The sequence below is a fragment of the Lysobacter sp. FW306-1B-D06B genome, from assembly GCF_038446665.1.
Classification (GTDB): domain Bacteria; phylum Pseudomonadota; class Gammaproteobacteria; order Xanthomonadales; family Xanthomonadaceae; genus Lysobacter_J.
This window is the reverse complement of the sequence record NZ_CP151802.1, coordinates 2,951,376-3,399,499: the sequence shown is the minus strand read 5'-3', so window position 1 is coordinate 3,399,499 and position 448,124 is coordinate 2,951,376. Positions and strand designations below refer to the sequence as shown.

The 448,124-nt window shown below is 67.6% G+C and carries 437 protein-coding genes, 5 tRNA genes, 1 other RNA gene and 4 pseudogenes (2 of these 447 cut by a window edge); 236 read left to right on the top strand and 211 right to left on the bottom strand.

What is annotated here, in order from left to right; genetic code table 11:
- The 7 genes from hisB to AAFF32_RS15740 form a co-directional block, all read left to right on the top strand.
- Positions 1–185 carry the 3' end of a bifunctional histidinol-phosphatase/imidazoleglycerol-phosphate dehydratase HisB gene (hisB, locus tag AAFF32_RS15770; RefSeq protein ID WP_342315707.1) on the top strand. It extends 895 nt beyond the left edge of the window, so 185 of the gene's 1,080 nt are visible here — the last part of the coding sequence; the start codon falls outside the window, past its left edge; the stop codon is at positions 183–185.
- Between the two features lie 46 nt (positions 186–231).
- Positions 232–834, top strand: a complete 603-nt coding sequence (hisH, locus tag AAFF32_RS15765; protein ID WP_216962114.1) for an imidazole glycerol phosphate synthase subunit HisH — start codon at positions 232–234, stop codon at positions 832–834.
- A 26-nt stretch (positions 835–860) separates the two neighbouring features.
- Complete coding sequence (hisA, locus tag AAFF32_RS15760; protein WP_216964160.1) at positions 861–1,613, top strand: 1-(5-phosphoribosyl)-5-[(5-phosphoribosylamino)methylideneamino]imidazole-4-carboxamide isomerase; 753 nt, start codon at positions 861–863, stop codon at positions 1,611–1,613.
- Positions 1,607–2,383 (top strand): imidazole glycerol phosphate synthase subunit HisF, encoded by a 777-nt coding sequence (gene hisF / locus AAFF32_RS15755; protein WP_342315706.1) that lies wholly within the window; start codon positions 1,607–1,609, stop codon positions 2,381–2,383. The genes hisA and hisF overlap by 7 nt, the downstream gene beginning before the upstream one ends.
- A complete protein-coding gene (gene hisIE / locus AAFF32_RS15750; protein ID WP_342315705.1) occupies positions 2,373–2,999 on the top strand; it encodes a bifunctional phosphoribosyl-AMP cyclohydrolase/phosphoribosyl-ATP diphosphatase HisIE in 627 nt (208 codons plus the stop codon). Before hisF ends, hisIE begins: the two co-directional genes overlap by 11 nt.
- A 71-nt stretch (positions 3,000–3,070) precedes the next feature.
- On the top strand, positions 3,071–4,660 hold the full coding sequence (locus AAFF32_RS15745) for a calcineurin-like phosphoesterase family protein (protein WP_342315704.1): 1,590 nt from the start codon (positions 3,071–3,073) through the stop codon (positions 4,658–4,660).
- A 5-nt stretch (positions 4,661–4,665) separates the two neighbouring features.
- The gene (locus AAFF32_RS15740; protein ID WP_342315703.1) at positions 4,666–5,250 is read left to right on the top strand and encodes a YdeI/OmpD-associated family protein; all 585 of its coding nucleotides are present in this window, start codon (positions 4,666–4,668) and stop codon (positions 5,248–5,250) included.
- A gap of 385 nt (positions 5,251–5,635) precedes the next feature.
- Here AAFF32_RS15740 and mtnC read toward each other — a convergent pair whose 3' ends face one another.
- The 3 genes from mtnC to AAFF32_RS15725 form a co-directional block, all read right to left on the bottom strand.
- Positions 5,636–6,334, bottom strand: a complete 699-nt coding sequence (gene mtnC / locus AAFF32_RS15735; RefSeq protein WP_216962082.1) for an acireductone synthase — start codon at positions 6,332–6,334, stop codon at positions 5,636–5,638.
- A gap of 105 nt (positions 6,335–6,439) precedes the next feature.
- Positions 6,440–6,997: an acireductone dioxygenase gene (locus tag AAFF32_RS15730; RefSeq protein ID WP_216962079.1), complete on the bottom strand. Its 558-nt coding sequence runs from the start codon at positions 6,995–6,997 to the stop codon at positions 6,440–6,442.
- Positions 6,994–7,632, bottom strand: coding sequence for a methylthioribulose 1-phosphate dehydratase (locus AAFF32_RS15725; protein ID WP_216962076.1), 639 nt, complete (start codon positions 7,630–7,632; stop codon positions 6,994–6,996). The genes AAFF32_RS15730 and AAFF32_RS15725 overlap by 4 nt, the downstream gene beginning before the upstream one ends.
- Positions 7,633–7,748: 116 nt before the next feature.
- Between AAFF32_RS15725 and AAFF32_RS15720 the strand changes: the two genes are divergently transcribed.
- Positions 7,749–8,099, top strand: a complete 351-nt coding sequence (locus tag AAFF32_RS15720; protein ID WP_342315702.1) for a high-potential iron-sulfur protein — start codon at positions 7,749–7,751, stop codon at positions 8,097–8,099.
- Between the two features lie 85 nt (positions 8,100–8,184).
- Here AAFF32_RS15720 and AAFF32_RS15715 read toward each other — a convergent pair whose 3' ends face one another.
- Positions 8,185–9,609: an amino acid permease gene (locus AAFF32_RS15715; protein WP_216962070.1), complete on the bottom strand. Its 1,425-nt coding sequence runs from the start codon at positions 9,607–9,609 to the stop codon at positions 8,185–8,187.
- A gap of 99 nt (positions 9,610–9,708) precedes the next feature.
- On the bottom strand, positions 9,709–11,181 hold the full coding sequence (locus AAFF32_RS15710; protein WP_216962067.1) for an amino acid permease: 1,473 nt from the start codon (positions 11,179–11,181) through the stop codon (positions 9,709–9,711).
- Between the two features lie 308 nt (positions 11,182–11,489).
- Here AAFF32_RS15710 and AAFF32_RS15705 point away from each other — a divergent pair, with 308 nt between their 5' ends.
- The gene (locus AAFF32_RS15705) at positions 11,490–12,077 is read left to right on the top strand and encodes an NUDIX hydrolase (protein WP_342315701.1); all 588 of its coding nucleotides are present in this window, start codon (positions 11,490–11,492) and stop codon (positions 12,075–12,077) included.
- A 763-nt stretch (positions 12,078–12,840) separates the two neighbouring features.
- Here the strand turns inward: AAFF32_RS15705 and AAFF32_RS15700 are convergent.
- From AAFF32_RS15700 to serA, 4 genes are all read right to left on the bottom strand, one after another.
- Positions 12,841–13,308, bottom strand: coding sequence for a pentapeptide repeat-containing protein (locus AAFF32_RS15700; protein WP_342315700.1), 468 nt, complete (start codon positions 13,306–13,308; stop codon positions 12,841–12,843).
- Positions 13,287–15,215 (bottom strand): RHS repeat-associated core domain-containing protein, encoded by a 1,929-nt coding sequence (locus tag AAFF32_RS15695; RefSeq protein ID WP_342315699.1) that lies wholly within the window; start codon positions 15,213–15,215, stop codon positions 13,287–13,289. Before AAFF32_RS15695 ends, AAFF32_RS15700 begins: the two co-directional genes overlap by 22 nt.
- A 54-nt stretch (positions 15,216–15,269) precedes the next feature.
- Positions 15,270–15,812 (bottom strand): RHS repeat domain-containing protein, encoded by a 543-nt coding sequence (locus AAFF32_RS15690; RefSeq protein ID WP_342315698.1) that lies wholly within the window; start codon positions 15,810–15,812, stop codon positions 15,270–15,272.
- 497 nt (positions 15,813–16,309) lie between these two features.
- Positions 16,310–17,548, bottom strand: a complete 1,239-nt coding sequence (serA, locus tag AAFF32_RS15685; protein ID WP_342315697.1) for a phosphoglycerate dehydrogenase — start codon at positions 17,546–17,548, stop codon at positions 16,310–16,312.
- Between the two features lie 134 nt (positions 17,549–17,682).
- On the opposite strand from serA, the gene AAFF32_RS15680 reads away from it, so the two are divergent.
- From AAFF32_RS15680 to AAFF32_RS15670, 3 genes are all read left to right on the top strand, one after another.
- Positions 17,683–19,086 (top strand): FAD-binding oxidoreductase, encoded by a 1,404-nt coding sequence (locus AAFF32_RS15680; protein ID WP_216962058.1) that lies wholly within the window; start codon positions 17,683–17,685, stop codon positions 19,084–19,086.
- Between the two features lie 291 nt (positions 19,087–19,377).
- Positions 19,378–19,698, top strand: coding sequence for a DUF2388 domain-containing protein (locus tag AAFF32_RS15675; RefSeq protein WP_216962056.1), 321 nt, complete (start codon positions 19,378–19,380; stop codon positions 19,696–19,698).
- A 44-nt stretch (positions 19,699–19,742) separates the two neighbouring features.
- Positions 19,743–21,530 carry a DUF4105 domain-containing protein gene (locus tag AAFF32_RS15670; RefSeq protein WP_342315696.1) on the top strand — a complete coding sequence of 596 codons (1,788 nt, stop codon included), beginning with the start codon at positions 19,743–19,745 and terminating at the stop codon, positions 21,528–21,530.
- Positions 21,531–21,708: 178 nt separating this feature from the next.
- On the opposite strand, the gene AAFF32_RS15665 is transcribed toward AAFF32_RS15670, so the two are convergent.
- The 8 genes from AAFF32_RS15665 to AAFF32_RS15630 all read right to left on the bottom strand — a co-directional run bounded on the left by AAFF32_RS15665 (position 21,709) and on the right by AAFF32_RS15630 (position 30,483).
- Positions 21,709–22,170, bottom strand: coding sequence for a GNAT family N-acetyltransferase (locus tag AAFF32_RS15665; RefSeq protein ID WP_342315695.1), 462 nt, complete (start codon positions 22,168–22,170; stop codon positions 21,709–21,711).
- Positions 22,171–22,222: 52 nt separating this feature from the next.
- A complete protein-coding gene (yeiP, locus tag AAFF32_RS15660; RefSeq protein ID WP_216962048.1) occupies positions 22,223–22,789 on the bottom strand; it encodes an elongation factor P-like protein YeiP in 567 nt (188 codons plus the stop codon).
- A 118-nt stretch (positions 22,790–22,907) separates the two neighbouring features.
- Entirely contained in the window at positions 22,908–23,678 is a 771-nt protein-coding gene (locus AAFF32_RS15655) for an SDR family NAD(P)-dependent oxidoreductase (RefSeq protein WP_342315694.1), read from the bottom strand.
- Positions 23,679–23,757: 79 nt separating this feature from the next.
- Positions 23,758–26,346, bottom strand: coding sequence for an EAL domain-containing protein (locus AAFF32_RS15650; protein WP_216962042.1), 2,589 nt, complete (start codon positions 26,344–26,346; stop codon positions 23,758–23,760).
- A gap of 15 nt (positions 26,347–26,361) precedes the next feature.
- Positions 26,362–27,255 carry a hydroxymethylglutaryl-CoA lyase gene (locus tag AAFF32_RS15645; protein WP_342317287.1) on the bottom strand — a complete coding sequence of 298 codons (894 nt, stop codon included), beginning with the start codon at positions 27,253–27,255 and terminating at the stop codon, positions 26,362–26,364.
- Between the two features lie 11 nt (positions 27,256–27,266).
- Positions 27,267–29,288 (bottom strand): acetyl/propionyl/methylcrotonyl-CoA carboxylase subunit alpha, encoded by a 2,022-nt coding sequence (locus tag AAFF32_RS15640; protein ID WP_342315693.1) that lies wholly within the window; start codon positions 29,286–29,288, stop codon positions 27,267–27,269.
- A 4-nt stretch (positions 29,289–29,292) separates the two neighbouring features.
- Positions 29,293–29,679 (bottom strand): VOC family protein, encoded by a 387-nt coding sequence (locus AAFF32_RS15635; protein ID WP_216962038.1) that lies wholly within the window; start codon positions 29,677–29,679, stop codon positions 29,293–29,295.
- Between the two features lie 21 nt (positions 29,680–29,700).
- Complete coding sequence (locus AAFF32_RS15630; protein WP_342315692.1) at positions 29,701–30,483, bottom strand: enoyl-CoA hydratase-related protein; 783 nt, start codon at positions 30,481–30,483, stop codon at positions 29,701–29,703.
- Between the two features lie 162 nt (positions 30,484–30,645).
- On the opposite strand from AAFF32_RS15630, the gene AAFF32_RS15625 reads away from it, so the two are divergent.
- From AAFF32_RS15625 to AAFF32_RS15615, 3 genes are read left to right on the top strand one after another with little or no spacing between them, the layout of a single operon-like run.
- Positions 30,646–30,906 (top strand): FeoA family protein, encoded by a 261-nt coding sequence (locus AAFF32_RS15625; protein ID WP_216962033.1) that lies wholly within the window; start codon positions 30,646–30,648, stop codon positions 30,904–30,906.
- Entirely contained in the window at positions 30,903–32,774 is a 1,872-nt protein-coding gene (gene feoB / locus AAFF32_RS15620; RefSeq protein ID WP_342315691.1) for a ferrous iron transport protein B, read from the top strand. The genes AAFF32_RS15625 and feoB overlap by 4 nt, the downstream gene beginning before the upstream one ends.
- 2 nt (positions 32,775–32,776) lie before the next feature.
- Positions 32,777–33,031, top strand: coding sequence for a DUF6587 family protein (locus AAFF32_RS15615; protein ID WP_342317286.1), 255 nt, complete (start codon positions 32,777–32,779; stop codon positions 33,029–33,031).
- A 255-nt stretch (positions 33,032–33,286) separates the two neighbouring features.
- Here the strand turns inward: AAFF32_RS15615 and AAFF32_RS15610 are convergent, their stop codons facing one another.
- The 7 genes from AAFF32_RS15610 to AAFF32_RS15580 form a co-directional block, all read right to left on the bottom strand.
- Positions 33,287–33,652: a hypothetical protein gene (locus tag AAFF32_RS15610; protein WP_216962028.1), complete on the bottom strand. Its 366-nt coding sequence runs from the start codon at positions 33,650–33,652 to the stop codon at positions 33,287–33,289.
- On the bottom strand, positions 33,649–34,248 hold the full coding sequence (locus AAFF32_RS15605; protein WP_216962025.1) for a polymer-forming cytoskeletal protein: 600 nt from the start codon (positions 34,246–34,248) through the stop codon (positions 33,649–33,651). Before AAFF32_RS15605 ends, AAFF32_RS15610 begins: the two co-directional genes overlap by 4 nt.
- A 383-nt stretch (positions 34,249–34,631) precedes the next feature.
- Positions 34,632–36,242, bottom strand: a complete 1,611-nt coding sequence (locus tag AAFF32_RS15600; protein ID WP_216962022.1) for a carboxyl transferase domain-containing protein — start codon at positions 36,240–36,242, stop codon at positions 34,632–34,634.
- Positions 36,243–36,404: 162 nt separating this feature from the next.
- Positions 36,405–36,782: a hypothetical protein gene (locus AAFF32_RS15595; RefSeq protein ID WP_216962018.1), complete on the bottom strand. Its 378-nt coding sequence runs from the start codon at positions 36,780–36,782 to the stop codon at positions 36,405–36,407.
- A 310-nt stretch (positions 36,783–37,092) separates the two neighbouring features.
- Positions 37,093–37,461, bottom strand: a complete 369-nt coding sequence (locus AAFF32_RS15590; protein ID WP_216962015.1) for a hypothetical protein — start codon at positions 37,459–37,461, stop codon at positions 37,093–37,095.
- A gap of 122 nt (positions 37,462–37,583) precedes the next feature.
- The gene (locus tag AAFF32_RS15585; protein WP_342315690.1) at positions 37,584–38,759 is read right to left on the bottom strand and encodes an acetyl-CoA C-acyltransferase; all 1,176 of its coding nucleotides are present in this window, start codon (positions 38,757–38,759) and stop codon (positions 37,584–37,586) included.
- A 96-nt stretch (positions 38,760–38,855) separates the two neighbouring features.
- Complete coding sequence (locus tag AAFF32_RS15580; protein ID WP_342315689.1) at positions 38,856–39,431, bottom strand: GNAT family N-acetyltransferase; 576 nt, start codon at positions 39,429–39,431, stop codon at positions 38,856–38,858.
- Positions 39,432–39,555: 124 nt separating this feature from the next.
- Between AAFF32_RS15580 and AAFF32_RS15575 the strand changes: the two genes are divergently transcribed.
- Positions 39,556–42,474 carry a S8 family serine peptidase gene (locus AAFF32_RS15575; protein ID WP_342315688.1) on the top strand — a complete coding sequence of 973 codons (2,919 nt, stop codon included), beginning with the start codon at positions 39,556–39,558 and terminating at the stop codon, positions 42,472–42,474.
- Between the two features lie 146 nt (positions 42,475–42,620).
- Here AAFF32_RS15575 and AAFF32_RS15570 read toward each other — a convergent pair whose 3' ends face one another.
- From AAFF32_RS15570 to AAFF32_RS15555, 4 genes are all read right to left on the bottom strand, one after another.
- Positions 42,621–43,778 carry an isovaleryl-CoA dehydrogenase gene (locus AAFF32_RS15570; protein WP_216962003.1) on the bottom strand — a complete coding sequence of 386 codons (1,158 nt, stop codon included), beginning with the start codon at positions 43,776–43,778 and terminating at the stop codon, positions 42,621–42,623.
- 167 nt (positions 43,779–43,945) lie between these two features.
- Positions 43,946–44,653 carry a carbonic anhydrase family protein gene (locus AAFF32_RS15565; RefSeq protein WP_342315687.1) on the bottom strand — a complete coding sequence of 236 codons (708 nt, stop codon included), beginning with the start codon at positions 44,651–44,653 and terminating at the stop codon, positions 43,946–43,948.
- A 477-nt stretch (positions 44,654–45,130) separates the two neighbouring features.
- The gene (locus AAFF32_RS15560) at positions 45,131–46,234 is read right to left on the bottom strand and encodes a Glu/Leu/Phe/Val dehydrogenase dimerization domain-containing protein (protein ID WP_216961997.1); all 1,104 of its coding nucleotides are present in this window, start codon (positions 46,232–46,234) and stop codon (positions 45,131–45,133) included.
- Positions 46,235–46,422: 188 nt separating this feature from the next.
- Positions 46,423–47,688 carry a 2OG-Fe(II) oxygenase gene (locus tag AAFF32_RS15555; protein ID WP_342315686.1) on the bottom strand — a complete coding sequence of 422 codons (1,266 nt, stop codon included), beginning with the start codon at positions 47,686–47,688 and terminating at the stop codon, positions 46,423–46,425.
- A 707-nt stretch (positions 47,689–48,395) separates the two neighbouring features.
- On the opposite strand from AAFF32_RS15555, the gene AAFF32_RS15550 reads away from it, so the two are divergent.
- The 5 genes from AAFF32_RS15550 (at position 48,396) to AAFF32_RS15530 (ending at position 55,876) form a co-directional block, all read left to right on the top strand.
- Positions 48,396–51,887, top strand: a complete 3,492-nt coding sequence (locus AAFF32_RS15550; protein WP_342315685.1) for a methylmalonyl-CoA mutase family protein — start codon at positions 48,396–48,398, stop codon at positions 51,885–51,887.
- A gap of 155 nt (positions 51,888–52,042) precedes the next feature.
- Positions 52,043–52,921 (top strand): hypothetical protein, encoded by an 879-nt coding sequence (locus AAFF32_RS15545; protein WP_342315684.1) that lies wholly within the window; start codon positions 52,043–52,045, stop codon positions 52,919–52,921.
- A 137-nt stretch (positions 52,922–53,058) separates the two neighbouring features.
- On the top strand, positions 53,059–53,313 hold the full coding sequence (locus tag AAFF32_RS15540) for a hypothetical protein (protein WP_342315683.1): 255 nt from the start codon (positions 53,059–53,061) through the stop codon (positions 53,311–53,313).
- A 659-nt stretch (positions 53,314–53,972) separates the two neighbouring features.
- Entirely contained in the window at positions 53,973–55,118 is a 1,146-nt protein-coding gene (locus AAFF32_RS15535) for an SDR family oxidoreductase (RefSeq protein WP_342315682.1), read from the top strand.
- A 287-nt stretch (positions 55,119–55,405) separates the two neighbouring features.
- Positions 55,406–55,876 carry a DUF1456 family protein gene (locus tag AAFF32_RS15530; protein ID WP_216961973.1) on the top strand — a complete coding sequence of 157 codons (471 nt, stop codon included), beginning with the start codon at positions 55,406–55,408 and terminating at the stop codon, positions 55,874–55,876.
- Between the two features lie 12 nt (positions 55,877–55,888).
- Here AAFF32_RS15530 and AAFF32_RS15525 read toward each other — a convergent pair.
- A pseudogene (locus tag AAFF32_RS15525) lies at positions 55,889–56,573 on the bottom strand (RNA pseudouridine synthase).
- Between the two features lie 227 nt (positions 56,574–56,800).
- Between AAFF32_RS15525 and AAFF32_RS15520 the strand changes: the two are divergent.
- From AAFF32_RS15520 to AAFF32_RS15495, 6 genes are all read left to right on the top strand, one after another.
- Complete coding sequence (locus AAFF32_RS15520) at positions 56,801–58,162, top strand: BamA/TamA family outer membrane protein (protein ID WP_342315681.1); 1,362 nt, start codon at positions 56,801–56,803, stop codon at positions 58,160–58,162.
- 127 nt (positions 58,163–58,289) lie between these two features.
- Positions 58,290–59,186 (top strand): restriction endonuclease, encoded by an 897-nt coding sequence (locus tag AAFF32_RS15515; protein WP_342315680.1) that lies wholly within the window; start codon positions 58,290–58,292, stop codon positions 59,184–59,186.
- A 75-nt stretch (positions 59,187–59,261) separates the two neighbouring features.
- Positions 59,262–59,984, top strand: coding sequence for a hypothetical protein (locus tag AAFF32_RS15510; protein ID WP_342315679.1), 723 nt, complete (start codon positions 59,262–59,264; stop codon positions 59,982–59,984).
- 53 nt (positions 59,985–60,037) lie between these two features.
- Positions 60,038–60,595: a DUF3228 family protein gene (locus tag AAFF32_RS15505; RefSeq protein WP_216961962.1), complete on the top strand. Its 558-nt coding sequence runs from the start codon at positions 60,038–60,040 to the stop codon at positions 60,593–60,595.
- Between the two features lie 104 nt (positions 60,596–60,699).
- Entirely contained in the window at positions 60,700–61,368 is a 669-nt protein-coding gene (locus AAFF32_RS15500) for a hypothetical protein (protein WP_342315678.1), read from the top strand.
- Positions 61,369–61,546: 178 nt separating this feature from the next.
- Positions 61,547–61,915 (top strand): DUF4019 domain-containing protein, encoded by a 369-nt coding sequence (locus tag AAFF32_RS15495; RefSeq protein WP_216961960.1) that lies wholly within the window; start codon positions 61,547–61,549, stop codon positions 61,913–61,915.
- A 42-nt stretch (positions 61,916–61,957) separates the two neighbouring features.
- Here the strand turns inward: AAFF32_RS15495 and AAFF32_RS15490 are convergent, their stop codons facing one another.
- Positions 61,958–62,275, bottom strand: a complete 318-nt coding sequence (locus AAFF32_RS15490) for a PAAR domain-containing protein (protein WP_342315677.1) — start codon at positions 62,273–62,275, stop codon at positions 61,958–61,960.
- Between the two features lie 213 nt (positions 62,276–62,488).
- On the opposite strand from AAFF32_RS15490, the gene AAFF32_RS15485 reads away from it, so the two are divergent.
- Both AAFF32_RS15485 and AAFF32_RS15480 read left to right on the top strand, forming a co-directional pair.
- On the top strand, positions 62,489–63,412 hold the full coding sequence (locus AAFF32_RS15485; RefSeq protein WP_342315676.1) for a M14 family metallocarboxypeptidase: 924 nt from the start codon (positions 62,489–62,491) through the stop codon (positions 63,410–63,412).
- Positions 63,413–63,488: 76 nt separating this feature from the next.
- A complete protein-coding gene (locus tag AAFF32_RS15480; protein WP_342315675.1) occupies positions 63,489–64,589 on the top strand; it encodes a Gfo/Idh/MocA family oxidoreductase in 1,101 nt (366 codons plus the stop codon).
- Between the two features lie 342 nt (positions 64,590–64,931).
- Here AAFF32_RS15480 and AAFF32_RS15475 read toward each other — a convergent pair whose 3' ends face one another.
- Positions 64,932–65,900 (bottom strand): hypothetical protein, encoded by a 969-nt coding sequence (locus AAFF32_RS15475; protein ID WP_342315674.1) that lies wholly within the window; start codon positions 65,898–65,900, stop codon positions 64,932–64,934.
- A gap of 88 nt (positions 65,901–65,988) precedes the next feature.
- On the opposite strand from AAFF32_RS15475, the gene AAFF32_RS15470 reads away from it, so the two are divergent.
- Complete coding sequence (locus AAFF32_RS15470) at positions 65,989–67,149, top strand: glycoside hydrolase family 18 protein (RefSeq protein WP_342315673.1); 1,161 nt, start codon at positions 65,989–65,991, stop codon at positions 67,147–67,149.
- A gap of 87 nt (positions 67,150–67,236) precedes the next feature.
- A complete protein-coding gene (locus AAFF32_RS15465) occupies positions 67,237–67,530 on the top strand; it encodes a hypothetical protein (protein WP_342315672.1) in 294 nt (97 codons plus the stop codon).
- 21 nt (positions 67,531–67,551) lie between these two features.
- Here AAFF32_RS15465 and AAFF32_RS15460 read toward each other — a convergent pair whose 3' ends face one another.
- On the bottom strand, positions 67,552–68,184 hold the full coding sequence (locus AAFF32_RS15460; protein WP_342315671.1) for a DUF4136 domain-containing protein: 633 nt from the start codon (positions 68,182–68,184) through the stop codon (positions 67,552–67,554).
- 230 nt (positions 68,185–68,414) lie between these two features.
- Here AAFF32_RS15460 and AAFF32_RS15455 point away from each other — a divergent pair, with 230 nt between their 5' ends.
- From AAFF32_RS15455 to AAFF32_RS15445, 3 genes are all read left to right on the top strand, one after another.
- A complete protein-coding gene (locus tag AAFF32_RS15455; protein ID WP_342315670.1) occupies positions 68,415–69,140 on the top strand; it encodes a hypothetical protein in 726 nt (241 codons plus the stop codon).
- Positions 69,141–69,519: 379 nt separating this feature from the next.
- Positions 69,520–69,888, top strand: coding sequence for a contractile injection system protein, VgrG/Pvc8 family (locus AAFF32_RS15450; RefSeq protein WP_342315669.1), 369 nt, complete (start codon positions 69,520–69,522; stop codon positions 69,886–69,888).
- Positions 69,825–70,805, top strand: coding sequence for a DUF6708 domain-containing protein (locus AAFF32_RS15445; protein ID WP_342315668.1), 981 nt, complete (start codon positions 69,825–69,827; stop codon positions 70,803–70,805). Before AAFF32_RS15450 ends, AAFF32_RS15445 begins: the two co-directional genes overlap by 64 nt.
- Here AAFF32_RS15445 and AAFF32_RS15440 read toward each other — a convergent pair.
- Entirely contained in the window at positions 70,802–72,844 is a 2,043-nt protein-coding gene (locus AAFF32_RS15440) for an alpha/beta fold hydrolase (protein WP_342315667.1), read from the bottom strand. The two genes, AAFF32_RS15445 and AAFF32_RS15440, sit on opposite strands and share 4 nt — an antisense overlap.
- A gap of 139 nt (positions 72,845–72,983) precedes the next feature.
- On the opposite strand from AAFF32_RS15440, the gene AAFF32_RS15435 reads away from it, so the two are divergent.
- Positions 72,984–73,406 (top strand): hypothetical protein, encoded by a 423-nt coding sequence (locus AAFF32_RS15435; RefSeq protein ID WP_342315666.1) that lies wholly within the window; start codon positions 72,984–72,986, stop codon positions 73,404–73,406.
- A 73-nt stretch (positions 73,407–73,479) separates the two neighbouring features.
- Here the strand turns inward: AAFF32_RS15435 and AAFF32_RS15430 are convergent, their stop codons facing one another.
- Positions 73,480–74,031 (bottom strand): peroxiredoxin, encoded by a 552-nt coding sequence (locus AAFF32_RS15430; protein WP_216966736.1) that lies wholly within the window; start codon positions 74,029–74,031, stop codon positions 73,480–73,482.
- 74 nt (positions 74,032–74,105) lie between these two features.
- Entirely contained in the window at positions 74,106–75,143 is a 1,038-nt protein-coding gene (locus AAFF32_RS15425; RefSeq protein ID WP_342315665.1) for a sensor domain-containing diguanylate cyclase, read from the bottom strand.
- An 84-nt stretch (positions 75,144–75,227) separates the two neighbouring features.
- Here AAFF32_RS15425 and AAFF32_RS15420 point away from each other — a divergent pair, with 84 nt between their 5' ends.
- The 6 genes from AAFF32_RS15420 to AAFF32_RS15395 all read left to right on the top strand — a co-directional run bounded on the left by AAFF32_RS15420 (position 75,228) and on the right by AAFF32_RS15395 (position 79,052).
- Positions 75,228–76,709, top strand: coding sequence for a DUF4034 domain-containing protein (locus AAFF32_RS15420; RefSeq protein WP_342315664.1), 1,482 nt, complete (start codon positions 75,228–75,230; stop codon positions 76,707–76,709).
- Positions 76,710–76,827: 118 nt separating this feature from the next.
- Positions 76,828–77,559 (top strand): extensin family protein, encoded by a 732-nt coding sequence (locus tag AAFF32_RS15415; RefSeq protein ID WP_342315663.1) that lies wholly within the window; start codon positions 76,828–76,830, stop codon positions 77,557–77,559.
- A gap of 152 nt (positions 77,560–77,711) precedes the next feature.
- On the top strand, positions 77,712–78,137 hold the full coding sequence (locus AAFF32_RS15410) for a type II 3-dehydroquinate dehydratase (protein WP_342315662.1): 426 nt from the start codon (positions 77,712–77,714) through the stop codon (positions 78,135–78,137).
- A 6-nt stretch (positions 78,138–78,143) separates the two neighbouring features.
- Entirely contained in the window at positions 78,144–78,350 is a 207-nt protein-coding gene (locus tag AAFF32_RS15405; RefSeq protein ID WP_216966746.1) for a hypothetical protein, read from the top strand.
- 16 nt (positions 78,351–78,366) lie between these two features.
- Positions 78,367–78,825 (top strand): hypothetical protein, encoded by a 459-nt coding sequence (locus tag AAFF32_RS15400; protein ID WP_342315661.1) that lies wholly within the window; start codon positions 78,367–78,369, stop codon positions 78,823–78,825.
- A 53-nt stretch (positions 78,826–78,878) separates the two neighbouring features.
- Positions 78,879–79,052: a DUF1328 family protein gene (locus AAFF32_RS15395; protein WP_216966750.1), complete on the top strand. Its 174-nt coding sequence runs from the start codon at positions 78,879–78,881 to the stop codon at positions 79,050–79,052.
- Between the two features lie 72 nt (positions 79,053–79,124).
- Here the strand turns inward: AAFF32_RS15395 and AAFF32_RS15390 are convergent, their stop codons facing one another.
- Positions 79,125–79,727: a hypothetical protein gene (locus tag AAFF32_RS15390; RefSeq protein WP_342315660.1), complete on the bottom strand. Its 603-nt coding sequence runs from the start codon at positions 79,725–79,727 to the stop codon at positions 79,125–79,127.
- A 194-nt stretch (positions 79,728–79,921) separates the two neighbouring features.
- On the opposite strand from AAFF32_RS15390, the gene AAFF32_RS15385 reads away from it, so the two are divergent.
- On the top strand, positions 79,922–80,830 hold the full coding sequence (locus AAFF32_RS15385) for a dienelactone hydrolase family protein (RefSeq protein WP_216966755.1): 909 nt from the start codon (positions 79,922–79,924) through the stop codon (positions 80,828–80,830).
- Positions 80,831–80,891: 61 nt separating this feature from the next.
- Positions 80,892–81,365 carry a YciI family protein gene (locus AAFF32_RS15380; protein ID WP_342315659.1) on the top strand — a complete coding sequence of 158 codons (474 nt, stop codon included), beginning with the start codon at positions 80,892–80,894 and terminating at the stop codon, positions 81,363–81,365.
- A 38-nt stretch (positions 81,366–81,403) separates the two neighbouring features.
- On the opposite strand, the gene AAFF32_RS15375 is transcribed toward AAFF32_RS15380, so the two are convergent.
- The gene (locus tag AAFF32_RS15375; protein WP_342315658.1) at positions 81,404–82,207 is read right to left on the bottom strand and encodes a hypothetical protein; all 804 of its coding nucleotides are present in this window, start codon (positions 82,205–82,207) and stop codon (positions 81,404–81,406) included.
- A 181-nt stretch (positions 82,208–82,388) separates the two neighbouring features.
- Between AAFF32_RS15375 and AAFF32_RS15370 the strand changes: the two genes are divergently transcribed.
- Positions 82,389–82,883, top strand: coding sequence for a BON domain-containing protein (locus AAFF32_RS15370; RefSeq protein ID WP_216966761.1), 495 nt, complete (start codon positions 82,389–82,391; stop codon positions 82,881–82,883).
- 67 nt (positions 82,884–82,950) lie between these two features.
- Positions 82,951–83,382 (top strand): VOC family protein, encoded by a 432-nt coding sequence (locus AAFF32_RS15365; RefSeq protein WP_342315657.1) that lies wholly within the window; start codon positions 82,951–82,953, stop codon positions 83,380–83,382.
- Between the two features lie 372 nt (positions 83,383–83,754).
- On the opposite strand, the gene AAFF32_RS15360 is transcribed toward AAFF32_RS15365, so the two are convergent.
- The gene (locus tag AAFF32_RS15360; protein WP_342315656.1) at positions 83,755–84,927 is read right to left on the bottom strand and encodes a serine hydrolase; all 1,173 of its coding nucleotides are present in this window, start codon (positions 84,925–84,927) and stop codon (positions 83,755–83,757) included.
- Between the two features lie 178 nt (positions 84,928–85,105).
- On the opposite strand from AAFF32_RS15360, the gene AAFF32_RS15355 reads away from it, so the two are divergent.
- Positions 85,106–85,465, top strand: coding sequence for a YciI family protein (locus tag AAFF32_RS15355; protein WP_216966767.1), 360 nt, complete (start codon positions 85,106–85,108; stop codon positions 85,463–85,465).
- Between the two features lie 70 nt (positions 85,466–85,535).
- Here the strand turns inward: AAFF32_RS15355 and AAFF32_RS15350 are convergent, their stop codons facing one another.
- Together AAFF32_RS15350 and AAFF32_RS15345 are read right to left on the bottom strand one after the other, a co-directional pair.
- Positions 85,536–86,900 carry a cation:proton antiporter gene (locus AAFF32_RS15350; protein ID WP_216966769.1) on the bottom strand — a complete coding sequence of 455 codons (1,365 nt, stop codon included), beginning with the start codon at positions 86,898–86,900 and terminating at the stop codon, positions 85,536–85,538.
- Between the two features lie 577 nt (positions 86,901–87,477).
- Positions 87,478–87,885: a hypothetical protein gene (locus AAFF32_RS15345; protein WP_342315655.1), complete on the bottom strand. Its 408-nt coding sequence runs from the start codon at positions 87,883–87,885 to the stop codon at positions 87,478–87,480.
- Positions 87,886–88,012: 127 nt separating this feature from the next.
- On the opposite strand from AAFF32_RS15345, the gene AAFF32_RS15340 reads away from it, so the two are divergent.
- Positions 88,013–89,425, top strand: a complete 1,413-nt coding sequence (locus AAFF32_RS15340; RefSeq protein WP_342315654.1) for an aminotransferase class V-fold PLP-dependent enzyme — start codon at positions 88,013–88,015, stop codon at positions 89,423–89,425.
- An 18-nt stretch (positions 89,426–89,443) separates the two neighbouring features.
- On the opposite strand, the gene AAFF32_RS15335 is transcribed toward AAFF32_RS15340, so the two are convergent.
- From AAFF32_RS15335 to AAFF32_RS15315, 5 genes are all read right to left on the bottom strand, one after another.
- Positions 89,444–89,980: a redoxin domain-containing protein gene (locus AAFF32_RS15335; RefSeq protein ID WP_342315653.1), complete on the bottom strand. Its 537-nt coding sequence runs from the start codon at positions 89,978–89,980 to the stop codon at positions 89,444–89,446.
- 170 nt (positions 89,981–90,150) lie between these two features.
- The gene (locus AAFF32_RS15330) at positions 90,151–90,900 is read right to left on the bottom strand and encodes a hypothetical protein (RefSeq protein WP_216966776.1); all 750 of its coding nucleotides are present in this window, start codon (positions 90,898–90,900) and stop codon (positions 90,151–90,153) included.
- Positions 90,901–90,910: 10 nt separating this feature from the next.
- Positions 90,911–91,147 (bottom strand): thioredoxin family protein, encoded by a 237-nt coding sequence (locus AAFF32_RS15325; protein ID WP_342315652.1) that lies wholly within the window; start codon positions 91,145–91,147, stop codon positions 90,911–90,913.
- An 89-nt stretch (positions 91,148–91,236) separates the two neighbouring features.
- Positions 91,237–91,881 carry a MarR family transcriptional regulator gene (locus tag AAFF32_RS15320; RefSeq protein WP_216966780.1) on the bottom strand — a complete coding sequence of 215 codons (645 nt, stop codon included), beginning with the start codon at positions 91,879–91,881 and terminating at the stop codon, positions 91,237–91,239.
- A gap of 93 nt (positions 91,882–91,974) precedes the next feature.
- Entirely contained in the window at positions 91,975–92,352 is a 378-nt protein-coding gene (locus tag AAFF32_RS15315; RefSeq protein WP_216966782.1) for a response regulator, read from the bottom strand.
- A gap of 110 nt (positions 92,353–92,462) precedes the next feature.
- Here AAFF32_RS15315 and AAFF32_RS15310 point away from each other — a divergent pair, with 110 nt between their 5' ends.
- From AAFF32_RS15310 to AAFF32_RS15300, 3 genes are all read left to right on the top strand, one after another.
- Positions 92,463–95,159 carry a PAS domain-containing protein gene (locus AAFF32_RS15310; RefSeq protein ID WP_342315651.1) on the top strand — a complete coding sequence of 899 codons (2,697 nt, stop codon included), beginning with the start codon at positions 92,463–92,465 and terminating at the stop codon, positions 95,157–95,159.
- Between the two features lie 514 nt (positions 95,160–95,673).
- Complete coding sequence (locus AAFF32_RS15305) at positions 95,674–96,441, top strand: TerC family protein (protein WP_342315650.1); 768 nt, start codon at positions 95,674–95,676, stop codon at positions 96,439–96,441.
- Positions 96,442–96,776: 335 nt separating this feature from the next.
- Complete coding sequence (locus tag AAFF32_RS15300) at positions 96,777–97,085, top strand: hypothetical protein (RefSeq protein ID WP_216966786.1); 309 nt, start codon at positions 96,777–96,779, stop codon at positions 97,083–97,085.
- Between the two features lie 12 nt (positions 97,086–97,097).
- Here AAFF32_RS15300 and AAFF32_RS15295 read toward each other — a convergent pair whose 3' ends face one another.
- From AAFF32_RS15295 to AAFF32_RS15185, 23 genes are all read right to left on the bottom strand, one after another.
- On the bottom strand, positions 97,098–97,895 hold the full coding sequence (locus AAFF32_RS15295) for a hypothetical protein (protein WP_342315649.1): 798 nt from the start codon (positions 97,893–97,895) through the stop codon (positions 97,098–97,100).
- A gap of 165 nt (positions 97,896–98,060) precedes the next feature.
- Positions 98,061–98,717, bottom strand: coding sequence for a glutathione S-transferase family protein (locus AAFF32_RS15290; protein WP_216967139.1), 657 nt, complete (start codon positions 98,715–98,717; stop codon positions 98,061–98,063).
- A gap of 144 nt (positions 98,718–98,861) precedes the next feature.
- Positions 98,862–100,064: a polysaccharide biosynthesis/export family protein gene (locus tag AAFF32_RS15285; RefSeq protein ID WP_342315648.1), complete on the bottom strand. Its 1,203-nt coding sequence runs from the start codon at positions 100,062–100,064 to the stop codon at positions 98,862–98,864.
- Between the two features lie 122 nt (positions 100,065–100,186).
- Positions 100,187–100,945, bottom strand: a complete 759-nt coding sequence (locus AAFF32_RS15280; RefSeq protein ID WP_342315647.1) for a YdcF family protein — start codon at positions 100,943–100,945, stop codon at positions 100,187–100,189.
- 15 nt (positions 100,946–100,960) lie between these two features.
- Positions 100,961–102,016 (bottom strand): EpsG family protein, encoded by a 1,056-nt coding sequence (locus AAFF32_RS15275; protein ID WP_342315646.1) that lies wholly within the window; start codon positions 102,014–102,016, stop codon positions 100,961–100,963.
- A complete protein-coding gene (locus AAFF32_RS15270) occupies positions 102,013–102,840 on the bottom strand; it encodes a glycosyltransferase family 2 protein (protein ID WP_342315645.1) in 828 nt (275 codons plus the stop codon). The genes AAFF32_RS15275 and AAFF32_RS15270 overlap by 4 nt, the downstream gene beginning before the upstream one ends.
- Entirely contained in the window at positions 102,840–104,024 is a 1,185-nt protein-coding gene (locus AAFF32_RS15265) for a polysaccharide pyruvyl transferase family protein (RefSeq protein ID WP_342315644.1), read from the bottom strand. The genes AAFF32_RS15270 and AAFF32_RS15265 overlap by 1 nt, the downstream gene beginning before the upstream one ends.
- Entirely contained in the window at positions 104,021–105,316 is a 1,296-nt protein-coding gene (locus AAFF32_RS15260) for a polysaccharide biosynthesis C-terminal domain-containing protein (protein WP_342315643.1), read from the bottom strand. Before AAFF32_RS15260 ends, AAFF32_RS15265 begins: the two co-directional genes overlap by 4 nt.
- 10 nt (positions 105,317–105,326) lie before the next feature.
- Positions 105,327–106,499, bottom strand: a complete 1,173-nt coding sequence (locus tag AAFF32_RS15255) for a glycosyltransferase family 4 protein (RefSeq protein ID WP_216966799.1) — start codon at positions 106,497–106,499, stop codon at positions 105,327–105,329.
- A 306-nt stretch (positions 106,500–106,805) separates the two neighbouring features.
- Positions 106,806–108,008 carry a right-handed parallel beta-helix repeat-containing protein gene (locus tag AAFF32_RS15250; protein WP_216966801.1) on the bottom strand — a complete coding sequence of 401 codons (1,203 nt, stop codon included), beginning with the start codon at positions 108,006–108,008 and terminating at the stop codon, positions 106,806–106,808.
- A gap of 646 nt (positions 108,009–108,654) precedes the next feature.
- Positions 108,655–109,743 (bottom strand): right-handed parallel beta-helix repeat-containing protein, encoded by a 1,089-nt coding sequence (locus AAFF32_RS15245; protein ID WP_342315642.1) that lies wholly within the window; start codon positions 109,741–109,743, stop codon positions 108,655–108,657.
- Positions 109,736–111,172 carry an asparagine synthase-related protein gene (locus AAFF32_RS15240; RefSeq protein ID WP_342315641.1) on the bottom strand — a complete coding sequence of 479 codons (1,437 nt, stop codon included), beginning with the start codon at positions 111,170–111,172 and terminating at the stop codon, positions 109,736–109,738. Before AAFF32_RS15240 ends, AAFF32_RS15245 begins: the two co-directional genes overlap by 8 nt.
- 3 nt (positions 111,173–111,175) lie before the next feature.
- The gene (locus tag AAFF32_RS15235; RefSeq protein ID WP_216966807.1) at positions 111,176–113,446 is read right to left on the bottom strand and encodes a polysaccharide biosynthesis tyrosine autokinase; all 2,271 of its coding nucleotides are present in this window, start codon (positions 113,444–113,446) and stop codon (positions 111,176–111,178) included.
- A 59-nt stretch (positions 113,447–113,505) separates the two neighbouring features.
- Positions 113,506–115,923 (bottom strand): UDP-N-acetylglucosamine 2-epimerase, encoded by a 2,418-nt coding sequence (locus AAFF32_RS15230; RefSeq protein ID WP_342315640.1) that lies wholly within the window; start codon positions 115,921–115,923, stop codon positions 113,506–113,508.
- 296 nt (positions 115,924–116,219) lie between these two features.
- On the bottom strand, positions 116,220–116,654 hold the full coding sequence (locus AAFF32_RS15225) for a low molecular weight protein-tyrosine-phosphatase (RefSeq protein ID WP_342315639.1): 435 nt from the start codon (positions 116,652–116,654) through the stop codon (positions 116,220–116,222).
- A gap of 74 nt (positions 116,655–116,728) precedes the next feature.
- A complete protein-coding gene (gene ligD, locus AAFF32_RS15220; RefSeq protein ID WP_342315638.1) occupies positions 116,729–117,595 on the bottom strand; it encodes a non-homologous end-joining DNA ligase in 867 nt (288 codons plus the stop codon).
- Positions 117,596–117,623: 28 nt separating this feature from the next.
- Positions 117,624–118,535, bottom strand: coding sequence for a Ku protein (locus AAFF32_RS15215; protein WP_342315637.1), 912 nt, complete (start codon positions 118,533–118,535; stop codon positions 117,624–117,626).
- A gap of 104 nt (positions 118,536–118,639) precedes the next feature.
- Entirely contained in the window at positions 118,640–119,164 is a 525-nt protein-coding gene (locus AAFF32_RS15210; protein ID WP_216966816.1) for a hypothetical protein, read from the bottom strand.
- An 83-nt stretch (positions 119,165–119,247) separates the two neighbouring features.
- On the bottom strand, positions 119,248–121,110 hold the full coding sequence (locus AAFF32_RS15205; protein WP_342315636.1) for an amidohydrolase: 1,863 nt from the start codon (positions 121,108–121,110) through the stop codon (positions 119,248–119,250).
- A gap of 103 nt (positions 121,111–121,213) precedes the next feature.
- Positions 121,214–121,870, bottom strand: coding sequence for a hydrolase (locus AAFF32_RS15200; RefSeq protein ID WP_216966818.1), 657 nt, complete (start codon positions 121,868–121,870; stop codon positions 121,214–121,216).
- A gap of 24 nt (positions 121,871–121,894) precedes the next feature.
- Positions 121,895–122,533, bottom strand: coding sequence for an isochorismatase family cysteine hydrolase (locus tag AAFF32_RS15195; protein ID WP_216966820.1), 639 nt, complete (start codon positions 122,531–122,533; stop codon positions 121,895–121,897).
- A gap of 61 nt (positions 122,534–122,594) precedes the next feature.
- On the bottom strand, positions 122,595–123,194 hold the full coding sequence (wrbA, locus tag AAFF32_RS15190; protein ID WP_216966823.1) for an NAD(P)H:quinone oxidoreductase: 600 nt from the start codon (positions 123,192–123,194) through the stop codon (positions 122,595–122,597).
- A 285-nt stretch (positions 123,195–123,479) separates the two neighbouring features.
- Positions 123,480–124,181, bottom strand: coding sequence for a pirin family protein (locus AAFF32_RS15185; protein ID WP_216966826.1), 702 nt, complete (start codon positions 124,179–124,181; stop codon positions 123,480–123,482).
- Positions 124,182–124,304: 123 nt separating this feature from the next.
- Here AAFF32_RS15185 and AAFF32_RS15180 point away from each other — a divergent pair, with 123 nt between their 5' ends.
- Positions 124,305–125,222, top strand: coding sequence for a LysR family transcriptional regulator (locus AAFF32_RS15180; protein WP_342315635.1), 918 nt, complete (start codon positions 124,305–124,307; stop codon positions 125,220–125,222).
- Positions 125,223–125,270: 48 nt separating this feature from the next.
- Here AAFF32_RS15180 and AAFF32_RS15175 read toward each other — a convergent pair whose 3' ends face one another.
- Positions 125,271–126,647 (bottom strand): S8 family serine peptidase, encoded by a 1,377-nt coding sequence (locus AAFF32_RS15175; protein ID WP_342315634.1) that lies wholly within the window; start codon positions 126,645–126,647, stop codon positions 125,271–125,273.
- 320 nt (positions 126,648–126,967) lie between these two features.
- Between AAFF32_RS15175 and AAFF32_RS15170 the strand changes: the two genes are divergently transcribed.
- Positions 126,968–128,620 carry an MFS transporter gene (locus AAFF32_RS15170; protein WP_342315633.1) on the top strand — a complete coding sequence of 551 codons (1,653 nt, stop codon included), beginning with the start codon at positions 126,968–126,970 and terminating at the stop codon, positions 128,618–128,620.
- A gap of 91 nt (positions 128,621–128,711) precedes the next feature.
- On the top strand, positions 128,712–128,984 hold the full coding sequence (locus AAFF32_RS15165) for a DUF1427 family protein (RefSeq protein WP_216966838.1): 273 nt from the start codon (positions 128,712–128,714) through the stop codon (positions 128,982–128,984).
- A gap of 704 nt (positions 128,985–129,688) precedes the next feature.
- Here the strand turns inward: AAFF32_RS15165 and ligD (AAFF32_RS15160) are convergent.
- Entirely contained in the window at positions 129,689–132,220 is a 2,532-nt protein-coding gene (gene ligD / locus AAFF32_RS15160; RefSeq protein ID WP_342315632.1) for a DNA ligase D, read from the bottom strand.
- Positions 132,221–132,381: 161 nt separating this feature from the next.
- Between ligD (AAFF32_RS15160) and AAFF32_RS15155 the strand changes: the two genes are divergently transcribed.
- The 4 genes from AAFF32_RS15155 (at position 132,382) to AAFF32_RS15140 (ending at position 136,451) form a co-directional block, all read left to right on the top strand.
- On the top strand, positions 132,382–133,011 hold the full coding sequence (locus AAFF32_RS15155; protein ID WP_342315631.1) for a glutathione S-transferase family protein: 630 nt from the start codon (positions 132,382–132,384) through the stop codon (positions 133,009–133,011).
- A complete protein-coding gene (locus tag AAFF32_RS15150; protein WP_342315630.1) occupies positions 133,002–133,832 on the top strand; it encodes a hypothetical protein in 831 nt (276 codons plus the stop codon). The genes AAFF32_RS15155 and AAFF32_RS15150 overlap by 10 nt, the downstream gene beginning before the upstream one ends.
- Positions 133,833–134,189: 357 nt before the next feature.
- Positions 134,190–135,815 carry an oligopeptide:H+ symporter gene (locus AAFF32_RS15145; RefSeq protein ID WP_216966850.1) on the top strand — a complete coding sequence of 542 codons (1,626 nt, stop codon included), beginning with the start codon at positions 134,190–134,192 and terminating at the stop codon, positions 135,813–135,815.
- A gap of 27 nt (positions 135,816–135,842) precedes the next feature.
- A complete protein-coding gene (locus AAFF32_RS15140; RefSeq protein ID WP_216966852.1) occupies positions 135,843–136,451 on the top strand; it encodes a rhomboid family intramembrane serine protease in 609 nt (202 codons plus the stop codon).
- Between the two features lie 48 nt (positions 136,452–136,499).
- On the opposite strand, the gene AAFF32_RS15135 is transcribed toward AAFF32_RS15140, so the two are convergent.
- Entirely contained in the window at positions 136,500–136,682 is a 183-nt protein-coding gene (locus tag AAFF32_RS15135) for a hypothetical protein (RefSeq protein ID WP_216966857.1), read from the bottom strand.
- A gap of 220 nt (positions 136,683–136,902) precedes the next feature.
- Here AAFF32_RS15135 and AAFF32_RS15130 point away from each other — a divergent pair, with 220 nt between their 5' ends.
- Complete coding sequence (locus AAFF32_RS15130; protein WP_216966860.1) at positions 136,903–137,658, top strand: hypothetical protein; 756 nt, start codon at positions 136,903–136,905, stop codon at positions 137,656–137,658.
- Between the two features lie 45 nt (positions 137,659–137,703).
- A complete protein-coding gene (locus AAFF32_RS15125) occupies positions 137,704–137,982 on the top strand; it encodes a GNAT family N-acetyltransferase (protein WP_216966862.1) in 279 nt (92 codons plus the stop codon).
- Between the two features lie 596 nt (positions 137,983–138,578).
- On the opposite strand, the gene AAFF32_RS15120 is transcribed toward AAFF32_RS15125, so the two are convergent.
- The 3 genes from AAFF32_RS15120 to AAFF32_RS15110 are packed head-to-tail and all read right to left on the bottom strand — an operon-like array spanning position 138,579 to position 142,464.
- The gene (locus AAFF32_RS15120) at positions 138,579–139,574 is read right to left on the bottom strand and encodes a HupE/UreJ family protein (RefSeq protein WP_342315629.1); all 996 of its coding nucleotides are present in this window, start codon (positions 139,572–139,574) and stop codon (positions 138,579–138,581) included.
- A gap of 17 nt (positions 139,575–139,591) precedes the next feature.
- The gene (locus tag AAFF32_RS15115; protein WP_342315628.1) at positions 139,592–140,473 is read right to left on the bottom strand and encodes a peptidylprolyl isomerase; all 882 of its coding nucleotides are present in this window, start codon (positions 140,471–140,473) and stop codon (positions 139,592–139,594) included.
- A 59-nt stretch (positions 140,474–140,532) separates the two neighbouring features.
- Complete coding sequence (locus AAFF32_RS15110) at positions 140,533–142,464, bottom strand: DUF3604 domain-containing protein (RefSeq protein WP_216966871.1); 1,932 nt, start codon at positions 142,462–142,464, stop codon at positions 140,533–140,535.
- Positions 142,465–142,803: 339 nt separating this feature from the next.
- Between AAFF32_RS15110 and AAFF32_RS15105 the strand changes: the two genes are divergently transcribed.
- Both AAFF32_RS15105 and AAFF32_RS15100 read left to right on the top strand, forming a co-directional pair.
- Positions 142,804–143,022: a hypothetical protein gene (locus tag AAFF32_RS15105; RefSeq protein ID WP_216966873.1), complete on the top strand. Its 219-nt coding sequence runs from the start codon at positions 142,804–142,806 to the stop codon at positions 143,020–143,022.
- Between the two features lie 70 nt (positions 143,023–143,092).
- Positions 143,093–143,596, top strand: a complete 504-nt coding sequence (locus AAFF32_RS15100) for a nuclear transport factor 2 family protein (RefSeq protein WP_342315627.1) — start codon at positions 143,093–143,095, stop codon at positions 143,594–143,596.
- Positions 143,597–143,631: 35 nt separating this feature from the next.
- Here AAFF32_RS15100 and AAFF32_RS15095 read toward each other — a convergent pair whose 3' ends face one another.
- From AAFF32_RS15095 to vgrG, 3 genes are all read right to left on the bottom strand, one after another.
- Positions 143,632–143,901 (bottom strand): PAAR domain-containing protein, encoded by a 270-nt coding sequence (locus tag AAFF32_RS15095; RefSeq protein WP_342315626.1) that lies wholly within the window; start codon positions 143,899–143,901, stop codon positions 143,632–143,634.
- 83 nt (positions 143,902–143,984) lie between these two features.
- A complete protein-coding gene (locus AAFF32_RS15090) occupies positions 143,985–145,817 on the bottom strand; it encodes a DUF2875 family protein (protein ID WP_342315625.1) in 1,833 nt (610 codons plus the stop codon).
- 20 nt (positions 145,818–145,837) lie between these two features.
- Positions 145,838–146,485, bottom strand: a complete 648-nt coding sequence (gene vgrG / locus AAFF32_RS15085; RefSeq protein ID WP_342315624.1) for a type VI secretion system tip protein VgrG — start codon at positions 146,483–146,485, stop codon at positions 145,838–145,840.
- A 668-nt stretch (positions 146,486–147,153) separates the two neighbouring features.
- Between vgrG and AAFF32_RS15080 the strand changes: the two genes are divergently transcribed.
- The 3 genes from AAFF32_RS15080 (at position 147,154) to cfa (ending at position 150,071) form a co-directional block, all read left to right on the top strand.
- On the top strand, positions 147,154–147,906 hold the full coding sequence (locus tag AAFF32_RS15080) for a pseudouridine synthase (RefSeq protein WP_216966880.1): 753 nt from the start codon (positions 147,154–147,156) through the stop codon (positions 147,904–147,906).
- A gap of 82 nt (positions 147,907–147,988) precedes the next feature.
- Positions 147,989–148,867, top strand: a complete 879-nt coding sequence (locus AAFF32_RS15075) for a DUF3298 and DUF4163 domain-containing protein (protein ID WP_216966883.1) — start codon at positions 147,989–147,991, stop codon at positions 148,865–148,867.
- Between the two features lie 76 nt (positions 148,868–148,943).
- Positions 148,944–150,071 (top strand): cyclopropane fatty acyl phospholipid synthase, encoded by a 1,128-nt coding sequence (gene cfa, locus AAFF32_RS15070; RefSeq protein ID WP_342315623.1) that lies wholly within the window; start codon positions 148,944–148,946, stop codon positions 150,069–150,071.
- 108 nt (positions 150,072–150,179) lie between these two features.
- On the opposite strand, the gene AAFF32_RS15065 is transcribed toward cfa, so the two are convergent.
- The 24 genes from AAFF32_RS15065 to asnS all read right to left on the bottom strand — a co-directional run bounded on the left by AAFF32_RS15065 (position 150,180) and on the right by asnS (position 176,322).
- Positions 150,180–150,866, bottom strand: a complete 687-nt coding sequence (locus AAFF32_RS15065; RefSeq protein ID WP_216966890.1) for a DUF2461 domain-containing protein — start codon at positions 150,864–150,866, stop codon at positions 150,180–150,182.
- A gap of 152 nt (positions 150,867–151,018) precedes the next feature.
- Complete coding sequence (gene sbcB, locus AAFF32_RS15060) at positions 151,019–152,461, bottom strand: exodeoxyribonuclease I (protein ID WP_342315622.1); 1,443 nt, start codon at positions 152,459–152,461, stop codon at positions 151,019–151,021.
- Between the two features lies 1 nt (position 152,462).
- Positions 152,463–153,836: an FAD-dependent monooxygenase gene (locus AAFF32_RS15055; protein WP_342317285.1), complete on the bottom strand. Its 1,374-nt coding sequence runs from the start codon at positions 153,834–153,836 to the stop codon at positions 152,463–152,465.
- A gap of 9 nt (positions 153,837–153,845) precedes the next feature.
- Positions 153,846–155,135: a kynureninase gene (kynU, locus tag AAFF32_RS15050; RefSeq protein WP_216966896.1), complete on the bottom strand. Its 1,290-nt coding sequence runs from the start codon at positions 155,133–155,135 to the stop codon at positions 153,846–153,848.
- A 3-nt stretch (positions 155,136–155,138) separates the two neighbouring features.
- A complete protein-coding gene (locus AAFF32_RS15045; RefSeq protein ID WP_216966899.1) occupies positions 155,139–155,507 on the bottom strand; it encodes a 5-carboxymethyl-2-hydroxymuconate Delta-isomerase in 369 nt (122 codons plus the stop codon).
- 3 nt (positions 155,508–155,510) lie between these two features.
- Positions 155,511–156,521, bottom strand: a complete 1,011-nt coding sequence (locus AAFF32_RS15040; RefSeq protein WP_342315621.1) for an amidohydrolase family protein — start codon at positions 156,519–156,521, stop codon at positions 155,511–155,513.
- A gap of 161 nt (positions 156,522–156,682) precedes the next feature.
- Entirely contained in the window at positions 156,683–157,378 is a 696-nt protein-coding gene (locus tag AAFF32_RS15035; protein WP_216966904.1) for a phospholipase D-like domain-containing protein, read from the bottom strand.
- Between the two features lie 6 nt (positions 157,379–157,384).
- Positions 157,385–158,491, bottom strand: coding sequence for a toxic anion resistance protein (locus AAFF32_RS15030; RefSeq protein WP_342315620.1), 1,107 nt, complete (start codon positions 158,489–158,491; stop codon positions 157,385–157,387).
- Positions 158,488–159,261, bottom strand: coding sequence for a hypothetical protein (locus AAFF32_RS15025; RefSeq protein WP_342315619.1), 774 nt, complete (start codon positions 159,259–159,261; stop codon positions 158,488–158,490). Before AAFF32_RS15025 ends, AAFF32_RS15030 begins: the two co-directional genes overlap by 4 nt.
- On the bottom strand, positions 159,258–164,588 hold the full coding sequence (locus AAFF32_RS15020) for a DNA repair ATPase (RefSeq protein ID WP_342315618.1): 5,331 nt from the start codon (positions 164,586–164,588) through the stop codon (positions 159,258–159,260). Before AAFF32_RS15020 ends, AAFF32_RS15025 begins: the two co-directional genes overlap by 4 nt.
- Before the next feature lie 111 nt (positions 164,589–164,699).
- On the bottom strand, positions 164,700–164,966 hold the full coding sequence (locus AAFF32_RS15015; protein WP_342315617.1) for a hypothetical protein: 267 nt from the start codon (positions 164,964–164,966) through the stop codon (positions 164,700–164,702).
- A 102-nt stretch (positions 164,967–165,068) separates the two neighbouring features.
- Positions 165,069–167,093, bottom strand: a complete 2,025-nt coding sequence (locus tag AAFF32_RS15010) for a hypothetical protein (RefSeq protein ID WP_254201196.1) — start codon at positions 167,091–167,093, stop codon at positions 165,069–165,071.
- Between the two features lie 63 nt (positions 167,094–167,156).
- Positions 167,157–167,798 (bottom strand): OB-fold-containig protein, encoded by a 642-nt coding sequence (locus AAFF32_RS15005; RefSeq protein ID WP_216966918.1) that lies wholly within the window; start codon positions 167,796–167,798, stop codon positions 167,157–167,159.
- Complete coding sequence (locus AAFF32_RS15000; RefSeq protein ID WP_216966921.1) at positions 167,795–168,544, bottom strand: PspA/IM30 family protein; 750 nt, start codon at positions 168,542–168,544, stop codon at positions 167,795–167,797. The genes AAFF32_RS15005 and AAFF32_RS15000 overlap by 4 nt, the downstream gene beginning before the upstream one ends.
- Positions 168,541–169,188 carry a YjfI family protein gene (locus AAFF32_RS14995; RefSeq protein ID WP_342315616.1) on the bottom strand — a complete coding sequence of 216 codons (648 nt, stop codon included), beginning with the start codon at positions 169,186–169,188 and terminating at the stop codon, positions 168,541–168,543. The genes AAFF32_RS15000 and AAFF32_RS14995 overlap by 4 nt, the downstream gene beginning before the upstream one ends.
- A gap of 172 nt (positions 169,189–169,360) precedes the next feature.
- Positions 169,361–169,891, bottom strand: coding sequence for a 3-hydroxyanthranilate 3,4-dioxygenase (locus AAFF32_RS14990; RefSeq protein ID WP_342315615.1), 531 nt, complete (start codon positions 169,889–169,891; stop codon positions 169,361–169,363).
- Between the two features lie 82 nt (positions 169,892–169,973).
- Positions 169,974–170,423, bottom strand: coding sequence for a RidA family protein (locus AAFF32_RS14985; protein WP_342315614.1), 450 nt, complete (start codon positions 170,421–170,423; stop codon positions 169,974–169,976).
- Positions 170,420–171,091: a carbonate dehydratase gene (gene can / locus AAFF32_RS14980; protein WP_216966933.1), complete on the bottom strand. Its 672-nt coding sequence runs from the start codon at positions 171,089–171,091 to the stop codon at positions 170,420–170,422. Before can ends, AAFF32_RS14985 begins: the two co-directional genes overlap by 4 nt.
- Positions 171,092–171,095: 4 nt before the next feature.
- On the bottom strand, positions 171,096–172,520 hold the full coding sequence (locus tag AAFF32_RS14975; RefSeq protein ID WP_342315613.1) for an aldehyde dehydrogenase: 1,425 nt from the start codon (positions 172,518–172,520) through the stop codon (positions 171,096–171,098).
- A 232-nt stretch (positions 172,521–172,752) separates the two neighbouring features.
- On the bottom strand, positions 172,753–173,541 hold the full coding sequence (locus AAFF32_RS14970) for an SDR family oxidoreductase (RefSeq protein ID WP_342315612.1): 789 nt from the start codon (positions 173,539–173,541) through the stop codon (positions 172,753–172,755).
- Position 173,542: 1 nt separating this feature from the next.
- On the bottom strand, positions 173,543–174,175 hold the full coding sequence (locus AAFF32_RS14965; RefSeq protein ID WP_216966941.1) for an FMN-binding negative transcriptional regulator: 633 nt from the start codon (positions 174,173–174,175) through the stop codon (positions 173,543–173,545).
- 8 nt (positions 174,176–174,183) lie between these two features.
- On the bottom strand, positions 174,184–174,492 hold the full coding sequence (locus AAFF32_RS14960) for a hypothetical protein (protein WP_216966944.1): 309 nt from the start codon (positions 174,490–174,492) through the stop codon (positions 174,184–174,186).
- Complete coding sequence (locus AAFF32_RS14955; RefSeq protein ID WP_216966948.1) at positions 174,489–174,794, bottom strand: hypothetical protein; 306 nt, start codon at positions 174,792–174,794, stop codon at positions 174,489–174,491. The genes AAFF32_RS14960 and AAFF32_RS14955 overlap by 4 nt, the downstream gene beginning before the upstream one ends.
- A 127-nt stretch (positions 174,795–174,921) precedes the next feature.
- Positions 174,922–176,322, bottom strand: coding sequence for an asparagine--tRNA ligase (gene asnS, locus AAFF32_RS14950; protein WP_342315611.1), 1,401 nt, complete (start codon positions 176,320–176,322; stop codon positions 174,922–174,924).
- A 132-nt stretch (positions 176,323–176,454) separates the two neighbouring features.
- Between asnS and AAFF32_RS14945 the strand changes: the two genes are divergently transcribed.
- Positions 176,455–176,793: an iron-sulfur cluster assembly accessory protein gene (locus AAFF32_RS14945; RefSeq protein ID WP_216966953.1), complete on the top strand. Its 339-nt coding sequence runs from the start codon at positions 176,455–176,457 to the stop codon at positions 176,791–176,793.
- Positions 176,794–176,935: 142 nt separating this feature from the next.
- Positions 176,936–178,450 (top strand): fumarate hydratase, encoded by a 1,515-nt coding sequence (locus AAFF32_RS14940; protein WP_216967150.1) that lies wholly within the window; start codon positions 176,936–176,938, stop codon positions 178,448–178,450.
- A 59-nt stretch (positions 178,451–178,509) separates the two neighbouring features.
- On the opposite strand, the gene AAFF32_RS14935 is transcribed toward AAFF32_RS14940, so the two are convergent.
- The 4 genes from AAFF32_RS14935 to AAFF32_RS14920 all read right to left on the bottom strand — a co-directional run bounded on the left by AAFF32_RS14935 (position 178,510) and on the right by AAFF32_RS14920 (position 182,544).
- Entirely contained in the window at positions 178,510–179,631 is a 1,122-nt protein-coding gene (locus AAFF32_RS14935) for a sterol desaturase family protein (protein WP_216966956.1), read from the bottom strand.
- Positions 179,632–179,740: 109 nt separating this feature from the next.
- A complete protein-coding gene (locus AAFF32_RS14930; protein ID WP_342315610.1) occupies positions 179,741–180,697 on the bottom strand; it encodes a patatin-like phospholipase family protein in 957 nt (318 codons plus the stop codon).
- A gap of 114 nt (positions 180,698–180,811) precedes the next feature.
- Positions 180,812–181,981: a phospholipase A gene (locus AAFF32_RS14925; protein WP_342315609.1), complete on the bottom strand. Its 1,170-nt coding sequence runs from the start codon at positions 181,979–181,981 to the stop codon at positions 180,812–180,814.
- A 77-nt stretch (positions 181,982–182,058) separates the two neighbouring features.
- On the bottom strand, positions 182,059–182,544 hold the full coding sequence (locus AAFF32_RS14920; protein WP_342315608.1) for a DUF456 domain-containing protein: 486 nt from the start codon (positions 182,542–182,544) through the stop codon (positions 182,059–182,061).
- Between the two features lie 216 nt (positions 182,545–182,760).
- Here AAFF32_RS14920 and AAFF32_RS14915 point away from each other — a divergent pair, with 216 nt between their 5' ends.
- Positions 182,761–182,970, top strand: a complete 210-nt coding sequence (locus tag AAFF32_RS14915) for a cold-shock protein (RefSeq protein WP_206860859.1) — start codon at positions 182,761–182,763, stop codon at positions 182,968–182,970.
- A gap of 223 nt (positions 182,971–183,193) precedes the next feature.
- Here AAFF32_RS14915 and AAFF32_RS14910 read toward each other — a convergent pair whose 3' ends face one another.
- Both AAFF32_RS14910 and AAFF32_RS14905 read right to left on the bottom strand, forming a co-directional pair.
- On the bottom strand, positions 183,194–183,682 hold the full coding sequence (locus AAFF32_RS14910; RefSeq protein ID WP_216966968.1) for a glycine zipper 2TM domain-containing protein: 489 nt from the start codon (positions 183,680–183,682) through the stop codon (positions 183,194–183,196).
- Between the two features lie 126 nt (positions 183,683–183,808).
- Positions 183,809–184,243, bottom strand: coding sequence for a cytochrome c (locus tag AAFF32_RS14905; RefSeq protein WP_216966971.1), 435 nt, complete (start codon positions 184,241–184,243; stop codon positions 183,809–183,811).
- Positions 184,244–184,326: 83 nt separating this feature from the next.
- Between AAFF32_RS14905 and AAFF32_RS14900 the strand changes: the two genes are divergently transcribed.
- Complete coding sequence (locus AAFF32_RS14900; RefSeq protein WP_342315607.1) at positions 184,327–185,175, top strand: tRNA threonylcarbamoyladenosine dehydratase; 849 nt, start codon at positions 184,327–184,329, stop codon at positions 185,173–185,175.
- Here the strand turns inward: AAFF32_RS14900 and AAFF32_RS14895 are convergent.
- Both AAFF32_RS14895 and AAFF32_RS14890 read right to left on the bottom strand, forming a co-directional pair.
- The gene (locus AAFF32_RS14895) at positions 185,172–185,945 is read right to left on the bottom strand and encodes a TatD family hydrolase (RefSeq protein ID WP_342315606.1); all 774 of its coding nucleotides are present in this window, start codon (positions 185,943–185,945) and stop codon (positions 185,172–185,174) included. The two genes, AAFF32_RS14900 and AAFF32_RS14895, sit on opposite strands and share 4 nt — an antisense overlap.
- A gap of 8 nt (positions 185,946–185,953) precedes the next feature.
- Positions 185,954–186,172 carry a DUF6116 family protein gene (locus AAFF32_RS14890; protein ID WP_216966982.1) on the bottom strand — a complete coding sequence of 73 codons (219 nt, stop codon included), beginning with the start codon at positions 186,170–186,172 and terminating at the stop codon, positions 185,954–185,956.
- 175 nt (positions 186,173–186,347) lie between these two features.
- On the opposite strand from AAFF32_RS14890, the gene AAFF32_RS14885 reads away from it, so the two are divergent.
- The 6 genes from AAFF32_RS14885 (at position 186,348) to asnB (ending at position 193,940) form a co-directional block, all read left to right on the top strand.
- On the top strand, positions 186,348–187,142 hold the full coding sequence (locus AAFF32_RS14885) for a glycine zipper 2TM domain-containing protein (RefSeq protein ID WP_216966985.1): 795 nt from the start codon (positions 186,348–186,350) through the stop codon (positions 187,140–187,142).
- Between the two features lie 159 nt (positions 187,143–187,301).
- Complete coding sequence (locus tag AAFF32_RS14880; RefSeq protein WP_216966988.1) at positions 187,302–188,465, top strand: acyl-CoA dehydrogenase family protein; 1,164 nt, start codon at positions 187,302–187,304, stop codon at positions 188,463–188,465.
- 12 nt (positions 188,466–188,477) lie between these two features.
- Complete coding sequence (locus tag AAFF32_RS14875) at positions 188,478–189,032, top strand: GNAT family N-acetyltransferase (protein ID WP_342315605.1); 555 nt, start codon at positions 188,478–188,480, stop codon at positions 189,030–189,032.
- Positions 189,032–189,670 carry a glutathione S-transferase family protein gene (locus AAFF32_RS14870; RefSeq protein ID WP_342317284.1) on the top strand — a complete coding sequence of 213 codons (639 nt, stop codon included), beginning with the start codon at positions 189,032–189,034 and terminating at the stop codon, positions 189,668–189,670. Before AAFF32_RS14875 ends, AAFF32_RS14870 begins: the two co-directional genes overlap by 1 nt.
- 54 nt (positions 189,671–189,724) lie before the next feature.
- On the top strand, positions 189,725–191,992 hold the full coding sequence (locus tag AAFF32_RS14865) for a thiamine pyrophosphate-dependent enzyme (RefSeq protein WP_342315604.1): 2,268 nt from the start codon (positions 189,725–189,727) through the stop codon (positions 191,990–191,992).
- A gap of 4 nt (positions 191,993–191,996) precedes the next feature.
- Entirely contained in the window at positions 191,997–193,940 is a 1,944-nt protein-coding gene (asnB, locus tag AAFF32_RS14860; RefSeq protein WP_342315603.1) for an asparagine synthase (glutamine-hydrolyzing), read from the top strand.
- 9 nt (positions 193,941–193,949) lie between these two features.
- On the opposite strand, the gene AAFF32_RS14855 is transcribed toward asnB, so the two are convergent.
- Positions 193,950–194,798: a folate-binding protein gene (locus AAFF32_RS14855; protein WP_342315602.1), complete on the bottom strand. Its 849-nt coding sequence runs from the start codon at positions 194,796–194,798 to the stop codon at positions 193,950–193,952.
- A gap of 50 nt (positions 194,799–194,848) precedes the next feature.
- On the opposite strand from AAFF32_RS14855, the gene AAFF32_RS14850 reads away from it, so the two are divergent.
- The 29 genes and pseudogenes from AAFF32_RS14850 (at position 194,849) to AAFF32_RS14710 (ending at position 220,730) form a co-directional block, all read left to right on the top strand.
- Positions 194,849–195,013: a DUF1674 domain-containing protein gene (locus tag AAFF32_RS14850; RefSeq protein WP_216967006.1), complete on the top strand. Its 165-nt coding sequence runs from the start codon at positions 194,849–194,851 to the stop codon at positions 195,011–195,013.
- Positions 195,014–195,080: 67 nt separating this feature from the next.
- The gene (gene sdhC / locus AAFF32_RS14845; RefSeq protein WP_216967010.1) at positions 195,081–195,476 is read left to right on the top strand and encodes a succinate dehydrogenase, cytochrome b556 subunit; all 396 of its coding nucleotides are present in this window, start codon (positions 195,081–195,083) and stop codon (positions 195,474–195,476) included.
- Positions 195,473–195,868 (top strand): succinate dehydrogenase, hydrophobic membrane anchor protein, encoded by a 396-nt coding sequence (sdhD, locus tag AAFF32_RS14840; protein WP_216967012.1) that lies wholly within the window; start codon positions 195,473–195,475, stop codon positions 195,866–195,868. The genes sdhC and sdhD overlap by 4 nt, the downstream gene beginning before the upstream one ends.
- 4 nt (positions 195,869–195,872) lie before the next feature.
- The gene (gene sdhA, locus AAFF32_RS14835; protein WP_216967015.1) at positions 195,873–197,663 is read left to right on the top strand and encodes a succinate dehydrogenase flavoprotein subunit; all 1,791 of its coding nucleotides are present in this window, start codon (positions 195,873–195,875) and stop codon (positions 197,661–197,663) included.
- Positions 197,664–197,678: 15 nt separating this feature from the next.
- Positions 197,679–198,461, top strand: a complete 783-nt coding sequence (locus AAFF32_RS14830) for a succinate dehydrogenase iron-sulfur subunit (protein ID WP_216967019.1) — start codon at positions 197,679–197,681, stop codon at positions 198,459–198,461.
- Positions 198,462–198,543: 82 nt separating this feature from the next.
- On the top strand, positions 198,544–198,966 hold the full coding sequence (locus tag AAFF32_RS14825; RefSeq protein ID WP_342315601.1) for an MAPEG family protein: 423 nt from the start codon (positions 198,544–198,546) through the stop codon (positions 198,964–198,966).
- Complete coding sequence (locus AAFF32_RS14820) at positions 198,963–199,217, top strand: succinate dehydrogenase assembly factor 2 (protein WP_342315600.1); 255 nt, start codon at positions 198,963–198,965, stop codon at positions 199,215–199,217. The genes AAFF32_RS14825 and AAFF32_RS14820 overlap by 4 nt, the downstream gene beginning before the upstream one ends.
- Positions 199,168–199,617, top strand: a complete 450-nt coding sequence (locus AAFF32_RS14815; protein WP_342315599.1) for a hypothetical protein — start codon at positions 199,168–199,170, stop codon at positions 199,615–199,617. Before AAFF32_RS14820 ends, AAFF32_RS14815 begins: the two co-directional genes overlap by 50 nt.
- A gap of 6 nt (positions 199,618–199,623) precedes the next feature.
- A complete protein-coding gene (locus tag AAFF32_RS14810; RefSeq protein WP_342315598.1) occupies positions 199,624–200,868 on the top strand; it encodes a lipoprotein-releasing ABC transporter permease subunit in 1,245 nt (414 codons plus the stop codon).
- A complete protein-coding gene (gene lolD / locus AAFF32_RS14805) occupies positions 200,861–201,583 on the top strand; it encodes a lipoprotein-releasing ABC transporter ATP-binding protein LolD (protein WP_342315597.1) in 723 nt (240 codons plus the stop codon). Before AAFF32_RS14810 ends, lolD begins: the two co-directional genes overlap by 8 nt.
- A 3-nt stretch (positions 201,584–201,586) precedes the next feature.
- Positions 201,587–204,014, top strand: a pseudogene (locus AAFF32_RS14800) (DNA internalization-related competence protein ComEC/Rec2); the annotation flags it as partial.
- Complete coding sequence (locus AAFF32_RS14795; RefSeq protein WP_216967037.1) at positions 203,980–204,615, top strand: MotA/TolQ/ExbB proton channel family protein; 636 nt, start codon at positions 203,980–203,982, stop codon at positions 204,613–204,615. The pseudogene AAFF32_RS14800 and the gene AAFF32_RS14795, both read left to right, overlap by 35 nt.
- Before the next feature lie 13 nt (positions 204,616–204,628).
- Positions 204,629–205,072, top strand: a complete 444-nt coding sequence (locus AAFF32_RS14790; protein ID WP_216967039.1) for a biopolymer transporter ExbD — start codon at positions 204,629–204,631, stop codon at positions 205,070–205,072.
- Positions 205,069–206,817, top strand: a complete 1,749-nt coding sequence (gene msbA / locus AAFF32_RS14785) for a lipid A export permease/ATP-binding protein MsbA (RefSeq protein WP_342315596.1) — start codon at positions 205,069–205,071, stop codon at positions 206,815–206,817. The genes AAFF32_RS14790 and msbA overlap by 4 nt, the downstream gene beginning before the upstream one ends.
- Positions 206,818–206,842: 25 nt before the next feature.
- Positions 206,843–207,871, top strand: coding sequence for a tetraacyldisaccharide 4'-kinase (gene lpxK / locus AAFF32_RS14780; protein WP_342317283.1), 1,029 nt, complete (start codon positions 206,843–206,845; stop codon positions 207,869–207,871).
- Positions 207,868–208,653: a 3-deoxy-manno-octulosonate cytidylyltransferase gene (kdsB, locus tag AAFF32_RS14775; RefSeq protein WP_342315595.1), complete on the top strand. Its 786-nt coding sequence runs from the start codon at positions 207,868–207,870 to the stop codon at positions 208,651–208,653. Before lpxK ends, kdsB begins: the two co-directional genes overlap by 4 nt.
- On the top strand, positions 208,646–209,140 hold the full coding sequence (locus AAFF32_RS14770) for a low molecular weight protein-tyrosine-phosphatase (RefSeq protein ID WP_216967047.1): 495 nt from the start codon (positions 208,646–208,648) through the stop codon (positions 209,138–209,140). The genes kdsB and AAFF32_RS14770 overlap by 8 nt, the downstream gene beginning before the upstream one ends.
- Before the next feature lie 175 nt (positions 209,141–209,315).
- A complete protein-coding gene (uvrC, locus tag AAFF32_RS14765; RefSeq protein WP_216967050.1) occupies positions 209,316–211,217 on the top strand; it encodes an excinuclease ABC subunit UvrC in 1,902 nt (633 codons plus the stop codon).
- Complete coding sequence (gene pgsA, locus AAFF32_RS14760) at positions 211,214–211,780, top strand: CDP-diacylglycerol--glycerol-3-phosphate 3-phosphatidyltransferase (protein WP_216967053.1); 567 nt, start codon at positions 211,214–211,216, stop codon at positions 211,778–211,780. The genes uvrC and pgsA overlap by 4 nt, the downstream gene beginning before the upstream one ends.
- A gap of 153 nt (positions 211,781–211,933) precedes the next feature.
- A tRNA-Gly gene (locus AAFF32_RS14755) sits at positions 211,934–212,009 on the top strand.
- Between the two features lie 101 nt (positions 212,010–212,110).
- Positions 212,111–212,184 (top strand) — tRNA-Cys (locus AAFF32_RS14750).
- Between the two features lie 104 nt (positions 212,185–212,288).
- Positions 212,289–212,375: transfer RNA gene (locus tag AAFF32_RS14745), tRNA-Leu, on the top strand.
- Between the two features lie 180 nt (positions 212,376–212,555).
- On the top strand, positions 212,556–213,200 hold the full coding sequence (locus AAFF32_RS14740) for a hypothetical protein (protein ID WP_342315594.1): 645 nt from the start codon (positions 212,556–212,558) through the stop codon (positions 213,198–213,200).
- 81 nt (positions 213,201–213,281) lie between these two features.
- The gene (locus AAFF32_RS14735; protein ID WP_342315593.1) at positions 213,282–214,109 is read left to right on the top strand and encodes a CpsB/CapC family capsule biosynthesis tyrosine phosphatase; all 828 of its coding nucleotides are present in this window, start codon (positions 213,282–213,284) and stop codon (positions 214,107–214,109) included.
- A gap of 78 nt (positions 214,110–214,187) precedes the next feature.
- The gene (locus AAFF32_RS14730; protein ID WP_342315592.1) at positions 214,188–214,874 is read left to right on the top strand and encodes a polysaccharide biosynthesis/export family protein; all 687 of its coding nucleotides are present in this window, start codon (positions 214,188–214,190) and stop codon (positions 214,872–214,874) included.
- On the top strand, positions 214,871–217,015 hold the full coding sequence (locus tag AAFF32_RS14725; RefSeq protein WP_342315591.1) for a polysaccharide biosynthesis tyrosine autokinase: 2,145 nt from the start codon (positions 214,871–214,873) through the stop codon (positions 217,013–217,015). Before AAFF32_RS14730 ends, AAFF32_RS14725 begins: the two co-directional genes overlap by 4 nt.
- Positions 217,016–217,099: 84 nt before the next feature.
- The gene (locus AAFF32_RS14720) at positions 217,100–218,242 is read left to right on the top strand and encodes a tetratricopeptide repeat protein (protein ID WP_342315590.1); all 1,143 of its coding nucleotides are present in this window, start codon (positions 217,100–217,102) and stop codon (positions 218,240–218,242) included.
- A 20-nt stretch (positions 218,243–218,262) separates the two neighbouring features.
- Positions 218,263–219,234, top strand: a pseudogene (locus AAFF32_RS14715) (UDP-glucose/GDP-mannose dehydrogenase family protein); the annotation flags it as partial.
- A gap of 224 nt (positions 219,235–219,458) precedes the next feature.
- The gene (locus AAFF32_RS14710) at positions 219,459–220,730 is read left to right on the top strand and encodes a nucleotide sugar dehydrogenase (RefSeq protein ID WP_342315589.1); all 1,272 of its coding nucleotides are present in this window, start codon (positions 219,459–219,461) and stop codon (positions 220,728–220,730) included.
- Positions 220,731–220,736: 6 nt separating this feature from the next.
- Here the strand turns inward: AAFF32_RS14710 and arsC are convergent, their stop codons facing one another.
- Together arsC and AAFF32_RS14700 are read right to left on the bottom strand one after the other, a co-directional pair.
- Positions 220,737–221,090, bottom strand: coding sequence for an arsenate reductase (glutaredoxin) (gene arsC, locus AAFF32_RS14705; protein ID WP_342315588.1), 354 nt, complete (start codon positions 221,088–221,090; stop codon positions 220,737–220,739).
- A gap of 59 nt (positions 221,091–221,149) precedes the next feature.
- Positions 221,150–221,224, bottom strand: a tRNA-Val gene (locus AAFF32_RS14700).
- A 178-nt stretch (positions 221,225–221,402) separates the two neighbouring features.
- On the opposite strand from AAFF32_RS14700, the gene AAFF32_RS14695 reads away from it, so the two are divergent.
- Positions 221,403–222,014: a response regulator transcription factor gene (locus tag AAFF32_RS14695; protein ID WP_342315587.1), complete on the top strand. Its 612-nt coding sequence runs from the start codon at positions 221,403–221,405 to the stop codon at positions 222,012–222,014.
- Between the two features lie 19 nt (positions 222,015–222,033).
- Here AAFF32_RS14695 and AAFF32_RS14690 read toward each other — a convergent pair whose 3' ends face one another.
- The 3 genes from AAFF32_RS14690 to AAFF32_RS14680 all read right to left on the bottom strand — a co-directional run bounded on the left by AAFF32_RS14690 (position 222,034) and on the right by AAFF32_RS14680 (position 224,383).
- Positions 222,034–222,888: a hypothetical protein gene (locus AAFF32_RS14690; RefSeq protein WP_216967194.1), complete on the bottom strand. Its 855-nt coding sequence runs from the start codon at positions 222,886–222,888 to the stop codon at positions 222,034–222,036.
- A gap of 569 nt (positions 222,889–223,457) precedes the next feature.
- Positions 223,458–224,084 (bottom strand): TetR/AcrR family transcriptional regulator, encoded by a 627-nt coding sequence (locus tag AAFF32_RS14685; RefSeq protein ID WP_216967200.1) that lies wholly within the window; start codon positions 224,082–224,084, stop codon positions 223,458–223,460.
- A gap of 41 nt (positions 224,085–224,125) precedes the next feature.
- A complete protein-coding gene (locus AAFF32_RS14680; RefSeq protein WP_216967203.1) occupies positions 224,126–224,383 on the bottom strand; it encodes an acyl-CoA-binding protein in 258 nt (85 codons plus the stop codon).
- 149 nt (positions 224,384–224,532) lie between these two features.
- Between AAFF32_RS14680 and AAFF32_RS14675 the strand changes: the two genes are divergently transcribed.
- Positions 224,533–226,527, top strand: coding sequence for an SDR family oxidoreductase (locus AAFF32_RS14675; protein WP_342315586.1), 1,995 nt, complete (start codon positions 224,533–224,535; stop codon positions 226,525–226,527).
- A 192-nt stretch (positions 226,528–226,719) separates the two neighbouring features.
- Here the strand turns inward: AAFF32_RS14675 and AAFF32_RS14670 are convergent, their stop codons facing one another.
- The 6 genes from AAFF32_RS14670 to AAFF32_RS14645 form a co-directional block, all read right to left on the bottom strand.
- The gene (locus AAFF32_RS14670; protein ID WP_342315585.1) at positions 226,720–227,685 is read right to left on the bottom strand and encodes a restriction endonuclease; all 966 of its coding nucleotides are present in this window, start codon (positions 227,683–227,685) and stop codon (positions 226,720–226,722) included.
- Positions 227,686–227,883: 198 nt separating this feature from the next.
- A complete protein-coding gene (locus AAFF32_RS14665) occupies positions 227,884–228,450 on the bottom strand; it encodes a phasin family protein (RefSeq protein ID WP_342315584.1) in 567 nt (188 codons plus the stop codon).
- Between the two features lie 84 nt (positions 228,451–228,534).
- A complete protein-coding gene (locus tag AAFF32_RS14660) occupies positions 228,535–229,302 on the bottom strand; it encodes a gamma-glutamyl-gamma-aminobutyrate hydrolase family protein (RefSeq protein ID WP_342315583.1) in 768 nt (255 codons plus the stop codon).
- A gap of 51 nt (positions 229,303–229,353) precedes the next feature.
- Entirely contained in the window at positions 229,354–230,226 is an 873-nt protein-coding gene (locus AAFF32_RS14655; RefSeq protein WP_216967218.1) for an EamA family transporter, read from the bottom strand.
- Positions 230,227–230,616: 390 nt separating this feature from the next.
- Positions 230,617–232,692, bottom strand: coding sequence for a DEAD/DEAH box helicase (locus AAFF32_RS14650; protein ID WP_342315582.1), 2,076 nt, complete (start codon positions 232,690–232,692; stop codon positions 230,617–230,619).
- A 466-nt stretch (positions 232,693–233,158) separates the two neighbouring features.
- Positions 233,159–234,586, bottom strand: a complete 1,428-nt coding sequence (locus AAFF32_RS14645) for an amidohydrolase family protein (protein ID WP_342315581.1) — start codon at positions 234,584–234,586, stop codon at positions 233,159–233,161.
- A 170-nt stretch (positions 234,587–234,756) separates the two neighbouring features.
- On the opposite strand from AAFF32_RS14645, the gene AAFF32_RS14640 reads away from it, so the two are divergent.
- Both AAFF32_RS14640 and AAFF32_RS14635 read left to right on the top strand, forming a co-directional pair.
- Positions 234,757–236,322, top strand: coding sequence for a YdiU family protein (locus AAFF32_RS14640; RefSeq protein ID WP_216967225.1), 1,566 nt, complete (start codon positions 234,757–234,759; stop codon positions 236,320–236,322).
- 121 nt (positions 236,323–236,443) lie between these two features.
- A complete protein-coding gene (locus AAFF32_RS14635) occupies positions 236,444–237,022 on the top strand; it encodes a hypothetical protein (RefSeq protein ID WP_342315580.1) in 579 nt (192 codons plus the stop codon).
- A gap of 6 nt (positions 237,023–237,028) precedes the next feature.
- Here AAFF32_RS14635 and AAFF32_RS14630 read toward each other — a convergent pair whose 3' ends face one another.
- A complete protein-coding gene (locus AAFF32_RS14630; RefSeq protein ID WP_216967228.1) occupies positions 237,029–237,937 on the bottom strand; it encodes an oxygenase MpaB family protein in 909 nt (302 codons plus the stop codon).
- A gap of 83 nt (positions 237,938–238,020) precedes the next feature.
- Between AAFF32_RS14630 and AAFF32_RS14625 the strand changes: the two genes are divergently transcribed.
- Positions 238,021–239,886 (top strand): ATP-binding cassette domain-containing protein, encoded by a 1,866-nt coding sequence (locus tag AAFF32_RS14625; RefSeq protein ID WP_342315579.1) that lies wholly within the window; start codon positions 238,021–238,023, stop codon positions 239,884–239,886.
- Positions 239,887–240,218: 332 nt separating this feature from the next.
- Complete coding sequence (locus AAFF32_RS14620) at positions 240,219–240,746, top strand: alpha-ketoglutarate-dependent dioxygenase AlkB (protein ID WP_342317282.1); 528 nt, start codon at positions 240,219–240,221, stop codon at positions 240,744–240,746.
- A 4-nt stretch (positions 240,747–240,750) separates the two neighbouring features.
- On the opposite strand, the gene AAFF32_RS14615 is transcribed toward AAFF32_RS14620, so the two are convergent.
- Complete coding sequence (locus AAFF32_RS14615) at positions 240,751–242,853, bottom strand: gluconolaconase (RefSeq protein ID WP_342315578.1); 2,103 nt, start codon at positions 242,851–242,853, stop codon at positions 240,751–240,753.
- A 128-nt stretch (positions 242,854–242,981) separates the two neighbouring features.
- Between AAFF32_RS14615 and thpR the strand changes: the two genes are divergently transcribed.
- Positions 242,982–243,557, top strand: a complete 576-nt coding sequence (gene thpR, locus AAFF32_RS14610; RefSeq protein WP_342315577.1) for an RNA 2',3'-cyclic phosphodiesterase — start codon at positions 242,982–242,984, stop codon at positions 243,555–243,557.
- Positions 243,558–243,560: 3 nt separating this feature from the next.
- On the opposite strand, the gene AAFF32_RS14605 is transcribed toward thpR, so the two are convergent.
- On the bottom strand, positions 243,561–243,746 hold the full coding sequence (locus tag AAFF32_RS14605) for a hypothetical protein (RefSeq protein WP_254201247.1): 186 nt from the start codon (positions 243,744–243,746) through the stop codon (positions 243,561–243,563).
- 141 nt (positions 243,747–243,887) lie between these two features.
- Between AAFF32_RS14605 and AAFF32_RS14600 the strand changes: the two genes are divergently transcribed.
- Positions 243,888–244,487: a YdeI/OmpD-associated family protein gene (locus AAFF32_RS14600; protein ID WP_342315576.1), complete on the top strand. Its 600-nt coding sequence runs from the start codon at positions 243,888–243,890 to the stop codon at positions 244,485–244,487.
- A 252-nt stretch (positions 244,488–244,739) separates the two neighbouring features.
- On the opposite strand, the gene AAFF32_RS14595 is transcribed toward AAFF32_RS14600, so the two are convergent.
- The 10 genes from AAFF32_RS14595 to AAFF32_RS14550 form a co-directional block, all read right to left on the bottom strand.
- On the bottom strand, positions 244,740–245,120 hold the full coding sequence (locus AAFF32_RS14595) for an STAS/SEC14 domain-containing protein (protein WP_342315575.1): 381 nt from the start codon (positions 245,118–245,120) through the stop codon (positions 244,740–244,742).
- Positions 245,121–245,196: 76 nt separating this feature from the next.
- On the bottom strand, positions 245,197–246,273 hold the full coding sequence (locus AAFF32_RS14590; RefSeq protein ID WP_342315574.1) for a YbaY family lipoprotein: 1,077 nt from the start codon (positions 246,271–246,273) through the stop codon (positions 245,197–245,199).
- A 54-nt stretch (positions 246,274–246,327) separates the two neighbouring features.
- On the bottom strand, positions 246,328–248,106 hold the full coding sequence (locus AAFF32_RS14585; RefSeq protein ID WP_342315573.1) for a M14 family metallopeptidase: 1,779 nt from the start codon (positions 248,104–248,106) through the stop codon (positions 246,328–246,330).
- A 244-nt stretch (positions 248,107–248,350) separates the two neighbouring features.
- The gene (locus tag AAFF32_RS14580) at positions 248,351–248,734 is read right to left on the bottom strand and encodes a ribonuclease domain-containing protein (RefSeq protein WP_216967243.1); all 384 of its coding nucleotides are present in this window, start codon (positions 248,732–248,734) and stop codon (positions 248,351–248,353) included.
- A gap of 53 nt (positions 248,735–248,787) precedes the next feature.
- Positions 248,788–249,873, bottom strand: coding sequence for a hypothetical protein (locus AAFF32_RS14575; RefSeq protein WP_216967245.1), 1,086 nt, complete (start codon positions 249,871–249,873; stop codon positions 248,788–248,790).
- Between the two features lie 265 nt (positions 249,874–250,138).
- Complete coding sequence (locus tag AAFF32_RS14570) at positions 250,139–250,327, bottom strand: LuxR C-terminal-related transcriptional regulator (RefSeq protein WP_342315572.1); 189 nt, start codon at positions 250,325–250,327, stop codon at positions 250,139–250,141.
- A complete protein-coding gene (locus tag AAFF32_RS14565; protein ID WP_216967249.1) occupies positions 250,305–250,550 on the bottom strand; it encodes a helix-turn-helix transcriptional regulator in 246 nt (81 codons plus the stop codon). The genes AAFF32_RS14570 and AAFF32_RS14565 overlap by 23 nt, the downstream gene beginning before the upstream one ends.
- Positions 250,551–250,778: 228 nt before the next feature.
- Entirely contained in the window at positions 250,779–251,603 is an 825-nt protein-coding gene (locus tag AAFF32_RS14560) for an alpha/beta hydrolase (RefSeq protein WP_342317281.1), read from the bottom strand.
- A gap of 438 nt (positions 251,604–252,041) precedes the next feature.
- Positions 252,042–252,530, bottom strand: a complete 489-nt coding sequence (locus AAFF32_RS14555) for an AraC family transcriptional regulator (RefSeq protein WP_216967251.1) — start codon at positions 252,528–252,530, stop codon at positions 252,042–252,044.
- Positions 252,531–252,718: 188 nt separating this feature from the next.
- Positions 252,719–253,075: a hypothetical protein gene (locus tag AAFF32_RS14550; protein WP_254201249.1), complete on the bottom strand. Its 357-nt coding sequence runs from the start codon at positions 253,073–253,075 to the stop codon at positions 252,719–252,721.
- Between the two features lie 455 nt (positions 253,076–253,530).
- Between AAFF32_RS14550 and AAFF32_RS14545 the strand changes: the two genes are divergently transcribed.
- Positions 253,531–254,160 (top strand): response regulator transcription factor, encoded by a 630-nt coding sequence (locus tag AAFF32_RS14545; protein WP_254201251.1) that lies wholly within the window; start codon positions 253,531–253,533, stop codon positions 254,158–254,160.
- Between the two features lie 137 nt (positions 254,161–254,297).
- Here AAFF32_RS14545 and AAFF32_RS14540 read toward each other — a convergent pair whose 3' ends face one another.
- Positions 254,298–255,188 carry an NAD(P)/FAD-dependent oxidoreductase gene (locus AAFF32_RS14540; RefSeq protein WP_342315571.1) on the bottom strand — a complete coding sequence of 297 codons (891 nt, stop codon included), beginning with the start codon at positions 255,186–255,188 and terminating at the stop codon, positions 254,298–254,300.
- A gap of 64 nt (positions 255,189–255,252) precedes the next feature.
- On the bottom strand, positions 255,253–256,554 hold the full coding sequence (locus AAFF32_RS14535; RefSeq protein WP_342315570.1) for a patatin-like phospholipase family protein: 1,302 nt from the start codon (positions 256,552–256,554) through the stop codon (positions 255,253–255,255).
- A 163-nt stretch (positions 256,555–256,717) separates the two neighbouring features.
- Between AAFF32_RS14535 and AAFF32_RS14530 the strand changes: the two genes are divergently transcribed.
- Positions 256,718–257,413 carry a hypothetical protein gene (locus AAFF32_RS14530; RefSeq protein WP_342315569.1) on the top strand — a complete coding sequence of 232 codons (696 nt, stop codon included), beginning with the start codon at positions 256,718–256,720 and terminating at the stop codon, positions 257,411–257,413.
- Positions 257,414–257,416: 3 nt separating this feature from the next.
- On the opposite strand, the gene AAFF32_RS14525 is transcribed toward AAFF32_RS14530, so the two are convergent.
- Positions 257,417–257,692 (bottom strand): polyhydroxyalkanoic acid system family protein, encoded by a 276-nt coding sequence (locus tag AAFF32_RS14525; protein WP_216967263.1) that lies wholly within the window; start codon positions 257,690–257,692, stop codon positions 257,417–257,419.
- Between the two features lie 83 nt (positions 257,693–257,775).
- On the opposite strand from AAFF32_RS14525, the gene AAFF32_RS14520 reads away from it, so the two are divergent.
- Positions 257,776–258,576 carry an FHA domain-containing protein gene (locus tag AAFF32_RS14520; protein ID WP_216967265.1) on the top strand — a complete coding sequence of 267 codons (801 nt, stop codon included), beginning with the start codon at positions 257,776–257,778 and terminating at the stop codon, positions 258,574–258,576.
- Here the strand turns inward: AAFF32_RS14520 and msrQ are convergent.
- A complete protein-coding gene (msrQ, locus tag AAFF32_RS14515) occupies positions 258,561–259,190 on the bottom strand; it encodes a protein-methionine-sulfoxide reductase heme-binding subunit MsrQ (RefSeq protein WP_342315568.1) in 630 nt (209 codons plus the stop codon). The two genes, AAFF32_RS14520 and msrQ, sit on opposite strands and share 16 nt — an antisense overlap.
- A gap of 165 nt (positions 259,191–259,355) precedes the next feature.
- Positions 259,356–260,324: a protein-methionine-sulfoxide reductase catalytic subunit MsrP gene (gene msrP / locus AAFF32_RS14510; protein ID WP_342315567.1), complete on the bottom strand. Its 969-nt coding sequence runs from the start codon at positions 260,322–260,324 to the stop codon at positions 259,356–259,358.
- A 184-nt stretch (positions 260,325–260,508) separates the two neighbouring features.
- Between msrP and serC the strand changes: the two genes are divergently transcribed.
- The 5 genes from serC to AAFF32_RS14485 all read left to right on the top strand — a co-directional run bounded on the left by serC (position 260,509) and on the right by AAFF32_RS14485 (position 266,981).
- Positions 260,509–261,594, top strand: coding sequence for a 3-phosphoserine/phosphohydroxythreonine transaminase (gene serC, locus AAFF32_RS14505; protein ID WP_342315566.1), 1,086 nt, complete (start codon positions 260,509–260,511; stop codon positions 261,592–261,594).
- A 114-nt stretch (positions 261,595–261,708) separates the two neighbouring features.
- Positions 261,709–262,890 (top strand): prephenate dehydratase, encoded by a 1,182-nt coding sequence (gene pheA / locus AAFF32_RS14500; RefSeq protein WP_342315565.1) that lies wholly within the window; start codon positions 261,709–261,711, stop codon positions 262,888–262,890.
- Entirely contained in the window at positions 262,887–264,104 is a 1,218-nt protein-coding gene (hisC, locus tag AAFF32_RS14495) for a histidinol-phosphate transaminase (RefSeq protein WP_342315564.1), read from the top strand. The genes pheA and hisC overlap by 4 nt, the downstream gene beginning before the upstream one ends.
- Positions 264,101–265,417 (top strand): 3-phosphoshikimate 1-carboxyvinyltransferase, encoded by a 1,317-nt coding sequence (gene aroA, locus AAFF32_RS14490; RefSeq protein ID WP_342315563.1) that lies wholly within the window; start codon positions 264,101–264,103, stop codon positions 265,415–265,417. Before hisC ends, aroA begins: the two co-directional genes overlap by 4 nt.
- Before the next feature lie 43 nt (positions 265,418–265,460).
- Complete coding sequence (locus tag AAFF32_RS14485; protein ID WP_216967279.1) at positions 265,461–266,981, top strand: O-antigen ligase family protein; 1,521 nt, start codon at positions 265,461–265,463, stop codon at positions 266,979–266,981.
- A gap of 23 nt (positions 266,982–267,004) precedes the next feature.
- Here the strand turns inward: AAFF32_RS14485 and AAFF32_RS14480 are convergent, their stop codons facing one another.
- The gene (locus tag AAFF32_RS14480; protein ID WP_216967281.1) at positions 267,005–267,661 is read right to left on the bottom strand and encodes an energy transducer TonB; all 657 of its coding nucleotides are present in this window, start codon (positions 267,659–267,661) and stop codon (positions 267,005–267,007) included.
- A gap of 139 nt (positions 267,662–267,800) precedes the next feature.
- On the opposite strand from AAFF32_RS14480, the gene serS reads away from it, so the two are divergent.
- Positions 267,801–269,093, top strand: a complete 1,293-nt coding sequence (gene serS / locus AAFF32_RS14475; protein ID WP_216967283.1) for a serine--tRNA ligase — start codon at positions 267,801–267,803, stop codon at positions 269,091–269,093.
- 265 nt (positions 269,094–269,358) lie between these two features.
- Here serS and AAFF32_RS14470 read toward each other — a convergent pair whose 3' ends face one another.
- Complete coding sequence (locus AAFF32_RS14470; protein ID WP_342315562.1) at positions 269,359–269,943, bottom strand: NAD(P)H-dependent oxidoreductase; 585 nt, start codon at positions 269,941–269,943, stop codon at positions 269,359–269,361.
- Positions 269,944–270,047: 104 nt separating this feature from the next.
- Here AAFF32_RS14470 and AAFF32_RS14465 point away from each other — a divergent pair.
- From AAFF32_RS14465 to AAFF32_RS14430, 8 genes and pseudogenes are all read left to right on the top strand, one after another.
- Positions 270,048–270,980: pseudogene (locus AAFF32_RS14465) on the top strand (LysR family transcriptional regulator); the annotation flags it as partial.
- 223 nt (positions 270,981–271,203) lie between these two features.
- Positions 271,204–271,293, top strand: a tRNA-Ser gene (locus AAFF32_RS14460).
- A gap of 486 nt (positions 271,294–271,779) precedes the next feature.
- Positions 271,780–272,808, top strand: a complete 1,029-nt coding sequence (gene adhP / locus AAFF32_RS14455) for an alcohol dehydrogenase AdhP (protein ID WP_342315561.1) — start codon at positions 271,780–271,782, stop codon at positions 272,806–272,808.
- A gap of 51 nt (positions 272,809–272,859) precedes the next feature.
- Entirely contained in the window at positions 272,860–273,222 is a 363-nt protein-coding gene (locus AAFF32_RS14450) for a hypothetical protein (RefSeq protein WP_342315560.1), read from the top strand.
- 311 nt (positions 273,223–273,533) lie between these two features.
- A complete protein-coding gene (locus tag AAFF32_RS14445) occupies positions 273,534–274,253 on the top strand; it encodes a DUF4145 domain-containing protein (protein WP_342315559.1) in 720 nt (239 codons plus the stop codon).
- A 64-nt stretch (positions 274,254–274,317) separates the two neighbouring features.
- Positions 274,318–274,530 carry a DUF2321 domain-containing protein gene (locus AAFF32_RS14440; RefSeq protein WP_342315558.1) on the top strand — a complete coding sequence of 71 codons (213 nt, stop codon included), beginning with the start codon at positions 274,318–274,320 and terminating at the stop codon, positions 274,528–274,530.
- Between the two features lie 11 nt (positions 274,531–274,541).
- A complete protein-coding gene (locus AAFF32_RS14435) occupies positions 274,542–275,246 on the top strand; it encodes a TIR domain-containing protein (protein WP_342315557.1) in 705 nt (234 codons plus the stop codon).
- Between the two features lie 252 nt (positions 275,247–275,498).
- Positions 275,499–276,107 (top strand): hypothetical protein, encoded by a 609-nt coding sequence (locus AAFF32_RS14430; RefSeq protein WP_342315556.1) that lies wholly within the window; start codon positions 275,499–275,501, stop codon positions 276,105–276,107.
- A 75-nt stretch (positions 276,108–276,182) separates the two neighbouring features.
- Here AAFF32_RS14430 and AAFF32_RS14425 read toward each other — a convergent pair whose 3' ends face one another.
- From AAFF32_RS14425 to AAFF32_RS14405, 5 genes are all read right to left on the bottom strand, one after another.
- Entirely contained in the window at positions 276,183–276,521 is a 339-nt protein-coding gene (locus AAFF32_RS14425; RefSeq protein ID WP_342315555.1) for a hypothetical protein, read from the bottom strand.
- Positions 276,522–276,983: 462 nt separating this feature from the next.
- Positions 276,984–277,859 carry a hypothetical protein gene (locus AAFF32_RS14420; RefSeq protein ID WP_342315554.1) on the bottom strand — a complete coding sequence of 292 codons (876 nt, stop codon included), beginning with the start codon at positions 277,857–277,859 and terminating at the stop codon, positions 276,984–276,986.
- Positions 277,860–278,117: 258 nt separating this feature from the next.
- A complete protein-coding gene (locus tag AAFF32_RS14415) occupies positions 278,118–278,339 on the bottom strand; it encodes a hypothetical protein (protein WP_216967300.1) in 222 nt (73 codons plus the stop codon).
- 135 nt (positions 278,340–278,474) lie between these two features.
- Positions 278,475–278,915, bottom strand: a complete 441-nt coding sequence (locus tag AAFF32_RS14410; RefSeq protein ID WP_216967302.1) for a fasciclin domain-containing protein — start codon at positions 278,913–278,915, stop codon at positions 278,475–278,477.
- A 270-nt stretch (positions 278,916–279,185) separates the two neighbouring features.
- Positions 279,186–279,374: a hypothetical protein gene (locus AAFF32_RS14405; RefSeq protein WP_216967304.1), complete on the bottom strand. Its 189-nt coding sequence runs from the start codon at positions 279,372–279,374 to the stop codon at positions 279,186–279,188.
- A 27-nt stretch (positions 279,375–279,401) separates the two neighbouring features.
- Here AAFF32_RS14405 and AAFF32_RS14400 point away from each other — a divergent pair, with 27 nt between their 5' ends.
- From AAFF32_RS14400 to AAFF32_RS14300, 21 genes are all read left to right on the top strand, one after another.
- The gene (locus AAFF32_RS14400) at positions 279,402–279,578 is read left to right on the top strand and encodes a hypothetical protein (protein WP_216967306.1); all 177 of its coding nucleotides are present in this window, start codon (positions 279,402–279,404) and stop codon (positions 279,576–279,578) included.
- Between the two features lie 283 nt (positions 279,579–279,861).
- Positions 279,862–280,710, top strand: coding sequence for an energy transducer TonB (locus tag AAFF32_RS14395; protein WP_342315553.1), 849 nt, complete (start codon positions 279,862–279,864; stop codon positions 280,708–280,710).
- A 108-nt stretch (positions 280,711–280,818) separates the two neighbouring features.
- Positions 280,819–281,214, top strand: a complete 396-nt coding sequence (locus AAFF32_RS14390; RefSeq protein WP_342315552.1) for a hypothetical protein — start codon at positions 280,819–280,821, stop codon at positions 281,212–281,214.
- A gap of 149 nt (positions 281,215–281,363) precedes the next feature.
- Positions 281,364–281,693 (top strand): hypothetical protein, encoded by a 330-nt coding sequence (locus AAFF32_RS14385; protein WP_216967310.1) that lies wholly within the window; start codon positions 281,364–281,366, stop codon positions 281,691–281,693.
- A gap of 162 nt (positions 281,694–281,855) precedes the next feature.
- Entirely contained in the window at positions 281,856–282,488 is a 633-nt protein-coding gene (locus AAFF32_RS14380) for a hypothetical protein (RefSeq protein ID WP_342315551.1), read from the top strand.
- Between the two features lie 455 nt (positions 282,489–282,943).
- Complete coding sequence (locus AAFF32_RS14375) at positions 282,944–283,288, top strand: hypothetical protein (RefSeq protein WP_216967315.1); 345 nt, start codon at positions 282,944–282,946, stop codon at positions 283,286–283,288.
- A gap of 146 nt (positions 283,289–283,434) precedes the next feature.
- Positions 283,435–283,848, top strand: a complete 414-nt coding sequence (locus AAFF32_RS14370) for a DUF695 domain-containing protein (protein WP_342315550.1) — start codon at positions 283,435–283,437, stop codon at positions 283,846–283,848.
- Positions 283,849–284,108: 260 nt separating this feature from the next.
- Positions 284,109–284,375, top strand: coding sequence for a hypothetical protein (locus tag AAFF32_RS14365; RefSeq protein ID WP_216967317.1), 267 nt, complete (start codon positions 284,109–284,111; stop codon positions 284,373–284,375).
- 165 nt (positions 284,376–284,540) lie between these two features.
- Positions 284,541–285,212, top strand: coding sequence for a hypothetical protein (locus tag AAFF32_RS14360; RefSeq protein WP_342317280.1), 672 nt, complete (start codon positions 284,541–284,543; stop codon positions 285,210–285,212).
- 257 nt (positions 285,213–285,469) lie between these two features.
- Positions 285,470–285,775, top strand: coding sequence for a hypothetical protein (locus tag AAFF32_RS14355; RefSeq protein WP_342315549.1), 306 nt, complete (start codon positions 285,470–285,472; stop codon positions 285,773–285,775).
- A 448-nt stretch (positions 285,776–286,223) separates the two neighbouring features.
- Positions 286,224–286,541, top strand: coding sequence for a hypothetical protein (locus AAFF32_RS14350; RefSeq protein ID WP_342315548.1), 318 nt, complete (start codon positions 286,224–286,226; stop codon positions 286,539–286,541).
- 152 nt (positions 286,542–286,693) lie between these two features.
- The gene (locus AAFF32_RS14345) at positions 286,694–287,176 is read left to right on the top strand and encodes an energy transducer TonB (RefSeq protein WP_342315547.1); all 483 of its coding nucleotides are present in this window, start codon (positions 286,694–286,696) and stop codon (positions 287,174–287,176) included.
- Positions 287,177–287,331: 155 nt separating this feature from the next.
- Positions 287,332–287,808: a hypothetical protein gene (locus tag AAFF32_RS14340; protein ID WP_342315546.1), complete on the top strand. Its 477-nt coding sequence runs from the start codon at positions 287,332–287,334 to the stop codon at positions 287,806–287,808.
- Between the two features lie 69 nt (positions 287,809–287,877).
- Positions 287,878–288,111 (top strand): hypothetical protein, encoded by a 234-nt coding sequence (locus tag AAFF32_RS14335; protein ID WP_342315545.1) that lies wholly within the window; start codon positions 287,878–287,880, stop codon positions 288,109–288,111.
- Between the two features lie 951 nt (positions 288,112–289,062).
- On the top strand, positions 289,063–289,260 hold the full coding sequence (locus AAFF32_RS14330) for a hypothetical protein (RefSeq protein WP_216966676.1): 198 nt from the start codon (positions 289,063–289,065) through the stop codon (positions 289,258–289,260).
- Positions 289,261–289,446: 186 nt separating this feature from the next.
- Positions 289,447–289,665, top strand: coding sequence for a hypothetical protein (locus tag AAFF32_RS14325; RefSeq protein WP_216966674.1), 219 nt, complete (start codon positions 289,447–289,449; stop codon positions 289,663–289,665).
- Positions 289,666–289,780: 115 nt separating this feature from the next.
- Positions 289,781–290,029 (top strand): DUF1272 domain-containing protein, encoded by a 249-nt coding sequence (locus tag AAFF32_RS14320; protein ID WP_216966672.1) that lies wholly within the window; start codon positions 289,781–289,783, stop codon positions 290,027–290,029.
- Positions 290,030–290,250: 221 nt separating this feature from the next.
- Positions 290,251–290,772, top strand: coding sequence for an RNA polymerase sigma factor (locus AAFF32_RS14315; RefSeq protein WP_216966670.1), 522 nt, complete (start codon positions 290,251–290,253; stop codon positions 290,770–290,772).
- Between the two features lie 2 nt (positions 290,773–290,774).
- Positions 290,775–291,827, top strand: a complete 1,053-nt coding sequence (locus tag AAFF32_RS14310; RefSeq protein ID WP_342315544.1) for a FecR domain-containing protein — start codon at positions 290,775–290,777, stop codon at positions 291,825–291,827.
- Positions 291,828–291,987: 160 nt separating this feature from the next.
- A complete protein-coding gene (locus tag AAFF32_RS14305; protein ID WP_342315543.1) occupies positions 291,988–295,020 on the top strand; it encodes a TonB-dependent receptor in 3,033 nt (1,010 codons plus the stop codon).
- Between the two features lie 211 nt (positions 295,021–295,231).
- Positions 295,232–296,506 carry a hypothetical protein gene (locus AAFF32_RS14300; protein WP_342315542.1) on the top strand — a complete coding sequence of 425 codons (1,275 nt, stop codon included), beginning with the start codon at positions 295,232–295,234 and terminating at the stop codon, positions 296,504–296,506.
- Positions 296,507–296,584: 78 nt separating this feature from the next.
- Here AAFF32_RS14300 and AAFF32_RS14295 read toward each other — a convergent pair whose 3' ends face one another.
- Positions 296,585–298,075 (bottom strand): catalase, encoded by a 1,491-nt coding sequence (locus AAFF32_RS14295; RefSeq protein ID WP_216966661.1) that lies wholly within the window; start codon positions 298,073–298,075, stop codon positions 296,585–296,587.
- Positions 298,076–298,379: 304 nt separating this feature from the next.
- Here AAFF32_RS14295 and AAFF32_RS14290 point away from each other — a divergent pair, with 304 nt between their 5' ends.
- From AAFF32_RS14290 to AAFF32_RS14265, 6 genes are all read left to right on the top strand, one after another.
- Positions 298,380–298,847, top strand: a complete 468-nt coding sequence (locus AAFF32_RS14290) for a hypothetical protein (RefSeq protein ID WP_216966659.1) — start codon at positions 298,380–298,382, stop codon at positions 298,845–298,847.
- 74 nt (positions 298,848–298,921) lie between these two features.
- A complete protein-coding gene (locus tag AAFF32_RS14285) occupies positions 298,922–299,200 on the top strand; it encodes a hypothetical protein (RefSeq protein WP_342315541.1) in 279 nt (92 codons plus the stop codon).
- A 66-nt stretch (positions 299,201–299,266) separates the two neighbouring features.
- Positions 299,267–299,674, top strand: a complete 408-nt coding sequence (locus AAFF32_RS14280; protein WP_342315540.1) for a DUF2750 domain-containing protein — start codon at positions 299,267–299,269, stop codon at positions 299,672–299,674.
- A 67-nt stretch (positions 299,675–299,741) separates the two neighbouring features.
- Positions 299,742–300,569, top strand: coding sequence for a hypothetical protein (locus tag AAFF32_RS14275; protein ID WP_216966653.1), 828 nt, complete (start codon positions 299,742–299,744; stop codon positions 300,567–300,569).
- A gap of 434 nt (positions 300,570–301,003) precedes the next feature.
- Positions 301,004–301,339 carry a hypothetical protein gene (locus AAFF32_RS14270; protein ID WP_342315539.1) on the top strand — a complete coding sequence of 112 codons (336 nt, stop codon included), beginning with the start codon at positions 301,004–301,006 and terminating at the stop codon, positions 301,337–301,339.
- A 127-nt stretch (positions 301,340–301,466) separates the two neighbouring features.
- Positions 301,467–301,736 carry a hypothetical protein gene (locus AAFF32_RS14265; RefSeq protein WP_216966647.1) on the top strand — a complete coding sequence of 90 codons (270 nt, stop codon included), beginning with the start codon at positions 301,467–301,469 and terminating at the stop codon, positions 301,734–301,736.
- A 71-nt stretch (positions 301,737–301,807) separates the two neighbouring features.
- On the opposite strand, the gene AAFF32_RS14260 is transcribed toward AAFF32_RS14265, so the two are convergent.
- On the bottom strand, positions 301,808–302,161 hold the full coding sequence (locus tag AAFF32_RS14260) for a hypothetical protein (protein WP_342315538.1): 354 nt from the start codon (positions 302,159–302,161) through the stop codon (positions 301,808–301,810).
- 494 nt (positions 302,162–302,655) lie between these two features.
- On the bottom strand, positions 302,656–306,078 hold the full coding sequence (locus AAFF32_RS14255) for an autotransporter outer membrane beta-barrel domain-containing protein (RefSeq protein ID WP_342315537.1): 3,423 nt from the start codon (positions 306,076–306,078) through the stop codon (positions 302,656–302,658).
- Between the two features lie 207 nt (positions 306,079–306,285).
- On the opposite strand from AAFF32_RS14255, the gene AAFF32_RS14250 reads away from it, so the two are divergent.
- The gene (locus AAFF32_RS14250) at positions 306,286–306,501 is read left to right on the top strand and encodes a hypothetical protein (protein ID WP_342315536.1); all 216 of its coding nucleotides are present in this window, start codon (positions 306,286–306,288) and stop codon (positions 306,499–306,501) included.
- On the opposite strand, the gene AAFF32_RS14245 is transcribed toward AAFF32_RS14250, so the two are convergent.
- The 9 genes from AAFF32_RS14245 to AAFF32_RS14205 all read right to left on the bottom strand — a co-directional run bounded on the left by AAFF32_RS14245 (position 306,498) and on the right by AAFF32_RS14205 (position 316,482).
- Entirely contained in the window at positions 306,498–307,283 is a 786-nt protein-coding gene (locus AAFF32_RS14245) for a TSUP family transporter (RefSeq protein ID WP_216966637.1), read from the bottom strand. The genes AAFF32_RS14250 and AAFF32_RS14245 overlap by 4 nt on opposite strands.
- A 259-nt stretch (positions 307,284–307,542) precedes the next feature.
- Positions 307,543–307,956 (bottom strand): hypothetical protein, encoded by a 414-nt coding sequence (locus tag AAFF32_RS14240; protein ID WP_216966634.1) that lies wholly within the window; start codon positions 307,954–307,956, stop codon positions 307,543–307,545.
- A 59-nt stretch (positions 307,957–308,015) separates the two neighbouring features.
- The gene (locus AAFF32_RS14235) at positions 308,016–308,363 is read right to left on the bottom strand and encodes a gamma-glutamylcyclotransferase family protein (RefSeq protein ID WP_216966632.1); all 348 of its coding nucleotides are present in this window, start codon (positions 308,361–308,363) and stop codon (positions 308,016–308,018) included.
- Between the two features lie 35 nt (positions 308,364–308,398).
- Positions 308,399–311,692, bottom strand: coding sequence for an error-prone DNA polymerase (locus AAFF32_RS14230; RefSeq protein ID WP_342315535.1), 3,294 nt, complete (start codon positions 311,690–311,692; stop codon positions 308,399–308,401).
- 10 nt (positions 311,693–311,702) lie between these two features.
- Positions 311,703–313,127 (bottom strand): DNA polymerase Y family protein, encoded by a 1,425-nt coding sequence (locus tag AAFF32_RS14225; RefSeq protein ID WP_342315534.1) that lies wholly within the window; start codon positions 313,125–313,127, stop codon positions 311,703–311,705.
- Between the two features lie 9 nt (positions 313,128–313,136).
- Complete coding sequence (gene imuA, locus AAFF32_RS14220) at positions 313,137–313,778, bottom strand: translesion DNA synthesis-associated protein ImuA (RefSeq protein WP_216966626.1); 642 nt, start codon at positions 313,776–313,778, stop codon at positions 313,137–313,139.
- On the bottom strand, positions 313,778–314,392 hold the full coding sequence (gene lexA / locus AAFF32_RS14215) for a transcriptional repressor LexA (RefSeq protein ID WP_216966624.1): 615 nt from the start codon (positions 314,390–314,392) through the stop codon (positions 313,778–313,780). The genes imuA and lexA overlap by 1 nt, the downstream gene beginning before the upstream one ends.
- Before the next feature lie 274 nt (positions 314,393–314,666).
- Positions 314,667–315,479 (bottom strand): isocitrate lyase/phosphoenolpyruvate mutase family protein, encoded by an 813-nt coding sequence (locus tag AAFF32_RS14210; RefSeq protein WP_216966622.1) that lies wholly within the window; start codon positions 315,477–315,479, stop codon positions 314,667–314,669.
- A gap of 52 nt (positions 315,480–315,531) precedes the next feature.
- Positions 315,532–316,482, bottom strand: a complete 951-nt coding sequence (locus AAFF32_RS14205) for a M28 family peptidase (protein WP_342315533.1) — start codon at positions 316,480–316,482, stop codon at positions 315,532–315,534.
- Positions 316,483–316,600: 118 nt separating this feature from the next.
- Between AAFF32_RS14205 and AAFF32_RS14200 the strand changes: the two genes are divergently transcribed.
- On the top strand, positions 316,601–317,248 hold the full coding sequence (locus AAFF32_RS14200) for a response regulator (RefSeq protein WP_216966617.1): 648 nt from the start codon (positions 316,601–316,603) through the stop codon (positions 317,246–317,248).
- 144 nt (positions 317,249–317,392) lie between these two features.
- On the opposite strand, the gene AAFF32_RS14195 is transcribed toward AAFF32_RS14200, so the two are convergent.
- Positions 317,393–320,527, bottom strand: a complete 3,135-nt coding sequence (locus AAFF32_RS14195) for an Rne/Rng family ribonuclease (protein WP_342315532.1) — start codon at positions 320,525–320,527, stop codon at positions 317,393–317,395.
- Between the two features lie 475 nt (positions 320,528–321,002).
- On the opposite strand from AAFF32_RS14195, the gene AAFF32_RS14190 reads away from it, so the two are divergent.
- The gene (locus tag AAFF32_RS14190) at positions 321,003–321,968 is read left to right on the top strand and encodes an RluA family pseudouridine synthase (protein ID WP_216966722.1); all 966 of its coding nucleotides are present in this window, start codon (positions 321,003–321,005) and stop codon (positions 321,966–321,968) included.
- 9 nt (positions 321,969–321,977) lie between these two features.
- On the opposite strand, the gene AAFF32_RS14185 is transcribed toward AAFF32_RS14190, so the two are convergent.
- Together AAFF32_RS14185 and AAFF32_RS14180 are read right to left on the bottom strand one after the other, a co-directional pair.
- Positions 321,978–322,400: an energy transducer TonB gene (locus tag AAFF32_RS14185; RefSeq protein ID WP_216966615.1), complete on the bottom strand. Its 423-nt coding sequence runs from the start codon at positions 322,398–322,400 to the stop codon at positions 321,978–321,980.
- 30 nt (positions 322,401–322,430) lie between these two features.
- Complete coding sequence (locus AAFF32_RS14180; RefSeq protein ID WP_216966613.1) at positions 322,431–322,772, bottom strand: 4a-hydroxytetrahydrobiopterin dehydratase; 342 nt, start codon at positions 322,770–322,772, stop codon at positions 322,431–322,433.
- A gap of 106 nt (positions 322,773–322,878) precedes the next feature.
- Between AAFF32_RS14180 and AAFF32_RS14175 the strand changes: the two genes are divergently transcribed.
- The 3 genes from AAFF32_RS14175 (at position 322,879) to AAFF32_RS14165 (ending at position 326,823) form a co-directional block, all read left to right on the top strand.
- Positions 322,879–323,475 (top strand): NfuA family Fe-S biogenesis protein, encoded by a 597-nt coding sequence (locus AAFF32_RS14175; protein WP_216966611.1) that lies wholly within the window; start codon positions 322,879–322,881, stop codon positions 323,473–323,475.
- Positions 323,476–323,494: 19 nt separating this feature from the next.
- Positions 323,495–325,282, top strand: coding sequence for a hypothetical protein (locus AAFF32_RS14170; protein WP_342315531.1), 1,788 nt, complete (start codon positions 323,495–323,497; stop codon positions 325,280–325,282).
- A gap of 401 nt (positions 325,283–325,683) precedes the next feature.
- The gene (locus AAFF32_RS14165; RefSeq protein WP_216966607.1) at positions 325,684–326,823 is read left to right on the top strand and encodes a BON domain-containing protein; all 1,140 of its coding nucleotides are present in this window, start codon (positions 325,684–325,686) and stop codon (positions 326,821–326,823) included.
- Between the two features lie 50 nt (positions 326,824–326,873).
- On the opposite strand, the gene AAFF32_RS14160 is transcribed toward AAFF32_RS14165, so the two are convergent.
- Positions 326,874–327,092: a hypothetical protein gene (locus AAFF32_RS14160; protein ID WP_216966605.1), complete on the bottom strand. Its 219-nt coding sequence runs from the start codon at positions 327,090–327,092 to the stop codon at positions 326,874–326,876.
- Positions 327,089–328,408 (bottom strand): sigma-54 dependent transcriptional regulator, encoded by a 1,320-nt coding sequence (locus AAFF32_RS14155; RefSeq protein WP_342315530.1) that lies wholly within the window; start codon positions 328,406–328,408, stop codon positions 327,089–327,091. Before AAFF32_RS14155 ends, AAFF32_RS14160 begins: the two co-directional genes overlap by 4 nt.
- Positions 328,409–328,710: 302 nt before the next feature.
- On the opposite strand from AAFF32_RS14155, the gene AAFF32_RS14150 reads away from it, so the two are divergent.
- Positions 328,711–329,067 (top strand): hypothetical protein, encoded by a 357-nt coding sequence (locus tag AAFF32_RS14150; protein WP_216966601.1) that lies wholly within the window; start codon positions 328,711–328,713, stop codon positions 329,065–329,067.
- Between the two features lie 90 nt (positions 329,068–329,157).
- On the opposite strand, the gene AAFF32_RS14145 is transcribed toward AAFF32_RS14150, so the two are convergent.
- Both AAFF32_RS14145 and AAFF32_RS14140 read right to left on the bottom strand, forming a co-directional pair.
- Positions 329,158–330,465, bottom strand: a complete 1,308-nt coding sequence (locus AAFF32_RS14145; RefSeq protein ID WP_342315529.1) for an SDR family oxidoreductase — start codon at positions 330,463–330,465, stop codon at positions 329,158–329,160.
- Positions 330,466–330,545: 80 nt separating this feature from the next.
- Entirely contained in the window at positions 330,546–330,959 is a 414-nt protein-coding gene (locus AAFF32_RS14140) for a CBS domain-containing protein (RefSeq protein ID WP_216966597.1), read from the bottom strand.
- A 147-nt stretch (positions 330,960–331,106) separates the two neighbouring features.
- On the opposite strand from AAFF32_RS14140, the gene AAFF32_RS14135 reads away from it, so the two are divergent.
- Together AAFF32_RS14135 and AAFF32_RS14130 are read left to right on the top strand one after the other, a co-directional pair.
- Positions 331,107–331,556 (top strand): helix-turn-helix transcriptional regulator, encoded by a 450-nt coding sequence (locus AAFF32_RS14135; RefSeq protein ID WP_342315528.1) that lies wholly within the window; start codon positions 331,107–331,109, stop codon positions 331,554–331,556.
- Positions 331,557–331,590: 34 nt separating this feature from the next.
- A complete protein-coding gene (locus tag AAFF32_RS14130) occupies positions 331,591–332,001 on the top strand; it encodes a VOC family protein (RefSeq protein WP_342315527.1) in 411 nt (136 codons plus the stop codon).
- 24 nt (positions 332,002–332,025) lie between these two features.
- Here AAFF32_RS14130 and AAFF32_RS14125 read toward each other — a convergent pair whose 3' ends face one another.
- The 3 genes from AAFF32_RS14125 to AAFF32_RS14115 all read right to left on the bottom strand — a co-directional run bounded on the left by AAFF32_RS14125 (position 332,026) and on the right by AAFF32_RS14115 (position 334,500).
- Positions 332,026–333,765 carry an AarF/UbiB family protein gene (locus tag AAFF32_RS14125; RefSeq protein WP_342315526.1) on the bottom strand — a complete coding sequence of 580 codons (1,740 nt, stop codon included), beginning with the start codon at positions 333,763–333,765 and terminating at the stop codon, positions 332,026–332,028.
- Entirely contained in the window at positions 333,766–333,921 is a 156-nt protein-coding gene (locus tag AAFF32_RS14120) for a hypothetical protein (protein ID WP_342317317.1), read from the bottom strand.
- A gap of 102 nt (positions 333,922–334,023) precedes the next feature.
- The gene (locus AAFF32_RS14115; RefSeq protein ID WP_254201121.1) at positions 334,024–334,500 is read right to left on the bottom strand and encodes an MgtC/SapB family protein; all 477 of its coding nucleotides are present in this window, start codon (positions 334,498–334,500) and stop codon (positions 334,024–334,026) included.
- A 132-nt stretch (positions 334,501–334,632) separates the two neighbouring features.
- On the opposite strand from AAFF32_RS14115, the gene AAFF32_RS14110 reads away from it, so the two are divergent.
- Together AAFF32_RS14110 and AAFF32_RS14105 are read left to right on the top strand one after the other, a co-directional pair.
- On the top strand, positions 334,633–334,905 hold the full coding sequence (locus AAFF32_RS14110) for a GlsB/YeaQ/YmgE family stress response membrane protein (RefSeq protein ID WP_216966589.1): 273 nt from the start codon (positions 334,633–334,635) through the stop codon (positions 334,903–334,905).
- 8 nt (positions 334,906–334,913) lie between these two features.
- Positions 334,914–335,255 carry a cupin domain-containing protein gene (locus AAFF32_RS14105; protein WP_342315525.1) on the top strand — a complete coding sequence of 114 codons (342 nt, stop codon included), beginning with the start codon at positions 334,914–334,916 and terminating at the stop codon, positions 335,253–335,255.
- Positions 335,256–335,290: 35 nt separating this feature from the next.
- Here the strand turns inward: AAFF32_RS14105 and AAFF32_RS14100 are convergent, their stop codons facing one another.
- On the bottom strand, positions 335,291–335,914 hold the full coding sequence (locus AAFF32_RS14100; protein ID WP_216966585.1) for a GIY-YIG nuclease family protein: 624 nt from the start codon (positions 335,912–335,914) through the stop codon (positions 335,291–335,293).
- A 95-nt stretch (positions 335,915–336,009) separates the two neighbouring features.
- Between AAFF32_RS14100 and AAFF32_RS14095 the strand changes: the two genes are divergently transcribed.
- Positions 336,010–337,086: a DNA topoisomerase IB gene (locus AAFF32_RS14095; RefSeq protein ID WP_216966583.1), complete on the top strand. Its 1,077-nt coding sequence runs from the start codon at positions 336,010–336,012 to the stop codon at positions 337,084–337,086.
- A 14-nt stretch (positions 337,087–337,100) separates the two neighbouring features.
- Here AAFF32_RS14095 and AAFF32_RS14090 read toward each other — a convergent pair whose 3' ends face one another.
- The 4 genes from AAFF32_RS14090 to AAFF32_RS14075 form a co-directional block, all read right to left on the bottom strand.
- Positions 337,101–337,382 (bottom strand): hypothetical protein, encoded by a 282-nt coding sequence (locus AAFF32_RS14090; RefSeq protein WP_216966582.1) that lies wholly within the window; start codon positions 337,380–337,382, stop codon positions 337,101–337,103.
- A 171-nt stretch (positions 337,383–337,553) separates the two neighbouring features.
- Positions 337,554–337,907: a transfer-messenger RNA gene (gene ssrA / locus AAFF32_RS14085) on the bottom strand.
- A gap of 102 nt (positions 337,908–338,009) precedes the next feature.
- The gene (locus AAFF32_RS14080; protein WP_216966580.1) at positions 338,010–338,384 is read right to left on the bottom strand and encodes a hypothetical protein; all 375 of its coding nucleotides are present in this window, start codon (positions 338,382–338,384) and stop codon (positions 338,010–338,012) included.
- Between the two features lie 154 nt (positions 338,385–338,538).
- Positions 338,539–338,907 (bottom strand): DNA-binding protein, encoded by a 369-nt coding sequence (locus AAFF32_RS14075; protein ID WP_216966578.1) that lies wholly within the window; start codon positions 338,905–338,907, stop codon positions 338,539–338,541.
- Positions 338,908–339,044: 137 nt separating this feature from the next.
- On the opposite strand from AAFF32_RS14075, the gene AAFF32_RS14070 reads away from it, so the two are divergent.
- Positions 339,045–339,311 carry a hypothetical protein gene (locus AAFF32_RS14070; RefSeq protein WP_216966577.1) on the top strand — a complete coding sequence of 89 codons (267 nt, stop codon included), beginning with the start codon at positions 339,045–339,047 and terminating at the stop codon, positions 339,309–339,311.
- 64 nt (positions 339,312–339,375) lie between these two features.
- Positions 339,376–341,580 (top strand): CHASE domain-containing protein, encoded by a 2,205-nt coding sequence (locus AAFF32_RS14065; protein WP_342315524.1) that lies wholly within the window; start codon positions 339,376–339,378, stop codon positions 341,578–341,580.
- Positions 341,581–341,731: 151 nt separating this feature from the next.
- Here AAFF32_RS14065 and smpB read toward each other — a convergent pair whose 3' ends face one another.
- On the bottom strand, positions 341,732–342,244 hold the full coding sequence (gene smpB / locus AAFF32_RS14060; protein WP_216966572.1) for an SsrA-binding protein SmpB: 513 nt from the start codon (positions 342,242–342,244) through the stop codon (positions 341,732–341,734).
- Positions 342,245–342,305: 61 nt separating this feature from the next.
- Here smpB and AAFF32_RS14055 point away from each other — a divergent pair, with 61 nt between their 5' ends.
- Together AAFF32_RS14055 and AAFF32_RS14050 are read left to right on the top strand one after the other, a co-directional pair.
- Positions 342,306–342,740 (top strand): type II toxin-antitoxin system RatA family toxin, encoded by a 435-nt coding sequence (locus tag AAFF32_RS14055; RefSeq protein WP_216966570.1) that lies wholly within the window; start codon positions 342,306–342,308, stop codon positions 342,738–342,740.
- Positions 342,737–343,006 (top strand): RnfH family protein, encoded by a 270-nt coding sequence (locus AAFF32_RS14050; RefSeq protein ID WP_216966568.1) that lies wholly within the window; start codon positions 342,737–342,739, stop codon positions 343,004–343,006. Before AAFF32_RS14055 ends, AAFF32_RS14050 begins: the two co-directional genes overlap by 4 nt.
- 33 nt (positions 343,007–343,039) lie before the next feature.
- Here the strand turns inward: AAFF32_RS14050 and bamE are convergent, their stop codons facing one another.
- Positions 343,040–343,450 (bottom strand): outer membrane protein assembly factor BamE, encoded by a 411-nt coding sequence (bamE, locus tag AAFF32_RS14045; protein WP_216966566.1) that lies wholly within the window; start codon positions 343,448–343,450, stop codon positions 343,040–343,042.
- A 137-nt stretch (positions 343,451–343,587) separates the two neighbouring features.
- Between bamE and fur the strand changes: the two genes are divergently transcribed.
- Positions 343,588–343,989, top strand: coding sequence for a ferric iron uptake transcriptional regulator (gene fur, locus AAFF32_RS14040; RefSeq protein WP_216966564.1), 402 nt, complete (start codon positions 343,588–343,590; stop codon positions 343,987–343,989).
- Positions 343,990–344,236: 247 nt separating this feature from the next.
- Here the strand turns inward: fur and recN are convergent, their stop codons facing one another.
- Entirely contained in the window at positions 344,237–345,904 is a 1,668-nt protein-coding gene (gene recN / locus AAFF32_RS14035) for a DNA repair protein RecN (protein ID WP_216966562.1), read from the bottom strand.
- Positions 345,905–346,303: 399 nt separating this feature from the next.
- Here recN and hrcA point away from each other — a divergent pair, with 399 nt between their 5' ends.
- The 4 genes from hrcA (at position 346,304) to dnaJ (ending at position 351,339) form a co-directional block, all read left to right on the top strand.
- Positions 346,304–347,356, top strand: a complete 1,053-nt coding sequence (hrcA, locus tag AAFF32_RS14030) for a heat-inducible transcriptional repressor HrcA (protein ID WP_342315523.1) — start codon at positions 346,304–346,306, stop codon at positions 347,354–347,356.
- 167 nt (positions 347,357–347,523) lie between these two features.
- Positions 347,524–348,051, top strand: a complete 528-nt coding sequence (grpE, locus tag AAFF32_RS14025; RefSeq protein WP_216966558.1) for a nucleotide exchange factor GrpE — start codon at positions 347,524–347,526, stop codon at positions 348,049–348,051.
- A 121-nt stretch (positions 348,052–348,172) separates the two neighbouring features.
- Positions 348,173–350,092: a molecular chaperone DnaK gene (dnaK, locus tag AAFF32_RS14020; RefSeq protein ID WP_342315522.1), complete on the top strand. Its 1,920-nt coding sequence runs from the start codon at positions 348,173–348,175 to the stop codon at positions 350,090–350,092.
- A gap of 122 nt (positions 350,093–350,214) precedes the next feature.
- Positions 350,215–351,339 carry a molecular chaperone DnaJ gene (dnaJ, locus tag AAFF32_RS14015; protein WP_216966554.1) on the top strand — a complete coding sequence of 375 codons (1,125 nt, stop codon included), beginning with the start codon at positions 350,215–350,217 and terminating at the stop codon, positions 351,337–351,339.
- 13 nt (positions 351,340–351,352) lie between these two features.
- Here the strand turns inward: dnaJ and AAFF32_RS14010 are convergent, their stop codons facing one another.
- Positions 351,353–352,117: a glutathione S-transferase N-terminal domain-containing protein gene (locus AAFF32_RS14010; RefSeq protein ID WP_216966552.1), complete on the bottom strand. Its 765-nt coding sequence runs from the start codon at positions 352,115–352,117 to the stop codon at positions 351,353–351,355.
- Between the two features lie 117 nt (positions 352,118–352,234).
- On the opposite strand from AAFF32_RS14010, the gene dapB reads away from it, so the two are divergent.
- From dapB to AAFF32_RS13970, 8 genes are all read left to right on the top strand, one after another.
- Positions 352,235–352,957, top strand: a complete 723-nt coding sequence (dapB, locus tag AAFF32_RS14005; RefSeq protein ID WP_216966548.1) for a 4-hydroxy-tetrahydrodipicolinate reductase — start codon at positions 352,235–352,237, stop codon at positions 352,955–352,957.
- 205 nt (positions 352,958–353,162) lie between these two features.
- Positions 353,163–354,302: a glutamine-hydrolyzing carbamoyl-phosphate synthase small subunit gene (carA, locus tag AAFF32_RS14000; RefSeq protein ID WP_342315521.1), complete on the top strand. Its 1,140-nt coding sequence runs from the start codon at positions 353,163–353,165 to the stop codon at positions 354,300–354,302.
- Positions 354,303–354,322: 20 nt separating this feature from the next.
- Positions 354,323–354,745 (top strand): hypothetical protein, encoded by a 423-nt coding sequence (locus AAFF32_RS13995; RefSeq protein ID WP_216966716.1) that lies wholly within the window; start codon positions 354,323–354,325, stop codon positions 354,743–354,745.
- Positions 354,746–354,753: 8 nt separating this feature from the next.
- Positions 354,754–358,005 (top strand): carbamoyl-phosphate synthase large subunit, encoded by a 3,252-nt coding sequence (gene carB, locus AAFF32_RS13990; protein ID WP_216966543.1) that lies wholly within the window; start codon positions 354,754–354,756, stop codon positions 358,003–358,005.
- A 296-nt stretch (positions 358,006–358,301) separates the two neighbouring features.
- Entirely contained in the window at positions 358,302–358,781 is a 480-nt protein-coding gene (greA, locus tag AAFF32_RS13985) for a transcription elongation factor GreA (protein WP_216966542.1), read from the top strand.
- Between the two features lie 10 nt (positions 358,782–358,791).
- The gene (locus tag AAFF32_RS13980) at positions 358,792–359,730 is read left to right on the top strand and encodes a phosphoglycerate mutase (protein ID WP_216966541.1); all 939 of its coding nucleotides are present in this window, start codon (positions 358,792–358,794) and stop codon (positions 359,728–359,730) included.
- Positions 359,727–361,454 carry a single-stranded-DNA-specific exonuclease RecJ gene (gene recJ, locus AAFF32_RS13975; RefSeq protein WP_342315520.1) on the top strand — a complete coding sequence of 576 codons (1,728 nt, stop codon included), beginning with the start codon at positions 359,727–359,729 and terminating at the stop codon, positions 361,452–361,454. Before AAFF32_RS13980 ends, recJ begins: the two co-directional genes overlap by 4 nt.
- Before the next feature lie 295 nt (positions 361,455–361,749).
- Complete coding sequence (locus AAFF32_RS13970) at positions 361,750–362,256, top strand: enoyl-CoA hydratase/isomerase family protein (protein ID WP_342315519.1); 507 nt, start codon at positions 361,750–361,752, stop codon at positions 362,254–362,256.
- Positions 362,257–362,366: 110 nt separating this feature from the next.
- Here AAFF32_RS13970 and AAFF32_RS13965 read toward each other — a convergent pair whose 3' ends face one another.
- Entirely contained in the window at positions 362,367–363,551 is a 1,185-nt protein-coding gene (locus AAFF32_RS13965; RefSeq protein WP_216966529.1) for an acyltransferase family protein, read from the bottom strand.
- Between the two features lie 136 nt (positions 363,552–363,687).
- Here AAFF32_RS13965 and AAFF32_RS13960 point away from each other — a divergent pair, with 136 nt between their 5' ends.
- From AAFF32_RS13960 to AAFF32_RS13935, 6 genes are all read left to right on the top strand, one after another.
- Positions 363,688–364,572 carry a LytTR family DNA-binding domain-containing protein gene (locus AAFF32_RS13960; RefSeq protein WP_216966527.1) on the top strand — a complete coding sequence of 295 codons (885 nt, stop codon included), beginning with the start codon at positions 363,688–363,690 and terminating at the stop codon, positions 364,570–364,572.
- A gap of 77 nt (positions 364,573–364,649) precedes the next feature.
- Positions 364,650–365,288 carry a YkvA family protein gene (locus AAFF32_RS13955; protein WP_216966525.1) on the top strand — a complete coding sequence of 213 codons (639 nt, stop codon included), beginning with the start codon at positions 364,650–364,652 and terminating at the stop codon, positions 365,286–365,288.
- 137 nt (positions 365,289–365,425) lie between these two features.
- A protein-coding gene (gene prfB / locus AAFF32_RS13950; protein ID WP_342315518.1) for a peptide chain release factor 2 occupies positions 365,426–366,554 on the top strand; the annotation gives its coding sequence in 2 pieces (ribosomal slippage) (positions 365,426–365,500 and positions 365,502–366,554; 1,128 coding nt in all).
- 126 nt (positions 366,555–366,680) lie between these two features.
- On the top strand, positions 366,681–368,201 hold the full coding sequence (gene lysS / locus AAFF32_RS13945) for a lysine--tRNA ligase (protein WP_216966521.1): 1,521 nt from the start codon (positions 366,681–366,683) through the stop codon (positions 368,199–368,201).
- Positions 368,202–368,465: 264 nt separating this feature from the next.
- The gene (locus AAFF32_RS13940; RefSeq protein WP_206860708.1) at positions 368,466–369,524 is read left to right on the top strand and encodes a two-component system response regulator; all 1,059 of its coding nucleotides are present in this window, start codon (positions 368,466–368,468) and stop codon (positions 369,522–369,524) included.
- 6 nt (positions 369,525–369,530) lie between these two features.
- Positions 369,531–371,705 (top strand): response regulator, encoded by a 2,175-nt coding sequence (locus AAFF32_RS13935; RefSeq protein ID WP_342315517.1) that lies wholly within the window; start codon positions 369,531–369,533, stop codon positions 371,703–371,705.
- Between the two features lie 83 nt (positions 371,706–371,788).
- Here the strand turns inward: AAFF32_RS13935 and AAFF32_RS13930 are convergent, their stop codons facing one another.
- Both AAFF32_RS13930 and AAFF32_RS13925 read right to left on the bottom strand, forming a co-directional pair.
- Positions 371,789–372,664 (bottom strand): crotonase/enoyl-CoA hydratase family protein, encoded by an 876-nt coding sequence (locus tag AAFF32_RS13930; RefSeq protein ID WP_342315516.1) that lies wholly within the window; start codon positions 372,662–372,664, stop codon positions 371,789–371,791.
- Between the two features lie 163 nt (positions 372,665–372,827).
- On the bottom strand, positions 372,828–374,507 hold the full coding sequence (locus AAFF32_RS13925) for a long-chain fatty acid--CoA ligase (RefSeq protein ID WP_216966714.1): 1,680 nt from the start codon (positions 374,505–374,507) through the stop codon (positions 372,828–372,830).
- A 184-nt stretch (positions 374,508–374,691) separates the two neighbouring features.
- Here AAFF32_RS13925 and AAFF32_RS13920 point away from each other — a divergent pair, with 184 nt between their 5' ends.
- Entirely contained in the window at positions 374,692–375,147 is a 456-nt protein-coding gene (locus tag AAFF32_RS13920) for a nuclear transport factor 2 family protein (RefSeq protein ID WP_216966515.1), read from the top strand.
- A 292-nt stretch (positions 375,148–375,439) separates the two neighbouring features.
- Here AAFF32_RS13920 and acnA read toward each other — a convergent pair whose 3' ends face one another.
- Complete coding sequence (gene acnA, locus AAFF32_RS13915) at positions 375,440–378,205, bottom strand: aconitate hydratase AcnA (protein ID WP_342315515.1); 2,766 nt, start codon at positions 378,203–378,205, stop codon at positions 375,440–375,442.
- Between the two features lie 215 nt (positions 378,206–378,420).
- On the opposite strand from acnA, the gene AAFF32_RS13910 reads away from it, so the two are divergent.
- From AAFF32_RS13910 to acnB, 3 genes are read left to right on the top strand one after another with little or no spacing between them, the layout of a single operon-like run.
- Positions 378,421–378,666, top strand: coding sequence for an AbrB/MazE/SpoVT family DNA-binding domain-containing protein (locus AAFF32_RS13910; RefSeq protein WP_216966511.1), 246 nt, complete (start codon positions 378,421–378,423; stop codon positions 378,664–378,666).
- A 4-nt stretch (positions 378,667–378,670) separates the two neighbouring features.
- Entirely contained in the window at positions 378,671–379,123 is a 453-nt protein-coding gene (locus tag AAFF32_RS13905) for a type II toxin-antitoxin system VapC family toxin (RefSeq protein WP_216966509.1), read from the top strand.
- A 42-nt stretch (positions 379,124–379,165) separates the two neighbouring features.
- Positions 379,166–381,751: a bifunctional aconitate hydratase 2/2-methylisocitrate dehydratase gene (gene acnB, locus AAFF32_RS13900; protein WP_342315514.1), complete on the top strand. Its 2,586-nt coding sequence runs from the start codon at positions 379,166–379,168 to the stop codon at positions 381,749–381,751.
- Positions 381,752–382,074: 323 nt separating this feature from the next.
- On the opposite strand, the gene hflD is transcribed toward acnB, so the two are convergent.
- From hflD to AAFF32_RS13880, 4 genes are read right to left on the bottom strand one after another with little or no spacing between them, the layout of a single operon-like run.
- Positions 382,075–382,677: a high frequency lysogenization protein HflD gene (gene hflD / locus AAFF32_RS13895; RefSeq protein ID WP_216966505.1), complete on the bottom strand. Its 603-nt coding sequence runs from the start codon at positions 382,675–382,677 to the stop codon at positions 382,075–382,077.
- Positions 382,678–382,691: 14 nt separating this feature from the next.
- Entirely contained in the window at positions 382,692–383,813 is a 1,122-nt protein-coding gene (gene mnmA / locus AAFF32_RS13890) for a tRNA 2-thiouridine(34) synthase MnmA (RefSeq protein WP_342315513.1), read from the bottom strand.
- Positions 383,810–384,289, bottom strand: a complete 480-nt coding sequence (locus AAFF32_RS13885; protein WP_216966501.1) for an NUDIX hydrolase — start codon at positions 384,287–384,289, stop codon at positions 383,810–383,812. The genes mnmA and AAFF32_RS13885 overlap by 4 nt, the downstream gene beginning before the upstream one ends.
- Positions 384,289–384,789, bottom strand: a complete 501-nt coding sequence (locus tag AAFF32_RS13880) for a YbjN domain-containing protein (protein WP_254201115.1) — start codon at positions 384,787–384,789, stop codon at positions 384,289–384,291. The genes AAFF32_RS13885 and AAFF32_RS13880 overlap by 1 nt, the downstream gene beginning before the upstream one ends.
- Positions 384,790–384,888: 99 nt before the next feature.
- On the opposite strand from AAFF32_RS13880, the gene clpS reads away from it, so the two are divergent.
- Positions 384,889–385,209 (top strand): ATP-dependent Clp protease adapter ClpS, encoded by a 321-nt coding sequence (gene clpS, locus AAFF32_RS13875; protein ID WP_115841517.1) that lies wholly within the window; start codon positions 384,889–384,891, stop codon positions 385,207–385,209.
- 125 nt (positions 385,210–385,334) lie between these two features.
- Positions 385,335–387,617: an ATP-dependent Clp protease ATP-binding subunit ClpA gene (gene clpA, locus AAFF32_RS13870; protein ID WP_342315512.1), complete on the top strand. Its 2,283-nt coding sequence runs from the start codon at positions 385,335–385,337 to the stop codon at positions 387,615–387,617.
- Between the two features lie 69 nt (positions 387,618–387,686).
- Here the strand turns inward: clpA and AAFF32_RS13865 are convergent, their stop codons facing one another.
- From AAFF32_RS13865 to trxB, 6 genes are all read right to left on the bottom strand, one after another.
- On the bottom strand, positions 387,687–389,018 hold the full coding sequence (locus AAFF32_RS13865) for an aminotransferase class V-fold PLP-dependent enzyme (RefSeq protein ID WP_216966497.1): 1,332 nt from the start codon (positions 389,016–389,018) through the stop codon (positions 387,687–387,689).
- Between the two features lie 148 nt (positions 389,019–389,166).
- The gene (infA, locus tag AAFF32_RS13860) at positions 389,167–389,385 is read right to left on the bottom strand and encodes a translation initiation factor IF-1 (RefSeq protein ID WP_031372296.1); all 219 of its coding nucleotides are present in this window, start codon (positions 389,383–389,385) and stop codon (positions 389,167–389,169) included.
- A 101-nt stretch (positions 389,386–389,486) separates the two neighbouring features.
- Positions 389,487–390,257: a leucyl/phenylalanyl-tRNA--protein transferase gene (gene aat / locus AAFF32_RS13855; RefSeq protein ID WP_342315511.1), complete on the bottom strand. Its 771-nt coding sequence runs from the start codon at positions 390,255–390,257 to the stop codon at positions 389,487–389,489.
- Positions 390,254–391,417 carry a GNAT family N-acetyltransferase gene (locus tag AAFF32_RS13850; protein ID WP_342315510.1) on the bottom strand — a complete coding sequence of 388 codons (1,164 nt, stop codon included), beginning with the start codon at positions 391,415–391,417 and terminating at the stop codon, positions 390,254–390,256. Before AAFF32_RS13850 ends, aat begins: the two co-directional genes overlap by 4 nt.
- 3 nt (positions 391,418–391,420) lie before the next feature.
- Positions 391,421–391,885 carry a GNAT family N-acetyltransferase gene (locus AAFF32_RS13845; RefSeq protein WP_216966491.1) on the bottom strand — a complete coding sequence of 155 codons (465 nt, stop codon included), beginning with the start codon at positions 391,883–391,885 and terminating at the stop codon, positions 391,421–391,423.
- A complete protein-coding gene (gene trxB, locus AAFF32_RS13840; RefSeq protein WP_342315509.1) occupies positions 391,885–392,838 on the bottom strand; it encodes a thioredoxin-disulfide reductase in 954 nt (317 codons plus the stop codon). The genes AAFF32_RS13845 and trxB overlap by 1 nt, the downstream gene beginning before the upstream one ends.
- 311 nt (positions 392,839–393,149) lie before the next feature.
- Between trxB and AAFF32_RS13835 the strand changes: the two genes are divergently transcribed.
- From AAFF32_RS13835 to AAFF32_RS13785, 11 genes are all read left to right on the top strand, one after another.
- On the top strand, positions 393,150–394,220 hold the full coding sequence (locus AAFF32_RS13835) for an alanine dehydrogenase (RefSeq protein WP_216966487.1): 1,071 nt from the start codon (positions 393,150–393,152) through the stop codon (positions 394,218–394,220).
- Positions 394,221–394,473: 253 nt separating this feature from the next.
- Complete coding sequence (locus tag AAFF32_RS13830) at positions 394,474–396,831, top strand: DNA translocase FtsK 4TM domain-containing protein (RefSeq protein ID WP_342315508.1); 2,358 nt, start codon at positions 394,474–394,476, stop codon at positions 396,829–396,831.
- A gap of 90 nt (positions 396,832–396,921) precedes the next feature.
- Positions 396,922–397,548: an outer membrane lipoprotein chaperone LolA gene (gene lolA / locus AAFF32_RS13825; RefSeq protein ID WP_216966485.1), complete on the top strand. Its 627-nt coding sequence runs from the start codon at positions 396,922–396,924 to the stop codon at positions 397,546–397,548.
- Positions 397,549–397,645: 97 nt separating this feature from the next.
- Positions 397,646–398,329: a hypothetical protein gene (locus tag AAFF32_RS13820; RefSeq protein ID WP_216966482.1), complete on the top strand. Its 684-nt coding sequence runs from the start codon at positions 397,646–397,648 to the stop codon at positions 398,327–398,329.
- A 259-nt stretch (positions 398,330–398,588) separates the two neighbouring features.
- The gene (locus AAFF32_RS13815; protein WP_342317279.1) at positions 398,589–399,899 is read left to right on the top strand and encodes a replication-associated recombination protein A; all 1,311 of its coding nucleotides are present in this window, start codon (positions 398,589–398,591) and stop codon (positions 399,897–399,899) included.
- A gap of 509 nt (positions 399,900–400,408) precedes the next feature.
- Entirely contained in the window at positions 400,409–401,662 is a 1,254-nt protein-coding gene (locus AAFF32_RS13810; RefSeq protein WP_216966480.1) for a hypothetical protein, read from the top strand.
- A gap of 129 nt (positions 401,663–401,791) precedes the next feature.
- On the top strand, positions 401,792–402,202 hold the full coding sequence (locus AAFF32_RS13805; RefSeq protein WP_254201109.1) for a hypothetical protein: 411 nt from the start codon (positions 401,792–401,794) through the stop codon (positions 402,200–402,202).
- A complete protein-coding gene (locus tag AAFF32_RS13800; RefSeq protein ID WP_216966477.1) occupies positions 402,199–402,900 on the top strand; it encodes a C39 family peptidase in 702 nt (233 codons plus the stop codon). Before AAFF32_RS13805 ends, AAFF32_RS13800 begins: the two co-directional genes overlap by 4 nt.
- A gap of 13 nt (positions 402,901–402,913) precedes the next feature.
- Positions 402,914–403,414 (top strand): hypothetical protein, encoded by a 501-nt coding sequence (locus AAFF32_RS13795; RefSeq protein ID WP_342315507.1) that lies wholly within the window; start codon positions 402,914–402,916, stop codon positions 403,412–403,414.
- Positions 403,415–403,477: 63 nt separating this feature from the next.
- Entirely contained in the window at positions 403,478–404,959 is a 1,482-nt protein-coding gene (locus AAFF32_RS13790; protein WP_342315506.1) for a transporter, read from the top strand.
- Positions 404,960–405,258: 299 nt separating this feature from the next.
- Positions 405,259–405,810, top strand: a complete 552-nt coding sequence (locus AAFF32_RS13785) for a DUF4136 domain-containing protein (protein ID WP_216966474.1) — start codon at positions 405,259–405,261, stop codon at positions 405,808–405,810.
- A 59-nt stretch (positions 405,811–405,869) separates the two neighbouring features.
- Here AAFF32_RS13785 and AAFF32_RS13780 read toward each other — a convergent pair whose 3' ends face one another.
- A complete protein-coding gene (locus AAFF32_RS13780) occupies positions 405,870–407,327 on the bottom strand; it encodes an alpha/beta hydrolase (RefSeq protein ID WP_342315505.1) in 1,458 nt (485 codons plus the stop codon).
- An 85-nt stretch (positions 407,328–407,412) separates the two neighbouring features.
- On the opposite strand from AAFF32_RS13780, the gene AAFF32_RS13775 reads away from it, so the two are divergent.
- Positions 407,413–407,538: a hypothetical protein gene (locus AAFF32_RS13775; protein WP_342315504.1), complete on the top strand. Its 126-nt coding sequence runs from the start codon at positions 407,413–407,415 to the stop codon at positions 407,536–407,538.
- A gap of 94 nt (positions 407,539–407,632) precedes the next feature.
- Here the strand turns inward: AAFF32_RS13775 and AAFF32_RS13770 are convergent, their stop codons facing one another.
- Positions 407,633–408,535, bottom strand: a complete 903-nt coding sequence (locus tag AAFF32_RS13770; RefSeq protein ID WP_342315503.1) for a LysR substrate-binding domain-containing protein — start codon at positions 408,533–408,535, stop codon at positions 407,633–407,635.
- 94 nt (positions 408,536–408,629) lie between these two features.
- On the opposite strand from AAFF32_RS13770, the gene AAFF32_RS13765 reads away from it, so the two are divergent.
- Positions 408,630–409,331 carry an NAD(P)H-dependent oxidoreductase gene (locus AAFF32_RS13765; RefSeq protein WP_216966469.1) on the top strand — a complete coding sequence of 234 codons (702 nt, stop codon included), beginning with the start codon at positions 408,630–408,632 and terminating at the stop codon, positions 409,329–409,331.
- On the opposite strand, the gene AAFF32_RS13760 is transcribed toward AAFF32_RS13765, so the two are convergent.
- Both AAFF32_RS13760 and AAFF32_RS13755 read right to left on the bottom strand, forming a co-directional pair.
- Complete coding sequence (locus AAFF32_RS13760; protein WP_342315502.1) at positions 409,318–410,130, bottom strand: TIGR04325 family methyltransferase; 813 nt, start codon at positions 410,128–410,130, stop codon at positions 409,318–409,320. The two genes, AAFF32_RS13765 and AAFF32_RS13760, sit on opposite strands and share 14 nt — an antisense overlap.
- 85 nt (positions 410,131–410,215) lie before the next feature.
- Positions 410,216–411,271 carry a tetratricopeptide repeat protein gene (locus tag AAFF32_RS13755; RefSeq protein WP_342315501.1) on the bottom strand — a complete coding sequence of 352 codons (1,056 nt, stop codon included), beginning with the start codon at positions 411,269–411,271 and terminating at the stop codon, positions 410,216–410,218.
- Between the two features lie 165 nt (positions 411,272–411,436).
- Between AAFF32_RS13755 and AAFF32_RS13750 the strand changes: the two genes are divergently transcribed.
- The gene (locus AAFF32_RS13750) at positions 411,437–411,703 is read left to right on the top strand and encodes a DksA/TraR family C4-type zinc finger protein (protein WP_216966463.1); all 267 of its coding nucleotides are present in this window, start codon (positions 411,437–411,439) and stop codon (positions 411,701–411,703) included.
- Positions 411,704–411,745: 42 nt separating this feature from the next.
- Here AAFF32_RS13750 and AAFF32_RS13745 read toward each other — a convergent pair whose 3' ends face one another.
- The 4 genes from AAFF32_RS13745 to AAFF32_RS13730 form a co-directional block, all read right to left on the bottom strand.
- Positions 411,746–412,126 carry a VOC family protein gene (locus tag AAFF32_RS13745; RefSeq protein ID WP_342315500.1) on the bottom strand — a complete coding sequence of 127 codons (381 nt, stop codon included), beginning with the start codon at positions 412,124–412,126 and terminating at the stop codon, positions 411,746–411,748.
- 3 nt (positions 412,127–412,129) lie between these two features.
- Positions 412,130–413,800: an FAD-dependent oxidoreductase gene (locus AAFF32_RS13740; RefSeq protein ID WP_254201100.1), complete on the bottom strand. Its 1,671-nt coding sequence runs from the start codon at positions 413,798–413,800 to the stop codon at positions 412,130–412,132.
- Positions 413,801–414,363: 563 nt separating this feature from the next.
- Positions 414,364–416,277 (bottom strand): M56 family metallopeptidase, encoded by a 1,914-nt coding sequence (locus AAFF32_RS13735; protein WP_342315499.1) that lies wholly within the window; start codon positions 416,275–416,277, stop codon positions 414,364–414,366.
- Positions 416,270–416,707: a BlaI/MecI/CopY family transcriptional regulator gene (locus AAFF32_RS13730; RefSeq protein ID WP_342315498.1), complete on the bottom strand. Its 438-nt coding sequence runs from the start codon at positions 416,705–416,707 to the stop codon at positions 416,270–416,272. Before AAFF32_RS13730 ends, AAFF32_RS13735 begins: the two co-directional genes overlap by 8 nt.
- Positions 416,708–416,817: 110 nt before the next feature.
- Between AAFF32_RS13730 and AAFF32_RS13725 the strand changes: the two genes are divergently transcribed.
- Complete coding sequence (locus AAFF32_RS13725) at positions 416,818–417,306, top strand: DUF1440 domain-containing protein (protein ID WP_216966452.1); 489 nt, start codon at positions 416,818–416,820, stop codon at positions 417,304–417,306.
- Between the two features lie 21 nt (positions 417,307–417,327).
- On the opposite strand, the gene AAFF32_RS13720 is transcribed toward AAFF32_RS13725, so the two are convergent.
- Complete coding sequence (locus tag AAFF32_RS13720) at positions 417,328–417,822, bottom strand: VOC family protein (protein WP_342315497.1); 495 nt, start codon at positions 417,820–417,822, stop codon at positions 417,328–417,330.
- Positions 417,823–418,026: 204 nt separating this feature from the next.
- On the opposite strand from AAFF32_RS13720, the gene AAFF32_RS13715 reads away from it, so the two are divergent.
- The 12 genes from AAFF32_RS13715 to AAFF32_RS13660 all read left to right on the top strand — a co-directional run bounded on the left by AAFF32_RS13715 (position 418,027) and on the right by AAFF32_RS13660 (position 426,963).
- The gene (locus AAFF32_RS13715) at positions 418,027–418,395 is read left to right on the top strand and encodes a VOC family protein (protein ID WP_216966448.1); all 369 of its coding nucleotides are present in this window, start codon (positions 418,027–418,029) and stop codon (positions 418,393–418,395) included.
- An 8-nt stretch (positions 418,396–418,403) separates the two neighbouring features.
- Entirely contained in the window at positions 418,404–419,189 is a 786-nt protein-coding gene (locus tag AAFF32_RS13710; RefSeq protein ID WP_342315496.1) for a DNA alkylation repair protein, read from the top strand.
- A 104-nt stretch (positions 419,190–419,293) separates the two neighbouring features.
- Positions 419,294–419,746, top strand: coding sequence for an azurin (gene azu / locus AAFF32_RS13705; protein ID WP_216966444.1), 453 nt, complete (start codon positions 419,294–419,296; stop codon positions 419,744–419,746).
- A gap of 273 nt (positions 419,747–420,019) precedes the next feature.
- Positions 420,020–420,418, top strand: a complete 399-nt coding sequence (locus tag AAFF32_RS13700) for a hypothetical protein (RefSeq protein WP_342315495.1) — start codon at positions 420,020–420,022, stop codon at positions 420,416–420,418.
- Positions 420,419–420,426: 8 nt separating this feature from the next.
- Positions 420,427–421,065, top strand: a complete 639-nt coding sequence (locus AAFF32_RS13695; protein ID WP_254201097.1) for a DUF202 domain-containing protein — start codon at positions 420,427–420,429, stop codon at positions 421,063–421,065.
- 35 nt (positions 421,066–421,100) lie between these two features.
- Complete coding sequence (locus AAFF32_RS13690; RefSeq protein ID WP_216966440.1) at positions 421,101–422,747, top strand: arylsulfatase; 1,647 nt, start codon at positions 421,101–421,103, stop codon at positions 422,745–422,747.
- A gap of 18 nt (positions 422,748–422,765) precedes the next feature.
- Complete coding sequence (locus tag AAFF32_RS13685; RefSeq protein WP_216966438.1) at positions 422,766–423,680, top strand: HAD family hydrolase; 915 nt, start codon at positions 422,766–422,768, stop codon at positions 423,678–423,680.
- A 29-nt stretch (positions 423,681–423,709) separates the two neighbouring features.
- The gene (locus AAFF32_RS13680) at positions 423,710–424,636 is read left to right on the top strand and encodes a formylglycine-generating enzyme family protein (protein ID WP_216966436.1); all 927 of its coding nucleotides are present in this window, start codon (positions 423,710–423,712) and stop codon (positions 424,634–424,636) included.
- Positions 424,637–424,681: 45 nt separating this feature from the next.
- Positions 424,682–425,038, top strand: coding sequence for a DUF1622 domain-containing protein (locus tag AAFF32_RS13675; RefSeq protein WP_216966434.1), 357 nt, complete (start codon positions 424,682–424,684; stop codon positions 425,036–425,038).
- Positions 425,039–425,104: 66 nt separating this feature from the next.
- Positions 425,105–425,449, top strand: a complete 345-nt coding sequence (locus AAFF32_RS13670) for a zinc ribbon domain-containing protein YjdM (protein WP_216966432.1) — start codon at positions 425,105–425,107, stop codon at positions 425,447–425,449.
- A gap of 291 nt (positions 425,450–425,740) precedes the next feature.
- Positions 425,741–426,352: a hypothetical protein gene (locus AAFF32_RS13665; RefSeq protein WP_342315494.1), complete on the top strand. Its 612-nt coding sequence runs from the start codon at positions 425,741–425,743 to the stop codon at positions 426,350–426,352.
- Positions 426,353–426,486: 134 nt separating this feature from the next.
- Positions 426,487–426,963 (top strand): YbhB/YbcL family Raf kinase inhibitor-like protein, encoded by a 477-nt coding sequence (locus AAFF32_RS13660; protein WP_342315493.1) that lies wholly within the window; start codon positions 426,487–426,489, stop codon positions 426,961–426,963.
- A 4-nt stretch (positions 426,964–426,967) separates the two neighbouring features.
- On the opposite strand, the gene AAFF32_RS13655 is transcribed toward AAFF32_RS13660, so the two are convergent.
- The 3 genes from AAFF32_RS13655 to AAFF32_RS13645 all read right to left on the bottom strand — a co-directional run bounded on the left by AAFF32_RS13655 (position 426,968) and on the right by AAFF32_RS13645 (position 429,860).
- Positions 426,968–427,831: an AraC family transcriptional regulator gene (locus tag AAFF32_RS13655; protein ID WP_342315492.1), complete on the bottom strand. Its 864-nt coding sequence runs from the start codon at positions 427,829–427,831 to the stop codon at positions 426,968–426,970.
- Positions 427,832–427,998: 167 nt separating this feature from the next.
- Positions 427,999–428,763, bottom strand: a complete 765-nt coding sequence (locus AAFF32_RS13650) for an SDR family oxidoreductase (protein WP_342315491.1) — start codon at positions 428,761–428,763, stop codon at positions 427,999–428,001.
- A gap of 98 nt (positions 428,764–428,861) precedes the next feature.
- Positions 428,862–429,860, bottom strand: coding sequence for an aldo/keto reductase (locus tag AAFF32_RS13645; protein ID WP_342315490.1), 999 nt, complete (start codon positions 429,858–429,860; stop codon positions 428,862–428,864).
- 171 nt (positions 429,861–430,031) lie between these two features.
- On the opposite strand from AAFF32_RS13645, the gene AAFF32_RS13640 reads away from it, so the two are divergent.
- Positions 430,032–430,964: an AraC family transcriptional regulator gene (locus AAFF32_RS13640; RefSeq protein ID WP_216966421.1), complete on the top strand. Its 933-nt coding sequence runs from the start codon at positions 430,032–430,034 to the stop codon at positions 430,962–430,964.
- Here AAFF32_RS13640 and AAFF32_RS13635 read toward each other — a convergent pair.
- A complete protein-coding gene (locus AAFF32_RS13635; protein ID WP_342315489.1) occupies positions 430,961–432,412 on the bottom strand; it encodes an MFS transporter in 1,452 nt (483 codons plus the stop codon). The two genes, AAFF32_RS13640 and AAFF32_RS13635, sit on opposite strands and share 4 nt — an antisense overlap.
- Positions 432,412–433,398 (bottom strand): NADP-dependent oxidoreductase, encoded by a 987-nt coding sequence (locus AAFF32_RS13630; protein WP_342315488.1) that lies wholly within the window; start codon positions 433,396–433,398, stop codon positions 432,412–432,414. Before AAFF32_RS13630 ends, AAFF32_RS13635 begins: the two co-directional genes overlap by 1 nt.
- Before the next feature lie 62 nt (positions 433,399–433,460).
- Here AAFF32_RS13630 and soxR point away from each other — a divergent pair, with 62 nt between their 5' ends.
- The 6 genes from soxR (at position 433,461) to AAFF32_RS13600 (ending at position 438,112) form a co-directional block, all read left to right on the top strand.
- Positions 433,461–433,901: a redox-sensitive transcriptional activator SoxR gene (gene soxR / locus AAFF32_RS13625; RefSeq protein WP_216966415.1), complete on the top strand. Its 441-nt coding sequence runs from the start codon at positions 433,461–433,463 to the stop codon at positions 433,899–433,901.
- A gap of 268 nt (positions 433,902–434,169) precedes the next feature.
- Positions 434,170–435,363 carry a glycosyltransferase gene (locus AAFF32_RS13620; RefSeq protein WP_342315487.1) on the top strand — a complete coding sequence of 398 codons (1,194 nt, stop codon included), beginning with the start codon at positions 434,170–434,172 and terminating at the stop codon, positions 435,361–435,363.
- A gap of 68 nt (positions 435,364–435,431) precedes the next feature.
- The gene (locus AAFF32_RS13615; RefSeq protein ID WP_216966411.1) at positions 435,432–435,941 is read left to right on the top strand and encodes a DUF1993 domain-containing protein; all 510 of its coding nucleotides are present in this window, start codon (positions 435,432–435,434) and stop codon (positions 435,939–435,941) included.
- The gene (locus AAFF32_RS13610; protein ID WP_342315486.1) at positions 435,941–436,594 is read left to right on the top strand and encodes a DUF998 domain-containing protein; all 654 of its coding nucleotides are present in this window, start codon (positions 435,941–435,943) and stop codon (positions 436,592–436,594) included. Before AAFF32_RS13615 ends, AAFF32_RS13610 begins: the two co-directional genes overlap by 1 nt.
- A gap of 53 nt (positions 436,595–436,647) precedes the next feature.
- Positions 436,648–437,385 (top strand): sulfurtransferase, encoded by a 738-nt coding sequence (locus tag AAFF32_RS13605; protein WP_342315485.1) that lies wholly within the window; start codon positions 436,648–436,650, stop codon positions 437,383–437,385.
- A 52-nt stretch (positions 437,386–437,437) separates the two neighbouring features.
- Positions 437,438–438,112 carry a hypothetical protein gene (locus tag AAFF32_RS13600; protein ID WP_216966406.1) on the top strand — a complete coding sequence of 225 codons (675 nt, stop codon included), beginning with the start codon at positions 437,438–437,440 and terminating at the stop codon, positions 438,110–438,112.
- 82 nt (positions 438,113–438,194) lie between these two features.
- On the opposite strand, the gene AAFF32_RS13595 is transcribed toward AAFF32_RS13600, so the two are convergent.
- On the bottom strand, positions 438,195–439,445 hold the full coding sequence (locus AAFF32_RS13595) for a TIGR03862 family flavoprotein (RefSeq protein ID WP_342315484.1): 1,251 nt from the start codon (positions 439,443–439,445) through the stop codon (positions 438,195–438,197).
- A gap of 162 nt (positions 439,446–439,607) precedes the next feature.
- On the opposite strand from AAFF32_RS13595, the gene AAFF32_RS13590 reads away from it, so the two are divergent.
- From AAFF32_RS13590 to AAFF32_RS13580, 3 genes are all read left to right on the top strand, one after another.
- Positions 439,608–441,191, top strand: coding sequence for a serine hydrolase (locus tag AAFF32_RS13590; protein WP_342317278.1), 1,584 nt, complete (start codon positions 439,608–439,610; stop codon positions 441,189–441,191).
- Between the two features lie 34 nt (positions 441,192–441,225).
- Positions 441,226–441,672, top strand: coding sequence for a hypothetical protein (locus AAFF32_RS13585; protein WP_342315483.1), 447 nt, complete (start codon positions 441,226–441,228; stop codon positions 441,670–441,672).
- A gap of 119 nt (positions 441,673–441,791) precedes the next feature.
- A complete protein-coding gene (locus AAFF32_RS13580; protein ID WP_216966399.1) occupies positions 441,792–442,781 on the top strand; it encodes an LLM class flavin-dependent oxidoreductase in 990 nt (329 codons plus the stop codon).
- A gap of 9 nt (positions 442,782–442,790) precedes the next feature.
- Here the strand turns inward: AAFF32_RS13580 and AAFF32_RS13575 are convergent, their stop codons facing one another.
- From AAFF32_RS13575 to AAFF32_RS13565, 3 genes are all read right to left on the bottom strand, one after another.
- Positions 442,791–443,243 carry an FKBP-type peptidyl-prolyl cis-trans isomerase gene (locus AAFF32_RS13575; protein ID WP_342315482.1) on the bottom strand — a complete coding sequence of 151 codons (453 nt, stop codon included), beginning with the start codon at positions 443,241–443,243 and terminating at the stop codon, positions 442,791–442,793.
- A 103-nt stretch (positions 443,244–443,346) separates the two neighbouring features.
- Positions 443,347–443,886, bottom strand: coding sequence for an SRPBCC family protein (locus tag AAFF32_RS13570; RefSeq protein WP_342315481.1), 540 nt, complete (start codon positions 443,884–443,886; stop codon positions 443,347–443,349).
- 97 nt (positions 443,887–443,983) lie between these two features.
- Positions 443,984–444,382 (bottom strand): metalloregulator ArsR/SmtB family transcription factor, encoded by a 399-nt coding sequence (locus AAFF32_RS13565; protein ID WP_216966393.1) that lies wholly within the window; start codon positions 444,380–444,382, stop codon positions 443,984–443,986.
- Between the two features lie 137 nt (positions 444,383–444,519).
- Here AAFF32_RS13565 and AAFF32_RS13560 point away from each other — a divergent pair, with 137 nt between their 5' ends.
- From AAFF32_RS13560 to AAFF32_RS13550, 3 genes are all read left to right on the top strand, one after another.
- A complete protein-coding gene (locus tag AAFF32_RS13560) occupies positions 444,520–445,047 on the top strand; it encodes a phage baseplate assembly protein V (protein WP_342315480.1) in 528 nt (175 codons plus the stop codon).
- A gap of 1 nt (position 445,048) precedes the next feature.
- Entirely contained in the window at positions 445,049–445,369 is a 321-nt protein-coding gene (locus tag AAFF32_RS13555; protein ID WP_216966389.1) for a hypothetical protein, read from the top strand.
- Between the two features lie 152 nt (positions 445,370–445,521).
- Entirely contained in the window at positions 445,522–445,944 is a 423-nt protein-coding gene (locus tag AAFF32_RS13550) for a DUF4124 domain-containing protein (RefSeq protein ID WP_342315479.1), read from the top strand.
- Between the two features lie 41 nt (positions 445,945–445,985).
- Here the strand turns inward: AAFF32_RS13550 and AAFF32_RS13545 are convergent, their stop codons facing one another.
- Both AAFF32_RS13545 and paoC read right to left on the bottom strand, forming a co-directional pair.
- On the bottom strand, positions 445,986–447,596 hold the full coding sequence (locus AAFF32_RS13545) for a PAS domain-containing protein (protein WP_342315478.1): 1,611 nt from the start codon (positions 447,594–447,596) through the stop codon (positions 445,986–445,988).
- A gap of 177 nt (positions 447,597–447,773) precedes the next feature.
- Positions 447,774–448,124 carry the final stretch of an aldehyde oxidoreductase molybdenum-binding subunit PaoC gene (paoC, locus tag AAFF32_RS13540; RefSeq protein ID WP_342315477.1) on the bottom strand. Its footprint extends 1,857 nt past the window's final position, so 351 of the gene's 2,208 nt are visible here — the last part of the coding sequence; its start codon lies beyond the right edge, outside the window; its stop codon occupies positions 447,774–447,776.

The window sequence follows — 448,124 nt, the reverse complement described above, 5'->3', positions numbered from 1 at the left end:
CGGAACTGGTGCCGCACTTCTTCCGCTCGCTGTGCGACGGCGCCGGCCTGAACCTCAATCTTCGCGTGCAAGGCGAGAACGACCACCACAAGGTCGAAGCCTGCTTCAAGGCCGTCGCGCGCGCACTGCGCCAGGCGGTGCGACGCGAAGGCCACGAGCTGCCGAGCACGAAGGGCACGCTCTGATTCCCATGCATGACGGCGGTATTCGAATGAACCCGAGAGCAGTGCCATGACCGACGTCGTCCTCATCGACTGGGGCGGCGGCAACATCGGTTCGGTGCGCTACGCACTGGAGCGCATCGGCGCACGCGCCGTGCTGAGTGCAAACGCTGACACCATCGCCAACGCGCCGCGCGTGATCCTGCCCGGCGTGGGCGCGGCGACACCGGCGATGCAGCGATTGCACGAACTCGATCTCGTCGACACGATCCGCGCGCTGGAGGCACCGCTGCTCGGCATCTGCCTGGGCATGCAGTTGCTTTACGAGTCCTCGGAAGAAGGCGGAGTCGGAGGGCTGGGGCTGTTGCCCGGCCGTATCGAGCGCATTCCCGCCCATGCCGGGGTGCGTGTTCCGCACATGGGCTGGAACCGGCTTCGATTGCAGAAGGCATCGCCGCTGCTGGAAGGCATCGACGAAGGCGAATGGGCCTACTTCGTGCACAGCTTCGCCGCCCCGTTGACCGCCGACACCCTGGCGCGCAGCGACTACGGCATCGGCTTCACCGCGATCGCCGGGCGCGGGCGCTGCTTCGGCGCGCAGTTCCACCCCGAGCGATCGGCCGCGGCCGGCCAGCGCCTGCTCTCGAATTTCATCGCAATGGAGGCCGCGTGAACGCGACGACTGCTGCAACGTCCGCGATGGCAACGGACTTCCAACTCTATCCCGCCATCGACGTGCGCGAAGGACGCGTGGTGCGGCTGAACCAGGGCGACTACGAGCGCGAGACGCGCTATGCGCCGCCCCCCCTGGACCTGGCCACGAAGTACGCGAAGCAGGGTGCGCGTTGGCTGCACCTGGTCGACCTCGACGCCGCGCGCGAAGGTGGCTACACCTTGCGGACGCTGGTGCGCGACATCGTGGCCGCAACCGGGCTGCGCGTGCAGACCGGCGGCGGCGTGCGCGGCGAGGACGATGTGGCGTTGATCCTCGAAGCCGGCGCCGAGCGCGTCGTCGTGGGCTCGCTGGCCGTGCGCGAACCCGAGCGCGTACTCGGCTGGATCGCGCGCTTCGGCGCGCAACGCATCACCGTGGCGCTCGATGCGCGGCAGGACGCGAGCGGCGCATGGCGTCTGCCGACCGCCGGCTGGACGCAGGACAGCGGTGCGTCGTTGGAGCCGCTGGTGCGCCGCTTCGCCGACGGCGGCCTGCGCCACCTGCTGTGCACCGACATCGCACGCGACGGCATGCTGTCCGGCCCGAACCTCGCGCTGTACCGCCACCTGGCGGAGCTGGCACCGGAGGTGCACGTGCAGGCATCCGGTGGTGTGCGCGACATCGACGACATCGAATCCACGCGTCGCGCCGGTTGTGCCGGTGCGGTGCTGGGCAAGGCGCTGATCGAGGGCCACTTCGCGCTCGACGAAGCGCTGCGCGAGGTGCGCGAATGCTGAGTCGCCGCATCGTGCCCTGCCTGGACGTGTGCGACGGACGCGTCGTGAAGGGCGTGCGCTTCCGCGATCACGTCGACATGGGCGACATCGTGGAACTGGCGCTGCGCTATCGCGACGAAGGCGCGGACGAACTGGTGTTCTACGACATCACCGCGAGCCCGCAGGGGCGCAGCGTGGACCGGCAATGGGTCGAGCGCGTGGCGCGCGTGATCGACGTGCCGTTCTGCGTGGCCGGCGGTATCCGCTCCGTCGAGGACGCACGCGCGGTGCTCCACGCCGGCGCCGACAAGGTGTCGATCAACACGCCAGCGCTGGAACGCCCGGCGCTGATCGGCGAAATCGCCGATGCCTTCGGCGTGCAATGCGTCGTCGTGGGCGTGGACAGCCTGCGCGACGAAGACGGGCAGTGGCGCGTGCGCCAGTACACCGGCGATCCCTCGCGCACGCGTGCGTTGCCGCAACGCACGCTCGACTGGGTCGTCGAGGCCCAGGAACGCGGAGCCGGGGAGATTGTCCTCAACTGCATGGGCAGCGACGGCGTGCGCAAGGGATACGACATCGAGCAACTGCGCGCGGTTCGCGAGCGGTGCGACGTGCCGCTGGTCGCCTCCGGCGGCGCGGGCGCGATCGACGACTTCGCCGAGGTGTTTCGCGAGGCCGACGTGGACGCGGCGCTGGCGGCGAGCGTGTTCCATTCCGGAGCGGTGGCCATTCCCGAACTCAAGCGGCACCTGCGGACGCAGGGCATCGAGGTGCGTGATGTCGGTTGATGCGACGGTGAGCGCGGTCGATTCGCTCGCCTGGGAAAAGCAGGGCGGCCTGATCCCGGCCGTCGTGCAGGACGCCGACACGCTGCGCGTGCTGATGCTCGGCTACATGGACGTCGCGGCGCTGCGTGCGACGATCGAAAGCGGTCACGTCACCTTCTTCAGCCGCAGTCGGCAGACGCAGTGGGTGAAGGGCGAAACGTCGGGGCACTACCTGGACTTGGTCGCGCTGGACGTGGACTGCGACGGCGACACGCTGCTGGTGACGGCCAGGCCGCACGGGCCCACGTGCCATCTCGGTCGCGAGAGCTGCTTCCCCAGCGCACCGGGCGCGACCGGCTCGTTCCTGCGTGAACTCGATGCGCTGGTGGCGCGACGCGTTCGCGAACGACCGGCCGACAGCTACACCACACGCCTGTTCGACGGTGGCGTGCGCCGCATCGCGCAGAAGGTGGGCGAGGAGGGCGTGGAGACCGCGCTGGCCGCGGTGGCGCAGTCGGAGGAGGACCTGCTTGGCGAAGCCGGCGACCTGCTCTACCACCTGCTCGTGCTGCTGCGCGCACGCGGGCTGGGGCTGGCCGACGTCGAGGCCCTGCTGAAGGCGCGTCACGCCGGCTGAAGCACAACGCGCGACTTCCGGCGGACACCGGACCGGCCGATAATCGCGCGGTCCCGCGCCCGAGTCCCGCCATGCCGCACGCGTCCTCCGTCCTGCTGTCCGCCCTGCTGGCCCTGGTCGCCACCGACGTCGCCGCACAGGCCAGCGTCGTCGGCATCGTCTTCGATGATGCGAACGGCAACGGCCAACGCGAGGCGCGCGAGCGCGGCATCGCCGGCGTGAAGGTGTCGAACGGCCGCGAGCTGGCGATCACCGATGCACAGGGCCGCTACACCTTGCCGATGCGCGAGGGCAGCACGTTGTTCGTCGTCAAGCCTCCGCAGTACGCGACGGCGACCGGCGCGAACGGCCTGCCGCTGTTCTGGCATCACCTGTTCCCACAGGGATCGCCCGCGTTGCGCTTCGGCGGCATCGCGGCGACGACGCCCGCATCGTCGTACGACTTCGCGCTGCGCGCGCGTCCGGCGACGAAGGGCGATCTGGAGATGCTGGTCTTCGGCGATCCGCAGCCGAAGAACCGCACGGACGTGGGTTATTACGAGCGCGACATCGTGCAGCCGCTGGTGGGCCGTCATGCCGCGCGCCTGGGAATCAGCCTGGGCGACATCGTGAACGACGATCTGAGCCTGTATCCCGACGTCAACCGCGTCACCGCGCAGCTCGGCGTGCCGTGGCTGCACGTGCCGGGCAATCACGACCTGGACTTCGACGCGACGCGCGACGAGGACGCGCTGCTCGGCTTCCGCAACGTCTTCGGCCCCGACAGTTATGCGTGGGAGGAACCGCAGGCGAGCTTCATCGTGCTCGATGACGTGGTCTACCAGCCGGGGAAGAAGCCGTCGTACGTCGGTGGCCTGCGCGAAGACCAGTTCGCCTTTCTCCAAGCCTACCTGGCGACGGTGCCGAAGACGCGGCGCGTGGTGATCTCGGTGCACATTCCGTTCTTCGAACCGGTGCCCGGCGTGGAAAGCTTCCGTCGCGCCGATCGCGAGCGTCTGTTCGCGCTGCTGCAGGATCGTCCGAACGTGTTGCTGCTCAGCGCACACACGCACAACCAGCGCCACTACCACCACGATGCGTCGACCGGCTGGCACGGTACGCAACCGCTGCACGAGTACAACGTCGGCGCGACCTGCGGTGCGTTCTGGTCGGGCGTGAAGGATGCGAAGGGCATCCCGGACACGATGATGAGCGACGGCACGCCGAACGGCTACGCGTGGGCGACGTTCCGCGCGGACGGTTCGTATTCGTTGCGATACCAGGTGGCGCGCGGCGCGAAGGACGACGCGATTGGCCTGCACGCACCGAAAGTGTTGCGCCGCGGTGCGTGGCCGGCCTTCGGTGTGTTCGCGAACGTCTACATGGGCGACGCCGACAGCCGCGTCGAGTACCGCATCGACGGCGGCGACTGGAAGCCGATGATGCGCGTGGACCAGCCCGATCCGGTGCTGCTGGCGGAGAACGTCGCCGACGATGCCGCCGACGCGCTGCGCGGCTTCGACCGGGCGCCGGAGGCCGATCCGTCGACGCATCTGTGGCGCGGCACGCTGCCGACGGACCTTGCTGTGGGCGAGCACCGTGTCGAAGTGCGCGCGTTTGATCGCTGGCAGGGTGAGCAGCGTGCGCAGACGCGCTATCGTCTGGACGACGCCACGGAGTAGCCGCCATGCCTGCCGAGCTGCCGACCGACTTGCCGATCAAACTGTTCAAGACGGAAGCCGCCTGGGAGAAGTGGCTTGCAGCGCATCGCGATGCGCCGGGTGCGTGGCTGAAAATCGCCAAGAAGGACCAGGGCGTGACGTCGGTGACGTACGCGCAGGCGCTGGACGTGGCGCTGTGCCACGGCTGGATCGACGGCCTCAAGCGCGCCTGCGACGAGCAGTATTTCCTGCAGCGCTTCACGCCGCGCAGGTCGAAGAGCCTGTGGTCGAAGATCAACGTCGGCAAGGTGGCGAAGCTGGTCGCGGACGGCCGCATGCAACCGGCCGGACTGCGCGAAGTGGATGCGGCGAAGGCGGACGGTCGCTGGGCCGCTGCGTACCATGCCGCCAGCGGCATGGAATGCCCGCCGGAACTCGCCGCGGCACTGAAGAAGAATGCGAAGGCGCGCAGGTTCTTTGAATCGCTCGACGGCGCAAATCGCTATGCGTTCTGCTGGCGCGTGCATACGGCGAAGAAGCCGGAGACGAAGGCGGCGCGGGTGGAGAAGTTCGTCGGGATGATGGAGCGGGGGGAGAAGATCCACGCTTGAGGCCGCGGTCGCCGTCGTCGCTGTTGCCGTAGTCGTTGCCGCTGTTATCGAGGACTGCCCGTCATCCAGGCGATCCAATGAATAGCCGTCATCCCGGCGAAGGCCGGGATCCAGGCTGTCACACTCTCCGAAGCATCACGTCATTCCAGCGAAAGCTGGGTCTGGGGCCGCCGCACGGCGGCACTATCCATTTTGCCGTTGCTACTCGCAGCCAACAGGGAAAGCATGAAAAGTCCCTGGAGGGTGCCGCCGTGCGGCGGCCCATAAGCCCCCGCCTTCGCGGGAATGACGGTGGGGCGGTTCACCCGAGAGGGAGTGCCCGTGCACCACGAGCCTGGGTCCCGGCCTTCGCCGGGATGACGGATCAGAGGGCAAGCCGGCCGGCTCAGCCGATCGCGATGCCCGCAAACGAATCCACGCGAGTGTGCCCATGCGTCGCCTCGCCAACACGCGGCGTCGGATAGTCCTCAAGGCGATCGATCAACACCGTCTGCAAGCCGGCTTCGCGCGCGGCATCGAGTTCTTCCACCACATCCGACAGGAACAGGATCTCCCCCGCCGGAATGCCGATCGATTCGACGATGTTGCGGTAGCTCTGCGCCTCGCGCTTGCCGCCGATCTCGGTGTCGTACCAGCCGGAGAACAGCGAGGTGAGATCGCCCGCGTCGCTATGACCGAAGAACAGGCGCTGCGCCGGGACGCTGCCGGAGGAGTACACGTACAGCGGCAGGCCGGCGGCGTGCCACTTGCGCAGGGCCGGGGCCGCGTCAGGGTAGATGTGCGCGGTGAAGTCCGCGCTCTTGTAGCCGTCGGCCCAGATCATGCCCTGCAGCGCCTTGAGCGCGGTGTGCTTGCGGTCCTCGTCGATCCAGCCCTGCAGGACCTCGACGATCATCGCGTCCTCGCACATGCCGCCGTTCTCGGCGGCGACGGTGTCCAGCCACTTGCGCACGCCCGGCTCCTTGCCGCGCGCGGCGACGAAGCGGGGCAGGGCGCGGCGCGCGTAAGGGAACAGCACGTCCTTGACGAACGAGATGCTGCTGGTGGTGCCTTCGATGTCGGTGAGGATGGCGCGGACGGTCATGGGCTCGGTGTTCGGGGGGCGGGCGTTCGCACGCGCGTTCGGCGCGGCGGAAGGCGCTGATCCCCGCGTGCGCGGGGATGGCGGCGTGACGGACGTCGGCGGGCCTCAGCCCGCTTGGCCCTTCTCGTAGCGCGGGAAACGCTGGGCGATGTCGGTGCCGGTGAAATGGCCGACCCAGCCGTCCGGTTCGGTGAAGAAGCGGATGGCGATGAAGCTCGGCTCCGGGCCCATGTCGAACCAGTGCGTGGTGCTGTCGGGCACGGCGATCAGGTCGCCCTGCTCGCACTTCACCTCGTACACCTCGCCGTTGACGTGCAGGCTGAACAAGCCGGAGCCGGCGACGAAGAAGCGCACTTCGTCTTCCTTGTGGAAGTGCTCGTCGAGGAACTTGGTGCGCATCGTCTCGCGCTGCGGGTTGTCCGGCGCGATGCTCACCACGTCGACGGTCTTGAAGCCGTGCTGCGCGACGAGGCGGTCGATGTCGGCACGGTAGGCGTCCATGATCTTCTCGGGCGCATCGCCCGGCGCGACCGGCGCGTTGGCCTGCCACTGTTCGAAGGCAACCCCGATCTTGCCCAGCTCCGACGCCATCTCGGCGTGGTCGGCGGTGGACAGGCGCGGGTTGGACGGGTCGTTCTCGGAAAAAATGCGCAGGCGGCTCATCGCTGCAGTCTCCTCAGTTCAAGCTCGCAGCCGAGCAGGAATTCGAATGCTTCCAGGTGGCGGCGGGCTTCGGGCATGTCGCGGCCCCAGGCATAGAGGCCGTGGCCGTCGATCAGGTAACCCCACATCTGCTGGCGATCCAGCAGGCAATCCACCTGCGCGGCCAGCGTGTGCATGTCCTGGCTGTTGGGCAGGACGGGAAGTTCGACGCTCGTTTCGTGGGTGGTGTTGCCCGCGAAGGCTTTCAAGAGCTCGTAGCCCTCCAGGTGCACATGGCCGGGCCCGGCGTACAGGCGCGAGGCGACGGTCTGGACCATCGAGTGCGTGTGCAGGACGCAGCCGATCTCCGGAAAGCGCTTGTAGAGCTGGGTGTGCAGGAGCGTCTCGGCGGAGGACTTCTGGCTGGTCGCGACCGGCTGGCCGTCCAGGTCCACGACCATGATGTCGGCCTCGGTCAGCTTGCCCTTGTCGCGGCCGGAGACGGTGATGGCGATGTTGGCCGCGTCCATCCGGCGCGAGAAGTTGCTGCTGGTCGCCGGCGTCCAGCCCAGCGCCGACAGCTCGCGCACGTTCACGATGATCTCCCCGGCGCAATGCGCCAGGCGCTGGGGGTCGTAGGGGAGGGTGTGGTTCATGGGGAAAGTGTAGCGGACCCTCGGGAAAGGCCGGGTTACCGGATCGGGGCGGAGGGCGTTCACCCTCACGCCGGCCTACCTTCGCGCTCGGATACTCCCGCCCGTGGAGGTGGCCCATGAACGCTCATGACCCTTCGAGGCGACGCTTTCTCGGCAAGGCGGCGCTGATCGCGATGGCGGCCTTGGGAACGGAAGCTGTGGCCCGCCAGGCGGCCTCGCCGGCCGCGAAGCCCGCGACCGCCGCGACGCTGCCCCGGCTCACGCCCGACAACGCCCTCGCCAAGGCCCTGGCCTATACCGACAACGCGGCGACGGTGAAGCACGCCCTCTTCAAGCCCGGCACCAGCTGCGCGAACTGCAACTTCTACAAGGGTGCCAAGGGCGAGCCGTCCGGGCCGTGCCCGATGTTTCCGCAGAACACGGTGTCGGCGAAGGGGTGGTGCACGGCCTGGGCGAAGAAGGCCTGAAGCGGCGATCGGGAAGGCGATGCCGACCCACAAAAAAAAGGGCGCCGCGAGGGCGCCCTTTTTCGTTGTCCCCGCAGCAGAACCGTCAGCCGTGCATGCGGCTGTGGCGGTAGCCGTACAGGAAGTAGATCAGGAAGCCGCCGATCGTCCACACCGCCATCAGGAACCAGTTGTGCGCGGTCATCGTCGACAGCAGCGCCAGGCAGCTGAGGATGCCCGCGCCGCAGATGAGCCACGCCGCCGGAATGCGGAACGGACGCGGCAGGTCCGGCTGGGTGCGGCGCAGGATCAGCACGCCGCCGCAGACCGCGGCGAAGGCGATCAGCGTGCCCATCGAGGTCAGCTCGCCCAGCACGTCCAGCGGGAACAGCGCCGCCAGCAGGGCGATGCCGATGCCGGTGATGACCGTGTTGATGTGCGGCGTGCGGTACTCGGGGTGGATCTTGGTGAACACCGGCGGCAACAGGCCGTCGCGCGCCATGATCATGAAGATGCGCGGCTGGCCGATGATCATCACCAGCACCACCGACGACAGGCCGATCAGCGCGCCGATTTCGACCACCACGCGCAACCAGCCCAGCTCCGGGTGCGCGGCGACGGCGGTCACCACCGGCTCGTCCGTGCCCAGCTGGTAGAACGGCACCAGGCCGGTCATCACCGCGGCCATCGCGATGTAGAGCACCGTGCAGATGGCGAGCGAGGCGAGCATGCCGATGGGCAGGTCGCGCTGCGGCTTGTGCGATTCCTGCGCGGCGACCGACACCGCCTCGAAACCGATGTAGGCGAAGAACACCATCGAAGCGCCGCGCAGCACGCCTTCCCAGCCGAACTTGCCCGGGCCCTCGTTGGCGGGGATGAAGGGTTCCCAGTTGGCCGGATTCACATACTTCCAGCCGACGAAGATCACCAGCAGGATCAGGCCGGTCTTGAGCACCACCATCGCCATGTTCATGGCCGACGACTTGCGGATGCCCACGTAGCACAGCCACGTCAGCAGCAGCACGATGGCGGCCGCGGGCAGGTTGGCGATGGCGCCGGTGGGGCGCAGCTGCCCGTCCAGTGGCGCGCTCACCCAGGCCTTGGGCAAGGTGATGTCGAAGTGTTGCAGCAGGCTGAGGAAGTAGCCGGTCCAGCTCACCGCGACCGCCGAGGCGGACACGCCGTATTCCAGTACCAGCATCCAGCCGATGAACCACGCCGACATTTCGCCCAGCGTGGCGTAGGTGTAGGTGTAGGCGCTGCCGGAGACCGGCACCATCGAGGCGAACTCGGCGTAGGCCAACGCGCAGAACGTGCAGCAAATGGCCGCCAGCACGAAGGACAGCATGATGGCCGGGCCGGCGTGATTCGCCGCCGCCTGGCCGGTGATGACGAAGATGCCGCCGCCGATCACTGCGCCGATGCCCAGCGCCGTCAGGCCCCAGGGGCCGAGCGTGCGGTGCAGTTCGAGGCCTTGTGCGTCGGCGTGGCTGGCGTGGGGATGCTTGGTCGCCCAGAGTTGTCGGAACATCGCGTTGTCCCCGGTGCCGGCGCGCGGCCGGCATTGAATGGCATGGCTGTAACGAACAAGGCCGGCGGGGAAACCGCCGGCCTTGGGGTGAATCAGCGATCAGCGCAAGTTCTTGCGGACCTTGCTGTTGCGATAGCCGTAGGTGAAGTAGATCAGCAGGCCGATCGCGGTCCAGCCGGTCATCAGCGGCCAATGCTCGGAGAACGGCTTCCAGAACAGGTACAGACACGCGGCCGCACCGAGCGGGCAGATGATCGCGGCAGCCGGCACGCGGAACGGACGCGGCAGGTCCGGGCGGCTCTTGCGCAGCACCAGCACGCCGATCGACACCGTGGCGAAGGCCAGCAGCGTGCCCATCGAGACCAGTTCGCCGAGCAGGCCGATCGGCAGGAAGCCGGCCAGCAGCGCGGCGAAGATGCCGACGATGATCGTGCCGATGTACGGCGTCTGGAACTTCGGGTGGACCTTGGCGAAGACCTTCGGCAGCAGGCCGTCCTTCGACATCGAGTAGAAGATGCGCGGCTGGCCCATCAGCATCACCAGGATCACCGAGCTCAGGCCGGCGATGGCGCCGATTTCGACGATGTGCTTGAGCCACGCCAGGGCCGGGTACGCTTCCAGCGCCGTGGCGACCGGCTTGGGCGTGCTCAGCTGCGGATACGGCAGCAGGCCCGTCAGCACCAGCGCGACGATGATGTAGATGATGGTGCAGATGACCAGTGAGCCGAGGATGCCGATGGGCATGTCGCGCTGCGGGTTCTTGGCTTCACCGGCCGCGGTGGAGACCGCGTCGAAGCCGATGTAGGCGAAGAACACCACCGAGGCGCCGCGGATGATGCCGTCGATGCCGTAGCGGCCCGGACCCTGGTTCTCCGGAATGAACGGCACCCAGTTGTCCGGGTTGATGTACTTGGCGGCGAAGGCGACGAACAACACGATCACGAACACCTTGATGGCGACGATGATCGAGTTGACGAAGGCCGACTGGGTGATGCCCACGTAGCACAGGCCGCTGATGGCGGCGATGATCGCCACGGCCGGCAGATTGATGAGGCCACCGGTGTAGACGATGCTGCCGTCGACCACGTTCAGCGGTGCCGCCGCGAGCGACGCGGGCAGCGCCATGCCGAAGGTGCTCAGCAGACTGTTGAGGTAACCCGACCAGCCCACCGCGACGGTGGAGGCGGCGAACATGTATTCCAGCACCAGGTTCCAGCCGATGAACCAGGCGACGAACTCGCCGAGCGTGGCATAGGAATAGGAGTAGGCGCTGCCCGAGACCGGCAGCATCGAAGCGAACTCGGCGTAGCACAGGCCCGCCAGCGCACAGGCGAAGCCGGCGATGACGAAGCTCAGCACGATCGCCGGGCCCGCGTGTTCGGCGGCGGCGTGTCCGGAGAGGACGAAGATGCCCGCGCCGATGACGGCACCGATGCCCAGCATCACCAACTGCGTGGCCGTGAGAGACCGCTTGAGGGTGGCCTCGCCCTGGAGGCTGCCTTCAACGGGCTCGCCCGCATCGACGTGACCGGCGGGCTCGACCGGCTTGGTGAGGAACAGGTTTTTGAACATCGGATTCCCCTGGGAATGTGTGATCTTCCGCCCGTTCAGGCCGGGCGATGGAGCGATAGGGCCGTGGGGGGCGGGCCACCTTAACCCACGCGGGAAAGCAGCGGCAAGCGCGTTGGGTCACAGGGCTGGACAACTTCTTGTAGCCCCCGCGCCACGGTGTCATGCGGGTTCAAGCGCAGCGGAACACCGGTGCCGCGCGGAGCTGTGGCGAGGTGGCGTCGCCACGGCCGTGCAGCGACCGGAACTGCCCGGCAGGTCGCAGTCCGGCCCCGTCGGCGACGTAAACTGTCGCGCCGCAGATGCAGGTCATGCCGTTGAACATCACGTCTTCCGGACCGGAACTTTCCGCACAGGTCGCGACGTTGCGCGACGCACTCGGGCGTTACGCGAAGACGTGGCCCGGCGAGGCCGAGGTCGCGCGCTCGTTCGCGCAGTTCCTGGATTCGGCGCAGACCGTGTTCGAACGCATTCATCTGTCCGGCCACTTCACCGCGTCGAGCTGGCTGGTCGATCGCAGCGGCACGCGCGCGCTGCTCACCCATCACCGCAAGCTGGAGCGCTGGCTGCAGTTGGGTGGCCACGCCGACGGCGACCGCGACCTGTCGCGCGTCGCGCTGCGCGAGGCGGAAGAGGAGTCCGGCCTGACGGGCCTGCGCGTGGAACCGGAGATGTTCGACCTGGACCGCCACTGGATTCCCGAGCGCGGCGACGTCCCGGGCCACTGGCACTGGGACGTACGCTACGTCGTGCACGCCGAAGGCGGCGAGGACTACGTCGTCAGCGAGGAATCGCACGACCTGGCCTGGCGGCCGATCGCGGAGATCCTGGCCGATCCGGCCAGCGATGAGTCGATGTTGCGCATGGCGCGCAAGTGGATGGAGCGCGGGGCACGCTGAGGTTCCGATCCTCGGTTCCGATCACCAAGCCCGTCATTCCCGCGAAGGCGGGAATCCAGGGACGTTAGTCCAGCGCCCGAACCTGCGAGCCCGGTACACGGCCCAGTGCGCTCGGCACACGATGTCCGAAGCCCGACCCGTCGATCCCAGAGCTCGGAACGCCAGTTCCTCATGCCCGAAAGGCCGCGCGCCTTGCCCGGCGCATCGAAAGGCGAACCCGGAACGCGGAGCTCCGAGCTTCGCGTGCCGAGCCTTCTGCTCGGCGCACCGAGCTCAAGGCTCGGTAGGCCGAGCTGTCGTGCCTGGCGCACGAAGCATCTTTCCCGACGCGCGCAGCGCCCGGCTCGGACTCCCGAGCGCATTCGATTGGAACGCCGAGAACACCTGCTCGGACTTCCGCCCTCGGAGCCCCGCTGGCGACGCTTCGAACCGGACGGGCGGAGCGCGTTTCCTCTCGCGACCCACCTCGCTCGCGTAGCCCGAGTAAGGCCGAAGGCCGCACCCGGGGAATCGCTCGGCTTTATGCTCTGACGTTATCGCTGAGAGACACTTAGGCCTGTTTACTGTGCGGGCCTAAACTGCGGCTTCTATCCCTGCTGAGTGGCTTCGCCATTCCGTTGGCACACCGTAGCGCCACCCGCCAACCCATGGTAGCCGCGGCAACTAGACCACCGTCTCCACCCGCTACGCCGCACCGCAGTTGTCGTCGACGAACTAGGCTCCTACGCCCGGGCCATGATGAGTGCGCTCGGCGGGCCCGCCTCTACTTTTCGGCAACCAGGGTCATGCCATATCTGGCGGGCGTAAACCCGAGTGGAAATTGGGTTTTCGTTGAATATTCGGCACCACTAAAGTCGCATCCTTCAATCAATGCATCTCGAAGGTCGGCGCCAGAAAGATTGGTAGCGCCACCCAAGTTGTCTCGCGACAGATTCGCGTTCTTCAGATTGGCCCATCTAAGGCATGCACGCTTCAGGTCGGCCCCGCAAAGAAGCGCATTTTCCAGATTTGCGCGCGTCAGGTTTGCCGAATAGAGGATGGCCCAATACAGGTCGGCCCCATCCAAATTTGCGGACTCAAGATTAGCGAAAGAAAGGTCCATGCCTTCAAGGTCTGCCTGCGCCAAATCCGCATTGGGCAGATTCAGATTCTCTAGCTTGCAATCCTCTGGAATTTCCAGAAGGGTCACACCAGCCAAATTTCTTATGATCATGGCGACACCGTGCTCCATAGAAGAAGCAATGCAAGAGAGACCACTGTTCCGACAGCGGCCGCCTTCGAACCTGGAGTCATTTCCACGTCGCTTGGCGACAAGCGCGTCTCGGGACTCGTTTCGGGAACGGGACATTCTTTCTTTTGGCCCCCTCCACATTCCGATGCATATTTGGCCTCAAGCTCAATTAGGCGACTCTCGAGATCCTCGATCAAACCCATGTGCCCTTCTCTGGATTCGCGCGGCTTGGAGCCTGGCCAAGCTTTCTCAGGCAGTCCCAGGGGATTTTCCCCGTGTTCGTAACGTCGCTTGTCAATGTCCTTTCGAATGTTCTCAATCTTCTGCTTGAGCGCCATGCACTCTTGGCCATTCGGGTCTTTCTGGCGTGCCAACCCCGCGGGATCAACTTGAGAGAGCGGGTTGCCAAAGACATAGGCATACGTGCTGATTCCGCCTCTCAGTCCAATCGGATCACTCTGGATATAGCGACCAGATTCAGGCTCGTAGTCACGAAGGTAGTTGTAGTTGACTCCGCTCGCTGCGTCGTAACGTTGCCCTGGAAAGCGCAGATCCAGGGTGAAGGAGATGCCGTCAGCGTCGGGATCCTGTGACGGGTAGCTGTGGCCGAAGGCCTCGCTGCTGAGGTCCCAAGTCCATACCGCCCGATCGCGTTCCGGGTCGATCACTGCTCGCGGTGTGCGTAGATGGTCAGCTTCAATATAGTAAGTCCGGCCGCCAGTCATCACGCCGATCGGCAAGCCGTCGAGCCAAATGTACTGTTGCACGGGGCTACCGGTGCTGCCATATTCACCGAGCAGTTGGCCGTTTCGGTCATATACGAAGTAAGTGCTTTTGCCCTCAACGTGCCTGCGCACCTGCTCGCCCAGGCCGTTGTAGGCGTACTGCATTGCGACGGCATTATCACGTTTCACTGTCTGCATGCGCCCGGCGGCATCATAGGTATATTCCCGCGACTCGCCACCGATAGACGTGATGTTGCCCGCCGGATCGTAAGCGCGCGCGGCCGCACCTATGGCGCCGAGACGATGGCTGTCCGATGGGTACGCGTAAGGTTGCGCCCCTCCTGCATTGGTGAAGCTTGTGCGATTGCCGGCGGCATCGTAGCTGTATGACTCGATGACTGTGCCGGTTGGGCCATCTTTGAAGGTGGTCAGCCTGTGCAATGCGTCGTAGCCAAACGAAACTCTCGGTGGTAGCGCAAAGCTACTGGCTTGAAGAGTGACCAGGTTGCCCACCGCATCCCAGCCGAATCCTAGGTCCAGTCCTCCTGCCCCAGAGCCTTCACTTCGTATCGTTCTCTGGCGATAATCCAGATCTAAAGTGCGACTCATAGTGCGGCCATTGGTAAACGTCCAGCCGGCAATAGGACCGAACGGGTGATGCCTCGCTCCGGTGAGTAGTACTTGACGCGCGCTCCCTATCGGAGTGATGCCAATCTCGATCGCGCGCCCCAGTCCATCACGGACGTAGTCCACTACCAGGCCATCCGGATACTCCGCTGTTGATAGCCGACCTGCCTTTGTGTATGAAAAAAGCAGTGTAAATGTCTGCCCATTACTGACCTGCACTTTACGGACCGGATTTCCAAATCGGTCATAGCAATATCGGGTCTCGCCGCTGCTATCCGTAATTCGGCTGAGTCGACCTACCGAGAACGACTCCGAGGCCGCACAGTCTGGCTGTACCGTGTCGTACGCGTAAGTAACGTTGAGGATAGGATCGGAGTATGAAACGCTGATCGGGCGATTGAGACCATCGTACGCAACGGTACTCAACTGCCCTCTGGCGTCGAGTATGCCTGTACGATTTCCCGCCGCATCGTATGCAAAGGCTGACACTCCTGTATCAGGGCTTTCGAGCCTCACCAGTTCGCCAAATGCGTTGTGCTGGTACTTGGTGCTCAACCCCTTCGGGTCCGCGCCCCGTCACATGTCCTTGTCATTACTTGAACTCCAGACTCAATTCGCTGCGCGAGTAGTACGGCCCGTCAGCCGCCCACGGGGATCGTAGGCAAAATCGGTGATCACTCCATTGCTGTCCTTTGTTGATAGCGCCCGCCCCGCGCCGTCATATCGCAATGTCTCGACCACTTGCCCCGCTGCATTCGTGATCTTCCACAAGTCGCCTTGGCGCCATGCGCAGGTCGTCGGCGATGTGGAGCATTCCGGGTGATTGGATGCGTAGTACTGGTACGTGGTCAGGTCGTTTACCTTCACGTCTTTCTGGTCCCAGAACCAACCACCCCACGAGTAGCCGTACAGCTGGTTCCCTTCCGACTGTTCTGTCCATCCGCAATGGATCGGTGGATACCCATGCGCCGCTTCAATGGCAGCGCATCCCGCATTTGCCGCATCCCTGCTTGGGCATTCCGCCTGGTAGAGATAGCTGAGCGGGGAGCCGAAGGCGATCACGTCCACCGAGCACGCCCAGGCATCGGCCGGTATCGACGTTGCGGCCGTGCCTGCAAGTAGGATCAGGGCGGCCTTCTGCGTTGCGTTCATAGCTAGGAGGGGTCTCTGGCTGGTTGGGCCAAGCAAATGGCGGAGGCGAAACCAGCCCTCCGGAAGGATTCGCTCGGCAGTCAAGGTGTGTCTCAGCGTTTATCGCAGGCACGGAAAACAGTGCGGCTTTGCTTGTAAGCAGTTCGGTTAGCGACTGTCGACGGCGACGACCCGCCACGCGCTCGCGTAGGTACGGCATCCCTGCCACGTTGGCCTCCCGGGCTCTTGTTGTTCCCCGATGCGCCGGATTGGACACGAAGTTTTCGCTCTTGCATAGGTCCAGCCGAGCAGAGCACAACGTAGAGTGGCGGCGGCCCCTCAGCGGAGTTGGAGGTCAAGCGAACGCGGAGGAAAATCGCTTGAACGCCAGCAAGAGGGCATGGCGATGACGGCCCGAATCCCCGCCGGGCGGCAGGCTTAGCATGGACATTCGCCGGGGTGACGTCTCAGTACAGGCCTTGCGAGTCAGTGCGTCGCCGCCCAATACGACCAGTGCCTCAGTACAACACCCGCGTGCGCAGCGTCCCCGGAATCCGCGCCAGCTCCTCGCGCACCTGCGCGACCTGTTCGGTCGTGGCGGTCACGTCGATGACGACGTAGCCCACTTTCGGGTGCGTGCGCAGGAACTGGCCGTCGATGTTCACGCCCAGTCGCGAGAACACGTCGTTCACCTGCGACAGGATGCCCGGCACGTTGCGGTGGATGTGCAGCAGGCGAAGGCTGCCGGTGTGCTCGGGCAGGGTGACTTCGGGGAAGTTCACCGCCGACAGCGTGGAGCCGTTGTCGCTGTAACGAATCAGCTTGGCCGCCACTTCCAGGCCGATGTTGTCCTGCGCCTCCAGCGTGCTGCCGCCGATGTGCGGCGTCAGGATCACGTTGTCCAGGCCCACCAGCGGCGAGACGAACGGATCGGCGTTGCCCTTGGGCTCGGCCGGGAACACGTCCACGGCCGCGCCGCCGACATGGCCGGACTTCAGCGCCTGCGCCAGCGCGTCGATGTCGACCACCGTGCCGCGCGAGGCGTTGATGAGGTGCGCGCCGGGCTTCATCTTCGCGATCTGCGCCGCGCCGAACATGCCCTGCGTGGCCGGTGTTTCCGGCACGTGCAACGTCACCACGTCGCTGCGTTGGAGCAGGTCGTCCAGGCCCATCGCCATGCGCGCGTTGCCGAGCGACAGCTTGGTTTCGATGTCGTGGAAGATCACCTGCATGCCCAGCGCTTCAGCGATCACGCCGACCTGCGTGCCGATGTGGCCGTAGCCGACGATGCCCAGCGTCTTGCCGCGCACTTCGTGGCTGCCGGCGGCGGATTTCGACCAGCCGCCGCGGTGGCACTGCGCATTCTTCTGAGGGATGCCGCGCATCAGCATGACCGCCTCGGCCAGCACCAGCTCGGCGACGCTGCGCGTGTTGGAGTAGGGCGCGTTGAAGACCGGGATGCCGGCCAGCTCGGCGGTGTCCAGGTCGACCTGGTTGGTGCCGATGCAGAACGCGCCGATCGCCATCAGCCGGCGCCCGTGCGACAGAACGTCCGCATCCAGGTGCGTGCGCGAACGGATGCCGACGATGTGCGCCTGCGCGATCTCCTGCCGCAGCAGGTCCGGCGGCAGCGATTTGTCGTAGACCTGGATGTTCGAGTAGCCGGCGTTGCGGAAACTTTCCACCGCGGTCGGCGCAAGGCCTTCCAGCAGCAGCACGCGGATGTCGGACTTCGGGAACGAGGTCGGAAGGCTCACGACGGTGTCTGGATGTGGGCGGGCTTCGACTATGTCAGAAATCGGGCCCGGTTGCTGCGGTGCATCACTGGACGCCATGACACCGCCGGTGGCAGGCTGGACCTCCCGTTGCGGCCGCCTGCGAACCGCCTGCCATGACCGATCCGCGCACCCCCGATCCTCGCCTCGAACGCCTGCGCGAACGCGTGCCGGGCCTGCGCCTGAGCACGGATCCGGCCGACGCCGAGCACTACGGCCGCGACTGGACCCGGCGCTGGACGCCGGCGCCGCTGGCGATCGCGTTGCCTGCGTCGACGGAGGAGGTCGTCGCCGTCGTGCGCTGGGCGAACGAGGAAGGCGTGGCCGTGGTGCCCTCCGGCGGGCGCACCGGTTTGTCGGGCGGCGCGGTCGCGGCCAACGGTGAACTCGTGCTCAGTCTGGAGCGCATGAACCGCGTGCTCGACTTCGACGCGGTCGATCGCACGATCACCGTGCAGGCCGGCATCGCACTGGAGGCCGTGCACAACGCGGCGCGCGAGCACGGCCTGGTGTATCCGGTGGATTTCGCCGCACGCGGCTCGTGTTCCATCGGCGGCAACATCGCCACCAACGCCGGCGGCATCCGTGTGATCCGCTACGGCAACACGCGCGAGTGGGTCGCCGGGCTCAAGGTGGTCACCGGTGCGGGCGACGTGCTCGAGCTCAACCGCGCGCTGATCAAGAACTCCAGCGGCTACGACCTGCGCCAGCTGATGGTCGCCTCGGAAGGCACGCTGGGCATCGTGATCGAAGCGACGCTGCGCCTGACCGATCCGCCGCCGCCGACCAACGTGATGCTGCTGGCGCTGCCGTCCTTCGAGACGCTGATGCAGGTGTTCGCGGCCTTCCGCGAACGCCTGACGCTGGAAGCCTTTGAATTCTTCACCGACCGCGCGCTGCACCACGTCCTGGCGCACGGCGCGCAGAAGCCGTTCGACGAAGTGCATCCGTTCTATGTGGTCACCGAGTTCGCGGTGGGCTCGCAAGTACAAGAGGCAGCTGCGATGGCGGCTTTCGAGCATTGCCTGGAGAACGGCCTGGTCAGCGATGGCGTGATCAGCCAGAGCGATGCGCAGGCCGCGCAGCTGTGGCGGCTGCGCGAAGGCATCACCGAGAGCCTGGCGAAGTACAAGCCGTACAAGAACGACGTGTCGGTGCGCATCTCGGCGATGCCGGCGTTCCTGGCGGAAACCCAGCAGCTGCTGGCGCGCGAGTATCCGCAGTTCGACGTGGTGTGGTTCGGACATATCGGCGACGGCAACCTGCACATCAACGTGCTCAAGCCCGAAGGCGCCGCCGACGCGGAGTTCATCGTCCAGTGCGAGCACGTCACCAAGTTGCTGGCGCAGGCGCTGGCGCAGCACGGCGGCAGCATCTCGGCCGAGCACGGCATCGGCCTGGTCAAGAAGCCTTATCTGCTGGGCACGCGCAGTGCGGAAGAAATCGCGCTGATGCGGGGGATCAAGCGCGTGCTCGATCCCAAGGGGTTGATGAATCCGGGGAAGCTGTTCGACGTTTGATGCCTGTCTCTTCTCCCGCTAGCGGGAGAAGGTGCGGGCGGATGAGGGAAACGCAGCGTCACGGCCTGCACGCGCAGTGCAGGGAAGCGCCGGTGTTTCGAGGCGGCCGCTTCGTTCTCCCTCACCTCAACCCCTCTCCCGCAAGCAGAAGAGGGGCGCGTCGAACAACCCGCCACAATCGTGAACGGCGCGCACGATTCACCCACCGCCACACTTCCCTTGTCGTCACGACCGGTTAGTCTGCGCGGGCCGGCCGCGAGGCCGCCCCCTCCAACGACCAGGGACCCCCAGATGAAGCGCACCACCGTGCTGTTGACCCTTGCCCTCATGGCGGCCGCGCCTGCGGCATTCGCCTCCAGCTTCGCCGGCACGTCGGCGGGCTCGTCCGCCGGCGGCAGTTCGGCCTCGAGCAATGCCAGTTCCGATTCCTCGTCGGGCAACGACGACAAGGTGGTGCTCGCGGCGCGCGACGACGCGGCCAGCTTCGTCGCCAGCGACGGCGCGATCCGCGGCGCCCAGCTCGAAGCCGCGCTGCGCCACCTGCGCGCAAACGTTCCGCAGGCCGCGCAGGCCAGCGACCTGGAACTGGCGCAGGCCATCCTCGCGCAGTGAGTGTGTTTGACGGCCGCCGCCCGATGCGCGGCGGCCTTGTCGCAATGGCGATGACCGCCGCGTTGTGGAGCGGCGGTGCCGGCGCCACGCTGAGGCTCGATGCGACCGGCCTCGCGCCGGACGAAGTCCTCGCCACGCAGCGGCTGCTGGACGACGCGTTCTCGCGTCTGCCCGAGGGCCTGCGCGTGCAGTCCGAGCCCGCGCCCGTCGTGCGCTGGAGCGACGCGCTCGATCCGCAGGTGCACGGTCACGCCGGCCGCTCCGAGCTGCTGCTCAATCGCGCGCTGCTGGCGCCGTTGCTCGATGCCGCCGACGTGCAGGCGCAGGCCCGGGCACGCACGGCGGTGCTGCATGAACTGGCCCATTTCCACGATCGCCGCGACGGCATTTCGCGCGATCCGCGCTTCCTCGATCTCGCCGGTTGGCAGGTGCGGGCCACGCGCCTGACCACGCGCGTGGCGGGCCGCACGCGCGAGAACCGCTTCGTCGACCGCAGCCCCGATCGCTACGAACTGACGAAGCCGTCGGAGTACTTCGCGGTCAACCTCGAACACTACCTGCAGGATCCGCAGTACGCCTGCCGCCGCCCCGCGCTGGCGCGTTACCTGCGCGAACGCGTGGGCGCGGCGCCCGTCGTCGCGTCGCAGTGCATTGACGATCTGGTCTATGTCGACGCGGGCGAGGGCGAGGGCGGCGCGCTCGCCTCGATCGATCCCGCGCGCGTCTACGCCATCGACTACCTGCTGGCCGAAGGCAACGCACAGCCGATGAGCCGCTGGGGCCACAGCATGCTGCGCGTGGTGGTGTGCGCGCCGGGCCGCGCGTTGGGTCCGGAGTGCCGGCTGGATCTGGCGCACCATCGCGTGCTTTCGTTCCGTGCGTTCGTCGACGACGTGCAGGTGTCGAGCTGGCGCGGGCTGACGGGACGCTATCCGTCGCGCCTGTTCGTGCTGCCGATGGAACAGGTCATCGACGAGTACACGAAGGTCGAACTGCGCGGCCTGCGCTCGGTGCCGCTGCGGCTGGAGCGCGACGAGATCGCCGCCGTGCTGGAACGCACCGCGCAGCTGCACTGGAGTTACGACGGCCGCTACTACTTCCTCGGCAACAACTGCGCGGCGGAAACCTGGAAGCTGCTGCACGACAGCGTGCCGCGACTGGCCGGGCAGGGCATCGGAAGCATCACGCCGACCGGGTTGTTGCGTCGTCTGGAAGACGCCGGTGTCGCCGATGCTTCGGTGCTCGACGATCACGCTGAGGCGTTGAAGCTGGGATATCGCTTCGAATCGCAGGGCGCGTATTTCGCGCAGGTGTACGAAACGGCGCGGTCGTCGCTGGGATTGCCGTACCGCTCCGCCGAAGAGTGGATGGACTTGCCGCCGCCGCAACGCAGGCCGTGGCTGGAACGCGCCGACCTGCGCGGCAGCGCGGCGCTGCTGCTGCTGGAACAGGCGGCGCAGCGGCGCGCGCTGGCGCAGGTGCGCGAGGCGCTCAAGCGGCGCTACCTCGCATCGGGGCGAGAAGAGACGGAGGCGACCGATGCGGTGCGCCGATTGATGCAGGAAAGCGCCTACCTCGGTCGTCCTTCGCGATTGCTGGAAGGCGGCGGCTACGGGCTGCCGCAGGCCGACGAGCGACTCGCCCTGCAGGCACGCAGCGCGGCGCTGCGCGACGATCTGCGGCAGGTGCGCGCGGACCTGGAGCGCGGTGCGCGCGACTGGATGGGCGTGGCGCAACGCGAACGACTCGATGCGATCGCGGTGAACACGGATCTGCTAAGCACGCGTCTGCGTGCGTTGCATGCGGAGCAGGGTGGGTTGCGGTTGCCTTGATTCTGCGCCGCAGCGTCCGATCACTCTCTCTGCGGCAAGCTCCCTCACCGTCATTCCCGCCTTCGCGGGAATGACGATGGAGTGGTTCGCCGGTGAGGGAGTGCCCGGATGCGGCGGGCCTGGGTCCCGGCCTTCGCCGGGATGACGGAGAATCAGCGGTACAGGCGAGCAGGCAAGCTCAACCCTCAGAGGCACCACTCAGCCACTTCGTCATCAACCGCCGCGGATGTTCGGCATAGCCGCTGCGACGGTAGATCTCGCGCGCGAGTGGATTGTCGTCGCTGACTTCCAGCCGCACGCAGCGCAGCCCCTCGGCCCGGCAGACCGCTTCGACTTCCGCCAATGCGCGCTTGCCGACGCCACCGCCGCGTTGCGCGGGCAGCACGTACAGTTCGTCGAGCAGGCCGAAGCGCCCGCCGAATTCCAGGCTGAAACAGAAGCCGACGGCGAAGTACCCCGCCAGCGCGCCGTCGCGTTCGATCAGTACCAGCCGGCCGTTGTACGGTTCGCCGATCAACGCTTCCAGCGCCGGGCGGACACGCGACTCGTCCCACGCGATGTGCTCATCCGCATGGAACTGGCGGATCACCGGCAGCAGCGCCGCGAGGTCGGCGGCGGTGGCGGGGCGGAAGGTCGGCATCTGCGTGCAGCGAAACAGGCGGCGCGACCGGTCGGCGCGCCGCCGTGCGGAATCAGTCCGCGCGACCGGCGAACTCGCCCGTCGTGGTGTTCACCAGCACGCGCTCGCCGTTGCCGATGTACTCCGGAACCATGATCTCGATACCGGTCGACAGCTTGGCGGGCTTCGGACGCTTGGTCGCGGTGCCGCCCTTGAGTTCCGGCGGGGTTTCGATCACTTCGATCGCCACGCTCTGCGGCAGCTGCAGCGCGACCGGGGCGTCGTCGATGATCTGCACGTAGCAGCCGGTGAGGTCGGCGACGATGTAACCGGCCAGGTCGCCGACGACGTCGGCATCGAGCGTGTACGGCGTGTAGTCCTCGTCGTCGAGGAAGACGAACGCGTCGCCGTCCTTGTACGAGAACGTCGCCTGGCGGCGGCTGAGCTCGACTTCCTTGAGCTCGTCTTCCGCGCCCATGCTCACGTCGAGCTTGGTACCGCCGGGCACGCTGTACATGGTGAAGCGGAACTTGACGTTGCCGCCGCGGCCCTGCGGCGAGCTGCGTTCGATGTCGCGGATCTGGTAGACCGCGTTGTTGTGTTCGACAACGTTACCTTTTTTTACGTCGTAGGCTTTCATGGCTGTGTTCGGGATTGGAGATTCGGGATTCGGGATTCGCAAGAGCGGCGATGCAGGGTTCGGGGGCGAGGTGGGCTCTTTCGAATCCCGAATCTCGAATCCCGAATCCCGGCTTCACTCACTTCGGCGCCAGCCGCGTCGCGCCGTCCAGGCGGATCGTCTCGCCGTTGAGGTAGGTGTTGCCCAGGATGTACGCGACCAGGTCGGCGAACTCCTTCGGCTGGCCCAGGCGCGAGGGGAACGGGATCGAGGCGGCCAGCGACTGCTGCACCGAGTCGGGCATGCCGTCGACCATCGGCGTCCAGAACACGCCGGGCGCAATCGTCATCACGCGGATGCCGAAGCGGGCCAGTTCGCGCGCCATCGGCAACGTCATGCCGACCACGCCGCCCTTCGATGCGGAGTAGGCGGCCTGGCCGATCTGGCCTTCGTACGCGGCCACCGAGGCGGTGTTGACGATCACGCCGCGCTCGCCGTCCACGCCGGCTTCGTTGTGCTGCATCAGTTCGGCGGCAGCCTTGGCGACGTTGAAACTGCCGACCAGGTTGACCATCACCGTGGACTGGAACTGCGACAGCGGCATCGAGCCTTCCTTGCCCAGCACGCGGCCGGCGCCGAGGATGCCGGCGCAGTTGATCAGCACGTTCAGCCCGCCGAGGAACTCGCGCGCGGCCTTCACGTTCTCGACCACGCCCGCCTCGTTGGTCACGTCGGTCTTGAAGTAGCGGGCATTCGCGGCGCCCAGTTCGGCGACGGCGGCCGCGCCCTTTTCGTCGTTGACGTCGAACAGGGCGACCTTGCCGCCGTGGGCGACCAGGTGCTGGGCGACGGCGAGGCCGAGGCCGGAGACGCCGCCGGTGACGATGGCGCGGGCAGATTCAAGATGCATGGGTCGGGTCCAGGACGCGGAAAGGCGGGATTTTACCGGACGCGGGGCCCGCTCCGGCCGCGAACCGGCCGCCGCGCGCCTAGCGGCGGCTGTTCATTCCCGGCGTGCGGTAGGTCTCGCGGATTTCTTCCGGTGTCAGGCCGGGCGCGAACAGGAAGCCCTGGCCCACATGCACGCCCAGGTCGAGCAGGAAACCGCGGTGCTCTTCCGTCTCCACGCCCTCGGCGACCAGCGCCAGCCCCAGGCTGCGGGCGATGCCGGTGACGGCCTGGCAGACGGCCACGTCGGACTGGTTGTCCGGGACGCCCTGCACGAACAGCTGGCTCAGCTTGAGCCCGTGGATGGGCAGCCGGCGCAGGTAGTTCAACGCGCTGTAGGCCTCGCCGAAATCGTCGATGGTCAGGATCACGCCCAGCTGTCGCAGCGCGGCGAAGGTGCGCAGCGTGTCGGGCGCGTCCTCGATCAGCACGCGCTCGGTGAACTCCAGTTCCAGCGCATGGCCGGGCAGGCCGTATTCGGACAGGACGGCGCTCACGGTGCTCGCCAGGTCTTCGCCGAGGAACTGGCGGTAGGAAACATTCACCGCCACGCGCGGCACCTTCAGCCCGGCGTCCTGCCAGTCGCGCATTTGGCGGCAGGCCTCGTTGAGCACCCAGTCGCCGATGCCGACGATGTCGCCGGTGGTCTCGGCGTGGTCGATGAACTTGTCCGGGCGGATCTCGCCCAGGGAATGGTTGCGCCAGCGGATCAGCGCTTCGACCGCGGTGACTTCGCCGTTGCGCATGTCCACCTGCGGTTGGTAGACGAGATGGAATTCGTCGTTGTTGACCGCGCGGCGCAGGTGCGTTTCCAGCTGCAGGCGATGCAGTTGCTGTTCGGCCAGTTCCGGCGTGAAGGTCTGCCAGCCGTTGCGGCCGCGGCGCTTGCTGTCGTACATCGCCACGTCGGCGCTCTGGATCAGCTGCTGCGAACGCACGCCGTCTAGCGGTGCCTGCGCGATGCCGATGGAGGCGGTGATGCTGAACTCTTCGCCGTCCAGGCGGAAACTGTCGCCGAAGATCTCCAGGATCGCGTCGGCCAGGCGCTCCGGACGCGAGGGATCGCTGCCGGCGTCGCACAGGATCAGGAACTCGTCGCCGCCGAAGCGCGCGATCAACCCTTCGCTGCCGATCGCGCGCTGGATGCGCCGCGCCGCCGAGGCGAGCAGACGGTCGCCCGCGGCATGGCCGAGCACATCGTTGACCACCTTGAAGCGATCCAGGTCGACGTACAGCACGGCCAGTTGCGAACGCAGCGGGTCGTCGAGGCGGCTCTCCAATTCGGCCAGCACGGCGTCGCGATTGAGCAGGCCGGTGAGCGGATCGCTGCGCGCCTGCACGCGCAGGCTTTCTTCGTCGTGCTTGCGCTCGGTGATGTCCTGCAGCGTGCCGGTCAGGCGCGAGTTGAGCGGATCGCCGGCCTCGGCCTCGCCGATCACGCGCACCCAGAACGCGCGACCGTCGGCGCGATGGCCCTGGACTTCCAGGTCGAAGTTGCGGCCGAAGGAAATCGCCTGGCCGAGCGCGGCGCGCAGGCGGTCGCGGTCGTCGTGGCGCAGGCACGAAAGCATGCCTTCGATCGTCTCCGGCGGCGGACGGTGGCCGAGGATGCGTTGTCCTTCGTGCGTGAGGTACAGCCGATCCGGCGCGACGTCCCATTCCCAGCCGCCGATGTGCGCCATGCTCTGCGCGCGATCGAACAGGGTGCTGTCGCGCTTGAGCGTGGTCACGTCGGAGAACAGCGAGAGCACCTGCTGCGGCTTGTCGCCGCCGGGCGGAAACTGCGGCACCGAAGTCACCGACATCCACATCAGCTGCTGGCGTGCGCGGTGGTACAGGCCGAGCACGGTGCTCTCGATGATGCGGCCGGTCTGCAACGCGCGCTGCGACGGGTAGCGCTCCGGCGGCATCTGGCGGCCGCGTTCGTCGACGACGAGCCAGTTGTCGGGATGCAGCGCATCGTTGACCGATTCGCCGTCGGCGATGCTGAGGATCTTCATCGCGGCGACGTTGGCGTACACCACCTGCATGTCGGCGTCCTGCACGACGATGCCGCGGTCGATGGCTTCCATCAGCTCGCGGTAACGCAGTTCGGCGGTGTGGCGGCTGCTGAGGTCGCGCGCGACGGCGACCATCGCCTTGCGTCCATCGAAGGTGAGCCCGGCGGTGTGCACTTCCACCGGGAAGCGCGTGCCGTCGCCGCGCATGTTGGTCACCTCGACCACGTAGGTGCCGCCGCGGTTGAGCGTCTCCCACACCGGCGCCATGTGGTCCTGCGGCAGGTCGGGGTTCAGCGTCTCGATCGGCTGGCCGATGATCTCCTCGCGCGGGCGGCGGTAGGCATCCATGCCGGCGCGGTTGAGGTCGAGCACGGTGCCGTCCCAGGCGATGATGCTGACCGGATCGGGTACGGCGTCGAAGAGGCTGCGGTAGCGCTGGCGTTCGGCTTCGCAGTCGGCCAGCGTCCGGGTCAGGGCGTCGTGTGCCTGTTGCAGCAACGTGCGTGTCGCGGGTGTGATCGCGTTGTCGCGCAACGCCTGTTCCAGCGCCGCCAGCGTGGCTTTCGCGTCCGCCGGCTCGGGATAGGCCGGTGTGCCGGGAAGCTCCTGCGCTGGCGTGCGGTGTGTCATCGGGGTCTCGTCAGGTCACGCCGCCGCCAGGGCCTTGGCGACCTTGCTGCCGGTATCGCGCCCGAGCAGCGTCGCGAGCCAGCGGCCGGTGTCGGCCAGTTTCGCCAGGTCGATTCCAGTCTCGATCCCCAGGCCATGCAGCATGTACACCACGTCCTCGGTTGCGACGTTCCCGCTGGCGCCCTTCGCGTACGGGCAGCCACCCGTGCCCGAGACCGCCGAGTCGACCACCGCCACGCCTTCTTCCAGGCAGGCGAGCACGTTCGCCAGCGCCTGCCCGTAGGTGTCGTGGAAGTGCACGGCCAACGCGTTGATCGGCACTTCCGCCGCCACCGCCAGCAGCATCGCGCGCGCCTTGCCCGGCGTGCCGACGCCGATGGTGTCGCCGAGCGAGATCTCGTAGCAGCCCATTTCGTGCAGAGCACGCGCCACGCGCACGACGTCGCTCAGCGGCACGTCGCCCTGGTAGGGGCAGCCGAGCACGGTGGAGACGTAACCGCGCACGGCGACGCCGTCGGCGCGCGCGCGCTCCATCACCGGCCTGAAACGCTCCAGCGATTCGTCGATGCCGGCGTTGATGTTCTTGCGATTGAACGCTTCCGACGCCGCGGTGAACACCGCGATCTCCTCCACGCCGACGGCGCGTGCGCGCTCGTAGCCCTGTTCGTTCGGCACCAGCACGGGGTAGTGCACGCCCGGCTTGCGGTGGATGCCGGTGAAGACCTCGGCCGCGTCGGCCAGCTGCGGCACCCACTTGGGGCTGACGAAACTCGTCGCTTCGATGCTGCGCAGGCCGGTGTCGGACAGGCGGTCGATCAGCGCGATCTTGTCGGCGGTGGCGATGGTCGCCTTCTCGTTCTGCAACCCGTCGCGCGGGCCGACTTCGACGATGCGGACGGCGGGCTTCATGGCGGCCTCGCTCATGCGGTCTGGTCGAGGGAGACGAGCACGGCGTCGGCCTCGACGAAGTCGCCGCTGGCCGCGCGCACCTGCGCGACCTTGCCGGCGCGGGGCGCCTTCAGGCTCAGCTCCATCTTCATCGCCTCGATCACCATCAGCTCCTGTCCGGCCTCCACGGTGTCGCCCTCGGCCGTCCTGACCAGCACCACGCGCCCGGGCATCGGTGCGAGCACCTGGTGACCGGCATTGCCGGCACTGCTGCGCTCATGACGATACATCGGGACCCCCAGCAGGCGCAGGCGACGTTCGCCGTCGTGCACCACCAGCCGCTGGCGTCCTTCGGCCAGCGTATCCAGTTCAAACGTAAAGCGGCGTCCATGTCCGCCAATGCGCAGGCTGAGCGCGCCGTCGTGCCCGATGCGGGCCCCTTCGACCGCATGGGAGCGGCCCTGCAGCTCGATCCGGTAAGCCCCGTCCGCGCCCTGCGCGTGCAGCTCGTGGCGGGTCTCGCCCTGCAGGAAGGCCAGGCTGCGGTGGCCGCCGTGCCCCAGGCGCCAACCGTCGGCGATGGCCCAGGGCGAGCTCGGATCGGTCGAGGCGGCCGCCAGCCTGCGCGTGTCGCCTTCCTGCGCGAGCAGTTGCGCGGTGGCCGCGGCCAGCAAGAGGTCGGCGTCGTCCTCGCCGGGGGACGGCATGAACTCGTCCAGATGGCGGTCGAGGTAACCCGTGTCGATGCGGCCTTCGACCACGGCGGGGTGACGCGTCAGCCGTTCGAGGAACTCGATGTTCGACTTCGGCCCGGCGATGTCGCACGCCGCCAGCGCCGCGCGCAGCTTCGCCAGTGCGGCGGGGCGGTCTTCGGCGTGAACGATGAGCTTGGCGATCATCGGGTCGTAGAAGATCGTGACGGTGTCGCCTTCGACGACGCCCGAATCGATGCGCACGCCTTCGCCCGGTGCGGGCAGGCGCAGGCGTTCCAGGCGGCCCGAACCCGGGAGGAAGCCGGCTTCCGGATCCTCCGCGTACAGGCGCACTTCGATCGCGTGGCCGTCCTGCGCGATGGCGTCCTGCGCCAGCGGCAGGGGTTCGCCCGCGGCGACGCGCAGCTGCCATTCGACCAGGTCGAGTCCGGTCACCATTTCGGTGACGGGATGCTCCACCTGCAGGCGCGTGTTGATCTCCATGAAGTAGAAGCCGCCGTCCTGGCCGACGATGAACTCCACCGTGCCCGCGTTGACGTAGTCGATCGCGCGCGCGGCCAGCACGGCCGCATCGCCCATCGCGTGGCGCAGCTGCGGCGTGAGGAAGGGCGAGGGCGATTCCTCCAGCACCTTCTGGTAGCGGCGCTGGGCGGAGCATTCGCGTTCGTTGAGGTGGATCGCATGGCCGTGCGCGTCGGCGAAGACCTGGATCTCGATGTGGCGCGGCTGTTCGACGTAGCGTTCCAGCAGGACGCGGTCGCGGCCGAAGGCGTTGGCCGCTTCGCGCTGGCAGCTTTGCAGGTTCGCCGTGAACTCACCGCTGTCGCGAACGATGCGCATGCCTTTGCCGCCGCCGCCGTGCGCGGCCTTGATCATCAGCGGATAACCGATGGCGTCGGCCTCGCGTTGCAGGCGATCGGGCGCCTGGTCTTCGCCGGTGTAGCCGGGCACGACCGGCACGCCCGCCGCCTGCATCAGTTCCTTCGCGCCGGCCTTGCTGCCCATCTTGCGCATCGATGCAGCCTTCGGGCCGATGAACACCAGGCCGGCGGCTTCCACCGCGTCGGCGAAGTCGGCGTTCTCGCTGAGGAAGCCGTAGCCGGGATGGATCGCCTTCGCGCCGGACTTGAGCGCGACCTCGATGATCGCCTCGCCGCGCAGGTAGCTTTCCTGCGGGCGCGGGCCGCCGATGTGGAATGCCTCGTCGGCCTGGCGCACGTGCTGCGCGTCGGCATCGGCATCCGAGTACACGGCGACGGTGCGGATGCCCAGGCGGCGGCAGGTGCGGATGACGCGGCAGGCGATCTCGCCGCGGTTGGCGATCAGGATCTTGTCGAACATGCACTCACTCTGGGCTGTGGCAGACGGCTTCGAGGTTGTTGCCGTCGAAGTCGATGACGTAGGCGCCGTAATAGTTCGGGTGGTAATGCGGGCGCAGGCCCGGCGCGCCGTTGTCGCGCGCGCCGTGCTGCAGGGCGATGGCATGGAACTCGTCTACGGCCTTGCGCGTGGCGGCGACGAAGGCGACGTGCACGCCGGTGGTGGCGGTGGCGCCGGTGCCGATCCAGAACGCCGGCTTGCCGGTCGGGCCGAAGCCGCAACCTTCGTAGCCGCCGGTCTGCTCCTTCGTCACGTCCATGACGATTTCGTAGTCCAGCACGCCCAGCACGCGCTCGTAGAAGGCGCGTGCGTGTGCGTAGTCGGAAACGGTGACGCCCATGTGGTCGATCATGTTCGTGTCCTCGTCATGCCTTTATTGGGTCCAGCGCGGCTTGCGCTTGTCCAGGAACGCACCGAGGCCTTCCTGGCCTTCGTCGGACACGCGCAGGCGGGCGATCAGGTCGGCGTTGTCGGCATCCAGGCGATTGCGGTCGCGTTCGAACGCCACGCGCCGCACCAGCGACTTGGCCTGCGCGCTGGCGTACGGGCCGGCCTTGAGCAGCAGGTCGACCTGGCGCTGCACTGCCGCGTCCAGGCCGTCGGCCGGCACCACCTGATGCAGCAGGCCGATGCTCAGTGCGGTGGCTGCATCGAAGATTTCGGCCGTGGCGAACCAACGCCGCGCCTGGCGCGGACCGATCGCATCGATGACGTAGGGCGAGATCACCGCCGGCAGCAGGCCGAGCTTGCTTTCGGTCAGGCCGAACTTCGCCTCCGTGGAGGCGATGGCGATGTCGCAGCAGGCCACCAGCCCGACGCCGCCGCCGAAGGCCGCGCCCTGCACACGGGCGACGGTGGGGCGGGGGAGTTCGTCGAGCAGGCGCATCAGACGGGCGAGGGCGAGCGCGTCGGTGCGGTTCTCCGCCTCGCTGGCGGCGGCCATGCCGCGCATCCAGTTGAGGTCGGCGCCGGCCGAGAACGAAAGCCCTTCCCCTTCCAGCACCACCACCCGGACACTGTCGTCCTCGGCCACCGCTTCCAGCGCGCCGGTGAGCGCGGCGATCAGCATGGCGTCGAAGGCGTTGTGCAGCTCGGGACGGTTCAGGCGCAGCCGGGCGACGGGGCCTTCGCGCAGGTTCAACAGCGGGTTGGTCATCGGGCCCGGACGCTTGTTGGAGTCTGGCGAATGATAGCCGCTGCCCTCCGGGCGCCGTGCGACGAAGGTTGCGGCGAGGCCCGGAGTGCTACAATCGAGAACGATTCCCATTTGGTGCCGAGGCCCGGACGTACGCCGCCGGGGCTGGCCTGCAGGTGAACCTTGAAGCTGTCCGAACTGCCACGCCGCACTGCCGCCACCGTCGACACCGTCGAAGACCAGGCGCCGAACGACGCGATCGCCCGCCGCCTGCGTGAGCTGGGCTTCGTGCGCGGCGAGCGCGTGGAAGTCATGGCGGCCGGTCCGGTCGCGAAGGAGCCGCTGCTGGTGCAGGTCGGCTTTACCCGCTTCGCCCTGCGTCGCAGTGAAGCGGCGCGCGTGCGCGTTTCCCTGGACGGCGCTGCGGCCGGAGCCACCGCATGAGCGCCGCCGAGACCGCCGTGCGCGTCGCGCTGATCGGCAACCCCAATTGCGGCAAGACGGCGCTGTTCAACCAGCTCACCGGCAGCCGGCAGAAGGTGGCGAACTACGCCGGCGTCACCGTGGAGCGCAAGGAAGGCCGCTTCCACGCGCCGTCCGGCCGCAGCTACGCGGTGCTGGACCTGCCCGGTGCGTACAGCCTGCACGCGGCGAGCCTGGACGAGGCCGTCGCTCGCGACGTCTGCCGCGGCTTCTATCCCGGCGAACCCACTCCGGACGTGCTGGTGTGCGTGGTCGACGCGACCAACCTGCGCCTGCACCTTCGCTTCGCGCTGGAAGTGCGCGAACTCGGCCGGCCGATGGTGCTGGCGGTCAACATGATGGACGCCGCCAAGCGCCGCGGCATCGAAGTCGACCTGGCCGCGCTGGAGCGCGAGCTCGGCGTGCCGGTCGTGCCGACGATCGCCGTGCGCAACGGCGGCGCGCGCGAGCTGGTGGCGATGCTGGACCGCGTGTCCGAGAAGCTCCACGAACCCGACACCCATCTGCCCGAAGCGTTGGCCCACGACCCCGATGCGCTGCATGCCGAAACGCGCCGCCTGCTGTCGCTGGCGGTGACGATGCCGCGCCGCACCGCCGAGGTGGACGACGCACTCGACCGCTGGCTGCTGCATCCGGTGCTCGGTCTGATTCTGCTGATCGTGGTGATGTTCCTGATCTTCCAGGCGGTGTTCGCCTGGGCGACCCCGATCATGGACCTGATCGACGACGGAACCGCCGCATTCGACGCGGCCGTGCGCACCGCGCTGCCGGAAGGGCCGCTGACGAGCCTGTTGACCGACGGCATCATCGCGGGCCTGGGCGGCGTCATCGTCTTCCTGCCGCAGATCCTGATCCTGTTCGCCTTCATCCTGGCGCTGGAAGAGTCCGGCTACCTTCCGCGCGCGGCCTTTCTGCTCGACAAGCTGATGGCCGGCGCCGGTTTGTCGGGCCGCTCGTTCATTCCGCTGCTGTCGAGCTTCGCCTGCGCGGTGCCCGGCATCATGGCCACGCGTTCCATCCAGGACCCGCGCGACCGTCTGGCCACGATCATGGTCGCGCCGCTGATGACCTGCTCGGCACGTCTGCCGGTGTACACGTTGCTGATCGCGGCCTTCATCCCGTCGCAGAAAGTCGGCTGGTTCAACCTGCAGGGACTGGTGCTGTTCGGCCTGTACGTGGCCGGCATCGTGAGCGCGCTGGCGGTGTCGTGGATCATGAAGAAGTGGCGCCGCGACAAAAGCGAGCACCCGTTGATGCTGGAGCTGCCGTCGTACCGCATCCCGCATCCGCGCGACCTGCTGATCGGCTTGTGGGAACGCGCGTGGATTTTCCTGCGTCGCGTCGGCGGCATCATCCTGGCGCTGACGATTCTCTTGTGGTTCCTGCTGTCGTTCCCGGCCGCGCCGGTGGGCGCGACCGGCCCGGCCATCGATTACAGCTTCGCAGGCCGCATCGGCCATGCCATGACCGCCGTGTTCGCGCCGCTGGGCTTCAACTGGCAGATCTGCATCGCGCTGATCCCGGGCCTGGCTGCGCGCGAGGTTGCGGTGTCGTCGCTGGCGACCGTGTATGCGCTTTCCGCCGTCGACGACGATGCCGCCGCAAAGGCGCTGGAACCGATCATCAGCACCGGCTGGTCGCTGGCCACGGCACTGTCGCTGCTGGTGTGGTTTATCTATGCGCCGCAGTGCATCTCGACGTTGGCGACCATCAAACGCGAAACCAACTCGTGGAAGCAGGTCGCGATTTCCGCGGGCTACCTGTTTGGGCTGGCCTACCTGGCTTCGCTGGTGACCTACCAGGTCGCCGTGGCGCTGGGAGCAGGATGAGCATGGACGCCGGCCTGCTCGCGCAGTACGCGATCATCGCCGTGGCGGTGCTGCTGAGCGCGTGGTTCGTCGCCAAGCGGCAGTTCCCGAACGCAGTGCGCCGGCTGCGCATTGCTCTCGCCATTCCGCTGGTGCGCGAAGGTCGCGCCGGATGGGTGCAGAAGGTGGGTCGCTGGATCGCGCCGCCCGCCGCGTTGAACGACGGCAGCTGCGGTGGGTGCAACAGCTGTGGGCCGACGATTCCGAAGCGGCATTGACCCCTGGAAGAGCCCCTTGGTCGATTGACCCACGTGCGCTAACCGCAGCGGCCGTAAACCCTTCGACAGAAGGTGCTCGCAACGCCATCGAGAGGGGCGCAAGCGGCGACCCCAGAGGCGAGAATTTCGGACGTCCCTGGCCCTCTCTCCAGCCCGTGACGCCGAGCCCCTCTCCCACTTGCGGAAGAGGGGCTGGGATGACGGCCGTTGTTTTAGCGCTCGACCATGCGCGCATGTGTGCGACACCTCGCGCTCTCAGTGCCGACCGCGCTTCGCCCGATACCCGCGCACTTCGACCGCCTCGACCTCGAGCGTGAACGAGCGCTCCTCGCCGTGGAAGAGTGCGCCCACGCCCATGACCTGGCGTTCCACTTCCTCACCGTCCGCATTGCGGATGGTGAGCACGACCGAGTACTCCAGCGCGTTGTCGCCAGGCGGCGGTTTGATGGTGCCCTCCACGCGCAGCGGCACCGACCGCCGCTGCGCGGACTGCGCGGCATCCGGATCGAAACGCAGGTGGTGCCGGCACGATGGACAGACGTTGGCGCTTTCCAGGATCGTCGTCTTGCAGTGCGGGCAGGTCCGCGTCGCGCCGGGTGTACCGGGGCGCGCGAGGCTCATGACGCGGTGGACGCCTCGGACTTGGCTTCGTTCTTCTCCGTCTTGTCCGCCTTCTCGGCCTTGCCGGACGGCTTGGCATCGCGATCGTCGAAGCCGAAGTCCACCTGGCCGCGCATGCGCGAACCCGGGGCAATGCTGACCACGCCGGCCTTGACGTCGCCTACCACCACGCCGCCCTCGAGCAGTTCGACGCGCTGGGCAGATTCGACGTTGCCTTCCAACTCGCCGGCGATCACGACCTTGCGCGCGCGCACGCCGCCGTTGACCTTGGCGCCCACTTCCACGGTGAGATCACCGTCCACCTGCACGTCGCCCTTGAAGCGACCGGCGATTCGGATGTGGCCGGCGCCATTGATCTTGCCTTCGATCGACAAGTCGGCGGCGATCACGGATTCCTTGCCTTCGCGCTCGGCCGCTCGGGGCGTCTGCGCAGGAGTGGGAGAGGGCGCGGTAACAGCAGCGGGCTTGGGTGCGCCGAACGAGAACTCGTCGCGAGTCGGCTCCTTGGGCAGAGCGGACTCGGGCTGGCCGGGTGCCGGAGCGGGCGCGCCTTCGCGCTTCGGGGCGGGGGACTGTGGGGAATTGAAGATCGCCATGACGCACTTCCTCGATTGGCAGGAGCGGGGCAATGCACGGGGGTGCAAAGAACGGGTCAACCCACCCGAGGCTACGCACGCAAAGCTTCGCACTGTGTGACAAGGCGCAATGAATCGAACGCTGCATTCGCGTCGTTCATGGAGTGATCACCTGTCTGAATCGGGGCGAGCAGTGGCTCGGCATGCGCCCATGCGATGCGCAGATGCAGAATCTCGTGTCCCTCAGGGCGTCGCGGCTTGACAGGTTTGCTGGCACTCGCCACGACGCGTCCTGCGCCTCATTCGGCCCGCGCCCTCCTGTCAGCTCACACTGCGATCTGACCCGATACGCGCTGCGGTTGCAGCGGCGACGCCACACGCGTGCGCTATCGGGCCTCTCCGCATCACATGCGGAACACGCCGAAGCGCGTGCGGTCCTCGATCGGCGCATTGAAGCTGGCTGACAGCGCGAGACCGAGCACACGTCGCGTATCGGCTGGATCGATGATGCCGTCATCCCACAACCGCGCGGTGGCGTAGTACGGATTGCCCTGCGATTCGTACTGGTCGCGGATCGGCGCCTTGAAAGCATCCTCTTCCTCGGCCGACCACGATTTGCCCGCCGCCTCGATGCCATCCCGCTTGACCGTCGCCAGCACGCTGGCCGCCTGTTCGCCGCCCATTACCGAGATGCGCGCGTTCGGCCACATCCACAGGAAACGCGCACCGTAGGCACGGCCACACATCGCATAGTTGCCGGCGCCGAAGCTGCCGCCGATGACGACGGTGAACTTGGGCACGTGCGAGCAGGCCACGGCCGTCACCATCTTCGCGCCGTCCTTCGCGATGCCGGCGTTCTCGTACTTGCGACCGACCATGAAGCCGGTGATGTTCTGCAGGAACACCAGCGGGATACCGCGCTGGTTGCACAGTTCGATGAAATGCGCGCCCTTGAGCGCGCTCTCGGCAAACAGGATGCCGTTGTTGGCGACGATGCCGACCGGATAGCCGTGCACGTGCGCGAAACCCGTTACGAGGGTCTTGCCGTAGCGCGCCTTGAACTCCTGGAACGCGCTGCCGTCCACCACGCGCGCGATCACTTCGCGAATATCGAACGGACGGCGCGTGTCCTTGGGCACGATGCCGTACAGCTCGCCCGGCGCGTACAGAGGCTCGCGCGATTCCTGCACCGCGACCGGCAGCGTCTTGCGACGATTGAACGTGCCGACGATGTCGCGCGCGATCTGCAATGCATGACGATCGTCCTCGGCGAAATGATCCGCCACGCCCGACACGCTGGTATGCACGTCGGCGCCGCCGAGTGCTTCGGCATCGACGACTTCACCCGTGGCGGCTTTCACCAGCGGCGGGCCGCCGAGGAAGATCGTGCCCTGTTCCTTGACGATGACCGATTCGTCGCACATCGCCGGGACATAGGCGCCGCCGGCGGTGCACGAGCCCATCACAACGGCGACCTGCGGGATGTTCTCCGCGCTCATGCGCGCCTGGTTGTAGAAGATGCGGCCGAAGTGCTCCTTGTCGGGGAACACCTCGTCCTGCAGCGGCAGGAATGCGCCGCCCGAGTCCACCAGGTAGACGCAGGGCAGGCGGTTCTCGCGCGCGACTTCCTGCGCGCGCAGGTGCTTCTTGACCGTCATGGGGAAGTACGTGCCGCCCTTGACCGTCGCGTCGTTGGCGACGACCACGACTTCCTGGCCCATCACCCGGCCGATGCCGCAGACCAGGCCGGCCGCCGGTGCTGCGTCGTCGTACATGCCTTCGGCGGCCAGCGGCGCGATTTCAAGGAAGGGCGAGCCCGCGTCGAGCAGTGCGGCGATGCGATCGCGCGCGAGCAGCTTGCCGCGCTCGGTGTGCTTGGCGCGCGCCTTCTCGCCGCCGCCTTGGGCTGCACGGGCGAGGCGGGCGTCCAGCTCGTCGACGAGCGCGCGGTGGTACGCGACGTTGTCCTGGAATTCCTGCGAGCGGGGATCGATGTGGGAAGTCAGTGCGGGCATCGATGCTGCGGCGTGCGGAAGATGCGGCATCAGACCATAAAGCGCCGCTCGCGGCCAATCGCGGACGGGCGCAAACGGCTGCCCGTGCACGGCGCTTTCCGGTGTCAGAAAAAACGAAGGCCCGCGGTGAGCGGGCCTTCGGGACCTCTGCTGCAGAGTGCCTTACTTGCGTTCGGCCGCTTCCTGCTGCGCCTTCTCGGCGGCGGCATCGGCCTTCTCCGCAACCTTGCCGGCCGCGTCGGCGGTGGCCTGCGCTGCATCGGCCGTGGCGGCGGCGGCGCCCGCGGCGGCATCGTCCGCGACTTCCTTCGTGCGGTCGGCCGCGTTCTCCATCGCCGTGCCCGCGCGTTCGGCGGCGGCATCGGTGGCGGCAGCCGCAGCCTCGGCGGTTTCGCGCGCGGCGTTGGCGGTTGCGTCAGCGGCCTGGTCCGCGGCAGCGGCGGCCTCGGCAGCTTCGCTCTGCGTGTCGGCGCGATTGCAGGCCGACAGTGCGAGTGCGGTGACGGTCATGGCAATGGCAGCGTAGAGCTTGGTGTTCATGGGTTCTCTCCGGATGACGTTGGTTGGGGGTCCCAGCCGGGGCGGACGATGCCAGCGTTGGTGCGAAGGAAAAGTCATCGGCGGCGCCATCGTGCTCCCCGGTGATGAACCCTGACGAAACCCGGGGCGGGGATAGGAGGGCGAGCCCTCGCTGGGATCGGGGGCAAATTCCGCGGGCCCGAAGAAAGGCGAAACCCCGGTGATGTCGGCGCCGTGCGCGTTTGGATCGCGCAAAAAAAGAAAAAGCCGCCGGGAATCCGGCGGCTTCTTCGAAGAGGTAAGAACCTGGGCAGTTGCCTGCCCGAGGTTATTACTTCTTGCCTTCTTCCTTGGCAGCGTCGGCAGCCTGCGTGGCAGCGTCAGCAGCCTGGGTGGCGGCGTCAGCGGCCTGCGAAGCGGCGTCGGCAGCGGCGTCGGCAGCGGCCGGAGCAGCAGCGGCGGCGGTGGCGTCGGCCGAAGCGGCGGCAGCGTCAGCAGCCTGGGCAGCGGTGTCGGCAGCGGCCTGGGCAGCGTCGGCAGCAGCGGCGTCGCCAGCAGCAGCGGCGTCGGTGGCAGCAGCAGCGGCTTCGGTCGAAGCAGCGGCGGCGTCAGCAGCAGCTTCGTCAGCCTGCTTCTGGTTCGAGCAGGCGGCCAGAGCGGCAACCATAGCCAGGGCGATCAGCGCCTTGTTGAAGGTCATGATTTTTATCCTCGTCGTTTAGTTAGGCAACGCGCAATTGCGCGTCAATAACATGATGACAAGCCGGTGACGCGTGTCAAGCGGCTTGGCCGGTTTTTTTTGAGTAATGCGTTCTTAACGTCTTATAGCAGCTCGATGGCGACAGCGGTAGCCTCGCCACCCCCGATGCACAGCGAAGCCACGCCCCTCTTGACGCCCCGTGCACGCAACGCGTGCAGCAACGTCACGACCAGACGGGCGCCGCTGGCGCCGATGGGATGCCCCAGGGCAACAGCGCCGCCGTTGACGTTGAGCTTCTCGTGAGGGATGCCCAAGTCCTTCATCGGCGCCATGGCCACACAGGCAAACGCTTCATTGACCTCGAACAGGTCAACGTCCTCGACCTTCCAGCCGGCCTTGGCCAGAACGTTTGAAATCGCTTTCACCGGCGCGGTGGTGAACCACTCCGGCGCCTGAGCATGGCCGGCGTGCGCGACGACGCGCGCGATCGGCGTCAGGCCGCGCTTGCCGGCTTCTTCGGCGCTCATGAGCACCGTGGCGGCGGCGCCATCGGAAATCTTGGAAGAGGAGGCGGCGGTCAGCACGCCTTCCTTGCCGAACGCCGCGCGCAGCGTCGGGATCTTGGCCAGGTCGATCTTGCCCGGCTCTTCGTCGGTGTCGACGACGACTTCGCCCTTGCGACCCTTGACGGTCACCGGCACGACTTCGTCCTTGAACGCACCGCTGGCAAGCGCGGCTTGCGCGCGACGCGCGCTTTCGGTCGAGTAGGCATCGAGCGACTCGCGATCGAAGCCGTACTTGTCGCACGCCATGTCGCCGAACACGCCCATCGCCTTGCCGTCGTACGGATTGGTCAGGCCGTCCCATGCCATGTGGTCGAGCATTTCCGCGCTGCCGTAGCGAATGCCCGTGCGCGAGTTGTTGAGCAGGTGCGGTGCGTTGGTCATCGACTCCATGCCACCGGCGACGACGACGCTGGCAGAGCCGGCCTTGATGAGGTCGTGCGCGAGCATGATCGACTTCATGCCCGAACCGCAGACCTTGTTGATCGTGGTGCAACCGGCCGAAGTGGGCAGGCCCGCATTGAGTGCGGCCTGGCGAGCCGGCGCCTGACCGAGCCCGGCCGGCAGCACGCAGCCCATGATCACTTCGTCGACCTGATCGGCGGCGACGCCGGCGTGCTCGAGCGCGCCCTTGATGGCGGCCGTGCCCAGCGCCGGGGTCGGCACGCCGGTGAACTGGCCAAGGAAGGAACCGATGGCGGTGCGCTTGGCACCGACGATGACGACGTCGCTCATGGGGACTCCAGCAGAAAACTACGGCGGATTTGGACCGGCGCGCGGCCGGAACCCGTCGATTATGCGGGGCCGTGCTGCGGCGCCGCAAACCCGGCCTCAGCGCAGCTTCAGCAGGTAAAGCTGGCGGCCCCGCCCGGGCGGTCCCTGGCGCTTGAAGCCGTGCGGCTCGTACAGGTCCGGCACGCCGGTCCAGACGAAGGCGGCGGCCTGGCGCTCGCCGGGCGCCACGGCCTGCGGGTAGGCCTCTATCTCCTTCGCGCCCGCTTCCCGGGCCAGGCCCACGGCCCCCGCGACCAGCGCTCGCCCCACGCCTTGGCCGCGCCAGGAGGCCGGCACGTACAGACAGTTGAGCGACCAGGTGCCGGCCGACCAGTCGCGCACGAGCGCCTTGCTGCGATCCAGGCGCGGGAAATCCGCCCTGGGCCCGATCGCGCACCAGCCCACGGGCGCTTCGCCCGCGAACGCCAGCACGCCCGACGCTGCGCCGCCTTCCACCAGCCGGCGGAACGCCGCGCGGTTCGGCTCGCCCTTGGCGGCGTCCCAGGTGCGCCCGCCCATCGGCACGCGCCACCACATGCACCAACACCCGCCGCAGGCGCCGCGTGGACCGAACAGGGCTTCGATGACGGGCCAGTCGCCGGCCCGCAGCGGACGGGTGTGCACGGCGGTCACGGTTCACCAATGTGCATGGGGTGTGGATCCGTTGCGTCGAACGCGATGTCGATTGTGGGCCGACCCGGATTGGATCGATACTCCATCCACGCCCGCTGGGGAGCGGCGCGATCACGAGGACGACATGCATCATCTGGAAAAAGGACTTGTCACTGCGATGCGCGGTGTGTTGCTGTGCACGGGCTTCGTGGGCCTGGCGGCCTGCGGCGGCGGAGGCGGCGGTGGAAACGTCCGCTCCGACGGCCCGCTCTACGCACCCACCACGCCGCAGACACCCACGACGCCGACGCCGCCACCGTCGTCCACCCCCGTCGTCAGCACGCCGAACCCGGCCTACAGCGAGCACATCGCGCTGACCAACACCGCCCCCGCGCGCCAGGCCGGTTTGACCGGCGCGGGCCAGCGCATCGGCGTGGTCGACAGCGGCGTGATGCGCACGCACCCGGCGTTGTCGCCGCGCGTGCTTGCAAACCTCAACTTCGTCGGCAGCAGCAACAACCTGCTGGTGGACGACGTGCTCGGTCACGGCACGACCGTGGCGCAGATCGCAGCGGGCGCGCCCTTCGGCGCTTGGCCGGGCGGCATCGCGCCGGGCGCGCAACTGGTGTCCGCGCGCATCCTCGCCGACAAGCCGCCGACCGACGACGGCAGCGGCCAGGGCAATGAAGTCAGCGGCGAGCTCGGCCTGGCGCAGGTGCACCAGCAGCTGATCAGCAGCGGCGTGCGCATCATGAACAACTCGTGGGGCGGTCTGTACTGGACCAACACCGCGGCGACCAATCCGATCGCCGAGGAGTACCGCCCCTTCATCCACGGCAACAACGGCCTGGTGGTCTTCGCCACCGGCAATGACGGCCGCCCGAACCCCGACAGCATGGGCGCGCTGCCCAGCCAGCCCGGCCCGGGCGGCACGCTGCCGGCCGCCGACCTGGAGCGCGGCTGGCTCGCCGTGACCGCGGTCAATCCGTCCAACGTGCAGCAGTTGGACGTGGACTCCAAGGGCGTCGTCTACGCGAACGCCTGCGGCGTGGCGATGCGCTATTGCCTGGCCGCGCCGGGCACGGTCGTGTTCACCGGCGATGACGACAAGCCCAACGCCCCGACGTACTGGAAGGGTGCGGGCACCTCCTTCGCGGCGCCGCAGGTGTCGGGCGCGGCCGCGGTGGTGTGGCAGGCATTCCCGTACTTCAGCAACGACCTGGTGCGACAAACGCTGCTGGGCACCGCCACCGACCTCGGCGCGCCGGGTGTCGATGCCGTGTTCGGTTACGGCCTGCTCAACGTGGGCAAGGCGATCAACGGACCGGGCCGTTTCGACTGGGGCCAGACGACGGTCGACGTCACCGGCACCGACAACCGTCCCTGGTCGAACCCCATCGCCGGCACGGGTGGGTTGATCAAGCGCGGCACGGGCACGCTCAGGCTCACGGGCGACAACACCTATACCGGCAACACCGTGGTCGAGCAGGGCCGCCTGCAGGTGACGCGCGCGCTGCCCGGCGGTGCATCGATCATGCAGAACGCGCGCCTTCAGCTCATCGGCGGCATTCCCGTCAACGGCACTGTCCGTCCGCTCGAAGTCGGCCGGATCACCAACATCGGTTTCATCAACTTCACCGGCGGCGAAACGGCCTACGGCGCCGACTATCGCCTGACCGCGCTGGACGTCGCCACGCCGACGTCCACGATGGAAGTGGAGATCGGCGCGCACATCACCGTCGACACCACGGCCCGCCTGGGCGGAACGCTCGCGCTGCTCGGCCGCGCGCCGAACTACGTGATGCCGACGCCGAGCGTGACAAGCCCGCACCAGGAGGTGTTCCTCAACGCGCAGGGCGGTGTGATCGGACAGTTCTCCACCGTGTCCCTGTCGCCGTTCGTGGCAGGCACGGTCGGTTACGACACCAACCGCGCGTGGGTTTCGCTGACCCGCGCCGACGTGGCGACCACCGCCTCGTCGCTGGGCCTGACCCCCACTGCGCAGTCCAGCGCGGTGCGCATGGAAGGCGCGATGGATCAGATCGACGACAGCCTCGCCAACGGCGCGGGCACCGACGCCGACCTGCTCGCCGGTGCGACCGCGTTCCAGGGCACGCCCACGGCCAGCGCGGCGGAGCAGTCGCTGTCCAGCCTCTCGGGCGAGTTGCACGGCGCCGACACCGCCTTCGCGATGATGGCGATCGAAGGCAACCGCCGCGCGCTGGAATCGCGCATCGATGCATTGCAGGACGCCCCGATGGGCGGCGCGTGGTTCGACAACCTCGACTCGCAGCGTGCACTGTCGCGTTTCGACATGCAGTCCGACGGCTGGATGGCCGGCCAGGATCGCCGCTTCGGCGACCTGACCGTCGGTGCCGCGCTCGCGCAGACCGAAGGCTATGCGCACCACGACCAGCGTTTCGACCGTGAGCACAACCGCCAGCTCGAGGCGCAGTTCTATGCCAGCTACGACCTGGGCCAGGGCTACCTGCTGGGCAGCCTCGCCGTCGGCCGCATGCAACGCTGGACGCGTCGCGACGTGCTGCTGGGCGCCGACGCGTTCCGCATCGGCACCGACTACGCGCAGCGCTACGCCAGCGTTGGCGTGCAGGCAGGCCTGCCGGTGCGCGTGGGGCAGGGACGCATCACGCCTTATGTCGGTGTGCAGAACCTGCAGCTGGAACGCGATGGCTTCAGCGAGCAGGGCGCGTACGGTTTCGGCCTGAGCACCAACGACTCGACGCTGCGCGTGACCCAGGCGCTGCTCGGCGCGCGTTACGCGACCGGCTGGAACGTCGGCTCGTCCGAGTGGGACCTGCAGGCACGCATGGAATGGCAGCGCGGACTGTCGCAGTCCGGCAACGACCTGCACGCGCGCTTCACCGCGGTGGACCTGTGGTCGCCGATTCCCGGCAGCGCGCTCGATCGCAACGTCGGCGTGCTCGGCCTGGGCATCGGCACCTGGTTGCGCGGCGGCAGCCGCCTGAGCCTGGACCTCGATGCACGTCGCGACCAGGGCGAGACCTGGTCGCAGGCGATGCTCAACTGGACGACGGCGTTCTGATCGCATGAAACGAAAAGGCCGCTGCGCGATGCAGCGGCCTTGTTCTTTGCACACTCCCCTGCCAGCAGGGGAGTGTTGGGGACGGGGGGCGACTGGCGAGCTCACCGCGGAACGCGCTCGATCCGAACGCGATCCCGCTACATCGCTCAATGCCGCTCTTCGAACAGCTCCCGCCCGATCAGCATGCGCCGGATCTCGTTCGTGCCCGCGCCGATCGCGTAGAGCTTCGCGTCGCGCAGGATGCGCCCGGTCGGGAACTCGTTGATGTAGCCGTTTCCGCCCAGCGCCTGGATGCCTTCCAGCGCCACTTGCACGGCCGCTTCGGACGCATGCAGCAGGCACGCCGCCGCGTCGACGCGGCTGCTGTGGCCACCGTCGAAATCGCGCGCCACCTGGTAGGCGAACGCGCGGCTGGACTGCAGCGCGGTGTACATGTCGGCGATCTTGCCCTGCATCAGTCCGAACGTGCCGATGGCCGCGTTGAACTGCTTGCGCTCGCGCACGTAGGGCAGGGCGATGTCCAGCGCCGCCTGCATCAGACCGATCGGCCCGCCGGTCAGCACCAGTCGCTCGGTGTTGAGGCCGCGCATGAGCACGCGCACGCCCTTGTTGACCTCGCCCAGCACGTTTTCCGCCGGAATCTCGCAGTCCTCGAACACCAGCTCGCAGGTGTTGGAGCCGCGCATGCCGAACTTGTCCAGCTTCTGCGCGGTGGAGAACCCCTTCATGCCCTTCTCGACGATGAAGGCGGTCATGCACTGGCTGCCCGCGTCCTTGCCGGCGGTGCGCATGTAGACGATCAGCACGTCGGCTTCGGGGCCGTTGGTGATCCACATCTTGTTGCCGTTGGCGATCCACTTGCCATCGCGCAGTTCGGCGCGGCAGCTCATCGAACCCACCACGTCGGAACCCGCGCCCGGCTCGCTCATCGCCAGCGCGCCCTTCCATTCGCCGCTGCACAGCTTCGGCATGTACTTGTTGCGCTGGTCCTCGTTGCCGTTGGCGTAGAGGTTGCTCACGCACAGGTTGGAGTGCGCGCCGTAGCTCAGGCCCACCGAACCGGAGGCGCGTGAGATCTCTTCCATCGCGACCAGATGCGCGAGATACCCCATGTCGCTGCCGCCGTACTCGCCGGGCACGGTCATGCCCAGCAGGCCCATTTCGCCCAGCTTCGGCCACAGGTCCTGCGGGAACCAGTTCTCCTCGTCGATCTGCGCCGCGCGCGGTGCGATCTCCACCTCGGCGAAGCGGCGAATGGCGTCGCGCAGGGCATCGATGTCATCGCCGAGGGGGAAAGGGCGCATGGGAATCCTTGGGTCTGGAGGGCGGGCGCGTGTCGGACGACGTCGCGCGATGCGCCAATTCTAGGGGCCCGGCATGAAACCTTCGTCGTGCGGTGCAATAAAACGCGGGAAACCAGGCGCCCCGGGCCCGCTGCAATGGCGAATCCGGGGCGCCCGATGCGTCCCGCTCAGCCGCCGTAGCGAACCAGCGGACGGCCGTTCAGCGGCTGCACGTTGCGGTTGTTGTGGCGGTAATGCGCCACGAAAGCGTCGACCTGCTGCTTCGACATCGTCACCGGCGCGGGCAGGACATACCACTCCACGTTCTCCGTCAACGGCGGCGTGGTCAGCGAGCCCAGGTAGTGGTAGTAGCCGCGCTTGGCCGGCAGCAGGCCGTCGATGTCCACCTCATGCGGCGCGTTGCGCTTGTGCGCCAGGCTGTCGAGCACCGCCTGCGCCTGTGCGTTGGGCTTGCCGATCTCGTACATCACGCCGACCACGGCGAGCCGGCCGTCCTGCGCCTTGAAGACGTAGTGGCCTTCCAGCGGGAAGTGCTTGCCGTCGAGCGTGTGCTCGCTCTGCGCGTGGAAGTGGAACTGCGCCAGGGTGAAGTGGCGGCCGCGGATCGTCGCCTGCGTGGCATGGGTTTCCACTTCGACGGCATGGCCGTTGTCGATGGCCTCCATCGGCGCGTGCGTGTGGTCGAACGACAGCGCCAACGGCTCGTCGTCGCGCGCAGGCACGGCGTCGTGCGTGACGATGTCGATGGGCGACTGCGCGGTGTCGTGCGCGGCCTGCCACTGGTCCTGGTGGTCGTAGTCGATCTTGCCGTCGCCGGCATTGGCGGCGAACGCGGCGGCAAGGCACAGGGCGGCGAGGGGAAGGGCGGCTCGCATGAGGGCAACTCCGAAGTGGGGTGTTCCACTTTGGACGATGGGCGCGCAGGCGTCTTTCGGAATAGCCTGAAAAACGCGGGCGTTAGGCGTCATGACGGTGGAAGGCCAGGACGCGGCCGTTACGCCCACCGCTCCCGTCATCCCGGCGAAGGCCGGGATCCAGGCAGTCACGCTTTCCGACTCGTCTCGTCATTCCAGCGAAAGCTGGAATCCATGTTGACGTTCGCTATTGCCGTTCGCGATTCCATCGGTCAGCAAAGCAAATGGATCCCAGCTTTCGCTGGGATGACGAAAGTAGGGACTGAAGACGTGACAGCCTGGATCCCGGCCCTTCGACAAGCTCAGGACAGGCCTTCGCCGGGATGACGGTTCCCCAAGGTTTGCGAAAACGGTGAAGGTCGTGCACTCCCAAAAGAAAACGCCCGGACAAGCCGGGCGTCATCTCGTTGCATCGTGCTGATGCCGTCGCAGACGGAATCAATGCCCGCCGCGAATACGGCCCTGGAAACGCGGAGCCGAACGGCCCAGCGGCAGCTTCAACTTGCCGATGGCGTTGATGCGCTCTTCGGCCAGACGATCGGCCGCGCGGTAGGTCGGGATCGCATCACGCTCGGCGATCTCGAAGATGCGCGCGAGGTTGTGATAGATCGTGCGCATCATGCGCATGGCGCGCTCGCGGTTGTAGCCGTCCAGCTCCAGCGCCACGTTCATCACGCCGCCCGCGTTCACCGCGTAATCCGGTGCGTACAGGATGCCGCGCTTGGCCACTTCGTCGCCGATGGCGTTGTTGGCCAGCTGGTTGTTGGCCGCGCCGCAGATGACCTTCGACTTCAGGCGGGGCAGGGTGTTCTCGTTGACGGTGCCGCCCAGCGCGCACGGCGAGTACACCTCGGCCGGGACGTCGTAGATCTCGTCCAGGCCCACGGCCTCGACGCCGTACTCGGACACGGCCTTGTCGACCAGCGCCTTGTTGATGTCGGTGGCGAAGATCTTCGCGCCGCGCTCCTTGAGCAGCTTCACGAACTCCATGCCCACATGGCCCAGGCCCTGCACGGCGTAGGAGTACTTGCCCACTTCCTCATCGCCGAAACGCTTGTTGAGCGTGGCCATCAGGCCCTGCAGCGTGCCGTAGGCGGTGAACGGCGACGGGTCGCCCGAACCACCGTGGACCTGGTGCACGCCGGTGACGTACTCGGTCTCGCGGTACACGTATTCCATGTCGTTGACGTCGATGCCAACGTCTTCGGCCGTGATGTAACGACCGCCCAGCGATTCGACGAACTGGCCGAACGCGCGGAACAACGCCTCGGACTTGTCGGCCGCCGGATCACCGATGATCACCGCCTTGCCGCCGCCGATGTTCAGGCCCGCGACCGCGTTCTTGTAGGTCATGCCGCGCGAGAGGCGGAGCACGTCGTTCAGCGCGTCCTGCTCGGTCTTGTACGGCCACATGCGCGTACCGCCGAGGGCCGGACCGAGCACGGTGTTGTGGATCGCGATGATGGCCTTCAGGCCCGCGTCCTTGTTGTGGCAAAACACGACCTGCTCGTGGCCGAAGGTGTCCAGGGTTTCGAAAATCATCGGGTGCTCCGCGTTGGCGCGAGGTGTTGCGCGTCGCGCTATACGCCAACTGTGATGGGTAAGTCGTTGAATCGAAATGGATTCGCCTCTGCGGCACAGGGGTGTGACCCCACCGCAGGCGCGACAGTCTAATGCAATCGGCGGATACGGACAGGTACGCCGACGGACGGCTTTGGGGCTTCGCCCGTTCAGAAATCGCGGTACCGCGCCTGGCGCAGCCAGAGGGTGGCCAGCCACTTAACGCCGTGCTCCACCGGCAGGCCCGCGTGGAGCGAATCCACATCCGGCGACCCGTCCGGATGGAGGTTGTCGAAGATCACCGCCCGGCCCGGGCGCGGCTGGACCTGCAATCCGGCGACCGGGAATTCCGTCTGCCCGCCGGCCTCGACGTCGTTGAGGTACACGCAGATGGTGCGCAGGCGGTTGCCGGCCTGCGGGCGGTCGGCTTCGATCGAACTGGGCGGGCGGTAGTCGCGGTGCGGGCGGTATTCCTGACCCGGCTCGTAACGCAGCACCACCAGATGCTCCGCGTGGTCCAGCGGCACCCCGGCGGCGGCCGCCATGCGCAGCTGCACCGCGCGAAGCGACAGGTCTTCCAGGATCGGATCGAGCGCGGCGTCGCTGCTGGTGCGGATTTCCTGCGCCACCGGCAGGCCCGTTTCCGGATCCAGCGTGCGCGAGCGTTGCAGGTGCGATTCGGCGTTGGCGATCAGCAGACGGCATTCCTCCGCGCTGAGCAGGCCATCGACCGTCATCACGTGCGGGCGCGTGGATTGCAGGCGCAGATCCGGCGCGCGTAACGCTTCTTCCATTTCGAGCATGCCCGGCGCGGTTTGCGACGGCGCGAACTCGGGCACGGTGATGTCCGGCAGCGGGCCGATGCCGCGCGCGCGCAGTTGCACGCGCAACTCGTGCGCGGCCCCGGGCTCGGGCTTGGCGCCTTCGCCGTGCATGAGGCGTTCGACGAACAACCGCGCCGCGACCACGTCGCCCAATCCCGTCGCGCGTTCCAGCAATTGAAGGCTGCGCAGCTGGTCGCCGGGGGCCGCCTTGCGGCCGAAATGCAGCGCCGCCGCGCGCAAGGCCGGCGGGTAGTCGGCGCGCACGGCGCGCAGCACGCGTTCGTTGATGCGGCCGTCGCGCGGCAACGTGCGTCCGCCCAGCGACATCAGCGCCAGGAAATAACTTGCGATCGGGCTGCCTGCGGCTTCCGCGCGCAGCAACCATTCGGCGGCGCGCGTCGGTTCGGCGCGACAGCCCACGCCGTACATCAGCATGCGCGCGTATTCGATCTGCGCATTCGCCAGCCCGGCTTCCGCCGCGCGGCGGTGCAGGGAGAACGCCTCTTCCATTTCGTGCCGCACCACCAGCGCCGAGGCCAACTGGTACAACGCCTGCGGCGACCCGTCGTGGGCGCGGCGGCGCAGTTCGAGGAGGGCGGCGTCTTCGTTCATGGCGTCACGCGGTGCGGGCCCGGGAGTGTAGCCAGAAAGCGACCCGTCTTTACCGAAGATGGCGGCATGGAGCAGGACGGCCTGCACGAGTGGCGGCGAAGGCCGCGTGCGCATTGTCGGGGTCGGGTCCTTCATGCCGTCGCTCCGTCCGGGAGACACCCCGGCGCGCCGGCTCCGCGGGGCAGCGGCGGCGAGTGGGGGTAAGGATTCAGACGTATCGAGCGGGGCAGGGCGGCCGGGGTCTTCAGCCGCTCTCCCGTCGGGAGAGGGTTGGGGTGAGGGGCGGGGTAAGCGGTGTGTCCCCGTCATCCCGGCGAAGGCCGGGACCCAGGCCCGTACGCCTTGCGCTCCATCGTCATCCCGTCGAAGGCCGGGGGCGTGGCAGTTCACTGTCATCCCGGCGAAGGCCGGGATCCAGGCCCTCACGCCTTAAGCCCCCGGCCCGTCATTCCAGCGAAAGCTGGAACCCATTTTGATCTTCCGCCGGGCTGCCCACGACGGCGAAAAGCAACATGGATTCCAGCTTTCGCTGGAATGACGAGACAGCGCGAAAGGGGCGCGGGCCTGGGTCCCGCCTTCGCCGGGATGACGGCAATCCGGACGGACGAACGACCTATCGGACGGGGCCGCTCCCGCGCCGCACAACAAGCCCCTAATCCCCCTCGGGCTACAATACGGATTCGACCGTTTCCGTATTTCGAGCGTCCATGAGCACCCCCGCGACCAACCTCCCTGAAGCCCAGACCGAGACCAGCCCGCTGCGGTTCGTCACCGCCGCCAGCCTGTTCGACGGGCACGACGCCGCCATCAACATCATGCGGCGCCTGATCCAGGGACAGGGCGCGGAAGTGATCCACCTCGGCCACAACCGTTCGGTGGAAGACGTCGTCCGCGCCGCGTTGCAGGAAGACGCCGACGGCATCGCCCTGTCGTCCTACCAGGGCGGCCACGTCGAGTACTTCAAGTACATGGTCGACATGCTGAAAGAACGCGGCGCCGGCCACATCCGCGTCTTCGGCGGCGGCGGCGGCACCATCACGCCGGAAGAGATCCGCGAACTCCAGTCCTACGGCGTCGAACGCATCTACCACCCCAACGACGGCATGCACATGGGCCTCGTGGCGATGATCGAGGATGTCATCCGTCGCGCCGGCGAGGGCCGCAAGTCCGCCGAGCATCCCGACAAGACCGCTGCCATCGATGACGAAATCAGCATCGGCCGCACCCTCAGCGCCATCGAAGAAGGCGTGTTCGACGAAGCCCAGCTCGCGCACCTGCGCAAGCAGTGGCAGCTGGCCGGCGGCAAGACGCCCGTCGTCGGCATCACCGGCACCGGCGGCGCCGGCAAGTCGTCGGTCACCGACGAACTGCTCAACCGGTTCCTCGCCAGCTTCCCGGAGATGCGCATCGCCGTGATCTCCGTCGACCCCACGCGTCGCCGCACCGGTGGCGCGCTGCTGGGCGACCGCATCCGCATGAACTCGCTGCGTTCCAAGCGCGTCTACATGCGTTCGATGGCCACGCGCCGTCAGCACGCCGCCACCAACACGGTGTTGAAGGACTGCATCGGGTTCCTCAAGGGCCTGGGCTACGACCTGGTCATCGTCGAAACCGCCGGCATCGGCCAGAGCGATTCGGAAATCGTCGACCTCGTCGATTTCCCCATGTACGTCATGACCAGCGACTTCGGCGCGCCGAGCCAGCTGGAGAAGATCGACATGCTCGACTTCGCCGAACTCGTCGTGCTGAACAAGTTCGACAAGCGCGGCGCCGAAGACGCCCTGCGCGACGTGCGCAAGCAGTGGAAGCGCAACCGCGTAGCCTTCACGACCAAGGACGAAGACGTCCCGGTCTACCCGACCATTGCCTCCCAGTTCAACGACCCCGGCATCAGCTGGATGTTCGCCAACCTGTGCCGCCTGCTGCGCGAGAAGCTGCAACTGCCGGCCGACAAGTGGACGCCGGAACTCGACACCTCGCTGAAGGAACCGCGCGCCACCGTGCTGATTCCCGGCGCGCGCGTGCGTTACCTCGCCGAGATCGCCGAGCAGGGCCGCGGCATCAACGCGAAGATCGAAACGCAGGCCGAGACCGCCGACCGCGCGCAGAGCTACTGGCAATCGCTGCACGACCTGGGTGACGCCGCGCTGCCGAAGGCGCTGGATCTGTACGACTCCGCGCACCTTCTCAACGACACCGTTCGCCCTGAGCGTAGCCCGCAGGGCGAAGTCGAAGGGCAGCCCGTCGACCGCACCCTCCTCACCCTCCGCCAGCGCTACAACGACGCCGTGCAGTCGCTCACGTCCGAAGCGCTGAAGCTCCTGCGCGACTGGCCCGCGCGCTTGAAGTCCATCACGGACGAAGTCAACGAATACCAGGTCCGCGACAAGACCATCCGCGTCGAGAACTACCGCGAATCGCTGTCGCACCAGAAGATCCCGAAGATCGCCGCGCCCACCTACAAGAGCTGGGGCGAACTGCTGACCTTCCTGCAGAAGGAAAACCTGCCGGGCTACTACCCGTACACCGGCGGCGTGTACCCGTACCGCCGCACCGGCGAAGACCCCATCCGCATGTTCGCCGGCGAAGGCACGCCGGAGCGCACCAACCGCCGCTTCCATTACCTGTCCGTCGGCCAGCCGGCCGCGCGCCTGTCCACCGCGTTCGACAGCGTCACGCTCTACGGCGAAGACCCCGCCGTGCGCCCGGACATCTTCGGCAAGATCGGCAACTCCGGCGTCAACATCGCCACGCTGGACGACATGAAGAAGCTGTACTCCGGCTTCGACCTGTGCGCGCCCAGCACCTCGGTGTCGATGACCATCAACGGCCCGGCGCCGATCATCCTGGCGATGTTCATGAACACCGCCATCGACCAGCAGGTCGAGAAGTACCTGCGCGCCGACCAGCACCGCTGGGACGAAGCGCACGACAAGATCGAAAAAATGTTCGAAGGCCGCAAGCGCCCCGAATACAGCGGCATGCTGCCCGAAACCAACGACGGCCTCGGCCTGGGCCTGCTGGGTGTCACCGGCGACCAGATCGTCGACGCCGAGACCTACGCAAACATCAAGGCGCAGACGCTCGCCACCGTGCGCGGCACCGTGCAGGCCGACATCCTGAAGGAAGACCAGGCGCAGAACACCTGCATCTTCAGCACCGAGTTCGCCCTGCGCATGATGGGCGACATCCAGCAGTACTTCGTGGACAAGAACGTCCGCAACTTCTACTCGGTGTCCATCAGCGGTTACCACATCGCCGAAGCCGGCGCGAACCCGATCAGCCAGCTGGCCTTCACGCTCAGCAACGGCTTCACCATCGTGGAGTACTACCTCGCGCGCGGCATGAAGATCGACGACTTCGCGCCCAACCTGTCGTTCTTCTTCAGCAACGGCATGGACCCGGAATACACCGTCATCGGCCGCGTCGCCCGCCGCATCTGGGCCCGCGCCATGCGCGAGCGCTACGGCGCCTCCGCACGCAGCCAGATGATGAAGTACCACATCCAGACCAGCGGCCGGTCCCTGCACGCGCAGGAAATCCAGTTCAACGACATCCGCACCACGCTGCAAGCCCTGTACGCGCTGTTCGACAACTGCAACAGCCTGCACACCAACGCTTACGACGAAGCCATCACCACGCCCACGGAAGAAAGCGTGCGCCGCGCCGTCGCCATCCAGATGATCATCAACAAGGAGCTGGGGCTCAACTTCAACGAGAACCCCTGGCAGGGCAGCTTCATCGTCGACAAGCTCACCGACATCGTCGAAGAAGCCGTCTACAAGGAATTCGAAGCCATCAGCGAACGCGGCGGCGTGCTGGGCGCCATGGACACCATGTACCAGCGCGGCAAGATCCAGGAAGAAAGCCTGTACTACGAGCACAAGAAGCACGACGGCAGCCTCCCGCTGATCGGCGTCAACACCTTCCTGCCCAAGGACCACGGCGGCGACATCGTCACCGAGATCGAACTGATCCGCTCCACCGAAAGCGAGAAGGGCCAGCAGATTGATAACGTGGCCGGGTATCAGGGCAACCGCAATGGGTTTGCGGCCGAGGGGCTGAAGTCGCTACAGGCTACGGCCCGCGAGCGGCGGAATGTGTTTACCAGCCTGATGGAGGCAGTTAAGACGCATTCTTTGGGACAGATCAGCCATGCGCTGTATGACGTCGGTGGGGAGTACCGCAGGAATATGTAATTGGTCCTGTCCACCGCACACTGGGAGGCCCGCTTCGGCGGGCCTTCATTTTTTGTGCACTCGGTCGCTAAACTCGGGTGGACGAGGGGGCGGTAGAGGTTGCGCCGGCAGGCGTGGCCATTCGCGCGCTTCAATGAGGCTGAAGGGGACAGTTGATGATCAATGGATTTCGTGTCAAGAGCCTGAAGGCAATCGCCGATTCGGGTGCGCTGCCTTTGGTGAGAATTAACGTGCTCGTCGGCAAGAACAGCGCCGGAAAGAGCAGCCTTCTGCGCTTCTTCCCACTTCTCCGCCAAAGCGTGGAGCAAAGGACAAAAGGTCCGATCCTGTGGTACGGGAGGTTTGTCGATTTCGGCAGTTTTCAGAACGTCATCAACGCAAAGGAGCCTTCTAGGACGATTGAGTTTCAGTTCCAGATGACTCTTACGGGTCGAACTGACCGAGGCTGGTACGACGACCGCTATGTTCCGAGAAGTGATAGCCAAGCGAACATTCACGGGGCGCTCGAGAATGTGCGAGTTTCATTGGTGCTGGGCCAGGGCGCTTCGGATGAGGTTGGCCAGGTCAAAGAAGTTGGTATCGACCTCGGATCGGACTCAATCAAGATTCGATTTCTCACGAGCTCTTGGGTAGAAAGCGTCTCGATAAATGGCGTTGAGGTAAAACTCCCTCCAGAAAAGCGATGGCATTCGAGGCAGGGAAAGCTCCTGCCCATAGTCTCAGTATTGATTGGGCAGAGCGTCGAGGAAGGTAAAGAGACTCGTCAAGTCTACTTCATGGAGGATGAGCCCTTCCTGCAAGACCTGATCGCTGCGTTGTTGAACATTCCCCATGGAAACACGTCTACCGAACGCATGACTCGCGATCTATTGCGGGAGTCGTCCGCTACGACTAAGGCTTATTGCCCGCCCACAACTGCCCCAACAAACTCGCTCGCAAGGAGAGTCGAAGCTCCGGCAAGTAGCGGTAACCCGCCATCGAAACATAGGCGGGTTTCTTATGCCCGAATCTCGGGCATGTGTCCGGCGCAGTGAAGTTCCGCGTCGGGAGGGCGGCTAATACAACACCTCGCAAGAGGAAATACGCCCGCCGACTACTTGCGGCTTCGAACCTCCCGACACCTTGCGCCGAATCCCCGGCGCAAGCCCGGCTGGTTTGCTGGAGACACCGCATGAGCAAGGACACACTCGCCATCCCCGCCGCGTTCCGCGGCTACCTGCTGCCCCGTTCCGCCCACGACTCGTTGATCGCCACGCGCGAAGAGCTGTACATGCTTTCGCACTTCACCGAACCCCGCTGCGACCCCGCCGGCTACTTCGTCGTCCGACCTGAAGGCCTGTGCGCGCTGTTCGGACGCCTGGGACGGTACCTCGACGACGTGCTCTCCACCGTCGTCCTGCACGGGCCGGACTTCGACGACGAGTAACGCGCCCACGGCCCACGCCATCGTGAGCCGACCACGCGTAGCCCGGGTAAGCGAAGCGCACCCGGGTTCTCCGTCGACGCAGCACAAACTCCAACGCAACCCCGGGTGCGGCCTTTGGCCTTACCCGGGCTACCGCGGCGGCGGAGCGCTTTCGGAATCTTCTTGTATGTCGAGCCTCCAGGAATCGCTAGTTTCGTGCTTGGCTTGTGATCACTGCGCTGGATTTCACGACAAGACTGACTCGCCGGGCCTGCCTTCGTTGGAGAACGTGATGACGAGATCCGTCGTTGCTGTGCTTTGCTTCTTCGCGGTGCTGCTGGCCTCCATTCCGCTTCAACAGTGGGTGCCGTCAGAGTGGTACGTGCTGTCCCTGGCGGTTGTTGCCGGATCTGTTTGGCTCGTTGTTCCGTTGGTCGAAGGGTTCAAGCGCAGACGCCGAAAGTAGGTAAGCCACAGGGGCGGCCAGCGTGTTCCCGGCGTAAGGGCGCGTAAGAGCGCCCCCGGTGCGACGTCGGCCTCACCCGGCCTACCAACCGTGCACATCGACACATTGACGCCCCCACGCCGGGGCGAATTAGAGTTACTGCGTTTGCACCCGCAGAAGGCCAGCCGAAGGGCAGGGCGCCTGCCGGTCCGCCCGCCCAACCCGGAGCCACGCAATGACCACCCGCCGTGACCTGCTGAAGTTCAGCGCACTTGCCGCCGCCGCGGCCGCGCTGCCGTCGTTCGCATTCGCGCAGGGCAACAAGCCCGTGGGGAAGGCGGCCAAGCCGCTGAACATCCTCATCCTCGGCGGCACCGGGTTCACCGGGCCGTTCCAGGTGAACTACGCGCTGGCGCGCGGGCACAAGGTGACGCTGTTCAATCGCGGCAAGAAGCCGACTCCGGAGTGGCCGGGAGAGGTAGAGCAGCTGTTCGGCGATCGCAACACGGGCGACCTCAAGTCGCTGCAAGGGCGCAAGTGGGACGTGTGCATCGACAACCCCACCAGCCTGCCGTTTTGGGCGCGCGACGCCGGCAAGGTGCTGGCCGGAAACGTGGGGCACTACCTCTTCATCTCCACCATCTCGGTGTATGCCGACGGCAGCAAGCCCGGCATCGACGAGGACGATGCGCTCGCCGTCTACAAGGGCAAAGACGCGATGGCCGAAACGCAGGAGTCGCTGCGCGCCGACATCGAAAACCTGTACGGCCCGCTCAAGGCACTGAGCGAGGCCGAAGCGCACAAGCAATTCGGCAAGCGCGTGACGATCGTGCGGCCGGGTTACATCGTTGGTCCGCGTGATGAGACCGATCGCTTCACCTACTGGCCGCACCGCGTAGCGCAGGGCGGCGAAATGCTGGTGCCGGGCGATGGCCTCGACCCCGTGCAGGTCATCGACGGCCGCGATCTGGGCGAATGGATGATCCGTCTGGCGGAGGCGGGCACGCTGGGCGCCTTCAATGCCGTCGGCCCGGAAAAACCGTTGACCATGGACGCGATGTTGCGCACCTGCCAGAAGGTCACGGGCGGAAAGCCGAAATACACGCATGTCACGCCGGAGTTCCTGGAAGAGAAGAAGGTTCCGGAATTGCCCATCTGGGTGTCGCGAAAGAGCGGTCCGTATGCGGGCTACGGCGCGGTCAGCAATGCGCGTGCGATCCAGGCCGGGCTCACCTACCGCCCACTCGAAACCACGGTCACCGACCTGATGGCCTGGTTCCGCAGCCAACCGGCCGAACGCCAGGCGACGCTGCGCGCTGGCCTTACTCGCGAGCAGGAAGCGGACTTGCTCAAGGCGTGGCATGCGGGGAAGAGCGCATAGGCGGTAGCGTCATGTAGCCCGGGTAAGCGAAGCGCACCCGGGATCGAGCCACGTCACGCGCCCCGGGTGCGGCCTTCGGCCTTACCCGGGCTACTCGCTGCTCGACACGCATCCGGCAAGCGTGATGTACCTGAGGGTTGGATCCCCGCCTTCGCGGAGATGACGGCGGTCAGGTAGTCCACGACGGGCTACGGGCTTGCATGCGCTGCGTCGCGGCACGCCCCACGCCCCGTCACGGCGCAGTGCCCTAAACTAGTCGCCCCACGCAGCAAACCGTTCCAAGCCCCATGATCACCAACGACGTTCTGCGCAGCATCCGCTACATGCTGGACCTCAGCGATCAGCGGGTCGTGGAGATCACCCAGCTGGCCGATCCGGCATTCACGCTCGACAAGGCCGACGTGCAGGCGTTCCTGCGCCGCGAAGACGATCCCGACTACGCCGATTGCAGCGATGCCGTGCTCGCGCGCTTCCTCGACGGGCTGGTGGTGTACTGCCGTGGCCGCGATGAAAGCCTGCCGGTGCGCCCGCCGGAGAAGCGCGTCACCAACAACGTGGTGCTGAAGAAGCTGCGGGTCGCGTTCGAGTTGAAGGATGTCGACATGCACGCGGTGTTCGAATCCGCGGGCTGGCCGGTGTCCAAGCCGGAACTGACGGCGCTGTTCCGCCAGCCGGGCCATCCCAATTACCGCCCGTGCGGCGACCAGCTGCTGCGCAACTTCCTGAAGGGCCTGACGATGCGCGTGCGCGGCGACTGACGCGGCTTCGCGCTAGAACCGCACGCCCACCGGCAGGTAACGCCACTGGCCGGGCGGCATCTTCGCCAGCGACACCTTGCCGATGCGCAGGCGCCGCATCGCCACCACTTGCAGGCCCACCTGTGCGCACATGTCCGGGATCTGCCCGGGCTGCACGTCTGACCTTGCACGGCGCCAGCTCGCGCCCCTGGTAACGCAGGCCGTGGTTGAGGCGGCGCAGGCCGTACGGCGCGATCTCGCCGGAGACCTCGACGACGTACTCCTGCTCGATCTGCGCGGCGTCTTCGGTGAGCCGGCGCCACACGCGGCCGTCCTGGGTCAGCACCATCAGCCCGCTGGCCTGCGTCTCCAGCGGCACCAGTGGCGTCAGACGAACCAGATGGCGTCGCAGCGGGCGCACTTCGCTCGGATCGTCGGTCCAGCGCGTGTCCGGCGTGACCAGCGCGGCCGCCGGCTGATGGCCGGCGATCGCATCGAAACCAACCGGCTTGTGAAGCAGCACGGTGGCGGGCTCGGGTGCCTCCAGCACGGCGTCCGGATCGAGTTCGACGCGTTCGTCCGTCACCGGGTGCTGCGGCGCCTCGACGACGTGGCCGTCCACCCGCACCCAGCCGTTCTCGATGTAGTGCTCGGCATCGGCGCGCGAACACCCGACCAGTTCGGCCACGCGCTTGGAGAGTCGGACGGGATCGCTCATGGGGGTGCCTCGGTGGGGGCGCGTACTTTGGCACACGTAGCGGGCGCGTACCGGAATGCGGCGGGCTGGATCGGCGCGGAGGCGGCGCCCGCGCGGAAGGGTGGGTGATACGCGCCACTTCGCACCTGCGTGGCCGTCGAGCATCGCGGCATCGCCATAACCCCTCGCGGCGTACACTCCGCGCGACGGGCCAGGTCGACGGCCCCGTGGCCTCCCGGAGGCCGTGAATGCTCAGCGTCGGGCACCAGGATGGCCGCAAGCACGGCACGCCCACCGTGATGCGCCGCAGCGTGAAGTCAGCCGCGTCGGCGTTGCTCGCATTCACGTTTGCAAACGGTGTGCTTCCACCGACGGCATGGGCACAGGAAGCGGACGCGTCACAGCCCCGCATCGTCGAAATCCGCCTCGTCGGCAACGACAAGACGCGCGACAAGGTGATCCTGCGCGAACTCGCGCTGGCACCGGGCGATGTCGCCGACCCTGTCGCGATCGAAGACGGCCGCCAGGCGGTGCAGGATCTGGGGCTGTTCCGCCAGGTCGAAGCGACCACGCATCCCGTACCGGGCGGTGTGGCGCTGGAACTGAAGATGCGCGAGAAGTATTTCCTGCTGCCGATTCCGCGCCTGGACGCCAGTTCCGACCGCGACGTCAGTTACGGCGCGCAGTTGCGCTGGGACAACGTGTGGGGCCTCAACCATCGGCTCGACATCACGGCGGAGAAGGGCGACTTCCCCGAGGAGCGCGACCGGCGCAAGGAAACCAGCGTGCAGCTGAGCTACCGCGCGCCGTACATTTTCGACAGTCCGTACGAACTGCGCACGCGGCTGGAGTGGATCGACCGCGAGACGCCGGTGATCGACCCGCTCACCAACGAGGTCACCGACGACACGTTCGACGAAACCTTCGAGCAGGTCGAAGTGATCGCCACGCGCGACCTGCGCACGGGGCGCCCGCGCGATGGCTGGATCGTCGGCGGCGGACTGTTCTGGAAACGGCAGGACGTGTCCGGCGAGTTCGCGCCGCCGCCCGACGGCCAGGCCATCGCCTTGGTCGGCACGGCGACGTTCGACGACCTGCGCTACCACATCTACAGCGACACGGGGCGGCGATTCTCCGCGCGCATCGAAGCGGCGGGCGAAGGCCTGGGTTCGGACTACGACTACACGCGCACCACCGTGAACTACTTCCAGTCGAACGCGCTCGGCGACACACCGCACCAGACGCTGCACGTGCTGGGCAGCGCCGGCGTGCTGACCGGCGGGCCCGGCAGCCGCAACGAGTTCTCGCTGGGCGGCTCGGGGCGCATGCGCGGCTACGACTCGGATTTCCTCGAAGGCGATCGCTACTACTACGGCTCGGTTGAGTATCTGCGTCCGATCAAGTGGAACTGGCTGCGCTTGCTGGCGTTCGTCGAAGTCGGCGGTTCCGGCGACGATCGCGAAGGTCTGCGTGACGATTCGCCCTACGCCGATGTGGGCCTGGGCGTGCGCATCCGCTTGACCTGGTTCGTCAACATCGAAATCGAGCTCGGATGGGCCTATCCGCTGCGCGGCGGCGAAGGCGCGAACTTCTTCGCTGGCGGCAACTGACGGCGATGCGCCTGCGCGCAGTGGCGGGCCGGGCGACTCAAAGTTGCGAAGCGGGCTGCATCGGCTGGGTGCGGGCGCGACCCGGGCGCTAAGATCATCGCCACCAAGGACTTCCGCAGGGGGCGGAATGAACGGACTCAAGCCTGTGAGCCACCGCCGCAGCGATGCGCTGACGCGGGTCGGCTGGGACCAGCTGGAAGTGCTGCTCGCCGCGTACTACCGCAGCGAGGGTTATGAGGTCGAGCATGTCGGCACCGGCGCCACGGACGCGAAGACCGACGGCGGCATCGACCTGAAGCTGCGTCGCGACGAGCAGTTCATCGTCGTGCAATGCAAGCACTGGAACGCGATGAAGGTGCCGCACAACGCGGTGCACGAGCTGCTGGGCCTGATGGTCAACCACGGCGCGACGGGCGCGATCCTGGCCAACAGCGGCGAGTTCACCAAGGCCGCGATCGAGGCCGCCACGAAGCTCGGTCACGTCCAGCTGATCGACGGTAACGAGCTGCGCATGATGCTGGGCCCGATCCGCGAGCCCGCGCCGGCGTTCGACGTCCGCATGGGCGGCGTCGATGGGGTGGGTTCCGCGATGGCGCGACGCGTCGGCGAGCGCCTGTTGTCCGCCGCCGAAGACCGCATTCGCTACGGCAGCGGTGGAAGAGGGCGGCGCACCGCCACGCGCAGCATTGCGGCGGTGATCGCGGTCAAGCTGCTGGGGGCGGCGTTGTTCCTCGCCTTGATGCTGGTGCTTTATCTGTTCGTATGGCGCACGCTGCAGAGCGCACTGACGCCAGCGCGGCCACCAGTGGTCGCAGCGCCCGCAGCGCCCCCCGTTGCGAAGACGGCCGCGACATCGACGGCCCCGAACCCTTGCCACGAAGTGATCGATGCGCCGTCCGGCACCTACATCGACCACTGTGCGACGACGGTGGCATCGCGCCCCTCCGCCGCGCAGGTGCGCGAGCAGCAACGGCGGGCGGAGGAAGCGATGAAGGTCATCGCGGAGTCGACGCCGGAACTGTAACGAGCGGTATCGAGTTGCCCCGCGCGGCCCTGCTTCTTTGGCATGATCCGTCCACGATCAGGCGCAGGAGGCGATATGGACGAGGCAGGGCAGGGCGTGTCCGAGGGCGGTCAGGCAAGGAAGTGCAGCGCGAACGCGAGGCGCCGTCTGGGTCGGTGCGCGCTGCTGATCGCGCTTGCGTGGTCGGCCGCGGCAGGGGCGGTGTCGGCCGTTGCTCCGGAATCGGGCGGAGCGGGGCCCGTCATTGCGACGGCGGAGGAAACACGCGCCATTGTCCAGGCCGTGCTGGAAGCGGTCGATTTCGCGGGCGAGCCTGCTCCTCCGACGGATGCACAGGAGGCACCGGCGCCTGCGTCGGCGCGCCTGCTGTTGCTGGTCGATGAATCGCTGTGCCTCGGCGACGCACCCGGAATCCGGTGCGATGACCACCTCGTGGATGCGCCGCCCAAGGCACTGGCCGGGTTCGTGTCGCGCGCGCTCTTCGACGATCTGGCGCGGGCCAACGTAGCGCGCGTTCCGCTCGATCTGTCGGGCATTCCGGGCACCGCGCCGGTGCGCCGGAGCGATCTGGAAAACCTGGGCGCCTGGGACGGATGGCCACGGTTCCATCGCGACTTCCCCGACACCAAGGGGTTCATGAAGATCACGCGCCCGGTACTGAGCGAGGACCGGAGCGTTGCGCTGATCTATGTGACCCACTACTGCGGGCCGCTGTGCGCGGTCGGAATGATGCTTCGCCTCGAGCGCTCGGCGCAGGGCTGGCGGGTCGTCGCGGAAAAGGGCGTGTGGGTGAGCTGAGGCCGCCCGCGCCCGTGACCGATAATGCGTCATCGCCGCCTAACCTCCCGCCCATGTCCATCATCCTCACCGACTTCGCCCGCACCCGCCTGTTCCCGCGCGAGCCGCGGCGCAACACGATCCAGGACTGCACGCCGGAGGAGTTCGAGCGGCATCTCAACGACGTGACGCCGCTGAAGGTGCTCGACGGCTACGCGCCGTTCTGCAAGCTGCACGTGCACCGCAACTGGACCTCCACGCGCTGCCTTGCGGTACCGATCACCGACGCCAACCGCCACCTGCTGCGTTCGGACTACGAGGCCCGCACACGCGAGGAACTGCCGGTGCTGGTGCGCTGGTTCGAAGGCCTGGAACCGCCCGTGGCGGACTACCTCGTCGTGATCCTCTACAGCCGCGAGCAGTTGGCGAAGGAGGGCACGCACACCACCGCCGACTGGGGTGTCGTGGGCTGCATGTACACGGCCGAACCCGTCGAGACCCCGATGGCGCCGATCACGATGCTGCGCAACGCGCTGGGCGTGGAAGAGGGCGGCTCCGGCGTGCCGATCGATCGTGAGGCGTATCTGCGCAGCGTGGAGTTCTGGCGGGGGCATGCGAACTGGCGGGGGTGAGCGACGCATGCATCGCCTGAAGGTGCACGGGCCCGCAGGGACATGCCGGGTGCCTGTGTGATGGCCTGGCGCTACCATTCCCTCAGGACTCGACGGGGGCGCGCATGGAAGATCTGGGAGTGGATGCACCGATACGTTCGCTGCGCGAATCCAATGAGGGCCTGACATTCGGATGGCTGTATCGCCGCGTACAGGATCTGGCGGCGATCAGTCATCATCCGCCGGCGTCCAGATTGGAGCGCTGGTCTCTGTGGGCCGGGTTGCTTCTGGCGGGATTGGGGTTGTTGGTGGCCGCACAGTCATGGCTGCCGCCTGTGGTGGTGCTCTGGATCGCGACAGGCTGCTTCATCGGCGAGATCGGTGGGCTGGGGCTTTCCGTCTTTCTTCAAATAAGAAGAGAACTGCCGAGCTTCGTTCGCCCACGTGAAACACACGCCGCAGAGATGGACGTGGACTTCGCCCGATGGCAGGACGTCGTGCATGAACTTCGACGCTTCCCCCGTGCCGAGCGCGAGTCGCGCTTGCGCTTCATCACCACATTGCGTCTGCACATGGGCGAACGCATGGGCATGCTGTTCGGTGGAATACAGCGGCTGGGCGTCTTTCCCGTGCTGGTCGCGCTGTACTTCCAGTTTCGGGACTGGAAATGGGGCGACTGGGCCGGTGCGTTCGACGTAAATCTGCTTGCCGGCCTTCTTGTATGGGCGATGCTGCTGCTGTACGCCGGCGGATGGCTGCTGGTGGGACTTCGGTCGAGGCTCGATTCGATGTGAGCCTGCTGGAAGAGTCGCTCCAAGGGTGATGCAGGCCGTCGCCTGATCTGGCGCTCCAGCCCACGACTCCGGACATTTCTCATGGAGTCGCCTGTCGCGCATGGGCATGCTGCACGGCCGTGCTGCGGATCTCGCTCGCACGGGCATTGCCATCCCACCTGCGTGCACACGGGCGCCCATGAACGACATCGACTGCGGCAGCATCGTCAACGCCGCCACCCGCCTCGTCGAGATGATCGACGGCGGTAACGCCACCCAGGTCTGGCAGCGGGCTTCGTCCGTGGGGCGGCAGGTGCTGGACGCGGGCGCGTTCCATGAAGCGATCATCGACTCGGGGCGGCCGATGATCGCGCCCGTCTCGCGCCAGTGGTCCGAGGTCGTCCGCTACCACGTCGGGGCGGGCGATGCGCAGGGCAATCCGCCGGGACTCTACGTGGCGGTGATGTTCAGCACCACCTTCGCCGGCCAAAGGACCTGCGACGAGCGGGTCACCCTGAGGCTGGACGAAGACGATGCGTGGCGCCTGGTGGGGTATGCGATGCGGTGATGGCGGGACGTGTGCGCTCGGCCCGCGATCAGGGCCGTTCCCTCACGACGGCCCGGTCGTGTCCGACGCCGTGTTTTCCTCGGCCACTTCCACCGACACCAGCCGCTGCTTGCGCGACACCAGGCGATGGCCGCAGGCGAGCGCCGCGCCGTCATAAGCGACCCGGAGGTTGCCGAAGTAGATGGCGCCCTCCGACACCGTGGTGCGGCCGCACTGGCCGCAGGTGACGGCGTGTCCGGGGCAGGTCACCGCCCGCAGGCCGCCGTCCGTGCACGCGACCCGGACATCGGGCAGTCCTTCGATCGTCTGCCCGCCCGCGGTGGTGGTGTCACCGACGACGATGATGTAACGCTTCGGCATTGCGCTTTCCCCGAGTGAACTGGCGCTAGTTGCCGGTGATGCAAAGAGAGTGGCAATGTGACTTTGTCTGACGTGAAGGGGCGACGCGGCCGGCCGGAATTGTCGATGGCCGGACGGTTTCGGTCGCAACCTTTGGTCCGATGCCAACCGCCGGTTTGCATCGGCGCGCCTGCTAAAGTGCGGCCTCGCCCTGCTACCGAGTGTTTCCGCGCCATGACCATGACTGTCATCCCGTATCTCATCGGCACACCCGGAACGCCCTGGGGCGCCGCGGAGAAGGCGGCGTGGCTGGCGCGGCAGGTGCGCCAGCGCAGCTATGCCGACGAGGTGGTCCGGGCCATCGACGGCCTGCGCGCGGACTTCGACGTGGTCGAGTACGGCCGGCTGGACTACGGCGACGAGCACTTCCCGCTGCTGGCAATCAGGAACCGCGACTGGGACGACGCCCTTCCCGTCGCCCTGGTCACCGGCGGCGTGCACGGCTACGAGACCAGCGGCGTGCACGGCGCGCTGCGGTTCGTGGCGCTGCACGCCAGGGAGTTCGCCGGCCGGGCGAACCTGCTGGTGGCGCCGTGCATCAGTCCGTGGGCTTATGAGCGCATCCATCGCTGGAATCCCGATGCGATCGACCCCAACCGCTCCTTCCGCGATGGGAGCCCGGCGCAGGAATCGGCGGCCCTGATGCGCCTGGTCGCGCTGGTGCGCGATCGCGTGCTGCTGCACATCGACCTGCACGAGACCACCGACACCGACGAGACCGAGTTCCGCCCCGCGCTGGCCGCGCGCGACGGCAAGCCCTTCCAGCCCGACGGCGTGCCCGACGGCTTCTACCTGGTGGACGACAGCGAGCACCCGCAGCCGGCGTTCCAGCAGGCGGTGATCGAGGCGGTGGCGAAGGTCACGCACATCGCACCGGCCGACGCGCAGGGGCGCATCATCGGATCGGACGTGGTCGCACCGGGCGTCATCGAATACCCGCTGCGCAAGCTCGGCCTGTGCGCCGGCGTCACCGACGCGCGCTACAAGACCACCACCGAGGTCTATCCCGACAGCCCGCGCGCCACGCAGGAGCAGTGCAACGCCGCGCAGGCGGCGGCGGTGTGCGCGGCGCTGGAGTACGCGCTGGCGCACCGGTAGCGGTTCGCGTTACACGCGCGGCGCATGGCGTCGCGCGCAGGCAGTGCATCGATCCTTTCTTCGAGCGAGTCACGCCATGCCCGATCCTTCCCGCCGCAGGTTCCTCACCGAAACCGCCGTCGCCCTGGCCGCCGCGCCCTTCATCAGCACGAGCGTCACGCGCGCCCGCGCGCAGGAAGCCCGCAAGCTCGGCGTGGCCGTGTGCGGCCTGGGCCGGCTGAGCGAACACCAGATCGCGCCCGCGCTGGCGAAGACGAAGCATTGCCGGCTGGCGGGCATCGTCACCGGCACGCCGGCCAAGGCCGAAGCGTGGAAGGCGAAGTACGGCTTGCCCGCCACCAGCGTGTACGACTACGACACGATGCACCGGATGGCCGACAACCCGCACATCGACATCGTCTACGTCGTCACGCCCAACGCGCTGCACGCGCAGCACACCATCGCGGCGGCGAAGGCCGGCAAGCATGTGTTCTGCGAGAAGCCGCTGGAGATTTCCGTCGAGCGCTGCCAGCAGATGATCGACGCCTGCAAGCAGGCCGGCCGCCTGCTCGGCACCGCGTATCGCTGCCAGTTCGACCCGCATCACCTGGAGTGCATCCGCCTGGTGCGCGAGGAGGTGTTCGGCAAGCCGACGATCCTGCAGGCGGGGTTCGCCATCAACGTGGGCGAGCCGGGGCAGTGGCGCCTGCAACGGGCGCTGGCCGGCGGCGGTGCGTTGATGGACGTGGGCATCTACGCCTTGCAGGCCACGCGCTACCTCACGGGCGAGGAACCGGTGATGGTGTCGGCGCAGGAGACCAAGACCGATCTTCGCCGCTTCGCCGAAGTCGACGAAAGCATGGTGTGGACGACGAAGTTCCCCAGCGGCGTCATGGCGTATTGCAGCACCAGCTACAAGGCGGGCGGCATCCAGAATTTGCGTGTGAATGCCGAGCGCGGCTGGTTCGAACTCGACCCGGCGTTCTTCTACGACGGCAACCACGGGCGTCGCAGCGACGGCAAGGAGATCCGGTTTCCGGAGATCGACCTGTTCGCCGCGGAGATGGACGACTTCGCGCGTTGCGTGCTGGAACAGCGGCCGAGCAAGGTGTCCGGCGAGGAGGGGATGCGCGACGTTCGGATCATGCAGGCGATCTACGAGTCGGCGCGGACGGGCAGGGCGGTGACGCTGGGGTGATCGGCGTGGGCGTAGCCTTGATTCCCGCCGGCCTGGGCCGCGGGAAGACCCGTGATGCAGGAATGACAGCTCAGGAATGACAGCTGAAGGCGCTTTCAAGAGGCGCTGTCATTCCCGCGAAGGCAGGCTCCGCTCCACTTCGGCGGAGCCGAACATCCAACTGTCTGAACTTCATGCTCTCCGTAGAGCAGAACTGGTGTGCTGCAAGTTGGATCCCCGCCTTCGCGGGGATGACAGCTCAGAAGGTCGCGATCTTCGGGCAGATCTCTCTACTGCCCCCACGCCAACCCTTCTCAGCGCACTTCCTTCGGCCACCGGTGGAAGTGGGGCTCTCGAAGCGCATTAGGTCTCTTCCTCTTCCTCTTCCTCGTCGTTCCCACGCCACCACGCGTGGCTCTCCACTCGCTCCGGCGGCGCGTGATCCGGCGTTTCGATGCCGTCGATGCGACGTCCCGGCCCGCGTGAGACCCACTCTTCCAGCAGACGCACCACGGCCGCCTTGCCCTGCGCGCCGATGCCGAGGTTGCGTTCGGCGTTCCATCCGTCCGCTTTCGACTCGCCCGTTTCGTCGTGATCGTGCGGCGTGCCGTAGCTGCAACGCAGGCAGTAGTGCACCAGCGAGCTCGTCCAGTCTTCCACATAGCCGATGCCGGGCAGCGTGGCCTCGGTCAGGTCATTGAGATCCTCAGGCGTTGCGCAGTGCACGAAGGCCACGAACGTGCGGAACTCCGACGACGCCAGCGTGTCGAGCGCGTTGAACACCGGCGCCGTGCGGTCGCCGTTGCCGGTGCGTCGGCGGCCGGTGGGGGCGCCGTCGTGCAGGACGATGTCGAACAGACGGTGGCCGCTCTCCGGCAGCGGCACGTTGAGCAATCGCGCGCGCACGATGTCGATGCGCCGGGCCCACACGGTTTCGCCACGGCCCCAGGCATTCAGGCGGATGCTGATCAGGCCAAAGTCGCTTTCGATGGGACCGTCGCCTTCGGGTATGCCGATGCCGCATTGCGTCCACTGGTTGCGCGCCTGCGCCCAGTCGCCCAGCGCGGTGGCGGCGATGCCGGCGTTCCAGGCCATGCTTTCGTCGAAGCCGCCCTTCAAGGCCTGCGCGCGCAGGTTGTGGTGCAGGCTGTCGGACCACTCGCGCAGGTACTTGTGCGCCAGTCCCTTCATGTAATGCAGGTGCACGGCGTCGGGCTGATGTTCGAGCAGTTCGCCGAACTGTTGCGCGGCCAGCGTCAGTTCGCCGCGGCCGAAGGCCTCGTAGGCCTGCTTTTCGAGGGTTGTCGTCTCGGACGGATCAAAGGCGGTCATGCGCATCCCCATGCATTGGCCGAAAGCATAGCGTGCACCGGCCCGCAGGGCGGGTATCGTGGCGCTCTCCCGCACACGAGACGACCGCATGCTCCGCCCGACCCTGGCCGCCATCGCGCTTCTCCTTGCCGGCGTGACCGGCGCCGGCCATGCGGCCGAGCCGATCATCGGCGCCTATTACCCCGGCGGTTCCGCCGCGCGCTATCCGGTATCGAAGATTCCCGCCGACACCGTCACGCATGTGTTCTACGCCTTCGCGCGCATCGAGGACGGGCGCTGCGTGGTCGCGCCGGACGCGGCCGCGCATTTCAAGGCGTTGGCGGAGTTGAAGCGCCGGCATCCGAAGTTGCGCACGCTGATCTCCATCGGCGGCTGGGAAGCCGGTGGCTTCTCCGATGCGGCGCTCACGGCGGAAAGCCGCGAGCGCTTCGTGTCCTCGTGCATGGCGATGTTCTTCGACACCCACCGCGGCAGCTTCGACGGCGTCGACATCGACTGGGAATTCCCGGTGTACGGCGGGCCGAAGGAGATCACCGCGCGACCGGAGGATCGTCGCAACATGACGCTGCTGGCGCAGGAGTTCCGCGTCCAGCTCGACAAGAGGGGCGCGCAGGACGGAAAGACATTCCTGCTCACGGCCGCATTGCCGGCCGGGCGCATGCAGTCCGACGGCCCCTACGATCCGGCGCGCAGTTTCGACCTCGCCGCGCTGGGCCGCACGCTGGATTTCATCAACCTGATGACCTACGACATGGGCACGGCATTCTCGACCGTGTCCACGTTCAACGCACCGCTGCGCGAAGTGCCGCAGGATCCGTTGCCGGCGGAACTGCGCCGTTACAACAACGTCGAAGGCGCGGTGGAGTTCTACCGCGCGCACGGCGTGAGCGCCGACAAGCTGGTGCTGGGCGTGCCGTTCTACGGCCGCGGTTTCCGTGTGAAGGACGCGGATAACGACGGCCTCTACCGGCCCTACACCGAGCCCTATGCCGCCGGCGACTGGCGCGAGATCCGCGCCAAGCTGCTCGACAACCCGAAGTGGAAGCGCCACTGGCATCCCGTCGCGCAGACGCCGTACCTGTTCAACGCGGACGAGCGCGTGTTCGTCAGTTACGAAAATCCCGAATCGATCGACCTGCGTTCGCAACTGGCGAAAGAGCACGGCCTGCGTGGCGTCTTCATGTGGGAGCTCACGGGCGACGACGAGCAGCACAGTCTGCTGAAGGCGATGGCGCAGCCGTTCAAGTGAGGCGGGCGCGCTCGCAGTGAAACGCGCGTGAAGTCGGGGTCGCGGCACGGGGCGCACAATGGCGCCCCCGCGAACGAGGCGGCCTTCATGTCCGAGCACCCCGATGACACCGCGACCCTGCAGGCGTTGCTCGATCGCCTGGTGAAGTTCCGCCTGCCGCGCGCGATGGCGCTGAAAAAGCGCGTCGATGCCGGCGAACGAATCACCGACGCCGACCTGGACTTCATGAAGCGGGCGCTGGAGGACGCGCAGGACGGGCAGCATTTCGTCGCGCGCAACCCGGAGTTCCATGCGCTCGGCGCGCAGCTCGTGCAGCTCTACGAGCACATCGTGGAGAAGGCCACGGAAAACGAGAAGAACGCCCAATCCAAAGACGGTTGAGCGTCCGCGAACATCGCGCGCTTACTTCGACGCCTTGGGCAACGAGGCCAGCGTCTGCGTCGCCACGGTGTCCAGGTTCACCGCGCCGGCGCCCTTGGCCTTCACCGAGCCGCGATAAAGCGCGCGCCACAGCACGCGGATGTCGGAGGGCTGGATCGCCTCGATCTGCAGGCCGCCCTCGACCGTGTCGACGGTCTTCACCTTGAACGTCGGTACGCCACCGGCGCCGTGTTCGACCAGTTGCGAACAGCCGCCGTGCCCGCATTCCAGCGCGCTCTCGCGGATGCTGCCGCCCTGCGACCTGGTTTCCTTCACGCTCGTCTGCTGCACATCGCGAACACCGACGCGGTAAGCGAAGGCGAGGTCGGCCTTGCGCACGTCGTCGATGCGGCGATAGCCCTTCGCTTGCAGGGCCTTGTTCAACGCTGCTTCCAGCCGCGCGCGCAGTGCCGGGTCCTGCACGCGCTGGTCGAACTCCGCGCTCAGCTGCGCGGGCATCGGCACCCAGGCGTAGGTCGGGCCGGGAAGCGAAGCGGCGGGCTTGGAGACCTCGACGGACGACGTGGGTTGCTTGCGCGATTGCGCGTCGGCGGGCGAAGCAAGCGAGGCGATCAGCGTGCTGCAGGCGAGCGCGATGGCGAGCGTTCTCATCATGACGGCCTTCCCCGGGCGGTGGCGATGGCCGTCATCGTGGTGGCGGGGGCATTAGGGCGGCGTGAGGTGTGGGGCTGTGCATGCGGACACACCCCTCTCCCTGGCCGCCTTCGGCGGCCTGTCCCTCTCCCGCAAGGGGAGAGGGAGGTCTCATGCGCGCGCCGTCGCCCCATCCACGACACGCCCGCGCACGATGCGTTAGCGTGTCCGAAGCAGGCACGGGAGGCCCCATGCGCAACCTGGATTTCAGTTCCTGGCAGGCGGTGCTGTCCACGCTGATCGGGCTGGCGGTGATCACGCTGATCGGCGTGGGCATCCGCCTGATCGTGATGCAGATCGTGCAGGCACGACGTGAGCGCGAGAACCGCCAGATCAACGAGCGCCTGCGCACGCTCATCGCGGCCTACAAGACGCTGGGCGGTTCCTTCACCGGCAACCTAGCGGTCGATCCCACCCACCTGCGCGACCTGCAACGGCGTGGCACGGACGCCACGCCTGGCGTGGAGCCCGGCAGCGCGGAACTGACGTGGCCGAGCTCGGACCGCTCGCGCCGTATCCGCGATGCGGTCGAAGGCGCACTGTCGGACATCCTGCTGCTGGGCACCGACGAACAGGTGCGCCTGGCCGCGCGCGCGGCGGGGGACCTCGTCGCCGGAAGGCAGGTGCACACGGCCGAACTCGTCGTCTCGCTGCGCGACTTCATCCGCGGTGTGCTCGACCTGGATCCCGTGCCGGCGAACCTCGACATCCCGCGACAGGGCCCCGCGCGCCCGTCGTCCAGCACCAAGGGAAAAGGCGAGGGCGCGAAGGAAGACCGACAGGGCGGTCGCGGCGGTGGCGGAGGAATGGGCGGCGGCATGGGCGGCGGCATGGGCGGCGGGCTGGCCGCCGGCGGCCTCGGCATGGGGCTGGGCGCGGGCCTCGCCGACGAAACGCAGGACGACGGCAGCCGTTAGCCCGGCAGCGCCTCCACGGCGGCGATCACCACGTTGCGTCCTTGAGCCTTCGCTCGCTAAAGCGCGGTCGGCCGCTGCGTTCAGGTTCACAAAGTTGCATCGTTCGGCGGCCACGGCGCCCCGACCTTGGCGAGCACCTGGAGTCAGCCCCCGCGTCTGCTCCCTACTTCACCCCGAGACGGGCCGCGACCAGCCTGCATCGCGAACGTTCGTCGAGGCGATGAGCATTGCGATCGAGTAAGGCCGGACATGCTGCGTACGTGTGTGCGCTCAGAAGATGGGGAACGAACTCGAGCGGCACGCACCGAAGACTCTTTCGTGTTGAGCAGCGTGCTGATCACCACGCACATTCTGGCCTTTGCCTCCATGGATGATCGCAATGCCGATGCAGTCGGACCTTCGCTTTCGACTCGCCGTCCCCGACGGCCCCGACCTGGATGTCGTCCGGTTTGAACTGGAGGAAAGTGTCTCTCAGCCTTTCCGACTGGAACTGGACCTGTCCAGCTTCAACGACGCCATCGACACCAACACATTGTTGGACCACGAGGCGACCTTCACCATAGAGCGTGACGGCATCGCCGAACGCACCGTCGTCGGTATCGTCACCGCGTTCGAGACGGACGAAACGGGTTTCCAACGCACCCGTTATCGCGCCGTCGTCGAATCTACGTCTTCAACGACACGGTGCTGGAACTGCGCTGCGGCATGTTCGAGCCGTGGCGGGGGTTGGTTACGTTGTTGTCGGTGACCATAGTTGGAGTGGCTGGATCCTTTTTGCTCATGACAAGCAAAGTGGTGGCCACATTGATCAGTGAATGGGGGACGGTGCCAATATCTGTTTTCTTGGTGACCGTGCTTGCCTTTGTCATATTTGGAGGAGGGGGCGGAGGTATTACTTGGCTCTACTTCAAATACGGCTTCCGCATCAGCCGCCTGGAAATGCTGACCAGCCGGCACCTGCTGATCCGCTTCAACCGCAAGACCCGACAGGTGTACCTGCACCGGCCGAAATACTGCGGCGGTATCGTCACGTTGCCGTGGGACGGCACTATTGGCGAAAACCCATCAGCCAGCGCTACCGAGGCCAGCGGCATAGGTAGGCCACTGATACTGCACTGGGCACCAAAGAACACCGGGTTGCCGCAAATGGAGATGGCCTTCATCGGCCCTCAAGCCCAAGGTAGCTCGGAACTGCGCAACGAATGGGAATTCATCCGCCGCTTCATGGAGGATGGCCCGGACGGTTTGCCCAAGCCGCACATCACCTCGCACTTCCCGTGGCCGTGGCAGGCATTCACCGCGCAGTTCGAAGGTGTCTCTCGCTTCTTCGCCAACGCCAGCCCCGCGATGCAATGGGGCCTGATCCTGATATCACCCGCCTTCCTTGCACTGGGCACGGCGCATTGGCTCAGCCTTCTGCTGTGCTGGAAACCGCGCTGGCCGAAGGTCATCCGCGAAGCGGGGCTGCCCGGTAAACCGACACCACCGTTGACCACCCTGGCCGACTACCCACCCGACATTCAACAGCGCTTGCTCGCCAACGCTGACCAGTGGGAGCTCAAGCCCGGCAGTCGGCCGGAACAGAAACCACGCGTATCGCGCCGGAACAACCGCAACGAAGCAGCCCCCAGCGCCGCAGCGGAAATGCAAGACGAACGCCGTTAGGCCGGCAGCGCCTCCACGGCGGCGATCACCACGTTGCGACCCTGCGCCTTCGCGCGATAGAGCGCGCGGTCGGCCGCTTCGGTCCAGTCTCGCAAGGTGGCATTGTCCGGCGGCGGTGTCGCTACGCCGACGCTGACGGTGCACCGCAGCTCCGGCCACTCGGCGAACCCCAGCGTGGCCACGCCCGCGCGGATCTCCTCGGCGACGACATGCGCCTCATGTACGGGCACGGACAGGGCGATGGCGAACTCGTCGCCGCCCAGCCGGCCGGCGTGGCTGCCGACGGGCGCCGCATGGCGGATCACGTCGGCGATGCCGCGCAGCACGTCGTCGCCCGTGGCGTGGCCGCAGCGGTCGTTGATCGCCTTGAAGTGGTCGATGTCGACCAGCAGCAGCGTCGCGCTGTCCGCGCCGGCGCGGTGGCGTTGCAGCAGCGCCGACGCCTGTTCCTGCCAGTGGCGGCGGCTTTCCAGGCCGGTGAGTGCGTCGAAGCGGCTGAGTTCGTCCAGCCGCGTGTTCTGCTTCTGCACATGGCGGATCAGGCGGTAGGTGCTCAGGCTCACCGCCAGCGTGTGCACCACCAGGATCGGCAGGCAGGCCAACAGCACCGGCATGCTCGTGTGCGCACGAACCGCGAAGTCCGTGACCAGGCCCATCGCCAGCAGCGACATCCCCATGCCCACCAGCGAGCGCAACCACAGCCCGCGCACGCCGGAGTTCACCTTGTCCGCCGTCGCCACCGTGAGCAGCACCACCGATGGCAGCACGGTGAAATGCATCAGCGGCACGAGGCTGCCGGCGATCATCGAGTCGAAGGTGAGGTTGCGCAGCTCGGCGCGATTGGGATCACGCGCGGTGCGCGCGTGCAGCCAGGCCAGGTGCGGCCACGCATAGCCGGAGAACACCGTCCACGCCCATGCGAGCGGATGCGCCTGCAGTTCGTACAGCACCAGCATCACCGGCACCACGCCCAGGCCCATGCCCAGGATGCGGAACGGGTACACGCGCCCCGCCAGCGTTTGCAGGCGAAGCGGCGCGTGGTCGGTGCGGCCGCGCTCGGACACGTTGGATCCCCGTGATGGCCTTCGCATTAGGCCGCAGGGAAAAGCCGGCGACAACTTGCGCGCACGGGCAAAAACTGACGCTGCGGGTTCGGCGGCCCGGGCGGCGAGGAGGTCCTGCAGGCAGGCGTCGGCGGCGTTGCAGACGATCGAGAGGTGGCCTTCGTCCGGAAGGAAACGGTAAGTGGCCCCCGGCACGTGCGCGGCGATGTACTCGCCCATCGCCGGCGGCACGTTGCGATCGTGTCCGCCCTGGTAGACGTGCACCGGCACGCGGATGTCGCGCAGTTCGAAGCCGCGCGGACGGGCGATCAGCGCCGCTTCGATCAGCGCGCCTTCGATGCCCTGTTCGTAAGCCAGCGCAAGGCTGCGCGCGAACACCGCGACCTCGTCCGGATGCGAGGCGACGAACGCGCGATCCGGTGGCGTCATCATCGCGGCCAGGCGCTGCACGGCGCGCAGCGGATCGCGCCGGAACATGCGTTCGTCCATGCGCAGCATCGGCGCGACCAGGCGCGGGTGCAGGCGCGAGAGGCCGAACAGCAGCTTCAGCGCGGGATGCTGGCCCGCCCGGATCGCCGGCACGTCCATCGGCCCCATGCCGGCGATGAGGCCGACGTAGTCCAGCCGTTCGCCGATCTCGCGCGCGCACGCCAGCGCATAGGCGCCGCCGCAGGAAATGCCGAGCACGCCGAAGCGGTCCAGTCGCAGATGGTCGGCGAGGGCCTGCACGTCGCGCGTCCACGACAGCACGGTGCGATCCGGCGCGGGCGTGGAGGCGCCGAAGCCCGGGCGGTCGGGCGCGATCAGCCGCACGCCCGCGCGCCGCGCATGGGCGTCGATCAACCCCGCCTGCGCATGGCTGCCGGGGAAGCCGTGGAAGACCATGAGCGGGACGCCCTCGACGGCGCCGTGTTCCTGCCAGGCCAGCGTGCGGCCGTCGGCGAGGGCGATGGAGTGGGGCGGTCGGGTCTGCATGGCGCCATGATCGGCGCGAAGGCGGTCGCGCGACAGCGGAATAATTAATTGAACACGCCCGCGTCCGACCCGTGGGGCTTCCCCGCCGCCATGCCGTGCTTTAGCGTGCGAATGCGCGACACGCCACGGGAGGCGCACGATGCAGGGAAGGATCCGCGGGGCCACGATGCTCATGCTGGCGGCGTTCGCGATGCATGCCACGCCGGCGAGATCGGCTGCGCTGAGTGCGGCGGCCCAGTCGCATGTGACGCAGGTGAGCGAGGCGCTGCGTGCGCTGCAATCGGACCGCAGCCACGCCGCCCAGAGTCGCGCCAATCGCGCCATCGAAGTTCTGCTCAAGGACCGCTCGCCGGCCGCGGACGAGGCGATGGCGGCGCTGGCCGGCCACTACCTGGGCGAAGCGGCCGAGGTGGAATGCGAGATCGCCGCGCGCGGCGAGCGGATGGTCCCGCTGCTGGAGCGCTTCGACCGCGCGCCTCCGCCGTTGCCGTTGGCCGCGAGCACCGTGCACAGCCGGGCGGAACTCATCCAGTGGATCCACGCCGGCGTGCGTTGCGACTAGCCACGAAGGGGCCGCAAAAAGAAAGCCCGCCAATCGGCGGGCTTTCTCCTTCGCATGCAGTAGGCGCAGCGACTTACTTCTTCTTCTCCAGCGCTGTCACCGCATCCAGCGATTCCTTGACGTGCTTCTGCGGCGCGAGATCGGAATACACGTGCGCGATGGTGCCGTTGGGCGCGATCACGTAGGACGTGCGATTCGACCACTCCGGCTTCTGCGCCAGCACCGCGTCGTACTGCTTGGCGATCTTCGCGCCGGTGTCGGCGGCGACGGGGAACTTGCCGCCGCAGTGTTCGGTGGACTTGGAGAACGCGGCGAGCTGGTCGGTGTTGCCGGCGGTGATGCCGATCACCGTGGCCTTCTCGGCCTTGAACTTGTCGATGGCCTCGGAGAACAGGTGCGCTTCCAGGTTGCAGCCCGGCGTGAACGCGGCCGGGAAGAAGTACACCACCACCGGGCCCTTCTTGAGCGCGTCGGACAGCTTGAAGGTGAAGGGCTCACCGGCGAGGTAGGCGGGGGCGCTGAACTCGGGCGCCTTGGCGCCGGCTTTCAGGGCGGCCAGGGCCGGCGTCGCCAGCGCGACGGTGGCGAACAGGCCGGCGACGGCCAGCTTCAAACGGGTGTTCATGTGACGCTCCACTCGGAGGGGTGCGCATACGATAAGGAAATTCGCGGCCCGCGCATGGGCCGCAGTGCACGCCTTCACGCCGGCGTGAGCGCTTGCGCCTTGCGGGCGCGCTTGACCGCGTACATCGCCGCGTCCGCGCGGGCGAGGAGGGCGTCCGGACCGGGCCGGTCGTCGCCGGCCACCACCACACCGACGCTGGCGCCGCCGTACTCCACCGTGACCGTGCCCAGGTCGAAGCGGCGGCGGGTGCACTGGCTCAGCCGCTCGCCGAAGGCGGCGATGCTGTCCGGGCCTTCGGCATGGGCGACCGTGCCGACCACGACGAACTCGTCCCCGCCCAGCCGCGCGGCGAAGTCGTCCGCGCGCAGCGCGCCGGCCAGCGTGCGGCCCATCGCGGCGAGGAAACGGTCGCCGGCGTCGTGGCCGTGGCGGTCGTTGATGGCCTTGAAGCCGTCCAGGTCGATGAAGGCCACCACCAGCGCCTCGTGCTGGCGCTGGCAGTGCGCGATGCGCCGCGTCAGTTCCTGCATCAGCGCACGGCGGTTGGGCAGGCCGGTGACCGCATCGACCAGCGCCGACGCCGCGAGCGCGGCATTGGCTTCCTGCAGGCGGTCGAGCAGGCGCTCGCGTTCCAGCTGCTGGCCGATCAGGCGCGAGAACATGCGCAGCGCCCGCTGCGCGTCGTCGGCCAGCGGCAGGCAACGCGCGCTGGCCGCGCACAGCGTGCCGTAGACCGTGCCGTCCTCCAGCCGCACCGGCGTGCTGACGTAGGTATGGATGCCCAGGGCGCGGGCCGCGTCGGAATCGCCCCAGCGCGCCGGCACGTCGTCGGTGTATTCGCAGCCTTCGTCGAGCGCGCGCTGGCACAGCGTGTCCGCCCACGGCACTTCCAGCGCTTCGGGAATCCGCAACTGCCGCGTATTGCGCGAATACAGCACGCGCTGCACGCCGGCGTCGGCGTCGATCGAGGTGAGGTAAGTCGATTCCATGCCGGTGAGCGTTTCCAGCACTTCCAGCAGCGGCCGCACCAACTCTTCCAGCGTGCGCGCCCCGGTCACGGATTCAGCGATGAGGGCGAAGGGCAGCGGGACGGAAGGAGCGGCGGTGTTCATCACACTATTGTAGGCCGCCCCGATCTCCCCCTGTGCGGCGCGGCGCCGATGCGTTAGCGTCCCGTCCCAACAGGGGAGATCGACATGACAGGGATCCGCATCGTTGCGGCCGGCCTCGCGCTGGCTGCCTCGCTCGTCCATCCGCCGGCCCATGCGCAGGGCGATGCGGGCAACGGCTCATCGCCCGAGCAGTGGGCGCAGTACGTCGCCCAGATGCGCGCGGCCGACGCCATCGAGAACCCCGAGGCGCGCTGCAGGGCCTACCCCGACCTGCCGGGCAACCACTGGCGCCCCGGCACCGCGGCCGGGCTGTGTGCGCTGCTGCGCGCGCCGGCCTGGTCGTTGGACGAGATCGACCGGCTGCTCGGCGACAAAGACGGCGCGGCCGAGCTGGAGCGCCGATTCGCGGGCCTGCTGAAAGCGCACTACAGCGACAAGGCGCAGCGCGAGCAGATCTTCGTCGAGTTCAACCTGTTCGATGCGAGCGATCGCGCGGCGCAGGTTGCCCAGCGCTGGTTGAAGGTCGCGCCGGACAGTCCGTTCGCCCAGACCGCGATGGCCGCGCACTACGAACGGTTGGGGTGGCGTATCCGCGGCAACGACTCTGCGGCCAGCACCTCGCGCAACGCCATGGATCGCATGTCGGCGCTGTTCGACAAGGCCGTGCCGCTGTACGAGCGCGCATTGGAGACGCAGCCGCGCCTGAGCGTGGCCTGCCGCAACCTGCACCGCATCGGTCGCCAGAGTTCGCACGTGCTGGAGGCCCGCGCAGACGCAGCCTGCCGCAAGGTCGATCCGGATTCGTACTACCTGTCGTCGGAATGGATCCGCGCCGCGGAGCCGCGTTGGGGAGGCTCTGAAGAGCAGATGCGGCAGGCCGTGGCCTATGCCGCCGCCCGCACCGATCGCAATCCCACGCTCGGCGCCCTGCTGGGCGAAGCCGCCGGATACGGACCGCTGACCGAAGGAGGCGATGACCCCGAAGCGCTGGCGTCCGCGGTGCGCATGGGGCCGAGCCTGATGCTCGGCTATGAGGCCGGTCGCCGGTATGAGAGGCGCGACCAGTGGCAGCAGGCGCTGTCGTTCCTGTCGCAGAACTCGCGTTTCGCGCCCAAGCATGAAGAGACGCGCTATGCCCGCGCGCGCGTCCTGTTCTACGACATGAAGGATGTGGAGTGGGCGCGTCGCGACATCCTTCCCTTGCTGGAAAGCAATCCCGACGACAGTCGCTACGCGTTCCTGTTCGCGCAGATCACCCGGCGCAGGCAGGGCGAACGCGCCGCGCGGCCCTATTACCTGCGCGCCATGGGCGGAGACGGCGAGATGCGCGAGCCGGCGATGGAGAAGTACTGCGCCAGCTTCGCCGATTCGCCCGACGAAGCGGCCGAGGCGGACACGTGCACGCGCATGCTCGTGGCGGAATTCCCCACCAGCTCCGAAGCCTGGGCGCAGCGCCACAACGTGCTTCACCAGGCCAAGAGCCCGGAAGCGCCGTACGCGATGGAGCAGTTCAAGAAGTACATGGGCATCGAGGATGCGCGGTCCGCGACCCCCTCGGGCAAGTAGCCAACGAACGCACCGGGCATGCGGAGTTTCGATGCGTCCGGCATGCGGCCGTCGTGTCGTCGTGAACATTCCCGCGACGCGCGTTTGACGCGCACTCGCTGACAGTCGCGCGATGGCCGTGAACCTGCTTCGAGTCCGATCGCTCCTGTGGCTGCTGCCGTTGCTGGCAGCGGCAGGCCTGGCATGGGCCTTGTGGTCCGGTCGGCTGCGCGTTCCCGACGACTGGAATCCCTGGGCGCCGTTGCGCATCGATGCGACGCCGAACCTGCTCACGCGCTTCAAGCTGGAGCGCGCATCGAGCGATCCTGTCGCCTGCCGCAACGCACTGTCGCAGGCGGAGCTGCGGCTCTCGCCGGTCGAAGATCGCGTCACCGGCGACCACTGCGGTTTCACCCATGCCGTGCGCATCGAGCGCAGCAGCGTCGCGGTGGGGGAGCCATTCACGCTGAGCTGCCGCGCGGCGCTGTCGCTGGCGATGTGGGAACGCCACGTCCTGCAACAGGCCGCGCAGGCGCACCTGGGTACGCGCGTGCAACGCATCGAACACCTGGGCTCTTACGCCTGTCGCAATCTCTACGGCGAACAAGGCCGGCGGCGCAGCCAGCACGCCACGGCCGACGCGCTGGACATCGCCGGTTTCGTGCTGGACGACGGCCGTCGCGTGCGCGTGCTCGCGGACTGGCCCGCGCCGGTCGACGCCGCAACACCGCCTTCGGCCGAAAGCCGCTTCCTGCGCGCGCTGCACGATGGCGCCTGCGACCACTTCGACGTCGTGCTGGGGCCCGACTACAACCGCGCGCACGCCGACCATTTTCATTTCGACCGCGGTTCGGTGCGGGCCTGCCGCTGACGGCGGCAACGACGCACGCGGCATCGATCGTGACGATGCACGAAGGCCTCGCCTGAAGGCTTTACGCGCCGGTTACGCATCGGCGCGCACCGCGAATGGAGGCATTACGCGGGGCCGCGGGACACTGGCGTCCACATCACGTGGAGGACCCCATGTCCATCGCCATCCTCACCGCACAGCACGGACGCTCCGGTATCAACGGTCTGCCGAGGGAAGTCGTTTCGCAACTTGCCGGCCGCGCCTCGCAGGCGGGACGCACCATCGCCGTGCGCGGCTGCCGCGACGTCGCCGAGATGGTCGAATGCCTGCGCCGCGTGGACGGCAAGGGGACCGAGTTCCTGCTGCTGGATCCGGGCGCACGCGCGGACGACGCGCTGGGCGCGGCGCTGGAAGAGGTCCGCATTCCGTACATCGAAGTACACGCCGACGACGTGCGTGCGCACGCGCCCTCGATCGGCCGCCACCGGCTGGACGTGGTCGACGGTTACGGCGCACAGGGTTATCTGCTGGCGCTGTCGATCGCACTGGAGCACCTGGGGTGCGCCGAGTGCGAGAACGATGTCCACGTCGGAACCTGAGCGGCCATGCGCTACTGCTTCTTCGCCGACTACGAGATCCACCTCGCCGAACGGCTGTGCATCCGCGGGCAGACCACGCTGGTGCACGCGACGGCCGACGGCATCGACCTGGACCCGGCCGACGTGCTCGAACGCGTGCGCGCGCAGGCCGCGGGTTCGCACGGTGTCACGCCCTCGGAAGTGCGCGTGCGTGCCTTGAACCGGCTCGACTGAGCGCGCGCAAACCGTCATGGACATCTCCGCTGCAGACATCGTGATAGTGCAGGGCCCGCATCCGGCGCGGCGCGGCCTCAGCGGCGAAGCGCTCGCCGGATTGCGCGGCATCGCCCGCGCGGCCGGCAGCATCCTGCGTGTGCGCAGCTGCGCTTCGTTGCGCGAGTTGATCGCTTCGCTGCGCAGCGTGCGGGCAAGGGGCGATTTCGTGCTGCTCGACCCGGGCGAACTGGCCGATCCGATGCGGTCGGACGCCACCCTGCGCGAAGCACTGGAATCGATGCGCACGCCTTATGTCGAAGTGCACGAGCGCTGCGCCGACGTGCTGGAACTTCCATTGCGCGCGCAGGCGATGCCGCTGGCGACCATCGTCATCCACGGCGATCTGGGCGCCAGCTACCGCATCGGCCTGGGCATCGCGCTGCGCCGACTCGGGCGTCACGCCGCGCACACACTACCGCTCACGCGGGAATGACAGCGCCGCGACTAAGGTCCGATGCCTCGCAAGGGTTCGTGGAGTCAGACGACATGTTCAAGTGGGCCATCATCTTCGCCGTCATCGGCCTGCTCGCCGGTGCGCTGGGTTTCAGCGGCGCCGCGGGCGCGGCGATGGGCATTGCCAAGCTGCTGTTCTGGGTGGGCCTGGGCATCGCCATCGTGCTTTTGATTCTGGGCGTGACCATCGCCAAGAAGGTGACGTAAGTCGCCACCGCCGTCGGTGCGTGGGGCATCGGCGGCGGTCTTTTTTCCGCGCGCCCCTGCCGCGCGCGGCGATCAGCCCGGGCCGGGCTGGATGGTCACCACGCGCACGTCGAAGCGCGAACAGTCGGCGCTGTCCGCATGGCAGATGCCGTTGATCCACACCTCGCCATTGCCGAACATCACGCCGCGATAGCTGACGAACAGCTCGGCGTATTTCTGGTTGCGCACCGCCTGCACGATCGCGGGCGAGAAGACGTCCTCGTAGTCGGCCACGAAGGCCGAGGCATCCGGGATGGTCTTCTTCTTTCCTTCCACCGTCGCCGTGAACGGGTAGTCGACCATGCCCGCGACGGCGGCTTTGTCGCCGCGCACGACCGCCGACTGGAACTCGCGGATGAAGGGTTCGTACTGCGCGTGATCGCCCAGTGCCTTGTCGATGGCGGCGTTGGTCTGCTCATCGCCCGGCGCTTGCGCGCGCGGCGGAGGCACGGCGGCGATCGCCGCATCGGCCAATGCCCGTGCCGGAGGCGCGGTGCCCGTGGCGGGTGCGGGCGTGGTCGCTGCGGGTTGCGTGGGCGGTGGCGTGGAGGCCGCATCGGCGGGCGCCGGCGTGGACGTCTGCTGGCAGGCGGCCAGGAGCAGGGCGGCGGTCAGCCAGGTCGGCGCGTTCTTCATCGCGGTCTCCGTCGGGGAAGGGCCGGCGCTGCATCGTGGGCATCGCCGGTTCGATACGGTGACGCATCGCGCGTCCACGCCGGTTGAACGCCGTCCGTCGCGCCGGGACGTCGGCCAGGCGCACGCCGCACCCTGCGTCACGGATTCGCCGGTATCCTCGCCGGCACGCCCGATCACCGCCGCGGAGGTTTCCCATGGCCGATACGCCCCGTCGCAAGGCCAGCGATTTCGATCCGGAAGTGCTGAAGCTGTTCGACCAGTACGTGCACGGCCTCATCGACCGGCGCGGGTTCCTGCGCGGTGCCGGACGCTTCGCCGTCGGTGCCGCCGGCGCGGCCGGACTGCTCGCGGCGCTGAGCCCGCAGTTCGCCGCCGCGCAGCAGGTCAAGCCGGACGACAAGCGCCTGGTCGCGAAGTACCTGGAGTTTCCGTCCCCGCAGGGGTATGGCACCGCGCGCGGTTACCTCGTGCGTCCGGCGAAGAAGAGCGGTCCGTTGCCGGTGGTGCTGGTGGTCCACGAGAACCGCGGACTGAACCCGCACATCGAGGACATCACCCGCCGCCTCGCACTGGAGGGTTACATCGCCTTCGCGCCCGACGCGTTGTTCCCGCTGGGTGGTTACCCCGGCGACGAGGACAAGGCGCGCGCCGAGTTCGCCAAGCTCGATCAGGCCAAGACGAAGCAGGACTTCCTCGCCGCCGCGAAGATGCTGCGCACGATCGAAGGCGGCAACGGCCGGCTTGGCGTGGTCGGCTTCTGCTACGGCGGCGGCATGTCGAACTTCCTCGCCACGCAACTGCCGGATCTCGACGCCGCGGCGCCGTTCTACGGTCCCGCGCCCGCGCTGGAAGACGTGCCGAAGATCAAGGCGAACCTGCTCGTGGTGCTGGCCGCTAACGACGAGCGCGTCAATGCCGGCTGGCCTGCGTACGAGGCCGCGCTGAAACAGGCCGGCGTTCGCTACGAGCTGTTCCAGCCGCCCGGCACGCAGCACGGCTTCAACAACGACACCACGCCGCGCTTCGACGAAGCCGCCGCGCGCGAGGCGTGGAAGAAGACGCTGGCGCTGTTCGAGTCGGCACTGCGCAAGCCCGCGGCATGACGACTGTGCCGGCCGCGCCGTGCGCGAGCGCGGCGCGACGGCGCCTCTGGAGGAAGCCGAGATGAAACGCTGGACCCATTTCCTCGCCGTCGCGCTACTGTGCGGCTCCGCTCCGCTGGCGGCACAGGAAGCGCCCGCCGCCCCGTCATTCGACGCCGCATTGGCCAAGCGCCTGGGCGCGGACGAGCACGGCATGCGCCGCTACGTGCTGGTGGTGCTGAAGACCGGGCCGAAGCGCGTGCCGGACGGCGAGCAGCGCAAAGCGATGTTCGCCGGCCACTTCGCCAACATGGAGCGGTTGTCGAAGGAAGGAAAGCTGGCGGTGGCCGGTCCGTTCGTCGAGGACCCGGCAGGCTGGCGCGGCCTGTTCGTCTTCGCGGTGGCCGACGTGGAAGAGGCGAAGCGTCTGGTCGCCACGGACCCCGTGATCATCCAGGGCGAGATGGTGGCCGAGTACCACCCGTGGTACTCCTCGGCGGCGCTGATGCAGATTCCGCAGCTGCACGAACGGCTGGTGGCACCGGCGAAGCCGTGAGGCGCGCCCGCTCCGCGTCTGCGATGCGGAGCGTCGACTCAGAGGCTGGCGGTGGCGGTCGCGGCGACCGCGGGCGCCGGCGGCGTGTCGTCGAACCAGTCCGCGTAGGTCGGCGCGACCAGCGGCTTGAGCAGCGCGCCGGGCACTTCCACTTCGTCGCCGTCGGCGACGCGGAAGCGCAGGCCCGCGATGCGGCCAGCGGAGTTGAAGCGCGGATTGAAGACGTGCTGCATGGCGCGGGTGGGTGCAGGAGCGGGAGCCTGAGCCTGAGCCACACCGCCGAGCATCGCGGACTCTTCGCGTTCGCGATCGATGATGTATTCGTGCAGGCGCGCCCAGGCGGCGGGGTTGGGGATCATCTCGTCCGGCGGCATCAGGCGCTGTTCGGCCGGCAGCCACAGGAAGGTGGCATGAGCCGGCTGGCTGGTCATGCCGCCGTCGTACATCTCCTCGTCCACGACGACGGCGAACATCCGCGGCGCGTCGGCCACCGTGGAGAAGCGCAGCGTGAGTTCGTACGGCACGGCCGGTTGCGGGTTGCGCTTGAGGGCGTTGTCGAGCACCGCGCGGCGCGCATCGGCGTGCGTGACCAAGAGGCGCGCCAGGCCGGGATAGCGCTCCAGCCCCGGTGGATAGCTGATCCCGACGATCGACACGGCGGAGCGCTCGAACACGTCCTGCGGTGCGACGAAGGCTGGCTGCGCCTGCGATGCCGTCGCGTTTGCCTGCTTGTCTTCCGCGCCATCCTTTACGCACGACGCCAGCATCGCCGTGAGGATGCACGCCAGCAGGGGGAAGGAGAAATGCAGCGGCGCCCGGCGGGGCGAAGTCTTGATCAACACGATCGTGCAGTCGGGATGCGGGGGCGGAAAGTTAGCAATCCGTGGCGCCAAACTCTCTCGGATTTCTCCGAAAATTGATGCCGTTCAGCGCACGGGCCCTGTTAAGGCGGGCCTTCGCGCGACGTTTTCGCCGTCGATGGCAGCATCACCCGACACGCGAACCGATCCGAGGTGACGAACCATGCATGAGCGTTCCGCGTCCAGCGCGCTGGGCACCCTGTTCAACGTCGCGCTGGGCTTCGCCGCCGGCGCGCTGGTGATGTACTTCCTCGATCCCAACACAGGCCGGCGACGCCGCTCGCTGGTGCGAGACCGCAGCGTTTCCATGGGCCACGGGGCCGACCGCTACGTGCGCGGCAAGTCCAAGCAGGCCGCCGATCGCCTGAAAGGCATCGCGGCGCGCACCCGCGCGAACCTGTCCTCGGCGCCCATCGACGACGACCTGCTGCACGATCGCATCCGTGCGCGCCTGGGTCGGCTGGTCGATCACCCGCATGACGTGGAAGTGCACGTGCGCGAGGGCCGCGTGCAGCTCAAGGGCACCGTGGCGGAGGAGCAGTTCCAGGACCTGTTGCATGCGGTATCGGCCATGCGCGGCGTGCAGAACCTGGAAAGCCTGCTGCGCACGAAACCGACGCAGGGCGGTTCGCCGTCGCTGCATCCCGGAACGCATTGAGCGATGTGAAGGCCGGCATGCAGCGTGTGCGCTGTAATGCCGGCTCCTTCCGCCAGCAGGACGCATGATGGAAACGATGGAACTGCACCGCGGCCGCCTGATCGACCATGTGCAACTGGTCGTGCGCGACGTCCCCGCGAGCCGCCGCTTCTACGACGCCGTGTTCAAGTCCCTGAAAGTGCCCCTGGGCGGCACGCTCGACGACGGCGCTTTCTGGTACGACGAGCTGTTCGTCTCCAATGCCAAGAGCGAGGCCGCGCAGGGCGAACTGACCGGGCGCAACCACCTCGCATTCCAGGCCGCAGACCGCGCGATGGTGGACGCGTTCCACCAAGCCGCGCTCGCCACCGGTGGCAGCGACAACGGCGCGCCCGGCGAGCGGCCGTACCATCCCGGCTACTACGCCGCCTTCGTGCTCGATCCGGACGGCAACAACATCGAAGCCGTGTATCACGGCGAGGCGAAGCGGAGTGCGCCGTCGGTGAAGGTGACGTTTTGATTGGTGATTCGGGAATAGGGAATAGGGAATAGGGAATAGGGAATAGGGAATCGACTGAAGCGTGCCCGAAGCCGTCATCCGGCGAAGGCCGGGACCCAGGCCGTCACGCCATCCGACGCCCCACGTCATTCCAGCGAAAGCTGGAATCCATGTTCGCTGTTGCTCGTCACAAACAAGTGGGAATGCGTGAAAAACCCCTGGAGAGTGCCGCCATATGGCGGCCCAAAAGCCCCCGCCTTCGCGGGAATGACGGTGAGGTGGGTTGCCCGTGAGGGAGTGCCCATGGGTCATCAGCCTGGATCCCGGCCTTCGCCGGGATGACGGTTCTGAAATGATTCACCGAATCCCGAATCCCGAATCCCGAATTCCCACCTACCGCACCCGCGCCGCCAGCACCTTCCCGATGAACGTGTCGAGCGCGTCGCCGCGGTCGATCCAGCGCACCACGATCAGCAGATCGTTGTCGCGATCGATGTAGACGATGTTCTGACCGTTGCCGCGGAAGGTCACGCTGCTCTCCGGCGCCGAGGGCAATGCCTTGCGGCCGGTGTTGAGGAACCAGTTGCAGTAGCCGTACTCGGCGTTGTCGCTGCCCGGCGTGCGGGCCTTGGCGATCCATTCGCGCGAGACGAGCTGCTTGCCGTCCCAGCGGCCGTCGCGCAGGAACAGGTAGCCGAAACGCGCCATGTCCCAGGCATCGATGAACATGCCGCCGCCCCAATGGCCGCCACCGGAAACGGACTGGATCTTCTGACCGTCTAGTTCGATCCACGAATTGCGGTAGCCGTGCCAGCGCCAGCGCGTGCTCGCGCCGATGGGGTCCATCACGTTCTCGCGCAGCACTTCCGGCAGCGGACGGCGCCACACTTGCAGCGCGGCCAGGGCGAGCACGTTCACGCGCACGTCGTTGTACATGTAGTGCGTGCCGGGCGCGTGGCGTTCGCGGTTGGGCCATTGTTCGGGCGCGCCGGAGGGACGGTCTGCCCAGTCGGGCTTGCCCCACAGCGTGCCCTGCCAGTCGCTGGTCTGGCGCAGCAGATGCTCCCAGGTGATCGGCGCGTTGTGCTCGGAGGCGAACAGGTCCACGTCGCGCGGCATGTAACCGACGACGCGGTCGTTGGTGTCGCGGATCAGCCCACGCTGCCAGGCCACGCCGACGACGGTGCTGAGGAAGGTCTTGGTCACGCTGTGGCTCATGTCCACGGCGTGCGTGTCGCCGAATTCCGCCACCACCTTGCCGCGATGCACGATCAGCCCGTTGAGGCCGGCGCGCACCGCGGTCGGGCCGATCTGGCCGTCGAAGAACGGCTCCTTCGCGCCGAAGCTCTGTGCCAGCGCGATCGACTGGTCGCGCGGTTCCTTCGCTTCGTGGGCAAGGGCGTAGTCCACAGCTTCCTGCAGACGCTGCGGATCGAAGCCCGCCTGCGCCGGCGTCGCCCGCGCCCAGTCGCCGCGCGGCGGGAAATAGCCCTGAGCCCAGGCCGTGGACGCCGTCAGCAGCCACAACAGAACGAAGACACGGGCGTAAGGACGAAGTCGGATCATCGGCGGGCGAGCGGTCTGAGGGTCGCCGCAGCATAGCGGAGCCCCGCCGCGCGAACCCGGCAACGTCTGTCGATTCGGCGCTTTGTCGATTTCGTCCCCGCCCGAACGTCGTTCCCATGAAGGGCGCGCTTCCACGCCGGCATCGACGGCGGCCGCGTCCAAGCAACAAGGAGATCCCATGCGCTTCATGTCCATGATCCGGCTCGACGAGAACACCGGCCAGGTGCCCAGCCAACGCCTCATCGACGATATGACCCGACTGATCGACGAACTGCGCGCGTCCGGCAAGCTGCTCGACACCGGCGGGCTGCAACCGACCGCGCAGGGTCGCCGCGTGCGCCTGCACAATGGCAAGCTGTCCAACATCGACGGTCCGTTCACCGAAGCCAAGGAAGTGATCGGCGGCTATGCAGTGTTGCAGGCCGATTCGCTGGACGAAGCGACGCAGCTGACGCGCCGGTTCCTGGAAGTCCACGGCACCGAATGGAACCTGGAGTGCGAGGTGCGCCAGATCGAGGAACCCGGAGACTGCGGCTGATCATTGGCGTCGATGCGCGGGCGCTGGACGCGCGACCGCGCTGCGTTATCCGCGCGACCGCGCCCGGCGGTTAGCGGCGCGCGCGGCGTTCGATCAGGTCCAGCAACGGGCCGGTCATGGCGGTGGTCACCAGCGCCATGACCACCAGCACCGCGAACAGGCGATCGCCGATCAGGCCCAGCTCGTAGCCCAGGTTGAGCACGATCAGCTCCATCAGGCCGCGCGTGTTCATCAGCGCGCCCAGGCGCATGGCATCGACGTTCGGCATGCCGGCGCTGCGCGCGGACATCCACGTGCCGATGCCTTTACCGAGCGTCGCCACCACGATCACCCCCAGCCCCAGCAGCACGTCCGACGCCTGCCAACCGTCCATGCGCAGGCGCAGGCCGGTCATCGCGAAGAACAGCGGCAGCAACAGGGAAATCGCGAACGGCTCCACGCGCTCGACCAACAGATGACGCAGGCGGGCGTTGCCCGACACGGCCACGCCCGCCAGGAACGCACCGAACAGCGCGTGGATGCCCAGCACCTCCGTCACCAGCGCGCAGGCCAGCGCGAGCAGCAGCAGGGCGATGAGCGCGCGGCCTTCCAGTTCGACCGGCACCGCGCGGCGCGTGATCCACGGCCGCGCCAAGGCCAGCACTGCCACCGCGAACAGCAGCGTCCCCAGCAGGCTCACCGACGCCATGCCCCAGCCGGTGGCCTGCACGGTGGCGACGATCACCGCCAGCAGGCACCACGCGCTGGCATCGCCGAGCGCGGCGCAGGCGATGGCGATGCGGCCGATTTCGGTGTGGGTGAGGCCGCGGTCGGACAGGATGCGCAGCAGCACCGGGAACGCGGTGATGCTCAGCGACACGCCCATGAACAGCGCGAAGCTGGCGAAGCCCACGCCGGCCGGCGCGTGCTGCGCGAACAGGGCGAACGCCAGCAGCACGCCGCACAGGAAGGGCAGGGCGATGCCGGCGTGGCTCACCAGCAACGCGAAGCCGCGACGTCCGTGCAGGCTGGTGAGGTCGAGCTCCGCGCCGGCGACGAACAGGAACATCAGCACGCCCAGCTGGCTCACCAACCCCAGCGCGCCCAGGCTCTGCGGCGCGAACAGCCAGCCCTGCACGTCGGGCGCGACGGCGCCGAACAGCAGCGGCCCGAGCAGCAGGCCGGCGGCCATCTCGCCGATCACCGCCGGCTGGCCGAAGCGGCGCAGCAGCCAGCCGGCGCTCTTGGCCACGCCCAACACCACCAGCAACTGCAGCAGGAAGCGCGAGAGCGGGGAGGTCAGCGGCCCGTGCGCAGTGGCGGCCTGCGTGGCGTGCGCCACGTCGGCGGGCGAGGGTGCGACGGGCAGCGCGAACGGGTAGTGCGTCATCACCGCGGCCACCGCGAGCGGCACGATCACCAGCAACAGGTACCACCAGGTCAGCTTCGGTCGCATGCGGGATGCCGGCGTCTGTTCCACTCATCGTTCCCCATTCGGATGCGGGGACTATAGCCGGGAGGTTCGATGGCCGGGACGTTTCAGGGCCGGCATCCCTTTCATGGGCGCGCCCCGCTCACAGCAGTCAGCCGCGTAGTCGTCCCCGCCACTTGCCGTCATCCCGGCGAAGGCCGGGACCCAGGCCGATGGCGCAAGGGCACTCCCTCACCGTTGAACCACGTCACCGTCATCCCGGCGAAGGCCGGGATCCAGGTCCGCAGCGCAAGGGCACTCCCGCTTCGGCCAACTACCGTAACGTCATTCCCGCGAAGGCGGGGGCTTTTGGGCCGCCATATGGCGTCACTCTCCAGGGACTTTTCACGCATTCCCTGCTGCGTTTGAACCGCACCAGCAAGATCAAAATGGATTCCGGCTTTCGCTGGAATACGTGAGGTGTCGGACGACGTGACGGCCTGGATCCCGGCCTTCGCCGGGATGACGGTATTTGGACGGCGGACTCTGCGTCACGCATGACGTCTCTCCCAAAACGGTGCCTGGGACGACGGTGTCTCGGATGGCAGCGTCTCAAGCCCCCTCACCCCCGATTCGCCTCCACCCAAGCCGCCAGTTTCTTCGGGGCCAGCGTGCAATAGCTGGCCACGACATGCCGCTCCACATCGTCCCACTCGGTGCGAGCATCCAGCACCATGCCGACGATGTCCGGCCACCAGCGCGGCAGGAAATACGGTGGCCGGGCGAAGCGCGCGACCTCCGCGGCCGGTCGCGGTGTGCGGAAGGTCAGCACGCACAGCGGGCCGTCGGAACCGGCGGCCTTCGCGTACGCCGGCGGCCAGCCCTCGTCGATCATCACCGCGTGCGCGAAGTTCTTGCGCGAGATGCACCAGCGCGTGCCGGTCCAGGCCGCTTCCTCCACGGCGTCGGGCAGGTCCAGGCAGACCAGTCGCAGCCGGTCGACGATGGCCTGCGGGGGAGGCGGATGCATGGCCCTTGGGCCTCCGTGCCGTGCGCGTCGAAGGGAGGTTAGCGCCCCTGCGCGAACGAACGGGGATTTAACGGCGCTCTCGCGGCGCGGCCCTATCCTGCGGGCCTCGCCCCGAGGACGATGCCCCATGGCCACCGATCGCTTCCAGTCCGCCGTGTTCGACGCGTACCTGGACAACGCGCGTGCACACGCCGCCCGTTACCTGCGACGACTGCCCGACCGTCACGTCGGCGCGCGCGCCGGTCGCGACGAGCTGCTTGCCGCGCTGCACAGCTCGCTGCCGGACAAGGGCGACGAAGGCGGCGACGTCATCGACCTGCTCGCCACGCAGGCCGAGCGCGGCGCGGTGGCGTGCAATTCTCCGCGCTATTTCGGCTTCGTGATCGGCGGCGCGTACCCGGTCGCGCTGGCCGCGGACTGGCTGGTGTCCACGTGGGATCAGAACGCCGGCATCTATGCGATCTCGCCGCTGGTGTCGGTGCTGGAAGAAGTGGCCGGGCAGTGGCTACTGGACCTGTTCGACCTGCCGCGCGAGAGCGGGGTGGGCTTCGTCACCGGCTGCCAGATGGCGAACTTCACCTGCCTGGCCGCCGCGCGCCATCACGTGCTGCGCCGCGTCGGCTGGGACGTGGAAGCCGACGGATTGCAGGGCGCGCCGCGCCTGCACGTCGTCGCGTCGGCCGAATCGCACATCACCATTGACGTCGCGCTGCGCTACCTGGGTCTGGGCACGCGCAACGTGCATCGCGTCGACAGCGACGCACAGGGCCGCATGCGCGCCGATCATCTGCGCGAGGTGCTGGCCGGGCTCGACGGGCCGACCATCGTCTGCGCGCAGGCCGGCAACGTGAACACCGGTGCGTTCGATCCGCTGCGCGAGATCGCCCAGGTCACGCGTGAACGCGGCGCCTGGTTGCATGTGGATGGCGCGTTCGGATTGTGGGCGCGCGCGAGCGCATCGCTGCGCGCGTTCGCCGACGGCATCGAACTCGCCGATTCCTGGGCCACCGACGCGCACAAGTGGCTCAACGTGCCTTACGACTGCGGCGTGGCGATGGTCCGCCACGCCGAAGATCATCGTGTCGCGATGACCTCCGCGGCGGCGTACCTGATCCAGACCAAGGGGCCGGAGCGCGATGCGGTGGACTGGGTGCCGGAGTTCTCCCGCCGTGCGCGCGGCGTGCCGGTGTACGCGACGCTGCGCGCGCTTGGCCGCGACGGCGTGCAGGACCTTGTCGAGCGCAGCTGCGCTCGCGCGCGCCAGATGGCCGACGTACTGCGCGCGGCCGAAGGCGTGCGCATCCTCAACGACGTCGTGCTCAACCAGGTGCTGGTGCGCTTCGGCGACGACGACGAGCTGACGCGCGCCGTCATCGAAGGCGTGCAGCGCGACGGCACCTGCTGGCTCGGTGGCACGACATGGCAGGGCCTGGGCGCGATGCGCATCTCGGTGTCGAACTGGGCCACCAGCGAGGACGATGCCGCCCGCAGCGCGGCGGCGATCCTGCGCGTGTTCCACTCGCTGCGCGCCGCCGCCTGAGCGGCGCGGCGAAGTCGGCTAGACCGTGCAGCCGTTCGCGTCGCAGGCGGCGGCAGGCGCGGTTTCCGGCGTCCTCGTCGCAGCTGCTTCGCCGATCAGCGAGGCGATCTGCGCGCCCAGCACCAGATCGCTCACCTGACCGAAATGCTGGTGACGGATGCGGCCCTGCGCATCGATCAGCGTCATCGTCGGCGTGCCGCGCATCGCGTAGGCGCGCATGGTGCGCGGGATCGGGCCGTCGGTGCCGGGCAGGTCCACGCCGACCGGGAAGGCGATGCGGTATTCGTGCAGGAACGCCTGCAGCGAGACCGGCGTCATCGCCTCGTGGTGTTCGAAGACGGTGTGCAGGCCGATCACGGCGACCTGGTCGGGCGAGAACGTCTGCGCGACGCGCTGCGCCTGCGGCAGGCCGTGGCTGACACAGCCGGGGCAGAGCATCTGGAAGGCTTCCAGTACGACGACCTTGCCGCGCAGCGATTCGAGCGTGATGGTCGCATCGGTGTTGAACCAGCGCTCGACCTGCAAGGCGGGCGCGAGGGAGAGTGGGGCGTTCATGGATTCGGGGTTCCTTGTGTGGGCTCGTCACTCCCGTGACGGCGGAAGTCCAACGTCGAGACGTTGCCGGCTCGATGCAGGCGTGACACGTCGGGCAGTTGGATCCCCGCCTTCGCGGGGATGACAGCAGGGCGGGCAGACGCGCCGGCCGGCACGGCCGGCGGTCCGCATCAGCGGTTCGGCTTGCCGGGCAGGCTCAGATCGCCCGAGGCGACCTTGAACACGTCCACCACGCACAGCAGCGGCGCATGCACGGAAGCATTGACGCGCAGGCCGGCGGTGACGCCGTCGAACGAACCGGCGGTGACCACGCCGATGTCGTCGAACGGCACCTTCACCTCGACCGTCTCGCCGGTGAGGGTCGGGCTCCAGCCCGGGCTGTCGAGCAGCAGCGGCAGGCCCGGCCAGGTGCGCGGCAGGCGCGGCTTGGCGCCTTCGGGAATGTCGACCACGCCCAGCGCGCCGGGACCGCAGGCCTCGTTGGGCTTCAGCACGACCCAATGGCTGTGCCACAGGTTGCCGTCGTTGTCGCGCTTGCCGTCGCCGTTTTCGTCGTAGAGCGGCGTGTCGTCGAAATCCGGATGCGCGGTGACGGCCATCGCGAGGATGCCCGCGCCGCGTTCGAAGCCGACTTCGTACGGGTCGATCGTGGTCGGCCACACATACGAGAACACGTCGCTGCCGGCGAGCTTGCCGGTGGCGGCGGGCGTGCTCTTGCCGGCCTTGCCGGACACGGCCATGTGGAACGTGGCGATGTTGCCCTGCGTGGTGATCTTGGTGTGGACGATGTCGAAGTCGGCGACGAGCGCGCTGTCGGCCTTGGTCTGTACGCCGCCGGTGTGCTTGGCGGCGTCGTGCGCGTGCGCCGCGCCGAAACCGAGCATGGCGGCGAGCGCCAGCGTGAGGGAGAGGGTTTTCATGGCATCGCCCTCAGCGCAGGTCGGCGATGGAGGCGCCGAAGTTGATGTGCAGCGGCAGCCTGCCCAGCACCAGCGCGGGTACGGATTGCACACCGGCGGCTTCGGCTTCAGCTACGCGCGACTTGTCGTCGCCCAGGTGCACGACTTCGACATCGAAACGCGCCGGATCCAGCGAAACGGCGAGCTGACGCTCGGCATCGACGCACACGGGGCAACCGGCATGATAGAAAACGGCCTTCTGGCGCATACTTCAATCTCCTCTTGCTTGCTCTACAGGGTGGGTAAGGGAAACCGGGCGGCGTCCGATGGCAGTCGGGCGCCGCCCAACTTTTCCGCCTAGGGCGGAACGGGGCGGCGAAAGCGCAAGGCGTTCGCTTCGATCTGTGTTTCATCGGCCGGCGACTGGTCGTCGCAATCGGCGCGAAGTTCGGGGTCTCCGAAGGGCTGCTGCACGAAGCCGCAGAAGTGCGGACGGCGTGCATCGCCGGTCGAATCGGGCTGGAAATAGCGACATCCCAGACACGTGCGCGCGCCGGTCGCCAGTCCCTGGCGTTGCGCCTGGCGCACCATCAGCTGGGTCACGCGCAGCAACGCGCCGATGTCACCTTCGTCCAGGCCTTGCAACAGGCTTCCCATGCCACGCGATGGATGGCGCAACTGGCGCACCGTGGCGCGCCCGCTGCGGGTGAGGCGTACGGTCGCGGCGCGGCGATCGTCGGGATCGGGTTCGCGTTCGATCCAAGCCTTGCTTTCCAGTGCCTTCAGCGAGTCGCTCAGGCTGGCCGCGGTGACGCCCAGGCGCTGGGCGATCTCGCGCGCGCGCAGCGGCGTGGCCGTTCCGGCGAGCATGCGCAACACGGCGGCCTGCGTCGGCGGCAGCGACGGCGTGCCGTCGGGTCGCCACGATTGCGCGCGCACCAGCGAGGCCAGCTGTTCCAGCCCGGCGGCGGCCTGTTCGCGATGGGAGTCGTCCGTCGTCATGGCGGATAAGTTAGGAGTCCTAACTAAAAAACTCAATGACCGTTCGTCGGGACGGCCACGGGCGACCGCGACGTTCGGATGACGATGAGGGATTCAGCCGGCGCGGACGACGAGGCTGCTCAGTTCGCGCACCAGGTCGAACAGACCGACCGGCTTGCGGCAGCGTGGAATGGCGCTGTACGCGGCGGGCAGGGCGCTGTCGTCGTAGCCGGTGAGGAAGAGCATGGGCACGCCGCGTCCGCGCAGGGCTTCGACGACGGCGAAGGAGGTCTCGTCGCCCAGGTTCACGTCCAGCAGCGCGCCGTCGAGCACGGGCGCCTGTGCGATGGCGCGCAACGCACCCAGCACGTCGGGGCAGGGACCGACGACGGTGGCGCCCTCCAGTTCCAATGCCTCCTGCAGGCCCGAGGCCAGGAGGTAGTCGTCCTCCACCACCAGCAGATGGAGGCCATTGAGGCCATCGCTCGACATGCGGTCGCTCCCGCGTGGCTGGCTTCATTGTTGGTTGGGGAAAGTTAACGGGGCGAGACGGTGCACGGCGGATTCACGTCGCACCGACCCCGCCGGAGTGGAATGGAGCGATGCGATCCGCTACTGCCCACACCGTCCACTCCCCGCGGGCCATCGCCAGCGGGACCGAAGGCGCGCAGGGACCCGGCTTCCTCGGCCTGGCGCTCGCCGAGCGCGTGGACCGGCGTCGCGCCGCGTGGGTGGTCGGAGTGCTGCTGCTGGCCTTCATCGCGACCGGCCCGTTCGCGGATCGGACGCTGCCGGCGGTGCCGGCCTTCGTGCCCGCCTACGACGCGGCGGTGCTGGTGCTGGCCGCGATCACCGCGATCATCCTCCACGCCCAGTACCGCGACCTGCACGAACGCGGGTTCCTGTGGCTGGCCTGCGGCTACCTGTTCAGTGCGCTGTTCGCGCTGCTGCACGGACTGACGTTTCCCGATGCGTTCGTCAGTGGCAGCCTGTTCGGCGGTGTGCAGACGACCGCGTGGTCGTGGATCCTCTGGCACGGCATTGCACCGCTATTCGTCACCGCCTACGCGCTGGATGCCCGGCGGCCACCGGCCACGGGCGCATCGCTCCTGGAGCGCGCGGCCTATCCGGCGACGGTGGCGCTGGTCGCGGTGCTGGCGCTGGCGCTGGTGCGTCTGGATCCGGTGCTGCCGGAACTGCTGACCAGCGCCTACTACCGGCCGCCCTCGACGCGCTGGATCGGCGGCCTGGTCTGGGCGGTGCACCTGGCCGCGCTGCTCGTGCTGGTCTGGCGTACGCGGCTGCGCCGCTTGCTCGACGTGTGGCTGTGCGTGGCGCTGGTGGCGGCGGTGATCGAACTGGCCCTGAGCGGCATGATGATCACCGCGCGCTACCAACTCGGGTTCTACATCGGCCGTGTTTACGGGCTGGCCGGCGCGCTGTTCGTGGTGGCGCTGCTGCTGCGCCATGCATTGTTGCTGCAGGCGCGGCTGGTGCGCGCGGCCTCGGCGCTGCACGACAGCGAACGCCGCTTCCGCGACCTGTTCGACAGCATGGGCGAAGCGTTCTACATCGGCGAAGCGGTGACCGATGCCGACGGTCGCGTGGTCGACCTGATGTTCCTGCAGGAGAACCCGATGGCGCGCCGCTATGTCGGCCGCGACATCGCCGGCAAACGGCTGTGCGAGGTCGCGCCGGACTTCGGCCGCGAGTGGCTGCACATCGTCGACGAAGTGGTGCGCAACGGCGGCGAGCGCACGCTGGAAGGGCCCTCGCCCCGCACGCGCCGTCATTTCCACTACCGCGTGTTCCGGCTCAAGAGCCGGAAGAAGCAGGTGGGCATCCTCTTCCAGGACATCCAGCCGCGCCGCGACGCCGAAAAGGCCCTGCGCGACAGCGAGGAGCGCTTCAGCCAGTTCGGCCAGGCCTCCTCGAGCGTGCTGTGGATCCGCGACGCCACCTCGCTGGAGATGGAGTACCTGAGCCCGTCGTTCGAGACCACCTGTGGCCGCGGCTGCGTGGACCTGGTCGGCGCGGGCTTCGAATCGTGGATCGCCCTGGTGCATCCGGACGACCACGAGGCCGTGCGCCGCGCCATGGCCCGCGTGCAGCAGGGCGAGCGCGTGGAACACGAGTTCCGCATGGTGCATGGCGAGACCGGCGAGCTGCTCTGGATCCACAGCACCGAGTTCCCCATGCGCGATATCGCGTGCCGGATCAACCGCACCGGCGGCATCGCCCAGGATGCGACGTTGCTGAAGCGGGCCCAGGCGCGGTTGCGCGAGAGCGAGGAACGCCTGCGCAGTGCGATCGAAGTCGGGCGCCTGGCGACCTGGGACTGGAACCTGACCACGGGCGAGGTCGCCTGGTCGGACGAGCACTACCGCATCGAGGGCTATGCACCGGGCGAAGTGGTGCCCAGTTACGAGGCGTGGATCGCCCGCGTCCACCCCGACGACCGCGAGGCCGCCGAGTCGGCCGTGGTGCACGCGATGCAGACCGGTGGCGAGTACGCGCGGGAGGTGCGTTTCCTGCACCCGGACGGTTCCGTTCACTGGGCCAACGCGCGCGGGCGCTTCTTCTACGACGCCTCGGGCGCGCCGGTGCGCATGATCGGCTCCATGCTCGACACGACCCTGCGTCGCGAGTTCGAGGAAGCCCAGCGCGTGCTGGTGGCTGAACTGCAGCACCGCACGCGCAACCTGATCGCGGTGGTGCGCGCCATTTCCGACCGCACCCTGCGCGAAAGTCCCAACATGCGCCACTTCGCCGCCGCATTCAGCGAGCGCCTGGACTCGCTGGCGCGCGTGCAGGGCCTGCTTTCGCGGTTGAAGGAAGGCCAGCGCGTGAGCTTCGACGAGTTGCTGCGCATGGAACTGGCCGCGCACCTGGACGAGGGCGGGGTGCGCTTCGACCTGGAGGGGCCGGCCGACGTTTCCTTGCGTTCCTCCACCGTGCAGCCGTTGGCCCTGGCGATCCACGAGCTGATCACCAACGCCGTGAAGTACGGCGCGCTGCGCGATCCGCGCGGGCGGCTGCGCATCCGCTGGCGCGTGGAACCCGAGGACGGTCGACCCTGGCTGCACGTGGACTGGCGCGAGACCGGCGTGGCGATCGGCAGCGGCGAGCCCGCGCCGGGCGGCGGTGCCGGCCGCGAACTGATCGAGCGCGCGCTGCCGTACCAGTTCGGCGCGCGCACCACCTACACCCTCACCGACGAAGGCGTGCACTGCACGATCGCCATGCCGATCTCGCGCCGCGAACCGTTGTCATCCATCAGTCATGACATCCGGTTATGACGGCATCAGGTCCGGTGAGGTCGGGTGAGGGCGTGGCGAATGATTGCTTCGCTGCGGCTTAACTCCTTGCCGGTGATGCTGATCGCCCGAACGACAGGTTCCTCCCCCATGGCCACCCGCAAGCCGCCCATCCACGGAGCGACGACGTCGCCCCGACCCCGCGTTCCACGGGTGGTCCGCCTGCCGTGGCGCGAGGACACACGCAAGCCGACGCGGGCCGACCGCGCCGAACATCAGCTGCGATTGCGCCGGCTCAGCGCCGGCCACGCCTGAACACGCCGTTGCCGGAACCGCTCCGGCGGCGTGCTAGGATCGCAGCAGAAGGGGAGTAGCTCCACGTGCTGTCGCCGTCATTACGAGGGTTCCCGCCAGGGAATTCATCCGGTGCAGCAGCAGGCCGCGCGGCCTGTGAGCAAGACCTTCGCCGTGCCACGGCGAAGGTGCGTCCAGGGTTTTCTACGGATGCGAGCGCGCGTGGGCCACGGAATCCCGCCCACCGCCTAGAACCCATCCGATGGACATATTCCTCAATCCCGAAATCTGGATCGCACTGGCCACGTTGACGGCGCTCGAGCTCGTGCTCGGCATCGACAACATCATCTTCATCTCCATCCTTGCCGGAAAACTCCCGGCGCATCAGCGCGACAAGGCGCGCCGCATCGGCATCACATTGGCCGCGGTGACCCGCCTGGGCCTGTTGCTCACCATCGCCTGGATCGTGGGTCTGACGGCGCCGTTGTTCACGGTGCTGGGCAACGAATTCTCCTGGCGCGACCTGATCCTCATCGGCGGCGGTCTGTTCCTGATCGGCAAAGCCACGCACGAGATCCACCAGAAACTCGAAGGCGCCAGCGAAACGGTCACCGCCGGCAAGGTGGTGGGCGTCAGCTTCACCAGTGTGATCGCGCAGATCATGGTGCTGGACATCGTGTTCTCGCTGGATTCGATCATCACCGCCGTGGGCATGGTCGACGATCGCTGGGTGATGGTCGCCGCGATCCTGATCTCGATCGTGTTCATGCTGATGTTCGCCAAACCGATCGGCGATTTCGTCGAGCGCCACCCGACGGTCAAGATCCTCGCACTGAGCTTCCTGATCATGATCGGCCTGGTGCTGATCGCCGACGGCTTCGGCCAGCACATCAACAAGGGTTACGTCTACGTGGCGATGGCCTTCTCGGTCTTCGTCGAGATGATCAACCTGTGGATCCGCAAGCGCGAAGCGCACAAGTCGGAGCCGGTGAAGCTGCGCGAGCGGTTCGAGGAAAGCCCGGCCGAGTAGGCCTTTGGCAGTCGCTACACGCTTGAAGCCCCTCTCCCGCACGCGGGAGAGGGGTGAGGGCAGGGCACACCGCTTCCGCCGTGTGTCCCGTCATCCCGGCGAAGGCCGGGCCCCAGGCCCTCACGCATTCCGCGCCCCACACCGTCATCCCAGCGACGGCGAGCGCGCCGCCCGTGACGTTCGTGGCGTCAACATCGGCGCCAGGCGTGAGCCGCGTCACGTCTGCGCGCATCGCGCGCTTGCCCAGGCCGGGGTGCTCCCGTCTAATGGGGCGCGCCGGCGGTGGGGACTGCCGGCCCGTCCAAGCGTCCGGTCCGTCCATCAAGGGAGTGGTCATGCGCCGTATCGCCCTCGCATCGTGTCTGTTGCTGGCTGGCGCGGTTTCCGCCGGCGAACTCGCCCATCGCGCCACCTACGACGCGGCCTCGCTCGGCGAGCGCGGCATCGATTCGGTGAGCTCGCTCATTCTCGATTACGCCAAGACCCAGAACCTGGCGCTCAATGCCTCGCACCCGCCGGTGTTCCTCGTCGAGGGCAAGCACCAGGTGCTCACCGCGCAGGAACGCGAGGCGGCGCTTGCCGGTGCCGCGACGGTGGAGTTGATGAGCGACGGCGATGCCGTCGTCGTCAACGTGCGCAAGTAAGGCGGCCCGCGTTCAATAGAACGCCACGCCCGGTCGCAGCAGCAACTGGAACACCAGCAGCAACACGACCGCCGCCAGCAACGGCAGCACGAACGAACCCAGGCGCACGCCCGCGCCGTGGACGTCGCGCACGCGCCACGCACCGGCCAGCATCCACAGCGCGCCAGGAAGCCCCACCAGCACCGGTAGCAGCACCACTTCGATCATCTCGCGCGGCACGCGGAACGGGATCACCAGCGCCGTACCGATCAGCATCGGCAGCGCGATGGTCTGCGCGATGAAACGCGTGCGCGCACGCGCCGTGGCCACGCCATCGGCGTGGGCCAATTCCAGCGCCGGTCGCAACAGGGCCAGCGCGACGGCGGCGATGGCGACCAGCGCCAGCAGCGCGGCGATGCGCTTCGTCGCGGAGGACAACCCCAGCCACGTCATCGCCATGCCCACGTCGCTGGCCGGGCTCATCGCGCCGATGACCACCTGCGGCAACGCCATCAGCAGGCCGCAGTAGGCCATCCAGATCACGAACAGCCGCCACGCGCCCGGACGCGGGGAGCCTGCACGCAGCACGACCAGGCAAACCAGCCCGACCAGCGCCGTCGCCAATGCGCCCGTGCCCTGGAACAGGCTGGCGAGGTCGTTCTCGCCGAGCCAGCGGTGGTTGTTGTGGAAGAGCGTCGGCCGCAGGCCGGGCGTGAGGGCCTTGGGCACGACCAGGAACAGCTCCTGGATGAAGAACGTGAGGTTGAACGCGAGTGCGTAGAGCAGCGAGGAGATCGCCACCGCGTTCCAGTCCCAAGGAGACGAGCGCATCGCGACGGCATCCCTCCGAGCGCCCGCGCACCATCCCGCCACGGCCAGCAGTGCCGGTGGAATCAGCAGTGTGAGCAGGACGGCGAGGAGGATCATGCGGCACCCGCGTCGGAGTCGGCAGGCATCATCGCAGCACGCCGCCCCGGCCCGGAAGTGACCATGGGCCTAGTCGCGGTCCGGTGCGCCCAACGGGAAGAAGCTGCGGTACGGACGGGCTTCGTCCACCGCGCGCGCGAAGGCCGGTCGTTCCAGCAGCCGCGCGCGGTACGCATGCACGTTGGCGAAGCGCGCGTCGATGCGGTGCGTCCAGTCCGCGTAGAACAGGAACGGCCCGGCACCGCAATCGGCCAGACTGAAGCGATCGCCCGCCGCCCATTCGCGCCCGCGCATCACCTCGTCCAGCCACGCGTAGGCCTGTTCCAGCATGGTGCGCGCTTCGGCCACGCCGTAAGGGTCGCGATCCTGCGGCACGCGGATCGCATCGAACACGATCTTCTGCTGCGGCGTGGAAATGTAATTGTCGAAGAAGCGGTCCATGGTGCGAACGTCCAGCGCTTCGTCCGGATCGTCCGGAATCAGCGGCACCGGCCCGCGATGGCGCAGATGCAGGTACTCGATGATGCAGCTCGCCTCCGGGATCACACGGCCCTCATCGACGAGCACCGGAAAGCGTTGCACCGGCCACATCGCCGTGAGTTCACGCCACGCCTCGCAGTCGGGCGATTCCAGCATCTTCCATTGGAAGGCGATGCCGTTCTCGTAGAGCGCCGTGAGCGCCTTCTGCGAATACGACGAGAACGGGTGGGCATACAGCGTCAGCATGGGATTCACCGGAGACGAGGCCAGGTGCCTCATCATCCACGACGATCGGCCGCATCGCGAATCGACATGCCCGGTGCGGACAAGTCGACGCCGGCGACCCTGCGGTCGCCGGCGCCGGTGCGCGCGGTCCCTCCCGACCCCGCGTCAACGCGTCATGTCGTACTGCGCGGCCGCGGCGTTGCTCACGATGGCCGACAGCGGCAGCAGCTGTGACAGGAAGCGGTTCCAGCGCGTGACGCCGGCCGGGCCGACCCAGACGACATCGCCAGGCTTGAGCTGGAACTTGTCGCCCAATGCGAAGGCCGCCGGCGACTTGGCATCGAGCTGGTACACCGTGGCCGGTATCTGCTGCATCTCTTCGATGCCGCGGATCACGTACACCGCCTCGCCCTTGGAGGTCACCGGGTTGAGTCCGCCCGAACGACCCAGCGCCTGCGTCAGCGTCATGTAAGTGGTCTTGAAGGTGAGCGCCTGCGGACGCAGCACTTCGCCGACCACATAGACTTCCTTGCGATCGTTGAAGGGCAGGAACAGGCGATCACCGGGCTTGAGGAAGATGTCGGCGGCGACCTTGCCATCGCGGTTGAGCGCGTCGAGGTCGAGCGGATAGTTGCGCCCATCACGCGTGAGCACGAAACCGGCCAGATCCGCCTGCTCCACATCGATGCGGCCACGGCCGATCGCCTGCGACAGCGTGAGCGGAACGGTGGTCACTTCCTGCGGCGTGGTGTCTTCGAACGCGCCCTGCAGCGCGACGCGACTTCCGAAGCCCACCACGTTGACGTCGAGCTGCGGATTCTGGATGTACTTCGCCAAGCGCGTGCTCAGCGTGCTGCGCAGGTCCTCGATGCTCATGCCGGTGACGTTGATCTTGCCGGCATACGGGAAATAGAACGTGCCATCGGGCTGCACCAGGCGGCCGTTGGTCACCGCCTGCTGCTGGTTGCCCGCCGGCGTGGTGAGTTCAGGGTGATCCCATACCGTGACGATCAGCGTGTCGCCGGGCTGGATGCGGTAACCCTCGCCCTTGTAGTTCGTCAGCTCCTGCGGAAGCACCGCGGCCACGGGCCGCTGCGCCACGGTTTCCTGCGTGATCGTCACCATGCGGACGTCACTGCCGCCTTCTCCACCGCCGCCACTTCGCGTCATCTGCTGGCCGGGAACGCAGGCCGTCGTGGCGAGCGTGGCCGCGGCGACCGTACAGACAAGAATGAACGTCTTCAATGCATGATCCTCGTGGTCGTTGGCGGGGCATCGGCCGATGCCCGGCGTCACGCGTCCCTGGTCGACGTGCCGGATTGACGATGCGCGCAGCGAGCCTCGTGCAACGCTGCGATGTTGCTGCATGTGAGTCTTCGTATTCGCTTTGCAGCGTAAAACGCGAATCGCACATGCGGCGTGAGGAACGCGTCCTGCGGTCGGGCAGGATTCAGTGATGCGAACGCGAACGTGAAGAATGCGGGCGACATTCAGCTGTGTAGACGCGCCATGACGATGGCCGCGCACTCTTTGATTGCGCGTCCGCTGCGCCACAACGCGCGTCGCGACGGGACCCAGCGCTGCGTCCACGTATCGCGTTTGGCGCGTTCGGGTACGGCGACCGGCACGATGTCCAGGCCGGCCTTGCGGAACTCGATCACCGCGCGCGGCATGTGCAGCGATGAGGTGACCAGCAGTACGCGATGGAAACCGTGCCGTTGCGCAAGCGCGGCCGTGTAGCGTGCGTTGTCGCGGGTGTTGCGGCTCTCGCGCTCCAGCATGAGCGCATCGGCGGGCACGCCCAGTCGCTGGATCGCACCGGCCATCAACCGCGCCTCGCTGTTGTTGCCGCCGTTGTCGCCGCCGCCCGACAGCACGATTACCGGTGCCTTGCGCGCCAGCCACGCGCGCGCACCGGCGGCCAGGCGGCTGTTCTCCAGTTCGTACGGCGTGACGTGCTCGCGTTCGAGCCAATAGAAGTGCATCGCACCGCCGAGCACCACGATGGCGTCGGCCGACGGAAGCGTCGCTTCTTCCACCGGCGGATAGTGCCGTTCGATGCGCTCGCGCACCCAGTCCGACACGGTCGGCACGGCGAGCAGGCCCGACCATGCGACGGCGAGCGCCGCCGTGGCGATCCCCGATCGCGTGCGCCGCAACAGCAGCAACACGACCGCGATGCACAGCATCAGCAGGGTCAGCGCGGGCGGATAGGTGAGTGCGACGGCAAGCTTCAGTGGCGAGGTCATGCGTGGTGCGCGTCCTCAGATGACGATTTCATGGGTGACGTAGTAGTAGAACGCGGCGCAGGAGATCAGCAGCCCGAAGCGCACCAGCAGGGGGTGGCGCAGCAACGGAATCCGGCTGTGCACCAGCATCGCCGCCAGGATCAGCGACACCGACAGCCACGCCGGCAACAGGTAGCGGTTGGAGAAGAAGCCCCAGCCGATGCCGAAGAAGGGCAGCATCATCACCAGGTACACCGCCGTGCTGTCCTTGATGCGCTCGCGGTACTCGGCCCGCACCAGCGGCGAGAGCATGTGCGGAAGCAGGTACCAGAAGATGGAGAACACCGCGAAGTCGATGCGCACGCCCGAGCGGTAGTACGAGTTGGCGGTGTAGCTCATCACCACTTCGTAGAGCGTGGGCAGCAATGCCCGCACCAGCATCATGGACAAACCGCTCACGTACAGCGCGAAGGCGGTCACCGCGACCACCCGCTGCATTCGCGTGCCGAACAACAGCACGGGCGCGAACACCAGGTACAGCAGCGAGGACAGATGCAAACTGCTGGCGATGGCGCCGAACAGGACGAAGCTGCCCCATCGTCGTTGCTGGAACGACAGCAGCGAGGTGAACACCAGCAGCGCCGCCAGGCCCTGTCGCACCGCGTTGATGGACGCATTGACGAACATCGGCGAAACGTACAGCAGCATCACCGCCGCGCTGAGGAACGTCAGGTAGCCTCGCGTATCGCCCAGGTAATCGAAGTAGCGTCGCGTGGACACCACGATGGTTCCCAGCAGCAGCAGGAACAGCGCGGTCTGGTAGCCCGCCACGCCCACGCCCATCTTCCACAGTACGTAGGTCAGGTAGACGAATCCGGGCTCCAGCCGGGTTTCCACGCCCTGTTCGTTCTGGTTCTCGAAGAAGCCGGCATAGGTGTTCGTGTCGGTGCCGATGTCCGGCGAGCGCATGCCCACCAGCCAGATGCCGAACACCGCCACCGCCAGCAGCAGGAGCAGGCTGAGCGTGGTGGCCGCCGACACGTCGCTGGCGCGACGCGGTGGCAGGGCGTAGGCGTCGCTGCGCACGTTCACGGCAATCCTCCCGGCTGCGCACGGCGCAGCCCGAGCAGCAGGCGCTGGCGTGCCTTGCGCAACATGCCGATGCTGCGTGCGAACAGGTGCTCCGGCAGGCTCACCAGGCCCTGCCGCAGCAGTTCACGTCGCACCTCGCGACCCGCGCGATGCATCGCCACCAGGTCCTGGCTGAGTCCGCCCGCGCCGTAGTTCGCCTTGTGCCAGTACGCGAGGACCTCGTCCACCTTGGCGCAACGGTGGCCGGAGAACGCGATCTGCCCCCACAGCAGGAAATCCTCGACGCGCCGGTAGTCCTCGTTGAAGCGGAACGGCAGGTCGCGTCGCAGCACCACCGAGGCGGTGGGGAAAGGATTGTTGAGCAGCAGCCTGCGGCGGGGCACGATCTTCGTGCGTGCCCGCGTGGGGGATTCGGGCCGGTCGCCGCGTTCGCGTACCTGCATGCGGTGTGCGATCAGCGCGATCTGCGGATCTTCGCGCAGGGCCTGCATCTGGATCGCGAGCTTGGTAGGCGCCCAGGTGTCATCCGAATCCAGGAACGCGATGTACGGCTGCGTCGCGCGCGCCCATCCGGCGTTGCGCGCGGCGGACGGGCCGCCGTTGCGTGCCAGTGCGATCACCTCGATCCAGCCCGGCGGGTATTGCGCGGCGAGTGCGTGCAGCGCCCGCACGGTACCGTCGCCGCTGGCATCGTCCACCAGCACGACCTGCCGCGGCGGCAACGTTTGCGATGCGATCGAGGCGACGGCGTCGGCAATCGTCTCGCCGCAGCGATAGCACGGCACGACGACGCTGACCGGTGCGGTGGCATCGGTGTCGATCATCAGGCGGCCGTGCTCGAGGCGTGGGTGTGGGCGGGAGAAGTCGACCATGGAGCGCATTGGAATATGTCCTGCGCCTGCTGCGCGTATAGAGAGGGTGAAAGACGCGCGCGCGCGCCCTCGTCGTTCAGCAGCGCGTCCAGAACCTGCATGAACGCGGGCGTCTCGTGCGCGCCCGACGTGATGCGCAGGTGGAGGGGCAGGCCGATGTCATCGGCGAAATCCCGGCACTTGGGGTGGTAATCGACGATCGCGAACGGCACCGCGCACAGGTACGCCACGATGGCGCCGTGCAGGCGCGCGCTGACGAACGCGTCGCAGCGCTGGATGGCATCGACCGTCGCCAGCGGCTCGGAGCCCGCGTAGGCATGCAGGCCCGCGGCGACACCGCGTTCTCGAAGCCGTGCCTGCAATTGCGCCGCCATCGCCTCGTCGCCATGGACCGGATGCGCGTTGAGGCTGAACACCTCCACCTGCAGCGGCGTGTGCGCAGCCGTTCGGGTGATCGCGTGGACGATGCCGTCGTGCCATTGCGCAGGCGTAGGCGCGGAGTGGTCGTCGCGAACGGTGTAGCGGCATGGCGCGATGCCGATGCGCGGCACGCTGCGGTCGTCGGATGCCACCGTGCGCGACGACAGCGGCAGCACCGTGCGCAACAAGCCGGCCAGATCGCGTCCGTGGTGGGTGATGTGGTCCAGGCCCATGCGCCGACACAGTTCGTAGGAGCGCCGGTCGCGCACGGACAAGTACGAAAACTCGCGCACGAATGCCGCGGCCGCCTCCTGCGAGGCCGCATCCGGAAACGGCCCCACCGACACGCCCACCGCCGCCAACTGCACGCGCCCGCGGCGCCGGGCCGACAGCATCATCGGCTTGCGGAACGACTCGCGCGCGGTGATGACCGAGCCACCGCCCATCACCAGTACGTCGCTGGCGCGCAGGCCGCGCACGAAACCGACCACGCGAGCGGCCTTGCCGAGCGCGCCGGCGGATCCATAAAGCGTGGAAGGAAACGTCGATGGCCACGTCGCGCGCGCCTGCGCACCTTCCAGCGTAGGCCCCACCAGCAGCGGATCGGCATTCCAGTAGCGACGCGCGGCGGCCGCGCACAGCACGCCGAACAGGTCGTCGCCGAAGTTGCGCATGCCGTAGTAGCCGGTGAATCCCACGCAGGGACGTTGCGTCATGGCGTAGCCTCCGGGCGGGACAACCGATGCGTGCCGAGCCACATCGCCACCAGCAACACCGCCTCGGCCACCACCGTGGCCCAGGCCGCGCCGGTCGCGCCCCAGCGCGGGATGACCGCCCAGTTGAGCAGCACGGCCACCAATGTGGCCACCGACATGGCGATGACGCGATAACGCATGTGGTGCTCGGTGAGCAGCGCCGAGCCTACGGCCGTGGACAGGAACCGGATCGGCACGCACAGCGCCAGAATCGCCAGAATCTCCGTCACGTCGGCGAACGCCGGCCCGAACGCGAGCGGCACCAGCCACGGCGACAGCAGCGCGAGCAGTGCGCCGACCAGCACGCCCATCGCGAGCATCGCCACGTTGCCGGCGCGGTACACGCGCCAGAACTTCGTTCTGTCGTGCACGGCCCAGCGGTGCAGGCGCGAGAGCAGGAACTTCTGGTAGACCGTGGCGGGAAACAGGTAGATCGCCGCCATCACCGCCAGCGCGACACCGTAGTGCCCGGCCTGTTCATTGCTGCCCAGGTACTTCAACAGCACCGTGCTGACCTGGAAGAACACCGGATAGAGCACCGCGGCCACGCCGTAGGCCCAAGCGCTGGACCACAGCTGCATCGCGCCTGGCACGGCTTCGCTGGATGCGAGCGCAGGACGCGACCCGTGGCCCTTCAGGTCCATGCGTCCGCGCTGCATGGCCACCAGTTGCGGCAGGGCGAGTGCGGCGATCAGCAACGCGACCAGGCCGTAGCCCAGCGCCGCACCCTGCGCGCTCGCGAAGGGCAGTGCGAGCAGCGTGGCCGCCACCGCCAACCGGCCGGCGGGCATGAGCAACTGCCATCCGGCCAGCGCACCGTGCCGCTCTTCCAATCGAAGTTTGCTGCCGACGATGTCCACCGCGAACACGCCGGCGATCACCGGAACGAGCAGCAACAGCGTCAACCGCGTCGCATCGTCCACCGCCTCGCCGAAGAGCGCCCAGCCGATCACCACCGCGCACGCCAGCACGCCGGTGAATGCGCAGAATCGCAACGACGAACGCAACCAGCGATCCGCGGCCCAGCCTTCCGCGCCGTAGGCTTTCAGGCGGAACTGCGACAGGCCGAAGCCCGCCATCGGCGCGAGCACCGTCACCGTCGCCAGCGACGAAGCGAACAGCCCGTAGTCCGCAGGCCCCAGCCGCCGCGCCAGGAGCATCTGCGCGAGGAAGACCATGCCCGCGCCGGCGGCCGTCGCCAGCCAGAGCAGGCCGATCGCCGTCGCTGCGGGTCGCCAGGCGCTCGCGCTCATGCGCAGGGACTCATGCACGGGCGCGTGCGGCAATGGCCGAACGCACGGGCAACGGATCGGCCAACAGTTCCGCGTACACCTCCACGGTCCGGTCGATGACGAGCCGCTCGTCGAAATGGTGTTCGGCGCGTTCGCGCGCCTTCAAGCCCAGGCGCTTCACCAGCTCGCGGTCCTCGTCCAGTTGCATGAGCAGCGCCGCCAGCGAAGGCGCGTCGCGCGGCGGCACCTGCAAACCGTCGACGCCGTGTTCGGTGACCACTTCGCGGCAGCCGGGCAGGTTGGTCGTGATCAGGCACAGGCCGCTGGCCGCGCCTTCGATGAGGCAGCGCGGCACGCCCTCGCGGTAATAGCTCGGAAGCGCCATGACATGGACGCTGCGCATCAGCGCGGGCATGTCGTCGACGTGACCGAGCCACTCGATCGTGCCGTCGCGATGCCACTGCTCGACTTCACGCAGGTCGAACGACGACGGGTTGCCCGCATCCGGCGTCCCGGCCAGCAGGAACTGCACCTCGCGTCCGCGTTGGCGCAGCATGCGCGCGGCCTCGACGAACTCGCCCACGCCCTTCTCGCGCAGCAGGCGCGCGGCCAGCAGCACGCGCAGCGGGCCGCTGCCGTCGTGCGCGACGGGACGGAATCGCTCCACGTTGACGCCGGAGCTGCGGATGATGCGGATGCGATCGGGCGCAACCAGGCGGGATTGCGTGAGTGCGGCCGCGTCGTCGGGGTTCTGCAGGATCACGCGCGAGTGCCCGTGGCCGAGCGTGGAGCGCATCAGCGTGCTGACCACCGGCCGCAGCATGCGCGCCTTCAGACCGTTGCTGGCGTACACGTAGCCCATGCCGGCCACGGCGTTGACCACGGCGGGCACGCCCGCGAAGCGCGCGGCGAGCGCCCCGTACACCGCGCATTTCACGGTGAAGTTGTGGATCAGCTGCGGACGCTCGCGGCGCAGCAGCCGAGTGAGGTGGTGGATCGTCACCGCCTCGCGCACCGGGTTGAGGCTGGCGCGATCCATCGGCAGCACTTCCCAGCGAATGCCGTGTTCGGCGAAGCGCGCGCCGAACTCACCCGGCGGCGACACCATCACCACCTCGGCGCCGTGCGCCTGCAGGTGCCGGGCAGTGGAAAGTCTGAAGTTGTAGAGATACCAGTCGGTGTTCGCGAAGAAGACGATACGCATCGGCGTGAGGGGCCGTGCATCGCCGGATGCCTGGGCGATGCGAGCGGCGGTGCGTCCGGATCGGAAGGTGATCCGATGGTAGCGAACGCGTTTTCGCCAACGTCGACGGCGCTGTCACCTTTCCATCGCCAGATGAACGCAGGCGCTTGCATGTATCCAAAGCGAAACACTTGTGCGCGACGTCACGGACGCGTGTGCGGCTTATCGCGCCCGGATCGCGCGCGCAGCGGATAAAAAGACGGCCGGCGAATGCCGGCCGTTTGCCCATGACGAGTGTCGAAGCGTGTGCCGCGACGCAGCGCCCGTTTACTTCGCGTACTGGTTCGTGGTGACGCGGATGTCGGTGCTGTCGCTGGTCTTCTGGATGTGCGCGCCGTTGCCGCTGTTGCCGCCGACCAGTCCGGTCATCGACACATAGGGCGTGGCCGCGGTGTTCACGCCGTGCATGCGCGTGTGGTTGTTCTTGAACACGTTGCCGCTGGCCTGGTAGCCCACGGTGGCGGCGCTGAACATCACGCCGTACAGGTAGTTGTGTTGGAAGCGGTTCTGCGAGATGTAGCCGCCGTTGGGCGTCACGCACAGCAGGCCGTAGCCGCCGTTGTGCTCGATCGTGCAGTTCTTCACCGTCACGCCTTTCACACGCTTGTACGACAGGATGCCGTTGCCCTTGTTGTAGCGGATCAGGCAGTTCTGGATGTGCACGGTTTCGGTGGTGCGCGCATCGCCGGAGTCCGGCTCGATGTCGATGCCGCACTGCGGCGCGATGCCGTTGGAGTAGCTGAACTCGCTGTCGTAGACCTTCACGTTGGTCGAGCAGCCGATGGTCAGGCCCTGGCGGCGGTTGTTGGTGCACACCACGTTGGCGATGACGACGTCGTTGCATGGCACGGTCGGCGCGCCGGTGACCATGGCGCCGCCGATGGAGATGCCGTCGCCCCAGCACTTGGACAGGTGCATGTCGCGGATGGTCACGCGGTTGGCGCCGCGCACCATGATGCCGTGCCCCCACTCGCCGGTGGTGCCCAGGTGGTTGTCGCGGTCGCCGATGATCTGGCCGCCGGAGATCTCCACGTCGCTGACCTTGTAGACCATCAGCACGTAGGCGCGCTCGGCGCTGTTGCGCTTGGCGAGCAGGCGCGCGCCGTCTTCCAGCTTCAGGTGCATCTTGCTGCGCAGGCGCACGTTGACGGTGGGGTCGAGCACGTAGTCGCCGGCCGGCACGACCACGGTGCCGCCGGCAGTGGGCAGCGCGTCGATCGCGGACTGGAACGCGGCGGTGTCGTCGTAGCTGCCGTTGCCGCGCGCGCCGTAGTTGCGCACGTTCACCGAGGTGGAGCCGCGGGTGCGCGCAGGCGGGTCGTAGGTGGCGGCGGTGGTCGCGCCGACGGCGGCGAACACCTTGCCGATGCCGGCGAAACCCAGCACGGGCGGAATGGCGAGCAACAGGCTCTTGCGGATGAAGTCGCGACGTTCGGCGGTCGCAGGCGCCATGGCACGCAGGTCGGTCATGTGGCTGTCCGGGAAAGTGGGCGCCCCGGGGGTCGTTCCTTCGGTGGGGCTCGTGACGCGGTCCCCCCGGCCCGCGTCGTCACGCCACGATCATGTTCGTGACTGCCGTGCACCATATCGGAACGATCGTGAACTGCGACCCGGAATTTCACTATTTGTGGACACGCGCAAAGAAACGCGCGCAGCTTGTTCAGGCTGGTGCGCGTTCAAGTTCATGACTGTGAATTTGGCGGGGCGCGTGAGAGGCGATCGCGCAAACTGAATGCGTTTTTGTTGCGAGGGGATGCAGCGTCAACGACGCACTGAGGCCGCTTCGTTGTTCGAGCGGAGTTCGCATCAAGCCGCTATCCGCTCTTCAAGCCGTCCACCGTTCTTCAAGCCGTTATTCCCGCGAAGGCGGGAATCCAGCCTCCCGGCCCTTCACGCTCTGCGGAAGGCAGGATGGGAGCGGAGAGTTGGAGCCCCGCCTTCGCGGGGATGACGCGAGGCGCTCGGATCGCCTGAGGGCCTGGGTCCCGGCCTTCGCCGGGATGACGGTTTCATTGGGACGACAGTGGATCTGGAAGGCGACAAGCCGTGAAGACGGTCGATCGTGAAGACGGGGGGTCGAGACAACGTTGCCTGCACGGTCAATCCAGCCACCGCCTCAATCCAGAAAGCGATTGTCCGCATTTACCTTGATCGCTACCGCGCTCTCCGCGATCGACACATGCCGCTTGCCCGGGCGCGCCCTTCCGTCCTTCGTGCGCCCTGGCGAGGGCCCGTTGTCGGCGAATTCGTTGCGCGCCAATGTCACTTCGCGCGAGCCCGGCCGCACGCCGACGCCGCCCAGGCCGTTGCGGCGGATGCGGTTGCCTTCGATCACGCATGCGCTGGCGCCCAGCGCGAGCACGCCATGCCCGCGGTTCTGCTCGATCAGGCAATCGCGAACCGTGGCATCCGCGACGCGCTTGTACAGCTGGATGCCCGCGCCGCGATTTCCGCGAACGGTGCAGCGCTCGATCAGGATGTCTTCGGCGACGTCGCCCGCATCGGGCTCCACGTCGATGCCGCAGGCGGGCAGGGTGCCCGCGGTGTCGAGGAACGAGGAGTCGTACACGCGCACGCGGCGCGAACGTCCGATCGTCAGGCCCTGGCGCCGGTTGCCGACGCATTGCACGCGCTCGATCACGACATCGCGGCTCGGCACGATCGCGCCACCGGCGACCTTGGCGCCGCCGATCGAGATGCCATCGCCCCAGCAATGCGAGACATGCAGGTCGCGCACCGTGATGCGTTCGGCGCCGCGGATCATCACGCCGTGGCCCCATTCGCCCGTCGTGCCCTTGTGCGCGTCGCGCTCGCCGATGATGCGGCCGCCGGAGATCTCCACGTCATGCACGCGATGTGCGTTGAGCACATACGCGCGTTCGGCCGCGTTGGGCTTGGCGAGCAGGCGCGCGCCCGGTGCCATCGACAACAGCATGCGGCTGCGCAGCTGCACGCCGACGATCGGGTCGATCAGGTAGTCGCCCGCGGGAACGTTGACGGTGCCGCCGTCTGTCGGCAAGGCGTCGATGGCGGCCTGGAAGGCCCGGGTGTCGTCATGCGTTCCATCGCCCCGCGCCCCGTGGCGGCGCACGTCCTGTGCGCCGCCGCCGCGCTCGCGCCCGGCCGTCCAGGCCGGCGCGAAAGAGCATGACGAGATCGCCAGCACCACGGCCTGCGTGAAGCGGCGGCGAGTGCGGTCAGGCATGGGCGACCCAGGGTTCCGGGTCCTCCACCGCCGCGCGCGGCTGCCGCGCCGCTTCCAGCCAGGGCAGCACGATTGCCAGCAGGTAGAACTTGGACGCATGGAACTTGTTGTCGAGGCGATGGCGGTTGCGGTCGAGCCATGCCGTCGCGCCGGGCAGATCCGGCGAGCGTTCGGCGAAGGCGCGCACGCAGTCGAAGCGCTCGCGCGCCAACCCGCGCAGGTCGAAGCGGAAGCTGCCCTTGCCGCGCACATAGGGCAACTCGTCGAAGCGCGTGGCGATGTGTTCGCGGATCAGCAGCTTGTTGAGCTTGGTCACCGGATCAACCTTCTGGTAACGCGGCACCTCGCGGTGGATCCACTCGCGCAGGGTCAGATCGCAGAAGGGGTACGCCGCCTGCAGGCCCAGCGCCGCAGAGGCATAGAGCCCCTTCGCGAAGGCGCCCGCCGAACCGGCGATTGAAGTGGACATGTCGCGCCATTCCCACAAACTCGTCGCCGAGCCGATCTCGTCCATGAACAGTCCGAGCCGGCTGCGCGAACGCTGCGAGATGCGTTCGCCGAACAACTCGTCGACTTCGTCATCGCTGAAGCGCGAGCCCGGGAAGACGCGCTCGATCGGGTTCATGCGCAGCGTGCTGAGCAGGTAGCAGGCCTCGAAGCTGTGCCCCACCACCGGCATCTCGGACAACCGTCCCGGCACGGGCACGTTGCACGCCAGCCGTTTGAGCCATTGCTGACGCCGGCTCATCGGCGTGCCGAAGTAGCTGTCCGCGCCGAGTCCGTCGATCACGCCGTCGCCCTCGCGACCCACGATCTGCGTGCCCAGGTCGATGTAGGACAACAGCGCGAAATCGGCCGTGAGCAGCGGCATGCGATCGACCACGGCGAGGTAGCGGTCGTAAGCCCGGCCGGGATCGCACACCAGCGACTCGTGGCGCAGGCCGAGGGTGCGCGCCACGTGCGTGGCCGAGTCGACTTCGTCTTCCTCCTGGCCGCCGAGATACGTGATGCAGGTGGTGTCCGGACGAGCATCGGCCATGGCGATGGCGAGCGTGGTGGAATCCTTGCCGCCGCTTTGCAACAACCAGGGCGCGCGAATCGTCGCGCAGCTGCGCTGCACCGCCTCGCACAGCAGGCGGTGGTAGACGCTCACCCAGTCCTGGTGGGTGGCCGGGAACTCGGGCACTTCGCCGGCGTTGCGGAACTTGAACTTGAAGTGCGGCTGCGTATGCATGTCGTCGTGCGGGCAGAAGCCGAACGTCACCAGCCGCACGCCCTCGTAGATGGAGTAGGGCGGATAGACGAACGCATTGCGCAGCAGGTCGGCGATGGACACCGGGTCCACCGTCGGGCGCGGCACGTCCTCGCGCATCAGGCGCGAGAAGTCCGGCGTGCCGTAATACGGTGACATCGTGATCTGGGTTCGCATGCGTTACCTCGCCGGCGCCGGGTCGCGCATGGGCTGGTAGTCGTAGTAGGTGTACGCGTACTGGCCCGAGCCGCGCTTCTGCACCGCGTTGAAGATCGCGCCGCGCACTTCCACACCGTTCTGCTCCAGGCGCTGCTTGGCCAGCGCGATCTCGCGCTGCTGGTTCAAGCCCCAGCGCACCACCATCAGGCAGGTGCCCACGTGATGACCGATCACCGCCGCATCCGTCACCGCCAGCACCGGCGGTGTATCGATCACCACGATGTCGTACTGCCCGGAGAGCTTGTCCAGCAGCGCCGTGAAGCGCGGATGCATGAGCAGCTCCGACGGATTGGGCGGAATCGAACCGCGCGAGATGAACGACAGGTTGTCCGTGCCGCCCACCTTGCGCACCGCCTGCACGTCGTCGATCTGCCCGGAGATCAGCTCCGACAGACCGCCGTCGGCGCGCGTGCCCAGCGCCAGGTGCAGCGTGCCGCGGCGCATGTCGGCATCGATCAGCAACACGCGCTGGCCGGCCTGCGCCATGGTCACGGCGAGGTTGGCGCAGACGAAGGTCTTGCCCACGCCCGGGCTGGGCGCGGCGATCATCAGCTGGTTGTTCTTCATCTCCAGGCGGGCGAAATGCAGGCTGGTGCGCAGCGTGCGCAGCGCTTCCATCGCCAGGTCCGACGGTGAGCGGAACGCGAGCAGCCGCTGCTTGCCGTCGCGGCGCTTCGCGCCCGGCGCCGTGGCGATCTGCTGGCCCTTGGCGCTGAAGGGAATCGACGCGTACACCGGAAGGCCCAGCAGCTCGATGTCCACCGGGTCCTCCACGCCGCGACGGAACATCTGCCGCGTCAGCACGAAGGCGATCATGAACATCGCGCCCAGCAGCGTGCCCGCGCCGATGACGATCAACGGCTTCGGCCACGACGGGCTGTCCATGTTCACGTCGGCCGGATCGATCACGCGCGCGTTGCCGACCGCGCTGGCGGCGGCGATGTTGAGCTGCTGCGCCTGGTCGAGCAGGTTGGCGTAGGTCTGGTTGATCACCTCCACGTCGCGGTTGAGTCGGAACAGGCCCTGCTGCGTATCGGGCAGGTTGCCGATCTGGCCCATGATCTGGTTCTTCTTCGACTCGAACTGGCCGATCTGGCGCATCAGCGACTGGTAGACCGGATGCTCGGGCGTGTAGCGGCTGGCGATGTCGGCGCGCTGCACCTGCAACTGCTGGATGCTCTGGTCCAGCGCCACGCTCTGGTCGAGCAGCGCCTTGTTCTGCATGCCCACGTCCATCGTGCGTGTGCGCGACTGGAAGTCGTTGAGGCGCGCTTGCGCGTCGGCGAGCTCGCGGCGCACCTTGGGCAGTTGTTCGGTGACGAACTGCAGGCGCTTGGCGGCCTCGGCGGAATTGCGCGCCACGTTCTGGCGCACGTAGGCCTGCGTGATCTGATCCAGCACCTGCTTGGCGCGCAGCGGGTCGGGGTGCGCATAGGTCAGCGCGATGATGCCGGAGTTGCGGCCCTGCTCGGTCACGGTGATGTCGTTTTTCAGCGCCGCCATCACCGCCATCGAGTTCAGGCGCTTGAGTTCGAAGCGCGTGCCCGGGTTGGCCGCCATGCGCTGGACTTCCAGCGCCACGCCACGGCCGTTGCTGGCGGCCTGGCCGACGCGGCCTTCCAGCAGCAGCTTGCCTTCCGGATCGAGCAGGCGATAACGGGCGCGATCGCCCGCGACGAACTGCAACGGGATGCCGACCAACTGCTCGGGCAGCTCGAAGCGGCCGATGTCCAGCTGCTCGCCGCCCCACGCATAGCCTTCGAGGCCGAACCACGCGCCGGCCACCTCGCCGGGATTGAAGCGCTGCTGCATGCGCGCGACGGTGTCGCCGATCAGCGGCATGCGCACGGGTTGCACCACCGTGTCGAGGTCCAGGCGTTCGATCGCCTCGCCGAGCACGCGGCGCGAAGTAAGCAGCTGCGTTTCCGTCGCCGCCGGCGCGTCCACGATCGGCGGCGTCGGTGCGGTGTTGGGGCTGTTGAGACCGGGCACCGTCGGCGGGCGCGATTCCACCTGCACGACCGCGTTGGCTTCGTACTTGGGGGTGGCCAGCAGCACGTACGCCACGGCAATCACGAAGAACGCCAGCGTGCCGAACAGGATCGGCCACTTGTTGTCGTTGAGCGTGGAGACGAGGGTGGGGATGTCGATGTCGTCGTCACGCGTCGCGTTCGCGGCGTTGGGCGGCACGGCATAGGGGGCATCGGCTCGGGAGATCACATGAGTGGCCATGTTTCGTCACCTGGTGAAGAACTGGGAAAAGCGGAAAGCATCCGACGGCGCGCGCGTGGTCATGGCGTGCTCCATGCGCGGCGGATCGGCGTCTGGTTTGGCGAACCGGCGTCCCGAGCGGCGGTCGTAACCGCGTGGGCCGCAGGACGCAGGCCCGCCAAGGCATCGGCGACGCGCGCATCCGCGTCGCCTGGTAGGACAGCGCCGTCGTCGTCCGACCCGTCCAGGGCGGCGCGCGGCGGCGGAACATGGGCTTCGTCCAGCAAACGCAGGACGTGATCGGTGATCGCCTCGGCGTCAGGCGACATCAGATGCACGCGGCCGTGCGCTTCGACCGCAGGCGGCTCCAGCGCGAGGAGCGGAACGTCCAGCGCCAGCGCCTCGGCGTGCAGCGACGGGCCGACGAAAGCCAGACGCGCGCGGCCGAGCAGGAACAGAGAGGTGAGGTAGTCGGTCGTGTCGATGCGATGCAGGTTCGGCGGCGTGTCCGCGAAGAACAGCGGGCCGACCGCGCACACCACGTCGATGTCCGGACGCTCGCGCGCGAGGCGATGGAGCGCATCGCACATCAGCAGCGTGTGCGCCTCGCCGACCTCGTCGCCGAGCAGCAGCACCAGCGGACGGCCCTCGCGCAACCCGTCGAAGCGTTCGCTCAGTTCGCGTCCGAGACCGATGTCCGGCTGCAGGCGCTCCAGTGCGGAGCGCAGTGCATCGGGCGCGGCATCGCCGGTGACCAGCACCCGGTGCGCGGGCACGCCCTCGGCGACCAGCCGGCGTCCGGCCGATTGCCCCGAAGCGACGTGCAATGCAGCCAGCGCACGCGCGATGCGCCGGCCCGGATCGTCCGCCGAGCGCGGCGCGGCGCTGTGGGCGAGGCCGCCGTCGATGCACACCACCGGCACTTGGTGGTAGTGCGCGGCAAGCGTCGCCGCCAGCGTCGCCGGCGCATCGCCCGTCACCACCACCAGGTCGGGTCGCACCTGCGTCATCACGCGCTTGATCCCGCCCAGCGCGCTGGAGGTGATGTCCGCCGGATCGCCGCTCGCAGGCGGCACGCCGAACTGCGCATCGGCCGCGAGATCGAACAGCTCCAGCACCTGCGAGGATTCCCGGCCCGACTCCGTCGCCACGCACACGGTGGTTTCGAAACGCTCGTCGAGCGCAAGCTGTCGCGCGATCGGCGCCATGCGCGCGGCATCGGGCGAATCGCTCAGCACGCACAGTGCACGCATCGGCGGCAGCGGTACGGCGTGCAGTTCGGACGAGGGCTCGGCGCGGTGGAGCATGTCCGGAAGGGAGATTCCCGCCCGTGCCGGCGGAACGTCGGGGCGTGCCTCCTCGTGGTCGTCGAAGCGCGCCAGCGCGGCCAGGAACGAGATGCCGTGGTTGGTCGGCGCATGCAGCGGCGCGGCCGGCGCGGGTCGCGGTGTGCTACGCGGCCAGCGTCCACGCAGCTGCGTCAGGACCTTGGGCACCCACCAGACATGCAGCGTCAGCACCAGCATGAACGCGGCGAAGCCGAGCGATTGCGGCAAGTTGCGCAGGCCGTAGCCCATCAGCACCAGCAGTCCCGCGATGGCGACCATGCTCAACAGCACCAGTCGCGGCGGCATGCCGGTGTCGCACAACAGATGGTGCAGATGCTGCCGGTCGGCGCGGAAGGGCGAGCCGCCCGCGCGCAGACGGCGGTACATCACCGCCAGCGTGTCCATCACCGGCAACGCCACGCACCACAGCACGTCCGGCGGATTGAGGCGTCCCACCTTCCCGTGGCTCATGTAGATCAGCGACCAGGCGAGGATGAAGCCGATCAACGTGCTGCCGGCATCGCCCATGAACACCTTGCGCCCGTCGGGCCAACCCATGTTGACGAAGAAGTAGGGAATCAGCGCCGCAAACAACACCTGCAACATCAGCAGCACGCCCGGCATGGACCACGGCGATTCGTCGAACAGCAGGATCGCGCCGATGCACACCATCGCCATCGACGCGGCCAGGCCGTCGATGCCGTCCATCATGTTGAAGGCGTTGATCAGACCGATGACGGCGATGATCGTGAACGGAATGCCGAACAGGCCGATGTCGATGTGGCGCGTGCCGACGATCTCGCCCAGGTCGTGCACGTAGAAGCCGGACATGAAGATGACCAAGCCGGCGGCGCCGGCTTCGACCAGAAGGCGCGTGGTCACGCTGAGGTTGCTGGCGTCGTCCAGCGCGCCGGCGGCGACGATCATCACGCCGCCGGCCAGCAGGCTGGTGACGAAGCCGTCGATGTAACCCAGGTAGCTCAGGCCCACCAGCGTGCCCAGGAAGAAGCACAGTCCGCCGATCAGCGGAATGCTTCCCCTGTGTTGCTTGCGCGAATCCGGCCGATCAACGAGCCCGATCTTCCGCGCCCAGGGGCGCATGGCGAAGATCGCGAATAACGTCACGGCCAGCGCGATCGCGCTGGCGGCCACCAGCTTGGGGTCCCTCATGCACGCACCTCGGATCGGAACACGAATTCGTTAGGCAAGGCGTGTTGGAGTCCGTGTGCAATTGCACCCACCACCACCGACTTCTCCGGCATGAAGGCATCCGGCCCACGTGCGTCCTGTCGCTTCCATCAGGGTCGCCGCCTCCATGCGCGAACGAATCTATGGAGCGCGTGTTGATGAAAGGATGAAATAAACACGTTCACGGCAATGAACCTGTTAACCGCGATAACTCAGGTTCAGATGGATGAACCTCTTCACTGCTTCGGCACATCGATGAAGCAATTGGACTGAACGTGTCACAGTTTCGTTCGCCATTGCCGTATACAAGACTCGATGCGATCGAACGCGAAATCGAACGCATCACGCTCGCGTCCGTAGGGGTCGTCGATGTCGGCGCCGTCGTCCCAGTGCGTGAGCATCAGCACGCGCCCGCGCAGCGTCGGACATAGCGCGAGCACGGCGGCCACTTGGCGTTGTTCCATCGCCAGAATCAGCTGCGATTGCAGCATCAGGCCCTTGCTGGCCTGCTTTGCCACGTGCGCGGCGCCGTCATACCCGTGCGAGGCGAGCACGTCCTGGGCGAGCGGGTCGATGGGGAATCCGCGCATGGCGGCCAGCCCGGCGGAGTGGAATTGCAGCCCGTCGCGCGCCACGCGCGTGCGCGCGATGGTTTCGGCCATGGGGCTGCGGCAGATGTTGCCCTTGCAGACGATGAGGACGCGTGTGGTCATCGCCAGACGCTAACAAACACGCCGCCGCGATCCCTTCATGCGCGTCGCCAACGTTCAGGAAGGTGGTGTGCGCGTCAAATGCGTTCAGGCAGTGTCTGTCGCACGCGGTACATCGCATGCCAGGGGTCGCGCTTGAGGTTGCGCGAGCGCCGCAGCGCCTTGCGCAGGTCGAATGCGCCGGCCTGTCGCACGCGGCCCAGCTCTTCCCAGGTCAACGGCATCGCCACCGTCGCGCCGGGCTTGGCACGCAGGGACCAGCTCGCCACGCTGGTCGCGCCGCGCGTGTTGCGCAGCCAGTCGATGAAGATGAGGCCTTCGCGTTTGGCCTTCGATGCGGTAGCGATGTATCGCTCCGGCGCGCGCGCCACCATCGAATCGGCGAAGGCCTCGCAGAACGCCTTTACCTGCGTCCAGTCCGGCCCGGGACGGATGGGAACCACGACATGCACGCCCTTGCCGCCGGACATGCGCACCCAGCTGCGCAGGCGAAGGTCCCCGAGGCGGTCGCGCACATCGCGCGCGGCGGCCTTCAGCGCGTTCCACTCGATGCCTTCGTCGGGGTCCAGGTCGAACACCAGCCGATCGGGCTTTTCGACATCGTCCGTGCGCGCGCCCCAGACGTGGAACTCCAGTGCGTTCATCTGCACCAGTTCGAGCACGCCGTCGAGGTCTTCCACGAAGAGGTAGTCGTCGGCGCCGCTGACTTCGCGCAGGTGGATCTTGCGCACGTGCTCGCCTAGCGAATCGGCGTGGTGCTTCTGGAAGAAGCACGTGCCTTCCACGCCGTCCGGGCAACGCACCAGCGAGAGCGGGCGCCGGATCAGTTCCGGCAGCAGCCAGCGCGACACCGCGCGGTAGTACTCAGCGACATCGCCCTTGGTGACCCCGGCCTGCGGGAACACCACGCGTTCTGGACTCGTGAGCCGCGGCGTCGTCGCCATGCGTCAGCGTCGCATCGCAGGCGCGCGTTCAGGCCGACTTGCGCCCGGTGCGTTTGCGCGCGGTGGTGGTGGCGGCCTTCTTCGTGGGCGCCTTCTTCGCGGCGGCCTTCTTCGCCGGCGCGGGCTTGGTGCTGCCGCCCTTCTTCTCCAGGCTGCGCTTGAGCAGATCGGCGAAGTCGATGACGTTGGTCGCGGCGTTCTCCGGCAGCTTGTCCTCGTCGGCGGCCGTCTTGTTGCGCACCACGTTCTTGGACTTCACGCGGTCTTCGATGACCTTGGTCAGGCGCTCGCGGAAGTCGTCCTTGTAGTCCTCCGGCTCCCACTTTGAACTCATCGACTCGATGAGCTGCTTGGCCATGTCGATCTCGCGCGCGGTGATCTTCCACTTCTCCAGGCCGCCTTCGGGCAGCTTGTAATCGGCCGGATCGACCAGCTCCTGGGCGAAGCGCAGAATCAGCAGCATCAGCGCCTCGTCCTTGGGCACGACGGCGGCGAGGTATTCGCGCGTTCGGATCACCACGCGTCCCACGCCCGCCTGGCCGGTGCGCTTGAGCACCTCGCGCAACAGCACGTAGCCCTTCTCGGCCTTCTTGCCCGGCTCGAGGACGTAGGGTTTCTCGAAGAACTCCGGGCCGATGGATTCGATGTCGACGAAGGTGTCGATGTCCACCGACTCCTTGTGGTCCGGGGATGCGGCGGCGATGTCGGCTTCCTCCAGCACGACGTAGCTGCCCTTGTCGTACTCGAAGGCCTTGACGATCTCCTTCCACGGCACTTCCTCGCCGGTCTCGGCGTTGACGCGCTCGTAACGGATCGGCGCGTTGTTGCGGCTGTCGAGCATGCGGAAGTGCAGGTCGACGCGGCGCTCGCCGGTCATCAGTTTCACGGGGATGTTGAGCAGACCGAACGACAGCGTGCCGGTCCAGATGGGGCGGGCCATGGGATACCTCTCCCGGGCGAATCGCGGGGCGGGCTATCGACTTTCCGACGGGAGGTGTTGGCGGGCGGTGAAAGGGGGGCGGTGAAAGGCGGGCGATACGTCGCTCAGGCCAAACCGGCCCCCGGCGTGGCCGCTCTCCGCGTCGCACCACGCACGCGCAGCACCTGCCACACCGCCGCGATCAGATACGCCACGAACGCCGTCCCGATCGGCCCGAACAACGCCGGATCTTCCGGCCCGGCCGCGTAGGGCGCGCCCAGCGGCAGGCGCGTGAGGCTTTCCACGGAGGCCGGAATGAAGTGGAAGAACAGCGCAGTCAGGTTCAGCAGCACCGCCGCATAGGTCGACGCACGCCCGAACCCGTGCCGCCGTTCGGCGAACCACGCCAGCGCCAGCACGGCCAGTGTGATCAGGCTCAGCACATGCGGCACGCCGAAGCCGCCGCGACGGAAGATGAAGAGCCCGGTGAAGGCGGCGCCCACGGTGAACCACCAGAAGACGGCGCCGGAACGCGAGGACAACAGGATCTGACGGTGCGCGATCAGCGCGATGAAGCCGGCGATCACGCCGACGATGGCGATGACCGTGTGCAGCGCGCCGAAGGCGGTGACGTTGAGCAGGTCCAGCATGGCGACACCTCGAAGGTTTGGCGGGGCGGACTTTTCACAGTTGTCCCGGGTGCGCTTCGCTTACCCGGGCTACGGATTACTTGCTAGAACGCGAAACACGAACACCCCAGCGCGCCCCAGAAGCCGCGCAGGTCGCCTGGCGAATCGAAATGGGCCGCGTGCGCGTGGCGATGCACGCCACAGCTGCCGCCATCGCCGTGCGAATGCGCATGCGTCAGCGTTGCCGCCGCCGCGCCCAGCGTGCCGGGCTGGTAACCGCCCCAGCGGCGCACGGGCGACCAGTCGGGCATCGGCGCGGGCAGGGCGGGGGCGAGGCGTTCGAATTCCTCATCGCCGTGCACGATGCGCCCGCCCACCACGGTCAGCACGCTGGTGATGCCCTGGATGCGTTCCTCGGGCACGCTCAGGAAGTCCGCCGACAGCAGCGCGAAATCCGCCAGCTGGCCCGGCGCGAGCACGCCCTTGCCGCCTTCCTCGCCGGAGAACCATGCGCTGCCCTGCGTCCACAGGCGCAGCGCCTGTTCGCGTTCGAGCTTGTTGTCGTCGCCGTACATCGGCATGCCGCCGACGCTGCGACCCGTGCTCAGCCAATACAGCGCGACCCACGGGTTGTAGCTGGCCACGCGCGTGGCGTCGGTGCCGGCGCCGACCGGCACACCGGCGTCGAGCATGCGCCGCACCGGCGGCGTGCGCTTCAACGCGTCCACGCCGTAGCGCTTGGCGAAGAACTCGCCCTGGTAGGCCATGCGGTGCTGAATCGCGATGCCGCCGCCGAGCGCGCGTACGCGGTCGATGTTGCGATCGCTGATCGTCTCGGCGTGGTCGATGAACCAGCGCGTGCCGTCGAAGGGAACCTCGCGGTTCACCTTCTCGTACACGTCGAGGATGCGGCCGATGCTCTCGTCGTAAGTCGCGTGGATGCGGAAGGGCCAGCGCTTTGCGGCGAGCAGGCGCACCACGCCTTCCAGGTCGCCTTCCATCGACGGGGGAAGGTCCGGGCGCGGTTCGCGGAAGTTCTCGAAGTCGGCCGCGGAGAACACCAGCATCTCGCCCGCGCCGTTGTGGCGCAGCATGTCGTCGCCTTCGCGCGGTTGCAGCATCGCACTCCAGCGTTCGAAGTCGGCCAGCTCGCCGCCCTTGTTCTGCGTGAACAGGTTGTAGGCGATGCGCACGGTGAGTTCGTCGTCCGCGTGCAGCTGGCGGATGATCTCGTAGTCGTCGGGGTAGTTCTGGAAACCGCCGCCGGCGTCGATCACCGAAGTGATGCCCAGGCGGTTGAGTTCGCGCATGAAGTGGCGCGTGGAATTGCGCTGGTACTCCGGCGGAAGTTTCGGGCCCTTGGCGAGCGTGGCGTAGAGGATCAGCGCGTTGGGTCGAGCCAGCAGCAGACCGGTGGGATTGCCCGACTTGTCGCGCTCGATGCGACCGCCCGGCGGGTCCTGGCTCTCCTTCGTGTAACCCACCGCGCGCAACGCGGCGCGGTTGAGCAGGGCGCGGTCGTACAGGTGCAGGATGAACACCGGCGTGTCGGGCGCGACCGCGTTGAGTTCGTCCAGCGTCGGCAGCCGCTTCTCGACGAACTGTTCCTCGCTGAAACCGCCGACCACGCGCACCCACTGCGGCGCGGGCGTGCGCGCGACCTGCTCGCGCAGCATCGCCATCGCATCGGCCAGGCTGCCCACGCCGTCCCAGCGCAGTTCCAGGTTGTAGTTGAGGCCGCCTCGGATGAGGTGCGTGTGGCTGTCGTTGAGTCCGGGAATCAGGCGCCGTCCGCGCGCGTCGATAAGCCGCGTGGCGTCGTGCGAATGCGCAAGCACCTGGGCATCGCTGCCTGTGGCGATGACACGTCCGCCGGCCACGGCAAGCGCGGTGGCCGACGGTGTGCGCGCATCGAGCGTGGCGATGCGCGCGTTGAAGACGATCAGATCTGCGTTGGTTTCGGCCACGTGTCCTCCCTGCGATGGCGTGCGCCGCGTGGCCGGCGCGCAACCCAGCAATGTTCCCGCCAGGGCCGCTTCCAGAACGCGGCGGCGCGCGGTATCCACGGGCTCAGTGACCGCCTTCGGAACCGCCGAACATGGTCTTGGCGTACTGGATGCCCAGCCCGTAGCCGCCGGCCATTTCGTGCGCGATGCCGGTGGTGAGGTCGTAGGTCGCCGCGCGCGCCCAGTCGCGCTGCAGTTCCAGCATGTACTGCAGGGCGGTCATCGGTCGTGCGCCGGCCTGGATCATGCGCTGCATCGCGCGCTCGTGCGCTTCGTCGGTGACGTCGCCGCAGGCGTCGGCGATGACGTAGGCCTCGAAGCCCTGATCGAGCGCGGACACCACCGGCCCCACGATGCACACGCTGGTCCACAGTCCGGCGAACACGATCCGGCCCTTGCCGATGCGGTTCACCTCGGTGGTGACCTGATCGTCTTCCCAGCAGTTCATGGTGGTGCGATCGAGCACCTTGGCTTTCGGGAAGGCCGCCGTGACTTCGGGAAACAACGGACCGGAGAACGACTTCTCCGCCACCGTGGTGACGATGGCGCTCACGCCGAAGCCGGCGGCCGCCTTCGCCACCAGCGCGACGTTGGTGCGCAGCGTGGCGACGTCTATCGAGCGCGTGGCGAAGGCCATCTGCGACTGGTGGTCGATCAGCACGAGCGTGTGGTCCTGCGGCGTGAGCAGTTGCTGGCCGGCGGCGGTCTTGGCGGTGGGCATCGGGTGATCCTCGGGTGGGGAAGGTCAGGCGTGCGCCAGCGCCGACAGCAACGACTGCGTCGTCAGCACGGCATGGGCGAACGCGGGGGCGTTGATTTCGTGTGCGGCGTGCATGGCCTCGGGGCTGAACGCCGCCGTCGCATCGCGCACCAGCGTGACGTGGTAGCCCAGCTCGCTGGCGAAGCGCGCGGTGCTTTCGATGCAGGTATTGGCGATCATGCCGATGAGGATGACGTGGCTGATGCGGTGCTGCTTGAGCAGCATGTCCAGGTCGGTGTTGGCAAAACCGCTGCCGCCCCAGTGTTCCTTGACGACGATGTCGCCCGGCTGCGGGGCGAAGTCCGGATGCCATTGGCCGCCATGCGTGCCCGCGGCGAACACCTGCGCGCGCGCCGCGCCCAGCTGGTACGGCGTGGCGTGATCCCAGGTGGCGAAATCGCCGGGTTCGGAACGGTGGTGCGGGACGATGAACACGCGCAGGCCGGCCGCGCGTGCAGCGGCGGTGATCTGGCGCAGATGCTCGTGCAGGTTGACCGAGCGCGCGACGTCGGCGACGCGCGGCCAGAGCTTGCCGTCCTCGGCGAGGAAATCGTTGTAGGGATCGACGAACAGCAACGCGGTGTGGTTGAGCGGGTAGCGCGGAAGCGGCGAGGGTGTGGCCATCGTGCTCTCCTGGCGTTGCTGCCGGCCGGCGTCGTCGCGACGCCGGCCGGAAGGTTGGGCGTCAGCCGTGCAGGCGGATCGCGGTCTCCGCGACGACGCGGCCCTGGTAGCGCGCGCCGTCGAGTTCGTTCTGCGTGGGCTGGCGCGAGCCGTCGCCGCCGGCGATGGTGCTGGAGCCGTAAGGCGAGCCGCCGGTGACTTCGTCCAGGCGCATCTGCCCGGCGTGGCCGTAGTCCAGGCCCACCACCACCATGCCGAAATGGAGCAGGTTGGTGATGATCGAGAACAGCGTGGTTTCCTGGCCGCCGTGCTGCGTCGCGGTGGACGTGAAGGCCGAACCGACCTTGCCGTGCAGCGCGCCGCGCGCCCACAGGCCGCCCGCCTGGTCGAGGAAGTTGGCCATCTGCGAGGACATGCGGCCAAAGCGCGTGCCGGTGCCGATGATGATGGCGTCGTAATCGGCCAGTTCGTCGACCTTCGCGATCGGTGCGGCCTGGTCGAGCTTGAAGTGCGAACGCTCGGCGACGTCCTGCGGCACCAGTTCGGGCACGCGCTTGATGTCGACGTTCGCGCCGGCGCCGCGTGCGCCTTCGGCGATCGCCTGCGCCATCGTTTCGACGTGACCGTACGCGGAGTAGTAGAGGACCAGGATCTTGGCCATGGGATTTCCTTGGTGAGGGTGGGGTGAACGAACGTGCCCCAGGGCGCCACGATGCGGGGCGGGGCGGGGGAGAGGATTGGACGCGGTTGCGGTTGTTCCGCGCGTTGCTGCAGTTGCCCCTCCCCCTGCGTGCAGGGGGAGGTTGGGAGGGGGAGAGGCGCGACAGCGCCGACGCTTTGCGCGTCGTCGCCGTGATGCTTGCCGCTACGCGGCTTCGCTACCCCTCCCCAACCCTCCCCTGCAGGCAGGGGAGGGAGCTCGGGCGGTGGGGAGGATTCGTGCGCCTTACGGCGCCGAATCCACCAGCACCACTTCCGCGTCCTCCAGCGCGGTCACGGTGATCGCGCCTTCATTGCGGATCGCCGCGCCGTCGCGTGCTTCGATGCGCACGCCGTTCACTTCGACCGCGCCCGTGGCCGGCACGAGGTAACCGAAGCGGTTGTCGCCGAAGTCGTACTGCGCCGATTCGCCGGCCTTGAGGTTCAGGCCCAGCACGCGCGCCTGCGCACGGATCGGCAGCGCGTCCTCGTCGCCGGCGATGCCGCTGGCCAGCGTCACGAAGCGGCCGGAGCGGTCGCCCTTCGGGAAGGGCTTGCTGCCCCAGGTCGGCGCGCCGCCGCGGGCGTCGGGGATGATCCAGATCTGGAAGATCCGCGTGGTGCCCGGCTCCAGGTTGTACTCGGCGTGCGTGATGCCGGTGCCGGCGCTCATCACCTGCACGTCGCCTGCTTCGGTGCGGCCCTTGTTGCCCAGGTTGTCCTGGTGGGTGATCGCGCCGTCGCGGACGTAGGTGATGATCTCCATGTCCGAATGCGGGTGCGGCGGGAAGCCGGTGTTGGCGGCGATGGTGTCGTCGTTCCAGACCCGCAGCGCGCCCCAGCCCATGCGGGCGGGGTCGTGGTAGTTGGCGAACGAGAAGTGATGCTTGGCATCGAGCCAACCGTGGTTGGCTCCACCCAGGCGGTTGAACGGGCGATGCTCGATCATGGTCTTGCTCCGGGTTTGGACAGTGGCGCCACGATAGGCGTCCGCCGGTCGTCTGAGAATGGAACGGATCGAATATGATCCATTCCATTCCTTGCATGATGGGTTCGCGCCCGGAGGCCCTCCGTGAAACTGCCCGATCTGGAAGCCTGGGCGATCTTCGCCAAGGTCGCCGAAACCGGCTCCTTCGCCCGCGCGGCGAACGAACTCACCCTCTCGCAGGCCACCGTGTCCAAGGCGATCACGCGACTGGAGTCGCGTCTGAAGACGGTGCTGTTCCACCGCACGTCGCGGCGCATGTCGCTGACCGAGAGCGGCCGCGGCGCGCTGGAACGCGCCAGCCGCATCCTCGCCGAGGGCGAGGCGGTGGAGGCCGAAATCACTGCACAGGCCACCAGCCCGCGCGGCACGGTGCGCATGGCGGTGCCGATGTCGTTCGGCATCGAACACCTGGCGCCGGTGCTGCCGGAGTTCATGGCGCGCCATCCGGAGGTGTCGCTGGAAGTGGATTTCGACGACGGCCTGGTCGATCTGGTCGGCGGCGGTTTCGACCTGGCGCTGCGCATCTCGGCGTTGGCCGATTCGAGCCTGCTGGCGCGGCGGTTGTGCGGCGTGCGCATCGTGCTGGTCGCATCGCCTGCGTACCTCGACGCGCACGGGCGGCCGCGCCATCCGCGCGAGCTGGCGCAGCACAACGCGCTGTTCTACACGCTCTCGCGCTTCGGCAACGCATGGCGGTTCCACCATCGCAAGCACGGCGATTTCTCGATCAGCGTGCCCGCGCCATTGCGCGTGAACAACGCCGAGGCGCTCAATCCGGCGTTGCTCGCCGGGCTGGGGCTGGCGTTGCAGCCGGAATTCCTGGTGTGGCGCGAACTCAAGGCCGGCAAGCTGGAGATCGTGATGCCCGACTGGTCGCCGCCGCCGATCGCGCTGCACGTGGTCACGCCGCCGGGGCGCGTGCGCCCGGCGCGCGTGCAGGTGCTCATCGAGCACCTGGTGAAGAAGTTCGAGAAGGCGCCGTGGGCGCACACGGCCGCGTGATTGCGCGGCCACCCCCCTCCCGCGAACGGGAGAGGGGACAGGCGCGCGTTACGGCGTCAGCGACAGCGCATTGGCGGCAGTGATCAACCCCGAGCCCGTGGCGTCGGCACCCCAGCACGTCTGTTCGGCCGGGCCCGAGGGCTGCGACAGCAGCGCGCAACCGGCGGCCATCGGCAATGCGGCGCTTTCCAGGATGTCCTCGACATCGGCCTGCACCAGGCCCGGATTCTTCTGCAGCATCAGTGCGGCGATGCCGGCCACGTGTGGCGAGGCCATCGACGTCCCGCTGAGGTAGAAGTACGAACGCTTGCCGCTCTGCGTTTGGTACGGGCCCACCACCCACGAACCGGGCGCTGCCACGTCGAGGTCCTGTCCGGCCAGTTCGCGGCTGGAGAAATCGGCGATGTGGAAATCCGTCGTCGTGGTCGGATCGGCCACATCGTCGGCGTTCCACCAGTTGGCCGGATTGCCGTCGGCACCGGGCTTCCACTGGTTGTTCCAGCCCGAGGCCGCCACCGACACCACCGGCGCATACGCGCCGGGATAGCCCATGCCGGCCTCTCCCTCGTTGCCGGCCGAAGCGACGATGACCACGCCCTGCGCGATCGCATAGTCGATGGCCGCCTTCTCGACGGCATCCAGCTCCGATCCGCCCAGGCTCATGTTGATCACGACGGGCGAAGTGCCCAAGGCGCCGCCGGCCTTGAGATTGGCGACGTAGACGATGCCGGCGGCGACCACCGACGACCAGCCCGAACCGTTCTGGTTGAGCACCTTGACCGGAATGACATTGGCGCGCGGTGCGGTGCCGTTGATCGGCGTGCCGTTGAGGCTGTAACCCAGGATGGAACTGGTCACGTGCGTGCCGTGCGAGTTCTGGTCGTGCTCCCACTTGTTCGGTGGTTCGGACACGTTGCCGTTTTCGCCGCCACCGCCATTGAAGGCCTTCGCGAACTGCGTGGCGATGCGCTCCTGCGGGAAGTACTGGCGCCAGGAATCGAGCAGGCCGGTGTCGAGTACCGCCACGTACACACCGCCGCCGTCGTAGGCGATGGTGCGTCCCAGCCCGAGGCTGGTCACGTCCACCGCGTCCTGGTCCCAGGTGCTCAGGCCATTGGCGAAACTGGTGGCGCTGACGGTGTCGATCGGGCCGCCCTTGCGTTCGGCATCGGGATTGGCGGCCACCACGAAGGGCAGGGCGCGCACCGAGGCGAGCTGCGCTTCGGTTGTCTTGAGGGTGACGGCATCGATCTGCGTGAGCACTTCGCGCACCGTGCCGTGCGCGCCCAGCTGCGCGAGGATCGCGGGTGTCGCATCGGTGTTGAGCAGCACGTTCACGCCGATCGTGCGCGAACCGGGTGCGGCGTGCGCGGCGGCGGGCAGCGCGCATGCCAGCGCAAGGACGCTCAGGGCCTGTTTGATCACGGTGGACCTCCTCGGGTGGGCCCGTTCGCACGGGCGGGACAGCTTGCCCGGAGCAAACGGTATCGGGACGGCCAACAGGCCGACCGCATCCCTGTGAAGTCCCCATTGCGAATGCTCGCGCTCCGGACGGCGGAGGATGCTCGCCGGATTGTTCGGCGTGCGTGAGGAAACCGTGGGCATCAACGTTCCCACGGCAGATGAACCGGCGACACGGCGCGCAGGCCGGTCGTCCCCCGTTTGGGGGTGGGCGGCGGCCACGTGAACCCCTAGCGTCGGAACCGGCCGGGCGAACCGGCAACGACCAGCGTGCGGAGGTGCGGATGTCCAGCAGCAACGTGGCCGAAAGCGGCGGCGCGACGACGGGCCCCTGGTCGCCGCTGCGCGTGCCTACGTTCCGCGCGCTATGGCTGGCGATCCTGGCCGGCAACATCGGCACGTGGATCCACGATGTCGCCGCCGCGTGGGTGATGGCCGAGACCACCGGTTCGCCCTTCATGGTGGCGGCCGTGCAGTCGGCGACGACGCTGCCGGTGGTGCTGCTGGCGATCGTCGCGGGCACGTTGTCGGACATCGTCGACCGCCGTCGCTATCTGATCCTCGCGCAGCTGTGGATGTTCATCGTCGCCACGGTGCTGGCGGTGCTGGCGCAGGCGGGCCTGATGACGCCGTGGACGCTGGTCGCGCTGACCTTCGCGCTCGGCATCGGCGCGGCGATGGCGATGCCCGCGCAGCAGGCGACCACGCCCGAACTCGTGCCGCGCGCGATGCTCGGTTCCGCCGTGGCGTTGGGCTCGCTGAGCATGAACATCGCGCGTGCGATCGGCCCCGCGCTGGGCGGGCTGATCGTCGCGCAGGCCGGCGTGGCGTGGGCGTTCGCGATCAACGCGGTGTCCTTCCTCGCGGTGATGGTGGTGCTGTGGCGCTGGAAGCGCGCGCCGTCGCCGACGACGCTGCCGCCGGAAACCTTCGGCGTCGCGCTGCGCGCCGGCTGGCGTTACGCACGCCAGGCGACGGTGTTGCAGTCGGTGCTGGTGAAGGCCGGGAGCTTCTTCGTCTTCGCCAGTGCGCTGACCGCGCTGCTGCCCATCGTGGTCAACCAGGAACTGCGTGCGAGCGCGGGTGCGTACGGCCTGCTGCTGGGTTGCGTCGGAGTGGGCGCCATCAGCGGCGCCTTGCTGTTGCCGCGACTGCGCCGCCGGATGGACACCGACCGCATGGTGCTATGGGCGACGCTGGCCTATGCGGGCTGCATCGCCGCGCTGGCGCTGCTGCGCGACGTGCGCCTGTTGTATCCGGTGTCGCTGGTCAACGGATTCGCCTGGATCACCGTGCTCTCGTCGTTGCAGATCGCGGCACAGACGTCGGTGCCGGCGTGGGTGCGCGCGCGTGCGCTGTCGCTGTACATCGTAGTGTTCTCGGCGGGGCTGGCGTTGGGCAGCCTGGGTTGGGGCACGCTGGCGCAGGCGATCGGCACGCCGCGAACGTTGCTGATCGCTGCGGCGGGTACGGTCGTCGCGGCGCTGTTCGGCCTGCGTTTTCGTCTGGGCGCGGCGGCACAGGTGGATGTCACGCCGTCCGGGCATTGGCCGCAGCCCATCGTCGGTCATGACGTCTCGGGCGATCGTGGGCCGGTGCTGGTGGCGATCGAATACCGCGTGCGGCTGGATCGTCGCGACGAGTTCCTCGCGCTGATCAGGACGCTCGGCCACGGGCGCCGTCGCAACGGCGCGGTGAGTTGGGGCGTGGCCGAGGACACCGCCGCGCCGGGCGTGTACATGGAGCACTTCGTCGATTGCTCATGGCTGGAGCATCTGCGCCAGCACGAGCGCGTGACGCAGGACGAGCATCACGTGCAGGACGCGATCGTCGCGCTGCTCGAACCGGGCAGCGCGCCGGTGGTGCGTCATTTCGTCGGCGGTGCGCCGGGACTGCCGTTGCCTGCGGCCACGGCAGGCGGCAACACGATGGTGTGAACGGGCACTGCGCACGGGCGTGCAAGATCGGGTCGCGCCGCCGCTGTTGTGATCGCGGTGATGCGCGCGGGCGCGGTGCTGGAGGCGTGCGATGAAGCTGTATCTGTTGTCGCTGGCCGTGGGCCTGCTGGTCGGCGTGATCTATGGCCTGCTCAACGTGCGTTCGCCTGCGCCGCCGGTGGTGGCGCTGGTGGGGTTGCTCGGCATCCTGCTGGGCGAGCAGTTGGTGCCGTTGGTGAAGCGTGTGGTGGCGCGCGAGCCGGTGAGTGCGGCGTGGGTGCGGGCGCAGTGTGGCTCGCATGTGATGGGGGAGTTGCCGAAGGGGAATGTGGTGGATTCGGAGGCGTCGCGGAAGGAGGGGTAAGGGGGCGGCTGTTCCGTCATGCCGGCGAAGGCTGGGGCCCCGGCCCGTAGCGTGCGGGCACTTCGATAGCGGTGAACCCCGTCACCGTCATCCCGGCGAAGGCCGGGATCCAGGCCCGTCGCGCACGGGCACTCCCTCTGCGGCAACCCACGTCACCGTCATTCCAGCGAAAGCTGGAATCCATTTTGATTTGGCTTTCTCAGGCTTCTCAAAGAAGGAGCAATAGCAAAGCTTCCGATCGGCTACGCCGCTCGGGTCACTTTTCTTTGCTTGCCCAAAGAAAAGTAACCAAAAGAAAGGGCAGTGGGCCCAGATCAATCCCACGACCGGACGAAGTAAGGGCGCGTTCGCGATTCGCCATCCATGGCTCAGCGCTCACCGCCGCACATCCATGTGCGGCGCCCTTCGGGGCTAGGGACCTGAAAGGCTGTTCGACAGCAACAGAAACAGCAACAGCAACAGCAACCGCAACCGCAACCGCAACCGCAACCGCAACCGCAAATCGACCGTCATCCCGGCGAAGGCCGGGATCCAGGCCCGTAGAGAATGGGAACTCCGGTAAGCGCGCGGGCACTCCCTTACCGACAACCTATGTCACCGTCATTCCCGCCTTCGCGGGAATGACGGTGACATGGTTCACCCGAGAGGGAGTTCCCGTTGTCTTCAACGAACCACCCAAGTGTCGAAGGCGCTCCAGCAATCCCTTACTCGTCGACAATCCGCCTCAGGTCCTGCTCGAGCTTCCCCATCCCAGCCCACGGATCCTTCCTTCGCCGCTTCAACCGCGCCGGCACGTCCGCGATCGTGAACGCGTCGCCGCGCGTGAGCTTCGCCAGTTCGCTCCATGCCAGAGGCATCGCCACGGGTGCGCGCGGTCGGGCGCGCAGGGAGTACGAAGCCACCGCCGTCGCGCCTCGGCCGTTGCGCAGGTAGTCGATGAAGATGCGTTTGTTGCGCAGCCGCTTGCTGGCGACGGAAAGAAAGCGCTCGGGCTCGGATTGCCCCATCACCTCGGCGAAGCTCTGCGCGAAGCGCTTCACCAGCGACCAGTCGTTGCCGGGATTCAACGGCACCACCACGTGCAATCCCTTGCCGCCGGTGGTGCGCAGGAAGGATTCCAGCTCCAGTTCCACCAGCCGTTTGCGCACGTCCACCGCGGCGCGCTTCACCTCGGCGAAGGGCAGCTCCGGCGCGGGGTCGAGGTCGAACACGATGCGGTCGGCGCGATCGGGATCGTCCGCGTGCGAGCCCCACGGGTGGAACTCCAGCGAGTTGAACTGCACCAGCTCCATCAGCGCCGCCGCATCGTCCACCACGAGGTAGTTCGCGTTGTTGCCGGCTTCTTCTTTCAGTCGGGCGAAGCGGACCAGCTCCATCCCCGGCGTGTGGTGCTTTTGGAAGAAGCACGCCTGGCCCGTGCCGCCGGGGCAGCGGATCACCGACAGCGGACGGCCGGCGATCTCGGGCAGCAGGTGGTCCATCACCGCCGCGTAGTAGTTCGCGACGTCGAGCTTGGTGTAGCCGTCGTCGGGGTAGATCACCTTGGTCGGGCTGGTGAGTTTTGGGGCAGTGCGTGAAGTGCTGCCCGCGCTCTTCTTCGCCGTCTTCTTCGCGCGCGCGGAGGTCGGTTTCGTCTGCGCGCGATCGCTGTCGCCCAGATCGTCGACCGACTTGTCGTCGCGGATCGCCTTCAGCGACGGCTGGCGCAGCAGGCCTTGCCCGCCGACGCCGCGGTAGTTCACTTCCACCACGAAGCGCGGTTCGAACCACTTCGCCGAACGCAGGTCGGTGTCGTTCTCGGGCACGAAGACGGTGGGCTCCTTCGTGCCATCGCGACCGAGCCGCTTGCTGATGTCCTTGATCATCGCGTCGGAAAAGCCGCTGCCCACGCGGCCGACGTAGGCCCAGCCGTGGCGTTCATCGGGCGTGGCGAGCAGCAGCGAGCCGAAACCGCTGCGACTGCCCTTCGGCGCCGTCCAGCCGACCACGGCGTATTCGTCGCTGTGCAGTGACTTGGTCTTGCGCCAGTCGTCGCCGCGACCCGGGTGATAGGGGCGATCGACGCGTTTGGACACGATGCCTTCGAAGTGCTGCTCGCCCGCCAGTTCGAATGCCTGCACGCCATCGCCCATCGCGTGCGAGCTGTACGACAGGTGGCGCGTGCCCTTGCCGAGCAGTTGCTCCAGCAAGGCCTTGCGTTCGATCAGCGGCGCATCGGCGATGTCCACGCCGTCGATGTGCAGCAGGTCGAACATCGCATACGACAGCGTTCCCTGGCGTTCGCCGGAGAGCGTTCCCTGCAGCAGGTTGAAATCCTCGCGTGTGCCGCGACCGGCGATCAGCTCGCCGTCCAGTGCAGCGGATTTCAGCCCCAGCGCTTCGATCGCGCCGGTGATCTCGGGCACCTTGCCGGTCCAGTCCAGCGCGTTGCGCGACCACAGGCGCGCCTTGCCTTTGGCGATCGTGGTGACGATGCGATAACCGTCCCACTTGATTTCGTGCAGCCACTGGTCGCCGGGCGGTGGCGCCTCGCCGTGTCGCGCCAGTTGCGGTGCGAAGAACTCCGTCGGCGCGGCGGCCTTTCGCGCGCCGGTGAGTTTCATCGCCAGCTTCGCCCAGTCGCGACGTTTCGTCGCCGACTGCACGGGCACGTCGCTGCGGCGTTGGCGCGCGGCCTTGCCGCGGCCGGCGCGTTTGGCGTCGTCTTCGGGAGGTGGCGTGACGTCGGCGAGCAGGTCGTCGGCTTCCAGCGTGCCGGCGTACTCGTCCTTTTCCTTGATGAGCAACCACTGCGGTTGCCGCGCGGGCTTGCTCGAACGCACCAGGTGCCAGCCGCCCTTGAGCTTGTCGCCGAACAGTTCGAAGCGCAGATGGCCCTTGGCGAGCTGGGCTTCGGGGTCGTACTTCGTCGCCCACACGCCGTGGTCGAACTGCGCGACGTGGCCGCCGCCGTAGTGGCCTTTCGGAATGTCGCCTTCGAACGTTGCGTAGTCGACGGGATGGTCCTCCACCTCCACCGCCATGCGCTTCACGTCCGGATCGTAGCTGGGGCCCTTGGGCACGGCCCAGCTCTTGAGCGAATCGCCTATCTGCAGACGGAAGTCGTAATGGCGTCGGCTGGCGTGGTGCAGTTGCACGACGAAGATCGCGCGCTTGCCCTGCGGCACGCGCTTGCCGGGTTCGGGCTCGCGGGTCCGGGTGAATTGCCGCTTGCGTCGGTATTCCGTCAGGGTCATCGCAGTGCGTGTATGGGCGGAGCGTCAACCTTCCGACGCGGGCGGTGGACGCGGCGCGAAATTCGCGCATTGGCGACGGCGGTAACACTCTGCGCATGCGCGGGGGCTTGGCGGCGCGCGCACGCGTGCGATCATGGCGCCTCGTTCCGGGGGAATGACGTATGTACAGCCTTTACTACTCGCCGGGGGCGGCGAGTCTGGTCGTCCATTGGTTGTTGATCGAGTTGGACGTGCCGCACGAGTTGCGCCTGGTGGACACCCAGGCCGGCCAGCAGAAGAGCGCGGAGTACCTCGCGCTCAATCCCAACGGCGTGGTGCCCACGCTGGTGGTCGATGGCCAGCCGCTGTACGAGGCCGCCGCGCTGGTGCTGCACCTTGCCGATCGCCATCCGCAGGCGCAGCTGGCGCCGACACTGGACGACCCGCAGCGCGGCGCGTACCTGCAGTGGGTGCTCAACGTGGCCAACACGCTGCAATCGCCGCTGCGGTTGTGGTGGTACCCGCAGGACATCGACGGCGAACGTGCCGACATGGTGCGCGACGGCGCGCGGCGTCGCATCGAGGCGACGTGGGACCGGCTGGACGCGCACCTCGCAGCGAACGGGCCGTACCTGCTCGGCGAGCGCCTGAGCGCGGCCGACTTCTACCTGACCATGCTGATGCGCTGGACGCGCAGCATGCCGCGGCCGGCCCACGAGTGGCCGCATCTGGCCGCGCTGGCGCAGCGCATGAAGGCGCGGCCGTCGTTCCGCACACTTTACGAACGCGAGGGGTTGACCGAATGGGCCTGAATCTTCGTTCCGTGATGGCTGCGGCGTGCGTCGTCGCGGCACTGTCGGCCAGCGGCTGCAAGGAAGTGCAGGACATCCGCGAGGAGCTGGGCTGGGCCAAGCAGCCCGATGCCCCGCCGCCCGCGCCCGTGGTGAGCCTGGACGACCGCTGGGTACCGGCCGAAACCGGCGTGGCCGATCTGAATCAGACGCAGTGGGTGCAGCGCTGGTGGCAGTGGGCCGGTCTTTTCGACCACTCCGCGCCGTACCTGGACAGGGACGGCAGCCGCTGCGCACTGCACCAGGACGGACCGGTGTGGTTCCTCGCCGGCACCGACGGCCGCTTCGACGCGGTGCGCAGTTGTTCGATTCCGGCCGACAAGCACGTGTTCTTCCCGCTGATCAACTGGATCGTCGCCTCCGACGACAGCGAGGTGAACGACACGGAAGCGCCGCCGACCTCGTGCACGCAGAAGCAGGCCAGCGCGGCGCGCCTGGCCGATCACGTCTTCACCGGACTGGTGCTACTGGACGGCCGGCCCATCGGCGAGCTCAAACGCATGCGCGTGGCGGGCACGACGTGCTTCGCGGTCTCGGCCGATACGCCGGCCGCCGCAACCGACGGCTACTGGCTGATGCTCAAGCCGCTGCCGCCCGGACAGCACACGCTCGCCGTGGCGGCGGGCTATCGCGAAGGGCCGCGGCAGTCGATGCAGAACTTCCAGTACACGCTGGAGGTGCAGGGCGCGGCGGACGCGGACGGCGCGGCCGTCGATGAGACGGCGGTGGCGGAGGGCGAGGGCGGGGGTTCGCTGGACGACGCGGCGGATATTGCGGAGTAAGGCGTTTCAGGCCGTCGTCCTTCGACGGTGACACTCCGCCGGCCCTCACCCCAAGCCCCCTCCCGCCAGCGGGAGAGGGGCTATGGATGGCTGAGGCTCCGGAGTAGCCCTTCTCCCGCGCGCGGGAGAAGGTTCCGGCAGGCGGATGAGGGCAGGCGGCCGAGCACCGCGAAGGTGCGGTCCCCGCCGGTCCCGGCCCCGAATGCAAGTCTTCGCTTGCCGGCGCCCCCTTGGTACTCTCCGGGCACGGCGGAGCCTGACTCCGCCTGTTTTTTGTCCGCCGCCCGTGAATCGCGCGGGGCGGGCTCCCCGCCGTGCGAAGGGACTCGCGGCGACCACGAGCACAGGCACAACCGGATGACGATTCCCGCGACCGCAGCCCCGGCCGAAAGCAGCGCCAAGCTTCCGCGCCAGATTCCCTACATCATCGGCAACGAAGGCTGCGAGCGCTTCAGCTTCTACGGGATGCGCAACATCCTGGTGCAGTTCCTGGCCTCCAGCGTGCTGCTGGCCTACCTGCCCGAAGCCGAGCGCGGCGGCATGGCGAAGGAGGTCTTCCACACCTTCGTCATCGGCGTGTACTTCTTCCCGCTGCTGGGCGGCTGGCTGGCCGACCGCTTCTTCGGCAAATACCGCACGGTGCTGTGGTTCTCGCTGATCTACTGCGCCGGCCACGCGTGCCTGGCGCTGTTCGAGAACCACCGCAACGGCTTCTACACCGGCCTGTTCCTGATCGCGCTCGGCTCGGGCGGCATCAAACCGCTGGTGGTGTCCTTCGTCGGCGACCAGTTCGACCAGACCAACAAGCACCTCGCGCGCAAGGTGTTCGACGGCTTCTACTGGATCATCAACTTCGGCAGCTTCTTCGCCTCGCTGCTGATGCCGATCTTCCTGCGCGAATACGGGCCGGCCGTGGCGTTCGGCATCCCGGGCGCGCTGATGTTCATCGCGACCTTCATCTTCTGGCTCGGCCGAAAGCAGTACATCAACGTGCCGCCGGCCTCGTCGGATCCGGACTCCTTCCTGCACGTCGCGCGCACCGCGCTGCTCGCGCCGGGGCAGGGACGGGCGGGCTTCATCGTCGCGATGGCCGGCTTCGCCCTGGCCGTCGGCCTGCTGCTGGGCTGGGCGCTGCATGCGACGGTGGGACTGTCTTGGTGGCCGGAGTCGTTCGGTTTCGTCATTTCCGCGTGCCTTGCGCTGGGCGCGGTCATCGCCTTCGGCGGCATCGGCACCTCGATGCAGCTCGATCGCGCCCGCGGCACGCATCCGGATGCCGCCGTGGACGGCGTGCGCGCCGTGCTGCGCATCCTGATCGTGTTCGCGCTGACCACGCCGTTCTGGTCGTTGTTCGACCAGAAGGCGTCGACGTGGGTGCTGCAGGGCAACCAGATGGCGATGCCGCACGATGCGTGGTGGTGGCCGAGCTGGCTGGTGCGCGACGCCGCGCAGATGCAGGCGCTGAACCCGGCGCTGGTGATGCTGCTGATCCCGTTCAACAACCTGGTGCTGTATCCGGCCCTCAAGCGCATGGGTTTCGAGCCCACCGCGCTGCGCCGCATGGGCGCGGGCATCGCGTTCTCCGGCGTGGCGTGGGTGATCGCCGGCGCGTTGCAGCTCTACATCGACGGGGGCGATCCGGTCTCGCTGGCGTGGCAGATCCTGCCGTACGCGCTGCTGACCTTCGGCGAAGTGCTGGTGTCGGCGACTGCGCTGGAATTCGCCTACAGCCAGGCGCCGCAGGCGATGAAGGGCGTGATCATGGCCTTCTGGTACCTGTCCAGCACCTTCGGCAGCCTGTGGGTGCTGCTCACCAACGCCGGCGTGCGCAACGAAGCGGTGATGTCGCACATCGGCAGCACCGGCCTGAGCGAGAACGCCTTCCTGATGTTCTTCTTCGCCCTATTCGCCTTCCTCGCGGCGGCGGCGTTCGCGCTCTACGCGCGGCGCTATCCGATGCAGGACAACTACCGCGCCGCCTGATCCGCCGACACTCCGGAACCGTAGCCGATGCTGACCTTCATCCTGATCGCCGTGACCGTGCTGGTGTCCTGGCTCGCATTCGAACGGCCCGCGTTGCTGGATCGCCTGATCCTGTGGCCGCCGGCGATCCAGCGGAAGAAGCAGTTCGACCGCCTGCTGACCCACGGCTTCATCCACGCCGACTGGTCGCACCTGCTGTTCAACATGATCACGCTGTACTTTTTCGGCCGCGTGATCGAAGCGGTGATGAGCCAGCTGATCGGGCCGATCGGCTTCGTGCTGTTCTACCTGTCGGCGATCGTGATCGCGATCCTGCCCACATACCTGCGTCACCGGCACGATCCGACCTACCGCAGCCTGGGCGCGTCGGGTGCGGTGTCGGCGGTGCTGTTCGCCTATATCCTGCTGCAGCCGTGGGCGCGGATCATCGTGTTCGTCCTGCCGATGCCGGCCATCCTGTACGCGGTGATGTACGTGGGCTACTCGTTCTGGATGGACAAGCGCGGCGGCGACAACATCAATCACAGCGCGCACCTGTCGGGCGCGATCTACGGCGTGCTGTTCATGCTGCTGATGGAGCCGCGCGTGGGCGCGATCTTCATCGAGCGGCTGATGAATCCGTCGTTCGGCAACTGAGCCGGGCGCGGTGCGCGAAGTCTTGGCCGGGCGTGACGCCCGGCGAGGTCACGCGGCGACGCGGGCGGTATCGGGTGCGGCTTCGCCGTAGGTCTGCATCAGGCGGGCGTAGACCTCCGCGTCGATCTGCGCGGTCTCCACGGTCTGGCGGCCGGCGCGGGCCAGCTCGTACAGGCGGGTCATCAGGGCGTCGTCACTGACGTGGTCGAGCGTGAGGTGGTGCACGTTCATGGCGGTCCTCCGGAGCGCGATTTCCGGTAATTGGTCACGCAGATTCCGTGCCACACGTCTATGAGTGGATTTTCGTGCCGGGACGTGACGCGCTCCGTCAGATCCCGTCGCGACGGGTTCGAACGGACTGACGCGTCGGGTCGGAATGGCCCCAGCGCTCACCCGGCATGAATGCCGCCCGTGGTATGCCCGAATTCCCGACAGTGCCAGGAGCCCAGGCATGGCGATGAGGAAGGCCGGCAAGAAGACGAGCGCCCGCAAGGCGGCCAGCAAGACCACGAAGAAGACCGCCCGGAAGGTCGCCAAGAAGGCCACCCGGAAGAGCGCGGCCAAGAAGGTCGCGAAGAAGACCACCCGCAAGACTGCCGCGAAGAAGGTCGCGAAGAAGGCCGTTCGCAAGGCCGCCGCGAAGAAGGTCGCCAAGAAGGCCGTTCGCAAGGCCGCCGCGAAGAAGGTCGCCAAGAAGGCCGTTCGCAAGGCCGAGGCCAAGAAGGTCGCGAAGAAGGCCGTCCGCAAGGCCGCAGCCAAGAAGGTCGCGAAGAAGGCTGTCCGCAAGGCCGCAGCCAAGAAGGTTGGCAAGAAGGTCGTCCGCAAGACCGCAACGACGAAGGCACCCGCGAAGAAAGTCCCGCGCAGGACCGCGACGCCGCGCCCGGTCGCGGGCAAGGCCGCGACGGCTGCCAAGCCGCCCGTCGTCCGCAAGGCGAGGGCGCCGCGTCGGCCGAAGATCACGCCCGAGCAGGCGCTGGCCAACACCCAGGAGCTGCTGGCCCTCAAGCACGAGCGCGACCACCAGCCGCAGCCGTGGCAGCAGCTCGATCCTGGCCATGCGCACGTGCCCAAGCCGGGCTTCCAGTCCGAGAGCGCGGCCGCCAAGGCCAACGAACTGCATGCCGCCGAATCCCGTCTGCAGGCGATCCAGGGCCAGATGGGCTCGCTGGATCGCAAGAACCAGGGCAAACGCGATGCGCGTTGAGCCGCTTGCGCGGATGATCCCGTTTCCTTCCCTCACGACGATGCCATGACCACGCACGAGATCGAGCACGACCCCGCCTCCGGCGTCTTCTCCGTCACGGTGGACGGCGAAATGGCGGTGCTGGAGTACCGCCGCGAGGGCGACCAGATGATCATCGCCCACACCGGCGTGCCCGATGCCATCGGCGGGCGCGGCATCGCCGGCGAGCTGGTGCGTGCGGCGTTCGAGTACGCCAAGGCGCAGGGCTGGCACGTCCATCCCCGCTGCGCCTATGCGGCGGCGTGGGTGGAGCGGCATCCGGAGTACAACCAGCTGCTTGTGTGACGGCCCGGAGTGGCGGTTTCCTGTGGCGGCGGGCGCCGGTACGACACCCGCCCAGGACGCCGCTTCCTCCGGCCCGTTTACCGCCTTCCCATCGACGCGGGTGCGTGGACAACGAGCGTAGCCCGGGTAAGCGAAGCGCACCCGGGGCTTAGAGCGTTGTAAGCGCCGCCGAGCAAAAAGCCCGGCACGCCGAGTTCGGAGCTCGGACCGCCGAGCAAAAAGCCCCGCGCGCCGAGCTCGGAGCTCGGACCGCCGAGCAAAAAGCCCCGCGCGCCGAGCTCGGAGCTCGGACCGCCGAGCAAAAAGCCCCGCGCGCCGAGCTCGGAGCTCGGACCGCCGAGCAGAAAGCTCCGCACGCCGAGCTCTGAGCTCGGATCGCCGAGCAAAAAGCCCCGCACGCCGAGCTCAAACCTCGGGCCGCCGAGCGAAAGCCGGAACGCCCCGCAGAAGAAATGGCGCTCGCCACGCTGGAAGCCCGATGCGAAGGAGCGTCAACGCCGCGTAGGCGTAACCCGGCGCAGGCGGTAGGTCGCTCCTGCAACACAACTCTGTCCAGCGTCTCGAAAGGGCTGGGCCCCGCGCCTGGCATCGATTGTTCACGCCGTGAACGATCCGACGCGGTCGATCACCCAGTACATGGCGATCGTTCCGATGGCGTAAGGAATCGCATACTCGGCCCAGCGCGGCATCGACAGCGAAAGGCGCCGCGCCAGCGCGATGATCATCAGCACTGCGCCGACGAACATCAGCTGGCCGATTTCCACGCCGACGTTGAACATCAGCAGCGCCACCGGGATCGCCTTCTGCGGCAAGCCCACTTCGGCCAGCGCACCGGCGAAACCGAAACCGTGCAGCAGGCCGAAAGTGAAGGCCACCACCCACGGTGCCCGCGCGGTCAAACCGGGGTTGCCCCGCAGACCGTGCACCACTTCAGCCGCCACGAACACGATGCTGAGCGCGATGATCGCCTCCACCGGCGGGCCGGGCACGTGCAACCAACCCAGCGTCGCGGCGACAAGCGTGATGCTGTGCGCGACCGTGAACGCTGTGATCGTCACGACGATGCGTTTGCCGCCACGCACGATCAGCAGCAGCGCCAGCACGAACAACAGATGGTCGATGCCCCCGAGGATGTGCTCGATGCCCAGCAACAAGTACGACCAGGCGATCTCGCCCGTTCCCGCGGGCGCTTCGACGGTGAAGACCGGATGCTCCGCGGCGAGGCGCTCGACCTGGCTGGTGCCGTCCTTGCGCTCGATTCGCACGATCACATCGGTGACGCCCACCGCCTTGCCTTCCAGGCGGATGGTCTGTCCCACCAGTCCGCCGGTGCGGTGGATCGTCCAGCGCTCGACGACGGCGTTCCCGGTGAAGGCGCTGCGGCGTGCGTTCACTTCTTGCGTGCCTTCTGGGAATTCAACCTGCAGCGACAGGCGCATGACATCGCTTTGTGCGGGCACTTTCCACAGGACTTCATAGCGGTCGTGCCCGGCTTCGCGCAGTTCCAGGTAGGCGGGGCGGAATACATCCGCATGGACCAGGCCGGAAAGCGCGCACAGCAGCAGGAGCCACCACCCTGAAACCGCTGGCATGCGGCACGAATGCGCCGTCATCGCGCGCCCGCCGATGGGACCGTGGGCGCCGGCGTCGCCTTGACGGCTCCTGCGCGGTCCAGATCCGCTTCCATCTTCACGGTGTAGCGTTTGCGCAGCGAGTCGTAGTACGCCTCGGCGGCCTGCCGCGAACGCGCGTGCAGCAGGTCGCGTTCGACGGCCTCTCGAACTTCGGCCAGGGCCGGAACGCGGCCCGGTGTACGCGCCTGGATACGTACCAGGTGCAGGCCAAACCCGGAGGGCACCGGGCCCGCCCAGCGACCCTCGGGCAAGGGCGCCAGTGCGTTCGCGAAGTCAGTGCCGAACGTTCGCGCCACTTCGCCGGTATCGGCCTGGCGCATGACCGCGGGCAGCAGGGTGGGATCTCCGACCGGCGCGTTCGGATCGCGCCGCAGCGCCGCCGCCGCCGATTCGATCACGGACGCCAAGGCGTCGCCGTGTCGCGCAGGGTCGAAATAGATCTGTTGAAAGGTGTAGGACGCAGCCACGCGGTAGTCGTCCCGATGATCGCGCAGCCATGCCTGCAAGTCGGTCTGGCTGGGAACGTCGGCCGCCATGCCGTCGGTCAGCGAGGTCACCTTCTGCACCACGCGCCGGCGCACGATCTCGTCGTTGCGGTCGAGGCCTTGCGCGAGGCCCTCGCGGTAGAGGATCTCGTTGCGCACCCAGTCGTCGACGAGTCCCTGCAATTCCTCCCGCGTCGGCGGCCGCTGCCATGTGCGCTCGAACTGGGTCACCAGCAGTTGCACGCGTGACTGGTCGACCCGGACTTCATCGCGCGTCAGTGACAGACCGCGATTGAGCCAGCCGTAGATCGCGAACAGCAAGGCGCCCAGGATGAGGAAGTGGAGCAGGGGTTCGCGCAGAAGGCGTCGCATGCGATGTCCGTCGAGGCCGTCAACGAAAAAGGAGCGGCGGACCGCTCCTTTTCCTGATGTCATCTGCTGGCTACCTGCGTGGCCGGTGTGTACCAGATAGGCGATGTGTAGGCGCGCTCCTGAGTGATCATCTTCACCTCTTTGGGCATCGTCACGTTGAAGCGGACGGCGTCGTACGCCGTCCAGCGCGGCGTCGGAATCTCGATCACGCGCACGTAGTACACCGCGCGCAGTTGCGGATCGAACTGCGGGTCCTTCCACGCCGCGGAAAGTTGCGGCGCACCGATGCTGTTGCTGTAGGTGGCGGTCTTGAGATCGACGGTGTTGCCCACCGCAGGCAGCTTGCCGTCCGCGCCCGGCTTGCGGTCACCGGACCACGCCACGTCGTAGACCTTCTCTTGGCGAGCGCCTGTCGCATCGATCCAGCCCTTCACGATCTGGACGCGGTCGAGGTTGCCGCCCTCGGGGTCCTTCATCGCAGCCACCAGGAACGTGGGCGATTGCCCGGCCTGCATGGCCTTCAGATCGCCGCCCATGGGCACGCCGCGTTCGTAGCCTGCCTTGACCAGATCGGCCTTGACGTCGGTGTCGGCGAAATCCCAGCCGCCGAAGAAGCGCACGGTCATGCGTGGCCCGGTGGTGGCGTAGGTTTCCTTGCGCTTCATCGCGTCCCAAAGCGCGGTGCGGGTGTTCTCCGTCGCCCAGACCGCGGCGTAGCCGGAGGCGGTCTGCTCCCAACCCGGAATCGTCGCGACCGCGGTCTTCATGAAGGGATGCTCGAACCGTTTCGGCGCCGGTTCGCTGGGCGTGGTCTTGCCCCAGAAGTTGTTGTCATCGGCGGTGCTGAGCGAGGTGTGCGAGTCGGTCGATCCGATCAGCCCGAACTTGTACGGGTTCACTCCCAGCTTCTGTTCCAGTTGCAAGCCGGTCTGCAGCGCCGTGCGTACATACTCGCCCTGCAGCATCGCGGGCTTTTTCGCCTCGCTCAGGTTGAGGTTGCCCTTGTCCCAGATCTCGAAGCCCGACATCTCGTCGTTGGTCGACAGCGCGGGGTGCGATTCACCGTCGCCTTTCATCTGCGTGGCTTCGTACAGCGGCTCCCAACGGATGCGGGTCTGTGCGTACTCTTTGGTCAATGGCTGCTTGCTCGCCGGGTTGACGTCCCACGGGAACATCATGCCGTTGGACAGGTTGCCGTTATGGGCGATCGCCAACACCTGCCCACCGGTCTTGTCCTGATAGGCCTGCAGCACCTTCCACAGGTCTTCCGGCGTGGTGCTGCCGGCAGGCGGATACGTCGTGAAGGGTTCCACCTGTCCTGCCTTGTCGCCGTTGTCGCGGAAGATGACGACACGGTGCAGGTTGTTGCCCGGCGGCACCTGCGAGGTCCATTCGTAGCCGATGAAGGCGGTGAACTTTCCCGGCTCGTTGTATTTCTCGGCGCCGTCGATCGTGGCCTTCCACGCGGCGCCATAAGCGGGCGTGCCGGGGGAATACATCAGCGCCTCGGGAAACGTCCCGCGCGAGAACTGGTCGATGATGTCCAATGCCGCCGCGTTGCCCTGGCCTCCCTTGATCATGTCGTACCACTTCTTGCCGGTCGGGTCGGCCAGCAGTTCCGGCTTTCCGGCGTACAGATCGGGGAAGAAGCCCATGCCGTCGGAATGATCGGCCACCACGAGGAAATCGAGCGGCCGCGACAGCTTGGCCTTGTGTCCGCTGGAGGCCATCACCTCTTCGCCGCGGGCGAAGCGGTACGCATCCTCGATGCCCAGACGATTGCCGAATGCCCCGGCATCCATCGACATCGCGGTATGCAGATGCGTGTCCCCGAAGTACACACGGGTCGGGTAGCCCTGGGCAGGCGCTTGTTCCGCGACCGCAGGGGGCGACGCCGCAGTGGTGGCCGTTTCGCGTTCGCCCTCGCCTTGGCTGCAGGCCGCAAGCGTCAGTGCCAGCGCCGAAACGCGCAGACCGTTCAAGCAGGCCATGAGTTGGCTCCCAAGCGACGCTGTGGAGAGGTCGTACCCGGAGCGATTCGGCGCCCGCAATGGTTAAAAGCAAATGAAGACCGATCGCGACCCATGACCGCCATTGGCCGATGGCGGACAGGGCGAGGGTAGGGGCCGGTCGGTGGCAACGCTCATGTCGGGCACAGCCGACATGCGGTTCGGTCCAGGCCCAGCACCGTGATTGAGTTCGCCGGCCATCGCCACATTCCCGGTTCCGTCGGCCCATTCCCCGATTCGTCGCATGACGGTTGCCAGCCGGTACCGGACGCTCGCAGCCTGACCTGCGCCGGATGTCCGGCATCGCCCTGCGAGTCGAACGTGAAGACCTTCATCGCCCTGCTGGCCTGGTGCCTGTTGCTGGTGCTGTGCTGGCCCCTCGCGCTGCTGGCCTTGGTGCTGTGGCCGCTGGTGTGGCTGGTTTGCCTGCCTTTTCGGCTGCTCGGCATCACGTTCTCCGCGATGTTCGCCTTGTTGCATGCGCTGCTGACGCTGCCGGCCCGTGTTCTGGGCTGGCGCCCGCGGCCGGTCCCCGCGTAAGCCCGGGCCCACTGCGCGCATTCCAGGGTTGGACACCACCAAGATCGATCGAATACAGGGATACGTAAGCATGAAGACGTTCATGTCAGTGATCGCCGCCGCACTGGTGGCCGTGGCCATGACGAGTGCGGCCGCGGCGGGAAGCAGTGACGATCAAGCTGCCACGCAACCGGGCGGTTCCTTGGAAGACACCGTGGCCGCACTCGACGCCGCGGTCTTCGACGCGTTCAACACCTGCAGCAACCCCGCGCAGCTGGACCGGCATGCCGGCTACTTCGCGTCGGACGCCGAGTTCTATCACGACACCGGCGGCGTCACCCGGTCGCGGACGGAAATGCTCCAGAACACCGCAAAGCATGTGTGCGGGAAGTTCCGCCGCGAACTCGTGCCGGGAACCTTGAAGGTGTTCCCGATCAAGGATTACGGCGCCATCGAACAGGGGTCACATCGCTTCTGCCACTTCGATAGCGGCAAGTGCGAAGGGATGGCCGACTTCGTCATCGTCTGGGAACAACGCAATGGGCTGTGGAAAATCACTCGCGTGCTCAGCTACGGGCATCGGCCGAACGAGTAGGTAAAGGCGCCTAATTCATCCATCTAGCCCGGCCTTCAACCGGATTCACTGGAATGGCGCTGCCGGATGGAAACCAGTTGATGACCACAGGCAAGCGCATCAGCGTCCAAAGCGGCGTGACGGCCACGGTCGTCTACGAAGCCAGAGCTACCGGTGGCGACCTGAGTAGTGCCGCATTGGCCGCAGCGAACCAGATCACCGACAAACACCTGGGCCAGGCCTTGAATCAGGATCTCGGTATGGCCTTGCAGGACTTCACCACCGACCGTGGTCGTGTCTCCCACGACGATGTAGTAGCGGGCCATGTGTCAAACCCTCCCATTCCATGCCCAATGGCCAGCGCTAATACGAACTGCGCCAACTGCACACGTCGCATGAGCAAAGCCCATCAGGCGTCCTCCCCCGGTGCAGGCGGCAGGCTGGCGATGATGCGGTCGATGGGTGAGGGTTCTCCGGGAACCCGGCGTTCGTTCTCGAAGACACTCGGAGGTGCATACGATCGCGGCGGCTCGGGAGCGACGAAGGTGGTAGGGACATCGGGGCCTTGCGCCTGCTGCGGCCGTAACTTGGGGGTGAAGTCCGGTGCAGTGGTGGAATCCGACGGTGTCAGCAGGAAGAACGAGGCTTCATCTTTGCGGCGCAGCGGGACGACTGCGCTGGGTTGACGGGTTTCGGCGGTGGCCATGGCGGCCAGCGTCAGCATCACAAACGGCGAAGCGGCGCCTGTGTCGCCCAGGCGCGACGCCAGGTCGATGCCTTCCTTCGGGTCGACCAGATCCAGGTCGGACTGCGCCGCCGCAAGGGCGGGCGCAAGCCGAGCCATACCGATCCCCGGTCGGCCGCCATCGAAGAAGACGCGTGAGGGAGCCACGGTCCCCATCGCTTGTTGCCACCCCGTCTGCATTGCAGCGTCCTGCGCCTTTCGCTTGAGCGGCGCATCGTCCTGATCTGTCAGTTTGACGGTGACCCCGCGATGCAGCTTCGCCAGCGTGTGCATGGCGTCCCACTGGGCGAACAGTTTCGGCGACCACGGTTCCGGCAGGAACGCGGTGGGCTTGAACGGCTGCGGCGGAAGCTTCTTCCAGCCACCCCAGCCCGGATATATGTCCTTCTTGTCGTCCGAATCCCAAGCGTAGCGCGTGAACGGGCGCAGCCATTCGACGCGCTCGGGGCGGGCCACGATCATTGCGGCGAACGTCTCCATCGGGCCATCCGGCTTGCGGTTGGCGTTGCTTTGGCGTGCCAGACTTCTCGTGAAAACCAGCAGGGCCGGCATGTCCGGGTAACGCTCGAAGGTACGGAAGATGCGCTCGACCACGTCCTCGGGCGTATCGCTGTAGACGGTGCCGAGCTGGTTGATCGCGCTCCAGGCCATTCCCGCCGGCTGGCATAGGCGGCTGAGATACACCCTGTCATAGAACTTCTTCTGTTCCGGCGTGTCGGCGAATTGGATGGCGTCCTCATCAATGACCAGTACGGCTGGAATTGGCCAGACCTCGATCATGTCCCGCAGTACCAGTTCCAACGCGTCGGCTTCCCGTTTATCCGTCGTGTAGAAGTCATCCGCGAACTTCCAAAGCGGTGAGTCGTTTGGGGGAAGCGCGCTGCTGTGGAAATCGGGTGCGGATTTGACCGCGTCCCAGACCTTGCCCTGGCGCAGCACCTCCACCGACAGACCCACGCTGATGATGTCCAGCGTCTGCAAGGATTCGGTTGACTTGGTTTCGTTCATGTCCGTGTCGTTGCTCGGGTCCTGAAGGTGGAAGTACTCGGGTGGCAGATAGGGCGGGGCTCCGTGCAGCATGTAGCGGCGAGTGAGAGGGTCAAACCTCCTGGCAGCGCCGGGCCAATAGCGATCCCCGCTATCGTGGTCATAGGGCACTGCGTTGTCGTAACCGATAACGCCCTCCTCCTGTGCTATCTGCAACAGGTCCGGTCGCTGGATATCCTCGGCCCATTCCTTCAGCTGGCAAGGGAAGCGCGGCACGACGTGCGCAGGCTGTGCGCGTTTGACGCGCTGGATGAAGAAGCGCAACGCCCGACCATCACCGGCTTCCATGGACAGGCATGCCAGCGTGTCGTCCGTTTTCCAGCCGATACGAGTATCGGCTTTGTCAGCGGCGCGGTTCGCCGCGGCGGTGTCGCCGGCGGCGAGCGCGGCGCTGACCTCGACGCGGCGCTCTCCCAGCCAGGCAAGCTTGTCATCACCGTCATCAATCATCCCGGAGGTGTTGCACGAGGTTAGGCGAAGCGCGACAGGTGCGGGCCAGGGGCGTCGCCTGCCGGGGCAGGCTGATAGAGAACGGGCGAATGCCCGGGTAGGGTCGGTGCACTGCCTATCTTGTCGCTGAGCACCAGCGTGTTGTGACCGTCGCTGACTTCGTGCCAGTAGACGATGCCTTCCTCGGTTGCCAGCCGGAGGAAGAAGGTCGCGTCTGCCTCGCGGTATTGAACGCAGTATTCGCGGGGCTCGTGCGTGGCGAAGTAAGCCGTTCGGGTGCCGACGACCGCGCCTTCCTTGAGCAGCGTCTCCAGTACTTCCGTGGCATTGACTTGCTGGAAGATGCGGCTGTTGTGTCGAAGGGTTAGCCGCGCGAGTGGCGATTCGACGACGGCGCGGTAGCGGGTGCGGTGGAAGCCAGCTTCACACTGTTCGAAGGCCGTAACGATGCCAACCACAGTGCGTTCGACGACGCCGTCACGCTCGATGGTGAAGGTCGCCTCGCGGTCCAGTAATGCGTTGGCATCGATGGTGTCATTGAAGCTGGACAGGTCCAGTTCCAATCGGAAGGGCTGTGAAATGCCTTCTTCGAGATCGAAGCGGACGACGTCGAGAGACAGCTCACTCGAGACAACCAGGGTGAAATGCAGGTCGGAAAGATGTGCCACGTAATGCCTTCCTGTGCTTGGACGCGGTGCGCTGAACGGCACCCGTAAACCGGTGCAAACTGCCGGGCACCACACGAAGAATCGCGACCGTGCCCAGCCTTCCTGTGTGCAAACGTACGCAAGTCGCGCCCCCGAAGGCATGCGCAAATTTCACCGCAATCGTCGATCGCGATCAGGTCCTCGGATTTCATCGCAATCACGTGTAGGGGATTTCTGACACGAAGCATTGCTCGATGATGCGAACTTCGTGCATCGGACACGAAGCAAGCGTCACACCGAACGGAAATGCACCCCAGATCAACTCATTGTTGCGGCAACTCTGCGTTGCGCCGCCGCGATCACGTCGTCATGCGATCGCACGTCGCCATGCCGGGAAAGCCTTCGACACGGAACGGACTTTCCTTCGCGCTGAGAAAATGCTCCCCACCGAAGTGGGGCCAAACCGCCATCCAAACAGGCGCCGAAGTCGTCGCCGAGTTTTCCGCCAAGCTGGGGAGATAGGTGTCCGCCGCTGGCCGATAAACGCTGGGTCGTGGCCGGGCCGAAGCCAGGCGGCACCCGCGACTTGGGGGCGCCCCCGGCCTGACAGGCGCCGACGGACGTACAATGCCGACCCCTGTCCCCCCGCACGCACGGCCGGGCCGCATGAGGCGGCGAAGGCGCGTGCCATGTATCTGATTCCAATGGAAACCCCTTCCTCCGGCAGCCGCAGGCTGAACAAGCACATCAGCGACACCGGCTTCTGCTCGCGTCGCGAGGCCGACGGCCTGATCGCCGAAGGCCGGGTCACGGTCAACGGCCTGCGGGCCCGCGTCGGCGCGGAAGTGGGCGAGGGCGACGAGGTGCTGGTCGACGGCCAGCCGCTCAAGGTCCGCACCGTCGCCAAGGGCAAGCGCCAGCACGTCTACATCGCGCTCAACAAACCGGTCGGCATCACCTGCACGACCGAGTCCACGGTGAAGGGCAACATCGTCGACTTCGTCGGCCACGACCGCCGCATCTTCCCGATCGGGCGGCTGGACAAGGATTCGGAAGGACTGATCCTGCTCACCAGCAACGGCGACATCGTCAACGAGATCCTGCGCGCCGAGAACAAGCTGGAAAAGGAATACCTGGTGGCGGTGAACCATGCCGTCACCGATGAATTCCTGCGCGGCATGGCGCGCGGCGTGCCGGTGCACGGCCAGACCACGCTGCCGTGCAAGACCGGACGGCTCAACAAGTTCGGCTTCCGCATCGTTTTGGTGCAGGGCTTGAATCGGCAGATCCGCCTGATGGCGGCGCACTTCGGCATGCGCGTGAAGCAGCTGATGCGCGTGCGCATCGGCAACGTCAAGCTGGGCCACCTCAAGCCCGGCCAGTGGCGCAACCTCACCGACGCCGAACTCAAGGGCCTGATGCCGCACCGCGACGCCTGGTGACGGGCACGGCGATCGTTAGCGCAACGTGATTCGGGCATCACGCCATCGCCGCTAACCTGCCGCTCATGCCAAGGGACTGACCATGAAGCGATTGCTCCTGCTGTTTGCACTGGCCGCGGCGCTGTCCGCGTGCAAGCGAGACCCCGAACCCGCCGCCCCCATCGCCACCGCGCCCGGTACCGCGCCCGCGGTTCCCGGCGAGCCGGCCGGCGCCGCGCCCGGCGTGACGCTGCAGGACGTTTCCGAAACCACGTCGGACTACATCATCGGCATCAGCTACCAGGTGCCGGCCGAGCAGTACCCGGGCCTGGCGGTGGAACTGAAGAAGTACGCCGATGCCGCGCGCGAGGATCTGATCGAAGCGGCCAAGGCGCGCGCCCAGCCCGGCGGGGCGACCAGCGCGCCCTATGACCTGTCGCTGAGCTTCACCGAGCTGATGCACACGCCCGAGGTGGTCGCCATCGCCGCCGACGGCAGCAGCTACACCGGCGGTGCGCACGGCGCGCCGCTGATCGCGCGCTTCGTCTGGCTGCCCAAGCAGAACCGCATGCTGGGCGCGCAGCAGCTGATCCCCACGCCCGCCGGCTGGAGCGCCATCTCCGACTACGTCCGCGAGCAGCTGCACGCCGCGCTCTCCCAGCGCGTGGACGCCGACGACCTGCCGCCGGAGGAGCGGGCGGAGGTGGTGAAGAACGCCTCGCGGATGATCGACGACGGCACCCAGCCGGACCCGGCGGACTTCGCCCTGTTCGAGCCGATGGCCTCGCCGGACGGGCGCCTGGGCGGGCTGCGTTTCGTCTTCGCTCCGTACCAGGTGGGGCCGTATTCGGACGGCACGCAGACCGTCGAAGTGCCGGTGGAGATCCTCCTGCCGCACATCGCCCCGGAGTACCGGGCCCTGTTCGCCGCCCCGGTGCCGGCGCCCGCCGACCCCGCTGGCGCCCCGGCCACTCCGCGCTAGGATTCTGTCTGTCCGCCCCGCGCGGACCCCGGCCCAGCCGGCCGGGACCATTGACGTCCATGCCGCCGGAGCCGCCATGTACGCATTGCGCAGTCGAGTAGAGCGGTTGCTGTCGTTGGCCGATATCCGCCTGGGCGGCGATCGGCCCTGGGACCTGCAGGTCGAGGACGAGCGGCTGTACGCGCGGCTGCTCGCCAAGGGCTCGCTCGGGCTGGGCGAGTCCTACATGGACGGCTGGTGGCGCGCGCTATCGCTGGACGGCTTGCTGTACCGACTGCTGGCCGCCGACCTGGACCAGAAGGTGCGCGGCCTGGGCGTCGTCGTCGACGCCGTGCGCGCGCGCCTGACCAACCTGCAGAGCCGGCGGCGCAGCTTCGAGGTCGGCGAGCGCCATTACGACCTGGGCAACGATCTCTACCGCGCCATGCTCGGCCAGCGCATGGTCTACAGCTGTGCCTACTGGCGCGGCCGCGACGGCGCGCCGCTGCACGACCTGGATGCCGCGCAGGAGGCCAAGCTCGACCTGGTCTGCCGCAAGCTCGGCCTGCAGCCGGGCATGCGCGTGCTCGACATCGGCTGCGGCTGGGGCGAAGCGCTGAAGTTCGCGGCCGAGCGCTACGGCGTCAGCGGCGTCGGCGTGACGGTGTCGCGCGAGCAGGCGGCGTTCGCGCGCGAGTTGTGCGCGGGCTTGCCGATCGAGATCCGCCTGCAGGATTACCGTGAACTGGACGAGCGTTTCGACCGCGCGTTCTCGCTGGGCATGTTCGAACACGTCGGCGTGAAGAACTACCGTCGGTACTTCGAGATGGCCCAACGCTGCCTGGGCGACGAAGACCTGTTCCTGCTGCACACCATTGGCAACAATCGCTCGGTGACGCACACCGATCCGTGGATCGGCAAGTACATTTTCCCCAACTCGATGCTGCCTTCGGCGGCGCAGATCGCGCAGGCCTGCGAAGGGTGGTTCGTGCTGGAGGACTGGCACAACTTCGGCGCCGACTACGACAAGACGCTGCAGGCGTGGCGCGCCAACGTGGAGCGCGCGTGGCCGCAGCTGGACGCGCGCTACGACGAGCGCTTCCGCCGCATGTGGCGGTTCTATCTGTCGGCGTCGATGGCGACGTTCCGCAGCCGGCATTCGCAGCTGTGGCAGCTGGTGCTGTCGCCGAAGGGTGTGCGGGGCGGGTATGTGGCGCCGCGGTGATATCTCCTCCCCCTGCTTGCAGGGGGAGGTTGGGAGGGGGTAGTGAGGCGCGTCAGCGCCGAGCTCGCCGCGATGCGGCTTCGCGCCCCCTGCACGCAGGGGAGCCGTTCAAAACTCCAGATCCAACGCCGCACACAGGTAATCGACGAACCGCGCCATTCCGCCCAGATCCGTCTCCAGTGTCTTGAGCAAGCGCGGGCCCGTCATCGTCGCATCCTCGATCACCCGATAGGCCACGAAGTTCTTGCGCTTGAGATCGTCGGCGAACTGGAAATCGTCCGGGAACCCGCGCGGCATGCGCGTGAGCACTTCGCTGTCGTCCAGATCGAAACGGCGGCGGAACTTCGCATCGTGCGCGGCGGCCTTCCAACTGCCGGGGTTGTCGAGGATGAACTGGCGCACGCGGCGCAGCGTCGCGGGCTCCGGATGCCACAGCCCCGCACCGACGAAGCAGTTGCCCGGCTGGATCTGCACGTAGAACGAAGGTGCTTCCACCTGACGCCCGCGCTCGTGGAACAGACGCGCGCCCTGCCAGGTCTTGTACGGCGTCTTGTCGTTGGCGAAGCGCGTGTCGCGCTGGATGCGGAACAACGAACCGCCCACGCCCTTGGGCTCGGAGCGGTAATGCGGGGCCACGCCGGCCAGCACGGGCTGCAGGTCGGTCAGCAGCCGCTGGAACGGTTCGCGCAGGTGCGCGTCGTAGTCGGCCTTGTGCGCCTGGAACCAGGTGCGGTCGTTGTGGCGGGCGATGCCGCGCAGGAACTTGAAACTTGCGTCGGTGAAGTAGGTGGCCATGTTTGTCTCAATTCTCCTGTTTCTGCTCCTCCCCCTGCTTGCAGGGGGAGGTTGGGAGGGGGTGTGAGGCGCGCCAGCGCCGAGCTCGCCGCGCCGCGGCTTCGCAACCCCTCCCCAACCCTCCTCTGCCAAGCAGGGGAGGGGTATCACCGTCACTCCAGACTTGCCGCGATCTCACCGCCCCACGCCTCAAGCCGGTCGAGCAATACCTGCTTGCCCGTATCCTCCGCGTGCACGACGCGCAGCGCGGCGATCTCCTGCGCATAGCGCGCGAAGCTGTACTCCGAGGCGCCCGATTCCTCGCACAGCCGCCAGCGGCGGTAGTCGTTCCAGCGCGTCCATTCCTCGGACGTCAGCGTTTCGGGCCAGTTGCGCGCGCGATACCGGAACAGCAATTCGGGCAGGCGCGCATCGCGGAACGGAAACTCCGCCAGCCCCAACGCTTCCGGCGGCGTCGTGCGCACCTGCGGAAACAGGCGCTTGTCGCCGTCGCCGATGAAACCGTCGTAAAGCGAGGCGTCGACATCGGACACCGTGCGCTCGCGTTCGACCGCGAACACCTGCCGCACCTTCTCCACCAGCGCAGGGCCCGCCTCGCGGATCTGCGCGGCGCGCGCCTCGATCACCGCCGGGTCGATGCACAGGCGCTCGAACTCGGGCGCGCGCAGGTGATCCCACGACACCAGCGCGGGACAGCGGTTGGTGTGCACTTCCTTCAGGGCGACGCGCGATTCGCCCTCGGGCAGATCGACGGCCCGCACGTACAGGCGCTCTGCGATCCCTTCGGCACCCAGTTCCAGCAGCGCCGATGGATCCTGCTCCAGATCGAACACGATCACGCGACTGTCGATGCGCGGATGCCGCGCGATCGGCAGCACCGGCGCCGCGCACAGCCGGTTCGCCGGGAAACGCTGCGACACATGCAGCACCGGCTTCATCGCGACCACGTCCAGCAGGCTCGCGGCATAGCGCTTGTCGCGCAGGCGCAGTGCGTAGTCCCACAGTTTCGGTTGCGCGGTCTTGAGCTTGCGCGCCAGGCCGATCAGGGCGCGCACGTCGGAGAGCGCTTCGTGTGCGTCACCGATGCGCACCTCGTTGGCTTCGGCCAGGTGCTCCAGCTTGAACGACGTCGCACCGTCCTCGCGCTTGGGCCACCAGATGCCGTCGGGACGGATCGCGTGCGCCAGTCGCAGCACGTCGAGCAGGTCCCAGCGCGAGTTTCCGCCGCGCCACTCGCGCTCGTAGGCGTCGAAGAAGTTGCGGAACAGACCGTGACGTACGAACTCGTCGTCGAACCGCAGCGAGTTGTAGCCCAGCGAGCAGGTTTCCGGCCGCGCCATCTCCTCGAAGATCAGCGCGAACGCCGCCGCCTCGCTCATGCCCTCGTGCCGCGCATGCTGCGGCGAGATGCCGGTGACCATCGTCGCGCCGGGCGAGGGCAACAGATCGTCGGCGGGGCGCACGAAAACGCTGATGGGCTCTTCGATCTGGTTCAACTCCGCGTCCGTCCGGATCGCGGCGAACTGCGCGACCCGTGTCGTGCGCGGATCGGAGCCGAAGGTTTCCAGGTCGTAGAAGAGGAAGCTCGCCGCCACGTCAGGCGTCCGCAGGCAACGGCGACAGGCGCGCGCGCACGGTCTCGTCGACGGCGGCCCAGTCGAGCGTGTCGAGCGAGTGGTGACCGCGTGTCAGCTCGACCAGCAACTCGCGCTGCTGGCGGCCGCGTTCGAACGCCGTCGCGTACGGCAGGCGCTGGAACGTCACCATCGAATAGCGCGGCACGAAGCGATCGGGATGACGTTCGGCCAGCTTGCGTTCGAGCGCGCGCTGAAGGAGATAGTCATCGTCGTCCACGCGGTCGCGCATCTCCAGGTAGTTCTCCAGCGCCATCTGCTGGATCGCACGCGCGTTGGGCAGGCGTTCGGCCTGGAACGCAGCGAACGCGGCGGCGCGGTCCGGCTGCGCATCGAGGTGTTCGGCCAGGGCGACGCAGTCCTCGAATGCGCAATTCATGCCTTGTCCGTGGAACGGCACCATCGCGTGCGCGGCGTCGCCGACGAGCACGGCGCGATCGTCCAGGTGCCAGTGGTCGAGGTAAAGCGTGGCGAGCAGGCCGGCGGGATTGCGTTCGAAATCCTGCTCCAGCCGCGGAATCAGCGGCAGCGCGTCGGCGAAATCGCGTTCGAACAGGGCACGCGCGTCGTTGCCGTCGCGCACGGTGGCGAAGCTCGGATCGCCCTCGTTCGGAAGGAACAGGGTGACGGTGAACGTGCGCTCGTCGTTGGGCAGTGCGATGCACATGTAGCGCCCGCGCGGCCAGATGTGCAGCGCGTTGGGCTCGATGCTGAAGCTGCCGTCGGGCGCGGGCGGGATCTCCAGTTCCTTGTAGGAATGGCCGAGGAACTCCGTGCGTTCGCCCAGTTCCATCCCGTCCTTCATCGCCGCACGCAGCGACGAGCCCGCACCGTCGGCACCGACCAGCGATTCGAAGGCGACCTGGTGCGCGCTGCCGTCGCGCGGGTCTGTGAAGGTGGCGATGCGCGCGTCGAAATCGACGCCGCTCAGGCCGCGGTCGAAGTGCAGGCGCGCACCGGCGCGTTCGGCGATGTCGAGCAGCACGACGTTGAGTTCGCCGCGATGCACCGACCAGATCACCTCGCTGTCGTCGCGGCCGTAACGTTGCAGATCGGTGCGCCCGTCGAGGAAGTGCACCATGCGCCCACGCATCATCACCGCGTGCTTCATGACCGCCTCGTCGGCGCCGGCCAGGCGCAGCGCATGACGTCCGCGCTCGGCGAGCGCCAGGTTGATCGAGCGCCCGCCGCCATAGCCCTGCACGCGCGGATCGCCGCGCTTCTCGTACACGTCCACGCGCCAGCCCCGCTGCGCCAGCAGCGTCGCGAGCACCGCGCCGGCCAGGCCGGCGCCGATGAGGGTGATGTGGCGGTCCTGTTGGGTCATCGGTTCGATCCTGTGGAATCAGATGGCATCGCGCCAGGCTTCGACCGCACGCACGAAGCGCAGCACATCGGCATGCGTGTTGTAGAGCGGCGCCGGCGAGATACGGATCACGTCCGGTTCGCGCCAGTCGCCCAGCACGCCGCGTGTGGCCAGGTCGTCGAAGAGTGCGCGCCCCGCGTCGCGGCCGGTAAGACCGCGGCCGCCGATCACGCGCAGCGACAGCTGGCAGCCACGCTGGGCCGGGTCGGGCGGCGTGACGATCTGCAACGCGCCGTCCAGGCGCTGGCGGATCAGCGCTTCGAGGTAGCCGGTGAGCTTGAGCGACTTCGCGCGCAGCGCCGGCATGCCGGCGGCGTCGAACAGCTCCAGCGAGGCGCGCAGCGGTGCCATGCCGAGGATCGGCGGATTGCTCAGCTGCCAGCCGTCCGCGCCGGGCGTGGGTACGAAATGCGGGCCCATGCGGAAACGCGTGCCCTGTTCATGCCCCCACCAACCGGCGAAGCGCGGGCGGTCGCTGTGCGCATGGCGTTCGTGCACGAAGCAACCCGCGACCGCGCCCGGGCCGCTGTTGAGGTATTTGTAGTGGCACCACACGGCGAAGTCGACGCCGCTGTCGTGCAACGCGAGTTGGAGATTGCCCACGCCGTGCGCGAGATCGAAGCCGCAGATCGCGCCCTGGTCGTGCGCCAGCTTTGCGATGCGCGCCAGGTCGAAGGCCTGCCCGGTGCGGTACTGCACGCCCGGCCACAACACGAGCGCCAGGCGAGATCCGTGCTGCGCGATCGCGCGTTCCAGCGCCGCCATCGACGTCGTGCCCTCCGCGCCGTCGGGCTGCACTTCGATCAGGTCGGTCGCCGGATCGAAACCGTGGAACGCGATCTGCGATTCCACCGCATAGCGGTCCGACGGGAACGCGCCGGCTTCGATGAGGATGGCGGGGCGTTCGCGCGTCGGGCGGTAGAAGCTGACCATCATCAGGTGCAGGTTCACCGTGAGCGTGTTCATCGCCACGACTTCCAGCGGCTTGGCGCCGACGAGGCGCGCCAGCGATTCGCGAACGAGCTGGTGGTAGTCCAGCCACTGCGCCTGCCCGGTGAAATGGCCTTCCACCGCTTCGGCGGCCCACTTGTCCAGCACCTCGTGCACATGCGCGCGCGCGCCGCGCGGCTGCAGACCCAGCGAGTTGCCGACGAAGTACGCCTGGTCGGCGCCGTCGTGCTGCGGAATCAGGAACTGCGAGCGCAGGTCGCGCAACGGGTCGGCGGCGTCCTGGGCGAGTGCGTAATCGTCGGAATACAGGTCGGTCATGGTTCAGTCGGATTGCGCGTCGAACACGCGTTTGGAATAGCTGCGCGCGTCCATCTCGTCGACTTCGACGCAGAGTTGGGTGTGGGGATGGCGGTATGGGAGCGTCGCCTGCAGCGCATCGAGGACGAGCGCAGACAGCGCCGCGCGCGTGTCCGCATCGCGACCGGGCAGGATCCGCAGCTGCGCATGCACGAAGCCGCGTGCGTCCTCGGCGATGCCGACGCGGTAATGGTCCAGGCGCAACGCGCGGCTCTTGATCGCGGCTTCGTCGAAATGCCCGCTGTCCGCGAGGCGGTGGTTGATCTCGCGCAGCGCCGCATCGGGATCGAAGCCATCGACGTTCGCGGTGTAGTGCAGGGTCAGGTGCGGCATGGCTCAGGCGAAGCGCGACATCGACAGGCCCAGCCATTCCAGCGCGGTGCCGTGGTACAGGCGCGCCTGCTCGGCTTCGCTCAACTGCAACGCCGCGATGCCGGCGCCCGGTTCCTGTTCGCCCAGCGGGAACGGATAGTCGGTGCCGAGCATGACGCGGTCCACGCCGCAGGTGTCGAGCAGATAACGCAACGCGCGCGGGTCGGCGACCCACGAGTCGAAGAACAACTGGTTGAGGTACTCGCGCGGATTGCGCGGGTTGTCGGTGGCGACCAGGTCCGGCCGCATGTTGAAGCCGTGTTCGATGCGGCCGATGGTGTACGGGAAGCTGCCGCCGCCGTGCGCCATGCAGACCTTCAGGTTGGGCACGCGCTCCAGCACGCCGCCGAAGATGAGGCAGCACGCCGCGCGCGATTGTTCGGCCGGCATGCCCACGAGCCACGGCAGCCAGTACTTGGGCATCGTCGCCGCGCCCATCATGTCCCACGGATGCACGAGGATCGCCGCGCCCAGTTCGCCGGCGGCCTGGAAGAAATCGAACAGCTCCGGCGCGTCGAGGTTCCAGTCGTTGATGTGGCTGCCGATCTGCACGCCCTGCAGACCGAGCTGGTCCATGCAGCGTTCCAGCTCCTGGATCGCAAGGCGCGGCGACTGCATCGGCACCGTGCCGATGCCGGCGTAATGGCGCGGGTACTCGCGGCAGGCCTCGGCCATGTGTTCGTTGAGCGCCTGGTGCAGTTCCAGCGCGTGGTGCGGCTTGGCCCAGTAGCTGAACATCACCGGCACGGTGCTGATCACCTGCACCTGCACGCCGAAGCGCGCGTAATCGTCGATGCGTTCCTGCGGGTCCCAGGTCTTGGACCAGATCTCGCGGAAGAACTTGCCGTCCTTGTAGATGCGATGGCGCCCGTCGTCGGTGTGGTGGATCACCGGGAAGCGGTCGTCGCCGTACTTGCGCGCCAGGTTGGGCCAGTCGCGCGGCATGTAGTGGGCGTGGGTGTCGATCTTCAGCATGAACGTCCGAGGGCGTGTCGGGCCCGGCGCCGGCCGGGCGGTACGGCCATACGATACCCGACTCGCCGTGGGCGTATGGTGCTGCGAATTCCCTCTCCGCCGGGAGAGGGGGCTCGCGCGTGCCGGCCCTGGGGCGGAAACGACGAGCCCGGACCTCGGGATTACGGCGCCAGGGCCGGAAACCGCTCCCACATCTGCTCGAACTGCCCGTCGAAGCAGCGCACCAGGTACGGATCGCGGCTGACCACGAGGTTCTCGTGGTTGGAGCTGCTGGCGCTGCGCGTCCAATTGAAGCTGCCGTTGGCGATCAGCGCGCCATCGAACACCGCGAACTTGTGGTGCATGTGGAACGGCGTGTCGTCGAGCCGCACCCCGATGCCGTCCGCGGCGAGCCGGGCGATGTCGCTGCCGTCGTCGTGGCGCTTGTCGTTGTCGCTGACGATCCGCACGCGCACGCCACGCGCGTGCGCCGCGGCGAGCTCGTCGGACAGGCGATCGTCGGCGATGGTGAACACGCACACGTCGATCGACGTGCGGCTGTTCCGGCACAGCTCGCGCAGCTTGTGCAGGCAGCTGTCGCCCGGCGTGAAGAAGGCGGTGGTGTCGGCCGCGGCCGGGAGCGCCGAGAGATCCAGCGTCTTGACCACCTGTTCGAGCCAGCGCAGCACCGCGAGTGCATCCACGGTGCCGGCGGCCAGCAGCTCGCGCGCCATGTCGAAGGCACGGTTGCGCAGGTAGCGGATGCGGTCGGCGTCGATGCGTGCGCCGAGCTCGCGCAGTTCGAAACGCTCGCGATTGTCGAGGTTGAGGTCGGTGGCGCCGTCGCGCAGCGCCTGGTCGAGGCTTGTGAAATCCATGCCGCTTCAGCCTGCCGTTTCGATGGTCGGCGCCGACAGGCGCTTCTGCACGTCCTCGCGCATCTTCGCCAGTTCGGTCTCGGCCTGGCGGCGCTTCTCGATGCCTTCGCGATGGATGGCGCGCACGTCCTCGACGGTCTGGATGAGCTGGTCGTGCACGTACTGCAACGTTTCCATGTCGATCACGCCGCGCTGGTTGGCCTTGGCCGTGGCCACCGAGTTCTCGTGCAGAAGGCGCGCGTTGTTGCGCATCATCTCGTTGGTCGCATCGTCGATGGCGGTGGCGAGTTCGACGGCGTTCTTCTGCTCTTCCAGCGAGAGCTGGACGGCGAAGCTGCGCTTCCACGCCGGGATGGTGATGTCGCGCACCGCGCCGAATTTCTCGATCAGCAGGATCGCGTTGGCCTGGATGATTCGGATGGTCGGCAGCGACTGGTCGGCCGCGTGCTGCAGCAGGGCGAGGTCGCCGACGCGCTTGTCCAGCAGGCGCATCGCGTTGTCCAGCTCGGAACGGCGCGTGCGCGACTGCGGATCTTCCAGTCCGTCGAGCGTGCGGCGCTCGCGATCGAGCTCGCCCATGCGCAGGCGACCCGCGGCGACGTGGATGCCGAGTTCGCGACGCTCCTCCAGCACGATCTCGTGCATGCGGTCGAAATCCTTGACGCGCTTGCGCAGGTCGTCCTGCTGGCGTGAGACGTCGCGCATCAGGTGCTCGATCTGCGAATTGGTACTGCTGAACTTCTGCACCAGTTCGCCCTTGGACGCGCGCATGCGGTCGATCAGCGGGCCGACCACGGGCAGGCGCGAGCGTGCGCCGAGCTTCTGCAGGTTCAGCGTGCGGGCGATGCGCACGACTTCGCCGAGCGTCGCGCCGGTGGCGTCGAGGTCGCGGTTGCGCACCTGGTCGAGCAACTGGCTGGAGAATTCGGTGGTCTTGTTGGCCGCGTCCTTGCCGAAGCCCATCAGCTGCGCGGGCGCGATGTCCTGCGCGGCGCGGGCGACTTCGTGGATGCGCGCCGTGTCCGCCGTCGACAGGCCGAGCGCGGTGAGCGCGGCCTCGTCCAGCACGGTCTCCACGGGCAGGGCGGCGGCGTTCTGCGTGATCTGGTTCATGGCGAAGGCTCCTGGGTGGCGCGTCCGGCGTCGGTGCCGGCGGTCGTGGTGTCGGGTGGAACGGATGCGGGGGGCGTGCCGGCGAGCGACAGGCGCATCGCGGCGAGCTGGGCATGCAGCGCGTGTTGCAGACGTGTCGTGGCCTCGTCGTCGCGACGCTGCGCGGACGCCGTGAGTGAGGCCTGCTGGCGCCATGCGGGAACGAGCAGGTCGCGCACCTGTGCATGCCGTTCGAGCAGGTGACGCGCATGCGAATGCGCCTGCTCGGCGTGGGCGGCGGCGTTCTCCCACGTCGTGGCGATGGCTTCCAGGTGAAGACGGCGGCGCACGCGCGCATCCTCGTCGCCGGCCTGCGGTGATGCGGGCGCACTGGATTCGCGCAGGCGCTGCGCCAGTTCGCGCACGCGCATGGCGAGTGCGGTGAGTTCGGCCGACTGTGCGCTCAAGGCGTCGGCGAGGTTTCCCGCCGATACCAGGTGAAGGCGCACGCGGGTTTCGGCCGGATCGGGCTGGGCCTGCGCGACCAGATCGCGGCCGATCAGGCGACCGAGGAATCCGGCGCGACGACGGCGTCGCGCAGGGTCGCTCGTTTCGATGGCGGCCACGATGCCTTGCAGTTCGGCCAACAGCGCCGTGGTGGGCAATGCGTGAAGCCGCGCGTCGAGCGCTTCCAGCTCGGCAAGCGCCGACACGCCAGCGTCCGTCGACACGCCATCGCGCGCGAGGCGCGAGGCGGATTCGTCGGCGACCGGACGCTGCGGCTGGCTCATGCGTCGGTCGGCTTGCTGCTGATCTCGGCGAGCGTGCTGCCGCCGAACTGTTGCAGCGCCACGTCGAGCGGCCGTTCTGTCACCGTCGGCTGGTGCTGGCGGCGGCCCAGCTTGCCCGGCTTGGCGGGAGCGGTGGCCACGCCATCGCGCATCGCGTTCGCCAGTTGCAGCAGTGCGTCGCGCGTGCGCTCTTGTTCCTCGTGCTGCCCGCGCAGCGCATCCAGCAGCGGCGCGACGGTGGCATGCAGCGATTCGGGCAGCGCCTTCATCCACGTCGAATCCGCGACGGGCGCCGGCGCATTGCGCTGCTCGGCGAAGCGTTCGAGCAGGGCCAGCATCGCATCCCACGGCGGGGACGGCGGCGCAGGCGGTGGCTCGACCGGCGTCTGCGTGGCCGTGCCGATGGCCTGCAATCCGCCGGCGATGTCCGCCAGCTGCGCGACCACACGTCCGCCGACATCGTCCTCGTCGGCGCCCATCGCCTTGTTGCGCAGGAAGTCGCGCTTGATCTGCGCCCAGCGCGCCGTCTCCTCGTCCGCCATCGCACCGCGCAGCTCGGCCAGCTTGAGCAGGTTTTCCTCGGCGCCGGTGGTGAGCAGCTGCGCTTCTCCCATGTAGTGGTCGCCGATGAGCCGTTGCAGCTCCGCTTCGTTGAGCACCGGCGAGATCTTCTCCGCCAGCTTGTTCATGTTGCGATAGCTGCCCTGCAGCTTGAACGGCGGCTCGGTGCGGTACTTGTCGGCCTGTGCGGCGCTGGCGATGTACTGCTGGTTGACGCGGTAGACCACGTCGCGCACCTGCATCAACCGTTGCAGCGTGCCGAGGATCTCGGTGCTCTCGGCCGCGCTGTAGGCATGGCTCAGGCCGTTGAGCGAGACCTCCTTGCCGCGCGCCTTGTCCGCCAGCAGGTAAAGATCGGCCAGCTCGCGCGTGGCCAGCGGGGCCAGCACCGGGTTGGACGTCAGGCAGTTCTCGATGTAGCTCAGCGTGAAGGCGTCTTCCTTGCCATCCAGCACGTCGCCGAGGTTGTAGATGTCGGCACGGTTGGCGAGCATGTCCGGAATCTTGAACACCTCGCCGGATTCCGTGTACGGGTTGCCGGCCATGACCACGCAGAACTTCTTGCCGCGCAGGTCGTAGGTTTTCGTGCGCCCCTTCCACACGCCTTCGATGCGGCGCGTGCCGTCGCACAGCGAGATGAACTTCTGCAGGAACTCCGGGTGCGTATGCTGGATGTCGTCGACATACAGCATCACGTTGTTGCCCATCTCCAGCGCGAGGTTGAGCTTCTCCAGTTCCTGGCGAGAGGTGGCGTCCGGCGCCTGCGCGGGATCGATCGAACGCACTTCATGGCCCAGCGCCGGGCCGTTGATCTTCATGAAGATCAGGCCGAGCCGGTTGGCGACGTATTCCATCAGCGTCGTCTTGCCGTAGCCGGGCGGGGAGATCAGCATCAGCAGGCCCATCAGGTCGCTGCGCTTGTTCTCGCCGACGGTGCCCATCTGCTTGGCGAGGTTGTCGCCGATGATGGGCAGGTAGACGTCGTTGATCAGGCGGTTGCGCACGAACGAGGTGAGCGGGCGTGCCTGGAACTCCGACAGCCGCAGCGACTCCCGCTGGCGTGCCATGGTGTCCTGTCGCACCGACTGGTATTGCCGGTAGCCCGGCAGGAAGCGCTCGCGGTGATGGCGCAGGCGCGCCAGCAGTTCATCCGCGGCCAGCGGCATGCGGCCGGCGGCGATGCGCGGATGCTCGCCGAGCAGGCCTTCGACGATCGTCTGCAGCGTGGTGTCGTTGTTGCGTCGACGCAGCTTATCGCCGATGAGCAGCACAGCCGCGGCTTCCGGCGCATACGATGAGGAGGCCGCGAACGAGGGCTGCGTGCACAGGCCTTCGAGCCAGTGCAGGGCGTGCGTCCAGCGTGCGGGCAGGGGCAGGGTCGCCAGGGTGCGCGCGAAGGTCTCGCGCATGCCCGCCGCTTCCAGGCGCTGGCGCAGCCCGTCGGCGAGTTCGCGCGCGTAACGCGAGAGCACCAGCGAGACCTCGGCTTCGGCCAGCTCTTCCAGCAGATAGTCGGCGGCGGCCGCCGTCAACGCGGCGTCGAACGGGAGCGGGTTCGCGTCGAGCCACGCGGCGATGGCGGCGTCGACTTCCGCGCGCAGCGCGTCGAGCCCCGCGCGCGTGCCGAACAGCTGCTGCATGGTGCGCGCGCCGGCCAGTCGTTGCGCCCAGGCGCGCGCCTCGTCGTCGTGCTGATGGTCGGCCCAGTACAGCGCCGCCAGCGCACGCGCCTGCGGTGCATGCAGCAGCGCGCCGGCAATGGCGCGCTGGGCCAGCAGCGCACGCAGGATCAGCGTCGCGTCGTAGTCGTGGATGCCGCGCTCGTAGCCGTCGCGATAACGCAGCGCGGCATAGTCGCGGACAATGCGCGCCAGTTCGTTCGCATCGTTCGCGCTTCGCTGCAACAGATCCAGGCTCAGGCCGTCACGGCCGGTGTCCGCCGCTTCCAGGACCTGGCCGGCGAGGTATTCGCCGCGATAGAGCGTGGGCGATTCGGACTCCAGCGATGCCGGCCAGAACTCGCGCAGCGCCGTCAGTTGCTCGTCGTGGATCGGCTCCATGAAGTCGGTGCCGGTGAGGTGCAGGGCGAGTTCGTCGCCGCGTGGCAGCAGCGTCAGGTCCAACGGCTGCGTGTTGACGCTGAAACGGTGGCGGCCCAGCTTGATGACGTTGCCGCCGTCCTCGAACAGATCGCTGCGATCGCGCAACACGCGCACCGCCTGGTCGCGCGCGCCCTTCAGGCGCGCTTCGACGTCGTCGGCCTTGACGCTGTCCTTGAGCTCGCGCAGGCGTCCGGCCAGTTCGCGGATCTTGAGGATCAGAGGGTCGCCGGCGAAGAAAGCGTTGAGCTCGTCGATGCCGGCCAGCTTCACCGTGCGTCGGGAGAGTCCTTCCAGGATGCGATTGGCCGCGTCCAGCACGGTCTGCGCCTTGCGCTGGCGGTCGTCGAGCAGCGCCTGCTTGTGCGCATCGAACGCCTCCAGCAGCTCTTCGCGCTTGGTGACGATGTCGCCGAGGAACTGTTCGTGTTCGCCGAACTGGCTTTCCAGTTCTTCCAGCTGGACCATCAACCGCGACAGTTGTTCGTCGGCGCGTTCCGGATCGGTCGCCAGCCCCAGTGCATTGGTGATGGCCTGGCCGAACAGGGCGAACTGCGCGCCGAACTGGGCCACGGCCTCGCTGGAACCCAGCGTCTTGCGGCGTTGTTCCGCACGCGCCTTGGCCTGGTTGAGGCGGGCGTAGATGACCGAGATCGCCTCCACCACGCGCGTGCGCTGCGTGGCGTCGTCGACCTTCAGCGAGGCGACCAGTTCCGAGAGCATGTCCAGGTCGGCCGAGCGTGCCTGCAATGCGGCGACATGTTCGGCCAGCTGGCGCGCGGTCTTGGCCTGCTGCGCGGCGGCGTCGAGTTCATCCACCTGGCGGGCGAACGGCGCCAACGCCTTGTCCTGCCCGAGGAAGGCGCCGGTGGCCTGGCCGATGCGTTCGTGGGCCGATTGCAGTTCGGCGCCCATCGCGTCGATCGCGACGGTGTCGATGTAGCGGTAGTCGCGGATCGTCAGCAGCTGCCCGCGCAGCTGGCCGATCGCGCCCAGCGCTTGTACGAATTCGTCCACCTGGTTCCAGTTGTCCGGCAGCAGGCGGCCCATCAGCGCCTTGTGTTCGGCGCGCGCCTTCGTCATGGCCGCGTCGGACTGGCGGCGGATGTCCTGGACCTTCTCGAATTCGTCCAGCACCGATTCGCCGGTCGCGCAGATCTCGCGCAGCAGCGTGGCCGCGCCTTCGCAGTTGCCGTCGTCGATCCAGTGGTGCGCGTCGAACAGGCGTCGCGCGTTCTGGGTCAGCAGCTGGTAGCGCTGCACCGTGACCTCGGGGTCGTCGATCTCGCGCGCCAGCCCGTAGAGGTTGGAGATGCCGCGCACCAGTTCGGCATTGCCGATGCGGCCCATGAAGCTGGTGCCCGGCGGGCGGCTGGCGGCGAACTCGTCACTGGTGAACGGCGTCTGCCACACCTGCATCGGATGCACGCGCGTGGCGCCGTCGCCTTCGGCGTGGAACAGCACCATGCGACCGTCCGGCAGTTCCGCATGACCGTGCCCGAACAGCGGGTTTTGCAGGCGGCGCTGGATCATGTTGTAGACGAACAGCGCGCTGCGGCCCTGGTCGGGCTCGTAGAACGCGTACATCACGTCCTCGCCGTTGGGCGAGCGCGTGGCGCGCTGGAACTGCATGCCGGCCATGCTGGCGTCGAAGGCCTTGTGCTCGCCGTTCTGCAGGTAATAGCCGCCGGGGAAGAGGATGCCGTGGTCTTCCGGCAGCTGCACGCAGGCCTGGGTGATGGCGTCGTTGCGCGTGACCTTGCCGGTGATCGTGTTGTAGACCAGGCCGCGCCACACCGTCTCGCGGTACGGCAGCACCTTCAGCAGGATGAGCGAGCCCACGCGCGCGAAGTCGATGTGCGCGTCGTCCAGCGACTGGGTCTTGTCCTCGACCGCCTCGCTGTAGATGCCCTGGCCGAGCTCGGTGTTGTTCTCGACCTTGATGGTCAGGTCGCCGTGGGTGGTTTCGACGAAGACCGTGTCGAGGATGTTCAGGTGCGGGAAGCGGCCGTTGACCATCAGCTCGCGCGTGGCCCGCGTCCATTCGAAGTCGAACGGCGGTGGCAGCACGAGGTCGCGCTCGCCGCGCGTATCGATGTAGGTGAGCGCGCCCTGGTTGGAGATCGCCCAGCGGAACACGCGCACGTCGGTGGTTCGCTCGCCGATCTGGAACGCCGCCAGCAGCTTGCCGGCGGCCACGTCCAGCTGCAGCAGGCGCGCGTTCTTGTAGTAGGCGTACAGCTCGTTGAAGTCGCGCACGAACGCCGCGTCGCCCAGGAAACTGGTCGCCAGCTCGACCGGCGCGACATCGAAACCTTCGGCGCTTTCGGTGAGGCGGTACAGGCCGAAGACGTCCTCCACGCGCGTGGTGGTCTTCAGCCCGAGGAATACGTTGTAGCCGAACAGCAGCAGATCGCCGACCGGCACGATATCGCGGCCGATGCAGTTGTTCTCGGTGCGGATGCGCAACCGGCCGATGACCTCCAGGCGGCTGTCGCCGAACTCCTGCAGGCGCCGCTGGTTGAGCGCGCCGGCGAGGTTCTGCAGGCGCTCGCCCTGTTCGTCGAGGCGGCGACGCAGCACTTCGTAGGCGCCGCCCTGGACGACGGCCCGGTCGATCTGTTCGGTGGCCGCGACTTGCTCGGCGGCGCTGGCGGTTTGCGACATCGTGGTACCTCGCCCATCCGGGGCGGTTGGAAAGCGACAGCGGGAACGTCAGCCGGTTGCCAGCGAACTGCGGCCGGCGTCGTGCGGAGGCAGACGCCGGCCGGCCTGGCGTCAGGCCGAGGTCGTCTCGGTCGCCTGGATGCCGTACTTCTTCGCGATGCCGTCCAGCTGCGCCTTCATCGCCGCGTCGATCTCGTCCGGGCGGATGCGGGCGATGATGTTGCCCAGCACGCGACGTTCGTTGTCGTCGGTGACGCCGTCGCGTTCGGCGATGGCGATGATCTTCGCCAGTTCGGTCGCATCCAGTCGGCCGTCGTTGCCGAAGCACTGCACGGAGTGGAAGGCCATTTCCAGGAAGTCGCGGTTCTCTTTGCTCATGTCAGTTCCCTTGTCAGTCAAAGCATTGCGTGATGTGTACGGTGCGCCGTCCGCGCGGATGGGGTGTCATCCGCGCGACGGGCATGCGTCGGGGCAGGGCGCTCAGGCGCCGACGGGTTCCTGACGGCTCTTGTCGGCCGCGTTGATCGGCACGACCGAGGCGGTGGCGTCGATTACCGGTTCGCGTCCCGTGGGCTTGACGCCCAGGTAGCGTTCCAGCAGGTCGGCCACGATCGGGCTCTTGCCGGCGAAGCCTTCGATCGACTTGCCCAGCGAGAGCGCCTTGGAGAAGCTCTCGAACAGGCCGCCGTCGCCGCCGACCAGGTCGATGTTGGCGTTGCGCAGCGCCGAGGCGATGACTTCGGCGTTCTCCTTCGACACTTCGCGACCGGCGTCGATGGCGGCCATGGCCTGCTCGAGGTGGGTTTCCAGCGTCATGCGGAACTCCTCGTGGCTGCGCGCGGAGTCGCTGAGCGAGTCGATCGCCTCGAACTTCGCGGTCAGGCCCTCGGCCTCGGCGGTGAGCTTCTTGACGGTGACGTTGGCTTCGGCGATGCCCACCGATTCCACGGCGGTGGCCTTGGCGCGGCCCATCTTCTCTTCGCCTTCGGCCTGTGCGGCGAGGTTTTCCGCCAGCACGCGCGCGTCGTTGCTGCCCTGCTTGTAGGTGGCGTCGGCCTTGGCCTCGATCACGCGCGCTTCGGCGATGCCGACCTTTTCGATCGCATTGGCTTCGGCTTCGCGCACCTGCGCTTCGGCCAGACCGGGTGCGGCGGTTTCGGCGCGCATGGCTTCGGCCAGCAGCTTCTTGGCGTCGGCGGACTTGGCGGCGGAATCCAGTTCGGCCTGGGCCAGCGTGGTGATCTCCACCGAGCGGAACTTGGCCGCGGCTTCGGCGGCCTCGGCTTCCTTCACGGTGCGCACCAGCGCTTCCTGCGCGTCGGCCTCGGCGGCGATGACCTTGGCCTGGCGCTCCCGCTCGGCCTCGGACACCACGCGCACTTCCTTGATGCGCTCTTCTTCCTGCGCCACGGTCTTGTCGATGGCGATGCGCTCGCGGGTGATGTTGGCCACGTCCATCTTGCCGGTCTCGACCACCTTGTCGCGCTCCACGCCTTGCAGCTGCACTTCGCGGTCGGTGGTGACCTTCTCCAGCTGGCGCGCGCGCTCGACGCGCTCGGCCTCGATGGCGACGGCGCGCTGGCGGTTCTGCTCGGCCACTTCGACTTCGCGCTGGCGGTTCTGGTCGCGGATCTGGATCTGCTCCTCGGCGGCGAGACGGGCCTGTTCGGCCAGCAGGCGCTGCTCTTCCTTCACGCGCGCGGTCTCGGCTTCCTCGCGGGCCTGGATGCTCTCGACCTCGCGCTTCTGGCGTGCTTCGGCCTCGGCCTGCTGGCGTTCCAGCGCCAGCGTCGCCTCGCGCGCTTCGACGTTCTTCTTGGTGATCGCCAGGCGCTCGTTCTGCTCCAGTTCGTTGGTGATGACGTTCTGGGTGGCGGTGAGCTCGGTGATCTTGCGGATGCCCTCGGCGTCCAGGATGTTGTTGTTGTCGAGCAGGTTCTTCGGCGTCTGCTCCAGGTAGTCGATGGCGACGTCTTCCAGCACGTAGCCGTTGAGGTCGTTGCCGATGATCTTGATGATCTCGTCGCGGAACTCCTGGCGCTTTTCGAACAGCTCGGTGAAGTCGAACTTCTTGCCGACGGTCTTCAGCGCCTCGGAGAACTTGGCGTTGAACAGCTCGTCGACGGCGTTCTTGTCGGAGGCGCGGTCGGCGCCGATGGCCTTGGCCACGCGCAGTACGTCGGCCTGCGTTTCGTTGACGCGCAGGTAGAAGGCGACGGTGATGTCGGCGCGCATGTTGTCGCGGCAGATCAGGCCTTCCTTGCCGCGGCGGTCCACCTGCAGCGTGATCAGGCTGATGCGCATGTGCTCGGCGCGGTAGAGCACCGGGATGATGAGGCCGCCGGTGAAGCGCACCTTCGGCATCGAACTCATGTCGTTGACGATCAGCGCGGTGCCCTGGTCGACCTTGACGTAGAAGGCCTTGAACAGGCCGAACAGGCCCAGCATGACGACGAGCAGGACGCCCGCCCCGATCAGGAACGGGAGGATCAGGGACACGCTCATTGCAACTTCTCCTTGTTGGAACGGTACTGCGGTCTTGGAAGGTATGTGTTCGGTGGTGCGGTGCTACAGGTTCTTGAACTGTTCCTCGGACACCACGCGGTAGGCGTGCTGCCCGTTGAGGTATTCGATCAACACGACGCGATCGCCGCGCTTGAAGCGGTCCGCCTGTTCGTGACGGATCTGCAGGACCAGGCCGGCGCCGCCGTCGTCGAACGTGGCCTGGCCGTAACCGGCATCCACCGACGGCGTGCTGACCACGCCGACGCGGCCGAGGATGGACGGATCCGCCGGTGGGCGCAGGCGCAGCAGCACGCGGCTCAGCGGGCGCAGCAGCAGCGAGGTGGCCAGCACGCCGGGCACCAGCATGGCGACCGCCGCGACGGCGCCGAGCAGCACGCGCAGCGTCGCCGGCAGGTGCTGCAACACCAGCAGCTGCACGAAGTAGGTGCCGACCCAGCCGACGAACGCCAGCACCGTCAGCACGATCATCACCGGCACGCCGCTGATGCCGAGCTTGGACAGCATCGCCGCCAGGCCGCTGGCGTCGCCGTCGTGGGCGTCGCCATCGCCGCCCAACAGCCCGTCCGGCGCGTCGGCGTCAACCATGCCGGTCGCCGCCAGCAGCCAGTACACGACGCAGACCGCCAGCACGATGCTGTAGAGCAGGGTGGGGAAGGTCAGGGCGGTGGTCAGGAATTCGGTCATCGCGGTTTCTTCCCTGGTGTGCGTGTCCGGGTGGCGCGCCCGCCCGTGGGCGGAGCCGACGCCGCGGCCGCATCGGCCAGACGTTGGGCCAGGCGCGCCAGCACGAGCTGCGCACGCGTGTTGCGTTCGTCGATGCCTTCGGCAAGCAGACGCGCGTCCAGATCGGAATCGCCCATCGGCTCGCCGGCGTCGTCCGCCTCGGCGCGCGGCGCATTACGCCTGCGCGAGCGCAGCAGCGACTCGATCGCGTTCTGCGGCAACGGCGTGCCGGGCTGTCGGTGGGCAACGGTTTCCTGCGCTCGCTGCACCGTCTCGGCAGCGCGCAGCGCATCGAGCTGCAACTGCAGCCGGCGCAGGCCGTTCTCGCCTTCCTCGATGAGGTAGCGCATCTGCGTCACGCGCAGGTCGAGCTGCGCCAGCAGGGCGTGCTCGTCGTCGCGCGCCTGTTCCAGCTGGGCGATCGCCGCGGCGACTTCCTCGGCCAGGGCCAGCTTGCCGGCCTGGAGGCTGGCGAGCGCCTGCGCTTCGCGTTGTTCGATGGCCGCCGCGGTGGTGTCGGTGCGCTCCTGCGCCGTCATGCGCCGGGCCAGCAGTTCGGCGAGGCTGGCGCGCCATTCGCGCACGCGGGCGTCGCTGGCGCGGATCTCCTCGTCGAGGTCGCGCTGCGCCGCGTTCGGCACGATGGAATCGCCGAGTTCGGCGAGCTGCTCGCGCACGCGGCCGAAGATGCGGGACAGCGCGCTCATGCCGCGCCCTCCACGAGGATGCCGTCGCCCAGGACGTCGTCGCGGAGAAACGGCGCATAGGCCTCGGCGGCGTTGAGCACGTTCTCGGCCAGCGTCTCGATCTCGAACACGATGTTGGCCAGGCTGGAGCGCGTGTCCAGCGAGCCGAACATGATGTAGCAGGCCACGCCGCCGATGACCTCGATGGCCATGTTCGACAGCGGCAGCACCTTGTGCGTGCGCAGCACGTGCGCGTTGAACGCCGCCGCGTCGCGTACGTCCGACAGCGGCCACATCAGCGACTCGACGACGATCTGCTCGCCGCTGACCGCGATGAACACCGGCAGGTCGCCGTGTTCGCGCATGGCCAGGTGCAGGCTGGGCTCGACGCCTTCCAGCAGCTCCAGCGCGATGTGGCCGGAGAGGACTGGACGTGTCTCGGACAACGCGGCGTGCAGCGAACGGACGGTCCAGGCGACGGCGCGTCCGTCGTCGGCGCGCGCCTGTGCGCCGCCGGGCTGGCGCAACTGGCGCTCGATCGCCGCCAGCTCCTGCGCGTGCTCGGGCAGGATCCACACGTCCTTCTTGACGAAGCCCTCGCGCCGCATCCGTTCGCGGAACTCGCGAACGTACTCGGTCGACGACTTGGGTCGAGGTCCTTTCATGAAAGTTACAGTAGGCATTACCTGAAATGCCTGTCAATGAGAAAACGACGGACGGCAAGGGGGCTGGGCCGGGACTTTGGACGGGTAGCGGTCGGCACAAAAAAACAGCCCGGCGAGGCCGGGCTGTTTTTCGAAACAAGGACTTGGCGGGGTCGGTCGAAGCCCGGGCGCCTCAGGTGTCGGGCATCACGTACTTGGCGGGCGCGGGGTTGAGATGGCCGCACTGCTTGCACGTGCGGTGGTCGCGCGAAGCGTAGAAACGCTCGAACACCGGCGGGAAGTCGGTCTCGATGTTCTTCAGCTTGAAGAACTCCTCATAGAGCTTGTGGTTGCAGCGCTCGCAGAACCAGAGCAGGCCGTCGAGTTCGTCGGGCAGGCGGCGGCGTTCGATCACCAGGCCGATCGAGTCGGGCATGCGCTGCGGCGAGTGCGGGACGCGCGGCGGCAGCAGGAAGATCTCGCCGGCCTTGATGGGGATGTCGCGCACTTTCCCGTCTTCCTGGATGCGCAGCACCATCTCGCCTTCGAGTTGGTAGAACCACTCCGCGCCTTCGTCCCAGTGGTAATCGGTGCGCTGGTTCGGGCCACCGACCACCATCACGATGAAGTCGCCGACGTAGATCACCTTGTTGCCGACCGGCGGCTTGAGCAGGTGGCGGTGCTCTTCGATCCAGGCTTGCAGGTTGAGCGGGCTGGGCAGCATTGCGGATTCTCTTTCTCTCCCGCTTGCGGGAGAGCGATGGGGTGAGGGCAGGTTGGCGGCGTGCGGCTAGTCCGCCCTCAACCTAACCCTCTCCCGCGCGCGGGAGAGGGGACTTTATCGTGGCGATGCATTTGAGTTCGATCGCGATCGGCGTCGGCAACGCGGTGATGCCGAGCGTGGTGCGGCACGGCGCGGTGTCGATGTCGGGGAAGTACTCGGCCCACACGGCGTTGTACGCCTTGAAATCGTGCGCCATGTCGGTGAGGTAGACGGTGACGTCGACCAGGTCTTCCCAGCGCGCGCCGCTGGCTTCCAGCACCGTGCGCACGTTGGCGAAGACGGCGCGCGTCTGTGCGTCGATGTCGTAGCTGATGAGGCGGCCGGCCGCGTCATGCACGTTGCCGACGATGGCGTTGCTGGCCGGATCGCGCGGGCCGATGCCCGACAGGAACAGCAATTCGCCCACGCGGCGCGCATGCGGGTACTGGCCGACGGGCTTCGGCGCGGCGCTGGCGCGGATGGCGTCGCTCATCGCGGCGAATCCCCACGGAAGGCGTTCACGCGCGCGACCGCCGCCTTGTAGAGCCCATCGAGCTGGTCCTGCGAGCTGACGTCGATGCCCATGTCCTGCACCAGGCCGTTGCGCAGGCTGTAGACCCAGCCGTGCACGGTCAGCTCCTGCCCGCGCGTCCAGGCGTCGCGGACGATGGTGGTGAGGCAGACGTTCTGCACCTGTTCGATCACGTTGAGTTCGCACAGGCGATCGTGGCGTTCGTCGGTGTGCGCGTGCTGCATGCACAGCTCGTGCTTTTCGGCCACGTCGGATACATGGCGCAGCCAGTTGTCGGCCAGGCCCACGCGCGTGCCGTGCAGCGCCGCGTGCACGCCGCCGCAGCCGTAGTGGCCGACGACGAGGATGTGCTTGACCTTCAGCACGTCCACGGCGAACTGGATCACCGACAGGCAGTTGAGGTCGGTGTGCACGACGACATTGGCGATGTTGCGGTGGACGAAGACTTCGCCCGGCGCCATGTCGATGACCTGGTTGGCCGGCACGCGCGAATCCGAGCAGCCGATCCACAGGTATTCGGGCGCCTGCTGCTTGGACAGGCGCTGGAAGAACTCCGGGTCTTCGCGGCTGATGCGTTCGGACCAGTCGCGGTTGTTCTTGAGCAGGTCGGTGAGGGGACCGGTGGTCATTGCTTCATCCCAAATGCAGACCGACGTTCTTGGCGTCGGTGAAAAAACGCATCGCCTCGAAACCGCCTTCGCGGCCGAGACCGGACGCGCCCATGCCGCCGAACGGCGTGCGCAGGTCGCGTTGCAGCCAGGTGTTGATCCACACCATGCCGGCGCGCAGTTGCGCGGCGAAACGGTGTGCGCGGCGCAGGTCGCGCGTCCAGACGGAGGCGGCCAGGCCGTATTCGCCGGCGTTGGCCAGCGCGAGCGCCTGTTCGTCGGTGTCGAAAGGTTGCAGCGTGACGACCGGGCCGAAGATCTCGTCGCGGTTGCTCGCGCAGTCCGGCCCGAGCCCTTCGATCACCGTCGGCGTCACGAACCAGCCGGGCCGGTCGAGCGCCGTGCCGCCGCACAGGACCTTGCCGCCTTCGTCGCGAGCGCGCTGCAGGGCGCTCATCACCTTGTCGAAGTGGGGGCGCGACACGAGTGGGCCAAGCTGGTTGTCCTCGTCGATCGGATCGCCCACGCGCAGCTGCTGTGCGCGTTGCACCAGCGCGTCGCGGAACTCGGTGTAGATGCCGCGTTCCACCAGCACGCGCGAGCCGCACAGGCAGATCTGGCCGGAGTTCTGGAAAGCCGAACGCACCAGCGTGTCGAAGTGGTCGCGCCAGTCGCTGTCGGCGAAGACGAGCGTGGGGTTCTTGCCGCCCAGTTCCAGCGAGACCTTCTTCAGCAGCGGCCCGGCGATGCCGGCGATGCGGCGGCCGACCGCGGTGCTGCCGGTGAACGACACCGCCTTCACGCGCGGATCGGCGACCAGCGGTTCGCCGACGTCCGGGCCCAGACCATGGACGATATTGAGCACGCCGTCGGGAAAGCCGATCTTCGCGGCGAGTTCGCCCAGCATGGTCGCCGTCACGGGCGTGACTTCCGATGGCTTGGCGACGACGGTGTTGCCGGCCGCCAATGCAGGGGCGATCTTCCAGGTGAACAGGTACAGCGGCAGGTTCCACGGCGAGATCGTGCCGACCACGCCCAGCGGCTGGCGCAGCGTGTAGTTCAGGCCGGCCTGGCCGTGGTGCGATTCGCTGGCGAACTGCGTGGCCGCGTGCGCGAAGAAACGCAGGTTGCTGATCGCGCGCGGGATCTCCACTTCGCGGGCCAGCTTGATCGGCTTGCCGCCGTCGCGCGACTCGGCATGGGCGAAGTCGTCGAGCTTTGCTTCCAGCGCATCGGCGAGCTTTTCCAGCCAGCGCGCGCGCTCGCTGTGGGGCAGGGCGGACCAGGCGGGGAAGGCGGCTTCGGCGGCGGCGATGGCGGCGTCGACATCGGCCGCGTCGCCGAGGGCGACTTCGGCGAAGGGCTTGCCGTTGGCCGGATCGAAGACGTCTGCCCAGCGACCGGAGGCCGGATCGCGTGGTTCACCGGCGATGAGGTGGCGAAGGCGCATCGGGTTAGCTTAGCAGTGAGGGTGCGACGTTCCGATGCGTACGGTGGGCCTGCGCGCTGGGCTGCCAGGGCCGTGACGCGCCACGAACGCGGTCATCCCCGCGAAGGCGGGGATCCAGCGGTCCGGAGTGTCACGCCCTCCGGAGTGCTTGCAGCGTCTGACGATTGGATTCCCGCCTTCGCGGGAATGACATCCTCTCCCGAATCCCGATTCCCGATTCCCGATTCCCGATCTAGAGCGACCGCGTGCGCCCGCCATCCACCGGCAGGTTCACGCCGGTGATGTACGACGCCGCAGGCGAGCACAGGAACGCGATCGCGGCCGCCGTTTCCTCGGGCCGTGCGAAGCGGCGCATCGGGATTTCCGAGACCATCTTCTGGAACACCTCATCGCGGCTCTTGCCCGTCTTCGTCGAGGTGTTGTCGATGATCTGCTCGATGCGCGGCGTCTCGGTCGATCCCGGCAGCACGTTGTTGACGGTGATGCCCTTGGGGGCCAGTTCCGTCGCCAGCGTCTTGGCCCAGCTCGCCACCGCCCAGCGCGTGGTGTTCGATACGCCCAACCCCTGCAGCGGTTCCTTCACCGAGGTGGAGATGACGTTGACGATGCGGCCGTAGCCGTCGCGTTCCATGCCCGGGATGACCGTCTCGGCGAGGACGTGGTTGGCGATGAGGTGCTGGCGGTATGCGGCTTCGAACGCGGCGATCTCCGCGCCGTGCACGGGGCCCGGCGGCGGACCGCCGCTGTTGTTCACCAGGATGTGCACGGGGCGCGTGCTGACCAGCGCCTGCACCTTCGCGCGCAGCGTATCGGTGTCGGTGCCGTCGACGGCGATCCAGCCGTGCGCCTGGCCTTCGCGCGGGGTCGGCATTGAGGCGGCCAGTTCGCGCAGGCGTTCCTCGCGGCGGGCGAGCAGGGTGACGTCGGCGCCGAGATCCGCCAGCGCGCGCGCCGTCGCCAGGCCAATGCCCTGGCTGGCGCCGCAGACGAGCGCATGCTTGCCGGTGAGGTCGAGGTCCACGTCAGTCTCCTTGTCGTTCGTTCATGCGTTCGCGCATCAGCGCGGCGGTGTCGCGGCTGGCGTCGCGCGATTGCGATTCGAGCCGGGTGGCCACGGCTTCGCAGTTGGCCATCGGATGGTTCTGGCTGAGCTTGAACTTCAGCGTGATCGAGTCGGCGACGAACCGGAATCCAACGATGCCGCGCAACTGGCGGCGCAGGTCGTCGCGTTCGAATTCGAAACGCCAGTCGCCGCCCACCGTGGCTTCGTGATCCACGCTCAATCCGTCGACGACCGCCGCCAGCGAGGCTTCGTCCTCGAACGTCGACATCGTGCCGCGCAGGTGGGCGACCGCGTAGTTCCAGGTCGGCACGCGCGCGGCTTCTTCCTTGTCGGGATACCAGCCGGGCGAGACGTACGCGTGCGGGCCGTGGAAGATCGCCAGCGCGGGGCCGGCGTGTTTCGCCTGCGGATTGGGTCGGGCCCAGTGGCCGATCAGTTCGACGTGTTCGCCGTTGCGGCGATAGAGCACGGGCAGGTGGCTGACGGTCGGTTCGCCGTCACGCACGGTGACCAGCGTGATGAAGCGGTCGCGTTGCGCCAACCGGTCCAGCGCTTCGAGATCGTGTTCGGCGAAGGCGCGGGGCAGGTACATGGCGATGGTCAGTGCCGCGAGGGAAGCTGCTGGACCATCTGCGGGCGCAGCACGTCGAGGCCTTCGCCGCTGGGCGGGACGAGTTCGTCCAGCGTGAAGCCGCGATTGCGCGCGTCGTCGTCGTCGAGGCCGTCGAGTGCGACGAACTCCGCGTCCATCAGCGCAGCGCGTGCGCTGTCCTCGCTGTCGTACGGCTGGAGGACGCCGTCGCTGTCGAGCACTTCGGCGGTGCCGGCGTCGAGCATGCGCAGGCGTGCCCAGATCAGCGTGCGGCCGATCGTGGCGAGCCACCACTGGTCGTTGACGTTGTCGTTCATCCGATCACCACGGCAAGAAGCCAGAGCAGGGCGGCGCATACGAGGCCGCCGATGATGGTCAACAGCGAGATCCTGGCGGGGCTCGCAAGACCGTTGAGGTTGCCGTCGTGCACCGACAGGTAGCCACGACGCAGCAGCCAGCCCCACGCCGACGGCCGCGCGAACGCGCCTTCGCCCAACTGCGCCTGCAACTGCGGATGGCGGTCGCGGATGTGCACCAGCGACAACGGCCAGAAGATCACGAACGCGCAGAAGCCGGCGATGGCGATGGCGACGAAGAGCAGGGAGAAGAACAGGATCACAGGCGTGGGATTCGGGATTGGGGATTGGGGATTCGCAAAAGCGACGCGACGTGTTGGGCAACATCAGAACGGCGGGACGCGCGTTTTACCAATCTCGAATCCCGAATCTCCAATCCCGTAGATCGCATCAATACTCCGCGCTGCCCGGCGCGCGCGGGTAGGGGATCGCATCGCGGATGTTGCTCAGGCCGCACACGTACACCACCAGGCGCTCGAAGCCCAGGCCGAAGCCGGCGTGCGGCACGGTGCCGTAGCGGCGGAAATCGCGGTACCAGCCGTAGTGCGCCGGATCCAGGCCGAACTGCGCCATGCGCGCGTCCAGCATGTCCAGGCGCTCCTCGCGCTGGCTGCCGCCGATGATCTCGCCGATGCCCGGCGCCAGCACGTCCATCGCGGCGACGGTCTTGCCGTCGTCGTTCAGGCGCATGTAGAAGGCCTTGATGTGCTCGGGATAGTTGGTGACCACGACCGGGCGGCCGACGTGTTCCTCGGTGAGCCAGCGCTCGTGCTCGGTCTGCAGGTCCAGGCCCCATTCGACCGGGAAGTCGAACTTCTTCTTCGCGTTCTGCAGAAGCTTGATCGCATCGGTGTATTCGATGCGTTCGAACGGCGCGTTGACGAACGACTCCAGACGCGTGATCGCGTCGGGCTGCACGCGTTCGGCGATGAAGGCCATGTCGTCGCCGCGCTCGTTGAGCACGGCGCGGAACATGTACTTGAGGAATTCCTCGGCCACGCGCGCGTCTTCGGCCAGGTCGGCGAAGGCGATTTCCGGTTCGATCATCCAGAACTCGGCCAGGTGGCGCGTGGTGTTGCTGTTCTCGGCGCGGAACGTCGGACCGAAGGTGTAGACCTTGCTCAGCGACAGCGCGTAGGCCTCGACGTTGAGCTGGCCGGACACGGTCAGGAAGGTTTCCTTGCCGAAGAAATCGCGGCTGAAATCGACCGCGCCCTTGTCGTCGCGCGGCAGGTTCGCCATGTCCAGCGTGGAGACGCGGAACATCTGGCCGGCGCCCTCGGCGTCGGAGGTCGTCACGATCGGCGTGGAGATCCAATAGAAGCCGTTCTCGTGGAAGTAGCGGTGCGCGGCCTTGGCCAGGCAGTCGCGGATGCGCGTGACGGCGCCGAACAGATTGGTGCGCGGGCGCAGGTGGGCGACTTCGCGCAGGAACTCCAGCGAATGCGCCTTGGGCTGGATGGGGTAGGTTTCCGGGTCCTCGACCCAGCCGACGACCTCCAGGCGGCTGGCCTGGATCTCGAACGCCTGTCCCTGGCCCTGCGAGGCCACCAGCGTGCCGGTGGCGATCACCGCGCAGCCGGCGGTGAGGCGCTTCACCTCGGATTCGTAGTTGGCCAGGTCCGACGGGGCGACGACCTGGATCGGCGCGAAGCACGAGCCATCGCTGACGTTGACGAAGCTGAGCCCGGCCTTGGAATCGCGCCGGGTGCGCACCCAGCCACGGACCGTGACTTCGCCACCCGCCGGGATCTTGCCCGCGAGCGCCTGTTCGACGCTGACCACCGTCATGCCTTGAATCCTTGCCGCTTCGGGCCAATTAGGGGAAAGGCCGGAGTTTACCGAACGCCCGGCACCACGTCGCTATAATCCCCATGCGGTAATCCCGCGCAGTAACTCATTGATGTCAGCCGGAGTCCTTTAATGGCCGTCACCCTCGCTCCCGCCGCTCTCGCCCGCGTCCAGCGCTATCTCGTCGAAGATCCCGGCGCGATCGGCCTGCGCTTCGGCGTGACCCGCACGGGCTGTTCGGGCTGGCAGTACAAGGCCGACCTGACCCGCGAGCAGGGCGCTGACGACACGGTGTTCGAGCAGGAGGGCGTGCGCGTTTACGTCGACGCGCTGAGCCTGCCGCTGGTGGACGGCACGGAAATCGACCTGGTCAAGCAGCGGCTGGGCGAGCAGTTCCTGTTCCGCAACCCGAACGTCACGGCCGAATGCGGCTGCGGCGAGAGCTTCACGACCAAGGCCGACGCGGCCTGATACCCGATTCCCGGCCGCCTGCGGCGGCCTGCCCATCCCGCGCGAGGGGTGGGGCTCGGCCGACGGGCTAGAATGGCGGTTCCGCCGCCAGCCCTGAAAGCCCGCCGTGAGCAAGACCGCACCTCAGCCGTCCAGCCAGCCCGTGTCCATCCGTCAGGAAGACCTGATCCAGTCCGTCGCGGACGCGCTGCAGTACATCAGCTACTACCACCCGGTCGACTACATCCAGAACCTCGCCGCCGCGTACGAGCGCGAGGAGTCGCCGGCGGCGAAGGACGCCATCGCCCAGATCCTGATCAACTCGCGCATGTGCGCCGAGGGCCACCGCCCGATCTGCCAGGACACCGGCATCGTCACCGTGTTCCTCGAGATCGGCATGAACGTGCGCTGGGACGACGCCACGATGGGCGTGGAGGACATGGTCCACGAAGGCGTGCGCCGCGCCTACAACCACCCGGACAACAAGCTGCGCGCCTCGGTGCTGGCCGACCCCGCCGGCAAGCGCACCAACACGAAGGACAACACGCCCGGCGTGGTCAACGTGAAGGTCGTGCCGGGCAATACGGTGGACGTGATCGTCGCCGCGAAGGGCGGCGGTTCGGAGGCGAAGTCGAAGTTCGCGATGCTCAACCCGTCCGACTCCATCGTCGACTGGGTGCTCAAGACCGTGCCGACGATGGGCGCCGGCTGGTGCCCGCCGGGCATGCTCGGCATCGGCATCGGCGGTACCGCGGAGAAGGCGATGCTGCTGGCCAAGGAAGCGCTGATGGAGCCGATCGACATCACCGATCTGCAGGCCCGCGGCGCATCCAACCGTGCCGAGGAACTGCGCCTGGAGCTGTACGAGAAGGTCAACGCGCTGGGCATCGGCGCGCAGGGCCTGGGCGGTCTGACCACGGTGCTCGATATCAAGGTCAAGGATTACCCGACGCACGCGGCGAACCTGCCGGTCGCGCTGATTCCGAACTGCGCCGCCACGCGCCACGCGCATTTCACGCTGGACGGCAGCGGCCCGGTGATGCTGGATCCGCCGTCGCTGGCCGACTGGCCGGAGCTGACCTACGACGCCTCCAAGGGCCGTCGCGTCAACCTCGACACGCTGACCAAGGAAGACGTCGCCAGCTGGAAGCCGGGCGAAGTGCTGCTGCTCAACGGCAAGCTGCTGACCGGCCGCGACGCCGCGCACAAGCGCATGGTCGACATGCTCAACAAGGGCGAAGCGCTGCCGGTCGATCTGCGCGGCCGCTTCATCTACTACGTCGGCCCGGTCGATCCGGTGCGCGATGAAGTCGTCGGCCCCGCCGGCCCGACCACCGCCACGCGCATGGACAAGTTCACCGAGCAGGTGCTGGCGCAGACCGGCCTGCTGGGCATGGTCGGCAAGGCCGAACGCGGCCCGACGGCGATCGAGGCGATCCGCAAGCACCAGTCGGCCTACCTGATGGCGGTCGGCGGCGCGGCGTACCTCGTTTCGAAGGCGATCAAGGCGGCGAAGGTCGTCGGTTTCGCCGATCTGGGCATGGAAGCGATCTACGAGTTCGAAGTGCAGGACATGCCGGTCACCGTCGCCGTGGATTCCACCGGCGAGTCCGTGCACAACACCGGCCCGCGCGAATGGCAGGCGAAGATCGGCAAGATTCCGGTCGTGGTGGCGTAAGTCCTACGCCTCGCTCCGCCGGATGACCCTCTCCCGTTCGCGGGAGAGGGTGGGCTCGATCAGGCGACGTGGTCGTCGTAGGTCTTGCGCGAGCGGAACGGCATCAGGTGCTGGCGCACGATTCCGCGCGGCACCGTCTCCAGTTTCATCACCCCGTACTCCGCGGGCCACGTCTGGTCACGCGGCAGCTTGAACGTGCCCATGAGCATGTCCACCAGCGGCAGGTGGATGGCGTAGTTGACGTCGATGTAGTCGCGGTGCCGCGCATGGTGCCAGTGGTGGTAGCGCGGCAGCACGAGGATGTATTCCAGCCATCCGAAGCGGACGCCCAGGTTGGCGTGGGCCAGCACTGCCTGCAGGCCGACGAGGATCACGTAGGCGTTGATCGCCGAAGCCGAGAATCCCAGCACCAGCAGCGGCAGCATGACCGCGCTGCGCGTCAGCACGATTTCCACCAGATGGATGCGCGAACCCGCCAGCCAGTCCATTTCGCGGCTGGAGTGGTGCACGGCGTGGAAGCGCCAGAGCCACGGGATGTTGTGGTACGCACGGTGCAGCAATGCCTGGGCCATGTCGGCCATGAAGACCGCAAGCAGGAACTGGAGCCACACCGGCATCGACTGGATTAGGGATTTCAGCGACGGGAACGCGGCCAGTCCGGCGACCGTGGAGGTGGAGGCCGTCACCAGGATCAGGATGAACTGCACCAGCACATGGCTCATGAAGAAGTACGCCAGGTCGGTGCGCCAGCCCGGGCGCAGTGGCGAGAGGGTTCGTTGGCCGAGGTAGCGCTCCAGCGGCACGAAGACCAGCGCGGAAAAGAACAGCGAGATCACAAACCAGTCCAGACCGAGCGAGTACGGCGTCTTCCCGATCGCATCGAACGTCACGTTGGTGCCGCCCAGCAGCACCGCCGCCGTCGCGCATCCCACGCCCACCAGGGCCGCGCGCCGATTGCGGCCGCGCAGGATCGCAAACGTCCCCATGCAGAACGCCGCCACCAGGCCGGCCAGCAGAAGATGGCGCGCGAACGCCTCGGTGTACGCGGTGCGGAACTCCTTGCTCGTCAGCAGTTCCGGGAAGTGGAAGCACAGCACCGCCAGCAGGCTCAGCACGCCGAGCAGGGCCGAGGAGTAGGCGAGGAAGGAGCGTCGGAAACGCCGGGCGACGGGTGGACTCATGGACATCCTGTCACGGTGGATTGCGCGCAGGATGCCCGTTCCATCCGCGCCGCTCAATCAGCGAAATGCCCGTGCCGGAGCGGGCCGGAGGACGGGCGGCGGGCCGTGACTACAGCCGCGTCACCAGCGTCGCCAGCTTCTTCCGCGTTTCCTCGCGCTGGAGGTAGTCCTGCGCCATCGCCTCCAGTGCGGCAATGTTGGTCGCGGTCACATCGTCCAGGTCGTCCAGCCCGGTCATCAGCTCGGCCTGCAGGCGGAAGTACCCGTCGCCGACGAGGTGCTGCGCGATGTAGTCCACCGCGTCGGTGTTGCCGTCGAACAGCACGTCGATGATGGGAATCGCCCACTCGATCGCGCCCCATTCGCGGGCCGATTTCAGGTCGATCGGACGGCTGCGTTCGCCCGTGCCGACCGAGAGCACCACCAGGTCCTGCGCGCTGTCCACGCGCACATCCTTGCGCATGGCTTCGGCGATCGCGCAGGCCGTCGGGTTGTTGGCGACCACGCCGCCGTCGATCATCGCGCGTGCCCGGCCTTCGACCGTCATCGGGTGTGCAGGGAAGTAGACGGGCGCGGCCGTCGAGGCGCGGCAGACCTCCCACATCGGCAGGTCCGCGTGCTCGGGCTTGAAGCTCTTGAAGACGACGGGCTTGCGGGAAATCGTGTCGTAACTGGTGATCAGCAGCGGGATCTTCGACTGCCCCAGCCGGGTGTCGCCAAAGACCTTGCGCAGCACTTCCTCCAGCCCCGTCCCGTCGTAGCGCGGGGCCGACAGCCCCTGGGTGAACATGCGTCCGGCACGCGACCACAGGCGCTGCGCCATGCCGGGAAAGATGAGGTGGCGATGCTGGCGATAGAGCCGCGCCAGTTCCATCGGCGCCAGTCCGATGGCCAGTCCGCAGCCGACGATGGCCCCGGTGGAACTGCCGGCGAGCAGGTCGAAGGACTTCAGCAGTCCCGGCTTGCCGGCGCGGGCGAGGGCGTCCTCGACGCCCGCCAGCCAGTGGCAGCTCACCAGCCCGCGGATGCCGCCGCCGTCGAGCGAAAGGATGCGTCGCATGTCCATCGTGGCGTCTCCGTGCACGCGATCTCCGCAGGATCGTCATGATCGGACAACCGGGTCGCGCAGGTTGCGAACCGGCTCACGTCACGATGGATCGGGCCGCGGCGCAGAGTCCGTTCAGTACCACTCGAACAGGGAAACGCCCAGGCCGATGTAGGTCGCCTTGTGGTTGTAGTCGATGAGGCTCTCGCCGTAGCCGTCGAACACCTGCAGGTGGCCGCGCAGGTTGTTGGAAATCGGGAAACCCCAGTCGAACTGCAGCGCGCCGTGCGAACGGTCGCCGCCGCGCAGCGAGTGGCGGCCCATCAGCGAGAACTGGTGCCCGCCGCGCACGTAGACCAGCGTGGCGTCGCCACGGCCGATGTAGTCCTCGATGTCGCGGTTGTTGTCGTCGTTCGCGCTTTCCTTGACGCGCCACCACGGGCGCACCGTCAGCGCCCAGTTCTCGCGGTCCAGGCCGATCAGCCCGATCACGCGGTTCCAGCTGCGTGAGAGCGGGTCGGCGCGGCCGTTGGACTGGTGGTTCACGCCGATGCCGAGCAGTCGGCCGTTCCATCCACCCAGGTGGTAGTTGTTGCGGAAGGTCAGCATGACCTCCGGTTCGTAGTTGGTCTCGCGGAACGGGCGCGATTCCTCCGCGTTGTAGACCTGCCAGTGGGACGACTGGGTATAGGCCATCCACAGATCGCCGTTGTCGCCGAAGATGTTCTCCCAGGCCTTGGTCTTGAAGCTGAGCTGGAACTTGGCTTCCAGCGAATCCAGGCCGAGCGGCGTATTGACCGTGTTGTTCGGGTTGGGCGAGGAGGGCGTCTCGTTCGGATCGCTGCTCCAGAACGCGGGCAGTAGGTACACCGGCTTGTAGGCGCGGAAGTTCCAGGTGCCCAGCTTGGAGTCCTTGGCCAGCTCCCAGCGGCTGTCGAGCAGTGAGCCCTTGCCGGCGTTGGCGATGGCGCGGTCGAGTGTGTCTTCCATCGGGTACAGATCGCTGCCCGTCGGGGCCGGCGTCTGTTCTTCGGGCACCACTTCCTCCGCCAGCTCCAGGTTCTTCTGGATAGCCTTGGCTTCCTTCGCGGCGATGTCGGCACCGCGGGTGTCACGCGCGCTGCGCCCGAGTGCGGCGTCGTAGCAGGCCAGGCGATCGGCGTCGACGACGATCGAGACGCAGGCTTCCGGCGTGATGGGGTGGGCCGGTGTCTGTGCCAGCGCCGGCAACGGCGTGGCGACAAGCAGGCTGAAGGCGGTCAGGGAAAGTCGGTTGCGTGGGGCATCGTGCCTGGGGGACGGCATGGGTCACTCGCAAAGGGGGGACGGGCGTCGCAAGCCAGTGTCGCATCGCAACACGGGCCGGCCGTGAACGAGGAAGGCTAGAAGAACCAGGCCGCCGCGAACAGCCCCAGCATCGCGAAGGCGAGGCCGAGTTTGAGCACGACTCCAAACACGATGCCCAGCCAGGTACCGAAACCGACCTTGGTGGCCCGGCGGACTTCGCGGCCGTGGATGAGCTCGCCGCCGAGCGCGCCGACGAAGGGCCCGGCGAACAGACCGATCGGGCCGAAGAACAGCCCGGCAAACGTTCCGATCATGGCCCCGGCCACGGCGAGTTTGCTCGCCCCCACGCGCTTGGCGCCGACGGCGGTGGCAAGGAAATCGATGCCGATGGAAAGGACGGTCAGCAGGCCCAGGATCACCAGCACGACCCAGCCCACCTCGCGGAAATCCCCGGCCCAGGCGGCCAGCAACATTCCGGCGAATACCAGGGGCAGGCCGGGCAGGGCGGGCAGCACCGTACCGGCGATGCCGACGAGGATCAGAAGCCCGGCCAGAACGTAATAAAGTGCCTGTAAATCCATCCCGCTATACCCCATTCCTACGGGCACTTTGCCCGGATTGCATTTTCGCCCAGCGCGGGTTACGTTGCGGGCGCTGTGTTTGCCAGGGTCACCGTGAATCGTGGCCCGATGCGGTTGATCATCGATCCGCTACATCGTTGCACCTCGCTTCCTCCTTGCAACCAGCACGTGGCTTGCCACGTTTTCAACCAGCAACGTTTCAAGGAGTGAGTGCCAATGTCAGGTCGTGAAACCGGTACCGTCAAGTGGTTCAACGATGCCAAGGGCTTCGGCTTCATCAGCCGGGAGAACGGTGAGGATGTGTTCGTGCACTTCCGCGCGATCCAGACTCAGGGCTTCAAGAGCCTGAAGGAAGGCCAAAAGGTTTCCTTCACCGTCGTGCAAGGCCAGAAGGGTCTGCAGGCCGACGCCGTACAGCCGCTCTGATCCGGAGCCGCTGCAGTCGCGTTCGTCGCGACAGGCAATGAAAAACCCGGCAACCGCCGGGTTTTTCTTTTTCCGATCCCACTCGCGCAAACCTCGCGAGTATGCAGGCGTGGGTCATCGATAATCCCGATGTCGAATCCGCATATCGCCGTGCAGTCTTTGCTGCCCTCGCTGCAAATGAAACGGCCCGCTTGCGCGGGCCGTTTTTTTCCGTATGCGGGAGTTACTGCGCCCAGGCCTTGCCGTTGTAAACGCGCACATAGGACCCTTCGCGGATATTGCCCAGGTCCTTCTGCGTGACCACGGTGCTGCGGCCGTCGTTCATGCGCACATACACGTTGAACGAAGCGTTGTTGGTGTTCTTCTGGATCGCATTGCCGGCCAAAGCGCCGCCGACTGCGCCAGCGGCCGCGGAGACGTTCTGGTTGCCCTTGCTGCCGCCGGTGTGGGCCGAGATCTCATGGCCGGCCACGGCACCGACGATGCCGCCCAGGATCGCGCCCGTGGCGCTGGGCGCGCTGCTGCCGGCACTCACCTGCTCGATGCGCGTCACGGTGCCGCAGTCGTAGCAGTTGGCGGGCGTGGTGCTGTAACCGCCGCCGCCATAGCTCGGCGCCGGCGCGCTGCTGTAGCCGGGCGAGGTGGCGCAGCCGGCCAGCGCGATGGTGGCGGCAGCGGCGACACCGAGCAGACGGACGTTCTGGATATTCATGCGCGACTCCTTGTGGATGGCCGGGCCGAGTCGGCCCCGTCGCCATGGCGGTCACGCTAGACGCGGCGCAGTGAACTGCCGATCAATGTCAGGCCGTTCCCCGTTCGCGCTTTCCGGAACGTTCAGTCAGCGGAAGTCCTGATGACAACCCTTGCACGATTCGCCGATGCCTTGCGCGAGCGTGCCCACGCTGGCGCAGCTGAGCGGCGGGTTGGCCAGCGCGGCGTCCAGTCGCGCGCGCATCTTGCTTGCGTGTTCGGCGAAGCGCTTGTCGTCGGCGAGGTCCGGGAAGGCCGGCTCCAGATCGTCGGCCATGGTGCGCAGCGCCTTGAGGTTGGGCAGCACGTCGGTGGCGGCGCAACGATTCTGCTCGACCTTCTTCTTCAACTGCCCCAGGTGCCACTGCTGTACGTGCATCACGCCGTCGTGGAAATGGTCCTTGCGCGCGTCGATGGCCCGCATCGCCATCACCGTGGCGACGACGCCGATCACCAGGCCGATCAAGAACAGGAACAGATAACGCGAAGCGTTGCTGCGCGGCTTGCTGGGCTGGGTGCTCATGCCTGGCCTCGATCCGAGAATTCGCGGCACGATAGCACGCGCTCCGGAACGGCCCGTGCCCGCGCGGCGCTTACAATGTCGCGATGAGCACGTCCCCCATTCCCGCGCAGACCGTCCCCGAACACGCCCTCGACCCCGCGTGGCTAGAACGCTTCGCCGGCGTGGATCGCCTTTACGGCACGGGGACCGTCGCGCATCTGGCCGGCTGCCGCGTTGCGGTGATCGGCATGGGCGGCGTGGGCTCTTGGGTGGCCGAGGCGCTGGCGCGTACCGGCGTGGGCCACCTGACCCTGATCGACGCCGACGACCTGTGCGTTTCCAACACCAACCGCCAGTTGCCGGCGCTCGCCGGCCAGTACGGTCGCGTGAAGGTGGAGGCGATGGCCGAACGCAGCCGCGCGATCAACCCGCAGATTACGGTGGAGGCCATCGCCAGCTTCGTCACGCCCTCGAACCTGGAGGAAATGCTGGACCGTGGCTTCGATCTGGTCATCGATGCCTGCGACAGCTTTCGGACCAAGGTCGTGATGGCCGCGTGGTGCCGGCGCCGCAAGCTGCCGTTGATCGTGGTCGGCTCGGCCGGTGGTCGCACCGACGCGACCCTGGTGCGCGTGCGCGATCTTTCGCGCACCGAGCACGACGCGATGCTGGCGCTGGTGCGCAAGAAGCTGCGCAGCGAGTTCAATTTCCCGAAGAACGCCGACCGCTACTTCGGCATCTCCGCGATCTACTCGCTGGAGAACGTGAAGTACCCGCAACCCGACGGCACGGTCTGCGGCATCCGCCCGCAAGTGTCCGGCGACGCGGCGCTGAAGCTGGACTGCGGTGCCGGCCTGGGCGCTGCGACGCACATCACCGGCACGTTCGCCTTCGCGGCGGTCGGGCGCGCGCTGGAGCTGCTGCTCAAGCGCAAGGGCGCCGCGCGCGCTTAGGTGCGGGGCAGGGCGAACAGGCGCTCGGCGTTCGCGCTGGTGGCGCGGGCGACGGCCTCGACGGACTCGCCGCGCAGCTCGGCGATGGTCGCCAACACCTGCGGCAGTCGCGAGGGCTCGTTGCGTTGGCCGCGGATGCACGCGTCCGGCTGATCGGGCGCATCGGTTTCCAGCAGCAGGTGTTCGATTGGCATGGTCGCGGCGAGTTTGCGCAGCCGGTTGGCGCGGTCGTAGGTGACCGGCCCGCCGAGCCCGAGCAGGAAGCCGTGCTTCCACAATTGTTTCGCCTGCTCCTGGCTGCCCGAGAAGCTGTGCACCACGCCGCGTAGCCCGCTGATGCGGCGGATCGTCGCGATCACCGCATCCACGGCGCGGCGCGCGTGCACGATGACGGGCAGGTCGAAGTCGCGCGCGATCTTAAGTTGCCCCTCGAAGAAATGCTGCTGGCGATCGGGATCGAGCCCTTCGATGAAGTAGTCCAGCCCGCATTCGCCCACGGCGACGGGGCGCTCGCGTTCGATCCATTCGCGCAGTTGCACGAGGTGCTCGTCGCGGTGGACGTCCAGCAGCATCGGGTGCAGGCCGTAGGCGGCGTGCAGGCGCTCGTCGGCCGCGCAGACCTCGCGCAGTTTCGGCCAGCTCGCGGCGTCCACCGCGGGCACGATCTGCCGGTCCACGCCGGCCTCACGTGCGCGTTCGATCACCGCATCGCGGTCGCGGTCGAACTCGGCGTCATCCAGGTGGCAGTGGGTGTCGACGAGCGCGGGCACGGGCGGATTCAGCGCTGGACCGGCGGGGGCGGGAGTGGGGCGTCCTTGCGCTTTTTCCAGCTCGCCAGGAGCAGCGTGCCCAGGCCGAGCAGGAGTTCATCCGCCAGTGGAATGAAGTCGGGCACGACCAGATCCACCAGGAACAGGGCCGCCGCCACCAGGAACAGGCGCGGGAAGCTGAGCTTCGACAAATAGCCGAGCAGCGGGGCAGTGATTGGGGAGGCCATGGCAGATCCAGTTTGACGGTGGTCCCAGAGACGCCAAGTAGCGTGCCTAAACCAGTTCACAGTTTCGACAGCTTGATGTTAAAAAATCGGCGGCCGTTCAGCTTGCCAGTGCTCGAATGGCGCCATCCACCAACCGCGGGCCCACCCGCCGCAGAGGCTAGAAATGAACAAGAACATGCTCGCTGTCGCCCTGGCTTCGCTGCTCGTCGGCGGTGTCGCAGTGGCCGCATTCAACAGCTTCCGCAGCAACGACACGACCCCGGCCGCGGCGACCGGCGCCGAGGCCCTGCCTGGCCAGGAGGGCGATATCGGCGCCGACGGCGCGATCGATGCCAACAAGGTCGAATACGCCGACGTGACCAACGTCAAGGCGGTCTCGGAGAAGGAAAAGCTCTACGCGACGGTCATCGGCACCGACGCCATCCGTGAGACCAGCACCACCTCGACCCCGCGCGAAGTCTGCGAGGACGTGGTCGTGCAGGAGCGCGCCCCGGAGCGTGACGGCAACGTCGGCGGCACCGTGGCCGGCGCGGTCATCGGCGGCCTGCTGGGCAACCAGGTGGGCGGCGGCAACGGCAAGAAGGCCGCGACCGTCGGCGGCGCGGTGGCCGGTGGCTTCATCGGCAACCAGATCGACAAGCGCCACGTCGGCGGCAAGGTCACCAGCCGTACCGAGCGCCAGTGCCACACCGTGTCCTCGACGTCCGAGTCCTCGCGCGTGACCGGCTACAACGTGACGTACCGCAACCCGGACGGCACCACCGGCACCATGCGCACCGACAGCAAGCCGGGCAGCCGCATCCTGTTGGGCGAAGAAGACAAGGTCATCGGCTACGACGTGACCTACCGCTACGAAGGCACCGAGCAGACCATCCGCATGGACGAGCGCCCGGTCGCGGGCCGTCTGCCGGTGATCGACGGCCAGGTCGTGACGCAGACCGCCGCCGCCGCGGGCACCACGCGCGGCTGATACCGCAGGACATTGCCGAAGTACCCGACGGGGCCGGAGCGATCCGGCCCCGTTTTCTTTGGCGCTGCGGAAATCCCTGGTGCCGCAAGCGTTTACGCAGCCTTACCCCCGCCGCGGGGCCCCCGTACAATGGCGGTCTTTCCCCTAGTCGAGCGCGCCATGGCCCTGCATCCGTACGACCTCTTCGACGTCCGCTCCCTGCTCACCGAAGAGGAGCGCGCCGTACAGGACACGGTGGCCCGGTTCACCAACGAGCGCGTATTGCCGATCATCGGCGACGCCTTCGACCAGGGTCGTTTCCCGAAGGAACTGGTCGGCGAGATCGCCGAGCTGGGCCTGCTGGGCTCCTCGCTGCCCGAGAAGTACGGCTGCGCCGGCCTCAACGCCGTCAGCTACGGCCTGATCTGCCAGGAGCTGGAACGCGGCGACAGCGGCATCCGCAGCTTCGTCAGCGTGCAGTCCTCGCTGTGCATGTACCCCATCTACGCCTACGGCAGCGAAGAACAGCGCGAGCGCTGGCTGCCCGACATGGCCGCCGGCAAGGTCATCGGCTGCTTCGGCCTGACCGAACCGCACGGCGGTTCCGATCCGGCGAACATGAAGACCAACGCCCGGCGCGACGGCGGCGACTGGATCCTCAACGGTTCCAAGATGTGGATCACCAACGGCAACGTCGCCGACATCGCCATCGTCTGGGCGCAGACGGATGAAGGCATCCAGGGCTTCGTCGTCGAAAAGGGCATGCCCGGCTTCGCCGCGCAGGAAATCAAGCACAAGATGAGCCTGCGCGCCTCGGTGACCAGCTCGCTGTTCTTCGACAACGTGCGCGTGCCCGACGCCAACCGACTGCCCAACGTGAAGGGTCTGAAGGGTCCGCTGGGCTGCCTCACGCAGGCGCGCTACGGCATCACCTGGGGCCCGATCGGCGCCGCCATCGCGTGCCTGGATGAAGCGCTGAACTACACCAAGGAACGCATCCTGTTCGACCGCCCCGTGGCGGCCACGCAGAGCGCGCAGATCAAGATGGCCGAGATGGCCCGTCGCATCACGCTCGCGCAGCTGCTGGTGCTGCAGCTGGGTCGCCTGAAGGACGCGGGCACCATGCAGCCGGCGCAGGTCTCGCTGGCGAAGTGGAACAACTGCCGCATGGCGATCGACATCGCGCGCGAATGCCGTGACCTGCTCGGCGGCGCCGGCATCACCACCGAACACGCCGCGATCCGCCACGCGCTGAACCTGGAATCGGTGATCACGTACGAAGGCACCGAGACCGTGCACCAGCTCGTGATCGGGCGTGAACTCACCGGCATCAACGCGTTCTGAGTGGGGCCGGCGATGCAGCTGGGTCCCACACTCGAAACGCAGCGACTGATCCTGCGCCCGCCGCAGGCCGAGGACTTCGAGGCCTGGGCGGCGTTTAAGGCCGATGAGGAAACCTGCCGCCACATCGGCGGCGTCGAAGCGCGTCCGGCCGCATGGCGCAGCTTCGCCGCGATGATTGGCGTGTGGCACCTCAAGGGCTTCGCGATGTTCTCGGTGATCGAGAAGGCCAGCGGCGAGTGGGTCGGTCGCGTGGGCCCGTGGCAGCCGGAAGGCTGGCCGGGCACGGAAGTGGGCTGGAGCATCGTGCGCGATCGCTGGGGCCGTGGTTACGGGCCGGAAGCGGCGATCGCGACGATCGACTGGTCGTTCGACGAACTGGGCTGGAGCGAGGTGATCCACACCATCGGTCCGGAGAACACCAACTCGAAGTCCGTGGCCGCCAAACTCGGATCGACCCTGCTGCGCATGGGCCGGCTGCCGGCGCCGTACGACACCAAGGACATCGAAATCTGGGGCCAGTCGCGCGAGCAATGGCTGGCGCGACGCGAACGCGAGGGCGCAAAGTGATCACCGTCTACGGATATTCCGCTTCCGGCAACTGCCACAAGCTGCGCCTGCTGCTCACGCAACTGGAACGCGAGTTCAAATGGGTGGACGTCGACAGTACCGCCGGCGCCACGCGCACGCCGGAGTACCTGGCGAAAAACCCCAACGGCAAGGTGCCGATGATCGAACTCGACGACGGTCGCATCCTGACCGAGTCGAACGCGATCCTGTGCTACCTCGCCGAAGGCACGCCGTTCTTCGTCGGCGACACCTACCAGCGCGCGCTTGTGCTGAGCTGGCTGTTCTTCGAGCAGTACAGCCACGAGCCGTACATTGCCGTGGCGCGTTTCATTCGCGGCTGGACCCCGCTGGATTCACCGCGGCGCGCTTCGCTGCCGCAATTGCGCGAGCGTGGAAACCAGGCGCTCGCGGTGATGGAGCAGCATCTGAAATCGAACGCGTGGTTCAGTGGCGAGGCCTACGGGATCGCCGACATCGCGCTGTTCGCCTACACCGGCGTGGCGGACGAGGGCGGGTTCGACTTGTCCGCATATCCGGCCGTGCTGGCGTGGCTGGAGCGCGTGCGGCAGACGCCGCGTTTCGTCGCCATGCCCGCGCCGCCCGTCGAAGCCCTGTCGCGGCTCGCCCTGCCGGACTGAACCCCGAATCACGAACACGGCCGCGTCCGGCGACGCGCGCCTGCGGAACCGACCATGTCCTTGATCCCCAATCCCATCCCCGCGCGCATGAAAGGCCTCAACCGGGCCGAGATCTGCGACGTCAATTTCAGCGAGTTCGTGAAGGCGTGGAACGGTCGCGCCGATGCGCGCCCCGCGCCGGGCGATGCCATCCTGGAAGGTAGTGCGCTCGACGCGAAGGGCTTTCGCGAGCTGTTCGAATCGCAACTCGTCAGTCGCCACCTCGATCTCATGGCGCGCGTGCTGCGCGTGCAGAACAAGGTCTTCTACACCATCGGCTCCAGCGGCCACGAAGGCAACGCGATGGTCGCGCGCCTGACGCGCCACACCGATCCGGCGTTCCTGCATTACCGCTCCGGCGGCTTCATGGCCGAGCGCTTCCGCAAGCTTCCCGGCATGGATCCGGTGATGGATTCGGCGCTGAGCTTCGCCGCCAGCAAGGACGATCCCGCTTCCGGCGGCCGACACAAGGTGTGGGGTAGCAAGCCGTTGTGGGTGCTGCCGCAGACCTCGACCATCGCCTCGCATCTTCCCAAGGCATTGGGCACGGCGGTGGCGATCGAAGCGGCCAAGCGACTCAACCACACGCTGCCGATTCCCGGCGACAGCATCGCGATCTGCTCCTTCGGCGACGCCTCGGCCAACCACGCCACCGCGCAGACCGCGTTCAACGCCGCCGCCTGGACCGCCTACCAGAAGCTGCCGGCGCCGGTGCTGTTCGTGTGCGAGGACAATGGCATCGGCATCTCGGTGAAGACGCCGGGCGGCTGGATCGGCAACCGCTTCCGCAACATGGACGGACTGGACTACTTCGCCGCCGACGGCCTCGACCTGGCGAACGGCTACGCCGACGTGCAACGCGCCGTCGAGCACTGTCGCACGACGCGCCGGCCGACGTTCCTGCATCTGAAGACCACCCGCATCATGGGCCACGCCGGCACTGACTTCGAGATCGAATGGCGTTCGATCGAGGAGCTGTGCGCGGTGGAAGCCACCGATCCGCTGCTGCGTTCGGCCGCGATCGCGCTGGAATCGGGCCTGATGTCGAAGGACGAGGTGCTCGAGCTGTACGAAGCGACGCGCAAGAAATGCTTCGCCGCCGCTGAGGAAGCCGACCGTCGCCCGAAGCTCGACAATCTCGACGAAGTGATCGCGCCGTTGGCGCCGTACACGCCGGCGAAGGTGCAGGCCGAAGCGCAGCGCGCCGATTTCGCGCAGCGCCGGCTGGAGGTGTTCGGCGGCGAAGGCAAGCTGCCGGAGAACCAGCCGCCACGCCATCTCGCCATCCAGATCAACAACGCGCTCCACGACCTGTTCGCCAAGTACCCCGAGACGCTGCTGTTCGGCGAGGACGTGGCGCAGAAGGGTGGCGTCTACACGGTGACGAAGGGCTTGCAGAAGGCCTTCGGGCCGCGACGCGTGTTCAACACGCTGCTGGACGAGACGATGATCCTGGGCATGGCGCAGGGCTTCGCCAACGTCGGCATGCTGCCGATTCCGGAGATCCAGTACCTCGCGTACTTCCACAACGCCTGCGACCAGATCCGCGGCGAAGCGGCGTCGCTGCAGTTCTTCAGCAACAACCAGTACGCCAACCCGATGGTCGTGCGCATCGCCGGCCTGGGTTACCAGCGCGGGTTTGGTGGGCACTTCCACAACGACAACTCGATCACCGCGCTGCGCGACATTCCGGGGCTCGTCGTCGGCTGCCCCTCGCGCGGCGACGACGCGGCGACGATGCTGCGCACGCTGACGGCACTGGCGAAGGTGGACGGCCGCGTCAGCGTGTTCCTGGAGCCGATCGCGCTGTACATGACCAAGGACTTGTACGAGCCCGGCGACGGGCAGTGGCTGACGACGTATCCGAAGCCGGACGAAGCCATGCCACTGGGCGAAGGTCGCGTCTACGGCAAAGGCAACGACGACCTGGTCATCTTCACCTACGGCAACGGCGTGCCGATGAGCCTGCGCGCCGCCCGTGCGATCGAAGGCAAGCATGGCTGGAAGGCGCGCGTCGTCGATCTGCGCTGGCTCGTGCCGCTCAACGAGGACTACATCCGCGCGCAGGCGAAGACCGCCAAGCGCATCCTCATTGTCGACGAAGGCCGTCACAGCGCCGGCGTGGGCGAGGGCGTGCTGACCGCGATCGCCGAAGGCGGCTTTGGTGCGCGTCCGTTCCAGCGCGTGGTCGGTGTGGATACCTACACGCCACTCGCCGGTGCCGCCTTCCTCGTGATTCCGTCCGACGACGACATCGTCGCGGCGGCCGATCGCCTGGCCTGATCGCATGTGCGGACTCGCCGGCCTGCTGCGACCGACGCCGGACACCGACGCCGCGCGGCTGGACGCGCTCGCCGGCGCGATGGGCGATGCGCTGGCGCATCGCGGCCCGGACGATCGTGGCGTCTGGGTGGATGACACCGCCGGCATCGCGCTCGCACACCGGCGCCTGAGCATCCTCGACCTCTCGCCGCTCGGCCATCAGCCGATGGCGTCGGAGGATCGCCGCTACGTCGTCGTCTACAACGGCGAGATCTACAACTTCGCCGAACTGCGCGAAGTGCTGGTCGCGCGCGGCCACGTCTTCCGCGGGCACTCCGACACCGAGGTGCTGCTGGCTGCGGTGATGGAGTGGGGCGTCGAAGAGGCGATCTCGCGCTGCAACGGCATGTTCGCCATCGCCCTGTGGGACAAGCAGGAGCGCGCGCTGTGGCTGGCGCGCGACCGCGTGGGCAAGAAGCCGCTGTACTACGGCTGGGCCGGCGGAACGTTCGTCTTCGGCTCGGAACTGAAGGCGCTGTGGCGGCATCCGGAGTTCGACAACGGCGTCGACCCGGACGCGCTCGCGCTGCTGCTTCGCCTGGATTACATCCCGGCGCCGCATGCGATCCATGTCGATACCTTCAAGCTGGTGCCCGGTTCGCTGCTGCGCATCGACGCCGCGACCGTCGCGCGCGGGTCGGTGGAACACGACCCGCAACGCGAACAACGCCGCTATTGGGAGCCGCGCGAGCGCATGAGCGCTGCGCTAGCCGATCCGTTCAAGGGCGACGTGCTCGAAGCGGAGAACCGTCTGGACGAGCTGCTGCGCGACGCCGTCGCGTTGCGCATGGTCGCGGACGTGCCGGTGGGCGTGTTTCTTTCGGGCGGTACGGATTCCTCGATTGTCACCTCGCTGATGCAGGCGCAGAGCCGGCATCCGGTGTGCAGTTTCACCATCGGCTTCGAGCGCTCGCACCACGACGAGGCACACCTGGCGCGCGAAGTCGCCGAGCACCTGCACACGCAGCACACCGAGCTGTACGTGAGCGGCGCCGATGCGCTGGCGGTGGTGCCGACCTTGCCGGCGATGTTCGACGAACCCTTCGCCGATGCCTCGCAGGTGCCGACCGCGCTGGTCGCGCGATTGGCGCGCACTGAAGTGACCGTGGCGCTGTCGGGCGACGGCGGGGACGAGTTGTTCTACGGCTACAAGCGCTACGACCGCGCCCTGCGCAACTGGCGCTGGCAGCGTCGCGTGCCGGCGCCGATCCGCCGCGCGCTGGCGGGCAGCGCGAAGCAGCACGGCGAGGCCTCGCGCACCGGCGGATTCGCCGCCCTGGCGGCGGAAATGGGCGCGCGCGGCATCGGCGACGTGTACCGGCAGCGCGTCGCGCGCTGGCGCGATCCCGAAGCGGTCGTAACGGGTGCCGCGTTGCCGGCGACCTTCTACGACCAGCCCGATCCGCTGCACGGATCCGGCACGCCGGCCGACGCGATGATGCTCGCGGACTTCAGCGTGTATCTGCCCGAAGACCTCCTGTGCAAGGTCGATCGCACGAGCATGGCGGTGAGCCTGGAGGCGAGGGCGCCGCTGCTGGACTGGCGCGTGGCGGAGTTCGCCTGGTCCTTGCCACTGGATTTCAAGCGCCAGCCGTCCGGCAACAAGCATCTGCTCAAGCGCGTGCTGCGACGTTACCTGCCCGATTCGATGGTCGATCGCGGCAAGCGCGGCTTCGGTGCGCCGGTGAGTGCATGGCTCAAAGGCGACCTGCGTGAGTGGGCGTCGGCGTTGCTGGATCCCGCGCGGTTGCGCTCGGAAGGCCATTTCGATGCCGATGCGGTGCATGGCCTGTGGCGCGAGTTCCTCGGCGGCGAGCGCAAATGGCACACGCACCTGTGGAATGTGCTGATGTTCCAGGCGTGGCTCGAACACTGGCAGGCGCAGCGGCGCGACGTGCGCGCGCCCTGAGGGGCTGCCTCAGCGCGCCAGTCCTTCGCGAAGCCCGGCTTCCTTCACTTCGACTCCGCCCACGTCCAGCGCGGTGGCTTCGCGTTCCAGCGGCAGCACGGCCAGAGCGAGGTGGCGCGCGCCGTCATGGCCGCTGGCGACGAGTTTGCCGAGCGTCGCCGTTCCCGCGCTCAGGTCGCGTCCGGCTTCCAGCGGCGCATCACTTTCGACCAGCACCAGCCCGCGCTTGGCCTGACCGAGGAAGTGGGTGCGCGCAACGATCTCCTGGCCCGGGTAGCAGCCCTTCTTCACGCTGAAACCACGCAGGCGATCCAGGGAGAGCTGCTGCGGCGTCCAGTGTTCGACCTGCGAGCCGGGCAGGCGGGGCAGTCCGTGTTCGAGGTCGAAGGCCTGCCAGCGGGCCGCCGAGGCCGCGTCGTGTGAGGCCGGGGCGCTCGCGATGCGCAGCGTGCGCGGACCGCCGGCGCCGCCCAGGTCGAGCTCCAGGCCGCTGGCCTCATCGCCGGCGAACGTCGCCCCGGACGCACCCGCCGGCGCCGCGAAACGGCCGGAGACGTGCAGGTCTTCACGCACCTGGATCTTCACCTTGGCGCGGAACACGAAACGCTGCAGGGCCGTCGCCAAGGCCGCCGGATCGGCGTCCGGGAGCAGCAGCCACAGGGTCTCATCGGACAGTTTGAGCAAAGCGAACAGCGCGATCACGCGCCCTTTCGGCGTCAGCCAGCCACTCCATTGCCACTGCCCGGGCTCGAGCAGGGCGACGTCGTTCATGAACTGCGCCTGCGCGAAAGTCGCCGCATCGCGGCCGGAAAGCGAGATCAGGCGGTGGTCGGGCAGGGCGAAAACAGCGTCCGCCACAGCTTGCGGGTTGTCATGCATGGGGGCGGGAATTAACATTTAGCGCTGCGATGATAGGCCAAACCACCCCCGTCGAAGCGCCGCACGCGCCCGAAGCACCCGAGCAGACACCCGTCACGGGCGATGCGAAGGCCAAGGAAGTCGGAGGGCGTGAAGGCCCCGAGCCGACCCGCTACGGCGATTGGGAAAAGAACGGCCGCTGCATCGACTTCTGACGCGTCACCGCTCCACACGCCTTCCCGCCACGCGGCACCGCCGCCCAGCCGAGAGACCGCCACGCTCATGGCGAATCGCGAACGTCCTTTGTCACCCCACCTGCAGATCTATGCCTGGCAGGTGCAGACGGTGACCTCCATCGTCCACCGCATTACCGGCATCATCCTGGTGGTCGGCAGCTTCATCGTCGCCTGGGGGCTGCTCGCGCTGGCCGCAGGTCCCGAATCGTGGGCGACCTTCACCCGCTTCAGCCGGTCGGCGTTCGGGTTCCTGATCCTGTTCGGCTGGAGCTGGGCGCTGTCCTTCCACCTGATCAACGGCATCCGCCATCTCGTGCAGGACGCCGGCTACGGCTACAAGATCGCGTCCTTCGTGCGCAGCAGCTGGATCTCGGTCTTCGGCAGCCTCGCGCTGACCGTGCTGATCTGGGTGCTGGCGATGATGCAGCGGGGTGGCGCATGAGCCTGCACAAGTCCCGCCTGCGCAACCCGCTCAAGAGCGCCCGCGGCCTGGGTTCGGCGAAGGACGGCACCAGCCACTTCATCGTCCAGCGCATCACGGCCATCGCCCTGGTTGCGTTGTCGCTCTACGTCCTGGGCCTGATCCTGTGCCTGATCGGCGACGACTACGCGAGCGTGCGCGCCACGGTCGCCCATCCGTGCAATGCGATCCTGCTGATTGCTTTCAGCATCGCGATGTTCTGGCACGCCAAGCTCGGCATCCAGGTCATCGTCGAAGACTACGTGCACGCGCCGCTCCCGGCGGCAACGTTGCAGTTGCTCAACATTTTCCTGTGCGCACTCGCGGCCATCGCCAGCGTGCTCGCCATCGTCCGCATCGCGCTGGGAGCCTGACGCCGTGCCCGCCTACAAGATCCACGAACATACTTTCGACATGGTGGTCGTCGGCGCCGGTGGCGCTGGCCTGCGCGCCACCTTCGGCCTGGCCCAGAAGGGCCTGAAGACGGCCTGCATCACCAAAGTCTTCCCGACGCGCTCGCACACCGTGGCCGCGCAGGGCGGCGTCGCCGCCGCGCTGGCCAACATGGGCGAGGACGACTGGCGTTACCACTTCTTCGATACCGTCAAGGGTTCGGACTGGCTGGGCGACCAGGACGCGATCGAATACATGTGCCGCGAGGCCATCCCGGCGATCATCGAGCTGGAGCACTACGGCGTTCCGTTTTCGCGCACCGAGGACGGCAAGATCTACCAGCGTCCGTTCGGCGGCATGACCACGCGTTACGGCGAAGGTCCGCCGGCGCAGCGCACCTGCGCCGCGGCCGACCGCACCGGCCACGCGATCCTGCACACGCTCTACCAGCAGTCGCTGGCGCACGACGCGCAGTTCTTCATCGAGTACTTCGCGCTCGACCTGATCATGGACGCCAACGGCGCCTGCCGTGGCGTGCTCGCGCTCGACATGGCCGAAGGCACGCTGCACCTGTTCAAGGCGCAGGGCACCGTGCTGGCCACCGGCGGCTACGGCCGCGCGTACTTCTCCGCGACCTCGGCCCATACCTGCACCGGCGACGGCGGCGGCATGGTGCTGCGCGCCGGTCTTGCGATGCAGGACATGGAGTTCGTGCAGTTCCACCCGACCGGTATCTACGGCGCGGGCTGCCTGATCACCGAAGGCGTGCGCGGCGAAGGCGGCATCCTGCGCAACAGCAACGGCGAGCGCTTCATGGAGCGCTACGCACCGAGCGTGAAGGACCTCGCCCCGCGCGACATGGTCAGCCGCGCGATGACGATGGAAATCCGCGAAGGCCGCGGCGTCGGCGAGCACAAGGATCACATCCTGCTCGACCTGACGCACCTGGGCCCGGAAGTGATCCACGAGAAGCTGCCGGGCATCGCCGAGTCGGCGCGCATCTTCGCCAACGTCGACGTCGAGAAGCAGCCGATCCCGGTGATCCCGACCGTTCACTACAACATGGGCGGCATCCCGACCAACTACCACGGCGAAGTGGTGCAGCTGAAGAACGGCAACCCGGACGAAGTGGTCCCGGGCCTGTACGCGATCGGCGAAGCCGCATGCGTGTCGGTGCACGGCGCCAACCGCCTGGGTTCGAACTCGCTGCTCGACCTGGTCGTGTTCGGTCGCGCCGTCGCCAACCGCGCGGCGGAAACCGTCAAGCGCGATGGCAAGCACGCCGCGCTGGCGGCCGACGCCTGCGATCCGGCGCTGGCGCGTCTGGACAAGCTGCGCAACGCCAATGGCGGCACGCCGACGGCGGTCATCCGCGACAAGATGCAGCGCACGATGCAGGCCGACGCGGCCGTGTTCCGCACCGGCGAGACGCTGTCCGACGGCGTGCGCAAGATGCGCGAGATCCACGCATCCTTCGCCGACGTGAAGGTGAGCGACCGTTCGCTGATCTGGAACTCGGATCTGATCGAGACCTACGAGCTGTCGAACCTGCTCGACCAGGCGCTGGTGACGATCGTGTCCGCCGAGAACCGCACCGAATCGCGCGGCGCGCATGCCCGCGAGGACTTCCCGGATCGCGACGACGCCAACTGGCAGAAGCACACGCTGTGCTCGGTCGACGAGAGCGGCAAGACCCAGATCGACTACCGCCCGGTGCACATGTACACGTTGAGCGACGACGTGGCCGTGGTTCCGCCGAAGAAGCGCGTCTACTGACCGGAGCGAGCAACCGTGGCTGAATTTACCCTCCCGAAGAACTCGCAGATCCAGAAGGGCCGCCATTGGCCGGCGCAGGGCGCCAAGCAGGCGCGCACCTTCAAGGTCTACCGCTGGAACCCCGACGACGGCATGAACCCGCGCGTGGACACCTACGAGGTGGACATGGCGACGTGCGGCCCGATGGTTCTGGACGCGCTGATCAAGATCAAGAACGAGATCGATCCGACGCTGACGTTCCGTCGCTCGTGCCGCGAAGGCATCTGCGGTTCGTGCGCGATGAACATCGACGGCACCAACACGCTGGCGTGCACCAAGGCCATCGAGGACTGCAGCGCCGGCGAGGTGCCGATCTACCCGCTGCCGCACATGCCGGTGGTGAAGGACCTTGTTCCGGACTTGACGCACTTCTACGCGCAGTACGCCTCGATCAAGCCGTGGCTGCGCACGCAGAGCCCGTCGCCGTCCGATCGCGAGCGCCTGCAGTCGCCGGAAGACCGCAAGAAGCTCGACGGCCTGTACGAGTGCATCCTGTGCGCATGCTGCTCGACCAGCTGCCCGAGCTACTGGTGGAACGGCGACCGCTACCTCGGCCCGGCGATCCTGCTGCAGGCCTATCGCTGGATCGTCGACTCGCGCGATGAGGACACCGGTGCGCGCCTGGACGACCTTGAGGATCCGTTCAAGCTCTACCGCTGCCACACCATCATGAACTGCGCCCGCACCTGCCCGAAGGGTCTGAACCCGGCGCAGGCGATCGGCGAGATCAAGAAGCTGATGCTGGCGCGTCGCGCCTGATCGGGCGGATGGTGGCCGCTGTGTACGGAACTGGGGCGCACGAGAGTGCGCCCTTTTTTCTGGAACGTTTCAGGGGAATGACATGGACAACAGGCTGATCTTCGTTCCGGCGATGGCGATGGTCGCGCTCACCTGCGTGGTGTGGTGGCGCATGTACGTCATGCGCATCGGGCAGATGAAGCGTGAGCGCATCCATCCGCAAGCCGTCGCCACCTCGGCGCAGTCCGCCGCGCGCCTGACCGACAGTTACGCCGCCGACAACTTCCGCAACCTGTTCGAATTGCCGGTGTTGTTCTACCTGGCGCTGGTGGTGGCCGCGCTGACGGCGCAGGTCAACGCGGTGACGGTGGCGCTGGCATGGGCGTTCGTCCTGCTTCGCATCGTCCACAGCGCGATCCACTGCACCTACAACAAGGTCATGCACCGGTTCTACGCCTACGTCACGGGCGGCATGGTCCTGTGGGCGCTGTGGGCCGTGATCGCACTGGGCTGGTGGCGCGCATGAGCGAGGACATCGAACGCGAACTGAGCCGCCTGCGTTGGCGCTCGCGCCGCGGCATGCGGGAACTGGATCGGTTGTTCGAGCGGTACCTTGACCGCGAATGGCGGCAAGCTCCTGCATCCGAACACGGGGTTTTCCTACGTCTGCTGGAAATCGAGGACGATAAGCTCTGGCACTGGTTCATGGGACACGAAACGCCCGCCGATGCCGAACTCGCCGCCCTCGTCGCACGCATCCGCACCTTGCCGCCTTGAGTGGCGGCCGTCGCGCTGGCTGACGCGGGCGCTTTTCATACTCGGGCTGCTCGCGGCGCTCGGTGTCATCGCGAGCGAAATGCCGCTGGGGTGGTCGATCCCGCTCGCGCTCGCCGCGATGGCCGAGGGCCTCCGGCTCTCGCGGCGCGAGGCCGTGCGGCCAATGAGGGTGCTGGTGCTGGCCGGGGAGGGGCGGGCGATGGTCGATGGCCTGCCTGTCGACGCGCTGGACCTGCACTGGCGCGGGCCGCTCGCCTTCCTGCGCTACCGCGACGCAACCGGGCGCCGCCAGCGCCTGGCCTGGTGGCCGGACACACTGCCGTCCCGCGAACGCCGTGAACTGCGGCTGGCTCTTCCTGTCCAAACGGCTGCGCAGCCACCGCGTTCGATGGCATCCTAGCCCGCTATGTTCAAACCCATCCCAGTGGCCATCGGCCTGCGCTACCTGCGCGCCAAACGCCGAAACGGCTTCATCTCCTTCATCTCCCTGGCCTCCATCGCGGGCATCGCGCTCGGCGTGACTGCGCTGATCACGACGCTGGCGGTCATGAGCGGCTTCCAGCGTGAGATCCGCGACCGCATGTTGCAGATGGCGGCGCATGCCACTGTCAGCGCCTACGGCGAACCCCTGACCGAATGGCAGGCGGCCATCGCCAAGGCCGTGGCCGACAAGCGCGTGGCCGGTGCAGCGCCGTACATCGAGAAGGAGGCCCTGCTGTCCGGTGCCCGCAACCAGCCGGCGCTGGTGCGTGGCGTGCTGCCGGACCAGGAGGGCAAGGTCTCGGTCCTGGCCGACAAGATGGTGCAGGGCAAGCTCGACTCCCTCGCGCCGGGCAGTTTCAACATCGTGCTGGGCAAGGAACTGGCGCTGTGGCTCGGCGTCGGCATCGGCGACAGCGTGGTGATGACCACGACGGACTTCCGCAGCACGCCGCTGGGCGCCGTGCCGCAGCTCAAGCGCTTCACCGTCAGCGGCATCTTCGAAGCGGGCTACAACGACTTCGACAAGGGCCTGGCCGTCACCAACATGCACGACATGCAGCGGCTGCTGCGCATGGGCGAGGGCGTCACCGGCGTCCGCCTGCGCCTGCACGATATGGACAAGGCATGGGACGTCGCGCGTGATCTCGCCGTCTCGCCGGGCGGTCCGTACCGCGTCAGCGACTGGACCAGCGAGAACGCCAACATGTTCCGCGCGCTCAAGATGGAAAAGACCATCATGGCGATCCTCCTGTCGCTGATCATCGCGATGGGCGCGTTCAACCTGGTCAGTTCGCAGGTCATGCTGGTCACCGACAAGCAGGCCGACATCGCGATCCTGCGCACGCTCGGCCTCACGCCGCGCGGGGTGATGCAGGTGTTCGTCGTCCAGGGGACGTTGATTGGCGTGATCGGCACGGTGATCGGCGTGATCGGCGGCATCGTACTGACGCTCAATCTGGAGCACATCCTCAAGGCGATCGAAGCCGTGGTGGGCGTGCAACTGCTGCCCGAGGATGTGTATTACATCACCGGCCTGCCGACCGACCTGCAGGCCAGCGACGTGGTGGTGATCGCCACCGTCGCGCTCGTCATGGCGTTCTTCGCCACCATCTACCCCGCCTGGCGCGCAGCGCGCACGGCTCCGGCGGAGGCGCTGCGCTATGAGTGAGGCCATGCAGGCAATCAAGCACCAGGGCGAGGCGATCCGCGCGGAAGGCCTGGCGATGACCTATGCCGAGGGCTCGTTGCGCACACCGGTGTTCGCCGGATTGGACCTGGCGGTCCAGTCGGGCGAGACCGTCGCCATCCTGGGTGCCTCCGGCGCAGGCAAGAGCACGCTGTTGCATCTGCTCGGCGGCCTCGACAGGCCGACGGCGGGCGAGGTGTTCGTTGCAGGGCGAAAGATGAGTTCGCTGTCCGATGCTGACCGCGGCGCACTGCGCAACAAGTCGCTCGGCTTCGTCTACCAGTTCCATCACCTGCTGCCGGAGTTCACCGCGCTGGAGAACGTGATGCTCCCGGTGCTGCTCTCCGGCGCGCACGTACCCGATGCGAACAGGCAGGCGAAAGCGCTGCTGGAAGCCGTGGGGCTGGGCCATCGCCTCGAACACAAGCCCGGTGAGCTGTCCGGCGGTGAACGTCAGCGCGCCGCTGTGGCGCGAGCGCTCGTCAATCGGCCGGCGTGCGTATTGGGCGATGAGCCCACCGGTAATCTCGACGAGAAGACCGCCTCGACGGTGTTCGAGTTAATGCTTGCGTTGAACCACGAGCAGCACACCGCACTGGTGCTGGTTACGCACGACCGTCGTCTGGCGCGTCGTCTGGACCGAGTGCTTGAGCTGCACGAGGGCAAACTGCGCGAGTTGGCCCCCAGCGAGGTCTGACGGGTGACGCCAGCGGCAGGGACGCCGCCGTTCGGGATCGCTGCAGCGCTCGCGTTGTTGATCGGCGTCTTCGTTTGTTTATGGTCGTCAGGCTTGTTGCCGTGGTGGGCTTCGCTGGCGATGGTCATCGTGGGCATCGGATGCGTATGGCGAGGCATCCGGTCGCCGCGCACATTCACGCTGTTGATGGGCTGGATGCTGCTGGGTCACGCCCTGGCCGGCCTGCACGCGGTGCATGCGCTGTCGCTGCAACTGCCGGCGGAGCCGGCGCGGCACGACGCCGTCGTGACCGGCCGCATCCTCGACCTGCCCGCACATGAGCCGCGCCGCACGAGCTTCCTGTTGCGCGTCGACGATGCGGTGCAGGATGCAAACCTTCGAGGTCGCATCCTGCGACTGGCCTGGTACGAAGACGATCCCGCACGACGCACCACGCTTCGCGCCGGCCAGCGTTGGCGTTTCGAGCTCCGCTTGCGTGCGCCACGCGGGTTGCGCAATCCAGGCGGCGCGGATGCAGAGAAGTTCGCCATGGCCCAGCGCATCGCGGCGATGGGCTACGTACGCAACCCTGCATCCGCGCGGCTTCTGACGTCCGCACGGGGCATCGACGCATGGCGTGACGCAATGTCGGAACGCATCGTCGTGCGCGTGCCCGACTCGTCCGCGCGCTTCATTCGCGCGCTCGCATTGGGCGACGTTCGTGGCCTGGACGATGAGGACTGGACCGTCCTGCGTGCGAATGGTCTGACGCACCTCATCGCGATCTCCGGATTCCACGTCGGCCTGGTCGCAGGCTTCTTCGCGTTGCTGATCCGCGGGGTGTGGTGGTTGTGGCCGAACCTCGCGCGTCGCGTGCCTGCGCAGGTCGCCGCTGCGGCCGGCAGCGTTGCCGGTGCGGTGGTCTACACCGCCATTGCGGGTTTCGCGTTGCCGACCGTGCGGACGGCCCTGATGATCGCCATCGTGGCCGGTCTGCGGATGCTGCGGCGTCGGATGTCCGCGGGGGAATGCCTGGCGCTGGCGGCATTCGCGATGTTGCTCGTGGATCCACTCGCCGTTCTGTCGGCCGGCTTCTGGCTAAGTTTCGCTGGTGTCGCCTGGCTTCTGTGGTGCCTGCCCGACCGCGGTGGCCGTGCAGTGCGTGACTTTCTTTCCGCGCAGGCCGTGGCGACGCTCGGCCTGCTGCCGCTGGCTGCGATCCTGTTTGGGCAGGCTTCCCTCGCGGGGCCGCTGGCGAACCTGCTCGCCGTGCCATGGTGGAGCCTGGTTGTGGTGCCGCTGTCGTTGATCGGACTGGGACTGGAGTCGCTGCATCCCGGCGCCGGTGGTTGGGCGTGGCAGGCCGCTGCCTGGTGTTTCGATCTGACCTGGCCGCTGTTCGTCCGGCTCGCAGCGAGCCCGTTGTCCCTCTGGTGGCTACCCGAGCCGCGCTGGTTCGCCCTGCCACTCGCCTTGCTGGGCGCGTTCTGGTTACTTCTGCCGCGCGGTACGCCGGGCAAGTCGCTGGCCGTGCTGATGTGGTTGCCGCTGCTGTGGCCTGACCGTCGACTGCCGGCCCCGGGCGAGGCCGAGCTGGTGGTGATCGACGTAGGGCAGGGGCTGTCCGTGCTGGTTCGCACGACGCACCACGCGCTGCTGGTGGACATGGGACCCGCGGTTCCCGATGGATTCGATGCCGGGGAGCGCGCGGTCGTACCGGTCCTGCATGCGCTGGGCGTGACACGGCTGGACGCGGCCGTGGTCAGCCACGGCGACAACGATCATGCCGGGGGATGGCCGTCGGTGCAGCGGCTTTTCCCCGTGCCGGCCCTGTTTGCCCCCGAAGGGCTCGCCCTGCCCGGAGGGCGAGCCTGCCGTGCAGGCGAAGAGTGGGCCTGGGACGGCGTCCGCTTCCGCTTCCTGCATCCGCCGGTCGATTTTCCCTACCTGCGCAACGAATCCAGCTGCGTTTTGCGCGTCGAAGCACGTGGACGGGCAGCCCTGCTGACGGGAGACATCGGTGAGGTGATCGAGCGGCGTCTCGCCCGGGAGTCAGCGGCCGACATCCGCGCCGACGTGGTCGTGGTCGCCCACCACGGCAGCGGCGGTTCCTCGGACCCTGCCTTCATCGCCGGCACGGGGGCGTCGGTCGCGCTGGTGTCGTCTGGACACGGCAACCGGTTCGGGCATCCGCGCCCGTTCGTGGTCGAGCGCTGGCGCCGCATGGGGGCAACCGTGCATGACACGGCCGGCGAAGGCGCTCTGCGCGTTCGCCTGAATGCCGGGGGCGTGGAGGTGGAAGCGCGACGGCATGCACACCCGCGGCTCTGGGACGCCGCGCGGCGAGGGGAGTCGCATCCGGCTGGGCTATCCTATCGGCCAGATCGAGACGGCCGAGGGCCGGAGGGGTAGTTCGCGTGCTGGAACTGGTCAAGGCCGGCGGTTGGCCGATGATTCCGCTGTTGTTGCTGTCGGTATTGGCCCTGACGCTGATCGTCGAGCGCGCCTGGACGCTGCGGCGCACCGCCGTGCTGCCCCCCAACCTGGGCAAGGAAGTCCGCACCTGGGCCGGCAGCGGCAAGCTGGACCCCGCCCACATCGAGTCCCTGCGCCGCACCTCGCCGCTGGGCGAGCTGCTGGCCGCCGCGCTGGACGTGCGCCTGCGTCCCCGCGACCAGATCCGCGAGCGCATCGAGGACGTCGGCCGCCACCTCGTCCACAAGATGGAGCGCTACCTGAACACGCTGGGCACCATCGCCGCGGCGGGCCCGTTGCTGGGCCTGTTCGGCACCGTGGTCGGCATGATCCAGATGTTCCTGGGCATCCTCGACCACGGCATCGGCGACGTGAACCAGCTCGCCGGCGGCATCGGCAAGGCGCTGGTGTGTACCGCCGCCGGCATGATCGTCGCGATTCCGGCCCTGATGGCGCACCGCTGGTTCCGCGGCCGCATCTCGGAGTACATCGTGGCGATGGAGCACGAGGCCATCGCGCTCATGGACACGCTCGACACGCGCCCGGCCACCGCCGTGCGCACCCCGCAGGCGGCTTGAGGCGACGCGCCCGATGCGTATCCGCGACCACCGCGCAGACGATGAGCCGCACATCGATCTGGTGCCGCTCATCGACGTGATCCTGGTGCTGATCATCTTCTTCGTCGTCACCGCCACGTTCGACGCGCGATCGGTGCTCAAGCTCGAACTGCCGCGCGCCACCGGCGAAGCCAACACCGATCCGGCCAAGGCGCTGATCGTGCTCGTCAATGCCGAAGGTCGTTACTTTGTCGACGACCGCGAAGTGCTGCGCAGCGACGTCGAGTCGCTCAAGAGCACCATCTCCGAAGTCGCCGGCAACGACCGCGACCGCCCGGTGATGCTGCGCGCCGACGCGCGCACGCCGTACCAGGCCGTGGTCACGGTGTACGACGCACTCGGCCAGCTCGGCTTCCGCAAGGTGATGAACGCGACCGCGCCGCAGACGCGCGAAGCGGCAGCGGAGACCGCCAGGTGAGCGACGACGTCTCGCCCTGGAAGACCTACCGCCGGTTGCTGCATTTCGTCGCACCGTACCGCGCGGTTCTGTTCATCGCACTGGTCGGCATGCTGATCGAAGCCGCCGCGGCCGGTGCGTTCACCAAACTGATGAAGCCGATGGTCGACCTGACCTTCGTCAGCCGCAATCCGAACGTGGGCCTGATCCTGCCGCTGGCGATCATCGGCATCTTCGTGGCGCGCGGCCTCGCCGGTTATCTGACCGACACCTTCATGGCGCGCGCCGGCCGCAGCATCGCGCGCGACCTGCGCGTGCAGGTGCTGGGCAAGTACCTGCGCCTGCCGGGCCTGCGCTTCGACACCGAACCGGTGTCGTCGATGCTCACCCGCCTGGGTTCGGACAGCGACCAGGTCGCGCAGGCCGCCATCGATGCGGCCAAGGTCATGCTGCAGCAGTCGCTGCAGGTGCTGGTGATGCTGGGCGTGATGCTCTACACCAGCTGGCGCGTGACGCTGGCCGTGCTGCTGCTCGGGCCGATGCTGGCGTGGACGATGGACAAGGTCGGGCGTCGCTACCGTCGCATCGGCCACCGCATCCAGGAGAGCGGAGCGCAGTTGCTGCAATCGGCCGACCAGGCGCTGTCGAACCACCAGGAAGTGAAGGTGTACGGCGCGCAGTCGACCGAACTGGCGCGCTATTCCGGCCAGGCCGAGCACCATCTGCGCCTGAGCCTGAAGGTCGAATCCACGCGCAGCATCTCCTCGGCGATGGTGCAGCTGATGGGCGCGATCGGCCTGGCGCTGCTGCTGTTCTTCGCCGGTCGCGAGGCCATGCAGGGCCGTCTGACCGCCGGCGAGTTCGTCAGCCTCATGGTGGCGATGCTCGCGGTGATCCCCGCCCTGAAGCAGCTGACCAATGTGCAGGGCATGTTGCAGCGGGGCGTGGCTTCCGCCGAGCGACTGTTCGACGTGCTCGACACGCCGGACGAAGTGGACACCGGCACGCGCCCGCTTGAGCGCGCGCAAGGCCTGCTCGAGTTCCGCCATGTCACCGCGCGCTATCCCGGCCAAGCCGAGCCGGCGCTGTCCGACATCACCTTCGAGGCGAAACCGGGCACGGTCACGGCGATCGTCGGCCGCTCCGGCAGCGGCAAGTCCACGCTGATCAAGCTGATCCCGCGCTTCTATGAAATCGAGGAAGGCCAGATCCTGCTCGATGGGCATCCGCTGCAGGACTACCACCTGGCCGACCTGCGCCGTCAGGTCGCGCTGGTGGGGCAGCAGGTGATGCTGTTCGACGGCACCGTCGCGGCCAACGTCGCGTACGGCGAGATGCAGTCGGCCGATGCCGATACGCTGGAACGCGCCGTGCGCGGCGCCAACGCGATGGAATTCGTCGAGCGCTTGCCCAAGGGTATGCATACCGACATTGGCGCCAAGGGCGGACGTCTGTCGGGCGGCCAGCGCCAGCGCCTCGCCATCGCCCGCGCCATGCTGAAGGACGCGCCGATCCTGATCCTGGACGAAGCGACCGCCGCGCTGGACACTGAATCCGAACGCCTCGTGCAGGACGCGCTGGAGCATCTGATGCCCAACCGCACCACGCTGGTCATCGCGCATCGCCTGTCCACGATCGAACACGCCGACCAGGTGCTGGTGCTCGACCAGGGTCGCATCGTCGAGCGCGGCACGCATTCGCAGTTGTTGGCGCAGGGCGGACTTTACGCGCACCTGCACCGCATGCAGTTCCGCGAGGCGGAATGAAGGAAATACGGTGAGCAAAGGCCCGGTGAATCCCCCGGCGTACTGGTACGGCGATCGGCCGGCTCCGATCGGCGCGCGACTCCTGGCCAGTCTGTACGGCGCGATCAGCGGAGTGCGTCGCAGTGCGTATTTGAAGGGTTGGTTGAAGCGACGCCATCCCGGCGTCCCGGTGCTGGTGGTCGGCAACATCACCGCCGGCGGCGCCGGCAAGACGCCGCTGACGATCGCGCTGGTTGAGCGCCTGCGCGCTGAAGGATGGAATCCCGGCGTTGCCAGTCGCGGTTACGGCCGCGAGGACGCATCGACGGCGCGCTGGGTCGACACGCGCACCGATGCCGCGCAGGGCGGCGACGAGCCCGTCCTGATCGCACATCGCACCGGCGCGCCGGTGCGCGTGGATCGCGACCGCGCCGCGGCTGCGAAAGCGCTTGCGGAGGCAGGCTGCGACCTCGTCATCTGCGACGACGGCCTCCAGCATTACCGCCTGGCGCGTGACATCGAGATCGAAGTGGTCGACGGCCGTCGTCGCTACGGCAACGGCCAGTTGCTGCCGGCAGGCCCGTTGCGGGAACTGCCCGAGCGCGGGCTGCGTTGCGATTTCCGCGTGGTGAACGTGGGCACGGGCGGCGCCGACACGGGCTTCGGCGAATGGTCGATGCGGCTGGTGGCCGACATGGTCGATCCGATGCTGGGCGGACGGCCGCGCAAACTGAGCGCCTTCTCCGGACAGCGCGTGCATGCGGTGGCCGGCATCGGTGATCCCGAACGCTTCTTCACGACGTTGCGCGATTTCGGTATCGCTGTGGTGCCGCACGCGTTCTCCGATCACCACCAGTACCAGTCCGTCGATTTCGAATTCGGCAGCCGCGAATTGCCCGTGCTGATGACCGAGAAGGATGCGGTCAAGTGCGCGGCCTTCGCCGACGACCGCTTCTTCAGCGTGCCGGTGCGCGCGGAGCTGCCCGAAGCGTTCTGGGTGAGCCTGCTCGACCGCATCGCTGCGAAGGCGCGTGAATGCCGCGAACTCGGCTCGAAAGCGAGGAAGAAGACGTGAACGCGCAGACTCCCGGTTTCGTCGTCGCCATTCCGGCGCGCTTCGGCGCCAGCCGCTTGCCGGGCAAGCCGCTGCGCCTGCTGGCCGGCGAGCCGCTGGTGCTGCACGTTGCCCGCCGCGCGCTGAAGGCCGGCGCACGCGAGGTCTGGATCGCAACCGACGACGAGCGCATCGCCACCGCACTGGACGGTGCAGGCGTGCGCGTGGCGATGACATCGCCGGACCACACCTCCGGCACCGACCGGCTGGCCGAATGCGCGCGCATTGCCGGCTGGAGCGACGACACCGTCGTGGTGAACCTGCAGGGCGACGAACCGTTTGCGCCGGCCTCCGGCATACGCGCGGTTGCAGCGCTGATGCAGGACGGCGAGACGGTGATGGCGACGCTCGCGGCGCCCATCACCGACGTGGAGACGTTGTTCGATCCCAACGCCGTGAAGCTGGTTCGTGACGGCGACGGCCATGCGCTGTACTTCAGTCGCGCGCCGATTCCGTGGCCGCGCGATGCGTTCGCGCGCGACCGCAGTCGCATGCCGGATAACGAGCATGGCGAATGGCTGCGCCACATCGGCATCTACGGCTACCGCGCAGGCTTCCTGCAGCGCTTCGCCGCGCTTCCGCCGGGGCGGCTGGAGCAGGTCGAATCACTGGAGCAATTGCGTGTGCTGGAAGCCGGTTACCGCATCCGGGTCGGCGTGACGCCCGAACCGTTCCCGCCCGGCGTCGATACGCCGGAAGACCTGGCCCGCGCCGAAGCCTGGATCGCCGCCGGCCATGGCTGAACCGGTCCGCCTGCTGGTGGTGTGCCTGGGCAACATCTGCCGTTCGCCCGTGGCCGAAGGCGTGCTGCGCGCGCGCATCGCCGTTTCGACGCTGGCGGGACGCGTGGAACTGGATTCGGCTGGCACGGGCGACTGGCATGTCGGCGAGCCACCGGACCGGCGCGCGGTCGCCAATGCAGCGCAACACGGCATCGACATCAGCGGACTGCGCGCGCGTCAGCTCGCGTCCGTGGACTACCGGCGTTTCGACTGGGTGCTGTGCGCCGATCGCGCCAATCTGCGCGACGTGCGCGCCCGGGCCCCGGCCGACGCGCACGCGCGCATCGACCTGCTGCTGGACTGGGCCGGCATGGCGGGCGAGGGCGAGATTCCCGATCCCTATACCGGTGGCGCCGCACAGTTCGAGCACGTCTACCAGCTCCTGGACCGCGCGGCCGACGGCGTGATCGCACGCCTGCGCCGGGAGTACGCGTCGCGCCTGGGCTGAACCGGCGCACAGAGCGTGTTCCGCACGGCGCGCAAGCCTTGCCCTGACGCATAATCGGCCCCATCCCTGAGCCGATGCTCATGACCGCAACGCCCGCCATCGTCCCGCTTCCCATCGCGGCTTCCAGCCGCATCCCGCCGTTCCTGCGGCCAGCCTGCGGACGGCCCGCGCATTCATGAGCCAAACCGTCGCACCGGCCTTCGATGGCAAGGCCTTCGTCAAGCACCTGAGCACCGCGCCCGGCGTCTACCGGATGATCGCGGCGGACGAGAGCGTGCTGTACGTCGGCAAGGCCGGCGCACTGAAGAACCGTGTGTCGAGCTACTTCAATGCGACACCGAAGTCCGCGCGCATCATGGCGATGCTGGCGCAGACCGCGCGAATGGAAGTCACGGTGACGCGCACCGAGGCCGAAGCGCTGATCCTGGAAAACCAGCTCATCAAGTCGCTCAAGCCGCGCTACAACGTGCTGCTGCGCGACGACAAGAGTTACCCGTACGTGCTGATGACGCAGGAAGCCTGGCCGCGCATCGCCATGCACCGCGGTCCACGCGCAATTCCGGGACGCTACTTCGGCCCCTATGCCAGCGTCGGCGCAGTGCGCGACACGCTCAACCTCATGCACAAGCTGTTCAAGCTGCGCAGCTGCGAGGACAGCGTGTTCCGCAACCGTTCGCGACCGTGCCTGCAGCACCAGATCGGTCGCTGCAGCGCGCCGTGTGTGGGCCTGGTGCCGGCGCGCGACTACGCGGAAAGCGTGCGCCGCGCCGGCCTCTTTCTGGAAGGGCGCAGCGACGAGCTCAGCGACGAGCTGGTGAAGACGATGGAGGCGGCCAGCGTGCGGCTGGATTTCGAGGAGGCCGCGCGGCTGCGCGACCTCGTCGCCTCCATCCGCAGCCTACAGGCACGGCAGTACGTCGACGGACGCGCGGCCGACCTGGACGTATTGGCGATCGCCATGCATGGCGTGGCCGCGTGCGTCCTGCTGCTGGCGTTCCGCGATGGCCGCAACCTGGGCACGCGCGCCTTCTTCCCGAAAACGAACGGCAGCGAGAATGCCGAGGAAGTGCTGGCGGCCTTCGTCTCCCAGTACTACGGCGAACAAACGCCGCCGCGCGAGATCGTGCTGGATCGCGACATCCCCGATCGCGAGCTGATCGAACACGCGCTCTCCAGTACCGGTGAGCGCCGCGTGCAGATCAAGTGCAATGTGCGCGGCGAACGCGCGGGTTACCTCGATATGGCGCGGCGCAACGCGGAGCTCTCGCTGGCGGCCGAACGCACCAGCCATGCGGCGCAGCATGCGCGCGCCGAAGCGCTGCGAGAGATGCTGGGGCTGGCGGCATTGCCTTCGCGCATCGAATGCTTCGACATCAGCCACACCATGGGCGAGGCCACGGTGGCCTCGTGCGTGGTGTTCGATGCCGAAGGCCCCGTCCGCGGGCAGTACCGGCGCTTCAACATCAGCGGCATCGAACCAGGCGACGACTATGCAGCGATGCATCAGGCGATCGAGCGCCGCTTCCGCCGTGCGGTGGAGGAGGGCGGCGTGACGCCGGACGTCCTGCTGATCGACGGCGGTGCCGGGCAGGTCGCCCAGGCGCGTGCCGTGCTGGGCGACCTGGGCGTGGAGGGGGTGACCCTCGTGGGCGTGGCCAAGGGGCCCGAACGCCGGCCCGGCGAGGAGGAGCTCCTCCTGCCCGACGGCCGGACCGTGCACCCCGGGGCCGAATCGCCCGCGCTGCAGCTGGTTCAGCAGGTTCGCGACGAAGCTCACCGATTCGCCATCACCGGCCACCGCGGCCGCCGCCAGAAGGCGCGCAATACCAGCCGACTGGAGGACATCGCCGGCATCGGCCCGCGCCGTCGCGCTAATCTGTTGCGGCATTTCGGCGGGTTAGGGGGCCTGAAGGCGGCGGGTATCGAGGAGATCGCGCGCGTGGACGGCATCAACGCCGCCCTGGCCGAGCGTATCTATGCGACCCTGCACGGGCTGGACGTCCCCGACAGGCCCACCGAACGACCCACCCCCCTGGACATGCCCGAACCGACCGGCGGCGCGCGGAGCGAAGGATGAAGTTGACCGTACCGACCATGCTGACCCTGCTGCGGATCCTGCTGATCCCGGTGCTGGTGCTGGTCTTCTATCTGCCCTACAAGTGGACCAATTTCGCGGCGGCTTTCATCTTCGCGTTCGCCTCCATCACCGACTGGCTGGATGGTTGGATCGCGCGCCGCTATAACCAGTATTCGGCGTTCGGCGCGTTCCTCGATCCGGTTGCCGACAAGCTGATGGTCGCCATCGCGCTGCTGCTGACCGTGCAGAAGCATCCAACCGTGTGGATGGCGCTGTGGGCGGCGGTCATCATCGGCCGTGAAATCGCCGTTTCCGCGCTGCGCGAGTGGATGGCCGAACTCGGCCAGCGCGCCACTGTGAAGGTCGCTTCGATCGGCAAGATCAAGACGATCGTGCAGATGGTGGCGCTGGTATGCCTGCTGTACCAGGAGCCGCTGTATGGCGTGAACATCTTCCTGGTCGGCGAATGGCTGCTTGCTGCGGCTGCATTGCTGACGCTGTGGTCTGGCTTCGCATACCTGCGCGCTGCATGGCCGGTATTGCGCGAAGACGCGCGTTCATAGAGAATATGCGCATCGCGAACGCCGACGCGTTCGACGATCCGACCGGGAGATGGCAGCCCGATCGGCCGGTTCGGGAAGTCCGCTGACGGGGCCTCCCACGGAGTGAAAAAGAGTTGACACTTTTCATTCCATGCCTAAAATGTCGGTTCCTCTGCGGGAATAGCTCAGTTGGTAGAGCACGACCTTGCCAAGGTCGGGGTCGCGAGTTCGAGTCTCGTTTCCCGCTCCAGTTTCAGACAAGGCCCCGTTCTCGGGGCCTTGTCGTTTCAGGCCTCGTTGCGTGAACGGGGCCGGAATATGAAAGAATCCGGTCGACGGATTCGAGTCACCGGCCTGGTGGCAGAGTGGTTATGCAGCGGACTGCAAATCCGCGTACGCCGGTTCAATTCCGACCCAGGCCTCCAGCATCATCAAGCCCGACCGAAAGGTCGGGCTTTTTCGTTGCGGCCAGGACATCGTGCGGCACCGGTCATGCGCGGTTCGTCGCGTAAGCTAGGCGCGCGTTCCAGCCCGGATGGCGGAACAGGTAGACGCAGCGGACTTAAAATCCGCCGGCCGAAAGGCCGTCCCGGTTCGATCCCGGGTCCGGGCACCATGGCGGTAGCGATCCTCCGTGACGCACGCTGCGCATGCGTGTTGGGTGCCTGCGAAGCCGGCGAATCAGACAATTCTCATTGGCCCGCAGAGCGCGACTCCCTACCATTCCTGCATCGCGGGCCATGACGTCTGCGCCACGCCGTGCGGGCTCCAGTGCGCGGCGGCCAAGTTCCAAGGAATGATCACGCGCGCCTCGACGGCGGCCGCCTCCGCCAAGCTCTCCCCGATGCTCACGCTCCTTCGAACCAGGCGCCAACGCGCTGAACTGGAATCCGCTGCCCGCTACCTTGGCCCCATCCGCCGGATGGTGCGCACGGCGGCGCTGGTGGCGCCGCCGCGACCTTGGCGTGCTGCCGGCGTCTTCGCTGTGCCTGCGCTCGAAGCGGTTGGGTTCGATCGGAACAGCGAATTGTTGCTCGTCGTCTCGGGCGAAGGTCGTGGAGTAATCGATTGCAGCACCGGCGAGAAGATCGCGCGCAAACACGGAACGCTTGAAGGTGAGCCGTCCGCGGGACCGCTGCAAGCCGTGGGCATCGGCCCGCTCGACGGACAGCAGATCGCTACCGCGGGGCGGCAAGGCGGGGGATTGATGCGGGTTACGCCCGATGGCTGGGCGTTGGAGATCGTCACGCTGGATTGGCCGAGGGCGGAAATACTGCTCGTGCCGCCACGCGCTTCGCTGTTCGCATGCCACGAAGATGCGGAAGCCAGCTTCAGTCGTATCGAGAGCCATCCGGAACTGCATGCCTGCGGGTTCTCGTTCTCGGGACGCAGTCTTGTAATCGCTGTCGGCGATGATCTTGCGATCTACTGCCGCGACTGACACGCCATCGTACTTTTTCGCCTGACGCCTCCTGTGCGGCATCCGGTCACTAGACTGGGTTGAGTTTCACGGGATATCGCAATGTACGACTTGCACTGCCATCTGCTTCCGGCCATCGATGACGGCCCGGCCGATCTTGAAACAAGCCTGGAAATGGCTCGCATGGCGGTTGCCGATGGCATCACCACGGTCGCGTGCACGCCGCACATCTATCCGGGGGTGTACGAGAATACGGCGCACGGCATCCGTGCGGCGATAGGCGCTTTCCAGTGCGAGTTGGATCAACGCGGAATCGCGTTGAGGCTGGTCGAAGGTGCTGATGTCCATCTCGCCCCCGACCTGATCGAAGGAATCCAGGCTGGACGCATCCCTACGATCGCCGGTTCGCGCTATCTGCTGCTGGAGCCGCCGCATCACGTCGCGCCGCCGCGCTTCGAAGAGACAGTGTTCGATCTGATGGTGGCAGGGCTGGTGCCCGTCATCACGCACCCGGAGCGTCTCAGCTGGATCGAAACGCATTTTGATCTGTTCGAGCGATTGGCCATGCGCGGCGCGTGGATGCAGATCACCGCCGGCGCGCTGACAGGTCGCTTCGGAAAGCGCGTGAAATACTGGAGTGAACGCTTCGTCGGCGATGGCATGTGCATGATCATCGCCACCGATGCACATCACCCGCGCCGCCGCCCCCCTTGCCTGATGGAGGCTCGCGAAGCCGCTGGCGCACTTGTTGGTGGCGAAGAGGCAACGAATCAGGTGGTGATCCGCCCACGTGGCATCGTCAACGACGTCCCGCCGAGTGATTTGCCTGCGGCTGCCCTGCGTACTTGCCCGCGCGACCAGCGCAATGCAAACGGCCCGATCCGCGCCAGTGTGTTTGGGCGGCTGTTAGGGCGCAAGACTGGGGTGTAAGCAAATGTCTAACTTGCATCGGAAGTGCGCGATGGTCGCGCATAATCCGGCGTTGCTCTTCTGCAGTATGGGTGCTGGGTGTTCCGCTGGATTCTCCGCGCAGGTCTCTTCGCCTGCATTTTGTTGTCATCTGCCTGTGTCAGTCACGCCGGGCGGGAGGAGCTGGATTCCCTGCCGGCAGCGGACTCGGTGGTCGATGCGCTCGGACGCAGTGAGTACCGAATAGGTCCCAGTGACTTGCTGACCGTGACGGTTTTCCAGGTCGATGATCTGAACCGCGAAGTGCGAGTCAATAACGCGGGACTGATCTCGCTTCCGCTCGTTGGTGCGGTGGACGTGGCGGGTCGCACGGTGGGCGAGATCGAGGAATTGCTTGCGGAGCGCTACAGCGAGCGTTATCTCCGTACACCGCAGGTCAGCGTCTTTGTCAAAGAGTTCTCCAGTCAGCGCGTAACCGTCAGCGGCGCGGTCAAGAAGCCGGGGATCTATCCAATGGCTTCGCGTCTGACGCTGGTGCAGTCGATTTCGCTTGCGGAAGGGCTCAGTGAAATTGGGAGCGAACGCAACGTTCTTGTCTTCCGAACCGTGGGCGGAGAACGCAAGTACGCGCGCTTCGATGTAAAGGCCATAAATCGCGGCGAGCAGCCGGACCCGGAGATCTACGGTGACGACGTCATCGTCGTCGATACATCGGCTGGGCGCCTTACCTTGAAGACGCTGGTCCAGTTGGCGCCCTTCGTCGCGGTCTGGAGGGCATACCAATGAACGCGCTAGTCGAAAATGCTCTGCCCGAGTCGGTGGATGGGGACGAGATCAACTTGCTCCAGTACGCGCAGATCCTGCGCCAACGCTGGAAATGGCTGGTGGGCGCTGCTAGTGCGACTCTCCTGATCTCAATTCTGTTCAGCCTGCTCGCGACACCGTCCTACCGTGCCTCGTCGACGCTGCAGATCGAACGCGACACGATCAAGGTCGTCGCATTCGAGGGGCTGGAGCCTACGGAATCGCCTCTCGATCGTGACTTCTACCAGACCCAGTACGAACTGCTGAAGAGCCGCTCGCTGGCGCATCGCGTCATCCAGGACCTGCGACTTGAGGATAATCCTGTCTACGCGAAAGAGGTTGAAGTGGCGGATGAAGAATCATCCGATCGAAACGGAGGAAAGCCCCTTTCGCCGGGGCTTCGCAAGCAGGCGCTGGAACTGGCACTGATCGAGCCGGTGCTGGAATCGCTGACGATCGAACCGGTCCGAAACTCGCGTCTGGTTCGCGTGAACTTTGACTCTACCGACCCGGATCTCGCGGCGCGCATCACCAATGCCTACGCGGACGCGTTCATCGCGACCAACCTGGAACGGCGCTTCCAGGCGTCATCCTATGCCAAGAAGTACCTTGAGGAGCGCCTCGCGCAGTTGAAAGGAAAGCTCGAGGATTCGGAGAAACAGCTCGTCGCATTCTCCACCCGGGAACAAATCGTTTCCGTAGGGGATGACAAGCCATCGCTGGATGCGCAGAACCTGGGCGACCTCAATGCGGCGCTGGCCGGTGCCCAGGGCGCACGGATGAAGGCGGAGGCGCTTTGGCGCCAGGCCAACAGCGGCGATGGCATGGGCCTTCCACAGGTTGTCACGAATCAGCTCATCCAGAAGTTGCGGGAGCAGCGGGCGACGCTGCAGTCGGAATACCAGAACAAGCTCGCCACGTTCAAGCCCGACTATCCGGACATGGTGCAGTTGCAGCAGCAGATTGAAGAGGCGACGCGCCAGATCCAGGCGGAAGTAGGTCACATCCGCACCGCCATCAAGATCGACTACGAAGCGGCGTTGGCGCAGGAAGGGCTGCTTAAGAACAGGATCTCGGGGCTGAAGGGCGACGTGCTCGATCTGCAGTCGCGTTCGATCCAGTACAACATCCTCAAGCGCGAAGCCGGGAAGAATCGCGAGCTGTACGATGCGCTGCTGCAGCGATACAAGGAAATCGGTGTTGCCGGAAGTATCGGTGCCAACAACATTTCGATCATCGACAAGGCCATGCCGCCCGACAAGGCGGCCTTCCCGCGAAGGCTCCTCAATACTGCGATCGGCCTGGTGGTCGGCTTGCTTCTTGGGGTGATGCTCGCGTTCCTCGTGCACTTTCTCGATAACACCGTCCACGACACGAAGCGCCTCGAGGATCTCACGGGCCTTCCGGTGCTTGGTGCGATCCCGCGTTTGGGAGAGGGCGAATCTCCGTCCGCGGCGTCCGCCGATCTTCGATCGCCGTTCTCGGAAGCTTATCGTTCAGTGCGAACAGCCCTGCAGTTCGCTACGACCCACGGGTTGCCGCGTAGCATGTTGATCACGAGCGCGGGGCCGTCCGAAGGAAAGAGCACCTCGGCACTCGAGCTGGCGCACAACATCGCGCAATTGGGCAAGCGCGTCGTGCTGGTGGATGCGGACCTTCGCGGCGCTTCCCTTCACAAGACATTGGGAATTCCGGCCGCAAAGGGGCTTTCCAGTCTCCTGTCTGGCGCTTGCAGTCCGTGGGATGCGGTACAGGAGCTTAGGGATCGAAGGTTCAGCGTGATTCCGTCTGGGCCTCTGCCGCCAAATCCGCCCGAGCTGCTGGGTGGCGGGGCACTTCCTTCCCTGCTGCAACAGCTTTACGAACGGTTCGACGTGGTCGTACTGGACGGACCGCCGGTTCTGGGGCTGGCCGATGCACCGCTCCTGGCCAATCATGCTGAAGCGACGCTGCTGATTGCCGCGGCCGAGTCGACACGCAGTGATGCCTTGCGCGCAGCGCTCCAGCGCTTGCAGTTTGCGCGAGCGCGTCTCGTAGGCACAGTTCTCACGCGATTCAACCAAGATCGCAGTGACAAGAGCTACGGCTACGGCTCCTACGAGTACGGCGGCAGTGCTGCCTGACGCATGGCGGGTCTGGCATCCGTGGTCAGGGGAGGGGTGGCGGCGTTCATAACCGCCTCCGTCGCGTGGGCGACACTCTGTCTGATGCGCGTCGAAGGCAACGTTGGTGCTCCACTGGGGCCCGATAGGCTTGTTGCCGCCGCTGGGCTGGCGCCGGGTGACCCGACAACTCTCCGTGCCGACGCCAAACGGGCATTGAAAGACAGGCCGGTCGATGGCCAGGCTTATCGCCTTCTCGCCCAAGTGGCGGACGCAGAGGGCAATCCTGCTCAGGCCGAGAGGCTGTATCGAGTGGCGATCAAACGCGATCCACGGGAGTGGGTCGCGCAGATGATGCTGACCGACACCGCGTTGTCGGCCGGAGCGGCCGGCGAAGCCGTCGAGCATCTGGATGCCGCGCTCCGGGTCGCTCCCTTCATTGGAAGCGACGTGCTCACGGCCTTTCTCCCGCACCTGTCGGATGCTGCGATACGGGACGCGATGGCAGCTGTTCTGGCGTCGAACCCACCGTGGGCAGGTTCGCTGATGACGGCATTGCGTGATCCCACCGTGCAGGCGGACCACGTCGAAGCCCTGATGGCAACCCTCTCAAGGCTGCGACCGTTGAACGAGACCGAGCGCTCGGTCCGCATCGAGGCCTTGGTGCGGCTGGGCCGTCCACGTGAGGCAAGGGCAGTCTGGTTTCAGTCGCTAGGACAGAGCGAACGGCGAGCGTCGAGTGATCTATACAACGGTGGATTCGAAGCCGCGGAGCAAGCCGAAGGGAGGTTTTCATGGCGATGGTCCTCGCAACCCGGCATGGACATTGCCGTGGACCGGACGAATCCGCACTCTGGATCGCAAGCATTGCGAATTGACTTCAGCGGAAGACCGGTCGAGCTCAAAGGGCCGGAGCAGTGGGTCGCGCTGGAAGCCGGAATCTACACATTGTCTGCATGGACATACGACACCACTGACACGACGCGTCCATTTCTATGGAAGCTGAGTTGTGCGTCGGGAACACAACTGGCGACCATCGAGCTATCGACCGTGAAGCCACCAAAGTGGTCGCAAGATCAAGCGCGGTTCGAAGTTCCCCCGAACTGCCCCATGCAGAGGCTGGTTCTCTCGCATGCATCTCGATCCATGGAGGAGCGTCGTCTGGGCGGATCGTTGCTCATCGACGACATCGTCGTGAGAAAAGTTCCATTGGCTTCCGCGGGCAGCTCTGCGATTCGGACGCAATAATGAAGTGATGGCCGAAGGCCAACCGCGGTGTGATTCCGATCTACGAGCCGGGCCTGGAGCCGATGGTGAAGGCCAACCACGCCGCGGGCCGGTTGAGTTTCACCACCGACGCCGCGGCGTCGGTCGCGCATGGCGACGTCATCTTCATCGCGGTCGGCACGCCGCCGGACGAGGACGGCAGCGCCGACCTCAAGTACGTGCTGGCGGTGGCGCGCACGATCGGCCAGCACCTGGAGCGACCGTCGGTGGTCGTCAACAAGTCGACCGTGCCGGTCGGCACCGCCGACAAGGTGCGCACGGAGATCGCGGCGCAACTGGCCGCGCGCGGCGCCGACCTGGCGTTCGAAGTCGCGTCCAATCCGGAATTCCTCAAGGAAGGCGACGCCGTCAACGACTGCATGCGCCCGGACCGCATCGTCATCGGCGCCAGCAGCACGACGGCCGTGGAGCGGCTCAAGCGCCTGTATGCGCCGTTCAACCGCAACCACGAGCGCATCGTGGTGATGGACGTGCGTTCGGCCGAACTGACCAAGTACGCCGCCAACGCGATGCTGGCGACGAAGATCAGCTTCATGAACGAGATCGCGAACATCGCCGAGCGCGTGGGCGCGGACGTGGAGATGGTGCGACAGGGCATCGGTTCGGACCCGCGCATCGGCTGGCATTTCATCTATCCCGGCGCGGGTTACGGCGGTTCGTGCTTCCCGAAGGACGTGCAGGCGCTGCATCGCACCGCGCAGCAGCACGGCTACGAAGCGCAGCTGCTGGGCGCCGTGGAAGGGGTGAACGATCGGCAGAAGGGCCATCTGATGGTGTCGCTTCGCAGTAGGTCCGATCGTGTCAGCGCGCTATTGATCGCGGGAACGTTCTTTGTGCTTGCACATAGTCTTCTTGAGAGCGGTTTGCTAGACAGGGATCGGCCCAGTTGGCTGGCACATTGCAAAGGCGGCCAGACCGCACTCTCTAACGCTCTCGCTCCGATTGTTCTCTGAGGCTGTCCTGGCGGGCGCGTACTCGCCGTTGCTCGCTGCCCGCGTTGGGCTCCAGGTGTTTCTCCCGCGCCGAGGCTACCGTCGCTTGGCCGATCTGGTGATCACCTGTGGAGGGCGCCTTCGACGTGCCAGACATGGCCGTCTTGGCTAGTTTGGTCGCTTGCCATTGAGGCGGGGAATCTACGTCTACAATGCGCCTTCACGATTCGTGCTTCGAGGCGAAGATGCAGGCCAAGGTAGTTATCGCCGTTGTCGGCCTTGGGTATGTGGGACTGCCGCTGGCTATCGAATTTGGTCGCCAGTTTAGAGTAATCGGATATGACATCGACTCGAGCCGGGTGGCCCAGCTGACGCAGGGCCTGGACATCAACGGCGAGGAGGGCGAGTTGGAAATTTCGTCAGCGCGGCAGTTGGCGCTGACGGATGATGTCTCCAGTCTTCGCGCGTGCAATGTTTTTATTGTCACCGTCCCCACGCCAGTCGATAGCCATAAGCGTCCGGATTTTCGCCAGCTTCTCGAAGCGAGTCGTGCCATTGGCCCTGCTCTCAAGCCCGGCGACACGGTGATCTACGAGTCCACCGTCTACCCCGGCGCCACGGAAGAGATTTGCGTACCAGAGCTGGAGCGCACCTCCGGCCTCGTCTTCAACCGCGATTTTTTCGTCGGCTACAGTCCGGAGCGCATTAATCCGGGGGACAAGCAGCGCAGGCTGGTCGACATTCCGAAGGTGACGTCCGGCTCGACGCCGGAAACCGCGGAATTCGTCGACGCGCTTTACCGCAGCATCATCAAGGCCGGGACGCACAAGGTATCCAGCATCCGGGTGGCCGAGGCCTCGAAGGTCATCGAGAACACCCAGCGCGACGCAAACATCGCGCTGGTGAACGAGTTCGCGTTGATCTTCCAGCGGCTAGGCATCGACACCACCGAAGTTCTGGAAGCGGCCGGCACCAAGTGGAACTTCCTGCCGTTCCGGCCTGGATTGGTGGGCGGGCACTGCATCGGGGTCGATCCGTATTACCTGATCCAGAAGGCGCAGGCTGCCGGCTATTACCCGGACATTCTCCTGGCCTGCCGGCGCATCAACGATGCGATGGGAGAACACGTCGCGACCGACGTCGTGAAGCTGATGATCCAGCGCGACATCGCCGTTGCCGGGGCGCGCATTCTGATCCTGGGGCTCACTTTCAAGGAAAACTGCGCGGATCTGCGCAACACGCGCGTGGTCGAGCTGGCGCAGAAGTTTAAGGAGTACCGCGCCGCTGTCGATATCCACGATCCGCGGGCGGATGCCGAGGAGGCGCGTGCGGCCTATGGCATCGAGCTAGTTGCGTCGCCCGAACAGGGCGCCTACGACGCGGTGATCCTCGCCGTGGCACATGACGAATTCCGTACGCTGGGGGTGCAGGGGGCTCGCGCGTTCGGCCGGCCGCATGCGCTGCTTTACGACATCAAGAGCCTGTATCCGCGCGACGGAGTGGACGCGCGGCTGTAAGCCGGTTCAGTCGAGCAGGGTGAGAACCAGTTCCGGCGGGCGCCCGATAACAGCGCGTCCGCCGTGCACGAAGATGGGGCGTTCGATGAGCCGCGGATGGGTGCTCATGGCGTCGATCAGGGCGGCTTCCGACAAGGATTCTTCCGCCAGGCCCAACGTGGCGTACTCCTCTTCTCCCGTGCGCAGCAGGGCGCGTGCCGGCAGGCCGAGCGCGGCGAGCAGTTCGCGCAGTTCCGAAGCTGACGGCGGCGTGTCGAGGTAGGCGACGACCTCGGGCGTGATGCCGCGTTCGCGCAGCAGTTCCAGGGCGCCACGGGACTTGGAGCAACGGGGGTTGTGGTACAGGCGTGTTCCGTTCATGGAGTGTCTCCCGAGGCGGAAAAGCAAAAGGCCGGCTTTCGCCGGCCTTTGCCTGAAACTGGTGGGCGGTACAAGTTTCGAACTTGTGACCCCTGCCGTGTGAAAGCAGTGCTCTACCGCTGAGCTAACCGCCCGTAAGGGCTGCGCAGTATAGCGCAAAGGGCCCCATGCTTGGCAACACCCCGCGTTTACCGGGGCCAGGGCACCGGGGAACGCAGCCGATCGTCGTGCCGGCCCCAACAATCAGAAAATTCCTGTTCCGTGAGGCTGCCGGGCTCAGCGAAACTTCAGTCCATGATACGAACTCTCCTTGTGGACGACCACGCGATTGTCCGGGAAGGCTTCAAACGCCTCTTCCACAACTCCGCACGCTACGAAGTCGTGGCCGAAGCCGGCGATGCGGCGCGGGCGCTCGAAATCCTGCGTTCGCGCCCCATCGACGTGGCCGTCATCGACCTGAGCTTGTCGACGGCCGACGGCGGCCTAGTTCTGTTGCGCGCGCTCTCCAAGCACATGCCGCATATCAAGCGGGTGGTGGTGAGCATGCACGACGACCCCGGTGTGGTGCTGCGCTCCCTTGACGAGGGCGCGCAGGGCTACGTGACCAAGAGCGTGGCGATTTCGGAACTGGTGAGCATCCTGGACCGCGTCATGCGAGGCGAGGTCGCACTCAGCAGCGACGTCAGCCAGGCGATCGAGCGACCGCGCGACTTCGGGCTCACGCAGCGCGAACTGGAAACGCTGCGCGGCCTGCTTTCGGAGCTTCCTCCGAAGGCGATTGCTGCGGACCTGGGCATCAGCGTGAAGACGCTCTATCGCCACCGCACCAGCCTCATGGAGAAGCTGGGCGCACGCACGCTGCCGGCCCTCGCGCGCGCGGCGCGGGAGCGGGGTTACCTGGGGATGCTGCACCCGGAGCTGTAGCCTCCGGCGGTCACCCGGCTTACTCCAGTTGCGATGCCGCGTAAGCGGCGTCCAGCGCCTCCATGGCGTCGATGGGCTTCAGTTTCGATGCCTTCTCGTACTCGCTGGCTGCGGCGTCTTCCTTCTTGTCGCCGTGCAGAAGCATCAGCACGTTGCCGTGCTCGATGTGGGCGATGGGCGAGTCCGGCGTCAGCTTCAGCGCCGACGCGATGTGTTTTTCAGCCTCGGCCGCCTTAGCCCCATAGGTCAGTCCGCCGATCATGGCGCCGACTTTGCCGATGATCTCGGCGTGATACAGCGCCATGGCCGTGTGCGCTTCGGCGTGCTTGGGGGCGAGTTCGAGCGCCGCGTCGAGGGCGTTGCGGACCTTTCCGGCGATGCCCGCCTTGAGGGCCTTTGCGATGCTCAAACCCTGGCTATAGCGGCCCAGGGCGAAGGCGTAGCGGTAATGGCTGTTGGCCTCGTCAGGCAGTGCCTTGATCGCCGCCTCGGCCAGCTTCGCTGCCTGCTCGAAACGCTTGAGTCGCTCGGCGTCGTCATCCACCAGATAGGTCGCGTGGATGCCCAGCGCCTTGACCGCCACCGAGGCGCCGACAACGCCCAGCGCCTGGCCGGCGTCGTGGGCCACTTTGAAATCGCCCCGGTGGAAAGCGCGCCAGGCCTCCTGCAATTGCAGGGCCAGGGCCTCGGCGTCCAGCCCCTTGGGCGCGGCCTTGCCGGCGTCGTTCAGCAGCGCGGCGGCGCGCTTGGCGTCGGGGTAGGGCTCTGCATCGCCGGCGTGCAACTTCGGCCAGGCCTTCTTCAGCGTTTCGCCGGTGTAGGCGAAGCCCGAAGAATCGTGGGGAAACGCGGCCCAGCTGGATTTGGCGGCCATCGGCAGTCCTCGTGAGGGTCGAGGGCGCAGCATCCCGCTTGCGGGCCGAGGCTGGCAAGAGCCGCGTAAGACGCGGCGCTAGTGTGTTTGCTCGATCCCGCGCCGGGACAGTGAGCCTGAGGCCGGGTCGTCCGGCCACGGAGGAATCCCACGGCAGCCCGTCGAACCTCATCCCGCGCGTCCAGCCAGACCTCCCTGCGCCATGTATGGCTGGCGGGGCTCGGCGTCGTCGCGATCTCGCGTCGCGAGATCCTGGCGGCACCCTCGCGCCTCGCCGCACGCGCCGGCGCGTGGCAAGGGGCGGCCCTGCGGCTGGCCGAGGACGCGCGCAGCCGCGTTCGCGAGGTACAGCCGCAAGTCGTGCGTCTCGGTGCGGACCTGGAGGCCCGCCTGGCGCCGGTGCTTGAGAAATTTGGACTGAAGAAGGCCCGCCGCACGGCGCGCAAGGCGACCCGTCCGGCGCATCGGCCCCAGGGGCGGCGTACCACCCGCAAGACTGCCAAGCGCGCCACGCGCCGGAAGTGAAGGGCTGAAGCGGGCCCGGGGGCTTCTCCCGGGCCGTGCCGCGGCTAGTCGATATAGGCCCGCGTCAGCGTATTGAGGTGCACGCGTTCCGCATCGCGCAGGAACGGCGCCAGCAGCATCATCACCTGCACGATGCCGTCGCGTATCGCGGCGTGCTCGTCCTTGTCGCCGCGTGCGGCCGCGTAGTTCAGCCAGAACGTGGCGATGACCAGCACGTTGGTCGCCGTGGCGGCCAGTTCGTCCTTGGAAGCGCGCATGATCCCGGCGTGCACCAGGCCCTGCATCACCGTGTGCGCCTGCTCGTCGGCCCGGCGCAGGATGCGTGCGAAACGCAGGCGCAAACGCCGGTTGCGGCTGAGGATCTCCACCAGGTCGCGATGCAGGAAGCGGTAATCCCAGATGCATTCGAACACCAGGTGCAACTGCAGCCAGATGTCCTCCAGCCCAGGCAGGCGACCCTGCGGCGCGGCGAGCGCGGCGTCCATGCGCTCCTCGAAGCGCGCGAACAGCTGCTCGATGATGTCGTCCTTGTTGCGGAAGTGGTAGTACAGGTTGCCCGGGCTGATCTCCAGCTCGTCGGCGATATGGTTGGTGGTGACGTTGGGCTCGCCGAGCGCATTGAACATCGTCAATGCGCTGTCGAGGATGCGCTGGCGGGTCTGCTTCGCCATCGGGTCGGGTCGTGGGGCGGGAAGGGAAGGGCGGCGCGCGGTCAGGCGTGCAGCTTCTTCACGAGGTCGACGTACTTCTGCTTGGCCTCGTCGCTGCACGTGCCCTTGAGCTTGGCCCAGGCCTCGTACTTCGCGGTACCGACGAAATCGAAGAAGCCCGGCTTGGGCCCGCTGATGTCGCCCTCCGAGCCCTGTTTGTAGAGCGCGTACAGGCGCAACAGCGTGTCGTTGTCGGGACGTTCCGGCAGCGACTGGACATCCTTGGCGGCTTGTTCGAAGGCAGTCTGCAGATCGGTCATGGCGGCGCCCTCCCGGCGGCCAGGATGGTGGCGGCATTACCGCACGCACCGTCGGGGTGGTCAATACGCCCGGGAATTGTGGCGCGAGCGGCCCTCTGGCAATTTAGGGGCTTGCCGCACGGCAGCGGCTCACGGTCAGGGAGAGAGGCATGAGTTACTTCGTCACCGGCGCCACGGGTTTCATCGGCCGCTTCCTCGTCACGCGATTGCTCAAGCAGCGCAAGGGCGCGGTGTACGTGCTGCTGCGCAAGGACTCGCGCAAGAAGCTCGACGCCATCGCGAAGAAGATGGCATGGGACATGAAGCGCGTGATCCCCGTCGAAGGCGACATGACGCAGGAAAGGTGTGGCGTCAGCGCCGCGCAGCTCAAATCGCTCAATGGGAAGGTGAAGCACTTCTTCCATCTGGCCGCGATCTACGACCTCACCGCCAAGCCCGAAGCGCAGCACGCCGCCAACATCGACGGCACCCGGCACGCGCTCGATCTGGCAGTGGCGCTGAAGGCCGAGGTGTTCCATCACACCAGCTCGATCGCCGCCGCGGGCCTGTACCCGGGCGTCTTCCGCGAGGACATGTTCGACGAGGCCGAAGGCCTGGATGATCCGTACCTTCGCACCAAGCACGAGTCCGAGGGCCTGGTGCGAAAGGAGACGCGCCTGAAGTGGCGTATCTATCGCCCCGGCATGGTCGTCGGCCATTCGCAGACGGGCGAAATGGACAAGATCGACGGCCCGTACTACTTCTTCACCTTCCTCAAGAAGCTGCGCGAGATGCTGCCGCCGTGGATGCCGATGCTCGGCCTGGAAGGCGGCCGCATCAACATCGTGCCGGTGGACTACGTGGTGGACGCGATGGACCACATCGCCCACAAGCCGCGCCTGGACGGGCATTGCTTCCACCTGACCGATCCCGAGCCCATGCGCGTGGGCGAAGTCCTCAACACCTTCGCCCGTGCCGGTCACTCGCCGGAGATGACCATGCGCATCGACGCGCGCATGTTCGCCTTCATCCCCGGCAGCGTGCGCGGCGCGGTGGCGAACCTGCCGCCGGTGCGGCGCTTCATCGGCATGCTGCTGCGCGATTTCAAGATTCCCAAGCAGGTGATGAAGTTCATCACCTATCCCACGCGCTTCGACAACCGCGAGGCCGAGCGCGCGCTCAAAGGCAGCGGCATCCAGGTGCCGGCGCTGGAGAGCTACGCCTGGCGATTGTGGGACTACTGGGAACGCCACCTCGACCCGGACCTGTTCGTCGACCGCAGCCTCAAGGGCAAGGTGCGCAACAAGGTCGTGGTGATCACGGGCGGTTCGTCGGGCATCGGCCTGGCTACCGCGCAGCGCGTGGCTGAGGCCGGGGCCATCACGGTCATCGTCGCGCGCGGCGAGGACGAACTGTTCAAGGCGCGCGACGCGATGAACGCCGCCGGCGGCAAGATCTTCGCCTACACCGCCGACCTGGCCGACATGGACGACTGCGACCGCCTGGTGAAGACGGTGCTGGAGGAACACGGCCGCTGCGACGTGCTGGTCAACAACGCCGGCCGTTCGATCCGCCGCTCGATCGAACTGAGCTACGACCGCTTCCACGATTTCGAGCGCACCATGCAGCTGAACTACTTCGGCAGCCTGCGCCTGATCATGGGCTTCATGCCGGGCATGACCCAGCGCCGCAAGGGCCACATCATCAACATCAGCTCGATCGGCGTGCTGGCTAACTCACCGCGCTTCTCGGCCTACGTGGCCTCGAAGGCGGCGCTGGATGCATGGAGCCGCTGCGCGCAGGGCGAACTGTCGGGCAAGGGCATCAGCTTCACCACGATCAACATGCCGTTGGTGAAAACCCCGATGATCGCGCCGACCAAGATGTACGACAGCGTGCCCACGCTGACGCCCGACGAGGCCGCCGACCTGGTGGTGAAGGGCATCATCGAGCGGCCCAGCCGCATCGCCACGCGCCTGGGCATCTTCGCCTCGGTCATCAACGCGCTGGCGCCGAAAGCCTACGAAGTGATCATGAGCACCGCGTTCGAACTGTTCCCCGACTCGGCGGCGGCGCGTGGCGACAAGGCGGCGTTGAAGGGCGAGGTGAAACCGAGCAGCGAGCAGATCGCGTTCGCGGCGTTGATGCGGGGCGTGCACTGGTAGTGCCGGCGACTCGCCCCTCTCCCTGGCCGCCTTCGGCGGCCTGTCCCTCTCCCACAAGGCGAGAGGGAGGTGGGTGACGGCGCTGCTTCCCGCTCTTCATCTTCCCTGCGGCAACCGAAGGGAGTGCAGAGCTGAGGACGTGCCAAAGGGCGGAGGCGGGCGCGCGCCGTGCAGCCGCGCTGCATCAATGACTCAATACGACCTGCACTGCAGGAACCGCACCTTCCGCTCGCTCCCCGCCGGTGGCTGCAACTGCAGGCGCGAGGCCCGCAGCGCGTCGTAGCGTGCGAGCACGCTGCAGACTTCCTCCACCTGGAGCTGGTCCACGTCCTCGCTCTGCTGGATCAGCAGCGTGGAGCTGGTCGACCACAGCACGCGTTCGACCCACGGCAGGGTCGTGATGGCCTGGATGACCTCGCCGCGTTCGAACTGGTCGCGGTTCGGATCGGCCGGCGGAGCGAGCGCGGGATCGGTTGCCGCCGGTGCGGCCGGCTTGGGCGAAGCGGTCGGCGCGGCCGGAGCCACCGACTGCGAAGGGGCCTGGGCCGTCACCGTGCCGTTGCCGATCATCGCCAGCACGAAGCCCACGAGCACGCCGATCACGACTGCACCCGCCCACGCCAATGCGGTTTCGCGCACGCTGCTGCGGCGCGCATTGGCGGTGATGTCATCGCGCAGCGAAGCCGGAAGCATCGGGCCGACCAGCGCCCACAACGCGTTGCCGTCGTAGAACTCCAGGCCGGCGGCGCTGCGGCGGGCGTCGGCATCGATACGCGCCGGGGTGGCGAGGATGCCGCCGGCGGCGGCGTTGAAACGCACCGCATCGGCCAGCTCGCGCACGCTGGCCACGCCCAGGCGCGAACGTGCACCGGCCAGCTTGCAGGAGAGCAACCACGGACGGCCGTCCAGGCGCAGGTGCACTTCCGCCTGCGGACCATGCTCGAGCGTCTGTTCGACCGACTCGGCTTCGAAGCCGCGCGAATGCAGGGCCTCGACCACCAGCCGCGCGAACTCGCGCCAGCGCATGGCGGCCAGTGCGTCGATGCCGGCCGCCGCTTCTTCCTGTCGCCGTCTCACCCGCCAGAGCCATGCCGTCGCCGCGGCGCCCAGCAGCAGGGTGACCAGGATCGCGATCGTCAGTGAGAAGCCGTCGAGCATGCACAAACCGGGAGAGTCGGAGGCTGGCGACTATACGACAGCCACGCGGCTTCCCGTGTGGCGCGGATCACGCGCGCGGGGCGACGGGCATAAGAAAGCCCGCCAGTCCGAAACCGTAAGGGGAGGGGAGCATACGGAAAGCGCGGACTGGCGGGCTTGTTGTGCGCCCGGTCGCGACCGGGCGGTGAAGCGGGTGGATCAGGAAGCGGGCTTGGCCTTGGGGGCCTTGCGCGGCGACTTGCGCGCGGCCGGCGACTGCGTCGCCTGCTTGCTGGCGGACTTGCGTGCCGGCGACTTGCGCGGCGCGGCGCCGCCCTGGCGGCGCAGTTCGGCGGTGAGCGCGTCGACGCGGCGGCTGAGGTCGTTGAGGTCGTCGCGGCCCGGCACGCCGAGCTTCACCAGCGCCCGCTGCACGCGATCTTCGAACACCTTCTCCAGACGGTCCCAGGTGTCCGACGCGCGCTCGCGCGCCTGGCCGACCCGGGAGCCGACGACATCGCGTACGGCATCGGCCTGGCCGCCGGCGAACCGGCGTGCGGTCTGCTCCAGCGACATGCCTTCCTTGATCAGCGCATCGAACAGCTTGGTGCCTTCGGCCTGCGCGCGCGAGAACGCGCCCACGCCGGCCAGCCAGATCTGCTGTGCCGACTCGCTCAGCTTGCTCGAGAGCTGCTCGGCCTGCTGTTGCGCGTCGTCCTTGGCCTTGGCGCGACCACGGGTGCCCGACGCGGTGGTCTTCTTGGTCGCCTTCTTGAACTTCGCCATGCGGATTTCCCCGGTGGGAGTGGCTGATGTCCCGTCACCTTCGCGCCGGGCTCTAGAGCTTTCACACCAAGCTCGCGGCGCAGTTCAGACCCACTCGCGCGAAGGCAGCGTGATCCGCCGCTGCGGCCGGCCCACCAGGTCGAGGAACTGGTTGAACACCGCGTCCGCCCGGGCCTGCATGCCGGCGATGTGGGCGCGGGTGTGGTGACGGATGGTGTCCACATCCGAGCGCGAGGGATCCAGCCCGCCCAGTTCGGCGAGTTCTTCGCGGTAGGCCGGATTGCGCAGCCAGCGCTCGATCAGCGCCTCGTCCATCTCCAGGTGGAACTGGAATCCGTAGGCGTTGTCGCCGTAACGGAACGCCTGGTGCTCGCAGCCCTCGGTGCGCGCCAGATGCGTCGCGTCGTGCGGCACCTCGAAGCTGTAGCGGTGCCACTGGAACACCGGCGAGGTCTCGCCCAGCGGCGCCAGCACCGGATCGCTGCGGCCGGCGTCGGTGGTGCGCAGCGGGTACCAGCCGATCTCCGGCTCATGGTGACGCCGCACCGGCGCGCCCAGCACATGCGCCAGCAACTGCGCACCCAGGCAGATGCCGAGCACCGGCTTGCCCTGTTCGAGCATGCGTTCGATGGCGCGCAGTTCGGTCTTCAGATGCGGTCGGCGGGCCTGGTCTTCGACATTCATCGGCCCGCCCAGCACCACCAGCCCGCGGTAGCGGTCGACGTTGGGTTCGAAATCCGGCTGCCGCTCGAAATTGGCGAAGCGGATGCGGTGGCCGCGCCTGCGGATGAGCCGATCGAGCGTGCCCAGCGGTTCGGCGGCGACGTGCTGGAAGACGAGCAGGCGGGGCATGGTGGAGCGGGGCGCGGGGAACGAACCGCGACTATGCCAAATCCGCCCGGGCTACGCGCGCGGCGCGAAGGCGATCAGCACGATGGCGAGGATGGCCAGCACGATCGCCGCGCGATTCCAGCCGCTGGTCTTCTCGCCGAAGGCGAACACGCCCACCAGCGTGCCCAGCACCACCACGCCGATGTTCATCGTCGCGAACACGACCGACGGGCTCTCGGCCAGGGCCTGATGCGCGCGCACGTAGAAGACGATGTTGCCGAAATTGAGCAGGCCCAGCAGCAGTCCCGCGCCGAGGTTGCGCGCGTCCAGCCGCGTGTGTCCGCGCAGGTGGCGCACCAGTTGCGCCACGAGCATCAGCACGAAGGCAAGGACGAACGCCACCTGCAACGCCGCCATCGACGGCGTTCCGGCCTGCGCGATGCGCTTGAGCATCACGTCCACGAGTGCGAAGCCGACCCAGACCACCAGCAGCAGGAGCCAGCCGCGTCGTTCGCCGCCGGCTGCCGGCGCAGCACGTTCCGGGCGCGCGACGATACCGGCGACCGCCAGCAATCCCAGCGCGAGGCCGGCCATCCGCTGCCCGTCGACGCGTTCGCCGAACAGCGTGAACGCCGCCAGCAGCGAGAGCAGGAGCGACAGGCGCTGGGCGACGTCGGTGCGCACGATGCCGGTGGCGCGCACGCTGGCGCCCAGCACGAGGAACAGCGAAGGCAGCACGACGGCAAGCCCGAGCAACGCCACCCAGGGCGTGTCGGGATGCGTGAGACTTTCCATCGGCGGGCGCAGCAGCCAGGCGCACAGCGCGCCGGCGGCGAGGTAATTCCAGGTGACGAGCTGGCCAATGTCGAGCCGTGCGCGCGGCGCGAGCTTGATTAGCACCCCGACCAGGACACTGCACAGGGCGCTGAGGAGGATCAGGTGCATCGATGCTTCGTTTGGTCCGTGATCGACGGCGGGCGAGGGATGATGCCATTGGCCGTGGCGGCGCGCAGGGCGTCTGTCATGCAGGACATCTCATCGTGCGCAGGGCTTCCCGCTCCGGTGAATCACCTCAACGTCATTCCCGCGAAAGCGGGAATCCAGGGACTTTTCACGCTCTTCCTCGAACGTTTGAGAGGCAGAAGCCTGGCTGTTGCTCTTCATACGAAACCGGCAAAGCATGAAGCGTCCCTGGATTCCCGCCTTCGCGGGAATGACGGTGAAACAGCTCTGCGGTCGGAGGGATGCCCTTTCGCATCCCCGCGTTACGGACCGTAGCCCCCGCTCTATGCCCTGATGAGGCGAGCGGAGGCGACGGTCATTCGCCGCGACGACTCAGCGCGGCTTCGGCCGGAATCCGCCCGGCTTGCGCGGCCCGGCACCGTGCGGGCGCGGCCCGCGCGGCGGCGGCCGGCGATCGTCATCGAAACCGCCGCGCTCGTGGCGACCGTGCGGACGCTGCCCGCCGTGGCTGCCTTCGCCCGGCCGGCTGATGCGCAGCTGCTGGCCCGCCACGCGCACGCGCTTGAGGTGGTCCATGACCTCGCGCGGCATGCCCTCGGGCAGGTCGATCAGGCTGTGGTCGTCGCGGATGTCGATGCGGCCGATGTAGCGGCTTTCCAGCTCGGCCTCGTTGGCGATCGCGCCGACGATGTTGCCCGGCTTCACGCCGTGCACGTGGCCGACCTCGATGCGGAAGGTTTCCATGCCCGCTTCCGGGGCCGCGCGGTCGCGCGGCGCACGCTGCTCGAACGAGCGCGACGGCGCCTCGTCATCGAACATCGACTCGGCGGCATTGACCGGACGTTCGTGGGCTGGGCGTTCGTGGTGACGCTCGACAGGCCGTTCGCTGGACGGACGTTCGATCACCGGACGCTCGTACGCCGGCGGCGTGAACTGGCGGTCGGCGTGGCGCGGGCGATCGTCGCGCTCGGGGCGCGGCTCGCGCGCCGGGCGGCGGTCGTCGCGTTCGAAACGCGGTTCGCGGCGCTCGCGGTGGCCGTCGCGTTGACCCTCGCGCGGAGCGCGATCGAAACCCACCTGCGCATGCGGCCGCAGCTTCTCGGCGGTGACGTCCAGCAGCAGCGGCATGTCGCCCTGCACCAGCTTGGCCAGTGCGGCGGCGATTTCGACCGCGGGCACGTTCTGCTCGCGCTCGTAGCGTTCGACCAGGTCGCGGAACTGCGCCAGGTCATTGCCTTCCAGCGCGGAGGTGATGCGGCCGAGGAAGCGGTTCACGCGCTGCTCGTTGACCGTTTCGACGGTGGGCAGCGCCATCGGCTCGATCGGCTGGCGCGTGGCGCGCTCGATCGCGCGCAGCATGCCGCGTTCGCGCGGCGTCACGAACAGGATCGCCTCGCCCTTGCGCCCGGCGCGGCCGGTGCGGCCGATGCGGTGGACGTAGCTTTCGGTGTCGTAGGGGATGTCGAAGTTCAGCACGTGGCTGATGCGTTCCACGTCCAGTCCGCGCGCGGCCACGTCGGTGGCGACCAGCACGTCGATCTTGCCGTCCTTGAGGTTCTGGATGGTCTTCTCGCGCTGCGCCTGCTGCACGTCGCCGTTGATCGCGGCCGCGGCGATGCCGCGCGCGGCCAGCTTGTCGGCCAGCTCTTCGGTGGCTTGCTTGGTGCGCGCGAAGACGATCATCGCGTCGAAAGGTTCGGCCTCCAGGATGCGGGTGATCGCATCGAGCTTGTGCACGCCGCTCACGCCCCAGTAGCGCTGGCGGATGTTCGCGGCCGTGGTGGTCTTGGCCTTGATGGCGATCTCGACCGGGTCTTTCAGGTAGGTCTGGGCGATGCGCCGGATCGGCGGCGGCATGGTCGCCGAGAACAGCGCGACCTGGCGCGTCTCCGGCGTCTTCTTCAGCACGGCCTCGACGTCGTCGATGAAGCCCATGCGCAGCATTTCGTCGGCTTCGTCGAGCACCAGGCAGCGCAGTTCGGACAGGTCGAGCGAGCCGCGCTCCAGATGGTCGATCACGCGGCCGGGCGTGCCCACCACGACCTGCACGCCACGCTTGAGCGCCTGCAACTGCGGGTAGTAGCTCTGCCCGCCGTAGATCGGCAGGACGTGGAAGCCGGGCAGGTGATGGGCGTACTTCTGGAACGCTTCGGCGACCTGGATGGCCAGCTCGCGCGTCGGCGCCAGCACCAGCGCCTGCGGCTTGTGCTTGCCCGGTTCGATCTGCGCCAGGATCGGCAGCGCGAACGCGGCGGTCTTGCCGGTGCCGGTCTGGGCCTGGCCGAGCACGTCGCGGCCTTCCAGCAGCGGCGGGATGGTGGCGGCCTGGATGGGCGAGGGTGACTCGTAGCCGACGTCGCTCAGTGCCCGCAGAAGGGGCTCGGACAGGGCGAGGTCGGTGAATTTCAGGGACGGGGCATCGTTCGAGTTGGGCGACTCGGCGCTCATGGGGGAGGACTCGGCAGCGCCGGCGTTCGCCGGTCGGAAGACCGAACATTCTAGCGCAGCGGGGTGTGTTGGCCGTGTGGGGCGGGTTTTGGAGACGCCGTGGCGGTTCGCGTGGCGCCTTCGTAGGGCTGTCGTCCCGTCTTGATCGACAGTCCCGCGTCCAACGTCATCCCGGCGAAGGCCGGGACCCAGGCCCGTGGACGGTGGGCACTCCCGCTGCGGCAAACCACCTCACCGTCATTCCCGCGGAGGCGGGAATCCATGGACTTTCCACGCTTCACCTTGGGCAAGTCAGATACAACGGCAGGACTGTCGCGTTCCACATGCCATCACGAAGGCATGGAACGTCCTTGGATTCCCGCCTTCGCGGGAATGACGGGGGGAGTTCCCCCTGGTGGGAGTGCCGCTGGATGAAGTCTGGATCCCGGCCTTCGCCGCGATGACAGCAGTGCAGACGCTTGCGCGATCAGCGCGACACCACGGCAGCACCCCGGACATCCTTCTCCACGCGCCCATCCTTCATCACGAACTGCACCTGCTTGAGCACCGTCACGTCGCTGAGCGGATCGCCGTTCACCGCGATCAGGTCCGCGCGCTTGCCCACGTCGAGCGAGCCCACCTGGTCGGCCAGCCCGAGCAGGTCGGCGGCGTTGACGGTCGCGGCCGCGATCGCGGTCGCCGGCGTCATGCCGTGCGCAACCATCAGTTCGAATTCGTCCGCGTTGCGCCCGTGCAGGCTCACGCCGGCATCCGTGCCGAAGGCGATCTTCACGCCGGCGGGCACCGCGCGTTCCAGCGCCTTGCCGGTGATGCCGATGCGCCATTCGATCTTCTCGCGCACCTCGCCGGTGTAGGCGTCGGGATTCTTCGCCAGGCGCTCCCGGTAGCCGTTCACGGTGGACAGCGTGGGGACGTAGTACGCGCCGGTCTGGCGCAGCAGTTTGAGGTCGGCATCGTCCATCAGCGTGCCGTGCTCGATCGAATCCGCACCCGCGCGCAAGGCCAGGGCGATGCCGTCCGCACCGTGCGCGTGCACGGCGACCTTCTTCTTGTACAAGTGCGCGGTCTCGACGATCGCGCGCGCCTCGTCGTCGAACATCTGCTGGCCCAGGCCCGCGCCGATGCGGCTGTTCACGCCGCCGGTGGTGGCGATCTTGATCACGTCCACGCCGCGCGCGACCTGGCGGCGTACCGCCTTGCGGCAATCGTCGGCGCCGTCGCAGGTGTTGCCGTGCACGTCGAGCGCCGCGTGCAGATCGTCGCGGAAGCCCAGCGTCGGGTCCATGTGGCCGGAGGTGGTGGAGATCGCGTTGCCCGCATCGACGATCCGCGGTCCCGGCAGCTTGCCCGCCGCCACCGCGTCGCGCAGCGCCAGCGTCACGCCGTCTTCGTCGCCGAGGTTGCGCACGGTGGTGAAGCCGGCGGCCAGCGTCTTGCGCGCGTTCACGGCGGCCTCGTACGCGTGATCGGCCACGCCCTTGGAAATGCCTTCCAGCTGGCCTTCCACGCCGGCCTTGTCGGAGGTGAGGTGGACGTGGCTGTCGATCAGGCCCGGCAGGACGAAGCGGCTGCGCAGGTCGATGACCAAGGCGTTGCCCGCGTTCGGGAACGCCGATGCGTCCACGAAGCCATCGCGCACCGCCTCGACCCGGCCGCCGCACACCAGCAGCGTGCTCGCGCCGCGCGGGGCATGGCCGGGGCGGTCGAGCAGGCGGCCGGCCTGGACGAGGCTGCACGAGGGCGCCGCGGACGGTGCCTGGGCGACGGCGGCGGACGCGCTCAACGCGAGCAGCACGGCGCCGGCAAGCGCCGGACGCAGCAGGCTGGAGCGGGACGCGGCATGGCGTGTGGTGTGTTCGCCAGTAGCGGCGTGCGTGCGGGCGCGCGTGGTCATCCGGTCGTATCCCCAATGCGACGGTAAAGGCGCAGCATACGCGGCCGTGCCAAGGCGGACCGCGACCTCCGTCGTGCCGCATCGGTCGGTTCGCGCGCTTGCCGGGGATTCACCGCTTGTACCGTCCGGCGGCGGCACCATCTGGGAAGCAGTTACGGCGCCGTCGCATCATGCTGAATCCACACTTCGACAACACCTTCGTTCGAGACCTCCCCGGCGATCCCGACCTCGCACCCGGCGTGCGCCAGGTGCACGGCGCCGCGTACTCGCGCGTGGAGCCCACGCCGGTGGCGCAGCCGCGCCTGCTCGCGTATTCGGCGGACATGGCGCGGCGGCTGGGCTTCAGCGACGCCGACGTCGCCTCGCCCGAATTCGCCCGCGTCTTCGGCGGCAACGCGCTGTTGCCGGGCATGCAGCCGTTCGCGGCCAACTACGGCGGCCACCAGTTCGGCCAGTGGGCGGGGCAACTGGGCGACGGCCGTGCGATCACGCTGGGCGAGATGATCAATGCGGCCGGCGAACGCTGGGAGCTGCAACTCAAGGGCGCCGGGCCCACCCCGTACTCGCGCAGCGCCGACGGCCGCGCGGTGCTGCGCTCCTCGATCCGCGAGTTCCTGTGCAGCGAGGCGATGTACCACCTCGGCGTGCCGACCACGCGCGCGCTGAGCCTGGTCGGCACCGGCGAGTGGGTCGAGCGGGACATGTTCTACGACGGCCACCCGCAACTGGAGCCCGGTGCGGTGGTGTGCCGCGTCGCGCCCTCGTTCATCCGCTTCGGCAATTTCGAATTGCCGGCCTCGCGCAACGACACCGAACTGCTGCGCAAGCTGGCCGACTTCTGCATCCGCCGCGACTTCCCGGAGCTTCGCAGCCTCGGCCGTGGGCAGCCGGTGTATGCCGAATGGTTCGCGCAGGTGTGCGAACGCACGGCGCGGTTGATGGCGCACTGGATCCGCGTGGGCTTCGTGCACGGCGTGATGAACACCGACAACATGTCGATCCTCGGCCTGACCATCGACTACGGTCCCTACGGCTGGATCGACAACTTCGATCCCGGCTGGACGCCCAACACCACCGATCGCCACCAGCGCCGCTATCGATTCGGCCAGCAGCCGCAGGTGGCGTACTGGAACCTCGGGCGGCTGGCGGGTTCGCTCTCGCTGCTGTTCGACGACACCGAGCCGTTGCAGGCCGGCCTGCGCCGCTTCGTCTCCACCTACCTGGAATGCGACCGCGAGAACACCGCGCGCAAGCTCGGGCTGGACGCCTGTCGCGAAGAGGACACCGCGCTGATGCAGCAGTTGCAGGACCTGCTGACCGAGGGCGAGATCGACATGACGCTGTTCTTCCGCGGGCTGGCCGATATCGATCCGAAGTCGCCGGATCTCGCGCCCCTGGACGACGCCTTCTACGACGCCGCGCGCCGCGAGGCGGTGGAGCCGGCGTTGCGCGAATGGCTGCGGCTCTACGCCGTGCGCCTGGATGCGCAGGACCTGACGCCGCATGCGCGGCGCTCGCGCATGAACGCCGCCAACCCGCGCTACGTGCTGCGCAACTACCTCGCGCAGGAAGCGATCGATCGCGCGACCGAAGGCGACATCGGCGGCGTGACCGAGCTGCTGGAGGTCATGCGCCGCCCCTACGACGACCAGCCCGGCCACGAGGCCTACGCACGCCGCCGGCCTGACTGGGCGCGCGAACGCGCCGGCTGCTCGATGCTGTCCTGCAGTTCCTGACACCGCCTACACGCGGGCCGCGCATGATGCCGCCGCAGGGGCATCGTGGAGGTGCGCCATGGGCAATTCGAGGGTTGGGACCATCGCCGCCGGGCGGGCGAGGGCAGGCGGGCTTCGTGCCGTGGCGATCGCGCTGATGGCGTGCGTCGCGGTCGGCTTCATGGCGACGGCGTTCGCCCAGGTGCAGGGTCGCATCGTCGGCACGTTGCAGCGCCATGATCCCAAGCAGCACCGCATCGTGCTCAGCCAGGACGCGCGCACCGGCAGCGAACTGGGGCAGGGCGCGCCGATCAACCTGTACTACGACGAGGCGAAGGCGGCGGCCGATCGCGCGACGCGACCGAAGCTGCAGCCCGGCGACCGCCTGCTGCTGAACACGGTGACCACCGGCAACCGCATCGAGGCCACGTCCGTGCGGCGCCTGCCCGACACCACGCCGGGGCAGGGCTGGGGCCAGTACCTGCACGGCACCATCGGCGAGATCGTGCCGCGCACCGGCGTGCTGCTGATCGATCAGGACCAAAGCCGCATCCGCAATCGCATCGGCTTCGACGCGCAGACGCAGGTTTTCGCGCTGGACGGCAGCCCGATGCGGTTCGACCAGCTCAAGGCCGGCGACGAAGTCGACCTGGCCTTCCGCATGCAGGGCCGCCTGCGCACGGCGACGCGGATCGTGGTGCTGCCGCCACCTGGCGGCTGAGCGGGCTCAGGGCCAGCGATCCAGGATCGCCGGCTCCACGTCCACGCGACGGCACGCGCGCGGCGCGACGCCGTCGCTGAGCGCGATGCGGAACAGCGGCGCGATCGCGCGCAACGTGCCTGCGGCGACGCGGGCGCGGGTGCGTTGCGCCGTGCCCAGCGACAGTCGCTGCACTGCCCAGTGCGGCAGCAGCGCCGCGCCCGCGCCGAGGAACAGCTCACGCGACAGCCCCGCCGCCGGCACCGGCAGACGGATGTGCGCGAGCACGTCGAGCACTTCGCGCGAGCGTTCGTCGAATCCCAGCCCGTCCTGCACCTGGGCGAAGTAATCGCGCACCTGGGCTTCCGAAGCGGGCACGTCGCGTGCGCCCAGCGCTTCGGCGATGCGGCGGACTTCGTCGTAGTACGCATCGGCGGCTCCGACGGGCAGCGCCAGCGGCGAATAGCGGCGGAAGCCTTCCAGGAAGCCGAAGCTCTCCGTGACATGCACCCAGGTCAGCAGCGCGGGATCGTCGGCGCGGTATGCGCGGCCGTCGGGCGTGACGCCGTGCACCTGCGCGTGGATGCCGGCGACGCGGTCGATCAGTTTCTGCGCTTCGGGGCGCGACGCGTACGTCGTGCCCGCGACGAAGTTGGTGGTGCGACGCAGGCGGCCGACCAGGTCGGTGCGGAAGTTGGAATGGTCGTACACGCCGGCCAGCGCGAGCGGGTGCAGCGTCTGCAGCATCAGCGCGCACAGCCCGCCGGCGAGCATGCCGGGGAAATCCGCGTGCACGCGCCAGGTGACGCTGTCCGGGCCGAACAGGCCGGGATCGCCGGGCGGGCGGTCGTAGTCGATGCCGCTCTGCCCGCGCGGGAACGCGGACAGCACCCAGTGGCGGATGCGTTGGGCGGCGAGGGCGCGCAGGGGCGGCATGGGGCGATGATCCCATGCGCTCGAGCCCCTCTCCCGCTCGCGGGAGAGGGGTTGGGGTGAGGGCAAGCCGGTAGAATGCCCGCATGCCCCTGATCACCCTGAACAACGTCGACTACGGCGTCGGCGGCCCCTTGCTGCTGGACGACGTCGTCCTGTCCATCGAACCCGGCGAGCGCATCGCGCTGATCGGCCGCAACGGCGCCGGCAAGTCCACGCTGATGCGCCTGATCGCCGAGGAAATCCACCCCGACGACGGCGAGATCCGCCGCGAAGGCGGCGTTCGCGTCGCCCGTCTTGAACAGGAAGTGCCGCACGGCGCCGACGGCGACGTCTGGGACGTGGTCGCCGGCGGCCTGGGCGAACTGGGCGCCTGGCTGGCGCAGTTCCACCATCTCAGCCACGCCGAACACGTCGACACCGACGCGCTGGCGAAAGTGCAGCAGAAGATCGAGGATGCGCAGGGCTGGTCGCTGGACCAGCGCGTGACCGAGACGTTGCAGAAACTGGACCTGGACGGCGACGCCGTGTTCGCGCGCCTGTCGGGCGGCATGAAGCGCCGCGTGCTGCTGGCGCGCGCGCTGGTGTCCGCGCCGGACGTGCTGCTGCTGGACGAGCCGACCAACCACCTGGACATCGAGGCCATCGACTGGCTCGAAAGCTTCCTCAAGGGCTGGCAAGGCGCGCTGGTGTTCGTCACCCACGACCGCCGCTTCCTGCGTTCGCTGGCCACGCGCATCGTCGAGATCGACCGCGGCCAGGTGACCAGCTGGCCCGGCGACTGGGACAACTACCTGCGCCGCCGCGAGGAACGCCTCAACGCCGAAGCGCAGGAAAACGCACGCTTCGACAAGATGCTGGCGCAGGAGGAAGTCTGGATCCGGCAGGGCATCAAAGCCCGCCGCACGCGCGACGAAGGCCGCGTGCGCCGCCTCAAGGCGATGCGCGTGGAGCGCTCGCAGCGACGCGACCTGACCGGCAACGTGAAGATGGACTTCGCCCAGAGCGAGAGTTCCGGCAAGAAGGTCGTCGAAGCCAAGGACCTGAACTTCGCCTACGGGGAGCGCGCGCTCATCCGCGACCTGTCCACCACCATCTTCCGCGGCGACCGCATCGGCCTGATCGGCCCCAACGGCAGCGGCAAGACCACGCTCATCAAGCTGCTGCTGGGCGAGCTGAAGCCCGATTCGGGCGAAGTGAAGCTGGGCAGCAACCTGCAGGTCGCGTACTTCGACCAGTACCGCGCCACGCTGCGCGAGGACTGGAACGCGCTGGAGAACGTGGCCGAGGGCCGCGAGTTCGTCGAGGTCGGCGGCAAGTCCAAGCACGTGATCGGGTATCTCCAGGATTTCCTGTTCACGCCCGAACGTGCGCGCGCGCCGATCACCCGCCTCTCCGGCGGCGAGCGCAACCGCCTGCTGCTGGCCAAGCTGTTCGCGCAACCGTCCAACCTGCTGGTAATGGACGAACCGACCAACGACCTGGACGTCGAAACGCTGGAACTGCTGGAAGAACTGTTGGCCGACTACCCCGGTACGCTGCTCCTGGTCAGCCACGATCGCGATTTCCTCGACAACGTGGTGACCTCCACGCTGGTGATGGAAGGCGACGGTCGCGTCGGCGAATACGTCGGCGGTTACACCGACTGGCTGCGCCAGCGTCCGGTGAAGTCCGTGCCGTTGGTTGCGACGAAACCCGTCGCGGCCGCCGCGTCTTCGCCCGCGCCCGCCGCGAAGAAGAAGCTGAGTTACAAGGACGCGCGCGAGCTGGAGCAGCTGCCGGCGCGCATCGAAGCACTGGAAACGCGCGTCGCCGAACTCACCGCGCAGATGAACGAGCCCGCGTTCTACCAGCGCGACGCGGCGGCGATCACCGCGCACACGGACCTGATGGCGAAGACGCAGGCTGAACTCGACGCCGCGTACGAGCGGTGGAACGAGCTGGAAGGCTGAGGCTCCGTTCCGCCTCGCAACCGCCGCCATGGTCGCCCCTCTCCCCTTGCGGGAGAGGGGCAGGCTCGCGAAGCGAGTCAGGGAGAGGGGTAGGGCTGCTTGAAGTGCGCTTCGCGCGCCACCCCTCTTCCGGCGCTTCGCGCCACCTTCTCAGCTCTGCACTCCCTTTGGTCGCCTCAAGGGGAGAAGGGAGGCAGGAGCTCTCCGTCTCACCCCACGAGACACCCCCAACGCAAACTCGCGCGATGCCGCGCGCCATCCCCCAAACCGACCTCTTCGCGCCGCCGCCCGACCTCGGCCCGCGCACGCTGATCAAGGACGGCGAAGGCGGGATGCGCTACTGGCCCGACTTCATCCCGCCCGCGCTCGCAGCACACTGGTTCGACGAGCTGCGCGACACCGTCGCCTGGGAAGCGCAGCGCCGGCCCATGTACGACCGCATCGTCGACGTGCCGCGCCTGGTGGCGTCCTACCGTTTCGACGATGACGGCGTTCCCGCGCCGCTGGTCGAGGCGCGCATGCGCTTGCGCGAGCACCTGCGCGAACCCTTCAACGCCGTCGGTCTGAACTTCTACCGCGACGGTCACGACAGCGTCGCCCCGCACGGCGACAAGCTGCACATGCTCGTGCCGCGTCATCCGATCGCGCTGCTCTCGCTGGGCGCCGCGCGGCGCATGACGATCCGCGCGAAGGCGCCCCATCGCGAGGTCGTGCACCTCGACCTGGAGCCCGGCAGCCTGCTGGTGATGAGCCATGCCTCGCAGCTCACCCACGAGCACGGCATTCCGAAGACGCGCGAACCGGTCGGCCCGCGCATCAGCCTCGCGTATCGCTTGCGGCCGCCGAAGGCGGCGCGCTGAAGGTCTATTCCAGCCGCACCGGCAGATCACGGCCCGCGACGGCGACGTTGCCGCTGAAATCCTGCGCGGTGATGCGCAGCACGTAGTCGCCGGCCGGCAGTTCCGACGGCTGCCATGCGCCGGTGGCGAGTTGCCCGTCGCGCACGGTGTTGGTCACCAGGTATTGGAAACGGGTGATCGCGCTGCCGTGCACGGTGATGCCGCTGCCCGGACCGTAAGCCACCATGACGGCTTCGGGTTCGGCCGGCATGCGGTTGAATTCGATGTTCATGCGCGGCTGCTCGTAGCCGGGCAGCGGCGCGCCGTTCGCGTCGAGCCACTGGTAGCCCAGCGCGTGCAGTCCCAGCCGGCGGCGCGGCAGGTTGCGGTCCACCTGGTCCCAGGCATCCACCGCGATCTGCACCTGCGGTGTAGCGCGCGGCAGGACGATGTGGCCCTCGCGCCTGGTCGCCAGCGGTTGCAGCTGCGCATCGAGCAGTTCGATCCGGTCGATGCGCGGCGCCCAATGGTCGGCGTAATTCACGAAGCCCAGCGCGATCGCGTTGCGCTCGTACCCGCTGGCGCCGACGCTGAGGTGCACGTGCGCCATCGCGTTGATCGTGCCCAGCACGTCGCCGGCGTGGAAGCGCGTGCCGCGCCGCACGCGGATGCGTTCGGGCTTGCCGTCCTCGCCGTCGATGCGCACGAAGCGCGCCGGATCCAGCACCTCGCCGCGCGGCGTGCGGCCCACGCGCATGTGGATGTAACCGAGCGTGTCGATGGCCATGCCTTCGCCCAGCTCGCCGAAGCCCCATGCGCCGTGCGGACTACTGACCTTGCCGTCGGCGATGGCGACGACCTCCTGGCCCACGTCGCCGCGGATGTCGAGCCCGCTGTGCAGGTGGTCGCGGTTTTCCTTCTTGTAGTTGCCGCGCACTTCGCCCAGCGTGCCGACCACTTCGTGCCAGCCGTCCTGCGGCCGCAGCGGCCAGCGGCCCTGCGTGGCGGGCAGCGGATCGGCGGGCGAGGGGCCGACGACCTGCGGCGCATCGGGCGCGGCGGTGGAAGCCGGATCGACGCGGTGGATGCGATGACTGTTGGCATCGGCGACGAACAGCACCCCGTCCGCGTCCACCGCCAGGCCCGCCGCGCGCGCGAGGTGCTGCGCCTGCGTCTGGCCGGTGACGGTGCTGGTACGTCCGTCGCGCGCGATCTGCACGATGTCGCCGCGGTACATCTCGCCGACGTAGAGCACGCCGTCGTGCGTCAGCGCCAGGCTCAGCGGACGGTGCACGGTCGGGCGTTCGTCCTCGGGCCGGGCGCGCGCGATCGTGCTGACCTCGCCGCGCGGCGTGATTCGGCGGATCGCGTTGTTGCGCAGGTCGGCCACCCAGACGCGGTCCATCGCATCCACCGCCACGCCGGTGGGCGTGTCGAACCGCGCCATCGCGCCCGGGCCATCGGCATCGCCCGGGCGCTCGCCGCCGGCCAGCGTGCTCACCGTGCCGTCGCGCGCGATGACGCGGATGCGGTCGTTGTAGGTATCGGCCACGTAGAGCCGGCCGTCGCCGCCGACGGCCACGCCGATCGGCCCGTCGAAACGCGCCTGCCTGCCGACGCCATCGCGGAAACCGGCCACGCCATCGCCCGCGACCGTGCTGACGACGCCCGCGGGCGTGATCTTGCGGATCGCGTGGTTGCCGGTGTCGGCCACGAAGAGATTGCCGTCGCGATCCAGCGCGAGGCCCGACGGTGTGTTGAACATCGCCGCCGTGCCGGCGCCGTCGGCGAAGCCTTCGCCGGAGCCGGCCAGCGTCGCGACGGTGCCGTCCGGACGGATCGCGCGGATGCGGTTGTTGTCGCCCGCATCGGCCACGTACACGGTGCCGTCGTCGGCGCGCGCCACGCCCCAGGGATCGTCGAAACGCGCCTGCGCCGCGGCGCCATCGCGCAGGCCGCCCACGCCGTCGCCCGCGAGCAGGTCGAGGCGTCCGCTCCATCCGATCGGCGTCGGCGCCGGGCCCAGCGCGACCTGCGCCACGGGCGAGCGCGGCTCGAACAGGTACGTCGCGGCGAGCGCGCCGCCGGTGAGGACGACGGCGAGCATCAGCCAGGTCTTGCGGGTCATGCGCTTCCTTGTTCGCGATTCACGGACGTGGCGATTATGCCCATCCATCGCGCCGGGCTGCCGCGCGCGTGCGCGAGGCGCGACAATGTGCGCACACGCGCAACGTCCTGCGCGCAGTGGATGCATGCATGCAGCAGATGGGATTGGGATTCGACGCGACGCCGGCGGGCGAACTGCACCGGCTGTTCTTCGCCCTGTGGCCGGACGACGCGTTGCGCGCGCGCATCGCCGCCACCGCCGGCGCGCTCGTGCAGGCGCACGCGCCGGGCGGTCGCGCGCTCAAGCCGGATCGCTACCACGTCACGTTGCAGTTCCTGGGCGATTTCCGCCCGCTCCCGGAAACGCTGCTGGCGTCCGCGCGCGCGGCCGCCGATTCGGTGCGTGCGGCGGCGTTCGAATTGCCGCTGGACCAGCTGGGCAGTTTCCGCGGCAGCGATGTGTGGTGGCTGGGCTCGCAGGAGACGCCCGAAGGACTGCGTCGCCTGTGGGACGCACTCGGTCGTGCGCTGGCGCAGCAGCGTGTGCCGGTGAAGTCCGCGGCGAGTTTCGTCCCGCACCTGACGATCCAGCGCGACGTGCGCCGCCACCTCGCGCCCACGCCGGTGCCGGCGCTGTCGTGGCCGGTGCGCGAGTTCGTGCTGATCGACAGCCAGCCCGGACGCGGCACGCCTTACGACGTCGTCGGTCGCTGGTCGCTGGACTGAGGCTCAGTGCCGCAGCGCGATGTCCGGCCGCCGGTCGATGCTGCCGTCCTCGCGCACCACCACGTAGTCGCGCGCGGTGGCGAACAGCACCGGCAGCGGATGCTCCAGCGGCGTGCGCACGAAGGCCAGGTGCCAACCGTAGCGCTCGCAGGCTTCGAGCATTTCCCGCTGCGGCGCGGTCAGGCCCATGCGCCGCGCAACGCGGATTGCGGAACACGGCGTCCGTCTATCGCCCATGACACACCCCCTGCCATTCTTCCGCCCCTCATCCAGTCCAACGCGAAAGCGGGCGCAGAATAGGACGCGAACCGTCGTCCCCGGAGCCGCCGCATGCCCACCGTCGATCCGCGCGTGGATGCCTACATCGCCAAGTCGGCGGAGTTCGCCCGGCCGCTGCTCGCGCAGGTGCGCGAGGCGGTCCATGCGGCGTGCCCGGAGGCGGAGGAAACGCTGAAGTGGGGCATGCCCAGCTTCACCTGGCGCGGCAGGATCCTGTGCGGCATGGCGGCCTTCAAGCAGCACATGACGCTGTGGTTCTGGAACGGCGAGGCGATCGTCGGCGACACCGGCAAGGGCGAGGCGATGGGGCAGTTCGGCCGCATCACCCAGAAGGCCGACCTGCCGGGCAAGCGTGAACTGGGCGGCTACGTGAAGCGGGCGATGGCGCTGATCGAAAGCGGCGTCCGCCGCGCACCGGCGAAGAAGGCGGTGCCGAAGGCGGAGGCGGATGTTCCCGACGATCTTGCCGCCGGCTTGCGCGGCAATGCGAAGGCGCGGGCGACGTTCGAGGGTTTCGCGCCGAGCTACCGGCGCGATTACATCGAGTGGATCGTCGAGGCCAAGCGCGAGGACACGCGGCAGCGACGGCTGGCGCAGACGCTGGAATGGCTGGCGGATGGGAAGTCGCGGAACTGGAAGTACATGAAGTAGCTGGCGGCTAGGTTCACTGCAAGCAGGCGGGTGTTTCTCCCTCCCGTGCTTGCAGGGGTGAGGAAGGATGTTGCGCGGCATGGCGCGCATCCCGACGAACGCCATCGGGCTGCGGGGTTGGGGAGGGGTAGCGAAGCCGCAACGCGGCGAGCTGGGCTTTGATTCGGTGCCACTTCGAGCTTGGCGCTATCGCGCCTCACAACCCCTTCCCAACCTCCCCCTGCGAGCAGGGGGAGGGGCCAAGAGCGGCCGCTACCGTAACGGCTCCACCTGCGCCGCCCACTCCAGCGCCGCATCGTGCTCCGCGGGCTCGAACGCGCGGATCTCGGTGTTCGGAAAGAAATGTCCCGCGAACTCCGAAATCCGCGCCAGCCACTCCTTGTCGGTGACGATCGCCCCGCGCGCGAAGCGGCGGTACTCGCCGAACTTGCTCAGCGAGTAGCGAAGGTCCTTGGCCATCGCTTCGGGCGTGATACCGGTGAAGCCGGTCATGTCGCAGTAGATGCCGATGCGTTCGTGCAGGCGCAGGCGGCTTTCCAGGTCCGCGATGCAGCGGTCGTAGTCGGCGCCGTCCAGCGTGCCGCTGAAACGGTAGGCGCCGACGTGCGACGGCGATGGCAGTAGATCGATCATGGCGATGCCCGTGTGCTGGTCTCGCGCCACAGCGTGCGTGGCGCGGGGTTCACGGGGCGTCAAATCGCCGTGTGCCTCAGCGTTCTTCGATCAGGAACGCGCCGCAGCCGGTGTAGTTCTTGCCGCCGGCCTGCAGCCGGGCGGTGACGTCGAACCGGGCGCCGCTGTCGTCCTGGCAGGGCGTGCGTTCGGCCTTGAGTTCCACTTGCGTGCCGCTGGCGGTCTTGCCGGTCCAGGCGTCGCCCTGTGCGTTGCGCTGCGTTTGGGCGATGTCGAGCGTGCGCGAGCCGAAGTCGAGTTCGGCATGCAGCGGCGGTGTCGCGCCTTTGCCGACTTCCACCAGCCAGCCCGGTTCGTTGCCGACCGCGCGGAAGGCGATGTTGCGTGCGCGCGCCGCATCCCAGGGCGACGCGGCCTGGGTTTGCGTGCATTCGTGCTTCTGCCCATCGAGCGTGAGCGTGCCGCTGTCGCCCTTGGTCCAGAACTCGTTGCCCTTTTCGTCGGCGTATCGCGCGCCGGAGCCGGACATCGCCAACGGCAACGAGGTGCTGCGCCCGCCATGGGACAACGTCACGCGCTTGGCGGCGTTGTCGAACGTCGCGCCCACGCGCAGGTCGCCGCACTGCCAGTTTGTCGCGATGGTCTGCGATGCGTCGGCGGGCGCGGCGGGTTTGCCGGAACGCGAGGCGGAGACCATCAGGATCTCCACCGGTGTGTTCGCGGCCGGGTCGAACGGCACGCGCGTGTCGCTGACGAAGACCGGCTTGCCATCGGCGTCGTTCAGCGAGGCGTGCAGGCCGTACTGCCCGTTGGGCCGCAGCTTCGATGCATCGAACGGCAGGGCGAAGGCGAACGGCGGGCCGGCGACGTCCTTCAAGGTCGTTTCGGCGATGACCGCCTGCGAGGTGTCGGCGAGCAGGTTGTCGAGCAGCTGCACGCGCAGGCTTGCGCCGGGCGGCGGCATGATGCGCTCGCGATAGGTCGCGGTGCCGGTGACGGCGTGCGCGCCTTGCGCCGCCGGCGCAGTGGGCGTGTCGGCGGCCGGTGTGGCGGGCGCGGCCGCATGGTCGGTCGTTCGCGGCTGGCAGGCGACAAGCACCGTCGCGGCGGCGAGTACCGCGATGCAGGGCAGGGAGGTCTTGAACGCGGTCATGGCACGTCTCCGTCGGAACGGGCGCAGCCTAGCGGTGCGCCCGTCGCGGCTGTGTCAGCGCGGCGCGCGCTCCACGCGCACCACCGGGTAACGGCGGTACTGCGAATCCCAGGAGGAATGCCGGCGCGCGAAGAACTCCAGCCGCTGCTGCGGGCTGGCGGCGAAATCGGCGTCGTCCTTCAGGCGCTGCTCGAAGGCGGCCTTCACCTTGGGATCCTTCAGCATCTCGCGCGCGACCTCTTCGGCGACGTAGTCCTCCATGTACTCCTTGCGCTCGAAGTAGTTGTTGAACTCGCCCCATGCCACGAGCGCATCCGGCGCCTGCGGTTCCAGCAACGCGATCACCAGTCGCGCCTTGGGCTGGTCGATCGGCACGAACAGCGCGCCGGCACCGATGTCCTGCGTTTCCGGCGACCACCTGCCTTCCAGCGTGATGCGCTGGTGGCCTTCGACCGACTGCGCGGCGGGCGTGGCCTTGTCGGCGCGGAAGGCCTCGACCTTCACCGATGCCAGCGCGGTGCCCAGGCGGCGGTACTGCACGCCGTGCTGGTCGAGTTTGGCGCCGACCCAGGCCGCGTGCGCGGCCGGCACGATGTAGCCGGCGGCCGGTGCGGCGACGACGTGCGCGGGCACCAGCTCATCGCGCATCGGCAGGTGCCAGATCTGCGGCTTGGTTTCGTCGTAATGCGTCATCGGCGCGCCGGACACGTCCGACGGCGTGCGCGTGTATTCGTAGCCGCGGAAGTCGATCGTGCGCACCTTGTCGGTGGCCTTGTAGTCCAGCGCGACCGGCTTGCCGGCGAGCTGGCGGGCGCGGGCGTCGGCGGCGTTCGCCTGCGCCTGCCACTGCGCGCCGTTCGCGGCGAGCAGGTCCAGCAGCGCCACGATGGTGTTGCGCGTGACGTTCACGCGGTGCGGATAGTCGCGCCACGAGTGCGTTTCCACCAGCATGCCCAGGCGATTGCGCAGCTGGAAATAACCGTGCGAGAAGCGCGGCGTGGCGACGCCGTCCTCGAAGCCGGACTCGGGTTCGTCGTTGCGCACGAAGGACGGATAGAACGGCAGCGGCAGCGAGCCTTCCGCCGCCAAGCGCGCGATCACGCCGTCGCGCAGTGCGGTACCGGCCTGGCGCAGCGCGTCGTCGCCGCTGTGCACGGGTTCGACCTGGATGGAGACGTCGTGTTCGAACTTGGCGCCGTCGGTGACGTGCAGGTCGACGTAGGCCAGCGGGTCCCACGCATTGACCAGACGCAGCATCGCCTGCATCTCGGGCGTGTCGGCCTTCACGTAGTCGCGGTTGAGGTTGTAGTTCTGCGCGGTGGTGCGCCAGCCCATTTCCTCCGGACCGCGCTGGTTGGGACGGTTCCAGGCGGCGAAGCGCTCGTGGCCGTCGACGTTGAACACCGGCACGAACAGCAGCACCTGCCTGTCGAGCGCGCCCGGAGCGGCCTCGCCCTCGAGTGTCTGGCGCAGCGCGAGGAAGCCCGCGTCCTTGCCGTCGATCTCGCCGGCGTGGATGCCGCCCTGGATCAGCATCACCGGCAGGCCCTTGGCCTTCGCCTCCTGCGGCGTGAACGCGCCGGCCTTGGACACCACCAGCACCTTCATCGGCCGGCCTTCGGGCGTGGTGCCGAAGTCCTGGCAGCGCACCGCCTGCGGATAGCGCCTGGCGAAGGCCTCGCACAGCGCGATCACCTCGTCGTAGCGGCCGGTCTTCGTGAAGCCGCTGCGTTCGGACACGGTGGTCAGCGCGGCCTCCGGCGCGGCGGCGGCCGCGGGCAGTGCGGCGAGCAGGGCGGCAACGAGCGGGGCGACAAGCAGCGTGCGGGTCATCGTGCGGCGTCTCGATTCGGAAACGCCGCATGGTAGCCGAGGCGGCAACCCCGCCTTTGTCCTCAACGGTCACATTGCTGCCAAGGCGTGTCAGCAGTCCGTCGAGCCATCGCGAGGTGATGCAGCCCCTCTCCCACTTGCGGGAGAGGGGGTGGGGGCAGGCGAACGCAGCGGTGCCATCGCCCTCATCCGCCTGCCGGCACCTTCTCCCGAAAACGGGAGGAGGGCATCCTTCGGTAGGGCATTACAGCGAACAGAACGTCGCGTAGTGATCCGAAGTGAAGTAACGCGCCTCGATGATCGGCTTGCGCTGGCCTTCAGTGACCAGGAAGACGACACGGTTGCGGCCCGGCGGATCGGCCTGCGGGTGCTGCGCGCGTCCGGCGCGGTACGCCTGTCCGCGACCGGCCGCCGGCAGCCGGCCTTCGTTGTTGGCGAAGGCCTCGACGTTGGCGGCCCGGCAGTCGGCGGCGCCCGCATCGGTGGTGATGCAGTAGGCGAGGTTGCGCTCGGCTTCGCGCACGAAGGTGGGCAGTCGCCCGCATTCGGGCACCTTGGCCTGGACGGTCATGGCAGCCAGCAACAACGGCAGCACGGCGAGCGCCGCACGCGTGTGGGTCGTGTTCATTGCACACTCCTTTGCGATGACGCGATCGCAATGGCGCGATCGCGTTGGGGATGTCAGTTGAGGTTGATGCCGGCTTCGGCATCGACGGCGCGGGTCTGGCCTGGCCACACGCCGTACAGGTCGACGTGGCGGATGCCCGTGATCCATTCGCCGCGCGGGTTCGGCCAGTGGAAGCTCTTCTTCTCGTTCGAGCCGATGCAGACGAACTCGAGGTTGAGGTCGATGTTGGTCGCATCCAGCGGGATCGCACCGAAGGTGGCGGTGAGGCCGCCGGAGACGCTGGTGTTCTGCGTCTGGTGACCGGTGGAGCAGTCGTAGGCGAGGGTGGCCTTCACCACGTACGTGCCGCCGTGGTTGTTGCGCAGCACGAGCTGGTAGGAGCCGATGTTGGTGATCCAGCGCGGCAGCAGCAGATTGCCGTCGAAGGACGCGAAGCTGAAGGCGATCGGCGCCGTGCCCGCGGCGACCTTGCCCGGATCGGCCGGCCACAAGTGCTTGTCGGTGCTCTTGGTCGAATTGGCGCTGACGTAGGAGCCCTGGCCCTTGGCCTGGCCGAGCAACTCGTTCACGCCCGACACGCTGCCCACCAGCGAGAAGGTGTTGTCGTCGGCCTGCGAGGCCACGTTGAGGCCGCTGCGCGCGTAGACCACGTTGGTGATCACGCCGAACCCCTGCGAGATGCCGCGGTTGCTCGCCATGCCGCACTGCTGCGCCTGCGTGTTGAGCCAGGCGTACTGCGCGTTGAGGACGGTGTCGATGTTGTTGATCAGCGTGGTGGAGTCCAGCGCGCACTGCGAGACCATGTCGCCGCTCTTGCTCATGGTCCAGTCGACCTGCGTGCCGACGGTGATCTTGGTGCCCGTTTCGGGATCGACGGCGGAACCGTCGAGGGAGACCTTGGTTTCCTTGCGCGACACGGAGCTGGTCATCATGTTCCAGTCCGAACTCACCGGGGTCTTGATGGTGCTGGCGGAAGTCAGGCCGTTGAGCTGCTGGCTGACGAGCCGGAACGAGCCGCTGACCGGATCGAGGATGCCGACCGCACCGGGCGTGATGTCGGGGCTCAGGCTCCAGTTGCCCCAATAGGCGGGGTAGGTGCCGCGCACCATCTGCGTGAATTGTGCATTCCAATTGTCCATGGCGAATCTCCTTGTTCTTGCGTGGGGTGATGCGGGTGCATCGCATCCCATTGTTTGGAGTTCGCGGGTGGGGGCAATTACTCCGATTACGTAGGGGTGTATTTGCTTTTCCTTCTCCCCTTGCGGGAGGAGGTGCCCGAAGGGCGGAAGAGGGGACGCGCGAAGTGCGTGCTTCTCTACAGCGGCCCCACCCCTCTCCCTGGCTCGCTTTGCGAGCCTCCCTCTCCCGCAAGGGGAGAGGGGGGACGCTTCGCCATCGCTCGCATTACCCCATCTCCCACACCGCCTGTATCAGCTGCGAAAGACTGATCGCCCCCAGCTTGCGCATCGCGTTCTCGCGATGCTTTTCCACCGTGCGAGGACTCACGTCGAACGCGCGTGCGATCTGCTTGCTGGTGAGCCCGCGCGCCACCGCGTCGGCGACTTCGCGCTCACGCAGGGTCAGCGCCGGCACGGGCATCCGGAAAGTTCCATGCCGGCAGGACGCCGGCCGTCTGTCGCAGCGCATAGGCCGCGAGTTGCGCGGTGCCGGTCAGGCCGAGCTTGGCGCACAGGTTCATCCGATGCTTGCGCACGGTGAACGGACTGATCTTCATCACCCCGGCGATGTCGCGAACGCGCAGATGGTGCGCGGTCAGCCGCAGGACTTCGCGCTCCCTCGCGGTGAGTGCCTCCATGGCGCAGGTCCCTTGCGGTCGCGTCCGGCCTTCGCTGGCCGGATCGTGGTGTGCAAGGGCGCTGCGTTGGTGCATCGCCGACGTCGCCGGCGATCCCCTGCCTGGGGTCCAACGCCGCCGGTGGCCACTGGGGGACAGCGCGGCGCCGCACGCGACGGCATGGCCGGAACGCAAAGCGCCGCGCGTTTCCGCGCGGCGCCAGGCACTGCGATTACGAAGCCCGGGACGTCAGGACTTCACGAACGCCAGCAGATCCTCGTTGAGACGGTCCTTGTGCGTGTCGGTGATGCCGTGCGGGGCCTTCTCGTAGACGATCAGCTTGCTGTCCTTGATCAGCTTGGCCGAAGCGCGTCCCGCGGCGTCGATCGGCACGATCTGGTCGTCGTCGCCGTGGATGATCAGCGTGGGCACGTTGAACTTCTTCAGGTCTTCGGTGAAGTCGGTTTCGGAGAACGCCTTGATGCTGTCGTAGGTGTTCTTGTGGCCGCCGAGCATGCCCTGCATCCACCACGCCTGGATTACGCCCTCCGATGGCTTCGCGCCCGGCCGGTTGTAGCCGAAGAACGGTCCCGACGGAATGTCGAGGAACAATTGCGAGCGGTTGGCGAGGAAGGCCTTGCGGATGTCGTCGAACACCGAGATCGGCAGGCCGCCCGGGTTCGCATCGGTCTTCACCATCAGCGGCGGCACGGCGGACACGAGCGCCGCCTTCTTCACCCGCGCGGTGCCGTGGCGGCCGATGTAACGCGCGACTTCACCACCGCCGGTGGAGAAGCCGATCAGCGTGGCGTCCTTCACGTCGAGCTTGTCGAGCAGCTGCGCGAGGTCGTCGGCGTAATGATCCATGTCATTGCCGTCCCACGGCTGGCTCGAACGGCCGTGGCCGCGGCGGTCGTGGGCGATGCAGCGGAAACCGTTGCTGGCCAGGTGGAACATCTGCGATTCCCAGCTGTCGGCATCGAGCGGCCAGCCGTGGCTGAAGACGACGACCGGGCCGGTGCCCCAGTCCTTGTAGTAGATCTCGACGCCGTCTTTGGTGGTGAAGGTGCTCATGGATTGAATCACTCCGGGGGTGGGGGAAGGCGTGGAGGCTTGCGGCGCGGTGGCGGTGGGTGCTTCCGACGAACTGCACGCCGACAGCGAAAGCGTGGCGCCGGCGGCCATCACGGTGCCGGCGATCAGCAACCTTCTTCGCGCCTCGTCGATCGGCTTTCCGATCGCAGTCTCGATCGGCGCATCGATCGACGGATCGATCGGTGAGGACGGCATGACGTTCTCCTGGATGACGGATGGAAGGACGACATCGCGACGACACGCCGGGCGCATCGTGGTCGCAGCGTCGCAAAGCGGTGCGTGTTGCTCTTGCAGGATTGTGCGGACTCGCCTTGGACGTTCGTCGAATCGCCACGAACGCACGCAAGACGGCGGGACCGACAGCGGCTTGGATCCGCCGGGGGAGGGGAGGCTGCCGGTCCCGCCTCGTGCTCGGGTTCAGCCCGTCGCCTGGCGCGCACGCGTGTCGCGCTGCGCGTAGCGGCCGGGCGATACGCCGGTGACCTTGCGGAACACACGGCTGAAATGGCTCTGGTCGAAGAAGCCCAGTGCGGCGGCGATCGTGGAGATGTTCGCGTCGTCGTGGCGCAGCAGGTGCTTGGCCCGTTCGATGCGCTGGCTCTGCACGTATTTCATCGGGCTGAAGCCGGTGCGCAGGCGGAACATGCGGGCGAAATGAAACCGGCTCACGCAGGCGATGCGTGCCAGGTCGCCGAGCGAGAGGTTGTCGAACAGGTTGGCGTGGATGTAGGCGATCGTGCGTTCCAGCGCCTTGTCGCTCAGCCCCGTGCCCGATCCGGTGCGCAACGGCGGCCGCAACGGTGGCTGCGCGGCGGGTTGCGCCGGGGAGAGGAAGGCGCTGGTGAATTCAAGGGCACCGCGTCCGGTCTCGCAGGACACGGCACGATCGTTGGCAAGGTGTTCCATGGCGCACTCCGGTGGGGTCGGGTGCCCCGCGCCACGGAGGGCATGGCGCGGGACTGAGCGTCGTGTCCCGTCCATGGTGTTACCGGTATCTTCGCCACGGAACCCCGGATGGAGCGTGAAGGCGATCCCTCCATCGGGGGGTGTGGCGCGGCGGCGCGCGGGCGAAGGTGTGCCGCCGCCGCGTGCGGTCAGTCGCGTTCGCCCGGAAGCCGGAGTTCGCGCCGTCCGAACATCCAGGCATCGATCGAGTACGCGCCCGGTCCCAGCAGTGCCAGTGCGGCCGCGCAGAGCCCGCTGAGGACCACGGGCGCGGCCGTCCCGGTGTTGGCATGGGACAGCGCGAGGATGACCATGGCGATGTAGGACACGCAGGCCCACGGCGTCAGCACGCCTAGCAGCAGCATCGCACCGATCGTCCACGCGGCGATCTGCGCCAGCGGTGATTCGGACGCCGTGGAGGCGACCAGTCCCTGCGCCGGCAGCCCGGTGGCGACCGCGGCGCGAAGCAGCAACAGGCCCACGCCCGGCCATCCCTGGGGAAACATGGAGTAGAGACGTTGCACGCCGGACACGCTAACCCCGCCGTCGGACCGTGGATAACCGCAGCGTGGTGGATCGCGGCTCCCTCCTTCGGGGGATGGCGCCGCCGTGCGCGCCCGCGACCCGCGCAGGCGAGGGTCGCGGGGGGCAGGGCGTCGCCGCAAACGGAGTGCGATGTTTGCCTTTCCCTTCTCCCCTCGGGGGAGAAGGGGGCGCGAAGCGCCGGAAGAGGGCGCGCACGTAGCGCGTGCTTGTGCGTCCCACCCCTCTCCCTGGCCGCCTTCGGCGGCCTGTCCCTCTCCCGCAAGGGGAGAGGGGATGTCTTGCCGGAGCGGGCCGGTTCGGGCCCGGGCATCGAGTCCACGGCGCGGGCCGGGTTAGCCTATGCGCCCGCGCCCCACGCGGATGCCCGTCGCGCACCGCGAACCGGCGTCCGTCCCGGCGTCGAGAGAGCCGCGTCATGACCCCTGATTCGCGCATTCGCATCATGCTCGTCGACGACCACCCGTTGTTGCGCGAAGGCGTGGCCTCCGTCGTCGCGCGCCAAAGCGACATGCAGTTGATCGCCGAGGCGACCGACGGCGAGCAGGCCATCGCGCAGTTCCGCCAATGGCAGCCCGACATCACGCTGATGGACCTGCAGATGCCGGGCGTCGGCGGTGTCGAAGCGATCCGCGCGATCACCGGCGAGTTCCCGCAGGCGCGCATCATCGTGCTCACCACCTACCGCGGCGACGTGCAGGCGCTGCGCGCGCTCAAGGCCGGCGCGATGGGCTATCTGCTCAAGAGCATGCTGCGCAAGGACCTGCTCGACACGATCCGCCAGGTCCACGCGGGCCGGCGCAGCATTCCGCCGGAGATCGCCAACGAGATCGCCACCCACGTCGCTGACGATGCGTTGAGTTCGCGCGAGGTCGAAGTGCTGGGGCAGGTGGCCGGCGGGCGCTCCAACAAGGTGATCGCGGCGCAGATGGGCATCTCCGAGGAAACGGTGAAAACCCACATGAAGTCGATCCTCGCCAAGCTCGACGCGAACGACCGCACGCATGCGGTGACGATCGCGTTGAAGCGTGGGATTCTGGACGTTTAGAGGAGCCGCTCCCTTCTCCCGCTTGCGGGAGAAGGGGCCCGCAGGGCGGATGAGGGAGTGCTCTTCGCCGGGTCCGAGTCCGCTCGCTTGCCCTCACCCCAGCCCCTCTCCCGCAAGCGGGAGAGGGGCTCAGGACCTCAGGCGAAGTTCGCCCCCAACCGATTGTGCACATGCGTCGCCGCGATCGCCGCATGCCCCGTCGCCACCGAAATCTGGTTCAACGCACTCACCACGTCGCCGATGGCGTAGAGCCCGTTCACCGACGTCATCTGGTGACGATCGACGATCAGCGCACCCTCGTCGTCGCAGTCCGCGCCCGCGCCGACGGCCAGCGACGAGCGCGAGATGATGCCCATCATCGGATAGAGCACGTCGAACGCGCGCGCACGCCCGTCCAGTTCGAACGCACAACGCTTGCCGTCGAACGAGAGCGTGGCGGGGACAGTGGTGAGCTCGATGCCGTCGCGCGCCAGTTCCGCGCGCACCTCGTCGGCGATGTCCGGCGTCGAAGGCACCAGCGTGACCTTCGACGAATACGTGCGCAGGAAGCGCGCGTGCGCGGCCGCCGTGTCGGCCGGACCGTGCACGGCGATGGAGGCGTCGATGGCTTCGAAGGCGTCGCAGATCGGGCACATGCGCACCGCGCCGCAGTCCACCGCCGCTTCGAGGCCGTCGAAGTCCGGCGCCACGTCCTCGCAGCCGGTGGCGAGGATGACGTAGCGCGCGCGCAGCTCGCGATCGTCGTGGCGGACGAGGAAGCCTTCCGCATCGCGATGCAACGCGGTGATCTCGGACTCGACCGTCTCCACGCCGAACGTGCGCGCCTGTTCGCGCATGCGCTCCAGCAGTTCCGGTCCGCCGACGCCATGCGGGAAACCCGGGCAGTTGCGGCTCTTGGGAATCCAGGCCGCGCGCGTGCAGCCGGTGTCGAACACGCGCACGCTGCGCCGGTAGCGCGCCAGATAGGTCGCGGCGGTCAGCCCGCCCGGGCCTCCGCCGACGACGATGCAGTCGAGGGTCGCGCTCATGCCGCCCGATGTCCTGTCGCGATGCGTGGGAACGCATCGCAGCATCGACGGCGTGCAGGCGACGTTACGGGGCGTGGCGCGGCGGCACGTGGGCCCGCGGTCGCGTGCGGCGCGGCTTCGCGCGGGGCTTGGGCCGACGTTCCTCGACCAGATGGTCGACATCGTCGAGTGCGCGGCGCAGGCGCGCGGTGGCGTCGTTGTCCAGCGGCGGTCGTGCCAGGCCGTCGAGCACCGAGCGTGTTTCGTCGTTCACCACGTCCATGCGCAGGGCGATCCCATTGGCCGCCAGCACGGGCGTGAGCTCCGCCGCGCGGCGGCGCAGGTCGGCCATGGTGTTGCGGTAGGCGATCTCGCAGATGCGCCGCCGCGCCGAGAAACTGAAGGCGTTGGTGAAGAACAGCTCCGCGTCTTCGGCATTGGGCTCGAAGATCAGCTGGTCGATGTCGGGGTACTGCTGCGCGTAACGCGCCAGGCCCACCTGCATGCGCGACTGCAGCAGCGTGCGGAACGTCTGCGACAGCACCGCCGGCAGGCCGCCGGCGGCGAGGCTGCGCTCGTGGCTCACCGGCAGGCCCGTGCCGTCCTGCGTGAAAGGCACCAGCGGGTTGAGCCCGATCATCAGGTCCACGCCGCGATCCAGCAGCACCGAGGCGTGCATCGTCCGGCGCAGTGCGCCATCGACGAAATGCCGGCCGCCGATCTGCACCGGCGGGTACAGGCCGGGCAGGGCGGCGCTGGCCTGCACGGCGACCGAGATCGGCACGTCGTCCAGGCCTTTCGTGCCGAACTTCACCGCCTCGCCACTGTCCAGGTCCACCGCGACCACGCACAGGTCCACGCCCAGTTCGCGGAAGTCGTTGCTGCGGCCGCGGCGCGAGAACACGTCCTGCAGGAAGCGCTCGACCTGCGCGTTGTCGAACAGGCCCGTCGGCACCAGCGCGCCGAAATGCATGAGCAGGTCCGACCAGCGCGACTCGTTGCGCGAGAACAGCAGCTCCTGCCACCACTGCGTCGCCAGGCGCGGCAGGCTGGCGGCGCGGCGCAGGTATTCGAAGATCGCCGGACGCAGGAAGGTCTCGGGCCGGAACTGCACGTCGGTGCTGTCGCCGGTGATGAAGATCCGGCACATCTCGTCGGTGCCGATGCGGTTGGCCAGGCCCGCGGCGAGGAAGGCGCCGCTGCTCACGCCCACGTAGCTGTCCAGGCGCGTGAGGTCCAGGCCGTCCAGGGCCTCGTCCAGCGCGCGCAACGCCCCGAGCTCGTACATGCCGCCGATGGGCCCACCGCCGGCGATCGCCAGCCCGATGCGGGCCGGGCGCTCCGAGGGGGCGCGCGCCCGTTGCCGGGCGGAATGAAGTGACAGCATGCGGGCACGTTCGACGGAATTCGCCCGAGTGTAGCCGTCCGGCGCGAGGGCCGTGTCGCAGGGCGCTTGCGGGGCCGTCGCCGGCCGCCGATCATCGGCCGCGATGCCGCCGCGCCCGAGCCAAGCCCGCCGTCGACCGCAGGACCGCCCGCTGCGGGAGCGCTTGGACCGGTTGCTGCGCGAGCACCAGGCCCTGCACGACCCGGCCCTGGAACCGCGCAACGAGCTGCCCTGGCTGCCCGAACTGCGCCGCTGGCAGACCCGCCGGCTGGAGGTCAGCTTCGACCGCTTCCTGCGCGATCCCCGGCGTCGCCCGGCCGCGCAGTTCTTCCTGACCGACGTCTACAACGAACACGACTTCGCCCAGCGCGACGCCGACATCGCCCGCGTCCTGCCGATGATGCAGCGGCTGCTGCCGGCCAACCTGCTGGACACGGTGGCCGACGCGATCGAACTGGGCCTGCTCACGCACGCGCTGGACCTGCGCATGGCGCAGGTGCTGCAGGCCATGGGCGGCCCGCGCCGGCGCCTGGATGCGGGGGTGTACGCACGCGCCTACCGTGCCGCCGGCCTGCCGCGCCTGCGCGCCTACCAGATCGACCTGATCGCCCGCGTCGGCCTGGGCCTGAGTCATGCGCTGGGGCTGCCGGGCGTGGCGATGTTGCTGCGCCTGTCGCGCGCGCCGGCGCGTGCGGCGGGATTGTCGGAACTGCAGGGGTTCCTGGAGCGCGGCTATGCCGCGTTCGATCGCCTCGGCGACGCGCGGCGCTTCATCGAAGAGATCGAGCAGGACGAACGCGAGATCTCGCGCCGCCTGTTCGACTACGACCCCGATCCGTTCGACGGGGCGATGAGGTAAGCCTCAGGTGAAGCGTTCGTCGAGCACGCGGCGGATCTCCGCCTCGATCGGCCCTTTCATCGTGCTGAGCAGGAAACCCAGCTTGGCGGTGACGTGCAGTTCCTGCGGCGCCACGGCGATGTGGCCGTCCACGCCGCTGCGATTGAAGTTGAGCGTGTCGCCGCTCCAGTCGTAGGTCATGCCGAAGCGGTCGGCCAGCTTTGCGGCCACTTCCTGCACGGCCTGGCGCGCCTGGTCGGGCGACAGCGAGTGCGCGTGGCGGATATCGATGTTCGACATGTAGGCTCTCCCGAAGTGGCCGGTATTGTGCGCGCGGCCACCCCTCCATCCAAGTGTGGATTCGCATGCTAGATTGCGCGGACGTGACTGCCCTCCGCCTGCGCTTCCAGAACCGTGAACATGCCGACCTGGCTCTCAGCCCGGGTGTGCATGCCATTGGCTACGACCGGCAGGGTGCGCTCGCGGAAGTTCCGGTCGACGATGCCGTCGCGCAGGTGTGCGTGGATCGTCGCGGCGTGTGGTTGCAGGTGCGCGATGGCGCGCCGGGCCTGCACGTCAACGGCCGTCCCGTGCGACGCATGGCGATGCTGCGCGTGGGCGATGCGATCTTCGTCGACGGCATGGAACTGCTGCTGCTTGCGGGCGATCCGCTGCCGGCTCCGGCCGACTACGGTTTCAGCGGCGGCACCGACACGCGCATGCTCCTGCGCGGTGTGGGCGGCCCGCACCACGGACGCAGCTTCACCCTGGAAACGCCGCGCCTGGTCGGACGCGCCGGCGAGAGCGACATCCGCGTCAACGATCCCAGCTTCGCTGAACGCCATGCACGCCTGGAGGCCCACGCCGATGGCGTGATCCTGCGCGACATGGGCTCGGTCGAAGGCAGCCTGGTCAACGGCAGGCCGGTGCGGCACGCATTGCTGCAGCCCGGCGACCAGATCGTGTTCGGCAGCCAGCACCGGTTCGTGGTCGAAGCGCCGATGCAGCGCACCGTCGCACCCGATGCCGCCGCGCCGGCCCCGAAGCCGCGCGAGGCGGAGGTCGAGCCCACGCGCGCGCCGCAGACGGTGAAGTCCTCCGCGCGCCGCATTCCGTGGTTGCTGCTGGCGGCGATCCTGCTGTCGGCCGCGCTCAGCCTGCTGCTGCTTTACGGCGCGCGCTGAATCCGGCTTCTACGAACCCTGTTCCATACGCGCCAGCCCAGCAACAGCGCGAGGATGCCGGCGTACAGCGCCGGTTCGCGCACGTCGGATTTCACCAGCCACCAGAAGTGCAGCACCGCCAGCACGGCGATGGCATAGACCAGTCGGTGCAGCTTGGCCCAATTGCGGCCGAGCCGGCGGATCGCCGCCTGCGTGGAGGTCAACGCCAGCGGCAGGAGCATCAGCCACGCCGTGAAGCCGACGGTGATGTAGGGGCGCTTCACGATCTCCTCGAAGATCTGCGTCCAGTAGCCGCGCAGGTCCAGCACCAGGTACGCGCCGAAATGCAGCGTCGCATAGGCGAAGGCGTACAGCCCCAGCATGCGGCGGAAGCGCAGCAGCACCGGCTGGCCCGTGATCTGCCGCAGCGGGGTGATCGCCAGGGTGAGCATCAGGAACCGCAGCGCCCACAGGCCCAGGCGGTGTTCGATCTCCGCCACCGGATCGGCGCCCAGTCCGCCGCTGCCGGTCAGGAATTCCTCGCGGATCTGCCACGCCAGGATCGCCGCCGGCGTCAGTGCCAGCGCGTGGACCAGGGTTTTGGCGACAGTAAGAGCGCGGGATGGGAGCGGCATTCTTCGATGGCGATGGTGATGACGTTTGGGTGAGCCGTCATTCCCGCGAAGGCGGGAATCCAACTATCCGACGCATCACGCTGTGCGGATAGCGTGATCGGGCTTGGAGTTGGATCCCCGCCTGCGCGGGGATGACGAAATGAAGGGCGTGACGGCGACGCAAGCTCAGAACCACTTCTTCAGGTCGAGTCCGCTGTAGAGGCCTGCGACCTGGTCTGCGTACCCGTTGAACATGCGCGTGGGAATGCGCTCGGCGAACAGCTTGCTCGCCGTGCCGGCGATGCGGCGTTCGGTCTTCTGGCTCCAGCGCGGGTGGTCGACGTTCGGATTGACGTTGGAGAAGAACCCGTACTCGCTGGGCTGCGCCTCGTGCCAGGCGGTCTCGGGCATCTTCTCGACGAAATCGATGGCGACGATCGACTTGATGGATTTGAAGCCGTATTTCCAAGGCACCACCAGACGCAGCGGCGCGCCGTTCTGCTGCGGCAGCGGCTTGCCGTACAGGCCCGTCGCCAGCAGCGTCAGCGGATGCATGGCCTCGTCGATACGCAGGCCTTCCTTGTACGGCCAGTCCAGCGAAGGCCAGGCGACGCCCGGCATCTGGCGCGGGTCGGCCAGCGTGGTGAAGGCGACGTACTTGGCCTGCGAAGTCGGTTCGAAGCGCTTGAGTACGCTGCCCAGCGGCACGCCCAGCCACGGGATCACCATCGACCAGCCTTCCACGCAGCGCAGGCGGTAGACGCGTTCCTCCGGCGTGAAACCCTTGAGCAGGTCCTCCATCGAAACCTTGCCGGGTTTGGCGCAATGACCGCCGACGGCGACCGTCCACGGCGTCGTGCGCAGCGTGCGCGGCGCCTTGGACGGATCGGCCTTGCCGGTGCCGAACTCGTAGAAGTTGTTGTAGGTGGTGATGTCCTCCAGGCGCGTGAGCGTCTCGTCGGTGCGGAAGCCCGAGCGCGCCTGCGCGGGCGTGATCGCGACCTTCGGCGGAGGCGGCGGTTCGGCGTCCACGCAGCCCGACAGGCCGAGCGCGGGCACGGTGGCGAAGGCCGCGAGCAGTCGGCGGCGTTCGCGGTAGACCGATTCGTCCGTGATTTCGGCGGCGGGAATCTTCAGGGCATCGCGCAGTGACATGGTCGTTCCGGTTTTCGCGTTGGAGACCCTTGGGGGAGGGCGGTCGGGCGGTGGGCGCCGACGCTTGCACTATAGAGGGGCCGAATGTGCAAAAAGTTGCCGTGGAAACCATGAATCCGCAGGCTGCTGCAGTGCGGCATACTTGGCCGCTCACCCCTTCTTCGCCTTGCTGACCGGAGCTTTCATGTCACGCGCCTACAACTTCAGTGCCGGCCCCGCGACCCTGCCCGAGCCGGTGCTGCGCCAGGCGCAGGCGGAGATGCTCGAATGGAACGGCGTGGGCGCGTCGATCGTCGAGATCAGCCACCGTGGGCCGGAGTTCATGCAAGTCGCCCGCGAAGCCGAGGCCGACCTGCGCACGCTGATGTCGATTCCCGACGACTACGCCGTGCTCTTCCTGGCCGGGGGCGCGACCACGCAGCAGGCGCTGCTGCCGCTCAACTTCGCCGAGCCGGGCGAGGCGGTCGATTACGTCGTCACCGGCCATTGGGGCAAGACGGCGATCAAGCAGGCGCGGCCGTATGTCGATGCACGCGTCGCGGCCGACGGCGAGGCCGGCGGTTTCCGCGACATCCCGCCGCGCCACGACTGGCGCCTCACGCCCGGCGCGGCGTACGTGCATTACACCGCTAACGAGACCATCCACGGCGTGGAGTTCCGCGACATTCCCGACGTCGGCGATGCGCCGCTGTTCGCCGACTTCAGCTCCTCGATCGCCGCCGAACCCGTGGACGTCTCGCGTTTCGGCGTGATCTACGCCGGTGCGCAGAAGAACCTGGGCCCGGTCGGCGTGACGGTGGTGATCGTGCGCCGCGACCTGCTCGAGCGTGCCGGCCAGCCGCGCGCCGACATCTTCAACTACAAGTCGCACGCGGCGAACGACTCGATGCTCAACACGCCGCCGACCTGGAACTGGTACCTCGCCGGCCTGGTGTTCAAGTGGATGCTGGCCGAAGGCGGCGTGGCCGAGTTCGCGCGCCGCAACGCGCGCAAGTCGGCGCTGCTGTACGACGCGATCGACGGCTCCGGCGGGTTCTATCGGAACGAGGTCGCGCCCGCCGCGCGCTCGCGCATGAACGTGCCGTTCTTCCTGCACGATCCGGCGCTGGACGCGACGTTCCTCGAGGAGGCGGCGACCGCGGGCCTGATCGCACTGAAGGGGCATCGCGTGCTCGGCGGCATGCGCGCCTCGATCTACAACGCGATGCCGGAGGCCGGCGTGCAGGCGCTGGCCGACTTCATGCGCGACTTCCAGACGCGATACGGATGATCCACACGTAGCCCGGGTAAGCGCAGCGCACCCGGGACGGGCGCGCCGATGCGCGCGATCCCCGGATTCGGCCTTCGGCCTTATCCGGGCTGCGAAACAGGACAGGTAGGCCCCATGAGCAAGAAGAACGACCAGACCCCGAAGAAGACTGCCCCCGCGGTCGCGCGTAAGCCCGCGTCGAAGAAGGCCGCCGCCCCGGCGTCCAAACCCGATGTCGCACCCCTCGACCTGGCGATGCTGCGCGAGCGCATCGACGGCATCGACCGGCACATCCAGGAACTGATCGGCGAGCGCGCGCAGTTCGCCAACCAGGTCGGCAAGGCCAAGGGCAAGCTCGCCGCCGCCGTCGACTATTACCGCCCCGAACGCGAGGCGCAGGTGTTGCGCCGCGTGGTCGACCGCAACGACGGTCCGCTCAACGACGAAGTGCTGGTGCGCCTGTTCCGCGAGATCATGTCCGCCTGCCTTGCGCAGCAGGAGCCGCTGAAGATCGGTTACCTGGGCCCGGAAGGCACGCACTCGCAGCAGGCGGTCTACAAGCATTTCGGCCATTCGATCCACGGCCTGCCGCTGTCGAGCATCGAAGAGGTGTTCCAGGAAGTGGAGGCCGGTCACGCCGACTTCGGCGTCGTGCCGGTGGAGAACTCCACGCAGGGCACGATCCAGTCCACGCTGGACATGTTCCTGACCTCCCAGCTGAAGATCTGCGGCGAAGTCGAGCTGCGCGTGCACCAGCACCTGCTGTCGCGCGCCGGTCGCCTGGAAGACATCGAGCGCGTGTACTCGCACCCGCAGTCGTTCGCGCAGTGCAAGGCGTGGCTGCGCCAGTACCTGCCCAAGGCGGAGAAGATCGCCGTCGCCAGCAACGCCGAAGCCGCCCGCCGCGCGCGCAGTGCCGACGACGCGGCGGCCATCGCCGGCATCAGCGCGGCCAGCGTGTACGGGCTGAAGTCGATCGCCGGGCCCATCGAGGATCGTCCGGACAACACGACGCGCTTCCTCGTCATCGGCCGCGAGTTGTTCCCGCCGTCGGGCAACGACCGCACCTCGCTGCTGGTGTTCATCAAGGACCAGCCCGGCGCGCTGTACCACGTCCTGGAGCCGTTCGCGAAGCACGGCCTGAGCATGAACCGAATCGAATCCCGTCCCGGCCACACCGGGTTGTGGCAGTACGGTTTCTTCATCGACATCAGCGGCCACGTGCACGAAGACGCCATGCGCCGCGCGCTCGACGGACTGGCCGATTACGCTCAGGAAGTGAAGGTGCTGGGTTCCTACCCGGTGGCCATCGCATGAATGCCGTGCGCGACGACGACGCGGGGCAACCGGTCCGCGACGAAGCCTGGTTCGCCGCGCGCGCCTCGCGCGGCGTGCAGGGTTTGAAGGCCTACGATCCGGGGCACGACCTGGTCGCGTTGCGGCGCAGGTTCGCCGCACAGGGACGTGCAAGTGCCGCGGGAGGCAGGATGCCGGGAGCGGCCGGCGAGGAAAACCTCGTCGAGCTGGGTTCCAACGAGAACCCCTACGGCCCGTCGCCGGCCGCACGCGCGGCGATCGTTTACCAGTTGGGCTCGCTGCACCGTTATCCCGATCCGCTGGGCGCGGACCTCAAGCGCGCGCTGGCGAAGACACACGGCGTGGACGTCGCGCAGATCCTGCTCGGCAACGGTTCGCACGAACTGCTGATGCAGCTGGCGCAGGTGTTCACCGGACCGGGCGATGAAGTGGTGTTCTCGCGTTACGGTTTCGCCGTATTCGCACTCGCCACGCAGGCGGCCGGCGCGCAGCGCGTGGTCGTCGAAGCGCTGCCGGAAGACCATCCGGCGATGCCGCTGGGGCACGACCTGGACGCGATCGCCGCCGCGATCACGCCGCGCACCAAGCTGGTCTACCTCGCCAATCCGAACAACCCGACCGGCACCTGGTTCGGCCGCGAAGCCTTCGCGGCGTTCATGGCGAAGGTGCCCGCGCACGTGATCGTGGTGATGGACGAGGCGTACGCGGAGATGGCCGACGCGGAGGCCGATGTCGCCACCGCACTGCCGCTGCTGGCTGCGCATTCCAACCTCGCGCTGACGCGCACCTTCAGCAAGGCGTACGGGCTGGCGGGCTTGCGCGTGGGTTACCTCATCGGCGCGCCGGGACTCGTCGCGGTAATGGAGCGTCTGCGCGAGAGCTTCAACGTCAACGGCCCCGCGCTGGCCGCCTGCGAAGCGGCGCTGGGCGACCAGGCACACCTGCTGTCGGCGCGCGAGCGCAATGCCGCACAACGCGCCGCGCTGGCCGAAGCGTTCGGGCAACGCGGCCTGCGCACGTATCCCTCGCAGACGAATTTCGTGCTGGTGCGCTTCGGGCCGGAGACGGTGCGGATCGAGGCCGACCTCACCGCCCACGGCGTCGTGCTGCGTCCGATGGGCGGGTACGGCCTGCCCGAATGCCTGCGCGTCACCGTCGGCGATGCCGACGAAAACCGACGGCTGCTCGCCGCCATCGACGAGGTGCGCGCGTGAGCGGCTCGACCCAGCACTGGATTGCACGCCCCGGGCAGCCGCTGCGCGGGACCGTGCGCGTGCCGGGCGACAAGTCCGTGTCGCACCGCGCGATCATGCTCGGCGCGCTGGCCGAAGGCGTCACGCGCGTCAGCGGTTTCCTGGAAGGCGAGGACACGCGCGCCACGGCGCGGGTGTTCGAACAACTCGGCGTGCGCATCGAAACGCCCAGCGCGAGCGAACGCATCGTCCACGGCGTCGGCCTGCGCGGCCTGCGCGCCAGCGCCGCGCCGCTGGACTGCGGCAATGCCGGCACCGGCATGCGCCTGCTGGCCGGCGTGCTGGCGGGGCAGGCGTTCGACAGCGTGCTGGTGGGTGACGCATCGCTGTCGAAGCGGCCGATGCGGCGGGTGATCGATCCGCTGGCGCGGATGGGCGCGCGCATCGACGCGGAGGAGGGCGGGTTGCCGCCGCTGCGCATCCACGGCGGCCAGGCGTTGCAGGGCATCGACTACACGCTGCCCGTGGCGAGCGCGCAGGTGAAGTCCGCGCTGCTGCTCGCCGGCCTGTACGCCAACGGCGACACCATCGTCCACGAGCCGCATCCCACCCGCGACTACACCGAGCGGATGCTGGCGGCGTTCGGCTGGCCGATCACGTTCTCGCCCGGCTTCGCCCGGCTTTCCGGTTGCGGCGTGCTGCGTGCCACCGACGTCAACGTGCCGGCCGATTTTTCGTCGGCGGCGTTCTTCCTCGTGGCGGCCAGCATCGTCCCGGGCTCGGAACTGCGCCTGCAGGCGGTGGGCATGAACCCCCGCCGCACGGGCCTGCTCACCGCGCTGCGCCGCATGGGCGCCGACATCCGCGAGGAAAACGCGACCGAGCAGGGCGGCGAGCCGGTGGCGGACCTGGTCGTCCGTTACGCCCCGCTGCACGGCATCGAAGTGGATGGCGAACTGGCGCCGGACATGATCGACGAGTTCCCCGCGCTGTTCGTCGCGGCGGCCTGCGCCGAAGGCGCGACCACCATCCGCGACGCCGCCGAACTGAGGGTCAAGGAGTCCGACCGCATCGCCACCATGGCGCAGGGCCTGCGCGCGCTGGGGCTGGACGTGGAGGAGCACCCGGACGGGGCGACCATCGTGCCGGGCCCCTTGCGGGCGGGCGAGGTCGACAGCCACGGCGATCATCGCATCGCCATGAGCTTCGCCGTGGCCGCGCAACGGGCGGCGGGCGAGGTGCGGATCGGCGACGTCGCCAACGTCGCGACCTCGTTCCCGGGATTCGACACGCTGGCCCGTGATAGCGGTATCTGGTTGGCCCCCGGCGCGTGACTTAGACTCACCGCTGCCAATCTTCCCCCTGTTCCCGACCTACGTGCCCCAACCCGTCCCCGATCCCGACGCGCGCGATGAACGCGGTGGTCGAGTTCCATTCCAGGAGTCCCCGCGCGCGCTCGGCATCTCGCCGCTGCTGACGTGGGTGGCCCTGGCGGGCATCGCGTTCCAGGCGTTCTTCGCCATCAACGACCTCACCAGTCACCCGGAGTACGGCACCTTCGTGGCGCTGTGCGCCATGGTGCTGGCCGGCGCGCGGCCGTGGCGCGAACTGGCGGCGCATCCGGCGGTACGGATGCTCGGGGTGCTGGCGGTTTTCATGATCCTGCACGCGGGGTACATCGCGTGGTCGTCCCCGGACATCCTGTGGAAGAACCAGCTGTCCCAGGTCGGCAAGATGCTGCGCGTGGGTGCGCAGTGCTGCGTGATCGGCTGGTGGCTGTCGGTGTATCCGCGGGCGATTCCCACGATGCTCACGGTGCTGATCCTGGGCCTGCTCGGGGCGGTGCTTTACCACATGCCCTGGAACGAGATGCCCGCCATCTGGTCGGGCGAAGTGCGGCCGCGCTTCGGCATTTCGCAGAACCTCAGCGGCATGATCGCGGCGGTGGGCGGCTGGCTCACGCTGTGCCTGCTGATCGGCATCTGGCGCGACCTGCCGCGCGGATCGCGGCGGTCGTGGATGCTGCTGGTGGCGTTCCTGGCCTACGTCGGCAGCTTCTGCGTGCTGCTGTTCTCGCAGTCGCGCGGGGCCTGGCTGTCGTTCCTGATCGCCGTGCCGCTGGCCATCGTGGGCTACTCGCTCACGCGCGGGCCGCGCCGGCGCCCGCTGCCGTGGCAGCCGCTGCTGCTTGCCGCGGTCGCCTCGGTGCTGCTGCTGGTTGCCGCGCACCGGATCTTCGCGATGCGTTTCGACGGCGCCCACCAGATGCTGCCGAGCTGGGTCGAGTCGATGCTGGAGGGGAAGGGCGAAGTCGCGTCGCCGCCGGCATCACCCCCTGATGTCGCACCGGGCGGAACGGCTGCCCGTCTTCCTGCGCCAAACGCCGCGCCTGCGAAGGCGCAGCCCGCCTCGCCCACGGCCTTGCCGCCGGACATCGACGGACTGGACACCACGATCCCCGGCAACAAGGCGGTCGGCATCCGCGTCCTGCTGTACCGGATGGGCATGGAGCGCTTCCTGGAACGCCCGTGGCTGGGCTGGGGCCTGGACACCGTGCCGGTGCTGATCGAGCGCGCCCAGCTGCCCACCGGCGAACGCTTCGTCCACCTGCACAACGCCTATCTGGATGCGCTCGTCGGCATGGGCCTGATCGGCGGCGCGCTGCTGTTCGCCGTGTTCGCGCTGCTCATGCGCGAACTCTGGCTGGCCTGGCGCACCGGCATCGTCTCCACGGCCAGCTTCTGGGGCATGGCCGGTTGCGTCGGCATCGTGCTGATCGCCAACAACTTCGATTCGCTGATGTGGCGGTTCGAATACTCGCGCGCGCCGCTGGGCCTGATCTTCGGCTGCTGCATGGCCTATGGGCTCATGCGCGAACGCCGCGCCCGCGAAGGGTGAGTGCCGGGGCTGACCCGGCCCCGTCAGCGTTGCGCCTGGAAACTGATCGGCACCATCACCGTGCCCGCGGTCGGCTGGCCGCCCTGCATCGCCGGGCGGAAGCGCCAGCGCTTCACCGCATCCACGGCCGCGCGGTCCAGGTGCCGCGAGCCGCTGGTGTTGGCCACTTCGACATCACGCGGCACGCCATCCGGGCCGATCTGCGCGCGCACCATCACCGTGCCGCTTTCGCCGCGCCGCAGCGCCTGGTTCGGGTAGCGCGGGGCCGGGGTCTGGCCTGTGATGGGTTCGGGGCGCGTCGGCACGCCGGTCGGCGCAGGCGCTTCGACCGGGCGCGGCAAGGTTGGCGGCGGTGTCTCCGGGCGGGTTTCGACCAGGCGCGGGCGTTCTTCGCCTTCGCCCGGCGTTGGCGCGGGCGGGGCCGCGCCCATGCCGCTGGCGTTGTCGCGCTGCGCCGGCAGCGGCGCGGGCAGGGGGGCGTAACGCGGCGAGTCGGCCGTCGGTGCCGGGCCGGCGCGGAACAAGGTGTCGCGGTCGCGGCGCCCGATCGACAGCACCAGCGCGAACAGCACCAACCCGACCACGAAGGCGAGCAGCACCCACAGCAACGAGCGTCCCGAAGGCAGCCAATCGGACAGGGCAAACGCGGGACGGTGCGGTGCGGGGGCGGGTGCGGACATGCGGGATCCGGTCGGAAGGCTCTCCGGATTCTGACGACACGCGCCCGGAACGACGTGAACGTTTCGGCAATCGGTCGCTCTGAGGTGCAGTTACACGCGATAATCGCGACTTCGATCACTCGTTACGCGCCACGCCCCCATGCTCGATCCGACCCTGCTGCGCCAGAACCCCGCCGAACTCGCCGCGCGCCTGCGCCAGACGCGGGGTTACGAACTCGACGCCGCCGCGCTGGAATCGCTGGAGTCCGAGCGCAAGCAGATCCAGGTGCGCACGCAGGAGTTGCAGAACCTGCGCAACACGCGCTCCAAGGCGATCGGCCAGGCCAAGGCCAAGGGCGAGGACGTGAGCGCGCTGATGGCCGAAGTCGCCGGCTTCGGCGACGAACTCAAGGCCAGCGAAGTACGCCTGGAGACGATCCGCGGCGAGATCGAAGCCATCGCGCTGACCATGCCCAACCTGCCGCACGAATCCGTGCCGCAGGGCAATGACGAGAACGACAACGTCGAACAGCACCGCTGGGGCACGCCGCGCACGTTCGAGTTCCCGGTCAAGGACCACGTCGAACTCGGCGCGCGCAACGGCTGGCTCGACGGCGACACCGCCGCCAAGCTCAGCGGCGCGCGCTTCACCGTGCTGCGCGGCCAGCTCGCGCGCCTGCACCGCGCGCTCGCGCAGTTCATGCTCGACCTGCACACGAACGAGCACGGCTACCAGGAAACCAGCGTCCCGCTGCTGGTCAACGCCGACTCCATGCGCGGCACCGGCCAGCTGCCGAAGTTCGAGGACGACCTGTTCGCCACGGCCGTCGGCGACGGCGAGACCGCGCACAAGCGTTACCTCATCCCGACCTCCGAAGTCCCGCTGACCAACATCGTGCGCGACGAGATCGTAGAAGCCGACGCGATGCCGCTGCGCATGACCGCGCATTCCATGTGCTTCCGCGCCGAAGCCGGCAGCCACGGCAAGGACACGCGCGGCATGATCCGCCAGCACCAGTTCGAGAAGGTCGAACTGGTGACGATCGCCAGGCCCGAAGAGAGCTACGCCGAGCACGAGCGCATGACGCGCTGCGCCGAAGTCGTGCTGGAGAAGCTCGGCCTGCCGTACCGCCGCGTGCTGCTGTGCACGGGCGACATGGGTTTCGCCGCGACCAAGACCTTCGATCTGGAAGTCTGGCTGCCCTCGCAGGACACCTATCGCGAGATCTCGTCGTGCTCCAACTGCGAGAGCTTCCAGGCCCGCCGCATGCAGGCCCGCTGGCGCAACCCGACCACCGGCAAGCCGGAGTTGGTGCACACGCTCAATGGCTCGGGCACGGCGGTGGGGCGCGCGCTGATCGCGGTGATGGAGAACTACCAGAACGCGGATGGCTCGATCACCGTGCCGGAGGTGCTGCGTTCGTACATGGGTGGCGCCGAGCGGATCGCCTGATCCCGCTTTTCCCTTCTCCCCTCGGGAGGAGGTGCCCGAAGGGCGGATGAGGGGTAACGAAGACGCTTGGGTGAACCATCAGTGCCGTGCCGCGCTCGTGGTTTCCCGAACACACTCCGTTCCCCCTCACCCCAACCCCTCTCCCGATGGGGCAGGGGCTAAGAACACCGCCCTCATCGAACGCGCAATAAAAAACGGGCCCGCAATGCGGGCCCGTCGCGTTTACCGGCTCAAGCGGGGAGGGGTGGGCCGGCGTCACGCTCCCTCAGGCTGCTTCTGCCAGAGGGGAACGGATGGACGCGTGCGCAGCGGCCAGCGCATCGGCGCGGTGCTGGTCGGAATAGGCCACGCCCTCGGCGCGGATGATCTCCACGTCGGTCACGCCCAGGAAACCGAACACCTGGCGCAGGTAGGCCTCCTGGAAGTCCGCCGGGCTCGCATCGCCGTACAAGCCACCGCGGCCGCTGACGATCACCATGCGCTTGCCGCCGGCCAGGCCTTCAGGCTTGCCTTCGGCCGTGTAGCGGAAGGTGCGGCCGGCCACGGCCACGCGGTCGATCCACGCCTTGAGCGTGGACGGAATGCTGAAGTTGTAAAACGGCGCGCCAATCACCACTACATCGGCAGCAAGGAACTGCTGCATCGTCGCCTCATCGGCTTCGGCCTGGGCCGGGTCGGCCTTGGCGAGGGAGCGGCCGGTGAGGTGCGGCAGCGGGTCGGCGTCCAGGTCGCGGTAGTCGACGGAGAGGTCGGCGACGGCATCCTGCCAGCGGGCCACGACGGCCGCGGTCAGTTCACGGGTGACCGAATTAGTGCCAAGGGCACTGGAATCGAGATGCAGGAGCTTCATGATGGGCCTCGGATGGAACGATCGGCGGGATGCCGGGTCGGAGGCCAATCTAGGTCGTTGCCGTAGTGGAATAAATCTGGTCAAATGTCACTAACCGTTCCGGAATTGGAATTATCGCCATGCAGGACCTGAACGACCTGTACTACTTCGCCATGGTGGTCGAGCACGGCGGCTTCGCCGCGGCCGAACGCGCCCTGGGGATCCCCAAGTCCCGTCTGAGCCGCCGCATCAGCCAGCTGGAGACCGACCTGGGCGTGCGCCTGCTTCAGCGCTCCACCCGCCGGTTCGCCGTGACGGACGTCGGCAACAGCGTCTACCGCCACGCCCAGTCGATGCTCGCCGAGGCCCAGGCCGCGCACGAGGTCGTCGATCGCCTCAGCGCCGAACCGCGCGGCGTGATCCGCGTCAGCGTCCCGGTGGGGATGGCGCAGCAGCAGATGCCCAAGCTGCTGCCGGAATTCCTCGCCCGCTTCCCGCAGGTGCGCGTGCAGCTGCTGGTCAGCAACCGCCGCGTGGACATCATCAACGAAGGCATCGACGTCGCCCTGCGCGTGCGTTCCAAGCTCGACGACGACGGCAGCCTGGTGATGCGCAGCTTCGGCCAGATCGCCGAACTGCTGGTCGCCAGCCCCGACTACCTCAAGCGCATGGGCCGCCCGAAGAATCCGGACGAACTGGGCGACCACGTCACCCTCAGCATGAGCGAGGACGACGCACGCCAGCGCTGGGAACTGCACGGACCCGACGGCGACGTGCGCCGCGTAGAACTCAAGCCGCGCGTGATGGGCTTCGATTTCCCCATGCTGATGCAGCTGGCCCAGCAGGGCGTGGGCATCACGCTGCTGCCGGAAACCATCTGCGCCGAAGCCGTGCGCCGCGGCGAACTGGAAGTCGTGCTGCCCGACTGGCGCCTGCCGCAGGGCATCTTCCACGCCGTGTTCGCCTCGCGCCGCGGCCTGCTGCCGGCGGTGCGCGTCTTCATCGACTTCATCGCCGAGAAAGCCCCGGGCCTGGTCGAATCCGCCCGCCTGCAATGCAGCGAGATCAAGGGCAAGCCCTGCCCGGAGGACGCCGCGAAGCTTTCGCCGCCCGCCGTCGCCGCGCCGGCGCCCCGGATCGTCACCGAAGCATGAGAGAATGCGGCCCGCATCGCGCGGGCCGCAGCGTTTTGGCGCCCCGGATCCTCGGAAACGCCACGCGTAACCGAGCCCCGCCACGCGATGACGACGGCAAAGCGCGTGCCGCAAAGCGCATCAAAACGGAGAGATGGCCGAGTGGTTTAAGGCAGCGGTCTTGAAAACCGCCGAAGGGTCAAACCTTCCGTGGGTTCGAATCCCACTCTCTCCGCCACTTCCGATCAGGCGGCCGCGTCGCCCGCATCATCCCGCTTCACTTCGCCGAAGCTTGTCCTCGCCGCGTCTCACCATCGCCATACCTCGTCATTCCAGCGAAAGCTGGAATCCATCTGGCCGTTGCTCGCGCGCAGCGATGGCCCAAAGACGTGACCGGCCACGCGTAATCCCGTCATCCCGGCGAAGGCCGGGACCCCATCGCCTGTCAGCCAGGCGACCTCCGGCGCACGCACGCGGGACATCTCCGCGCATCGGCCAACCCATGCGGATCGCCTGCAGTGATTCACGATTACCGAACCCGCGTAGTCCGGGTAAGCGAAGCGCCTCGAGGCTCTGCGGAGATTGGAAACGTGCATATCGAGCGCGGCCTGCGGCCCTACCCAGGCTACGCGGGCTAACCCGCCTGATGCGGCAGGCCGCCCGACGTACGGCCCACACGATCGGCGTAAAGTTGGAGCCCGACCTTTCCCCCGAGGATCGAGCGATGGACCGGAGCATGAAAGCGGCGGTGGTGCGCGCATTCGGCCAGCCCCTGGTGATCGAGGAAGTCCCCGTGCCGCGACCCGGCGCCGGAGACGTGCTGGTGAAAGTCGAAGCCTGCGGCGTGTGTCACACCGATCTGCACGCGGCCGAGGGCGATTGGCCGGTGAAGCCGTCGCCGCCGTTCATTCCCGGCCACGAGGGCGTGGGCCACGTCGTGGCGGTGGGCGCCAACGTCAGCCACGTCAAGGAGGGCGATCGCGTCGGCGTCCCGTGGCTGTATTCGGCCTGCGGTTTCTGCGAACACTGCCTGGGCGGCTGGGAAACGTTGTGCGAACAGCAACGCAACACAGGCTATTCGATCAACGGCGGTTTCGCCCAATACGTGCTGGCCGATGCCGGCTACGTCGGGCACCTGCCCAAGGGCATCGGCTTCGTCGAGATCGCGCCGGTCCTGTGCGCCGGCGTCACGGTCTACAAAGGCCTGAAGATGACCGACACCCGCCCCGGCGACTGGGTGGTGATCTCCGGCATCGGCGGCCTGGGCCACATGGCGGTGCAGTACGCGAAGGCGATGGGCCTCAACGTGGCCGCGGTGGACGTGGACGACGACAAGCTGGAACTGGCGCGGCGCCTGGGCGCCACGGTCACGGTCAACGCACTCACCACCGATCCCGCTGCCTACCTCAAGCGCGAGATCGGCGGCGCGCATGGCGCGCTCGTCACCGCGGTGTCGCCCAAGGCGTTCGAACAGGCGCTGGGGATGTTGCGGCGTCGCGGCACGATGTCGCTGGTGGGCCTGCCGCCGGGAAGCTTCCCGCTGGACATCTTCGGCATGGTGCTCAACGGCATCACCGTGCGCGGCTCGATCGTCGGCACCCGGCTCGACTTGCAGGAATCGCTGGAGTTCGCCGCGCAAGGCAAGGTCGCCGCAACCGTGGCCGCCGACAAGCTCGAGAACATCAACGGCATCTTCGACCGCATGCGCAAGGGCGAGATCGAAGGGCGCATCGTGCTTGATATGGCGGCGTAGGGGCGCCGACCAACGCGGTCCTGCGCTTACATCGAGAAAGGGTTAGAGACCATGGAAGCACTGACCCAGAGGGCCGCTGTCGCGCTGGCCGAGCAGTTCGTCGCCGAGAGCGGGTACACCGCCCTTCCGCCCGAGCAGATCACGAAAACGCCACTTTATCTTGAGCCATTCGAGCCCAGCGGTACCCGGAGCCAAGTGCTGCAGCAGCGCCACAACACGCTGCAGCCGAAGGCAATAGGTGCCAGGGTGGGACGAAGAGGCGGGCAGACCGGTTGGAGCGTTGCATTTGCCTACACGTCTTCGAGCCTCGCCAAGGGGGATTCATGCCGCGTTGTCACCATGGACGAAGACGGCGCCAACATGCGTATCGAGCGTGACCAAGGTGATCGGTCCTACTTTGCCGGCTTCTATTAGCTGTCAATCGGGTTCGACGGCTGAGTGTAGGCGACCATGATCGTCGAACCGTCGTAGCCCGGGTAAGCGAAGCGCACCCGGGGTCTGCGGTGATCGGAAGCGTGCATCCCGGGTGCGGCCTGCGGCCTTACCCGGGCTACGCTGGCTGCAAGGCCAACGTAGCCCGATCAGCCAGCGTAGCCCGGATAAGCGGAGGCACCCCGAGCTGCGTTGATCGGAGGCATGCATCCCGAGTGCGGCCAGCGGTCTTACCCAGGCTACGCTGGGCTGGCCGGCGAGTATTCTTGAGGTGGAAAGGAGGAGGTCGCTATATGGCGCGCATCAATGAACTCGGCACTATTACTGCACGGTGCCCGGGGTGCAACGGAGCTTTCAGCTCGTTCGAGTGGCTCGTCCAGAGCAAACCCTATGGAAGTGTGCGCCAAGTCGTTGAGGGTCATGGCTCCAGCCGCGACCGAGTTTACGACTACAGGCTGTTTCGCTGCGCCGGTTGTGGACGTGGTGGAATCGGAGTGACTTCAAGCTACAACAATGACTATCCGGCTTACGCGAAGCTAGAGTCCTTCTATCCAGAGTGCGCGGAGAGTCTCGCCTTACCCAAAGCCGTTCCGGACGGAATAGCCCGTGAGTTTCGCGAGGCCGAGCGATGCATGGATGCCCAGTGCTTTAGGGCAGCGGCGGGGCTATTTCGTTCAGTGCTCGACAAGACGCTTCGCGCGAACGGGTGCAAGGTGGCGCGTGGCACTTCGCTCGCGCAACAGATCGATATGGCGGCAAAAGATGGCGCTATCACGGCGGCTCGGCAGCGTCGTGCTCACGAGGACATTCGGGCTCTCGGAAACGATGTCCTGCATGAAGACTGGGTTGAGATTAACCTCGAAGACGTTGCGGTTGCCCAGAAATACGCGCAGCGAATTCTGGAGGACCTATACGATGATCGGGAGACCGTGCTTGAGACCTTAAGAGCTGCGGGTCGAGTTCCTCTAGAGGACGCGACTACTGAAACGTCTCAGGCGCAGCCAGCGAGGTAGCCAGCGTGGCCCAAGTAAGTGGAGCGCCCCCGGGGCTTGTCGTGATCGGCAGCGTGCATCCCGGGTGCGGCCTGCGGCCTTACCCGGGCTACGCTGGCTGGAGCAGTTTCGGGCCGATCTCGCGGAGTTGACCAAGGACGGCCCCAAGACTCAAGTCGCATCGCTCCGCTTCAAGAAGGTGATGGCGAAGGTCGGAAGTTCGGTTGCGTTCGGTGTGCGTGAGATCGTCGTAGATGTCTTGAGCGAGGCTGCCAAGAAGGCGATCTGGGGAAACTAGGAGAACTGTCGATGACGCTCGATGAGATCAAGGCTTGCCTTCATGCAGGTAACTTCCAGATTGCAAATGAGGCGGCGCTTGCAAATGGCACCGGCACGCAGCTCCGTCTGCAGAATGGTGCAATCGTTAATAGCTACCACACCGGAACTTTCAATGTTCAGGGCAAGAACCAAGATGCGGTGAAGGCATGCCTCGGCTTGCAAGCAGTGCCGGCCGCAGCCGCGCCCGCACCGAAATATGGCGTTGCTGCCAAGCCACTCCTAAGTAAGGTGTTTGTCGTCTACGGGCACGATGCAACGGCTCGAACGGAGCTTGAGGCAATGCTGCGTCGTTGGAGGCTGGAGCCGCTGATCCTGGATCAGCTTCCGTCGGAGGGTCAAACCATCATCGAGAAGCTGGAAAAGTACACTGCGGAAGTGAGGTTCGCCGTGGTGCTTGCTACGCCTGATGACGAGGGCTATCGCGCCGGACATGATGACGAGAAGGCCTTTCGTGCTCGTCAGAATGTTGTGATGGAACTTGGCATGATGCTCACGCTGCTCGGCCGCAAGAACGTCGCTATTCTCATGAAGCAGCAGGACAACATGGAGCGTCCGTCAGATATTCAAGGCTTGCTCTATATCCCCTTCAAGGACAACCTGCAAAAGGATGCAGGGCCGCTTCTAGCGAAGGAGATGGCGGCTCAGGGCTACCCGATTTCTTTGGCGAATCTGTAGCCAGCGTAGCCCGGGTAAGCGGAGCGCCCCGGGGCTTGTCGTGATCGGTAGCGTGCATGCCGGGTGCGGCCTACGGTCTTCCCGGGCTACGCTGGCTGGCCGAGCCCGGGTGAGCCGCGTCGGTGATTCCCCTGCCGCATTGGCTTCCAAGGGAGGGCTTTACGCCCGCAAGAGTCTGGATACGTCTTGTGACGCCTTGCTCACTCCCATAGAGTGAGTTGGCGGCAACGTCGCGATCCTTCGGGGGAAGGAATGAAAAGACTACTAGAAGTAGGTGCCGTCGCACTGATGGTGCTAAACATGCTTGGTGGTGTCGTGGCTGGAATCTGGCTTGCGATCATTGGCTCATGGGGGGCCATTGGTTGGGGATTGGTCTTTGCCTTTGGCGGCTCCTTCATTATCAGCATTGCTTTGATGCCGAGCCTGTTGCTCGTAGCTCCAATTATCGGATTCACGAAGAAGGGGTGGGGTGCAGGAGCTCTAGCGTTCGGCGCATTGAACATGCTTTACACATTCGCGGTAATGACGGCATGGTGCGCCGGGATGTACATCTTCTTTGCATCCCGCATCGGTGAAGACGCGGGCCTTCCGTATCTTCTTTGGGCTTATGGCGCGGCCACCGCGCCTATCGCTCATATGGCTAGCAAAGACAACAACGAGAACAGCGTTCTTACCGCGCTAATCGCTCAAGTCGCATTTGTGCTCGCGATTATCTCGGGGTTGCTTACGTCATCGCATGTCGTTGCCCTGCTCGTTCTTGCGTGCATGATGCTTGCTGGGCTAGGTCTTCAGCTATTTATCGCATACGCAACTTGGCGCTCAGAGAAGGACCTTCAAGCATTCATTGCAAGGCATGGATAGGCCCACTATCCAGCCGAGGTAGCCCGGGTAAGCGGAGCGCACCCGGGGGCGGGTGCGCATGAGGCAGGGCGTATGTCAGGTGCGGTAGCCCGCATCGACAAGCAGTCTCTCGATGCAGGAGAAGAAGCCGACCCAGTAGCCGTTGCGGTCGATGGCGTTGTAGTCGATGTCGGAGGCGATCCAGCCCAGTACGCCCATGCCGACCAGGGTGGGGTTCGCGTGGAGCCAGCGGACGAATTGCAGGGCGTATTGCTTGCCGATGGCTTCGGCTTCGATGTAGCCCTCGATCGGGCCGCCGACCGGCGGCACCGTCCAGCAATGCGGCTTGCCGTGGGGCTTGGGAGTGACGAAGGGCAACGTCGCGATCAGAAGCGTTGCGGGCGTGCGGGTGCGACCTGCGGGGCGCTTGCGCATTTGAGGATTCCTTAAGTGGGCTTGGAATCCGTCACGCCGATGCCAATCGGGGTGACGGACGACGCGGAGTTGGCATACCGGCTTAAGGTCCGGCGAGCCTTTCGGCTCCACCGCGCCGCCCGTCATAGACGAGTTGCGCTCGCACAAGGCCCATCATCACGATGACAGACCAAAAGCGCCAGCATCGGACGATGGGCCTTCGTGCGCCTCAAGTTTCGGGATGCCAATCCCGGCACCGGAGTTCGCCGGTGCAACCCCAGCGTGCCGATGCAACGCGCGCGATTCAACGACGCATGTGCGTCAGTTCAAAGTTCGGCGTCAGCCTTTGTCGCAGTCGCCCTGCATTCGATATGCGAAGCGCGTCCCGCCGGCCGCATCGAATCCAATGCGCGCGATTTCACCCTGCGCGCGTCGGACCGACGAAGAAGCCCGGGTGCGCTTCGCATACCCTGGCGGCCGACATCAGGACTTCCCGTTCTCAGACGCGGACGGCGACGTCGCCGAATCCGGAAACCAACCGGGCAGGGCTTGCGCGAAGTGCTCGGCGCACTCTTCCACGTAGGCGTTTGCCGTCGATTTGACGAGGGCGTAGTCCTCCGCCTGCCACTGCTCAAGCGATGCCACTTTCGGCTCGGGCTGGCAGCTCATCGAGATGTTGCTGCGCTCGAACTTCATGAAGCCGAGCTTCTTCGGCGGCACACCGACATGCGCTTGGAAGCGAAGCTCGTATTGCGTGTCGGCATCGGAAAGCTTCTGGTACACCAGCAGCCAATCGCCCGCGTCGATCTGCATCGCACGGTGCTCGGCCGGGAGTGCGTCGCGATGCTGTTCGAAGTAGGCATCCAGGCGGTTGTGGAACGCGCCGGGGAGTGCAGCCAGCGCCGGATTCGGGATCGAATCGATCTTCGTGCCTTTGAGCTGATCCTTGTGGAAGCTGCCGACCTTCACGCCGCCACCAAGCAGACCAGTCAGCACATTGACGGCCGTGTAGGCCGCCGCGACCTTGCCGGTGGTGGAGCGTTGGACCAGGCGCAGGACTTCGTCGCCTTTTCCCATGGGGCTATCGGGAAGCGATGTTCTGGCGTCGATGGAGAGTCGGTCGGCGCTGATGCTCGCCGTCGGCGTGCTGGCGGCCGGCGCCTCGACGGGCGAGGTCGGTGCATCCGTCGACAAGGACGGCGGCGGCGCGTTATCGGCCGCAAGCACCGGCCCGGTGAGCATCACGGCGTACAGCGCGAGCGCGCTGCATCCACGGGTCTTCGTGGAGCGGAAATCAGAAGTACGGAGGGACATGGGGATGGACGGAAGTGGAGGGCTTACGGCCTGCTCCAACGTCATCCGGTTACCGCCGACGTGGATCGAGCCGGCCGGCGATGCTAGGTGGCGAGAAAAGTGCTCACCATGGGAAGAGTCCTAAATCTTCAACGCCGAGTGGCGAGGCCACCGTAGCCGGGTCCGCGAGGCACATCCGGGGGCGTAGGGATGGTGATGCGGCGCGGCTGCGGCCGGTGAGCTTGCCCGAATGCGCCGCCTATTCGTCCGCCGCTTCGTGCCCTTGTGCGAACGCCTCCGGCCGCTCGGGCCGCTGAGTAGCAGTCAATCCTTCGCCAGGCGCGGATCGGCGTCTTGCCACGCCGCCAGAATCCGCTCCGCCACTTCCGGCCAGGGCAGCCCGGTGACGTACGACGCCCACAGGGTTTCCAGCTCGCACGACACGTCGTCCCAGCTGGCTTTTGGATGCAAGTCGCGAGCCTGCTGTCCAATGACGCGCGTCAACGCGGAATACGGCGGACGCACGAGGGTAGGGGGTTGGGCCATCACTGCACTCATCGGGTTCCCGTCTGCGAAGGGGCGCTTCCACCGGTTTGCCCTGCGGCGAGTCGTTCCGGCGAGTGCCGACAAACAAGGAACGGCGAGGCAAGCCCCGCCGTTCCGTGGGTCAATCCGATGACGTTACTGCTTGGTCGGAATGTTGACCTTGTCGATGCCGTGGATGACACCGTTGCTGGAGCTGATGTCGGCCGAGGTCACCTGCGCGCCGTCAATGCTGACCTTTTCGTTGGCCAGCGTGATCGGGGCGGATTGTCCGTTGACCGTCTTGGCCGCTTCCCACTTGCCGATGTCGGCCACGGTCTTGCGACCGCTGACGACGTGGTAGTTCAGCAGGGAAACGAGTTCTTCCTTGTTCTCGGGCTTGAACAGGTTGTCGAGCTGTCCGGCCGGAAGCTTCTCGAACGCCGCATCCGTGGGCGCGAAGATGGTGAACGGGCCCACGCCGCGCAGGATGTCGCTCATGCCTGCGCGTTCGATGGCCTTGCCGAAGGTCTTGAACGAACCGTTTGCCGCAGCCGTGTCGACGAGGTTCTTGGAATTGGTGTTGGTGGTGGTGTTCATAAAGAATGATTGCCTTTGATGCGATCCGAAATGCACGGAATCGAGGATGGCCGAAGCCAGGCTCCTGCCGACGGCAGGGGCGATAGGACTCAGTGCGGATGGGGAGGGGATCGTGCTGCGCGGCTGAGCGGCCGTTACGACATTGCGTCGTAGTGCCGGTGGAGACTGCGCTATCGAGTGTTACTTATTCGTGATCTGACGGCGGAATCGCGATTGCGTTCATGTGGCGGTGCACGTTGCGCGCGCCGCGCACCGGGCGTTCCGGGGCATTCATGTTCGATCTGAAATCTCGAAATCGTCCGGGCGCGACTGCCCGTTGAAGGCCTCGGGCTGCGCCTTAGAGGCGCACGTATGCGAACCAGCCGCGCGCGCCAGCGATGGCACAAAAAGCGCCGGCACCGGCACTTTTTGTGCCGCCAGCGGCGCTTCAAGTGCCGGCGCCGGCGAAATAAGCGTCACGCGCGACGCTTTTCGGATTTCCCCGTGGTGAAAAAAGCGCCGACGCCGACACTTTTTGCGCCGGTCGCGGCACTTGAAGTGTCGTCGATGGCGAAGAAAGCGCCACGCACGGCACTTTTCGCGATGGACGGTGGCGAAAAAAGCGTCAACGTCGGCGCTTTTTGCGTCGACGATGGCACTTCAAGTGCCGGCGCTGGCGTTTGAAGTGCCGACGTTGGCGCTTTTTTCGCCACGCGTGACGGATATTCCGTCGACGATGAGGTTTTCCGTGCCGTCGGTGGCGGTGGATCGCTCGACGCTCACGTTTGCCGGGCAGGCGATGCCCCTCGGACGGCCGATTGAGGCACCCTCGGCGGAGGCGCGCGACCCTGGCGCGGCGGCTCTCACGGTGGAAGCCCCCTCCGCCTTGCGACCGCAACCGCGCCCGAATAGGCTGGAGCCCGGCGGTGGGGACCGCCGCGTACGCATCACGACTCAGGGGACAAGGATGAAATTCGACAAGCGCCTGTGCGCGCTCGGACTTTCGTTGTGCGTGTCGGTAGTAAGTGCGCAGGCGCCATCGCAACCGGACAACGCCGCGCCTTCGCCGGGCAAGTGTGCGCCGGCCACTCCGATGAAGCCGCCGCAATACCCGGACGAAGCGTCCAAGACGCTGTCGGGCACGACCGTGCTGGTGCTCTCGCTCGACCCCTGCGGCGTGGTGACCTACGTGCAGGTGGAATCCTCCTCTGGCCATGCGCAACTCGACGAGGCGGCGGTTAGCGCCGCGCGCGGCTGGGTGTTCGAGGAAGGCGAGGAGCATCGGCGCGTTCGCGTGCCGGTGGAGTTCTCGCCCGACGGGCTGCCTCCGTCGCCCCTGGCCAAGGCGGACGGTGCGCAGCCGGGCGCCTACAGCATCGAACAGGCGCTGGCGCATTACGATCGCATGCAGTTCTCGCCGCTGCAGACGCCCGCGGCCGACGGCACGTTGCCGGTGTGGATCGAAGACCCGCTGCCGCTGGACTTCCCGACGGTGGCCGAGAACCTGGCCCGGCTCGCACGCGAAGGCCAACCCGAGCCCGAGCGCGACCACATCCGCTACTTCAGGCTCAACGACCACCTTCGTATGGAGGCGTACGAGGTCTTTGACGATGCAGGCTGGCCGTGGGCCCCGGCGATGGTCAGGCGCCGCGTGGTGAGCGACGGCAAGCAGTCGTTCTGGGCGAGTGCGCTCATCTGCGAAGCACAGCGTCAGGCCTGCGCCGAGTTTGAAAAGCTGATGCGCGAAAGCGACGGCCGGCAGACACCCACACCGCCCGCACCGGCGCCGCCGCCGGGCGTGCGACGCGGGCGATAGGGCTTCGCCTCCCGAGCTTGCTAGCGGGAGCGCGGTGTCCGGAGGCAATGTCCGCTTCCGACCCAAAGCGGACATTCGAAAATTGGGACGCGCGCTGCGGGGGGAATGATGCAGGTTGTGGCATTGCGTGGACGGATCGATCGATTCTGGTTTGTCGCCGGTTTGGCATTGGCTGCCTGGTGGGGCATGTGCCTAAGTTCCGGTGAGACCTATCATCCTGGGCGCTACGGTCGTCCCGGTGCCTGGCTCACCCTCATAAGTGATCCAGAAGGCTACTGGAGGACGATGAATGTCTGGATCGGACTCTCCGGGTGGTTCTTCATTCTCAGTGTTTTTCACTCTCCGCTACTGAGTCAGTGGCGCGAGCGCACAGACCTTCGCATGGAGCGGGAACGGGCACGTCCAATCAGAAGGTCGATCCTTTGGAAGTTGGTCTTCTACGTTTTCGTTCCGGTTGGTCTTGTGCTGGGGCTGTTTATCCTCGCGATTCGCGCCAGTGGCTGACCCCGCTGGAATGTCCGCTCTTGGCCGATAGCGGACGTTCGGCCGGGACGCCCGGTAGCCGGGCTGCTAATGTCCGCTTTCGACCCAAAGCGGACGGTTGTCCGGGGCATCGAGTACGCTGAGCTGAGCCGGGGAATCACGTTCGAGCTATGTCAAAGAAGAGCCTTGCGGTCCAACCGGCCATTCTTCGCGGCCTGGCCTTTGTCGGCGCTGCCTGTGCCGGAGCATGGCTTGGATTTGGTTCTTGTGGCGGCTACGTATGGCACGCCTACGTTGGCTATGGTGTTCTCACGCTTGCGGTGTTGAGTTTGATCACACCAGGTCGGGGCAGTGCGACCAAGCGCGCAGCATTAGCTGGTTTGGTCGCGGCTTCGTTCTTCGTAGCGAAGGCTGCTGGCTTTGCTGCCTACCTGGGTCCAAATACTTCTGGGGAATATCTGCGGCAGATTGCCGCCACCTTCAGCTCGGGACTCTGCTAGTTCCGATGCGGGAATGACCGCTACTGGCCGAGAGCGGACGTTCGGACAGGACGCCCGGCAGCCGAGCTGCTAATTTCCGCTTTCGACCCGAAGCGGACATCCTCCGCCGGTACCCAGCTTGGTGTGAGGCTTGGGCTATCCGCTCCTTCCTGTTAGGCCACTATGAAAGCGCTAGTTGACCTGCCGTCGATACCAGACCTGCGCCGCGTTGCGCAATCGCTCGCGATGCTTGACGCAATCCTCTGCCCGGAGTGGGAATACCGCTACTACAGCTTCAATCGCGCGTGGGGACCCGGCGAGGAAATGGCATCGATGCGCAACGGATCTGGCGATGACTGGTTCTTGCTGCTGGATCATGCTGGCGCAGCCGTTAAAGGCTTTGCGCATGAGCTTGCGGATGGCCCAACCCTTTCTCAGAACATCCAAAGCCAGGTTCCGGCTGACTTCTCGTCCTTCCTCAACGAACCAGCGTTCTCCATGCAGCACGCAACCTTCTGCTACTGGTGCAAGGCAGGCGAGAGTTCCTGGACCAAAGTAGACGGCGGACCTGCGGACGACGGAGCCGATGAGATGCTTGCACTTCTCGTATCCGGACCAGCTCACTACAAAGAGTGGGCCGAGGACTACTTTGAGGTTCCGGTGGCGCTTGAAATGGTGACGGCGCTTTTCGCGCACCAGCCCCTCACTGACTCAATGATTCTGGCGCTCAACCCGGAAGCTGACATTGACTCGACCTATGGGCAAGCAGAGGAGATTGGGTACCCCCATGACGTGCCGCTTCGCGGCTCGACTTAATCAGGCATCGAACGTCCGCTTCTGGCCGATAGCGGACGTTCGATAAGGGGGGCGGCGGTGTTAGAACCAGTTTCCGATTCGCCCCCGTGACCTCGCTGTCGTGTTTCTTGATGAGGAATGCGTCGATGGTTAACTCCCGGTGCAACATCTGCGGCCGCAGGCTTGCCGTCCCGGCCGACCCGCTTTCAGCCGATTGCGGCGGAGATTGCTGGGGATGTGTCGGGGCCATGGAGCTTGGTTGGCCGGAATCGGCCGAGCGAGTTGCAGAGGAAATCCGAGCGGGACTCCGAGAGCCTGATGGGGTAGCTAAGCCACCATTCGACAGCTAGCGGCCGAACGTCCGCTCCTAGTCGATAGCGGACGTTCGGCGGCGACGTTCGGCGACCGGGCTGCTAATGTCCGCTTTCGACCCATAGCGGACGTCGCTGAAATAGGGAGATCGGATGAGGGTACTGATGGCATCAGCGCTGGTCTTGCTCGCTTCCTGCTCGCGTGAATCGGAGCTTGCGTCTGTCTGCGAGATCGGTGCAGACCCTTCGCGGTTTGAAGGGCATCGCGTCACCTTGGTGGGCGAGGCCCGGATGCTGCGGCACCTTAGCGTCATTGAGGACCCTGTCTGCCCGGATGGTTCGCTGCGCATCGTCGGTGGCGAAGGAAACAAGGCTACCGATCAATTCTGGAGCGCGCTGGCCGGGACCTTGGCCCCCAAGCAGCCGCCAGTACGCGCCACCCTTACGGGCCGAATCGAGCGCCAGTCCGACCTGCCGGCGTATGTCCTGCGGGTCGAAGAGGCGGAGTGATGATTCGTCCGCTCCTGGCGATAACGGACATCGGCACGCCCGGCAGTGCGCCGATCTTGTAGGCTCGCCCCGGTCACGACACCCGAACAGGTACACGGATGGATGCAGGCCTGGAATCGATGCGCAGCCCACCAAGGCGTTGGCTGATGAGCAATACGACACACGAAGGCTATCCCATCTATTTTCGAAGGCCCGACATCAGGGTGTGCGAGTTCGAATCCCTGCGCCCGCAGTTTCCGGTTCTTCTCGTCATCACTCATCACTTGAGCGTGGTAAAGAGCAACGGACTGCCGGAATCGGATTACAACCGCTCACTGGAGGACCTCGATTCGGCGCTCCTGGAACCGTTCAGCGGTGAGGTGCATGGACTGGTTGCCGTCGTGGAAACGTTCGCCGGCAAGCGCACCTACTACGTCTACGTCAATGCATCGTTCGATCTGGACCAGTTTGAACGGGCCATAACTTCCAGAAACGCCGATGCCCGTTTGACGTGGGAACGTGACGACGATCCGACCTGGCGACTGCTTCGTGGGTACGCTACGGACTTCCGGTTCCCTTGACTCGCCGGCGATGTCCGCTCCGTTTGCGGACATTCGGGGCGAGGTGGGGGGCGGAACCGGTGGCAATGTGCGCGTCCGCGACCCAAAGCGGACCGCACCGAGCCTTAAATGCCGTGTGTTTTCGTTGGGGCTGATGAATTTGAAGCCGCAGCTCTCCAGGGCTGTCGCGTCTTCACAATCCATCTACATATTCCAACGTCATCATGGCTCCGGCAAAAAGGCCGCTGTACTACCGAGGTTCCAGACGAAGGAGGATTGGAATGATTCTGACCAAGAAAAATCTGGCGATGGCGCGTGCGCTCGGCGTGGCGATCGTCGCCCTGAGCCTTGGCGCCTGCGCCACCTATAAAGAAGAGTTTGCGACGATCAACTCGCGCCTCGACTCTCTCGACCAGAAGGTCCAGGGCGCAGCCCAAAGCGCCGAATCGGCGAATCAGTCTGCGCAGCAGGCGAACCAGCGGTTGGATTCACTGGAAAGCCGCGTCCAGCAGCTCGAAGCGGCGCCGGTCCGCAAGCCGCGCGGTTAGTCGTTCTTGCGAAGTTTGTGACGAACGGTTGAACCCAAGACCCGGTGGCCTTTGCTGGCCACCGGTCTCTTTTCTTTAGCCATCGTCTTTGTCCTGAGGAACCGTCCCATCAATACGTGCATTTCCCCTGCCATCCGGGCCGCTTCTGGCGCGCTGGCGCTGGCACTGGCGTTCGCGAGCTTCAGCGCGGCCAGCGCCGAGGATCCCGCTGCCCAATCGTTCACCGCCGTCGACCAGCTTCCGCAAGGCCAGGATGTGTCCGGCACGGTAATCGAGCTCGCGGGCTGGGTTGTCGCATCCAATGACAGCCAAGGCTATCCGTTCGCGGTCATAGACAAGGCCGCCGCCCAGGTCCTGGTGTTCGGCGGCGACGGCCGGCTTCGCGGCGCGGCATCCGGGCTCTTTGGCTCGGCGGTCGGCGATCACACGGCCCCCGGCATCGCCGGTCTCGCGCTTCGTGAAATTCCCGGCCGCGATCGCACGACGCCTGCTGGTCGCTTTGTAGGCGGCTTCGGCCCATCAACCGACGCTGGGCGCGTGCTCTGGGTGGACTACGATTCCGCGGTCTCCATCCACCCGACGGCCACCGGCGTGCCGGCCGAAAAACGCGTCGAACGCCTTGCATCGCCTTCGCCGGACGACAACCGCATCACGCATGGTTGCATCAACGTCTCGCCCGAATTTTACGAGCAGATCATGCGCCCGACGTTCGAGCGGGGCGGGGTGTTCTACATCTTGCCGGATGAGGCGTCGATAGCGGAGACCTTCCCTGAGTTCGCGGAAAGTCGCGCGACTACGCAACGCGACGACGGAAGACGCGCACGGCACGGTCGGTAGTTAAGGGCGCGCCAGGGTATTGCCCAGGCATCCGACTCCTCGGCATTGCTCCGTCGAGTTTGCTCAGTGAACAGCTCTGACGGATTACTCAATCCGAAGCGACTTCGCGGCTCCGCTTGATTCTGGCGTTGGCCTGTATCCGCGTGTGGCCGATAGCGGGCGGTCGTGGGCTGCCGGCAGTGCTAATGTCCGCGGGGGCGGGCGCCTTCGGGTAGCGAGCCCTTCGTAACGCAACCGCTGGAACAGGACGCCATGGCGTGGGCACGATCAGGCTGGTGCTGAATCACGGGAAGGTCCGGACCGCCAACGACCTGAGAGCGTGGGCGGTTCGGTCCTTTGGCGCGCATATGGACTTGGACGGACTGACTCCACAGTCGGCGGACTTCCTGCGTGAACTCTTCAATCGAATCGGAAGGTCGGGGCTCTCGTTCGTTGTTGTCGAGAGGTTCGGCTTCCTGCGGGCGCCTTCGGTGAGCGCGGAACTGGACGGCAGTTCCGGCTGGCGCCAGGCGCTGGGGTTCCATCTCCATCGGGATTATTTGAACAGCGTCGCCTTCGAGTAACGGTCACGCAGACTGTCTCTGTCCGCAGCTGGGCGATAGCGGGCGTTGGCCCGGGGCGGGCGTCCGGGCTGGCGCCAATTTCCGTTTCCGACCCAGAGCGGACATTCAGTCCCTCCGCTGAGTTGGGCTCGATCACGGTCTCCAGCCGGATAGGAATGCCAACACAAGTAACTCTAGAAGACGACGAAGCCCTGGTGCTGTCCGAATTGCTTGCCTCAGGCCGGGTTGCGGAAAGCATCGACGTATCAGAGCGATACGCTCTCTGGGCGCTAGAAGCGGCTTTGCAAAGGCAGCTGATTGCGCCTTTCTCGTCGGACTACGCAGCACAGCTAGAGCAGGCAAGGACGTCGTTAGTAGCTCGTTTCGGCGACTGATGCCGAAAGTCGTCGACATCCGCTAGCAGCCGACAGCAAGACGTTTTACCGGCACGGGTCCCGGCGCGGTGCCAATGTCCGCCTCGACCCATTGGAATGCCAACCTCATGCAATCACGGCCATTAGGCGCATTCCAATACGCGGCAATCCTCATGGGATTCGCGACCTTTCTACATTCGCTGGTTGCGTTCGACCTAGTGCTGAATTTCCTTCCGGCGACGCCTGAGATTCGCGCTCTGTGGGCAGTTGATGGTTCGGTCAAGGCGCTTTGGCTTTGTTTCGTGGCGGTAGGAAGCTCCACAGTGATTGCGTTCGGACGCGCGCCCCGGGCCGGCTTTGCCCTATCCTTGTTAGCAACCGGATGTCTGTATTTCGCCAGCATCGGCCTTTGACACGAAATCAAAGGTAGTTTCTGGATCTGCATTGCGGCGAATCTGGTCGCCGCATGGGGCGTCTGGAGCAACCGTGCCGGTAGTTCGGCGCGGTCAGAGGGTAGCTTGGGCAAACGCTGCCCGAGCTTGGGGTGCAGACAATGGGGAAACGCATGGCCGCATCATTGTTCCTGATCAGGGGCTGGCAGCGCTGGGCATTTTGTATGTTGCTTGCGTGGCCGGGCTGTGTCCTCGCTTGCGAGAAGCAGAGTCAGCCGTCCGTAGACGACGTGGTCTTCAATCGCGTGACCCCGGAGACGTCCAGGTTGGACATGGAGCTCCAGGAGCGCTACGGCTGCAAGTACCCGTTCGCGATGATCTTCAGCTCCGCTGGCTATCAGCCGATGAGCCTGTTGGCCGGCGCTCAGCCGGCCACGCCGAACGACGAGTCAGGGTCGCCTGTAACTGGGACTGTTCTCATCGGTTTTGTACTCAACGCCGACGGCACACCTATCGACCCACTCGTCCTGAAATCTGATGACGATCGACTGTCTAAGCTCGCCATGGACCATGTGACCACCCTTAGGTACAGGCCCGCGCAGTTCAACTCGCGGACCGTCCGCTCGCTGGGAATTCAGGTCTATCAGTTCAAGTAGGCCAAACGTCCGCTCCTGGCCGTTAGCGGACATTGGAGTGGCGCGGCGGACGGGCGAGAGCTAATGTCCGCTTTCGACCCGAAGCGGACATTAGACGGCTCTATGCAACCCGGGGCTGAGCTGCTTGAGCCGACAATATGCAGGGGAGCGACGTGATGACTGACGGCAGAGGTTCGCTGACGGTATCGATGATCCTTCTATCGATGGCATCAGGCTGCGCATCGCTGCACCGCATGTCGCCCGACTTGGTCGATGTCAAGGTAAGCGCAAGTCTGGAATGCGACGAGCGTCGCCCGAACATTCCGGTCAGCGTTCGTGTGCAAAACGGTAGCCAAGGCATCATGCGAGTATGGATCGCCGGGGATTCAGGCCCGCCGTACCCGCTAAGTTGGTTGTCCTACGAGATTCTGGATGACGCCGGCAATGGCGAGTGGCGTCATGGTCCCGGTGGGCATGGTCCGTTGGCGCAGCCTACGTTGAAGATCGGCCCGGGCGATTCAACGATGCTCTCGGCGATGCTTTACGACGTCGGTGAAGAGGAGTCTTCCCGGAGGTTCCGCATCCGGATCACAGACCAAGAGAATCACACTTGGACGACTGATGCTTTTCGACCATGTGTGAAAGCCGATTAGCACAATGTCCGCTCCTGGCCGTTCGCGGACGCCGGCCGACATTTTTTGGAGGGGAGGAGCACGGCGAAGATGGCCTTCAACATACGCATCGACAAGATTTCCGAGACAGAGACCGATGTCCGTTATCGGTTTTTCGACACAGCCCATCCAAGCGAGGTTGGTGAACTGCGGTTGGATAAGGTCACGGAAGTGATCGAAATGACACAGCAATCGAGGGAAGCCTTCTTCAACCGCGCAGCAGCCAAGATCGCCCGTCATTTCTGGGACGGCAGTCTCCCAGAGAGCACCAGTTGGGCGTCCTAAGAATGTCTGCTTATGGCCGATAGCGGACATTCGGGCAGGACGGACGCGCCGACCGCTGGTAATGTCCGCTATCGACCCGAAGCGGACACTATCCTGGTGGCGATCAATGACCTCGTTTATGGACAGTATCGAGCTGGAAGCTGTGGAGTTCCTGCGAGGGAAGTCATTGCCAGCACACGCGAAGCCCGTGTACATCGCCATGTGCCAGCACAGCCGCGGCCTGCCGATCGATCAGGTATGCCCACAGTGCAATGGTGCGTTGTCCGCTGAAGAGCGCGGAAGCGCGTGGATCCTCAACTGTCCGTGTGGTTGTTGTAAGAACACATTGAGAGGGCTCTGACATCCGCTCCTGGCCAATAGCGGACGTTCGGCCGGGACGTACGGCGGCCGGGCTGCTAATGTCCGCTTTCGACCCAAAGCGGTCATTACGCCCAAAGCGGTCATTACGCAGTGGCACGCGACGCAGCGGCACTAGCGCACTGGCGTGACAGCCGGCGGCGTCCAGCGACCCTCCGTGATCTGGGCGTCCGGCCAGGACTTCGCTCCCGCACTTGGATTGGGACGAGGTTGCCGTCCACTTGATGCTTGCATGGAGCAGCAGCTCCATCTCCCGACGAGTAGGTTGGCGAGATGTCGAGCCGGTTGTCTACGAGGCATGGCGATCGTCGCAGCAGTCACGCAGAGATAACTGAGGTGACTTCAGCGGGACGCGTCAGAGTTGCGTGAGGGATAGCTCGTCATGTCCGTATCCGTTAACGACGAGTAGCTTTCCCGCTCCGGGGTCAAAGGTCGGGACAGGAGGCAACAGCGGACAAGGTCGAGAAGCAGCTGTAGTTGCGCCCCGGCGCGCAGCTCTCATCATCCGCTGATCACCTCGGTGTACTGCGCGTCACCGCTTGCTGACGGCTCGGCGCGCAGTGTGGTTGCTCGGCACTTCGCCGACGCAGCGGGATGAACGAGATGGGTAGCATTGACGAACGCGACAAGCAGGACACAGGTCAGCAGAACCAAGGGGGTTCGCAGCGTCCTGACGAGCCGGCGGGCCCCATCGCCCTACACAACGAAGAGCGACGCACAGGCATTAGCGGGCAGCTCGACGAGGAACACGACAGCGAGAATGCGGAGCAGGGTGAGGAAGGAAAGAAGTGATGGATCTCACCTGCCATTCGGCGGCCGAGCTGGCGTTCGGAGTTGGAACAGAAGACGGCGAGCCGCTCTTGGATGGGCCGCGCCTGATGAGACGCAGCACACATGAGATGCGTAACCAAGGACTGAGGTGCCGCTGTGGCCTTTGGCCGTGAGAATCGAAAGACGGAACGCAAGGCGAGTGCCCGCGTGTGGCAGGGCGCCGTGGTCGGGCTTGCGGCGCTGATCGTCAACGGACTTCTCGCCAGTATCACCAACGGGGCAGGGGGCCTTCTGCGCCCCGTCATTGAAGTCCTCGGATGGGTCATCCCGGTCGGACTGTTCGCGATCGCGTTGGCACTGGCCATCAGCGGCGTGTGGACGATCTGGCGACTTCGCGCGGACTTCCACTCGGCCCACGAGAGCTGACATGGGCGGCGTGGTGCCCCGTGTCACTCAGGGCGTGTCCAGACAAAAGGCCCCGGTGTACGCTAACGGCCGGAGTTGGGTATCGATCAATCTGGCCCGTGCATAGGAGTCCGACATGCTGCAGATGCGTCCAGGCTGCGAGTGCTGCGATGTCGATCTGCCGGCAGATTCGACAGACGCGTGGATCTGTTCGTTCGAGTGCACCTTCTGCACGACCTGCGTCGAGTCGGTGCTCGGCGGTCGCTGCCCCAACTGTGGCGGCTCGTTCTCCAGGCGTCCCACCCGCGTCGGTGGTGCCCTGGAAAGAAATCCGGCATCCACCGAACGGGTGTTCAAACCCGGTGGTTGCGCTCCAGCGACCTGACAAGTCGTACAACCCGACTGCCCACTGACCGTTCGCTGCCGCCAAGCCGCGTAGCCGGGCGGTCCTCCGTCTTCCAGGAGGGCGGATTGAGCGTGGGAGTCTCATGAGTCCCGAGCTGGAATTGCCTCTCGGCTGATGCCCGCAACCAAGCGCGCGCCGTCATCTACGCGTCACCGGAACCGCGTAGCTTCGCGCGCACTCCAGGGGATGGCGGATGCACATTGGCCGAACAGGCGAGAAAGGGATGGGCGCGCATGTTCGCCGAGCAGGCGCCGGTGCTGCGCGGCTTCTTCGTGCGTCGCGGTGCCAACGATGAGGCGGAGGATCTCGTGCAGGAGACTTGGCTGCGCCTGTTGCGCGCACATCGGACGCAGCGCGAGGAGATAGGCAATCCCGAGGCGTATCTGTTCACCGTTGCGCTCAACCTGGCGCGGGAGCAGGCCGTGCGCCGCCAGCGGCCGGTGCAGTCCATCGAAGAGGTGGACCACATGGCCGCGCTGCTGGCCACCGATGAGTCCGTGGAAGACGCCACCGAGCGCACCCAGCGCCGTGTACGCCTGCAGGCCCTGCTGGCCCGCCTGCCCGAACGCACGCGCGCCGTGCTGGTGATGCAGTACCGGGACGGCCTCAGCTACAAGCAGATCGCCGACCGGCTCGGCGTATCGCAGCACATGGTGAAGAAGCACGTCGTCCGCGGCCTGTCGTTCTGCCGCCGGGCGTTGGTGGAGGATGCGAAGGAGTGACGATGGAACGGACGCCGATGACGGAACGGATTTCGCGCGAAGCGCTGGAATGGCATGCGCTGCAACGCCAGGGCGGGTTGGGGGCGACGGACCAGGCGCGCTTCATGGACTGGCTGGTGTCGTCGCCGGAACACTTGCGCAACTACCTGGCCGTCGGCCGGCTGGCGGCCGACCTGGCCGAGGCCATGCGTGCGATGCCGCTCGATCAGGCCGAAGCGGACGCGCCTGCCGCCGGCGCGACGCCGTCGAACGTGATTGCCTGGCCGATCAAGCGCGCGCGTGCGGCTTCCGCATCCCCATCACCGCGCCGCAGCGTGCGTCTGCGGCACCTGGCCGCCGCCGCGGGCCTGCTGCTCGTACTCGGCGCAGCGGCACGCATTGCGATACCGCATTCGGAGCGTTACGTCGCCGCGCACGGTGAGCCACGATCCATCGAGCTTCCCGACGGCACCGTGGTGCACCTCAATGCCGAGAGCAGCCTGCGCATCCGGTTCGACCTGACCGGGCGTCGTGTGGAGCTCGAGCGCGGCCAGGCCAGCTTCGTCGTCGCCGACGAGTACCGGCCGCTGTCGGTGCACGCCGCCGGGCTGCAGGTACGCGATATCGGCACGACGTTCGATGTGTCGTTGCAGCGCGAACAGGCGCGCATAGGTGTCGCCGAAGGGCGCGTGCAGATCATCGGCGACGATGGAGACGGCGGCCTTCTGGCCGATCTGCGCGCAGGGCAGGGTGCACGCATCGCCTACCGCGACCATGCGGTGAGCATCAGCGACGAGGACGTCGACACGATGACCGCCTGGTGGACACGCCGCATCGTGTGCCGCAACGAATCGCTGCGCGACGTGGCCGACCAGTTCAATCGCATCAATACCGTGCGCCTGGATGTCGACGAAGCCGCGGGAACACTGCGCCTGACCGGCAACCTGCGCGGCGACGACCTGGCGTCGATGCGCGCGTTCCTCGATCAGCAGCCCACGCTGGTGACGCAGGCATCGAGCGCCGGTATCCGCGTGAGCGTTCGCGCGGAGCAGGGCGGCGGGGCATCACCGCGTTGACGATGGCAGAGCGCGAGCGAACCGACTTTTCGCAATCCCAACGTTGCAACAAAAAATTCATCGAAGAAACGGTGCCCGATCCGCGCCCGGCGCACTCGTAGTTGGGGCAAGCGCAAGAGATCGCCTTGCGCAGACCGAACCCACCCCACTGGATCCTACGATGCGTCGTCTTCTGTTCCTTTCGATCGCCCTTGCCCTGCAGGCAACGCCTGCCATCGCGCAGCAAGCCCGCGTCGCCGCCGAGGCGATTCCCTCGCAACCGCTCGACCGCGCCCTCAATTCCCTTTCGCGCCAGACCGGCCTGCAGTTCGTCTACAGCGAGCAGACCGCCGGCAACCCGCGCACGCGCGCCATTCCCGCCGGATTGCCATCGGATCAGGTGTTGCAGCAGTTGCTTGCCGGCACGGGACTTCGCCATCGCTACCTCAACGACACCACGGTGACGATCGAGGCCGCCGCCACGCCCGCCGCGCAACCCGGCGCCGCCCCGAATCCGCCCGCGACGACGCCGTCATCGCCGCCGCAGGCGGGCGACCCGGTGCTGGAGCTGGAAGGCATCGAAGTCGTCGGCACCTACAGCCGAAGCCTGGAGCAGGCGGTCGATCTCAAGCGCTGGAACATCGGCTTCTCCGACTCCATCGTCGCCACCGACGTGGCCGATTTCCCCGAGCAGAACCTCGCCGAGGCATTGCAGCGCATGCCGGGCGTTTCCATCGAGCGCAACAAGGGCCTGGGAACCAAGGTCAGCATTCGCGGCCTGCCGTCGGAGTACACGCAGGTCACCATCAACGACCTGGCGACCGCATCGGGCAGCGGCGGCCGTGATGTCGAGTTCGACATCTTCGCCTCCGAAATCATCCAGCAGGTGACGGTGCAGAAGTCGCCCACCGCGGCGGACGAGGAGGGCGGAATCGCCGGCACGGTGAAGATCTCCACCGCGCGTCCGTTCGACTACGACGAACGCCGCCTGGTGGTGTCGGCCGAAGCCGCGCACAACTCGATCTCGGAGGAAGTCGATCCCAAGTTCGCCTTCCTCGCGAGCGATACCTGGGGCGATTGGGGCGGACTGGTTTCCTTCTCCAAGGCCAAGCGCACCAACCGCACCGACTCGACGTCGGGCATCAATTTCCGGCCGATGTCGCGGTTCCTGGGCGTGTCCGGTTCGCGTGGCGCCCAGGCCGAAGCCGTGCTGGAACGCGACACGGGCGTAGTCATCAACAACCGCAACAATACCGCTGAATCCAACCTCATCGTCTTCCAGGACAAGGTGGGCGATCGCGTCTACGTCAACGAGCAGGACAAGTGGGGCGCGACCGCCTCGCTGCAGTACCGGCCGAGCAGCCGCTTCAGCCTGAGCTTCGATGCAATGGTCGGTGCGTATGACACGACCGAGGACGAGTACGACGCGGCCGCATACTCGGCGTCCAGCCGAAGCACGCTGGAGACCATCCACGAGTACGACGCCGATACGCTGTCGCAGTACGGCATGCTGGTGCTGCGCGATGTGTCCTACACGGCGACGCAGCATGAGTTCCTGAGCAAGGAACGCATCAACAAGACCGACTACCAGCAGTTCAGCCTCGACATGGACTGGTCGGGCCATACCTGGCGCCTGGACGCGATGGCCGGTTATTCGGGCGCCGAGAAAACCTCGGACTTCGCCAACCTCAAGCACGTCGCCTACGCGCCGTCGCGCACGCGATGGACGGGGCGCAGCGGCGAGACGATCCCCAGCGCATCGTCGGCCGGTTTCGACATGTACGGCTCGCCAGAGAAGTACCTCTTCGAAGCGCACGAAACCACGCTGGAGAAGGTCAGCGACGACAAGTACGCCGCGCAGGTGGACTTCAACAAGTCGCTCGATCTGGCCTTCGCGCCGGCGCTGCGCAGCGTGCAGTTCGGCGCGCGTTACACGGACAAGTCCAAGGAGCGCAACTACGGCGAATTGAAGATCACCGGCCCGACCGCCGGCAGCACCGCGTGGGTCAACACGCGCACGCTGGCCGACAGCCCGCTGCAGTGGATCGGCGACATCGTCCCCGGCGGCGACTACAGCCTGAAGGGTCTGGACTGGAGGCAGGTCTCCAACGAGTACGCGCGCGACGCCTTCCGCTACGCAGGCTTCCGCACGCCGTTCGATGTCGGCCAGTACTACCGCGTCGACGAGGAAGTAGCCGCGCTGTACGCCATGGCCGACGTCGCCTTCGACATCGGCAGCGTGCCGGTGACGATCAACGGCGGCGCACGCTACGTCGATACGTCCGTGCTGTCGTTCGGTTATCACCCGGTGCAGAACGCAAACGGCAGCACCGGCTACACGGACACGCCGGTGTCACGCAAGGGCAGTTACGACGACCTCCTGCCCAGCCTGAACATGACCGCGGAGTTGGCGCCCGACTTCCTGCTGCGCGCTGCGGCGTCGGAGACGATGATGCGGCCGGCCCTGACCGACATCGCCTACAAGCGCACGGCAAGCTGGACCTCGTTCCGCTTCACCGACGGCAATCCGGACCTGCAGCCGACCTACGCCAAGCAGTGGGAGATCGGCCTGGAGCGCTACTTCGGCGAAGGCGGCCTGTTGGCGGGTTCGTACTTCCACAAGAAGATCGACGGCGTGGTCATCAACTCCTTCACCGGCGTGGTGCCGGATGTGGCGGTGTACAACGCCAACGGCACGCTCAACGGCATCTACGACTTCGACGTCTACCAGCCCGTCAACGCCGACGGCTCGTACGACGTGGACGGCGTCGAGCTCAACGCGCAGGTTCCGCTGGGCACGCTGCATCGCTCGCTGGAGGGATTCGGCATCGCGGCCAACTACACCTGGCTGGACAGCTCGCTGGCCGGCGAGTCGGACCTGGGCATTCTCACGCCGATGCCTGGACTGGCGGAGAAGACCTATAACGTCACCTTCTACTACGACAACAACCGCTTCGACGCCCGCGTGTCGTACAACCACAAGGGCGAGTACGTCGAGTCGATCGGCTACGACATGTACCCGATCTGGCGCGACGCGTACGGCCAGGTCGATTTCTCCATCGGCTACCGTATCACCGACAACATCAAGCTGAGCCTGAAGGGCATCAACATGACGGACGAGGAGACCAGCGGTTACACGATGGATCCTTCGTTCCCTACCATGTACGAGTTGTCGGGACGCCGCATCAGCCTGGGCATCCGCGCGGACTTCTGATCGCGGTGTCGTCACACGACCTGGCGGCCGCTGGGCCGCCAGGTTCTGGCCTGCGTCGACGGGACACATTCCCCGTCGGCGCCCGCCATCGAAGCAAGGAAACTCGTCATGCGTTTTAACGCTGCTGTCTGTCGCGGCGCTGCTGTGCCATTGCTCCCCCGCATTCGCCCAGGACAACCACGCGCGCAGCTGGCTGGCCGGCGACCATCACGTGCACAGCGAATGGAGCGTGGACTGGGACCGCTCGACATCGCCGCCCACGCCGATCCGCGGCGGCGATTCTCCGTACTCGCGAACTCACAACGCACGGCAGGCGCTCGCGAACGGCCTGCGCTGGATGGTCCACACCGATCACGGCGGCCCCGGACATTCCGTGGTGACGCGCGGTCAGGCCTGGCCCGCGTTGCAGCAGGCGCGACGCGACGTGCCCGCGCTGATTCAGTTCCACGGAATGGAGTTCGACGTGCCCGGCGGCGAGCACGCGTCGTTGATCGTCGCGCCCGGGGCAGGGGAGCGCGAGCAGCAGTTCGTCATCGAACGCGATTTCGGTCGCGGCGAGCCGCTGTCGCCCGGCACGCGCGAGGATGGCCAGTTGATGCTCGACGCGCTGGCGTACATGCGCGTGCAGGAACCACGCCCGCTGATGTTCATCAACCATCCCTCGCGCACGGCGACCGGCGTGGACGCATGGGGCGAAGTCGAACCGGCCGAACTGCGCGCGTGGCACGACGCCGCGCCCCAGGTGCTGGTCGGCATGGAAGGCGCGCCGGGCCATCAGGCGGCGTCGTTGCACCGGGGGCTGTATCGCAACGATGACGCGCCGACGTTCGGCGGCTTCGACCAGATGACGGCGCGCGTGGGCGGCGTGTGGGATTCGATCCTGGCCAGTGGGCGCCGCTTCTGGATCACGGCGACGTCCGACTCGCACGTCAACCGGCGCGATGGCGGCCGCGACTTCGATCCCGGCCAGTACAGCAAGACCTACGTCTGGGCGCGACCGGAGGCTAGCGATGTGCTCGAGGGCATGCGCGAGGGGCGGATGTTCGCGGTCACCGGCGATCTGATCGATGCGCTGGAACTGCGCGTGCTGTCCGCGCGCGAACCATCGCGCAGCGCATCCATGGGTGGCGCGTTGCGCACCGTTCGCGGCGAGAAGCTGAAGGTCGAGTTGCGCGTGCGCCAGCCCGCGCGACCCAATGCCAACGATCAACGGCCACGTCTGGATCACGTCGAGCTGATCCTGGGCCACGCGGCCGACGACGGCCCGCCGCGCATGGACGTGAAGCGGTTCGGCGTCGATGCGATGAAGCGCGAAGGCGAATGGCTGACGGTGGCTTGGGACGTCGACTCGCCGCCGCACGGAGGCTTCGTTCGTGCGCGTGGGACCAACAGCGCCGAGGACGCGCCAGGCGCGGACGTGGCCGGCGAGGACCCGTGGGCGGATCTGTGGTTCTACTCGAACCCGGTGTTCCTGCAGGCGCGCTGATCGCGGACAGAGTGACTGCGGGCGCACGGTTGCCCAACGCATGCCCGGCGGTTACGCCAGGCATGCGTCGGCATGCGATCAACCGGCCTCGATCGGCTCGTCGACCGTCACGTCCAGCTTGAGCGCGCGGGCCACGCCTGCGCCGTAGGCCGGGTCGGCCTTGCTGCAATTGGCGATGTGGCGCCGCTTGATGAACTCCGGCGCATCGCCCATTGCACGCGCCGTGTTGTCGAAGAGCACCTGCTGCTGTTCCGATGTCATCAGGCGGAACAGGTCGCCGGGCTGCTTGAAGTAGTCGGCGTCGTCCTCGCGGAAGTTCCAGAAGTCCGCATTGCCGTTGATCTTCAACGGCGGCTCGCGATACTCCGGCTGCGCCTCCCACTGGCCGTAGCTGTTGGGCGTGTAGTGCAGGTTGCCGCCGTAGTTTCCATCCACGCGCATCGCGCCGTCGCGGTGGTTGCTGTGGACCGGGCAGCGGGCCGCATTCACCGGGATCTGGTGGTGGTTCACGCCCAGCCGGTAACGCTGCGCATCCGAATACGCGAACAACCGCGCCTGCAGCATCTTGTCCGGCGAGACGCTGATGCCCGGCACCAGGTTGTTCGGCGCGAACGCGCTCTGCTCGACGTCGGCGTAGAAGTTCTCCGGATTGCGGTTGAGCTCCATCACGCCCACTTCGATCAGCGGGTAGTCGCCGTGCGGCCATACCTTGGTCAGGTCGAAGGGGTGGTAGGGCACCTTCTCGGCATCGGTTTCCGGCATCACCTGGATGTACACCGTCCACTTCGGGAACTCGCCGCGCTCGATCGCATCGAACAGGTCGCGCTGATGGCTTTCGCGGTCGCTGCCGATCAGCTCTTGCGCTTGCGCATCGGTGAGGTTCTTGATGCCCTGCTGCGTGCGGATGTGGAACTTCACCCAGAACCGCTCGCCCTGGTCGTTGTAGAAGCTGTAGGTGTGCGAACCGAAACCGTGCATGTGGCGGTAGCTGGCCGGGATGCCGCGGTCGCTCATCACGATGGTGACCTGGTGCAGCGCCTCGGGCAGGCTCGTCCAGAAGTCCCAGTTGTTGCGTGCGCTGCGCAGGTTGGTCTTCGGATCGCGCTTGACGGCCTTGTTGAGGTCCGGGAACTTGCGCGGGTCGCGCACGAAGAACACCGGCGTGTTGTTGCCGACCAGATCCCAGTTGCCTTCCTCGGTGTAGAACTTCAGCGCGAAGCCGCGGATGTCGCGCTCGGCATCGGCCGCGCCGCGCTCGCCGGCGACGGTGGTGAAGCGGGCGAACATCTCCGTCTTCTTGCCGACCGCGCTGAAGATCTTCGCGCGCGTGTAGCGGCTGATGTCGTGGGTGACGGTGAACGTGCCGAAGGCGCCGGAGCCTTTGGCGTGCATGCGGCGTTCGGGAATGATCTCGCGATTGAGGTTGGCGAGCTTCTCGATCAACCACACGTCCTGCATCAGCAAGGGCCCGCGCGGGCCGGCGGTCATGCTGTTGTCGTTGTCGATGACCGGCGCGCCGAACGCCGTGGTCAATGGGGTCTTGGCGGGCTTGTCGTCGGGCTGGCTCATGCTGGCACACCGTGCGCTGGGGGAGGGTCGAATATAGCCGCCCGGCGCACGCAGACTCGAATCGCTTATCCACATGAGTGCAATAGCGCACGACTATCCAAATGGTCCTCGGCGGGAGGCGTGGCGGATGGCGGGCGTCCTTCCCGTCGGGGGCTTGGCCGGGCCACATTGGCTGTTGCGGCGCGTGTGTGCTGCCGCCCCATGGCGGACACGCCAACGCCCTATTGGGAACATGGCATGATCCAACAGGGATGCCGGGCGGGGCGGCACGTTGGATCATGCGCGCATAGGGGGCGGGGCAAGGATGACGCTTGAGAAATACTTCGACACGGACGACGGATCGCTGCCCGAAGTGGAGGTCACATTCGCGGATCGATCGAACCTGGAGCCTGCGTTGCGTCATCTCTACGATTCCGGCGGCTCTGACGTTTCGCGCGGCGACAGACAGGTCTGGTCGAAACTGCGCCAATCGGAACGAAGCTACGCCGGCCCTGCGGACGCAGCCTTGGTCGCGTCGGACGAACTGGAGCCGTTTCACGTGGTTCTGCGGGGAGTCCGTGGATCGGAGCATGCCATCCCGGACCTCGGTGTCTTCGTATGGCCCTGCGGCCTGACCCTCGATTACCGGATGGGCGCGGAGTGGGGAAGCCACGAGATCGAGTCGTTCCTGCACCTCCTACGGCGGCTGGTCCACCGGGGCGGCGCAGTGGCGGTTCCGTGGTGGGGTGCGGAAGGGGAGCATGACTTCAAGAGCGCACTCCTACTTGCGTAGCCAGGCCGGTCGACGCGGCGTCAACGTCTTCGGGGGTATGTATGTTTCGCGCGGCACGTGGCGCACTGATCTTCATGTTCTGGCTCATGGGCGGCGGCATGATGCTCGCCAGCGGTGAGCCGCCGCTCGGCATTTTGTTGATCCTGGTCGGAATCACGCTTCCGGTCGTCACGGCGAACCGCGCCATGGACAACGCCCGTGCGCGCCAGGGAAAAGCAAGGGACTTCACGACGACCTGGGAAGACGTGGCCCACCTGAGCATGCGCGATGTCGTGGCACACGTGGTGTCGCTGGTGATCGGCATCGCGTTGGCCGTGGTCGCCGTTACGCTGCTGGGTGTGGGCGGAGCCTAGGCGGCGTATTCAGGACGCGGTCTTGCCCGGGCTACGTAGGCAGAATGCGCATCAAAGGGAGTTGGAATGTCAGACGGATACAGGTTGGCTGCGCAGGAGGTAGGTCACGTCCTGCAGCGAAGCAACGCAGAACGCTTCGAATACTTCGTCCACAAGGTCGCGGACTGGGGTGAGGTCTGGAGCCTGAGGACGGCGGGCGGTTGGGTGCTGTTCGGCACCGACGGGGGGATACAGGCCGCGCCGTTCTGGCCGTTTCGGGAGTTCGCCCAGCAGTGCGCTGTCGGCGAGTGGTCGGATGCGTATCCGGAACCGATAGATCTTGAGGCAGTTGTCGAACGGTGGCTTCCGGGCCTCGCGCGCGACGGGCGCTTGGTCGCGGTGTTTCCCAACACCAGTGGCGAGTCTTCAACCATCGGCCCGCTCGATCTTCTGGAGAGGATCGAATGCGAGCGGGACAAGATTTCAGACGATTAGATTGCCCGACATGCGAAAACTCATGGGTCCGAACGCCCTTTCCGTCCCTCCTTCTCCTGGTTGCCTGATGAAGTCCATCCTGCTCTCCCTCTGCCTGCTCAGCCCCACCGCGCTCGCGTGCGACACGGCGCACCTGGGCTTGTCCGGAGCACTCAGCGTGACGACCTGCTCTCCAACGCAGGATTCAGAGCGCTGCGTGTACTCCGGTCAGGCGCTGTACCAGTACCTGGAGGCGGTGCCGGACAGCGACGAACTCCTTACGATCGGACTGCAGGCGAGCCCCTGGCGCATGTACGACGCAGAGACGCGCATCCTCACCGTGGACGACATTGCAGACCTCGTGAGACCAAAGCTGGGCGGTAAAGTGGAGCGCGTCGAGCTTATTGCTTCGTGGACCGGCGTTTCGCCCGAACCCGGTGTGCTGTCGCTGGCCGATCGCGTTTCCGATGCCCTCGACGGTTTCCCGGTCAAGGGCGAGGACGGTTTTCTGTGGCTGGCGAAGGATGGAACGCGCCGCACGACGCGTCAGGCGTTCACCATGCGCGAGGGTGCCGGCTCGTATTTCGTACCTGAGGGTTCCGAAGTGCTCGCTTCTCTCGTGATGGGCTGGCCTGCTTTCGTGCAGGAGCAGATTCCCGAAGACGACGCCGACATGCTGACCCGCGCCGCGGCCGGCTGGGACGTCTTCTTCCTGTGCCCGGACAGGGCGCTCGCCGGCTTCGAAAACGCTGCGACGAAGGGCAGTGCCATCGCCGCGTACAACGCCGCGCTCATGCGGCTGGAACGCGGGGACGAGGGCGACCGCGCTGCCGCTATCGCGCTGCTCGAACGCGGCGCGACGCTGGGCGATGCGAAGTCGCGTGCGCGGCTCGAATCCGAGCGCGGGCGTAAGTAAGTTGTCGGTTTCCGCCTATGAGGCGCGGCTGTGGTGCAAGCCAGGCGCTATCACGAGCGCAAACGTATTCCCGGGTGCGACCTGCGGTCTTACCCGGGCTACGCTGGCTGCCGGCGAGTGGTCGGATGCGTGTCCGGAACCGATAGATCTTGAGGCAGTTGTCGAACGGTGGCTTCCGGGCCTCGCGCGCGACGGGCGCTTGGTCGCGGTGTTTCCCAACGCCAGTGGCGAGTCTTCAACCATCGGCCCGCTCGATCTTCTGGAGAGGATCGAATGCGAGCGGGACAAGATTTCAGACGATTAGATTGCAGTGTGCGAAACCAGATCGACGAGTCCACCAGAGAACCCACCATGCGCAAATTCATAGGCCGCCTGAAGCGCACCTGCTGAGTGTCGCCGCCGCCCTGGACTTCCCTGATGACGTACAGCGTCAGATGCGCAAGGCAGGCGACGAGGAGTGCGAGGCCATCCTGCTCGCCCAAGTGGAAGGGCGGCACGGGGGCCCTGTTGACTGGCGTGGCACTGCGGAAGACATCTATCAGACCCTGGATCCCTGCCTCACGAGTTCCGAGCGCGCGCTCATGCCTGCGCTGTCCGAACTTCAGGCTCAACCGCCTGCGCAGATCGCCGCCGCTGTGGATGCATACCTGCTCCCTGGACCCCGGGCGCTGCGTGCGCTCGAGTCATTTGGCGATTTCGTCATCGTGCTGTTGGTCCCGCGCCACAAACTGGAGGCATTTGATCGGTCGGTGGGGTCATGGCTCGCATGACTGACGTGCGCTGAAGGCGTGACCGAGCGCTTTTCACGAACGGCAACGTATTCCCGGGTGCGACCTGCGGTCTTACCCGGGCTACGCTGGCTGTAGGATGTAAAGAACCAACGCGGGAGGGGCGAGCATGAACAGGATCATTCGGATCTGCGCAGCGATGGTTCTTACGGCAACTGCAAGCACCGTTCTTGCTGCCGATTCGTACGAGATTGAGGTTTCGCATGACGACGAGCTTTTCATCATCAATGGTGAGAAATTCGAGGCTAAGACCTGGTGCCCTGACATGGAAGAAGGTGATGAAGTGATATTCATCGAGGGCAGCCCGTATGGTGCCTGCGCGTCTGCCAAGCTGCTCAACCTTCGGACCGAAAAGATCTGTAACGTTTGGTGCGCTTGAGTCAATGGTGTGACGCGGGAAGAGCAATGAGTCCTCTGGATCTGTCACGAACGTAGGCCGATGTGCCTCGCTCAGGGCGATTCTTCTTCCAACTTTTCACACGTGAAGATGACTTCGATCTCCGCCTGCTTGGCGCCGCCGCCGCCCCAGGCTCCGTCAGTGGTCTGATAGGCCGTGCCCATCTGGCCCCGTTGACCTTGGGCTGATTCCATTACGGCTTCAGTGCCCGGCTTCTTCTCGGCACAGAAGTCGTTTGCCACCTTCATGGCCTTGCCTTGCATCTTCGACGTGTTCCCGAAGACGGTCGCGGACTTCCCGCCAATCATGTATCGCCCTTTGCCAAGCGGTACGACGTCGGACATTCCGGCATGTGCAACGGAGACGCAGAGCAGCGCAAGGGTGCAGAAGAGGAACTTGGGATTCATGAGACTGTCGGCGTTGAGGTGCAGTCGATAATCCCGGAATGCCCGCCCGATGGCGCACCGCTTGTCGTGTCGCATACCTATGAGACACGCTGTTGCAGCGGCGATGTCGGATGAATTGCAGGGCGTATTGCTTGCCGATCGCCTCGGCCGTTGCGGACGGACGGTGTAACGGTACTGCTACCGCAATTCCAACCTTCACCGTCATTCCCGCGAAGGCGGGAATCCAACTCGCCGACTGCTCACACTTTCCGTCGGCGTGCATCGTCGGGTAGTTGGATCCCCGCCTTCGCGGGGATGACAGCTTCAACCGAAATGACACGCTTCAACCGCAATCACGGTATCAACCGCAATGACGAGTTCAACGCAATGACGTGCAGCCACCTCAACGCGCCCGAACTGAGCAGCGCCGGCAGCAGGCGCAGGCAAGGCAGGGCAGCCCGTCCCGGAGGGGCAGGCGCTTCACTTGCACGGGCTGGAATCATCCGCCCCCACGCTCACCAGTTCGCCCGAAAACCCAGCTTCGCCTCCCACGCGCGCCGGTCGTCGTCGAAGCCCTGCGAGTAGCCCAGGTTGGTGTAGAGGAAGCGGTTGCGGTCGAGGTCGCCGGTGTAGCCGATTTCGACTTCCCACCAGCTGCCGCCGAGGTCGGCGTCGAAGGGGATGTCGCCCAGCCGTGACGAGAACGACGTCACCGGGTCGCCCTTGAACTCGTGCCACACGCTCAGCCGCGCCCAGCCGGTGTGGTCCAGCGGGCCGGACTCGTAACCCTTGCTGTTCCATTCGCGCGAGAGGCGTGCGCTCAGGCGTGCGAGCAGCGATTCGTTGTCGTCGAAGTGCACATCGGCGGCGAGGTCCGACGAATCGCCCAGGTCGATCCACTGATAGATCAGCTGCGCCTGCGGTTCGATTTCCCACTCGTTGCGCGTGCGGAACGGGTAGCCGCCTTCGATCGATGCGGCCAGGCCCCAGCCGTCGGTCTGCATTCGGATGCGGCGTACCGATTGCGCGCTGGCGTCGTACCACGTCGCCTGGAGCACGCCGTCGAGGTAGGCCTCGCGCTCGCTGTAACGCGTCCAATAGCCGCCCAGCGTGTAACCGTCGACGAACACGTCGCCGGCGAGGTTCGAGAAGACGTGCTCCACCTGCGTTTCGGCGTGGCCGATGGCGGCGTACAGGCCGGCATGATCGCGCGGTCCGTCCTGGTCTTCTTCGCGCTTGAGGTCCAGGCCCAGTTGCACGGCGGTCAGCACGTAGTCGTACTCCGGGCCGCGGTCGTAGATGCCCGCGCCCTCGGCGTCCTTTTCGCCGTTGACGTAGATCAGCCGGCCCCAGAAGCCGTCGATGCGGAACTGCTCGGGCAGGTCGCGATTGCGCAGTTGCTCCTGCTCGCCCACGCGTTCGTGCAGCGTGTCGAGCAACGAGCGTCCGTACTGCAATGTCGTCGGCGCGAGTGCGGTGTACACCGACACTTCCGGCCGGAACTGCGGAATCGGCGGCGGCAGTGGCGGCAGCGGCGGTGGCGCCGGTGGATCGGGCGGATCCGGAATCGGATCCGGCACGGGCGGCGGCTCCGGTGTCGGGTCGGGCGGGGGAGGCGGCGGCGGTGGATCCGGTGTCGGGTCCGGCGGCGGATCGGGCGGCGGCGGTTGCGGGCACGGTGGCACGGGTGCGTTGGGGCCACTGCAATCCAGCGTGGAGCGCAGGTACCAGTTGTTGGGTCCGTCGGCGTCGACGCTGCCGCGATGCAGCGTGTACTCATACGGGCCGGCAATCGCCGGCGCTGCCAACGCGAACAGATTGGCCGACGTTGTCGCGCCTTCGATGGCCTGCACCACGAGGATGCCGTTGGCGACGGTGACGTCGCCCGCGCCGTCGGTGTTCGACACGGCGAGCAGGCCCGGGCCTGTAGCGAGACCGCCGTTGTAGAGGATGAGCTTGTCCGACGGCGAGTTGTCGGCTCCCAGGAACGTGTTGATCGCCAGCGTGCCGCCGGCGCCCACGTAGTCGCGCGTCCACAGTTCCTTGAAGGCACTTGCCTGGGGCGCGGTGAACTCCACGCGGCCGGCGTTGGTCAGCGTCGCGGTAAGGATCGAATCGACCGGCACCGTCCAGACGCTGGACGCATCCAGCGTGCCGTTGGTGAGGTAGTACGCCTCGCCGGTCCAGTGCGAGGCGTTCTGCAGCGTGATGTTTGCCGTGGCGGCGGCATTCGCGCCGGCCGCGCCGTTCAACGTGGCGTTGTCGGCGAAGAGCTGGACGATCGACGGCTGCGCGAACGCAACGGCCGGCGTCTGCGCATACATCAGCCAGCTGGGACTGCTCACCGACGCGCCACCGTCCACGGTCACGTCCAGCGGCCCGTTGCCGAGGATGGCGACGTATTCGCTGGTCATGGTGCCGCCGGTCAGCGTCGCCTGGTTCACCAGGTTGGTGGTGCGATTGGCCGAGTACAGGCCGATGGTGCGCGCGCCGGTCGCCGTCACCTGCGAGTTGGTGAGGTCGATCGAAGCCGGAGAAGTGAAATTGAACAGCTCCAGCGCCGCCGCGCCGTCGCGTGTGGTGATGCGTGAGTCGCGCCCGGTGATGACGCCGTTGTCGCCCGCGAACAGGCCGACGCCGCCCGTGCCGGTGGTGGTGATGGTGTTGTTGGTGATGTCGAGCGTCGCCGTCCCGGTGTTGATTTCGGCGTAACCGCCGCGCCCGTTCGGCGAGGACACGTTGACGGTCGTGCCGGTACTGAAGATCGCGCCCTGCGATTTCAGGCCGGCGATGGGGAGGCCGGCGACGACGGCGAAGCTCGAGCCGATCGGCCCATCGACGGTGGCGAGGTTGGCCGTACTGAGCACGTAGAACGTCGGGTTCGTCGTCGCGGCGATGGTGAGGTTGCTGCTGCCGGTGAGCGTGATCGTGGTGCCGGGCCGCGACCACACGCCCGCGCCGGCGCCCACGCCGGTCACCTGGAAACTGTCCAGCGTGAGCACGCCGCCGTTCATCGCGACCGCGCCGGTGCCGCTGGCCTGCGCCGTCGACGGGTTGGTGAAGTCCACCCGCAGGCCGCTGCCCAACGTGCCCGCCGCCACGGTGGTGTTGTCCGCGCTCACGCCCACGCTATTGGTGCCGGTCATCGTGATGAGCGTGTTGGCTGGCGTGAATACCTGGCCGCCGTCGTGGACGTAGATGCCCAGCGAGCCGGTTCCGCTCATCGCGATCACCGGCGCGAGGGCATTCTCGACCCGACTGTTGGCACCGGAGGCGCCCAGCGCGACCGCATTGGACGCGGCGGTGTTGATCTGGTTGATCTGTGTCGCCACGACGCGCCCGCCGGCTTCGGCGATGAACCCGTGCGCATTGGAGATGGTGGCGCCTGCGGTGGCGGTGCTGTTGATCGTGGCGTTGGCGACGTTGATGAGCCCGCCGTTGATCGCCACGACGGCATCGCCCACGCCGGTGATGTTGAACTGGCCGCCGGTGATGTCGATGCGGCTGCCACTGCCGTTGGCGATGGCGGCATTGCCACCGGTGGTGAACAGGTTCACGCCCGCCGGCACGAGGATCACCGCGCCGTCGGCGAACAACGTGTTGCCCGTGACGGAAGTGAAGCTGATGGCGCCAGGCAGTGGCGGCGCCTGAGTGTCTACCGTCAGCGTGCCGCCGCTGCGCACGCGCACCGCGTGCGTGGAGGTGGGCGCCGTGATGGTCGTGCTGCCCACCACCTGCCCGGTGCCGCCGTTGAGATCGATCGGCGCAACAACGCCCGGCCCGAAGGTCTGCGCGCACACCATCGCCGGCATCAACGCGAGGCTTGCAAACGACGTTCGCGCGGCAACCAGGCGCAGCGCCTCGCGGATGCCGATCGTCAGGGGAAGGACGCGCGCGCGTGGCGCGACACGTCGACCGTCAGGAGGTGTCCTGTCCATGGTGCGTCCTGTTCAGCCACCAACGCCAAGCGTTCGAAGGCCGAGCAAAGCGCGGTACGGGTGATGGTCGTGTGAGACGTGAACGTGAAGAACAGGCTGACTGCGCCGCAGCGCTGTTACAGCCGCCGATGCGTTTTCGGCAGGTTTCGAGGCCCGAAAGTCTGCGGCGTTCCGGCCGATAAGAGGGACGAGGACGGAGGGCCGGCGATGACCGACAGCATGCCAACTCGATTGCAGGTCGCGATGGGCGTTGCGGTGGTGCTGCTGTTCGCGGTGCTGGGAACGTTCGCCGTGCGCTCGCGCGCGGCCGATGACTGCCGCGCGGCGATATCGCGCGCGACTACCGACTACAAGATGCACAAGGCACTGCGCAGCGTGCAGTGCAGGGAAGCGCTGGGCAGGCCGTCGACGAACGACGGTTAGGCGTGGCCCAGCACGAACGCCGTCACCGGATTGGCCGGATCGGACAGCAGTTTCGCCGTGAGCAGCAGCGACATGGTCACCAGCAGCGGGCGGATCACCTTGCCGCCCACGCGCATGGCCAGATGCGCGCCGAGCTGGCCGCCGGCAATGCTCGAAACCGCCATCAGCAGCCCCAGCGTCCACATCACGTGGCCGCCGGCGATCAGCGTCAGCACGGCGGCGACGTTGCTCGACAGGTTGAGGAATTTGGTGTGCGCGGTGGCCGACACCAGGCCCAGTCCGAACAGCGCGACCAGCGCGGTGGTCAGGAAGGAGCCGGTGCCCGGTCCGAAGAAGCCGTCGTAGAAGCCGATGGCGGTAACGATGCCGAGCATCGCCATGGGGCCGAAGCGGCCCTGGCGGTCTTCCTCGCTCGCCTTGGGCGCGAACAGGAAGTACAGCACCATCAGGATCAGCAGCATCGGGATCAGGCCCGACAGGAACGCGGGGTTCAGACGCTGCAAGGTCCACGCGCCCAGGGCGGAGCCGATGAAGGCACCCAGCGCCGGTTTGAGGAAGCGGCGGAAATCGATGCGGCCCTTGCGTGCGAAGGCGACCACCGCGCTCGCGGTGCCGAAGCTGCTTTGCAGCTTGTTGGTGGCGATGGCGTTGACCGGCGGGATGCCGGCGGCCATGAGCGCCGGGATGGTCAGCAATCCGCCGCCGCCGGCGATGGCGTCGATGATGCCTGCCACGAAGGCGACCGCCATGAGCAGGGCGATCGTGTCGGTGGCAAGTTCCATGGATGACGTTCGCGCGAAGGGGGCGGCGAATGATAGTGGAAGCGGTGAGGCAGCGCGCGCCCTCTACCGGCGCTTCGCGCCACCTTCTCAGCTCCGCACTCCCTTCGGTCGCCGCGAGGGGAGAAGGAAGAGCAAAGGCTACGCTGATCGACTTTCCCTTCTCCCCTTGCGGCGACCGAAGGGAGTGCAGAGCTGAGAGGGACAGGTTCGCGCAGCGAACCAGGGAGAGGGGTAGGGCGTGTCGCAGCAACGCGCTACATCAACGCCCGTGATGCGGCCCCTCGCCGAACGCGATGTCCCAGCAGAACACCACCGCGGCGATCATCAGCACGCCGTGGAAGCCGAACGTCAGCAGCATGTTCAGCGTGAGCCGGCTCAGCGGCAGGTCGCCCATGCGTGAGCCGGTGCGGAACAGCTCGTGGTAGGCCAGAAGACTCAGGCCGGCGCCCAGGGTGATGCGCAGCGTGCGGGTCATGATGCGCGAGAAGCGGTAATGCAGCGCCTCCAGCGGGGTCTCGGCGCGGATGGCGAGCATTTCCAGCCCGGCGACGCGTAGATGCTCGCGCGCCACGCGTTCGGCCGCGGCGCGGTCGTGGAAACGCCCGAGCACGCGCGTTGCGGTTTCACCGTTTTCAGGGCGTCGATAGGTGACGAAGTATCGGGGTGCGTCCACGGCCAGCCTCGGCTGCGGGGGATGCCAGGCGCGATCCACGGCGGGATCGCCATCAGGAATCACGTTGAATCCGGGCCCGCCCGGCCATCGACGGTGTAGACCCAGGCCTCCACGCATCGGCCGTCCTCCAGCCGGACCTGGGCGAGTTCCCGCGCATAACCGTCCTCGAAGGCGTCCAGCCGCGCCCAGTGCGGGCCGAGCTGCGTCGAGCTGAAGACCAGGCCGGCGACGTCGCCGCCGTCTTGCGCCAGCACCAGCCCGGGAAAGCCCATCGCCGCGCCCCAGCCTTCCGCACGCAGGGTGCCGGTGACGATGGCCGGCTCCCACGTACCGGGCACGTCGGCCAGCACGTGCGCGTTGGGGCGTCCCGGCGCGAGGCTTCCGTAGACGAAGAGGCGTTCGATCATCGTGTTCTCCGTGGTGGATGAGGGGGCTGCGCCCGTCAGCGGAAATCCCGCGACGGCGCCTGCAGTTCGCCGAGCAGCTCGCTCAGGTCGGTCAGCTGGCCGGCGATCAGATGCTCCACGCCGTCCACGCGCTCCCAGCGTCCGCGCACGGCGAGCAGCGTCGCATCCAGCAGCGGTTTGCGCTGGCGTGCGGCCAGGTCCGGCCAGACGATGACGTTGATCATGCCGTGTTCGTCTTCCAGCGTGACGAAGATCGTGCCCTTGGCGGTGGCCGGGCGCTGGCGCTGCGTGACCAGCCCGGCGACGTGCACGCCGCGTCCGTGGCGCGCATCGCGCAGGTGGCGCGAGCCCTGGATGCGCCGCGCGTCCAGCTGCGGCCGCAGCAGCGCCATCGGATGCGAGGCCAGGCTCAGTCCCGTGGCGCGGTAATCGGAGAGGATTTCCTCGCCGATGCGCGGCGCGGGCAGGTCGATGCGCGCTTCGTCCGGACTTCCGGGCAACAGCGGCCGGCGGCGTTCCAGCCCGGCCACGGACCAGCGCGCGACATGGCGATTGCCGACCAGATGCTTCAACGCATCGGCTTCGGCCAGCGCATTGCAGGCCTTCTCGTCGAGGCCGGCGCGCTGGCGCAGGTCCTGCAGGCTGTCGAATGACCGACGCGCGCGTGCCGCAACGATGGCCTGGGCCGCCGCTTCGGACAGCCCGCGCACTTCGCGCAGGCCCAGACGGATCGCCGGCTGCGCATTGGCGTGCTCACCGAAGCGACTGCCACCGACCAGCGTGCAATCCCAGTCGCTGTGCAGCACGTCCACCGGCAACACCTCCACCGCCTCGCGCATCGCGCGCGCACGTTCGTCTTCGTTCGCGAACTCGTCCGCCGCTCGCTTGGGCGCGCCGCGCCGCGCGTCCTGCACGATCTGGCTGGGCGAGTAGAACCCCATCGGCTGCGAGTTCAGCAGCGCGCAGGCGAAGGCCGCCGGCTCGTGCCGTTTGAGCCAGCAGCTCACGTAAACGAGTTTGGCGAACGAGGCGGCATGGCTCTGCGGGAAACCGTAGGAACCGAAACCCTTGATCTGCTCGAAGATCTGCTCGATGAAAGTTTCCGAATAGCCCTTGTTGCGCATGCAGTCGCGGATGCGCAGGCGGTGCGGTTCCATGTCGCCGCCCACGCGCCAGGCGGCCATCGACCGGCGCAGCTGGTCGGCTTCGCTGTCGCTGTAGCCGGCGTGCATCACCAGTTCCATCACTTGTTCCTGGAACAGCGGAACGCCGAGCGTGGGCTTGAGGATTTCCTCCACTTCCGGCGACGGGTATTCGACCGCCTCCTTGCCCATGCGACGGCGCAGGTAGGGATGCACCATGCCGCCCTGGATCGGCCCGGGCCGCACGATGGCGACTTCCACCACCAGGTCGTAGAAATTCTTGGGCTTCAAGCGCGGCAGCATCGTCATCTGCGCGCGCGATTCGATCTGGAACACGCCCACCGTGTCGGCGCGCTGGATCATCGCGTAGGTGGGCTCGTCGCCGGCGGGAATCGTGGCCATGTCGAGCTTGAGGCCGCGATGCTGCTCCACCAGATCGATTGCCTTGCGGATGCAGGTCAGCATGCCCAGTGCGAGGCAGTCGACCTTCAGCAGCTTCATCGTCTCCAGGTCATCCTTGTCCCACTGGATGATGGTGCGATCGGCCATCGCGGCGTTCTCCACCGGCACCACCGTGGACAGCGGCGCTTGCGAGATGACGAAGCCGCCGACGTGCTGCGACAGATGACGCGGATGGTCTTCCAACTGCGCGCTGACGGCGAGCACGCGCCGGATCAGCGGGTTATGCGGGTCGAAGCCGGTTTCGGCCAGGCGCTGTTCCATCTCGGTGCCGGCGTTGCCCCAACCGTAGCAACCGGCGAGCAGCGCGACCTGGTCCGGCGGCAGCCCGAACGCCTTGGCGACATCGCGCACCGCGCTCTTGCCGCGGTAGCGGATCACCGTCGCCGCCAGTGCGGCGCGTTCGCGGCCGTACTTGGTGTAGACGTATTGCAGCACTTCCTCGCGGCGCTCGTGTTCGAAGTCCACGTCGATGTCGGGCGGTTCGTTGCGTTCGCGCGACAGGAAGCGCGCCATCAGCAGGCGGCTTTCCTCCGGGTTCACCGCGGTAATGCCCAGCGCGTAACACACGGCCGAGTTCGCCGAGGAACCGCGGCCCTGGCACAGGATGTTGCGGCTGCGCGCGAAACGGACGATGTCCTCCACGGTGAGGAAAAAGGCCTCGTACTTGAGCTCGGCGATGAGCGCCAGTTCCGTCTCGATCTGCGCCACGATCTTCGCCGACGCGCCGTCCGGCCAGCGCGTGCGCATGCCGGCGAAGGTGAGCGCGCGCAGATGCGAGGCGGGCGTTTCGCCTTCGGGCACCAGTTCGAAGGGGTAGTCGTATTTCAGGTCGCGTTGAAGATCGAAGGTGCAGCGCCGCGCGAGCTGCACGGCGGCGTTGAGCAGCCCATGCGGGTGAATGTTGGCCAGCGTCGAGCGCGCGCGCAGGTGGCGCTCGCCGTTGCGGAACAGGTGCGCGCCGCATTCGGCCAGCGGCAGGCCGTGGCGGATCGCGGTCATCGTGTCCTGCAGCACGCGCTGGCGGCGCGTGGCCATGTGCACGTCGCCGCTCGCCACGGCGGTGATGTCCAGCGCCTGTGCGAGCGCGAGCAGCGTGCGCAGGCGCGCGTCGTCGTCGTCCTGGCGGTGCATTTCCACCGCCAGGTGCGTGCGTTCGCCGAACAACGCGCGAAGCCAGCGGCCGTGGCGTTCGTCCGGCGCGGCGCCCGGTTCGGCATCGGGCAGCCACAGCGCGAACACGCCGGGCTCGACGTTTGCGAAGACGGTTTCGACATCGTTGCGCGCCAGACGATAGGTGCCTTTTTCGGCTGCACGGCGACCGCGCGTGATCAGCTCGCACAAGCGCGTGTAGCCGACAGCGTTCTCCACCAGCAGGACGAAGCGCATGCCGTCGGTGAGGCGAAACTCGCTGCCGACGATCAACCGTACGCCCGTGGCGAGCGAAGCCTCCAGCCCGCGCACGATGCCCGCCAGCGAGCATTCGTCGGTGATCGCCAGCGCCTGGTAGCCGCAGTGGCGGGCGCGTTCGAACAATTCCTCCGCGCTCGCCGCGCCGCGCAGGAAGCTGAAATCCGACAGGCAGTGCAGCTCGGCGTAAGGCGGCGCGTCGTCGTCCAGATCGTCATTGGCGGCATGGCGCAGGCGCGTGCTGATCTGCAACGCGCGTGGCATGCGGTCGCCGGGCGTCTCGCGATCCACGCCGTCGATGGCGTCGTCCCAGCTCATGCCGTCGTGCTCATGCGAACCAGCCGTGCAGCATCCAGCCGTCGCGTTTGCCCGGCTCGGCGTAGGCCCAGGCGCGCTGGCCCTGCGCGGTTTCCAGGACGTAGTAGTCGCGGCGGACGTCGCCGTCGTCCCACCAGCCGCTTTCCAGACGTTCCGGGCCGGAGACGATGCGCAGTCCGGAGGACCGCAGCGGCACCGGCTGCGGCAGCAACCACGCCGGACGTGGCGGACGCGACGGCGCGGGCGCGATGCAGGCGGCGTCCTCCTCCACGCCGGCGCGTTGCCAGGCGCGTTCCGGGCGCGGATCGCCCGAGGCCGCGATGCGATACACCGCGTCGTCACCGAGCCGCGCGCGCAGGCGTTCGCGCAGCTGCGGCCACGGCATCGCCTGCGATGGGCGCGTATCGAACAGGTCGCGCGCGGCGGGCACGAACGGCGGAAGTTCGCGCGCCAGCAGGCGCAGGCCGGTGACGGGGCGGTCGATCGACGCCTGTTCCAGCCGGTTGCGCGCGATGTCCATCAGCAGCGTCGCATCGCGTTCGGCAGCGAGCATGCCGACGGCGACGTCGGTGTGGCCGGTTTCGTGCTCCAGCCGCATCGTGAAGCGCTGCACGCCGCCGTCGCGCGCGGACAGGTAGACGGCCAGGTCGCGCACCAGCCGGCGCAGCGGGAACAGCAGCGCCTGGTGGCTTTCGACTTCGTAACCCATTTCCACGCGCGCATCGAAATGGTCGGGCGGCTGGTAGTAGTCGAGCGGGTCGTCGACGCTGCCGTAAAGTCGGTCCAGGTGATCGAGCAGCGCGAGGCCGAAACGGCGACGCACGCCGTCGCGCGGCAAGGCGCGCAGTTCCTTCAGGCTGCGCACGCCCATGCGATGCAGGCGCGTGCCGGCGTCGTCCGGCAGGGCGGCGCGGCGGATCGGTATGCGGTCGAGCGTGGCGGGCAAGGTCTGCGGCTCGAACAACGCGTAGCCATCGCGCAGGCCGGCGAACACCTGCGCCGCGCGCGGCGTCGGCGCCAGGGCGATGCGGTGCTGGAAGCCGAGCGCATCGAGCTCGCGGCGCAGCTTCGCTTCCAGCTGCGGCCAGGGACCGAACAGGCGAAAACTCGCACTGGCCTCCAGCACGATCGCGCCCGGCCATTGCGCGCTCACCAGCGAGCTGTGGCGATACGCCCATGCGGCGAGGAAGCGGTGCGCGCGTGCGTCGTTGTCCGGATCATGTTCGTGCAGCGCGGCCTGCCCGCACAGGGCGTGTGCAGCGGTGAGGCGCATCCCCGGGCGAAGGCCGGCTTCGGCGGCGGCGGCGTTGACCGCATGCAGGCTGCGCAACTGCGCGGGGCCGGTGACCAGCGCGAGCGGCGCCGTGGTGTCTTCGACGCGGCGCAGGACGGCGTCGAGTGCCAGGTGCGGCAGGCGGATGCAGGCCCAGAGCATGGCGCGGACTCAGCCTTGCGAGCCGGCGTGCGAGGGGGGCGCGAATCCTTGCGAAGGTACGTGTCCGCCCCGGCATTTGCGCACGCGCCAGTGGTCTTCCACGCGTTCGATGCGCAATGCGGCAGGCGAAGGGTTGTCGGCGTGTCGACTGTCGCGCACGGCGAAGCCCAGGCACTGACCGGTGTCGGCGGCCACCTGCAGGCGTCGCAGCGAGGGGCCATCGGCATGCGACGGCCAGCCCAGCACCGCCGAGAATGCCGCGCTGCGCAGGCATTGTTCGAAGGCCCACAGCGCGCCGCGTCCACCGGCGGACCAGCTGGCCTGCACGATCTCCAGATAACGCAGATCCACGCCGGCGCGTTGCCACGCAGGTGCGTACGGGCAGAACGGCGGGGCGATGAGCGCGACCAGCCGGCCGGCCTGCGTCATGCGCGACAGCGTGGGCATCATCAGCGCCAGTTCGCCGACGCCGTCGGCCGGGATCAACAGTTCGGTCAGCGCGCCCTGTGGCCAGCCGCCGTGCGGAAGCAGCGCGTCGAGCGCGGCGAAGCCGGTGGACTCGCCCAGCGGCGCGGGCGCGACGTGGCGTCCGGCGCTCCAGACGGTGCGGGCCGAGAGCAAGGATTCGAGCGGGATTACGGTGGCGGCCATCAGTCCGGGCGCACCAGGCCGCAGTAGATGCCTTCGATGGCGAAGTCGCTGCCGGGCGCGACGTCGATGGGCGCGTAATCCGGATTGCGCGGCAGCAGACGGATGCCGCGCGCGGTGCGCTGCAATCGTTTGATGGTGATTTCCTCGTCGACGCGCGCGATCACCACCTGGCCGTCGCGTGCATCGACGGCGCGCTTCACCGCGACCAGATCGCCGTCGAAGATGCCTTCCTCGCGCATCGAATCGCCCTGCACGCGCAGCAGGTAGTCCGGCGTGGTGGAGAACAGCGCACGGTCGATGCGCAGTTCGCGTTCGACGCCGGCATCGGCGCCGATGGGCGCGCCCGCGGCGACGCGACCGAGCACGGCCAGCGTCAGTCGGTCATCGGAAGGGGCAGGGCGATGCGCCGCGAGTCGAATGCCACGCGCTTGGTTCGGCCGCACTTGCAGGTGGCCGGCCTTTTCCAGCCGTTTGACGTGCTTGTGCGCCGCGCAGGCCTGGCGAAAGCCGAACGCATCGGCAATCTGCTGCAACGTCGGTGGCAGGCCTTCGGCGTCGGTGTGGTCCTGGATAAAGGCGAGGATCTGCGCCTGGCGAGCGGTGAGGTCGGACATCGAGACGGGCCTGATCGAGGTAAAAATCTATTTACCTGCGCGTCCACAAGCAAGGGCCGGGACGTCGTCCGATCAAACCGCGCCGCCGTATCACAGGCTGCGACTGTTAAAAATCAGAATCTTAGGAAGCAAACGTGTGCCGGATTCGAGGCGGGGTCCCCCGACCGGCGGTGGCGCTGTTACGGCTGCAAGTCCCCGTCGCGGCGGGTTCCGCGCTGGCGCGCCTGCTTAACCCAGCCTCCCCCTGTGAGCAGGGGGAGGAGAAGGGCGCGGCTCAACGCGCAGCGAACAACGCGTTGATGTCGCCGTAGTCCATGCACTCGGCCGGCGCCGCACGGCCGTCCTGGAGAAACGCGCCGGCCAGCTTGCCGACCTGTGCAAACACCGCCTCGGCCAGGTGCGAGCCCGCGCTGAGCCGGCGCACGCCGAGGGTTTCCAGCTCCGGCAGCGCGGGCAGTTGCGGACGCAGCATCACGTTGAGCGGCAACCCCGCGCCGCGGGCGATGTCGGCGATGTCGCCGGCTTCGGTCAGGCCGGGCACGAACAGGCCGTCGGCGCCGGCTTCGCGGTAACGCCCGGCACGTTCGAGCACGGCCTGCACGCGCTGCTCCGGCGGGGCAAGGCCGCGCAGGTATACGTCGGTGCGCGCGTTGATGTAGACATCCAGGCCGCGCTCGGCGAGTGTCTGGCGAATGCGTGCGATCTTGGCGCACAGCAGGTCCGGCGCGGCGGCGCCGTCCTCCAGGTTGATGCCGACCGCGCCTGCCTCGGCCACACGCAACACGTTGGCCGCCACCGTGGCCGGGTCGTCGGAATAGCCGCTCTCCATGTCCACGCTCAGCGGCACGCGGATCACGCGCGCGATGTCCGCGACCGTCGCGAGCAGCAGTTCGATAGGCAACTCGTCGCCATCGGCATGGCCGCGGCTCCAGGCCACGCCGGCGCTGGTCGTGGCGATGGCCGGTGCACCGAGGCTTTCGATCAGGCGCGCACTGCCGGCGTCCCAGGCGTTGGCCAGGCGCAGCACGCCCTGTGCATGCAGGCTTCGGAATCGGGTGGCGTGTTCGGCGTTGTGTTGCGCGTGCATGAAGGAACCTCGGTTTGGAAGACGATGGGATGCTCGCAGCAATGCGCGAGCGTTACCCGCCATTTTCGGACGTGGCCGCGGGCGCGGCTGTGACACCTTGCGCGTCCCACAGGCGCAGCGCCTGTTCCACCGCGTCCACGCCGCGCGACGCCGCTTCGGCATCGACCTGGCCGAGCACGTCCTGATCGGTGTGGATCACACGCATCACCTTGGCCGGCGTGTGCGACTTCTTGCCGGCATAGGCGTCCAGGACCTGCGTGATCTCCTCGCTGCCCACCAGCGAATACGACACCGCCGGCCAGCCGGCGCGCAGGAAGGGCAGGTGATCGGTCGGCGGGTATTTCTCACCCGGGGAGAAACCCAGCTGAAGCGTCTGCGTGGCCGCGCGGCTGCTGTCCACCAGGGCTTGCTGGCCCTGCGCCGGCGCCATCATCCACAGCGTGTCGCCCCAGCCGAACACGTCGAAATTGACGTACAGCGCGGGCTTCGTGGTGCCGTCGGCGACGAAGGCCTTGGAGCCGAGCAGGCCTTCTTCCTCCAGGTCCCAGAACGCGATCGCCACGCGATGGTTGCGCAGCGGCTTGCGCTGGAAGCGCTCGGCCAATGCGAGCACGGAGGCGCTGCCGGAGGCGTTGTCGGTGGCGCCGTGGCCGACCGCGACGCGGTCGGAATGCGCGCCGATCAGCAGCAGCGGCGCATCGGCGGGACCGCCGACCTGGGCGATCAGGTTCTCGCCGGTCTTGCCGTTCGCCTCGAAGGGCGCCTTGCGCCAGGCCAGGCCCAACGTGTCCAGCCGCGCGGCGATGGCCCCGCGCCGGGCGGCGTTGTCGCCCGCATTGGTGATGGCCTCCACGTCGGACAGCCAATGTGCCGCGGCCGGCTTGGCAGGCTGCTGGGCGGGCTGAGCTGCCGCGGCCTCGGCGGCCGCGCGCGTGGCGACCTCCTGCGTGGCGCAGGCGCTGAGAAAAAAGATCAGGAGCGTCGCAACAAACGGTCGGTGCATCGGTGGGGTCCCCTATTAGAATCGGCCGAGTGTGCCCCAGGCCAGGGACGTTGGAATGGGCCGAAAGGGCCACCGCGAGGCCATGGGGGAACATGGCGATGCCGATCGGAGAGTAGGGATGGAGATCCGGGTGTTCATCATCGACGACCATGCGCTGGTGCGTACGGGCATGCGCATGATCTTGTCGGCCGAGCCTGACATCGAGGTCGTCGGCGACGCCGAGAGCGGCGAGGAAGGGCTGCCGCTGATCCGCAAGCTCACGCCCGATGTCGTGCTGTGCGACCTGCACCTGCCGGGGTTGAGCGGGCTGGAAGTGACCGAGCGCATCCTCAAGGGAGACTACGGCTCGCGCGTGATCATCGTGTCGGTGCTGCAGGACGGGCCGATGCCCAAGCGCCTGCTCGAAGCGGGCGCGGCGGGTTACGTGGGCAAGGGCGGCGACGCGGCCGAGCTGCTGCGTGCGATCCGCGAGGTGGCGCGCGGCAAGCGCTTCCTCGCCAACGGCATCGCGCAGAACCTGGCGCTGGCCGGCATCGACGGAGGCGCTTCGCCGTTCGACAGCCTCTCGCCGCGCGAGATGGAGATCGCCCTGATGCTGGTGCAGGGCCTGCGCCAGGATGCGATCGCCAAGCGCCTGAGCCTGAGCGCCAAGACCGTCAACACGCACAAGGCGCGGTTGTTCGAGAAGCTGGACATCACCGACAGCATCGCACTGGCACGGCTGGCGAGCCGGTACGGGATCGTGGATCCGACGCGGGCCATCTGAAGCCGGGGCGTCATTCCCGCGAAGGCGGGAATCCAACGGCCCGATGGCACTCCGCCTTCTGCAGGCCACGCGCCACACCGATGCATCCGCCATGAAAAAAGGCCGCCCGAAGGCGGCCTTTTTCGTTACGAGCGAAACACGCGATCAGGCGTGACCGGATTCCTGCTTGCGCTCGCCTTCGCCCTGCGTGGAGGCATGCACATGCTCGGCAGCGGCTTCGGCGGGCGATTCGGCGTTGACTTCCGTCTCTGCGGCCGTGGCTTCGTCGGCCAGTGCTTCGCCGCTGACCGAAGCTTCGGCCGGTGCGGACAACGGAGCAGGTTCGGTCGCCGGCGTGCGGTCTTCGTGCGGCAGCGAATCGAACAGGCCCGCGGTGCGCGGGAAGTCGCCGTTCGATGCAGCGGGCGTCACGGCCGACGGGCGCGAATCGGTCACCGCGACCTCATCCTTCGTCACGGCGCGCGGCTCTTCGGCCGACGTGGCGACGGGCGTCGGGTCGATTACCTCCGGCGTCTCGACCACTTCCGGCGCCGGCACGGGTTCCGCCACGACGACCGGCGGCTCGACGACCACCGCCGGAGCGGCCGGCGCGTCCATCGGAGCTTCGGGCGCCGGGCTGGCGGCGACGGGCGCGATGTCCTCGCGCTTCGGTTCGGCATCCGGCGTCGGAGCCACGATCGACCCAGCGGCGGCCACGGTCGCGACGGCGGCATGTGCCGGAGTCGCGGCGACCGGGGCGGCAGGAGCCGGCGTCTGGCGGCTCACCGTCGCCGGAGCGGACGGCTCGTCGTCGAACTCGAACTCGGGCTGCGAACGCGACGCGGCCGGAGCGGTCGCGGCGGCCGACGCCTCGTGCGCCTCGTCCTCGTCGTCGAAACCGTCCTCGTGATCGTCATGCAGCTGCGACTCGTCGCCCGCGGCGGCGGCTTCGCCAGCACCGCCACGGCGGCGACGGCGGCCACCACGACGGCCGCGACGGCGGCGGCTGCCGCCTTCGCCCGTGCCTTCGCCCTGTGCGGCCTGGCCTTCGGTGGTGACGACGGATTCGCCGATCTGCGCGACGGCCTGCGTCGTTTCGACCGCGTCGGTCACGACCACGGCAGCGGCGACCGCCGGTGCGACCAGTGCGGCATCGGCCGTGGCGGCGGCCGGCGTTTCCGGCTTCACCACTTCGGGCTTCGCCTCACGCGCCGGTGCGGGCTTGGGCTCGTTGCGCGGCGGGCGCGGCTCGGCCGCCTGGGCCTGTGCACGCTCTTCGGCCTGTTGCTGCGGCTTGGGCTGCTTGGGCTGCTGCTGTTGCGGTTGCTGCTTGGGCTGCTTCTGCTGCGGTTGCTGCTGCTGCGACGGCTGCTTCTGCTGCTGGGCCTGTTGCGGCTGCTTTTCGCGGCGCTGCTCGTCGCGGCGCGGCTGCTGATCGTCACGACGGCCGTCGCGACCCTGCTTGCCATTGCGACCCTCGCGGCGCTGCGCGTTGCGGTCATTGCGCTCGTTGCGACCGCCGCGGTTGTCCTGCGGGCGCGAGGCCGGCGCGGGTTCGGCCGCGGCCGGTGCGCTGCCGCGGAAGAAGCGCAGGATGCGTTCGACCATGCCGATCGAATGCGTCGGCGCGGTCACCGGAGCCGGAGCGGGCGCGGGCGCCGGCGCGGCGGGCTGCTCGCGCGGCTCGCGCAGCGGAGCCGGCTGGGCCGGCTTGACGTTGGTCACCGCCGGCGCGGCCGGGATGTTCAGGTGGGCCTTGGTCAGCGAATGCGTCGGCAGCTTGCGCGGAGTGCCGCGGTGGTAGCTGGGCTTGCTCGTTTCCTCGCCCAGTTCGTTCTCGCGGATGCGCGTGACCTCGTAGTGCGGGGTGTGCAGCTGCTCGTCGGCGACGATGACGATGGGCGCGTCGTGGCGCTTCTCGATCTCGCTCAGCGCGCGGCGCTTCTCGTTCAGAAGGTAGTTGGCGATCTCGGTCGGCGCCTGCACCAGCACCTGGCCGGTGTTTTCCTTCATGGCGTGTTCTTCGGCCAGGCGCAGGATCGACAGTGACAGCGACTCGACGCTGCGCATGCGGCCGTGGCCTTCGCAACGCGGGCAGACCAGCTGGCTGGATTCGCCCAGGCTCGGACGCAGGCGCTGGCGGCTCAGTTCGAGCAGACCAAAGCGCGAGATGCGGCCGATCTGGACGCGGGCGCGGTCCTGCTTGAGCGCGTGCGCCAGGCGGTTCTCGACTTCGCGCTGGTGCTTGTTCGACGACATGTCGATGAAGTCGATCACCACCAGGCCGCCGAGGTCGCGCAGGCGCATCTGGCGCGCGACTTCGTCGGCCGCTTCCAGGTTGGTGTTGAACGCCGTTTCCTCGATGTCGCCGCCCTTGGTGGCGCGCGCGGAGTTCACGTCGATCGCGGTCAGCGCTTCGGTCTGGTCGATGACCAGCGCGCCGCCGGAGGGCAGGCGGACTTCACGCTCGTAGGCGTTCTCGATCTGCGATTCGATCTGGAAGCGGTTGAACAGCGGCGTGTCGTCGGTGTAGTGCTTGAGCTTGCGCAGGTTGTGCGGCATCACCTGCTCGACGAAGTCGCGCGCTTCGGCGTACATCTCGGGCGTGTCGACGAGGATCTCGCCGATGTCCGGACGCATGTAGTCGCGCAGGGCGCGGATGATCAGGCGCGATTCCTGGTAGATCAGGAACGTGCCCGGCTTGCCCAGCGCGGCCTCGGCAACGGACTTCCAGACCTGCAGGAGGTAATCCAGGTCCCACTGCAGCTCTTCCGCGTCGCGGCCGACGCCGGCCGTGCGGATGATGACGCCCATGTCGTCGGGGATGTTCAGCGCGTCCATGGCGCGCTTGAGCTCGGCGCGGTCCTCGCCCTCGATGCGGCGCGAGACGCCACCGGCCGTTGGCGAGTTGGGCATCAGCACCATGTAGCGGCCGGCGAGCGAGATGAACGTCGTCAGCGCCGCGCCCTTGTTGCCGCGTTCTTCCTTGTCCACCTGGACAACGATTTCCTGGCCTTCGCGCAGCAGTTCACGCAGGCCGGCCTTGTTGTGGTCGACGCCGGCCTGGAAGTAATCGCGGGAGATTTCCTTCAGCGGCAGGAAACCGTGGCGCTCGGCGCCGTACTCGACGAAGGCCGCTTCGAGAGAAGGTTCGAGCCGGGTGATACGGCCCTTGTAGATGTTGGACTTCTTTTGTTCCTTGGCCGGCTGTTCGATATCGATGTCGTACAGGGTCTGGCCGTCGACGATGGCAACGCGCAGTTCTTCCGCCTGCGTTGCGTTGATCAGCATTCGCTTCATTGTTGCGTTCCTCGCGCGCTCCTGCGCGTGGTCGGCGCGGGACGCATACGCGTCCTGCAGCCGCGGAACGCCGTGGGGCGTTTCGCCTCTGGATACCGCAAGCCGCGCGCCGGTCGCCGTTGGGCGGGGCCTGGCGCTGCGGCCTCAAGTTTTCCAGCGCTACGACACCACGGCACGCCGCGGGAGCGCTTAATCGTTTTATTTACAAGAATCTAGGGACCGGCGGCGCGAACGCCGCGCGGGACGTGTTCATCACGAGCGGTTTGACCCGCTTCGGCGAGGTCGGTTCCGCCGGGCCATCGCTGCTAACATGGCTACCCCGGGGGCAGTGGTTAGGCGTGGACCGGAATCGCAGGAAAGGGCTTTCGGCCTTTTTGAAGTAACTTCCTGCGAAATCAAAACCTTATCTCGCGTCGCGAGTGTAACAGATAACCCCCGCAGGATGACCCATTCAGACCGCCCCCAACGCCCGGGCATGACCGGCCCCGCGCCGCGTCCGGCAAATGAGCCTGCCCAGGTCCGTACGGTCCGCGTGCCCGACGACCGCGCCGGGCAGCGCTTGGACAACTTCCTGCTGGGCCAGCTCAAGGGCGCCCCGCGTTCGCTGGTCTACAAGCTGGTCCGCTCCGGCCAGGTCCGGGTGAACGGCGGCCGCGCCAAGGCCGAGCGCAAACTCGAAGGCGGGGACGAAGTGCGGATTCCGCCGGTTCGTCTCAGCGAGGTGGGCGACAAGGCACCGCCGCCGAAGGGTTTGCTGGAGGCGCTGGAGGCGGCGATCGTGTTCGAGGACGCCCGGCTGCTGGCCCTGAACAAGCCCTCCGGTCTGGCCAGCCACGGCGGCAGCGGCATCAGCCACGGGGCAATCGAGTCGCTGCGCGCGCTGCGGCCGGGGCAGACGCTGGAGCTGGTGCATCGCCTGGATCGCGACACCTCCGGCCTGCTCATCGTCGCCAAGAAGCGCTCGGCCCTGACCGAGCTGCAGGCGCTGATGCGGGAGGACGGCGGTATATCGAAGCGCTACCTGGCCCTGTTGACCGGGCGCATGCCCGACGGCGTGATGACCGTCGATGCGCCGCTGCACATCGGCCTGCGCCAGGGCGGCGAGCGGCACGTGCAGGTCAATCCGATCGGCAAGGCGTCGCTGAGCCACTTCAAGGTGCTCGAACGCCGCGGCGGGCAGTCCTACTGCGAAGTCCGCATCGAGACCGGCCGCACCCACCAGATCCGCGTGCATTCGCAGCACATCGGCCATCCGATCGCCGGCGACGACAAGTACGGCGATGCCGAGGTCAACAAGCGGTTGCGCGAACAGGTCGGGCTGAAGCGGCTGTTCCTGCATGCCTCGACGCTGGAGTTCGCGCTGGACGGCGGCAAGACGCCGTACCTGCTCAACGCACCGCTGGCGCCGGAGCTGATCGACGTGCTCGACCGCCTGGCCTGATCGCCGCGCTCAACCGCCGCGGCGGCGCTGTTCGTCCAGCATGTAGCACCGCTGCGGGCGCTCCTGCGGCGGATTGAAGTTCACCGGCACCTGCAGCCGTGAAGGCTGGGCCTGCCCGCCGCGCGTGGCGGGCTTGAAGGTCCAGTTGCGCACGCCTTCCTCGGCGGCCTTGTCCAGCGCGGCGTTGCCGCTGCTGCGGAAGACCTCGACCGAGCTGGGCTTGCCGTCCACGCCGACGGTCATCGCCAGGACCACCTGGCCGCCGATGTTGTCGCAGGCCACCTCTTCCGGATAGCCCGGCGGCGGCGTGTCGACGGCGAGCAGCTCCGTGCTCGGTACGCGCGGCGGCGGTGGCGGCTGCTGCTGGCACGCAGCCAGCAGGGACACGGCGAAACCGGCGGCGAACACGATGCGGATGCGGGACAGGTCCATGGCGGGGGCGGCCTCGGGGGCGGTGGACGGTCAGGCGGCCAGGGCTTCGGCCTTGGCGGCGCAGATGAAGTCGTTCTCGCTCAACCCGCCGACGTCGTGCGTCGAATACCGCACCACGCAGCGGTCGTAGTGCACGCCCAGGTCCGGGTGGTGGTCTTCGCGATGGGCCATGAAGGCCAGTGCGTTCACGAAGGCCATCGTCTCGTGGTAGTTGGCGAAGCGGAACGTCTTGGTGATCGCGTGGCCGTCCTCCACGACCTCCCAGCCGGGCACTTCGGGCAGCAGTTCGCGCACGCGCGCTTCGCTGAGCCGGTGCTCGCTGCCGCGCCGGGCGACGCAGTGGGCCTGGGCGAGGGGGATGAGGTCGTTCACGGGGTGGGGCTCCTTGCGGCGCATGCCGACTGAATGGAACGCATCGTCGGGCATCGCGGGTGACGGGCGCGCCATCTGACTGCGCGGACCCCGTTAGAATAGCCCCATGATCAATATTTCCGAATCCGCCCAGCGTCACTTCCGCAAGCTGATCGAGCGCGAGTCCCTGCCGGGCCTCGGCGTTCGTCTGTCGGCGGTGCACGCCGGTACGCCGCGCGCCGACGTGCGCCTGGAGTTCGCCGAACCCGGCGACCTGCAGGGCGACGAGTGGGCGGTGGACTGCGAAGGCTTCACGATGTGGCTCGACGCCGCGAGCGTGAAGTACCTCGACGGTGCGGACATCGATTACGAAACCCAGGCCACGGGCGGCCAGTTGCAGATCCGCGCGCCCAAGATCAAGGGCGAGGCGCCGGCCGATTCGGCCTCGCTGGTCGAGCGCGTGCACTGGATCGTCGAGCAGGAGATCAACCCGCAGCTGGCCTCTCACCGTGGCAACGTCTCGGTGCAGGAAGTCACCGCCGAGGGTGTCGTGGTGCTGCGCTTCGGTGGCGGCTGCCACGGTTGCGGCATGGCGGACGTGACGCTCAAGCAGGGCATCGAGAAGACGCTGTTGAGCAAGGTGCCCGGTGTGACCGCGGTGCGCGACGCCACCGACCACGAAACCGGCGACGCACCTTACATCCGCCGCGACAGCGCGGCCTGAGCCGGACCCGGCGACGTAGATGTTCTCCGCCGCCGACCTCATCCACGCACTGCAGCGAAGGCTGCAGCTCGTTTCGCCGCATCTGCGCCGCAAGGCCGGTGAGTTCCCGCCCGGCTGGCAGGCGTGGTTCGACAGCATGCGCGAACGCGTCGGCGCGGTGCGCGGCGCGACGTCCGACGCGATCATCGCCGTATTCCTGCAACGACCGCTCACGTCGCGCCCCAGGCGACTGGGTGAGCTGACGCGCTGGCAGGCGTTCAGTGCGCTGATGCGGCAGGACTGGCCGCACGCATCGGATCGCTGGGACAAGTACGACCGCCGCACGCACTGGTTCGCCTCGATCTTCACCGTGCTGTGGCACGTGATCGTCAGCGCGCTGCTGCTGTACCTGATGTACCTGCGCTTCATGGCCGTCAGCGCACCGCCGCCACAGGGCGAGGAGGTGACGATGATCGAGTACATCGGCACCGGCACGCCGAAGGAGCCCGGCGGCGGCGCAAGCGAGCCCACGCCGCAGGCCGAGGCCACACCGGCACCGGCACCGGCTCCAGCCCCGACACCGACACCCGCGCAACCCGCAGCGTCCGAACAGCCGCCCGCGCCGCAGCCGCCGCCGGCACCGTCGGTGCCTACGCCGCCGGCGCCCGCGATCGACGCGCCGCTGCCGGAAGTCGCGCAGCGCGAAGTGCCCGAACCGCGACTGCCGCCACCGACGCCGCCGGTCGAACAAGCCGTCACCGTGAGCGAACCCGTGCCGGACGCGCCGCAGGTGTTCGTGCTGCCGCCGACGCGACGCCGTCCGCCGGAGCCGACATTCACCGCCCCCGAACTGCGCGCGCCGACGCCGACCGTGCGCACCACCGAAGTGGCCGAGCCGGTGCAGCCGCTGCGCCCCGACATCGCACCGCGTGAAATCGCCGCGCCGACGATCGAACAGCGCACGCGCGAAGTGACCGTACGCGAGATCCCCGCGCCGCTGCCGCGCGTTCCGGTGCGCGCGCTGCCTGAGCCGACGGTTCCCGCGCCGCAGGTGCGCACGACCGAACAGGCCGTGCGCACGCGCGAGATTCCCGCACCGCCGACGCCCGCACCCGCGGCTCCGACGCCGGTCGCATCGGCGCCCGCCGCGACGACGGCACCGTCCTCGGCCGCGCCGTCCGCAGCCCCTTCGACGTCGCCTTCCACGTCGACGGCTGCGGCCGCCTCCACGCCTGCGCCGGCCGGCAGTGCGGCGCCGTCCGGCACCGCGCCCGCCGCGGCCGGTCAGGGAACGCAACCGGCGAGCGCCGGCGCCGGGCCGCGCCCGACGCCTTCGCCCGGCACCTGGTCCACGCCGCAGCGCGGTGACGACTGGGGCGCGAGCACGCGCAACGTCCCCGGCGGCCAGCGGGGTGTCACGCCCGGCCTCTACAACGCCGACGGCAGCCTGCGCGTACCGGAAGCGACCGGTTCCGCAGCGCCTCCGGCACCGCCCGGCGCGATCACCCAGGAGATCCGCGATCTCGACCGCGCCGGTACCTGGCTCAAGCGCAAGCCGACCGATTTCGAACCGACCTCGTTCGAGAAGTACTGGGTGCCGAACGAAACCCTGCTGGCCGAATGGGTGCGCAAGGGCATCCAGAAGGTCACCATCCCCATCCCGGGCACCAACAAGCGCATCGAGTGCGTGGTGTCGATGCTCGGCCTGGGCGGCGGTTGCGGCCTCAGCGATCCCAACCTCAACGACCAGCCCGCCGGTGCGCGCCCGCCGCCGGACATTCCGTTCAAGCCGAAGTTGCAGGAAGACAACGGCAGCGTGAAGCCGTAACGCGCGTCAGCGCAGATCGGTGCGCGCATTCAATGCGCCATCGGCAACGGAAACAATTTCACGAACGGAAAATTTTCCGCGCCATTTCACGCGCGAAGCCGCGACGGCGCGCTCGCGGCGTGGCACGCCTCTTGCGGAGTATCTGGGCGATCTTCGAAGTTCTCGTCGTCACGCGCGTCGCGCCTGAATGGTTGTCCGCATCGTTTTTACATGCCACGCGGCACAGTCTTGCTGCGTGCGATGCGCGCGGTGCGACATGCACCTTCACACAGGAGGACAGTCCAGTGCCTGATGAGCGATCGGGAACCGGTGAGTTGAAGGCCGTCGCGCAGGACGCGTTGCGGCTTGGCGCGCGCGCCCTGGAAACGGGGCGCGCCTGGTTCAGTGGAAGGAGAGAAACGATGAACGAACGCGATGTGTCCAGGCGCAACGAAGAGCGGCAGCGACAACGTCAGAAGGAAGCCGAGTACGGCACGCGCTCCGACTACGGGCAACCCGGCGTGCGCCGCTGGGGCGCAGGCGAGGAGTGGGACGAGGCCCGTCACGGTCGTACGCAAGGCCACTATGCCGGCGATTACGACACCGCCCAGGCCGGTCGCATGGGCCGTCAGGACGAGAACCTGGGGCGCGACGAGCAGGAGTGGGCGCAAGGCCGCCGCGAGGCGCAGCGCTGGGGTGAGCAGAGCAGTTATGGCGCGCAGGGACGCGAGGACGAACGCTACGGTTCGTCCCGTTCGCGCGGGCGTGAATACGGCGGATTCGGCGATCGCAGCCGCGGCGAATACGCCTACGGGCGCGATTACGCTGGCAGCGCCTCGCAGGATTACGACGGATACGGCAGCCTGGGGCGCACGCGCCAGAGCGGCCAGGACTACAGCAACCTGCAGGGCTACGGCACGCAGGCCCACGGCCAGGGCGAACACAGCCAGGGCACGCATGGCTACGGCAGCGGTCGCGAGTTCCGCGGCTACGAAGGCGGCGAAGCGGGCCGCAGTACCGGCACCCGCCATTGGGAACGCGGCTACGGTGAAGGCTATGGGCTCTCCTCCGGCTACGCGGACGAGCAGGCCTACGACAACCGCTACGGCGCCAGTGGCTACGCCACCGGATACGCCTCGCGTGCGCAGACGCGCAGTGACTACCCGGGTTCGTCGCAGCGCGAGGGCCGGCGCAGCTATCGCGGCCTGGGACCGAAGTCCTACACGCGTTCGGACGAACGCCTGCTCGAGGACATCCACGAGCGCCTCACCGAAGACGATTATCTGGACGCCAGCGACATCACCGTGCGTTGCGTCGGCGGCGTGATCACGCTCGAAGGAACCGTGGCCGAGCGCTGGATGAAACACCGTGCCGAAGACCTCGCCGATGCCAGCAGCGGCGTGAAGCAGGTCGACAACCGCATCCAGGTGCAGGCCGCGCGCTCGACGGGCGAGTCGCGCTCGAGCGAGTCCACCGCGTCGTCCGGTCGTTCACGACAGGCGGGATCGTCGACCGCCTCGTCCACGCGCCCCGGCGACACGCCGGGCACGTCGTCGCACTGACGTTTGAAGATCGCCCCTCTCCTTAGCGGAGAGGGGCATCGTGCGTGTGATTACTCGGCACTGGGAGCGTCCTGCTCGGTGACCAGGTCGCGACAGCGGCGGCACGCCGCTTCCGCGCGCGCGAGGTGTTCGCGCACGCGTTCCAGGCTGGCGCCGTGATCGATGAGTGCGATCGCGGTCGAGGTCGCCATCGTGATGACGTTCAGTTCGTTGCGAAGGCCGTGACGCCAACGCCGCGCCGCATCCTCGTCGAACGTCGCAAGGCTCACGATCCGCTGTCCCGGCCGCGCAGACGCGCCAGCTGGTTGTGGATGGTGCGCACGCTCACGCCGAGCGCCTGCGCCGTGCGCGTGCGGTCGTTGTCGAAGTGGGCGAGGGTGCGGTTGAGCATGTCGCGTTCGATCTGCGCGTAGCTCATGCCGACGTTGAACACGACCGCATCCGGGTCGGCCTGCGATGCCTGTGCGCGTCGCGACAGCGGACGAACCCGGACCACACCGTCGTCGCTGCACAGGAACGCGCGCTGCACCGCGCTGCGCAACTCGCGCACATTGCCCGGCCAGCCGTGTCGCAGCAGCGTGCGCTCGGTGCCCTCGGCGAAACGCTTCTGCGCAGCGTGACGGGCGTTGAACCCGGCGAGGAAATGCCGCGCCAGCAGCAGCGCGTCGTCGCCGCGTTCGCGCAGTGGCGGCAGCATGAGGGTGAAGTCGGCCAGGCGGTAGTACAGATCCTCGCGCAACGCGCCTACATTGAGCGCGGCGTGCGGATCGCGGTTGGTGGCCGCGACGACGCGCACGTCGATCGGCAGGCTCTCGCTGCCGCCCACGCGCGTGAGCGAGCCGCTTTCGAGCACGCGCAGCAGGTAGACCTGCAGGGCCGGCGGCATCTCGGTGATCTCGTCCAGGAACAGCGTGCCGCCATGCGCCTGCTCGAAATAGCCGGCATGCCGGTTGTTCGCGCCGGTGAAACTGCCGCGCTCGTGGCCGAACAGATGACTGGCCAGCAGGTCCGGCGCAATCGCGCCCGCATTCACCGCGACGAACGGCCCGCGACGGCCGCTGCGTTCGTGGATCGCACGCGCGACCAGCTCCTTGCCCGTGCCGCTCTCACCGCCGACCAGCACCGACGCGTCCGAAGGCGCCACGTGTTCGATGTCGGCCATCACGCGCCGCATCGCCTCGCACTCGCCCACCATGCCGTAGCGCGACGTCGTCCCGCGCGTGCGCGCATGCGCAGCCGCCTGCATGAGCAGGGCGTCGAACTGCTGCGCACACAACGGCTTGAGCAGATAGTCATAGACCGGGCGAGAAACCGCCTGTATCGCCGACTCCACCGAAGGTTGCCCGGTGACGATCACGGCGTGATCGTGTTCAGGAACGGCGGGATCGTCCAGCAGATCCATGCCGTTGCCGTCGGGCAGTTCCAGATCCAGCAGGAGCAGGTCGAGCGGTGGCAGGTGGCCGAATTGGCGGGACTGCTCCAGCGAATGCGCCACGTAGGGCTGGAAGCCCCGCGTGCGCGCGAAATCCGCGGCGGATGCAGTGAAGTCGAGATCGTCGTCGACGATCAACAAGGATGCAGGCACGGCTCTCTCCCTCCGAGGAACGCAGCCTATGCCGCACGCAGTGAAAGCGCTTTGAAGAACCTTCCGCGATGAAGGAAACATCTTCCGGTTCGGCATCGAAGCCTTCACGCAATCGTGGCGCATGCGCACGTGCGCGATGTTCGCCATGCGCGATCGTGCGCAGATCTTTCACGACGCCTTCGCGCTGCTGCGACACCGCCGGCACCTTGGCACAGGAGTTGCTATCGCTTTGATGTCCGCGCCCGATTTGTCGCAGCGGACACGCCTTCGACGCACAGACATGACCGGCAGGGAGAGAAATGATGAACGCGAGGCTGCATTACGGGGAACATTCCACGGTGGTGGAAGCGGTGGACATGGACGAGGAGATCGCGCACTGGATGCGTCACTACCGCAACTACGTGCCGCGCTTTCGCGGCGAGGACTATCTTCCGGCGCTGAAGCTTGGGCTGGACGCGTACCTGCGCGGGCACGGCCAGGATTTCGACGAGATGGCCGACAGCCTGCAGCTGAGTTATGCACGGGTGCGCGGATCCTCGCGCCTGGACTGGGACGAGGCCTTGCCCGTGGCGATGGCGGCGTGGACGCGCCTGTCCGAGCGCAACGCGCCGCGCGGGATGGACCCGGAACCGCGTTTCGGCTTTGCCATGATCCGCTGATGCGCGGTTCGTTGAAGCACGACGGTTGAAGGGGAGGGAAGGCGAGGGCAGGGACGCCCTCGGCCGATCCCGCGTGATGACGCTGTGGAATCAACGCGTGGCGCGCAGATCGCGGTCGTGCAGTTCGTGCAGGAGTGCCAGGCCGGCGAGGATGGGAAGGTTCTTCAGCAAAGGCGCCAGCGGGTGCAGCCATAGCGCCGGCACGGCGATGCCGAGGACGACGGTGTAAGCCACGATGACCGCGGCCTGCAACTTCAGCAGCCAGCGCGGCGGTGGCCACAGCATCGACAGGCCGAGCAGGATGTCCACCGCCGCAACCGTGTGCAGCGCGCCGCGCGCCAGCACCGACGGCAGCCCCTCGCGTGGAAGCAGTGCGAGTGAATCGGCGATCGGGTACGGCCCCAGTGTCACCAGCCCCGCGCCCAGCCAGACGATCGCGATCGACAGACGCAGCAGCGGCAACAGCCAGTGGAGCCGCGCGAAGGTGAGCAGCGTGCGTGCGTGTTCGGGTGCGATGAAATGCGTCACATCGCGCGGCGGCCGGCCGAGCAATGCGGTGATCGCCTCCGCGTCGCCCGCGTTCCATCGCGCGAGCATGCGCAGCGTGTCGGTGGCGAATCCATGCCGCGCGCCGCGTTGCAGCAGGCGCGCGCCGCTGTTCAGCCAATGGCCGGGCACTTGCACGGTCCGTGTGACCGGAAGCCCGAGCTGCGCGCGCAAGGCGCCCAGGTAGGCGCGCAGGCTCAACGCCGCGGGACCGACGGCGTCGAGCACGTGCGGCACGGTGTCGCCTTCGACCAGCGCGGCCACGGCCTCGGCCAGATCGTCCAGATGCAGCGGCTGGATGCGCTGCTCGCCTTCGTCCGGCAGCGGCAGCCACGGCAGGCTGGCCCAGCCCAGGAACAACTGCGTGCTCGCACCATCGGGCGCGAACACCACCGAAGGCCGCACCACGCAGCCCTCCAGGGGCAATGCGAGCAACGCCTGGTCCGCCACGCGCTTGCTGCGATGGAAGCCGGTTTCGGCGCGCAGGTCGGCGCCCAGCGCGGAGATCTGCACCACGCGCCGCACGCGCGCCATCGCGCAGGCTTCGAACAGGGCCTTGGGCGCGGTTTCGTGCATCGAGCGGAAGGTTTCGCCGCCGTGCTCGCGGAAGATGCCGACCGCGTTGACGACCGCGTCCACGCCCACCAGGCGCGGCAACCACGCCGCGGGCTCCACGTCGAAGGTGAAGTCCGCCGCAATCGCTCGCCGACCCGGCCAGCGGCGCAGCGCGTGCGCCGTGTCCCGCGTGGCGGGCAGCACGTCATGCCCGCGGCGAAGCAGGGCCTCGACCACGGCGGCGCCGACCAGTCCGGTCGCGCCGGTGACCAGCACGCGCAGGCGTTTTTCCTGCATGGCGATGGGTGCGGCCGATCTGCGTTCCGATCACGGCGGTGCGCGCCGCGACGCGCGGCCGCGCACGGCGTGCCGTTGCGTCAATGCGGCGTCGCAACGCCCTTGAGCAACTCCTCCGAGGCGCTGTCATCGGCACCGTGGGCGAAGTCCGCCAGCGAGACGAAACCGACCAGTCGCTTGTCGCGGTTGATCACCGGCAGGCGACGCACTTTCAGGTCGGCCATGTTGCGCGCTACATCGTCCACGTCCTCATCCTCGAAGCAGTAGCGGATGTCTTGCGTCATCACGTCGCGCACGGGCGTGTCGGCGGCCATGCCCCGCGCCACGGCGCGGATGGTGATGTCGCGGTCGGTGACCATGCCGACCAGCCGGTCGCCGTCGCCCACCGGCAGGCTGCCCACGTCCATGCGGTGCATGGTCTCGGCGGCCTCGCGGATGCTGCGGTTGGGCGCGGTGAGGAAGACGTCGGTGGTCATGATGTCGGCGACTTTCATGGGGCATGCTCCAGGGGCGGGTTCCGAAACACCAACCATGGCACCGGCCCGATTCGCCGGGCGTGAAGCGCGCGCACCTTCCGCGTGAATGCGCCGCACGGCCTGCGCCGCTTGAGCACCGCAAGGCGCCATGACACGATCGCGCGGGTGAACGGAACTCACCCTGATCCCCAATACCTGCGCGACCTCGTCCGTCTTCGCCGCGTGCGCGACCGGATCGATCGCGAGTACGCGCAACCGCTCGACGTGGAGGCGCTGGCGCGCGGCGTGCACATGTCGGCCGGGCACCTGAGCCGGCAGTTCAAGCTGGCGTTCGGCGAATCGCCTTACAGCTACCTGATGACGCGGCGCATCGAGCGCGCGATGGCGCTGCTGCGGCGCGGCGACCTGAGCGTGACGGACGTGTGCTTCGAAGTCGGCTGCGCGTCGCTGGGCACCTTCAGCACGCGGTTCGCCGAGCTGGTGGGGATGCCGCCGGGCGCGTACAAGCGCGAGCAGGCGCGCATCGCCGAGGGCATGCCGGCCTGCGTGGAACGACAGGTGACGCGACCGATCAGGAATCGAGAAGCGCCCCCCGCGGAGCCGCAACTAGACTGAGCCCGTGGACTTCCCCACCCGCGGAGCAACCGCCATGGACATCACCCTGCACTCGACTTTCCTGCCGCACAACGACCCTGCCGAATCGCTGGCGTTCTACCGCGACGCACTCGGTTTCGAGGTCCGCAAGGAGGTCGAGTACGGCGGCCGGCACTGGATCACCGTCGGTCCGAAGGGCCAGCCGGAGACCTCGATCGTGCTGCACCCGCCCGGCGCGACGCCCGGGCTGACCGACGAAGAACGCCACACCATCGCCGAGATGATGGCCAAGGGCACCTACGCGATGATCATCCTGGCGACGCAGGACTTGGACGGCGTGTTCGAGAAGCTGCAGGCACGCGGCGCGGAGGTCATCCAGGAGCCGACCGACCAACCCTACGGCGTTCGCGACTGCGCGTTCCGCGATCCGGCCGGCAACCACATCCGCATCAACCAGGCGGCCTGACGCCCCCTCGCGCGCGGGCCGTGTTCATGTGCGCGGCCCGCGTTCCTCGCGCGGCTTGGCCTTGCGATCGCGCAGCAGCGCGCTGACCACCAGCGCCAATCCCAGCGCGGTGGCGACCAGGAACAGCACCAGCGCCAGCCACTCGTAGCGGTTCGGTGCGCCGGTACCGCTGCCGCGCAGCAGCATCGCCGAGGCCAGGATCAGCGCCGCCACGACCACGCCCGCAGCGATGCGGTTGGCGATCTTCTGCAGGTTTTCCATCAGCCGCGATTCCTGCAGCCCGGTGATGCGCACCTGCAGTCGGTTCTCCGCGAGCAACGACAGCACCGAAGAGAGCTTGCGCGGCGCATCCTGCACCAGGCCCTGCAATTCCACCGCTTCCACGGCGAGCGCCGGCATCGACAGCGACCGCCGGATCTGCGCGGAAATCATCTGCGGCATGTGGCTTTCGATCACTTTCTGCACGTTGAGCTGCGGCGCCAGCAGACGGCACACGCCTTCCAGATGCAACAGCGTGCGACCGAGCAGACTCAGCTCCGGCGGCGTGCGCAGCCCGCACATCGCGCCGATGCGGGTGAGGTCGAGCATCAGACGGCCTTCGGAATGATCTTTGAGCCCGGCGTGCGCGGCGTAGCGGGCGATGAGCTGACCGGATTCGCGCAGGTAGCGCTCCTCGTCGAAGGTTTCCAGGCGCGTGCCGAGTGCGATCACTTCATCGGCCGCATCGTCGCCGCGACCTTCCACCGAGGAGAACATCAACTTGAGCAACCGCGTGCGCTGGCGCGGCGGCAGGTGCACGACCATCCCCAGGTCGATCACGGCAAGCCGTCCGTCGTCGGTGAGCAGCAGGTTGCCCGGATGCGGATCGGCATGGATCTCGCCATGCACGAACATCTGGTCGAGGTAGCCGCGCAGCAGCGATTCGCACAGGCGTTCCAGCGCGTCGGGCCGCATGCGCAAATGCACGTGCGAGTCGAGCGGATCGCCGTTGACCAGGTCCATCACCAGCACGCGCGTGCGCGTGAGCGGCCACACGGGGCGCGGGATGAGCAGGTCGGGATATGCGGCGAGGTGTTCGGAAAAGCGCTCCAGATTGGCCGCTTCCAGCGTGTAGTCCAGCTCGCCCACCAGCGCCTTGCGGAACTCGTGCACCCAGTCGGAGAAGCGCACGCGCTGGCCCAGCCCGGTGGTGTGATCCACGCCGGTGGCGATGGAGTCGAGCACGGACAGGTCCTGCCGGACTTCTTCGGCGATGCCGGGGCGCTGCACCTTGACGGCGACGGGGCGGCCGTCGAGCAGTCGCGCACGATGCACCTGCGCCAGCGAGGCCGAGCCCAACGGCGCGGGATCGAACCAGGCGAAGACCTCGGCGATGGGTCTTTCCAGCGAGGTTTCGACCTGCGTGCGGATCGCATCGAACTCGACCGGTGTCACCTGGCTCTGCGTGCGCGCCAGCGCCGCGAGGTAGGGCGCGGGCACCAGATCGGGACGCGTGGACAGGGCCTGGCCGAGTTTGATGAAGGTCGGTCCGAGTGCTTCAAGATCCTTGACGAACTGTTCGGGACGCTGGTCGGCGACGTCGATTTCGCCGATCACCGGCACCGACGAGCGCAAGTCCAGGCCCGTGAACACGCCGGTGCCGCGATAGCGCATGAGGAACCGCAGGATGCGGCCGGTGCGCGCCAGCCCGTGCGGATTCATGCCGTCCGCGCGTGCGCGTGGCATCGCCGACAGCGACGGCGGCGCGGGCAGCGACTCGCGCATTCACTCCGGCTCCAATGCAGGCACGAACGGCGAGACCGGATCGCTGGCGGGAAAGGTTTCCTCCAGCGCTTCGTCGAGGTTCTCGTTCGTATGCTCCAGCCGCCGCTCCTGCGCATCGGGCGGCGGTGCGCCGACGTTGCGGTTGCCTTGCGCCATGGTCGCCTCCACGCCATCGCTGCGTCACGCCGGACGCGAATGAGCGTCAGCATAGTTGCGCGACGCTAAGAATCCGTGAGGCATGGCTGGCGTCATTCGCCATCAATCGCGCTTGGGCGGCTCGTCGTGGTTTTCGCCGGGCATCATGCGTCGTTCGACCCGGGCGATCACGGTCAGCACCAGCAGCGTCAGCGCGGTCGCAAAGCCCGCCAGCAGGTGGTAACGGAAGCCGCACATCACACCGATCACCGCCACCATCAGGATCGACGCGGCGGTGGTGATGCCCACGACCACCTGCGATCCGCGCTGCGCGAAGATCGTGCCCGCGCCGATGAAGGACACGCCGGCCACGACGGCCTCCACCAGACGAAGCGGGTCGATGGTCAGGCGCAGTTCGCTGCCCAGGCGATGGTCGGCGATCACCAGTTGCCCCAGCCCGACCAGCAGCGCCGCTGCGCCTCCCACCAGCATGTGCGTGCGGAAGCCAGCGGGGCGGTTCTTCAGTTCGCGCTCAAAGCCGATCACGCCGCCAAGCGCCATGGCGATGGCGGCGTCGCGCAGAACGAGCAATTGCAGCATCCAGTCCATCCGGCCACGGTGGTGGCGACGCTGTGTAGAAGCCGTCACGACGCAACCGGGCACCCCACACGCGCCGATCACAAGCCCGCTCCTACGATCCGCGGCACCTGAGGTCAGGAGTGGAGAACGGGCATGGGCATCATCATCTGGTTGATCGTGGGCGGCATCGTCGGCTGGCTCGCCAGCCTCATCATGCGTCGTGACGCGCAGCAGGGCATCATCCTCAACATCGTCGTCGGCATCATCGGTGCCTTCATCGGCGGCTGGCTCGGCGGCGTGCTGGGCCTGGGCGGAGGCGACATCAACGACGGCAATTTCAGCATCGGCGGCCTGCTGCTGTCGCTGCTCGGCGCCGTGGTGCTGTTGGCGATCGTCAATCTGTTCACGCGTGGCCGCGCCCGCTGACGCGGCGCATGAAGCACAAGCGGTTTCGTTTCGGAAAGGGATTCCGGGTCGCGTTCGAGGTGCGCAAGGTGCAGGCGGCCGAGATGGTCATTGCGCCGGGCGCCCGCGAAGGCGGCCCGGACAACCGGCATCGTGGTGCGGACCAGTGGCTTTACGTGGTGTCCGGCAGCGGGCTGGCAATCGTGGAAGGCCGACGGAAAGCGCTGAAGGCGGGCAGTTTGCTGGTGATCGAACGCGGCGAGCGGCATGAAGTGCGCAACACGGGCCGCACGCTGCTGAAGACGGTCAACTTCTATTACCCGCCGGCCTATCGGCACGACGAAGAACCGCTCCCCGCCGGACGAAAATAACCGCGCTCGCGTTCAACACGCTCCCTTGCCGCCCGTCACTCCAGGCGCCCCGCATACCACCGCGCCAGCGCCTCGGGCAGATGCTCGGCAACTTCGATCCCTGCGGCGGTATGCGCATCGAGCACGTCCAGCACCTGCTGCCGCAAGGCGCGCAATGCCGGCAGCTGATCCAGGTAGGCGGGTTCGCCTTCCACACTCTCCAGCACGCGCATGCCCCAGCCGTAGAGCGCCTGCACGCGCCCACGCAGCTGCGCCTGGAGCCAGCCGCGCAACGGCGCATGCACGATGTGACCTCGTTCGCCGAGCGCCGCGACTTCCTGCGCGAGCCGGGCATACGCGCCGCGATACCACTCCGTGTGTCCGGCCGCCTGCACGCGCACGGTGAGCGGGGCAGGGGCGCTGTGATCGATGAGACGATGGTGGAGTTCGAGTTCCAGCCGTCGCGCGTCGCGCACGGTTTCGGTTTCCACCAGCAAGGCGCGGTCGAGGTCGAAGAATTCGAAGAAGCGCGAGTGCAGCGCCTGCATGCGCTCCAGCGGTTGTCGCGAGAAGCCCAGCTTCAGCAGATCCTCGAAGGCGCAGGGCAGCACATAGAGATGGCAGGCGCCTTCGCTGGCACCGCGGGTCTGCTCGGGTCCGGAACTGCGCACGAAGGCCATGCGGCATGGTCGCCGATCCCCGGTGACGATGCGCGGTGTCGACAACGGTTCATGTCGCGACGCGATCTTGATGCGCGCCTCGGGATGCTGCGGCCATGCCACATTCGAGCCGCAACGGCCCGCCCCAGGACGCCGCCGCCGCCTCCGCCAGCGATGGTGGGCTGGTTTACGTCAGCGACGAGGAGCCCGGCCTGCGTCGGCAGCGTGCCGGCAAAGGCTTCCGCTATCTGGACGCCGAGGGTCGCAGCGTTCGCGACGCGACCACGCTGTCGCGCATCCGCGCGCTTGCGATTCCGCCCGCCTACCGCGACGTGTGGATTTGCCGTCGCGCCAACGGCCACCTCCAGGCCTCAGGTCGCGACGCGCGCGGCCGCAAACAGTACCGTTACCACCCGCGCTGGAAACAAGTGCGCGATGCACGCAAGTTCGACCGCATCGTCGCCTTCGCCGCGGCCTTGCCGAAGCTGCGCCGCGCACTGCGTCGCGATCTGGCGCGCGAGGGATTCGGTCGCGAGAAAGTGCTCGCCATCGTCGTATCGGTGCTGGCCGACACGCTGCTGCGCATCGGCAACGCCGAGTATGCGCGCGGCAATCGCTCCTACGGGCTGACCACGCTGCGCAACCGCCACGTCGAGTTCCTTCGCGGCGGTCGCGCCCATCTGCATTTTCGTGGCAAGGGTGGATTGCAGCACGACGTCGTGCTCGACGATGCGCGGCTCACGCGCCTGATGCGGCGGTGCCAGCAGCTGCCCGGCCAGATGCTGTTCCAGTACATCGACGACGACGGGCAGCGCCAGCCCGTGGACTCGGGCATGGTCAACGACTACCTGCGCGAGACGATGGGCGAGGATTTCACCGCGAAGGACTTTCGCACCTGGGGCGGCACGTTGCTGGCGATCCGCCTGCTCGCCGCGTGCGAGATACCGCTGCGCGAGGACGGGGAGCCCAAGGTCACCGCGATTCCCGCCGTGCGCAATGAAGTCATCGCGCAGGTGGCGCACCTGCTAGGCAACACGCCGGCGGTCTGTCGAAAGTCGTACATCGACCCGGCGGTGTTCGAGTGTTGGGAAGACGGCCGTTTGCAGCGCGCCGTCGCGGTCGCGCGCGGTGAGCGCCAATGGGAGCAGGCTGCGTTGAAGCTGCTGCGACGCAGCCGGCGCGTGACGGGCTGACCTGGCGAGGTGGCTTAGGTCGACGCACCCCGGAGGCGGGCCATTAGATCCGGCAAGGCGATGGACGTCAGATCGTGCCCGGAGAGGCGGGCGATCAACTCCGATCCCATCAACGTCGGCTCCCATTCGTTGCCTTCGAACGCCACCAGCCCCAGCGCCCCGAGGCGCTGCATCGTCTGTGGTGCCATCAGCTCGCGTTCCCAACGGAACAACTGGTTGCGATGACGCAACGCCAGCAGGGCAAAGCGTTCGGTCTGGGTCAGCTCGGTACCGGCGAGTCGGCGGGCCTGGTGCATGGGCGTGTCCGTAACGGAGTCACTGCGAGCATCCGGAACCGGCGTTTGCGGTCCCATCAGATAAGTCCTAAAGCGGTGCGCGGTTTGATGCGCCGATGGCATACGCCCCGCCGGAAACGCAGCGCCCCGCAAGGCAGGGCCTTGCAGGGCGCAGGTTTGACGCTTTGAAGATGGTGGAGGTGGGGGGAATTGAACCCCCGTCCGAAGGCACTCCATCCCCGGCACTACATGCTTAGCGCTCCGTTGGATCTCGCCCCTGGACAGCACGGCGCGCAAAGCGCATCCAGGAACCAGCCTGTTTTGGGTTAACCAGGGGCTGACAGGCAACCGCCCCCGGCGATTCCGTGATGATGACCCTACGCTGCGAGCACGGACACAAGCAGTTTCGGGGCTTAGGCCTTAAGCGGCCAGAGCGTAGTTGTCGTCGTTGGCAACTAGAAGTTTGCAGCTGGATTTACGAGGAAAGCTACCCCCTCGGCATGCGCCAGGCGATTTCGCGACCCCCGTCGAAGCCAGTGCACCCCCGGGGACAGCTCTCGCTGACTCGACCAGTATAGGGGCGAAGCCCGCCGCCACAAGGGCCACGGTCCGCGCCGTTTGCGGGGGTTCAATCCGGTACGGCCGGGTTCAGTGCTCTTCTTCCAGCAACTGCAGCAGGGCGCGCTGCCTTCTGCGTGTGAGCTTGCGGACCAGGCCGACCAGACGGACTTCCTCGGCGTTGTCGTACTTGGTGGCGCCTTCGCGTATGCCCAGGTCGTTGCTTTCCATGGCCCCGCGACCGGTGGAGAGCCATTCGGAGCTGATGCCCATCTGCACGGCCATCACGCTCAGGCGTTCGTACTTGGGAATCGCCAGGCCCTGGCACCACTTGCGCGCCGTCTCGCGGCTGACGTTGTAGTGCTCGGCGATGGCGCCGATGCGTCGGCGGGCCCGCGGAAATCCTGCGAAATCCCAGGCGGTGTTGAGCCGGCGTGCGAAATCTTTGTGTCGTCCTTGCGGCATGTCCCTACGCTCGGTTGCGATGAGTGCCAGACGCGAGCGAGCCGGCGCGCGTCCACAACCCATTGTTGCGCAGGCCATACGACACACAAGCATGTGCGGGTTGCCGCACGACGCAACTGTCGGGCGTCGTGGCGGCCGTTGAGCGGCGTCAGCGCTAGCCTTCGAGCAGTTGCAGCAGGGCCAGTTGCCTCTCCAGAGAAAGTTTCCTAATCGCTGCATTCAAGCGCACCATGACGGAGCTCTCGTACTCGCTCGGCGGCTCGCGCACTGACTGCTCCGAACTCATGATCTCGCCTCGCCCGGTGGAGAGCCAGTCGTAGTTGACGCCTGATTCCACCGCTATGGTGCGCAGCCGTTGCGTCCTCGGGATCGACTTGCCCAGGCCCCATTTGCGGGCCGATTCCCGGCTGACTTCATAGCGTTCGGCGACCGCGCCGGTACGGCTGTCACCTTGCGGGAGGCCCGCCAGGTCCCAGGCGTGGTGGAGTCGATCGGAGAACTGTGTGTATTGCGATTTCGGCATGTTCAACGCTCGGATGCGGTCTTGGCGGACGCACACGCGAGGTGCGTGAGCTCCAACTTATTGTTGCGCACAGAACGCGAAACGCAGCCATCTTTTGGTTGTTGATTGAGCCAACTTGCGGTGGTATCCAATGCGGCATGAAGACAGATACGGATATCTCGGCCAACCCGGTCGATCGTTATGTGGCTTGTTTCCCCTCCTGCCAGATTGCTGCCGCCGCCGCCGGCGTCAGCACCGAAATGCTGCGTCGCATGCGAAGGTGCGGCTTTGTGACGACGCGCAAACGTGCCCTGCTGATGGCGCGGGCCTGCGGATTTCGCGTGGACGCGATCGAGTTGCTGGGCTTGTCGGGCGTGCGGCGTTCGGCGCGGGCGCCCCGGCCTCGGAATCCGCCAGCGGAATGACCGGGCGCGGCGGGTGCCGGACCGGGCTGAATGCGAGGAAGTCTCGGCCCTGTATGCTGGCGGCATGAGCCCCGAGGCCGTTCGCGAAGTCCGCACGCCCGACCTGTCCGAACTCTCGCCGCGTCGCGGATATCTGCTCGCGCTGATCGTGCTCGTGGGCTCGCTGGTGCTGGTGTTCACGGCATGGCGTGCGGCGCGCGAACGCGAGCTGCGTGCGGCCGAGGCGGAGTTCATCAGCAAGACCGCCGAGGTCACCGAGCTGCTGCGCCAGGGCATGACCAAGTACGAGTTGGTGGCGCGCGGCGGCGTGTCGATGTTCGCCTCGGTGACGCGACCGCGGCCGTCGCCGGTGCAATGGCAGGCGTACGTGGATGGCATGGATCTGCAGCGGCGCTTCCCGGGCATGGTCGGCTTGGGGTTCGCCGAGTTCGTGCCCGCCACGCGCCTGGCGGATCTGCAACTGGAGTGGCGCGAGGCCGGCCACGGCATGCTGGAAGTCTGGCCGCGCGGGCAACGCCGCGATTACGGGCCGATCCTCTACCTGGAGCCGAAGACGCCGGCCAACGTCGGGGCGATCGGCTTCGACATGTACTCCGAGCCCATCCGCAACCAGGCCATGACGCGGGCGATGGAAAGCGGCAACGCCACGTTGTCGGGGCCGGTGCACCTCATCCAGGACGGTCCGCTGCGCAGCACCGGACTGCTGCTGTACCTGCCGGTGTACCGCGGCGGCGCCCGGCCGGCGACGGTCACCAATCGACGCGCGGAAATCCAGGGCTGGGTGTACGTGCCGGTGCGCATGGACGGCTTCGTGCGCAATGCGCTGGGCGCGATGCGCAACGAAAACCACTTCCGCGTGTTCGACGCCACCGATGGCGAGAACCGTCTGCTGTTCGCCACCTACGCGCCGCGTGATCGTCCGCCGCCGGCATTCCGCCACGACAGCACCTTCGAACTGTACGGCCGGCACTGGCGCGTGGAGTTCGAATCGCCGCCACTGGCGGTGGCGGCGCCGCGCCTTCAGGGCCTGCAGAATTTGCTGGCGCTGGGGCTGTTCTCCTCGCTGCTGTTGTATGCCATCGCGTGGATGCTCGCCCGCACCGAGGCGCAGGCGTACCGGATCGCCGTGCGCATGACGGAAGACTTTCGTCGCAGCGAGCAGCGCTTTCGCAGCGCGATGCGCTATTCGGCGATCGGCAAGGCGCTGCTCGACAGCGAGGGCCACATCGTCGAGGCCAATCCCGCACTGGCGAGCATCGTCGGCCTCACGCCCGAAGCGCTGGAAGGGCGGCGCTTCGACGGGCTGTTCGAGAGCGACGAGCCGGAGATGATCGCGCACGGGCAGGGCACCACCGACGCGCAGGGCGTGCACCGCGCCACGCGACGGCTGCATCGCGAAGGCGGCGAGCCGCGCCAGGCGCAGCTGACCTATTCGCCGGTGCCGGGCAACGTGGGGCAGGACATCGCCGGGCTGGTGCAGGTGGAAGACGTCACCGAGCGCCTGCGCGCCGAAGCGCGCGTGCATGCACTCAACCGCACCCTGGAGGCGCGCGTGGCGTTGCGTACGCGCGAGCTGAGCCAGGCCAACCAGGAACTGGAGGCGTTCGCCTACAGCGTCTCGCACGATCTGCGCGCGCCGCTGCGGGCGATCGACGGCTTCAGCCGCATCCTGATCGAGCGCCATACGACCGGCATGGACGAGACGGGGCGCTCGTACCTCGTGCGCGTGCGCCGCGCCGCCGGGCGCATGGGCGAGCTGATCGACGCGCTGCTGAAGATGTCGCGCGTGAGCCGCGGCGAACTGCGCCTGGAGCGCGTGGACCTGAGCCGACTGGCGGGCGAGGTGATCGAGGAGCTGCGCGTGGGCGACAGCCGGCGGCAGGTCGAGGTGGAGATCCAGCCGGAGTTGTTCGTGATCGGCGATGCGCCGTTGCTGCGCAACCTGCTGGGCAATCTGCTCGGCAACGCGTGGAAGTTCACGCGTGATCGGCTCGATGCGCGCATCGAGTTCGGCGCCGTGCCGACGGAGCAGGGGCTGGAGTATTTCGTGCGCGACAACGGCGCGGGCTTCTCGCAGGCCTACGTCGACAAGCTGTTTCGGCCGTTCCAGCGGCTGCACCACAACGACGACTTCGCCGGGCACGGCATTGGCCTGGCGTCGGTCAAGCGCATCGTCGAACGCCACGGCGGCAGCATCCGTGCGGTAGGCGAGGTGGGGAAGGGCGCGACGTTCTGGTTCACGCTGCCGCGGGAGAAGCTGGGGGAGTAGGTAACGCTCACGACCTGTGGCTCGTCATTCCCGTGAAAGCGGGAATCGCGGACGTTCCCGTCGGTGGACGGAGCCTCCAATCACCGTTCCGGCGACCCGGGCCCGCAACACTTCGCCGCCAACCCCTCTCCCGGTGGGAGAGGGGCTCGGATCAAGCATCTTTGTTGTGCTTGCGCATCACGCGCTGCTTCTCGCGCTGCCAGTCGCGTTCCTTGCTCGCCTCGCGCTTGTCGTGCGCCTGCTTGCCCTTGGCGAGCGCGACTTCGGCCTTGACCTTGTTGCCCTTCCAGTACAACGCGGTGGGCACCACGGTGTAGCCGTCGCGCTGGATGCGGCCGACGAGGTTGTCGATCTCGTGCCGGTGCAGCAGCAGCTTGCGGGTGCGGCGGTCGTTGGCGACGACGTGGGTCGAGGCGGAGATCAGCGGCGTGATCTGCGCGCCGATCAGGAACAGCTCGCCGTGGAGCACGACGGCGTAGGCGTCGACGATGTTGGCGCGGCCGGCGCGGATGGCTTTCAGCTCCCAGCCCTGCAGGGCCAGGCCGGCCTCGAACTTCTCTTCGAGCTGGTACTCGTGACGGGCGCGCTTGTTGAGCGCGATGGTGCCGCCAGCGGCGCCCTTTCCCTTATCCTTGCCAGTCTTGTTGTTGGAATTCTTGGACATCGCGCCATTGTCCCCGAAAAGCGGGGCTCGCGCGCGACACCAGGCCTTCGGACCCCGCCGCATGCAGACCATCCGCCGTTCCGCCCTCGTCGAGCACTCCGCCGCGCGCATGTTCGCGCTGGTCAACGACGTGGCCGCCTATCCACGCCGTTTCGCCTGGTGTGAAGGCTCGCAGGTGCTGGAGGAGGGCGAGAACCGGATGGTCGCTCGGCTCGATATCGGCTTTGGTGCGTTGCGCACGTGGTTCGTCACCGAGAACACGTCCAGCCCGCCGCACCACATCGACCTGAAGCTGATCGACGGGCCGTTCCAGAGCCTGGGCGGACGCTGGGAGTTCCACGCCCTGGACGAATCGGCGTGCAAGGTCACGCTGACGCTGACCTTCGAGCCGAAGGTGAAACTGCTGGGGCCGGCCATGGCGGTGGGCTTCCAGGGACTGGCCGATCGCATGGTCGACGACTTCGTACGCGTGGCCGACCGGGGGGAAGACGCGTGAGGATCGAAGTCGTCCGCGCCTGGCCGCGGCGATTCGAGGCCGTGAGTCTGGAGCTGCCCGATGGCGCGACCGTCGCGCAGGCGCTCGCGGCGACGGGATGGGGCGACGACGACGGCACGGTGGGCCATGCGGTGTTCGGCGTGCGCGTGGCGCCCGACACGGTGCTCCACGACGGCGACCGGCTGGAACTGCTGCGTGCGTTACAGGCCGATCCCAAGGATGCGCGGCGGCGTCGCGCGGAGTCCAAAACAAAACCCCGGCCGTAGCCGGGGTTTCGTGTAGGGCAGCGGCGCGACCGGTCAGCGGCCGCGGCGCTTGTCCTTTTCCTTCGGCAGGTTGCGGCCGAACTGCTTGACGGTCTGCTTGGCCAGCTGCTCGTCCTGCTCGGGGAAGTAGTCGCCTTCCCACTTCGTCAGGCTGTCGTTCTCGAACCACAGCGTGAGGTTCTTCTTCTCGGTGCGGCCGCGGCGGTCGGTGCGCTGGGTGCTGGCGTAGTCCCAGCGATCGTGGTGGAACGGATCCTCGATCGACGGCGAGCCCAGCAGGAGCGTGACCTGCTGCTTGCTCATGCCGGTCTGCAGCTGGTCGACGTTCGCCTTCTCCAGCAGGTTGCCCTGGTAGATCGGCTGCTTATAGAGGATGCCGCAGCCGCCGGTGACCATGGCGATGGAAAGGACCAGCAGGAGCTTGTACGTCGTGTGCTTCGGCATCGGGGTCTGCGACGGGCGGATAACGTCGCGATGATACACTGAAGGACGAATCCACCAAGCGAGGAGCCCGGCCCAGTCGGCCGTGTTCATCCGCCGTTCCGGCGCCACCGGTCGCGCCGCACCGTTGAGGGACCATCATGGAATCGCAAGAACTCCGCAAGGCCGGTCTCAAGGTCACCCATCCGCGCATGCGGATCCTGGAGCTGCTGGAGCAGTCCAAGCCGCGGCACATGACCGCCGAAGACATCTACCGCCATCTCCTGGAGCATGGCGAGGACATCGGCCTGGCCACGGTGTACCGCGTGCTGACGCAGTTCGAGGCGGCGGGCCTGGTGCTCAAGCACAACTTCGAAGCCGGCCAGTCCGTGTACGAACTGGACCGCGGCCACCATCACGACCACATGGTCGACGTGGACAGCGGCAAGATCATCGAGTTCGAAAGCCCGGAGATCGAGGAGCTGCAGCGCAAGATCGCCGCCAAGCACGGGTACGACATCGAGGAGCATTCGCTCGTGTTGTACGTGCGGAAGAAGCGCTGAAGGCCGGGATTGGATATTCGGGATTCGGGATTGGCAAGCGCATGAAAAAGCCCGCCATCGGCGGGCTTTTTCATGTGCGCAAGTGAATCCTACGTTTGAGGATGTCATCCCCGCGAAGGCGGGGATCCAGGCTCGCGTGCGTCAACGTCGCAGTAGGCCGGAATTGTGGCGGACGCATGGATTCCCGCCTCCGCGGGAATGACGGAGTCAACATGGCGCAGCCTTGCTCCGAATCCCGAATCCCGCTTCAAACCACATCCGCCAGCAACCGCTTCGCCGCCGCACGCGCCTCGCGCGTGAGTTCGACGCCGCCGAGCATGCGCGCCAGTTCTTCCTCGCGCTGCTTGGCGTTGAGCGACTGCACGGCGCTCTGGGTGACGCCTTCGCTGGCGGCCTTGCTCACGCGATAGTGCGCGTGGCCCTGTGCGGCCACCTGCGGCAGATGGGTCACGCACAGCACCTGGCGGGTCGCGCCCAGCGCACGCAGCTTCTGGCCGACGATTTCGGCCACCGCGCCGCCGATGCCGGTGTCGACCTCGTCGAACACCATCGTCGCCACGGTATCCAGGCCCAGCGCGGCCACTTCGATGGCCAGCGAGATGCGCGACAGTTCGCCGCCCGAGGCCACCTTGCGCAGCGGGCGGGCTGGCTGGCCGGGGTTGGCGGCGACCATGAATTCCACGCGCTCGGCGCCCTGCGGATCGGGACGGTCGCCGTCCTGCGGTTCCAGGACGACGTCGAAACGTCCGCCGCCCATGCCCAGTTCGGCGATCAGGGCGGTGGTGCTGCCGGCCAGGTGCGCGGCGGCGTCGCGACGGCGCGCGCTCAGCACGTCGGCGACTTCGCGCCAGGCGCGGCGGGCGGCGTCGATCTCGCCGTCCAGCTTGACCAGGCGCACGCCGGCGCCGCGCAGGGCGTCGAGCTCGGTGGCGATGGCGTCGCGTTGGGCGGCCAGTTGTTCGGGCGTGACGCGGTGCTTGCGCGCCAGCTCGTGCAGGCGGCCGATGCGATGTTCGATCGCTTCGAATGCGGAGGGGTCCAGGTCCAGGTCGCTGCGAACGCGGTCCAGCAGCGCCAGCGCCTCGTCCACCTGGATCGCGGCCGCGTCGAGCATTGCGTCGACTTCGGACAGGCGGGGTTCGTGTTCGGCCACGCGCTGCAGGTCCGAGCGCACATGCTGGAGATTGCGCGACAGCGACGGGCCTTCCTCGCCGCCGAGTTGGGCGAACGCGCCGTCGCAGGCGGCGATCAGGCCGGCGGCGTGCGCATGGCGGCGGTGGTCGGCCTGCAAACGTGCGATGGACTCGGGTTCGAGTTCCTCGCGATCGAGTTCGGCGTGCTGGTGCTCCAGCCAGTCGATGCGATCGGAGACGTCGCCCTGGGCGGACAGCGCATCGCGCTCCGCGAGCAGGGCATTCCAGCGGGCGGCAGCGGTTTCGACCGCGCGGCGCTCGGCGTCGGTACGGCCGAAGGCGTCGAGCAGGGCGAGCTGGCTGGGGCGTGAGAGCAGGGCCTGGTGTTCGTGCTGGCCGTGGATCTCCACCAGCAGCGCGGCCAGTTCGCCGAGCTGGCCCAAGGTCACCGGACGCCCGTTGACCCAGGCGCGCGAACCGCCATCGGCGCGGATCACGCGGCGGATCTGGCAGGCCTCGTCCTCGTCGAGTTCGTTTTCGCGCAGCCAGGCGGCGGCGAGCGGGACGTCGTGGAGGGCGAATTCGGCGACCAGTTCGGCGCGGTCGGCGCCGTGGCGGACCACGCCGCTGTCGGCGCGCAGGCCGGAGATCAGGCCCAGCGCATCGACGAGCAGCGACTTGCCGGCGCCGGTCTCGCCGGAGATGACGGTCAGGCCGGGCCCGAAGCCGAGTTCGGCCTCGCTGACGACGGCGAATTGCTTGAGGGAAAGGTGGACGAGCATCGGACCGCGATTGTGCCCTGTGTGGGTTGCGGCTTGATAGCGGTGGGGCGTCTCAGGGGCGGAGATTGGTGGGATTCGGGATGGGTGCCGCTTTGTGCTGGCCCGACGAAGGCGTCATCACGGCGACGGCGTGTCGCGCTCGACGGAGGGTGTGATGGATCGGACAGTTGGATCCCCGCCTTCGCGGGGATGACGACCTCGTGGCTGCGAGGGTGCGGGCCTGGGTCCCGGCCTTCGCCGGGATGACGGCTTCGGAGACGCTTTCCCGAATCCCGAATCCCGAATCCCGAATCCCGAATCCCGAATCCCGAATCCCGAATTCCCGAATTCCCGAATTCCCGAATTCCCGATTCCCGCCCCCGACTTGCGTCGCTGCCGGCGCCGGCCTATATCGCCTACATGAGCCGCAAACCCGCCGATCCCAGCCTCGACCCGCGCGCACGCCAATTGCTGCGGACCCTGATCGGTCGCTACATCCGCAGCGGTGAGCCGGTGGGCTCGCAGACGCTGGCGCGGCATGCGGGGCTGGACGTGAGCCCGGCGACGATCCGCAACATCCTCGCCGACCTGGAGGACGCGGGGCTGCTCAGTGCGCCGCACGCCTCGGCAGGGCGGGTGCCGACACCACAGGGCTACCGGCTCTTCGTCGATTCGCTGCTGCAGGTCCGACCGTTGCCGGAGTCCGAAATGGCGCGCCTGCGCGGAGAGCTGCCCACCGGCTCCGGTACGCAGGCCCTGCTGGGCAGTGCGTCGGAGCTGCTGTCGGCAATGACCCATTTCGTCGGCGTGGTCAGCGTTCCGCGGCGCGAGCAGTTCGCCTTCCGCCGCATCGACTTCGTGCCTTTGGACGGCGCCCGCGTGCTGGCCATCCTCGTCTTCGCCGACAACGAAGTGCAGAACCGCATCGTGCTGACGCGGCGGCCCTTCGATGCAAGCGAGCTGGAGCGCGTGGCCAACTACCTCAATGCGCATTTCGCCGGACGCACGGTGGCGGACATCCGCGCCACGCTGGTCCACGAGCTGCGCAGCGCGCAGAGCGAGATGCAGGTGCTGCTGGCCCAGTCGGTCGAACTGGCCGAACAGGCGCTCGCACCCGGCGGCGACGACATGGTGCTGGCCGGCCAGACCCGGCTGATGGGCGTACAGGAGCTGGCCGACCTGGACCGCCTGCGCGACCTGTTCGAAGCCTTCTCCCGCAAGCGCGAGATCCTCCAACTGCTGGAGCGCACCGTGCAGGCGCCCGGCGTTCGCATTTTCATCGGCGAGGAAACGGGGCTGGCGCCGCTGGAGGGCATGTCGCTGGTGACGGCGCCCTATGTTGCGGCCGGCAGCGGCACGGTGCTGGGCGTGCTGGGCGTGATCGGCCCGACCCGCATGGCCTACGAGCGCGTGATCCCGGTGGTGCAGGCCGCCGCGGACGCGCTGGGCGCGGCGCTGCACCCGGATTCCTGAGCCACCGTCCCGAGCGCCCCCGGCGCTGGCCGGCCCGCCTTGTCCTGATCGTCTACCCCTGAGCCGGCTTGAAAGCGCGAAGGCAGGCCCCATTGCTGCCCTGACGCGCCTTTGAGCGCGGTTTTCCGCATTGTTTGAGCGCCCTTGGCGCAGGGATGGAGCACCGCATGACTGCCAGTACCACTTCCGGCGAACCCAATCAGACCCCCGACACGGCCCCCGGCGATGAAGCCGACGCCTCGCTCGCCGCCCAGCTCGAGGCCGCCCAGGCCGAACTCGCGCAACTGCGCGAGGACACGCTGCGCGAGCGCGCCGAGCTGGAGAACCAGCGCAAGCGCATGGCGCGCGAGGTCGACATGGCGCGCAAGTTCGCCAACGAACGCCTGCTGGGCGAACTGCTGCCGGTGATCGACAGCCTCGAGGCCGGACTGGCCGTGCAGGCCGATACCGCCGCGCATCTGCGCGAAGGCATGGAGCTCACGCTGCGCCAGCTGCTGAAGGTGGCCGGCGACAACGGCCTGGTGATGGTCGATCCGGTCGGCCAGCCGTTCGACCCGGACAAGCACCAGGCGATGAGCATGGTGGAGGCCGCCGGCCACGCGCCGGGCAACGTGGTTCAGGTCTACCAGAAGGGCTGGCTGCTGAACGAACGCCTCCTGCGCCCGGCGCTGGTGGTCGTGGCCAAGCACGACTGACGCCTTGAAGCAGGGCCGCGAGCCCCCCAGATAACGCACATCGGCGAACGACGCCGCACACACCTTCAAGCAGGCGGCCCCGGCCGCCGCACAGTCAAAAGATCAGAGAGGGAGCAACACCATGGGCAAGATCATCGGTATCGACCTGGGCACGACCAATTCGTGCGTGGCCATCATGGAAGGCGGCAAGGCGCGCGTCATCGAGAACGCCGAGGGCGATCGCACCACCCCGTCCATCGTCGCCTTCACCAAGGACGGCGAAGTCCTCGTCGGCGCCAGCGCCAAGCGCCAGGCCGTCACCAATCCGAAGAACACCTTCTTCGCCGTCAAGCGCCTCATCGGCCGCAAGTTCACCGACGCCGAAGTGCAGAAGGACATCGGCCTGGTGCCGTACAAGATCACCTCGCACGACAACGGCGATGCGTGGGTCGAGACGGCCGAAGGCAAGATGATGGCCTCGCAGCAGATCTCGGCCGAAGTGCTGGCCAAGATGAAGAAGACCGCCGAAGCCTACCTGGGCGAGACCGTCACCGAGGCGGTCATCACCGTGCCGGCGTACTTCAACGACAGCCAGCGCCAGGCGACCAAGGACGCGGGCAAGATTGCCGGCCTGGACGTCAAGCGCATCATCAACGAGCCCACCGCGGCCGCGCTGGCCTACGGCATGGACAAGAAGGGCGGCGACCGCAAGATCGCCGTCTACGATCTGGGCGGCGGCACGTTCGACGTGTCGATCATCGAGATCGCCTCCGTCGACGGCGAAATGCAGGTCGAAGTGCTGTCGACCAACGGCGACACGTTCCTGGGCGGCGAAGACTTCGACAAGCGCGTCATCGACTATTTGGTCGAGGAGTTCCAGAAGGACCAAGGCATCGACCTGCGCAAGGACCCGCTGGCCCTGCAGCGCCTGAAGGACGCCGCCGAGCGCGCCAAGATCGAACTGTCCAGCGCGCAGCAGACCGAAGTGAACCTGCCGTACGTGACGGCCGACGCCTCGGGCCCGAAGCACCTGAACATCAAGCTCACCCGCGCCAAGCTCGAAGCGCTGGTGGATGACCTGGTCAAGCGCACGATCGAACCGTGCCGCATCGCGCTGAACGACGCCGGCCTGCGCGCCAGCGAGATCAGCGAGGTGATCCTGGTCGGCGGCCAGACCCGCATGCCGAAGGTGCAGACGGCGGTGGCCGAGTTCTTCGGCAAGGAACCGCGCAAGGACGTCAACCCCGATGAGGCCGTGGCGCTGGGCGCCGCGATCCAGGGCGGCGTGCTCGCCGGCGACGTCAAGGATGTGCTGCTGCTCGACGTGACCCCGCTGTCGTTGGGCATCGAAACGCTGGGCGGCGTGTTCACCAAGATCATCGAGAAGAACACCACCATCCCGACCAAGGCCTCGCAGGTGTTCTCCACCGCCGAGGACAACCAGTCGGCCGTGACCGTGCACGTGCTGCAGGGTGAGCGCGAGCAGGCCCGCTACAACAAGTCGCTGGCCCGCTTCGATCTGACCGGCATCGAGCCCTCGCCGCGCGGCATGCCGCAGGTGGAAGTGTCCTTCGACATCGACGCCAACGGCATCCTGCACGTGTCGGCCAAGGACAAGAAGACCAACAAGGAGCAGAAGGTCGAGATCAAGGCCGGCTCGGGTCTGTCCGAGGACGAGATCGCCAAGATGGTCGCCGATGCGGAAACCCACCGCGAGGAAGACCAGAAGTTCCACGAGCTGGTCCAGGCCCGCAACCACGCCGACGCGCTGATCCACACCGCGCGCAGCGCGATCAAGGACAACGGCGACAAGGTGCCGGGCGACGTGATCGGCCGCACCGAAGGCGCGATCGCCGAGCTGGAGACGGCGATGAAGGGCGACGACAAGGCCCAGATCGAGGCCAAGTCGAAGGTTCTGGAAGAGGCCGCGCAGTCGCTGTTCGCCGCGGCTTCGGCCGGCCAGCCGGGCGGTCCGGACGCCGGTGCCGGTCCGCAGGGCGGCGCCAAGTCCGACGACGTGGTCGACGCCGAGTTCACCGAAGTCAAAGACGACAAGAAGTAAGGCCGGGATTCGGGAATAGGGATTCGGGATTCGGAAAGCATGCGTCCGGTTCCGAATCCCTTTCCTGTGTCTAGCCTCTTGCCGTTACGAATCCCGAATCCCGAATCACGAATCCCGGCTCCATGAGCAAACGCGACTATTACGAAGTACTGGGCGTGGCCCGCGACGCCAGCGACGAAGACCTGAAGAAGGCCTATCGCCGCTGCGCGATGAAGCACCATCCCGACCGCAATCCCGGCGACGCCGCCGCGGAAGCCGCGTTCAAGGAGTGCAAGGAAGCCTACGAAGTGCTCTCCGACGCCAACCGTCGGCGCGCCTACGACCAGCACGGCCATGCCGCGTTCGAGCACGGCATGGGCGGCGGTGGCGGCGGTGCCGGTTACGCCGACATGGGCGACATCTTCGGCGACATCTTCGGCAACATCTTCGGTGGCGGCGCCCAGCGCGGCCCGCGTCGCGGCGCGGACATCGGTTACGTGATGGAGCTGTCGCTGGAAGAAGCCGTCGGCGGCACCGAGAAGCAGATCGAGATCCCCACGCTCGACGAGTGCGCGACCTGCGACGGCAGCGGCTCGGCCGACGGCAAGCTGGAGACCTGCGAAACCTGCCACGGTCGTGGCCAGGTGCGTTTCCAGCGCGGCATCTTCTCGATGCAGCAGGCGTGCCCGCACTGCGGCGGGCGCGGCAAGACGATTCCCAACCCTTGCGCGGACTGCAACGGCCAGGGCCGCGTGGAGCGCACCAAGACGCTGCAGGTGAAGATTCCCGCCGGCGTCGACAACGGCGACCGCATCCGCCTGGGCGGTGAAGGCGAGGCCGGTCCGGCCGGTTCGCCGCCGGGCGACCTGTACGTGGACGTGCGCGTGCGCGAACACGAGATCTTCCAGCGCGACGGCGACGACCTGCATTGCGAAGTGCCCGTGCGCATCGCCCAGGCGGCGCTGGGCGACAACATCCGCGTGCCCACGCTGGATGGCGAGGTCGAACTGCGCATCCCGGCCGAAACTCAGACCGGCAAGCTGTTCCGCCTGCGCGACCGCGGCGTGAAGTCCGTTCGCAGCCGCAAGCCCGGCGACCTGTACTGCCGCGTCGTGGTGGAAACGCCGGTGAACCTCACCACCGAGCAGCGCGAGTTGCTGGAGAAGTTCGAGGCCACCTTCGTCGGCGACGGCGCACGCCGCCATTCGCCGCGCGCCTCCACCTTCCTCGACGGTGTGAAGGGCTTCTGGGACCGCATGACGTCCTGAGGCGTCGGGCCGCTCATGCGCTTCGTAGCGAGCGGCCGATCAACTGCGAGTACGTGGTCGCCGGCGATGCCGCCAGGCGATCGCGCCACGCCAGCAGATCGCTGAATTCTTCCGCCAGTACCGCGTCGCTCCAGCAGCGACGCGTGGCCGGGCCGAGCGGCGGTTCGGTGCGCGCGATCGGCGCGACGGCTTCGAGCACCACGGCCATCGCGATGTCGGCGTAGCCGAACGTTCCCAGCAGGAAATCGCCGCCACGCGCGTGCAAGCCTGCGCGCGTTCGATCGAGCGCGAATCGCAAAGCACCTTGCCGGCTCAGATGCCGGTACTTCCGATCCAGACGACGCGTCGCGTCGCGCGCCACGAACCGCAACGGGCGAAGCAGCGGTGCCGGCACCACCGCGGCACTGGCTTCGTCCAGCGCGGCCGGATCCGCCAGTACGCCGCGCACGACGCGGCTGCGGGCTTCGGCGAGGGCGGCTTCGCTGAGGTCGTTCCAGGGCGCGATGGCGTCGAACGCACCCAGCCGCGCGTCGCCCGCCACCGTGGCCGCATGCCGGGCGATGTCCCACGACCCGCGTATCGCGTCTCGCCCCACGATCAGCACGGGCACGGACACCGGGCCGTTCCATTGCCGCAGGCGCCAGCGCAGCCCGGGCTCACTCAGAGTCGGGGTGTATTCGCGATAGTCGAAGGGCACGCCGCACCGTTCCAGCGCCCAGCGCGCCTTCTGGGTCCAGGGCGAAAAGGATTCACCGATGAGCAGCGTGCCGTGCGGCATCAGCGCGGTGTCGATGCACGGTGAAGGAAGAGGTGCCCATTACGCCAGCGACGGCGTGATGACGCGGCATGCACCCGCGCGCTTGTCGCGCACGCGCGCGACGATTAGCCTGCGCGCATGAACACGACGACGAATCCGGTCCGCATCCTCATCCACGGTTCCTCCGGGCGCATGGGCCAGGCGTTGCTGCGCCTGTCAGCGGAGCGCGAGGACGTGACGGTCGTGGCTGCCGTATCGCGTTCGCAGCCGGCGCAGCGCGTGGTCGAAGGCGTGCCGCATTTCGCCGTGTCCGAACTGCACGGCGTGCCCGCGTTCGATGTCGCCATCGACTTCAGCCTGCCGCAGGGTTTCGATCCGATCCTGGCGCTGTGCGAGGAACGTGGCGCGGCGCTCGTGTCGGGCACGACCGGACTGGAAGAGCCTCAACGCGCCGCGCTCGATGGCGCGTCACAGCGCATCGCGCTGCTGTGGGCGGCGAACTTCAGCCTGGGCGTGGCGATCCTGAGCGAACTGGTCGAACGGGCCGCGCAGGCGCTGCCGGGCTGGGACTGCGACATCGTGGAATCGCACCACGTGCACAAGAAGGACGCGCCCTCCGGCACCGCGCTGGCGCTGGGCGCGAGCGCAGGGCAGGGTGGGGCGAATCCGCGCTATGCGTCGTTGCGGGCCGGCGACATCGTCGGCGAGCACCTGGTGCAGTTCACGGCCCCAGGCGAGCGGATCGAGCTGATCCACCGCGCCACCAACCGCGACATCTTTGCCCGCGGCGCCCTTCACGCGGCCGCGAAGCTGGCCGGGCGCGCCCCGGGGCGCTACCGCCTGCGCGATCTGCTCGCCTGAACGAGCTTGCCGGAATCCGTCAGATTGACGCTTCCGGCGCAGATGACGCTGGCGTTACCGGCCTTGGGCCGCTAGAATTCCGGCTCGCCTGAACCCCTTCCGTCGGACCGGTCCCGCACCGCGTCCGCGCTTTGCTGCAAGCCGGTTTTGCCGGTGTCTGCGCGACGGGAAGGGTCAGCACCCCCCGGCAGCCAAGGCGATCCCCGTGACCCAACCCGCAATCCTCGCGCTCGAAGACGGAACCCTCTTCGAGGGCGTTTCCGTAGGCGCGCCCGGCCTTTCGGTCGGCGAAGTCGTATTCAACACGGCCATCACCGGCTATCAGGAAATCCTCACCGACCCGTCGTACGCACGACAGCTGGTGACCCTGACGTATCCGCACATCGGCAATACCGGTTGCACCGATCAGGACGACGAAGCCGCCCGCGCGTGGGCTGCCGGCCTGATCGTGCGCAACGTCCCGCGTCGTCCGAGCAACTGGCGCAGCCAGGTCTCGCTGCCGGAGTGGCTCAAGGCCCGCGGCATCGTCGCCATCGCCGATATCGACACCCGCAAGCTCACGCGCATCCTGCGCGAGAAGGGCGCGCAGAACGGTGCGCTGATGGCCGGCGCGGCTCCTGGAGAGCGCCTCGACGTCGACAAGGCGCTTGAAGCCGCCCGCAAGTTCCCCGGCCTGAAGGGCATGGACCTGGCGAAGGAAGTCACCACGCGCGAGCGCTACGAGTGGCGCGACGGTCAGCTCGACCTGGACCGCAACGAGTTCGTGAAGGCCGATCCGAAGTTCCACGTCGTCGCCTACGACTACGGCGTGAAGCACAACATCCTGCGCATGCTGGCCGAGCGCGGCTGCAAGCTCACGGTCGTTCCGGCGAAGACGCCCGCGTCGGAGGTCTTCGCGCTCAAGCCCGACGGCGTGTTCCTGTCCAACGGCCCGGGCGATCCGGCGCCGTGCGACTACGCCATCGCGGCCATCAAGGAATTCATCGCGGCCAAGATCCCGACCTTCGGCATCTGCCTGGGCCACCAGCTGCTGGCGCTGGCCGCCGGCGCGCAGACGGTGAAGATGGGCCACGGCCACCACGGCGCGAACCATCCGGTGCAGGACCTCGACACCAAGCGCGTGATGATCACCTCGCAGAACCACGGCTTCGCCGTCGACGAAGCGACGCTGCCGGCGAACGTGCGCGTGATCCACCGTTCGCTGTTCGACGGCACCAACCAGGGCATCGAGCTCACCGACGCGCCGGCCTTCAGCTTCCAGGGCCATCCGGAAGCCAGCCCGGGCCCGCACGACGTGGCGCCGCTGTTCGACCGGTTCGTCGCCTCGATGCAGCAGGCCAAGTGAGCGACACGGCCACCAAGCCGATCCGCGGGAAGCGCCACTGGCGCAAGGTTTTCGTTCTCGCGGTGGTGCTGGGCGCCTATCCGGCGTTCGTGCTGGTGGCCACGTACTCGCAGTTCTTCGCCGTGGGTTTGCCCGGCGGTCGCAACGGCCCGGCCGATGCGTACCGCCACTCGCTCGCCAGCGCCATCGTCGCCTACACACTGTCTCCGCGTTGCGTGGACTGGGTGACGGCGGTGATGGAGGACGACGGACAGGGCAACGCGGCCCGTGCGATGGATGCGCACAACAACCGGCTCGGCGCGCGCATAGGCGCGGCCGCCGACAGCTGGAACGCCATGCAGCAGGCCGTGCTTGCTGCCGTGAAGAACGGTGCGATCGACGCCCGATCGCCCGACCAGATCACCTGGCTCGCGCCCGCCGCGTGGCAGGAACGACTTTACTGAGGACCCCCATGCCCAAGCGCACCGACATCAAAACCGTCCTGATCATCGGCGCCGGCCCGATCGTGATCGGCCAGGCCTGCGAGTTCGACTACTCCGGCGCACAGGCCTGCAAGGCCCTGCGCGACGAGGGCTATCGCGTGGTGCTGGTCAACAGCAACCCGGCCACGATCATGACCGACCCGAACATGGCCGACGCCGTGTACATCGAGCCGATCAACTGGCAGACGGTCGAGAAGATCATCGCCAAGGAAAAGCCCGACGCACTGCTGCCGACGATGGGCGGCCAGACCGCGCTCAACTGCGCACTGGACCTGGCCGACAACGGCGTGCTCGAGAAGTACAACGTCGAACTGATCGGCGCCTCGCGCGACGCCATCCGCATGGCCGAGGACCGCGAGCTGTTCCGCGTCGCCATGTCCGAGATCGGCCTGGAATGCCCGAAGGCCGAAGTCGCGCGCACGTTCGAGCAGGCGGTGGAGATTCAGACCAAGGTCGGTTACCCGACGATCATCCGTCCCTCCTTCACGCTGGGCGGTACGGGCGGCGGCATCGCCTACAACAAGGAAGAGTTCGAAGAGATCGCCAAGCGCGGCCTCGAGCTCTCGCCCGTGCACGAGATCCTCGTCGAGGAATCGGTGCTGGGCTGGAAGGAATTCGAGATGGAGGTGGTCCGCGACACCAAGGACAACTGCATCATCGTGTGCTCGATCGAGAACTTCGACGCGATGGGCGTGCACACCGGCGACTCGATCACCGTCGCCCCGGCGCAGACGCTCACCGACAAGGAATACCAGCGCCTGCGCGATGCCTCCATCGCCGTGCTGCGCAAGATCGGCGTGGACACCGGCGGCTCGAACGTGCAGTTCGGCATCAACGCCCACGACGGCCGCGTCGTCGTCATCGAGATGAACCCGCGCGTGTCGCGCTCCTCGGCGCTGGCGTCGAAGGCCACCGGCTTCCCGATCGCCAAGGTCGCCGCCAAGCTCGCCGTGGGCTACACGCTGGATGAGCTGAAGAACGAGATCACCGGCGGTCTGACGCCGGCGTCGTTCGAACCGAGCATCGACTACGTCGTCACCAAGATCCCGCGCTTTGCCTTCGAGAAGTTCCCGCAGGCCGACGCGCGCCTGACCACGCAGATGAAGTCCGTGGGCGAGGTGATGGCGATGGGCCGCACCTTCCAGGAATCGCTGCAGAAGGCGCTGCGCGGGCTGGAAACCGGCAAGGTCGGCCTCGACCCCACCGGGTTGGACCTGTCCAGCGAAGAGGACATCGCCAAGCTCAAGCGCGAACTGAAGGAGCCGGGTCCGGAGCGCATGTTCCACATCGGCGATGCGTTCCGCGCCGGCATGAGCGTGGAAGACGTGCACGCGATGTCGTTCGTCGATCCGTGGTTCCTCGATCAGATCGAGGAGATCATCGCCAACGAGAAGTCCGTCGCCGAAGCCGGCCTGTCGGCGCTCGACAAGTCGCGCATGCGCGAGCTCAAGCGCATGGGCTTCTCCGACGCGCGCCTGGCGCAGCTCACCGGCACCGACGAGACCGCCGTTCGCACGCTGCGCCGCGCCTTCGGGGTGCGTCCGGTGTACAAGCGCGTGGACTCGTGCGCGGCGGAGTTCGCCACCACCACCGCGTACATGTACTCGACGTACGAAGACGAGTGCGAGGCCAATCCGAGCAACCGCGACAAGATCATCGTGCTCGGCGGCGGCCCCAACCGCATCGGTCAGGGCATCGAGTTCGACTACTGCTGCGTGCACGCGGCGCTCGCCCTGCGCGAGGACGGGTACGAGACCATCATGGTCAACTGCAACCCGGAAACCGTATCCACCGACTACGACACCTCCGACCGCCTGTACTTCGAGCCGCTCACGCTGGAAGACGTGCTGGAAATCGCCGACCTGGAGAAGCCCAAGGGCGTGATCGTGCAGTACGGCGGCCAGACGCCGCTGAAGCTGGCGCGCGCGCTGGAAGCCAACGGCGTGCCGATCATCGGCACCACGCCCGACAGCATCGACCTGGCCGAAGACCGCGAGCGTTTCCAGAAGCTGGTGCAGGACCTGGGCCTGGCGCAGCCGCTCAACCGCACCGCGCGCAATCCGGAAGAAGCCGTCGTGCTCGCCTCGCAGATCGGCTACCCGCTGGTCGTGCGCCCGAGCTACGTGCTCGGCGGTCGCGCCATGGAAATCGTCCACGGCGACGCCGACCTCAAGCGCTACATGCGCGATGCGGTGAAGGTGTCCAACGACTCGCCGGTGCTGCTGGACCGCTTCCTCGACAACGCGGTGGAAGTGGACGTCGACGTCATCGCCGACAAGGACGGCAACGTGCTGATCGGCGGCGTGATGGAGCACATCGAGGAAGCCGGCGTGCACTCGGGCGACTCCTCGTGCTCGCTGCCGCCGTACTCGCTGAGCCCGGCGGTGCAGGACAAGCTGCGCGAGCAGGTCGTCGCGCTGGCCAAGTCGCTCAAGGTCGTGGGCCTGATGAACACGCAGTTCGCGATCACCTTCGACGAGAACGGCGACGAGACCATCTACCTGATCGAAGTGAACCCGCGCGCCTCGCGCACGGTGCCGTTCGTGTCCAAGGCCACGGGCATGGCGCTGGCGAAGATCGCCGCGCGCTGCATGGTCGGCCAGACGCTGGCCGCGCAGGGCGCGACGAAGGAGATCGTGCCGGACTACTACTCGGTCAAGGAAGCGATCTTCCCGTTCGCCAAGTTCCAGGGCGTGGACCCGATCCTCGGCCCGGAGATGCGTTCCACCGGCGAAGTGATGGGCGTGGGCCGCAGCTTCAGCGCCGCGATGGCGCGCGCGCAGGAAGCCGGCGGCATCAAGGCGCTGCCGCAGGGCGGCAAGGTGTTCGTCTCGGTGCGCGATCCGGACAAGCAGCGCGTGCTGACCGTGGCGCAGGACCTGATCAAGCGCGGCTACGCGCTGGTCGCCACCGAAGGCACGCACGCCTTCCTGACCGCGCAGGGCCTGGAGTGCGAGCGCATCAACAAGGTGACCGAAGGCCGTCCGCACGTGGTCGACCTGATCAAGAATGGTGAGATCGTCTACATCGTCAACACGACCGAAGGCCGCCAGGCCATCAACGACTCGTTCTCGATCCGCCGCGAAGCATTGCAGCACCGCGTGACGTACTCGACCACCGTGTCGGGCGCGCGTGCGCTGGTGAGTTCGCTGGAGTTCCGCGGCACCGGCCCGGTGTGGTCGCTGCAGGAACTGCACGCGGAAGTGCAGGGCGCGGCGTAAGCGTCGCGCTTTTGTAGCCCGGGTAAGCGACGCGCACCCGGGTTCAGGGCGCGTGACGGCGATCCCGGGTGCGCTTCGCTCACCCCGGCTACGATCCTGGCATCCCCGGGATGGCGGGGATTCAAGCCTGAGGGCGTCACCCCCGGCGGAAGCCGGAATGGCGCGGACAGTTGGGTTCCCGCCTTCGCGGGAATGACGGCTCGGGGCGAATGCGGCTTTCGCCCTGACCGTCATCTGATAGAGAATCCGCATAACGGACTGCCGGGAACCGAGCCCGGCAACAGGAAGAACAAGCAATGCGAGCACCCCTTACCCTTCAGGGCGCACAGCGACTGCGCGCCGAGCTGGAAGAATTGAAGTCGGTCAAGCGCCCGGCGGTGATCAACGCGATCTCCGAAGCGCGCGCGCACGGCGACCTCAAGGAAAACGCCGAGTACCACGCCGCCCGCGAACAGCAGGGCTTCATCGAAGGCCGCATCAAGCAGCTGGAAGCCGAGCTGTCGCACGCGCAGGTGATCGACGTGTCCTCGCTCAACGCCGGCTCGCGCGTGGTGTTCGGCGCGACGGTCGAACTGGCCGACACGGAAACCGACGAAGAGCGCCGCTACCAGATCGTTGGCGACCTGGAAGCCGACATCAAGCTGGGCCTGATCGCGATCTCCTCGCCGGTGGCGCGTGCGCTGATCGGCAAGCACGAAGGCGACACGATCACCATCGATGCGCCCGGCGGCACCCGGGAGTACGAAATCGTCGGCGTCAGCTACGCCGCCGGCTGAGAGCGGCAGAGTGATCACGCTGCTGCTGCCGCCGCGCGAGCGCTTTGGCGGCCAGCGTCTGTCGGAGTCCACCGGCAAGGCGCTGGCGCGCGGCGATCGCAGCGAGCGCGGCGGCGATGCGCTCTCCGACATTCTCGATGTGCTGCCGCGCGGCTGGCCCGTCGCGGCCGCCTCGCGTCAACGCGATGCCGGCGACGCCGCGCACGCCGCCTGGCTGCGTGCGGATCCGGCCTACGTGCAGCCCGACATCAACGGCGCACGCCTGCTGTCCTACGGGCAGGCGCTGGGTCTGACCGCGACCGACGCAGCCGCACTGCTGAAACCGCTCAAGCCGTTGTTCGGCGACGCGGGCTTTCCGATCGACGCGCCCGTTCCATCGCGCTGGTACCTGCGCTTGCCGATGGGCGCGAAGCTGCCTGCGTTCACTTCGCCCGAGCAGGCCCTCGGCGCCGATCTCTTCGATGAGTTGCCGCAGGGCCCCGAAGGCCGCCGCTGGCGTGCATTGCTCAGCGAAGCGCAGGTCGTGCTGCACAACCATCCGCTCAACGCGCAGCGCGCAGCGGCCGGGCTGGCGCCGGTGAACTCGTTGTGGTTCTGGGGCGCGGGCGCGCTGCCCGATCGCGTGCAGTCGACGTACACGCGCATCGCCAGTGATGACGAGACCCTGACGGCGCTGGCCGTACTCGGCGGCGTGCACGTCACCGCCAGGGCATCGTCGTGGAATGGCGATGCCGCCAGCGGGAACACGCTCATCGACCTGCGCGACTCGCGCGATCTCGCCCTGCTCGAGGGCGCATGGTTCGCGCCCCTGCTGAAGGCCGTCGCCGACAGCGCGCTTGCGCAGCTTCGCTTCGAATTCGACGACGGCACGCGCTACGACATCACGCGCTCGCAGCGCTGGCGCTTCTGGCGTCGCCCGCTGGTGTCCTTCGTCGCGTCTGCCGCATGAAGCCGGTCGCGCGCCTGCGGCGCCGCGAGTGCGTCGACCCGGGGCAGTGGCCCGATTCGATGCCCGCGCTGCTGCGCCGCCTCTACGCCGCGCGCGGCGCGACCACGCCCGAGCTCGCGCAGCCGCGCCTGACGAACCTGCATCCGCCGGAACTGCTCGGTGGCCTGGACGCGGCGACGGTCCTGCTTGCCGACGCCATCGCGCACGACAGGCACATCGTAGTCGTCGGCGATTTCGACTGCGACGGCGCCACTGCCTGCGCGGTCGGCGTGCGCGGCTTGCGCATGCTCGGCGCGCGGCGCGTTTCGCACGCGGTGCCCAATCGCATCGTGCACGGCTATGGCTTGTCGCCGGCGCTGGTGGAGGAACTGGCGGCGCTGCAGCCCGACCTGCTGGTCACCGTCGACCATGGCATCGCCTGCCATGCCGGCATCACGGCGGCGAAGGCGCGCGGCTGGCAGGTGCTGGTGACCGATCACCACCTTCCGGGCGAACACCTGCCGCCGGCCGATGCCATCGTCGATCCGAACCTGCGCGGCGACGCATTCCCGAGCAAATGCCTGGCCGGCGTCGGCGTGATGTTCTACGTGCTGCTCGCATTGCGCCGGCACCTTCGCGAACGCGGTGCGTTCGACGGACGCGAGCCGGACCTGCAGGTGCTGCTCGACCTCGTCGCTGTCGGTACGGTCGCCGACGTGGTGCCGCTGGATGCGAACAACCGCGCGCTCGTCGGTGCGGGACTGCGACGCCTGCGCGCGGGTCACGGCTGCGCGGGATTGAAGGCGCTGATCGAAGTGTCGCAGCGCGATGCCGGCCGTCTGACCGCCACCGACATCGGCTACGCCGTCGGCCCGCGACTCAATGCGGCCGGGCGCCTGGAAGACATGGCGCTGGGCATCGAATGCCTGCTCACCGACGACCTCGCGCGGGCGCGCGACATCGCCGCCACGCTCAACGAGATCAACAGCGAGCGCCGCGCCGTGCAGCAGCAGATGACCGATGACGCCGAACGCGCACTCGGCCGCGTGGCGATGGGCGAGGGCGACGCTCCGGCGGCGGTGTGCCTGTTCGATGCCGAATGGCATCCGGGCGTGGTCGGCCTGGTCGCTTCGAAGATGAAGGAGCGGCTGCACCGTCCCGTCATTGCGTTCGCGCCGGCCGAGCCGGGCAGCGATTCGCTGCGCGGCTCCGCGCGCTCGATCCCGGGCTTCCACATCCGCGACGCGCTGGCCGACGTGCACGCGCGTCATCCGCATCTGATCGAACGCTTCGGTGGGCATGCGATGGCCGCGGGCCTGTCGCTGCGCGCGGAGGCGTTCGCGGCGTTCGCACAGGCCTTCAGGGAATGCGCCGCGGCCATGCTCACGCCCGAACTTCTGCAGGCCGAACTGCTCAGCGACGGTGAACTGGTGGCCGACGAATTCTGCCGCGCCAGCGCCGAAGCGCTGCGCGACGGCGGGCCGTGGGGGCAGGGTTTCGGCGAGCCTCAGTTCGACGGCGAGTTCGATGTGATCGGTTGGCGGGTCGTTGGCGAGCGGCATCTGAAACTCGAACTCGGCCTCGCAGGGCGTCGCCTCAACGCGATCGAGTTCGGCGGCTGGACCGGACTTGCGCCGCCCGCGCGCGTGCGCATCGCGTATCGGCTGGAAACGGACGATTACCGCGGAGGCGACGCCGTGCAACTGATCGTCGTCCATCGCGAAAGCGTCGACGGGATTGCGTAGGGCATCCGAATGCGGACGATACGTGCGCCTTGAACGGCGAGCGGTCGGCCGCCGATCGCCCTGACTGCACGATTCTCGTCGCGAGCGAAACACGACTCTCGCTCTATTCCTGACGGCACAGTCTTTGCCGGGCGTCGTTCGGGCAACCGATGTCACAGGCCCCCTCCTAAGGGGGGGAGTTCGCGCCGGAAAAGCTGCTTAACTCGATGCAGGTAGATGCGGAGCAGTCCACCTTGCTGTTCCCGCATTCGCGCGGTGCCACCGGCGCCGCTATCGACGCATCATGGAACCCGCAATGACAGCGCACTACGAGACTCGCGACGAGGTCGCGGTCATCACACTCGACAACCCGCCCGTCAACGGACTGGGATACCGCACGCGACGCGGCATCGTCGACGGCATGCAGCGCGCCCTGGCCGACGGGGCGGTGAAGGCCATCGTGATACATGGGCAGGGCAACGCCTTTTCCGGCGGCGCCGACATCCGCGAGTTCGACTCGCCGGACGCGCAGCGCGAACCGAGCCTGCATACGGTGATCCGGACGATCGAATCCTCGCCCAAACCGGTCGTCGCCGCGATCCACTCGGTGGCGATGGGCGGTGGGCTGGAGCTCGCGCTGGGATGCCACTACCGCGTGGCGGAGCGCGACGCGCAGATCGCCTTGCCGGAGGTGAACCTGGGCCTGTTGCCGGGTGCGGGTGGCACGCAGCGCCTGCCGCGCGTCGTCGGGCTCGAGCGTGTCGCCGTTGCATGTTGGCGCGTTGTGAGGCCTTGCCCGCGTGTCACACACGGCGGCGACTAGGTCGCAGACGATGCATCGCATCCCATCGGGTCGCCAGGATGCCACCGTCGAATCGCGTGGGCTCGTCCGCGTCGCCGCTCGCCGATGCTCTGCCCGCCAGGAGCCTGCTGTCAGGCAGGCGCACCGACAGTTTCGCGCGTCGCCTGCCGTGGCGTCCGCGGTCCCAGCCCGAACAACGGCCGCAGCACGCCCACACGTCGCACGATCTCGAATCCCGCAAAGCACAGCGCCAGCGTGACGGCCACCAGCATCGGGCCTTCGACGACCGGGCGCAGGCCCAGCGGCTGCAGGTTGTGGGCGAGCACGACGATGATCGTCTGGTGGAGGATGTAGACCGGAAACACGGCCTCGGTGAGGTAGCGCCGCGCCGGGCTGTCGCCGGGTTTCCAGTGCGCGGCGAAACCGACGATGGCGACGATGGCGCTCCACTGGAACAGGCCCCAGATGCAGCGCTGGACCATGCGCAGCGCTTCCGGCGGCGGTGTCGCATCGTCGTTGAACGTGCCGAAGTACCAGACGATGAAGACGTAACCGGCGACGGAAAGCGCGGCGGCCGGCCACCGCAGCGCAGCGAAGCGATCCCACACCGTCTGCGATCGCGCCACCGCGTAGCCCAGCAGGAATTGCGGCAGGTACTGGGCGTGGTTGTACCAGTCGTCGACGAGCGCGTGGGTGGATTCAAAGCGGCCCACCAGCGCCACGCGCACGACCACCAGGAAGACGATCGGCCAGACCAGAAGACCCCAGCCGGACATCGCCGCGACCACCCGCGCCTTCAGTCCGGACAGCTTGCCGCGCGTCGTCCAGCGCAACAGGCACAGCACCACGGTATAGGCCCACAGGTAGACGACGAACCACAGGTGGTTCCAGGTCGGCACGTCGAGGCAGTCGCCATCGCGGCAGAAAGTCGGGTCGTTCGACAGGTACCGGCCCCAGAAGGCGAGATAGCCATCGTGGTAGCCGCCGGGCAACTTCTCCACCACCTCGTAGTACGCCTGCGGGGTGACGATCACCACCATGCCGAACACCAGCGGCACCAGCAGCCGCCACGAACGGCGGCGAAGGAAACCGTCTTCGCCCTTGCCCAGCAGGTACGCACTGGCCACGCCGGAGATGAAGAACAGCAGCGACAGCCGCCAGGGCGAGGTCATCATCATGAACGGCTCGAGCGCGTCGCCCGCGAACGGGCTTTTGACGTGCCAGTCCCAGGTCACGTAGTACATGCCCACGTGGTACAGCACGAGCAGCGCGAAGGCGCCGATGCGGACCCAGTCCAGAAAGTAGCGGCGTTCCATGGCGGTGCGTCCTTGGTGTGGGATGCCCGCACTGTTGGCCGCGCCAGGCGCCGTTCCCAGCGCAAAGTGACCAACCGGCGGCCGCTTGGGACGAATCGCGGGGAGGCAGGGACCGATCGCGCCTAGAATCCGGACGATGAATGCGCCCATTGCGACGACCACTGCCGGCCCCTTCCGCTCCGATCGCTGGCGGCGCGTGTTCGAGGTTGGCTTCTGGGTCGTGATGACCTGCATCAACGCGGTCGCCAACAGCATCACGGTGCTGATCGACATCGAGAACTCGGGCCTCGGGTTCGCCGCCTGGGAGCCGGTGACCTGGGAGTGGTCGAGCGGGATCCTGATGCTGGCCCTGGTGCCGGCGGTGGTCTGGTTCACCCGGCGGGTTCCGTTCCACTGGGACAGCTGGCGCCGGGCCCTGCCGTGGCATGTGCTGGGCAGCGTGGTGTTCTGCCTGGTCCACGTGGTCGGGATGGTCGCCATTCGCGAGGCCGTCTATGCCTGGCAGGGCGGCGATTACGACTTCGGTTCCTGGCCGCGCCAGCTGATCTACGAGTACCTCAAGGACGTGCGCAGCTATGCCGGCATGGTCGTCATCATCGAGGGCTACCGCTTCATCCGCCGCCGCTGGCAGGGCGAGGCCAGCCTGCTGGGCGAACCGGACGAAGGCCCGCCCGTCGAGCCGGTCGAGCGGCCCGAACGCTTCCTGGTTCGCAAGCTGGGGCGCGAGTTCCTCGTCGCCGCGATGGACGTGGAATGGCTGCAGGCCTCGGGCAACTACGTGAACCTGCGCGTGCGCGGCCACGACTACCCGCTGCGCAGCACGATGGCGACCATCGAGGAGCGCCTGGACCCGTCGCGGTTCGCCCGGATCCACCGCAGCTACATGGTGAACCTGGGGCAGGTGGCCTCGATCGAGCCGCTGGACACCGGCGATGCCCGCGTCCACCTCGCCGACGGCACCGTCCTGCCGTGCAGCCGGCGCCATCGCGAGGCGCTGCGCGAGCGGGCCGGGTTCGCCTGAGCGGGCGGATTTGACGCGACGGCAACATTGGCGCACCTAGGCTGAACAGCCTCCGCCCCGCCCAGGAGTTCCGTGCCATGCCGTTGACCATCAACATCGACCTGTCCGACGAGGACCTGCAGCACTTTGCCGGCATCGTCGAGAGTGCCCGGCAGGAAGCCGCGGACAAGAGCAATGCCCAGGTCGTGGAGGCCGCCGTCGCGCTGGCGATGAAGGCGCAGCAGAGCAAGCCGCCGCAGTTCGTGAAGGACCGGCTGGAGATGCTCGATGCACTGATCGCGATGCTGCGCGACGAGGCCTGGGCGCTGTCGGAAGCCGACGCGGCGAACGTGCGTTCGGCGCTGGCCTACTTCGTCTCCGCCGGCGACGCGATCCCGGACAACGTGCCGGTGCTGGGCTTCATCGACGACGCGATCATGATCGAACTGTGCGCGCGCGAGCTGAAGCACGAGATCGAGGCCTACAACGACTTCTGCGACTTCCGCCAGCGCGAAGCCGATCGCCGCAAACTCGACCCGGCCACGGTGGGGCGCGCGGACTGGCTCGAAAACCGGCGGGAGGAATTGCAGGACCGCATGCACCAGCGCCGCTCGCGCGATTTCCGCGGAGGGTTCGGCAGCGGCTTCGGAACCGGCTACGGCGGCAGCAGCAGCTACGGCCCGGTGAGCCGCTATTCCGACAGCGGCTGGCGGCCGGGACCGTTCCGGTTCCGCTGAAAGCGGCGGCGTTGCTCGATCCTCGTCCGTCCGCGCGGTTCCGCCGCCGTCGGCGGCCTGTCCCTCTCCCGCAGGAGGGGAGGGATTGCGCGCTCTGTTAGAATCGCCGGTTCCTTTGATCCAATCTCGCACCGGACATGATCGAGCTCAATCCCGTCCGCCAGCGCATCGCCGACCTCACGGGCCGGCTGGATGCGCTCAGGGGGTATCTTTGACTACGACGCCAAAGTCGAACGTCTCGAAGAAGTAAACCGCGAACTGGAAAGCCCCGACGTCTGGAACGACGCGGAGCGCGCCCAATCGCTGGGCCGCGAGCGCTCTTCGCTCGAGAAGGTCGTCGTCGGCATCCGCACCCTCACCGACGGCCTGGTCGGCGCCGGCGAACTGCTGGAACTGGCCGAAATGGAGAACGACGAAGGCACCGCGCTGGCCGTGGTGGACGACGTCGATCGCTACGCGAAGGACGTCGAGAAGCTCGAGTTCCAGCGCATGTTCTCCGGCAAGATGGATTCGGCCAACGCCTTCGTCGACATCCAGGCCGGCGCCGGCGGCACCGAAGCGCAGGACTGGGCGGAAATCCTCCTGCGCATGTACCTGCGCTGGGCCGAATCGCGAGGCTGGAAGGCCGAACTGATGGAAGTCAGCGGCGGCGACGTGGCCGGCATCAAGTCGGCGACCATCCGCGTGGAAGGCGATTTCGCCTACGGCTGGCTCAAGACCGAGACCGGCGTGCACCGCCTGGTGCGCAAGTCGCCGTTCGATTCGGACAACCGCCGGCATACCAGCTTCACGTCGGTGTTCGTGTCGCCGGAAGTCGACGACAAGATCGACATCGAGATCAATCCGGCCGACCTGAAGACCGACGTCTACCGCTCCTCCGGCGCGGGCGGCCAGCACGTCAACAAGACCGAGTCGGCGGTGCGCATCACGCACGTGCCGTCCGGCATTGTCGTGGCGTGCCAGACCGAACGCAGCCAGCACGCCAACCGCGACCGCGCCATGAAGATGCTCGCGGCGAAGTTGTACGAGCTGGAAATCCAGAAGCGCAACGCCGAGCGCGATGCGGTGGAAGCCACCAAGTCCGACATCGGTTGGGGCAGCCAGATCCGCAACTACGTGCTGGACCAGAGCCGCATCAAGGATCTGCGTACCGGCATCGAACGCAGCGACACGCAGAAGGTGCTGGACGGCGACCTGGACGAGTTCGTCGAGGCCAGCCTGAAGTCCGGCCTGGAAGTCGGATCCAAACGCGCCGACGCCGTGTAACCCCCGCGGCGGCCCGCCGGCCGCCGCCGTTTTGATTTTGCCCCGCCCACGAAACACACTGGCTCCCCGCGCCCTGGCTTCCAGCGCCGCGCGAACGCCACATCCCACTCCAGCCCGACCGAACCGATGACCGACCAGACGCCCGCCCCGCAGACGCCCGCCGACGAGAACTTCCTGATCGCCGAGCGTCGCGCCAAACTCACGGCGCTGCGCGGGGAGGGCATCGCGTTCCCGAACGACTTCCGCCGTGCCGACTACGCCGGCGATCTGCAGGCGCAGTTCGCCGATGCCGAAACCTGGACCGCCGAGGCCCTGGAGGCCAAGGGCCAGCGCGTGGCGATTGCCGGCCGCATCCTGCTCAAGCGCGTGATGGGCAAGGCCAGCTTCGTGCAGATCCAGGACGAGTCCGGCCGCATCCAGCTGTTCCTGCAGTCCAACGTGCTGGGCGATGTCTACGAAGCCTTCAAGGGCTGGGACGTGGGCGACATCGTCGGCGCCGAAGGCGCGCTGACGCGCACGAAGACCGGCGAGCTGTCGGTCAAGGCCGACGTCCTGCGCCTGCTGACCAAGTCACTGCGCCCGCTGCCGGACAAGTTCCACGGATTGGCCGACGTCGAACAGCGTTACCGCCAGCGCTACGTCGACCTGATCGTGACGCCCGAGGCGCGCGATGTCTTCGTCAAGCGCAGCAAGATCATCCGCGCCATGCGGGCCTGGCTCGACGCCCGCCGCTTCCTGGAAGTGGAAACGCCGATGATGCATTACATCCCCGGCGGCGCCGCGGCCAAGCCGTTCGTGACGCACCACAACGCGCTGGACCTGGAACTGTTCCTGCGCGTGGCGCCGGAGCTGTACCTCAAGCGCCTGGTCGTCGGCGGCCTGGAGCGCGTGTACGAGATCAACCGCAACTTCCGCAACGAAGGCGTCTCGACCCGCCACAACCCGGAATTCACCATGCTCGAGCTGTACGAGGCCTACGCCACGTACAACGAGATCATGGACCTGACCGAAGGCGTGATCCGCGACGTCGCGCTCGAAGTGCTGGGCACCACGCAGATGCACTGGGACGGCGCCGACATCGACCTGGGCCCGGCCTTCCGCCGCTGGCGCCTGGACGAAGCGGTGCGCCACTACAACCCGGAGATCACGGCGGCCGACTGCACCGACCGCGCCGCGCTGGTGCGTCACTGCGAGCGCCTGAAGGTGCCCGTGAAGGCCGGCTACGGTTGGGGTAAGCTGCTGCTGGAAATCTTCGAGAAGACCGCCGAGCACCAGCTGGTGCAGCCGACCTTCATCACGCACTACCCGGTCGAAGTCTCGCCGCTGGCGCGCGAGAGCGATGCGGAGAAGGGCATCACCGACCGCTTCGAACTGTTCGTCAACGGCAAGGAGCTGGCCAACGGCTTTTCCGAGCTGAACGACCCCGAAGACCAGGCCGAGCGCTTCCGCTCCCAGGTCGCGGCCAAGGAGGGCGGCGACGACGAGGCCATGCACTTCGATGCCGACTACATCCGGGCACTGGAAGTCGGCCTGCCGCCCACCGGCGGCCTGGGCATCGGCATCGATCGCCTGGTGATGCTGATGACCGGTTCAGCCTCGATCCGCGATGTCCTGCTCTTCCCGTACATGCGCCCGGAAGCCGGCTGACGACCGACACCCCGCTGTAGCCCGGGTAAGGCGAAGCCGCACCGGGTCGAAGGCCGTGGTGGCACGTACGTCGAAAGCCCCGGGTGCGCTGCGCTCACCCGGGCTACCGGGGCCTTTGCCCAATGAAGGGCGGCTAAAGACCACGCGACGTTCGGCCGATTCCTACATCAGGCCGGGAGGTTCCCGGCTGCGGCTGCCGCCGGGCCGGGGTATGCTGCCCTCAATGGCCACCACAGGGGGTGGCGGCACTTACGGAATCATGATGTGAACGTCGTCATCGTCGATGACCAAACCTCCGCGCGCACGATGCTGCGCCACATCATCGAGGACATATCGTCCGAGCTGCATGTTTCCGACTTCGGCGATCCCGAGGCGGCGCTGGGCTGGTGCGAATCCAATCAGCCCGACCTGCTCCTGCTCGACTACCGCATGCCCGCGCTCGACGGACTCGAGTTCGCCCGCCGTTTCCGCCGCCTGCCGCTGCACCGCGACATCCCGATCATCCTGGTGACGGTGGTCGGCGACGAGCCGATCCGCCAGGCCGCGCTGGAAGCCGGCGTCATCGACTTCCTCGTCAAACCCGTCCGTCCGCGTGAACTGCGCGCCCGCTGCCGCAACCTGCTGCAGCTGCGCCAGCAGTCGGAGAACGTGAAGCAACGCGCGCTGTCGCTGGAGCAGCGCCTGCTGTCGAGCATGCATGAAGTGGAGGAGCGCGAGCGCGAAACGCTTTCGCGCCTCGCCCGCGCCATCGAGTACCGCGACGCCGGCACCAGTGCCTACCTGGAACGCATGGCGCACGTCGCCGGGCTGATCGCCGAGCAACTGGGCATGTTCGAGGACGAGGTGCGCGTCATCGAGATGGCCGCGCCGCTGCACGACATCGGCAAGATCGCCATTCCCGACGCGGTGCTGATGAAGGCCGGTCCGCTGTCGGAGGACGAGACCGCGGTGATGCGCCGTCATCCGCGCATCGGCTACGAACTGCTCAGCGGCAGCCAGAACCGTTTCATTCAGGCCGGCGCACTGATCGCGCTGCGCCACCACGAGCGTTACGACGGCAGCGGCTATCCCGATGGCCTGCGGGGCGAGGAAATCCCGTTGGAAGCAAGGATCGTCGCGGTTGCCGACGTATTCGATGCGCTGATCTCACCCCGTCCCTACAAGAAGGCATGGGACGTGGATGCAGCGCTGGGTTACCTGTATGCGCAGCGCGGTCGTCTGTTCGACCCGCGCTGCGTCGACGCGCTGATCCGCAGCCGCGAGCGGCTGGAGGACATCTGCAACCGGTTCTCGACGGTATCCGCGCGCCCCGGCCTGGAGTGAGCCGTGATGTTGAGCGTCTTGAGCAATCTGAAAAAGGAGCTTTCGCGACGCCCCGACAGTGAACACGGTCAAGCCTTCGTGCGCCTTGCCGTTCTGTCGGTGGTGCTGGTCTACATGCTCGTGCGCGGCGCCACCGGCGCGCTGCCGTCGAAGGAGTACGTCAACGTCCTGAAGATGGTGGAGACCGGCTTCGCGGTCGGTGCGTTCCTCATCGCATGGATCCTCTGGCGGCCGGGCAAATCGCACCTGCGCCGCATCATCGGCATGATCTCCGACTACGGCCTGATGGCCGCGGCGATGATCCACATCGGCGAGCCGCTGGCGTGGGTCTACGTGATTCTGATGTGGGTCACGGTCGGCAACGGCCTGCGCTTCGGCAACGGCTATCTGTATGGCGCCGTGGCGATGTCGTTCGCCAGCTTCGGCGCGGTGGTCACGTTCAACGACTACTGGCTGCACAACCGCGTGCTCGCGGTCGGCCTGCTGCTGGGACTGGTGGCGATCCCGCTGTACCTGTCGGGCCTGCTGCGCGCGCTGACGACGGCGACGGACGAAGCCCGCCGCGCGAACGAAGCGAAGAGCCGCTTCCTGGCCAACATGAGCCACGAGTTCCGCACACCGCTCAACGGCCTGGCGGGCATGTCCGAGCTGTTGGCGACGACCCGGCTCGACAGCGAGCAGCGCGAATGCCTCAGCACGATCCAGGCCTCCACGCGCAGCCTGCTTTCGTTGGTCGAAGACGTGCTCGACATCTCGGCGATCGAGGCCGGCAAGCTCAAGCTGGACCGCGTGGATTTCACCCCGTGCGAGCTGATGGACAGCATCAGCCTGATCCTGCAGCCGCAGGCGCGCGCCAAGCAGTTGCAGTACGAGGTCGCCATCGCCCGCGACGTGCCCGAGTTCCTGCGCGGCGACATCGGCCATGTCCGCCAGATCCTGATCAACCTCGCCGGCAACGCGGTGAAGTTCACCGACCAGGGCTCGGTGCGGGTCGAGGTGAGCGTGGTCGACCCGGGCGCCGAACGCGTGCGCCTGCGCTTCACCGTGACCGACACCGGCATCGGCGTGCCCGCGGCCATGCGTCAACGGCTGTTCAAGCCGTTCGAGCAGGGCGACGTCAGCCTGGCGCGCCGCTACGGCGGCACGGGCTTGGGCACGACCATCGCCAAGGGCCTGGCGGAAGGAATGGGCGGCAGCATCGGTTTCGAACCGGTGGAGCCCGGCAGCTGCTTCTGGGTGGAGTTGCCGTTCGAGCGCGCCGAGGCCGCGCCATTGGCGGAGGAGGACACGGTTTCGTTCGCCTCCGCGCAATCGGAGACGGCGCCCAACGTCATCGCGTTCTCCGACCCGTTCCTGCGCCACCGCGCGCGGGTGCGCAGTCTTTCGATCATCGTCGCCGACGACCACATCGCCAACCGCATGGTCTTGCAGCGTCTTCTGCAGAAGGCGGGGCACCGGGTGGTCTGTGTCGAGGGCGGCGAGGAAGTGCTCAATGCACTGGCGACATCGGACTACGACGCGGTCATCACCGATCTGCACATGCCCGACGTCAGCGGCCTGGACCTGCTGCGCCAGCTGCGCGTGATGGAGGCCGGCAGCGGTCGCCGCACACCGGTGCTGATCCTCAGCGCGGATGTCACCACCGAATCGATCCAGGCCTGCGAGCAGGCCGGCGCGCGCGCGTTCCTGTCCAAGCCGGTGTCGACCACGCGACTGCTCGACACGCTGGCGGACATCGCTGCCAATCAGCGCGTCGCGGCCACCATCGTCGCGCCGCCGCGCGCCGAGGCGACGCTCGCGGGCGACAGCCACTTCGATCCGTCCGTGCTCGACGAGCTGGGTGCGCTCGGCATGGGCGCGGGCTTCGAGCGCGAGTTCATCGCGCAATGCCTGGTCGATGCCGACAAGTGCCTGCAGCAGATCGAAGTCTGCGCGCAGCGTGCCGACTGGGAGCGCATGCGCGACCAGGCTCACGCGCTCAAGGGCGTGGCCAGCAACCTTGGCCTGATCAAGCTGGCGGCCATCAGCGGTGAGCTGATGCGGCTGCCCGACTGGCAGCTTGCGCGCGACTGGTCGGCGAACCTGGCCCGTCTGCGCGAGCGGCTTGCGCAGGGCAGGGCGGCGCTGGAAACGCGTGATAGACAGCGTGGCGCGCGCGGCGAAGGCGAGCGCTCTCCCTGATCCTCGGGCCGGATCGCGGCCCGATCGTCCCCTGTTTTACGACCGACTGCGACGTCGGTACTGCCGTCCCCCGTGGCCGCCCGTCAGGCGGCCGCTTCCGTGCCCGAACGACGCTCCTGCGCGCGCACGATGCGCTCCATGGTGCGAAGTGCCTTGTCGCCGAGCGCCAGCGCCGTGTCCACCCACACTTCGGTGATGCCCATCAGTTCGTCGTAGCCGACCGGCTGGCCGATCCCGCGCACGGCGTTCATCGCCAGGTGCGCATGCGGAGCTCGCTGCTGGCGGCGGATCACGTCGTTCACCGCGGCCTCGCCTTCGCCCTTCGGCACCAGGATGTCGACCACGCCCATGCGGTGCCATTCCTGGCTGGGCAGGATCGAGCCTTCCAGGATCAGCCGTTCGGCCAACTGCGGCGACACGCGCTTGCACAGGAAGGAATACGCGCCCATGCCCGGGAACAGGCCGAACAGCACTTCGGGCAGTCCCATCTCGCAGTCTGCCTCGGCGACGATGGTGTGGCACGACAGCGCGAGCTCCAGACCGCCGCCCAGCGCATCGCCCTGGATCAGTGCGACCGTACGAACGTCGCCGCCCAGGCCGGTGTGGAAGTGGTGCACGCCCTCGACGCAGCGGCGGGCATAGGCCAGCAGGTGCTCGCGGTCGTTGGCGCGGATCAGTTGCGAGAACAATTGCAGGTCGCCGCCCAGGTTGAAGGCGTGCGGTGCGTTCGAGGCGAGCACGACGTGGCGCAGGCGACCGCTCTGGCGCTGGTTCTCGCGCAGCGTGATCGAGTTGAGGAAGCTCCACATATCGTCCATGAGTTCCGTGCGGAAGCACGGACGCGCGCCCTGGGCATGGTCGTTATGCATGTACATCCAGTGCGTGTCGCCTGCGGGGTCGGATTCGACGCGCAGGGTCGGGTAGGCGCGCGTGCGGTGCAGCTTCTCGATCATGCTCATGTTGCGGTCCTCGGCATAGCCGCCCGCAGGCAGGGAGTGGGCAGCGAGCGGCAGGGGGTGTTGCCCACCGGCCGATCCTACACCGCACGATCTGTCCATAAGAGAAAGCCCCACCGCAGGGGAGGGGCTTTCATGAAACGTCCGACAAACGGGCAGGCGGCGTTCAGTGAGGCGCCGGAGCGTCCCGCAGTTCGCGGCGCAGGATCTTGCCGACGTTGGTCTTGGGCAGTTCCGTGCGGAACTCGACGTAGCGCGGATGCTTGTAACCGGTCAGGTGCTCGCGGGCATGGGCCTTGACCTGCTCGGCGGTCAGCGTCGGATCCTTCTTGACGATGACGACCTTGACCGCCTCGCCGGACTTCTCGTCCGGCACACCGACGGCAGCCACTTCCAGTACGCCCGGCATCATCGCGATGACGTCTTCGACTTCGTTGGGATACACGTTGAAGCCCGACACCAGGATCATGTCCTTCTTGCGGTCGACGATGTAGAAGAAGCCCTTCTCGTCCATGCGCGCCATGTCGCCGGTGTGCAGCCAGCCGTCGGGGTCGATGGCCGCGGCGGTTTCCTCCGGACGCTTCCAGTAGCCCTTCATGATCTGCGGGCCGCGCAGGCACAGTTCGCCCACTTCGCCCTGCGGCAGCATGTTGCCGGCTTCGTCCTTGACGCAGGCGTCGGTGGAGGAGATCGGCAGGCCGATGGCGCCGTTGTAGTCGGCCAGATCCATCGGGTTGATGCATGCCGCCGGCGCGGATTCCGTGAGGCCGTAGGCTTCCACCAGCGTCGTGCCGGTGACCTGCTTCCAACGCTCGGCGACCGAACGCTGCACGGCCATGCCGCCGCCCAGGGTGAGGTGCAGGCTGGAGAAGTCGATCTCGCTGAAGCCAGGCGTGTTGAGCAGGCCGTTGAAGAGCGTGTTGACGCCGGTGATGGCCGTGAACTTGACGCCCTTGAGCTCCTTGACGAAGCCCTTCATGTCGCGCGGGTTGGTGATCATGTAGTTCAGGCCGCCGAACTTCATGAAGACCAGGCCGTTCGCCGTGAGCGCGAAGATGTGGTACAGCGGCAGCGCGGTGATGATGATCTCCTCACCCATCCGCACGTTCGTGCCGACCCACGCGGCCGCCTGCTGCATGTTGGCGACCATGTTGCGATGGGTGAGCATCGCGCCCTTGGCCACGCCCGTGGTGCCGCCGGTGTACTGCAGGAAGGCGATGTCGGACGGCTCGATGTCGATCTCGGGCAGCGCGTGGCGCTGACCCAGCGCCAGCGCGTCGCGGAAGCGGATCGCGCCCGGCAGGTCGTAGTCGGGCACCATCTTCTTCACGTACTTCAGCACGAAGTTGACGATCGAGCCCTTCGGGAAGCCGAGCATGTCGCCCAGGCCGGTGGTGACGACCTGCTTGATCTGCGTGTCGGCGATCACTTCCTGCACGGTGTGCGCGAAGTTGTCGAGCACGAAGATCACGCTCGCGCCCGAGTCCACCAGCTGGTGGCGCAGCTCGCGCGCGGTGTACATCGGGTTGGTGTTGACCACCGTCAGGCCGGCGCGCAGCACGCCGAAGGTCGCGATGGGGTACTGCAGGCAGTTGGGCATCATGATCGCGACGCGATCGCCCTTCTTGAGCTTCAGCTCGCCTAGCAGGTACGCCGCGAACTGGGCGCTGAGCTGGTCAATCTCGGCATAGGTGTAGGTCTTGCCGAGATTGGCGAACGCGGGGCGGTCGCGGTAGTTCTCGATGGCACTTTCCAGCACGGCGACGACGGATGGAAATTCATCCACATCGATCTGCGCCGGAACCCGTTCGGGGTACTGCGCCAGCCACGGACGTTCGAAACTCATCGCGATCCCCTCTCCATCGCTGTTGAAGCAGCCTTCCAGATCCGTCGGTCGCATTTCATGGATGCTCCACCGTACGGTGTTTGCCCGATTGGAGCATAGGCTCCAGAGGGCTGGCAAGGCGCGTCGCCGCGCGCCGACCCCGTGGCAGGATGTACGCGCTCACGCGTGGCAAGGGGACATCGGAATGGGGAAGGCAAGGGGCTGGGTGCGCGCCGCGATGGCGCTGTGGTGGGTGCCGGGACTGGTGCTGTTGCTGGCCGCCTGCGGCCGCACACCGCCGGAGGAGCGCCTGCGCGGCACGCTCGCGGAACTGCATACGGCCATCGAAAAGAAGGACGCCGCGGCGTTGGACGACGTGCTGGCGGAGGATTTCGTCGGTCCGGGCGCGTTGGACCGCGACGGCGCGCGCCGCATGGCGCAGCTGATGTTCCTGCGGTACGGCGCGGTGGGAGCCAACATCGGCCCGGTGTCGATCGAACTGCAGCCCGGCCACGCGACCGCGAGCTTCAACGTAGCGCTGACCGGCGGGTCGGGCCAACTGCTCCCCGAGGCCGCCCGGCTGTACGACGTGCGCACGGGCTGGCGCGAGGTGGACGGGGAGTGGCGGATGACCAGCGCGGAGTGGGACGCGAAGCTGTAACGCGTCGCGAAGGTCCTGCGCGGGCGCGGCTCCGTTCCGGTCATGCCGGCGACCTGTACATCCGGTCATCCCGGCGAAGGCCGGGCCCCAGGCTGTCGCGCGTTCCGTTCGCGTCCCGTCATCCCAGCGAAAGCTGGAATCCATTTCGACCTGGGCGTGCGGATGGCGCGAAACAACAGAGCGGCGCCGCGCGGCAACGGCGGTTCACCGCTGCCTCTTCGTTGCCCTTCACCCCAACCCCTCTCCCGGCGGGAGAGGGGCTTGAGCGTTGCGGGCTTGCGCCGCTCCCGCGTCAGAGCGCCTTGCGGGCGGCCAGCTGCCGCAGCACGTAATGCAGGATGCCGCCGTGGCGGAAGTACTCCACTTCCTTGGGCGTCAGCAGCATCACCTTTACTTCGAACGACACCGTGCTGCCGTCCTTGCGCGTCGCGGTCACCGTGGCGCGCTTGGACTCGCCGTCCTTCAAACCCGTCACGCTGAAGGTTTCCGAGCCGTCCAGCCCCAGCGTCTGCGCGTTCTCGCCGTCGTTGAACAGCAACGGCAGCACGCCCATGCCGACCAGGTTGGAGCGGTGGATGCGCTCGAAACTCTCGGCGACCACGGCCTTCACGCCCAGCAGGTTGGTGCCCTTGGCCGCCCAGTCGCGCGAGGAACCGGTGCCGTATTCCTTGCCCGCCAGCACCACCAGCGGCACGCCGTCGGCCTTGTACTTCATTGCGGCGTCGTAGATCGACAGCTTCTCGGGCGCTGCGCCGTCCTTGCCGAAGTACAGCGTGTTGCCGCCTTCCTCGCCACCGAACATCAGGTTCTTGATGCGGATGTTGGCGAAGGTGCCGCGCACCATCACGTCGTCGTTGCCGCGACGGCTGCCGTAGCTGTTGAAATCCGCCGGCTGCACGCCGCGCTCGATGAGGAACCGGCCCGCCGGCGAATCCTTCTTGATGTTGCCGGCCGGCGAGATGTGGTCGGTGGTGATCGAATCGCCGAACAGGCCCAGCACGCGCGCGCCGAAGATGTCGTCGATCGAACCGACCTGCATGCCCATGCCGTCGAAGTAGGGCGGGTTCTTGATGTACGTCGACGACGCGTCCCACGCGAACGACTCGCCTTCCGGCGATGCGATCGCGTTCCAGCGCGTGTCGCCCTTGAACACGTCCGCGTAGTTCTGCGCGAACAGCTCCGGCCCGACGGTCGCGGCGATGACATCGCCGATTTCCTTGTTGGTCGGCCACACATCGCGCAGGAACACGTCCTGGCCGTTCGTGCCCTTGCCCAGCGGCTCGCGGCTGAGGTCGATGTCCACCGTGCCGGCGATCGCGTAGGCCACCACCAGCGGCGGCGAAGCGAGGTAGTTCATCTTCACTTCGGGATGCACGCGGCCTTCGAAGTTGCGATTGCCCGACAGCACGGAGGCGACGACCAGATCGCCCGTGGCGATGCCGGCGCTGACTTCCGTGGGCAGCGGGCCGGAGTTGCCGATGCACGTCGTGCAGCCGTAGCCCACGACGAAGAAGCCGAGCGCTTCTAGGTCGTCCAGCACTCCGGCCTTGCGCAGGTAATCGGTGACCACCAGCGAGCCCGGCCCGAGCGAGGTCTTCACCCACGGCTTGGCCTTCAGCCCCAGCTTCGCCGCGTTGCGTGCGAGCAGGCCGGCGCCGAGCATCACCGCCGGGTTCGACGTGTTGGTGCACGAGGTGATCGCCGCGATCACCACCGCGCCATCCTTCAGCCGCACGTTCTGCTGGTTGATCGTGATGTCGGAGATGCCCTTGTGCAGCGATTCGTTGCCGACCGCCGCGCCGCCGCCTTCGGCGACGAAGTTGGCGACGTCGGGCGAACGCTTGTCGCGGCCGACGGTGAGCGGGCCCAGGTTGTCGCGGTAGTTCTGCTTCACGTCGACCAGCAGCACGCGGTCTTGCGGACGCTTGGGGCCGGCGAGGGAGGGCTTCACGTCGCCCAGGTCCAGTTCCAGCGTGGTGGAGTAGTGCGCTTCCGGCGCGCCCGGCTCGTGCCACAGGCCCTGCGCCTTCGCGTAGGCCTCCACCAGCGCGATGTGCGGCTCGCTGCGGCCCGACAGGCGCAGGTAGGTCAGCGATTCGGCGTCGATCGGGAAGATGCCGCAGGTCGCGCCGTATTCGGGCGCCATGTTGGCGATGGTCGCGCGATCGGCCAGCGGCAGGTGCTGCAGGCCGTCGCCGAAGAACTCGACGAACTTGCCCACCACGCCCAGCTTGCGCAGCATCTGCGTGACGGTGAGGACGAGGTCCGTGGCGGTCGTGCCTTCCGGCAGCGCGCCGGTGAGCTTGAAGCCCACCACCTGCGGAATCAGCATCGACGAGGGCTGGCCGAGCATCGCCGCCTCGGCCTCGATGCCGCCCACGCCCCAGCCCAGCACGCCGATGCCGTTGATCATCGTGGTGTGGCTGTCGGTGCCGAACACGGTGTCGGGGAAGGCGAGCTGCTCGCCGTCCACTTCGCGCTCGACGACGACGCGCGCCAGGTTCTCCAGGTTCACCTGGTGGACGATGCCGGTGTTGGGCGGCACGACCTTGAAGTTGTCGAACGCCTTCTGGCCCCAGCGCAGGAAGCTGTAGCGCTCCATGTTGCGCTGGAACTCGATCTTGCCGTTGAGGTCCAGCGCGTCGGCGGTGCCGAACACATCCACCTGCACGGAATGGTCGATCACCAGCTCCGACGGAATCAGCGGGTTGATCTGGCTCGGGCTGCCGCCGAGCTTGGTCACCGCGTCGCGCATCGCCGCCAGATCGACCACGCAGGGCACGCCGGTGAAGTCCTGCAGGACCACGCGCGCGGGCATGAAGGCGATTTCGGTGTCGGGCTCGGCCTTGGCATCCCACTTCGCCACGGCTTCGATGTGCTCCTTGCCGACCGTCACGCCGCCGTCCTCATGGCGCAACAGGTTCTCCAGCAGGATCTTCATGGAGTAGGGCAGGCGGCCGATATCGAAGCGTTCGCCCAGCGCCGGGAGGCTGAAATAGGTGAGGTTGCGTCCGCCCACGGCGAGCTGGCGGCGGGTGGAGAAGGAGTCATGGGACATGGGGGAAGCTCCTGGCGGTCCTTGGCTGAATGGCGAGTCTGGCTCGGGGACCGGTCGATTATCCGCTGCTCGCGTTAATCCGCCGACCGGACGATGGTCTACATCCTGAAGAGGTCCCGCGTCCTGGCGCTTGCAGAACCATGCGCAATTGAGTATGTGGCGCCAGGTATGTACAATTCGTGCATACCGAATCCGTCGGTGCCGAGGAGGTCCCCGTGGAAGCCATCGTTGCCGAACGAGGTCAGATCACCCTGCCCAAGGCCGTCCGCGACGCGCTGGGCCTGACCAAGGGCACCCTCCTCAAGGTGGAGCTGGAGGGCGGGCGCATCATCCTGCGCAAGAACGTCGACGACGCCATTTCGCGTGCGCGCGGCCGCTTCAAGCTGCCCGAAGGCGTGACCACCGACGACATCATGCGCGAGTTGCGCGGCCGCGCCCCGGGCGATCCGGTGGACGTCTGACGCCATGACCGCGCCGGCCGGCAACACCATCGCCATCGATACGTCCGTGCTGATCGACCTGCTCGGCGAGGACGCTGGCATGGCCGATGCGGCGGAGCAGTGCGTCCGCGATGCATTGGCGCAGGGCCCCGTCGTGCTGTGCGACGTGGTCGTCAGCGAGATCACCGCCGGCCTGGGGCACGGCACCGACATCATGGACGTGGTCGAGGAGATGGGGATGCGTTACCTGCCCGTGGAGCGCCGTTCGGCGATTCGCGCCGGCGAAATGCAGCGCCGCTTCAACCAGCGCCGCCGCGCGACGGGGCAGGCCGGCCAGATGTCCCCGCGCACCGTACCGGACTTCATCGTCGGGGCCCACGCGCTGCTGCAGTGCGCCGGCCTGATCACCCGCGATGCCGGGTTTTTCCGCGACTACTTCAAGGGCCTGAAGATCATCGTGCCCAAGACGGTCGCTTGAACGAACCAAGTCAAAGAGCCTGAGTTTTTCCTGGAGAGAACCATGTTGGAAGCCTACCGCCACCACGTTGCCGAGCGCGCCGCGCTGGGTATCCCGCCGCTGCCGCTGACCGCGCAGCAGACCGCCGATGTCATCGAACTGCTGAAAGCTCCGCCGGCGGGCGAGGAAAGCTTCCTGCTCGACCTGATCACGAACCGCGTTCCGGCCGGCGTCGATGACGCTGCCAAGGTGAAGGCCTCGTACCTCGCGGCTGTCGCCTTCGGCACCGAGAAGAACGCGCTGATCACCCGCGCCCGCGCCACCGAGCTGCTGGGCACGATGCTCGGCGGTTACAACATCCACCCGCTGGTGGAGCTGCTGGACGACGCCGAAGTCGGCACCGTCGCGGCGAATGCGCTCAAGCACACGCTGCTGATGTTCGACGCTTTCCACGACGTGCAGGAAAAGGCCGAGAAGGGCAACGCGAACGCCAAGTCCGTGCTGCAGAGCTGGGCCGACGCGGAGTGGTTCACCAGCCGTCCGGAAGTGCCGGAGTCGATGACGATCACCGTCTTCAAGGTGACCGGCGAAACCAACACCGACGACCTGTCGCCCGCGCCCGACGCCACCACGCGTCCGGACATCCCGCTGCACGCGCTGGCGATGCTGAAGAACAAGCGCGACGGCACCGAACCGGAAGAAGACGGCAAGCGCGGCCCGGTCGCCTTCATCGAATCGCTGAAGAGCAAGGGTCACCTGGTCGCCTACGTCGGCGACGTGGTCGGCACCGGTTCCAGCCGCAAGTCCGCCACCAACTCGGTGCTGTGGTTCACCGGCGAGGACATTCCGTTCATCCCGAACAAGCGCTTCGGCGGCGTGTGCCTGGGTTCGAAGATCGCGCCGATCTTCTACAACACGATGGAAGACGCCGGCGCGCTGCCGATCGAACTCGACGTGTCGCAGATGAACATGGGCGACGTGGTCGAGCTGCGTCCGTACGACGGCAAGGCGCTGAAGAACGGAGAAGTGATCGCCGAGTTCTCGGTGAAGTCCGACGTGCTGTTCGACGAAGTCCGCGCCGGCGGCCGCATCCCGCTGATCGTCGGTCGCGGCCTCACGGCCAAGGCGCGCGAAGCGCTGGGCCTGCCGGCTTCGACGCTGTTCCGCCTGCCGCAGAACCCGGCCGACACCGGCAAGGGGTATTCGCTGGCGCAGAAGATGGTCGGTCGCGCCTGCGGCCTGCCGGAAGGCAAGGGCGTCCGCCCGGGCACGTACTGCGAGCCGAAGATGACGTCGGTGGGGTCGCAGGACACCACCGGCCCGATGACCCGCGACGAGCTGAAGGACCTGGCCTGCCTGGGCTTCTCGGCTGACCTGGTGATGCAGTCGTTCTGCCACACCGCCGCGTACCCGAAGCCCGTGGACGTGAAGACGCACCACGAGCTGCCGGCGTTCATCAGCAACCGTGGCGGCATCGCGCTGCGCCCGGGCGACGGCGTGATCCACAGCTGGCTCAACCGCATGCTGCTGCCCGACACCGTCGGCACCGGCGGCGACTCGCACACGCGTTTCCCGGTGGGCATCTCGTTCCCGGCCGGTTCGGGCCTGGTCGCGTTCGCCGCGGCCACCGGCGTGATGCCGCTGGACATGCCGGAATCGGTGCTGGTGCGCTTCAAGGGTGAGATGCAGCCGGGCGTCACGCTGCGCGACCTGGTCAACGCGATCCCGCTGGCCGCCATCAAGCAGGGTCTGCTGACGGTCGCCAAGCAGGGCAAGAAGAACATCTTCTCCGGCCGCATCCTGGAGATCGAAGGCCTCCCGCACCTGAAGGTCGAGCAGGCGTTCGAACTGTCCGACGCCTCGGCCGAACGCTCCGCCGCCGGCTGCACGGTCCATTTGGACAAGGCGCCCATCATCGAATACATCACCAGCAACATCACGCTGCTGAAGTGGATGATCGCCGAGGGTTATGCCGACCCGCGTTCGCTGGCGCGCCGCATCAAGGCCATGGAAGCCTGGCTGGCCAACCCGCAGCTGCTGGAAGGCGATGCCGACGCCGAGTACGCGGCGGTCATCGAGATCGACCTCAACGAAATCGTCGAGCCGATCCTGGCCTGCCCGAACGACCCGGACGACGTGAAGACGCTGTCCGACGTCGCCGGCGCGAAGATCGACGAGGTCTTCATCGGTTCGTGCATGACCAACATCGGTCACTTCCGCGCCGCCGCGAAGCTGCTGGAAGGCAAGCGCGACATCCCGACCCGCCTGTGGGTCGCGCCGCCGACCAAGATGGACGCGTCCGAGCTGACCAAGGAAGGCCACTACGGCACCTTCGGCACGGCCGGCGCGCGCATGGAAATGCCGGGCTGCTCGCTGTGCATGGGCAACCAGGCGCAGGCGCGCGAGGGCGCGACGGTGTTCTCCACATCCACCCGCAACTTCCCGAACCGCCTGGGCCGCAACACCAACGTGTACCTGGGTTCGGCCGAGCTGGCCGCCATCTGCTCGCGCCTGGGCCGCATCCCGACCCGCGAGGAATACATGGCCGACATCGGCGTGATCAACGCCAAGGGCGCGGAGATCTACCGCTACATGAACTTCGACCAGATCGAGGACTACCGCCAGGTGGCGGAGACGGTCGCGGCCTGATCGTCGAGTCGTAGTCGATCGCCCCGTTGCGATGCAAAAAACCCCGGCAACCGCCGGGGTTTTTTGTGCGCCTCGTCGCTGTCCCCGCACATGGCCGATCGCACACGCGCGGTGCGTGACAACAGTCAAGGACTTGTGGGGCGCGCCGTTATCTCATTCGCGGCACGCAGGGGGAATGCGACATGAGAACCGACAAGCCGGCCCGGTCCGACCGGGTGGAGCAGGCGATGCGCTGGACGATCGCCGCGGCGCTGGTGGCCGCGGTGTGGTGGGCACTGGGGTTCGGCTCGATCTCGGGCTGACGAGCGTCGCCGAACGGCGGCTCAGCCTTCCAGGTGGTCGCGCACGGCCTCGAGCAGTGCGCGCCGGCGCAGCAGGAAGTCCCAGAGGCTGCCGCCGCACTGGCGCCACAGCACGGCCGAGCGCACGGCCGCCAGCAGGATCGCGCGCACTTCCGACACCACCGTCGCCTGCCCGAGGTAGTGCGGGTTGCCCTGCACCAGCACGCGCGGGCGCAGGTGGCTCAGGGTTTCGGCATACAGCGCGCCCAGCGCGGCCATGACGTCCGGGTGCGTGGCGCCCATTCGCTCGGCATTGCCGGCTTGCGCGCGAATGCCCGCCTGGACACGCCGGCCCATGTCGTCGTCGCGCACGAAGCGGCGTTCCAGCTGCATCACCGCCAGCACCAGGCGCGGCAGCTGCTCGTCGCGCTGGGAGCTGCCGAAGTAGTCGCGCAACAGCGTGAGCCCCGGGCGCAGCGCCTCGAGGTCGCCGTAGACCGCGGCGGGCGAGGGCGCATCGATCCGGAACACCGAATCCATGGCGGTGGCGAGGATGGCGGCGTTCGCCTGTCCGGTGTCCGCGACGCGCCGCACCTGCGCCAGGGCCTGCACGAGGCCGGCAAGGGCGAGGACGCGCGTGGACATCGACGTGTTCTGGGTCATGCGGCTCGGGCCTTCAATCGTTCTTCCAGGGGCGCGTCCGTGGCGGCGATCACCGCGCCGCCCAGGCAGACCTCGCCGTCGTAAAGCACCAGGGATTGCCCCGGCGTGACCGCGCGCTGCGGACGGGCGAAGCGCACCGCCAGCGTGCCGTCGTCGCGTACTTCGACCTCGCAGGCCTCGTCGGCCTGGCGGTAGCGGGTCTGCGCGGAGCATTCGAAGCGTGACGCGGGCGCGCTGCCCGCGATCCAGTGCGCCGCTTCCGACCACAACGCCTGCGAATGCAGCCACGGGCTGTCGGCGCCCTGGTCGACGTACAGCACGTTCTCCGTCACGTCCTTGCCGACCACGTACCACGGCGCCGCCTCGAAACCGCGCACGCCGCCGATGTTCAGCCCTTCGCGCTGGCCGAGGGTGAAATAGAACACGCCGGGATGGCGGCCGATCACGCGGCCGTCGGGCGTGCGCATCTCGCCCTCGCGCGCGGGCAGGTAGCGGCCGAGGAACTCGCGGAAATCGCGTTCCCCGATGAAGCAGATGCCGGTGGAGTCCTTCTTCGCCGCGGTGGGCAGGCCGGCGTCGAGCGCCATCTGCCGCACATCGCGCTTGAGCAGCCCGCCCAGCGGGAACTTCGTCGCCGCCAGTTGGGCTTGCCCGAGCTGGTGCAGGAAATAGCTCTGGTCCTTGCTGCGATCCACCGCGCGCAGCAGCAGTTGGCGGCCGTCGCGTTCCTCGACCCGGGCGTAGTGACCCGTCGCGATGAACTCCGCGCCCAGCGCGCGCGCTGCGTCGAGGAAATACTTGAACTTGATCTCGCGGTTGCACAGCACGTCCGGATTGGGCGTGCGGCCGGCGGCGTACTCAGCCAGGAAATGTTCGAAGACGCCGGCCCAATACTCGCCGGAGAAATCGCGGAAATGGATCGGCACGCCCAGGCGCCCGCTGACGGCCACCGCGTCGCGGCGGTCGTCTTCGGCGCGGCAGTCGCCGCTACCATCGTCGGCCCAGTTCTGCATGAACAAGCCGGCGATCGGCTCGCCCTCGTCGCGCAGGCGCAACGCGGCCACGGAGGAATCGACGCCTCCGGACATGCCGACGATGGTGCGCGCCGCGGTGCTCATGCCAGGTGCTGGGTGAGTTCCAGGGGATGGCGACGGCCGCCGAGGAAGTCGGCGGCCACCCGCCAGACGAGCGGGCTGCGATGACGCGCACTGGCGGCTTCCAGCTCACTGGGCGTCATCCACAGGGCGCGCACGATGCCTTCATCGAGCGGGCGGGCCGGGTCGTGCGAGACGGGCTCGGCGGCGAAGGCGAAGCGCAGGTAGTGACGACCGCCGCTGCCATCGGGGTTGAGCGGCGCCTTCCACTGGTAGGCACCCACGAACGCCGTCAGGCGCACGTCCCAGCCGGTTTCCTCGCGCGTCTCGCGCAAAGCGGCTTCGATCAGGGTCTCGTCGGGCTCCAGGTGGCCCGCCGGCTGGTTGAGGACGAGCTTTCCGCCCACGGACTCCTCCACCAGCAACAGGCGCCCGGCGTCCACCACCACCGTGGCGACGGTGACGTCAGGCTGCCAGAAGCGACCCTGACGGTAGCTCATCAGAACTCGTCCTTGCCGGTGAGTTCCAGTTCCATCTGGTCGGCGGTGCGCAGGACGAAGTCGAGCGCGTCGTCGAGCTGTTTCGCGGTCGCATCGGCCGCCAGCTTGACCACGAACACCGCCATGTCGCCCTGCTTGACCCAGCCGCCGAGCTTGCTGGACTGGCTGTCCTCCAGCAGACGGTTGGCGACCTCGACCGGGAAGCGGCCTTCCGGCGCGCGGTACGCCGGCGCCCAGACCTCACGGATCTTCGTGTCGCCGAAGCTCTCCACCGTGGAGATCACGAACGCCAGCTGCGAGCGGTCGTTGTCCAGGTCGAAGGTGAGCTTGTAGTCGCCGTCGTCGTCGACCTCGTACTGGTAATCCAGGCCCTTGAGCTGCTTGGCGACGGCGGGATCGGCAGAACGCTCCGTTGCACTCGTGGAGGCCTTGTCGGCGGCAACCGTCGGCATCGAGATCGACCACGACAGCAGGGCGATGGCGAGTACGTGAAGACGCATGAACCTTCCTGAGATGTGTGACGTACGTAAGAGTCCATTGTGCCGGCCGGCAGGCACGGGCGTCCACGACCGCCTGGGCGGGCACCCTATAATCCGCCCATGGCCAAACAGACCGAACATGAGCACCAGCACGGCGTCCTGGTGGAGACCGGAAAGCCGGAAATCGCCCGTCCGCCGCTGTATTCCGTCCTTCTGCTGAACGACGACTACACGCCGATGGACTTCGTGGTGGAGGTGCTGATGCGCTTTTTCGCCATGAACGCCGAAAAGGCCACCCAGATCATGCTCCACGTGCACACCCGCGGCCGCGGCGTGTGCGGCGTTTTCACCCGCGAGGTTGCAGAATCGAAGGTGGCGCAGGTGAACGAATTTTCAAGACTCAACCAACATCCCTTGCTGTGCACCATGGAGAAGGCCTAAAACTTCCGCTCAGTACGTCCTGAGCGATAAGGGGGGACCCTCCGGTTCCCGGGCCTTGCGAGCATGGAATTCCCCATGCCCGTCCCCATCTAGGACGGCAGTAGCTTCCGGAGGCTTACGCCACCATGTTCAGCAAGGATCTCGAATACAGCATCGGCCAGTGCTACAAGCGTGCCCGCGAGGCGCGCCATGAGTACATGACGGTCGAACACCTGCTGCTGGCGCTGCTCGACAACCCCTCGGCCGAAAGCGTGCTCAAGGCCTGCGGAGTCGACTTCCCGCGCCTGCGCACCGACCTGGAACAGGCCATCGCCACCTCGGTGTCGGTGCTGCCCGAGGACGTCGACCGCGACACCCAGCCCACGCTGGGTTTCCAGCGCGTCCTCCAGCGCGCGGTCTACCACGTCCAGTCCAGCGGCAAGAAGGAGGTCACCGGCGCCAACGTGCTGGTGGCGATCTTCGGCGAGAAGGACAGCCACGCCGTCTACTTCCTCAACCAGCAGGACGTGGCGCGCCTGGACGTCGTCAATTACATCTCGCACGGCATCGCCAAGCAGGGCGGCGAGGAGCCGTCGCGTTCGCAGGAAGACGGCGAATCGCATTCCGGTGAAGGCGGCGAGGGCGAGGGCAAGGGCGACGCACTGGCGGAGTTCGCCGTCAACCTCAACCTGCTCGCGCGCGAAGGCAAGATCGACCCGCTGGTCGGCCGTGCCGACGAGGTGGAACGCACCATCCAGGTGCTGTGCCGCCGCCGCAAGAACAACCCGCTCTACGTCGGCGAGGCCGGCGTGGGCAAGACCGCCATCGCCGAAGGCCTGGCCAAGCGCATCGTCGACGGCGACGTGCCGGACGTGCTGGCCGACGCCACGATCTACGCGCTCGACCTGGGCGCGCTGGTCGCCGGCACAAAGTACCGTGGCGACTTCGAGAAGCGCCTGAAGGCCGTCCTCACCCAGCTCAAGAAGCTGCCCGAGGCCGTGCTCTTCATCGACGAGATCCACACCATCATCGGCGCCGGCTCCGCCAGCGGCGGCACCATGGATGCGAGCAACCTGATCAAGCCGGCGCTGGCGTCGGGCGAGCTGCGTTGCATCGGCTCGACCACGTTCCAGGAATACCGCGGCATCTTCGAGAAGGACCGCGCGCTGGCCCGTCGCTTCCAGAAGATCGACATCGTCGAGCCGACGGTGGGCGAGGCCTATGAAATCCTGCAGGGCCTCAAGCCCAAGTACGAGGCGCACCACGGTGTGACCTACGCCGACGAGGCGCTGCAGGCCGCGGTGGACCTGTCGGTCAAGCACATCGGCGACCGCCTGCTGCCCGACAAGGCCATCGACGTCATCGACGAGGCCGGCGCGCGCCAGCGCTTGCTGGCCGAAGGCCTGCGCAAGAGCCTGATCGACGTGGAAGAAATCGAAACCATCGTCGCCAAGATGGCGCGCATCCCGACCAAGCAGGTCAGCGCGTCGGACAAGGACGTGCTCAAGAACCTCGAGCGCAACCTGAAGATGGTGATCTTCGGCCAGGATCCGGCCATCGAGACCCTGACTTCGGCGATCAAGCTCGCCCGCTCGGGCCTGGGCAATCCGGACAAGCCGATCGGCAACTTCCTGTTCGCAGGTCCCACCGGCGTGGGCAAGACCGAGGTGACCAAGCAGCTCGCGCTGCAGCTGGGCATCGAGCTGGTCCGCTTCGACATGTCCGAGTACATGGAGCCGCACTCGGTCAGCCGCCTGATCGGCGCGCCCCCGGGCTACGTCGGCTTCGACCAGGGCGGCCTGCTGACGGAGAAGATCGTCAAGACGCCGCACTGCGTGCTGCTGCTGGACGAGGTCGAGAAGGCCCATCCGGACATCTTCAACATTCTGCTGCAGGTCATGGACCGTGGCGTGCTCACCGACACCAACGGCCGCGAGGCGAACTTCAAGAACGTGATCCTGGTGATGACCACGAACGCCGGCGCCGCGCAGGCCTCGCGTCGTTCGATCGGCTTCACCAAGCAGGACCATTCCACCGACGCGATGGAGGCGATCCGCCGCGGCTTCACGCCGGAGTTCCGCAACCGCCTGGACGCGGTGGTGCAGTTCCAGGCGCTGGGCTTCGACCACATCCTGCGCGTGGTGGACAAGTTCCTGATCGAGCTGGAAACCCAGCTGCACGAGAAGGACGTGGCGCTGTCGGCCACGCCGACCGCCCGCGACTGGCTGGCCCAGCACGGCTTCGACCCGCTGATGGGCGCCCGCCCGATGGCGCGCGTGATCCAGGAGAAGATCAAGCGTCCGTTGGCCGACGAGTTGCTCTTCGGAAAGCTGGTCAACGGCGGCAAGGTCACCATCGACGTCAAGGACGACGAACTGGTCGTCACGGCTCAGGCCGAGCCGGAGAAGCTGTTGCCGGCGACGGTGTGATCGTTCGAAGCACGACAAAGCGCCGGGCCGCATCGAGCGGTCCGGCGTTTTGCTGTCAGGCCCCCGCTGTCAGGACTTTGCGACTTCGCGCAGTGCCGCCAACGCCTGATCGACCTGGTCGGGTGTGTTCATCAGGCCGCCCGCCAGGCGCGCATAACTCACCGCGTACGGACTGCTGCTGGCGAGGACCTTGCGGGCAACCATCGCCGCGACGATCTGCTCCGGCGTCTTCCCCTTGAGTTCGAAACAGCAGATTCCGGCCGACAACGCCGGGTCCCTTGGCGTATGCAACGTCAGGCCCGGAATGCCGGCCAGCCCGTCCTTGATGCGACCGTTGAGTTCGGCGATGCGGCCCGCTACTCGCGGCCGCCCCAGCTGCTGCTGGAGCGCGAACGCGCTCGCCAGTCCCCAGTGGTGTTCGTAGGCGTGGAATCCGCCCGGCGTGACACGCGCGGCGACATTCGGTCCGCGCACGGGACGGTCTTCCATCCAGGCTTCGTAGAGTTCGAAGTCCGAGAAGGACGGGATCGTCGGCCGCAGCCGCGCCCAGTTCTCCGCCGATGCCCACACCAGGCCGGTCCCGCGCGGGCCGAGGATCCATTTGTGCGTGCCGGCGCAGAAGTAATCGACGCCCAGTTCGGCCGCAGCCACGTCGACGCAGCCGAATCCGTGCACGCCATCCAGCACGATCCGCACGCGCTGCTCCTCGCTGCGCTTGGCGTTGATCGCGGCGACGGCGTCGGCGATCTCGCGCACCGGCGCGCGCAGGCCGGTGCTGGATTGCACCCATGTGATGCCGAGCACGCGCGTCTTCGGGCCGATGCCTTCGCGAACCGCGGCGACCATGCCCTCGACGGTCGCGTCTTCGGATCGCTCGAACAGGCGGATCTTCCGGACCGTCGCGCCATTGCGCAGCGCAGACAGGCGGATCGACTCGTGGTGGACGACGTGATCGTGCACGGTGGTCAGGATCTCGTCGCCCGGCTTGAGTTGCAGGCCGTGATAGACCAGCGCGAGTCCCATCGTGGTGCTGCCGGTCAGCGCGATGTCGTCCGCACGTCCTCCGAGGTAGGGCGCTGCGGCCTCGCGCACGACGCGCTCCAGGTTCTGCTCATCGGTCCCGAACATGCCGTGCTCGACCGTGAGCAGCGGGTTCGCATCCAGGGTGCGTCGGAAGGTTTCGATGGCCTGGCGCACCGGCTCCGGGTGCGAGGCGATGAAGAAGCCGGAAAAGTGCAGGTAGGCCGGATCGAGGCGGAAGAGGCCGCGTACCGACTCCCAGTCGTCCAGCCGCGGCAACGGCGGCGTGTCGGCGACCAGGGCGGCAAGCAGTCCCGTGGGCGCCGCGGCGGCGGCGAACAGCGCGCCCTGTGCTGCGAGGAACGCTCGACGGCTGGGCATGGCGGTGTCCCGAAAGCGGCCGGTGGCCGGTTCTGGGGAACAACGCGGGATGTCGGGCGGCACGGTCACCCGGAAACGAAGAAAGCGGCCATGGGCCGCTTTCCAGTCAAACAGTTACCGCAATTTTATGAAGTGGATTCGCCGGGAATCACTTCATGCGGTAAGTGATACGACCCTTGGTCAGGTCGTACGGGGTCATTTCGACCTTCACCTTGTCGCCGGTCAGAATGCGGATGTAGTTCTTGCGCATGCGACCGGAGATGTGGGCAATGATCTCGTGCCCGTTTTCGAGGCGCACCCGGAACATGGTGTTCGGAAGGGTTTCCGCCACCGTGCCCTCGAATTCGATCACGTCATCTTTTGCCATGTGGTTCCTGGAGTGTGGGGTCGTGGTGCCGCCCCGGGATCGGGAACGGTCAACGAAGCCCCGCATTTTGCCATGCCGGTGGCGTTCGTGCAAAAAATCGGTTAAGGGTCCGCTGGAACCGGCCCTGAGGGCCTTGCGGGGGCCGCCAGCCGCGAGGCCGGCCAGTGCCCGACCCGCTCCGACCAGGTCCCTACGGTGCCGGGCATTTGGGTCAGTTCCGCGACAGCCGCGACGAACCGCGGTCTGGGCCAGCACTGCGCTCCCAGGCTGAGCAGGTGGTCGTTCTCCACCTGGGCATCGATCAGTGGCCAGCCCCAGTCGCGCAGGTGCCAGGCCAGGGCGGCGAGGGCGACCTTGGATCCGCCGGATTCCGCGCTGAACATGCTCTCGCCGAAGAACATCCGGCCTATCGCCATGCCGTAGATCCCGCCGACGAGCCGGTCGCCGTCGAAGACCTCGATCGAATGCGCATGACCGAGCGCGTGCATGCGCTCATAGGCCGCGCGCATCTCCGGCGTGATCCACGTGCCGCGCTGGCCTGGGCGTGACGTGTCTGCGCATGCGCGGATGACCTGCGCGAAGGCGGTGTCGGCGCGGACGTCCCAGTGCGAGCGACGCAGGCTGCGGCGAAACCTGAACGACAGCCTCACGGCGTCGGTCGCGAACACCGTGCGCGGGTCCGGGCTCCACCACAGGATCGGCTGCCCCTGCGAGTACCAGGGGAAGATCCCGTGGCGATACGCGTTGAGCAGGCGTGTCGGCGTCAGGTCGCCGCCCACGGCGAGCAACCCGTCGGGCTGGCGCAGGGCGTCTTCGACCGGCGGGAACGGCGCGTCGGGCTCGGACGGCAGCAGGGCGGGCAGGGTGCTCACGCCGGGGATGATGGCGCATCGCCCTGTGCCGCGCCCGCGTCCGCCTTGAAGGGCGAATGCCGCGCGAGCGTGCTCGCATAAGCGCGGACGGACTCGGCCTCCTGGGCACACCAGTCGCGCAGCGCGTCGCGGAAGTCGTCGTGCGCGACCCAATGGCGGCTGCGCACGAACGTGGGCAGGAAGCCCCGCGCCAGCTTGTGCTCGCCCTGTGCGCCGGGTTCGAAACACGTGAGGCCTTCGCGCAGGCAGTAGTCGATGCCCTGGTAATAACAGGTCTCGAAATGCAGTCCCGGCGCCATCTCGCTGGCACCCCAGTAGCGACCGTACAGCGCGTCGCCGCCGCGCATGCACAAGGCCCCGGCGATCGGGCGATCGGCGCGCATCGCCAGGACGATGACCAGCGCCTGCGGCATCGTGCGGGCGAGGTGATGCAGGAACTCCAGCGTGATCGCCGGGTGGTTGCCGTACTCGGCGAAGGTCTGAAGGTAGAAGCCGTGCATCGTCGCCAGCTCGTCGTCACTGGCCTGCGTGCCGTCGACTATGCGGAACGTGATACCGGCCCGCGCGACCTTCGCGCGTTCCTGGCGGATGTTCTTGCGGTGTTTGTGATCGAAGGCCGCGAGGTAATCGTCGAAGTCGCGCCAGCCGCGGTCGTTGCGCCAGTGGTATTGCAGATCCAGGCGCTGCAGCCAGTCGTCGCCGAAATCGGCGTCTTCATCACGCCGGTGGAAATTCACGTGCGCCGACGACAACCCGTTGCTTGCGCACAACGCGGCCATCCGCTCGGTCAGCATTCGCCGTCGCTGCGGCGTACGTGCGAGCAGGCGCGGCCCGGTGACGGGCGAGTAGGGCACGGCGCACAGCCATTTCGGAAAGTACGCCAGTCCGGCGCGGTCGTACGCGTGCGCCCAGGCGTGGTCGAACACGAACTCGCCGTGCGAGTTCTCTTTCAGATACGCCGGTGCGGCGGCGATCAGTTCATCGTCTTCCCACAACGTCAGATGCTGCGCGCGCCAGCCCCATTTCGCGCGCAGGCAGTCGTGCTCTTCCAGGCCGTGCAGGAAGGCGTGCGCGACGAAGGGATTGGCGCCGTCGTGCAGCGCGTCCCACTGCGCGGAGGAAACCTCCGCCAGCGATTCCAGGATGCGCACCTTCACCATCGCTCAACCGCCGGACTGGCCGCGATAGACGTCGGGGTCGTGTCGCTGCATGTGGCGTTCGGGCTGCGTCAGGCCGGTGAAGCCCAGACCGGCGTAGAGCCCCTGCATGTCGCGCGTGACCAGGTGCCAGCGGCGCAGGCCCTGCAGCGCGTCGTCGGCCATCAGTGCAGCGACCAGCGCGCGGCCGTGGCCGCGGCCACGGAACGGTTCGAGTACGAAGACATCCGCGAGATAAGCGAACGTCGCGCGGTCGCTGATCGCGCGCGCGAAGGCAACGAGGCGGCCGTCGATGTAGCCGCCGTAGCAGACCGAATTCGCCAGTGCGCGGCGCAGCGTGTCCAGCGGAATGCCCGCGGCCCAGTAGGACTCGCGGGCGAGGAAGTCGTGGATGCGCGCCAGGTCGTCTTCGTCCAGCTGCTCCTGCAGATGCGGACGGATATCGAGCGTGCGCTCCACGACTTCGTGCATCAGCCTTCCTTGTCGAGGAACTTCTCGGCGTCCAGCGCAGCCATGCAGCCGAAGCCGGCCGAAGTGATCGCCTGGCGGTAGACCTGGTCGGCGACGTCGCCGGCGGCGAACACGCCCGGCACGGACGTGTGCGTGGCGTTGCCGTCCAGGCCGGTCTTGATGACGAGGTAGCCGTTCTTCATCTCCAGCTGGCCCTCGAACAGCGAAGTGTTCGGCGTGTGGCCGATGGCGACGAACAGGCCGTGGATCGCGATATCCTTCGTCGAACCGTCCTGCACCGACTTCACGCGCAGGCCGGTCACGCCGACGTCATTGCCGAGCACTTCATCGACCTGGTGGTGCCAGATCGGCTCGATCTTGCCGGACTGGATCTTCGCGAACAGCTTGTCCTGCATGATCTTCTCGGCGCGCAGCGTGTCGCGGCGGTGCACGAGGTAGACCTTGCGCGCGATGTTCGACAGGTACAGCGCTTCTTCGACCGCGGTGTTGCCGCCGCCGATCACCGCCACGTCCTGCTCCTTGTAGAAGAAGCCGTCGCAGGTCGCGCACGCGGACACGCCGCGGCCCTTGAACATCTCTTCCGACGGCAGGCCCAGATACTTCGCGGTGGCGCCGGTGGCGATGATCAGCGCGTCGGCGGTGTATTCGCCGCTGTCGCCGATCAGGCGGAACGGGCGCGAGGATAGATCGGCCGTATGGATGTGATCGAAGACGACTTCGGTATCGAAGCGTTCGGCATGCGCCTGCATGCGCGCCATCAGGTCCGGGCCGAGCAGGCCGTGCGCGTCGCCGGGCCAGTTGTCGACCTCGGTGGTCGTCATCAGCTGGCCGCCCATCTGCAGGCCGGTGATCACCAGCGGCTTCAGGTTCGCACGCGCGGCGTAGACGGCGGCCGTCCAGCCGGCCGGGCCGGAACCGAGGATGATGACTTGGGAGTGCTTCGATGGGCTCATGGGTATAATTGCGGGCTCGGGAATGCGCTGCGCGCGGTGTGTTCCGCCATACGCAGGCGTGCTGTCGGAAAGTCCGTACGCAGGCGTGTCGATGGAACGTCGGAGTCATAGCTTGGCGGCGCGGTCCCCCTAAAACAAGGCACTGAACCGGACCTCCCGCGCGACGCAATGTTGCACTGCGCCGTGAGGCCATCCACGCGACGGACGACAATGGCGGCGACGCGCCGCCGATGCGGCGTTTTTTTCGTCACCACCACACCCCACGAGCCGCGCAAGCCCGCGCGGCTTTTCAACGATCGAAGGTAAGAGACATGCGGATCGGCGTTCCCAAGGAAACCAAGACCCTCGAAGGGCGCGTAGCGCTCGTTCCGGCTGCGGCCGGCGACCTGGTCAAGCGCGGCCACGAGGTCTGGATCGAAAAGGATGCCGGCATCAAGTCGGGCTTCAAGGACGAGCAGTACACCCAGCTCGGCGTGAAGATCGCGCCCGACGCGGCCGCGCTGTACGAGAAGGGCGAGCTGATCGTGAAGGTGAAGGAGCCGATCGCCGGCGATCTCGCCCATCTGCGCAAAGACCACCTGCTGTTCTGCTACCTGCACCTGGCCGCCGAGCCCAAGCTCACCCGCCAGTTGCTCGACATCGGCCTGACCGGCGTCGCCTTCGAGACCGTCGAGCTGCCCAACGGCGACCTGCCGCTGCTGGCGCCGATGTCGGTCATCGCCGGCAAGATCGCGGTGCAGGTCGGCACGCACCTGCTGCACCAGCCCGAAGGCGGCAAGGGCAAGCTGCTCGGCGGCCTGCCGTCGACCGAGCGCGGCAAGGTCGTGGTCTTCGGCGCGGGCAAGGCCGGCAGCGCGTCGGCGCAGCTGGCCGCGGCGGGCGGCTCGAATGTCGTGGTGTTCGAAATGCGCCAGGACCGCATGGACGAAATGATGCGCCTGGGCAACAACGTCACCGCGCTGTACCCGTACGCCGACGTCGTCGCGCGCGAAGTGGCCTCGGCCGACCTCGTCGTCGGCGCGGTGCTGGTCACCGGCGCCAAGGCCCCGCACGTCATGAACCGCGAAATGCTCAAGGGCATGGAAGCCGGCAGCGTGCTGGTCGACATCTCGATCGACCAGGGCGGTTGCTTCGAAACCTCGCGCCCGACCACCTGGAAGGAGCCGACCTACGTCGAAGAGGGCGTGACCCACTTCTGCGTGACCAACATGCCCGGCGCCGTGCCGCAGACCAGCTCGCAGGCGATCTGCGCGGCGATCCTGCCGTGGGTCAACAAGCTGGCCTCGGGCGACTCGTGGCGCCAGAACCAGGCGCTGGTGCGCGGCATCAACGTCGAGGGCGGCAAGATCGTCCACCCGGCGCTGCAGGACATGAAGGTCTAAAAGCCGGGATTCGGGAGACGGGATTCGCAGGAGTGGGTCCCGCCGCACCCGGGGAGTCCCGAACTACAATCAAGGAGCCCGGGCGGCCATGGGTCGCCCGGGCTCCGTCCGTTTGGCACCCGAAGCCGTGGCTTCGACCGGTCGGGAGGCGTAACGAGGGTTGGGGAGCGAATCTCCAATCCCAAATCACGAATCCGCCGCTTCTGTCGTATATTCAACAACTAACGCAATCCATTTGAGGCAGAACATCACGGTGGCGCAAGCGTCCGCAGCCAGTCGAAAGAAGCTCAAGGCCGAGAAGCTGCCGCCGTCGCCGCGCAAGCAGCGGCTGATGCGCGACATCGCGCTGATCCTGATCGCGCCGCTGCTGCTGTATCTGCTGGCGAGCCTGGTCACGTTCTCGACGCAGGATCCGGGTTGGTCGCATTCGGGCAGCGTGACCGCGCCGCTGCACAACGTCGGCGGGCGCGTGGGTGCCTGGACGGCGGACGTGCTGCTGTATCTGTGCGGCTACGTCGCGTTCCTGCTGCCGATCATGCTCGGCGCGATCGCGTGGATCGCGTTGTTCGGCATGGACAGCGACGGCGATGGCGACGCGGACTTCGGTCCGGCGCTGCGGCTGGTCGGCATCGTCGGCTTCCTCGTTTCGGCCACGGGCCTGCTGGAGCTGCGCGTTGGCCATGCCGAAGCGTTCTCCGCGCGCGCCGGCGGCATCCTTGGCCAGCTCGTCGGCAAGTCGCTCTACAGCGGCTTCGGTCCGGTGGGCGGCAACCTGTTCCTGCTCGCGCTGCTGCTGGTGTCGGTGACGCTGGCGACCGGGCTTTCGTGGTTCGCGGTGATGGACAAGATCGGGCAGTGGGTGCTCGCGCTCGGTCCGACGGTGAGCAAGCTGTTCCGCCAGGGCGAGAAGCAGGCGACCGAGTGGCAGCAGACGCGCGCCTTCCGCGAGGAGCGCGAGGAAGCCCGCAAGGCCGACACCCAGCTGCGCGCCAAGCGCGAGCCGGTGAAGATCGAACCGCCGCCGCCGGCCGCCGTCGTAGAGAAAAGCGACCGCGCCAAGCGCGAGACGCAGATTCCGCTGTTCCACACCGGCGACGGCACCGGCATTCCGCCGCTGGCGCTACTCGACGACCCCAAGCCGCAGCCCAAGGGCTACAGCGAGGAAACGCTCGAAACGCTGTCGCGCCAGATCGAATTCAAGCTCAAGGACTTCCGCATCGATGCGCAGGTGGTCGGCGCCTATCCGGGCCCGGTCATCACGCGCTTCGAGCTGGAGCCGGCGCCGGGCATCAAGGTCAGCCAGATCAGCACGCTCGACAAGGACATCGCGCGCGGGCTGTCGGTGAAGTCGGTGCGCGTGGTCGACGTGATCCCGGGCAAGTCCGTGATCGGCCTGGAAACGCCGAACACCTCGCGCGAGATGATCTTCCTGTCCGAGCTGCTGCGCTCGAAGGAATACGACAAGTCCACCAGCCCGCTCACGCTGGCGCTGGGCAAGGACATCGCCGGCCGTCCGACGGTGGCCGATCTGGCGCGCATGCCGCACCTGCTGGTCGCGGGCACCACCGGTTCGGGTAAGTCGGTCGCGGTCAACGCGATGGTGCTGTCGCTGCTCTACAAGGCCTCCGCGAAAGACCTGCGGATGCTGATGATCGACCCGAAGATGCTGGAACTGTCCGTCTACCAGGGCATTCCGCACCTGCTGGCGCCGGTCGTCACCGACATGAAGGAAGCCGCCAACGGCCTGCGCTGGTGCGTGGCCGAGATGGAGCGCCGCTACAAGCTGATGTCGGCCGTGGGCGTGCGCAACCTGGCCGGCTTCAACAAGAAGGTGAACGACGCCATCGCCGCCGGCCAGCCGATGATGGACCCGCTGTTCAAGCCCAACGCCGAACTGGGCGAGGGGCCGCGTCCGCTGGAAACGCTGCCGTTCATCGTCATCTTCATCGACGAATTCGCCGACATGATGATGATCGTCGGCAAGAAGGTGGAAGAACTCATCGCCCGCCTGGCGCAGAAGGCGCGCGCCGCCGGCATCCACCTGATCCTGGCCACGCAGCGTCCGTCGGTGGACGTCATCACCGGCCTGATCAAGGCCAACATTCCCACGCGCATCGCGTTCCAGGTGTCGAGCAAGATCGACTCGCGCACCATCCTCGACCAGTCCGGCGCCGAGACGCTGCTCGGCCACGGCGACATGCTGTACCTGCCGCCGGGCACGGCGATGCCCGAGCGCGTGCACGGTGCCTTCGTGTCCGACGAGGAAGTGCACCGCGTCGTGGAGCACCTCAAGCAGGTCGGCGGCGGCCCGGACTACATCGAGGGCGTGCTGGACGAAGTGCAGACGATGGGCGATGGCGTCGTCGTCGGCGCGACCGGCCTGCCGGAAAGCGGCGGCGGTGGCGGCGACGAATCCGACCCGCTTTACGACGAGGCCGTGCGCATCGTCACCGAGACGCGCCGTGCGTCGATCTCCGGTGTGCAGCGTCGCCTGAAGATCGGCTACAACCGCGCCGCGCGCCTGATCGAGGCGATGGAAGCCGCGGGCGTGGTGACGCCGCCGGAGCACAACGGCGACCGCTCGGTGCTGGCACCGCCGCCGCCGAAATGAATCTCGCCGCGGCCGCCGCCGCGGCGTCGAGGCCTGTTCAGACAACCGCCGGCACACTCGCCGGCAATCGTGGATTCCGGAGTTTTCCGCATGCGAGCAGTTCGTTTCATGGGGGCCGTGCTGGCGCTCGCGCTGGTCTCGACGACCGCGCTGGCCGGCGCGCGCGACGACCTCAACACGTTCACCAAGGGCCTGAAGGGCCTGAGCGGCCAGTTCACCCAGCAGGTCTTCGATCAGCAGGGCAAGCTCAAGGAAAGCTCCGTCGGCAACCTCGCGCTGTCCGCGCCGAGGCTGTTCCGCTGGGAGTACGTCAAGCCGTTTCCGCAGCTGATCGTCGCCGACGGCAAGAAGGTCTGGGTGTTCGATCCGGACCTGCAGCAGGCCACGGTGCGTCCGCAGGGCGTGGAGGAGCAGAACAGCCCGCTGGCTGCGCTGATCGATCCGGCCAAGCTGGACGCGCAGTTCGTGGTCAAGGAACTGGGCATGGACCAGGGCCTGGAATGGCTGTCGCTGGCGCCCAAGCGCGAGTCCGAGGCCGCCTTCCGCAGCGCGCGCCTGGGCTTCGGCCAGAGCGGCCTGGTGAAGATGCACGTGGTCGACAACCTGGGCCAGCGCACCGAGATCGAGTTCACCGCCTGGAAGCGCAATCCCGCCTTCGCGGGCGACACCTTCCGCTACACGCCGCCCAAGGGCGTGGACGTGATCGGCGGCGAATAAGCCGATCCCCCGCACCGGGATGCGAAAGGCCTGCTTCGGCAGGCATTTTCGTTTCCATGAGGGCACGGGCCGGATTCGCCGGCTGCCGGAGCCTGGCGTGTCCCTGCGACCTTCATTGCTGTGGTTCGGCCTGTGCCTGCTGTCGCTGCCGGCTGCCTCGAACGAACCCATCGCCACCGCGCCCGCCGCGACGCAGGCCCTTCCGCCGGCGCGCGCCCTGGACCGCACGGCGATGGAGAAGGCGATCGCCGGAACCGTGGTCGCCGGGCTGGCGGAGCGCTTCGGCGGCCGCGCGGTGGAGGTGAAGTTCGGCGATCTGTCGGTGGAGCCGCTCGACGCGCGTCAACGCCTCATTCGCGGCGAAGGCGGGTTGCGATTCCCGGGCGAGACGGGCTGGATCGGATTCCGCTTCGTCAGCCGCTACGACGACTTTCTAGGCCAGGCCGGCTGGCCGGAACTGGAGGTCGGCGTCGGAGGTGACGGGCGCGCCATTCCCAACGACAGCCTCGCACTGCGGCAACTGGAAGACCGCATGGCCGACACGCTGCAGCGCGAGATGGGGATCGCATCGGTGCGCATGCAACTGGACCGCGTGGAAACGATCGAGATGGCCGGGCATTACCTCGGCATGGACGCGCGCGGACTGGCCGACTTCGGCCGCGACGGCAGCAGCGATGTGCGCATCCGCGCGCTGTACGACCGGCGCGACGGACAGTGGTTGCAGATGGATTACCAGCTCGGCCCCGATGCGCCCATGGTGGCGGGCGTGGGCGCGCCCTGATCCTCGCTGCGCTGGCCCTCACCCCTCTCCCGCAAGCGGGAGAGGGCTCAGCCGATCCCTTCTCCCGCCTGCGGGTGCCGGCAGGCGGATGAGGGCGACGCGCCGCAACGTCGAATGCCCCGTGCGAACGCTGGAGCGCATCCGCCGACCGCCAGGTTGGTATCGTGTGCGCAGATATTCCGCGAGACCGCCCGTGGCCCGGCGCACGAGTTCGACTTCCTCCCTCTCCGACGACCTGCTGCAGGTGGACCGCAGCGGCATGCAGCCGCTGGCCGAGCGCATGCGCCCTCGCACGCTGGACGACATGGTCGGGCAGCGGCGCTTGCTGTCGCCGCGCTCGGCGCTGCGTCGCGCGATCGAATCCGGGCGCGTGCATTCGATGATCCTGTGGGGGCCGCCGGGCTGCGGCAAGACCACCCTCGCGCTGCTGCTGGCCAAGTACGCCGACGCGGACTTCCGCGCGATTTCCGCCGTGCTCTCCGGCCTGCCCGAGGTGCGCCAGGTGCTGGCCGAAGCGGCGCAACGTTTCGCCGAAGGGCACCACACCGTGCTGTTCGTCGACGAGGTGCACCGCTTCAACAAGGCGCAGCAGGATGCCTTCCTGCCGCATATCGAACGCGGCACGATCCTGTTCGTCGGCGCCACCACCGAGAACCCGTCCTTCGAACTCAACTCCGCGTTGCTCTCACGTTGCCGCGTGCACGTGATGGAAGCGGTCTCCGCCGACGACATCCGCCTCGCGCTGCGTCAGGCGTTGGAGGACGAGGAACGCGGACTGGGCGGTCGCGGGCTGATCGTCAGCGACGAAGCGCTCGGCGAGATCGCGCACGCGGCCGACGGCGACGTGCGCCGCGCGCTCACGCTGCTGGAAATCGCGGCGGAACTGGCCGAAGGCGAGGGCGGTGAGATCACCGCCGCCACGCTCGCGCAGGTGCTGGCCGACCGCACGCGCCGCTTCGACAAAGGCGGCGAGCAGTTCTACGACCAGATTTCCGCGCTGCACAAGTCGGTGCGCAGTTCCAATCCCGATGCCGCGCTGTACTGGTTCGCGCGCATGCTCGATGGCGGCTGCGATCGCGCGTACCTCGCGCGACGTCTCACGCGCATGGCGGTGGAAGACATCGGATTGGCCGATCCGCGCGCGATGCCGATGGCGCTGGAAGCATGGGACACGTTCGAGCGACTCGGCAGCCCCGAAGGCGAGCTCGCGCTCGCGCAGGTCGTCGTGTATCTGGCGAGCACCGCGAAGTCGAACGCGGTGTACGCCGCGTACAACGCCGCGCGTGCCGACGTGCAGGCGTACGGGACACAGGAGGTTCCGCTGCACCTGCGCAACGCGCCCACGCGGCTGATGAAGCAGCTGGGCTACGCGAAGGGCTATCAGTACGACCACGACGCGGAAGGCGGCATCGCGCTAGGGCAGACTGGCTTTCCTGATGCGATGGGCGAACGCGTGTACTACGAGCCCGTCGAGCGCGGCCTGGAGATCAAGCTCAAGGAGAAACTCGATCGCCTGCGCGCGCTTCGCGATGCTGCCCGACGTGACGGGGATGTGAGCGGTGGAGCGTGACGAACCCGAGCATTATCCGCGTGTTGCCGCCCCGCAACGTCAGTCGCGTCTGAACTCATTGACGTAAGGCACTGACGGAAAAAGCGCGGCGCGCCCCTGAAGTACCCGTGTAATGTCCCGCGTTGCGACAGTGAAACGCGAAGATGAATGCCGCGCGCCTCGTGCGCACCGTCGCCGCATCAATGGCTTGCACGTCTATTCGCGTCGCCAGCGCATGTGGATGCGCAAAGTGCCATTCCAGTTTTGCAACGCCTCGGGCGCTTTGCTGCGTCCGTTCGCCTGCGCCGTCGATGGAGGTGGCTTGGTTCAGCGCGCTTAGGCCGCTGGATCAAGGCCTTGGCGTGCCTGAACGACAGTTGGCACCGCCCATGCGTGTAGTTCCTTGCGTCGTTCACGCGCGCCTCCCCCGGGCGCCACTCGACGTACCGTAAAGGAGAACAAAAATGCGCATTCGTACCAGCTTGATGGCAACGGCAGTGCTCCTCGCCCTTGGTCTCGGCGGCCAAGCGATGGCACAACAGACGAACGGTGACGGCGGTGACGGTGACGATGTATTCACCGCCGCCGACAACTCCGATAACAGCACCACTACCGAAAGTGGCGACAACCGCGGCAACGACGGCGACGCAAGCGCCGACGCCGGCTCAGCCGCAGCACACAGCGGTGGCACCGCCACCAACACCTATACCGACTCTTCGACCTTCAGCAAGACTTCCAGCCACATCACCGCGCTGACCAAGCTGGAAGGCTCGGTCTCCGACGTGGCGACCTATGGCATCGGCAACATCGCCACCAACAACGGCGGTGCGAACGGTGGTCACGGTGGCAAGGGCGGCGCAGGGTACGGCGGCGGCGGCTGGGGCGGTGAAGGCAACGGCGGCGGCGGCGGCGACGGCGGTGACGGCGGCAACGGCGGCAACGGCGGCAGCGGCGGCAGCGGCGGTTCGGCCGAGAACGGCAGCGCGACCTCTGGTGACGCGAGCATCGGCGATGCGACCGCAGGACGCGGCGGCCGTGGCGGCGACGTTTATGACGTCTACAGCGGCCGTGGCGGCGATGCCGACAACGACAGCGGCGATGCTGGCGGCGCAAGCCTGGCCGGCTCGGCTTCGGGCTCCGGCTCGCTGGCCGGCGGCAGCGATGGCGGCGGCGGTGGCGGCGCAGGCGGTAACGACGGCGGTGGCGGCGGTGGCGGCAACGATGCCGGCAACGACGGCACGGGCGGCGCAGGCGGCGCAGGCGGCACCGGTACCGGTGGCGCGGGCGGTGCAGGCGGTGCGCCGAGCTCGACCTCGAGCTCGACCTCGACCGCAACCTCCGGCGCAGGCACCGGCACGTCCGGCGCGACCGCGGGTGACGGCGGCGCGAGCGGCACCGTGACCGCAAGTGCGGGCGGCGGCGGCGCCGGTGGCGCAGCCACCAACGGCGATGCGGACGCCAGTGCGACCAACGGCTCGGCCACTGCCGGTAACGGCGCGGCCGGTGCGGGCGGCGCGGTCGGTGCAGCCGGCGGTGCCGGCGGCGGCGGCGGTGACGGCAATGGAGGCGTGGGCAACGGTGGCGTCGGCAACGGCGCGACTGGCGGTGCGGGTGGTGCCGGTGGCACCAACACGGCCGATGCAGGCACGTTCAACATGTCGTCGACGATGACCGGTACGGCAAGTGGCGCGGCAGGCATCACCGTCGCGGCGCAGAACAGTGGCTTCTCCTCGCTGATCCAGCAGGGTGTCACTGTCCAGGCCAACCTGTCCGTAGGCCCGTAACGCGCTCCTCACGACGTGCCGGGGACCCTCGGGCCTCCGGTACGTTGTCGCGCAAACGTGTTCCCGCCGGCGGCGATCGCCGGCGGGACATCACGCAAGACGCGGAGCGATCGGGCAAGGAGCATGACGATGCAACGCAAACGTTCCATCGCATTGAGCGGACTGGTGGCTGTCCTCGCGTGCCTTGCGTCAGGCATGGCCTGCGCACAGCAGGCACCCGAGGTGGTGGTCCAACCCGTCATCGAAGTAACTCCGGCCGTGATCGACGCAACACCGCAGGACGCGGTGTTCGGCTCGGCCGTCGATCCAGGCGCGCTGGCCGACATGCGCGGCGGCGCGGAGATCGTCGACAACGACATCCTCGTCAACGGACGCGTCGAAGACGCGATCGCCGTCGACGTGCTTTCCGGCAGCAACTCGGTTGCCGGTTCGTTCGACAGCGCCAGCGGCATCAACACGGTGATCCAGAACACCGGCGCGAACGTGCTGATCCAGAACGCGATGATCGTGAACGTGAAGTTCGCGGAAGCGGGCCCATGAGCCTGCGGCCACTCCGGCGCCGGGCTTGGCTGACGGCATCGGCGTGGATCCTCATTTCCGGCCTGGTGCAGGCCGGGACCGTGGATGTGCGCGCGCCACCGGGCGGCAACTACGCCCTGAAAGTGACGAGCCTGAAGGAGGCGCGCTTCAAGACCACCATCCCGCAGCAGTACGACTTCAGCTGCGGCTCTGCTGCGACCGCGACGCTGCTGACCTACCAGTACGGCCACGCGGTCACGGAGCAGGAAGTGTTCCTGCACATGTACCAGACCGGCGACCAGGCGAAGATCCGCCAACGCGGATTCTCGCTGCTGGACATGCGCCGCTACCTGCGGTCACTGGGTTTCGAGGCCGATGGCTTCGAGCAGCCGCTGGACAAACTCATCCAGGAAGGGCTGCCGGCGATCGTGCTGCTCAACGACCGTGGCTACCGCCATTTCGTGGTGGTGAAAGGCTACAAGAACGGGCGCGTGCTGCTCGGCGATCCCGCGCGTGGCACGCGTGCGATGCCGCGCTCGCGCTTCGAGAAACTGTGGGACAACCGCATCCTGTTCGTGGTGCACAACCGTCGCGACCTGGCGCAATTCAACATGCCGCGCGACTGGCGCACGGCGCCGCCTGCACCGCTGGATGCGGGCATCGCGCGCGACAGCCTCTACAACATCGTGACGCCCCGGCGTGGCCCGGGCGACATCTGAAGGAGGGGGAACCATGGACTCGCCTTCGCTGAAATTCCTCATCGTCGCGACGCTGATGACGTGCGCGCCCGCGCTGGCCGCGCCGCCGCAGACGGCGAACGTGCTGGGGCCGGAGTGGGTGGCGATCGACCCCGCATTGCTCGACGACATGCGCGGCGGCTTCATGACCGGCGACGGCACGGCGCTGTCGTTCGGTATCGAGCGCGCCGTATACGTCAACGGCGAACTGATGGCGACCACGCGCGTGCAGATTCCCGACGTGGGCCGCATGACCACCGAGCAGGCGCAGCAGCTTGAACGCTTCAACCGCGGCATGGTCGTGCAGGTGGGCGGCGGCAACACGTTCGAGCAGGCCGGCAACCTCAATGGCGTGCTGATCCAGAACACGCTCGACGGCCAGGACATCCGCGCGCTCACCACCGTGAACGTCGGCGTGGACACGCTCGGCGCATTCCAGGATCTGAACACCCAGACGGCGCTGCAGAACGCGATGGTGACCGCCACCGCGCCCTGATGTCGCGCCGGATTGCGTTGTAACCGGATGAACCCTCCCCCGGTCACACCAGAAGGACGCCGCATGAGAAGGACGCAATTGCCCCGCCGCCTGATGCTCGTTCCATGCCTGTGGCTCGCCGCCGCCGCGGCGGCCCAGGCGCAGGACCAGTGGCAGGGACTGGGGCCGGCCCGGCCGGCCACGCAGCCTCAGGTGGGCGGGGTTCCTTCGGCGACACCGCCCGCGACGGTCGCGCCCGCCGCGCCCGCCGCGCCCGCCGCGCCCGCCGCAGCGCAGACGTCGCTCGACGATCTGCAGCGTGAGATCAACGCCCAGACGCGCCGCCTGGAAGAACTCCGGCAGTCCGTCGCGCAACAGGAACAGGCGCTGGCGAACCTGCAGCGCGTGGTCGACGAGGAACGCCTGGCGACCGAACGCGGCGCCGGCGCAGCGCCGGGCACCGTCCTGCCTTCGCTCGCGCAGCAGACGCAGGCTCCCGCGGCCTCGCAGGCGCCGGTGGCGCAGGCGCAGCCGCAGCAGGCGCAACAACCGCAACAGCAACAACAGCAGCAGCGGCAACCAGTCGGGCAGGCGCCGGAATCGGCGACGCGCCCGCCGGAAGTGGCGCAGATCTTCGACCAGCCCGGCGTGCTCACGCCGGCGGGCCAGTTCATCCTCGAGCCCTCGCTGCAATACGGCTATTCCGCGAACGATCGTGTCGCCCTGGTCGGCTTCACCGTGATCCCGGCGATCCTGATCGGCCTGATCGACGTGCGCCAGGTGAAGACCACCTCGGGCGTGGCCACGATCACCGGCCGCATGGGCATCGGCGGGCGTTTCGAACTGGAAGCCAAGGTGCCTTACGTCTATCTCAACGGCGATACCGTCAGCCGCGAGATCTTCACCGGCAGCGCGCAGGACCGCGTGTTCAACGCGCACGGCGACGGCATGGGCGACATCGAGGCCACCGCGCGCTACCAGCTCAATCGCGGCGGTCCGGACAAGGCGTTCTACATCGGCTGGCTCCGCTACAAGAGCCGCACCGGCAAGGATCTGTTCGAAGTCACCACCGACTGCGTGCAACGCTGCATCCAGAACGCCACCGGCACGGGCCTGCCGCTGGAGCTGCCCACGGGCACGGGTTTCGAATCCCTCCAGCCCGGCGTGACCTGGTTGTATCCGTCCGATCCGGTCGTGTTCTTCGGCACCTTCAGCTACCTCTACAACTTCGAGCGCAGCAATGTGTCGCGCACCGTGCTCGGCCGCGAACAGGAATTCCTCGGCGATGTGCAGGCCGGCGACATCTGGGGCTTCAACCTCGGCCTGGGCCTGGCGCTCAACGAGAAGGCGTCCATCAGCCTGGGCTACGACACCAGCCTGATCGGCAAGACGAAGCAGAACGGCCGTGATTCGCCGGGCTCGGTGCGCATCACGCTGGGCACGCTGTTGCTGGGCGGCACGTACCGCTTCAGCGAACGCTGGTCGTTGAACGTGGCGTTGGGCGTGGGCGTCACGCGTGACACGCCGGACATGACGTTGACGGCGCGCGTGCCGATTTCGTTCTGACTCATCGACCCTGTCCGCAAGCTTCGGGCGTGCGGGTGGGGGCGCTCAACATGCGTTGCTGTATCGGCATGCGCATGCGTCCGCATCCGCCGCCAACTGCACCGTCATCCCGGCCTTCGCCGTGATGACGATTCGAGGGCACACGCGCAACGAAAGCTCCGCCTCCTGGCTCGAGCGACCTCGACCCCTTCACGCCTGTTTCACGGCCCTGAGTTCTATGTCGCCAGCACGCGGCGCGTGCGGTCGTGGCACGCGGCATCGGGTTCGCGTTCTCGTCTACCACCACGGAGTGAAGGCATATGAAGCACCTCGTCTCGAGCGCGGTCCTGCTGGTTGCGCTGGCCGGTTGCGCCAGCACACCCACCGTGCACACCGACTACGATCCGGGCACGCCGTTCTCCAGTTACCGCACCTACACCTGGTTGAAGAAGCCCGAAGGCCGTTCGCCGCTGGTGGAGCAGCGCGTCGTCGCCGCCATCGATGCCAAGCTGGCCGCGCACGGCTGGCAGCAGACCAGCGGCACCGACGCCGATGTCGGCATCGCCGCGCACGTCGCCACGCAGCAGCAACAAACGCTGGATACCTTCTACAGCGGTCCGGCCTGGGGCGGTTACGGTTGGGGCCGCTGGGGCGGCGGCGTCGGCATGGGCTCGGCGACCACGACCGTGCGCAACTACGAGGTCGGCACGCTCGTCGTGGACATGTTCGACATGAAGACCAAGCAGGCGATCTGGCGCGGCACGGCGTCGGGTACGGTGCCGGATTCGCCGGAGCAGGTGAACGCCAAGGCGCAGGCCGGCGTCGACAAGATGTTCGCCGACTTCCCGCCGGGCAGCGCGCCGGCGAAGTAACGCCTGCGCGATGACCGCATCGAAGGCCGGCGCGATGCCGGCCTTCGTGCGCCTGCGCCTCACGGCGCTTCGCGCAGGATGCGCAGCACTTCGGAGATCGCCTCCGGCTGCATGTGCACGTCGTGTCCAGCGTCGAGCACGCGTGTCGAGGCGGCGCCGGGCAGCAGCGCGCTTTCCAGCGGCACCACGCCGTCGCCGGGCGGAATCTGTCCGCGCTGCGATCCGGCGATGGTGTGGTATGCGATGCCCGGCACCGGCATCAGCGATTCGCCCGCCGCGCGCACCGGCTGCATGACCTGCAGCGTGCTGATGCTGTTCAGGCGTGCCTGCTGGTAGAACTCGAGCAGCTCGGGGCGCACGGCGTCGGGATCGGCATCGGCAACGCGCTTGAGTGCCTGCAGCTCCGGCGTGCGCCGGCCCACGAGCACGCGCGCGAGTCGGCCGAACCAGCTCGCCGCGCTCGGGCTGCCACGGTGCGGCGAGGCGATGAAGATGGCGCGCGTGACGCCGGGGTAGGGCGTGAAGCGGAACGTGTCGGCAACCGACGCCACATCGACCGCATCGGCCCGCACCCGCTGCGGTGGCACGGTGAAGGCCGCGTTCCACAGCACGTCCCCGGTGTCCACGCACAGCAATCGCGAGATCACGCCGCCGAGGCTGTGGCCGATCAGCACCGTTCCGTGGCGCGCATCGTCGTCGCCCTCGGGATCGAGCACGCTCCAGGCTTCGTCGAGGTATTCCTTCACGCGACGCCGCGCGACCAGCGTCGGTGCGTTGGTCTGATAGACGACATGCCACACCTGGAAACGCGCGCGCAGGTCCGCCTCGCCCCAGACCGCGTCGGAAAGCGGCGCCCAGGTCAACGGGCTGCTGCCCAGTCCGTGGATCATCACCAGCGGATGCTTGCGCGGATCGTAGTCCTCCAGCAGGTAAACACCGGCGCGTCGGCCGACCTCGTGCCCGCCGAGCAACCCCCACACCGCCAGACGCGGCAGCTTCGACGTGCCAGAACCCTGCGCGAATGCCGCCGAGGTGTCGTAGGCCAGCGGAATGCGTTGCGTGCCGACGGCCAACGTGGGCGACGCAAGCGCATTGGCGATCACCAGACGCGCGGGCGCATCGTGCGTGGCGGGTGCTTCGATCCATGCGGTGACATCGCGGAACACGCCTTCGGGTGGAAGCAGCTCGCAGATCGCGCGGTCGTCGCAGCGGCGCGAGATGGCCGACAGCGGCACGCCGAATCCCGGATGCTGCACGTGCGGGCCCACATGCGTGCGCAGCGGGATGTCGCGCGCGCGGGTGAGGGTGAGCGGTTCGATCAGGTAGGGCGACAGATCGCGGAATTCGACGTTCAGTTCGATACCGCCGATCTGCGTCGGGCCCTCGACCCACTCGCCGTGGCGCTCCTGCAGCAACTCACCGAGCAACGAATCGGTGCAGCGTGTGGCCAGCACGGCCGCGTCGCGTGTCGTGGTCGGGTCGTCCAGGGCGATCCATGCCGATGTCGCACAGTCCATCCAGGCCTGCCGCGCCCGCCGGTCGTCGTACTGCGCGGCAAGGCGGGCTTTGGTGCGGGCGGTCCCGAGCGGTGAAGCATCTTCCATGGCGCACGCCGCTGCGTCACACGCCTCGGGTGCGCGCATCCCGGGCGACACGGATGCGCACGAGACCAGGCACAGCGCGGCCAACAGCCCCGTGCTGCGCAAGCCGGCATGGACGGACGCGTAGTGCATGGCCGGGTCCCGGGGAAGGTGGCGCCTTCATAGCGCATGCGCCGGGCGCACGCACGTACCCGCGTGCGCGGTTGGGACGCAACAGCGCATTAGCCCAGCGTAGGCGGGGTGGCGCGTCGCGTCGCCTCGTCGAGCAGCCACGTGCGCACCGCGATCAGTTCCGGATCGGAATCGCGCGACTGCGGCCAAGCCAGATGGAAGTCGTGCCCGGGCAGTTCCGGGCCGAACGGCCGGTGCAGCAATCCGCCGGCCAGTTCATCGGCGACCAGCGCGAGATTGACCAGCGCCATGCCCTGGCCACCGATCGCCGCCTGGATGGCGTGGACTTCGTCGGAAAAATGCAATTGTCGCGGCACCTGCGCACGTCCGGCGTGCGCGAACCAGAGCGGCCAGTCGGGCGTCACCGCGTCACGCCGGAACCATTCGAAGCTGATCAGCGGGACGCGTTCGAGGTCGTCCACGCCGCGCACGCGCAGGCCCGGCGCGCACACCGGCGCAAAGCGTGAAGTGAGCAGTGACGCGCTCGTGAGATCCGGATATCGACCCGGACCGTAGCGGATCGCGAGCTGCGCGCCGCCGCCTTGAAGGTCGACAGGCGCGTCGCCCGTGTGCAGGTGCAAGGCGATGTCCGGCCGCAGGGCTGCGAACCTGGCCAAGCGCGGCAGCAGCCAGCGTGAGGCGAATGCCATCGTCGTGCTGAGCACGACGGAGCGGGGCCGTTCCTGCGGGTGCACGGTCTGCACGGCGCGCGCCATCGCATCGAAGCCATCGCGCAGTGCCGGGTACAGGCTTTGCCCGGCGGGTGTCAGGTCGACGCGACGGGTGCCGCGCACGAACAACGCCACGCCGAGCCGGTCTTCCAACTGCCGGACCTGATGGCTGATCGCCGTCGGGGTCAGCGACAGCTCTGCCGCGGCGTGCTTGAAGCTCAGAAGGCGGGCGGCGGCTTCGAAGGCGCGCAGGGCCGTGAGTGGCGGCAGGCGGCTGTCCATGGGTGAATTCATTGCATCCGTCGGGTGCGGAATGATCGTTTTACGCCGATACGTATGGAGTTGAACCTGTGACCTCTTCCAGCACAGGTGAACCATGGTCAGGTTACTACACATCGACTCAAGCGCCCGGCCGGGACGCTCCGGCGAACACGCGCACGGGTCGCACACGCGTCGGCTGTCGGCCCGTTTCGTGAGGCAGTGGCAGGCGCTGCGACCGGGCGATGCCGTCGTTCACCGCGATCTTGCGCTGTCGCCGCCATCGCCTGTCGGAGGCGACTGGGTGCACGCGGCCTTTACCGCGCCGGCGCGACGGGAGCCGTGGATGCACGCAGCGCTTGCCGAGAGCGACGTCCTGGTCGACGAACTGAGTGCTGCCGACCTCATTGTCGTTGGCGTACCGATGTACAACTTCGGCATGCCGTCGACGCTCAAGGCGTGGATAGACAACATCGTTCGCGTCGGGCGAACGTTCGGCTTCGACCGCAGCCGCAAAGGCGAGCCGTACTGGCCGCTGCTCGCCGGCCATGGCAAGCGCTTGGTCCTGCTGAGTTCGCGTGGCGACCACGGCTACGATCCGGGTGGGCGCTTGTGTGCGGACAATCATGTCGAGCGCGGCGTGGAGACGCCGATGCGCTACATCGGCATCGATGCGGTGGAACGCATCGCGATCGAGTACGACGAGTTCGCCGACGAACGACTGCATGCGTCCATTGCGGCGGCCGAGGCCGAGGTGGACGCGCTCGTTGCGCGCCTGGTTGCGCAGACGCAGCGGATGTCCGGGCTCAGGCGCGCCTGAAGTAGAACCCCGCGTAGTGATCGAGCGAGCACTCCGGCTCGAACGGCACGCGCAGGTGGCGCTCCTTGGACTGCCACTGGTCTTCGAGCCGGTAACCCAGGGCCTGCATCTCGGCGACGAACTGGGGCTTGGCCATCACCCGGTACGGCAGCACCGCCTTGCCGATGTTCTGCAACGTCACGTAGCCGCGCCTGGGGTGCACGGGCGTCAGGTTCACGAGCACGTGCGTGGGCGGGGCGGTCAGGCGGCCGAGAAGTTCCGGCAGCGTGTAGTCCAGGTACTGCAATGCGCCGCAGGTGATCAGCACGTCGTGCTCGTTGGCGGCGTCCGGAGCGTCCGCGAAATGCAGCAGGCCGTCGGGATCGTTCTCGCGGGCCCAGCTGCGGCCGGCATCGATGACCGCGGGCACGTCGTGCACGCGCCATTCCATCGTGTGCGGGTAGGTGAGGTAGCGGCGGAAGCCGTAGTACGTCACGCCGATGTGGCCGCCCAGGTCGAAGATGCGGTGCCGGCCTTCGGCCAGCAGGCGCGAAAGCCAGTGGACCATCGGGTAGTCGCTCACGCGGATGCTGCCGTGCCGGTCCATGTACATGCCCGTGGTCGAGGGCTGGTCGTAGCTGGTCGGCAGCGACGGCGCCGCCGCGAGCGCCTGCGCGCGCGAATCGTAGGCGCCGTAATAGGCGTTGCCGCCGTAGTAGGGTCGGTTGAACAGGCGCCGGTAGAGCGGTCGTGCGATCAGGCGTATTCCGGGAAGCTCGGCGGTCTCGATGGCGATGCGTACCAGATTGCGCTTGGCCATCAACATGTCGTGTTGCACAGGCGTTCCCCTCCGATCGTCTCGGACAAGCAAACGCGATGCGCGGGAAAAAGGGGACGCGGCGCCGTCAGCGGGCGCGCAGGGCGTCGATCCGGTCGCGGTAGGCGGCCCGGGTGTCGCCGTCGCTGAGGGCCTGGGCGCGGGCCAGCGAGCGGATCGCCAGCTGCGTGCGGCCCTGTTCCAGATAGGCGTTCGCCAGCGCCGAATGGAAGCGGTGCTCCTCCGGTTGCAGCGCCACCGCACGGCGGTAATGGCGGATCGCGCGCGTGAGATCGCCCGCGTTCTGCGCGTTCACGGCCTGCATGAAATGGTGGAAGGGATCGTTGCGCTGCAGATTGGCCAGGCGCTGGCGGTACTCGCGCTCCAGCGTGCTGTCGCCCGTGCGCGTGGCCAGCCCGGCGAGGTTGAACAGCGCGTTGACGTTGTCCGGATCCAGCGCCAGCGCCTTGCGATATGCCTCTCCGGCGGCGCGCGCATCGCCGCTGCGCAGGTGCACGACGCCGGCGTTGCTCCAGTAGGCCGCGTAGTCGGGGTCCAGTTCCAGCGCGGTGCGGAGCAGCGACTGCGCAGCGGCGTAGTCGCCGGCGGAGAGCCGCTCCACCGCGAGGTTGTTGTAGTAGTGGGCGATCAGGCGCTGTTGCGTGATCGGCTTGGGACGATCGCGCGCGATGATGAGGTCGCCGGCCACGTCGGCGATGTAGCGCCGGCCCTGCACGCGCACGAGCGCATTGACGTGGTTGCTCAGGTAGAGCGTGCCGTCGGCCTGGCGGAAGCCGAGGATCTGTTCGATCTCCTGCGGCGTCGCGTCGATGCCGGCCTCGCGTGCCAGCGCGAGGAAGAGCAGGGTGAAGGTCAGGCAGTTGGCGGTGCGCGATTCGTAGGCCTGCGCGACCGTCAGGTTCGCCGTTTCCCGGTAGGTCATGCCCAACCCTTCGGGGGTGTACATCAGGCTCGACAGGCGCTCCAGCCGCGTCAGCATGCCGGGATTGCCGACCAGCACGTCGCGGTGAACGCGCTCGCGCAGTTCGCCGGGCAGCGCCATGACCTCGCCCGGCGCGACGACCTGGGCGAACGCCCCGCCCATCTGGAGCAGGAGCGCAACCAGCACAGTTGCGACGACCACGCGGCGCATCCGGATGCCTTCGCGGCTAGGGCCGCAGGAACGGCTGCGCGCAGTGTAGTCCCGTGACGCGCTGCGGGATGTGTGCGGGGCGTTCAGCGATGCGCAGGGCAGTTCAGGGCCGCGGCGCTATCCTTCCGCGACGACGATTCGCAGCAGGAGAGCCACATGGCCACCGGTTGGGCAGGTGACGGCGCGGTCCAGGACCAGATCGACGCGACCATCAAGGACGCCATCCAGCGCGCACGCAGCCAGTTGCCGTCGGGCCCCGGCCTGACGCATTGCGAGGACTGCGGCGTCGAGATCCCGCAGGCCCGACGCGACGCCGTGCCCGGCGTGCGGCTGTGCATCGCCTGCCAGGAAGCGCATGACCAGGAGCAGGGCCCGCATAGCGGCTACAACCGCCGCGGGAGCAAGGACAGCCAGTTGCGCTGAGTGCCGCGTGGCGAATGCCCGTCGGGCCTCCGTCGTCCGGGTTCAATCCGGCCGACGCTCTTCCATCAATCCGACCAGGTTTCCGTCCGGGTCGCGCAGGAAGCCGATCCACAGCTCGTGATCGGGCAGCCTCGCGGTGAGTTGCGGCGCGCGTTCCTGCGCCGCGCCGCGTTCCACCAACGCGGCCTGCACCGTCTCGATGTCGTCGATCTTGAAGTACAGCAGCGAGTTGTGCCCGATATCGCCCGCGCCCTGCGACGTGGTCAGCATCAGGCGAACGCCGCCTGCGTCGAGGAACGCCAGATCCGGCCCGGCGTCGAACAGGTGCCTCAATCCCAGCGCATCGCGATAGAACGCGAGCGCCTGCGCGACATCGGCGACGGTGATCGCGATCTGCCCGATGTGCGACAGCCGCGTCGTCATGCGCTAGATCCCCAGCAACGGCGTCGCATGCTCCAGGCGCGTGCGCAGGTGTTCGGCCAGGCGCAGGCTCAGGGCGATGATGGTGAAGGTCGGGAAGGCCCAGCTGCCCGTGGGAAACACCGAGCTGCCGGCGACGTGCAGGTTGTCCACGCCGTGCACCTGGCAATGGCGGTCGACGACGCCCTGCTTGGGATCGTCGGCCATGCGCGTGGTGCCCATGTGGTGCGAGGTGCCGAACACCTGCGGCACGCCGCCGTTCTCCTCCAGCCAGGGCTCGGGCTGGAAGCGACCGTTGCATGCGCGCGAAAGCTCTTCGCCGAACAGCGTGGCCGCGGTGCGGTAGGTGTGGCGGTCCAGTTCGGTCAGGCGCCAGTCGACATTGACCTTGCGCAGCCCGAGCGCGTCGCGCTCCTCGCTCAGGGTGATGCGGCTGTCGTGGTTGGGCACCTGCTCGAAGTAGCCGATCAGGTCCACGCGTTCGGTGCGCACCGTCGGCTTGCGCGTGAGCTTGCGGCCCATCGCCTTGGCGATGTCGCCCGCGTTGAGGCCCGCGCGCAGCGTCAACGCGCGCAGATCCTCGGCCGGTGGCATCGCCTTGGCGATGTAATCCGGTTCGCCATTGCGACGACCGCACACACGCGCCTTGATCGCCCAGTTCTCGTGACGCTGCCGTGCGCGCATCGCAGCGCGCAGGTCACGCAGCGCCTGCAGACCCTCCGGCACCGGCTCTTCGAACGCGAACGGCCGCACGCGCCCGCTCAGGATGCGGTGCCGGCGCTGGGCTTCATCGGACAGGCAGATTTCCGGATGCGCCTGCGGCCGGCCCTTCGGCACGTTGCGGTCGTACGGCCGCGTGACCACGTGCGGCTGCGGACTGAACAAGGTGCCGAGCTTGCCGCTGGGATGGTCCATGAAATAACGGCCGACCAGATCGTACTGGTTGCCCAGCCCGGCCTCGTTGACAGAGCGGGAGGACAGCAGCAGCCGCGCGTTCTCGATGCCGCCGCAGGCAAGCACGTAATGGCCCGCACGCACCGTGCCGCGCCGGCCGTCGAGCGTGCCGATGCGCGCCTGCCGCACCGCCTGCGTGGACGCCACGGCATCCAGCTCGATCAGGTTGGCATGCAGCAGCACGCTGATGTTCTCCGCGCGCTCGAAGGCCTCGCGATAGGCGTGGCCGAAGATCATCGGGCTGGAGGCGAACGTCTTGTGCACCAGCGCGTCGCTTTCGAACGCCAGCGGCTGTCGCGATGACGGCGTGAGGAAGGTGTCCTCGCCGAAGTCGTGCTGTTCCAGCCCGCAGAACGTGCGGGCCTTGCGGTAATGCGGTTCCAGATCGTCGAAGCCGATGGGCCAGCCGCTGTGCGGCACCCAGTCGCGCGGCGCGAGGTTGGCCAGCGGAATGCAGCCGCGCCCCCAATAGTTGCAGGTGCCACCGAAGGCACGCAGGCGCGAGGCACCGGGGTCGAAGTCCGGCTCGCCGATCGAATGGCCTTCCAGCAGCGCCTGGTTGCGTTCATCGGCGGCCAGGCCGCCGCTCTCGACGACGCACACACGTGTCTGCGTGCCGAGGAATGCCCATGCGATCGCCAACCCGGCGGCACCGGCACCGATGATGCAGATATCCGCCTCGATGTCAGCCGGCGAAGCCGCCTTCCTGTAATCGAAAATCAACTGGTTGCCCCTTGGACGTTCGTGCCCGGAGCGAATCGCGCACACCGGGCCATCGTTCAAATCGAACGCAACAGGGGGCAGGAAGGGGACAGGTGGGAAGGTTGAGGCAGGCCGCTTACGCGGCACTGCCGCGTGGCCTGCCGAAAGCCCGGCCATGGATGGCCGGGCCGGGCGATCCGGAGCCGATAGCGTGACGCCATGGACGGCGGCGGTCGAAAACCATCGCAGCGATGCAGAAGCGGCACTGCCGCGTGGCCTGCCGAAAGCCCGGCCATGGATGGCCGGGCCGGGCGGGCGATCCGGAGCCAATGGCGTAATGCCGTGAAAGGCGACGATTCGGGCGCTCATGCCCTCATCCGCCTGCCGGCACCTTCCCCCGCGCAGCGGGAGAAGGGTTGCTCTTCGTCGGGGAAGAGGGCATTCCTCGCCGGCAAGAAACAACAAGAAGAGGCCAGCCCTACGGAGACGGGCGGCCTGCTAGCCCCTCTCCCGCCTGCGGGAGAGGGGTTGGGGTGAGGGCAAACGAAGCGTCCGCCTCACCCCAGCACAAACGTACTAACGCATCACTGCGCCGACAGCGGCAGCGGCTGCGCCAGTCCGCGCGAGATCGCCGTGTCGAGCAGGGCCAGCGTCCGACGCTCGGCCTCGCGGGCGTACTTCTCCTGCTCCTTGCCCAGCGCGTCCATCTGCTTGCCCAGGGCATCCATCGGCTTGCCGGCTTCGTCCATCTGCCGACCCAGCGCCTCCATCGGCGCGGAGTTGCGCTCCATGTTGGCGGACTCGCGGTCGATCACACGGCTCTGTTCATCCATCTTCCGGCCGAGCTCGTCCTGCTGCCGCGCAAGCTCGTCCATGCTTGCCTGGAGGCGATCGCGTTCGGCGCCGTCGACCCGCCACAGCTGCGTGGCGATCTGCGCCTGGCGTTCGGCCAGCGAGCTCTGCTGATCGGCCAGCTGTTCCATGCGGCGCGATGCGGCTTCGATCGCGGCGCTTTCTTCCTCCTTCGGCGCGAGCTTCTCCATCTGCGCGCTGAGCGCCTCCATCCGGTCGCCGTGCACTTCCATCTGCTTGCCCAGCACGTCCATCTGCGCGCCGATGCGGTCGCTGTCGCGCCAGGCATCGCGCACCTGCGCCATCGTCGCCGCATCGGAAACGACGTACGCCTTGCCCGCGCGACGGAACCAGACGAAGTCCGAATTGGTGAGGCTGCGACGCGCGCGTTCGATGTCGGGCAGGTCGTCGGTGGAGCCGCTCATGCGGATGCCGTCGCGGTCCTTGCTCACCAGCGCATAGGCGTCCTCGTTATCGCGATGCGGGCGCAGCGTCAGGTGGCTGGTGGGCGCCGCGGCCGCGGCGGGCTTGGACTGCGGCTGCGCCGCGGTGCGGGTCTGCGGCTGCGCGCGTGCCGCGTTGCTGGCGGCATCGGCGGTGGCCTGTGCGTTCGCGGCGGGCTTGGCGGCCGGATTGATCTGCGCGTGTGCGTAAAGCGCCAGGCACGCGACGGCGACGCCGACCAGCGGCAGTGCGATTCCGCCGCGCACGGCACGCTGGCCGGGACGGACGAGTTGTTCGATGCGGGACATCAGGGAGCCTCCATGAGCGGCTTGTGCGAGGTGGGGCGAGGACGGGGATTCGGCGTGACTGCACGACCAGTCCGCCAGTTCGGACAGCGCCAGCGCGAGACGGCGCGGCTGTCCGGTGACTTCGGCGGCGAGGCGGTCGGCGATGTGCTCGCGTTCGATGCGGATGCGGCGCGATAGCCACCACGTCACCGGGTGGTAGAAGAGCAGGGCTTCGACGAGGTTCTGCAACAGGTTGACGAGGTAGTCGTGGCGCTTGATGTGGGCCAGCTCGTGCGCGAGCAGCGCTTCGATCAGGTCGGCCGGCATGCGCGTGAGCAGTCCTGCCGGCAGCAGCACGACCGGACGCCACCAGCCGGCGGAGACGGGCGAGGCGAGCGAGGCCACCAGTCGCAGCGCGACCGTGCGACGCAGGCCGAAACGAGCGGCCAGCGCATCCAGCCGCGCTTGCCATTCACGCTGCACGGGTTGCTGTTGCGGTGTGCTGCGCAGGCGCTGGATCCACCACAGTCCCGCGCCCATGCGCAACGACAGCGCGCATGCACCGGCGGCCCACGCCATCACGATGGTCGGCAGCGCGGCGTCCAGGCGCGAACTCCAGTCCGGTGCGGTGTCCGCGTTGCCGATGAACGCCATGCCGGCACCCAGCATCGTCGTGCCGTTCGCCGTTTCCGTCGCCGCGGCCGGCACGAGCCAGTGCGCGACCACGTACAGCACCGGCAACGCCGCACACGCCAGCAGCGCCACGCACGCGAGCGCATAACGCGCCTGCGGTCGCGCATCGCGCAGCAGGTGCAGCGCGAACGCGGCGAGCAGCCCGATCAGCGCGCCTTGCCAGAGGAAGTGCAGCAGCGCACGGCCCAGCACCGGGATCAGTGCCACGATTGCGTCAGTCATCGCGATGCTCCGGGTTGTCCTTGAGGAAGCGCTTGATCTCCTCGCGTTCGCGAGCGGTGACGTGCTCGCTCAACGCGGCCATCACCAGCGCCTTGCCGGAACCGGAGAACGCCTTCTGGATCAGCTCGCTCAGCAGGTTGGTCTGCAATGCGTCCTGCGCATGCGCGGCGGCGTAGACGTGCGAGCGCTGGCTTTCGTCGCGCGTGAGCAGCCCCTTGCCGTGCATCACCTGCATCAGGCGAAGCACCGTGGCGTAGGTGGCGTCCGGGCGCTCGGCCAGGCGGGCCTGGTGGACGTCCTTCACCGTGGACGGACCCAAGCGCCAGATCACGCGGAGCAGGTCGAGTTCCGCGGCAGTGGGCTTGGGCGGTTTGGCGGGCTTGCGGCTCATGGCATCCGTCGGTTCGGGCGTGACGGCATGCTGGCTCATCTAGAACGACTTGTCTAGACCGTTTGGTCTATGACGAAAGTCATGGGTATCCGGCGCGTGCAGCGACTAGGATGACCGCGCCGCGCCAGGGGGGCGCCGGGAGGGATGCGATGGCCTCGATCCGCACGTATGCAGCGCAGCCGATCGCCTGGGGCGCGGTCCTCCTCGGCGGGCTCCTCGTCGCATTGGGTGACTTCATCTTCGCCACCACGCTGTGGTTCTCGTGGGATGCGGCCGGGCTGGAGCGCGTCTTCCAGACCATCGCGGTGGGCGTGCTGGGGCAGGCGAGTTTCGATGGCGGTTTGCGCTCCGCGACGCTGGGCGCCGTGCTGCATGTGCTGATGGCGACGGTCTTCGTGCTGATCTACACGCTCGTCGCGCGCCGGAATCCCAAGTTGCTCGCGCGGCCGATCCTGCTGGGCATCGCGTACGGCGTCGTGCTGTACGTGGTGATGAACTTCGTGGTGATGCCCCTGTCGCGCGTGGGGCGCTCGCCTTCGTTCGCGCACCCGGACTGGATTGCCTACAGCGTCCTGGCGCACATGCTGTTCGGCGTGATCTGCGTGCTGTTCGCGCGGCGCGCGCTCCGGCGCGGCTGAGGTCGGCCGGAGGGCGTTGCGTCAGCGCATCGCCGCACGCATGGCGTCCACGTCGAGCTTCTTCATTTTCAGCATCGCCGTCATCGCCTTGTGCGCCTTCACCGGGTCGGGGTCCTTGAGCAGCGCGTTCATTTCCTCCGGCACCACCTGCCACGACACGCCGTAACGGTCCTTGAGCCAACCGCACTGCTGCGCGGCCGGATCGCCGCCGTCGCCAAGGCGCTCCCAGTAATGGTCCACCTCCGCCTGGTCCTTGCAGTTGACGACCAGCGAGACGGCCTCGTTGAACCGGAAATGCGGACCGCCGTTGAGCGCGCTCAGGCGCGAGCCGTCGAGTTCGAAATCGATCACCATCACCGAGCCCTCGGGACGGCCCGACACGCGCGCGCTTTCGGCGTCGTAGCGCATCTCTTCGATCACGCGTGAGTGCGGGAAGATGGCGAGATACTGCTTCACGGCCGCTTCGGCCTGGTCGTCGAACCACAGGAAGGGCGTGATGCGCTGGAAACGGGACATGCGGGTATCTCCTGTTCAGGCGGGAAGGTTGAAAGGTTGTCCGCCATCATCGCGGCCAGTAGGTGAGTGACGAAGCAGCGGCTTTGAAATCGACACGGCCCGTCGCACGCCCGGCCGTCGGTCGGAAGGTGCGGTGCGACCCTTGACGCGAGAGGTCGCTCGCCCGATACAGCAACACCGCACCGTTGCCGAAAGGAACTGGCCATGCTGAAGAAGATCGCCTTCACGATGTACCCGGTGACCGACGTGGCTCGCGCCCGGGCGTTCTACGAGCAGACGCTCGGACTCAAGCATGGCTCGCTGGGCGAGCAGGGCGGTCAGTATTGGATCGAGTACGACCTACCCGGCGGCGGCTGTCTGGCGCTCACCAACGCCACCCAGTCCAAGCCCAGTGAAGCGGCGGGCGGCACGGTGGCGTTCGAGGTGGACGACCTGGACGCGCTCATCGCCGATCTCAAGGGCAAGGGCGTGGCGTTCCGCACCGACATCATCGACACGCCGGTATGCCGCATGGCGGTGTGCGCGGACAGCGAGGGCAATGCGCTGCTGCTGCACCAGCTCAAGCCGAAGTGAGCCGGCCGATGCCTGCACGCACCCAGACCGCTGCTTCCGCAACCGCGCCCACGCGCCGACGCCGCGCGCAGGACGCGGCCGAATCGCCCCAGGTTCGCGCCGATAACGCATTGCGATGGTTGCGCGAGCATGCATCGAAGAAGACGCGCGACGGCTTGGCGCGTTACGCGATTCCAAACGAGAACGCGCTGGGCGTGGCGATGAAGGACATTCAGTCGCTCGCCAAGGAGCTGGGCCGCGATCACGCGTTGGCCTGCGCCTTGTGGGACGCCGGCGTGTATGAGGCGCGGTTGCTCGCGGCCTATGTCGATGATCCGGCGAGTGTCACGGCCGCGCAGATGGATGCCTGGTGCCGCGATTTCGACAACTGGGCCGTATGCGACACGCTGTGCTTCGCGCTGTTCGATCGCACCGCGCACGCGTGGCGAAAAGTGGAGCAGTGGTCGTCGCGCCGCGACGAGATCCAGAAGCGCGCCGCGTTCGCGCTGCTCGCCAGCCTGGCCCTGCACGGTCGCCTCGCGGACGATGCGCAGTATGCGAAGGGCCTGGCGCTGGTCGAGCGCGAAGCCGGCGACGAGCGAAATTTCGTCCGCAAGGGCGTGAGCTGGGCCTTGCGTTCCATCGGCCGCCACGCGGCCAGCCATGCCGATGCGCTTGCCCTCGCGCGCCGACTGGCCGCCAGCGATGACGCAAGCGCGCGATGGATCGGCAAGGACGCCTTGCGGGATCTGGCGAAAACGCGGGTAACGGCGAAGAAGGTCGTGGCTTCCACGCGGCGCCGCAGCGCGGATTGATCGTGATCAAAGGCGCATGCGCGGCGCCTTCCTAGACTTCCCCGCAGCCGCCCATGCGGCCGCGCGCAGGGGTGCTGCGCGCCATCATCGATCAGGGGATCCCAATGAAATCCGCTCTGCTGCTGTCCGGCCTGCTGATGGCCGGAATGTCCTCGCATGCCTTCGCCAATGCGTGTGTGGTGAAGATCACCTCCGACGACGCGATGCGATACGACATCAAGACGGCCACGGTGTCGGCCTCGTGCCCGACCATCACCTTCGAACTGACCCATGCGGGCAAGCTGCCCGTGACGGCGATGGGGCATAACGTCGTCGTCTCGCAGACCGTGCTGTATGACGCGATCGCGCGCGACGGCCTCAAGGCGGGCGCGGCGTCGGGCTATGTAATGACGGGCGATACGCGCGTGATCGCCGCTACCGCGATGATCGGCGGCGGCCAGCAGGCGAAGACCTCCTTCGCCGGTTCGCGTCTCTCGCCCGGTGGCGACTATGCGTTCTACTGCACGTTCCCCGGCCACGCCACGCAGATGCGCGGAAAGCTGCTGGTGGTGAAGTAGCGCATCGACAGCGAGCTGCGCACGTCCTTCCCGGATGACAGGGGAGGGCGCGCGCGGCAGCGTCACGACGCGCCATCGTTGACCGTTCCGTCACGACCCTTTCACCGCGCGAACACGATCATCGGCACGCCCTTCCGGGGAGGTTTGCCAGTCCGACGGGCGTACGCAAAACCTTCCGCCCGGCCGCGATGCGCCGGGGCCGCGCCGTCGCGCCGGAGATCGCGCGGTGAGTTCCGATGGCGTCATGCAGGAGGAGCAGGTTTGGAAGCTTTCATGCACGACGTGATTCGCTTCTACAACGATCTGATCGGTCGCACCACGGGGCCCCTGTCGTTCCGATTCTTCCTTCAGCCGGCCATGGCCCTGCTGATGGCGTTCCGTGATGGCGTCAAGGATGCGAAAACCGGGCGGCGTCCGTACTTCTGGAAGATCCTCAACGATCCCTCCGCGCGAAGCGAATCGCTGCACGAGGGCGTCAAGGCCACCGGCCGCATCCTTCTGCTCGGACTGGTGATGGAAGTGATCTACCAGTACCGCGTCCTGGGCAGCTTCCACGTGCTGGAGGCGGTGAACGTCATCATCGTGCTGTGCTTTGTTCCCTACCTGCTGCTGCGCGGACCGATCAACCGGCTCGTGCGCTGGTGGCGGGCGCGTTCGCACCGGACCGCATGAGGTCGCGCATGAGCCAGACGCCCGGAACGCCCGAGGATCATCCGCTGGTGCGACCGGCGCGTCTGCCGGAAACGCCGCCGCCGCCGATCCCGAGCGTCGACATCTCCACCCCGGACCTCGCCTCGGTGGAGTACTCGCAGCATCGCACCAAGCTGTCGACGCATCGCACGGCGCTGTCGGAGCACCGCACCTCGCTGTCGGAATACCGCACCGACCTGTCCAGCGGCCGCACCGAAATGTCGATGCGGCGCACCGGCATGTCGTTCCAGCGCACGCGCATGAGTGCGGAGCGCACGCTGATGTCGGTGATCCGCACCGCGCTGTCGCTGATCGGCTTCGGTTTCACGATCTTCCAGGTGTTCACCAAGGCGCGCGATGCCGGGCTGCTGAAGATCAGCACCGCCGCGCCCAGCAACTTCGGCTTGGCGCTGGTCGCGCTGGGCGTGGTGCTGCTCATCGTGGGCATCGCGTACCACGTCAATTTCATGCGCGGCCTTCGCGCGCAGCGCAACGCCCTGGTCCACGAGGGGCTGGTGCACGGCGAGAGCGCCTATCCGATTTCCTACACGTTGTTGACGGCCATCGCACTGCTGATGATCGGGCTCTTCGCGATCGTGAGCATGGTGTTCGACGTGGCGGCCGGTTGACTCCAATCCCCCCCAGCAAGGCAAGGAGACGCGTCATGGCAAAGGCGAAGAAGGTGGCCCGGCCCGCGAAAGTGGCCAAGTCCGCCCCGCCGTCGGAGAGAACCGACAAGCAACCGGCGAACGCAGGTGCCAAGGGCGCGAAACCGGGCGCTGGAAAGCGGCCCCCGAACATCCTGGTGATCTGGGGCGACGACATCGGCATCGCCAACCTGAGCTGCTACACGCACGGGTTGATGGGCTACCACACGCCCAACATCGATCGCATCGCCAACGAGGGCATGCGCTTCACCGACTCGTACGGTGAGCAGAGCTGTACCGCTGGTCGCTCGTCGTTCATTACCGGCCAAAGCGTGCATCGCACGGGTCTGTCGAAGGTGGGCATCCCCGGTGCGCCGCAGGGCATGGTGGAGTCGGTGGTCACGATCGCGTCGCTTCTGAAGGATCGTGGTTACGCGACGGGCCAGTTCGGCAAGAACCACCTGGGCGATCTCAACAAGTTCCTGCCCACGCTGCACGGGTTCGACGAGTTCTTCGGCAATCTTTACCACCTCAACGCCGAAGAAGAGCCGGAGATGGACGGCTATCCGAAGGATCCCCGTTATCGCGAGCAGTTCGGCCCGCGCGGCGTGATCCACAGCTGGGCCACCGACAAGGACGATGCGACCACGCATCCGCGCTGGGGAAGGGTGGGCAAGCAGAAGATCAAGGACACCGGCCCGCTGAATCGCAAGCGCATGGAGACCTGCGACGACGAGTTCGTCGAAGCCGCGACGGACTTCATCCGCCGGCAGAACAAGGCCGACAAGCCGTTCTTCGTGTGGCTCAACACCACGCACATGCACTTCATCACCCACACCAAGCCCGAGAGCCTCGGGCAGGCCGGTCAACACCAGTCGCCATACCACGACACGATGATCGACCACGACAAGAACGTGGGCCAGATGCTGGATCTTCTCGACGAACTGGGCCTGGCGGAAGACACCATCGTCATCTATTCCACCGACAACGGCCCGCACATGAACAGCTGGCCGGACGCGGGCATGACGCCGTTCCGCAGCGAGAAGAACACCAACTGGGAAGGCGCCTTCCGCATTCCCGAGCTGATTCGCTGGCCGGGGCGTATTCCTGCGGGTGTCGTGAGCAACGAGATCATCCAGCACCACGACTGGTTGCCGACCCTGCTGGCGGCGGCGGGCGACACGACCTGCGTCGATCGGCTGAAGAAGGGCGCGACCGTCAACGGACGCAAGTACAAGAACCACGTCGACGGCTACAACCTGCTGCCGTACCTGACCGGCGAGGTCGACGAGTCGCCGCGCAAGTGGTTCTTCTACTTCAGCGACGACGGCGACATCCTCGGCATACGCTGGCAAAACTGGAAGATCGTGTTCATGGAACAGCGCTGCAGGGGCACCATGCAGGTGTGGGCCGAGCCGTTCACCGCATTGCGGATGCCGAAGATATTCAACCTTCGCATGGATCCGTACGAGCGCGCGGACGTGACGTCGAACGTGTACTGGGACTGGATGATCCACAACGCCTTCTGGATCTACGGCGCGATGGCGGCCGCCACCAAGTTCATGGAAACGTTCGAGGAGTTCCCGCCCGCGCAGGAGGCGGGCAGTTTCAACCTCGACCAGGCGAAACAGAAGATGGGCGAGATCTCCAGCAAGTCCAGCTGAGCGACGGAGCCGGAAGCAATGGAGCCACTGCCTTCATGGAACGACGGCGCGGCGAAGTCGGCGATCCTCGACTTCGTCGCGCGCACCACCCGCGACGGCGGGCCGGATTTCATTCCGCCCGCCGAGCGCATCGCCGTGTTCGACAACGACGGCACACTGTGGTGCGAGTACCCGTTGCAGGTGCAGGTGTTCTTCGCACTCGCCGAGGTGCGGCGGCTGACGCAGCAGGATCCGGCGTTGCTGGACAAGCCGGCCTTCAAGGCGATGATCGACGGCGATCTGAAGACGCTGACGTCGCTGCCGAAGAAGGACGTGTTCGAGCCGGCGTTCGCCACGCACGCCGGCATGACGGTGGAGGAATTCCACGCCAATGCCTGGCGCTGGCTGCGGCAGGCCGAGCACCCGAAGCTGAGGCGCCAGTTCATCCGCAACACGTACCTGCCGCAGCGCGAGCTGCTCGACCACCTGCGCGCCAACGGCTTCAAGACCTACATCGTGACCGGGGGCGGCGTCGAGTTCGTCCGCGTCGTGGCCGAACAGCTGTACGGCATTCCGCCGGAGCAGGTCGTCGGTTCCAGCACGAAGATGAAGCTGGAGGACGGCGAGGGCGGCATGGCGTTGCGGAAGCTTCCGGAGTTGGGAAGCTTCGACGATCGCGAGGAAAAGGTGGTCAATATCGCCCTGCACATCGGGCGTCGGCCGGTGTTTGCGTTCGGAAATTCCGATGGCGACCTGGCGATGATCCGGTATACGCTTGCCGGGGATGGGCCGCGCATGGCGTGGTATCTGCATCACGACGATGCCGCGCGTGAATTCGCGTACGACCGCGACTTCAAGCTCAGTGCGCTGCGGGAAGGGCTCGACCGCGCGGCCGAACTCGGCATCGGCGTGGTGAGCATGGCGAGGGACTGGAACCGCGTGTTCGCCGACTGAGCCGTCGGCCACGCAGACGGAGGTCGGGATTGAGCGTCTCGTTCGACAACATGGTCCGCATCGAAGGGGGCGCCTTCACGATGGGCTCCGACCATCACTATCCGGAAGAGCGCCCGGCACACAAGGTGCGCGTGGACGACTTCCGGATCGACCGTCACGCGGTGACCAATCGCGATTTCGCGCGCTTCGTCGCGGCCACGGGCCATGTCACGCAAGCGGAGAAGCCGGCCGATCCGGCCGATTACCCCAATGCGGATCCGGCGATGCTGGCGCCGGCCTCGGTGGTGTTCGTGCCGCCGCCGGGTCGCGTGGACCTGCGCAATCATTTCCACTGGTGGCAGTACGTCGCCGGTGCCGACTGGCGCCATCCGCGCGGGCCCGACAGCAGCCTGGACGGGCTGGACGACCACCCCGTCGTGCACGTCGCCTACGCGGACGTGCTGGCCTACGCGCAGTGGATCGGCAAGGAACTGCCCACCGAGGCCGAATGGGAGTTCGCGGCGAAGGGCGGCGCGGACGACACCGAATTCGCCTGGGGCAGTGAACTCGTGCCGGGCGGGCGCCACATGGCGAACACCTGGCAGGGCGAGTTCCCGTGGGAGATGAGGCCCGAAGACGGTTTCGCCTGGACCGCGCCGGTGGGCTCTTTCGATGCGAACGGCTACGGCCTGTACGACATGATCGGCAACGTCTGGGAATGGACCGCCGACTGGTACCAGGATCACGGCCGCTTGCAGCAGCACGCCTGCTGCACGCTGCAGAACCCACGCGGCGGCGAACGCGAGGCGAGCATGGCCCCGAACGATGCGGCACGCATCCCGCGTCGCGTGATGAAGGGCGGTTCGCACCTGTGCGCGCCGAACTATTGCCGGCGCTACCGTCCGGCCGCGCGCATGGCGCAGCCGGTGGACACGTCGACCTGCCATGTCGGCTTCCGCCTGGTGGTGCGCGGCTGAAGCACACGATCCGCGCGATCTCACGGCGCAGTCCGGGAGGGTGTCATGGAACAGTGGCTGGTGGCGGTATCGGAACCGGTGATCATCGCGATCGACTTCATCGCGCTGGGCACCATCGTGGTCGGTACGCTGATCGCACTGAAGGACGGCATCGCGTTGCTGGCCAGCCGCGCCATCGACAAGCACGAGCGTCGTCGCCTGTGGATGCGCTACTCGCACTGGCTGGTGGCGGGGCTGACGTTCCAGCTTGCGGCGGACATCATCGAATCCTCGATCACCCCCGATTGGGACGGCATCGGCCGGTTGGCGGCGGTGGCGGTGATCCGCACCTTCCTCAACTATTTCCTCGAACGCGACGTGGCCGAGATCCGCGAGCTGGAACGCGAGAAGACTGCGCCTTGACGCGCGCCGCGCCACGGAAGGCCTTCACGGTCGCGTAGAATTGCGCGCCCCAGCAGGAATCATCCCATGCCCACGTCGCCCGCCTGTCCGCAATGCACGCTTACCAACACCTACGTCGACGGGGCGAACTTCGTCTGTGCCGATTGCGGTTACGAATGGCCCGCGGAAGCGGGTGAGGGCGGCGACGCCTCGGCGGTAGTCGTGCGCGACAGCAACGGCAACGTGCTCGCCAACGGCGACACGGTCGTCGTCATCAAGGACCTGAAGGTCAAGGGTTCCTCGATCCCGCTCAAGCAGGGCACGGTGATCCGCAACATCCGCCTGGTCGAGGACGATGCAGAGCACATCGAGGGCAACTCGGACAAGATCAAGGGACTGGTGTTGAAGACGATCTTTCTGCGGAAGGCGTGAGGGGTGTTTTCGGCGCCTAGCGCGTTGCGGTGATCGCAAGGACTGTCGTCTTCCCGGCGAAGGCCGGGAATCAGGCCGGCAACGCACGGGCACTCCCTCTCAGGTAAACCACCTTGTCGTCATTCCCGCGAACGCGGGAATGACGTGATGGAACGGACGGTGTGACGGCCTGGGTCCCGGCCTTCGCCAGGATGACGGCCCATGCAGGGCGTGCCCGCCACCGCAGTCACCGTGCAAGCGTGCTTCCACCTGCGGGTGCGACAATGCGCCAACCCGCCCCGGCACCGCCCCATGACGCTCCCGCTCCCCTTCGAACTCCCCGAAGAACAGCGCGCCGCGCTGGAAGCCGCGTACGCGACGCCGCCGCGTGCGTACCACAACTTCCAGCATGTGCAGGAAGTGCTGCGGCATTACCACGCCGTCGCACAGGGGCCGGGCTGGCAGCGGCCGATCGAGGCGGCGCTCGCGGTGCTCTACCACGACGCCATCTACGAGGCGGGGCGCCAGGACAACGAGTCGCGATCGGCCGATCTGGCCGCCGAGCACATCGAACGCTGGATGCCCGGGCGCGGCATCGATATCGCCCGCGTCCGCCAGCTGATCGAACTCACCGCGCGACACGGCACGTTCTCGCCCGGCGATGTGGACGAGGAGGCGTCGCTGTTCCTGGATTGCGACATGGCGATCCTCGGCGCTGCGCCGGCGGTGTTCGACGCCTATGACCGCGGCATCGCCGCGGAGTACCGCGCCGTCGTTCCCGGCTGGTTGTTCAAGATCAACCGCAAGCGATTCCTCAAGGCGCTGCTGACGCGCGAACGCATCTACCTCACGCCGTTCTTCCACGAACGCTTCGACACGCAGGCACGAAGCAACCTGCGGCGCGCGGTGACGACGAAACGTTAGCGGGCCGTGATGGCTGGCGCGGATGCGCGCCTAGAATCGGGCGGTGTCGCGAGGGTTCCGGACATGGCGGTGATCGCGTCCGCGAACGCATGCATGCGGAGCCTCGTCCGTGCAGCCCAGTCAAGGAGTCGCGCGTGACTTTCCAGCTTGCTTCGCCATCGTTCACCCATCGCGGCGGCATCCCGTCGAAGTTCACCTGCGAGGGTGAGGACTGTTCTCCCGAGCTGCGATGGTCCGGCGCACCGACGGGCACGCGAAGTTTCGCGCTCGTCGTCGACGATCCCGATGCGCCCGATCCCGCTGCACCCAAGCGCGTGTGGGTGCACTGGGTGCTCTACAACCTGCCGGGCACCGCCGATGGACTGGTCGAAGGCGTTACCACCGAGCAGTTGCCGCGTGAATCCAGGCCCGGCCAGAACGACTGGCATCGAGCCGGTTACGGCGGGCCGTGCCCGCCGATCGGGCGGCACCGTTACTTCTTCAAGCTCTACGCGCTCGATGTCGAATTGCCGGACCTGGGCGAGGTCGACAAGATGCGCCTGCTCGGCGCGATGGAAGGACACGTCCTCGCGCAGACCGAACTGATCGGCACCTATCAGAAGGGCGATTGACGGCTCACTTCAACGGCAGGCAGATCGCGGTGCGCCATTGCGCGGGCGGCAGCGTGGACGGATCGTTGAGGTATTCCTCGAACACCGGCGCATCGCCCGCTTCCTCATAGCTGCCCGGGAGCCAGTGGCAGAACAGCCAGTCGTAAGCTCGTTCGAGTTCGGCGTAGGGGCCGGTGTGCACGACCACGGCGTGGCGGCCGCCGGCGATCTCGATCCAGCGCATGCCGTCGGCCAGCGGCGCGGAGGCCGGCACGAGCAGGCAGGCGTCGGAACGCAACGCATCCACGGGCACTTCATTGGGTGCGTCGTAATACACGCCGAAGCTGCGCGCCGCAGGGCCGAGCAGGCCGTGTTGGCCCGCCCATTCCATCAAGCGGTCGAAGGTCGCGCCGATCTGCTTGTAGTCGCCGCGATGGGGAAGGGCGGCCACACGGACGGGCGGGAAAGTGGCGATCTGCGCGCTGTACATGGCGATGTCCTGTGCGGTGAGGGAAGTGTCGCCACGCGCGATCTCCGGCGGCGAGGCACGCCGCTGCCGGAACACCGCCGGCGTGCAGCGGTACGTCGCACCGAACGCGCGCGTGAACGCGGCAGTGCTGCCGTAGCCGGCGCGGCGTGCGATCTGGGCGATGCTGCGCGGGCTGTCCAGCAGGTCGCTGGCGGCGCGGTGCAGGCGCATGCGCCGCAGCGTCGCGGTCACCGTTTCGCCCATCTGGCCGCGGTAGATGCGGTGGAAGTGCCAGGGCGAGAAATGGCCCACTTCGGCCAGTTGCGCCAGCGTGAGCGGTTGGTCCAGCCGCTGCGACAGGTAGGTCACGACCTTGCCGATGCGGGCGCTGTAGGTGTCGAAAGTCTGGCTGCGGTTCACGGCGTCCGTCCGTCTGCGTCGTCGCCAGCCTGGCGGCACGGGATTGATCGAGGTTGCGCTCATGATGACGCGCCCGCGCGCCGCCCGCGCGGGTCCCGCCGCGATTCGTCCATTCCCGCACATACACGCATCGACGCGGCCGTGTGGGGCCGCGTCGATGCGCCACCTCAGTACGGCTGCGCCGTCGGTCGCACGACCAGTTCGTTGACGTCGACGTCGGCCGGCTGGCCGATCGCGAAGGCGATGGCGCGTGCGATCGCGTCGGCCGGCAGTTGTTCCTTGCGGAAGACCTCGTCGACCTCGCGCTTCATCGCCGGATCGGAGATGGTGCTGGTCAGCTCCGATTCCACCGCGCCCGGGGCGATGGTGGTCACGCGCAGGAACGGCGATTCCTGGCGCAGGCCTTCCGACAGCGCATGCACGGCGAACTTCGTCGCGCAGTAGACGGCGGCGGTGGCGAACACCTGCCGGCCCGCAACGGAAGAGACGTTGACGATCTGGCCCGAGCGCTGCGCGTTCATCGACGGCAGCACGGCGCCGATGCCGAACAGCACGCCCTTCACGTTGACGTCGACCATGCGCTCCCACTCGTCGACCTTGAGGTCGGCCATGCGCGAGAGCGGCATCACGCCGGCGTTGTTGACCAGCACGTCGATGCGGCCGTGGCGTGCGAGTGTCGCCTGCACGAAGGCTTCGACCTCCTCGCGGCGCGTCACGTCCAGTGCGTGCACCAGCGGCGCTTCGCCGCCGGCTTCGCGGATGCGTGCCGCGAGGGCTTCGAGGCGATCGGTGCGGCGCGCGCCGAGGGCGAGCAGCGCGCCGTGCTTGGCAAGACGCAGCGCGGTGGCTTCGCCGATGCCGCTGCTGGCGCCGGTGATGGCGATGACTTTGCCGGCGATGTCGAGGGTGTTGGAACCGAGGGAGTCGGACATGGTGTCTCCGTAGCGGGGGTGCAGGGCGCCGTCGCGGCCGGAATTACCGGCCGCGTTGGGCGAGGGAGTGAAACCGGCGCGGTCGCGCCGGCGGTGGATCAGGCGTTGACGTTCGCCATGCCGGCGGCGGGATAACGCGTGCCGGCGATTTCGTGCGAGGCGAGCACGTCGTCCAGCCGGCGTTGCTCGGCCAGCGTGAGGTCGATGCGCGTGGCGGCGGCGTTCTCGTCCAGTCGCGTGACGCGGCGCGTGCCCGGAATCGGCACGATGTCCGGCCCGCGATGCAGCAGCCACGCCAGCGCGAGCTGCGCCGGCGTGCATTCGCGTTCGCGCGCCAGTTCGCTCACGGCCTGCACAAGCAACTGGTTGCGGTCGATGTTGCCGTCCTGGAAGCGCGGGTTTTGGCGCCGCCAGTCGCTGTCGGCCAGCTCGTTGGCGTGCTGGATGGCGCCGGTGAGGAAACCGCGGCCGAGCGGGCTGTAGGCGACGAAGCCGATGCCCAGCTCGCGACAGGCGCGCAGCGTGTCGTCTTCGACCTCGCGCGTCCACAGCGAGTACTCGCTCTGCAGCGCGGCAATGGGATGCACGGCGGCGGCACGGCGCACGGTCGCGCCGGAGGCTTCCGACAGGCCCAGGTAGCGCACCTTGCCGGCTTCTACCAGTCGCGCCATCGCGCCGACGGTGTCCTCGATCGGCACCTTCGGATCCACGCGGTGCTGGTAGTACAGGTCGATATGCTCCACGCCCAGGCGCTTGAGACTGGCGTCGCACGCGGCGGCGACGTAGGCGGGCGATCCGTCGATGCCGAGGAAGTCGCCGTTGGCCGCACGCACGTTGCCGAACTTGGTGGCCAGCACGACGTCGTTGCGGCGCGTGCGCAGCACCTTGGCGAGCAGTTCCTCGTTGCGGCCGACGCCGTACATGTCGGCGGTGTCGAGGAAATCCACGCCGATGTCGAGGGCGTGGTCGAGCACGGCGAGGTTCTCGGCTTCGTCGCTGGGGCCGTAGAAATCGGACATGCCCATGCAGCCAAGACCGATGGCGGACACGACGAGCCCCTGGCGGCCCAGAGTGCGGCGGGCGAAGGGAATGTTCATGGGGACTCCTGCGACGGTGGGGGCGAGGTGGACATGCTCCTCCCGCGCCACCGTCGGGCGTTAGCCCATTGCTCTGCGATCCTTGCCCGATCCTCCGCCGTTGTGCCGCGCACACTTGGCGTGAAGATGGCCCGGCGCATAATCGCCGCGTGCCCTCCACGGCGGAAACCCATGAACGACAACGCTTCGAACGTGATCGCCGCGCCCCACGGACTGGAGGCCCAACAGGCCGAGCTGGCCGACCGGATTGCCCGAAACATCCCCGGCGACGGGCTGCATCCGTCCTGCGTTCCGGCGCTGTCGCTGATCCAGGCCAGCGCGCCCTCGCAGCCGCTGCCGTCGGTTTATCACCCGAGCCTGTGCGTGGTCGTCCAGGGCCGCAAGCGTGCCTTGCTGGGCGAAGAGGTCTTCCACTACGACCCGCTGAATTACCTGGTGGTGTCGATGTCGCTGCCGATCACCGGCCAGATCCTCGATGCCACGCCGCAGTCGCCTTACCTGTGCCTGCGCATCGACATCGACACCGCGCTGGTCAACGAACTGCTGCTGCAACTGCCGGCCGAACGCACCCGCGCGGCGAGCGGCGGACGCGCGTTGTACCTGGCGCGCACCAGCGCGACGTTGCTGGATGCCGTGCTGCGCCTGGTGCGTCTGCTGGACACGCCGGACGAGGCCGCCGTGCTGGCGCCGCTGGCGCTGCGCGAGATCCACTACCGCGTGCTCACCGGCGAGCTCGGCCTGCGCCTGCGCGAGCTGTGTGACGCGGACGGCCCGGCGCAGCGCGTGGCGCGCGCGATCGATCTGATCAAGACCCGCTACCAGGAACCGCTGCGCATCGAGCAACTCGCCGCGGTCGCGTGCATGAGCGCTTCATCGCTGCACGAGCGCTTCAAGGCCGCCACGGCGATGACGCCCCTGCAGTTCCAGAAGCAGCTGCGCCTGCAGGAAGCGCGGCGCCTGATGATGGTGGACGGCATCGAAGCCGCCGCTGCGAGCCATCGCGTGGGTTACGAAAGCCCGTCGCAGTTCAGTCGCGAATACCGGCGCCTGTTCGGCGCACCGCCGCGGCGCGAAGTGATGGCGATGCGCGGCGTGTCCGGCTAGCCCGGCGGACGCACGCGCGAGGCCAGCACCGCGCCGAGCAGCGCCAGCGCGGCGGAGATCGCGAACCCCACCAGGTACGCCAGCGACGGCGCGCGCGTCAGCAGCGCCGCGAAGATCGAACCGCCGATGGCCAGCACCGTCGCGGTGAACAGCGCATCGCACAGCTGCAACGCCGATGCGTTCACGCCCTGGCGGTTTGCCGGCGAGAGCGCGAGCGTGAGCACCGACAGCGTCGGGAACAGCGCGCCCATGCCCAGGCCCGCGGCGATCCAACCGACGATGCCCACCGCCACCGGCACGGTGGGCGACACCGACGCGGCCACGCCCGCCACGCCGACGACGATCATCGACATGCCCATGCGCAGCAGTTGCGGCGGCGTGAACGGTTGCGACGGCCGGCTGCGGTACCACGACCCCAGCGACCAGCCCAGCGCACCGAGCGTGAGCGCGGCGCCGGCCATCGTGGGCGAGAGACCACGTTCGCGCGAGAGCAGCAGCGGGATGAACACCTCGGTGCCGAAGAACGCGCTGGAGGCGATGCCGCGCATGGCGATCACCATCGGCAATCCGCGTGCGGCGCGCAGCGTGCCGCGCGGCAGCAGGTGCCAGGCGCAGACGAGCAGGGAAACGGTCGCGACCGCCAGCATCAGCACGCCGCCGGCGTGATGCAGCTGTCCGGCGTAATGCAGCGTGAGCGCACTCGCCGCCGCGCCGATGGCCCAGGCCAGGCGATGCGCCTGGGCGCCGTCGTCATCGTGCACTTCGCCGGGTGCGGGGCCCAGGCCGCGCACCGCGGGCAGCACGAAGGCCGCCGCGGCGATCGCCAGCAACGGCACCGACAGGAACACCCAGCGCCAGCCGAGGTGTTCGACCAGCGCGCCGCTGATGGTCGGCCCGACCACCGCCGGCACCACCCACGCCGCGGCGAAGGCCGCGAAGATGCGCGGGTGCATGGCCGGCGGATACACGCGCCCGACCGCGACGTAGAGCGCCACCGACATCAGGCCGCCGCCGAAACCCTGCACGATGCGCCCCAGCAACAGCACCCACATCGACGGCGCCAGCCCCGCGATCAGCAGCCCCAGCGCGAACCAGACGATGCCGTGCCGCAGCGGTGGCGACGGGCCGCGCAGGTCGGCCCAGCGTCCCGACGCGACCATACCGACCACCGACGCCGCCAGCGCGCCGCCGAAGGCCAGCGCGTACAGCGGCAGGCCGTCGAGCGCCTGGGCCACCGTGGGCATCGCCGTCGCCACGGCGAGCGCCTCGAACGCATACAGCGCGATCAGCACCACGGCGCCGATCGTCGTGCCCCGGTAGCGGCGGGCGAACAGGTGCTGCGCATCCGCCGTGTCCTGCGGCGCGTCGGTCGCGGGCCACGTCGCATCCGTGCGGCCATCGCGCGCGGGCGTGCCCGACAGCGCCTCGGGCTCCTGCCTTCCGTCCATCACGACGCCTGCCCGAAGGGGGTGTAGATCATGAGCACCACCCTGCCACGTCCGTGCCCGTTCTCCACATCGCGGTGTGCCGCGGCGGCGTTCGCCAGCGGATAGATGTCGCGCACGTGCACGCGCAGGCGGCCGGCCTCGTGCAGGGCGACCAGCGCCTGCAGCCGTTCGCGGCTGCGCTGGGCGTTCACACCGAGGCGTTCGACGTCCTCGACATCCACCAGCGTGCCGATGCGCGATGGCGCGATGCCCAGCGCGATGGACGCGTCCAGCGCGCCACGCCCGCTGGCGTCCAGCGCCGCCTGCACGCCGTGCGGCGCGAGTTGGCGGACGCGTTCGGCGAGCCCGGTGCCGTACAGCACCGGTTCGGCGCCGAGCGAGCGCAGGTAGTCGTGGTTATCGCGACTCGCCGTGCCGATTACGCGCGCGCCGCGCAAACGCGCCAGCTGCACGGCGATCGTGCCCACGCCGCCGGCCGCGCCGTGCACCAGCACCGTGTCGCCTGGCGCGATGTCCAGCGCCTGCACCGCGGCGTGCGCCGTCTGGCCGGACGCCGACAACGCGCCGGCCACCGCCCACGACATCATCAACGGCTTGCGCACGAGCTGCTCCGCGGGCACGACGACGGTCTCGGCGTACGCGTTCGCGCGGGTCCATCCCAACACTTCATCGCCTGCCGCGAGTTCGGCCACGCCCTTGCCGACAGCCTCCACGACCCCGGCGAACTCATTGCCGAGTTGGCGCGGAAAGGGCGAATGGCCGATGCCGCGCCGGGCGAACCAGCCGGTGCGCGTGGCGCAGTCGGCCGGCTGCACGCCCGCCGCGCGCACGCGCACGCGAACCTCGCCGCGGGCGGGCGAGGGCAGGGGAAGCTGCGCCAGTCGCAGCACGTCCGCGCCGCCGTATTCATCGAACACGACCGCCTGCATCGTCGGCTTCCGGGCCGTGCCTGCGACGTAGCCGTCGCGTGCATTGCGTGTGTCCATGGTTTGACTCGAATCGAAGACGCAGGCGAGGATAGAACCTCAACTTAAGTTGAGGTCAAGCCATGGCGCACGAGGAACTCACCGTCGGCGAGGTGGCCCAGCGCAGCGGCATTGCCGTCTCCACGCTGCACTTCTACGAGGCCAAGGGGCTGATCCACAGCCAGCGCACGGCCGGCAACCAGCGTCGTTACGGGCGCGACATGCTGCGGCGGATCGCGATCATCCGCGCCGCCCAGCGCGTGGGCATGCCGCTGGCGACGATCCGCGATGCGCTGGCCAGCCTGCCCGAAGCGCGAACGCCCACGCGCCGCGACTGGTCGCGCCTGTCCAGCGCCTGGCGCGAGGAACTGGACGTGCGCATCCAGCAGCTGATCCAGATGCGCGACACGCTCGATGACTGCATCGGTTGCGGCTGTCTGTCGCTGGACCGCTGCCGGTTGGCCAACCCGGGCGACGTGCTGGCCGAGCAGGGCAGCGGGGCGCAGCGGTGGGTGGAGGAGTAGGGAACTCGTGGAAGCTCATCCGTGGAAGCTTCACTGGAGCAGCCCTTCTCCCGCGCGCGGGAGAAGGTGCCGGCAGGCGGATGAGGGCAGGCTGCCAGGACATCAGGCGCTTCCTCGGCCCACGCCCTCACCCCAACCCCTCTCCCGCAGGCTGGAGAGGGGCTATTGAGCGGTAGCGGGCGTTTGATGGCGACGATGTGACACGCCTGTAACAAAACTCCGCTGCAATTCCAGGAACCCGGACGCATGCGCCGGACGGACGCACGCGATGAACCTGCTGATGCTTTCCGACGTGTACTTCCCGCGGGTCAACGGGGTTTCCACCTCGATCCGCACCTTCGCCCGCTCGCTGGCGCAGAGGGGCCATGCGGTGACCATCGTCGCGCCGGACTACGGCGAAGGCAGCGGCCAGGAGCAGCACGACGGACAGGGCGAATTCGAGGTCATCCGCGTCCCGTCGCGGGTGATCTTCTTCGACCCCGAGGACCGCCTGATGCGTGCCCGTGACGCCCACCGCGTGCGCGATGCACTGGCCGAGCGCGAATGGGACGTCGTCCACATCCACACCCCCTTCCGCGCGCATGCGATGGGCGTGCAGCTGGCGCGCGAACTGGGCGTGCCGACGGTGGAGACGTATCACACCTACTTCGAGGAGTACGTCGGCCACTACCTGCCGTGGTTGCCGACCGCCATCGGCCGGCACGTCGCGCGCGTGGCTTCGCGCCGCCTGTGCCACGGCGTGGATCACCTCATCGTCCCCAGCGCGCAGATGGTCGACGTGCTGCAGCGCTACGGCATCGCCACGCCGCACACGGTGTTGCCGACGGGCATCGACCTGGCCGAGTTCCTGGGCGGCGACGGCGCGCGCTTCCGCGCGCAGCACGGCATCGCCCCCACGCGGCCGGCACTAGTGACGGTCAGCCGGCTCTCGCTGGAGAAGAACATCGCCTTCCTGCTGCGCGTGGTGCAGCGGCTGGTCGCGCAGTTCCCCGACCTGCTGTTCCTCATCGCCGGCGAAGGCCCGGACGAACCGCGCCTGCGCCGGCTCGTGGACGAGCTGGGCATTGGGACGAACGTGCGCTTTTTCGGCAACCTGGACCGCCGCTCGACGCTGCTGGACGCCTATCGGGCCGGCGACGCGTTCGTGTTCGCTTCGCCCACGGAAACGCAGGGGCTGGTGCTGATCGAAGCCATGGCGCTGGGCGTGCCCATCGTCTCCACCGCGGTGATGGGCACGGCGATGGTGCTGCGTGATACGCACAGCGCGCTGATCGCCCCCGAGGACGTGGACGCCTTCGCCGAACAGACCGCCAGGCTGCTGCGTTCGGCCGAGCTGCGCGCGTCGCTGTCGGCGGCCGGTCCGCACGACGCACGACGTTGGAGTTCGCAAGCGCTCACGCGCCAGGTGGAAACGTTGTACGCCTCGTTGGCGCAGGACCGCGCCGCGCTAGCCGCGACGTGAAGGGAAGTGACGGAGCGGCGCGGCGGCCGTAACATCGCCGGCATCGTCGTTCCTGATGGAGTTGCTGCATGTCACTTTCCCTGCACGAGGCCAGTGTGCCCGTGTTCCGCCACATGCTCCGCGCACTCGACGGCGTGCTCGCCAAGGGTGAAGAGCACGCGAAGACGGCGGGCTACGACCCGGACGTCCTCCTGCAGACGCGGTTGTTCCCGGACATGTTCCCGCTGCTGCGCCAGGTGCAGATCGCCTGCGATTTCGCCAAGAGCATCTCGGCGCGCCTGGCCGATGTCGAAGTGCCCGCGATGCCCGACGAAGAGCGCAGTTTCGCCGAGTTGCGCGAGCGCATCGCGCGCACGCTGGCCTTCGTCGAAGGCCTGGACGCGCTGCTGTTCGACGGCGCCGGGGAGCGCGAGATCGTCCTGCGCCCCGGTACCCCGAAGGAGCGCCGTTTCGACGGTCGCGGCTACCTGCTCCAGTACGGCCTGCCGCAGTTCTTCTTCCACGTGACGACCGCCTACGCGCTGCTGCGCCACAACGGCGTGCCGGTCGGCAAACTGGATTACATGGGAGCACGCTGATGTCCGACGTCCCGGTCGTAGTCGAAGCGCGCCTGACGGCGGCACGGACGCGAACGATCGGGACCTGGGCGCTGGGTGGGGTGACCGTGTTCGCGGTGGTCGCCACCGCGATGCAGTTCCTGCGCACGGACCTGGACTGGGTCCGTGCGACGCTGAGTTTCTACCTGCTCGGGCCGGTCGGCTTGTGGTTGCAGCTGGCCTACCTCGGGCTTGCGATGAGCCTGGGCCTGATCGGCGCGGGCTACTACGGCGCGGCGACCCGCACCGGCCGCAGTCCTGCGGCGCTGGTGCTGTTCCTGGTCGGCGCGATCGCGCTGGCCATCACCGCCTGGGCCGAGACCGACCGCGGCGGCCCGGGCGCGATGACGACGCACGCCTACGTGCACGCGATCTCCGCGCCGCTGGCCTTTCTCGGCACGACGGTGGGCATGCTCGTGCAGAGCTGGTCGCTGCGTCGCGACCCGCGCTGGCGCCGCCACTTCGCGCTGGCCTTCGCGCTGGCGGTGTTCTGCTTCATCTCGCTGTGGCTGCACGCGCTCTGGCGCGACCTGCCGCGCGGGCTGAGTCAGAAGGCGGTGATCGCCGCGATCCTGGTCTGGCTGGCGCTTGCGGCCCGGTGGTTGCGGCAAACGTCGCCTTCTGGCCATGTTTGATCAATGAGTTACGCCCTGAACTTCAAGTAACGACGTCGCCGTACAATAGGCGCATGCTGAATCTCGCCGCCTACCACTTCGTCTCCATCGACCGCCCCGAGGCCCTGGCCGCCACCCTGCGCGAACGCGCCGAGGCCGCCGCGCTGCGCGGCACAATGCTGGTGGCGGGCGAGGGCATCAACCTGTTCCTGGCGGGCGAGGACGCCGCGCTCCACGGTTTCCTCGATGCATTGCGTGAGGATCCGCGCTTCGCGCAGATCATCGTCAAGTTCAGCCACAGCCAGTCGCAACCGTTCGCGCGGCTCAAGGTGAAGGTGAAGCCGGAGATCATCAGCTTCCGTCGCGAGAACGCCTCGCCGCTGCAAGGTCGCGCGCCGACGGTGGAACCGCAGGTGCTGGCGCGCTGGCTCGATCAAGGGCACGACGATGCAGGCAAGCCGGTGGTGATGCTCGATACGCGCAATCGCGAGGAGTTCGCCTACGGCACCTTCAATGGTGCGTTGACGCTGCCGATCGACAACTTCACCGATCTGCCGCAGGCACTGCAGGCGCATCGCCCGACGCTGCGCGACACGACGGTGGTGAGCTTCTGCACCGGCGGCATCCGCTGCGAGAAGGCCGCGCTGTGGATGCAGTCCGACGGAATGCATAACGTGTTGCAGCTCGACGGCGGCATTCTGGGTTACTTTGAGCAGGTCGGCGGCCGCCATTACGATGGTCGCTGCTTCGTGTTCGACGAGCGCGTGGCGCTCGATCCCGAACTCCAACCCCTGGTGGACGACGCCGCCTGACGCGGCCCACGGCCTTCCCCCGCCGCGTCCACGGCAGCAAGGAGCCTGATCTGTGAGCAAGGCGATGACGAAGTCCGGTGTGGTGTGGATGGCCCCGCGTGTCGCGGCGGCGCTGATGGCGGTGGCCGGCCTGTCGGCCTGCGAGCCCTCGGCACCGGTGAACACCGCGCCGCCGGAAGCGATCACCGCGCCGGCGCCGGCCGCCAATCCGCAGCCGGACGTCAACGCCAAGCCGGTCGAGCGCGCCGCGCCGCCGATGATCAAGCCGGTCGCGCTGGGCGAGTTCGATCCCGGCAATCCGGTGGCCACCGCCGTCACCGGCAAGCTCTCGCTGGAGGACACGGTGATCAAGGGCGAGAACGGCGCGACCTTCACCACCGAACGCGTCGCCCTGGTCAATGGCGGCGATCAGTACTCGCCGGGCAGCACGTATGCGCAAGCGATGATCGTCGACGCCTCGCAGCCGGTGGAACTGCGCCGCGTGCTGGAGGAAACCCCGCCGACGCAGTCGCCGGCCAATGCCATGTGCGGCGGCAATCGGACCGGTTTCATCGCGCTGGCGAAGGTCGAGGACCCCACCGGCGAAACGCTCAAGCTGATCGGCCTGAAGGGCACCGACCTGCCGGCCGCGACCGCCAACGGCATCGAGCTGTGCGCCAGCGTGCAGTACTTCCCGATCGCCGGCGGCGTGAACACGTCGGACAAGAAGATCGCGCAGGGGCGGTAAGCGCGCCAGCAGCCCGAACCGACAAAGCCCCTCTACCGCTTGCGGGAGAGGGGTTGGGGTGAGGGCGAAGCCCGCGAATCACTCACTCATTTCTGCCCAGCCACGCCACCGCCCCACGCCCCGCGCGCAACCCGCTCGCGTAGCAGGCCGTGAGCAGATAGCCGCCGGTCGGCGCTTCCCAGTCCAGCATTTCGCCCGCGCAGAACACGCCGGGCATCGCGTGCAGCATCAGCGTGTCGGCGTCCAGCGCTTCCAGACGCACACCGCCCGCGCTGCTGATCGCTTCGGCGATGGGGCGCGCGCGCAGCAGCCGCAACGGCAGGCGCTTGATCGTGCGCGACAGCAGTTGCGTGTCGTGCATCGCCTCCTTGCCCAGCAGCTCGTAGAGCAGCGCGGCCTTCACGCCCGTGATGCCGGCATGGCGGCGCAGGTGTTCGGTGAGGCTGCGGCCGCCGCGCGGCTTCTCCAGGTCGGCGCGCAGGCGGTGCAGTTCGCGGGCGGGGGCAAGGTCCAGTTCCAGCAGCACTTCGCCGTGAGCGGCGATCGCATCGCGCAGCATCGCCGAAAGCGCGTAGATCAGGCTGCCCTCGATGCCGGTCTGCGTGACCACGCATTCGCCCTGCAATTCGTGCGGGCGGCCCTGTTCGTCGTGCCAGTGCGCGATGACGGGCTTCAGCGGTGCGCCGGCGTGGCGCTCGGCGAAGTGCGCGCTCCAGCCGATGTCGAACCCGCAATTGGACGGTTGCAGCGGCGCCACGTCCACCTCGCGCGCCTCCAGGGCCGGAACCCAGGCGCCATCGGAACCCAGCTCCGGCCAACTGCCGCCGCCGAGCGCGAGCACCGTCGCATCGGCCCGCACGGCGATTTCACCTTCGGGCGTGTCGAAGCGCAGCGCGCCGTCGTCGCGCCAGCCGAGCCAGGTGTGATGCACGTGGAAACGCACGCCGTCCTCGCGCAGCCGCCGCACCCAGCCGCGCAGCAGTGGCGCGGCCTTGCGATCGACCGGAAACACGCGGCCCGAGGTACCGACGTAGGTCTCCACGTCGAAGCCGCGCGCCCATGCGCGCAGCGCGTCGGCGTCGAAATCGTCCAGCCACGCGCCCACTTCGCGCGCGCGGGCGCCATAGCGCGCATCGAACGCCGGTCGCGGTTCGCCGTGGGTGAGGTTGAGCCCGCCCTTGCCGGCGATGAGGAACTTGCGCCCCACCGAACCCTTGGCCTCGAACAGATCCACCTCCACGCCGGCCGCGCGCGCGGTTTCGGCGGCCATCAGGCCGGCGGGGCCGCCGCCGATGATGGCCAGGCGCACGGAGGATTCGGGAGAAGCGGGCATGCGGGGCACAGCGAGGGAGCAGGATCGACATTATGCAGGGCGCCCCTGACCTGCGGCCCTCGCGCGCGGACGCGGTATCTTCCAGGCTGTACACAGACCTAGTGGGAGCCGGCGAAAACGATGCTTCGGGGAATCAGGCAGGCGGGCGTGCTCGGCACGATGATGGCCGGCGCGCTGCTGGCGCAGGGCGCGCAGGCGCAGGAAGGCACGCTGCCTTCGCAATTGCAGGACTTCGACGCCTACGTGGAGAACGTGCGCAGGCAGTTCGACGTGCCGGGCATCGCGGTGGCGGTGGTGAAGGACGGCGAGGTGGTGCTCGAACGCGGCTTCGGCGTGCGCGAGATGGGCAAGCCAGCCAAGGTCGACGCGAACACGCTGTTCGCCATCGCCTCCAACACCAAGGCCTTCACCGCGGCATCGCTGTCGATCCTCGCCGACGAAGGCAAGCTGAGCCTGGACGACCGCGTCATCGACCACCTGCCGTGGTTCCGCATGTCCGATCCCTACGTGACGCAGGAAATGCGTGTGCGCGACCTGCTCGCGCACCGCAGCGGCCTGGGCCTGGGCGCGGGCGATCTGCTGTACTGGCCGGGCACGGACTACTCCACCGAGGAAGTCGCGCGGCGCCTCAAGGACGTCCCGCTCACCGGCAGCTTCCGCGGCCAGTACGCCTACGACAACATCCTCTACGGTGTGGCGCAGCTGGTGATCGAGAAGGCCAGCGGGCAGAGCTACGCGCAGTTCCTGCAGCAGCGCATCTTCGCGCCGCTGGGCATGCGCGACACGCGCTTCAACAGCGATTCGCTGCGACCACGCGACAACGTCGCCACCGGCCACGCCAAGGCCGATTTCAAGGATCTGCAACCGGCACCGCGCATGTCGTGGAGCAACGTGTCCGGCGCGGGCGGACTCTATTCCAGCGTGCACGACATGAGCCGTTGGATGCGCATGCAACTCGCCGGCGGCACCTTCACCGACGCCAAGGGCACGCAGCAGCGGTTGTTCAGTGAGGAACGCCAGCAACAGATGTGGTCGATCATCACCCCCATCACGATCCCCAAGCCGAGCGTGCCCGAACTGGAAGCGGCGAAGCCGAACTTCCTGGGCTACGGCGAAGGCTGGCAGTTGTCCGACTATCGCGGCAACAAGCTGGTCTGGCATACCGGCGGCTGGCCGGGCATGGTCTCGCGCGTGACGCTGGTACCGCAGCGCGGCCTCGGCGTGATCGTGCTGACCAACGCTGAGGTGGGCGGCGCCTTCAATGCGGTGACGATGCGCGTGCTCGATGCCTTCCTCGAAGCGCCGCGCACCGACTGGACGGCCGCCTACGCCGCCGCGCTCGCCAAATCGAAAGGCAAGGCGGACGAGGACTGGCGCAAGCATGTGCAGGCACGCGCCGCCAATGCGCCGCCGTCGCGTCCGTTGGCGACCTATGCGAAGACGTATCGCGATCCGTGGTACGGCGACGTCGTCGTCGAACAGGGGCACGACGGCCTCACCGTGCGTTTCAGCCGCTCGCCCGACCTCGTCGGCCGGATGGAGCCCTGGCAGAACGACACCTTCGTGGTGCGCTGGAACGAGCGCTGGCTCAACGCGGATGCATTCATGACCTTCGCGCTGGATGCGGACGGTGAAGTCCGTGAGGCGCGGATGGAGGCGATCTCGCCGCTGACGGATTTCAGTTTCGACTTCCAGGATCTGCGCTTGAAGCCTGTGGTGGAAGCGTCCGGCGCAGCGGGCTCGTGACCGCCACGATCGCCCAAACACAAGGAGAACCCCGATGAACCCGCAATGGTGGCAGGACACGCAGGACATCCCCACGATCGTGCGTGCGATCTACGAGTGCATTTCCGGCCCGGCCGGCGCGCCGCGCGACTGGGCGCGCTTCCGCTTCCTCCAGCACCCGCAGGCGCGCAGCCTGCGTACCGTGGTGGAACCCGATGGCGGCACGCGCTCGGTGGTGTTCAGCGTGGACAGCTACATCGAGGACGTCACGCCGTACTTCGCCGCCAACGGCTTCTTCGAGGTCGAGATCGACCAGCGCGTGGAGCGCTTCGGCCAGGTCGCCCATGTGTGGAGCCACTACGAAGCGCGCGAATCGCCGGAGTCGCCCGTGATCAAACGCGGCGCCAACAGCATCCAGCTGTGCTTCGAACATGGCCGGTGGTGGGTCTTCAGCACGATCTGGGACAACGAACGCGACGGCGTGGTCTTCGACCTGTGGTGAGGCCTCACACGCCGGTGTCGTCGTACGTGCAATGCTGAACGCGCGGGGGTGGAACGCTGCGCGGGTTTGATCGGCGCGGCACGGCCCCACATCGGAAGGTCACTGCAAGGAGTGCCCGCATGGTTCCGATTTCCGTCCTCGACCTGGCCCCGATCACCGAAGGCAGCGACGCCGCGCAGGCGTTCGCCAACACGCTCGATCTGGCGCGCCATGCCGAGCGCCTGGGCTTCCAGCGTTACTGGCTGGCCGAGCACCACAACATGCCGGGCATCGCCAGCGCCGCGACGGCGGTGCTGATCGGTCACGTTGCCTGTGGCACGCGCACGATCCGTGTCGGCGCGGGCGGCGTCATGCTGCCCAACCATGCGCCGCTGCAGGTGGCCGAGCAGTTCGGCACGCTGGCATCGCTGTATCCCGATCGCATCGACCTGGGGCTGGGGCGCGCGCCTGGAACCGACCATGCGACCGCGCACGCGCTGCGCCGTTACTTCGAGGCGGCCGACATGTTCGCGCAGGACGTGGTCGAGCTGCTGCATTACTTCGAACCCGTGCAGCCCGGGCAGGCCGTGCGCGCCGTGCCCGGCGCGGGGCTGGACGTGCCGGTGTGGTTGCTGGGGTCGAGCCTGTTCTCGGCGCGACTGGCCGCGCAATTGGGCCTGCCGTTCGCGTTCGCCTCGCACTTCGCGCCCGACGCGATGGATCACGCGCTCACCATGTACCGTCGCGAGTTCAAGCCGTCCAAGCGGTTGCAACAGCCCTACGCGATGCTCGCGCTCAACGTGGTCGGTGCGGAAAGCAACGCGCAGGCGCGGCGTGCGTTCACGACCTTGCAGCAGGCGTTCGTCAATCTGCGACGCGGTCGGCCGGGCCTGATTCCGGCGCCGATCGACGACATCGAGTCGTACTGGACGCCGCTGGAGAAGAGCGGCGTCGAGCAGGCACTGGCCTGTTCGGTGGTCGGCGACCTGCCGACCGTGCGCGATGGCATGGCGGCCTTCATCGAACGCCACAAGCCCGACGAACTGATGATCACCGCCAATGTCTTCGAACACGCCGCACGCGTGCACTCGTTCGAGATCGCCGCGCAGGCCGCCGCGTCGCTGGCCTGAGGCGTGGCCTCAGTGCGCCTTGACGTCGAGCAGTTCGACCTCGAACACCAGTGAGCCGTTGGGCGGAATCACGCCGCCCGCGCCCTTGCGCCCGTAGCCGTATTCCAGCGGGATCATCAGCACGCGCTTGCCGCCCACGCGCATGCCGGCCACGCCTTCGTCCCAGCCGCGGATCACGCGGCCGGCGCCGAGCAGGAAGGTGAAGGGCTCATTGCGATCGCGCGAGCTGTCGAACTTGTCGCCGCGACCGTCGGGCTTGCGGCTGTCGTAGTTCCAACCGGTGTAGTGCACGGTCACGTCCTGGCCGGACGCGGCGACCGCGCCGGTGCCGACCTGCTGGTCGATGGCTTCGAAGCGGGGAATCGTGCCGCCCGGCGGCGGCCCCGGATCGGCGCAGGCGGCGAGCGCGACGGTGAAGGCGAGGGCGACGATGCGCAGTGAAGCGCGCTGGAAAAGGTTCATGCGCCAAGAGTAGCAGCCCTCACCCCAACCCCTCTCCCGCAAGCGGGAGAGGGGCTCAGGTGGGCGGATCAGTCAAACGGCCAACGCAACCGCACACGGCGCCTTACGCCGCAGGAATGCGCCGCTCGTACTCCGCTTCAACGCGCGAATGCGTCGCCCAGAATCCGGCCGGCGTGCGACCCGCGAGACGGTCGGCCAGGATGCCCAGGTGCGTGTGCCAACCGCCGGAAACGCTGATCATGCCGTCGCGAGTGGCCAGGCGGCTGTGCGTGAGGACCAGACGCACCTCGTCGCCCTGCGGCGCCAGTTCCATGCGCACCTGCGAATCGCCGCCGCTCTCCTCGTCCCAGGTGAAGACCAGCAGGCGCGGCGGATCGCATTCGACGACCTGGCCGTGCGAGTGGATCTCGTCGCCGAACTTCGCGTATTTCTCCGGCGGTGCGACGTCGTTGTCGGTGAGCCGGTTGTTGTGGAACACCAGCTCCACCGCGCCGCCGGGTCGCAGGTCCATCGCGCCGCGGGCCAGCCAGGTGCCGCGCTTCTCCGATTCGGTGAGGTAGGCCCAGACGCGTTCGATCGGGCCGGGCAGGAGGCGTTCGATGCGCACCGTGTCGGGCGCGGTGACGATGCCGAAGTCGTTCATCGTGGAATCTCCGTCGTGTCGGGGGAAAAGGGCTCGATCTGCCGCTCAGCCATCTCGTGGGCCCTGAAGCGACGACTCACGCGTACGGTCACCGGCTTCATCGCTTGCTCCTGGGCGGTCGTGCATTAGGTGCTTTGCGCGTGGGTGCCTTGCGTGCGGCTTGATCGCGGTCCTCGGCGCGCAACAAGGCGTCGAGGGCATCCAGGCGCTGGTTCCAGAACTGTTCGTAGTGGCGCATCCATTCCATGCCCGCGTGCAGCGGGCGAGCGTCGAGGCGGCATACATGCGTACGGCCCTGCACTTCGCGCTGCACCAGTCCCGCGCCTTCCAGCACCTTGATGTGCTTGGAGGCGGCGGCCAGCGAGATCTCGAACGGTTCGGCCAGCTCGCCCACGCTGCGCGGCTGGCGCGAGAGGTTGCGCAGCATCGCGCGTCGCGTCGGGTCGGAGAGCGCGCGGAACACGGCGTCGAGACGATCGGAAGTTAATTCAACCATGTGGTTGAATGTGCTTCGTGCCGGATCGAGTGTCAACCATCGGGTTGAATGTTCCGACGAGCGGCATGGCATGTCCTGCGCCAACCACCGTTCACGTTCGCAAGGACAGGGGGGACACACGTCCAAGGACCTGCGACATGCCGCATACGAGCAAGCCCGCGCCGCTGCGCCACTACGGCAAGCATCGCGGGGTGGTGGTGGAAAACATCGACCCGCTGCAACTCGGGCGCGTGCTCGTGCAGGTTCCCAAGATTTTCAACGGCGATGCGCGCTGGGCGATGCCCTGCGTGCCCGTGGCCGGCCACCAGAGCGGCATGTTCCTGCTGCCGCCGGTGGGTGCGCCGGTGTGGGTGGAGTTCGAACAAGGCGATGCGGAGCTGCCGATCTGGGTGGGCGGCTACTGGGTGGACGCGGCCGAGCTTCCGTCGCTGGCGCAGGCGGGGCAGGCGGTCGCACCGAGCCTGGTGCTGCAGACGCCGGGCCGCAATGCGCTCAGCGTGTCGGACGTGCCCGGTCCCGACGGCGGGGTGCTGTTGCGCTCGCAATCGGGTGCGTCGATCGCGGTCAACGACGCCGGGATCACCATCAGCAACGGTCGCGGCGCGAGCATCGTGCTGGCCGGCTCGATGGTCACCATCAACGACGGCGCGCTGACGGTGGTGTGAGATGGCCGGACTCGTGCTGCACCTGGGCGCCAGCGTCACGTGCTCGCACGGCGGTCCCGCCGTGCCGACGATTCCGTACTCGCGCGTGACGCTGGCGGGTCATCCGGTGGTGACGGTGGCTGCGCCGTACGAGATCGCGCACTGCAATCTGCCTGCGCCGGCCGACGCGCTTCGCTGCACGGGTGGGCAGTGGCTGCAGGGCAGCACGCGGGTGTTCGCGGGCGGACGCGCGCTCGTGCTCGACACCAGTCCGTCCATGTGCGTTCCCAACGGCGCGGCGATGCTCGTGCTGGAGTGCCAGACACGCGTGAACGCGGTCTGATCCGACGCCTCTCTGGTTGAATCCGCCGCTCAGACGGAGGCGAATTCCGACAGCGCGTCGCGTTGTTGGCTTCATCGCAGCGGCCTTGCGTCCTACACCTTCGCTTGCGCCTCCCGCGTAGCCTTTTCGCATCATTCGCGAAGGGCAACGACATGCGACACGGAGCTTGGCTTGCCTGCGCACTGTGGAGCGCCTCGGCGACGGCGCAGACCGTGTACAAGTGCGTGGACGCCGGGGGCAAGGCGAGCTACCAGAGCGCTCCATGCGATGGACGCATCCACGAAGCCGCCCGCTGGGACGCCGTACCCGAACCGCCCCCCACGGCGGAGCAACTGCGTTCGCGCCTGCTTGCGCGCGAACACGACCGGGCGGAGTCGGAGTTCCTCTCACGCCGCGCCGGCACCGCGAGCGCCCGCGTTGCGCGGAACGGCCGTGCCACCGGCGGCGCTACACCGCCTTCGGCATGCGCAGCCGCGCGCGAAACGCGCGAGCAGACGCTGGAGCGCGTGGGCCTCAAACGCACGTACGACTTGCTTAGCCGGCTCGACGAGCAGGTGCGCAAGGCATGTCGGTGAGTGCCTGCCGCCTGCGCAGGCTCGCGCGTGACATCGAGCGGCTAACGGCCGCCTTGGGCGCTCCGACCTCTCGACGCCTCCAGAGCCGATTGCACCTTGGCAAGCAGCTCCGGTTGCCGGAACGGCTTGGCGAGCACATCGAACTCGATCGGCCCATCGCCGGACTCGCCGCCGGCGTGGCCGGTCATCAGCAACACGCTCAGATGCGGGAAGCGACGCACCGCATCGCGTGCCAGCGCCACGCCATCGCGCGCGCCTGGCATCACGATGTCACTGAGCAGCAGATCGAACGGCCCGTCCTGTTGCAGCATGGCGAGAGCCGACTCGGCATCGTGGGCGGTGGCGACGTGGTATCCGCCCATCGAGAGCGCTTCCTGCATCAGGAAGGCCAGGTCCTCGCGGTCGTCCACCACCAGCACGCGGGGCTGCGACGGCGCGGCGTCCCGCTCGTCTTCCACGCCGGACGGTTCGGCAGACTCGCATACGGGCAGCAGGAAGGTGATGCGGGTTCCCTTGTCTTCCTGGCTCTCCACGAACAGCGTGCCGCCGGACTGGCGCGCGAAGCCGTAGGCCATCGACAGGCCCAGTCCCACGCCCTTGCCTTCGCCCTTGGTGCTGAAGAAGGGATCGAGCACGCGGCCCAGGATCGCGCGCGGCATGCCACAACCGCTGTCCTCCAGCTCGATCGCCACATAACGGCCCGCCGCGATGTCGCGCATGCGTGCCTCGTGCACCTCGACGTGCCGGTTGCGCGAGGTGATGACCAGGCTCTGGTCACCGCGTCCCAGCATCGCATCGCGGGCATTGATCGCCACGTTGAGCAGCGCGGTTTCCGCCAGCACCGGGTCGATGCTGCACCACCACAGGTCCTCTTCCTTGAGGAGCGTGAGCTGCACTTGTTCACCCAGCGACCGGCTCAGGACGGTACGCAGATTTTCCAGCAACGTGTTGACCGACAAGGGTGTCGCGCTGCCCGGGCGCCCACGCGCGAAGGTCTGCAGTTGCGAGGTCAGCACATCGACGCGATCGATCGCGTCGCGGCAGCTGGCGAAATGACGCAGGCTGCGACTGGAGAGCTCGGGGCTCTGCATCACGTCGACCTCGAGGATGTCGAGCGTCGTTCCGATCACCTGCAACAGGTTGTTGAACTCGTGCGCAATGCCGCCGGTCAGCTTGCCCAGCGCCTCCAGCCGCAGGCATTGCTGCAGCGCATCCTCCATTTCCTTGCGGCGGGTCACGTCGCGCTGGTACCCGAACAGGCAGCTCGCGCTGCCATCGGCTTCGCGCACGGGCGAGATGTGCAGCAGGTTCCAGAACGTGCTGCCGTCCTTGCGGTAGTTGAGGATCTCGGTGACGAACTCGCGGTCCTCGCGGATCGCCGCGGCGATGTCCGCCACGGCGGCGGGGTCGGTGTCCGGCCCCTGCAGGAACCGGCAGTTGCGACCGAGCACCTCCTCGCGCGCATGGCCGCTCATGCGCAGGAACGCATCGTTCACGTACAGGACCGGGTTGTCCGAACCGGCTGCCGCAACGACCATGCCGACGCTGCTCTGTTCGACGATGCGCGCGAAGATCTCCGGCGCGAACGCGGGGTCGCAGGCCGCGGTGGAGGCGGGCGGTTCGGATTCGGGCTCGACGACGGAACGGTTCACCTGAAGCTCCCTGTCGGCATGGCATCGGCCGGCACGCATGCCCGAGAATGCGCACGTCCACCGACTCGACGACTTCTACCGCCTCCCGCCACATCCAGCTCACGCAATGGCGGCATCCATTGGCTTGGGGTTCAGCGACATCAACACGGCGAGAAGGGCGTCGACGCCGGGCGATCGCTATGCGCGCTGCACCGGCGGCAGCTTGGGCAGCAGCTTGTCGAGCATGATCGGGTACTCGCGCACGCGTATTCCGGTCGCGTTGTAGATCGCATTGGCGACGGCCGCGGTCACGCCGCAGATGCCGAGTTCGCCCACGCCTTTCGCCTTCATCGGCGAGGACATCGGATCGACCTCGTCGAGGAACACCACTTCCTGGTGCGGAACGTCCGCATGCACGGGAACCTCGTAGCCGGCCAGATCGTGGTTGACGAAGAACCCCAGCCGCTTGTCGACCACCAACTCTTCCGACAACGCGGCGCCGATGCCCATCGTCATCGCGCCAATCACCTGGCTGCGTGCCGATTTCGG

Excerpts from the sequence above, each read along its gene's own strand:
- hisH (WP_216962114.1), top strand. The coding sequence starts at position 232 with ATGACCGACGTCGTCCTCATCGACTGGGGCGGCGGCAACATCGGTTCG.
- hisA (WP_216964160.1), top strand. The coding sequence starts at position 861 with ATGGCAACGGACTTCCAACTCTATCCCGCCATCGACGTGCGCGAAGGA.
- hisF (WP_342315706.1), top strand. The coding sequence starts at position 1,607 with ATGCTGAGTCGCCGCATCGTGCCCTGCCTGGACGTGTGCGACGGACGC.
- hisIE (WP_342315705.1), top strand. The coding sequence starts at position 2,373 with ATGTCGGTTGATGCGACGGTGAGCGCGGTCGATTCGCTCGCCTGGGAA.
- AAFF32_RS15745 (WP_342315704.1), top strand. The coding sequence starts at position 3,071 with ATGCCGCACGCGTCCTCCGTCCTGCTGTCCGCCCTGCTGGCCCTGGTC.
- AAFF32_RS15740 (WP_342315703.1), top strand. The coding sequence starts at position 4,666 with ATGCCTGCCGAGCTGCCGACCGACTTGCCGATCAAACTGTTCAAGACG.
- mtnC (WP_216962082.1), bottom strand. The coding sequence starts at position 6,334 with ATGACCGTCCGCGCCATCCTCACCGACATCGAAGGCACCACCAGCAGC.
- AAFF32_RS15730 (WP_216962079.1), bottom strand. The coding sequence starts at position 6,997 with ATGAGCCGCCTGCGCATTTTTTCCGAGAACGACCCGTCCAACCCGCGC.
- AAFF32_RS15725 (WP_216962076.1), bottom strand. The coding sequence starts at position 7,632 with ATGAACCACACCCTCCCCTACGACCCCCAGCGCCTGGCGCATTGCGCC.
- AAFF32_RS15720 (WP_342315702.1), top strand. The coding sequence starts at position 7,749 with ATGAACGCTCATGACCCTTCGAGGCGACGCTTTCTCGGCAAGGCGGCG.
- AAFF32_RS15715 (WP_216962070.1), bottom strand. The coding sequence starts at position 9,609 with ATGTTCCGACAACTCTGGGCGACCAAGCATCCCCACGCCAGCCACGCC.
- AAFF32_RS15710 (WP_216962067.1), bottom strand. The coding sequence starts at position 11,181 with ATGTTCAAAAACCTGTTCCTCACCAAGCCGGTCGAGCCCGCCGGTCAC.
- AAFF32_RS15705 (WP_342315701.1), top strand. The coding sequence starts at position 11,490 with ATGCCGTTGAACATCACGTCTTCCGGACCGGAACTTTCCGCACAGGTC.
- AAFF32_RS15700 (WP_342315700.1), bottom strand. The coding sequence starts at position 13,308 with ATGGAGCACGGTGTCGCCATGATCATAAGAAATTTGGCTGGTGTGACC.
- AAFF32_RS15690 (WP_342315698.1), bottom strand. The coding sequence starts at position 15,812 with ATGAACGCAACGCAGAAGGCCGCCCTGATCCTACTTGCAGGCACGGCC.
- AAFF32_RS15680 (WP_216962058.1), top strand. The coding sequence starts at position 17,683 with ATGACCGATCCGCGCACCCCCGATCCTCGCCTCGAACGCCTGCGCGAA.
- AAFF32_RS15675 (WP_216962056.1), top strand. The coding sequence starts at position 19,378 with ATGAAGCGCACCACCGTGCTGTTGACCCTTGCCCTCATGGCGGCCGCG.
- AAFF32_RS15670 (WP_342315696.1), top strand. The coding sequence starts at position 19,743 with ATGGCGATGACCGCCGCGTTGTGGAGCGGCGGTGCCGGCGCCACGCTG.
- AAFF32_RS15665 (WP_342315695.1), bottom strand. The coding sequence starts at position 22,170 with ATGCCGACCTTCCGCCCCGCCACCGCCGCCGACCTCGCGGCGCTGCTG.
- yeiP (WP_216962048.1), bottom strand. The coding sequence starts at position 22,789 with ATGAAAGCCTACGACGTAAAAAAAGGTAACGTTGTCGAACACAACAAC.
- AAFF32_RS15655 (WP_342315694.1), bottom strand. The coding sequence starts at position 23,678 with ATGCATCTTGAATCTGCCCGCGCCATCGTCACCGGCGGCGTCTCCGGC.
- AAFF32_RS15650 (WP_216962042.1), bottom strand. The coding sequence starts at position 26,346 with ATGACACACCGCACGCCAGCGCAGGAGCTTCCCGGCACACCGGCCTAT.
- AAFF32_RS15645 (WP_342317287.1), bottom strand. The coding sequence starts at position 27,255 with ATGAAGCCCGCCGTCCGCATCGTCGAAGTCGGCCCGCGCGACGGGTTG.
- AAFF32_RS15640 (WP_342315693.1), bottom strand. The coding sequence starts at position 29,288 with ATGTTCGACAAGATCCTGATCGCCAACCGCGGCGAGATCGCCTGCCGC.
- AAFF32_RS15635 (WP_216962038.1), bottom strand. The coding sequence starts at position 29,679 with ATGATCGACCACATGGGCGTCACCGTTTCCGACTACGCACACGCACGC.
- AAFF32_RS15630 (WP_342315692.1), bottom strand. The coding sequence starts at position 30,483 with ATGACCAACCCGCTGTTGAACCTGCGCGAAGGCCCCGTCGCCCGGCTG.
- feoB (WP_342315691.1), top strand. The coding sequence starts at position 30,903 with ATGAGCGCCGCCGAGACCGCCGTGCGCGTCGCGCTGATCGGCAACCCC.
- AAFF32_RS15615 (WP_342317286.1), top strand. The coding sequence starts at position 32,777 with ATGGACGCCGGCCTGCTCGCGCAGTACGCGATCATCGCCGTGGCGGTG.
- AAFF32_RS15610 (WP_216962028.1), bottom strand. The coding sequence starts at position 33,652 with ATGAGCCTCGCGCGCCCCGGTACACCCGGCGCGACGCGGACCTGCCCG.
- AAFF32_RS15605 (WP_216962025.1), bottom strand. The coding sequence starts at position 34,248 with ATGGCGATCTTCAATTCCCCACAGTCCCCCGCCCCGAAGCGCGAAGGC.
- AAFF32_RS15600 (WP_216962022.1), bottom strand. The coding sequence starts at position 36,242 with ATGCCCGCACTGACTTCCCACATCGATCCCCGCTCGCAGGAATTCCAG.
- AAFF32_RS15595 (WP_216962018.1), bottom strand. The coding sequence starts at position 36,782 with ATGAACACCAAGCTCTACGCTGCCATTGCCATGACCGTCACCGCACTC.
- AAFF32_RS15590 (WP_216962015.1), bottom strand. The coding sequence starts at position 37,461 with ATGACCTTCAACAAGGCGCTGATCGCCCTGGCTATGGTTGCCGCTCTG.
- AAFF32_RS15585 (WP_342315690.1), bottom strand. The coding sequence starts at position 38,759 with ATGAGCGACGTCGTCATCGTCGGTGCCAAGCGCACCGCCATCGGTTCC.
- AAFF32_RS15575 (WP_342315688.1), top strand. The coding sequence starts at position 39,556 with ATGCATCATCTGGAAAAAGGACTTGTCACTGCGATGCGCGGTGTGTTG.
- AAFF32_RS15570 (WP_216962003.1), bottom strand. The coding sequence starts at position 43,778 with ATGCGCCCTTTCCCCCTCGGCGATGACATCGATGCCCTGCGCGACGCC.
- AAFF32_RS15565 (WP_342315687.1), bottom strand. The coding sequence starts at position 44,653 with ATGCGAGCCGCCCTTCCCCTCGCCGCCCTGTGCCTTGCCGCCGCGTTC.
- AAFF32_RS15560 (WP_216961997.1), bottom strand. The coding sequence starts at position 46,234 with ATGATTTTCGAAACCCTGGACACCTTCGGCCACGAGCAGGTCGTGTTT.
- AAFF32_RS15555 (WP_342315686.1), bottom strand. The coding sequence starts at position 47,688 with ATGAACGAAGACGCCGCCCTCCTCGAACTGCGCCGCCGCGCCCACGAC.
- AAFF32_RS15550 (WP_342315685.1), top strand. The coding sequence starts at position 48,396 with ATGAGCACCCCCGCGACCAACCTCCCTGAAGCCCAGACCGAGACCAGC.
- AAFF32_RS15545 (WP_342315684.1), top strand. The coding sequence starts at position 52,043 with ATGATCAATGGATTTCGTGTCAAGAGCCTGAAGGCAATCGCCGATTCG.
- AAFF32_RS15540 (WP_342315683.1), top strand. The coding sequence starts at position 53,059 with ATGAGCAAGGACACACTCGCCATCCCCGCCGCGTTCCGCGGCTACCTG.
- AAFF32_RS15535 (WP_342315682.1), top strand. The coding sequence starts at position 53,973 with ATGACCACCCGCCGTGACCTGCTGAAGTTCAGCGCACTTGCCGCCGCC.
- AAFF32_RS15530 (WP_216961973.1), top strand. The coding sequence starts at position 55,406 with ATGATCACCAACGACGTTCTGCGCAGCATCCGCTACATGCTGGACCTC.
- AAFF32_RS15520 (WP_342315681.1), top strand. The coding sequence starts at position 56,801 with ATGCTCAGCGTCGGGCACCAGGATGGCCGCAAGCACGGCACGCCCACC.
- AAFF32_RS15515 (WP_342315680.1), top strand. The coding sequence starts at position 58,290 with ATGAACGGACTCAAGCCTGTGAGCCACCGCCGCAGCGATGCGCTGACG.
- AAFF32_RS15510 (WP_342315679.1), top strand. The coding sequence starts at position 59,262 with ATGGACGAGGCAGGGCAGGGCGTGTCCGAGGGCGGTCAGGCAAGGAAG.
- AAFF32_RS15505 (WP_216961962.1), top strand. The coding sequence starts at position 60,038 with ATGTCCATCATCCTCACCGACTTCGCCCGCACCCGCCTGTTCCCGCGC.
- AAFF32_RS15500 (WP_342315678.1), top strand. The coding sequence starts at position 60,700 with ATGGAAGATCTGGGAGTGGATGCACCGATACGTTCGCTGCGCGAATCC.
- AAFF32_RS15495 (WP_216961960.1), top strand. The coding sequence starts at position 61,547 with ATGAACGACATCGACTGCGGCAGCATCGTCAACGCCGCCACCCGCCTC.
- AAFF32_RS15490 (WP_342315677.1), bottom strand. The coding sequence starts at position 62,275 with ATGCCGAAGCGTTACATCATCGTCGTCGGTGACACCACCACCGCGGGC.
- AAFF32_RS15485 (WP_342315676.1), top strand. The coding sequence starts at position 62,489 with ATGACCATGACTGTCATCCCGTATCTCATCGGCACACCCGGAACGCCC.
- AAFF32_RS15480 (WP_342315675.1), top strand. The coding sequence starts at position 63,489 with ATGCCCGATCCTTCCCGCCGCAGGTTCCTCACCGAAACCGCCGTCGCC.
- AAFF32_RS15475 (WP_342315674.1), bottom strand. The coding sequence starts at position 65,900 with ATGACCGCCTTTGATCCGTCCGAGACGACAACCCTCGAAAAGCAGGCC.
- AAFF32_RS15470 (WP_342315673.1), top strand. The coding sequence starts at position 65,989 with ATGCTCCGCCCGACCCTGGCCGCCATCGCGCTTCTCCTTGCCGGCGTG.
- AAFF32_RS15465 (WP_342315672.1), top strand. The coding sequence starts at position 67,237 with ATGTCCGAGCACCCCGATGACACCGCGACCCTGCAGGCGTTGCTCGAT.
- AAFF32_RS15460 (WP_342315671.1), bottom strand. The coding sequence starts at position 68,184 with ATGATGAGAACGCTCGCCATCGCGCTCGCCTGCAGCACGCTGATCGCC.
- AAFF32_RS15455 (WP_342315670.1), top strand. The coding sequence starts at position 68,415 with ATGCGCAACCTGGATTTCAGTTCCTGGCAGGCGGTGCTGTCCACGCTG.
- AAFF32_RS15450 (WP_342315669.1), top strand. The coding sequence starts at position 69,520 with ATGCCGATGCAGTCGGACCTTCGCTTTCGACTCGCCGTCCCCGACGGC.
- AAFF32_RS15440 (WP_342315667.1), bottom strand. The coding sequence starts at position 72,844 with ATGCAGACCCGACCGCCCCACTCCATCGCCCTCGCCGACGGCCGCACG.
- AAFF32_RS15435 (WP_342315666.1), top strand. The coding sequence starts at position 72,984 with ATGCAGGGAAGGATCCGCGGGGCCACGATGCTCATGCTGGCGGCGTTC.
- AAFF32_RS15430 (WP_216966736.1), bottom strand. The coding sequence starts at position 74,031 with ATGAACACCCGTTTGAAGCTGGCCGTCGCCGGCCTGTTCGCCACCGTC.
- AAFF32_RS15425 (WP_342315665.1), bottom strand. The coding sequence starts at position 75,143 with ATGAACACCGCCGCTCCTTCCGTCCCGCTGCCCTTCGCCCTCATCGCT.
- AAFF32_RS15420 (WP_342315664.1), top strand. The coding sequence starts at position 75,228 with ATGACAGGGATCCGCATCGTTGCGGCCGGCCTCGCGCTGGCTGCCTCG.
- AAFF32_RS15410 (WP_342315662.1), top strand. The coding sequence starts at position 77,712 with ATGTCCATCGCCATCCTCACCGCACAGCACGGACGCTCCGGTATCAAC.
- AAFF32_RS15405 (WP_216966746.1), top strand. The coding sequence starts at position 78,144 with ATGCGCTACTGCTTCTTCGCCGACTACGAGATCCACCTCGCCGAACGG.
- AAFF32_RS15400 (WP_342315661.1), top strand. The coding sequence starts at position 78,367 with ATGGACATCTCCGCTGCAGACATCGTGATAGTGCAGGGCCCGCATCCG.
- AAFF32_RS15395 (WP_216966750.1), top strand. The coding sequence starts at position 78,879 with ATGTTCAAGTGGGCCATCATCTTCGCCGTCATCGGCCTGCTCGCCGGT.
- AAFF32_RS15390 (WP_342315660.1), bottom strand. The coding sequence starts at position 79,727 with ATGAAGAACGCGCCGACCTGGCTGACCGCCGCCCTGCTCCTGGCCGCC.
- AAFF32_RS15385 (WP_216966755.1), top strand. The coding sequence starts at position 79,922 with ATGGCCGATACGCCCCGTCGCAAGGCCAGCGATTTCGATCCGGAAGTG.
- AAFF32_RS15380 (WP_342315659.1), top strand. The coding sequence starts at position 80,892 with ATGAAACGCTGGACCCATTTCCTCGCCGTCGCGCTACTGTGCGGCTCC.
- AAFF32_RS15370 (WP_216966761.1), top strand. The coding sequence starts at position 82,389 with ATGCATGAGCGTTCCGCGTCCAGCGCGCTGGGCACCCTGTTCAACGTC.
- AAFF32_RS15365 (WP_342315657.1), top strand. The coding sequence starts at position 82,951 with ATGGAAACGATGGAACTGCACCGCGGCCGCCTGATCGACCATGTGCAA.
- AAFF32_RS15360 (WP_342315656.1), bottom strand. The coding sequence starts at position 84,927 with ATGATCCGACTTCGTCCTTACGCCCGTGTCTTCGTTCTGTTGTGGCTG.
- AAFF32_RS15355 (WP_216966767.1), top strand. The coding sequence starts at position 85,106 with ATGCGCTTCATGTCCATGATCCGGCTCGACGAGAACACCGGCCAGGTG.
- AAFF32_RS15350 (WP_216966769.1), bottom strand. The coding sequence starts at position 86,900 with ATGCGACCGAAGCTGACCTGGTGGTACCTGTTGCTGGTGATCGTGCCG.
- AAFF32_RS15345 (WP_342315655.1), bottom strand. The coding sequence starts at position 87,885 with ATGCATCCGCCTCCCCCGCAGGCCATCGTCGACCGGCTGCGACTGGTC.
- AAFF32_RS15340 (WP_342315654.1), top strand. The coding sequence starts at position 88,013 with ATGGCCACCGATCGCTTCCAGTCCGCCGTGTTCGACGCGTACCTGGAC.
- AAFF32_RS15335 (WP_342315653.1), bottom strand. The coding sequence starts at position 89,980 with ATGAACGCCCCACTCTCCCTCGCGCCCGCCTTGCAGGTCGAGCGCTGG.
- AAFF32_RS15330 (WP_216966776.1), bottom strand. The coding sequence starts at position 90,900 with ATGAAAACCCTCTCCCTCACGCTGGCGCTCGCCGCCATGCTCGGTTTC.
- AAFF32_RS15325 (WP_342315652.1), bottom strand. The coding sequence starts at position 91,147 with ATGCGCCAGAAGGCCGTTTTCTATCATGCCGGTTGCCCCGTGTGCGTC.
- AAFF32_RS15320 (WP_216966780.1), bottom strand. The coding sequence starts at position 91,881 with ATGACGACGGACGACTCCCATCGCGAACAGGCCGCCGCCGGGCTGGAA.
- AAFF32_RS15315 (WP_216966782.1), bottom strand. The coding sequence starts at position 92,352 with ATGTCGAGCGATGGCCTCAATGGCCTCCATCTGCTGGTGGTGGAGGAC.
- AAFF32_RS15310 (WP_342315651.1), top strand. The coding sequence starts at position 92,463 with ATGCGATCCGCTACTGCCCACACCGTCCACTCCCCGCGGGCCATCGCC.
- AAFF32_RS15305 (WP_342315650.1), top strand. The coding sequence starts at position 95,674 with ATGGACATATTCCTCAATCCCGAAATCTGGATCGCACTGGCCACGTTG.
- AAFF32_RS15300 (WP_216966786.1), top strand. The coding sequence starts at position 96,777 with ATGCGCCGTATCGCCCTCGCATCGTGTCTGTTGCTGGCTGGCGCGGTT.
- AAFF32_RS15295 (WP_342315649.1), bottom strand. The coding sequence starts at position 97,895 with ATGCGCTCGTCTCCTTGGGACTGGAACGCGGTGGCGATCTCCTCGCTG.
- AAFF32_RS15290 (WP_216967139.1), bottom strand. The coding sequence starts at position 98,717 with ATGCTGACGCTGTATGCCCACCCGTTCTCGTCGTATTCGCAGAAGGCG.
- AAFF32_RS15285 (WP_342315648.1), bottom strand. The coding sequence starts at position 100,064 with ATGCAGCAACATCGCAGCGTTGCACGAGGCTCGCTGCGCGCATCGTCA.
- AAFF32_RS15280 (WP_342315647.1), bottom strand. The coding sequence starts at position 100,945 with ATGACCTCGCCACTGAAGCTTGCCGTCGCACTCACCTATCCGCCCGCG.
- AAFF32_RS15270 (WP_342315645.1), bottom strand. The coding sequence starts at position 102,840 with ATGATCGACACCGATGCCACCGCACCGGTCAGCGTCGTCGTGCCGTGC.
- AAFF32_RS15265 (WP_342315644.1), bottom strand. The coding sequence starts at position 104,024 with ATGACGCAACGTCCCTGCGTGGGATTCACCGGCTACTACGGCATGCGC.
- AAFF32_RS15260 (WP_342315643.1), bottom strand. The coding sequence starts at position 105,316 with ATGAGCGCGAGCGCCTGGCGACCCGCAGCGACGGCGATCGGCCTGCTC.
- AAFF32_RS15255 (WP_216966799.1), bottom strand. The coding sequence starts at position 106,499 with ATGCGTATCGTCTTCTTCGCGAACACCGACTGGTATCTCTACAACTTC.
- AAFF32_RS15250 (WP_216966801.1), bottom strand. The coding sequence starts at position 108,008 with ATGACCGACCTGCGTGCCATGGCGCCTGCGACCGCCGAACGTCGCGAC.
- AAFF32_RS15245 (WP_342315642.1), bottom strand. The coding sequence starts at position 109,743 with ATGCCTGACCGCACTCGCCGCCGCTTCACGCAGGCCGTGGTGCTGGCG.
- AAFF32_RS15240 (WP_342315641.1), bottom strand. The coding sequence starts at position 111,172 with ATGCGAACCCAGATCACGATGTCACCGTATTACGGCACGCCGGACTTC.
- AAFF32_RS15235 (WP_216966807.1), bottom strand. The coding sequence starts at position 113,446 with ATGGCCACTCATGTGATCTCCCGAGCCGATGCCCCCTATGCCGTGCCG.
- AAFF32_RS15230 (WP_342315640.1), bottom strand. The coding sequence starts at position 115,923 with ATGAGGGACCCCAAGCTGGTGGCCGCCAGCGCGATCGCGCTGGCCGTG.
- AAFF32_RS15225 (WP_342315639.1), bottom strand. The coding sequence starts at position 116,654 with ATGACCACACGCGTCCTCATCGTCTGCAAGGGCAACATCTGCCGCAGC.
- ligD (WP_342315638.1), bottom strand. The coding sequence starts at position 117,595 with ATGGCGACGACGCCGCGGCTCACGAGTCCAGAACGCGTGGTGTTCCCG.
- AAFF32_RS15215 (WP_342315637.1), bottom strand. The coding sequence starts at position 118,535 with ATGGCCCGCCCCATCTGGACCGGCACGCTGTCGTTCGGTCTGCTCAAC.
- AAFF32_RS15210 (WP_216966816.1), bottom strand. The coding sequence starts at position 119,164 with ATGCTGGACCTGCTCAACGTCACCGCCTTCGGCGCGCTGCACACGGTC.
- AAFF32_RS15200 (WP_216966818.1), bottom strand. The coding sequence starts at position 121,870 with ATGCCCACCGCCAAGACCGCCGCCGGCCAGCAACTGCTCACGCCGCAG.
- AAFF32_RS15195 (WP_216966820.1), bottom strand. The coding sequence starts at position 122,533 with ATGGCCACACCCTCGCCGCTTCCGCGCTACCCGCTCAACCACACCGCG.
- wrbA (WP_216966823.1), bottom strand. The coding sequence starts at position 123,194 with ATGGCCAAGATCCTGGTCCTCTACTACTCCGCGTACGGTCACGTCGAA.
- AAFF32_RS15185 (WP_216966826.1), bottom strand. The coding sequence starts at position 124,181 with ATGATCGAGCATCGCCCGTTCAACCGCCTGGGTGGAGCCAACCACGGT.
- AAFF32_RS15170 (WP_342315633.1), top strand. The coding sequence starts at position 126,968 with ATGTCCAGCAGCAACGTGGCCGAAAGCGGCGGCGCGACGACGGGCCCC.
- AAFF32_RS15165 (WP_216966838.1), top strand. The coding sequence starts at position 128,712 with ATGAAGCTGTATCTGTTGTCGCTGGCCGTGGGCCTGCTGGTCGGCGTG.
- ligD (WP_342315632.1), bottom strand. The coding sequence starts at position 132,220 with ATGACCCTGACGGAATACCGACGCAAGCGGCAATTCACCCGGACCCGC.
- AAFF32_RS15155 (WP_342315631.1), top strand. The coding sequence starts at position 132,382 with ATGTACAGCCTTTACTACTCGCCGGGGGCGGCGAGTCTGGTCGTCCAT.
- AAFF32_RS15150 (WP_342315630.1), top strand. The coding sequence starts at position 133,002 with ATGGGCCTGAATCTTCGTTCCGTGATGGCTGCGGCGTGCGTCGTCGCG.
- AAFF32_RS15145 (WP_216966850.1), top strand. The coding sequence starts at position 134,190 with ATGACGATTCCCGCGACCGCAGCCCCGGCCGAAAGCAGCGCCAAGCTT.
- AAFF32_RS15140 (WP_216966852.1), top strand. The coding sequence starts at position 135,843 with ATGCTGACCTTCATCCTGATCGCCGTGACCGTGCTGGTGTCCTGGCTC.
- AAFF32_RS15135 (WP_216966857.1), bottom strand. The coding sequence starts at position 136,682 with ATGAACGTGCACCACCTCACGCTCGACCACGTCAGTGACGACGCCCTG.
- AAFF32_RS15130 (WP_216966860.1), top strand. The coding sequence starts at position 136,903 with ATGGCGATGAGGAAGGCCGGCAAGAAGACGAGCGCCCGCAAGGCGGCC.
- AAFF32_RS15125 (WP_216966862.1), top strand. The coding sequence starts at position 137,704 with ATGACCACGCACGAGATCGAGCACGACCCCGCCTCCGGCGTCTTCTCC.
- AAFF32_RS15120 (WP_342315629.1), bottom strand. The coding sequence starts at position 139,574 with ATGCCAGCGGTTTCAGGGTGGTGGCTCCTGCTGCTGTGCGCGCTTTCC.
- AAFF32_RS15115 (WP_342315628.1), bottom strand. The coding sequence starts at position 140,473 with ATGCGACGCCTTCTGCGCGAACCCCTGCTCCACTTCCTCATCCTGGGC.
- AAFF32_RS15110 (WP_216966871.1), bottom strand. The coding sequence starts at position 142,464 with ATGGCCTGCTTGAACGGTCTGCGCGTTTCGGCGCTGGCACTGACGCTT.
- AAFF32_RS15100 (WP_342315627.1), top strand. The coding sequence starts at position 143,093 with ATGAAGACGTTCATGTCAGTGATCGCCGCCGCACTGGTGGCCGTGGCC.
- AAFF32_RS15095 (WP_342315626.1), bottom strand. The coding sequence starts at position 143,901 with ATGGCCCGCTACTACATCGTCGTGGGAGACACGACCACGGTCGGTGGT.
- AAFF32_RS15090 (WP_342315625.1), bottom strand. The coding sequence starts at position 145,817 with ATGATTGATGACGGTGATGACAAGCTTGCCTGGCTGGGAGAGCGCCGC.
- AAFF32_RS15080 (WP_216966880.1), top strand. The coding sequence starts at position 147,154 with ATGTATCTGATTCCAATGGAAACCCCTTCCTCCGGCAGCCGCAGGCTG.
- AAFF32_RS15075 (WP_216966883.1), top strand. The coding sequence starts at position 147,989 with ATGAAGCGATTGCTCCTGCTGTTTGCACTGGCCGCGGCGCTGTCCGCG.
- cfa (WP_342315623.1), top strand. The coding sequence starts at position 148,944 with ATGTACGCATTGCGCAGTCGAGTAGAGCGGTTGCTGTCGTTGGCCGAT.
- AAFF32_RS15065 (WP_216966890.1), bottom strand. The coding sequence starts at position 150,866 with ATGGCCACCTACTTCACCGACGCAAGTTTCAAGTTCCTGCGCGGCATC.
- kynU (WP_216966896.1), bottom strand. The coding sequence starts at position 155,135 with ATGACCGACCTGTATTCCGACGATTACGCACTCGCCCAGGACGCCGCC.
- AAFF32_RS15045 (WP_216966899.1), bottom strand. The coding sequence starts at position 155,507 with ATGCCGCACCTGACCCTGCACTACACCGCGAACGTCGATGGCTTCGAT.
- AAFF32_RS15040 (WP_342315621.1), bottom strand. The coding sequence starts at position 156,521 with ATGCTGAAGATCGACACCCACGCCCACTACATGCCGCGCGACTGGCCC.
- AAFF32_RS15035 (WP_216966904.1), bottom strand. The coding sequence starts at position 157,378 with ATGGATTTCACAAGCCTCGACCAGGCGCTGCGCGACGGCGCCACCGAC.
- AAFF32_RS15030 (WP_342315620.1), bottom strand. The coding sequence starts at position 158,491 with ATGAACCAGATCACGCAGAACGCCGCCGCCCTGCCCGTGGAGACCGTG.
- AAFF32_RS15025 (WP_342315619.1), bottom strand. The coding sequence starts at position 159,261 with ATGAGCCAGCCGCAGCGTCCGGTCGCCGACGAATCCGCCTCGCGCCTC.
- AAFF32_RS15020 (WP_342315618.1), bottom strand. The coding sequence starts at position 164,588 with ATGTCGCAAACCGCCAGCGCCGCCGAGCAAGTCGCGGCCACCGAACAG.
- AAFF32_RS15015 (WP_342315617.1), bottom strand. The coding sequence starts at position 164,966 with ATGAGCAAAGAGAACCGCGACTTCCTGGAAATGGCCTTCCACTCCGTG.
- AAFF32_RS15010 (WP_254201196.1), bottom strand. The coding sequence starts at position 167,093 with ATGAGCGTGTCCCTGATCCTCCCGTTCCTGATCGGGGCGGGCGTCCTG.
- AAFF32_RS15005 (WP_216966918.1), bottom strand. The coding sequence starts at position 167,798 with ATGACCGAATTCCTGACCACCGCCCTGACCTTCCCCACCCTGCTCTAC.
- AAFF32_RS15000 (WP_216966921.1), bottom strand. The coding sequence starts at position 168,544 with ATGAGCGCGCTGTCCCGCATCTTCGGCCGCGTGCGCGAGCAGCTCGCC.
- AAFF32_RS14995 (WP_342315616.1), bottom strand. The coding sequence starts at position 169,188 with ATGAAAGGACCTCGACCCAAGTCGTCGACCGAGTACGTTCGCGAGTTC.
- AAFF32_RS14990 (WP_342315615.1), bottom strand. The coding sequence starts at position 169,891 with ATGCTGCCCAGCCCGCTCAACCTGCAAGCCTGGATCGAAGAGCACCGC.
- AAFF32_RS14985 (WP_342315614.1), bottom strand. The coding sequence starts at position 170,423 with ATGAGCGACGCCATCCGCGCCAGCGCCGCGCCGAAGCCCGTCGGCCAG.
- can (WP_216966933.1), bottom strand. The coding sequence starts at position 171,091 with ATGACCACCGGTCCCCTCACCGACCTGCTCAAGAACAACCGCGACTGG.
- AAFF32_RS14975 (WP_342315613.1), bottom strand. The coding sequence starts at position 172,520 with ATGCGCCTTCGCCACCTCATCGCCGGTGAACCACGCGATCCGGCCTCC.
- AAFF32_RS14965 (WP_216966941.1), bottom strand. The coding sequence starts at position 174,175 with ATGTACCTGCCCCGCGCCTTCGCCGAACACGATCTCGAAGCGCTGGAC.
- AAFF32_RS14960 (WP_216966944.1), bottom strand. The coding sequence starts at position 174,492 with ATGAACGACAACGTCAACGACCAGTGGTGGCTCGCCACGATCGGCCGC.
- asnS (WP_342315611.1), bottom strand. The coding sequence starts at position 176,322 with ATGACGGTGGTCAGCGTCGAACAGGCGCTCGCGGGCAAGATCCCGGCG.
- AAFF32_RS14945 (WP_216966953.1), top strand. The coding sequence starts at position 176,455 with ATGGCCGTCACCCTCGCTCCCGCCGCTCTCGCCCGCGTCCAGCGCTAT.
- AAFF32_RS14935 (WP_216966956.1), bottom strand. The coding sequence starts at position 179,631 with ATGAGTCCACCCGTCGCCCGGCGTTTCCGACGCTCCTTCCTCGCCTAC.
- AAFF32_RS14930 (WP_342315610.1), bottom strand. The coding sequence starts at position 180,697 with ATGGACATGCGACGCATCCTTTCGCTCGACGGCGGCGGCATCCGCGGG.
- AAFF32_RS14925 (WP_342315609.1), bottom strand. The coding sequence starts at position 181,981 with ATGCCGTCCCCCAGGCACGATGCCCCACGCAACCGACTTTCCCTGACC.
- AAFF32_RS14920 (WP_342315608.1), bottom strand. The coding sequence starts at position 182,544 with ATGGATTTACAGGCACTTTATTACGTTCTGGCCGGGCTTCTGATCCTC.
- AAFF32_RS14915 (WP_206860859.1), top strand. The coding sequence starts at position 182,761 with ATGTCAGGTCGTGAAACCGGTACCGTCAAGTGGTTCAACGATGCCAAG.
- AAFF32_RS14910 (WP_216966968.1), bottom strand. The coding sequence starts at position 183,682 with ATGAATATCCAGAACGTCCGTCTGCTCGGTGTCGCCGCTGCCGCCACC.
- AAFF32_RS14905 (WP_216966971.1), bottom strand. The coding sequence starts at position 184,243 with ATGAGCACCCAGCCCAGCAAGCCGCGCAGCAACGCTTCGCGTTATCTG.
- AAFF32_RS14900 (WP_342315607.1), top strand. The coding sequence starts at position 184,327 with ATGAGCACGTCCCCCATTCCCGCGCAGACCGTCCCCGAACACGCCCTC.
- AAFF32_RS14890 (WP_216966982.1), bottom strand. The coding sequence starts at position 186,172 with ATGGCCTCCCCAATCACTGCCCCGCTGCTCGGCTATTTGTCGAAGCTC.
- AAFF32_RS14885 (WP_216966985.1), top strand. The coding sequence starts at position 186,348 with ATGCTCGCTGTCGCCCTGGCTTCGCTGCTCGTCGGCGGTGTCGCAGTG.
- AAFF32_RS14880 (WP_216966988.1), top strand. The coding sequence starts at position 187,302 with ATGGCCCTGCATCCGTACGACCTCTTCGACGTCCGCTCCCTGCTCACC.
- AAFF32_RS14875 (WP_342315605.1), top strand. The coding sequence starts at position 188,478 with ATGCAGCTGGGTCCCACACTCGAAACGCAGCGACTGATCCTGCGCCCG.
- AAFF32_RS14865 (WP_342315604.1), top strand. The coding sequence starts at position 189,725 with ATGTCCTTGATCCCCAATCCCATCCCCGCGCGCATGAAAGGCCTCAAC.
- asnB (WP_342315603.1), top strand. The coding sequence starts at position 191,997 with ATGTGCGGACTCGCCGGCCTGCTGCGACCGACGCCGGACACCGACGCC.
- AAFF32_RS14850 (WP_216967006.1), top strand. The coding sequence starts at position 194,849 with ATGATAGGCCAAACCACCCCCGTCGAAGCGCCGCACGCGCCCGAAGCA.
- sdhC (WP_216967010.1), top strand. The coding sequence starts at position 195,081 with ATGGCGAATCGCGAACGTCCTTTGTCACCCCACCTGCAGATCTATGCC.
- sdhD (WP_216967012.1), top strand. The coding sequence starts at position 195,473 with ATGAGCCTGCACAAGTCCCGCCTGCGCAACCCGCTCAAGAGCGCCCGC.
- AAFF32_RS14825 (WP_342315601.1), top strand. The coding sequence starts at position 198,544 with ATGGACAACAGGCTGATCTTCGTTCCGGCGATGGCGATGGTCGCGCTC.
- AAFF32_RS14820 (WP_342315600.1), top strand. The coding sequence starts at position 198,963 with ATGAGCGAGGACATCGAACGCGAACTGAGCCGCCTGCGTTGGCGCTCG.
- AAFF32_RS14815 (WP_342315599.1), top strand. The coding sequence starts at position 199,168 with ATGCCGAACTCGCCGCCCTCGTCGCACGCATCCGCACCTTGCCGCCTT.
- AAFF32_RS14810 (WP_342315598.1), top strand. The coding sequence starts at position 199,624 with ATGTTCAAACCCATCCCAGTGGCCATCGGCCTGCGCTACCTGCGCGCC.
- lolD (WP_342315597.1), top strand. The coding sequence starts at position 200,861 with ATGAGTGAGGCCATGCAGGCAATCAAGCACCAGGGCGAGGCGATCCGC.
- AAFF32_RS14790 (WP_216967039.1), top strand. The coding sequence starts at position 204,629 with ATGCGTATCCGCGACCACCGCGCAGACGATGAGCCGCACATCGATCTG.
- AAFF32_RS14770 (WP_216967047.1), top strand. The coding sequence starts at position 208,646 with ATGGCTGAACCGGTCCGCCTGCTGGTGGTGTGCCTGGGCAACATCTGC.
- uvrC (WP_216967050.1), top strand. The coding sequence starts at position 209,316 with ATGAGCCAAACCGTCGCACCGGCCTTCGATGGCAAGGCCTTCGTCAAG.
- pgsA (WP_216967053.1), top strand. The coding sequence starts at position 211,214 with ATGAAGTTGACCGTACCGACCATGCTGACCCTGCTGCGGATCCTGCTG.
- AAFF32_RS14740 (WP_342315594.1), top strand. The coding sequence starts at position 212,556 with ATGATCACGCGCGCCTCGACGGCGGCCGCCTCCGCCAAGCTCTCCCCG.
- AAFF32_RS14735 (WP_342315593.1), top strand. The coding sequence starts at position 213,282 with ATGTACGACTTGCACTGCCATCTGCTTCCGGCCATCGATGACGGCCCG.
- AAFF32_RS14725 (WP_342315591.1), top strand. The coding sequence starts at position 214,871 with ATGAACGCGCTAGTCGAAAATGCTCTGCCCGAGTCGGTGGATGGGGAC.
- AAFF32_RS14720 (WP_342315590.1), top strand. The coding sequence starts at position 217,100 with ATGCGCGTCGAAGGCAACGTTGGTGCTCCACTGGGGCCCGATAGGCTT.
- AAFF32_RS14710 (WP_342315589.1), top strand. The coding sequence starts at position 219,459 with ATGCAGGCCAAGGTAGTTATCGCCGTTGTCGGCCTTGGGTATGTGGGA.
- arsC (WP_342315588.1), bottom strand. The coding sequence starts at position 221,090 with ATGAACGGAACACGCCTGTACCACAACCCCCGTTGCTCCAAGTCCCGT.
- AAFF32_RS14690 (WP_216967194.1), bottom strand. The coding sequence starts at position 222,888 with ATGGCCGCCAAATCCAGCTGGGCCGCGTTTCCCCACGATTCTTCGGGC.
- AAFF32_RS14685 (WP_216967200.1), bottom strand. The coding sequence starts at position 224,084 with ATGGCGAAGCAGACCCGCCAGCGCATCCTCGACAGCGCATTGACGATG.
- AAFF32_RS14680 (WP_216967203.1), bottom strand. The coding sequence starts at position 224,383 with ATGACCGATCTGCAGACTGCCTTCGAACAAGCCGCCAAGGATGTCCAG.
- AAFF32_RS14675 (WP_342315586.1), top strand. The coding sequence starts at position 224,533 with ATGAGTTACTTCGTCACCGGCGCCACGGGTTTCATCGGCCGCTTCCTC.
- AAFF32_RS14670 (WP_342315585.1), bottom strand. The coding sequence starts at position 227,685 with ATGCTCGACGGCTTCTCACTGACGATCGCGATCCTGGTCACCCTGCTG.
- AAFF32_RS14665 (WP_342315584.1), bottom strand. The coding sequence starts at position 228,450 with ATGGCGAAGTTCAAGAAGGCGACCAAGAAGACCACCGCGTCGGGCACC.
- AAFF32_RS14660 (WP_342315583.1), bottom strand. The coding sequence starts at position 229,302 with ATGCCCCGCCTGCTCGTCTTCCAGCACGTCGCCGCCGAACCGCTGGGC.
- AAFF32_RS14655 (WP_216967218.1), bottom strand. The coding sequence starts at position 230,226 with ATGCACCTGATCCTCCTCAGCGCCCTGTGCAGTGTCCTGGTCGGGGTG.
- AAFF32_RS14650 (WP_342315582.1), bottom strand. The coding sequence starts at position 232,692 with ATGAGCGCCGAGTCGCCCAACTCGAACGATGCCCCGTCCCTGAAATTC.
- AAFF32_RS14645 (WP_342315581.1), bottom strand. The coding sequence starts at position 234,586 with ATGACCACGCGCGCCCGCACGCACGCCGCTACTGGCGAACACACCACA.
- AAFF32_RS14640 (WP_216967225.1), top strand. The coding sequence starts at position 234,757 with ATGCTGAATCCACACTTCGACAACACCTTCGTTCGAGACCTCCCCGGC.
- AAFF32_RS14630 (WP_216967228.1), bottom strand. The coding sequence starts at position 237,937 with ATGCCGCCCCTGCGCGCCCTCGCCGCCCAACGCATCCGCCACTGGGTG.
- AAFF32_RS14625 (WP_342315579.1), top strand. The coding sequence starts at position 238,021 with ATGCCCCTGATCACCCTGAACAACGTCGACTACGGCGTCGGCGGCCCC.
- AAFF32_RS14620 (WP_342317282.1), top strand. The coding sequence starts at position 240,219 with ATGCGCTACTGGCCCGACTTCATCCCGCCCGCGCTCGCAGCACACTGG.
- AAFF32_RS14615 (WP_342315578.1), bottom strand. The coding sequence starts at position 242,853 with ATGACCCGCAAGACCTGGCTGATGCTCGCCGTCGTCCTCACCGGCGGC.
- thpR (WP_342315577.1), top strand. The coding sequence starts at position 242,982 with ATGCAGCAGATGGGATTGGGATTCGACGCGACGCCGGCGGGCGAACTG.
- AAFF32_RS14605 (WP_254201247.1), bottom strand. The coding sequence starts at position 243,746 with ATGGGCCTGACCGCGCCGCAGCGGGAAATGCTCGAAGCCTGCGAGCGC.
- AAFF32_RS14600 (WP_342315576.1), top strand. The coding sequence starts at position 243,888 with ATGCCCACCGTCGATCCGCGCGTGGATGCCTACATCGCCAAGTCGGCG.
- AAFF32_RS14595 (WP_342315575.1), bottom strand. The coding sequence starts at position 245,120 with ATGATCGATCTACTGCCATCGCCGTCGCACGTCGGCGCCTACCGTTTC.
- AAFF32_RS14590 (WP_342315574.1), bottom strand. The coding sequence starts at position 246,273 with ATGACCGCGTTCAAGACCTCCCTGCCCTGCATCGCGGTACTCGCCGCC.
- AAFF32_RS14585 (WP_342315573.1), bottom strand. The coding sequence starts at position 248,106 with ATGACCCGCACGCTGCTTGTCGCCCCGCTCGTTGCCGCCCTGCTCGCC.
- AAFF32_RS14580 (WP_216967243.1), bottom strand. The coding sequence starts at position 248,734 with ATGAACACGACCCACACGCGTGCGGCGCTCGCCGTGCTGCCGTTGTTG.
- AAFF32_RS14575 (WP_216967245.1), bottom strand. The coding sequence starts at position 249,873 with ATGGACAATTGGAATGCACAATTCACGCAGATGGTGCGCGGCACCTAC.
- AAFF32_RS14565 (WP_216967249.1), bottom strand. The coding sequence starts at position 250,550 with ATGGAGGCACTCACCGCGAGGGAGCGCGAAGTCCTGCGGCTGACCGCG.
- AAFF32_RS14560 (WP_342317281.1), bottom strand. The coding sequence starts at position 251,603 with ATGAGCACCTTCACCACCAAAGACGGCGTCGAGATCTACTACAAGGAC.
- AAFF32_RS14555 (WP_216967251.1), bottom strand. The coding sequence starts at position 252,530 with ATGGAACACCTTGCCAACGATCGTGCCGTGTCCTGCGAGACCGGACGC.
- AAFF32_RS14550 (WP_254201249.1), bottom strand. The coding sequence starts at position 253,075 with ATGTTTCCCCAGGGATGGCCGGGCGTGGGCCTGTTGCTGCTTCGCGCC.
- AAFF32_RS14545 (WP_254201251.1), top strand. The coding sequence starts at position 253,531 with ATGACCCCTGATTCGCGCATTCGCATCATGCTCGTCGACGACCACCCG.
- AAFF32_RS14540 (WP_342315571.1), bottom strand. The coding sequence starts at position 255,188 with ATGAGCGCGACCCTCGACTGCATCGTCGTCGGCGGAGGCCCGGGCGGG.
- AAFF32_RS14535 (WP_342315570.1), bottom strand. The coding sequence starts at position 256,554 with ATGCTGTCACTTCATTCCGCCCGGCAACGGGCGCGCGCCCCCTCGGAG.
- AAFF32_RS14525 (WP_216967263.1), bottom strand. The coding sequence starts at position 257,692 with ATGTCGAACATCGATATCCGCCACGCGCACTCGCTGTCGCCCGACCAG.
- msrQ (WP_342315568.1), bottom strand. The coding sequence starts at position 259,190 with ATGCCGCTCCCATCCCGCGCTCTTACTGTCGCCAAAACCCTGGTCCAC.
- msrP (WP_342315567.1), bottom strand. The coding sequence starts at position 260,324 with ATGTCACTGCGCGATGCCCTGAAGATTCCCGCCGCCGAAATCACGGAC.
- serC (WP_342315566.1), top strand. The coding sequence starts at position 260,509 with ATGTCACGCGCCTACAACTTCAGTGCCGGCCCCGCGACCCTGCCCGAG.
- pheA (WP_342315565.1), top strand. The coding sequence starts at position 261,709 with ATGAGCAAGAAGAACGACCAGACCCCGAAGAAGACTGCCCCCGCGGTC.
- hisC (WP_342315564.1), top strand. The coding sequence starts at position 262,887 with ATGAATGCCGTGCGCGACGACGACGCGGGGCAACCGGTCCGCGACGAA.
- AAFF32_RS14480 (WP_216967281.1), bottom strand. The coding sequence starts at position 267,661 with ATGTCCGCACCCGCCCCCGCACCGCACCGTCCCGCGTTTGCCCTGTCC.
- serS (WP_216967283.1), top strand. The coding sequence starts at position 267,801 with ATGCTCGATCCGACCCTGCTGCGCCAGAACCCCGCCGAACTCGCCGCG.
- AAFF32_RS14470 (WP_342315562.1), bottom strand. The coding sequence starts at position 269,943 with ATGAAGCTCCTGCATCTCGATTCCAGTGCCCTTGGCACTAATTCGGTC.
- adhP (WP_342315561.1), top strand. The coding sequence starts at position 271,780 with ATGGACCGGAGCATGAAAGCGGCGGTGGTGCGCGCATTCGGCCAGCCC.
- AAFF32_RS14450 (WP_342315560.1), top strand. The coding sequence starts at position 272,860 with ATGGAAGCACTGACCCAGAGGGCCGCTGTCGCGCTGGCCGAGCAGTTC.
- AAFF32_RS14445 (WP_342315559.1), top strand. The coding sequence starts at position 273,534 with ATGGCGCGCATCAATGAACTCGGCACTATTACTGCACGGTGCCCGGGG.
- AAFF32_RS14435 (WP_342315557.1), top strand. The coding sequence starts at position 274,542 with ATGACGCTCGATGAGATCAAGGCTTGCCTTCATGCAGGTAACTTCCAG.
- AAFF32_RS14430 (WP_342315556.1), top strand. The coding sequence starts at position 275,499 with ATGAAAAGACTACTAGAAGTAGGTGCCGTCGCACTGATGGTGCTAAAC.
- AAFF32_RS14425 (WP_342315555.1), bottom strand. The coding sequence starts at position 276,521 with ATGCGCAAGCGCCCCGCAGGTCGCACCCGCACGCCCGCAACGCTTCTG.
- AAFF32_RS14420 (WP_342315554.1), bottom strand. The coding sequence starts at position 277,859 with ATGACGTTGGAGCAGGCCGTAAGCCCTCCACTTCCGTCCATCCCCATG.
- AAFF32_RS14415 (WP_216967300.1), bottom strand. The coding sequence starts at position 278,339 with ATGGCCCAACCCCCTACCCTCGTGCGTCCGCCGTATTCCGCGTTGACG.
- AAFF32_RS14410 (WP_216967302.1), bottom strand. The coding sequence starts at position 278,915 with ATGAACACCACCACCAACACCAATTCCAAGAACCTCGTCGACACGGCT.
- AAFF32_RS14395 (WP_342315553.1), top strand. The coding sequence starts at position 279,862 with ATGAAATTCGACAAGCGCCTGTGCGCGCTCGGACTTTCGTTGTGCGTG.
- AAFF32_RS14390 (WP_342315552.1), top strand. The coding sequence starts at position 280,819 with ATGCAGGTTGTGGCATTGCGTGGACGGATCGATCGATTCTGGTTTGTC.
- AAFF32_RS14385 (WP_216967310.1), top strand. The coding sequence starts at position 281,364 with ATGTCAAAGAAGAGCCTTGCGGTCCAACCGGCCATTCTTCGCGGCCTG.
- AAFF32_RS14380 (WP_342315551.1), top strand. The coding sequence starts at position 281,856 with ATGAAAGCGCTAGTTGACCTGCCGTCGATACCAGACCTGCGCCGCGTT.
- AAFF32_RS14375 (WP_216967315.1), top strand. The coding sequence starts at position 282,944 with ATGGCATCAGCGCTGGTCTTGCTCGCTTCCTGCTCGCGTGAATCGGAG.
- AAFF32_RS14370 (WP_342315550.1), top strand. The coding sequence starts at position 283,435 with ATGAGCAATACGACACACGAAGGCTATCCCATCTATTTTCGAAGGCCC.
- AAFF32_RS14365 (WP_216967317.1), top strand. The coding sequence starts at position 284,109 with ATGATTCTGACCAAGAAAAATCTGGCGATGGCGCGTGCGCTCGGCGTG.
- AAFF32_RS14350 (WP_342315548.1), top strand. The coding sequence starts at position 286,224 with ATGTCCGCCTCGACCCATTGGAATGCCAACCTCATGCAATCACGGCCA.
- AAFF32_RS14345 (WP_342315547.1), top strand. The coding sequence starts at position 286,694 with ATGGCCGCATCATTGTTCCTGATCAGGGGCTGGCAGCGCTGGGCATTT.
- AAFF32_RS14340 (WP_342315546.1), top strand. The coding sequence starts at position 287,332 with ATGACTGACGGCAGAGGTTCGCTGACGGTATCGATGATCCTTCTATCG.
- AAFF32_RS14335 (WP_342315545.1), top strand. The coding sequence starts at position 287,878 with ATGGCCTTCAACATACGCATCGACAAGATTTCCGAGACAGAGACCGAT.
- AAFF32_RS14330 (WP_216966676.1), top strand. The coding sequence starts at position 289,063 with ATGAACGAGATGGGTAGCATTGACGAACGCGACAAGCAGGACACAGGT.
- AAFF32_RS14320 (WP_216966672.1), top strand. The coding sequence starts at position 289,781 with ATGCTGCAGATGCGTCCAGGCTGCGAGTGCTGCGATGTCGATCTGCCG.
- AAFF32_RS14310 (WP_342315544.1), top strand. The coding sequence starts at position 290,775 with ATGGAACGGACGCCGATGACGGAACGGATTTCGCGCGAAGCGCTGGAA.
- AAFF32_RS14305 (WP_342315543.1), top strand. The coding sequence starts at position 291,988 with ATGCGTCGTCTTCTGTTCCTTTCGATCGCCCTTGCCCTGCAGGCAACG.
- AAFF32_RS14295 (WP_216966661.1), bottom strand. The coding sequence starts at position 298,075 with ATGAGCCAGCCCGACGACAAGCCCGCCAAGACCCCATTGACCACGGCG.
- AAFF32_RS14290 (WP_216966659.1), top strand. The coding sequence starts at position 298,380 with ATGACGCTTGAGAAATACTTCGACACGGACGACGGATCGCTGCCCGAA.
- AAFF32_RS14285 (WP_342315541.1), top strand. The coding sequence starts at position 298,922 with ATGTTCTGGCTCATGGGCGGCGGCATGATGCTCGCCAGCGGTGAGCCG.
- AAFF32_RS14280 (WP_342315540.1), top strand. The coding sequence starts at position 299,267 with ATGTCAGACGGATACAGGTTGGCTGCGCAGGAGGTAGGTCACGTCCTG.
- AAFF32_RS14275 (WP_216966653.1), top strand. The coding sequence starts at position 299,742 with ATGAAGTCCATCCTGCTCTCCCTCTGCCTGCTCAGCCCCACCGCGCTC.
- AAFF32_RS14270 (WP_342315539.1), top strand. The coding sequence starts at position 301,004 with ATGCGCAAGGCAGGCGACGAGGAGTGCGAGGCCATCCTGCTCGCCCAA.
- AAFF32_RS14265 (WP_216966647.1), top strand. The coding sequence starts at position 301,467 with ATGAACAGGATCATTCGGATCTGCGCAGCGATGGTTCTTACGGCAACT.
- AAFF32_RS14260 (WP_342315538.1), bottom strand. The coding sequence starts at position 302,161 with ATGAATCCCAAGTTCCTCTTCTGCACCCTTGCGCTGCTCTGCGTCTCC.
- AAFF32_RS14255 (WP_342315537.1), bottom strand. The coding sequence starts at position 306,078 with ATGGACAGGACACCTCCTGACGGTCGACGTGTCGCGCCACGCGCGCGC.
- AAFF32_RS14250 (WP_342315536.1), top strand. The coding sequence starts at position 306,286 with ATGACCGACAGCATGCCAACTCGATTGCAGGTCGCGATGGGCGTTGCG.
- AAFF32_RS14245 (WP_216966637.1), bottom strand. The coding sequence starts at position 307,283 with ATGGAACTTGCCACCGACACGATCGCCCTGCTCATGGCGGTCGCCTTC.
- AAFF32_RS14235 (WP_216966632.1), bottom strand. The coding sequence starts at position 308,363 with ATGATCGAACGCCTCTTCGTCTACGGAAGCCTCGCGCCGGGACGCCCC.
- AAFF32_RS14230 (WP_342315535.1), bottom strand. The coding sequence starts at position 311,692 with ATGAGCTGGGACGACGCCATCGACGGCGTGGATCGCGAGACGCCCGGC.
- AAFF32_RS14225 (WP_342315534.1), bottom strand. The coding sequence starts at position 313,127 with ATGCTCTGGGCCTGCATCCGCCTGCCGCACCTGGCACTCGACGCCGTC.
- imuA (WP_216966626.1), bottom strand. The coding sequence starts at position 313,778 with ATGGCCGCCACCGTAATCCCGCTCGAATCCTTGCTCTCGGCCCGCACC.
- lexA (WP_216966624.1), bottom strand. The coding sequence starts at position 314,392 with ATGTCCGACCTCACCGCTCGCCAGGCGCAGATCCTCGCCTTTATCCAG.
- AAFF32_RS14210 (WP_216966622.1), bottom strand. The coding sequence starts at position 315,479 with ATGCACGCGCAACACAACGCCGAACACGCCACCCGATTCCGAAGCCTG.
- AAFF32_RS14205 (WP_342315533.1), bottom strand. The coding sequence starts at position 316,482 with ATGCACCGACCGTTTGTTGCGACGCTCCTGATCTTTTTTCTCAGCGCC.
- AAFF32_RS14200 (WP_216966617.1), top strand. The coding sequence starts at position 316,601 with ATGGAGATCCGGGTGTTCATCATCGACGACCATGCGCTGGTGCGTACG.
- AAFF32_RS14195 (WP_342315532.1), bottom strand. The coding sequence starts at position 320,527 with ATGAAGCGAATGCTGATCAACGCAACGCAGGCGGAAGAACTGCGCGTT.
- AAFF32_RS14190 (WP_216966722.1), top strand. The coding sequence starts at position 321,003 with ATGACCGGCCCCGCGCCGCGTCCGGCAAATGAGCCTGCCCAGGTCCGT.
- AAFF32_RS14185 (WP_216966615.1), bottom strand. The coding sequence starts at position 322,400 with ATGGACCTGTCCCGCATCCGCATCGTGTTCGCCGCCGGTTTCGCCGTG.
- AAFF32_RS14175 (WP_216966611.1), top strand. The coding sequence starts at position 322,879 with ATGATCAATATTTCCGAATCCGCCCAGCGTCACTTCCGCAAGCTGATC.
- AAFF32_RS14170 (WP_342315531.1), top strand. The coding sequence starts at position 323,495 with ATGTTCTCCGCCGCCGACCTCATCCACGCACTGCAGCGAAGGCTGCAG.
- AAFF32_RS14165 (WP_216966607.1), top strand. The coding sequence starts at position 325,684 with ATGAACGAACGCGATGTGTCCAGGCGCAACGAAGAGCGGCAGCGACAA.
- AAFF32_RS14150 (WP_216966601.1), top strand. The coding sequence starts at position 328,711 with ATGAACGCGAGGCTGCATTACGGGGAACATTCCACGGTGGTGGAAGCG.
- AAFF32_RS14145 (WP_342315529.1), bottom strand. The coding sequence starts at position 330,465 with ATGCAGGAAAAACGCCTGCGCGTGCTGGTCACCGGCGCGACCGGACTG.
- AAFF32_RS14140 (WP_216966597.1), bottom strand. The coding sequence starts at position 330,959 with ATGAAAGTCGCCGACATCATGACCACCGACGTCTTCCTCACCGCGCCC.
- AAFF32_RS14130 (WP_342315527.1), top strand. The coding sequence starts at position 331,591 with ATGGACATCACCCTGCACTCGACTTTCCTGCCGCACAACGACCCTGCC.
- AAFF32_RS14125 (WP_342315526.1), bottom strand. The coding sequence starts at position 333,765 with ATGCGCGAGTCGCTGCCCGCGCCGCCGTCGCTGTCGGCGATGCCACGC.
- AAFF32_RS14120 (WP_342317317.1), bottom strand. The coding sequence starts at position 333,921 with ATGGCGCAAGGCAACCGCAACGTCGGCGCACCGCCGCCCGATGCGCAG.
- AAFF32_RS14115 (WP_254201121.1), bottom strand. The coding sequence starts at position 334,500 with ATGCTGCAATTGCTCGTTCTGCGCGACGCCGCCATCGCCATGGCGCTT.
- AAFF32_RS14110 (WP_216966589.1), top strand. The coding sequence starts at position 334,633 with ATGGGCATCATCATCTGGTTGATCGTGGGCGGCATCGTCGGCTGGCTC.
- AAFF32_RS14105 (WP_342315525.1), top strand. The coding sequence starts at position 334,914 with ATGAAGCACAAGCGGTTTCGTTTCGGAAAGGGATTCCGGGTCGCGTTC.
- AAFF32_RS14100 (WP_216966585.1), bottom strand. The coding sequence starts at position 335,914 with ATGGCCTTCGTGCGCAGTTCCGGACCCGAGCAGACCCGCGGTGCCAGC.
- AAFF32_RS14095 (WP_216966583.1), top strand. The coding sequence starts at position 336,010 with ATGCCACATTCGAGCCGCAACGGCCCGCCCCAGGACGCCGCCGCCGCC.
- AAFF32_RS14090 (WP_216966582.1), bottom strand. The coding sequence starts at position 337,382 with ATGCACCAGGCCCGCCGACTCGCCGGTACCGAGCTGACCCAGACCGAA.
- AAFF32_RS14080 (WP_216966580.1), bottom strand. The coding sequence starts at position 338,384 with ATGCCGCAAGGACGACACAAAGATTTCGCACGCCGGCTCAACACCGCC.
- AAFF32_RS14075 (WP_216966578.1), bottom strand. The coding sequence starts at position 338,907 with ATGCCGAAATCGCAATACACACAGTTCTCCGATCGACTCCACCACGCC.
- AAFF32_RS14070 (WP_216966577.1), top strand. The coding sequence starts at position 339,045 with ATGAAGACAGATACGGATATCTCGGCCAACCCGGTCGATCGTTATGTG.
- AAFF32_RS14065 (WP_342315524.1), top strand. The coding sequence starts at position 339,376 with ATGAGCCCCGAGGCCGTTCGCGAAGTCCGCACGCCCGACCTGTCCGAA.
- smpB (WP_216966572.1), bottom strand. The coding sequence starts at position 342,244 with ATGTCCAAGAATTCCAACAACAAGACTGGCAAGGATAAGGGAAAGGGC.
- AAFF32_RS14055 (WP_216966570.1), top strand. The coding sequence starts at position 342,306 with ATGCAGACCATCCGCCGTTCCGCCCTCGTCGAGCACTCCGCCGCGCGC.
- bamE (WP_216966566.1), bottom strand. The coding sequence starts at position 343,450 with ATGCCGAAGCACACGACGTACAAGCTCCTGCTGGTCCTTTCCATCGCC.
- fur (WP_216966564.1), top strand. The coding sequence starts at position 343,588 with ATGGAATCGCAAGAACTCCGCAAGGCCGGTCTCAAGGTCACCCATCCG.
- recN (WP_216966562.1), bottom strand. The coding sequence starts at position 345,904 with ATGCTCGTCCACCTTTCCCTCAAGCAATTCGCCGTCGTCAGCGAGGCC.
- hrcA (WP_342315523.1), top strand. The coding sequence starts at position 346,304 with ATGAGCCGCAAACCCGCCGATCCCAGCCTCGACCCGCGCGCACGCCAA.
- grpE (WP_216966558.1), top strand. The coding sequence starts at position 347,524 with ATGACTGCCAGTACCACTTCCGGCGAACCCAATCAGACCCCCGACACG.
- dnaK (WP_342315522.1), top strand. The coding sequence starts at position 348,173 with ATGGGCAAGATCATCGGTATCGACCTGGGCACGACCAATTCGTGCGTG.
- dnaJ (WP_216966554.1), top strand. The coding sequence starts at position 350,215 with ATGAGCAAACGCGACTATTACGAAGTACTGGGCGTGGCCCGCGACGCC.
- AAFF32_RS14010 (WP_216966552.1), bottom strand. The coding sequence starts at position 352,117 with ATGCCGCACGGCACGCTGCTCATCGGTGAATCCTTTTCGCCCTGGACC.
- dapB (WP_216966548.1), top strand. The coding sequence starts at position 352,235 with ATGAACACGACGACGAATCCGGTCCGCATCCTCATCCACGGTTCCTCC.
- carB (WP_216966543.1), top strand. The coding sequence starts at position 354,754 with ATGCCCAAGCGCACCGACATCAAAACCGTCCTGATCATCGGCGCCGGC.
- greA (WP_216966542.1), top strand. The coding sequence starts at position 358,302 with ATGCGAGCACCCCTTACCCTTCAGGGCGCACAGCGACTGCGCGCCGAG.
- recJ (WP_342315520.1), top strand. The coding sequence starts at position 359,727 with ATGAAGCCGGTCGCGCGCCTGCGGCGCCGCGAGTGCGTCGACCCGGGG.
- AAFF32_RS13970 (WP_342315519.1), top strand. The coding sequence starts at position 361,750 with ATGACAGCGCACTACGAGACTCGCGACGAGGTCGCGGTCATCACACTC.
- AAFF32_RS13965 (WP_216966529.1), bottom strand. The coding sequence starts at position 363,551 with ATGGAACGCCGCTACTTTCTGGACTGGGTCCGCATCGGCGCCTTCGCG.
- AAFF32_RS13960 (WP_216966527.1), top strand. The coding sequence starts at position 363,688 with ATGAATGCGCCCATTGCGACGACCACTGCCGGCCCCTTCCGCTCCGAT.
- AAFF32_RS13955 (WP_216966525.1), top strand. The coding sequence starts at position 364,650 with ATGCCGTTGACCATCAACATCGACCTGTCCGACGAGGACCTGCAGCAC.
- lysS (WP_216966521.1), top strand. The coding sequence starts at position 366,681 with ATGACCGACCAGACGCCCGCCCCGCAGACGCCCGCCGACGAGAACTTC.
- AAFF32_RS13935 (WP_342315517.1), top strand. The coding sequence starts at position 369,531 with ATGTTGAGCGTCTTGAGCAATCTGAAAAAGGAGCTTTCGCGACGCCCC.
- AAFF32_RS13930 (WP_342315516.1), bottom strand. The coding sequence starts at position 372,664 with ATGAGCATGATCGAGAAGCTGCACCGCACGCGCGCCTACCCGACCCTG.
- AAFF32_RS13925 (WP_216966714.1), bottom strand. The coding sequence starts at position 374,507 with ATGAGTTTCGAACGTCCGTGGCTGGCGCAGTACCCCGAACGGGTTCCG.
- AAFF32_RS13920 (WP_216966515.1), top strand. The coding sequence starts at position 374,692 with ATGGGGAAGGCAAGGGGCTGGGTGCGCGCCGCGATGGCGCTGTGGTGG.
- acnA (WP_342315515.1), bottom strand. The coding sequence starts at position 378,205 with ATGTCCCATGACTCCTTCTCCACCCGCCGCCAGCTCGCCGTGGGCGGA.
- AAFF32_RS13905 (WP_216966509.1), top strand. The coding sequence starts at position 378,671 with ATGACCGCGCCGGCCGGCAACACCATCGCCATCGATACGTCCGTGCTG.
- acnB (WP_342315514.1), top strand. The coding sequence starts at position 379,166 with ATGTTGGAAGCCTACCGCCACCACGTTGCCGAGCGCGCCGCGCTGGGT.
- hflD (WP_216966505.1), bottom strand. The coding sequence starts at position 382,677 with ATGTCCACGCGCGTCCTCGCCCTTGCCGGCCTCGTGCAGGCCCTGGCG.
- mnmA (WP_342315513.1), bottom strand. The coding sequence starts at position 383,813 with ATGAGCACCGCGGCGCGCACCATCGTCGGCATGTCCGGAGGCGTCGAT.
- AAFF32_RS13885 (WP_216966501.1), bottom strand. The coding sequence starts at position 384,289 with ATGAGCTACCGTCAGGGTCGCTTCTGGCAGCCTGACGTCACCGTCGCC.
- AAFF32_RS13880 (WP_254201115.1), bottom strand. The coding sequence starts at position 384,789 with ATGCGTCTTCACGTACTCGCCATCGCCCTGCTGTCGTGGTCGATCTCG.
- clpS (WP_115841517.1), top strand. The coding sequence starts at position 384,889 with ATGGCCAAACAGACCGAACATGAGCACCAGCACGGCGTCCTGGTGGAG.
- clpA (WP_342315512.1), top strand. The coding sequence starts at position 385,335 with ATGTTCAGCAAGGATCTCGAATACAGCATCGGCCAGTGCTACAAGCGT.
- AAFF32_RS13865 (WP_216966497.1), bottom strand. The coding sequence starts at position 389,018 with ATGCCCAGCCGTCGAGCGTTCCTCGCAGCACAGGGCGCGCTGTTCGCC.
- infA (WP_031372296.1), bottom strand. The coding sequence starts at position 389,385 with ATGGCAAAAGATGACGTGATCGAATTCGAGGGCACGGTGGCGGAAACC.
- AAFF32_RS13850 (WP_342315510.1), bottom strand. The coding sequence starts at position 391,417 with ATGGTGAAGGTGCGCATCCTGGAATCGCTGGCGGAGGTTTCCTCCGCG.
- AAFF32_RS13845 (WP_216966491.1), bottom strand. The coding sequence starts at position 391,885 with ATGCACGAAGTCGTGGAGCGCACGCTCGATATCCGTCCGCATCTGCAG.
- trxB (WP_342315509.1), bottom strand. The coding sequence starts at position 392,838 with ATGAGCCCATCGAAGCACTCCCAAGTCATCATCCTCGGTTCCGGCCCG.
- AAFF32_RS13835 (WP_216966487.1), top strand. The coding sequence starts at position 393,150 with ATGCGGATCGGCGTTCCCAAGGAAACCAAGACCCTCGAAGGGCGCGTA.
- lolA (WP_216966485.1), top strand. The coding sequence starts at position 396,922 with ATGCGAGCAGTTCGTTTCATGGGGGCCGTGCTGGCGCTCGCGCTGGTC.
- AAFF32_RS13815 (WP_342317279.1), top strand. The coding sequence starts at position 398,589 with ATGCAGCCGCTGGCCGAGCGCATGCGCCCTCGCACGCTGGACGACATG.
- AAFF32_RS13810 (WP_216966480.1), top strand. The coding sequence starts at position 400,409 with ATGGCACAACAGACGAACGGTGACGGCGGTGACGGTGACGATGTATTC.
- AAFF32_RS13805 (WP_254201109.1), top strand. The coding sequence starts at position 401,792 with ATGCAACGCAAACGTTCCATCGCATTGAGCGGACTGGTGGCTGTCCTC.
- AAFF32_RS13800 (WP_216966477.1), top strand. The coding sequence starts at position 402,199 with ATGAGCCTGCGGCCACTCCGGCGCCGGGCTTGGCTGACGGCATCGGCG.
- AAFF32_RS13795 (WP_342315507.1), top strand. The coding sequence starts at position 402,914 with ATGGACTCGCCTTCGCTGAAATTCCTCATCGTCGCGACGCTGATGACG.
- AAFF32_RS13790 (WP_342315506.1), top strand. The coding sequence starts at position 403,478 with ATGAGAAGGACGCAATTGCCCCGCCGCCTGATGCTCGTTCCATGCCTG.
- AAFF32_RS13785 (WP_216966474.1), top strand. The coding sequence starts at position 405,259 with ATGAAGCACCTCGTCTCGAGCGCGGTCCTGCTGGTTGCGCTGGCCGGT.
- AAFF32_RS13780 (WP_342315505.1), bottom strand. The coding sequence starts at position 407,327 with ATGGACTGTGCGACATCGGCATGGATCGCCCTGGACGACCCGACCACG.
- AAFF32_RS13775 (WP_342315504.1), top strand. The coding sequence starts at position 407,413 with ATGGCGCACGCCGCTGCGTCACACGCCTCGGGTGCGCGCATCCCGGGC.
- AAFF32_RS13770 (WP_342315503.1), bottom strand. The coding sequence starts at position 408,535 with ATGGACAGCCGCCTGCCGCCACTCACGGCCCTGCGCGCCTTCGAAGCC.
- AAFF32_RS13765 (WP_216966469.1), top strand. The coding sequence starts at position 408,630 with ATGGTCAGGTTACTACACATCGACTCAAGCGCCCGGCCGGGACGCTCC.
- AAFF32_RS13760 (WP_342315502.1), bottom strand. The coding sequence starts at position 410,130 with ATGGCCAAGCGCAATCTGGTACGCATCGCCATCGAGACCGCCGAGCTT.
- AAFF32_RS13750 (WP_216966463.1), top strand. The coding sequence starts at position 411,437 with ATGGCCACCGGTTGGGCAGGTGACGGCGCGGTCCAGGACCAGATCGAC.
- AAFF32_RS13745 (WP_342315500.1), bottom strand. The coding sequence starts at position 412,126 with ATGACGACGCGGCTGTCGCACATCGGGCAGATCGCGATCACCGTCGCC.
- AAFF32_RS13735 (WP_342315499.1), bottom strand. The coding sequence starts at position 416,277 with ATGACTGACGCAATCGTGGCACTGATCCCGGTGCTGGGCCGTGCGCTG.
- AAFF32_RS13730 (WP_342315498.1), bottom strand. The coding sequence starts at position 416,707 with ATGAGCCAGCATGCCGTCACGCCCGAACCGACGGATGCCATGAGCCGC.
- AAFF32_RS13725 (WP_216966452.1), top strand. The coding sequence starts at position 416,818 with ATGGCCTCGATCCGCACGTATGCAGCGCAGCCGATCGCCTGGGGCGCG.
- AAFF32_RS13720 (WP_342315497.1), bottom strand. The coding sequence starts at position 417,822 with ATGTCCCGTTTCCAGCGCATCACGCCCTTCCTGTGGTTCGACGACCAG.
- AAFF32_RS13715 (WP_216966448.1), top strand. The coding sequence starts at position 418,027 with ATGCTGAAGAAGATCGCCTTCACGATGTACCCGGTGACCGACGTGGCT.
- AAFF32_RS13710 (WP_342315496.1), top strand. The coding sequence starts at position 418,404 with ATGCCTGCACGCACCCAGACCGCTGCTTCCGCAACCGCGCCCACGCGC.
- azu (WP_216966444.1), top strand. The coding sequence starts at position 419,294 with ATGAAATCCGCTCTGCTGCTGTCCGGCCTGCTGATGGCCGGAATGTCC.
- AAFF32_RS13700 (WP_342315495.1), top strand. The coding sequence starts at position 420,020 with ATGCACGACGTGATTCGCTTCTACAACGATCTGATCGGTCGCACCACG.
- AAFF32_RS13695 (WP_254201097.1), top strand. The coding sequence starts at position 420,427 with ATGAGCCAGACGCCCGGAACGCCCGAGGATCATCCGCTGGTGCGACCG.
- AAFF32_RS13690 (WP_216966440.1), top strand. The coding sequence starts at position 421,101 with ATGGCAAAGGCGAAGAAGGTGGCCCGGCCCGCGAAAGTGGCCAAGTCC.
- AAFF32_RS13685 (WP_216966438.1), top strand. The coding sequence starts at position 422,766 with ATGGAGCCACTGCCTTCATGGAACGACGGCGCGGCGAAGTCGGCGATC.
- AAFF32_RS13675 (WP_216966434.1), top strand. The coding sequence starts at position 424,682 with ATGGAACAGTGGCTGGTGGCGGTATCGGAACCGGTGATCATCGCGATC.
- AAFF32_RS13670 (WP_216966432.1), top strand. The coding sequence starts at position 425,105 with ATGCCCACGTCGCCCGCCTGTCCGCAATGCACGCTTACCAACACCTAC.
- AAFF32_RS13665 (WP_342315494.1), top strand. The coding sequence starts at position 425,741 with ATGACGCTCCCGCTCCCCTTCGAACTCCCCGAAGAACAGCGCGCCGCG.
- AAFF32_RS13650 (WP_342315491.1), bottom strand. The coding sequence starts at position 428,763 with ATGTCCGACTCCCTCGGTTCCAACACCCTCGACATCGCCGGCAAAGTC.
- AAFF32_RS13645 (WP_342315490.1), bottom strand. The coding sequence starts at position 429,860 with ATGAACATTCCCTTCGCCCGCCGCACTCTGGGCCGCCAGGGGCTCGTC.
- AAFF32_RS13640 (WP_216966421.1), top strand. The coding sequence starts at position 430,032 with ATGAACGACAACGCTTCGAACGTGATCGCCGCGCCCCACGGACTGGAG.
- AAFF32_RS13635 (WP_342315489.1), bottom strand. The coding sequence starts at position 432,412 with ATGGACGGAAGGCAGGAGCCCGAGGCGCTGTCGGGCACGCCCGCGCGC.
- AAFF32_RS13630 (WP_342315488.1), bottom strand. The coding sequence starts at position 433,398 with ATGGACACACGCAATGCACGCGACGGCTACGTCGCAGGCACGGCCCGG.
- soxR (WP_216966415.1), top strand. The coding sequence starts at position 433,461 with ATGGCGCACGAGGAACTCACCGTCGGCGAGGTGGCCCAGCGCAGCGGC.
- AAFF32_RS13620 (WP_342315487.1), top strand. The coding sequence starts at position 434,170 with ATGAACCTGCTGATGCTTTCCGACGTGTACTTCCCGCGGGTCAACGGG.
- AAFF32_RS13615 (WP_216966411.1), top strand. The coding sequence starts at position 435,432 with ATGTCACTTTCCCTGCACGAGGCCAGTGTGCCCGTGTTCCGCCACATG.
- AAFF32_RS13610 (WP_342315486.1), top strand. The coding sequence starts at position 435,941 with ATGTCCGACGTCCCGGTCGTAGTCGAAGCGCGCCTGACGGCGGCACGG.
- AAFF32_RS13605 (WP_342315485.1), top strand. The coding sequence starts at position 436,648 with ATGCTGAATCTCGCCGCCTACCACTTCGTCTCCATCGACCGCCCCGAG.
- AAFF32_RS13595 (WP_342315484.1), bottom strand. The coding sequence starts at position 439,445 with ATGCCCGCTTCTCCCGAATCCTCCGTGCGCCTGGCCATCATCGGCGGC.
- AAFF32_RS13590 (WP_342317278.1), top strand. The coding sequence starts at position 439,608 with ATGGCCGGCGCGCTGCTGGCGCAGGGCGCGCAGGCGCAGGAAGGCACG.
- AAFF32_RS13585 (WP_342315483.1), top strand. The coding sequence starts at position 441,226 with ATGAACCCGCAATGGTGGCAGGACACGCAGGACATCCCCACGATCGTG.
- AAFF32_RS13580 (WP_216966399.1), top strand. The coding sequence starts at position 441,792 with ATGGTTCCGATTTCCGTCCTCGACCTGGCCCCGATCACCGAAGGCAGC.
- AAFF32_RS13575 (WP_342315482.1), bottom strand. The coding sequence starts at position 443,243 with ATGAACCTTTTCCAGCGCGCTTCACTGCGCATCGTCGCCCTCGCCTTC.
- AAFF32_RS13570 (WP_342315481.1), bottom strand. The coding sequence starts at position 443,886 with ATGAACGACTTCGGCATCGTCACCGCGCCCGACACGGTGCGCATCGAA.
- AAFF32_RS13565 (WP_216966393.1), bottom strand. The coding sequence starts at position 444,382 with ATGGTTGAATTAACTTCCGATCGTCTCGACGCCGTGTTCCGCGCGCTC.
- AAFF32_RS13560 (WP_342315480.1), top strand. The coding sequence starts at position 444,520 with ATGCCGCATACGAGCAAGCCCGCGCCGCTGCGCCACTACGGCAAGCAT.
- AAFF32_RS13555 (WP_216966389.1), top strand. The coding sequence starts at position 445,049 with ATGGCCGGACTCGTGCTGCACCTGGGCGCCAGCGTCACGTGCTCGCAC.
- AAFF32_RS13550 (WP_342315479.1), top strand. The coding sequence starts at position 445,522 with ATGCGACACGGAGCTTGGCTTGCCTGCGCACTGTGGAGCGCCTCGGCG.